The following is a 461,373-nucleotide window of genomic DNA, read 5'->3' on the forward strand; positions in this document are numbered from 1 at the left end:
GCTCCGTTTGGTCCTTTATCGTCCTGCGATTTAGCAGTTTTGCGTAATCCTTCGGCTACCCGACGACCGTAATCTTCATCGGCCAAAGTAAAATTAGCAATCATTTTATCCTGAATCCGCTTATCGCAAGTGGCCAGGGTATTTACCAGGTTGTTAATTAAATCATCGCGTTCCCAATCTTCAAAATTCCGGTAGGTTTCGCCGGCTTGTTTAAAGTCGTTGGTGCGGTCAATTTTTTGGCGAACCAGGTTTGCTTCGTAACGCGGCGTGTAATCTTTACCGGCCTTAGGTGCTTCTTTTATAATATTTAAAGTAGAAGGCTCGTAGTTTATGTGCTTGTTCTGGCTCGGCGCAAAATCAGTTTTAAACGACATTTGCCCACCCCGTTGGTTGGTTATAACCTGGTTTTTAGGCGCATTAATCGGCAACTGCAAATAGTTTGGCCCTACACGGTAACGTTGGGTATCGGAGTAAGAGAAGGTCCGGCCCTGCAGCATTTTGTCATCCGAAAAATCTAAGCCATCTACCAGAACTCCCGTACCAAAAGCTGATTGCTCTACTTCGTTAAAGTAATCTTCGGGGTTACGGTTTAAAGTCATTTTACCTACCGGTAAGAACGGGAACTGTTCTTTTGGCCACAACTTGGTATCATCCAGCGGATCAAAGTCCAGTTCCGGATGCTCATCGTCGCTCAAAATCTGTACGCACAATTCCCACTCCGGATAATCGCCTTTTTTAATAGCTTCGTATAAATCCTGGGTAGCGTGGTTAAAATTTTTCGCCTGAATAGCTTCGGCTTCGGCTTGGGTTAAGTTACGGATACCTTGTTTTAACGGCTCCCAGTGATATTTTACCAGAACAGCCTCGCCATCGGCATTTACCCACTTATACGTGTTTACGCCCGAGCCTTGCATTTGCCGGTAATTAGCCGGAATACCCCACGGCGAAAACAGGAAAGTAGCCATGTGCGTTGCTTCTGGCGTATTACAAATAAAATCAAAAATGCGTTCGCCGCTCTGGATATGCGTAATCGGATCGGGTTTTTGGGAGTGAATTAAATCCGGAAATTTCATGGCGTCCCGGATAAAGAAAATTTTTAAATTATTTCCTACTAAATCCCAGTTACCATCTTCAGTGTAAAATTTTACGGCAAAACCGCGTGGGTCGCGCAATGTTTCCGGGGAGTGGCCACCGTGCCCTACGGTAGAGAACCGAACAAATACCGGTGTTTCTTTACCTTTTTGCTGAAATAATTTAGCGCGGGTGTATTTGGCAATGGGTTCGCCGCCAACGGTTCCGTAAGCTTCAAAAACACCGTGGGCACCAGCGCCCCGGGCGTGTACTACGCGTTCCGGAATCCGTTCCCGATCGAAGTGCGAAATTTTTTCAATAAAATGATAGTTCTCCATGGTAGCCGGCCCGCGGTTACCAATCGTGCGGATATTCTGATTGTCGGTAACGGGGTGGCCCTGCCGGGTGGTGAGCGTTTGCTGCCCGTTTGTACCTGTTCCGTTAGTAGAGGTACCATTTTGCCCCGTTGAGTTTTGTTTTCCGTTTTCTTCTGGTTGCATAAGTTTAGTATTAGATAAAATTATTGTTTACCATTAAATTGGCCCCAAGTTACAATTCAGCAACTTAAATTCTATTATTAATCCGGTAAATTGTTGTTGTGGCGAGTAGCACCGAGTGTTTTTTAAATTTTTGAAAAGCAGTTTCTTGTTTATAATTTTCATTATGAAACTATAGACTTTAGATTTTTTCTAACAGCGAGCCTGCCCGAAAGTTTACAATCTTTTTACTCTACCTTAATTTTACAATACTGATATAAGTCGTAAGCAGCCGAAGCATAGCCTTTTTATAAGCTTCCGTAAAGAATTCACAAGCTTCTGCTTTCCGGTCTAAATCGTAATAAGCTTTGCCTATTAAATACAGTAAGCGGCCATTTTGTGCTTTGTTCGTTAAGGCTAGTTGGTAATCCGGTAAGGCTTTATCGGGCTTGCCTAGTAAATAATAGCAATAACCCCGGTACAATAAGGCTTCGCTTCGTTTATTAACATCGGTACGCGGTAATTTTAAAAAAGAGCTAAAATCCTGAATGGCTTGCGGGTACGTATTTAAAAAAGTAGCCCGGATCATGCCCCGTTCAAAATAAGCCGGCGCATAGACTTGATTTACCTGAATGGCCCGGGTCATTTGCGTTTCGGCTAAAGTATCGCGGCGCAGCTTTTCGTAACAACGGCCTTTATCGTAAAATAACTCGGCAGCTGGTTGCTTAGTTTTCTGGATAGCTTCATTCAAATCCGAAATAGCGGCCGGGTAATTTTCGTAAATATTCATTTCTATCTGGGCTCGTCGGGAATAAGCATCGGCAAAGTTGGGTTTAAAGTAAATGGTTTTGGTAAGTAAGCTGTGGGCCCGGCTCCATTGTTCGGCTTTAATATATTGCACCGCCGCCCGGTAATTGCTCATGCCGGTAATATGGTCCATTAATAATTTTACCAGTAAACTAGCTATAATAATCCCTACAAAAATGCCAATAACTATTTTTAAATCTTTGCGTTGAAACTGCCTGCGGGGAATGTTACGGTAGTGCCGCTCGGCGTAGGTAGCCGGTTCGCGGGTACGCACCTGGGTTTGGTACTGGGTTTGTTGCATGGCACGCAGTTGCGTGAGCAAGTACTGTAACTGCCAATCGTACAAAGCCCGTTTCTTTTCGTCGGATAAAACCTGGTACGCTTGGTTTACTTCCTTAAATTTTTCTTCAAACAAGGAATTGCCTTGGTGTTTATCCGGATGATACTGCCGGGCCAACCGCTTGTAAGCAGCTTTAATTTCGATGGCCGTAGCGGAAGGATTTACTTCTAATACGGTATAATAATTCTGATTCAAAGATGCCTGCGGATTATGTACACGCGCTATTTTTAAAAATAACGCTTTTTTTAGACAATTATGCTTTAAAATTCGTAATACAATTTTTAAATAATAGAGGTTCCTTCATATTTTTTACATTTATAACGTACACTAAACGGATTTAACTAAACCAATACTATGATTAACGACGACAAAGGCTCTAAAACGGAAAGCCTGATCAGCAATTTAATGGGCTATATAGATACCCGCATCGATCTGATAAAGTTAGAAGTACAAACTAAACTGAAAGATGGGTTTGTAGGCTTAATGCGCGCCGTGGTACTAGGCTTTGCTGCTTTTATGGCTTTAATATTTTTTAATATATTTATAGGCTTACTCTTGAATGATTTACTTGACAGTCATTTCTGGGGTTTCGGAATTGTTACGCTATTCTACGTTATTTTACTGGTAGTAGTAATAATGGGTGTGGACAAGAAACTATTTAATAACCTGGCCGATAAAACTTTCGATAATACTGTATATAAAGACGATAAAAGAAATCAACCGTTATGAACGAACTAAATAACCCACTTTTCGAAGATAAAAAGGAATTTTTGGAAAGACAGAAACAAGAATATAAAAACGCTTTGCTGGGCGATGTAGCCGAATTAAAAAACCAATCCCAGGAAATCGGCAAAAAGTACTCATTGGCGGCGGCGCTTTGGTAGGCGTATGGCTGATTAGTAAAATGTTCCGGGGAGGCGGCAGTAAAAAAAAAAGTAAAGCCTTAAAAACCGGTCTTCAAAAACAACTTACGGCAACTACTACCCGTACGTCCAATTCTGGCGCGCACCGGAACGCTAATGTGCACGAAGACGGCCACCCCGACTATAATGCGGGTCAGGTACCGCCGGCAGGTTCGTATTACCAAGCGCCACATCCGCCGCAACCTTCGTTTATGGGGGAGTTATCGAAAACCTTTATGGAGTCCGAAATGGCAAAGGCTTTGTCTACCCAAATTACAGCTTTTTTATTGGTGTACGTAACCAAAAAATTAGAAGAGTACCTGCAAGTACCTAAAAATCCCGATATTGTGGTCACGAAAGAGCCCGTAACCAGGGATATTGATTTTTCATACCACGAAGAGGATGCCGTTTAGCCGGATTTACGAAGATATAGTCTATAAAAAACAACAAAGACAAAAACTATTTGCCGTACTGCTCGACCCTGATAATCTTACGGTTGCAGCATGCGAAAATCTTATATTACTAAGTAAGACAAATTCAATCGATTACTTTTTTGTAGGCGGCAGCCTGGTTACTACTGCTAACCAGGCGCCGCTTATTACTTTACTAAAACAAAAAAGTAACATCCCGGTAATTCTTTTTCCGAGCAGTAGTTTGCACATTGATGCACAAGCCGACGCGATTTTGCTGCTTTCGCTTATTTCGGGCCGCAATCCCGAATTTTTAATCGGTCAGCACGTTATAGCGGCTCCTATTTTAAAATCCAGTCAACTGCAAATTTTACCCACTGGTTATATTTTAATCGACTCGGGACAGCCCACTACTGCTTCTTATATGAGTGGCAGTATGCCCTTGCCCCGTAATAAGCCGAGCATTGCGGCTAGTACTGCTTTAGCTGGCGAACTATTAGGATTACACCTAATATTTTTAGACGCGGGCAGCGGGGCTCAGAATCCGGTTCCCGTAGATATGATACAGGCGGTTCGGCAAGCTATTGACGTACCTTTAATGATAGGTGGTGGCATTAACTCTTCGCAAAAAGTATGGGCAGCTTTAAATGCGGGTGCCGATTTAATTGTAGTGGGGAATGAAATAGAAACTAACCCGGATTTTATCAGAACTTTGGGCGCTATTAAAAAGCAGGCAAACGCTTCGGTATATAATCTGTCTGGCAATTAGAAAAATTTAAAAAACAGAAGCGCCGCTCAGGATCCTGAGCGGCGCTTCTGTTTTTTAAATTTTTAGATTATATATTCATCGCAGATTCACGGCGGCGCATTTTACCGGCCGGAATACCGAACATCATTTTAAAACGCCGGCAGAAATAAGCGGTATCTTTATAGCCTACTTCTTTACCAATTTCGCGAATGCTTTTCTTGGTAGTACGCAACAAGAACACAGCCCGCTCCATGCGCTGGTATTCAATATAATCCTGCGGGTTAATGCCGGTTAACATCTTAAAATATTGCCCTACGTAATCTTCCGAAACGTTTGCTACGTTAGAGAGCACTTTATTAGACAGATCGCCGCCAATGTTTTCTTTGATGTAGTTAAACAGATCAATCAAACGCGGATCTTTAAAGTACGTGCTGTTGGTCGCCAATTGCTCCACAAACATCTTATTTTTAAGAATATACCGGATGATCTCTACCATTATGTTTTCGGTATAGATATTTATCAGGCGTTCTTTACCCGGCAACTCCTGCATGCTTTCCTCAATTACCTTAATAATTAAGTTAGCCAGCTTCGAATTATTCGAAATTAAGAAGGCTGGTACATCCAGTGAAGAAAAGAAGTTAACTGAGTCAAATACTTTAGCTTCAAAGCTTACAAAGCTGTGGCTTTCTTCGGCATCCCCGATTAAATCCAAATCGTTGTTGCTTCGGAAGAACTTTTCTTTATTGCTGATTAAGTCATCATTCGAAATCATACGGCTGTCGGGGTCGCCGTAATAAATTTTTGTGCTTCGGCCACCGGGCACAAACAACATTTCTCCTTCCTCTACTACCTGCTTCTCATCGCCAAAGGCAATTACCCCTCGGTGGAGCAATATAAGGTTATTGCCTACATCATAATAGTTCCGGACACCAAATGGTTGCTGCAATATATAGTTCTTAGATTTTATATATCGCACCGCCAGGGATTCAATAACCTTATTGTAATCTTCCATGATTGGTATTTTATCTTTATTTTATTGATAGTTAGATTATAGTGTTTAAAATTACTATTAATCTTTTAATAAGACAAAATTAATTGAAAAATAATTATACCACAATTAATAAATATATTATTTTTGAACAGTACTATTTCAACATAGCAGTATTCTGTTATTTCAGCAACTCTCTTGATATTACTATTTTCTGAATCTCGGAAGTGCCTTCGTAAATTTGCGTGATTTTAGCGTCGCGCATGAGCCGCTCTACGTGGTATTCTTTCACAAAACCATAGCCGCCGTGTACTTGCACCGCCTCTATAGTAGTGTCCATGGCTACCTTAGAAGAAAATAATTTTGCCATAGCTCCGGATTTGGCATAATCCCGGCCAGCATCCTTATCACTGGCCGCTTGTAGGCAAAGTAACCGGGCCGCATCTATATTAGTAGCCATATCGGCTAACTTAAACTGAATGGCTTGGTGCTTAGCTATTTCGGTACCAAATGCCTTGCGTTGCTTCGCGTATTTAATGGATAATTCGTAAGCACCGGAAGCAATGCCTAAAGCTTGCGCCGCAATGCCAATACGGCCTCCATTCAGCACGCTCATAGCAAACTTAAATCCAAAGCCATCTTCGCCAATCCGGTTCTCTTTAGGCACCTTTACATCGGTAAACATTAAGGAATGGGTATCGGAACCGCGAATGCCTAATTTATTTTCTTTCTTACCTACTACAAAACCCGGTGTGTCCCGCTCCACAATAAACGCGTTAATGCCTTTGTGCCGTTTTTCGGGGTAAGTTTGTGCTATAACCAGGTACACCGAGGCGGTGCTGCCATTGGTAATCCAGTTTTTGGTACCGTTAATTAAATAATGATCGTCTTGCTCTATGGCTGTGGTGCGCTGCATGGTAGCATCAGAGCCAGCTTCCGGTTCGGATAGGCAGAAAGCGCCGATTATTTTGCCGGTTGCTAGCCGGGTCAGGTATTTTTGTTTTTGCGCCTCGGTGCCGTACTTTTCAATGCCCCAACAAATCAGGGAGTTATTTACCGACATAACTACCGAAGCGGAAGCATCTACCTTCGATATTTCTTCCATGGCCAATACATAGGAAATAGTATCCATCCCGCCACCGCCATACTTTGGGTCAACCATCATCCCTAAGAAGCCCAACTCGCCCATTTTCTTAATTTGTTCTGCCGGAAATTTTTGTTCTTCATCGCGTTCAATAACTCCGGGTAAGAGTTCGGTTTGGGCAAAATCACGGGCCGCTTCTTGTACGGCTAATTGCTCTTCGGTTAGGCTGAAATCCATTTTGCTATGTTGATTTAAAGAGGTTAAAGGAGATTTAAATTTTAAATACCTGTATTTTGTTTTACTGGGATTTAAATAATAATAACTGATAGGAACATGTACCTGATTTAAGTTACTGCCGAGATAAAGACTATTGTAAATATACGAAGAACGAGAAATTAATATGCATGCATACTTTATTTTTAAATTTTTATTTGCTCCTAGGCGGATGTTTTTACCAGAATGCTTTAAAAAAACTCAAGCAGGTAAATTTTTAAAATTTTAGAACAGGGCGCTTAATTAAAAAAAACGCCGCTGCTTAATAAAGCAACGGCGTTTAAAGAATTTCTGTTATTTAGTTATTACTTAATCCCGACGACCCATTAGAAGAGATACGTAATACAATAAAGTAGCTAATGAACCTATAGCAGCAACTACGTAAGTTAAAGCCGCCCATTTTAAAGAATCTTTGGCCATAGCGTGTTCCTGAGTAGTTACTACTCCCCGGCGATCCATCCAGGCCAAAGCGCGGCTACTGGCATCAAACTCTACCGGTAAAGTAATAAAGCTAAACAGCGTAGTTAAGGCAAACAGCGCCACGCCAATAGTTAAGGGAATAACACTGGTATTAATCATGAAAATACCAATTATTATAATCCATTGCATATACCGCGAGGCTACACTAAGCGCCGGTACCATCGCGGACCGGAATTTAAGCATGCTGTAAGCCGTAGCGTGCTGTACCGCGTGGCCACATTCGTGCGCCGCAACTGCCGCCGCGGCGGCACTCCGCGAGGCATAAACACCTTCGCTTAAGTTTACGGTTTTATCAGCGGGGTTATAATGATCGGTTAACTGACCTTCCGTAGAAATAACCCGAACATCCCGGATATTATGATCCGCCAGCATCATTTCGGCAATTTCCCGGCCACTTATGCCCGAGTGCAAGCCTACTTGCGAATATTGTGCAAATTTACTTTTGAGTCGCCAGCTAACAAATAAGCTAACCAGCATTACCAGTATGGCTATTAAATATACTCCACCCATTTTCTTCTTAACTTTTAATTTGTTTTTTAATTTTCTCGATAATTCGTGTGGTAGAATACCCTTGTACGAGTGTAATCGTTTTCACGATCCCGCCATTTTTCTGAACGATATCATGCCCCACAATATTTTCAATGGCATAATCATCGCCTTTTACCAGAATGTCTGGTTTTATCGCCGCAATTAACTCATAGGGAGTATCTTCCGAAAACAATATTACCATATCCACAAACAACAAGGATGCCATAACTCTGGCCCGTGACATTTCGTCTTGAAGTGGCCTTTCCGGACCTTTTAAACGGCAAATAGAACTATCGGTATTTAACCCCAAAACTAGTTTATTGCCTAAATGGCGGGCTTTCTCGAGGTGATCGACATGCCCTAAATGCAGAATATCGAAACACCCATTGGTGAAAACAATTTTATCGCCGGCCGCTTGCCATTGGTGAATTACTTCTAAAGCAGGCGGCAAATTTTCAAAAATTTTACTTTGCGTGTTTATCATAAATTACGGAATTTACCTCTAACTCCATTTCGGGGTTTTGTTTAACTGCAGTCCCATGAAACATGCTGTAAACAAAGCTGATGCCGCCCAGTATAACCACGAATAAGGTTTGGGAAGTATGCGTTACCAAGGCGTAAGCCATGCCAGTTTCTTTCGGTAAGCTATAAAGTAATAAAGTAGAACGCACCATAATGTGAAATACACCTATTCCGCCTTGCACCGGTGCGCTCATGCCTAAGCTGCCCACTACTAAAACCGACAATGCGGCTCCTAAACTTAGATCAGCGGTACCGGGTAAAGCTAAAAATCCTACGTAACCAGTTAAAAAATAAGTAAACCACACAAAGAGCGTATGCGCAATAAACGCTGCTTTATTTTTTAATTTTAAAATACTGAAAATTCCTTCGGCTACTCCTGTAATAAAATTTTTAATTTTCAGATATAAGGCGTTCCTTTTAAGCTTTTCCCGAAAAAAATAAAGTAACGCGGATCCAATTACCGAAACCAACACCAAAGAACCACCCAACCGATACAACCAATCGCTTTTAGTACCATAGCCGGCTACTTTATCCGCAAACATATTCCAGAAAAAAGCGTGAATCCGATCGAATTCAATAAGAAATGCTGCTCCGATTAAAAGTAATAGCATGAGCATATCCAAGAGCCGTTCGGTTATAACAGTGCCAAAAGATGCTTTAACAGTTACATTGCAGGTTTTGCGCAGGATACTACAACGTATAACTTCGCCGGCCCGGGGCAGCACCAAATTAGCCAGGTAACCAACCATCATGGCGTGGTACGTTTCAGAGGCAGAAAGATGGTAACCTAATGGCTCTAACTGCATTTTCCAGCGGTAAGCCCGGCTACAATATCCGGCAAAGGCTAACAGCAACGAAACGCCGATCCAGAAATAATTTATGTGCTGTAATTGCTTCCAGACTAAGGTAAAATCAATACCTTTTAAGGCGTACCACATGAGTAACACGGATAAGCTTATTAAGAGAATGTATTTACTAACAGTAACCAGCGTTTTCATACGAATAATGCGGTTAAACCAGCCGGTTATTTTGATCCGGGAAGATGAGCGTTGGCTGATGCGATTTTGCTTCCAGAAAATCAATCTGGCAATAAGATATAACAATCACAATGTCGCCAACCTGTACTTTACGAGCGGCCGGTCCATTCAGACAAACCACGCCGGAGCCCCGTTCACCTTTAATCACGTAGGTTTCAAAACGCTCGCCATTATTGATATTTACAATCTGTACTTTTTCATTTTCCACTAAATTAGCGGCATCAATCAAATCTTCATCAATGGTAATGCTACCCACGTAATGGAGCTCCGCTTGGGTAACTTTAACCCGATGAATTTTTGATTTTAAGACTTCTATTAACATTTTTTTAAATTTTTTAAAAATGGGAGCGCAAAGGTAGGCAATTTGTGCTAGGTTATAACTATGAGCTATCCCAAGGGTACCCGGGGCTTTTGCTATTAAATCACTGCCTTATGGCACTTCCACTACAATATTATCAATCAGGCGTACGTTGCCGATATAAGCAGCCAAGCATAACGCGGTAGGCCTGGTAAAATCCGAAATAGGCTGTAATGTTTCCGCATCTACTATCTCGAAGTACTCCAACTTAATCCCCGGGTATTGCTGTAAGAACGTATTTACCTGTAATATAATTTCCTGCAATGGCACCTGCTTGTCTTTCACCAAAACGACTGCTAGTTGCAAGGCTTCGTAAAGCCGGGGAGCTATCCGGCGTGCAGCCGTTGATAAACGCTGATTTCGGGACGACATAGCTAAGCCATCGGCTTCACGTACAATCTCGTGGCAAACTAATTCCAGGTCAAAGCTTAAATCGCGCACTAACTGCCGGATAATGGCAAACTGTTGCAAATCTTTTTGGCCAAAATAAGCTCTGTGCGGTTTAATCAAATGGAATAGTTTACTTACTACAGTTGCTACTCCATTAAAATGCCCAGGCCGGTAAAAACCTTCCATTATTTGTTCTAAAGCTCCAAAATTAAATTTCAATAATGCCGGTTGGGTATACATTTCCGAAGCGTCGGGCATAAACAAGATATTGCAATTATTCTGTTGCAGTAAGGTTATATCCTGCTCTATTGTTTTGGGGTATAGCCGGTAATCTTCTGAATTATTAAACTGAATTGGATTTACAAAAATGCTGCATATTGTAGTAGTATTGTGCTGAACTGCTGTACGTAATAATTCTAAATGCCCGGCATGTAAGGCCCCCATCGTGGGTACAAACCCAATGGTTTTCCCGGCAGCTCGTAATGTTTCTGTAAGATTTTTAATTTCTGAGAGATGCGTAACTACTTGCATTAATTCTTGATAATGTTTAGCCGAAAAACTGGTTAGCTTAAGTTTTAGGTAAATAAATTGAAAATATGATAAAATTTTTGTAATTTTGTGCTGCCGAATAGTGTGTCAATTATTCACCACAATTAAACTAGTCAAAACCCATGTCAAAACTACGCATTTTGTACGCTGCTACAGAGATTAATCCGTTTTTGCAAACCACCCAGGTTGCTGAGTTTTTAAGGATGTTGCCCCAGGGGATGCAGGAACGCGGAATGGAAATTCGGATTTTTGTTCCGAGGTTTGGATTAATTAACGAGCGTAAAAATCGTTTGCACGAAGTGGTGCGGTTGTCTGGTATTAACATTGCCGTAGGAGAAGAAGAAAAGCCGCTGATTATTAAAGTTGCTTCTATCCCAAATGCAAAGTTACAGGTATATTTTATAGATAACGAAGACTATTTTCACCGGAAATCAGTTTTAGTCGATAAAGACAATAAATTCCATACCGACAATGATGAGCGGGCTATTTTCTTTTGCAAAGGTGTACTGGAGACTGTTAAGAAATTAGGCTGGTCGCCGGATATTGTGCATTGCAACGACTGGATGACGGGTTTAATTCCGATGTATTTAAAAACCACTTACAAGAAGGATCCTATTTTTAAAGATGCCAAATCTATTTTTACCGTTTATAATAACGAATTTGACTATAAATTCGAGGGCGATTTGCTGGAAAAAGTAAAAATGTTGGATATTGAGGATGATATGCTAACGCATTTGAAAACCGCTGATTTTGGCGGGTTCGTGAAAGTTGGTATGGAATATGCAGATTTAGTATCTAAGTCGCACGAAGAAAATTTTAGCGAGAACATCAACACTTTGTTTACGGAATTTTGTTCTACTAAACCAATCAACCAAATTGATTCCTCAGACGAAAATTTTTTAGATTCTTATTACAATCTTTATAATGAATTGGCTAATTAAGCTTAAGCGACCTGCTCTTTTTGTTTTATCTGTTATTACTTTTTTTTCCTGCGATGATTCCAACACGTTAGGCACTTCTTACGAAGGCAATCCGGTTGATGCTTCTTTTACTGATTCAGTAAGTGTTACGGCTTCTACTGTATTAGCCAATGATTCAATTGTAGGTTATAGAAACGGAAATCTATTAGTTGGTAAATTTACAACAGAAAAATTAGGCACTACTACGGCCCAATCCTATTTACCTATTGGTCCGACTGGAGGTAGTATTAGCGCCAATAATGGAAGTCCAGATTCGGTAGTATTAATGTTAGATTATGATGAGTATTACGGAGATACTACTCAAAATTATTCGATAGAAGTACGTGAACTAGGTACTACTTTCCGTTCTGATGCTACGTATTATACAAACAACAACAACAGCCTGGAAGCGCTACCTAGTTTAATAGGTTCACTTACCTTTGTTCCCAAACCCAAACGTACAAATTCTAAAACATCTTCTTCTGGTGTAGTAACTAAAACATCAGTGCCTGTTCGGATGAAGTTGAGTAATGAGTTGGGTCAGCGAATATTGGGCTTGCCGAGTACCACATTAAGTAGTACAGCAGAGTTTGCTAAAATCTTCAAGGGTATTGTGCTTAGTCCAGGCCCAAATACTAAATCAGCTTTAGGCTTTGCGCCCGATGCCGATAGTACGTATTTGCGAATTTATTATACTTCTACAGATAATAAAAAGCAAAAGTATGATCTAAACATAAGTGGCGGCAACGATCGCTTGAACGAAATTTCGCATGATTTTGCAGGTAGTGCACTTACATCATTAAATAAAGCAGGCGATTCTATTTCGTCGGTTGCGGCAGGTAATGAGGCTTATTTGCAGGAAAGTACCGGTATTGTTACAAAAATTACTTTTCCTTACCTTAATCGGTTTAGAGAAAAGTTAAATACAAATGATGTTGCTGTTAACCGGGCCGAGTTAATTATTCCAGTAAAAGATAATCCTAACTATTTGCCTTCGCCAGCCGCTTATCTGGTTGAAACGAACAAAACCAACCGGATTTTAAAATCAAACCGCTTACCTCGGGTTGTGATCGAAGATCCGCTGGAAACGACTTCCCGGGGTGAAAGTGGCACCCAGGCGGCGGCTATTCGCTACAATAAAGATAAAAAAGCTTATATCGTTAATGTTACCAAATACGTCCAGGATGTAATATATCAAAGACAATCTGCTAGTGGTAAGTTATTAAGCAATAGTTTATTACTAGTACCCACTTCCCGAACCGGTAGTTTAGATCCTAGAGGAAGCACTGTTCTGGAAGCAACCGGCCTTTATTCATCTATTCTGCAAACAGGAGGAACAAACAACATAAAGCTTCGCCTTTACTTTTCTAAAACGAACTAGTAAACCTCTCGAATGATTAATTTTTAATCCATTAAAATATAAATTTATGTGCGGCATTGTAGCATATGTGGGGCATCGGGAAGCCTGCCCTATTATTATCAAAGGTTTAAAGCGCCTGGAATATCGCGGCTATGATAGTGCCGGTATTGCCTTATTAAACGGTAACCTTAATGTTTACAAGAAAAAAGGGAAAGTAAGCGAACTCGAAAGTTTTATCTCGGATAAAGATACGCATAGCCATATTGGTATGGGCCATACCCGGTGGGCAACGCATGGTGAACCAAATGATGTAAACGCGCACCCGCATTATTCTAGTTCCAGAAAGATAGCAATCATTCATAATGGTATTATCGAGAACTATGGTTCACTTAAGCAACACTTAAAAAATAAAGGTTACGAGTTTCACAGCGATACTGACTCGGAAGTATTTATTAACTTAATCGAGGATATTCGCGAGAATAATAATATTTCATTGCCAGAAGCGGTACGGTTGGCTTTGCACGAAGTAGTAGGTGCTTACGCCATTGTAGTCATCTCTCACGATTCGCCAAATCAGTTAATTGCCGCTCGGAAAGGTAGCCCTTTGGTAATTGGCGTGGGTAAAGATGAATTCTTTTTAGCCTCCGATGCTACTCCTATTATTGAATATACCAACGAGGTAGTTTACTTAAACGATTATGAGTTAGCCGTCATTCGGGATGGGCAACTAGATATTCGTACCCGCGAAGATGTGGCCCAAACCCCTTATATTCAAAAGCTAGAGCTCGAACTGGAATCCATTGAAAAGGTGGTTACCCGCACTTCATGTTAAAAGAAATTTTTGAACAACCGCGGTCTATTCTGGACAGCATGCGGGGCCGGTTAGTAGCCGAAACCAGTCACTTGGTTATGGCTAGTGTAATCGAGTTCGAAAATAAATTTAAAAATGCTGATCGGATCATTATTGTGGCCTGTGGTACGTCGTGGCACGCGGGTTTAGTAGCGGAATATTTAATTGAAGAGTTTGCCCGCGTACCCGTAGAAGTAGAATATGCTTCTGAGTTCCGCTACCGGAACCCTATTATTAAAGAAGGTGATATTGTAATAGCTATTTCTCAATCTGGTGAAACAGCCGATACCTTGGCAGCCATAGAACTGGCTAAATCCAAAGGAGCCATGATCTTTGGAGTTTGTAACGTGGTAGGTTCTTCCATCGCCCGTGCTACCGATGCGGGTGCTTACACCCACGCTGGACCAGAGATTGGGGTAGCCAGTACAAAAGCATTCACGGCGCAGGTAACGGTGTTAACGCTGTTGGCTATGATGATTGCGGAAAAGCGAGGTACTATTGAAACATCTATGCTGCGGCAACTGATGATGGAGATGGAACAAATTCCTGCAAAAGTGGAGCGAGCGCTGCAACTGGATACCGAAATCAAAGTAATCTCGGAGATATTTAAAGATGCAGCTAACTTCCTGTACTTAGGTCGTGGATTTAATTTTCCGGTAGCTTTAGAAGGTGCGTTAAAATTAAAAGAAATTTCCTACATCCACGCGGAAGGTTATCCAGCCGCCGAAATGAAGCATGGTCCAATTGCGTTGATTGACGCAAACATGCCGGTAGTAGTCATCGCTACCAAAGATTCGTCGTACGAAAAAATTGTCTCTAATATACAGGAAGTAAAAGCCCGCAAAGGTCGGATTATTGCGATTGTAACAGAAGGAGATACGGTGATTCCGGAAATGGCCGAATTTGTGATAGAAGTTCCGGATACGCACGAAGCTCTAACGCCACTGCTTTCCGTAATTCCATTGCAGTTATTGTCTTACCACATCGCAGTGATGCGTGGTTGTAACGTTGACCAACCGCGTAACTTAGCAAAATCGGTTACGGTGGAATAATACAATTTAAAATTTATTAAATAAAGGAGAGCCCACCGTGGCTCTTTTTTATTTATGTTGAAGTAGCTTTACAGCAAAGCATACAAAATTTTCTCTTAGAATAAATAAGGTTTAGGCTGGATTAAACGGCTGGGATAGCAACTTAGCTGTTCTGGATTTTAAAGGAACAAAACTTATTATTTTGCATATTTGTCGAAATTCAGAAAACTAACTCTGCTTTATGGCTAATACAGTTATAAATTCTTCTAATGCCCCAGCACCAATTGGTCCTTACAGCCAGGCAATATTAGCCAATAATGTTTTATATATATCCGGGCAAATAGCTTTAGAGCCCAGTACCGGTAATTTAATTTCAGATGATATTGAAACAGAAACCCACCAGGTAATGAAGAACTTGCAAGCTATTTTGCAAGAGGCGGGGTTAGATTTTAAAGACGTGGTAAAATGCAGCATATTTGTAAAGGACCTAAATAACTTTACCCGGATAAATGCTGTATATGGAGGCTATTTTACGCAATCGCCTCCGGCGCGCGAAACTGTAGAGGTGAGTCGTTTACCGAAAGATGTGAACGTAGAAATTTCCTGTATTGCTGTAAAAACCAGCTAAAATTTAAAAATTTAATATAGAACCAGTGCTAACTATCAACTGTTACTCGGGTGTTTCAAATTTGCCGGGTTCGGCATTTACGGCGGTTTTACCGGCTTCTACTTCTTGCCGGATGACGCGTACTGCGTACGGGGAAGGATAAATGTTAGACCCATACTTCCGCGAAAAGACTAAGGTAAAAACCGCTCCGAAAAAAAGTATCTGCGAAGAATAAAATACCCAAACTAAAATAATAACTACGGTTCCAGCCGCCCCGTAAACATTGGCATAATTGCTGTTGCCCAGGTAAAAACCAATCAGAAACCTTCCTAAAGAAAACAGGATGGAGGTAACAATGGCACCTACCCATACGTCGCGCCAGTGAATTTTTACGTCAGGTAAAAATTTAAAAATCATCGCGAAAATAAACGCTACTACGGCTAACGAGAATATTTCGTTAAACATTTGCAGCAAAATAACCGCCGTTTGATCCAGTAGCTTCATCAGGTAATTGCCTAATTTGGCCAGAACGGCCTGGGCTACTAAGGATACCAGCAAAATAAAAGTAAAGCTAAGAATCATGGCAAATGACATGATCCGGTCGAGGAACAACTTAAAATACTGATTACGCGGTTTAGATTTAACGCCCCATATCACGTTTAAGGCATCTTGCATAGAAATAAATAAACCGGTAGCGGCTAGGAGCAAGGCAATTATTCCCACAATGGTGGTAAAAGTTATTTCACCGGATCGGCTGATGTTTTCAACCATTTTTTGCACTTCGTAAGCCCCCTGAGACCCGATTAGTTCTTTTACCTCATAGTAAATTTCTCCGCTTACGGCATCTTTACCAAACAAAGTCCCTACCGAGTTAATCATAATAATTAAAATGGGCGGTAAAGCAAAAATGGTATAATAAGCCAAAGCCGCTCCCCGGTCGAAAGAGTTATTATCGAGAAACTCTAAAAATGTTTCGCGTACTAAATGCCAAATACTCTTAAATACGTTACTATACGGGATCTTCACAGCTATATTTTTAAATTTCAAATAGTTACCAATAGCCTTATCGCTATTAGTACGGATTAACTAACGTAAGTTTTATTTGTTATAAAGAAAGCAAAATTGCTAAATATAAGAAGGTAACTAGCATTACAATAAAATAGCTGGTATTTAAAAATGCACGTAAATCCGCGATCTGTTTAGTAAATTGCGCCCGGTTTTTAAGCTTTTTTTTAAAAGCGATCAATTCATTATGGAAAGAGAAGTAAGAGTACGATTTGCTCCCAGCCCAACCGGTCCCCTGCATATAGGCGGTGTCCGGACGGCTTTATATAATTATTTATTTGCCAAAAAAATGGGCGGTAAAATGCTGTTGCGCATCGAAGATACCGACCAGAACCGCTTTGTACCCGGCGCCGAAAATTACATTTTTGAATCGCTGGCTTGGTGCGGCATTCAGTTAGATGAAAGTCCTTTAACGGGTGGCCCGCATGCGCCGTACCGCCAATCGGAACGGAAGCCGATGTACATGCAATACGCCATGCAACTCGTAGAAGCAGGCCACGCGTATTATGCTTTTGATACGGCCGAAGAATTAGAAGCCATGCGGGAGCGCCTAAAGGCTGCTAAGGTAGCTACCCCTCAGTACAATGCCATTACGCGCAACTCCATGAAGAACTCGCTTACCTTACCTAAGGATGAGGTACAACAGCGATTAGAAAGCGGAGAGCCGTACGTTATCCGGTTAAAAGTGCCTCATAAAGAAGAAGTACGGTTAAAAGATTTAATTCGGGGCTGGGTAGTGGTACATTCTTCGGCAATAGACGATAAAGTACTCATGAAATCGGATGGGATGCCCACTTACCATTTAGCTAATATTGTAGATGATCATTTAATGGAAATTACGCACGTAATCCGGGGTGAAGAATGGTTGCCTTCGGCACCTTTGCACGTGTTGCTGTACCGGTATTTTGGTTGGGAAAGTACGATGCCGGAATTTGCGCATTTGCCTTTATTGCTCAAACCAGATGGTAATGGTAAATTAAGTAAACGCGACGGCGATAAATTAGGCTTTCCGGTATTCCCATTACAATGGTTTGATCCATTTACCAACGAAAAATCGAGTGGCTACCGCGAAAGTGGTTATTTACCCGAAGCTTTTGTTAATTTTCTAGCTTTCTTGGGTTGGAACCCCGGCACGCAGCAGGAGCTATTTACCATGGATGAACTCATAGAAGCCTTCACCATTGATCGGATTGGTAAATCGGGTACTCGTTTCGACATTAACAAAGCCCGTTGGTTTAACGAGCAGTATTTACGCGCCAAACCTGACGAAGAATTGGCTCAGTATTTAATTACGGCTCTAGAAGAGCACCACATCGAATGTTCGCTAGAGAAAGCCACTAAAATTTCGGGCGTAATGAAAGAGCGGGTTACTTTTCCGCAGGATTTTTGGCGCGAAGCTTCTTACTTTTTTGTGGCGCCGGAACATTATAACGAGCAAGTGGCTGGTAAAAAATGGAATAGTTCCGCCGTAACCGTATTCGAAGACTTTAAAAATCAATTAGATTCTATTACGGATTTTACCGCGGACAATGTAAAAGCATTATTAACGCAAGTTCTGGAGCAACAAGGCAAAAAAATCGGACAAGTAATGCAAGCCCTTCGCTTAGCTATTACGGGTTTAGAAGCGGGCCCGGATTTAATGGCTATTATTGAAGTAATTGGGCCGAAAGAAACGGCTTCGCGCATTGAGGCGGCTATTGCTAAATTGCAGCCCTTTGCCGTTTAGCAGCCTTATCATTCAAGCTGGACCCTGATTTTTTAAATTTTATTACTGATACCCTAAACGGCCTCTACGTTCCAGTAACGTAGAGGCCATTTTTAATTCAAGCGTTAGTCAGCAGGATTTTTTTAAATTTTACGCTCGATTTTGTTGTTGTTTTTTATTAATTGTTCTACCAATCAATTATAGGTGTTAGATTTTAGTAACTAATTAGAGGCAGTTACAAGAAGTTAAAACATCCTTACCGCCATTTTTTGCGTTTCAGGAAAAATTAGTTTTGTTTACTAGCATTATACATTCTACAATCATGGCGAAAAAGAAAAAAACTACGGAAAAAAAAGCACGGGTGCATAAAGATCTCGAAGGCTTTGAGATAAAAGTAAATCCCTTAGGCGAGATTAGCTCGAATTACGATATCGATCGGATAAATGATTTCCTGGACAAAAATGTGCGGGATAAAAAGCTGGTTCATACCCAAGGGAAAGACGAAGACGACGAATTGTACCCCATTGAGCAATCGGAGGAGGATACCGAAGAAAATGAAGCTGATTTTTTACCGGGTGCTTCCTCAGAACTGGATGATATAGACGAAGAAGAAAAGCCGAAAAAATCGAAAAGGAAGTAAGTTAATACATGGGAACACTTTTGCGAAATCAAATTTAAAATAGTTACTTTCCAATCCAAAATTTAAAAAAAGTAGCTATGAGATCGCACGAAATAGATTACCGCATTTATGGTACGGATATCCAAGTTTTAGAAGTGGAACTCGACCAAAACGAAACCGTTATTGCCGAAGCCGGCGCCATGGTTTTTATGGAAGATGGGGTTACTTTTGAAACCAAAATGGGCGACGGCTCGGAACCGGAACAGGGATTATTAGGCAAGCTGTTTTCCGCGGGTTCCCGTTTTATAACCGGCGAATCGTTGTTTATGACGCATTTTACGCACCGGGGCCATAAACCGAAAACCCGGGTGGGATTTTCGGCGCCTTATCCAGGTACTATTATTCCCATTGATTTAAGCCGTTCGTCCAATGGGATTATTGTGCAGAAAGACGGGTTTCTGGCGGCAGCCTTAGGAACAAAAATTCAGATTCATTTTAATCAAAAATTAGGTTCCGGCTTTTTCGGCGGCGAAGGTTTTATTCTGCAACGATTAACCGGCGATGGTTTAGCCTTTATTCATGCGGGTGGTACTGTTTTAGAGAAGCAATTAAATAACGAAACAATACGGGTAGATACCGGCTGCGTAGTAGCTTTCGAAAACGGAATAGATTTTAGCATAGAACGTTCCGGCGGTTTAAAATCCATGATCTTTGGGGGCGAAGGTATTTTCCTGGCTACTTTGCGGGGGACCGGCCGGGTTTGGTTACAATCCATGCCGATTAAAAAGCTGATCGAAGCCTTAATGCCGCGTGGCCAAAATACTAATAAAGAAGGCGGCTTACTTAGCAGCTTTTTAGAGTAATCCCTCTACCTTAAAGGGCATCTCCCCTAAAAACAGGGGAGAAGAGACTGAAAAGCTGCGTAGAAAAGCCTAAATTGTTTAGAGTAAATTACAAGTTTGGGTAATAATTAAAATAAATACTTTGGGTGAGTTGTAGTATAAGATTCAGCGGGTAAAGCTAAGATAAATACTCACTAATTAAGTAGTAACAAGAATAATTTCATTCAATGTAACCCCTCTGCCCTTTAGGGCCAGAGGGGTTACATTAACTCTAAAATCTCTTCCAAATACTCGCGGGAGTTACTTAACCGCGGCACTTTGTTTTGGCCGCCTAGTTTGCCTTTCGTGCGCAGCCACTGTAGAAATGTACCGGGTGGCGCTATCTGGATTAATGGGGCAACTAGAGCTAGATCGTTTTGCCGTTTGGCATCATAGTCGGAGTTTACTTCGCGCAAGGTAGTATCTAGCAGGTAAGTGAACGTAGCGAGATTATCTGGTTCCTGAGCAAACTCAATAATCCATTCGTGACCACCGCGGTTTTTGCCTTCAAAGTATACCGGGGCAGCGGTAAAATTAGAAATAATAGCACCCGTTTTCTGACAAGCGGTGATAATAGCGGTTTCGGCGTTTTCAATAATCAGCTCTTCGCCAAAAGCATTGATAAAATGCTTCGTACGTCCCGAAATTTTAATGCGATATGGTTCTAAGGAAATAAATTTTACGGTATCGCCAATTTTATACCGCCACAAACCCGCGTTAGTAGAAATAACCAAAGCATAGTTTTTACCTAGTTCTACTTGGTTAAGCGTTAATGTTTGCGGATTTTCTACTTCAAAATCTTCCGCAGGAATAAATTCGTAGTATACCCCGTAATCCAGCATAAGCAACATTTCGTCGTGCGTACCCGCTTGGTCCTGGATGCCGAAAAATCCCTCTGAAGCATTGTATATTTCTAAATAATGCATCTGCTCCAACGGAATAAGCTGTTTAAACAAATCGCGGTAAGGACCAAAGGCTACTGCGCCATGCGCAAACAATTCCAGATTAGGCCATACTTCCAAAATGTTATTGGTGCCGGTAAGTTCCAGTATGCGATTTAGTAAAACGTACGTCCAGGTGGGTACTCCGGTAATGCTGGTTACATTTTCTTTAGAAGTAATCTCAGCCATTACTTCAATTTTTTCTTCCCACTTATCCATCAACGCCACTTTAAGCGGGGGAGTACGAATGGCCTCGGCCCACACCGGTAAATTGCGCATAATAACTGCCGATACATCCCCGCAAAATGTTTTCGGGTTGTGCTCGTTTTCGCGTAAGCTGCCCCCGATGGATAAGCTTTTTCCGCTGAAGACGCGGGTATCCGGATATAGATTAGAATAAATAGAAAGCATATCTTTGCCACCCTTGTAATGGCAATCTTCTAAAGACTCGGGCGAAACCGGAATGTATTTACTGCGGGCATTCGTAGTACCCGACGATTTGGCAAACCACGAAATAGTAGTGGGCCATAAAACGTTTTGCTCCCCTTTTATTACCCGCTCAATATGCGGGAATAAATCCTCGTAAGTAGACACGGGTACGCGTTGCTTAAATTCGTCTACGGAAGTTATGTCGGCGTATCCGTATTGTTTACCCCAATCGGTGTTCTTAGCTTTATCAATTAAATTAGAAAATAACTCATTCTGAACATCGTGAGGGTACTTACGAAAAAGGTCAATCTGATGAATACGCTTTTTCATGACCCAGGTCATGATCGAATTTATTATTTCCATTTAGTAGTAGTTTATGGGTTATAGAGGATGAGCGAAAGCACCGTTTATAAAGTAGATTCTAACAGCTCACAACGAATAGCTAAAAACTAAGTTATATTTTTCTTTTCAGCTCAAAATGCTTTCCTAAGTAAACGCGACGTACTTGCTCGTCGGCGGCTAGCTCTTCTGCCGTGCCGGATTTTAAGATTTTCCCTTCAAAAAGCAAGTACGCCCGATCTACGATGGAAAGCGTTTCGTTCACATTATGGTCGGTGATGAGGATACCAATATTTTTGGTTTTTAATTTGGCCACAATGGACTGAATTTCTTCTACGGCAATGGGGTCTACGCCAGCAAAAGGTTCGTCGAGGAGCACAAATTTAGGATCTACGGCCAAGGCCCGGGCAATTTCGGTACGGCGGCGCTCGCCTCCCGATAACACAATTCCCTTATTTTTACGTACGTGAGTCAGCGAAAACTCTTCGAGTAAGGCTTCCACTTTATCGCGTTGCTCTTGCTTGGGCTTGTTCGTCATTTCCAATACCGCCATAATGTTTTCTTCCACGGTAAGGTCCCGGAAAACCGAAGCTTCCTGTGCTAAATAGCCAACTCCTTTCTTGGCCCGGCGGTACATCGGCAAAGTAGTAATTTCTTCGTTCTCTAAGTAAATTTTACCTAAGTTGGGTTTTACCAAGCCCACAATCATATAAAAGGAAGTGGTTTTCCCGGCTCCATTCGGACCCAGTAAACCCACAATTTCGCCTTGGTTTACTTCCACCGACACATCGTTTACCACCGTTCGGGATTTATATTTCTTTACCAGGTGCTCAGCTTTCAGTTTCATTCCTTCAAAATTACATAATTAAAGCAGAAGTAGGTAAGCCACCCGGTACTTTACTTTTGCAGTTAGCTTGTACTTCGGGCTACACGTAATGTATTGCCCATTAGTTTTGTACTTGGCGTTCATTATTAATAATAAACTAGGCGGGAGGAATTATTCATTAAACGAATAACCCCTCCCGCCTAGTTTGCTAAACCTGATTTAATTGAAAAATTCTGGGCTATAACAACCGGTTAAAAAGTTTTACTATAGATTTTGTACAGGTTTGCTTAATGAAAGAAGGATACTAGATTTTTAACTCAAATCGAGTAAGCAATTATCCAGGTATTTGACCGCTTGGTTTTCGGTGAGAATTTGGTAGCTAGTCTCTAAAGACATATCTTCCAGTTTAAAAATTGTTTTTTCGAGTAAGTAGGTATCCGAAGCAGTATGGTAAACAGCGAAGGTATCCGGAATATACGATTGATCTTTTACAAGATTTTCAGACGGAATAATGCCTACGGCTAATTGCTCAAACATATCAATTTGAAAAGTATGTCCGCAAGTGGTGGTAACTACGTTAGAAAACTGCATAAAGGAGCTCAAAAAACAACCAGGAAATATTTTAAAAATATGCAATAGCTGTACCAATTACGTGTGTTTTATATTAAAATGGGTATATAAGCTAATTGTTTTAAATAAAATTTTAAATTTTAAATTATTAGCTACTTCCTATTACATTCTTTGATACTTTATATCCCTTAACGGGAGACAGTTCCCAGGATAAAATTTAAAAATTCTGTGTTTTTACAACGAATCCACCACATAGCCATAATCTGCTCCGATTATGAGCGATCGAAAAATTTTTACGTGCATGTTCTGGGACTATCTATTATAAAAGAAACTTTTCGGGCCGAACGTAATTCGTTTAAACTGGATTTAGCCGTAGCCGCTAACTACCAGATTGAATTATTTTCTTTTCCTGACCCGCCGGTCCGGGTAAACAACCCCGAAGCGCAAGGCTTGCGACACTTGGCTTTTGCCGTAAAGGATTTGGATGCTTGCGTCAGGCACTTAACCCAGCACCAGGTTGTGTGTGAACCTGTGCGGATAGACACCATTACCAACAAACGCTTTACCTTTTTCTCCGACCCGGATGGATTACCTTTGGAACTATACGAGGAGTAAGAACTAGTTTTTTTAAAAAAATCTCTTATAAATGGATTTTATTGCCAGTTTAATAGAGTAGTAATAAACAATATTTTGGTTTACAGCGGTTTTTTGAGTTAAAGTAATAGCAATAATAGTAGGTACCACCTACTTATCATATGTAATAAGTTTAAGCTAACCATGAAAAAAACAATCTTGTTATGGGTATTAATTGTTGCTGCTTTTAGTTGTAACAAAAAACAACCGGAAAATAACTCTACAGATTCTTCAGGTAAAAACAACCTAGGTATTATTCTTAAAAATTATTACGAAGACCGGCTGAAACTTTTTCCCTTGGAAGCTACCGCCATTGCTGACCATCGTTACGACGACCAGTTACCCAATGACATTACCGTGGCGCACCGAACTAAACTTAAAAATTTTTACAGCCAGTACTTAAACGAGGTACAAAGCCTAGATAGCACGGCTTTAAGCGGCCAAGAAAAATTAAGTTATCAGATTTTTAAACGCGATATGCAATTAAATCTGGAACAGCTTACTTTTCCGGAGCACTTAATGCCCATTAATCAGTTTTATAGTTTGCCTATTACGTTTGGTCAGTTAGGTTCGGGCGCGGGCAATCATCCGTTTAAAACCGTAAAAGACTACAATAATTTTCTAAAACGGATTGATGGTTTTCAGGTATGGGCCGACACCGCGGTGGCTAATATGCGCCGAGGCATACAGGTAGGATGGGTACTGCCCAAAACATTGACGCAAAAAGTGCTGCCTCAGTTTAAAGCAATGGTGGTTACCGATCCGAAGAAGAGTTTGTTTTACGGCCCGATTGATAACTTGCCCAAAAACTTTACCGCTGATGAAAAGAATCAACTAACCACTGCTTACACCGAAGCTATTCAAACTAAAATAATACCCACTTATAAAAAATTACACGACTTTCTAGAAAAAGAGTATTTACCAAAATCCAGAAGCAGTAGCGGTATAAACGCGGTACCAAGCGGCAACCAATATTATAACTACTTGGTTCGTTACTATACCACCACTACACAAACTCCGGAGCAAATTTTTAATACGGGGCAACAAGAAGTAAAGCGCATTCGCGCGGAGATGGAGCAAGTTAAAAACCAAGTAGGCTTTAAAGGCGAGCTAAAAGCTTTTTTTGAGTATGTGAAAACAGCTAAAAAGTTTATGCCTTATAAATCCGCTGCCGAAGTACTGGCGGGATATAACCAGATTCACGAGCGCATGCAACCGCAGTTAGAAAAGTTATTCGGGCGGGTGCCAAAATCAAAGTTTGAAGTACGCCAAACCGAAGCATTTCGGGAAGCTTCGGCCAGTGCGGAATATAATTCCCCAGCTCCGGATGGCTCACGGCCAGGCGTTTTTTACGTGCCAATTTTAAAACCAGAAACCTATAACAGCACCCGCATGGAGTCTCTATTTCTGCACGAAGCCATTCCGGGCCATCATTACCAGATATCGCTGCAACAAGAAAACGAAGATTTACCGCAGTTCCGGCGTTTTGGCGGCTACGGCGCCTACGTAGAAGGTTGGGCCTTATACACCGAAAGTTTAGGTAAAGAGCTAGGTTTGTATACCGATCCGTATCAATATTTTGGCCGATTAGGGGCCGAAATGCACCGGGCGGTACGCCTGGTAGTAGATGCCGGTATGCACAGTAAAGGCTGGACCCGCGAACAAGCCATTCAATTTTCGAAAGATAACGAAGCTTTGTCCGAGGAAGGAATTGTTGCTGAAATTGAGCGGTACATGGCCATTCCGGGGCAGGCGTTGTCGTATAAAACCGGCGAGTTAAAAATTAAAGAACTGCGCCAACGATATACCCAGGAGTTAGGTAATAAATTTAACTTAAGCAATTTTCACGATGCAGTACTCCAGGATGGTAGTATGCCGCTGCAAGTACTCGAAGCAAAAATGAATACTTGGGCAGCAAAGCAATAATTTTTCTTTCCTCTAGCATCTAAAATTAAGACGGTAAGGCGAGTTAAAAATTTATAAAAAACGGCAATAATGCTCATTTTTTTAAATTTTTAACTCGCTTATCTCTTGTAAATCAACTATTTTGCATAAAACAAACCTGATTTATTGAACTAAGCCCGTAAAATTTAAAATACCGGAAAATTACGCTAAATACCTTCAGCTTTATACCCCTAAACTTACGTACCCGGCTTAGTATGCAGCTTCGCCAGAAAATAAAGGTTGTTCAATTCTTATTAAAAGATGCCTTTCGCGAGTACCGAAAAAATGATCCACTCCGCTTAGGCGCTTCCACGGCTTTTTTTACCACTTTTGCTTTACCTCCTATTCTGGTGTTGCTCATCAATTTTCTAGGCTTGTTGTACAGCACCGATATTATTAGTGCTCGGTTGATTGATCAGGTGCAAAGTATGCTGGGTTACCGGAGCGGCTCCAGTCAGTTAAGTAAAATTCTCGAGAACATTCAGCATATTCCACCAAATGGCTATTATGCCGCTTTAGGTATGCTTTTTTTAATTTTTGTGGCTACCACCTTGTTTATTGTAGTAAAAAGCTCCCTCAACCAACTCTGGAACGTTCGTCCTCGTAAGAGCAGCACCTTTAGTCATATTCTCAAAACGCGTTTAATAGCCTTGGGGCTAATCATTTTTACCGGAATATTGTTTGTAATAACTTTAATGACCGAGTCGGCCTTTAGTTATTTAGGGGATACTTTATTCGAAGCATTACCTAGTCGGGGATTGGAAGTAGTTCGGGTAGGTAATGCATTGATGTCCTATATGATTGTAACGGCTTGGTTTGCCATTACTTTTAAATATTTACCCGATATTCGCATTGCCTGGAAACCGGTGTGGATAGGTGCCCTTTTTACCAGCTTGTTATTTACCGTGGGTAAGCTAGTGCTAGGCCGATTATTGTTGCACAGTAACTTAGGACCTATTTACGGGCCATCAGCTTCAGTTTTAATTTTAATGCTGTTTGTTTTTTACTCGGCCATGCTTATGTTTTACGGAGCAAGCTTTACCAAATCGTACGCGCACTATGCGGCTTTTAAAATCCGACCCAAGTCTTTTGCGCTCCGTTACCGTGCCCGGGGACAAAAAATACCGGTAGTATAGCAAGTAGCTAAAACCGAAGTAGGATAATTTTTAAATTTTTGTTGAGTTTACTGTCCGTTTTTACCTTTTCCGCCTTTTTCAAAGTTCTTACTAGCTCGCAAAGCGAATATCTTTAATCCGGAGTTGTAAGGAAATAATTCCACGATACGTGTTTTCTTCTATAGAATAACACACATCAAACGGAATCCCTTTCTGGATGCGGTCGTAATGATCGGCCATGCCAAAAGCAATCGCGTCCAGTGGGGTGTTGCCATCTTGAGCCAAGCGTAGTTTTAAGTGGGTATCGCCTACTACCCGGCACGAACCCGTATCAAACACGCACTCCGACCAAAATACCGGAGTAGGGTTACCCGGACCAAAGGGTTTCATTTGTTTGATAATATTGTAAAAATTAGGCGTAATCTGGCTCAGGTTAAGCTTAGTATCAATTTCAATTTGCGGTATTAGTAGTTCTTCGGTAATAGTGCGCGCTACAATTTCTTCGAACCGTTCCCGGAAAGCGGGTACGTTTTCTACTTTCATGGTTAATCCGGCGGCGTACATGTGCCCGCCATATTGTTCGAGTAAATCGGCGCATTCTACAATGGCGCTATGCACATCAAAGCCGGGTACCGAACGGGCCGAGCCCATGGCTTTCCCGTTAGATTGCGTTAAAATAATAGTGGGCCGGTAGTATTTTTCGATGCACCGCGAGGCCACAATGCCTACTACGCCTTTATGCCAGGTTTCTTTGTACAAAACCGTAGAACGGGATTTCCGCAGCAGAGAATCCTGCTCAATCATCAGCAAAGCTTCTTTGGTGATGCTGGTATCAAAGCCCCTGCGTTGTTTATTCGATTCGTTAACAATATCGGCTTTTTCAAAAGCTTCTTCTTTCGTTTCAGCCAGTAACATGTGCACCGACCGTTTGGCATCACCCATCCGGCCCGCCGCATTAATGCGCGGGGCAAAACCAAAAACAATGCTACTGATATCCAGCTCTTCTTTTAATCCGGCTAATTCTTTCAAAGCTTCTAATCCGGGCCGCAGTGGCGCACCCGAATTCAAAATTCGTAAACCATAATAAGCCAAGATGCGGTTCTCGCCGGTTATAGGTACAATATCGGCCGCAATACTTACTACTACCAAATCCAGCAAACTAAATAAAGAAGCCGGATCTATATCGTTTTGAGTGGTAAAGGCTTGTAAAAATTTAAATCCTACACCACAACCTGATAACTCTTTATACGGATAAGGACAATCGATGCGTTTAGGATCCAGTACCGCAACTGCCGCCGGAATAACTGCATCGGGCAAATGGTGATCACAGATAATAAAATCAATTCCTCTGAGTTTTGCCTCTTTAATCTTGTCTACTGATTTAATGCCACAATCCAAGCTGATAATCAAAGAAAATCCGTGATCATGGGCCCATTCAATACCTTGACTGGAAACACCGTATCCTTCGGTCTCACGGTTGGGAATGTAAAAATCAATAACCTGAACATATTGCCGCAAATAGCTGTATACTAAAGCAACAGAGGTAGTACCATCTACGTCATAATCGCCATAAATAAGCACTTTTTCGTTTTGGTGAATGGCTTCATTTAAACGATCTACCGCTTTATCCATGTCGCGGATCAGGAAAGGATCGTGCAGGTCGTCCAGGGAAGGTCGGAAATAAGCTTTGGCTGACTCGAAAGAGCAAAGGTTACGTTGACAAAGAATGCTGGCCAGCGTGGGACTTATTTTTAAACTATCAGAAATTTGTTTTACGGCAATTTCGTCCGGAACTGGTTTATATACCCATCTTTTCTCCATATCGCTACTGGCGGCTGTACTGCTACGAATACAAAAGTACGGATATTAATAAAGATTTACGGATAGAAGTTTCATATTTGCTTCGGCCCTCCTCAAGTATTTTGTAATTTTTACGAGAGTTTATTTGCATGTATTTTGAAAAACTAAAAGAAATTTACCATAAATACAAAGATTATATTCAAACGGATGCGTTGATGTACCTTTTCTTTATCATTTTTATATTATTCTTATTTATTTTTTTCAGCGATTAAACTCTTGATCAAAGAGGCTTCAACTTTACTACAGAATAGCGTTGTACTTTTCGGTAAATTAATCCGAGAAGGGCTTTGGCCATGAAAATATTGATTGTAGAGGATAACCGCGAATTGGCAGAAACTTTAGTGCATTACTTAAAGCAGGAGGGATACCTCTGCGAAACTGCCTATAATTACCAAACCGCCGAAGAAAAAATACATATTTACGAATACGATGTAATTGTGCTGGATATTACTTTACCGGATGGTAATGGCTTGGAAATTTTAAAGCAACTAAAGCAGAAAAGGCCGGATGAAGGCGTATTGATTATTTCAGCTAAAAACGCTTTAGATGATAAATTAACCGGCTTAAACCTGGGAGCCGATGATTACCTAACCAAGCCCTTTCATTTGGCGGAACTCAACGCCCGTATTCAGTCGTTACTCCGGCGTAAGCGTTTTAACGGCAGTCACGAAATAACGGTGGGCGATTTACGCTTAAATACGGTTACGGCTCAGGTGCTGGTAAAAGAGCAGGAAATTATTTTAACCCGCAAAGAATACGAGTTGCTCTTGTATTTTTTAAGTAACCGGAACCGCATTTTAAACAAAGAAGCTATTGCGGAGCACCTGTGGGGCGACAACATTGATATGGCCGATTCTTTTGATTTTATTTACACGCATATTAAAAATTTACGCAAAAAAATAGCTAGCCATGGCAGCACCAGCAATATTAAATCGGTGTACGGCATGGGATATAAATTTGTAGCCGAATGAGACTCATTACCAAAACAACGCTGTTGTATCTATTAATCACGGCCCTGGTAATTGCGAGCAGCGGTTTAGTATTATACAATATCACTAACAATTTTATTGAGAAACGTATTCGCGATTATTTTCTGCACAAAGAAGAGCGCCTGACCGGTTATCTTTCAGATCCTAATGTTAATTTAGAAGGCATCAATTCTTACAAATCGCAACGCGTAATACTGCGACCTGATTTAAAAATTACGCAGCTTACAAATTACGACCGCGATACTATTCTTTTTAACGAGATGGAAGGAGAACGACAGCCTTTTCGCGCCCGAACTTTAGATAAAGTTGTGAACGGAAAAATGTACCGCATCTCTATGTACATGGCTTTAAAAGAATCGCAGTTGCTGTTGGGCGGAATTATTACCTCGCTCTTTTACGTGTTTCTAGTTTTATTAGCTTTAATGTTGCTGCTTAACTATCTGGCGTCGCGGTATTTGTGGCAACCTTTTAATTATACGCTAGAGCAAATTAAACATTATTCGCTTAATCGGGGAACGAGTTTGGCCGAAGTACGCACCACTACGAAGGAGTTTAAAGAACTTAATAACTTGTTTGCCCAAATGACTAGCCGCATTGAGCAAGATTTTCGGAACATGAAAGAGTTTACCGAAAATATCTCGCACGAAATACAAACTCCTCTGGCTATTATAAAAGCAAAAGTAGAAATGCTGCAAAAGTCGGAGAAGTTAACCAGCGAGCAGGCCAAAACCGCCGGCGCTATTTACCGGGCTACCTCGCATTTGTCTAAGTTAAGCCGAACGCTGGGTTTAATCAGTAAAATTGAAAATCAAGAATTTACCAAGCACGAGCGTCTGGATTTATGCTCTTTTCTAGAACCTTTGCTTTTTAACTTTAAAGAATTAGCGGAGTTAAAACAAGTTAAAGTAAATTTTAAAGCAACCGAAGAAGCCTATATCACCATCGACCCGTATTTGTTAGACGTTTTGCTGAGCAATCTGGTAAAGAATGCCCTTAGCCATAATTATGAAAAAGGCGAAATAACTATTTGCTTACAACAACAACAATTAACTATTTGCAACACCGGCGCTCCGCTCGATTTTCCGGAATGCGAAATATTTGATCGGTTCCGGCGCAATGGTCAAAATTCTTCCTCATTAGGTTTAGGTTTAGCCATTGTTCAAAAAATTTGTACCCTCAATAATCTAGATATTAGCTACCGTTACCAAGAGCCGCTGCACTGTTTTATTTTAAAATTTTAAATTTAGTCCATACCCGATAGACCATAGTCCATGCATGCTCTTTGTTTAATGGCTGTATAGTTGGATTGTTTGCTTATAAATCTGTGGTCTGTGGACCATGGACTATGGACTAATTCACGACATCACCCCGCAGTTTGCGGAAGCGTTTACGGGCGTCTACGGTGTAAATGCTGCCTGGGTATTTTACAATCAAGTCGTTATAAAGGGTTTTGGCTTTTTCAGGATCTTTTACTTGTTCCTCGTAAATAGTAGCCAGCAGAAATAGCGCATCGTCGCTTAAAATATCATACTGCGGGTTCTCCGTAATTTTAGTCAGGTTTCGAATAGCTTCCTGGTAATTACCCGTTTTTAAAAAAACTTTGGCTTTTAGATAAAATATATCATCTGTAAGGCTGTGTTGCGGATATTTTTGCAAAATGGTATTGAGTTGCTGCTGCGCTTCCGGTAATTTATTTTGAAAAATCAGTAGCTCCGTAGCGGCGTATTCTTTTAAAGCCGCCGTGGATGAATCTAAACCAACATTGTCAGTAATAAGCAAGCTTAAATCCATAGCATCATTCGCAATCTCGCGGCTGGTCGCTAATTTTAAAATATCCAAGTGTTCCTGCGCTAACTGAAAGTCTCCTTTGTAATAATTAAGCTTCGCATTCCGGAGCTTGGCTTCGTGCCCAATGGGTGTTTCTTTATGCGATTTTTCTACCTGCGAGTAAAGTAATGTTGCTTCCCAAGGTTCTCCGCGTAGTAGGTAAATATCACCCAAACTAATTTTGGCCTCGGCAACTAAATCCGGATTTGCCCGCGGCGTGTTTATTACTTCCTGCAATAATGTAATAGCTTTATCTTTTTCGTCGAGGTAAAAGGCATGTAGCATCGCCATATTTTTCATCACTTCCACTGTACGGCCACTTTTTCCCACTTCGTTTAGTAAGTTCTGGTAGTCCGAGATTAAAGTCTGAATTTTAGCTAAATCAACCGGGAAAGTATTCCGGACCTGTTCTTCGCGGGCTTTAATCAGGCGTTCGCGCGCGTAGCCATAATAAGGACTGGTTCGATACTCCTTAATAACGTAACTGTAAGCTTCTATGGCGCTTTCGTAATCTTTGTTTTTTAAGCTAATAGCCCCTAACTCCATCACTTTTTCACCGCCACCTTTGGTGCGCTTATCTAAAGATTTAGCCTGAATTAAGGCGCTAAAGAAATCTTTACGTTGCGTATATACCCAGATAAGTAATTCGCTGTAAACATTCTTATCGGGGTTTTGCTGTACGTTGGTTAATAGTATCTTTTCTAAAGCTTCAAACTCCTTTTCTTCGCGTAAGCTGTTTTGCAGCATGTTTTGAGCTAATAATAATTGCTCCGGATTTTCTTTTACAATATTTAATATTTCGGCGATTAGTTTCTCCGACTGCCGCTGATAAGCATACAGCTGCATTAATTGACTGGTATAATCGGTTTCTTTCTTGTTGATTTTGCGCCCTTGCAGGTACGTTTTCTCGGCGTAATCATACAGTTTATTCTGTTCAAAGGCTTGAGCAACTGCTAACACCGAGTTGGAATTAGCCTGACCGATGGTTTTATCAAAGGTTTTTTCAGCCGCCCGTTTATCGCCATTTGCTAATTGCACTACGCCCAGATCAATAGAAAAAGCAGGTACTTCCGGATTTCTTTTAATTGCTTTTTTTACCAGTTTTTCTGCTTCTTTATAGTTCTTAAGAGCCACCAGCGTTTTTAAATAATCCGGGTAAACCGTATTAAACTGCTGATTATTGCCAATAAGTTTACTATAAATAGAATTAGCCTTGTCATATTCCTGCTTTTGTAAATAGGTTTTAGCAAGAGCCTCTTCTTCTGAAGCACTCTGCGCCTGCACGCTGTTTAGGTCTGCAAAAATGTAAAAAATTAAAAAAAAGCTAAAAATTCGAGCAGATAACATCATAAAAGTTCTTCAAAATGGGAGAGACAAAAAAGTGCTTTTATACTAATTAGCGGCATCAAATGAGTAATTACTTCATACCTCTTACTAGCATACTATACAGGCTTATTTCATTAATCAGCTGATATTACAATATAAATAAATTAGCAGAGTAGTAAAATAGATAAGCTTGTTTAAAAATAATATAACGTACTAATAACCATTTTAGTAACAGTTTAGGCAATAAAAAAGCCGCTTTATAAAGCGGCTTTTTTATTAAAATTTAAAAAATAATTCTTTTATAAAGTATTAAAAGAATTTAACACGTTCGTCTTTTATATTGGCTTGTTCACGGATGTACTGATAAGTACCTCCTTCTATCTGGGCGCCACGATTTGTTTCTAATTGCTTCCGGGCCGCAGCTATATCCTGCGCTCCTGGCGTTTTGTTGATGCCAGTTACTTCCATCAGAACTACACCGCTTTGGCCCGCAATAGGAGCAGAACGCTTACCTGGTTTTAACCCAAAGGCCTGGCCTACAATTTCGGGCTCGGTGCCTAAACCATTGATGCTACCAGCCGCAAAAGTTACATCGTTCGCCGACTGAACAGTAGCACCAGCCCCATATTTCGCAGCGATTTGCTCTAAGCTGCCACTCATGCCTTTCAATTTGTCGGTGATTTGTTTGCTTTTTATTTCGTTACGTACGGCAACAGTTAGCTCTGCTTTAATGTCTTTAATAGCAGCATAACCTTTTGGGTTTTTGCCGGTTAAAAGCGCCACTACAGATTGATCATCTACTTCAAAAACCGGTGAAATAGTACCTACATCTGTTTTATCGTTAAAGGCCCATCTTACTATTTCTCGTGCATTGGCCAAGGTGTTAACGGCGCGGTCGCTCACTTTAATTGACTTAGCTTCGGCTTTGGTTAATGTTTTATCTTTGGCAATGTTCTTCCGGAAATCTTCGGCGCTTTTACTTTCGCCCTGAATCTGATCGGCTCTTTTGAAAGCTAAATCACGGGTAGTTTCGCTTGGTGTAATAGCCCGTTGAACCGTAGCAATCTGATAAGAGCGGTTAGTTTTAGTAGCGGTTACTTTTACAATGTGGTAACCAAATTGCGTTTCTACTAAGTTTGGTAATAAACCAGGCGTTTTCGCGTCAAACACGGCTTTTTCAAAAGGAGCAACCATGGCACCCGCCGAGAAATAACCTAAATCACCACCAACCGAAGCCGTGCCATCCGTGCCAAATTGACGAGCCATCAGGGCAAAGTCGGCACCAGCTTTAATCTGATTTAATACACCTTGCGCTTTGGCTTTGGCGGCTGCTTTTGCTGCCGGAGTTTCGTTATCCCAACGGAGCAATATGTGGCTAGCCCGAGCTGAAGCCGGACCATTATCTTTTACAGCGGTAACTTTGTAAATAGTATACATGCCGTTTTCTAAAAACGGACCGAATACGGCGCCTTTTTGTAACGTTGCTCCTTTCAGCTTTTCAGGTACGGAACCCGGATTGACAAACTGTCCGTTAAAAGGCACATCTGAATTAGCGCTTACAAAAAGTGAATCGTTTTCTACAGTGGCAAACTGTTTTACTACATCGTCGAACTCTTGCTTGGTAGCAGCGCTGTCTTCTTTAGAAGGACTTACCGGAATAGTGATGTATTCCATAGAACGGCCTTCTTCTACTTTATATTTTTCTTTGTTTTTGTTAAAATAGGCTTGTAACTGATCATCCGAAACTTTGATAGTAGAATCGCTGATAGAAGAAAAGGGCACCAGCAAATATTTTAAATTAGCTTTTGCGTTTTGTTCTTCTAAGTATTGTTTGGCCTCAGCGGTAGTTACGTAATTCGATAGCCGAATTAAATTGTTGTATTTGGTAAGCGAACGTTCCGGGCCAAGGTTACTTTCAAAGTTGGTCCAGGCTGCCTGCTGCTCGGGAGCTGCTTTGGGTAACTGATCTCTTAAATAGTTTTTTACCATAGCCCGGTCAAACTGTTGGGTTTGCGGATTGGTAAAAGCTTGTTTAATGGCCGGGTGAATATTGTTTCCCTGTACCATGTCAATCAGCTCTTCGTCCGAAACGCTAATTCCTAAGCGATCTAACTCTTTTTGATAGGCCACTTTTACCACTAATTGGTTCCAGGCTTGTTCCCGCAACGAAACCATTTCGTTTTCGTTAGGTTGTTTACCGGTTTGGGAGGCATAGTTGTTTTTAATTCCTTCCAATACCTGGTCAAATTCTTCAATGGTTATTTCTTTGCCGGCAATTTCGCCAACTACGTTGTTGCTGCCAAATAACCGGGAATTAGGTCCTAACAAGTCGCCTAATACCATGAACACTACCATGGCCAGGGCAATTAACCCAACTGCTACCCCTGATTTTTCTCTGATCTTATTAATTAAAGACATATAAAATATAAATGGTAAAAAAGAAGTGCAAAATAACCAGAATATCGCTTAACTTCAAAATTAACGAATCTAATTCTTCTCAGAAGTAAAGCTTAATTTAAGTAATTACTATAAGTTATATTTGTTGCGATAACAACAATCATGCGCAATTAATTCGTCAAGATAGATGCAGTAATCCTATTTTTTAACTAAATAGTTAGAAAGCAGGATCCGATTATATTTAAAATTTAAAAATTTGAATAACAATCCTGTTTGATGCATACTCCAGAAGAAAATAAGAATATTTCTAACCATTTATTCTTATCATTCCAGGAGAATCCTGCCGATTACCTGCCTACATTATTCTCCTGGAATTCTTTTGATTCTACAAAATATCAGGTTTAGATGGATTATGCCTTATTTAAATAGACACGATTCCTTAAAACTTAAAAACCATCATACAGCGTCTTCGGTATCAGTGGCCAAAGTGGGAGAAGCAGGTAAACCTAATTGTACCGTATCAATCCGGTTTTCAGCCATAGATAAAATTGTAACGACATAGGGGGGAATCAAAATAACTTCGTCCGGCTCCGGAATATCTTCGTGTACGGAAAGTATAAAGCCGCCCAATGTTTCATAATCTCCTTCGGGTAAATCTAAACTGTACTTTTCATTTAAATAGTCAATTTCGTGCCGGGCGCTGAATAAGTAGCTGTTTTCGTCGGGTAAGTACTGTTCCAGCAAAGCTTCGGCCTCATCGTCGTACTCGTCATTAATTTCTCCAAATATCTCCTCAATTAGATCTTCTATGGTTACGATGCCAGAAGTGCCGCCAAACTCATCTACCACCAAGGCCATGCTCCGGTGGTCAGCCACAAACTTTACAAATAACTCGCTAGCCAGCATGCTTTCGGGAACTACCGTGATCGGAGTAGTGATAGAAGTAATGTCAATTGGTTTTTTAAAAAGGGCTAGTTGGTGGCAATAACCGACTATGTTATCAATAGTTTGATTGTAAACCAGTATTTTGGAATGTCCCGTTTCCATAAAAACTTGCCGCAAGTCCGAAATACTATTTGTAATTTCTACAGCCTCTATTTCAATCCGGGGTATCATGCATTCTTTTACCTTAACCGTCCGGAATTCTAAAGCATTATGAAATATTTTACTATCTACTTTGGCTGTAATCTCGGGCTGGTCGGGTTGGTATAATTGCTTTTTAACGTAATGCTCTACGTCGGTTAATCCAAAAACAGGTTGTTGTTCGGAGAACTCCAGCTTTAATATTTTTACTGTTATAAACCGGGTAATGCTGATAATTACAAAAACTACCGGGTATAATATATAATACAACACCAGCATAGGCACGGCAAATACCTGCAACATTTGATTGGCATTTATTAAAAATAAGCTTCGGGGTAGAAATTCCGCAAGAACTAAAGCCAGTAAAGCCGCAATTAAAATTTCGGCTAGAATTAATAAAAACTCGGAGAAGGGAAACACGGGCCAATGGGGCTCCAGTGATTGGTGCAAGATAAAAGCCAGTGTTACGCCAAATAATACAAGCGCTAAAGTCTGACCTATAAGTAAAGTAGCCGTTAGTTTAGAAGGTCTTTTAAGAAAATGCGCAATAATTCGACCCGCTAACGAATTCTGTTTTTCTTGGAGCTCCAGGTGCAACCGGCTCGCAGTCAGGTAAGCCATTTGAATGCCTGAAAATAAGCCGGATATTAATAACGAAAAGATAATTACAAAAATAGCCTGTGTTTGGCCCATGCGGTAATTGCAAAAATTATAATTACAATTTACGAATGAAAACTAGAATAGATTTACTTCCTGCGAAGCACGATTAAAATTTAAAAATTTTAATCAAAGGATTATTCTTTACCGGAATTATCGGCTTTTTTTTGATACCGATATACAAAAAGACAGATTAAAGCAATCATGAAAATCCAGTAATTAGCAATTAAATTATTTTCCACAATCGTCCGGTGGATACCAATGACCATAGCGGCTACTGCCACCGAAAAAAAGATCGTACTGGAAAGTTTCATTGTGGTTTTTCTACGATAAAACTACCCGTCGGATTTAAAATTTTCCAATGCACAAAGCCATCATCCGAAATCAAGCCGTTACCCTGCACCACATCGGTTTTGGTTTGAATACTAACAAATTTATCGGTATGAATCTGGCGCTTGAGCCTATCCCAGTGCAATTCTTCGGTTTTCATGGTTTCGCCTTTTGCTACGTTGTTCACGATTACGTTGCCCCGCGCAAAATAAGAATCCCGCTGTTTATCGTATTTGGCGTAATTGGACCGTAAAGTACTGCTTACTTGCTGGTTGCGGTCGTACATGGTTACGTTAATACCTTTAGGATATTGCGCATTGCCATTTTCATAGCGCCATTCTAATTTAGCTTGCACTTTAGCTTTAAGCAAAGCAGAATCGCTGTACAAAGTAGTTACGTCCCCCGTCTGCATTATAGGGCCGTTGTACTTGATTTTGGGCGCTGGGTTATCTACTGCAGAATTACAGGCAACAAGCAAAATTATTGCAACTGATATAACAACTAAATTTTTAAAAAAACACATGCAACACAAGTATAAAACACCCTAAGCCGACCTAAATCAAACTAATCAATCTTTGGTTTAATAAACCAGTTGCTGTTAAGAGAGAAGCCTAATTGCACCCGGAAATAGTTTTCCTGCAAGGTATTACTTTCGCCATTGCCGCGCCGCCCAACCGCAAAGCCCAGATTCAGTAAAGATTGCGTATATTCCGGTGGCCGGGGAGATCCGCCAATAGGCAGGGTAAAGCCCCAGTGTAATGATACATCGTTTACTTGTTTGCCGTTGAGTTCTAAAGGGGTTTTACCAACGCTAAAGCCTGCCCGATAGGCTACTCGCTGAAAATAAGAATTCACCGAAACCGGATTAGGAATGTACTCCGCGCCAATGCCTATTCGGTAGGTATCGGCTAATTTATCGGTACTCACCCCACTTTTAAACTCCGACCATTTTTGAGCACTAAAATCTGCGCCAATTACCAAAGACTGCCCGTTATCTACGCTCAATCCAAACTGAATTCCCTGTGGTAGTCGCGTGGTGGTAGTAATGCTATCGCCCAGGTAATTCTGCCCTAAAACTAAATCATTAGAAAGGCGACGCTCTTGTACGGTTCTTTTCTTTGTGTTAAGATCGCTGCCTATGGTATATACCGTACCAAGATTCAAACTCCATTTATCTTTAAGCGGTTGCCGGTAAGCCAATGCTCCTTTAAATTGAAAACCATTGTAATTCGTGCGTTCGTTAATAACCAATTGTTCTGCTGATAAGCTAGCATCCGTAGCATTTATTAACTGTGACCCAGATTCCCGCTCTACTAGGCCAAATAAATAAGAGGCAGAAACACCTAAATTAAGGCGTTTAGCAATCCGGATACCATGCCCAAAAAATACTTCTGACAGGTTACCATTACCCGTATAGCTATTCCGGGTTTTGGTAGTAGCATCGCCAGCCACGGTACCTTCGGAAGTGTACTCGTAGTTGATGGTAGAATAAGGGCGTAAACCTACCGCCGTGCTCCAACGCTTAGATATGGGTAGAGCCAGAGCTAAATAATTTAAACTACCGTCTGCATCGCGCTGTTCACCTACTTCATCAGATAATATTTTAGCTTGCGCACCTAAACCCAACTCAAACGTAACCCGGTTATTGTAATATAATAAAGCTGGATTAGAGCTGTTTATATACGCACTGGCGGGGGTACCTACCCCTACATTGCCCATCCCAAAACTACGTACCGAACCTGTGCTCTCGTTAACATCGCCAACGCCGAACGCGGAAAAAGGAGAATTGCCTAAGTTTTGCGCTTGCGCCGTTGCTATACTCCCTAATAGAGCCATGCTACTTAAAAACAGGTAAATTTTATACATTGTAATTTAAAATATGATTTAACCCAATTAAAACCAGATTAGGCTCGGCAAAGATGCGCGCTTTTAAGTTCTTTTCAAAAAAGGGAGCATCTCCGCCGCACACTAACGTTTTTAAATCAGGAAATTGTTTTTTGTATTCTACTATTAATCCATCTACTTCTGCCACCGTACCATTAAATACTCCGCTTTGTAAACATTCTATGGTATTACGCCCAATCAAGGATATATTGTCTGTTTCAGTTTGTTCCACTAACGGTAGTTTGCCCGTAAAAGTGTGCATAGCTTTAAACTTCATAGCTAATCCAGGGGATATACTGCCGCCATAATAAGCCTGATCGCGATCTATAAAATCGAAAGTAATGCAAGTGCCCGCATCTATTACCAACAAATTTTGATTTGGATACAATGCACAAGCACCTACTACCGCGGCCAGCCGATCCATGCCTAAAGTTTGCGGAGTACCATATTTATTTATAACTGGTATCGGCGTTGTAGCGGTTAGTTCTATAAATCTATTTAAAACTGATAACTGCTTTAACTCTTGATCTAAATGACGGACCGATGAAACTATGGCCTTCTTAATTTCATAATGAGCTATGATGTTAGCTAAATCCTTCGGTTTTTCTAACTTATCAGCAGCAATCAACTTTGATCCTGCAAAAACGGCATATTTTGTTCGCGTATTGCCAATATCAATCGTAATCTGATTCATAAGCGGTCACTCTTCTTAAATATGATGGCTTTCACAATCTTTAGAGGTGCTCTTAGTCTAGATAGATCTTGTGGCAATTAAGTTGCCTGGCTTACAAGAAATATTTTAGTCTAATAACTTCTTTCTCGTTTAAGAACCGCCATTTTCCCCGCGGCAAATCTTTTTTAGTCAGGCCCGCATATTGCACCCGGTCCAGAGAAACTACTTCATAACCCAAATGTTCAAAAATCCGACGCACAATCCGGTTTTTACCAATATGAATTTCAATACCCACAAATTTACCGGTATCACCTATCATGGCTAGATCATCTACTTCGGCTTTACCATCTTCCAATTCCAAACCAGCCTGAATTTTTTCAAAATCAGTTCTGGTGAGAGGCTTATCTAGCTCTACCTGGTAAATTTTAGAATTTTTGTGGGAAGGATGCGTCAGTTTTTGAGCTAATTCACCATCGTTCGTAAACAGCAACAAGCCAGTGGTATTTCTATCTAAGCGACCCACCGGGAAAATACGTTCTTTAGAAGCATTTGCAACTAAATCCATTACTGTTTTGCGCCCTTCCGGGTCTTCGGTGGTAGTAATAAAGTCTTTGGGTTTATTTAGTATTACATACACCATTTTTTCGCGGTTTAACCTTTTTTTACCGTATTGCACGGTATCTTCCGGCTTTACCACGTAACCCATTTCGGTAATTACTTCGCCATTCACTTTAATTTCACCGGCCGCAATAAGGGTATCCGCTTCGCGCCGGGAGCAAACACCAGCATTAGCAATGTACCGGTTCAGGCGAATGCCCGTATCTTCTTGGTTTTCTGTGTTGCTTTTCGCCCGATCCCGGCTGCCATAGCGGCGTAGGTCGTAATCCGGTGCTTCCCTCGGACCTTCTTCGTTTCGTCGGAAAGATTGTCGGTTATTATGTTCGTTATCTCTTCTGGGAAAAGATTTTTTTGCAAAATCGTCCCGGCGAGGCCGATTATTGTCCCGGGGACGTTGGAAAGAAGACCGATCGGAATTATCATTTTCCCGGCTCCGATTAAATGGTTTCCGGTCATTGCTACCTTCACTACGATTATGGTCATATGGCTTCCGGTTGCTTGCTTGCTCCCGGTTTCCTCCATAGGGTCTGCGATCATCGCTCCGGTTACGATCAAATGGTTTTTGGTCAGCGTTAGGTGTATCTCGATTAAACCGGTTAACTGGTCTTTGCTCCGAGTCACCTTCTACCCGGCTACGGTTGTATGGTTTGTAATCTTTATTAAAACGGTCTTCCGGGCTGTTACCTTCTTCCCGTAATTTTTGTCGATAAGCTTCCTTTTCAGGTTTAAAAGAGCGATTGCGTTCTCCTGCCTTGCCTTTAGGTACATCGCCAAAAGGTGATTTGCGAAACCGGTTTTCCGTATTAAAATTGCGGTTTGCATTATACGGCCGCGCCGGCCTGTAATCTTCGCGGTTATTTTCACCACTTTCATCAAAACGCATACTGCGTTTAGGCGCTACATCTTCTTCGCGGGAGAAGTTGCTTTTACCGGAAAAAGGACCTGATTTTTTAAATTTTTCGTTCGATTTAAATCCACCAAAACGTTTATTGTCTTGATTGCCGCGATTTTGGTAAGGTTCCCGAGGGCCACTGCGATCTGGCCTGTCTCCGTAAGGGCGTCTTTCACCGGAACTATCCGTATTACGATCAAAGCGTTCGGAACGATTGAAGACCTTTTTGCCTTCGTTGTTAAATTTTGCTGGTTTACCTTTAAACCGGGAGTTATTATCGGAATCGTTAGAGGAACGTCCGGTAAATTTATTCCGGGAATTAAATTTACCAGATCCTTCTTTATTAAAATCAGTTGCCATGTGTGTTTCTTTTTGCAGTATCGCTACTGTAATTATTTTACAAAATGAGGATAGGCCGGTACCGTCTGCTAGCAAACTGTACCGGCCTGTATTATTTACTAGTATATAAAAGTTTAGTTATCTGAAATTTCGCCGATGATATTTTCTTCGGATACAAAATCTTTTAATTGAGGAAGGTCCTTCAAATGATTAATACCAAAATATTCCATGAACTTTTGGGTAGTGCCGTAAATCAAAGGCCGGCCAATGGTGTCGGCTTTTCCTTTAATCTGAATTAATTCTTTCTCCAATAGTTTCTGGATAGCATAGTCACAGCTTACTCCCCGGATCTGTTCAATACCAGACTTAGCAATAGGCTGTTTGTAAGCTATGATAGCCAAAGTTTCCAGAGCAGAAACCGAAAGTTTACGTTTTGATTTTTGTTTTAGAAATAACCCAATGGCTTCCTGGTAATCTGGTTTCGTTAAAAACTGGTATCCACCACCAATAGCATAAATCTGAAAAGCAAACGATGCCTCGGCGAATCGCTGATTCATCGTTTCGATACTTTCTAAAACATCGCTGATGGTAATTTCCTGCTGCAACGTTTCTGAAAGACATTTCTGCAACTCCTCTATCGCTACCGGCGACGAGGAACAGAAGATAATAGCCTGTATATAGTTTTGTAAGACTTCCAAAGATTACTTAATCTCTGCGCTGTAACTTAGCTTCTATAGAATGCTGGGTATGCGGCACGGCCCGCAAACGCTCTTTTGGAATTAATTTGCCCGAAGCAATGCAAACTCCATAACTGCCATTTTTAATCCGGATTAAAGCATTTTCTAATTGCTGAATAAACTTTAATTGACGGGAAGCTAACTGGTTTAAGCTTTCTTTTTCCGCCGTATCTGCCCCATCTTCGAGCACTTTAGCCGAAGAAGCGGTGTTATCCGTACCGCTGTCATTCCGGCGGCTTAAAGTTTCCTTGATAAAAGCTACTTCTCTTTTCGCATTGGTTAATTTTTCCCGGATAATCTGTTCAAACTCATTCAGATCTTCCCTAGAATAGCGGAGTGGTTCTTCTGGCATATACTTGTAAAATATTGAATTACTTTTTTAATGGTAAAAAAAACAAATACGTAAAATCTAGTATAATTTTTATTTTGTTGTAACAGAATGTAAAGCAGATTAGTTTGATTCTGTTTTTTCCTAGTGAAAATATATGTTTGATACTCTAACTGGAAACACATTTAATTTGGCGCAAAAGTAAGAGTAAATATCTAATTTATCAGCATTTACCTAAATTAAACTTACATTCTTGTTTTCAATAAACATGCCATAAAGCGGTTATTTGAAAGTGCACAAATATGCAATAGGATAGGTTGGCTTGGTTTTAGATTAATTCTTCCGGGATAGTTTTAGTAATTTTACAACCAATTAGATTGATATTTTTAAATTTTGTCTTATGCAACGAATTTCCTTACTGATTATCTTTCTTTACATTCTTTTTTTAGGAAGTTGTACGGCTCCCCGAGCCATTATAAATTCTGGTAAAGTTACCGCTCCTGGTCAGTTTAAAGCCGGACTAAATTTTGGTGGTAACATAGCAACGGAGCCCATTAGCCAATTAGACGATATAACCAAGTCAGCCGTTGATGCTATCCGCAACAAAGATTCGGTTTACTACGATGAGCAGATAGATATTTTTGCTAAAGGTTTAACGGCTTATGCTTTAGATCCGGTAGGTCCCACTTTTGATTTTTACGTTCGTTACGGAGTGGCTCCACGAGTAGATGTAGGTTATAAATTTGCCTCCGGTGCCCATGTACTCGATGCCATGTACCAATTTTTAGGACCAACTGGTACGCCAGAGAACCCAGGTGAAGGCACTTTATACGGCAGTATTGGGTTGCAATATACCGGCCAAAAAGCAAACCTACCCGGTAGAGCATTGCTAAATAAATTAGAACCTGTCCTGGACTTTTATGCCACCCGCCGCGACCTGGTAATACCAGTTATATTCAGTAAGTCGTTTGGCCCGGAAGAAGAGATTGGCAATATTTCGTGGGGAGTGGTTTACAATCGTACTTTTATCAAGTACGGTTTTGATCCGGGTAACATTTTTACGAAGTATACGGATCGGGTAGTTAAGCTGGAAGCGGTAAAAGAAAGAAATAGCTTTTCTTCGTACGGCGCTTTTATTAACGGTAAGATTGGTTTCCGGTACGTTTATATACTTCCAGCGCTTACTATGTACTACCAAAACTATGGCACTTATAAAGTGTTGGGTGGTAAAAACCACGAATTCTCCGGTATGACCTTTATTCCATCCATTGGTTTGCAAGTTAACTTGGGCCGGAATGTGCAACAACGCCGACGGTATTAAGCTATATTTATAATACACAATGCAATTACGTTTAAATTCTAAAGCAATCAGCTAAGTTTATTATTAGATATTAAATCGATTCGATTCGTTATTAAACTACTTGTAATGAATCTAAACATTAATTAAATTTTTAAAAAAATATCTTAAACATACTATGCAAACTTGCTAATGTACATTATTAAGATATTTTTGTATAATTATAAATATATCTTATCAACATACGATTACTTTCATGAGAAAACTAAAACACACTTTATTTGTTCTGATAGCTTGCGTATTACTTTCTTCCTGCGCAACTCTTTTTGGTGGCAAGGTTACAGAATATCAGAAAACCCGACCAGCCGCAGGTGAACCGCAGCGAGAGCTAAGAATCGGCGCGTTAGTAGCAGATATACTCTTATTTTGGCCCAGTTTAGCCGTTGATTTTGCTACTGGAGCTATTTATAAACCAAAATCCGCAACTACCAAGTAAATTTTAAAATAGTTTTGTTTTACCAAGAAGAAGAAGCCTCAAAGGCTTCTTCTTCTTGGTAATTTCCAATGTTTATTACTCGCAAATACCCAGCATATGGATAGCGGTGGCAGCAGCTTCAATGCCTTTATTACCATGCTTTCCTCCGGCTCTATCCCAAGCTTGTTGTTCATCGTTGGTAGTAACTAAACCAAAAATTACGGGTTTGTTATATTTTAAGCTCACTTGGGTAATTCCTTGGGCTACCGCGTGGCATATATAATCATCGTGCTTAGTTTCCCCTTTAATTACTACGCCTAAGCAAATAACAACATCTATTTCGTCACTTTGTGCCAGTAACTGCGCTCCGAAACTTAGTTCAAAGCTACCCGAAACGGTATTCCGGATTATGTTTTCTGGCATCGCACCGTGCTTTATTAGGGTATCATAAGCCCCTTTACATAAAGTATCGGTTATGGCTTTATTCCATTCGGCTACTACTAACCCGAATTTTTTTTCAGAAATATCAATTAAATTATCAGAATTATAATCGCTTAGGTTTTTAAGAGCGCTAGCCATAGTAGGTTACAAATTATAGATTACAAGTTGCAAGTTATAGGCTTGAACTTACAAGTAAGAGCGTGTTTAAATATTAGGAAATGGGAATAAAAAGCGAGTCAGCCCGTAAGCAAAGAGCGACGAAACTGCTAAGCTTATGCAATCCTGTTACCAGCGACTCACTGACTCGCAGTGGGAAGTTATGAAAGAATCTCTGCCCACACAACGAAAACGCCAACATTCGTTGCGGGAAATAGTCGATGCTATTCTCTGGTATCTGCGAGTAGGTAGCCAGTGGCGAAACTTACCAGCGAGTTTCCCTAAGTGGGCGTTGGTGTACTATTATTTTCACCAGTGGCAAGCGGATGGAACCCTGGCAAAACGCAACTGGCATTTGAATATCTGGGAACGGAAAAGGAGAAAGAAAGAAGACTCCCCCAGTTTATGGTGTATTGATTCGCAGTCGATTAAAGTAGCACCGTTCGTTAGTCAACAGACTGGTATAGACGGCAATAAAAAGGTTAATGGCCGTAAGGGCACGTAATCACAGACACCCTAGGCTTAGTCTGGGGGGTAGTGGTACATGGCGCTAATCAGGCCGATGGAGCCACGGCCGAGCGGGTGGTAGCTCCGCTACGGGGGTACTTGCACCGGATGAAAAAGATACTAGCCGATGCAGCTTATGAGCAGGTATTTGTCGATTGGGGCACTGAGAACCTACGGGGTGTAGAAGTAGAGATCACTTCTAAGCCCCCCGATGCAGAAGGCTTCGTGCCTGGCAGAAGGCTTCGTGCCTGTTAAATGGCGCTGGGTGAGCGAACGGGCGTTTGGCCTGTTTAATTTCTTCCGGCGGCTCGACAAAGACCACGAAAAAACTACCCAAAGTGCCGAAGCTTGGGTGCTATGGCACAATTGTCAACTTATTCTGAACCGAATACCTTGATATCTAATCAACGTATTATTTAAACATGCTCTAAGGCACGAAAGTAAATCCGCGTCATAGTGAGTTTTTATTTTTAAAAATTAAAAGCCAGACTGCCATAATAATACCCCCCGTTAAACCCAAACTGCGTAGCCGTGCGGCTGTAGATAAACCGGCCAAACGAGGAATTATCTACGGAAGTGGGATTAGTGGCGGTTGGATATTGAACTACTTCCAGCTTATCGGGGTACACATCGAAAATATTGTTGCCGCCCAAGGTAATTTGCAGCCATTTGTTTAACCGATAGCTTACGTTTAAGTCCGTAGTAACTTTGGGCGAGAAATCTTCGTCGAGCTGCTCGGTATTCGGGTCTAAGGTTTTTACTTCGCCAAAACGGGTAAACCGTAAGTTCGAGCTAAACTTGCCGAGCCGGTAAATACTGCCTAACGTAAACTTGTTGCGCGGCTGCGACCATTCCAAGCGGCCGCGTTCCTGCCGGTTAAACAAAATATTCCCGAACACATCCGTAGGCAAGGTTTCCGAAACTTTAGGATCGCCTTGCACCTCAGTTTTATTTAAATTCCCGGCCAACGTTACGGTTAGGGTACCGGCACCTACCCCATAATCACCGGATAATACCACGTCTAGGCCTTGGGTACGGGTGTTTACCGCGTTGGTAAAAAAGATAGCGGCTTGCACATCGGTTTGCCCGGCGGCATCCAGTAACGTAGAAACTTGCTGCCCGACCGGCGAAGTGCCCCGCTGGAACTGCCCGGTTAACACAATCCGGTCCCGTATATCAATCTGGTAAGCATCCACGGTTAAAGTCATGTTGGATAAAAGTTGCGACGTAATGCCCAAACTGTAATTCGTGGATTTTTCAGCTTTTAACGATGGAATGCCAAATGCCTCGGCCACCGGGCTGTCGTTCCGGAAAGTACCTTGCTGCCGCGGTTGCAAACCCTGACCCGGAATGGAAACAAACACCGTAGAAATAGCGCTGTAATACCGCTGGTGAATAGAAGGCGCCCGGAAACCATTGGCAATAGTACCGCGCAACGAAAAGAATTCGGCAAATTTATAGCGGGCGCTTAACTTACCGGCCAGGTTGCCCCCGAAGTCGCTGTAGTTTTCGTAACGGCCGGCCGCGTTTATAAGTAGTTTATCGGTTAAATCGGTTTCTAAATCCAGGTAACCCGCAAAAACGTTCCGGTTTTCGTTTACGGCATTAGCCGGTTGGAAACCCGGAAATACCTGCGCCCCGCCTCCTCTGCCCGATTCCGGGGCATAGTTGCGGTAAGACGCCTCTTCTCCGGCCAGAATCTGGTAATTATCCAGGCGGTACGATACACCGCCCGCCACGTTAAACGACTGCACGCCTATTTGCTGCCCGAAATCTTTGGAAACGCCAAAATCGGAAGTGTTTTGATTAAACTTCACGGTACCAGCGTAAAACTCGGTAGGAGCGGCTTCTTTCAAGGCAAACTGCGAGGCATTCAAAGAATTTTCGATATCGAACCGGAAAGAATTACCGCCCAATACGTTCGATAAATCCCAGCGCCAGCCTTTGCCCAATTCGCCGCCAATACCCACCAGCCCGGAGCGGTCCCAGAGGGTAGAATGAATTTCGGGTAAAAACCCGTTCGGGTAGAGTTCCGGAATATTCTGCGTGGTTTGGTAGGGGTAGCGGTAGAAACCAACGGCCTGGCCTTTTCGATAGTTAAGCACGCCGGTAAAGTAAACTTCGGTTTTCGGCGAAATTTTTAAATTTCCGTTGAGCATGCCGCCAAAATTATTCACGTCGGAGTTGCCCACCAGTAGGTTATTTTCGAGGTTAAAGTTGTTTTGGGTAATCAAGGTTTGGTCCTGGTTGTAGAGGTTTTGCCGGCGGGCTAACCAGGCATCGGTGCTTTCGTTGGCTTGCTGGCTCACGTTCCAGTTTTGGTATACCGGACCAGTATAGCGGCCGGCGCGATTGGTGCCTTCCCGGAAACGCACATCGGCGGCTAAGCCAATGCTGCCTTTGCTGCCCACTTTAATGCCGTGGTACACGCCCAGTTGTGCGTTCGCGCCATCGCCTTCGTAAAACTGCCCTACGTGCAAATTAGCCGTGGTGCCGGTATCTTTTTTCATCACTACGTTTACCACGCCCGCAATGGCATCGGAACCGTACTGCGACGAAGCGCCTTCGCGGAGCACTTCTATGCGCTCAATGCCCGCTACCGGGATGGTATTTAAATCGGTGCCCACGGAGCCGCGACCTACCGTTCCGTTTACATTAATTAAGGCTTGGTTATGTCGGCGTTTGCCGTTTAATAAAACCAATACTTGGTCTGGACCTAAGCCGCGTAGAGTAGCCGGGTCGATATGGTCGGTGCCGTCGGCCAGCGACTGCCGCGCCGAATTAAAAGAGGGCGCTACCATGTTCATCATTTGGGTAGGTTCAATCTGACCAGAGGCTTGCAGTTCCCGCACCGAAATGACATCAATAGGAGCCACGGTTTCTACGTTCGAGCGGATCTGGGTAGAACGGGAACCCACAATAACCACATCGGTAAGGGTTTGGGTACCGGAGGCCAGCGCAATATTTAAAGTTACATCGTTGTTGTTAATGGTTACCTGCCGGATTTGCGTGTTGTAGCCGATAAACGAAAACTGCACCTGATGCGGCCCGTTGGTTAAAGACAAGGTATAATCGCCCCGGGTATCGGTAGTAGTGCCGGTAGTGGTATTGGCAACCGCAATGGTAACCCCGGGCAAAGCTTCGCCGGTTTGGGCATCGGTTACGCGGCCGCGCAGACTTTGCGCCATGGCTACCCCGGAGATAAAGTATAACAAGCCCAATAAGAGGAAAGAGTAAGATTTACGCATAAAATTTAAATTTTTAATCCTGCCGCAACTATAAATCCGAAGAAATATTTAAAAAAGTAGGCAATACTTATGCATACGCGGCATTTTAGGAATTAGATAATTTAGAAGGGGTCTTTTGTAAGATTATTGGCAGCTTGTAATTTTCTTTGTTTCTTTATGATCCTAATTCATAACTATTCATCATACTCTCTAACTTTTTATGAAAAATTGGCTTGTCCTGGTTCTTGTATTTATTCTTCCGTTTATTGGCTTTGCCCAAACGAAAACCAAAGTAGCCTGCGTCGGCAACAGCATTACGGAAGGGGCCGGCATAGAAGCCGGTAAAAATTATCCGGAGCAATTGCAAACCTTACTCGGCGAGGGGTACGAAGTAAAAAATTACGGCATTGGCGGCCGTACTTTATTAAAAAAAGGCGATTACCCGTACTGGAAAGAAGCCAAATACCAGGAGGTTTTGCAGTGGCAACCCGATGTGGTGGTTATTAAACTCGGCACCAATGATTCTAAACCCCAGAACTGGCAACACAAAGCCGATTTTGAAAAGGATTATGTGGAATTTATCCAGTCTTTTAAAAAACTGCCGAACAAGCCCAAGGTCTATATCTGCAAACCCATGCCGGCTTACCGCGAGAATTTTAACATCCGGCCCGCCGTAATTAAAGACGAAATGCTGCCGCTGATCGAAAAAATTGCCAAAAAAACCAAGGTGCCTATCATTGATTTGTATACGCCCATGCTGGGTAAGGAAGCTACGGCCCCGGATGGCATTCACCCGAACGCCGAAGGTGATGCGGTTTTGGCCCAGGAAGTATTTAAAGCCATTAAGAAGTAAGTAAAAAGACACGGGTATTTAGGTATTAGACCCTAGAGTTATAATTTTAAAATTTTTGATTATCCTGAGCTAACATTGTTGATTTCGGTACAAAACGGTTTAAGGTAATTTGTTGCGGGTTACTTAAATGAAACTATTGCCAAATCGCCTGAAGCACAAGCCCAAACTGTTTCAGGCGATTAATACAAGTGTTCCCAGAATAATAAATCCGGCCCCTAAAGCAGTTTTTAGCGTAAGCGGTTCGCCTAAAAAAACAACCGCTAACACAATCGCAATCGCTACGCTTAGCTTATCAACCGGCGCTACCCACGACACTCTTCCTATTTGCAGGGCTTTAAAATAAAATATCCAGGAAAGGCCGGTTGCGCAACCCGATAAAATTAAAAAAGCCCAGTTGGTTTTGGTGAGTTCTGTTAGATGCCTAGCACTGCCTTTAAAAAACACGATGCCCCAGGCTAATACCAGAATAACCACTGTGCGGAGAGCCGTGGCTAGATCAGAATCTACGCCTTTAATTCCGACTTTAGCAAAAATGGCCGTTAAAGCGGCAAATACCGCCGATAATAGTGCATAGATCCACCACATATTTTTAAATTTTATTGTAACTGAGAAAATACTTACGCAAGAAGTGCCTGGTTCTTCCGCCTTTCCAAAAAAAGAATTTTTATTTTTCAAGTATCTGAAAATTTAAAAAAAGCAGATAGCTTACGGCCGAAATGTTAAAAATAGGAGTAATTGGATTAGGCGACATTGCCCAAAAAGCGTATTTACCCATCCTGAGCAGCCGGTCTGACGTAGAAGTGCATCTTTTTTCGAATAATGCCGGCAAACTGGCCGACTTAGGCCGGCAATATCGCTTTACGAACCAGTATGCTAACTTAGCTGATTTTCTGAACAGCGGCCTGGATGGAGTAATGGTGCACGCGGCCACCGAGGCGCACTACCCAATAGTAGAAAAGCTTTTACAACAACGCATTCCCGTGTTTGTCGATAAACCTATTACCTTAGATTATACGGCCTCTAAACAGTTGGTAGCGTTAGCCGAGAAAAATAACGTGCTGCTCCACGTGGGCTTTAACCGGCGGTATGCCCCGGTTTACCAGAAATTAAAAGAACTTGCCGAGCCTACTTTAATTATTATGCAGAAAAACCGGCAGGCTTTACCGGATACCATCCGGCGGTTTGTGGTCGAAGACTTTATTCACGTAGTAGATACGTTGCGATATTTATTTCCTTATCCGATAGAAGATATTCTGGTGCACGGCAAAAAACAAGGCGACAGGCTCTACCACCTGGTGGTGCAATTAGTAAATAGCCAAGGCATTGCGATCGGCATTATGAACCGCGATACCGGCACCACGGAAGAAAAAGTGGAAATAATGAATGCCCGCGAAAAAAGAATAGCGTATAATGTGGCTGATTTAGAAATTATAACTGGTAAAAACAGCACCCGCCTGGGAAGCAACGATTGGGAGCCAACCTTGCAGAAAAGGGGCTTTTACGCCATGGTCGATGATTTTTTTAATTTTTTGCACACAGCTATCCCACCCATGATTACTGCCCCGGATGCCTTGCGTACCCACGAACTTTGCGAAAGAATAGTAGAAAAATTAACTGTTCTTTAAGGCATTCTGCTGATCAAAATAAACTCCACCTATTGCCTTGCCATCGGAGAAAACACTGGATGAACTTCCCGGATAATAATGGCTTTGTTTCTATAGGCAATCAGTAGTTTTATTTGGCGAGAACTTATCTTGTAATTAGATAAACCTATTGGAAGAATCTGTATTAATATAGAATATTTGCGAGATTATTTTTAAATTGTACCTGATTTATGAATAAAGAAATAGCAAAAATTTAAATTCCGAAGCTAATAAATCCTTAACTTATATTACGTTTTGAATAAAAGGTGTAACCCTTATTGTAAGACAGATTAATTTTCGAGCACTCCAATATCCGATAACATACAATTCTAAATTAATCCAAACATGAACGCCAAGAACGCCCGGGTATTAGTAGTAGATGATGAAACCGACGTGCTGTTTGCCGTAAAAATGCTGCTGAAAACCGAAGTAAAAGAAGTAGTAACCGAAAAGAACCCCGAAAACCTGCTCTCGCTCTTATCCAAGCAGCCTTTCGATGTGATCTTTCTGGATATGAACTATAAAAGCGCTTTAAACACCGGTAACGAAGGCTTTTTCTGGCTGAACAAAATTTTGGAAAAAGATAAAAGCGCTACCGTCGTGATGATTACGGCTTATGGCGACGTAGAACTGGCCGTACGGGCCTTAAAAGAAGGCGCTACCGATTTTATTGTAAAGCCCTGGCGTAACGAAAAGTTGCTTGAAGCTTTAGAAAAAGCCTGCGCCGGCCGTACCAGCGGCGAAAGTAAGAACGTACCCCGGCGGGCTCCTACCAGCGAAGGTTTTGATATGCTGGGCCAATCGGAAGCCATGCAGGATGTGTTCTACAAAATAGATAAAATTGCGCCCACCGAAGCCAACGTGTTAATTCTGGGCGAAAATGGCACGGGTAAAGAATTAGTAGCCCGGGCCTTGCACCAGAAATCATTCCGGGCGGGTAAGCCCTTTGTTTGCGCCGATTTAGCCGCACTGAGCGAAGGATTGTTCGAAAGCGAATTATTCGGGCATAAAAAAGGCTCTTTCACCGACGCCAAAGAAGACCGGACTGGCCGGTTTGAAGCCGCCAACGGGGGTACCTTGTTCCTGGACGAAATAGGTAACATTTCGCTACCGCAGCAAGCCAAAATACTCACGGCGCTGCAAAACCGCTTGGTTATTCCGTTGGGCAGCAACCAGCAAATTCCCGTAGATATCCGGCTGGTATCGGCCACCAACGTGCCTATTTACGAACTGGCGGCTAAAAACCAATTCCGGAAAGATTTAATCTACCGCATTAACACCGTAGAAATTACTTTGCCGCCGCTCCGCGAACGCGGCGACGATGTTATTTTATTGGCCCGGCATTTTGCCGCGCATTACGCCGCTAAAAATCATAAACCCGTACCTTTTGTTTCGGAAGGCGCGATTAAGAAGTTAAAGCAGCACAGTTGGCCGGGCAATATCCGCGAACTGCAGCACGCCGTAGAACGCGCCATTATTTTGGCCGATGGTCAGGAGTTGCGGCCGCAAGACTTTGCCTTTTCGGCGATGGAGCAGCCCGGCCACCCAGCCACCACTCCCGAACTGGTGGAAGAAGGCCCGTTGCAACTCAGCGAAGTAGAACGCACGACTATTATGCGGGTAATTGAGCGCAACAAAGGCAATATCTCCAAAGCCGCCAAAGAACTAGGCATCACCCGCACGGCCCTGTATCGCCGCCTCGAGAAACATGACATTTAAGCGCCTCGAAGTCGGTATATTTTTTCGGCTGTTATTTATTCTGATCTTAGTTTACGGAGCAGTCTATTATTTTTCGCAGCGCGCTTATCCGCAAGTTATTTTTGCGGCCGCTATTTTAGTGGGTTTGGTGTGGGAACTGGCCCGTTACGTAACGCGCAGCAACAACGAACTGGCCAAATTTATTCTGGCGGTAAAGTACCGCGATTTTTCGCAGCAGTTTAACGAAAAGCACACCAACCCCTCGTTGCGGCAACTGCACCATGCTTTTAACCAAATCAACAATACGTTTAAGCAATTACAGTTCGAGAAAGAAGCGCAGTACCATTACCTGCAAACGATTCTGCAATTAATTGATACGGGTATCATCTCGTACGATGTAAACGCCGGCGAAGTGGAATGGATAAACGAAGCTTTTAAACGCACCCTGGGCCTTCCTTATTTAAAAAATATCCATTCGCTGGAAAGACGCAACGAAGCTTTGTACGAAGCCATTATCAAGCTCAAGCCCAACGACACCCAACTCGTAAAATTAAAAATTAACCAGCAATCCATGCAATTGCTGTTATCGGCTACCGCTTTTAAAATGCAGCAACGCGATTTATTGCTGGTAGCGTTTAAAAATGTAAGCACCGCCATCGACGAAACCGAAACCGAAGCTTGGCAAAAATTACTGCGCGTGATGACGCACGAACTCATGAACTCGGTCGCGCCTATTTCGTCGCTGGCCGATACCATGCGCCGCCATTTGCGCCTGAACCGCGAACAATACGAACAGGAACAAGTTCCCCAACCTAACGGCGATTTGTTGCAGGATTTAGAAGAAGGTATTGAAATTATTCAGAACCGGGGCGAAGGCTTGCTGCGTTTCGCCAAAACCTACCGCAACCTGAGCAAAGTAAACGATTTGCTGCTCACCACGGTGTACGTGGAAGAACTGCTCAACAGCATTTACACGCTCATGAACCCCCAACTGGAGGAAAAAGGCATTTTGCTGGTAACGGAAATGAACGCCGATGATTTAACCTTGCAAGCCGATCCGCGCTTGCTCGAACAGGTACTCATTAACCTGATATTAAATGCGCAACGCGCCGTACTCGGCCGACCCAATTCAACGCCTACTATCAAGCTAATCGCCGGTAAACAGGAAAACGAAAAAATTTACATCGAAGTAGCGGACAACGGCACCGGTATCCCCGAAGAAATTATCGAAAGTATTTTTATTCCTTTTTTTACCGCCCACAAAGACGGCTCCGGCATTGGCCTGAGTTTGGCCAAACAAATCATGCACCTGCACAAAGGCAACATCCAGGTAAAATCCAAGGAAAACCAAGGCACTACTTTTACCTTGCAGTTTTAAGTTTTTTTTAAATTTTTGCTGGTTAACGCCAATTAGGAGATTGGCTATCCGAAAACTGCTGCAAAGCGCTACGCTAACTCTACGCAGAACGTAGGGATAATTAGACTTGATTTATGTAATCGTGCATTTTAGATATAGCTTGGTCCTTTGTGTTACAAACTCCTTTATTATAATTAATCGGCCCATTATTTAATATTTCTACCCAATAATGCCATTTACCATTCTCTAGCCAGATTGATGATATCTTTCCATAAACTTCGTCTCCTTTCTCATCAATGTGAAATTTATGAGATTTCATGCCTTCTGGATGCAAACTACTAGGTAAATATTCTTTTATTCTAGCTCTCATTTTATTTTAAGTGTTGTATTACTTTTATCAATTATAATATATAACTATGATTAAATTACAGTTTTGAATCTAATTATTGTGTTGAGAATTATTAAAATGTTCTATTAAGCTAATTCTCTACTTACTGTTTTCTATCTAAAATATTATATAACTACTATGAAAAAAAAGTTATTTACAGCTTTTTTACTCGGGTTATTACCTTTTCTGTCACTCAGTCAGAGGTTAACCCTAGAGCAATTAATTTTTATATACAAGAAGAAAAATATCTCGGATGCTAACGATTATTTGGAAGCTAAAGGATGGGTTTATAATTCTAATAAGAAAGAGACTGGTTTAACTCAGGCCTTTACTAAATGGGTATATGATGGTTTGAGTGATCATACAGTTAATATTTCTTCTACAAAAAACGGCATAAATGCAGTATTTTACAGTTGTAATAAAACTAATTTTGATGCGATTAAGAGAAGAACAATGTCCCTTAAAATGAAAAAAGCTGATTCAGGAGTTGACGATGATGGTACACTTTTTACTACATATGTCGGTGCCAAATACGAGGTACGATTTCTAATTACATCATCACAATCTTTTGATGGGAAATATAGTGTTGAGCTAATGGACAAAGTTTTGGCAATGTTCCATCCAGTTGGTAAATAAAAGTTAAGGTTCGTTCTGCGTAGAGTTAGCGCAGCGCTCTACGCAGTTACCGGACAGCCAATCTCCTGATTGGCGTTACTGATAAATAGCAGGCAATTAACCCCCCGACACGACCCTACAGTCTATGTAATCCCGAAAAATTTACTTTTTCGACTTTTGATAGGTTGAGGTTGATAAGAAAAAAAGGTGCCGAATAGTTGGTAATTCACCAACTATTCGGCACCTTTATCGTATGAATGTTATCAGCTACGCCACCATTCGGGAATACTACGAAGCACATGCTACCGCGAAGCCTTACTTAATAGATTGGTATAAAATAACACGCAAAGCGCAATGGAACAGCGTGCAGGCTATTCGCCAAGACTTTCCTAAAGCAGAAATGGTGGTTGATGGTAAGGTTGTGTTTAACATGAAGGCAAACGATTACCGGCTGGTAGCATTAGTGTGGTTTAAAGCAAAAAGAGTGTATGTGCTCTGGATTGGAACCCACGCCGAATACAGCAAAATAGAAATTAAAGACCTCTAAAAAGGATAGCATATTTATTACTCTTTATCTCTCGAAGCGCAATGGAAGTTAAATTGATTCACAATGCAACCGAATACCAAGCAGCCCTCAAAAGAATGCGTCAGCTATGGGGAGCAGCCGAAGGCACCCCAGAATACGAAGAAGCAGATATATTGGCACTGGTAATTAACAAGTACGAAGAAGAACATTATCCGATTGATGATTTGGACCCTATCGAGCATATTAAAATACGGATGGAAGTTTTAGGTTTACAGCCTAAAGATCTGGTGCCTTACTTAGGTGATAAAGGTACGGTGTCTAGTATTTTAAACCGTAAGCGCCCTTTAAGCCTAGCTAATATCCGGTCGCTACATAAGGGCTTGAACCTGTCGCCGGAAATACTGATCAAAGAAATTATTCTAGCTGCTTAGGGCCTTATTTTTGTTCTCTTATAAAATCTGCCGAACCTTCCGGCACTAAGAAGTTTATAAGTACAGATATGCCTTATAAACGATCCCCTTTGTTCTGCGTAGAGTTAGCGCAGCGCTCTACGCAGTTCCGGAAAGCCAATTTCCTGATTGGCATTAACCAGCAAAAATTTAAAAAAACATGCAATAAACTCCATGGTCATACCGCTTTAACAATCCCGCAGGCATTTACTTTGTAACCTTCTCCGTGGTTTTTTGGCTGGATGTGTTCGTGCGTTTGACTTATAAAAACCTGTTTGTTGAAAGCTTAAATTTTTGTATCAAAAACAAAGGTTTGCGGGTACATGCCTGGTGCTTAATGACCAGCCACGTGCATCTCATCATTCCGGCGGAAGAACCAAGTAAAGCAAATTTATCAGACATCCTGCGAGATTTGAAAAAGTTTACCGCTACCCAAGTTATCCGGGAAATAGAAACCGGAGTAGAAAGCCGCAAGGATTGGTTAGTAGATAAATTTAAATTTACCGCCAGTCAAAATTACCGCAATACGACTTACCAGTTCTGGCAACAGAACAATCACGCGGAAGAATTAATCAGTAATAAATTTATACCGCAAAAGTTAGATTACATCCACGAAAACCCGGTGAAAGAAGGCTGGGTAGAAGAAGCAATGCATTACTTATACAGCAGTGCCCGCGATTACAGCGGTCTAAATGGATTGGTACCCATCAATTTCTTGGATTGAGTTACTGTAATACCAACCCAAAGAAGGGTGGCCCGGCGCTGCGTAGCGGGTTGCGCTCACTTTTCGCAGAGCAATAAAGAAAACCCATACCAATTATACTCCTTTGGTATTTATTTAAATTGCACCATGAAAAAAGTTTTCAGATCCATACAAACCTGGTTTCCCTTTTTACACGACACCCGGTTTACCTTAAAATTCTTTTGGATGAAAATGCGGAATAAGCCCCACGAGCCTGATTTCAACGCGCTGCTATTTTTTAAACCCAAACCAGATGAAGTTTTAGTGGATATAGGTTCCAATCGGGGCGAAAGTATTTTATCGATGCTGATTGCTTCCAAGGCAAATTATAGTAATAAGATTATTGGGTTCGAGCCGAATTACCTGATTTTTGAAAAGCTTAAAAATTATTTTCGTACTAATAAGAGGGTATCGGTTTATAATTTTGGCTTAGCGAATAAAGATCGAGATCTGACGCTTTTTGTGCCATTTTATCGGAAATGGATGTTTGATGGATTATCTTCTTTTAAATATGAAGCCGCTCACGACTGGTTAAAAACGCAGCTCTGGCGGTTTGATGAGCATAAACTGCATATCAGAACGGTAAAGTGCGAAGTAAAAAAATTGGATGATTTTAAACTAAAGCCTTATTTCGTAAAAATAGACGTGCAAGGGTATGAGCTGGAAGTTTTAAAGGGAGCAATGGAAACGCTTAAAAACTTTAAACCAATTATATTGATTGAATCGATTGACTCCGAAACCAAGCATTTTCTGCAGCAATTTAATTACGGTTTTTACTCTTTTGTTGACGGCAAGTTTATTGCCGATAAAGGCATGGTAAATACCTTTTGTATTACCAGCGATAAATTGGGGGAACTAAGCAAAAAATAATACCAGGTAAAAAGAACCTGCCTTAAATTTTAAATTGCTGATGGTACCTCCCGTAGGGTAGAGGTAAACCCTGGCTGGTACCCACTACAGGACGGAAACCAGACAGAATAGCGTTTTTTTAAATTTTTGCTTTTCTCGAACGTAGTAAAATAAAAAAGGGAGCTTTAAAGCTCCCTTTTTTATTTTACCGGTCAATTATAAGCTTTGTACTAATTACCCCCGAAGGAGCTTGCGCTTTAATAAGGTACATCCCCCGGCTAATTGGTTGTTGCGGTAAAAGTTGCGTTGTAGCTGCTCCGGTGCTGTTGGCAGTCAGGCTTTTAGAATAAATAGTTCGGCCGGATAATTCATAAATGGTTAAAGTAATCTGCTCTTTGGGCGCAAAGTTCTGCAAAGCGATCTTTATGTCATCGCCCGGATTAGGGTTCGGGAATACCTGTAAAACTAAACCGGTATTATTCGGAGTGGTAGGTTCATCGGGTTCGTTACCCAGTACATCTGGCACCTTTACGTAGGGTTTAACATTGCGAACAATAAACACCAGATCCTGGTAATCCTGGTCTTCGCCTATTCCTTCCACCGCCATTAAATACGTATCCAGTAGTACCGTGCCATCCGGATTTTTTAAAGGATAAGCCCGGAAATGGTGCGGGATAGCATTAGCAAAGGTGTTTAACGAATCTTTGCTATAAATTTGGCGGTTAGTTAAAGAAGGCCAACGGGTATAAAAGCCAAAGGGCAAATTATCCGTCTCCAGAACAAGCTTACCGGTAGCCTGCACATTAATGGTTTGGCTCTGGTCGTTGGCTACGGTAAATAATTCTTCGGTTATAGTGGGGCTGCTCCCGGCATACCAGCCTAAAGCAGTAGCAATACCTCCCGTAGCCGCGTCGCTGAAAACAGCCAGCGGTTCTACGGTAATAGGCGCTGCGGTTGCGTTTACAAATTGCGGAACCGCTACTTCTTCTCCCAAAATGGCTGCCTTCGCATTAATACTGTGGATAATAGCCGTGTTGGGATCATCATCGCCCACCACTATGTTTAAACCGTGGGCATTTACAATGGCCTGTAAGGCAGGTTCATTAGCCCCTCCTTTGCCCGTAGTGCCTAAGCCACTCAGTACTACTTCCTGTACCGGGTAATTTTCTAAATTAATTTTGATAGAAGCAGTTTTAATGCCTGATGCAGTGGGATTAAATTGTACATTAAAGGTAAAGGCCGTATTAGCCGCAATGATTAGCGGCGAAGTAGCATTAATTTCCGGAATACCGCTTAATATAAACTGGTTGGTATCTACCCCTTCCAGCGCAATACTCGTTACCTGTAAATTGCCGTTGCCGCTATTGCCAATGGTAATGGTGTTCTTTTTACCAGGATGGCCATCTGCTACATCATTTTCGGTTATTTTAGCGGGCGTTACCGTCGCTATCGGAGCAATAGTAGTAACTGCCTTCGGACGTAATAACGTAATTTGCGAGGTTTTACCGGGCGTATTATTCCAGTTAAATTCAATAACGTACAGGTTTCCGGTTTGCGGATCCTCAGCAATATCCAACGGATTAGTAAAGCCCGACAGACCCTCGATGCCAAACAAGCCGGAACCTGTCTGTGCATTTACAATATCGTATTTCTGATCTTTATCGGGCGTAATAGCAGGATCATTTACTTTAGAACCAGGTTCCAGAATCATGATGTCGCTGCCCCCGCTAAACCGGCAAACCAGCAACTTGCCTTTTAAGGCTCCATCAAAAGCATTGCTTTTGTATTCAATTGCGCCATTAGGCGATTTATTCAGACCAAAGTCAAAGGCGGCTCCGCGGTAATTCGGATCTGCTCCGGTACCCGCGGCGTATAAGTTGTTATCGGCGTAGCCCCGGTGTGCTAAAAACTCGCCTCGCAAAGGATTAGGATGGCCAAAGTAGCCCATAGGCCGTTGCGGATTTACCCGGAAGAGCCAGTCGTTTTGCACCTGTACCCCCCGGGTTGCCGCTATTACCGGACCATTATACAACGTACCATCGGGGCGGCGGGTACCTACCACTGCTCTTGGCGTATTGCCGCCGGCAGCGGAGCCGTTAGTCGGAATGTACAGCTGCCCGTTGCTGTGCCAAACCAAATCGTACGCGTTTCTGATGCCAGAAGCGTAAATGGTTAACGGCGCATTGGTGGCATAAGGATTATACGTACCATCTATGAGCCACACCGATTCGGCAGGCGCAGTATTTATCAGGCTTTGGTCGGCGGTAGTCCGCACATTAATGGGCAGAATAAATCCGGGTAATTTATTTAAATCCAGGCGCAGAATAGCCCCGGCCAGCAAACTTTCTTCTTGCTGCCAGCTGCGATCGTAAGCGCCCATGGAGCTGTTGCTGCCCTGGCTAATATAAAGGGCTCCGTCCGGGCCAAAAGCTACACTGTTCACCAAATGGTCTTTAGTAGATCGGGGCAAGCGGGTAATTACGAGTTGTTCATCTTCTAAACCAGGACCCGCTAACCGGGATAAATTACCGTCGAAGGTACCGGCGTTAGAAAGGCCTCCGGAAGAATGCGTCACCCAGGCTATCAGGTTGGTAGGGGTAGAACTCGGATCAAAGGCTAAACCAATGGCCGATCGCTCCCCGTATTTATTTTCGAGGGTAGAAAGTAGTTCCTGGTTGCTTAAAGTGCCATTCAGGCTATCAATCTGGTAGCGCTCGATGGTGCCGCTCAGCCGCAAAGCGTAAAATTTCCCATCTGGCCCAATTGTAACGCTGCTGTACTGTTTACCAACGGTGCTGGCAATGGGTTCTTTGGTAAATGCTAGTTTAGACGCTCCCGCCGTGCCGGAGAAAGAGCCGGTCGTAAAAAGCGATTCGTAAGGTAAAAAGGGCAAGCCGGTATTGGATTTTACGGCTCTGGTGATCATTAATTTATAATTGGTATTGGGTTCTAAGGCGTAAGTAGGCGAAAAACTAATGGCATCGCCACCCCCCGTACCCTGCACTACCCCCACAATGGCCGTAGTATCGGTTTCGGATATTTTAAATAATTTAACGGTAGAAGTATTTAAAGTAGAGTTATCTACCCCGCCCCGTAAGCCGGTAACTTCCGGTACATACAGGTTATTCGCCGCAATACTAACCGTGTTGATATCTACGTTGGTAGCCCCGTTTTCGGGCGTTGAAGATACCACGTATGGCAAAATACTTTCTGCTTCCAGTACAGTAATCTTTACGGTTAACAAGGCCGGCGTAAAATCCGGCGTAGTTGCCGAAACAATGGCAGTGTACGTGCCGGGAGGAAGATTTCGCGCGGCCGAGTAATCGAAGTTAATATTAGGTTCGGTACCGTAGTGGCTCGCATTAAACTTTAACCAGCCTTTAACCCCGGAATCGTAGGAGGCGGTTAATTTGTACGTTACTTCGGGCAATCCGGAGGAATTATTTAGTTCCAGCGAAAAAGTTTTCTCGGGTGCATAATCCTGCCGGATGGTAATTTGCTGCAAGTCCGTGGCCCAGTAAGCATAAGGCCCGGTACTTACCGGCAAAATACGGGCAGCGTTTATTTTGGTATTGATACCCCCGTCGGCGGTAATGGTTAACAAAGAATCTTTTACCGTAACGCGGGCGATAGCGGTTTTAAAGCGGCTAAGGGCGCCGGGCTGGCCGCTTGGTTCAAAATTGCGGATAGTTTTTACACCCTCTACGGTAATACTATGGCTTTCGGCAACGGAAGTATTAAGGACCGCATCGCCAACGGTTACCGTAACGTCATAGAACCCATTCGGAACTTTAATTTCCCAGTAACCTTCTTCTTTCACCCCGTCAAATGCTCCCGGAATATCATCGGCTTGCATGTGGATGAAGGTAGCCAGGCGCACATCCTCCGGCATGTTGCGGTTCCGTCCGTTTCCCGGAATCGTGCCGCCCACCGATAAATCCAAAAGGGTGCTGTCGCTGCGTTTTTTCCAACCGTAGAATAAGTTAATTCCCTGGTTAGTACCCGTACGAGGACCAAAAGCTTGCCCGAAATCAGCTAGCCAACCCGTTGGCGGAAGCGTATTCGGATCCTGGAAGTTTACTAAAAACTCCGGAGTGGGAGGGTTAACGGTTAACTGGATCACCAAGGTGTCGGGGCGGTAGCCTTCGGCCTGGGCTGCTACCCAGGTTTTGTAAATTCCGGGGCTTAAATTAGAACTAATCTGATCCGGGCCAAAGGTAAGGGTACCGGTTTGGGTAGCCGGTAAATTCAGCCAGGTAGCAGTAGTATCTTTCGTCAGGTTCAGAGCCGGAAGGCCGATGTTGGCCGTAAGCACGGTAGTTTGTTTTTCAATAATGCCCCCCGGAACCAACGTATAGCTTAACTGTTTAGGCAAAAAGGTTAATGCGGGCTGGATTGGCGCACTAATAACTTGAACATTAAAATCGCCGAAAGAATAGGTAACCGGGGTAGTACCGAGGCGGTGGGAGGCCAGAATACCGGTATACACCCGGGTAGCATTAAGGCCCATGTTAGCAATACTTATTGTTTTGGTTGGGTAAGCTTCGCCTACGTTGAGGTAGGTAACACTATCGGTGGAGTAAAAAGCTTCGGCGGTGTTGCTAACCGGATCAATTAATAAGCGCAGGCGTACTTTCTGGGTTTCTAAACCCGGGATTACTTCCGTCATCCGGCGGTCATCCGGGGTAGATACATCGTTTACTTCGCGACGTAGTTCTATCCGGTTGCCCGACACTACCAGTTGCACGAACATTTTATCCGACAAGCCTACCCATACGCCGGCTTGTTGCGAATCTAAACCGTTGTAGGGGTTGATTAAGGTAGTTTCTATTTGCAGTTTATTGCGGCCATTAACACCAACGCCCATGGTGTTTAGCTGATTGTTATTGGTAGTAAGAGCCGAACCTTTGTTCGTCGTTAGCTGCAGAGCGCTATTGCCGAGCAATAATTTTTTAGGTTCGTAGCCCGGTGCTACTAAGTTACTGGCAACACTATCTTCGGGCAGGCGGGTGCCCGCGTAAGGTAATGCCATGGTAAAACCAGAACCCAAACCGCTTTGCTCCGGTAAAGTATTCGCTTTAGGAAAATCAAATTTTAAAGAATACGGCAATCCCACCGCAACTCGGGAGCAAGGTAATATACTAAAAGGCGGACAAGGGATGGGCGGCACTGTAATTTTAAAAAAAGCCGTTATAAAAAGGCTGGAAGGATCAATAGCCGTAATTTTAATGGTTAGATCGGCACCGGTGCCGGGTGTTTTACCGCTGAGCGTTTGCGTGGTACTGGCAAAAGAAAGCCAACCGGGCAAAGGGCTGCCATCTATTAAAGTAGCGGTATACGTTAAAGGTTGCCCGTCGGGGTCAGCGTACTGGCCCGCCGAAAAGCTAACGATACTGTCACCGCTGAATATCTGGTCAACCGGAGCCTGTACTATTATCGGCGTACCGGGTAATCTAACCGCAAAGTCATCAAAAGAGTAAGTAACCGGCGTTATGCCGTGACGGTGCGAGGCCAGAATGCCCGTATACACCCGGCTGGCCGTTAAGCCCATATCTGTAATATTTACTCCTTTAACGGGATAGACTTCACCCACATTAAAATAAGTAACACTATCGGTGGAGTAAAAAGCTTCGGCGGTGTTGCTGGCCGGATCAATTAACAAGCGCAAGCGTACTTTTTGGGTGTCTAAGCCCGGAATTACTTCCGTCATCCGGCGATCATCCGGGGTAGATACATCGTTTACTTCGCGGCGCAACTCCACCCGGTTGCCCGACACTACCAGTTGCACGAACATTTTATCCGACAAGCCCACCCATACGCCGGCTTGTTGCGAATCTAAACCGTTGTAGGGGTTGATTAAGGTAGTTTCTATTTGCAGTTTATTGCGGCTATCTACCTGCACACCTAAGGCGTTTAGTTGATTGTTGCTGGTTGCCGTGCCAGAACCTTTATGAGTTGTTACTTGCAGAGCGCCATTAACCAGCGCGAGCTTAGCCGGCTCGTAGCCGGGAACTTTAGGAATACTAACTGCACTGTCTTCGGGTAGGCGGGTGCCGGAATACGGTAGAGCTAAAGTAAAGCCCGTACCTACTTTGTTCTGGTCAGCAAGCGTTTTAGCTACCGGAGCATTAAAATTTAAATTAAGCGGCAAGCTCATCTGCAACTTAGAGCAAGGCAAAGTGCTTAGAAGGGTACAGGAATCGGCAAAAGTAGCAGAATAATTAGCAGCGGATGAATTTTTTAAATTAAAGTTGTTCGCTAATCCTCGCGCCCAGGTAGATTGGCACAAAAGCAAAAATCCTAGTACCCAAATCGTAAAATGCTTTTGCTTTCGGAGAGATAAGGAAAAAATATAATCGGTAAAATTTGCTTTCATTGAATTTGGTCAGGGTTAATGAGCCAATAAAATAAATGGTTAATTATTTTAATTGGCGAAAGTAAGCGGTAGGATCAGGTATTGCAGCTTATTTACTTTTATTTTAATAAATAAATAAGCTAATAATAAGGTTTATAATCCTTTTTAAATCTGTAGCGGAGTGAGCAGTAGAATAACTGGGTTATAGGTTTCCTCATAACAATGGAATATGGATCAATAGATTTACCCTATTATTTCACATATTCTTACTTATTATAGGATTAAAATGTTTCCATGGATATAGTTAATCTTCGGCATGTTTACCGCTCTTTTTGTTTTTAAACATCTTGTAAATCAATTGTTAAGGTCGTTGATCGCAATTTGTTTTAGCAAGAATGCCTATCGGCAATAAAACAAAGTTCCGGTTATTTCCATTCCAAAAAACATAGAAGTAATGATCTGGGTAAAGAGTAAGCTGTATATAAGTTGCAATAGAAAGCAATGCAAGTTTTTTTGCCTATCTATACTGGAAGTAAAACGAACAATGTCCGTGGAAGAATCTATTTGGGGCCGCATAGACCGGTAGGAATTAGTTTCTTCGGCAGGCTCAGGCTGATTTTCCGGAAGTTTTTTTAAATTTTTTAATAAAACTTATTCTTTCAATTACTATTAAAATTTAAATTTTCAGCCATTAACAGAGTAATGCCTAACCAAATAAAACAGATCTACTTATTATTGGGGCTGGCTACCTGCTTTTTAGAGGTAGCTGGTGCGCAACCGGTACGTGCCCCGGTTACTTCCCGCAAGCCAAACTTTGTGGTTATTTTCACCGATGACTTAGGCTACGGCGATTTAAGCTGCTACGGCAACCCGACTATTAAAACGCCTAACCTAGATAAAATGGCCGCCGAAGGCCAAAAGTGGACCAGCTTTTACGTAGCGGCCAACGTGTGTACTCCCTCGCGGGCGGCTTTGCTCACTGGCCGGCTGCCGGTAAGAAACGGCATGGAAGGCGAAAAAAGACGCGTTTTATTCCCCGATTCCGATGGCGGCTTACCTACTCAGGAAAAAACCATCCCAAAAATTTTAAAAGAAGCGGGCTACAGTACCGCCGCTATTGGTAAATGGCACTTAGGTCACTTAAAACCTTACCTGCCCACCAGCCACGGGTTTGATTCGTACTACGGCATTCCGTATAGCAACGACATGGACCGCAACCCGGCCATCAACGCAATTGAGGCCGCCATTAACCCCAAAATTGAAACCTACCAGGTACCTTTAATGCGCAATACCGAAGTAATCGAAAAACCTGCGGACCAGAATACCATCACCAAACGCTACACCCAGGAGGCGGTGAAGTTTATTTCGGCTAACAAACAAAAGCCTTTCTTTCTGTATCTAGCGCATTCGCTCCCGCACATTCCGCTTTTTGCTTCGCCGGAATTTAGAGGCAAAAGCGACCGCGGCTTGTACGGCGATGTAATCGAGGAAATTGACTGGAGTGTGGGCCAGGTTTTAGCGGTCTTAAAAAAAGAAGGCTTGGATAAAAATACTTACGTTTTGTTTACTTCGGATAACGGCCCTTGGGCTTTGTACAAAGAACAAGGCGGCAGCGCCGGCACTTTGTACGGCAACAAAGGCACCAGCTACGAAGGCGGCGTACGGGTACCCGCCATTTTCTGGGCGCCTGGCCGCATAAAACCAGCCATCATCACGCAAATGGGCAGCACCCTGGATTTATTACCCACTTTAAGCAAACTGGCTGGTGCCAAAGTACCCACCGATCGCACCCTCGATGGTTATGAACTGACCCCCGTGTTACGAGAAGGAAAAGCCAGTCCGCGGAAAGAAATGTTTTATTACCACGGTTCTAAACTCTTTGCCGTCCGGAAAGGCGACTACAAGCTGTATTTTTTTAAAAATAACCCTATTGGCTATCCCGAACAAATTGAAAAATTAGCTACCTACCAGTTATTTAACTTACAACACGACCCTTCCGAAAAATACGACGTAGCGGCTAATCACCCGGACATTATGAAGGATCTGGAAGCTTTGGCGCAAAAGCACCAGGCCACCGTGGAACCAGTAAAAAGTAATTTGGATAAGATTATCGTCCAAAACTAGCCTTGCTAGAAGAATGCCTGATCTTTTGCTTGCCTTTACTTTAAAAATAAAGAGCTTTCAAAAAATAATTAAAAGTCTTCCTTTAGTGAGGTTAGAGGAAGGTTTTGAACTCTCTCTTTGAGAAAGCCCTAAAACAATGTAATTTTAAAGTTAAAGGCGACCTGTTAATTGCCTGTTTTAATAATTATGAATTTTAATAAATCTTATTCCCCGCTAAAAGCTGGTTTTATCTTTTGCTTGGTACTTTCTATCACAGGCTGTCAGAAAAAATCGGCGAACGAAGCACAAGAACCGGAGAAAGCAATAGCTCCAAAACCAAGCGTTAATTTAAACCAAGTAGCCGATACCGCTAAAACCAAAATGGTATGGATAAAGGGCGGTACTTTTCAAATGGGTTCGGATGAGCCGGAGTTTCCGGATGCTAAGCCCGTGCACGCCGTAACCGTAGACGGAATTTGGATGGATGAGCACGAAGTTACCTACGGACAGTACGCCGAATTTGTAAAAGCCACTAACTACAAAACGGTGGCCGAAAGAGCTTTAAATCCGGCCGATTACCCGGGAGTACCTGCGGATAAACTAGTTCCTGGTTCAGCGGTATTTTCCACCCCCGCGCAAAAAGTTTCTCTGGATAATCCGTTGCAGTGGTGGCAGTATATACCGGGAGCCAATTGGCTTCAGCCCCAAGGCCCTGATGCGCATACGGACACGAAAAATTTAAAAAAATTGCCAGTGGTGCAGGTTTCTTACGAAGATGCGCTGGCTTACGCGCGTTGGGCCGGCAAACGTTTACCCACCGAAGCCGAATGGGAATATGCGGCCCGGGGCGGTAAAGAAAAACAGAAATATTATTGGGGCAGCGAGTTAAAACCGGGTAATAAATGGGTAGCCAATATTTACCAGGGTAACTTTCCGGATAAAAATACCGGCGAGGATGGCTTTTTGGGAGTAGCTCCCATAAAATCATTCCCGGCAAATGCTTACGGTTTGTACGATATGGAAGGCAACGTGTGGGAGTGGTGCAGCGATTTTTATCGGCCGGATTATTACCGCCAGAGCCCCGCTAAAAACCCGCCAGGCCCCGCCGATAGTTACGACCCCGAGGAGCCCAACGTTGTAAAACGGGTACAACGCGGCGGCTCTTTCCTGTGCAGCGACCAATACTGCATCCGGTACAAAGCCGGCAGCCGCGGCAAAGGCGAAGTAACCAGTAGCTCTGATAATTTGGGTTTTCGGTGTGTGCGGGATAAAGTAAATTAAGGGGTAGTTTTTAAGTTGAAAGTTAATTAGAAGATTTTGTTCGCATAACGACGGGTAGTGCTTTGGTTTCTAATTGATTTTCGTTCGCATAGCTGGGTGAATTGCTTTTTTTCTGAGTGAAGTTGTTTCATTACTTGTGTATTGGTTCTTTTTGTCTTGATACAAAAAGAACCAACGAAAATCAAGACGCTAAAAACGCGCGGAACAACAGAACAGTTTAGCGTCATCTCTTGTACCTGGTTAAGGCTAATTGTTGCATAGCGCGCTTGCAAATTTTTAAAAATTTTAAAATTTTCGTTATTCAAAAGGAACCTATTTAGCTACAAAGAAATGAGTTTTATTTAGCAAAAGCCTCTTTTAAGATATGAAAGTAAATTACAACCATTGTAGCCATAGCAGAAAAAAGTTCCCCTTTGGAGGAGTAGGGGGAGGATAAATTTGCACGAACAGAATTTGGTAAATGCAATCTGGTAAATGGTAACTGTAAAAAGAAAGCTCCCCGCCTTGGATAAGCAGGGGTTGGGGGTGGTTGCTATTACGGTAGATGAAAATTAAATATTTACCATTTAAACTGGCACAAGTGTTAAGCGAAGCGCCACTTGTGCCTTATAAACAATTGCCAGTCTCCTGACTGGTGCAAAAATCTATGCATCCGTTAGTCTGAAGATTGACGGATGTCTGTTAAGCACAAGTCGCGCTGTGCTAAGACTTGCGCTAGTTTAAATGGTGATTTAGCGTGCGTGCGAGCTAAGCAAAGCCTACCTGAAATATAAGCTACTCTTCTTTATTCCGGTCATTCTGAAATAATCTAACCAGTAAATAATCGGTTATATTCTTCCAGAATGACCGGAATAGACGGAAAACACGATCGTTTTATCATTTTGACTAATACAGGGATATTCTTTTGTTGTTAAGGGCTTAGCTCGAACGCACGTTAATTTAATAAGGAGTTGTTTCTGACAGTCTTTATAATTCATCAGATTTTTAAATTTCAAGCATGCTGTTCCTGCCCATATTTCAGTTGCTATTATCCTTTTTTACCTCTCCGCTTACACCAACAAGCGCAGCTGCGGCAAAGCCCAACATTGTGGTAATTCTGGCCAATGATTTAGGCTACGACGATTTAGGTAGTTACGGCGCGAAAGACCTGCGCACACCCAACATGGATGCGCTGGTAAAAAACGGCATGCGGTTTACGAATTTTTACGCCAATTCTTCGGTGTGTTCGCCTACCCGGGCCGCGCTGCTTTCCGGTAAATACCCGGATTTGGTGGGAGTACCCGGCGTCATCCGCACGCATGCCGATGATTCCTGGGGCTATTTAAATCCGAAGGCGGTGCTGCTGCCGCAAATTTTAAAAAATGCGGGTTATCAAACGGCTTTAGTGGGCAAATGGCCTTTAGGTTTAACGGCTCCTAATCTTCCCAACCAAAAAGGCTTCGACTATTTTCACGGCTTCACCGGCGATATGATGGATGATTACAACACGCATTTACGCTGGAATAACAATTACATGCGCCGGAACGATCAGGAGATAAACCCAACCGGCCACGCCACCGATTTAAGTAACAGGACAAAATTAATTTGATAAAAACCTAAGTTTAAGTACTTGATGATTAAATTCTTATAGATCGAACAACGAACAACTACTTATTTACCAATTGGGCTGTAAACTATATTCAGATGCAGAAAAAATCAGATAAGCCGTTCTTTCTGTATCTCGCTTACAATGCCCCGCACGTACCCGTGCAACCGCCGGCCGAATATTTAAAAAAAGTAAAAAGCCGGGAGAAAAACATCACGGATCAGCGAGCCAAATTGGTTGCCTTAATCGAGCACATGGATGCGGGTATTGGGAAGTAGTAAAAACCTTGAAAAAAACGGGCGCACACAACAACACCCTTATTGTTTTTACCAGCGATAACGGCGGCCAAATTTTGGCGGGCGCTACCAATGGCAATACCCGCGATGCCAAAGGCAGTATGTACGAAGGTGGTATTAAAGTACCTGCGGCAGTGGTTTGGGCCGGAAAAGTAAAAAGCAACAGTACTTCCGAACAAGTGCAGCTTACCATGTACTTGTTCCCGACGTTGTTAGAAGCTGCCCAAGCATCCGTACCTAACATAATAGATGGCCGCAGTTTCTTACCCACATTGCTCGGCGAGAATATTACCTATCCCGAGCGCCCAGTGTACTTTGTCCGGCGCGAAGGTGAGGAAACGTACGGGAGTAAAATAATGGAAGCCGTACGGGTAGGCCATTGAAAATTACTATTAAACAAGCCTTTTGCACCCCGAGAGCTCTACCATTTAAAAGAAGACCCGCTCGAAAAAACGGACCTGGTAAAAGCCAATCCGGAGAAATATAAAGAACTGGAAATTTACTCCGCGCTCAAACCTTACGCCGCGGTGCCGTTCCGTGGCAGGCTCCGGAAGAGTAAAATCGCCGGTTCTTTATATTTGTTTAGGCAGTAATTACAGATTCAGAAAACAGATTTTTAAAAATTTAGATTAATCCTCTAATTTCCGGCATATAAATCCGGCTTTATTCAGGCTGTGAATAATAACCAATGCCTGAACTCTAATGGCTTCGACCCGGAGAATATAGTCGCAATCTTCCAAATCAAAATTCCACTTTTCACCAGAATGCATTAGGTTATCCAGTACAGGTTTTACCTGATTTACCCGCTGGTGGGTGGTTACCGATGTTTGAAATACCAATACTTCTTTCATGCAAGCGCGTTTGCTTTTATCTTTGCCAAAAGTAAGGCGGTTCGATGCCCAGGGTGCGTAAATACACAAAACCTTGCGCCCGGTGATGAATTTCGTTATCGATAAAATAGAGAATAGTGGACCATATGGTGCCTTCGTACTGCCCGAAAGCCAGAATAGTCTCCTCAAATTTTTCTTCCGGAATCTGTACCCAAAGCTGGTTTATTTCTGCGGTAGCCTTGTCCCATAAAGCCAGTAAATACGCTTTGCTATTTTGATGCTCCTGGTGTTCGTTTAATTGTTCTGTTTCTCCGCCGGTAATCTGCCGCAGCCCAGGTGCCGCAATGGCTAGTAATTCCTGCACCATATTGGCAAACGGGCGCATGCCAGCTACTGAATACTCAAAAAACTCTTTTTCCGGAAAGGCTTCTATTACCCGGCGAGTTAGCCGCCGGTGTCCTTGCCAATGTTCCAATAGGTTGGCGGCGCTAATAAAGGTTCCTGTCTGGTTTTTTACGATTGTTTGCTCCATAATTTAAGTTTTTGTGGTGAAACAGATAATATAGAACAAAGCTACACTCCCCTACTGACAACCCTATGGCAGCCCCTTTCCAGAATTTTTAGATTTTTTTAAATATTTTTGTTCTTGCCGGAATACAGCCGGTGGTTGGGGTTCTTTTCCGCGTAATTACTTGTTTTGGCATTAAAAAGATACTTTTCGAGAGAATCGACAACCTGAAATTTCGCCGCGGAACACGGGCGCCCGCGTAAAGTTCTTCCGCAGCAAAAGGCGTTTTCAGGAAAATTTTAACTTAGAATTCTTCTTCTATGCGTGGGGCATCGGGTAGTTGCGCGTCTAAAGATTCGCGGTAGTGCAAACAGCCGCGCAGGAATTGCGGCCAAGCGGGTACGACGAGGTCAGGAGTGGTTTTTTCGGGTAGCAAGTTCCAGAGTTGCGGATGGTGCCAGCATAACTCGTGCTTGGTGCTGTCGCGGTGCGCCCGAATGCCGGCTCGGAGTTTCTTCACTTCCGCCAGCAGTTCTTCTGGGGTGAGGGCTAACAAGTCTTCGTCCATACGCTTTCTTTTTTGTGGTTTATTTAAATCCAACGTCATAAATGCGTGGTAGGAGAAAGTGGTAAATAGAACAAAAATAACTTATCCTTTGCTTTAAACCCCAAGAAGTAATTATCTACATAGAATACCATTTACCATCCGCCGATTTTGCTTTAAACCAAACTAAGTTTTTTTAAATTTTTACCACGGAACAGTCCGGAAAGCCTAGTAGGATATTATAATCTGTTGGGTTTTTTTAACGTATTTTGTTGTTGATAGAAACTATTGTGCGTACGCTTTATCAATTAAAGCTTATTTGTTTTTCTTAGAAAGCTTATGCAACTGCTTCAGATCAGTTAAGTCCTGACTTCTACCAGATGCTTTCTTATTCGCAATCAAATCTTGTAAACTGATATAGTTGATATCGATATTATTTAATTTAAGTATTTGTTTATTTTCGTAAGCTGAAAGAAACATAACACCATCAATCGAATTTAGAATATCAATGCGTAAAGGCGGATATCCAATTTGACTCACATACCCTTCCTTCAGAAAATCTGCATGATTCAACCCTAATGAGCCTACGCCAAATTCATTTAGTACATTCGCTATTTTATTGGCATTAGTTTCTGAAATAGCAATCCCAAATCACCCGTATGGCGCGGTTTACCATGAAAAGCTAAAGCATACCCACCCACCACTAAGTATTCTACTTCGTGAGCATTCAGCAAAGAGATAAAATCATGGAAATCTTTAAACAGCTCCATTATCTTAATTTTCTTCTCGAAACCGCTGTTTTATCTAAGCACTGACCTGGAGCTAGTGATTGACTCACAATTAAAGTTACCGCCTGTAAACGTTCCGCTACCGGTCGCGAAAGCCAGTAATAGAAATCTTCCCCTTCCGGTATTTCCTTCATTAAACGAGTGGTCGAAACTAGTTTGATATCTCGCATAACTTATTTTTAGTTAGTTGATGAATGAAATATACGGAAATTGAATCAATATGATTTTTCTTCCATCTCCGCTTTATTAATTCTACTCAGACCACATAACCTGCCTCCCAAGATGAAAATAACCCTACCAAAATGAAAGGGTTTACATAATCTTAAAACCAGCAATTTTTAAATTTTTATAATTAAATAACTAAATATCAAAAGGTTATTTAGTTAAAGAGCGTATTCTTAATTCACTGGCACTGCAATTGGCAAAGAGGAAGCATACCATACCAAATAACAACCATGGAATTTCTCATAACGCCTCTTTTACTGCTCACCGGTTTACTCTTCTTCGGACTGTTTTTTAAAACGGTGGATTACTTCGAAACTATTTAAACTGCTAATCCATATGATATTGCTCCTGTTCTTTCTGGCTTTGGCCGTGTTCGGGTACCTGGTTTACGTTTTACTCCGGCCCGAAAAATTTTAATCCGCAACGCCTATCCCCATGACAACTGAATTAATCAGCGTAATCATAACCTACGGCCTTACTTTGTTATTGGCCATTTTCTTCGGGAAATACATTGCCCGCGTTTTTAAAGGCGAAAAAACTTTCCTGGATTTTCTGGCCCCGCTGGAACGAACTATTCTGCGCTTTTCCGGCGTGGATGTTCGCCGCGAAATGAACTGGAAACAACATTTGGTGGCTTTGCTTACTAGTAACATGCTCTGGTTCGTGTACGCGATGGTACTATTAATAACGCAGGGCAGCTTGCCGCTCAACCCCGACGGTAACCCATCCATGACGCCCGATTTAGCTTTTAACACGGCCATTAGCTTTCTGGTGAACTGTAATTTGCAGCACTATTCCGGCGAAAGTGGCTTAACATATTTAACGCAGTTAGGCGTAATTACTTTCTTGCAATTTACATCGGCGGCTACCGGCATAGCGGCTTTAATCGTGGTGTTTCACGCGTTACGCGAGAAAACCACCCAGAACCTGGGCAACTTTTTTGATATTTTGCTGAAATCTACCACCCGTATTTTGCTGCCGCTTTGCTTGGTAATGGCCACAATTCTGGTTTTTAACGGTACGCCCGCCAGCTTTGCCGGCAAATATAGTTTAACGACCCTGCAAGGCGACAGCGTGCAGGTTTCCCGGGGGCCGGCTGCCGGTATGATTGCCATTAAACACCTGGGTACCAACGGCGGTGGCTGGTTTGGCGCCAACTCCGCGCACCCTTTAGAAAACCCGAACTACCTCACCAACATGGTAGAAATGGTGGCCCAAGTACTTATTCCGCTGGCTTTAATCTTTGCCCTGGGTTTTTACCTGAATCGCAAAAAACTGGCCTGGGTGATTTACGGCGTCATGACGACCGGCTTCCTGCTGCTTTTGATCCCGACTATTATTGCCGAAACCAACGGTAGTCCGGCCATCAGCCAGATGGGCATTGCGCAGCAACTGGGCAACATGGAAGGCAAGGAAATCCGGTTTGGCGCTACGGCTTCAGCGTATTGGAGCATAGTTACTACGGTTATTTCTACCGGCTCGGTCAACAGCATGCACGATAGCTTTATGCCGGTATCCGGATTGATGCAACTACTAGCCATGATGACCAACGCTTTTTACGGCGGCTGTGGGGTCGGAATTTTAAATTTTTACATTTATATCATTATTGCGGTGTTTATTTCGGGCTTAATGGTAGGCCGCACGCCAGAGTTTCTGGGCCATAAAGTAGAAGCCCGCGAAATGAAAATCGCTGTGCTAATAGCCTTGCTGCATCCTTTTTTGATTCTGGTCGGTACCGCTTTATCGTCCTGGACTTTTGTAAATTATCCGGAAGTAGCCTGGGCCGTGAAGCCCGCCAACTGGTTAAACAATCCCGGTTTCCACGGTTTCTCCGAAATGCTGTACGAAAACACGTCATCGGCCGCGAACAACGGTTCGGGTTTCGAAGGTTTGGGCGATAACAATATTTTCTGGAACGTAACCACCGGTTTTCTCTTAATTCTGGGCCGCTACTTACCCATTATTGGTCCGGTGGCGATTGCGGGTTTGCTGGCGAATAAAAAATCTATTCCCGAAAGTGCCGGTACGCTCCGCACCGACACCGGTACTTTTGGCATCATGACCTTCGCGGTAATCCTAATTCTGGCAGCCTTGGCATTTTTCCCCGCCCTGGTTATCGGGCCTGTTGCGGAATATTTTACGCTTTATTAAAGCCCCACCCCAATCCCTCCCCGGGGAGAGGGGCTTTCTTGATAAAGTTATGAAGCTGCTTTTCTTCTAAAATTTATGGTTTCTGCTTAGATAAAAATCAGGAAACTACAAGAATATTAAAAAAACAAAATTCCCCCTTAAAAAGCCCCTCTCCCCCGGGGAGGGGTTGGGGGTGGGGCCCATTACACAAAAACATTACTTAAAAAATGACTTCTAAAAATACTTCCTTATTTCAGAAAGACCTGGTGGGCGAAGCGCTGCAACAAGCTTTCGTGAAACTGAATCCTAAGAGCATGTTCCGCAACCCGGTCATGTTTACCGTCGAAATCGGTACGTTTATTATGCTGCTGGTAAGTGGGCGTGTTCTTATTTCGCCGGATAATACCCAGGGCAGCTTCGGGTATAATTGTACCGTGTTCCTGGTTTTATTTTTAACCTTACTGTTCGCCAATTTCGCCGAAGCCATTGCCGAAGCCCGCGGAAAAGCCCAGGCCAACAGCTTACGCAAAACCCGCGAAGAAACGCCCGCCGTACTAATAATGCCCGATAACTCGCAAAAAACAGTTTCGTCGTCGCAGTTAAAAAAAGGCGACGTGTTTCTGGTAACCGCCGGCGAACTAATCCCTACCGACGGCGAAATTATGGAAGGACTTGCCACCATCGACGAAAGCGCCATTACCGGCGAAAGCGCCCCGGTCATCCGGGAAGCGGGCGGCGATAAATCCAGCGTAACCGGCGGCACCAAAGTATTGTCGGATAAAATAAAGGTAATGGTAACCACCGAACCCGGCGAAAGCTTTCTGGACAAAATGATTGCCTTGGTAGAAGGCGCCAGCCGCCAGAAAACGCCCAACGAAATAGCTTTAACCATTTTACTAGCCGGTTTTACCTTGGTGTTCGTGATAGTGTGCGTTACTTTAAAACCTTTCGCCGATTACGCCAACACACCCATTACCATTGCTGCGCTGATCTCGCTGTTCGTGTGCTTAATCCCCACTACCATCGGAGGGCTTTTATCGGCGATTGGTATTGCGGGCATGGACCGCGCTTTGCGGGCCAACGTGATTACGAAATCCGGCAAAGCCGTAGAAACCGCCGGCGATATTGATGTGTTGCTGCTGGATAAAACCGGTACGATCACCATTGGTAACCGCAAAGCCACCAGCTTTTACGCCCGCCATTTAATCGACGAAGCGCATTTTATCCGGACCAGTTATTTAAGTTCTTTAGCCGATGATACGCCGGAAGGCAAGTCTATTGTGGAACTAGCCAACGCGCATAAGGTGAGCCCAATAAACGGCGTGAAACTACCGGATTCGGCTTTTGTAAAATTCACCGCCGAAACCCGCAGCAGCGGCGTCAACCTGCCGGACGGCACCCGCATCCGCAAAGGCGCTTTTGATGCCATCCGTAACCTTACCGAGAAAGCCGGTAATCCTTTCCCGGAAGACATTGCCGGGAAAGTAAAAGCTATCTCCAGCAACGGTGGCACTCCGCTGGTAGTCAGCGAAAACGAAAACGTAGTGGGCGTAATTGAATTGCAGGATATTATAAAAACCGGTATTTCCGAACGCTTTGAGCGCTTGCGCAAAATGGGCGTTAAAACCGTAATGGTAACCGGCGACAACCCTTTAACCGCCAAATTTATCGCCGAAAAAGCGGGCGTCGATGATTTTATTGCCGAAGCCAAGCCGGAGGATAAAATGAATTACATTAAAGCCGAGCAAGCCCAGGGCAAACTGGTAGCCATGATGGGCGACGGCACCAACGACGCCCCCGCTTTAGCGCAAGCCGACGTAGGCGTAGCCATGAACTCCGGCACCCAGGCCGCCAAAGAAGCCGGCAATATGGTAGACCTGGATAACGACCCCACCAAGCTCATCGAGATTGTGGAAATCGGCAAACAACTGCTCATGACCCGTGGTACGCTTACTACTTTTTCCATTGCCAACGATGTCGCCAAGTATTTTGCCATTGTCCCGGCTTTGTTTATCGCGGCCATTCCGGCTTTGCAAGGCTTAAACATCATGCGGCTCAGTAGCCCCGAAAGCGCCATACTCTCGGCAGTAATTTTTAACGCGATTATTATTCCGTTTCTAATTCCGCTGGCTTTAAAAGGTGTGGAATACAAACCCATTGGCGCCAGTGCCTTGCTGCGCCGCAACTTGCTTTACTACGGTTTCGGCGGCGTGATCATTCCGTTCATCGGCATTAAGCTAATTGATATGGTAGTATCCTTGTTTATTTAAAAAAATTGAGTATTTCCGATTAAAGCTGGCGCGAGCGTCCACGCCCGTGTCTACTATCCAGTAGGCCTCTGGCCGGGCGAACCGAAATGCCTTTATTTAAAATAATTTAATCGAATGTACCACCGGCCCGAGGCCGGACAATAATCCTCACGAGCGAGGACGCTCGCGATATAGCAAAGAAGAATCTCAGCAAAACAATAAAAAGTTCCTCTTCGGAGGGGGTAAGGGGAGGATAAACAAACCACACTCTTGCTTCCACAAAATTTAAAATATATTAACATGAAAACGTATTTAATGCCTTCTTTAAAATTAACCTTCGTGCTGCTGCTTATTTGCAGTGTAATTTATCCACTGGTTGTAGCTGGTATTGGTAAACTAGCGCCCGGAAAGGGAGATGGAGTCAAACTCATGTATAATGGCCGGGTAGTCGGTTACGAAAACGTTGGTCAGTCTTTCACAAAGCCGCAATATTTTCACGGCCGTCCCAGTGCGGTAGATTACAATGCTGCTGGTTCGGCGGGTTCCAATAAAGGCCCTACTAATCCGGATTATCTGGCAGTAGTAAAAGCCCGTGTAGATACATTTCTGCTGCAAAACCCCACTGTAAAACGCGCCGACGTACCCAGCGAATTAGTAACCGCATCCGGCAGCGGCTTAGACCCGGATTTGTCTGTAGCCGCTGCTACGGTACAAATTAACCGGGTAGCAACTGTCCGTAACTTACCCGTGACGCAAGTAGCAAAATTAGTAAAACAACAAACTCAAGTGCCTTTGTTGGGTTTTCTGGGACCGGAAAAAATTAACGTTCTAAAATTAAACATAGCCTTGGATGAGTTAGCTGCTGCCGGTAAGTAAGAGATAAGTGCTCGTAACAAAAACCAACCACCCTGCCCCTTGTAAGCTTAGGAAGGGAGCTTTACACCTTTTAGTTAGTAGCATCCCAAGAAACCGGTTTACTTCCGGACCTGCCCCCGCTGGCGCCAGTATTAAGCGCAGCGCCACTGGTGATATAGAGACCACCGCCAGTCTCTGGACTGGCGCTAACTTATAACTCGCACCCGTCAGTCCGGAAGCGGCTCTTTGTTCCGTAGACACCATCTCGCTTGGCTAAGACTGGCGCCAGAAAGGCTAGAAAGTGGGAGCGTAAGGCATAAAAGTAAATCCGCGCTACAAATGCTGTGGATAGGATATTTTTTAAAAATTAAGTAAGAAGCCAAAGAGGCGGTAATTAAAAGCAAATACGCTAGTCGGAACAACGAGGGCTTGTTGGTTGCCAGTGCCGCCAAACATTCTGCTAAAGAAGCGAGGAGAGGTGAACGTAGGAATAGCCGCCTCTCCTCCCCTGTTTTTAGGGGAGGTGCCCTTTCGGGCGGAGGGATTAACTCAGCCGCTGGAAAACAGCTGGCGGTGCTCCGCAAGAGCAATATTTAAAAGTATACTGCTTATGTGAAAACAGCCTGTTCAAAGAGACGCAGGCACATAAAAATTTAAAAAAATTTCCGGTGCGTCAGCCTAACCCCACCACCCTATTAACAAACAAGAACATGAAATTTATTTACATCCTTTTATCATTGATTACTTCCCAAATTACCTACGCCCAAACCGATACGGTAAGCACTACGACTAAATTAACTTTTAGCGGTTTTGCCGATGTGTATTACGCCTATGATTTTAATAAACCGGTCAGTCACGAACGCCCCGGCTTTTTGTACAACCACAGCCGGCACAACGAATTTAACGTGAACCTGGCTTTTCTAAAAGCAGCGTATACTTCCAATAAGGTACGCGGTACTCTGGCGCTTATGGCTGGTACTTATGCCCAATATAATTTAGCCGCCGAACAGGAATTATTAAAAAATATTTTTGAAGCGAATGCGGGTGTGCAGTTAGCGCCCAAGCTTTGGCTCGATGCCGGTATTTTTGCGTCCCATATTGGTTTGGAAAGCGCGATCTCCAAAGATAACTATACCTTAACCCGCAGTTTGGCCGCCGAAAATACGCCTTACTACGAAAGTGGAGCAAAATTAACTTACGAAGCGGGCAGTAAATGGATATTTACCGGGTTAGTGCTAAACGGCTGGCAAAACATCCGGGAACCGGAAGGAAACTCCAGTAAAGCCATTGGTACGCAAATTCAGTTTAAACCTACCGACAAAATTCTACTAAATTCCAGTACGTTTATCGGGAACGAGAAGCCCGACAGTGTAAAACAGCAGCGCTATTTTCACGATTTTTACGCTATATTCCAGATAAGTGAACAGTTTAAACTGGCCGCTATTTTTGATATTGGAGCCGAGAAGCGGGCAGATAGCGGCGGCAGCGGCAACTACACCGGCAATACCTATAATACCTGGTTTAATCCTACTTTATTGCTGCATTACAATTTCACGGATAAAGTAGGCTTGGGGGCCCGTGCCGAGTATTACCACGATCCGAACAACGTAATTATTGCCAGCGGTACCAGAAATGGATTTAAAACGTTTGGCTATTCTCTGAACCTGGATTACGCGCCGGTTACAAAGGTGTTGTTACGCCTGGAAGGTCGCCTGCTCGACAGCGAAGATGCTGTTTTTACCCGCGATAACCGGGCCGTAGATGAATCCCTGGCGATTACTTCCTCGCTAGCCATTCTGTTTTAAATTATAAGTAGAGGTAAAAAAAGTAGTTGTTGGTTGTTGGTTATTCGGATGCTCCATTTTTTAAAATTTTTTAAATAGTCTAACATTCAATAGCTAACAACTAATATCCTGATACCTGTGTTTTTTTAATGAGTATGCCGGAACAAGAGCAATCGGTGCAGCATTTTCTCGATTTGATTCAGAAATCGAAGCGGGGGAAATTTAAAATTTACATCGGCATGAGCGCCGGCGTGGGCAAAACCTACCGGATGCTGCAAGAAGCGCACGCCCTGCTTAAAAATAACATCGACGTACAGATTGGTTACATCGAAACCCATAACCGCCCGGAAACCCACCAGTTATTAGCTGGTTTACCCTTTATTGCGCGCCGGACGCTTTTCTACAAAGGCAAAGAACTCGCGGAAATGGATGTAGCGGCTATTCTAACCATTCACCCGGAAGTGGTGCTGGTGGATGAACTGGCGCATACTAACCTGGAAGGCTCTAAAAATGAAAAACGCTGGCAAGACGTAGTAGAATTATTAAACGCTGGTATTAATGTTATCAGCGCCGTTAACATTCAACATCTGGAAAGTTTGAACGCCGAGATAGAAGCAATTACCGGCATCCAAATAAAAGAACGAGTACCCGACCGTGTGCTCCGGCTCGCCGACGAAGTGGTAAACATTGATCTAACAGCCGAAGAGCTAATAACGCGGTTAAAAGAAGGTAAAATTTACGATCCATCGAAAATTGAGATTGCGCTGAACAACTTTTTTAAAACCGAGAAAATTTTGCAGCTCCGCGAAATGGCTTTACGCGAAGTGGCCCACCAGGTAGAACGTAAAATTGAAGCCGAAATACCCGCTACTCAGCAACTACGGCCCGAACGGTTTATGGCTTGTATTAGTACCAACGAGGCTTCGGCCAGGAAAATGATTCGCAAAACGGCCCGCCTGGCTTCTTATTACCATTCGTCTTGGCTGGTATTGTACGTACAAACGGGCCGCGAAGCGGGCGATAAAATTGGCTTAGCGGCACAGCGGCATTTAATTAACAACTTAAAATTAGCTACCCAGCTCGGGGCCGAAGTAATAAAAATAAAAAACGACGATGTGGCACAAGCAATAGCCGATACCGCTACCCAAAAGCAAATTACTACTGTTTGCATTGGCCGACCCCATTTAAGTTTTGTGCAATATATTTTTAAGCAAAGTATATTCAGCAAATTATTGCAGCAATTACCGCCCGGAACCGATCTGATTATTTTAGCCTGATGACCATAAAAACCAAACTCTCGCTTGGCCTAAGTTTCTTGTTTGCGGTTATTTTGTTGTTAGCCGGTTTAGGCGCCCATTATGCCAACCGCCTCGCCGCCGAAGCAAAAGAAGTATTAAAAGATAATTACGAAACCCTGGAATATGGTAAAAACATGCTGCAAGCCACCGATGTGTTTTTACTCGCCGATTCCACCAGATACGCTGCAGCATTTAAAAATTTTAAAAAAAATCTGCAGGACCAGCTCAATAACTTAACAGAACCAGGCGAACAAGCCATTACCATTGCCATTAAAGAAAACTTTGACCTTTTAAGGTTAAGGCAAACAGCTTTCCAAAAGCAGGGTGCACCCACTATCCCTAAAATAATCGCGCAAATTCGGCAAGATGTATTTCGGCTCACGGATTTGAACATGCAGGCCATTGTCCGGAAAAATAAAATAGCGCAGCAAACCGCCGACCGGGTAATTATGTACCTGGTGCTAATTGGCACTTTCAGTATTCTGGTTACACTTACATTTACGCTTAATTTTCCGGGGTACATTGCTAACCCTATCCGGGAGCTAACCGCCAGTATCAAACAAATTGCCAACCGGAATTACGAGCAACGCCTGCACTTTAAAGCCCAGGACGAGTTTGGCGAATTAGCCGAAGCCTTTAACCAAATGGCTCGCAAACTCGACGAGTACGAACACAGCAACCTGGCCCGCATTATTTTTGAAAAACGCCGCATCGAAACCATTATCAACAACATGTCGGATGCTATTATCGGGCTGGATGAAAAGCAAATCATCTTGTTTGCCAATAACGAAGCTACCTTACTGTTGGGCTTAACCGAAGCCGATTTAATTGGCCAATACGCGCCCGATGTAGCTTTACATAACGATTTGCTGCGGCACCTGCTGGCGGTAAAGGAAGCGGCCCCGCTGCAAATTTTTAACGATGGCAAAGAAAGTTATTTCACCCAGGACATTATTCAGATAAACTCGTCCGGTACCGCTACCGAAGCCGAAAAACTGATTGGTCAGGTAATTATTTTAAAAAATATCACCCAGTTCCGGGAGCTCGACCTGGCTAAAACTAATTTTATCGCCACTATTTCGCACGAACTTAAAACGCCGATTGCCTCCATTAAAATGAGTTTAAAATTGCTGCGCGACCACCGCATTGGCGCCGTAAACCAGGAGCAGCAAAAATTAATGGAGCACATTACCGAAGACAGCGACCGCTTGCTGCGGATTACCGGCGAGTTGTTAAATTTAGCGCAAGTAGAAACCGGCAATATTCAGCTGCATTACCGGCAAACCCAACCTGCCGAAATCATCCATTATGCTACTCAAGCTATTTTATTTCAGGCAGAGCAAAAGCAGGTAAAACTGGAAACCAATCTGCCAAACGAGTTGCCCCCGGTAAACTGCGATTTAGAAAAAACCGCCTGGGTGCTGGTTAATTTTTTATCGAATGCCATTCGCTACAGCCCGGACCAAGCCCGCATTATTATCAGCGCGGGTTACGTTACCTCGGCCAGTAACCGCTTTGTGCGGTTTTCGGTGCAGGATTTTGGCCGGGGCATTGATGCCCGCTACAAAGACCGGATTTTCGATAAATTTTTTCAGGTACCCGATGCCGATTCTATTAAAGGAGGCACTGGTTTGGGCTTAGCTATTTCTAAAGAATTTATAACAACGCAAGGTGGTACCATCTGGGTAGAAAGCGAGTTGGGCGAAGGTTCTACCTTTAGTTTTCGTTTGCCGGTAATTTAAAAAATTTAAAAAAACACGAGCAAAGCACCTTCTTTCTTCCTTTAAACATTATCCGCCGGAGTAAGTAAACCAAACAGTTAGAACAACAAGACAAGCCGGTACGTAACTAATGCAGATTATGTATTTAGTACGACCTAAGCACTAATGTAAGCCCTAATCTTTGGAAAATATTTACATGGATAAAGATGACTTAACGCATGCCATTGCGCCCCCGCATGCGCCTAAATTAAAAGAACTTCCGGCCACTGCCATTTGCGGGAACGATATTACTTCTTCTTGTTTATACGTGTCGGCGCTGGCTATTATTTACGCCGGGCAATATGCCTGGGTAGCTTTATTAATGGTAGGAGCCGTATTGTTTTTATTCCGGAAAATATACGGCGAAGTAGTAGGGGCTTTGCCTTTAAACGGCGGTGCTTACAATGCCTTATTAAATACCACCAGTAAAAGAACCGCTTCTCTGGCGGCCTGCCTTACGCTGTTATCCTACATGGCTACGGCGGTTATTTCGGCGAGTGAGGCCATGCATTATGTACACCATCTCTGGGAAGATTGGCCGGTTATGTACGCTACCATTGGTTTATTAGCCATTTTCATGGGTTTAACCATAATGGGTATCGGCGAATCGTCTATGGTAGCAATTATTATCTTCATTACGCATATTACTACCCTTACCTTGCTCATTATAGTGGGTGCTGTTTTCTTATTCAATCACGGTCTGGATACGTTCTTAACTAATTTTGCGCAACCTTTACCCGGTGGCAGTATCTGGCGGGCCTTGTTTTTTGGTTTTGCGGCCGCCATGCTGGGTATATCGGGGTTCGAGAGTTCGGCTAATTTCGTGGAGGAACAAGAACAGGGCGTGTTCCCGAAAACCTTGCGCAACATGTGGCTGGCTGTTACGGTTTTTAATCCGCTTACGGCTTTTCTGGTTTTAGCCATTATTCCGATGAGCGCAGTGCCCGAACACCAGGCGGCTTTATTGGCTTATATCGGCGAAGTAGCGGGTGGTCAGTGGCTGGCTATTTTGGTTTCGGTAAACGCGGCTTTGGTCCTGAGCGGAGCCGTTTTAACTTCGTACGTGGGCGTTACCGGTTTGGTGCACCGCATGACGCTGGATCGTTGTTTGCCGCAGTTTTTACTAATTACCAATAAGCGTGGCACGGCTTACTTAATTATGATGGCTTTTTTTCTGCTCTGCGTTTCTATCTTATTAATTACCCAAGGCGACTTAAACGCTTTGGCGGGGGTGTATACTATTTCGTTTCTGTCGGTAATGGCTTTGTTTGGAATTGGTAATATCTTACTTAAGCTCCGGCGCGATAAATTACCCCGTCCGGTTCGGGCTTCGGGTTGGGCTTTATTTGTAGCCATTGGGGCGGTAGTAGCTGCGTTGGTAGGTAATGCTATTTTAAACCCGCCGTACTTATTTGTATTTTTAAAATATTTTATTCCTACGGTAGCCCTGGTGTATTTTATGCTGTACCGCACCACGCTGCTGCGCTTGTTTACTTATCTGGTAAAGCAGTTTGAAGGAACCTTTGCTAAGTTTTTACCTTTTACTTCGTTCCAACTAAAGCGGTTGATTACCGAAATAAATTCGCAGCAATTTGTGTTTTTTACGCGGGGCGATAATATTGCCAACATTAACCAGGTCATGCGTTACATCGAAGATAACGAACATACCAACCGCATTAAAATTGTGAATATACTGGGCAATAACGAGCATCCGCCCAAAAAGCTCATGCACGAAGTAGACGTGCTGGACCGGGCTTACCCGGACATGGATGTGGATTTTATCGTTATTAAAGGGCATTTTGGTCCCCAACTGATTGATGAGCTTTCCCGGAAGTGGAATATTCCTAAGAATTTTATGTTTATTGGTTCCCCGGGCCAGCGGTTTCATTATGGATTGCAGGAGTTAGGCGGGGTGCGGTTGGTTATATAATTTTTAATGTTTTTCGCATACAACAGGCGCAATTTTTAAATTTGCGGGCTCAAGCATGCTAAATAATTAGATTAGTAACTACCTTTGCGTAGATTGTGATAGCTCAATTTATTAAAATACTTAATTTATAAATAATCGTAACAGAACTTGTATCTTATTTCTTCCCTCTCATCCTTTTAACTTGTTACAGCTATTTGCACTTTCTTATTATATGCTTCGCAAGCTTTTTCTTAAAAGTAAAAAGCAAGGTAAAGCCACAATCTGATCAATAGCATAAGTAAATAACATTTTCTTACCTAAAAATGAAAAGCTACTTCTTTCAATCTTTAATTAAGTTAGTTGTTGAAGGAAGTGGTGTATTTTGTTGATTCTTAGTAAACATGCAAAAAGAACATAATCACGCACATAACCGGCTTTCTACGGCTGGTTTACTTATCGCCCTGGGTATTATTTATGGCGATATTGGTACCTCTCCCTTATACGTAATGAAGGCCATTATTTTAAGCGGCGGCGAAATCGTTAATCCGGAGTTAGTTTATGGGGGCGTTTCCTGCGTTTTCTGGACCATAACCTTACAAACTACCCTGAAATACGTGGTGCTTACCTTACGGGCCGATAATAACGGGGAAGGTGGTATTTTTTCGTTGTATACTCTGGTACGCCGCAAAGCCAAATGGCTCATGATTCCGGCTATTATTGGGGGCAGCGCTTTACTGGCCGATGGCATTATAACCCCGCCTATATCGGTTTCGTCGGCGATTGAAGGCTTACGTATTATCAATCCTGATCTGCCCACGGTACCCATTGTACTGGCTATTTTAACGGTGTTGTTTATAGCGCAAAGTTTTGGTACGCAAATAGTAGGAAAAGCTTTTGGGCCCATTATGTTTATATGGTTTACCATGCTGGCCGTACTGGGCATTACCAATATTCTCGACCACCCCGAAGTGTTAAAAGCCCTAAACCCGTATTACGCGTACCGCTTGCTGGTACTTTATCCCGGAGGCTTTTGGTTATTAGGAGCCGTATTTTTATGTACTACCGGAGCCGAAGCTTTGTACTCTGATTTAGGCCATTGCGGGCGCGAAAATATCCGGATAAGCTGGATTTTTGTGAAAACCTGTTTATTGCTTAATTATTTTGGCCAGGCTGCCTGGTTGTCACAGCACTTTAATCAAAAACTAGGCGAGAATCAAAACCCGTTTTATGGTGTAATGCCCGAATGGTTTTTGCTCATCGGGATTGTGATTGCTACTATCGCGGCTATTATTGCCAGCCAGGCTTTAATTACCGGCTCTTTTACGCTTATCGGGGAAGCTATTCGGCTCAACTTATGGCCCAAAGTGCGCCTGATTTACCCGACTAACGTGAAAGGACAGTTATTTGTGCCGAGCGTAAATAAACTGCTTTGGGCGGGTTGCGTGGCGGTGGTCTTGTATTTTCAGGAATCAACTAACATGGAAGCCGCTTACGGTTTATCCATTACGGTAACCATGCTGGCTACTACCATTTTAATGAGCTATTACTTGTATTTAAAGAAGTTTTCAAAGCTGGTAATTTTCTCGTTTTTAGGTGTTTACCTCACCATTGAACTCTCGTTTCTGGTAGCTAATTTATTAAAATTTCCGCATGGCGGCTGGGTATCGGTAGCCATTGGTGTAATGCTGATAACCGTGATGTATACCTGGATCCGGTCTTTTTATATTAAAAGACGCTTAACCGAAGAAGTAAAACTAGATAAATACATTGGTCCGTTAAAAGATCTGAGCGAAGACGAAACCATACCGAAGTACTCGACGCATTTGATTTACATGACTAGTGCCGAACGAAAGAGCGAAATTGAATCCAAGATTATTTATTCTATTTTTCAGAAACGACCCAAACGCGCTGATATTTACTGGTTTCTGCACGTAAACACCACCGACGATCCGTACACCATGGAGTACAAAGTGCACCATATCATGGAAAACGATATTATCCGAGTCGATTTTAACCTGGGTTTCCGGGTAGAGCAGCGCATTAACCTCTACTTCCGGAAAGTAGTAGAAAACTTGGTAAACAATAAAGAAGTAGATATTACCAGTAGGTACGAGTCTTTGAGCCGGCAAAACGTAATCGGCGATTTCCGGTTTGTGGTACTCGAAAAATATTTATCCTTGGAAAATGATTTGCCCTGGGACGAAAAACTGATTATGCAGGCCTATTACTACATAAAAGAATTCACCGCTTCCGAAGACAAGTGGTTTGGCCTCGATACCAGTTCGGTGAAAATAGAAAAAGTGCCTTTAGTAATTAATCCCATCCACAACGTGGAACTAACCCGGGTTAAGTAAGCTAAACCGGAAAGTCAGTTGATAAAAGTAATTATCAGCTGTCTTTTAGAGCTTCAATTTGCTCGTCGTTGAGCAGAATATACCGATTGTTGTACGGGTTAGCAAAGAATTTTTCGGCAATAATGTATTCTCCGCTTTTTAATTTATGAATATTGTAGGAGAAGAGGCTGTTTGATTTTTCAATAATTTTTTCGGTGCTGTCGAGGTCGAATTGTTTACCGCAAGTGGTATTAATGTACTGCATGGAAGTCATACGGAATAAATAATAAACAAAGGTTGGTGGTAAAGTTTGTGTACGCAAAAATTAAAAGCAGGTAATAAACCAGAATAAAAAAAAATTAAAAAATACTGGTCTGGGGTTCAATCTTATACAATAAAAGACAGCTTAAGATGGAAGCTGTCTTTTTATTGTATAGGACTTACGCAAAAGTTATCCGTGAGAATACTGACATTAGTCGGTGCTGCCGTTTGTGTCTGCACAAATGGCATTAAGACCTTTTACGCGTACATCCTGTTTTATTTTGTGGTTACAGGGCTATCTGGTTATTTCAGCAAAAGCTACTTTTTTAATCTTTTTACCAGGAATAGCAGGAATTTTTTAAATTTTTTTATTTTTTGCGGCTTAAACAAAGCTACAGATTTTCTCGCCTACTTCGCGCGTACCCAAATGGTGCGTGGGGTTAATATCCACCGTTACAAAACCATTATTCAACGCTTCTTCTACGGCGTTGCGCAAGGCCTGGCCTTCGGCCATTAAATCAAAAGAAGTTTCCAGGAGGGTAGCTGCCGACAAAACCGCCGCCATGGGGTTGGCAATATTTTTGCCGGCGGCCTGCGGGTACGAGCCATGAATAGGTTCGTACAAAGCTACTTTACTGCCCACCGAGGCCGAAGGCAACATGCCGAGCGAGCCGGTTATTACCGAAGCTTCGTCCGTAAGAATGTCGCCAAACATGTTCTCGGTTAAAATAACATCAAAACGCCGCGGGTTTTGAATTAAAGCCATGGCAGCATTATCCACAAACATGAGTTCCAGCTCGATATCCGGAAAGTTAGCAGCGTATTGTTGTACTACTTCGCGCCAGAGCCGGGACGTTTCCATCACGTTAGCCTTGTCTACTAAGGTAACTTTCTTACGGCGTTTAGCCGCGGCCGTAAAGGCTAGTTCGGTTATCCGGGCAATTTCGTCGCGGGTGTAGGTGCAGGTATCGTAAGCGCTGTTGCGATCTTCGGAACGGCCTTTGGCGCCAAAGTAAGAACCACCGGTTAATTCCCGGAACACCACAAAGTCTACGCCCTCTACAATTTCGCGCTTTAGCGGCGAGGCATCGGCCAAAACTTTAAAAGTATTTACCGGCCGGATATTGGCAAATAAACCCAAGGCTTTGCGCATCGCCAGCAAGCCTTGTTCCGGGCGAACCGGAGCAGTAGGATCATTATCGTATTTCGGGTGGCCAATGGCGCCAAATAAAATGGCATCTGCCGATTGGCATAAGTGCAGGGTTTCTTCCGGAAAAGGATTGCCGGTAGCATCGATGGCGCAGGCGCCTACTAGGCCTTCCTCGAAGGTGAAAGTATGGTTAAACTTTTCGGCAACTCTTTGCAGGGCATTTACAGCTACGGCGGTTACTTCGGGGCCAATCCCATCGCCGGGCAGAACAGCTATTTTCTTATTCATGTAACAGGCAATTTTTGTGGAGGCCAAAAGTAAGCAGTTTCCGGTAGGATGTGCTAGTTTTTTAAAAAATTATGCTGCTTGGTTCTACAGGCTCGAATAGGTTTATGCCCATAAATTTAAAAATAGCAGATGATTTGCTCAGCTGCAGCAGGTAATGCGAATTTTGCTAAACTCCATTTCCGATAACCTCTTTTCCAGAAAATTACTTGTTTATACAAGATTTTAATTTGCTTTAAATTAAAAATAATATTAGAATAATTATAGTTGGATAATTGATGAAAATTTAATTGCCTGTAAGTAACCTTTCTGAAAATCAGTACAAATTTCAAAATATACGGCAAATACGGCTAAAAATGGGTATTTATCTTTCAGGATTTATTTGACTTCAAAATTTTCAGGTTCGTAAAGTGAAAGAAGTTTTGAGTATAGAATTAAAAAAGTTTTATTTATGAAAAAGAATTGGTTAACAGTAACGGTTGCCGCTACTTTACTTTCGGGTATAACAATTATAGGGTGTAACGACGATGACGACGGAAAATTTGACGGAGTACCAGTAGATACAACAGCAGGAACAACTACCACTGGCGGAACAACTACCGGCGGCACTACTACGGGCGGTACAACAACCACGGGTACTACAACTACAGGTACAACAACCACGGGTACTACTACGGATGGCACTACTGCCGGAACTACCGGAACCACTACCGCCGGAACAACCGGTACTACTACTGCCGGAACAACCGGTACTACTACTGCCGGTACAACTGGTACTACTGGTACTACTACCGGAACTACTGGCACCACTGGAACTACTGGCACAACAGGAACTACTACGGGAACAACCGGTACTACCGGAGGTACAACTACTGGCGGAACCACCGCAGGTACAACGGATGGCGGTACCACCACAGGAGGTACTACAGGTACAACTGGTGGCACTACCACCGGTGGCACGACTGGTACCACTGGCGGAACAACTGGTACAACAACCGGCGGTACTACCGGCACGACGGGAGGCACCACTGGAACTACTACTGGGGGAACTACGGGCACAACTACCGGAGGTACTACAACGGGTGGTACTACCGGAACTACAACCGGAGGAACAACGGGTACTACCACTGGAGGAACTACCGGTAGTACCACAGGCGGAACTACTGGTACTACTGGAGGTACAACCGGAACCACTACGGGCGGTACCACGGGTACTACCGGCGGCACGACTGGTACAACAGGCGGTACAACCGGCACAACAGGTGGTACCACTGGTACAACAACTGGAGGAACTACCGGCGGCACCACTGGTGGTACTACCGGAGGATCAACCGGCGGTTGATCCCTTAAGCATCATACAAATTTAAAAAAGGCAGCCGCATACCGGGCTGCCTTTTTTAGTTTAATATCAAAATAGGCAAGAAGCGCGTGTCTTTCCGGCGGCAATTACCAGTTGCTTTTATATTGATTTACGGCTTAGAACGAATAATCAGAATTTAGTCTGCCTGGGGTGGAGAATACAGTTGCTAACTAGTGGGTTAACGCCGGTTAAACTTACGAAACAAAGGCAAATCTATCCGCAATAATTCCCTACAGCCGAAGCAGCCAACTGCTTCTTGTTACGGCTTTGGAGTAAATTTAAAAATTTTGCCGGTACCGTAACCCAGTACATAAAGTCCTTGTTGGCTGTCTTCGCCGAAAGAAGATATGTTATCGGGTAATTTGGTGATTAATTCGTTTTTTACCATTTGGTTGCCATTCACGGTTAACGCCCAAACATTGCCCGAAACATAATCGCCGTAAATATATTTATCGGCTAAGCCAATCAGATTTTTATCGTGGCACACATAACCACCGGTCACCGAACGACCGTTTTCGTTATTCAATGGATACGTCCAGACAGGTTCTTCCAGGCCGGTTACATCGCAATTGGCGGCCCCGAAACAGGTATTGCCTTCCCGGATTTTCCAGCCGTAGTTCCCGCCGTTTTTTATGATGGAAATTTCTTCTACGTTGCCTTGGCCAACGTCGCCGGCCCACAACGTACCGGTTTTACGGTCGAAGCTAAAACGCCAGGGGTTGCGCAAACCATAGGCATAAATTTCTTCGCGGAAACCTTGGTTGTTATTTCTATAAGGATTATCAGCCGGTATGGCGTAGGGCAAATTACCGGTGGTGCTGTTTACATCAATGCGTATAATTTTGCCCAGGAGTTGGGTCCGGTTTTGGGCGTAGTTTTGCGGGTCGCCGCCACTGCCGCCATCGCCGGAAGCAATGTACAAATAGCCATCGTTCCCGAAAGCTAATTTCCCCCCGTTGTGATTCGAAAAAGGTTGCTGATAAGTTAACAAGACTTGTTCACTCCCGGGGTCGGCTACGTTCGGGTCGGAACTGCTGACTTTAAACCGGGAAATAACGGTTTCCAGAGGATTGCCGCGGGTATAGTTGACGTAAAAATAACCATTGGTTTTATAATCCGGGTGAAAAGCTAAACCTAACAAACCTAACTCTCCGCCGGAAGTTACTTTGGAGCTGATGTCTAAATATACGGGTGCGGTAGCCGCGGTTGCATCGTTCGGAAACACGTGGATTTTACCGGTTTGCGAAACTACAAAAATGCGGTTCGTGCCATCGGTAGGGCTGGTTAGCTCCACGGGCTTATCAAATTTTAAAGTTGAGAACGCTTCGGTAAGGGTATAGCCAGAAGGAACTACGGGATTTTGACCAGGATCGGGCGTATTATTGTCGTCGGATTTATTTACCTCGCAACTCATTAAGATTAACAGGAAACTCAGAACAAGTAAATTTTTCGGCTGCTTCATGGCGCTTTCTCTCGGTTAATATTTTTTCTGGAGCACTATTTCTAATTACAGGAACGCCCGAAACCAGGCGTTATTTTAAAAATTAATTCTCATCCAACAAGTGGCGCTGGGGCCAAGTAATTTTTTTTAAAATTTTACTTCTCTTTGGCTTTATTCGCTGCAAACGGTTAAGAACTAACAGTAGAATAAACGGTTTTAAGCGCTCCTTGGTTTGTGCCGATACTTTTACTGCTGCAAAATCCCAGAATAAATGGGCAGCCAATTTCTTAATTTTTTAAATCGGCGTTAAAATGCTGGTTTTTTTATTGCTGAGCAGTAACACGCCGGAAAGTAAATAAGAGAGATACTGCGGTAGGGAATTAAGGTTTGGCGTTGGTTTGTTATTCCCCGAAGGCCGTCAGAACCGGTAACTCCGGTAAAGCAACCGGCGCGGTTAATTTTGACTCCGGTTGCTTCTGCGGGTTTACTTTCGATAAAATACTTTCGAGCAGCGGCAGCATGGCGTTCAAATTGCGCGATTTAATGACGAAGTTCCAGAGCGGTTCAAACTTTTTCCAGCCGCCCGCATAAGCAAAATGTTTGAGTTGGTGTTTCACGGAGTCATGCGTCAGGCGGCCTTTTAAAATATTGGGCCAGGAGTAAAAGTTTTGGTAGGCCCAATCGTAGCCTTGTTTTAAAGCCTCGGCCGAAATTTTGGTAGTTTGGTAAACCACGTGGCGGGTATCGTATAAATCCCAGTTGTGGGTAAGAATACGATTAGCGGCGCTCATATCCGTAAAAAGCTTAGTGCCCGGGTACGGCGTTAAAATATGAAAAGTAGACGTAGTTATGCCTTCTTGTACGGCCCAATCTACGGTGTTTTTAAAAACATCGGGCTCATCATCGTCGAGGCCAAAAACAAAGCTGCCGTTAATCATAATGCCTAAATCGTGAAGCCGCCGGATAGCGACATGGTAGTCGCGGTTCAAGTTTTGTTTTTTGTTGCTACTCTGTAAGTTTTTAGGATTAAGCGTTTCGAAGCCGATAAATACGCTACGTAAACCGGCTTCGGCCGCTCGCTCGATTAAGTCGCCCCGCAAGATAGCGTCGATGGTAGAGGCACCCTGGAAAACCCGGTTCATGCCGCGCATGCCCGCAAATAATTCACGGGCAAACTTTTGGTTACCCAGCAAATGGTCGTCGAGAAAATACAGATGACGGCCGGGTAAGCGGTCTATTTCGGCTAGTGCGGCATCTACCTGTTGCGTGTAAAAGCCTTTACCACCCTGAAAAAAAGCATCTTTATAGCAAAAATCGCAGTGGTGCGGACAACCGCGCGTAACCACAATAGAATTAGGCACCAGGTAGTAGTTGCGTTTAATTAAATCGCGGCGTACCGGCGGTATATTCACCAGCGACCGAACCGACGAAAAGTAGCGCTTTTGTGGTTTTCTATGGCGTAGATCCTGTAAAAACTGCGGAAAGGTTTCTTCGCCGGGGCCCAGGAAAATACTGTCGGCGTGCGGGGCCGTTTCGTCGGGAAGGGAAGTAACGTGCAAGCCGCCCAAGGCCACGTACGCCCCGCGGCTGCGGTAATGGTCGGCAATTTGGTAAGCCCGGTACGCATTAGTAATATACACTTGTATCACCACTAAGTCGGGCGCATCATCCAGATTTAAAGATTCTACGTGTTCGTCCTGAAGAATAGCTTCATCGTCGGAGGCTAAATAAGCGGCCAGCGTAGCTAAACCCAGCGGCGGAAAAAGCGAGTACTTAATAGGGCGCCAGTAAGGGCTTTTGGCTTCGGTGAGGGCGGGTAAAATAAATTTGACTTGCATAAGTTGGTTGTTAATAGAAAGTTGGGCGTTTTAGTTAGATTGTGCGTAGATGTTAGCTTTAAGATGTATGAGTATGAATTTATTGTATTTAAAAGAACTTTGTAATTCAAAGTAAATAAGCAAAAAAATAAATTTTTAAAAAAGTATTTCTAGAGAAGCAATTCGTTTCCTGGAGTAAGCATTAAAATGAACGACTTTGTTTTCATGACATAAACTTTAAGTAATCAAAAGCAAATTAGGTATCCGAAGATTCTCCAATCTTAATTCTGAAAATTGAGGTAAATTTATTAAGTCAACGGTTTAGTTATGGTGCATTTATGCACAAAAAGTTTTGTTAGCGATTATTGTTTTCTATCTATTATGAATCTTTTGTAAATAGAATGTATCCTTTTGGACGATTAAAACTTTAGGTATTCTCTTATAAAAATCAGATTCATATAGAAAAAGGGTATCAAGAACTGGTGCATTATATATCTCTTCATAATTCCGAATCCCAGAATTAATATTATTTGTTTTTATTAATCTACTTCTAGAATTACCTGTTATACCTGTTTCAAAATACTGAATTATTAGATTTTCTTGTTTTTTATTCTCGTAAATAGCAATATCAGTATAAAATGGATTTAAGTCACTTAATGAAATATCAAATATTAATGCAGAAATAAGCCACCCGATGGTAAACAAGAAACACTTTAAGTACTTCTCAATAATGAAAAACGCAAAAACTATAAGCGTTAAAATAAAGGTTAAAGTCCCCCAAAATAAAGCTCCTTGGTCAAGGGCAACATAAAAAGGATCTCTAGGCTCTTGGATATCGGTATCAATAAATCCAATTGAAAAATAAATACTCATTATAAGTGCAAGCAAAATAGCTCCTATAATTATTCGAGATAAATGACGTAATAAAATATTTTTCATTAATTCAATTGATCCCAACTCAGCGTTACAAAGCGACATTGCCTAGTAAATGCTAAATTTTAAAATTTTTACCCTTCCCGGGCTTTAATTAATTGTTCCAGCGCGTTTAAATGTTCGTTAAAGGCTTTGCGCCCGGCTTGCGTAACCGCGTACGAGGTATTCGGCTTTTTCCCGATGAATTGCTTGCGTACTTGCAGGTAATTTAATTTTTCGAGCGCCGTGATGTGGCTGGCTAAGTTGCCGTCGGTGAGGTGCAGCGTATCTTTTAAGGTCGCAAATTCTACCCAATCGTTTACCAGCAAAACCGACATCACCCCTAACCGAATCCGGCTTTCAAAAGCTTTATTTAATTTATTAAAGGCGATCATCGTTCGTATTTATTGTACAGCAAGATACCGTAAATAATGTGCAGTATCCCAAACCCGATGGCCCAGAAAAGCAACCCGTATCCCATAAACCAGGTGGCTAATAAGCCTAAAACTAATTCGCAAAGGGCCAGTTGCCGTAAATCGGAGTACGTGTATTTACTCACATTGAGCAACGCTAAACCATAAAATAACAGGGTGGCCGGAGCCAGTAAACCTACTAGTCCGTGTTTGAGCATAATTAAACAAAAAATGCCACCGGCCGCCAGCGGAATCAGTAAATTCCAGAAAACCCTTTTGGCCGAGGCATCCCAAACCGGTAAATTTTTACGGCGGGCTTGCCGCGTAGTAAGCAAAACGCCGGCGGTTAGCGAGGCTATTAAAACCACCAGAGCCACCGCCACTAAAAACAACGGCATTTCCGATATTTGCGGCGATGCGTATTGCCTCGGTCGCTCGTACGTTCCGGCTATGTTCAGGTTGTAATCAGATTTCCAGTACACCACAAAAGCACCGACTAAAGCAAATACACCGGCAAACACGCCGGTTAAACCGCTTAAAGAAATAAAGCGCGACGAACGTTCCATCAGCGAACGAATCTCGGATAAGGTTTCTAAAGGATTTTCCGGATTTTTCATTTTGTTCTCATAAAAGTGCTTTGATTTTCAAAGTAACAATTAAATATTCGGATTTTCAATTATTACCTACATTAATTTAAATTTTTAAGGTAATAGTATCCCCTGCTAAGTTTGCGCTACCTGGTAGCTGCTTCAATCAGTCTTTCCGCTTTTACTCACGCCCATAGAATACGAGGGGCACTTTCCTAATCTTACTTATAGCAGTAGCAGTATTGTTTCGCTGCTAGCCGGAAGCGCTAACAGCCGGAAAAATACGAGTTGACCTTTTAACGTTAAAACTATTAGGGTGGGTTTAAACGTAAATACTTGTCAGCGCTTACAAATAAGTAAACTCCTGTTAATGAGGTGCAAACTGGCATAATATTTATTATTGTATATATTTAAAAAATACTAACAGATCTTTTATGCTGCAAAATCTACTATCACTTCTGCTTATTCTCGTATTACTAGCCAGTTATCAAAAAGAAGAGGACGGGGAATGTCTTTTTATTTAATCGCTCACTCGTCCGTAATTATCCGATTATGAATTTATACGACTTTTTCGGCAATAACCACCCGCAACGAGCTGCCATGGTTTGGGCACAAGGCAAATTTTTAACTATCCGGGTTAGCGGCGAATACAGCGTGTGCCTGTACTCCATGGGCGAGTTTTTTGCCGAAATCTGGTACCGCATTGTAGATAATCAAGTAGACTTTGTACGCGGTTTTAAAAGCAATGCGCTTTTAGAGCCCTATCTGGAATTGGTAGATCTTTCAGAGATAATCAATTAAGAGCATGCAGTGGCAATACGGAGTAATAGCAGTAGTTCTGCTTACCTGGGTAATATGGGTAGGTTACCATTGGCTGAAGCAATTATGGTTGCCTAAACCCAATAAACGCCGGAAATACAAAGGAATTTAATCTTTATCTTTTTAGCCTTTAATTTACGTTGTTGCAAAGTACGGTTGGTTGGCAGCTTAATTAATAAAAACCCAGCTAGTTAGTTTAAATTATAGCAAAGCCCCCGGATAAAATCAGATTTCTGGTTTTTATCCGGGGGCTTTTTTAATGTATAAACAGAAAATCGGGTAGCATTCCCAAAAAGTTTGTGTAGCAAATTGCCTGTTTGATCATCTCCCTGCCTTAATTTAATTCGACTAGCAATACTTAATAATGGCATAATCATGCTAGCGGCGTAGCTTAAAGCCCGGATATTTTGCTCAGCGAAAAATTTAAATAATTCTTGCGCAACCGATTAATTGCGTATATATTTGCAACCATGCAGTTGCGCATTAAGAATTGTTAACATGAAAAGAGATGTTTTTCAGGCAATAGCCGACCCAACGCGGCGCGCTATTCTGGTTTTAATTGCGTCGCAGGCCATGACTCCTAACGCGTTAGCCGAACACTTCGACTCTACGCGGCAAGCGGTATCGAAGCACATTACTGTTTTGGCCGAATGCGATTTAGTAAAACAGGAAAAGATAGGGCGAGAAATTTATTATCATTTCAATCCTTTAAAAATGAAGGAAATCGATCAATGGCTAAACCAATTTAAAAAACATTGGGAAGACCGCTTTAATCAATTGGACCAAGTATTACTTAACCTAAATTCTAAACCAAATGAAAAGTAGCGTTTTAATGAATTTTTCCGTAGACAAGGAAAATAACCAAATTAAGGTAGAAAGAGAGTTTGCCGCCCCTTTAACTAAAGTATGGGCCGCCTGGACCGAAAGCCAATTGCTCGACCAATGGTGGGCGCCTAAGCCTTGGCAAGCTAAAACCAAGCATTTGGATTTTAAAGAAGGGGGTTACTGGCTCTACGCCATGGTTGGACCAGAAGGCGAGGAACATTGGGCCCGCGCTGATTATAAAGCAATTACTTCCTTGCAAAACTATGCTGCGCAAGATGCTTTTTGCGACGCAGAGGGCGCTGTTAATCCGGATTTTCCGCGATCTAACTGGTATAACCAGTTCTCCGAATCTGGGGAAATGACCTTGGTAACTATTACGATAACGTACGACAATTTTTCGGATTTAGAAACAGTTATTCAGATGGGCTTTAAAGAAGGATTTACCATGGGCTTGGAAAATCTGGATGATCTACTTGCTTCTGGGCAAGTATAAAAATTAGTAATAAATAAGCTGCCTCTCGCGGACTGTTGGTATACATAAACCAGCAGTCTTTTTTTATGCCTTTCCGGGCCAAAATATGTTTTTATCTCTTCTTATTATTCTTACGTAACATTGGTGCACTTTGTATGTAACACAAAATTCTGAACCACCTTATGACGCACGAAAACAACTTGCAACGCTTTATTACCGCCCAGGAAAAAGACTATCCCATTGCCTTAGCCGAAATAAAGCGAGGTCGAAAACAAAGCCATTGGATGTGGTACATTTTTCCGCAAATACAAGGCTTGGGTTACAGCGAAACTTCGCGGGTTTACGCTATTACGAATATTCCCGAAGCAGAAGCCTATGTAAAGCACCCGGTATTAGGTAAACGCTTGATTGAGATTTGCGAAGCTTTGCTGTTATTAACCAGCAACAATGCTACCGCTATTTTCGGCAACCCAGACGATTTAAAGTTGAAATCTTCGATGACTTTATTTTCGCAGATACCTAATGCGCACCCGGTTTTTCAAAAAGTGCTGGCTAAATTCTTTCACGGAACCAAGGATCTTAAAACCCTGCAAATCATCGAAAGCCAAGCTTAATTTTAAAAATTACTGTTATCCGCTTCAGCAAAATTTACTGTAGTTTCATAAATGAAAGAAATGCTTAAACCCTGCCCATTTTCAGCTTAGCAGCATGGGGCAGATTTCCTTTTAATACTTAAATGATGTAAGCTTTACTGCCAGGCTGCTTGGCGTTTTGCAGGAATAAACCCATGCAAAAGGCTTCTGAAAAAGGAAGGACGCACCAGCATTTTGGGCTTACCAGTTTGCTGTATTACGGGCAAAGTTTTAATGACCAGAAAAGTGCCGATTTCGAATTGGTCCAGGGCTGAAGTATAGGCCTCTATAATACTGGAAAATCCACCAAATACCCGCTGCCCTTTAATGATTAAAAAGCAATGAGGATACGCATTGGCTAGTTTTTGTTGGTTGTTATTAAAAAATATTATTTCTTCGGCTAGTACCATGATTTTGTTAGCTATAATGCAAAACTTAATTGAAGCAGAAGGCCAAATTGTAACCTTCTGGTTTTAATGCATGCCAACTTTAATACCAAGGGTCATTTTTACGAAGTACTTGTTGTTTGTTATTGATTTACAGGTAATTAATTGTTGATTTTACGTAGCCAAATTTAAAAAGTAAAACGGATCCCTATCGTTTTGGTAAGCCTTTTTCATTTTGGTAAGGTAAAATATCTATACCTAGTAGTGGTTTTGCTACAATCATTTTTATTTTTCTATAAAGCTAACAAATCGTATTTAACTATATTTAAGCTAGTGCTCTTTGTAGGCTGCATGATTATCTTCTGAATGTATGAAGTTACTTGGTTTCTTGTTACTCTTGATTGGCGTTTGCTACCCTAGTGTGGCCCAAGATCCCTTCGCCCTTTTTGCCCAAGCCCGCGAGAAAGCCCGCCAGCAAAATTATTTAGCTTATTTAGCCGACATGAAAAAGGCGAATGAATTGCTGCCGAACTACCCCGATTTTATGTACGAATTAGCCAAAGCGTACACCCGCAATAATCAGGTAACCGAGGCTTTAGAGCTTTTAAAACAAGTTAATTATTACCGTTTCCCCTTTGATTTTCAAAAAGAAGAAACATTTAAAATTTTAGCCACTAATCCGGCATTTACTCCCTTGGTACAGCAGGCAGAATTATTTTTAAAACCCATACGCAACAGTACGCTGTATTTTACTTTGCCCGAGGCCGCTTTTATACCGGAAGGAATGACCTACAATGCCGGTAACCAAGCATTTTACGTGGGGAGCTACGCGCAAAACAGAATAATTCAGGTGAAAAAAGATGTTCCGGTAGCAGAATTTATTGCCCGGGGACAGGATGATTTAGGCGGCGTTTTAGGGTTAAAAGCAAATGCTAAAAAGCAGGAACTATGGGTTTGTCACAATACCGATGCTGGTCCGGAAGCGGGCAAAGGCGGCGTGTATAAATACAGCCTAGCTACCAGAAAAATTTTAAAAAAATACTTATTGCCGGCTCCTGCTCCCGGCCAAGTAAACACTTTTAACGACATCGTTCTGGCGCAGGATGGTACCGCCTTTGTTACCAATAGTACTACCGGCTCGGTTTACCAGATTACCCCTTTGCAAGATTCCTTGGTGCGAATACCTGAAATTAGTCGTACTATTTACCCCAATGGCCTGACGTTATCCCGAGACGAGCGTTATTTGTATGTGGCCAGTTTTGGCGGCATCCTGGTTTACGACCGGGCAGTTAGAATTCTGACGAAACTGGAAACAAATAACCAACGGCGCACCGGCGGCATCGATGGTTTATACTTCTACACTCAAAACAAACAAGATTACTTAATTGGCATCCAGAATGCTTTTACCGTACACGGCGAAAGCGCCGAGCGCATTATTAAAATAGCTCTTGACTCTACTGCAAAAACCATGACTGATTTCCAAATTCTGGAATCGTTAAACCCGCAGTTTAACACGCCTACCACGGGGGCCATTGTGGGCGACGATTTCTATTATATTGCTAACAGCCAGGTACAAAAAGTACAACCCGGCGGCAAAATAGAAGGTCCGGTTGTACCTAGTAAAATTTTCAAGCTCTCTTTAAAGTAAACTTCTTTATCAGTTATTTGACTAATTAATTAGCAGAATAGATAAAGTATTGAACCTGGCTAAAACTGCTTGTTAAACAGCCTTCAAAATTAAAAAAAATTAAAAAGTATAGCGGCAATGTTGTTCAGGAGAAACCTATTTCGCTCCGCAGCAAAATTGTTTCATCAAGCAGTATCATCAGGAAAGTATGCTGGTTAATAATGCCTGGTACATGGTAAATGAAAAATGCCTGGCGGTTAATTTTAAATTTTTTTGAATAAAGAAGATGCAAGCGTAGCGGATGCAAGCAAAAATCTACAACCGGCGTTTAAAGCAAACCATTTACAAGGCGGGCAAATTTTTGGATGCCTTGGGTAATTTGTTCTTCGGTGAAAGAAGAATAACCGAGCAATAAGCCTGGTTTCTTAAAATGGGTAACGGTATAATCCGATAAAGGCGGGGCAATAATTTCTTCTTGCCGCAGTAGCTCCGAAACGGCTTTATCCGATAAATGCTCCGGTAGCCAAACCAGACTTTGCATCCCCGAATCGTTCATGTTGGAGTAGGTGAGGTTGGGGGCGTAAAGGTGTAAACTGCTTAATAAAGCATCCTGCCGTTTTTTGTAAAGCAGGCGCATGCGGCGTAAGTGCCGGGTAAAATGGCCTTCCTGAATAAAATCCGTTAGAATAAGTTGTTCCAGTAAGGGATGCTGCCGGTCGAGCATGGCTTTGTGCAACCGGAAGTGGTTTGCCAGGACCAAAGTAGGTAAAACCAGGTAAGCAATGCGCAAAGCCGGAAATAAAACTTTGCTAAATGTTCCCAAATAAATAACCCGGCCTCCTTTATCCAATCCTTGCAGCGAAGCCAACGGTTTACCTGTGTACCGGAATTCGCTATCGTAATCATCTTCAATCAGCCACATGTGGTTTTTATTCGCCCAATCGAGCAACTCTAATCTTTTGCAAACCGGCATGGTACCGCCTAATGGATACTGGTGCGAAGGCGTTAAATAAGCCATGCGGGCCTGGGGATAATGTTTGATGGCGTAATTTAAATCCAGGCCCTCGGGAGCGCTTACCGGAACAGGACAGCATTTGCCGCCGGCATTAATCAAGGCGGCGCGGGCGCCATGGTAACCCGGATCTTCCAACCAGAATTCCTCGCCGCGCGGCAGCAATATTTGCCCGATTAAGTTTAATCCTTGCTGCGAGCCATTTACAATAATAATCTGTTCCGCGGTACAGTTTACCGCCCGATGCACCCGTAAATAATTGGCAATGGCTTTCCGGAGCGGTAAATACCCGGCGGCATCGTCGTAGCCTAAATGCGCTAAATTAAAATAACGCAACACTTTACCCGCAATCTTAGCCCAAACAGCAAAAGGAAAATCATTGAAAGAAGGCGTAGCCGTTTGGAACGGTTTAATAACTTCTTTGGTGCTGTTGCGCCGGAGCAAATCGGGTGGTAAAGGCAATGGGTTTATATCGGCTTCGGTATTTATTAATAATTCGGTGTGTATCGGCGGCTCTTTCTTACGGGATTTAATGCGTAAAAGGGCATCCGGTAAGGTATTGGCCACAAAGGTGCCCGAACCGGTACGCCCCACTAAATAACCCTCCAGGGCTAATTGCTCAAAAGCCAGCAAAACAATATTGCGCGAAATGCCTAACTCTTCGCAGAATACCCGACTGGCGGGCATTCTCTCGCCGGCTTTTAACCGGCCTCCCAAAATAGCGCCCCGGATGCTTTCGTAGAGTTGCTGGTGCATGGGCTGCTCGCCATGCCGGCTTACTTTTATCCCGGCTAAGGAAATTTGGTGGGCATTCTTGCTCATAATTGGCTCTATTGTTTTTGCGGTATTTGGTACTTATTAGTGAGCCAATTTAGTAATAGTTTTAGTGAAAAATAACAACAATTATTAAATCAGAACAAACCATGAAAAAGCTCTGGATTACCGCTTTGATCATTATTCAAACAGGTTGGGTTTTGGCCCAGACCTATCCTACTATTTACGTACGCCACGAAAATGCTAAATTTTACAAACAACCCGCTTACCGCGCCGAAGTGATGGGCTTACTACAACTAACCGATCAGGTACAAATGGTGCGGAAATTTAATGACCGTTGGGTAATTGTAAAAGTAAACGGCCAACCGGGTTACGTAGAACGCTGGAATGTAACTAAAAAACTAAGCCGGCAAAAAAGAAAATCTACTTCAAACGTACCCTTGATCGTAGTGGAAAAACAAAATTAGAAATTAAACCAGGATTCTTCGGGAGAAAGCAGGTTAGTTAAAAAGCCTAATTTTCTGAACCCGGAGAATCAGGAGAAAAGCTAGGTACCGGGGTGAAAAGGCGATTTTCAAGATTTAGCGCCCGGTTTCAGCCTTCAAGAAATTCATGCTTTGAATCTCTGGTAAAAATTGGCCTTGTTTTTTTCTGCTATAACGGTACTCGCTTGCCCCAAATTTAAAACATACATTTAACTAAAATCTGAACGCTCCTGGAAACTAAATTTTTTAAAAAAAACCGAGCTTATACCGAGCGGCCGGGTGGCGCAGTTCGTTCCCGGCGATACCTCATCGGCATTAGCTTTTTTTTATAATAAACTATGTTACGAATCGGACCCGTCGGATGTGTACCACGACAGGCAGGAAGGCATTGCGGATTTTGTGGTAGTGGATGCCCGCTCCCGTGCCCGCTTTACCCTGGAACACGTACCGGGTGCCCGGAACATCCCGCACAAAGAAATCAATCAGGAAACTACCGCCTTACTGCCCCGAGACAAAATAATAGTGGTGTACTGCGATGGCATTGGCTGTAATGCCAGTACCAAAGGAGCCGCTAAATTGGTTGGCTTAGGCTTTAGAGCCAAAGAAATGATTGGCGGCCTGGATTGGTGGAAACGCGATGGCTACCCCGTAGCAAATGGTTCGGAATCTGCAAATCCTGTAGCCTGTGGTTGCGCGTAAAATCTACGCTTATATTTTAGAAGATAAAGCCGGGAAATTGCTTAAAAATTAAAAAAGCAGGCACCAGGTTGAGTTATCAAAAGTAATTATCAGATTACATAGCACAGAATAGCTTCGGATAATTTATTGTTGACTAAAAAGATAGGTTTATCTTTATCTCAAGAATAAGTACCAAAAGACTCAAACCAGCTACGGCGGGTATCTGGTAAAATGCGTATAATTAACCCATTGCAGCGATTAAATTTAAAAAAATTGCCTGAACGAAACAGCTTCACTTAGTATACTATGAAATGTATGGCGGTAACTATAAAGGAAGCAACGCTCGCCGACGCCGACCAGATTGCGCAGCTTGGCCGAGTTACCTTTGCCGAAACTTTTGGTAAATTATTTCCGGCGGTCATTCTGGAAAAGTATTTAAACCACACTTTTAGCCCCACTAAAATTCGGGATAGTTTACAGAAACCCGCTAATTATTTTTTATTGGCCGACACCTCTACGGGCCCGGTAGGTTACTTAAAAATGAAACGCTTTCATGCTTACCACGAGAGCGAAAGCCCTGATCAGCAGGCACAATTGCAAAAAATATACGTGTTACAACAATTTGTCGGGACCGGGGCGGGTAGCGCCTTACTACAAAAGTGCCACGAAACAGCCCAAGCCGAAGGCTTTAAAGAACTCTGGTTAGCGGTCTGGCATTTAAACGAACGGGCCCTGCAATTCTACCGGAGCCATCACTACCAATTTGTGCAGGATAGTGTTTTGCAAATAGATTCATTAAGCTTTAAGATGAATATTATGGCCCTACATCTAGCCGGTTAAGCTAGTGCATCTGCTTTTGCTAAAGTAATATTACCGGTATTTACGGCCAGGAGTGCCTACCCTAAAATATAGCGCCTTTACCTTTTTCTTAACTCAAAACCCACTAATAACCGTTTCTCCTGGCTAATATTAAGTATTATAACGAAACGTACTCCTTAACCGAGCTGTATCCTGGCGAAAATTTAAAAATTAAAGTAACCCTGGCCTGATAAGGCGAAAGAACCAAATAAATGAAGTAAGATTTTTTGCCTGATTTTGTAACCCAAGCTCCGGTAAGCCCGTTAAAGAAGATATAACCAACTTAAAAGAAGATTGGTAAATTCCAGACTGTAAAATTGCCGGTAATCGAGCTTCTGGTAGATTTTGGTTAAACAAATCTGCTAGTAAAATCTGGTTCACCCATCGCAAGCTTCTGTTGGAAAACTAATCAGAATGGTAAGTTTGTTGTAATTTAAAGAAAGCCTCCCGTAAGTTATTGCGGGAGGCTTTCCGTTTTTACGGCCTTTTCTTTTCAACGAGAACCGCTACTAGTTGTTATTGCAGACCCATTGGCTGACCTTAGCGAATGAATTTTAAATTTACACCGAGCAGATAATATATTTTTCTCTTTATTTCATTTTCAATAGTTATGTAATACGCAAGTAATTTACCTTAAGGAACCTGTGTGTTATAGAATATCTAGTAATGGCTATTAAGTTTATTTACTAAATTAAAGCAGAATTAACCGAAAAAAGCTCATGCCAACAAGGCGAAACATTTTAAGTGGACTATCTTTCTTTGATTATAAGGCAGATAACCGGAACTTACTCCGTTTATCCTGCTAATTTGGGAGTATATATGGAATAACTCCGTTTAGCTGCGAGTTGGTGGTAATGCAAATACTAAAAAATGAGAAACCTATTTCTGTTCTGTATCTTATTGATTCTACTATCAGGCTGCTTATATAGCCCATATGCGGATGAATATTTCACAGAAGAACCAAGATTAGAGGATGTAGTTGGAGTTTATAAATTTGATAAACAAACTGTAAACTATAATCTGGACAATGATAAAATCAAAAGCCGCAGGCCCATGATTATCATCAAAGCAGATAAAACCTACGAGATAAAAGAAATACCTTATTTTAGAGTTTCTGCCAATGATGAATATAACTACATTAACGGCATTTCAAAAAAAGGGAAATGGATGCTAGAAACAATAGGAAGTGTTGATTACGGCTCAAGCGGCATTAAAAAACATTGGGGAATAACATTAGATTCAATACCTGAAGAAATCAGATATGCGGGGCTATTAGGTGAAAACAAAGCCAACGGGGTCATCTTTAAATATGGGGACCCTGATGAAGGTTCTGTAATGATATTTAGAAAAGAAAAGAATTAAAAAAGCACTTCCACCAACAAGGTGCATAAGCCATGCTTCGGCCAACGGCCTTGCACGCCTCATGCACTAGACGTTGTGCGTAATGTAAGGCGGTTTTTAGAACACATATGATTCATAGAATGAAATTTATTTGCCTTTTCATGTTTATTATACTAGGAGTTTCATGTAACCCATCGACAAACAACAAGACAGAGACTCACATACACACAGAATCAACTAATTCGAGTTTAGCTCCTGATGTTAGTGTAGCATTGAAGTTTATGAATGATTATGCAGACTATTGTACTCCTAAGTCTCCTCCTTCAAACGATACTACTTGGATAAAACGCAATCAATTGTTAACAAATAATTTTAAGAATAGATATGAAAGCCTTTTAGATTCAGCGGATAAAGCTGACCCAGAAATTGGTTTAGATTTCGACCCAATTTTTGATGCCCAAGATTATCCAGATGAAGGTTTTATATTTTCGAGTCAGGATTCAAGCGGATTCGTAACCTTAAAAGGTAAAGATTGGCCTGAATTCACTGTTGTCGTTAAAGTTGTATTAGAGAATAATAAATCGCTAGTCGATGGAGCTGGTATAATTAATATTCCAGTAAATAAGAGGGCATTGAGATAAAAAAGCACGTCGTACAACAAGGCATAAAAAGCATAGCACTCTTTGGGATGCTACGTTTTTTATACTAACTGTTAGGCGTAATACAACTAAAAGTATATTCTAAATTATATATTTACATGTCAAGGTAAAATATAAATGAAAAAAATGAAAATCAATAAACTAAGATTAAAGTATGGAATTCAATATTGAAAATTTAAAAAGGAGGTCTTAACAAGTTGTAGAGGAAACACGTTCTGGTAAGAATACCGCAAAAAGAATTGGAGAAATATTCTTTGATATTGCATGTGAAATTGAAAATACCTATAAAAAAATTAATAGAAGAAATTTTATTTTAAGCTTTATCTCAGTAGCAATTTCTATAACATCTCTAATTTTATCTATTTTTAAATCCGATGATATTACTGTGAATGGTGCAGATTTATTAGGCGTAATGGTTGGTGTGCTTTCTTTTTAGTCACGCTGTTGATTGGATTTCAAATTTATAAAACAATTGAAGTTGAAGATACGATTGATAAGAAAATGAATTCTATAGAAAGCCGAATGTACGAATCACTTAAAAATTATATAGAAGTGAAAATTGAAGAAAAAATAACTAAAGTTGCGCCTAACAACGTACTGAACTTTAGCGCATTAAAACGCGCCATAGTCCAGTACGTTGTTAGGCGCAACTTTAGCACGAAATTCTAAACAGAACCTATAAAAAAGTAATGGCAAAAAGTAACTTGATAGAAATGAACAATGTCGGCATTGTCGTAGAATCTTTGGATAATGCAATCTCCTTTTTCACCGAAATCGGTCTGACACTTGAAGGACGCTCGATGGTTGAAGGAGAATGGGCAGGACGTGTTACCGGACTTGGAGATCAGTCGGTAGAGGTTGCTATGATGGTTACTCCCGACGGCCACAGCAGACTTGAACTTTCCCGATTTCTCACTCCTGCTACTATAGCCGACCACCGAAAAGCTCCCGTAAACGCACTTGGTTATCTCCGTATCATGTTTCGGGTAGATAATCTGGATGAGTTGTTATCCAGACTCGTTAATCAAGGTGCTGAACTCGTTGGGGAAGTGGTTAACTATGAGAACATTTACCGCCTTTGCTATATCCGGGGAACAGAAGGACTTCTCATCGGATTAGCAGAACAACTTAGTAATCAAACAACAAAAGATATTTTAGAAAAATCTTGAGCAATTTATTGACGAACAATTGTAAAAACAATAAAAGCAGCGCATAACCATGCATAGCCATGTAAGTACCCTTAAAAATCGGACAGTTTGAATACCATTCCGTAAATGCCCACCCCATGTAACAGCCGCTACCGCCGTTTATAGTATTATTTTAACTTTACACCTTCTGCAATAATTCCAGCATTTTGCGGTCGAGCTTTTGGCCGTACCAATCTTCGTAAGCCACGTCGGCCCGGCCAGAATTTAAGACCCCAAAGTCACCGCTAAATTCCCATACGGCAAAGCCGATATCGTTCTCCGACAAAATGCCTAATACGTCGCCGAACCAAGCTAAAAATACCTCGTGCGGGGTTTTGTTCCAGGAACCGCATTCGCCGCAATGTACGCCTACGCCGCTTTTCACCAGCTCAATCCAGGGTTTATAGAATTCTTCCAGCAAAGCGCGACTCAAATATTTATCGCCTACCTGGCCCGGCCACTTGGGTTCGGGTAAGTTTTCGGGATCTTTATTGGCCCAGGGCGCTTTATAATGCGAAATAATGCCCGGATTGTAGCCCCGGCAACTTTGGGCAATGTTTAAATCGGTTATCTCGGGGATAACGGTGGAGCCGGTATTGTTGCCATCGGCGATTACCAAATGTTTCTTGTTTTCGGCGCGAATAGCTTCCGAAGCAGCTTTGGCTACTTTGCGGTAAACTTCGCCGGGTACCGCGCTGCGTTTAGAGTGCTGGTCGTTCATGTCGTCGCGCATGCTGGGCTCGTTGAGCAAATCAAAACTTATTTTTTTAGGCGACACATTTTTGTACCGCTTCGCCCACATTTGCCAGTGAAAGCAAAAAGCTTTTAACGCTTCTTCGTCGGTCCAGAGATTATAGGGTTCGTTAAAGCCGGCATTTACGCAGTAGCCGGGTGCCCGGTGCAGATTTAAACTAACGTGCATGTTGTATTTATGCGCCAACTGCACCAGATGGTCAATCTGATCTACTTGTTTTTCGTCGATGTTATAAACTTCTTCGGGCGTAATATTGCGGCTGCGATCAAAATTTAAGTAATACGGGTAAGCCATGGGTAACCGCACAAAATCAAAGCCCCAACCTGCCATCCATTTAAAATATTCTTCGGGTGTAGCTTTGCGGGTATTCGTGGGGTCCGGCGAAAAAAAGTCGAGCAGGTTAAAGCCTTTCCACTTAGGTAACTTGTTTTTCTTTTGGCGGGCAGTAGCTTCTAAACCGGCTAAAGCGCTGGTTCCGGCCAGGCCAAGACCTGCCGTGAGTAGACCCGTTTTTTTAATAAAATCACGCCGGCTGGTATTGGATGTGTGTTGCATGTTTGGTTATTTTACTGAGAAAGTTTATTCAAAGTATTTCATCCGGAATTTACAGCTTTGTAACCAAACCCGGTACATTCGAGCGGGCTATTTTTTTAAAAAGCTATTTCCCGGAATGATACATTTGCTGTTAGAGGCAGCAGCTAGTAAGAGCTTTCATTTAGAGCACCGCTGGGCAAGATAAGTGCCTGGTTATAATAAGTTAAAACCTTCTGTCCTTCCGGAGAAAATATTCTGCTGCGTAGCTAAACAGTTTCTTCCGGAAGGACAAAGTGTGTTAAGAAATTTAAAAATTTTAAATTTTATCTTAGCTGTAAAGAAAGCCTTAATGTGCCGCCAGCCAGTTCTCGCCGACGCCCATACCTACTTCCATCGGTACGCTCAACGGTAAGGCTGTTTTCATGAGTTCGGCAATTTTTGGTTGAATAATGCCCAGTTCCTCCTTGGGGGCATCAAACACCAATTCGTCGTGTACCTGCAGAATCATGCGGGTTTGCAGCTTTTCGGTTTCAATCCAGTTATGGATGTTGATCATGGCAATTTTAATAATATCGGCCGCCGTTCCTTGGATGGGGGCATTAATGGCATTGCGTTCGGCGTAGCCGCGAATGTTGGCGTTACGGGAGTTAATGTCGCGGAGGTAACGACGCCGGCCCAGAATGGTTTCGGCGTATTCTTTTTCGCGGGCGCTGTTGATGGCACTGTCCATGTATTGCTTTACCGCCGGAAACTCCTGCCAGTAGGCATCAATAATCTCCACGGCTTCGCGGCGCGGAATGCGCAGGCGCTCGGCTAAGCCAAAAGCCGAAATGCCGTAGATAATGCCAAAATTGATGGTTTTGGCCTTGCGGCGCATATCCGAATCTACTTCGTCTAAACCCACGTGGTACACTTTAGCCGCGGTAGATGCGTGAATATCCAAGCCTTTCTGAAAAGCTTCTTTCATGGTAGCATCCCCGCTGAAATCGGCCATAATGCGGAGTTCAATCTGCGAATAATCGGCGGATAAAAGTAAATGGCTGCCATCGCGGGGCACAAACGCTTTCCGGATTTCCCGGCCTTTTTCCGTCCGGATCGGAATATTTTGTAAGTTGGGATTGGTAGAACTCAAACGGCCCGTAGCGGCTACGGCCTGGTTAAACGACGTATGCACGCGACCGTCGCGGGCACAAATTAACTGCGGCAAGGCATCGATGTACGTCGATTTTAACTTGGTTAATTGCCGGTGGTCCAGAATAAGCTGGGCAATTTCGTGCTGACCCGCCAGTTTCGATAATACTTCTTCGCCGGTAGCGTGCTGGCCGGTTTTAGTTTTTTTAGTTTTATCGCCGGTTAGGTTCAATTTATCGAATAAGATTTCGCCGAGCTGTTTGGGCGAGCCAATGTTAAACGTAGTGCCGGCCATCTGGTAAATTTGCTTTTCGATGTCGGAAATATAACCGGCCAGTTCTTTCGACGATTCGGCCATAGCGTTGCCGTCGATGGAAATGCCTTCGTACTCAATGGCGGCTAAAACGGGAATCAATGGATTTTCTACTTCGTCGAACAGTTTGCGGACTTTGTTTTTTTCTAAGAGCGGCGCAAAGTAATTTTTTAATTGCAGGGTTACATCGGCGTCTTCGCAGGCATATTCGTAAATTTCTTCCGGGCTCAGCTCGCTCATGTTCAACTGCTTTTTGCCTTTTTTGCCGATGAGCTCCGTAATGGAAATGGGGGTATAATGCAAATACGTTTCGGCGAGTAAATCCATGTTGTGGCGCATGTCGGGCTCCAGCAAGTAATGCGCAACCATGGTATCGAACAAGGGGCCGCGTACCGTTACGCCCTGGCTTTTCATCACCAGAATGTCGTACTTAATATTTTGGCCTATTTTTTAATTTTTTCATTTTCCAGCACGCCCCGGAACTGGTCCAGTATGGCGTTGTACTCCGTTTCGTTATCCAAGGGTACGGGCACGTAATACGCTTCGCCGGGAATATAGCAGAACGACATGCCCACTAATTTAGCGGTAATAGCATCAATGCTGTTGGTTTCGGTATCGAACGAAAATTCTTTTTGCTTTTCTAAATACGAAACCAGGCTGGCCCGCAACTCGGGGGTGTTAATTAAATGGTAATCATGGTGGGTACTGGTAATAGTTCTCCGGACGGCGGGAACGCTGGTTTCTTCGGTCGTGGCCGTGCCGTTTTCCGTAAACAACTCGTCCATTTCCTCGAAGAGCGACGATTGCTGGTCTGATTTTTTGCCTTTTACCAAGGTAGCTTTAGCCGCGGGCGTTTTGGCAGCCGGTGTTGATAAAGGCGTACCTAAAATGCGAGTCGCTAATTGCCGAAATTCCAGTTCATCAAACAAAGCACGCAGTTTTTCTACATCTGGTCCGGTATATTCCAACGCCGCTTCATCAAATTCAATCGGCACATTTAAATGAATCGTGGCTAGCTCCTTCGAAAGCAAACCTTGCTCGGCGAACTGAATAATGTTTTCGCGCTGCTTGCCTTTGAGTTCGTCGGCGTGGGCAATTAAATTCTCCACGGAGCCGTATTTTTGAATGAGCGATTTGGCGGTTTTCTCGCCAATACCCGGTATACCGGGAATATTATCCACGGCATCGCCTTGCAAACCCAAAATATCAATTACTTGCTTTACGTTGCTGATTTCCCAGCGCTCACACACTTTTTGCACGTCCAGAATATCGACGCCATTGCCTAAAAATGCCGGTTTATATAAGTACACATGGTCGGTTACCAACTGGCAGAAATCTTTATCCGGGCTCATCATGTACACATCAAAATCGGCTTTTTCGGCTTTGCAGGAAAGCGTACCTATCAGGTCGTCGGCTTCAAAGCCGGGCATCATTAACAGCGGGATATTAAAGGCATCGATTATTTTTTTTACGTACGGAATGGCTACACCAATATCCTCGGGCATGGCTTGCCGGTTGGCCTTGTACTCCACAAAGTTTTCGTGCCGGAAGGTTTTGGCCGGACCATCCATGGCTACCCCAATGTGGGTGGGTTTTTCTTTGGATAAAACTTCGAATAAAGTATTGGTAAAACCCAGGGCGGCCCCGGTATTCATGCCTTTGGAATTAATGCGCGGATTTTTACTAAACGCGAAATGCGCCCGGAAAATGAGGGCCATGGCATCCAGGAGAAATAATTTTTTGCTTCGTTCGCTCATGCTATAAAGGTATCGTGTATCTGTAAGGTATGCAAATTCCGTATATGACGGAAGTAGGTTCCGAATAGACATACACGAAAATGCTTAAGTCCGGGTTTACTTTAAAGTAAAATTGCAGGCTATGGGAAAGTCATCATTTTACAAGCAATATTTTTTATTTCTAAATGAATTCGTTCGAACATTTAATAGGCAAAATAATTACAAAGATTCAAAGGATTGACTTCCAATCCGACTATGAATTTTATAGTCTCTATGCAATTATACTTTCCCTTGAAAGCCAAATTGACAAACTTGTTTTGGCAGCAACTAATGACGGGAACGCGATAGGTATAAAATTAACAACTGAATTTTCAATAGAAACTGATTTTGGACTTGATTTTAGTGAGTATGTACTTAATGGGCTCAAGGCAGCAGATGAGTTGAATCAATTTGTTAACCAAAAAATTAAAAATATCAGGATAGCTGAATTCTTAGAGCCTGTCATAGAAGGAAACGGATTTCTGATAAAGCAAGGAATGATTGCTGGAGTAGAAGTAAAAACTGAAAAACATAAACTTCTATTTAAAAATATTTATGGAGGCTGGCTTGACATCGATAATGATTTAGCTCAATTACCAAATCCTGAAAGGTGGAGATGGAAATAAAAAGCCTTTCCCCAATAAGGTGCATAAGTCACGCTTCGGCCGACGCCCTAGCGTGTCTCATGAACGAGACCGTTAGGCGTACTCGTAAGAGGCATACCGAACCTATTACCACTATTTCGTATATTTAAATTATGGAAAAATTAAGAGTAGAAATATTAAATCCGAAAGCATTAAAAATTTTAAAAAATTTAGCGGATTTAAATCTTATTACTATCGATACTAAGGCGAGTAACAGCTTTACGGAAGTTCTTGAAAAATTAAGAAGTAAAGCTAACCATGCTCCCAGCTTAGAAGATATAACAAAAGAAGTAGAGTTAGTCCGTCGCAAGCGTTATGGCCAATAAGCCAAATAAAACTATTATAGACACTAATCTTTGGATCAGCTTTCTGATTACTAAAAGTTTAAATACCATTGACAGGCTAATTACTCAAAGAAAGTTCAATTATTATTCAGTCAAGAATTGTTAAACGAATTTATACACGTTACGCAACGCCCAAAGTTTAAAAAATTTTTTAAACAAAAAGATGTTCAGGTGTTAATGGATGTTCTTGATACCCATGCGGAACTAATTACGATAACTTCTAACATAGAAAAATGCCGCGATAGTAAAGACAATGTTCTGCTTTCTCTGGCAGTGGATGGTAAAGCGGATTATTTATTAACGGGCGATAAAGATTTACTGGAATTAGATAATATTGGATCAACTAAAATACAAACGATTGCTGATTTCCTGAACAGAAGCAAATAATGACGGTCTTTCCCTAAGCCGGCTCGCAAAACACAATATGCTGAAAAAATTACTCCTGACTTATTTCCTCGGCTTCTCGGCCTTATTGCAAGCAAATGCACAAGCAACCGATTCTGTTTCGCAGGTGGTGTACTTGTTAGGAAATACCGCTACTTCTACTATTCCTACTTCGCATTTACAGGCTTTTCAGAAAGCATTAGATGCCGAGAAGAATCCATTTACCGTAGTGCATCTGGGCGATATAGCAACCAACCGCGGTATTGGCAAAAGATTAAACGCCGGGGCTAACCGCAAAATTAACCAGTTGCTGCAACTCACCAAAACCCGTGGCAAACTGTACCTGGTACCCGGCGATAAAGACTGGGATAACTCCGGCAAAGAAGGCCTGGACGATGTACGCCGGCTGGAACAATACATTAAAAAACAACAAACCAATGCGCAAGTATTATTACCCGGCAATGGCTGCCCGGGGCCAGAAATCCGGGATATTGGGAAAAATTTACGCTTAATTGCCATTAATACCCAGTGGTGGATGCATCCGCACCGCAAACCCGCCGAACCCGACACCGACTGCGGTATTTTATCGGACGTGGAGTTTCTGGAAACTTTAGAAAACGCGATTGAAGAAGCCAATGGCCGCCAGGTGATTATTGTGGGGCATCATCCGGTGCTATCTAATGGCTTTTACGGCGGACATGTGCCGGTAAGAACGCATCTGTTCCCGTTTAGCAATACCCGCTTAAAGCCGCTTACCTGGTTGCCGCTCCCGGGTTTAGGTAGTTTATACGCCTCTTACCGGCAAAATACCGGCACGCCGCGCGATATGGCTAACCCGGGCTATCAAAATTTTATCGCCAACATGAACCGGGTATTTCAGGAGCACGATCAGCTTATCTATGCTGCTGCCCACGATTTCTCGTTACAACTAAACGCTCGGGAAAATAACTACCATCTGATTTCGGGCAGTTTCTCTCAGAAGCGGCATGTAGCCCAGAATATAGAAAGTTTGTTTAATAAAGCCGAAACGGGCTACGCCAAAGTAATGATTTACGCGGATGGAAAAATAACTACTACTTTTTACCAGTTTACCAAACCAAGTACCGCCACCGCCGTGGCCAAACAAACATTATTTCAATCGGCCTGCGACCCGAATCCAGCTAAAACCATTCCGGTAAACAAACAAGTAGGTCCTTGTATTCAACTGGAAGCTCCGGCCCCGATTACCACCGAAGAAGTAACCACCAACGGCAATAAAGCCACGGTAATTGCCGGTCCGCAGTATGCGGCCACGGCTTTAAAATTAAAATTTTTTGGCCAGTTATACCGCAAAAGTTGGACGCAGCCCGTGCAGGTACCTTTGTTATATCTAAGTCGAACCAGGGAAAAACTGCGACCGCTTAAATTTAGCGGAGGGCGGCAAACTACGGCGCTGCAATTAACGGCCGCCGACGGTCGGCGATTTGTATTCCGGTCTGTAGATAAAGACCCGATTGGCGCTATTCCGTCGGAGTTGCGCAATACCGTAGTTACCGATGTTTTACGCCAGATAACCCCCACGGAGCAGCCCTATGGTGCTTTAATTGTGAGCAGTTTATTGGATTCTACGGATATTTTACACGCGCAGCCCAAATTATATGTACTAGCCGACGACCGGGTTTTAGGGCCTTACCGCAAAAATTATCAGGATTTGTTCGGGATGTTGGAAGAACAGCCCGGCGATGCCAAAGGCGAAACACCAGGCTTTGCAGGAGCTACTAATTTAAGAAACAGCTTTAAATTGTACCGCGAATTGTACCGCGACCATGCCAACCGCGTAGATGCCCAGGCTTTTGGCAAGGCCCGGGCGTTTGATATTTTTATCGGTGACTGGGGCCGCGAACCGGATAACTGGCGTTGGGCGGGTTACAAAATTGATTCGCAGTGGGTGTACCGCCCCATTCCGCGCGACCGGGACCATGCTTTTTCGCGCTGGGACGGCGTGATACCCTGGCTCGCCGACCGGAAATGGGCCATACCTAATATTCAGAACTTTGATACCGAAATAAGCGGCTTGCGCAGTCTTACCTGGCCTGCCCGCCACCTGGACCGGTTTTTACTGACCTCACTTACCCGCCAAGATTGGCTTGATATAGCTAAAAATTTACAAAATACCTTCACCGATGCCGTGATTGCTAAAGCGATTGCGGAAATGCCGCCGGAAATTGCGAAAGGGCAGGGGCAGGAAATAGGCGCTACATTAAAAGCCCGTCGATCGCGGTTGCCAGAAGTGCTGCAAGAATATTACGAAACATTAGCCCAATACGTAGATGTAGTAGGCTCCAACAAAAACGAATATTTTAAAATTGACCGTTTGCCCAATGCCCAGGTGCGGGTACAGGTATTCCAGAAAGACGATAAAACTAACTTGCCGCAGGGTAAGCCTTACTTTGATCGTGTGTTTTTTAAAAAAGAGACCAATGAGGTTCGGTTGTACGGTTTAGGGGGCCAGGATGTGTTTGATGTAAGCGGTGAGACTCAAGCTAGCCTCCGGATCAGAATAATTGGGGGCGATGGCCAGGATAGTATCCGTGATGTATCGGCAGTAAAAAGGTACGGCAAGAGCACCGTGGTGTACGATAGTAAAGCGACCAAGCTGGACCTAGGCAAAGAAGCCCGCAACTTAACTTCCGATGCTCCTGATATTAATTCTTTTAGCCCTTATTCGTTTACATACAACACCTATAGCCCAAACGGCAGTATCATCTACAACCAAAGCGACGGCATTGGCCTGGCTTTAGGAGTAACGTATAAACGGCAGCATTTCCGGAAAAAAGATTTTGCCAGTATTTACGCGTTTAACGCCCGAGCTACCCAGTTTGGAAATTTACAGCTTACCACCAACACCTTGTGGCGCCATGTAATAGGCCCATGGGATGTGGGTGCCTACTTGGACTTAGGTGGTTACTTCCGGACGTACGATTTTTTTGGTTTAGGTAACAACACCCGCAAAAACGAAGAACTTTACGACGATAAATTTTACAAAGCCCGCTACGGCGGCGTGATGTCGGCGGTGTTCGTACAGCGCCAGTTTTTTCAAAAAAGTTATTTTAGAATCGGTCCTTTGTTCGAAACGCTTACTACTAATTTCCGGGATAATTCTTTCCTGGACCAACCCAACAACGAACTGCCACTGGTAAATACGCAGAAACAACAATTAATTGGCTTTAACACCGACTTTGTGCTGGATTTACGCGATAAGCTTATTTTTACGCAACGGGGTATTCGCTTGTTTGTGCGGCACAATACCTATAAACCCATCAAAAATAATGGCAAAGCGTATGGCCTCACCGAAGGGTTTATTGATTATTACGCTACGGGCCGGGTTTACTTACCGGTAACTTTAGCTTTGCGATTAGGCGGTGGCCGAAACTACGGCGACAATCTGCCTTATTATAAATATACCACCCTGGGTTTGCGCCCTAACTTACGGGGCTACGTGATAAACCGCTTTGCCGGCGATGCCAGTCTTTACATTAACAGTGAAGTGCGTTTTCATTTGGGCGAAGTAGAGAGTGCCTTTTTGCCCTTCCGGTACGGGGGCATTGCTTTTTTTGACCGGGGCCGCGTGTGGTACCAGGGCAAAAGCGAAGGTAATTGGCACGATGGGTACGGTGGCGGTTTTTACATTGCGCCGGTTGCCGAACGCTTTGCTTTTTCCTTGCTGCTGCAACACTCGCGCGAGGAATTGCTGTTGTTTTCCTTCGGGGCCGGTTTTCGGTTCGATCAGTAGAGCTGCGCTTTCGCCAGAAACGTTACTGCCTGATTAGCTATAAAATCCTGAAGATTTTTTAAAAATAACTATGGCGCGGATTTACTGCTGTGATTTACCTAGAAACAAGTCACAGCAGTAAATCCGCGCCATAATAGGTTTAAGTTCCCGAACTAGCCAATAATTAATTTATTCTGATGAAGAACGAAACGAGTAAACTAGTTAAAATTTAGCGCTCAAGACTGCAGCAGTTTATACAGAGCCCTTCAACTATTATAACCAAAGATTAATTTTCTTATTCATTTCAGCTATTTTATACAATTAAATCATTACTTATTCCGGCAAAGCCTTTGTTTCATTACTGCTAGAATTAATCAACATCTTAACTGGCGCTTCACATAATTATTGACCAATAAATATTAGAAGATGAAACATTTTTTAAAAATATTACTCGTAAGCTTAGGCGCCTTGCTTTTACAAACCATAACCCACCAAGTTTGGGCGCAAACCGCCTCCGATACCACCCTGGTGTACCGCGTAGAAACCACCGATGGGAATGAATATCTAGGTAAAATAGCGACTCAAGATGCCACCGCCATTCAGTTAAAAACCGAGAAGCTGGGAACCATCCGGTTATTGCGGCAGGATATTAAAACCATTACGGCCGTAAACGCGAAAAATTTAAAAAATGGGACGTATTGGTTCGAGAACCCCCAAAGTACCCGGTATTTTTTTTCGCCGAATGGTTACGGTTTGCGAGCCGGCGAAGGGTATTACCAGAATATAATGGTGGTGGTAAACCAAGTGAGTGTGGGTATTACCGATAATGTTTCGATTGGCCTTGGTACGGTACCCTTGTTTTTATTTGGGGAATCTACGCCCGTTTGGTTGCTGCCCAAAGTTTCTTTTCCGGTGGTTAAAGATAAGTTTAATTTGGGTGCCGGAGCCTTAGTTGGTTCGGTTTTAGGAGAAGAATCAGAAGGATTTGGCATTGTGTACGGCATTTCTACTTTTGGTTCCCGCGATAAGAATGTAAGTTTAGGTTTGGGTTACGGGTATGCCGCCGGCGATTGGGGCCGCACCCCTACTTTTACTTTAAGTGGTATGCTGCGGACCGGCAACCGGGGCTATTTATTAACCGAAAATTATTTAATTGGTACCGGCGATGGTTCTATTGGCTTAATAACGCTGGGCGGCCGGCGCATTATTAAAAAAGTAGGGCTGGATTTTGGTTTGGTTTTTCCGGCTGGCTCCGATGTAGATACTTTTATTGCCATTCCTTTCCTGGGTTTAACCGTACCTTTCGGGCAAAAGGCTGCAAAGTTGCCTTAGCCAGCGTGTAAGTTTGTGTCAGCAAATAAGGTGGATGCAGTTGATCTGTTCCGTGAAGTCCAGCAATTTTGAAATGTAGGAAAAACCAGTTACAAAAGGCCTAGCCTAAATTATTGCTTTGAGCTGTTGATCATGAAGTTTGCTCAGGGTAAGTAAAGCCATAATAGCTCCAATTGTGGCAAAAAGCATATCGGATTGTGTATCCCACACATAACCTTGGGCCCCTAAAAAAGCATCGGCCGATTCGCCGGAGAGTTCGGCTACCAACCATTCTAGAAATTCGTATAATACGCTAATAAAAACACAGATAGTAACTACTATAAAGAATAACCAGCTTCTACGGTTAATTACCTGTTTGCGCACCAGAATCTCGCGGGAGATAATGGCGGGAACAAAACCTTGCGCAAAATGGCCCACTTTGTCGTAGTTATTGCGGGTTTGGTGTAGTGCTTCTTTTAACCAATTAAAAAGCGGTACTTCGGCGTAAGTATAATGGCCGCCTACCATTAAAATGCAGCAATGCCCTAAAATAAGTAAATACGTTAGCCGCGTAAGCGGAAAAGTTTTCCGCGTGAAAAACAAGACTAATACGCCCAGTATAGCCGGAAATACTTCCAAAAGCCAGGTAAAATAATCTTTGGGCGTAATAGCCGACCAGATGAATACCAACGAAAAAATTAAAAATAAGCGTAGACGATAGCTCAAAGTTGGCAGCAATTACCTACAACAGTGCCGATACCGACAAATCTTCATCTAAACTTTCCCAGCAAATACCAATACCGTTCCCAATAAGGCGGTATTTTTGGCGTTCTGCCTCGGTTGCTTTGCTTAATTTCGGAAACCATTCCAGCGGAATGCCTAATTCGCGGCCATCGTGGAGCAAAACGTATAATTTGTGATCGGCAAACCAAACCTGGTTAGCGGTAACAACTATTTTCTTATTGGCCGATAAATTCATTCCACTTCGTTAAAAATACCGATTGATGCTGTTGTACTAGGTTTCGGATTTGGCTTAATTCATTAGCATTAAAAGCAAAAGAAAAAGCATGCTCTACCGGTGAAAGGTAATATTTGGCGTACGCATTATTTTTCTCCACGTGAACATGCGCGGGATCGGTGGCTTCGTTGCTGAAAAAGAAGAAGCGCAAGCCATACGTTTTTAAAATAGTGGGCATTGTAAAGTTTGTAAAATGAGGTACCTGGTTAACACTACCGCTATCTTTTGCCGGTAGGTAAATGAACCAAACAACCAATGCTGCTCCAATTAAACTTAGCCGGAGAGTTGTATCAGAATAAAAGAGTATACTTAGTAGATGCGGGTTTTGATAGCACGAAGAGGTTAACGTAAAAGCAAATTTTAAATTTTACCAATCGCTGCTGGCCCCGCCACCGCCGAAGGAACCTCCGCCGAATCCGCCGAAACCCCCGCCGCCGCCACCAAAGCCACCACCACCGAAGCCCCCGCCAAACGGACCGCGGCCCGAAGAAAAGTCGCCGAAGATAACCGGCGGAAAAAATCCGCCGCCTAAAGTGCGCATGCCGCCACCGCCACCGCCGCCACCCCGCCGACGTAAACTAAATAATATAACCAAGACTAAAGCGCCAATGATAAGCCAGAAAGTTACGTTAGAGCCGCCATCACCGGTGTCGCGTGGGTCGGCTTTGTACTGGCCACTGAAAATATCGATAATTAAGTTAGTTGCTTCGTCGAGCCCCTGGTAATAATTGCCCGCTTTGTAGTTAGGTTTTAAGGTGTACTCGGTTATTCGTTTGGCTAGAGCATCGGGCAATAACGCTTCCATGCCATAGCCAGTGGTTATATTTACTTTTCGGTCATCTACCGAGGTTAATATTAAAAGTCCGTTGTTTTTACCTTTCTGACCAATGCCCCAATTAATAGCCAATTTAACTGCGTAATCTGCAATCTCGTACGGACCAATTGACTTCACATTCACAATGGTAACCTGGGTAGAAGTGGAATCATTATAATTCTCAAGTTTTTGCTCTAAAGCCTGCACTTCTTCCGGGCTCAGAATACCGGCCAGATCATTCACCAGTTTGGGCGGATCAGGCCGAGGCGGAATACCCGCATTATCCTGGCTCCAGGCTAGGTGAAAGCTGAGTAAATAAAGAAGCAGGAAAAAGTATTTTTTCATAGTTTGGTATCAAGTAGTAAGTATCAAGTAGCAAGAATGAAGTAAGTAATAGAAATTGGCCAAAGCTTTTTTCCTGATACCTGCTACTTACTACCTGGTACTAAAAGTTCAGTCTTTCCCGAAAGAAATATCGTTTTGTAGTTCGTTGGTGTCGGCGGCATCGCCGGCGTAGGGGAAAAAAGCTTTTAATTGTTCGCCGGCCATTAATACGCCTTTAGTTAAACCTTCGGCGTATTTCTCTTCTTTAAAATGCTGGACAACTAATGCGGTAACTTCTTTCCAGAAATCAGGAGGCACCACGGCGTTTATGCCGCCATCGCCCAGTACCGCAAACTGTCGGCTTTTTAGCGCTACGTAAAATAAAACGCCATTGCGGAGCTTTGTCTGGTGCATGTGCAGGTACGCAAATACTTCGGTAGCCCGGTCGAGTACGTTGCCTTTACAGGTATTTTCGATGTGCACCCGGATTTCGCCGGAAGTATTTTTTTCCGCTTCCGCAATAGCTGCTATAATCCGGGCTTCGTCTTCCGCCGTTATATCTTCTTTCATAGTGAGTTGCAGGTTATAGGTTGCAGGTTGCAAGTATAAAAGTTGCAGGTGGCAGATTTTAGGTTAAAAGCAAGCGCTAAACTTTGAATTTTTTAAAATTATTGACTTGTTTTACAACACCAACTTGCAACCTGTAACTTGTAACCTGTTACCTAAAAAGTAACCGCTGGGGCGCGTTGGGCGTTAGGATCGGCGGCAAAAGGTGTTTTACGCTCGAAGCCAAACCAACCGGCAAAAATATTACGCGGAAACGACCGGATGTAGGTATTATAATCCTGCACCGAAGTATTAAAGTTCATGCGTTCCACGGAAATCCGGTTTTCAGTACCTTCTAATTGCGCCTGCAGTTCCAGGAAGTTTTGGTTTGCTTTTAACTGCGGATAACTCTCCACGGTAGCTAATAACCGTGACAACGAGCCACTCAACTCGCCTTGCGCCGCCTGAAATTTTTGAATATTTTCTGGCGTTAGGTTTTCCGGACTTAGCTGAATGCTGGTAGCGCGGGAGCGTGCCTCAATTACGTCGGTTAAGGTTTTCTGTTCAAAATTGGCCGCCCCTTTCACCGTGTTTACCAAGTTGGGTACCAAGTCGGCGCGGCGCTGGTAAGCGTTTTGTACCTGCGCCCATTTAGCAGCAACGTTTTCGTCTTTCGCTACCATATCGTTGTAGCCGCACGAGGTTTGAGAAGCCAGAATAATAAAGCCAAAGAAGTAAAGCAATAATCGTTTCATAGTTTTTTTAAATTTAAGTCTAGTTCTGAGCATTTAATTAAACAATAATAAGTAAAATTAACCGGATTAGCCTTAATCGGTAGAGTGCTCGCCATAGCCAGCCGTTGATTGGGCTTTACCGCGTACGCATTTAACCGATAGCAGTTTTACCAAGTTAATATTCTGTTATTTTAAATCAATAAAGGATACAAACAGGTATATACGGATAATCCAGAAAATAATTTACATTATCCTGTAAATAGCCCTGGTATTAGGTAAGGAGGTCTTTATATTTAACGACAAAAATTTAAATTATTACTTTCTTAGAAAATAATCAAAGCCGCCATGAGGCCTGTTGGAGGATTGGTTTAAATAGAAACTGATGGTTTTTAAATAGTTACGGAGTAATCGGTTGCCTCTGCTAAACTTAATAATGGCAACGATTTGCTGGAAATTAAAAACGAGACCCGAAATAAATAGCGGAATGCTCCGTAATCTAAAAAATATAAGAACACCTATATTCGTTACTGCGTAAACAAGATTCTTAATCTATTTCAACCGGCAAATTAATCAACCTTAAATTCCATCCATGCTGCATTTAAAACGGCAATTTTTTAAAAAAATTACCCAAACAGCCATTTTGGCGGTCGCAATCGGCTTAAATGCTTGTTCTTCGGAAAACAAGAACGAATCTGCAACTACCGATACTACTTCCACAACAACTAGTTCCGCGAAAGCTAAGCCCCCGGCACCGGCCGCAGCGGCGGTAGGCCAGGTAAATGTTTTCATGGAAATTTCGGGCAGTATGAAAGGTTTTATGCCGGCTGGCAACGGCGGCCAAATTACCCAATTCCAGGAAACTTTGGATGCTCTACTGGCTATGGTGCAGCAAAATAACCAAATGGGACAAAAGCAGTTTTTTGAAGTACGCGAAAAAATATATCCGGCCGATTATAACCAAGTTTCTAAACACTTACGGTATGGCTTAGAAGAAACGGCCAGCAGCAGCACCATTCCGGTTATGCTGGATTCCATTATTTCTAATTACAGCAGCCCGAACGGAGTAAACGTATTTATTTCGGATTTTATTTACGCACCCGCTAATGGTCAGGCCGTTAATTTTGTTACCACCGATATTTACCGGGTAATTGCCAAAGCGCAGCAGCAAGGCCAGGCTGTTTCTATTTTTGGCACCACTTCTAATTTTAAAGGTACTTTTTACCCGGCCGTAAAAACTACCCGTAAAACTATTCCTAATTGCTGCGACACGGAGGTGCCTTATTATGTGTGGGTAATGGGTAACCCAAAGCAAGTACAGCTGTTTAACCGCCAGCTAATGGCTGGCAAGTTTACTGACGAATTACACCTAGGCTTTGAATTTTCGGCGCCGGCCTATGCGGTACTAGATAAATTTATGCCAGTTGGTAATTGGTATTGCAGCAGTACCGGCAATGCCTGCCAGGATATCACCGTGAGCGACCTGAAAACACCATTAGAGATGGTAATAGGTTTAGACTTAGCGCAACTCCCCGCCTCTTACACCAACGAAGCCTATCTAAAGAAAAATTTAAAATTATCTGCCGAAAACTCCGATGTGCAGATTACGGGCTTGTATACCGCCGCTCAATTTAAAACGCAGAAAGGCGTAGCGGGACAAAATACCAGTCCTTTAAAACCTTACACGCATTTTGTGAAGGCCAAACTCACCAAAATGGTAGCTCCCGAAATAGAGTTACAAATAGCCCTGCAAAATCAACGGCCGGCCTGGGTACAAAGTCGCACTACTACCAACGATAGCCAGATTAACCGCGAAGGAGCGAAAACTTTTCAATTGGCCGGCATAGTGGCCGGGGTAGAACGGGCCTATAGTACTGGAAACGCCGGTAACACTATTTTTACGGCTACCATTCGCGCAAAAAAAGAGTAGGGCTACTTTCTTAAGAATAGCAAGAGTACTTTTTTAAATTTTTTAATTTGTCATTCTATATAATCTAAAAATATGCTACCCGGATTTTTTAAATTTATCTACCAATTATTCTTATCCGCACCACAGCCACCGCAATCCCGACCGGTTTATTGGAACGAAATTTTTCCGACGGTGGGCTTAGTAACCGTACTATCGGCTTTGGCCATGATGGTTATTTTTTATTACGTGATTAATCATTGGTTACCGATTGCGTTTTTCCGGAAAGCCTGGCATTGGGCTTTTTTTATGATTATTAGTGCGGTTATCGGGTTTGCTTACGCGGTGAGTTATGCCCACGGCAAAGAAGTAGAAGGCGACTACGTGTATAACTTTGCCACCGTAAATGCCTTATACGGCGCCTTGTTTTTTCTGATTTTTTCGTTCTTACTCCGGCGCTGGTCCCGGGGAGCCAGTACGACCCCGGTCAGGTTTTAATGGGTTGCAGGTTACAGGTTACAAGTTGGAAGGTTTTAAAGTTGAAAGGTTAGAAAGTTAAAAATTTAAAAATTTTGCTGGCGCGAGCACGCTTCGCTCGTGTCTACTATCTGGGAGGCCTCCGGCCGGGCGAACCAATAAACAGTTAATAAAAGCAATTTAGTAAATATCCTGCCGGCCTCTGGCCGGGCGATAAGCATCACGAGCGAGGACGCTCGCGATAGAATAGAAATAAGAATAAGAAAGTCCTGCTTATAGCAGGTAGGAATTTAAAATAAGCGTGTATTGATGATTAGATGCGGCTTTAAAGTCGAATATCTAACATCCAATATCCAATATCTAACATCTAAATAATGGCAAAATTATTCATATTTGGGATTGGCGGAACGGGTTCCCGGGTAATCCGGTCGTTAACCATGTTGCTGGCTGCCGGTGCCGAAATTAAAAATTGCGAACGCGTGGTGCCCATCATCATCGACCCGGATGCGCAAAACGGCGATATGAACCGTACGGTGGAGTTATTAAAGACCTACAAACGCATCCAGAAACACTTGGGCCTGCGCGACAAAGGTTTTTTTAAAACGGATATCAGCACCTTGTCCAACATTGCCAACGATACCGATGGCGTGGTACAAGATACGTTTGTGTACGATTTTGGCGGCATTAACCAGCGTTTCCGCGATTACATCAACTATAATTCACTTACGCCGGGTACCAAAAGCGTAGTTGATTTGCTGTTTACCCAGGATAACCTGGAAAGTCCATTAACGATTGGTTTCCGGGGTAGCCCGAACGTGGGGAGCGTGGTGCTGAATAAAATCGTGGACTCCCCCGAAATCCAGTACTTCGCCAAGAACTTCCAGAAAGGCGACCGCATCTTTTTTATCAGTTCTATTTTTGGGGGCACCGGCGCGGCGGGTTTTCCGTTGTTGCTCAAAAATTTAAAAGACCAGCAAGCGCCGCTGGCTAACGCGGGCTATATTCAGGACGCAATTACCGGGGCGATTACGGTGCTGCCGTATTTTGCCTTGCAGGCCGAAGATGGTAGCGTGATTGACTCGAATACCTTTATTACTAAAACCAGAGCCGCCTTATCGTACTACGAACATCACCTGAAAGGACTGGAAGCCTTGTATTACATCGCCGATACGCCCGATGCGCCTTATCAGAACCAACCCGGCGGCAGCAGCCAGCAGAACAAAGCGCATTTAGTGGAATTACTCAGCGCCATGGCCGTGCTGGATTTCATGGATTACCAGGCGGGCGATTTTAGTGCCGGTACCCTGTACCACGAATACGGCTTTACCGAAGATACCCGCGAAGTACAGTTTGGCCATTTAGCTCCGGAATCAAAAGAAAAAATGGCCGAAAGCCTGAGCCGCTTCCTGTATTTCGCCAAGTATTTCAATGGCCTGTTGCAAGACGATAAAGACTCGCCGTACTACAAAAATCTGGAACTGCAAAACTTAATCGGGAAGGATAGTTTGTTCAAAGACCTGGACAAAATAATTAATAGCCCGGATTACGGCTTCCTGAACTGGCTCCGCGAACTCAACAGCAACCAGCGGAGTTTCGCGCCTTTTAACCTGAGCACCGATGATTTTAACCAATTAATTAAAGGCAAGGAAATCATTACCAAGTCCTGGAATATATTCGATAAAGGCATTAGTCACGGTTTCTTCCGCAACGAACTCGACACCGCCGAAAAGCAAATTCCCGAACGCGACCGCTTCCGCAAATTCATCCAACTCTTCGACCGCGTAACCGAAAAAGCGTTTAACGAGAAAGTGAAAACGGTGTAACCCCACCCCCGGCCCCTCCCCGGTGGAGAGGGGAGTAAAGAAGAAACATACAATGTATTTAAAAAATTACTCTCGACAAGATTATTCGAGTCGTTAAAATAAATTACTAAGCAAGAAAACCGCTCCCGATGCGTCAAACCAATAAGTCCCTCTCCACCGGGGAGGGATTTAGGGTGGGGCTTTACCAATTGCCTCCGTGGACCATCGACCGTGGACTATGGACTAAAAAGACTAAAAACTAAAGCATATGCCGAAAGTACTGCGCTTGCACGATAAAGGAAAACAGCAAATAGAAGGCTGGCAGCAATCCTCGCCGATCACGCATATCGAACTGAATGATATTACCGACCCCACCGGGGCCAAAGCCAGCAAAATTGTAACGTCCATCCCCACGCCGTTTGCGCGGATGCATTTGTTCGAGACGGCTTTTGATTTTGTGAATACCGACAAAAGCGGCAACCGGCACTCGATTTACCACGAACTGGTATCGCATTACTGGGATTTGTTCGAGCTGATTTTTAATTACCACCAATACGCTCAGGCCGGTAAAAAAATTACCTTGCGGCGCTGGAACATCGACAGTGAACTGCAAATCTTACGCAACAACCCGACCACCAAAATTCTGGGTGATACCCTGCGGCTGTTCTTAAACGACGACCGCTTTACCGGTTTCTCCGATTTATACCTGATTTATTACGAATACCATTTGCCCAACGGCGAAGCGGCCGAACGTTTGATTGGCGGAACTTCGCCGTTTACCTTGTTCTTTACCGCGCCTACCGTGCAGCCCCTGGATATTGAGCGGCCGCAAGCTAAAGGGCATTACTTCGATAAAAACACGGTGTTGCTGCACGAGCGGGACAAAGCTTTTCAGGATTTCGTGTACGGGTTATTTATGGTAAAACCAGAACTGCGGAGCAAGTATTTCTGCGGTAGCGTGTTTGCCAATTTACACACGGAGCGCTTTAATGCCATGGAACTGCGGGGCGAAGTATCGCAGGCCAGTTTTGAATCGCAGTACATTCCCTTAGCCGACGCAAACAACAATCCGGTACTGGTGAAAAATGTAGCGCTGCCCACCCGTTCCAACCGCATCGAAATTAACAGCGATTTATTTGTGCGGATTAGTCCGGGCGTGCCGCACCCGGGTACTTTGCCGATTGTATTAAAGCCAAATTTAAAAATTGAAGCCAATTACATCAACGGCCAACGCTGGGACAACGCCACAACGGTGCCTTGGTCTGATCCTTTACCGCTGGAAAGCCGGGTGCTGCCGGGTAAAAAATACAAATACCCGTTCCTGACGATTAATGATTTTCTGGAAGAATCTCTGGTAGAATTGCCGTACGAAGTAAATACTGAACGTTTTCAGGTGGGGCAGATTACCTACAGTTACGGCGCTGATACCCGCGTAAAGCATAAATTTCCGTATCTGCTGCCCATTAAACGCACTTTCTTTGATTATTTTGAAGTCAGGGATTTGTACGAATTTTTAACTTTTACCATTGATATTAACCACGTAAAGGTAAGTTTAAAAATACCGGTGCAGAACGGGCAGTTTGTAACCTACGAGCGCAGCTATTACCAGAATCCGCAGAACGTAAAAGACGAGTTTGGCCGCGAAATTCCGGAGAAAGGGGCTATTATCCGCGCCAAAGTAGGTTTAGGAATATTTCCGTTCTACAAAATGCGCAACCAGCCGCAGCACAACGATTTGTACAAAGTAATGCTCGTGGACGATGATACGGCTCCCTCATTGGTAAATAAAAGCTACGACCTGCATTTTTACGTGGGTAACCACCGCATCGAAGGGCAAGGCGGCAGCCGCAGCGCCACTAAAACCGAGCGTACTCCTAAAAACCCGGCGGCGGCAGGTTCTACGTACTACGAAGTAAAACACACCCACTTTGATTATGTAGAATTAGTTTGTCCGCAAGGGCAGGAGGTAAAAGGTTTGATTGTACCAAAATGGACCGAGCTGGACCGCGGCACGCAAAACTTTACTTTTTCCGTAGATTTTGGTACCACCAACACCCACGTTGCCTACAACAACGCCCAGGGAGCGCACCCTAAAACTTTTACCATAGGCCAGAACGACATGCAGGTGGTCTTGCTTAACAGTCCATCCGCGGATGTAAACAAAACCGTGTACGAACGGTATCGCGCTGGCTTTGGTGAGTTGTTTCCGGTGCTGCTGATTCAGAACCGCGAGTTTGTGCCGTCGTTTATCGGGGAGCAAGGCAGTATTTTTGAATTTCCGATTCGTACGGCCACTTGCGAAACGCCGAACTTCCCGAACGAACCCAAAAATGTGCTGGGCAACATTAACATTGGTTTTGCGATTAATGCCGAGGTATCGATGGTGCAGCAGGCCCGTTACGAAACTAACCTGAAATGGTCCTTGGAACTGGATACGCAGGGTGAAGCGCGCGTTGAAGCATTTTTCCGGGAGTTGCTTTACCTGATCAAACACAAAGTAGCCCTCAACAACGGCATCATCGAAAATACCCGCCTCATTTGGTTCCGGCCGCTGAGTTTCGATTTATTCTCCTTGAACCAATTTAAACAGAAATGGGACGAAGCGTACCAGGATATTTTTAAAACGACGGAGTTTACCGTGTCGCTTACCGAATCAGTAGCGCCCTATTATTACCTAACGGCTACCAACCAGGTAGTACCCAACCGCGATGAAAACGTGGTAAACATTGATATTGGCGGCGGCACGACCGATTTGTTATTCCTGAAAGGACAGCAACCGGCGTACAGCACCTCGTTCCGGTTTGCCGGCGACGATCTTTGGGGCGAGGGTTACAGCCGTTTGCACAGCAGCGAGAAATACAACGGCTTTTTGCAACTGTACCGCCAGGAGAGCCGCAATATTCCGGTGTCTGGTTCGGAGCAGGAAGCCCGTACCGCTTTTGAAATGGCTATGAACAACGACCAATTCCGTTCGGCGGATGTAGTAAGTTTATTGTTTAGCTACGACAATGAGTTGAAATTTAGCCATCAGTTGATGAAAGCGCGGCACCTGCGGATAATTTTTTACCTGCATTACACCAGTATTATTTACCACATTGCGCAGCTCATTAAACACCTGGAGCTGGAAACACCGCGGTATTTCTGTTTCAGCGGCAAAGGCAGTTTGTACATTAAGTTACTCAGCGGCGGCCCGAACATGCTGGTGGTGGAACGTTTAACCAAAACCATCCTGAAGAAAGTTACCGGTAAAGAACCCAAGCAAAATTTTAAAATTATTCTGGCCAACAACCCCAAAGAAGCCACGGCGAACGGCGGCGTTTTATTCCAGGGTTCGGCGCAGCAAACCGAGTACGGCCATATTCAGGAAGTAAAATTAGTGGGCGGTCAGGAGTTGCAGGATATCCGGAGTAACTTTACGACTACCGAGCAAATTGATTCGGCGATGCGGCAATCGGTCGTAGAAAATGCTAAAGCCTACCTGAAACTGGTGTTGCAGGATCCCGAAATTACGTCCATGCTGCCGGATTTAGGCGTGCAAATCGACCCGAACTTTTTATTGCCTTACTTGCAAAACGAAGTAGAAGATAGCTTAAGCATTGGCCTGAACCAAACACATCAAACATTACGCACCGACGAAGTTCTGGCTGAAACCTTGTTTTTCTATCCGTTTAAGCAAACGCTGTATCAACTGTCCCGGGATTTGTACGAACGCCATTATGCCAGTAAAGCCGCAGTTTAAATAGGTAAACAAGTAAAAATTTAAAAAAATAGACTTTTCTGGCTTTATTCCCGGCCAGAAGTTCTTTTTTCAGATAACCGAAACACCAAAACCTTTATGCGCTATCTTTGCCGTAGATTTAAATAGAGTACAATGAAGAATAAGCTTGCTGTTTTATTTTTATGGGTTTATTTAGGTATAACTCCGGCCAGTTTTGCGCAGGCTGATATGGAGCAGGCCAAGTTGGATATCTGGACGGAGACGGCCGATTTCGTTTACCGCGACGCGAATCTGCCCAATGCCGGTCAGTTTAACAATGTTACCAGTATGACGGAGTTTGTAGCATTAATTAAAAAAGAAGACGCTAATTCGGCCATTTACTCTAAACTGTACAAGCCCATTGAAGACGGTGGTTTTTATAAGCAGCCCAAAGCGGCCAAAGCGCAGTTAAATACCTTGGTAAAAAGTATTTATGCCCGTTTGCGCACCAACGACCAACGCATGAACGACATTAACCGTCGGCGTAAATTAGACGACCTGAACAAACAATTGCAGCAAATTGCGGCGGACTATGGCGTTCCGGCGGCTACCGGTGCCCCCATTGTACAAGACGTGGACTTGCAAAGCCCGGATAGCGCCCAGGAAAACGAAACCTTTACCGATCCCGACGGCACCGACACCGATGCTACCGCCGAAGAAAAATTATCCTCTCTTGCCAAACGTGAAGAATCTACTATCTCAACCGAAAATAACTCTATGACCATACTTGCCCTTGCTTTAGGTTTAATCAATTTAGTTTTGATTTTCCTGCTCAACAAAGAAATTAAAAAACAAAGTAAACGCATTGATCAGCGGCGCGTGGATATTGATAACTTGGCCCAGATGGTGAATTTGCCCGGCCGGACAACCGAAGGTGGTGGTAAAATTACCCTGGCGGCCGTAGAAAATTTAATTAGCCGGGCTATTGCTAAAGAGCGGGAAAGCGGACAAGCTACTGCTGGGGGCGGAGCCTCTGTTCCACAACGCCCTATTAAAATGGCAGCGGGCAATCCGGCTCCGGTAGCAGTACCCGTGGCACCAGCAACTGCCCCGGTAAGTGCCAAACCACTCATTGTAGATGACTCGCCGAGTCTGGAAGAACTGGTTACCCCGGTCAGTGCAACGCCACCTCCGGTAGCTCCGCCTTCCGACAAGCCCCAAAGCAAATACGCCCGCATTCCGGTAAATGGCGGCTTTCATGAGCAGGATTTGTACGAAGCGCCGCAACACGACAGCATTTACGAAATCCGGATTAGCCGCAAGGACCCGAACCGGGCCATGTTCCGGATTGTAACCAACTCCAGTGTGCACCGTAGCGCCATCGAAAGTGCCTATTTATCTTTAAAAGATGCCTGCACGTACCAGATGAATAATACCAACGCCACCCGTATTGTGAACGACGAGCCAGGTGTTTTAAATCATGTAAATGGTTTCTGGAAAATAGACCGCAAAGCGCACATTCATTTTGAGTAGTTAACTTCGTGTGAGTAATAGATCAGGCAAAATCTGCTTGAAGTAAACTTTGGATCGTTTTAAATGGATTTTCGGACCAAAAATTTAAAAATTTTATCCGGAAAATATTGAAAAGTATAACTATCTCAAATTAACCGACCATAGTGTCGGTTAATTGCTTTATAGACGAATACACCATCATGTTCGAAGTATTTTTAGAAGTCCTTATAATTATCGGGATTGTGTGTTTGCAAGGGTACGTTTTCTGGCAAAACCAACAGAAAATTACTCGGCTGGCAGTGCTTTATCCGGCTAAACAGCAATTAAAAATGGTTAAAGAATTTTTAAGTGCTTCCGGTAAAAATGCGCAGGATGTTAAAAATAATTTATCGGCTGCCCAAGCCGAAAAGCTGGAGTTACTGGAACAAGGAAAAAAATTCCTGTACCTGCAGAAGCCATCCGAAATTCATCGGGTAACGGACCTGAATAACCGCGGCGAACAAGTTGAAATTCGCCGAACCGTTTACGATGGGTTTTCCTCCAATTCTGAAACTTATTATATTCCGTATATCCGATTAGTAAACTTAGCTTCCAGCCACGATATCGCGTTTGTTGGCTTGAAAACACCTTCGGAACCATCCGTAACTTCTGCGCCGGCTCCGGAGATTACCATAACGCCCGAAGTGGAATTAGATCTAATATATGCGGATAACCCTGCTCCGGGATTTGCCGAAATTTTGGATGATACCAACAATTATTTACGCAACAACAAAGGTGCCGCCGCCGATTTTAATATTTTAAAAGACATTAGCGAGCGGCAATCGGAGGTCTTGGAAAATGAAATTAATGCTACCGTAGCCACGCCGCTGTACGTAGGTTTATTAGGTACTTTTCTGGGCGTAATTTTTGGCTTATCCGGTATTATTCTGGGGGGTGGGGTTACCAACGAGGCTATTCAAACTTTTATTACGGGCGTAGTTATTGCCATGGTGGGTTCGTTTGTGGGTTTGTTACTCACGTTGTGGGGCAATACTTTATTTAAAAACGCTCGCCTCCAGCGCGACCGGCACCAAAACGATTACTATACTTTCTTGCAGGCCCAGTTGCTGCCCCGTTTACACTCCGATATGGCCGGTAGTTTAAGCAGTTTAAAAGCTGTTCTGGATGCCTTTAACCGCGAATTTTTAGATAAAGTGGCTGATTTTAAGCCTATTATTGCGGGCATCACGGCCAACATCGAAGTGCAGAAGAACTTTTTGCAAAAGCTCGAGGAAATAGGCTACGACCAAATGGCTAAAGCCAGCTTGCAGGTTTTTGATAAAGTAACGCAAAGCACCGAAGAGTTTCAGAAGTTTCTGGGTTACCAGCAAGCATTAAATCGCTCCCTGGAAGCCGGGGCCGGCTCGGCGGCGGCCGTACAAAGTATTCTGGACCGGTTAACTGGTTTCGAGCGCGGCATTAATAGCGTAGGGCAATACATTGGCCAGCACGATAACTTAATTCAAAAGCAGCTTGATTTTTTTGGCACCCACGAAAAAGAAATGACTGACATATCGGCCAAAATAGAACAGTACTTTGACCAGGCGGCCGGACGTTTAACCGAGTTGATGGATGCGCGCCTGCAATATTTAGAAAAAGATGCGCAAAATGCCTACGAACGTTGGGCGAGTCATTTTGAAGCCTTAAATCGCGATAATGTTTACGAACGCGTAGTGCAATACCTGGAACCATTTAAACGATTGAACACCCAACAAGACGAACTAAACCGGGAAATAAACCAAACACAAAGGGCGCTGCTCCAGAAAATGGACCGCGATGCCGATACGCAAACCCGTTTGCTGCAACAACTCGAACACCTGAACCTAAACCTGGATAAAGTAACCCAACCCGGTATGCTCAAAAAACTGATGGATCGAATGTTTAAGTAAATAAAGAGAAACAAGTAGCAAGACATTAGTTATAAGAATTGATTCCAATAAATATTTAAAAAATAACCAGAGAAATGGCTGCATCAAGTATATCTTTATTCTTTTCTCTCATCTTTTTTAAATTTTATCTGAGTTTAAAGTAATTACAACCAGCGCATCTCGGATGAAGAGAAACACTTTTCAACCTTCCAACCTTTAAACCTTCTAACTTTTTTGAACAACAACAAAGAAGATTTTTTCTGGCCGAGTTATGTAGATTTAATGACGAGCTTGTTCGTGGTCATGCTCGTATTGTTTGTGCTGAGTTATAAATTATTCCGCGATAAAGAAAGCGAACTGCTGGTACAAGTAGAGCAATTAAATAAAATCCGCGAAATTGAAGCGGCCTTAAAAGGCCTTGAAGGCAAATATTTTCGGTTTGATCCGGTTAACAAACGGCACGAATTAAAAGTACAAACTAAGTTCGACCCGAACAGCTGGGTGATTAAAGAATCGGATAAAAAAGACTTGTACGCCGCCGGCCTGACTCTAAAAAAAATAATTGACGACATTAAGCAAGACCAAGGGGTAAAATACTTGGTAATTATTGAAGGTATGGCCGCCCGTGACCCCTACGATCCGGCTTTTCATATCCGGCAACGCGATTATGGCTACCAGTTGAGTTATAACCGGGCCTTGGCTCTCCTGAACTTATGGCAAAGCCGCAATATTACCTTCGATGAAAAACGTTTTGAAGTCATAATTGCGGGAAGCGGTTTTTATGGTACCGGCCGGTACAAAAATGCCCGGGAGTACGATAACAAGCGGTTTTTAATTCAGGTAATTCCTAAAATTGGCAAGATTGAACGCCCTGCGGGCAGTACCACTCCTTAAAATCAGCCGCAAAAGAAACTAGTTACTACGGCATTTGCGTACGTAAATGCAAGTAAAAAGGCACTAACAATTGGTATTTTTTGGTTAGTAAATTAGCTGATAACTTCACTAACTTGCTATAATTTTCGTTACTTACAAGTAGCCGTGGTACTATGATTATCGTGTTATGAATAAAAAAGCTTTAGTGATGTTGGTCGGTAGTATTTGCCTGCTAACTGCTTGTAAATCTTCTGAAAACAATACTCCAAATACAAAAACCGAAATGGTTACCGAAACTCCCGTGCAAGAAGTAGGCGAGCCGATGCGTAAGCTGAGCTTTCCGCACTCTGTTACATCTAAAATTAACCAGGTCGATAATTACCACGGTACCTCCGTAGCCGATCCGTACCGGTGGCTCGAAAACGACACCGCCCAAGTAGTAAAAGAATGGGTAGCGGGGCAGAATGAACTAACTTTTGGCTATTTAGATAAAATACCGTTTCGGCAGAAGATTAAGCAGCGGCTCACCAAAATCTGGAATTACCCGAAATTTGAAGCGCCGTTTAAAGAAGGTAACCGGTATTATTATTTTAAAAATAACGGCTTGCAGAACCAAAAAGTGCTGTACGTACAAGATGGTTTAAAGGGCGCACCGGCAGTTTTCCTGGACCCAAACAAACTCTCCAGCGATGGCACTACCGCCATTAGTACGGTAAGCTTTTCGGCAAACGGGGAGTACATGGCCTACGGTACTTCGGGTGGTGGCTCCGACTGGAACGAGTTTTACGTTATGGAAACCGCCAGCAAGAAAAAGCTCGCTGACTCTTTGCAGTGGATTAAGTTTTCGGATGCCGCCTGGTTTAAAGATGGCTTCTTTTACAGTCGCTACGATGAGCCTAAAACCGGCTCCAAAATGGCCAACAAAAACGAAAACCATAAAGTATTTTACCATAAAGTAGGTACTGCCCAAGCCGAAGACCAATTAATTTACGAAGATAAGAACCACCCGAACCGGTTGTTTTTTGCGCAAACTACCGAAGACGAACGTTTTTTAATTATTAGCGCTACCGAAGGGGCCAGTTCGATCAACGCTTTGTTTTACAAAGACCTGACGGACGAAAAATCGGCCATTAAGCCTTTAGTAGATAATTTCGAAGCAGAATACGTGTTGGTCGAAAACCAGGGAGATAAACTATTATTACGGACGAACAAAAATGCACCGCATTACCAACTGGTACTTATTAACCCGGAAAAACCGCAACCCGATAATTGGAAAGTTATTATTCCGGAGTCGGAAGATGTAATGGACGAAGTATCGCTGGTAAATAATAAATTATTGGTTACTTACATGCGTAATGCATCCAGCCATTTGCTGGTACACGATATAAAAGGCAAATTGCTGAGTCAGGTAAAATTACCCACATTAGGTACTGTAACCGGGTTTAGAGGCAAAAAAACCGACAAAGAAATTTTTTATACCTTCAACTCTTTTACTTATCCCAGCACTATTTATCGGTACACCGTAGCCACCAATAAATCAGAATTATACCGCAAACCCCAAGTAGCGGTGCAGATGGAAGGTTACGAAACTAAGCAAATATTTTATACCAGTAAAGATGGTACCAAAATACCCATGTTTATTGTGCATAAAAAAGGCTTAACCCTCGATGGTAAAAACCCTACTTATTTATATGGGTACGGTGGATTTAACGTTTCAATTTTGCCCAGCTTCAGCATATCACGCATGTTGTGGCTCGAAAATAACGGCGTTTTAGCTATCCCGAATATCCGGGGTGGCGGCGAGTTTGGCGAAGATTGGCACAAAGCCGGTATGACACCCAACAAACAAAATGTATTCGATGATTTTATTGCCGCTGCCGAATACCTGATTAACGAAAAATATACCAGCCCGAATCGTTTAGCCATTGCGGGTGGCTCTAATGGCGGCTTACTCGTAGGGGCCGTTAGTAATCAGCGGCCAGAATTGTTTAAAGTTGCCATACCGGCTGTGGGCGTAATGGATATGCTGCGGTTTCATAAATTTACCATTGGTTGGGCCTGGGTAGAAGAATACGGATCTAGCGACAATCCGGAGCAATTTAAAAATTTGTTGGCTATCTCGCCGTTGCACAACCTGAAAGAAGGCGTTAGTTACCCCGCTACCTTGGTTACCACCGCCGACCACGACGACCGTGTGGTACCCGCGCACTCTTTTAAGTATATTGCTACCTTACAAGAGAAGGGCGCCGGGCCAAATCCCTATTTAATTCGGGTTGATGTAAATGCGGGACATGGCGCTGGCAAAGCCACATCTTTGCTCATCAACGAAGCAACTGATACGTGGTCATTTATTTACTATAACATGGGCATTAATCCGTACACTGGTAAAAAAGTGTAAAAATTCTAATATTTTTTTGCGTAATATTTATTATTAATTAAATTTACACTATATTTAATCAGTAATAATTCTGCGCTTATGAAACTCACCACTACGCTAATAAATGTATTTGCCAGCTTACTTGTAGTAGGCGGTATTTTAATGTGGGTATTTGTTTTACCCGATAAGCAAATCAGCTTAGTGATATCTTTGTTTGGAATACTTTTCTACGTACTAGCTGCTCCAGAACAGCCACGCGTTTACCGTCGTAATCTGCACCAATAGTAATTTAACTAAAGGTCATCGGTACTGTTTCTGGCCATCACTAGATCTTATTAGGTTTACCATTGTCACTAAAGGGCGTTTTTGTTATTGCGGTTAATCGTTTAACTTGCTCTTTAAACAAATTTGCTCTCTCATGAACATTTCTATCCGCCCGGGTACCCTGGCAGACCTGCCGCAGGTTTATGCTTTAATTCAAGAATTAGCAGTTTTTGAAAAAGCACCTCAGGAGGTAACAAACACGCTGGCCGAGCTGCAAGAAGATGGCTTTGGCGCTAATCCGGTATATGAGTTTTTAGTAGCCGAAGCCGATGATACCGTGGTTGGGCTTTGTTTATACTACATGGCTTATTCTACCTGGAAAGGCCGCATGTTATACTTGGAAGATTTAGTGATTACCGAGACTTACCGCCGTTATGGTATTGGCAAAAAACTATTTCGTGCTTTTGCTAAACGTGCTCTAGACCTACAGGTAAAACGATTGAAATGGCAAGTACTGGAGTGGAACGAACCCGCTATTAAATTTTACCGCAGTCTAAACGCGAACCTTGACGCAGAGTGGGTAAACTGCAATATGACAGCAGAGCAAATTGCTGCTTATGTAGCGGTAAATGGTTAAAAAATAAGAGGTTCAAACTTGCCCTATTTCGACATCTTAATGAGTTAATCGTTCTGCCTTCGAATTTGTAAGTAGTAAAATTGCTTTTCATAACTGTTCAAACTTCCAATTTTTAAAATTTTTAGCTCATTCATTATTCCATAACTTCCAAAATAGAGTGAAAAGTAACGTATTTATTATAATACCGGGCATGATGTTTTTTTTGTAAATCTGCTTCAAAATCTCGTTGGTATTCTTCCAGATCGTCCATGTGGCGCGCAAAGTATTGCACGGCATAAGTAGTGCCGCCATTATCTTCGTACTCTGTAAGCATTTTGCATATTTGGTATTTAATAAAGTACGTAGTAGCCATTACTTCGGGTATATGTACTTCTTTCATCCACGCTAGCCATTCTTCAGCAACGCTGTTATCAATATTAATAGTAACATTATATAGAATCATGCACAAAATTAACGATTTTATTAGTTAAACGTTTTCCCGACTTAAAGAGTAAACCAATTCGCAAGGTTTAAAGCTAAATAAATATATATAAATTGCTATTTATCGTGTCTTAAGAATAGTTAAACAGGTAAAAGGTAGTATTCATCGAAAAAAAGTATAGAAACATCTGGTTTACTTTATATTTGTATATCGATTAAAACAAACATCCTATATCGTTTGACTTACTCGAGAATTGCAGAAATACAGAAAGTTGATTTGAAACAATAAGTGGTGTTTAAAATTGCTTATTAACTAGCCTTTATGCAATTATACAGTTTATAAAGCATGCCATTACTATTTTGTAAATTGTATTATCCTGATTAATTTAAAAGTAAAGCGGAATCTTTAAAAACTATTAAAAAGTAACAACAACCAATAAGTATACTATAAAGGAGCAGCCCATTGGGCTGCTTTTTTATTTTCTGCCATTTTTAAATTTTACTCTTAAAAAGTAGAGATAAAGCCAGTATTTTTAAATTTACTGGCTTTAAGAACATTAAATTAAGTTTGAGGATGTAAATTAAAAGTTATGGGAATAATTAATCGCACACCAAAGTTACGGCCCATATTAAAAACTCCCCGACGGCCGGTAGCTTCATTGACGGCAGCATATTTTAACCGGCTTAAATGATTTTGATAAGCTGCATCAAACAGATTATTGGCTGTAAAATACAGCGTAGCCAGAGTACGTTTATTGTTAATAATATCGGTGCCAAAACCTCCGTTTAGCAGAGAATAAGCCGGCGTTGCCGTCTCGGTGCCAAAAGCACCATAAAAGCGGTTTTGCCGGAAGTTATGTTCTAGTTCCAAGCGAGCGTAAACATTCCGGAATAATTGCCCGGTTTTTTTTAAATTTATTCTAATTTCGGATTGCATGCGGGGCGCTGGAATAAAAGGCAGGTTCCGGGTAGAGTCGGGTTGATGGGTTTGGGTAGCTCGTACCAGCGAAAAGGAATTTTCGAAATGCAACCAATCCAGTGGATGCGGGTGAATATCTAAGCTGATCTCGCCGCCTACTAAGCGGGCATTACCTTGCCCGTATTTAAAAGTAGGAGCTAAATCATCCGGGTCACCGCTAAGCGAATCACCACCAAACCTGCTTGCTAATTTTTCGGCAAAAATGTACTGCTGTATGGCATTATGAAAACCACTTACGCCAAAAGTTACGTGCTCAGTATTTACATTTACGCCGGCATCTACCTGAAAACTGGTTTCGGGTTTTAAATTTGGGTTCCCAACTTCGTACCGGATCGTACCCTCGTGAATGCCGTTAGCAGCTAACTCGGAAATATTAGGAGCCCGAAATCCGCGGGCTGCGTTTACCTTCACGGAAACTTTTTCCGAAAAATCATACGTGCCTCCTAAACTCCCGGATACATTAGAGAATTTACTTTTAAACCCGGCAAATTTAGGCTCACTAGCATCATTGGGCTTGGCAATTGGGGTTTCATTTTCATCCAGATACAAGGCATCGGCAGTAAGCCAACGCTGGTCGAAACGTAAACCACCGCTTACGTTTAAATGGCCCACAGTTTTTTTAGTAAAGCCAAAAACACCGGCGTCTTGTAAGTGATATTCCGGAATCAGAAACTCTACGCCTTTATTTTTGTTTTGCTGTTGCATCCCATTCAGGCCAAAAGTGGTTTCCCAACCGTTTACTTCCGGTAAAAAGTATTTAGCATCGTAGCTAATGGTCTGTAGATCGAAGAACAAGGATTTCTCGTTTTCGTTTAAGGCATTGCCGTATTCTTTGCGTAGATTTTGCTGCCAATCTACATTAACTGCTAAGCGCGAAGCTCCTATTATAAAGTTGTTTTGAGAAGCAATCCGCCGGTGATTAATGCTTTGTTTAGGAATATTTAAGTCGAAGCCTTTCAGGTCAGCGGGTGTGACGGGCATTTCTATTGTGCTGGTATCGGATTCGGGCAGTATTTTTAAAAAATTACCATTCTCATCGCGTTCGCCTTCTACTAAACCTACTTCCTGATTAAAGGTGCTAAAGTTTAGATGCGAAAATCCCCAGCTTTTGTTGAGGCCAATATAGCCACTGCCGTTTAGCTCGCTAAAACCGGAATTATAAACCGGCCCATCGTAGCGATTGCGGTAATTACTGGCTTGTTTGCTGCTGATGCGGGCCTGCCAGTTAAAGCCATTGATATTACCTGCGTTAAAAAGGGAGTAAGCTTGCAGCCGATTGTTGGTTTGATAACCTGTACTTAAACTGCCTACTATTTTTCCTTCTTCCACAGGGTCAGCGGCAATAAAATTGATCACACCCGCCATAGCATCGGAGCCATACATAATACTCCCCGGACCTTTCACTATTTCGGCTCGGTCTACGGAAGCTTCGTCAATCTCAATGCCGTGTTCATCGCCCCATTGCTGACCTTCTTGCCGCATGCCGTTGTTAAGCGTTACTACGCGGTTAGCGCTTAAACCACGGATAACCGGTTTGGAAATAGCTGCTCCCGTAGAAATTTGAGAGATACCCGGTGCGTGCGCAATAGCATCGATAATGTTGCTAGCCGAACGTTGGTTTAATTGTTTATTATTAATAACCGAAGTGGGCACGGGGTTGCGGCGCATTTCCGTAGAAGCCGATACACCAGTAATAATTACCGTATTTATTTCGGTAGCGGAAGAGGAAAGCGGAAAATCTATTTTGGATTCGCCATCAATGCTGACGGGGCGAGCTGTAGTCACGTAGCCCACGTAGCTGATTTGAACCAGAAACCGTCCGCGGGGTAAGTTTCGGATCTGGAAACTGCCGGCAGCGTTGGTGGCCGCGCCGCGCCGGAGATCGGGCAGGTAAACAGTTGCACCAATTAAAGGTTCTTGGGTAGCCTGATCCACTACTTTGCCAATTAAAGTATTTTGGGCCAATACCGGTATGGTTCCGGTTGCTAATAAAAGATATAAAATGAATTTGGGCATAATAGCATCCTATTAAAAGCTACCGATTACTCTTATAAAGAGCATACCGGTAACCTTATTTAAAATAATTTACTTTAATAATTAAAATTGCAACTGAAAGCAGCAATTGCGCAGGAAAGTAAAATTATGCTACGGGCGGCCCGCGATGAGGCTGTTTATTAGGAAAGGTAAATTTCCAGACGGATACAACGGTAGCCTGGTACCTACGGAGTGGTAAGGAAACTATTTGTACCCGTATTGGGGTTTGCGTGAAATAAAAAGTAGTGTTAAATAAATGGTCGGTAGGGCAGTGAATGTGCTTTTGCTCTATTTTTACTGCACCATTTTTGGCGGTTGGTTTATGAACAGTATGTTGATGAGCGTGTAAAGTCAGAACTAATGTGTCCGGAATCATGATCCGGCAAAAAAGCAGGAGCATGAAATAAATCGTAAATTTCCGGAATAGGCTCACAATAGCGGTAATTATAAGTGTAAAGTTAAAACAATTAAAATTAATGCAATTTTTTTAACTAAAGGTTAGCGATGTAGCTTATTTTAATAGACTTACTAAATGGATGCATTGGTTTTTAACTCAAGATAAAAGCGTAGTTCTTGCGGCTTTTATTATAAAAATTAAATATTATTAAGTAAGTATACGTTAACCTGAAAGTTTTAACATGGAGGTAAACAAGAAATTTGCGACAACCAGCGTTCTGAAAATAACTTAATATTTACTACCGCTTTATACTACATGTTAGCAGCTCTACAATAGCTGTTTTGTGCTTTTTAGATCTATAATGAACAAACTTTATTTAACTCTTTTTTTTAAAATGAGCCGGTTTAATTTATTCGTAGGAGTAATTTGCTTACTGCTGGTTTTGCTGATTACCAGTTGTAGTAAACGCAACTATAACGTAGATGCCGAAACGACCCCCATACTATCTACAAAAGGCGGATTTTTTAAAAAAAAGTTAGTTGAACCCGTTACGGCGGCTGTAGATACGGCCCGGCCATCGTTGGCCACTACTCCCGTAGTAGATACTACGCAGCAAGATGTAAAAAAACGCAAGAAGCGGAAAAGCAGCAAGAAACTGTTTCTGGGCTATCGTATTCGTAAAGGTTATGTAAAATCAGGCAAAGGTAAAAATGCCACTATCGAAAAGTTTTCGTACCTCGTGCAGTATATGGAGCCCAGTATGTATGCCCCGGCTAAATATTTCTACGACACAAAGCGGCACCGGATATATAAAGCGCGTACTATCGATCCCAAAAGAGCGCGCATTGTGCATGGCCCTTACAAGAAAATGATTGGTGGTAAGGTAGTAGCCGAAGGTTATTTTTACATTGGCACCCGGCACTTGCGGTGGGAGTCTTATAATAAAGCGGGTATTCTAACCAGTAAATCGCACTTCGAGAAGGGTTTTCCCCGCGATGCCATTATTAATTACTACGATGGTGCCCAGAAAAAAATGAAGGAGGTAATTCCTTACGTAAATAACCGGATAGAAGGAGATTACGTGATGTTTCACCAGAATGGCTTACTAGCTTGGGAAGGGCAGTTTGAAAAAGGAAAAAGAGTCGGTGTTTGGACGGAGTTTTACGATTTCCGGAACCGAAAACACTATGAATACCAATATCCCGAAACCGCCGATGATCAACCTTTTGAAGCTTTTCTCTTGAAAGAATATGACCGCAATGGGAATCTCATCTACGAAAAAGGTAAAATAGATAAACGGCCAAAAATGTAGATTAGTCGATAGACCACAGACCACAGTCAGTAGCCCAAGGCTTATTACTTGTTTTTTCACTTTATACCTAACGCATTCATTTTCGTTAAGTAATTTTTAATTTTACCTTAGCCCGTTAACTATAGACTATCAACTACGCACGATAATCTGTCGACTATAGTCTGTGGACCGTGGACTAATGAAAAGCATCTTCGATGTGGTGAATTTGAAAAGGTACGTGGTTGCCACCGCTAACAGCAATAACATCAAACCGGATATCGTGTTGCCAACTAAGTTGATGGATAAACTCCTCGGCAGCCAGCAAAAATAAATCTACTTTCTTCTGTGTGATTGCTTCTTCGGGGAAACCATGGTAGTTACTCGTACGTGTTTTTACTTCTACAAATAGCAATAGCCCGGGCTTCTGAGCGATAATATCTATTTCCGCTCTTTTGTAACGATAATTTTTGGCCAAAATGGCAAAGCCTTTTTCAATTAAAAAGCTAGTAGCTAATTCTTCTCCAATCTGGCCGGTATGGTTATGTTTTGCCATGTAAAATGCAAGTAATACCTTTTGTACAGGTTGTAATTTTGTTAACTCAGCATAATAACCATAATATTTTAAAAATTTCGTGTTCTTTCTTTTGGGAATGTTGTTAATTTCGCCCAAGTCAAGCCACTACTGCTATGTTAAAAAATATCAACCCAGTTACCACTAATGCCTGGAAAAAGTTAGAACAGCATTATGCTATCATGAAAGATAATCATATGGTAGACATGTTTGCCGTTGATCCGAGCCGTTTTGCTAAGTTTTCGCTGCACTTCGAGGATATTCTGGTAGATTTTTCTAAAAATATAATCAACGATCAGACCTTAGAAGCATTACTGGAACTCGCGGAAGAAGCTCAGGTAAAAGATGCCATTGAGCAAATGTTTAGCGGCGATAAAATAAATTTGCGCGAAAACCGGGCCGTACTACACATTGCTTTGCGTAATCGTTCTAATGACCCTATTTACGAAGATGGTGAGGATGTAATGCCGGAAATCAATCATGTGCTGGAGCAAATCGAGACTTTTTCTAATAAAATAGGCGCGGGTGAGTGGCTGGGTTATACCGGTAAACCCATTGCGCACATTGTAAATATAGGCATTGGTGGTTCTGATTTAGGGCCTTACATGGTAACCGAAGCGCTTAAACCTTACCAAAAACCGAATTTAGAAGTACATTTTGTTTCGAATGTAGATGGTACGCACATTGTGGAAACTCTTAAGAAGGTAGATCCGGAGACTACCCTTTTTATGATAGCTTCTAAAACTTTTACTACCCAGGAAACCATGACTAACGCCGAAACGGCTAAAGCTTGGTTTCTAGAGCATGCCCAGAATGAAACTGAAGTAGCTAAGCATTTTGTGGCTATCTCCACTAATCTGGAAGCGGTGAAAGCGTTTGGTATTGCCGAAGAAAATATGTTTGTGTTCTGGGATTGGGTGGGCGGCCGGTATTCGCTTTGGTCTTCTATTGGCTTGTCGATAGCTTGTGCCATAGGCTACGAAAATTATATTCAATTGCTGGAAGGCGCTCATGCTATGGATCAACATTTCCGGATGACGCATTTTGAAAAAAATATTCCGGTACTTCTGGCTTTAATTAGTTTATGGTACATTAATTTTTTTGGGGCTCAAACCGAGGCTATTTTGCCTTACGATCAGTACATGCACCGATTCCCAGCTTACTTTCAACAAGGTAATATGGAAAGTAACGGTAAGTCTGTCGATCGTAATGGCGATCGGGTTACTTACCAAACTGGGCCAGTTATCTGGGGCGAACCCGGTACTAACGGACAACACGCCTTTTATCAGCTTATTCACCAGGGTACCCAACTAATTCCCTGCGATTTTCTGGCACCCGCCATTAGTCATAATCCTACCGGCGATCATCACGTAAAATTGCTCTCGAACTTCTTCGCGCAAACCGAAGCTTTAATGAACGGTAAAACGCTGCAGGAAGTAATCGAAGAATTAAAAAAAGACGGACTTTCGGAAGACGATATAAAAGAGCTGGCCCCGGTTAAAGTATTTGCCGGTAATAAGCCTACCAATTCCATTTTATTTAAAATTTTAGATCCGCGTACTTTGGGAAGCTTAATTGCTATGTACGAACATAAAATTTTCGTGCAGGGCGTTATCTGGAATATTTTTAGCTTCGACCAATGGGGCGTGGAGTTAGGGAAACAATTAGCCAAAAAAGTATTGCCCGAACTGCAAAGTACCGAAGAAGTAACTGCGCACGATTGTTCCACTAACGGATTAATTAATGCTTATAAGAGCATGTGTAATCAGTTTTTTAAAAATTAATTGCCCATGGCTAGGTAAACAAGCTTTCTGCTTTGAACAAAAGTTACTTAGGGTTTACAATCCCTGAATTTTTTAATAATATTGCTTTGTTAGGCAAAGGTATTATGTAAGTAGTACTAACCTGTTGTATGAGGTACTATAGCCGTAGAGGTTAAAATATTTCTCCGGTATTTGCGTTAAAAATAACAATTAATTTTAAATAATTTGATCCACTCATTTGTGGAAACCTGTGATAAATAAAGAAGTTACTTTTATTCCCTTAGGTACCATCGATTACCAGGAAGCCTGGAATTACCAGGAACAGTTATTCGCCGAAACCATCGCGATTAAAACGGATAATCGTAAGTTGGCCTTTCAGGAACAAAAGATTACTCCTAATTATTTGCTCTTTTGTCAGCATCCGCACGTTTATACATTAGGTAAAAGCGGCCAGGAAAGCCATTTGCTTTTAAACGAGCAAAGTTTGCGGCAGCACCAGGCGCAGTTTTATAAAATTAACCGGGGTGGCGATATTACTTATCATGGTCCGGGCCAATTGGTAGCCTATCCTATTCTGGATTTAGATAATTTCTTTACGGATATTCATAAGTATCTCCGTTTGCTGGAGGAAGCAGTAATTTTAACTTTGGCGGACTATGGTATTCTGGCTGGCCGCATTGCTGGTTTAACTGGCGTATGGCTTGATTTTGAAGAACAGCAAAACCCTCGTAAAATTTGTGCTCTGGGTGTTAAGTGTAGCCGGTGGGTAACCATGCACGGGTTGGCGTTAAATGTAAACACCGATTTGTCTTATTTTAATCACATCATTCCTTGCGGTATTCCTGATAAAGCGGTTACTTCTATGCAGCAAGAATTAAAAAGACTGGTAGTGCTGGCAGAAGTAGAAGAAAAACTCTTGTACCATTTTGAACAACTTTTTGGAGCTACTTGCCATATATTGTCTCATGAAGCAAGATATTAATTTTGATCCGGTAGAGGGGGTTTCTATTGCTGTTATCTTGGAAACAGATGCAGTAGTTGGCGCTCCTGAGTGGGGAGTGTATCTTATTAACCAGAACGATGTTTATCTCGATAATGTATTAGTATCTTCAAAAGGCTACGGCGAGCAGGAAGGCGAAAAAATAAGAACTTCTATTCTGCGCCACATGTTTGAACAAGTGCAACCCAAAAGCTTTGTTAAAGTTGAGCCCATTGATCCCGCTATTTTTCAACTTTATAATGAATATTGGGTAAGTTATTACATCGGCCGCAAAATCTATGATAAAAAGTTTGTGTTCGTACCAGGATCTATTGTGGAAGATAATTTAATTTACATTTCCATGATTGGCCTTAAAGGAGTCTTGCATACCTAACTTATTAAAATAACAACGCCTGTTTTTAATTAACAATAAAATCGAATCATTAATTACTGGCACTTTTTCTTCTAATAATTTATTTTTAATAGCAGATTTTAAGATTTGAACATATAAAAGTAAGTGAATTACTTTTAAATAAATTATATGATTTCATTATTACTCTCTTTTAGCTGGTCATTCTTAATTGCTCTTTTTGCAGTGCCTTCTATTATATATGTTGCCCATTTAAAAAATATACTAGATCAGCCCAATCTCCGGACAGTGCACGAGTCGTTAACTCCTCGTTTGGGTGGTTTGGCCGTTTTTGCCGGGTTTATGTCGGCGCTAACAATATTCGGCGATTTAAGTAACGGCGTGCAGCAATTATTAGCGGGGTGCATTATTCTTTTCTTTATCGGTTTAAAAGACGATCTGGTAGCAATTTCTCCTTTCAAGAAGTTTGCGGTACAACTACTGGCCAGTGGCATTGTAATGGTAATGGCCGATATACGCATTACCAGTTTTCAGGGTATTTTTGGCATTCACTCGTTGCCAATAGGTACCAGCTTTGCTTTTACTTTTATTATGATAGTAGGAATTACCAACGCTATTAATTTAATTGATGGTTTAGATGGTTTAGCGGGCACCATTGTTCTGATAATTACCAGTACTTTCGGGTGGTTCTTCTTTATGTACAACAGCAACTACGCCTTTGTAGCGGTTTGTTTAATCGGCGGTATTTTAGGTTTCTTAAGGTACAATTTTCATAAAGCCACCATATTTATGGGCGATACCGGTTCTTTATTATGCGGGTTTATTATTTCCGTATTAGCCATTCAGTTTATAGAAATGCGGGTTGTAAATTCATCGCCCACTATAACCTTAGGAATATTATTTGTACCCTTATTTGATACTGTCCGGGTATTTATTATACGAATTTCAAAAGGAATATCACCTTTTTCGCCGGACAAAAACCACATTCATCATCGGCTATTAGCGATGGGATTTCGTCAGATAAATACGGTACTTATTTTGGCTTTTATTAATATTGCGGTTATTGGCTATGTTGTTTTGTTCGACGAGATGGGCAATTTGTACTTGTTAGGTTCACTTGTACTATTTTCCATTCTGCTAAGTTTTATTTTAGGTGTATACAAAGCTAAAGCTCCGGCCCGAGTATCGGCTTAAATTGTTTCAAACTGTTGTAGGCAGTTTGATGGTATGGCTATTATTATTTGCTGGTAAGTTGCAGGCGCAAGATGGCCGGAATATAAACCTTAAAAATAAAAATCAGATAACGGTTGACTGGCTGGTGTTTAAACCTAATTACAATCGGCTCACCTTATATTTGCCCGATTATCATGGTCCTGTAAATGCCTTATACCAATGGGTATATATCCGCCCGGGTCAACCTTTTAGAATCAATTTTACCGCCCGGCAAGGATTATGTATTTTTATAGATAATCAACTTGTTTTTACTGCCGATTCGGTTGCGAGCTACGAGGTGGATCTAACCAAGTTAATAACTAAACCAGATGCTGTTCGCCCGCATTTATTATGTATCTGGCATCCTTTGGGGCAGTTAAACTATCAAACATTCCGGAATGCTGTATTAACACCCCAAGAAGCTGCCGATATTCAAGTTGATATAAAACCAGTTAGTGCCAGTTTAAGTATCCGGCCGAAAAATTTACCCAATCAAAATGTATTTATTTTGTTTCTACTGTTAATTGGTATAATATATGGAAGCCTTCGTACCAGCTATACCAGCGATTTTTACAGCATATTCCGGTTGAATACGTTTTTACGGAGTTCAGCCTTGGAAGAAGGTTTTTTGGCAAAGCCGATTAGTAGTTGGTCCAGCATTTTGTTTGTATTGGCTTTTTCTCTTTCTTTTGCCTTGGTTATTGTGGCTATTCATACCAATGTGCAAAATAACTTTATATTTAACCGTTTGTTTTTGGTTTCAGAAGCCGATATTACGTCCAAAATTATTTTTTATACTTTTTTAATTTTCATATTCATTCTTGTAAAGTATGTTTTTCTAAGAGTGATGGGCGTAATATTTGGTTTAAAACCCTTGGTAATGACTCAATACCGGGAGTTTTTAAGGACTACTTTATTCATGGGATTATTTTTCCCGATGATAATGTTATTGTATTTGGTATTAAATACAGCTAATCCACAAACGGTATTGTTAGTTTCAAATATAGCTGTGGCAAGTATTCTGATTTTTACAGTTTTAAGAATATTTTATACACTAAATAAAAAAGTCTCGCTTCGTAATCTTCATTTGTTTTCGTACATTTGCGCCACGGAAGTAATCCCCCTTGTTATACTTATTAAGTTAATAGTATTTACTTATTAAGGATAGAATAAGCGAGGGTAGTTCCGCAGACGACCTTAGAAATACATTGGAACAACAGAACTAATTTATGGCCGAGAGTAAAGAAAAGCCGGGTACTGATAAACACGCCGTTAAAATCAAGAGTATTTTAGTTACCCAGCCTAAACCAACTAACGATAATTCTCCTTATTTAACACTCGCCCAAAAGTATGGTATTAAGGTGGATTTTCGGGAGTTTATTCAGGTAGAGCCAGTACCTTATAAAGAATTCCGGAAAGATAAGGTTAACATTCTGGAGCATACGGCAGTTATCTTTACTAGTCGTAATGCCGTAGACCATTTCTTTCGGATTTGTGCGGAAAGTAAGATTGAGATGCCTGCTGAGATGAAATATTTTTGTATATCGGAGCAAACTGCGTATTACTTGCAAAAATACATTGTGCTACGTAAGCGAAAGTTATTTACTGGTGAAAAAACTGCTACCGATCTATTTGATGTTATAAAAAAACATAAAAACGAGAAGTTTCTATATCCTTGCTCCAACATCCGCAAAGATGACATTCCGGAATTCATGCGGGCTAATAATTTTAATTTTACGGAAGCTGTAATCTATAAAACGGTGGCAGCTGACTTATCTGATTTAGCTGAGGTAAAGTACGACTGTATTGCTTTCTTTAGTCCTTCGGGTATCCATTCTTTGTTTGTAAATTTCCCCGATTTTAAGCAGAATAATACCCGTATTGCTGCTTTTGGACCCACAACCGCGCAAGCTGTTTTAGACGCTAACCTGGAATTAGACATTGTTGCTCCTATGCCTAATGCTCCTTCCATGACCGGAGCCATTGAATTATACATTCAGAAACAAGCCGGGAAAAAGTAATACCTTCTACTTAAAAAAAACGTACGGTTGAAAATATAAGATGCGAACAAAAAATCGTTATGATTTTGTGTTGTTTGCAAATGCATTATATTTTTATCTATTTTGGGCTAGATACTAGGTCGTAAAATGCCTATAGTATTCCAAAGTTATCTTTAAACCGTACTATGAGGAAATATTTCTACGTATTAACTGTTTTTTTAATTGTTCAGGTAAGCGCTTTTGCTCAGCAACAGCCCCAATTTAGTCATTATAGCTTTAACGGGATGTATTTAAGCCCTGCTTATGCTGGTATTACAGATAAAACGGAGGTAAATATGTTATATCGCTATCAATGGGTCGGTTACCAAGGCAGTTTTGATAGCGGGGGAGCTCCTAAAACTGGATTAATTTCTATTTCTTTACCTGTTCGGTTTTTAGGCGGTGGAATTGGAATTTATGCGACTAATGATCGGTTAGGTGTTACAGAATCTACTAGTGCATCCTTGGCTTACTCTGCTCATTTCAAAATTGGTACAGGTAAATTGGGAGTAGGCGTTCAAGGAAATTTAACAAATATAAAAAAAGGTGAGTATCGACCGAACGAACCAGGTGATCCTAGTGTTCCGGAGAACAGTTCAGATAGTAAATATGATATTGGCGCAGGGCTTTGGTATCAATCGTCTAAATTGTATATTGGCGGGGGAATAAATAATTTGCTGCAATCAAAATATAGGTTTGAAGATAGTGCTCAGACTAGAACCAGTGGATTTGGTTTGTTTACAGCTCGCAATCATGCTTTTTTAACAGCCGGATATTACTTGGCGGTTTCACCAACGGTAACAATAGTGCCTACGGCTATTGTTAAATATGATTTAAATAAGCTATCAGTTGAAGCAGGAGGAAGGGCAGTTTTAAATGAAAAGTACTATGCAGGGGTTGGTTATCGCCACCAAGAAGCAGTTACAGCAATGGCCGGAATGTATTTAACCAGGAATAATGCTTTGCAGTTAGGATATGCGTTTGATTTAACTACTTTTAATCCAGAAGCTAAAGCTTTAACGTCGCACGAACTAATACTTTCTTATTCCATTTCAAGACCTGCAAATATTATAAAACCAATTATCAGGACTCCCCGGTATAGCTTCTAGGATATATACAATTATTTCTGGTTTAATAAACTTAATAATTAAATTAGTGGTTATCAGTAAGATGTGTGAATTTTAGGTTTGCTTATAATAACTTCTTTAAAACGTAGAAAAGTTGGAGAAATACTAAATAAAAGCTATTGTTTTTAATATTTCTCTTTGTTACCTTTGCCAAGTACTAAAATTGTAATAGTTATATTTGATATTTCTTCTTTGTTTATCTTAGTTATGAATAAATTTCTAAAATTGTCTTTTATTGCTGTATCAGTAATAGTTTTAGGCGGCTGCGGTATGCGTGGTGGACCTGAAGGAGACGTGATAGGTGCACAAGACCGGCCAGAATTTAACCCGCAAGAAGTTCCTTACGGGATGGTACCTTGCCCTGGCGGAACTTTCCACATGGGACAGACTGATCAGGATATAGCAGCCACTATGTCTAACTTGAATAAGCAAGTTACTATTAGGGGCTTTTATATGGATGAAACCGAAATTACCAATAATGAATACCGGGAGTTTATGAATGCTATCCGGGAAGATTCGTTAGATATACTCGGTGAAGAATATGTGATGACACGCTTATATCCGGATACAACAGTTTGGATGCGAGATTTTACCTATTCTATGGGTGATCCCATGATGCAATATTATTATACGCACCCGGCATTTGATAATTATCCTGTAGTAGGTGTAGATTGGAATGCGGCAAGATATTTTTCAGACTGGCGTACTAAACGTAAAAATGCTTTTCTGGTGGAAGATGGTCAAGCTGCTATGCCAGATTTCCGGTTGCCCTCTGAAGCAGAGTGGGAATATGCTGCCCGGGGTGGCCGTGATATGGTTACTTATCCTTGGGGTGGTCCTTACTTGCGTAATGCTAAAGGTTGTATGTTAGCTAATTTCAAACCTGGACGGGGTGATTACTACAGCGATGGTTATTCTTATACTGGACCGGTAGGTCAATACTTTCCGAACGATTTTGGATTATATGATATGGCAGGTAATGTATCGGAGTGGTGTGCCGATGCTTATTACGATGCGGCAGTACCGGTAGTTTGGGATTTGAATCCAGTTTATAATAATGATAACGAACCAAGAAAGGTAGTAAGAGGCGGTTCCTGGAAAGATGTGGCATATTTTTTGGAAACAGGTACTCGGAACTTTGAATTTGAAGATTCAGCTCGCTCTTACATTGGGTTCCGCAATTCTATGATCATGTTAGGTGATCGCCAACGCTCAAGATAGTATTTTACTAAGAATTCTCTTTAACAATAAAAATAAATACAACAAAGCTTAATTACATCAAACTAATTTTTTACAAAACAGTTAATCCTTCATCCACAAAAAAACAAATCAAAAAACAAAATGAGTAAAGCAAAAGGTGGCAATTTCCTATTCGATGTAGTAATGCCAAAAGTGTACGGTATCGGTGCTGCAATTGTAATTGTAGGAGCTCTTTTTAAAATTCAGCACTGGGAAGGTGCTGGGGCCATGCTTACCGTAGGTCTATTAACCGAGGCCATTATATTTTTTCTGAGTGCCTTTCAGCCACAGAGTCATGAAGTAGATTGGGCTCGCGTATATCCGCAATTAGCGGATGACTATACTGGTCCTAAAGCGCAAATCACTCCAAGTGGTCCATCCATTACCGGTGATTTAGATAAGATGTTACGTGATGCCAATGTAACACCAGCTAGCATTAGTACTTTAGGTCAGGGATTAAATCGCTTAAGCGAAACTACTTCGCAAATGGCCGATTTAGGTGATGCTACTATTGCTACAAAAGAGTATACCACAAAAGTAAGAACTGCCGCCGGATCTTTGGAAAAGATCAACGAAGCGTATGCAACTACTGTTGATGCTATCAAGCAAATGACGAGTGCTACTTCTAATACCCGCGAATACCATGAGCAGGTACAAAATATTACAAAGAACTTAGGCGCATTAAATGCTGTTTACGAAATGGAACTACAAGACGCAAACAATCATTTAAAGTCTATGAACCGGTTCTATGGTAACTTAACTGTAGCCATGCAGAATCTAACGGATGCTTCAAAAGATACTGAGCAGTTTAAAAATGAAGTGGGCACTTTAACTAAAAACCTACACTCTTTGAATAATGTGTATGGTAATATGCTAAATGCAATGCGCTCTTAATCTAAAGCAAACTAACAAAAACAATTAATTAAAAAGCATTTTATAAAAAATGGCTGGAGCAAAAGAATCCCCAAGGCAGAAACTTATTGGAATGATGTACTTGGTACTTACAGCGCTGCTAGCGTTACAGGTAAGTTCTGCGATCATCTTAAAATTTAAATTTCTAGACGACAGTTTGATGACGGTTAATAACAAAACCAAAGCAGACAATGATGGAGTCCGGAAATCAATTGAAACTACCGTAGCGAAAGGCGGTAACCGTCCCAATGATAAAAAAGTACTAGACCAAGCTTCTGAAGTACGGGCCCAAACTACTGAAGTTATTAATTATGTAGAAGGCTTACGTACCGAATTGATTAGAAGAGCTGGTGGTATGGAAGGAGAAACTTATAAAGATCCTAGTGCAGAAGATGCCGTAGCTACTTATATGATTGGAGCTAATAAGGGTAAAGGTAAAGCGTACGAGTTAAAAGACCGCTTAAACAAGTATGCGAATGCTATGCGGGTATATAACCCTAGCATTCCGCAACTAGCAGTTGATGCAAAAGATGATCCAGTTGCAAAAAAAGATCGGATTCAACGGAGCAAAGACTTTGCAGAGCTTAACTTTGAAGCTACTCCATTAACAGCAGCTTTAGCAGTGTTAGCTCAGAAAGAAACGGAAATTTTAAAATACGAAGCTGATATCTTACAAACTTTAGCCGGTAAAGTAGGAGCAGATATTATTAAATTCGATAAAATATTTGGTAACTATAGTGCTGCCTCAAATACAGTAGCAGCTGGTACAAAATATTCTGCCGAAATGTTTATCGCTGCTACTTCTAGTGCTATCGCTCCCCGTATGTTCTTTGAAGGCCGACCAGTTAAAGTAGAGAATGGTCGTGGTAAAGTAGAGTTTGTTGCTTCTGCTGGTGCTTACGATAAAGATGGTAATGCGAAGAAGTCTTGGAAAGGTCAGATTAAAATGACTCAGAATGGCCGGGACACTACATTCCAAGTTTCTGGAGAATATGTTGTAGCGAAGCCTGTAATGTCTATTCAATCTGCTTCGGTACAAGCCTTGTATTTGAACTGCGGTAATAAATTAGATGTTCAAGTACCGGCATTAGGTGCCTTATATGATCCTGCATTCTCCGCTTCTGGAGCACAGGTTTCTAAAGGAACGAAAAAAGGTGAGGTAATGGTTTTACCGACTGCTCGCCAAGTAACATTAAATGTAAGCAGTGGTGGAGCAGCAATTGGTAATCAAACTTTCCAAGTACGCCCAGTTCCTCGCCCAGATATTGTTTGCTTAGCAAATGGTCGTCCGGTAGATGAGAAAAGAGGTTTACCGGCTCCTGGTCCGAGACAGATATCGGTAGAGGCAATTGCTGAAGAAAGTTTTAAAAACATGTTGCCACAGGATGCTCGCTTCCGGGTAACAGAATTTGAAGTAACTTTAGCTCGCGGAAAAAATATTGTTCAAGAACAATCGTTTAGTAGTAAAACTGCCAACATCACTTCGATGGCAGCTCAGGCTAGACCTGGTGACCGACTGATTGTAACAGTAAAAGATTTGAAGCGTGCTAATTACAAAGATCAGTTCGAGGATGTGCCGGTTGGTAGTAAATCATTCGTTATAGCATTAAATTAATCTGATTAAATATGAATAAGTTTTTGATATTGGTTTTTGGAGTTAGTTTATCGGTAAATGCTTTTGCTCAGCAAAAGAAAGCAACTGGTATTCCTGCTCCTAAGCAAACGCAACAGCCCGGTTTACCTAAGGCTACTGGTACACCAGCTAAAAACACGCCTGCTGCACAAGGTACACAACAATCAGCAATAGGTGGAGCGACTAATGGTGGAGCAGGAGTAGAGCCGTCTACAACGGTTACTAGTAATATTGCTTCAGCTAGGCCAATACCAGAAACTGATCTCATGTACAAAAAGGTAGTTTGGCGCGGTTTAGATCTTAGAGAAAAGCAAAATAAACCTATGTTTTCGGTAAACAAAGAAATCACTAAGGTGATTATTGATGCCGTGAAAAGAGGAGAATTGGTCGCTTATAAAAATGATTCCATGAGCACTCCTTTATCAGGCAATGATTTTAGTGTTAAACTAACCAAACCTGATGAAGCAGGAGATGCGATGTCTGAAGAAGAAAAAAAGATTTTCGGCAATGCTCCTGCGGCAGAAGAAGATGTTTTTGCTAAATTAAACAATAAAGGTAAGAAAGGTGCAACTAAAGCCGCTGCCGCTGCTCCAGTTGCAAATTTGAATGAGTTCTTTCCAAAAGAACTTTACCAATTGGAAATGAAAGAAAACATCGTTTTCGACAAAAAACGTTCCCGGATGTATTATGATATCCAAGCTATAACCCTAGTGATACCAGTAAAATACTCAGCTAAAGGTGTAGAAGAAAGAATAGCTTCTTTCAAGTACAGTGATTTAGTTAAGGTTTTTAGGGCACACCCCAATGACGCTATTTGGTACAATGAGCAAAATGACGCACAGCACAAGAACTTAGCTGATGCTTTTGATCTACGTTTGTTTAGTTCTTATATTAAAAAAGTTTCTAATGCGAATGATGATGATTTAGCTACTATTAACGAAGGTTCACAAAAAGGCTTATTGGCTTCGCAGAAAGCGGTTGAAGAATTAATTGAATGGGAATCAAGCTTGTGGAGCTATTAATTAGTAGAAATATTTAAAAATAAAAAAGGAGGCACAAAATGTCTCCTTTTTTTTATGTGTTTTTTAAAGAATTTAAATCCTGAATAGATTTATTCAATTGGTAAATAGTTGCTGCAATCTTGTTTATTTGTTCATGAATAAGCTCTTCTTTGAGAGCTTCTGTATCTATATGCAATTGATTGATAGGAATAGCCGAGCCATGTAATTGTGGTTGCATAATAGTTTTAATTTCAGGAAAGAGTAAGTCGTTTGATAGGTCACTAACAACAGGCCGTTCCGATTTTATATGCTCGGCTAAAATTGTTAGTTGATTTGCATATATCTCTAAAATTGGGATTGCTTTTGGAAAAGTTTCCTCGCTGCCAATGCCAGGTAAAAGGGCCGCTAAAGAAGTCAATTCTCGGGTTAAACGGCCATTTTCAAAACTAATGCTCTGGACTATTTGAAGCTTCTGCTTTTTGGTACCAGGTTCAAGTTGCAAGCGAACAATCGAATCAGCAATAGATAAGTTAGAAACTTCTGCTTTTCTGCGGTCGGCAATGATGCGGGCATGAAATCCCGTTTGAGCTACAAATTCATGTTGCAATTGCAACAGTAAATCGCGATTCGCCAAAAGTCCTTTCGCTATTATGCTACGTACCTGCGACCGCTCCCAATCAGGCCATAAAAGGAAGGCACCCAAAATAGCCAGAATTCCTCCTAGACTAGTGGCAAATAACCGATAAGCAGCGTAATGCCAATCAATAGCACCAGATATTTCGAACATAGCCACCAGCATGATGGTAACGAAAACAACTGCTAAGGTGTAATTACGTTGTTGTAAATAAATAAACAAAAAGCAGAATAAAGAAATAAGTAAGATGTAAATGCCTGGAGGCAGTGGTTGGATTAATAATAAAGTACTAAGAACTGCACCAATAGTAGTACCCGTAACCCGTTGTAATGCCTTTTGTTGGGTCGTTCCATAATCTGGTTGCAATACCACCATTACAGTAAGGGCTATCCAATACCCACGGGGAATATCAAAGCTATAAAACAATGCAATGGAAACTGCCGTGAGCAGCATAAGCCGTAAAGTATGTTTAAACGGAACTGTCTTAAAATTAAAAAAACTGCGGATTGCCAATAACTTACTTAAAGGTTGGTGCTGGGGTATAACATGGTGCTCTATTGATTGCTTTTTCTTCTCGGCTATCCTGCTAAGCAGGAAGTGAGCATCTTGTAAATAATGGATAGCAGATTGAAATAAAATAAAGATTCGGTGTAAGTCTAAGATAACAGGTAAATCAATTTTAGTAGTATCAAGGTGTTGTTGAAATTGATTTGTTGCTTGCTGAACTTGGAAAATTTTATTTTCTAAATGTTTTAGGTCTTTATCGCGACCAATAACTAAAACATTAGCAACCGCTTTAGCTGCAAGGGAGGCACTCGAAAAGCATAATTGCAAATCTGTTAACCAGAACCCCGATGTAGTTTGTCGTCGCACATTTTCAAGATTAGGATACATAGCCAAAAGGGTAGCTCCAAATCGGGATGAAGCCCGTACTACTTTAAGTAAGTCGCGCCGGATGTAAAAAAAATTACGGTCTTTTTTCCGGAGATAGGGTAATACATTATTAATAGCATTTCTTAAAATAACTTCTTTCTTCTTAATTTTTTCTTCTAAATCTGTGGCGAGAGGGGAAGCAGTAAGCCATTCAGCTAGATTACCGCTTAACTCCCAAGGCAGAGCTAAGTTGGTATAGTAAGGCAAATTAGGACGAAAAGGCCAGAAGAACAGAATTATAAAAGAAGCCCACAAACCACCAAACCAAGTAGCTGCCATGCGGTATAATCCGGTATCTAATTGATGTGGTCCATTTAAAGATAAGAGGAATAAAATAACGGCACATAATCCTAGTGTTTGACCATGGGCACCTATTTCTTTTGCAAGTGACGATATTCCGGCAATAATGGACATTGTAATAACTGCCCACCAGATATAACCACTAACCAGAGTACCTATTAAAGGAGCTACACTAATAAAAATGAGGCTAATAACCAGAATAAAAGCTTTCTTGGAATAAGTGGTTTGAATTTTAGCTGCCAATAACAATTGAGCTGTTATAGCAGCAAAACTGCCGTAGGCAGGCACACCTAAGAAATGTGAAACTATCAGAGGAACAACTAAACCAGCAGTAACCAATAAAGCCCTTAAAATATCCGGATCGAAATACTCCTTACGGAGAAAAGCAATTACTTTAGATTGGATGTTTTCGGATACCATGCTCCGGTACTTTTTAAAATACAACGTGTTTTAAAGCAAAATGTAATAGTTTACCAGGATTTAAAAGTAAACGGTATATCTTGCTTTAAAATTTAAGCATTACTTTCCTGATTAAAGTAATCTAATAGAATTTTAGTTTTTGCTTTGCCAATTTCGGCTTCTAACTCGGTTTCTGATAATTCTTTGATTTTCTTAACGGATTTAAACTTCGAAAGTAATTTTTGAGCAGTAGTCGGACCTAAGCCTTTAATTTCAGTAATTTCAGTCTTTAAAGTACCTGCATCGCGTCTGTCGCGATGAAAAGTTATTCCGAAACGATGTGCCTCATTGCGAATACGTTGCAGCAAACGCAACGATTCTGATTTTTTATCAATGTAAAGGGGTAGTGTATCGCCGGGATAAAATATTTCTTCTAACCGCTTGGCAATACTTATTACCGCTACTTGTGTGTAAATACCTAAATCTTTTAGCGCCTTTACCGCCATACTCAACTGCCCTTTACCACCATCAATAACGATTAATTGAGGGAGTGGAGTACCTTCATCAAGTAACCGCCGATACCGGCGAGTCACGATTTCGTACATCGAGGCAAAATCATCAGGACCTACAACTGTTTTTATATGATAATGCCGGTAATCTTTTTTACTGGGTTTCGCATTTCGGAAACAGACCATGGAAGCAACAGGGGTGGTGCCTTGAATATTTGAATTATCAAAGCATTCAATATGTTTGGGCAGCTCGCTTAAGCGCAAATCTTTCTTTAGGGTTTCCATAATCCGCACCTCGTTGGAGTCTTTGGACTTTTCATTCATGCTTTCTTTTTCTTTGCGTAGGTAAAGCACATTTTTAAGCGATAAATTCAATAATTTACGCTTGTCGCCAATTTGCGGTACAGTTACAGTTACATTGTCTAATGGCAATTTTAGCTCCTCAATGTTGGTGAGTATTTCCTTAGATTCACTTTCGAAATCGTGCCGCAATTGCACGATAATAGTGGCTAAAATATCAACATCAGTCTCGTCGAGTTTCTTGGTTATTTCCAAAGATTGAGTCTGAATAATAGCACCATTCATTACTTTTAAATAGTTAATAAAGGCGCATTTTTCGTTCGACGTAATAGTAAAAATATCAATGTTGGTAAGGGTATTACTAACTACTGTTGATTTAGCCTGAAAATCTTCTAAAACATCTAGCTTTTGCTTATAAGAATGAGCCAACTCATACTGGGTTTCCTGAGCCGCGGCCACCATTTTATCTTTAAAATAAGCTTTAGCAATGCTTAAGTTACCCGATAAAATATTTCGGATTTGTAGAATGTGTTGGTTATAAGATTCTTCGTCGTACAGGTTTTCGCAGGGGCCTTTGCAATTACCAATGTGATACTCCAGGCACACCTTAAATTTACCGCGCTCAATATTATCCGGCGATAAGTTGTACGTACAGGTTCGTAAGGGATATAACGACCGGATCATTTCCAGTACCACGTTCATGTTGGTTACACTGGCGTAAGGACCGTAGTATTTAGAGCCATCGTTAATTTTATTACGGGTACTAATTACCCGCGGAAAGCGCTCGTTGGTAACGCAGATATACGGGTACGTTTTCCCGTCTTTTAGTAAAATATTGTATTTGGGCTGATATTGCTTAATTAAGTTGTTTTCCAGCAGAAAAGCATCACTTTCCGTATCCACAATGGTAAATTGAATATTGCGGATATGGGAAATTAATTTACGGGTTTTATTATTGTGCTGAGTTGATTTATTAAAGTAACTACTTACTCTTTTCCGAATGTCAACTGCTTTCCCGACGTAAATAATTTCATCTTTCTCATCGAAAAACTTATAAATGCCCGGTCGATTAGGCAAATGCTTTATTTTCTCACGTATAATCTCTTCCGCAGGCATAATTTTAGAATCTAGAAACTAGATGCTTAATTTTTAAATTATTAAGTATAACCGGAAAATACTTAAATCTGGAGGAGCATACGCTTCATATTAAGGGCTATAAACCCAAGATAATTAAGGAAATCTATTATCTAGCGTTTAGATTCCCTCGTCCAGTTGTATTTCCGGATTTAAGATTTCTCCTTGATTTACAGAGTCAGAAGGTGTGCCACCTACATTATTGTATTTAGCACAATCAATTTCTACTGTTAAAGGCGCAGTAGGTTTCGGGAACGGACCGGTATTAATAGAAATACTTTTATCCGATAAAACTTTTTGCATGAATAATCCATATTCCGGTAAAGCTAGTTTATTACCTTGCCCGTAAGCGGCACTCCGGAAGTGAATGCTGCGGTTTTCGCCACCTACCCATGCCCCACAAACCAAGTCGGGCGTAATGGCTATAAACCAGGCATCGGAATAATTACTGGTAGTGCCGGTTTTAGCGCCAATTTCATTTTTGAGTTTATGCCGGAAACGGAGACCGTAGTAAGAAGTACCTCCTTTTATATCGGCACCACCTTTTAATAAATGCACCATAAGATAAGCGGTTTCTTCACTGATAACATCGCGCGATTTGGGAACGAAGTTGAGCAATAAATTACCGTTTTTGTCTTCAATGCGAGTCAGGTAAACTGGTTCTGTCCATTTTCCACTATTTACAAAAGTACCGTAAGCACCGCATAATTCGTACAGAGACACATCGCTGGAACCAAAGCCAACTGCTGGCACAGGTTCTATTTTGGAGGAGAATCCTAAACGCTCGGCGTATTCTACAACTACGGCTGGAGTTAATTTTTGTACTAAGTGCGCAGTAACAGTATTTTTTGAAAAAGCTAATGCTTCGCGCAAATCAAACAAACGGCCCGAATAAACATTGTCATCATTCTTCGGGGTGTAAGCCGGACGACCATCTTCAGCTGGGAAAGTTACGGGTACATCCATCACTTGGTAACACGGCGAATAACCCTTATCCACAGCGGCTAAGTAAGTAACCGGTTTAAAGGTTGAACCTGGTTGTCGCCGGCCTTGTTTCACGTGGTCGTATTTAAAATATTTGTAATTATTGCCACCTACCCAAGCCTTAATGTGCCCATCTAAGGGGTTCATGGCCATAAAGCCCGTATTTAAAAAACGTTTGTAGTAAGCTAAAGAATCCAAAGGGCTCATAACTACTTCTTTTTCGCCAGGGGCTTCCCACGTAAACACCTTCATGGGGATTTTCTTGCGCAGGTAGTAATTAATAGAATCTTCGTCGCTGCCGTACCGAGCTTTCAAAGCTTTATAACGGTCTGTTAGCTTAATTTGGTTTTCTATAAATCCTTTTACGGTAGAACCATTTTCATTGGTCCAGGGTTGGCGGCCTTTCCAATAACTAGCAAATAGTTTTTGTTGCTTTTGCATATTCTCCCGCACGGCTTCTTCGGCATAGCGCTGCATGCGCGAATCTATGGTGGTGTGAATTCTTAAGCCATCTTCGTACAGGTTATAGCCGTTTTCTTTGCACCACCGCAACAGAAACTTGCCCAACTCCGTGCGAAAGTACGGGGCGATGCCGGAGTTTTGGTTTTCTACGTGATAATTAAGTACAATCTTAGTGCTTTTAGCTTGCTCAGCTTCCGAAGCATCTATAAAGCTGTATTTTTGCATCTGGTCTATAACAGTGTTCCGGCGTAATAAGGAACGCTCCGGATTTCTAACTGGGCTAAAGTAAGAAGGGCCTTTCAGCAAACCTACCAACACCGCCGATTCCTGGAGTTTTAAATCTTTTGGAGCTTTATTAAAAAAAGTTTTAGCCGCTGATTTAATCCCAAACGCACCCGAACCAAAATCTACGGTGTTCAGGTACATTACTAGTATTTCTTTTTTCGAGTAGAAACGCTCCAATCGAATAGCCATTATCCATTCTTTGGTTTTGATAATAAGCATCCGTAAGCCGGGTACCGAACTTAATAAGCCTTTATTTAAATCGGTGCGGGTACGAAATAAGTTACGGGCCAATTGTTGGGTAAGTGTACTGGAGCCACGATCTTGTTTACCGGTAAGTTTATAATAGATAACCGCAAAAGAGCCTTTAAAATCGATTCCGGAATGTTCTTCAAACCGAATGTCTTCGGTAGCAATAAGTGCATCTACAAAATTTTGGGGTAAATCGTGGTAATCTACCGGAGAGCGATTTTCCAGAATATACTTACCCATTAACACATTGTCGGCGGAGTAAACTTCTGAGGCTAGTACACTTTTAGGGTTTTCCAGAGCTCTAAAATCAGGCAATTCCCCGAATAAATTTAAAAAATTTATGCTTACGGCGTAAACGTATAAAACTAAGCCCAGTACTCCGGCAATAAATACTAACCAGATAGCAGAGATGATTTTGGAAAGGTAATAATTTGTTTTAGGCGAAGCCATGGATTAGAAATAAGAGTTTTTATAGAAGGTAAGGTAATCCTCTAGCTTACCTTCTTTCATTAGAATCAGTAGATTTTCAGAAGAAATAGCAAAGGTAGTAAATTCTATTCCTCTAATCTTACTTAAGGGAGATTGGGGTGCTTTTTGTTTTGTAGCGTAACTAACCGCCTTTTTACCCGCATCAAATTCTTTAATAATTAAGAAACTAGTAGTTCCGCTGAAGCCAGTAGAGTCTACCTTTAATTTATCTGCCAAATTATATTTAGCATTGTAAGCCGCCATCTTAGTAACCACATCTTTAAACGCCGGGTGGTTTTTAGGATACGCTACCACTACCAGGTGAGGTATGGCTAAGTCCGCTGCGTAAATAGCTTTTGTTTCTACTGGCGAAGGAGTAGTAGAAGCAGGGTTTCCTGCAGCAGGTGTTGCCTCTGGGGCTGGATTGTCCGTAGTAGGTGCTGCATTTTCTACAGGTACGTTTTCCTGGCTGGTTGTATCTTGTTCTGCTACTATGGGATCTACTGGATCAGGTTCTGCGGCACTTGAATCTGCCGGAGGTAAATTAGTTATTTGACTAGGATTGTTTCTGGCATTGGGTTTTTGCCGCGGCTGTGGTCTTCGGCGGTTTGGTTTAGGTTCTTCCGATTCGGTTGGTTCTGGTGTTATAGGTTCTTCCACAACGGGTTCTTCTGCCACTTGCGCAGCATCAGCAACTTTTGGTGTTTCCGGAACGGCCACTTTCTGAGTTCGTGTTTTATTAAACTCTGCTTCCGACAACTTACCACTTTCGTAAGCCTCAAAAATATTTAAAATTTCTTCGGCGTTTGGTAACAGCGTACTGTTGGGGTACTTCTGGATAAATTGTCTGACGGAAGTTTTAAAAGCAGCCGGTTTTTGAGTACGACCGGCCAGCAAAACTTTAAGAAAAGCTACCCGATCGGCGAGCTCACTATCGGGGTATTGTTGTTGCACTTGGTTGGCTAAAGTAATCGCTACGGGATAGCGTTCGCGGTGGTAGTTTACAAATGCTGAATCGTACAATTGCCGGGCTTTGTCGTTGTTAGCCGAGACTTGTTTTAAATAATCCGGCTGGTCAATAAGCTTCGCGTACTTGCTTCCGGGAAATTCTTTTTTAACTAAATCAGCGTAGGTTTTCGCGCGATCATTTTTCTGCTCCTGGTAGATGAGGTACAAGCTATAATAAACCTCTGATTTATGTTTCGTTGCCGGAAACCGTTGGAGTAACTTTTCGTAAGTTTCGGTCGCCCGTACTGGTTCCTTCAATTGTTGCTGATAAATACCAGCTAAGTTAAAAAGTGCATCTTCCACTAGAATATTAGATGCTTGCAGGCGTTCGGATCCAATTGGAATATCGCGTAATAATTCCTGACGGGCAGCAACTGGATTACTAGCCACCGAATCAGCACCAGTGGTATTAGGTACTTTATCAATAGTGCTATTTCTATTTGCAGGTTGCGCTGCTACTGTGGCTGCTACGTTTGATAATCGCCAATTATCCTGTAATTGGCGATTACCCCATTTTTGCACGAATTCTCCTTGGGCTCGTGCTACCGATGCCGGATTATCGAAATACCAGGCTCCGCCAGAATTAGAATTATTATTGTTCCGACGATTACCAATGTTGTTTAATCCTGAACCTAAAGTTGATAAGTTCTGGTTAGATGAATTATTTTCTTGCTGTTTTTTTAATTGTTGCTCCTGTTGTAGCTTTTCTTGGACTCTTTTTTCTAAAATAGCAGCAAGGCGCTTATTTAAACTAGCTGAATCAAGCCGGGCTAATGCCTGCAAACTATCTTGGGTTTGAACAGTAGTGAAATGCGTAGAAAATTCTTTTAACACATCGCGGCGTTCTGATGAAGGTTGATAGTCAAGGCTGTTCGGGGGCATTACCTGCACCGCACTATCGTAATAAGCATAAGCCAAGTTGTATTTTTGTAGATTTTCGTAGTAAATTTTACCTGCCAGTAAGTGCGAATAGGCTTTCTGTGTTTCGTTAGTAGTTTGGGCTTTGGTAGATTGCCGTAGATATTCTAATGCCGGCTCGTATTGTTGTTGTTTCAAAGCAAACCGAGCCATTTCGTAGTATATTTTATCTTTAAAATCCGTGTTTTTAGGATCTTTCAGCAATTTGGCAAAATATTTTTCAATACGGGCTTTATCGTTCGGGTCAGAGAGTTCAGTTACTTGTCCTAAATTTAATTTGCTGTAAAAGCCTAATTCGTACGGTGGGTTGTGTTTTACAATTCGGGTGTAAATATCAAAGGCTTGTTTATTCTGATTGGTTTGCTGATACAACTGAGCCAGAATAAAGCGGGCTCTGGCCTGGTAATCTTTATTCTTCATAATCGGAATGGCCAATTTTAAATTATTAATGGCCAAAGCGGTATCTTTTTGCTGCAGGTGGTACTCTGCCCGATTCAAAAATAAATGAATCGCATTGTTCTTATTTAACTTTACCTTTTTTAATAAATCCGAAACGGCATCCGCACTTTCGTAATCGCCCTGCGCAATAAAGCAACGCATTAACCAAACTTGCGCCCGGAATTTAACCTGATCTTTCTTACTACCGGTATTAGCGAACCGAAATGTCCGGATAGCTTCATCATATTCACCTAAATGATACCGGGCTTTTCCTACCAAAATGTAGCTATCGCTGGTCCAGCGGCTTTTGGAGTGTTTCTTAATGGCAAAAGAGGCTTTCTTGATAACTTCTTCCAGTTCCGGTCGAAACTGAGCCGTGATGGTAGTATCGGTGCTGGGAAATAAAGTTAAGATATGGTTGAAATCATCTGGGGAAGCTTTCGTGATTTTAGCTTCGGCAGCTGTTAAGCGCTCACTCCCTAAAAAGTAAGCATTGTATTGCGCCGTAGTATTATGATAGATCTGACCCAGCGTGCCCGATTTTTCGGAGCTAGCACATTGCCAAAAAGTAACGCCAATGGCAAAAAGAAAAAGAAAGTTTAGTTTTTTTTTTGTCAAAACGTAAAGAATATGGGTACCAGATTAATTGAGCGTTAATTACAGATTTATTCTAGATAACGTTTTTGCTAGTCAATCTAACATATATGCCCCCGTAAAAAGTATGAGACAGAAAATTTAGGTTAACTAAATTATAAACGGAGGTAAAAATAGCTTTTTTTAAATTTTAATAGATGCAGAAGGTTCCACTTTTAACGGGCCAACAGTAGGAGGCACAACAACCGGACCGAGCCAGCAGTTTCCTGTAAAATAATAAAATTAAAAGGTACTTTTAATAAACTCTTTTCCAGTATGGCACCCGAAAACTTTAGTAATAATTCTGACGCAGAGAAAGGAAAACTGCAGTCGTATCTTAAATATTCTGGCTTGGCTTTTCAGATGCTTGTTGTGTTAGGATTAGCCGCTTACGGCGGAATGAAATTAGACGCTTATTTAGGCAATAAAAATCCGTGGTTTACTATTTTTTTCATGGTTCTGGGCGTAGTTGGCTCTGTTTATAAAATTATAATTTCGGTAATGAAACCATAAATAAGGCTCATTTGGGTATGCCGAAAAGATATGGCTAATACTGGTTTGGTTCCACCAAATCTAGTATAAATAGCATTATAAATATTTAAGTGAATACAGAATTAAGGCGCAGTAACTTATTTACCATTACCTTTGCCCTCCGATTTTTAAATTTTAGTACCTAAAGTCAATTCTATAGTTGAACAAATATGTCTTTCTTTAAAAGCTTAGTTTTAGTTTCTGTATTGCTGGGTTTAGTAGCTGGAATTTTAATTTATACGCAAGGCTACAACCTGATACATCCCTATTTCTGGTACATGCTCTTATTCTTTGTTTTTGTTACGGCATTTACTTACTATATTATTGCTTTGGGTAGCAAAAATGATCCGGGTAACTTTCAGATGTACTACTTTGGTTCTACTGCCTTTCGAGTTTTAATGTGCATGGGGGTAATTTTTATTTATATATATTTTGCTGCTGACCGGAAACTACAATTTACCCTGAATTTCTTTTTACTTTATTTTATATACACTGGGTTTGAAATTTATCACATTCTGACTAACTTGCGCCAAAATTCAAAAAAGCAATTATAACCTTTTTCGTGTAAATAAAGGTTTTTATATAAAAGTCTCTTGATGAAGAAGTTACTTGTTTTACTATTTTCGTTCTTTTCTTTTGTTACCATTGCTGCTGAGCCCGCGAACGAAGATGCTGCCTTTGATCCGGGCAGCATGATTACGCACCACATTAGTGATGAGCATAGTTGGGAATTCGCGCACGGAACTACCTTGCATTTGCCCGTTATTTTGTTCGGTAAAAATGGATTAGAAATATTTTCTTCGGGTAACTTCTATAACGAGCAGCATGAGTTAGTGCCTTATAAAGGTTACGTACTAGAGCACGGGCATATTTATTATGCTAACGAAGAAGGAGAACCTTTGACGGAAACTACTGCCGACGGTAAAGAAAAGCACGTTGGGCCGTTAGATTTCTCTATAACTAAAAACGTGGCTTCGTTATTTTTAAGCGTTGCTTTATTATTAATTATTTTCTTTACCATAGCGGGCCGTTATAAGTCTAATCGGGGCAAAGCTCCCCGGGGCATTCAATCTTTCTTTGAACCAATCATTTTGTTTGTCCGGGATGATATTGCTAAGCCAAATATTGGTCCGAAATACGAACGCTATGTGCCTTACTTACTCACCATATTCTTCTTTATCTGGTTTAATAACTTGTTAGGTTTAATGCCAGGTGGCGCTAACTTAACCGGTAACATTGCAGTTACTTTGGTACTGGCGGTATTTACTTTGCTTATTACCTTATTCAGCTCTAACAAAGCTTACTGGGCGCATATTTTTAATACTCCCGGCGTGCCTGCTGCATTATTACCCATTATGGTACCCATTGAGTTAGTTGGTATTTTAACAAAGCCCTTCTCTTTAATGGTCCGGTTATTTGCTAATATTACCGCTGGTCACATTATTATTCTAAGTTTATTTTCCCTCATATTTATTTTCAAAAGTTTTGCTCTTGGGCCGGTAAGTGTGGCTTTTGCCGTCTTCATGAACTTCCTGGAGTTGTTCGTGGCTCTATTGCAGGCCTATGTTTTTACCTTATTAACGTCTATGTATTTTGGTGGGGCTGTGGAAGAACATGACCACGCTGACGACATGGGGCATGGCGGACACTAAGTTTTTTTTATTTTTTTTCACTTTTTAATTTATAATTATGTTGTTAGCACTTTTGCTTCAAGTTGTGCAAGGCCTTTCTGAAGGTACAGGTTTAGCAATTATGGGTGCCGGTATCGGTGCTGGTTTAGTTGCTTTGGGTGCCGGTTTAGGTATCGGTAGAATTGGTGGCTCCGCCATGGAATCTATCGCCCGTCAGCCAGAAGCTACTGCTCGTATCCAAACCGCAATGATTATTGCGGCTGCTCTTATTGAAGGGGTAGCACTGTTTGGTGTGGTAGTTTGTCTGCTTATTTCATTCATAAGGTAGTTTATACCTTATGTTTTCAGCCGCCTGGCTTTAAGGGCATGCCTTCCTGACCAGGTGGCTGAAAATGGAATGATGAAGTAAGTTCGGCCATCTTGAATTATATACAAAAGGATAAAAGAATCTACCCTTTCGGGTTTACCTCATAATCTTAAAAATTACTACCTAATGGAATTGATTACCCCTGGTATAGGCCTCATCTTCTGGCAAACCATAACCTTTATTGTTGTTTTATTTTTGCTTTCAAAATTTGCCTGGCGCCCCATTATGGCTTCATTGCGCGAGCGGGAGCAATCCATTGAGTCGGCCTTAAGTATGGCCGAAAGAGCTAAGCTGGAGATGCAAGCCTTAAAAGCTGACAATGAAAAATTATTGCAGGAAGCTCGGGTAGAACGTGATCGGATTTTAAAAGAAGCTGTCGATAATGGCCGAGCCCTAATTGAAGATGCTAAGAACCGGGCTACCGCCGAAAGTAATCGCATTTTTACTCAAGCAAAAGCCGAAATTGAAAACGAGAAAAAATCCGCTTTGGCAGAAGTGAAGAATGTAGCCGCTACTGTTTCGATAGAAATAGCGGAGCGTATTTTAAGACATGAGCTTCGTGATACCGGATCGCAGCAAGCCTTAGTACAAGAATATTTAAAAGATGTAAAATTAAACTAGTTGTTCGTTGTTGTTTAGTTGTTAGAGATAATTAATAACTAACCAACCAACATCCAATAACTAACAACCAATAAAAAAATATGTCTGATGTTAGAGTTGCTTCCCGTTATGCCAAATCGTTGATTGAATTAGCGCAGGAAAGAGGTATTCTGGAGAATGTGTATCAGGATATGTTGCTTTTTACAAAAACAGTAACTGCTAGTCGCGACTTAGGTTTAATGCTGCGCAACCCTATTGTAAAGCACGATAAGAAGTTAGCCGTATTAAAAGCAATATTTACGGGCAAGGTAAATGATCTAACTTTATCGTTCTTTACCATTATAACGGAAAAAAACCGGGAAGCTGTTCTTAGTAGCGTAGCAACAGAATTTATAACCCAGTATAATTTGTTAAAAAAAATACAAAAAGCGCAGATTATCACGGCTACTCCACTTACTCCTGAATTACGAGCCGAGTTTAATCGCATGGTAATAAATCGGACTGGCATGGAAACGGTAGTTCTGGAAGAAAAAGTAGATCCGGCGTTAATCGGTGGCTTTGTTTTGCGGATTGGGGATGTACAGATTGATGATTCGGTTAGTACCAGCCTATTGCGCTTAAAAAATAAATTAAAAGATAATTCTTACACTAGTCAATTATAATCATGGCAGAAGTTAGACCTGATGAAGTATCAGCGATATTAAGAGAACAGTTATCCAATTTCAGAACCGAAGCCGAGTTAGAAGAAGTAGGAACTGTATTGCAGGTAGGGGATGGGGTAGCTCGCATCTACGGCTTGTCTAAAGCCCAATCGGGTGAATTGTTAGAATTTGAGAATGGTTTACAAGCGCTAGTTCTAAACTTAGAAGAAGATAACGTAGGAGCCGTAATGCTCGGTGACTACAGCGAAATAAAAGAAGGTGCTACTGTTAAACGCACCAATAAAATTGCCAGCATTCAAGTAGGTGATGCCATGGTAGGCCGGGTAGTAAATACTTTAGGTCTGCCAATTGATGGTAAAGGACCAATTGCTGGACCGTTGTACGATATGCCTTTGGAAAGAAAAGCTCCTGGGGTAATTTTCCGTCAGCCGGTAAACGAACCGATGCAAACCGGTATTAAGGCGATTGACTCCATGATTCCAATCGGACGGGGGCAGCGGGAATTAATCATTGGTGACCGTCAAACTGGAAAGTCCGCGGTTGCTATTGATACTATTATCAATCAAAAAGAATTTTATCAAAGAGGCGAGCCTGTTTTCTGTATTTATGTAGCTGTAGGGCAAAAAGCATCTACGGTAGCTCAGGTGGTAAATGCGTTAACGCAAGGTGGCGCTATGGATTACACGGTAGTGGTTTCTGCTGCTGCTTCTGATCCGGCCCCAATGCAGTTCTTTGCTCCTTTTACCGGCGCAGCTATTGGTGAGTTCTTCCGGGATACCGGTCGTCCGGCGTTAGTGGTATACGATGATTTATCTAAACAAGCGGTTGCTTACCGCGAAGTATCTTTATTGTTACGTCGTCCGCCAGGACGGGAAGCTTACCCTGGTGATGTATTTTATCTGCACTCTCGTTTGTTAGAACGGGCCGCAAAAATTAATGCTTCTGATGAGATTGCCCGGAACATGAACGATTTACCAGAATCGATTAAGCACTTGGTAAAAGGGGGTGGCTCTTTAACAGCATTGCCTTTAATTGAAACACAAGCTGGTGACGTTTCGGCGTATATTCCCACCAACGTAATCTCTATTACCGATGGCCAGATATTCCTGGAAACGAACTTGTTTAACTCGGGTATTCGTCCGGCCATTAACGTAGGGATTTCGGTATCGCGGGTAGGCGGAAATGCCCAAATTAAATCCATGAAAAAAGTAGCCGGTACATTAAAGCTGGATCAAGCGCAATTCCGGGAATTGGAAGCGTTTGCTAAATTTGGTTCAGACTTAGATGCATCTACTAAATTAACGATTGAACGCGGTCGCCGGAATTTGGAAGTGTTGAAACAAGCTCAGTTCTCTCCGGTGCCGGTTGCGCAGCAAGTAGCTATAATTTACTGCTGTACCAACGGTTTAATTGATGATGTGCCAGTAAACGAAGTAAGAAACTTTGAACAAGAGTTTCTGCGTAGCATGGAACTGAACCACCGGGATGCTTTAGACCTATTGCGTGCAGGTAAGTTAGAAGAAGGCGCCATTGGAGCCATTAAACAAGTTGCGAAAGAAGTTTCGGCGAGATACAAAAAATAATTTAAATTCAGTAGTTCGGCTCTGTAATACTGGAGTGGCAATTACTTAATTTACTAATAAGTTAGAGTCAGAGGGCAAAGTGCATATTAATGTAATTTCCCTTTTACATATCTAAAAACAATAAATGGCCAGTTTAAAAGAAGTACGAAGTCGAATTGTTTCGGTAACCTCCACCCAGCAAATTACCAAGGCAATGAAAATGGTGGCGGCGGCTAAATTACGGCGGGCGCAAGATAATATTATCCGAATGCGGCCTTACGCACAACGTTTAGGCAGCATTCTAGCGAATTTGTCTCGTTTAACGGATGATTCTACGTCTAACGTGTACGCCGAGCGACGGGAAATTAATCGGGTATTGGTGGTAGTTATTACTTCGGACCGAGGTTTGGCAGGAGCTTTTAACAGCAATGTTTTAAAAGCAGTTAACAGCTTAGTAAATGAGCAATATAGCCGCCAAATGGCAGCCGGTCAAGTAGATTTCTTAGCCATTGGCCGACGCGGACACGATTATTTATCTAAACGGGGATCTAAGTTAATAGGTAATTATACGCACGTTTTTGCGCAACTTTCGTTCGATACGGTTAGGGTAGCAGCTGAATACGCCATGAATGCTTTTCGGGCGGGCGAATACGATCAGGTTGATATTGTGTACAACGAATTTAAGAACGTAGCTACCCAAATTATCCGTACAGAGCAATTTTTGCCTATTCAGGAGCACGCACCTGTTGTATCGGCAACCAACACGACCACGAATACAGATTATATCTTTGAGCCGTCGAAAGAGCAGATTATTGCGGAATTAATTCCTAAATCGTTGAAGATACAATTCTATAAAGCAGTTCTGGAATCTAATGCTTCCGAACACGGGGCTCGAATGACCGCTATGGACAAAGCAACAGACAATGCAGGTGAATTGTTAAAACAATTAAAATTAACGTACAACCGTTCGCGCCAAGCGGCTATTACCACCGAAATCCTCGAGATTGTTGGCGGAGCAGAAGCGTTGGCTGCAAGCAGATAATTTTTGAATTTTTAAATCTTAAGTAAAAAGGCTCTTATTAGTAGGAGCCTTTTTACTTTAATCTGTTTTTAGGATTTTAACTGAGTTTATGCAATTGTTAAATGTTACATTAATCTATTGGGAATAATAAGTTGTAGTTTATTTTTGTACGCATTGTAAAATTAGATACTGGTTTTGTTCAAACAAATATTCGTGAAAAGATACATTTCATTTCCATATAGCAGCCTGCTTGGTTGCCTTCTGCTATTATCTACCGCCGTTTTTGCCCAAAAGAAAAGTAAAAAAGAAAACACTAGTGTACTAGCCAGGCCCAAATTAGTCGTGGGGATTGTGGTTGACCAGATGCGTTATGACTACTTGTACCGATATTGGGATAAGTATGGAGAAGGTGGTTTCAAAAGGTTGATGCAGCAAGGCTTTAATTTTAAAAATACGCATTATAACTACGTACCAACCGCTACGGCACCAGGTCATACTTCTATTTATACTGGAACAACTCCGGGAAGACACGGAATAATTGGCAATAACTGGTACGTTCGCGAAACTGGTAAATCTATCTACTGTACCGACGATTTAACGGTAAAAGGAGTAGGCACTACTGCGGACGCTGGTAAAATGTCTCCGGCCAATATGCTGGCTACCACTATTACGGATGAACTGAAACTCGCAACGAATCAACAAGCAAAAGTAATTGGCGTTTGCATTAAAGACCGGGGATCCATATTGCCAGCGGGGCATGCGGCTAATGCTGCTTACTGGTACGATTCGGAGGTAAAAGGCTTTATATCCAGTACTTTTTACATGACCCAATTACCAGCCTGGGTGCAGCAATTCAATAACCGGAACTTACCTAATACTTATTTAAAAAATCCCTGGACAACGCTTTTGCCAGTAGCTCAATATACCGAAAGTACGCCCGACGATAATAATTTTGAAAATACCTTTGTAGGCGAAGACCGCCCAGTTTTCCCCCACAACTTACCAGAACTTCAAGCAAAAAACCCGGATATCTTCCGCACAACTCCGTTTGGGAATACCTACACCAAAGATTTTGCCATTGAAACTTTAAAGGCCGAAAAGATGGGTCAGGGAAATTTCACTGATTTTTTAGCACTAAGTTTCTCCAGTACAGATTATGTTGGTCATCATTTCGGGCCAAACTCGATTGAGGTAGAAGATACGTACCTTCGGTTAGATAAAGACTTAGCCGATTTTCTTCAATTCTTAGATTCGTATATCGGAAAAGATAACGTATTAATTTTTCTGACGGCCGATCATGCCGCCGCTAATAATGTAGCGTATTTGAATTCGTTAAGAATACCCGCTGATAGTGAAGCACCCAAAAATACACAGGATTCCTTAAAGCAATATTTAAACACGCAGTATGGGGTGGGCAATTGGGTAGAGGCGTACATTAACCAGCAAGTGTATTTAAATCATAAGCTTATAAAAAGTAAGAAAATTAATTTACCCGAAATACAGCAAAAAGTAGCCGACTATCTGTTACAGTTTAATAGCGTTCAGCGGACTATAACGGCCACTACGCTCATGCAATCGAACTGGGCCAGTGGGTTAATCAGTTTTGTGGCGAATGGCTATTTCCCAAAACGGTCTGGCGACGTAATGGTAACTCTACAACCTGGTTGGATAGAAGGCTATTCTGGTAGATTAACCAAGGGAACTACGCACGGCACATCGGGCAATTATGACACGCATGTGCCCTTATTGTGGTACGGCTGGAAGGTAAAGCCCGGTGAATCGGCTCACCCAGCCAGTATTACGGATATTGCTCCTACGGTGGCCTATGCCTTATCTATTCAGGAACCAAATGCATGTTCCGGGCAGCCATTGCAGGAAGTTTTACGTTATTAGAACGAAACATTCAATTATTGGAAGATATTATAACAGATAGTGTCGCAGTTCGGGATAAATCGTATTTTTGTGTGATTTATTTTAATAAAATCATTATTGATATTTTAAATGACAAGAAAAAATAACCCCTGGCACAGTGTGAAGTTTGGCGAGAACGCGCCAGAAGTAGTTACTGGTATTATTGAAATACCAAAAGGTTCTAAAGCAAAATATGAATTAGATAAAGACAGTGGTTTATTAAAATTAGACCGCGTTTTGTTTTCATCGGTTCATTATCCGGCTAATTACGGGTTCATTCCGCAAACGTATTGCGATGATAGTGACCCGCTGGATATCTTAGTAATTTGCTCTATTGATGTACATCCGATGTGTATTATCGAAGCCAAAGTAATTGGGGTAATGCAGATGATTGATAACAACGAAGAGGATGACAAAATCATTGCCGTGGCTAAGAATGATATGTCCGTAAATCACATTAGTGATATCTCGCAATTGCCCCCGCATACTTTATTAGAAATCCGTCGCTTTTTTGAGGATTATAAAAAACTCGAAAACAAAGAAGTAGTGGTAGAACAGTTTTTAGGTAGAGAGCAGGCTTACGAAATTATTAACAAAAGCATTGAGTTATATAATACTACTTTCCGGAATAAACCTGAATTAACCGAAAGATAATTACGTGATAGGAACGAGTTTCCTGAGTGTAATTAAAAAGCTAAAAAGTTTTACAGAAAACCGGCTATTTTTCAATAGCCGGTTTTTTAGTTTACTAGGTTACAGGCGTTAATTCTAATACTAAAGTAATTGCAGTACCAAATAGTATTAAATTGCAGAGCAACACGATAAGTGAAACTGCTTTCCGTAATTATAAAATTTAAAAAATCTACTTATTACTATCATTGAGGGTACTTTCTTTTTTCCGGATTATAGGACGGGGTATTTTGTTCAGCAATTTGTTTATTGCAACCTGTGCTTTCGGATTAGTATGCCAAACTTATTTATTATTACATTTACCCGTTAGGTATTGGCAAGCTTGTTTAGCTTTTCTGGCTACCTTTTTTATCTACAACTTGGATGGATTGCTGCCTTATAAGTTTAATCAGAATGTAATAGTATCGGAGCGCAAAGTTTGGTTAATGAACAACCGAAGCGTTTTGTTATTTTCGATTGGTCTCGCGGCTATAATGGCTGTATTCTTGTTTATCCGCTACGGCCAGCCGCATTATTTTTGGCTTATTGGGCACTTAGTAGCTATTTCATTCTTTTACTCCTGGCGCATTATCCCGCAAAAAAATGGAGTTTCTATTCCGTTGCGCAACATACCTTTATTAAAAATTTTTTTAATTGCTTATGTCTGGAGTTGCGTTACGGTAATTCTGCCGTTACTAGCTTTAGCTGTGGATAATTTTCTATTATCTACCAACGTAGGTATATTATTTATGCGACGTTTTACTTTTTTGTTTGCTTTAACCTTAGTATTTGATATCCGAGATTATAAAAAAGACAAGATTACCCATACGCTTACTTTCCCGGGTTTGGTGGGCGTATTTTCAACGAAAGTTTTTGCTTCGCTGTTACTGCTGGTATTTGCCGTTCTCACCTGGTATTCCGAAAGTGGTTCCGCCTTAATACATCTGGAGCTATCGGCCGGATTGGCTTTATTAGTGGTATGGTTTAGTACGGAAAACCGGAGCGACTATTATTTTTTAATTTTTGCCGATGGCATGATGCTGGTTCAATCAATATTAGTATTAATGGCAACTCACTAAGTCAGCTTATTCTTACTGGTAACACCCAAAATTTAAAATTTTTTCTTTTTGTGATCGTATGATTGTACTTCTAAAAAAGCTTTACCTAAATACGATACCATGTCGGAAGCAAGAAGTGCTTGTTCGCCTATCTCGGCTTTCACTAAATCACCGGCCAGGCCGTGCAAGTAAACGCCCACAATGCAAGATTCTAATGGAGAATAATGTTGTGCTACCAAAGCAGTTATAATACCGGTAAGTACATCGCCGGTACCGCCGGTAGCCATGCCGGGATTTCCAGTACTGTTAAAGTAAAAAGTACCGACCGGAGTGCCAATACACGTATGCGCCCCTTTTAAAACAACATAACAACTATGTTCCTGGCAAAACTCTTTCAACAACTCCAGCCGGTGATAATCATTTTGAGCAATGCCCGCTAAACGTTCAAACTCTTTAGGATGTGGCGTTAGGATACTATCCGGCGGAATAGATTTTTTTAAATTTTCGTCTTCCGAGATGATATTGAGAGCATCCGCATCTATTACCAGAGGTGCTTTCGTAGTTTCGAGTAATTGTTTTACTAACTGGTGCGTAGCGGAGGCTTTTCCTAAGCCTGGGCCAATTCCAATAGCATTGTACGTGCTTATATCCGGTAATTGCGACGTATACTGCTCCTTGGGGTCGGTTACTGTCATGGCTTCGGGTACAGCGGTTTGCAAAATAAAATACCCCGCCGATGGGCAATATACGGTAAGCAATCCCACTCCGCTTCGTAAACAGGCCCGCGACGAAAGTACCGTGGCCCCCATTTTACCATAACTGCCGCTAATTAACAAAGCATGACCAAAAGAGCCTTTATGTCCGTACTTTGGCCGGGGTTTTAAAATAGCAGCAGCCACATCCGGAGAAATATAAAAGTAGGAGGATGGCGCTTGCGAAATAAATTTAACACTTAATCCAATAGGTACTACCGTCCATTCACCTACATATAAGGCCTTGCTTGGTAAAAGAAATGCTAGCTTGGGTAACTCAAACGATAAAGTAAAATCAGCTTCAATAATAATATCTTCAGGTGCATTAGGTGCATCAGCAAATAAGCCCGTCGGCATATCCACGGCAATTACTGTAGCCAGGCTCTGGTTAATGTATTGTACCAAATCTGTTATAAACCCGGATAACGGACGATTAAGACCCGTACCAAACAAAGTATCTAACACCAGGGCATTCGCTGGAATTTCTGGAAAGTCGCTGGCCTGTTGCAGGTGTTTTCTGACAATTTCTTCCGGCAAACGGTTTAAATTAGCCTTGAAATCAGGTGCATAAGAGCCATTAGTGGATAAGATAAAAACCTGCACATTGTAGTTATGCTGATGCAGAAGCCGGGCTATTGCCAAGCCATCACCCCCGTTATTACCCGGACCACAAAAGATTAAAACGGGTCGGCCGGTTTTAGAAGTAAACTTATCTTCGAACCACGCTAGAAACGCTTTTACAGCCCGTTCCATTAGTTCCAGCGAAGTTATATTTTCCTGCTCAGCAGTATAAGCATCGGCGAGGCGTGTCTGAGCGGCTGTAAGAATCTTCATTTACCTATTTTGATAATCGGTTTATAACGGAACTAAACGTTTTGCTTTGAGTTGCTATGAAGCTTTTTTTTCTAAAAAATTTAAAAAATTGGTAGCAACACAAGCTAAATTACCGGTCTAGCTCTCCCAGTACAATATCAACAGATCCCACAATCGCAATTAAATCGGCAACCATACAACCTTTAGCAATTTCGGGTAGCACCGATAAGTTAGAGAAGCAAGGCGACCGGCCTTTGCACCGAAACGGAATATCTGATTTACCGGTTGTCCGGAAGTAGTAACCTAACTCGCCCCGCGGCGTTTCGGCCCGAAAATAAAATTCCTGTTCTTTGGGCCGGATCTTTTTCGGGCACATTGCTTGTGGATCAAAGTCGGGCGAACGCTTGCAATCGGTGGTTAAGCGGTGTAAGCATTGTTTAATAATTTTAAGTGATTCCCGCATTTCCTGGGCCCGTACATAATTGCGATCCCAGCAATCTCCGGTGGTGCCTACCAAGCCTTGTCCTATTGGTATGTCAAATTCTAACTCCGGGTAAACCGAATAACCATCGACCCGGCGTAAATCAAACTTTAACCCCGAGGAGCGCAGCATAGGACCGGAGCAACCATAATTAATAGCCACATCCAAGGGTAAAACGCCCACATGAGCGGTGCGATCAATAAATATTTTATTATTAATTAAAATTTGATCTAATTCCTCTAATTTGGGAATAAAGTAATTTACAAATTCAAGGCAGCGATCTTCAAACCCGATGGGCAAATCGTAGTATAAACCGCCAATCCAGATGTAATTATACAACATGCGGGAGCCCGAAGTCCATTCGAGTAAGCGTTGAATATGTTCGCGGTCGCGGAGCAGCCATAAAAAAGGCGTAAATGCCCCAATGTCAATGGCATAGGTGCCAATAGCTACCAAATGTGAGGCGATGCGGTTTAACTCGGCTACCAATACCCGAATGTATTCGACGCGTTTCGGTAACTGACCCGTTAATCCCAGCATTTTTTCTACGCCCATGCACCACACGTGTTCCGAGTTCATAGCTGCCAGGTAGTCCATGCGATCGACGTAAGGCAAAGTTTGATTATATGCCAACGACTCGGCGTGTTTTTCAAAACAGCGATGCAAGTAGCCTATATGCGGTACTACATCCACTACTATTTCGCCGTCTGTAATTAATTCGAGCCGCAAAACGCCGTGCGTGGCCGGGTGTTGCGGCCCCATATTCAAGAGCATCTCGCCGGCTTTTAAGTCAGAAATGGCAAATTTATTAGGTTCAGCCTGCAGTAGATATTCCGTATAGCGAGTTGTCATTATTTAGTTGATAGTCGATAGTCCACAGTCGATAGTCCACAGTCGATAGTCCACGGAAAATATGTTAAGAAAGGTATTTGAATGAGGAATTTTACAGTACATCGTTATAAGACTGTTCAATCAATTGCATCACATAGTCAAGTTCTTCTAAATTATTTAAATAAACTCTTCTATCCATAGCCCAATGATAGCTTTCGGGCATTTTTTCAACTTTGTTTAATGGATCATCATAATTGGCTGGACGTAAATACATTTTTATTTGCTGTTTACCAAGGTGAACTTCTGCAAAGTTCTTAGAAAGACGATAAGCAATGTATCTTGAGTTAGGCTTTTCAATTACATTCTCATCCATCTGCAGTATTCTGCTGCGGAGTTCTTCAAAGAGATTCCGAATAGATGATGGTGCTTTTACAAGATTTTTGTTGACACTGTTTGTAATCTCATTGGTGAAGTTTATATTCTCGGGAATACTATTTGTTGTTGTAATAGCTTCTGACTTTTCATTAGCTGATGCATTTGTATTTAAAGGTTCTAAGCTAAATATGCCGTTCTCATAATAGCGGTATTTAAATAACTCTAACCGCATTGGTATTACCTCTACCGTGTCAATATCAAACTTACTGTAGTTTTCAGCGATACAAATAACCCGTGGGTTTTGCCAGTCAATTTTTAATTTATCCGATAGTTCCTTGCCTAATTTTCGGATGATCAGCATCTCAAAAAACTCAACTTTTTGGGCTTTGAGCCAGCGGAGGTAAGACAAGGCTTGATTAATTACATTATCATTTCTATTTAACTTATACTCTATAATTACAGGAGCCCCATCCATATCAACTGCAAGAGTATCAATTCGCCCGCCAAAAGTGGTAGAGTATTCGGTAGCTAAGAGATGCATATCTAAAACTTCCAACAAATTTTGTTCAATCAATAATTGAAGACTTTTTTCTTTTGTTAATGTATTAATCTTCAGTTTTTTTAATTGTCCGTTATTTTCTTGAAATATAGGCATAATTATATTTTGGGTATGAACTATCAGCTAACTAAAGATTCTTTTCCTTGGCTTTAGTTTAACAATCTTGCATTAAAATTTAAAAATCATTAATTATTCTGCCAATCTTCGCCCTTAAAGCCATTATTCCGGTTATGTTCGTCGAAGGCTACCCGGATACCATGGTAATATTCTTGCGCTTCGTAGTCTTTTCGGAGTGGATACCCTTCCCAATCAGCCGCACACAAAATCCGGCGCATATCCGGGTGCCCGGAAAACTGGATTCCCAATAGGTCAAAGATTTCTCGTTCGTGCCAATCGGCCGTGCGCCAGATGTGGCTAACCGTAGGAACAACAGGCAGCGGTTCATCCGCTGAATTACGGTTAACTACTACTTTCAGGCATACTTGATGGTTGTATGGGATCGAGTATAGATTATAAGCTACTTCTAAGGTGCCTGCTGCCGGGCCGTTGTCCATACCGGTTTGGCAAGATAATACATCAAAATACAACTGCTCGTAGGCGTGTAATTCGGCGCAAACAGCAGCTATTTGATCGGTTTGGATAACCAAATAGGACATTAATTCCTGGCGTTGCTCGCGCACCAGTACAGCTTCCCCGAATTTATTTGTAATAAAAGCTTTTATTTCGTCGAATGACATTTTGTAGTTTCATAAACCTCGGCAAACAATAACTTGCCTGATGCTGTATTTTAAAAAAATCAGATAGTAGCTCCTATGGAATGTTCGCTACCAGCAAGTGGTTTTAAGTTTTCGCCCATTAGCCGCTGCACAGCATGTGGTGGGGCAAGTAAGGATTCTTGCCTGATTTTTTCTTGTAATTGTAAAAAGCCACCAATTAAAGCTTCTGGGCGCGGCGGGCAACCGGGTACGTAAACATCTACCGGAATAATGCGATCAACGCCTTTTACCACATGGTACCCATGCTCCCAGTAGGGGCCACCACAATTAGAGCAGGATCCCATCGAAATTACATACCGAGGCTCGGGCATTTGCTCGTAGAGGCGCCGGATACGATCTGCCATTTTAAAAGTAACCGTACCAGCTATAATAATCACATCTGACTGGCGCGGCGAAGCCCGGGGAATAACGCCCATGCGGTCAATATCATACGCCGAGGACCAGGCTCCCATCATCTCGATCGCGCAACAGGCCAAACCAAACTGCATCGGCCACAATGCTGAAAGGCGGGCATAACTCAGGAAATCATCTAGCTTACCAATAATAATACTGCCTTCTCCGGTTTTCGCTCTACTCGATAATGTGTTCATCTTGTCTATCTAATGATAATCTTTAAGTTAAATATTGTAAAGACAATTGCATCTACTTTATTTCAATTACTTCTTTCTTTACTTCGTACCGTTGCGCGTTTATTTTAGAATAGGCCGAAAGTGGAATTTTAGAAATACTCTCTGGAATTACTGGCTTTTGTTTTACCCAATCTAAATGGCCTTTAGCCCAGGCGTAAGCTAAACCTAAAGCCAGTATAGCAATAAATATGACCATTTCGGTCAGAGCAAACCATCCCCATAAACCGTCAGTTTCCTCTATTAACGAGCGCTGACCAAACACCACCGCCCACGGAAATAAAAATGCTAGCTCTACATCAAAGATTATAAAAATAAGGGCGATAATGTAAAACCGTGGATTAAACTGCACCCACGAACTACCCAAAGCTTCTTCCCCGCATTCGTACGATGATAATTTCTCTGCATTAGGTTTAGCTGGCCGGATTAAACGGGCTGTTGCCAAACCAATTAAAATAAAAATGCCCCCACCAATCAAAAAAAGCAGGATAGTACCGAAATCAGATAAATAGGATTGGTTCATAAGTGCAAATTTACAATTTTTTAAATTTTTAACTTTCCGGAAGCACACGTTGCAATATGGCCGCTAAATCTTGTTATTCAAAAGTTTACTTTTGTATTCAGATAATGTTGAATAAAGGATAAAACTATATTCCTGCCTGATTGTGTAACTTTTACGAATAAAGAGTGGTTCAACTACTTGTTCTTACTGGTTTATTCCAGCTTATTATTCACTTAGTCAAGCCTGAACTATGTTAACTGGCCGTGTAAATGCTCCTGAAATTAATACGAAATACGGTTGGCTCAACACTAAGGGCAAATCGTACTTCATAAACGATTTTAAAGGTAAAATTGTCTTGCTTGATTTCTGGACTTTAGGCTGTATTAATTGCCAGCATATTATTCCGGATTTACAACGTCTGGAAGCAGAATACCCTGAAGAGTTAGTAGTAATTGGAGTGCACTCCGCTAAGTTTGATAATGAAAAAATGCAGCATGCTATTCGTAAAGCTATTCTTAAATTTGGAATTAAGCATCCGGTGGTAAACGACGCCGGGTTTGAGGTTTGGAAACATTACGCTGTGAATGCCTGGCCTACCATTGTATTGATAGATCCGGATGGTAAAGTAATTGGGCAGCGCGCCGGTGAAGGCATTTACGATATTGTTAAACCAAATCTCGCACTTTTAATCGAGAATTTTGAAAAAAAACTGAACCGTACTATTTTTCCTTTTCAGCCGGAAGAGCAGCTACCCGGTATTTTAGAATTTCCTTCTAAATTAATAGCTAGCCCAATGGGCGATATTTACCTGGCTGATAGCGGCCACCATCGTATTTTAAAAATAAACCAAGAAGGAAGTATTTTACAAGTAATTGGTAGTGGCGAGCGGGGTTTTACTAATGGCTCCATTACTGAAGCCACTTTTAACGAACCGCACGGCTTAGCTTTGCATGCATCTTATTTGTACATAGCTGATGCTAAAAATAACGCTATCCGGAAGGTCGATTTAAAAACAGACCAGGTAACTACAATAGCCGGTACCGGAGAATTAAGCTATTACTTTTTTGAAGATTCGTTAGATGCACCCGTGAACCCCAATAGTCCCTGGGATTTAGTTATCGAAGATGAAACTTTATATATAGCTAGTGCCGGTAACCACCAAATTTTAAAAATGGATTTAAAAACGGAATCAGTCTGGCGGTTTGCCGGTACCGGTCGCGAAGCTTTAGCCGATGGAACATTGTTGGAAGCCGCCTTTAACCAGCCCAGCGGTTTAGCTTTACATAACGGTATACTGTACATAGCCGATGCCGAAGCTAGCGCCATACGGGCAATAGATTTAAATAATAGATTAGTAAGTACTTTAATTGGTACCGGCTTATTTGATTTTGGCGACGTAGATGGTGACTTAGATGGGGCACAATTGCAGCATGCCATGGGTATTTCGTTTCATCAGAATCAGATTTACCTTGCCGATACGTATAACGGTAAAATAAAAGCAATAAACCTGGATAATAACCGCATCACTACCATCCTGGCCGGTTTAGACGAACCCAATGATGTAACGTTTATAGATGATAAAATGTGGGTAACAGATACCAACCATCATCAACTCATTAAAGTAGATCTGAGTACGGGCGAAAAGTTTTTAGTTTCTGTTAATGAGAAACAGTAGGCATTTTAATCTTAAGAGTTGCTTATTAAGTTTTACAGAATAGAACGATTAATAAGTAAGTATAAGGTATTTCCCCATTAATTTTTCGTCTTAGTACTTAAATTAGTCTGTTCATTAGGCAGGTAAGCAGCTTTAGCATTTAATAAAATAAAATTAACTGCTTACTTTCAATCACAATCCATACTAACAGTATCAGATGGCACAATTATTTGAATAAATATATAAACATATATTTATTCAAATAATTGTGCCATATCGAATATTAACTTAATTTTGTAGCTCCATAATCCTCATTAAACTTTTGAAATTTATAAATTATATTTATGAGAAGGAATAGTATTAGAATACTGTTTGTAGTAGTCTCTGTCTTTTTGGTGATACAACTCATGTACATTTGGAAATTCTCAGAGCCTTATCCAGCAATTCGGTTTCCTGGTTTTGGTAAGATTCCGCAAGTTGGTGGGGAAGTAAGTTTTACAAAGTATGAAGTGGTGGCTTATGCATCTCAGGATTCAGTAACTGTTAAACCGGAAGAGTTATTTGATAATATTCCTAAACATTACCTGCCAAATTTGTTAAATAATCTAATCAAGAAGCGTACAGAAGATTCACAACCTAATGCAACTATTAGTACAAAGAAACGCCAAGATTATGAGGATTTTAAAATTTACATTGCCAACCGTTTAAATATACTGTATAATAAAAAATATGATAAACTGGTAATAAACAAGTTTGATGTTAAACGAAATCCCGAACTATCTGATTCAGTAGGAAGAAAAAGCTTAATTGAAACAGCAGGTATCATTTTACACTAACATGATATCGTCATAAAATTCTTGTTTGAAACTATAGACTTACTTATACCTAACCTTAAATAATGATTCTATGTCATTAAGTAAAAAAGTATTAGACAAATATGATTTTTTTGTATTTGATTCCTTTAAGCTACATCCAAATCAATTAGCACTTTATAGAATACTTTATTGCGTATTTACTTTTCTATTTTACGGAATTCCGAATTACGTTTGGATAGGAAAGAGTCCAGATTATTTATTTACTCCGCCTCATATTAGTTTAGCACATTTGTTTGATGGATTCCCTGGTACATTATTTTTTACTGTACTAAATGTTCTTATTGTAGTTTTATATTTTGTACTATTGTTTGGTTGGAACACAAAAGTTACTTCCCTTTTACTATTTTTTCTTCTCTTAATTGGCCAAAGCTTCTCTTTTTCTTTTGGTAAAATAGATCATACTATTATATGGTTAATTATACCGTTGATAATGGCCTTTTCTGGGTGGGGCAATGCTTATTCTGTTGATGCGGCTGTAAATAAAAAATCAGAGGTAAATGCTTGGGCAATTAGCTTGATGGCTTTATTGTTGGGTTTTGCTATGTTTACTGCCAGTTTACCGAAAATTATGGAAGGTTGGCTATCCTTTGATTCGCAGGCTTCAAGATCGCATTTGCTTTTTAATTACTTGTATTGGGAAAGAAGACCATTGCTCTTAGAAGCCGTTTTACAAGTTAAAAGCCTGGTCTTTTGGGAGCTCTTTGATTATTTAACAGTAATATTCGAGTTTGGATTTTTATTAGCCATTTTAAATCCAACCATATTCAGACTATTTGTTATAGCTGCAGTTATATTTCATATCTCGGTTTTTTTAACTTTTGGAATATTATTCACAAGTAATCTTTTGACCTACTTAATATTTATTAATTGGGCCATTTTTGATTCTTTATTCAAATCAAATAAATTAAATACTTTAGCTAGTAGAATATTTACTTTGAGGAATTTAGTTGTATGTATAAGCTTAGTTTCGCTTTATAGCCTAATAGCTATTGTTTTAAATTCAAACTTTAAATTTCCTTCAGTTCTCCGGCTTTTTATAAGTACTTTTAACATTCATGTAGATAATCTTAATACTTACATACTTTTTACAATTTCCTTATTTATTACAATTGCGAGCGTTATAACTTATTTTCAAAAAAACAGTATAGTTTACACGCAACAAAAAAGGTATAAAACTGTGAAGTAGTCTGATGATTGAATTAAAAATTAAAAATTTAAAAAACTCTAAGAAGGTTGATGTGATTCAAAAAAGAAAGCTCGAAATAATTCTATAGTTAGAATTATTTCGAGCTTTCTTTTTTGAATGAAATTGTTAGCTAATTATACCTTTATTTAACAACACTTAAAGGCGGAATTTCGGATCCTTCCTTAACTACAACATTGCGTAAAATAATGGCTCCAGGATTAATCAAAACTCCTTTCTCTAAAATAGAACCACCTCCAATATAAGCATTTGGGTAAACAAGAACAAAATCATTTATTACTGCATCATGATCAACGCAAACGCCTGCATTAATAATTACATGTTTTCCAATGCAAGCTTTTGATTGCACCACTGCATTAGCCAGAATAACAGTTCCTTCTCCTAGTTCTACATCTTCAGCTACGTAAGCCGACGGATGAATCAAAGTGCCAAATTTATGTTTTACTCTACCTGCAATCTTTTCGCGAACAACATTATTGCCAATACCAATTATTAATCGCGATTCAGAATGAAGTATTTCTTCATATGGTCTAACTAAGGCTGATTTATCATCTTTTAACTGATCATTAAAAAAAGCCTCTACTTTGCCGCCTTGCAGTTTAATTAAATCGGCCACTACTGTGGCATGGCCTCCTGCTCCATAGATAACATAAGAAGTTCTCATGAAAGTGCTCTTTTGGGCATTAAGATCGGCTTGGTAATTACGTAGATCATAATCAAAGGCAAGGCCACCAGAATGAAAATGTAAATAAAATCAAGCGAAGAAAACAGCACTAAGCAATTTACTAATAATTGAACAAGCGCATATAAAGCTGATACAATTAGGTGCGGTACTTTACGCTCATTGGCCAGTATTTGATAAAAGTGCAAGCGGTGCGGTTCGAAAATGTTTTGCCTTAAAAGAAGCCGGTGTATGATTGTTAGTACCGTATCTACCCCATATACCGCCAGGAAGAGGATATAAGTTAAGGATTCTGTTTTTAGAATAAGCATGAGTAATAACGCAAGAATCCAAAAGCCAATGCTTACGCTACCTACGTCTCCCGCAAAGCACTTCGCTTTCTTTCGAAAATTAAAAAAAAGAAAAACTATGGAGGCAATAATCGGGCAAATAATAAAGGCTGAGTCTGCGAAGCTAACGATGCGTTCGTTTACGTACAGGAGCGAGCACAAAATAATTAAGCTGTATAAACCTGTAATGCCATTAATACCATCCATAAAATTATAAGCATTGATAATACCTATTATAAGAATGTATACAATAGGAATAAGCCAGATTGGTAATGATTGAAATGCATTTACAGAATATAGTAAAGCAGTAACAGCCAATAAGTGAACCAGCAAGCGAACTCGGCTAGGTAAACTACTTATATCATCCCAAAAGCTTATCAAACTTATAAGCAGCATGCCAAAAAGCAGAAAAGCGGAAGCATCGTGGAAAAAGACAGCATACAAAATCATGGCGAAAGGATAAACTATACCACCCCCCGAATAGTAATTGCCGTATGGGAACTACGATTATTAGGTTTATCAATAATATTGAAACGATCCGCAATCCGGAAATAACCAAGTAATAAGATAAAAAGCAATAAGGTAATAAAGGCGTAAATCATACGATCATGGGCAATTTTAGTAAAACAGATGATGGATGCCAGTTTAATTTTTCCTTTGCCTTAGAATCATCAAAGGTTAACGTCGACATCATTTTATGAAGTTTAAGAGTAGTTATGGGCGATTTGGAGCCAAGTAAGTTGCCAAACAAAGCAATGCTTTTGGCAAGAGGCACCGGTATATGCAAAGGTTGTTTTTTGCCTGCAGCTGCAGCAATGCCATCCTCTAGTTCTTTAAAGCTGGGGTGATAACCATCTGTTAAATTGTACGTACCACCAACTTCGGCTGCTTTAGGGATGATAGCAGCTACATCTTCGGCCCATACTACGCTCTTTCGGGCAGCTGATTTACCAATGCCTAAATATCGTCCGCTATTGATGCCTTTAATCATAGCTCCTAGGTTACCCGGTGGATTAGGACCTGCAATTAAGGGTAGCCTTAATATTCCGAGTTTTACATTATGCTTCGTTGCCCACTTTTGTAACCATTCTTCTGCTAAAATTTTTGATTTAGCATAGGGGGTTTCTCCTTTAAGCGATTGGTTCTCGCGGATTAACTGGCCTTCTTCTAGCCCATAAACCGCTACGGTACTAATAAAAATAAAGCTTTTAACGGGCAATCCTGAAGCTAAAAGACCTTGGCACAAGTTTTTTGTTCCCTCGAGATTAACCTGAAAAAATTCTTTATTTTCTGCTTCATTCCTTGGTACAACGTGCGCTTTGCCAGCAGCATGGATTACAATATCCAGAGCTGTATCAATAACAGGAACTTCTTTTTGCAAATCGGCTCTTATTTCATTGCTTTTTGCTCTGCCTAAAGTAATAACGTTATAATTTTGATTAGCTAAGCTGGTATGTAGTACTTTACCTAAAAAGCCTGATGCTCCCGTTAACAATGCATTCATCTTATCTATGCTTATTATTTAACAAAACCATTGCATTCAGGAAGTCATTTGCTAACTTATTTCGATTAAAATAATTTTGAGCCAAGCTTAAACTATTAGCCGCCATTTGGTTTCGGACTAACGGATTGTTTACCAAATATTCTATGGCATCAGCAAAAATAGCCGGCTCATCTGGTAAAACAGTGATACCAGCGTTATGCTTCTGGAGTGTTTGTTTGATCCAGCCTTGCGTGGATTGAATTATTGGCACTCCTGCAGCAAAGGCATCGAACATTTTATTCGGAGAGCTTGTTTGCAAAACTTCTAAATTCTTAAATACAACAAAAGCACCATATGCTTTTTGCAACCAACCTATTACTTGTGTTTTGGGAATGAGACCTAAGAAATGAACATTATCTAAAGCGTTTTTTACGCAAAACTCTTGTAAATACTTCTTTTCTGCTCCTTCCCCAATCATAACAATTTTAACCTGGTTGTTTCCCCTTCTTTTCAGTTCTAAGGCTGCCATAATTATTTGTTGGCAATCGTCCATTAACCCTAAGGAACCGGTATAAACAAAAACACATTTTTCTTGCGCCCATTCTGGCAATGTTAATTCAATGGGTTGTTGAAATAACTCTACATCGCTCGCATTAGGAATAACAAGCACGTTTGTCTCGGGATACCTGGTTTTTATAGAATCCCGCATACCATCTGAACAGGCAACAATAAGACTAGAAGCTCGGTAGCATATTTTTTCAAAGCCATAAGCTATGCTCTTCATCCAATTGCTTTTCATAAAGCCCAACTGAATAGCTCCTTCGGGCCAAAGATCTCGTACTTCAAATACCAAATTTTTTCCTCTGAGATAACGAGCCGTTAAGCCAGGCAAGCCAATTGTAATGGGGCCTGAAGAGGCAATTACTACATCACACTTTAATTTAAGACTATAAAAGATAGATATTAAGGAGAAGGCGCAAAAAGTAAAAAGTCTTTTAAGTACGTGGTGTTTATTTGATTGTAAAAGATTAATGGCAATAACTTGGATGCCTTCAAAATTATACTTTGATATTAATCCCTTACCTACAGGTAAGTCAGATTTGTCGTAAGGAGAGGTAACTACAGTAACCTCATGGCCTGCCGCAACCCATCTTTTAGTCATTTCATATACTCTGGTACTCCAACCTCCTTTTGGAGTACCAAAATATTGATAAAAGTAAACAATTTTCATTTTGTATTAATACCTACGTTTGAGTTATCAGTGTGCTAAGTGTTATATTGTTGAGTTATCAAATCAAAGCTGCAAAGTAGGTACACATTTATACTTAATTTTCTGCTTGCAAATTTAACCTCAGCTCTGTAGTTGCAAGAAAGCTTACTTGTAAAAGGTAATTAATGATTGGGGTAACTTAACTTTAAGTTAAAGATTGTTATTGATGTTAGTAATATAGTTTTTAATTAAATAGTCCCACTCAAAATTCTGACTAACTCTTGTCGTATTTTCAATTAAGGAACTATAATTAGCTACAACTAAATCTAATTTTTCCTTTAGTTCTTCCATGGATTCATGGCTGCAAGAGTAACCGACTTCCCCATCTTTAAAGTAACCATCTACACCATCGCCTCTGGTATAAATAATTGGCAGTCCCTGCGATAAAGCTTCGATATAGACAACACCAAAAGTTTCGCGGTAAGAAAGCAGAACGAAAACATCGTTGTTTTTATAAATATCGAGTAACTGGTTTCTATCTCTTACTTCGCCGATGTAATTGATAACATTGCCATTTGTAACAGATTGGGAAATTTTATTAAACTCTAGGTTCAATAAATTTTTGCCTACAATATTCAGGACATATTTTCTATCGTTGTATTTTTTAATAAAATCGATTAATAAATCAAGCTTTTTTCTTTTAATAATCTGCCCTACAAAAAGAATGTTTACGGTATTTAGGTTTTGTGTTTCTTTATCTTTTTTATGTTTGTTGTTTAGCCAGAAGTCGTCAATTCCATTAGGTAATGGGAAATATTTTTTTTTATCAATCTGCGGAAATAAGTTTATGATTTTTTCCTTGTAGGCTGGAGACACAAAGAAAACCATATCAGCGGTAGTAAGTATTTTATTAGCGATAGATCGAAATATCCTGCTCTTTTTGATATAGACATCCACATCTGCACTTCTAACGGTTATCACTAATTTTTTCTTAGTGATTCTGCTCAACAAATAGGCCGGTATGCCATCGCTGATTAAAGTATGAGCATGTATGTAAGTATACCCTTGCGTAAGTTTTTTCTTGTATGCTAACCTAATTACTTTTAAGGCTTTAGTAAAAAAGAAAATCTTATCAGTCTTAGTAAAAATGTAATCTACCTCTAAGCCTTCAATGTGCTTCTCCGCTTTAAAGCTTTTATAAACTGGAATCAAAAAGATATCCGGTCGGTATTTTAAAATAGCATTCCGAAGATTATAATGAATTTTATTATCCAGAAAATAACTATTTATATGCAAAGCATTTTTAACGGACATGCTGCTTTTGTTTAAACTAAACTTTAACAAGGAATAAGATAATATTAAAATAAATTAGTGCTGTTTGGGCTTCGCAAATATTCAGCCAATTTGTTTATTCTTAATCAGGTATATAGATCTTTTTTAATAAATACTCTTGGGAGTCTTTAGGTTAGATAATGAATTATTCTAGACTTGTATAATTTATGCATATTTTAATAATATCACCGCAAAAGTAAAAATTTAATTCTAATTTATTGCTAGTTTTATAATATATATAATATATAAGCTTCTTTGTTTAAAAATGTATTGCTACTTCTTAGTGAGAATTTGTAATTTGTTTACCAGAATAAAGTTATATTGATGCCTTAAATTAAAGGCCTTGAGTGTTCTACCAAGTTCAAAGTAACGCGAGTTCAACAGAAGAAGTAATTCCAGAATAGAGAATAAGAAGTTGTCCTCCCAAAAAAGTCTTCAGCACAGCAAGGCAATCAAATAAGTAAAGCATTTTGTTGCTTATCTGTTTTGTTCTGGATGCAAAGATTCTTTTTACGTGAACTTAGTAAAATACTTGTAACCTTCCCTATTTCTTATTAAAGTGAATTCGCGTTAAAGTATATTCTTTTACCGGCTAGTTGAAATTCTGGAGAATCGCCAAATTAGTAATAGTGATTAGAGTATCTTAAGTAAAAAGGCATGGTACATGTACCATGCCTTTTTACTTAAGATAACTTTGTATTTTTGAAAATAGGAAATTTAAAAAACACTAATAATAACGTGAAGTTAAAAGCTCCATGTAAGAACCAGATACAAAACGAGCATGACTTTCGGATAATATGGCTTGTACATTTAAGTCTTTGTATATGGCAGAAGCGGTTCTAGCAACTGGAGTAAAGTATTCTATTTTAAAATCTCCAATTTGGTCAAAATCCCAAACTTTTGTTCTGGTAACATAAGGCATCATCCATTGAAAGGCATTTTTCAAACTTTTGCCACTTGCCGAAGTATAATTCCATAAATTTATACCAACATTCTCCGCACAACTAGCTAAGTTAAACCATCCTTTTAAATTTTTATTACAATAGGTCCAAGAATTAGTCCGGGCAAGCTCATATATTTGTTCCCCATTGGATTTGAACTGGCCATCTAGTCTATTGTAAGTCTGCAGCTCTATTATCGATTTTGCCAAAGCTTTATTTCCCGTAAACAAAGCATATGAAACAATCTGAAGATTATAAAAAGTACCGATATTATTAGGAGAAGCGCTAGCTAGTTTACCTGCTTCGCTATCCATTAACCAATTTAAATATTGATTAAACCACTCTTGTAAGGCTTCCTGATTTTCAGAAGTCCAGGAGCTAGATCCAATTAGTAGTTGTACGCCATCTATAAGTTCTGGTAATTGCTCCGTATCAACTGTGCCAGTACCGTATACTCTGCTATCCCCTCTTATAAGTTGAGCATATTTTAAATTAGGGTTCATGCGCGTAGCACTATTTAAAAAAAATACTTTTAATAGTTCTGCTGCTTTACTTGCATATTTTTCATCATCAGTAAAATAATAAGAAAGTCCTAATAGTCTAATGTCTTTACATAAATCTCGGATGTAAGTATTATCTTTTATATTACTTGCCTCCGGATTAGACTGCCCATCTTTACGTATGTAAGGTAAGCCAGTAGCTGAGTTCGGGTCAGGCCACCAATAAGGAGCTAAACTTATATAATCATGTTTATCGCCGCTAGGCGGAGTAATTGATTTGTTTACTACAGAATAGGGCGTACGGATAAGCGATGGAGCAGTTGCTGATAAAAGTACTTTGAGCGCTGATAAACACTGCTCATTTCCAGCATTTATTTTAAATTTATTTTGCATTAAAAGGTCAGCATTCATTAAAAAGGTATTAGGCCTTAATTGAGCCGTTCCTCTTAACGTAAAGATTAATAAGAATACTAATAGGATTGAGATGGATTGTGTAAATGTCTTCATGCTTATTAGTTTGGATGTGGTATGTAATGCAAAAGTACAAATGAAACACAATATTAGAAAAATGCGGTTGTGTTGTTCTATTGTATTATTAGCGTAAACAGGGTGCGTTTGTAATTTATGAAAGATCGTATAATCAGTTATGTAAGAATTTTATACAGACGTAATAACGAGTAAAGAAGTATGTTCAACTTTTGACTTGACTGATTTAAGATAATAAAAAGAAGTATAAATATTGCTAATTGCCCGCTATATTTACCTCTATTGCTTTAATAGTGATACTCAACAAGGCAACTAGTAAATATAATAATTATGAGTTAAATGTTAATAAAAAAGCCACCCTGAATTAGAGTAGCTCTTATTTGGAAATTATGAGTAAACACATGAATAAACATTAATTTCTGCTTTTACTATAAATGCTTTTTAATTTATTGGCATGAGCTTCAGGAGAATGATTTACCTTTATTTGTGTTAGGCATTTTTCCGCTTTTACTTGAATAGATTCTTGATTTTTAAAGATTTCTATCAAACACTTCTCCAAACCGTTCTCTATAGCTTGTGCAATGGCGGCGCGATCTGCTGTTGTTGTATAAATGGCTTCTCCTAATCTGTTTTTAGGAATATTGATGATCCATCCTAAATCATTATTATTAATTTCAGGGAGAGCTCTTATATCTGTGGTAATAACTGGGCAACCACTTGCTTGCATCTCAAGAACAGAAAAACCATAAGTTTCTGCCCAGGTGGGCAGCAAACCTATATGAGAGTTCTTCATCAATTCCAGTACCTGATTGTTTGGCAAAGAATTATAATATTGAATCCAAGAGCTGTTTTTAATTAACTCTTTGGCTTGGATAACATCTTCTTCTGATTCTTTTTTTGCCCACCCGCTACGTGCAAAGCTACTCACAATGATGAGTTCAAAATCATATAGATGCCGTAATTTATTAAAAACATTATACATCTCTACGCCACCTTTTCTATGAAATGCCCCACCAACAAACAAAAATCGAAGTTTGCCCGAGTAATTTAATTTTTTATCTTCTAACTGCTTTACTAGCAGTTTCTGTGGTGGATGCGTAACGAATGTCTTCTTCTGAATAGTTTCTGCGTATTTTGGAAAGTGCTTTAAAAAATCTAACTGCATCCGTTTAGAGCACTCGGACAAAGGTAAAATGCCTAGGCAAGATTTATCAGCAATTGCATTTAAAGCATTGTCAACTTCTTTATCTTCTTTTAAGGCTGCATAATCTGGGTGACTCCCATGATGACAGTTAAGTGTTTGAGACAAACGAGGCACTAAAGTTTCACAAGAAGTAACCCAAGGTGTAAAAGAAGATAAACTGATACTGTTAAAAAAATGGTATACATCTATTTCTTTATTCTTCCATATTTCTTTAAACTTAAACTGATCGTCATACTTAATTTTAAAAATATTTACTTTTAGCTTTTTATTTATTACTTTTTTGAGAGTAAATAAATCCGTCTTGTTAGCATAGATGTATTTATTTTCAGCAATTTTTCCATTGATATTTCTTTGGTGCGGATAAAAATCACCAACAATCCCTATATTCATACTTTAGGCAGAAGCTAATTGTTTATTAAAAAAGATTATGTGTTTATTTTAAAAGATTAGAAGTGTGCATTTTACACAAACAATGGTAGTTGTTATTTGACAAAGTCAAAATTAATAATAAAAAACAATATTCAATAAGAGATAGTGTGTTAGATATTAAAAGACGAAGTGTTACAGACAGAATTATCAGCGTTTAGGCATTTCAGAAATTATAGCTAAGTAGCCCATAGATCGACTGCATATTGTGTTCTTTCATGGTCTTTGCTTTAGCATCTTGCATTTAGGATCTGGGTCAAGGTTCTTTCCAACATCCATAATATAGGCAGAATTTCAAATTTCTTTGTATCGTCTGTTTTCAAAGCTAGTAAGCAGCATCATCCTACAACCTTTTACAAATTTCTGCGGATCTTCTCCCGGTAGTCGCCATCTAGTCTGCTGGCACATCTTTCGCCCACAAAGCTATTGAATAAATTCCTGAGCGGCATCTTTGCTCCAACGATAATAATTATTATAAGCTGTTTGCTGGCAGACATGAATTTATGGTCAAGACAGCATCCAGTCTTAACCATATAAAAGATGCATTTATTATTTTTTTAATCTGCTTGCGGGTAGCAGCTATCTTGCTTCCCAGCTAAACAAACAAGTAATCATTTTTATCAGTTCTCAGTTATCTTTGCTTATATCACTTGAATAGCTTTTTCTTTTTAGCAGTAATCACCTAACTTTTAAATAAATAGTTGGTCAGATAACTTTCTTAACCAAAGGTGATTTTTTCCCCATTTAAAACATATTTTTAAATGAAAGCGAAGTATTCCATAAAACTTGTAAGTTTACTATAAACCTAGCGGTAACATTTCACAGTTTTTAATTGCTGATGTTAGATGACTTTCAAATATAGAGCACAACACGGAAGTTAAACTAAGTTTAGTAATGTAATATTTAAAAAATGATTGGTGTAGAAGCAATGAATAATTCCATATTCGTGTAGTCTATATTGTCAGCTCGCGTTGTTTTGCAGCAGTATATAGCATGTGGCTTTTACGCATCATAATGGAGCTGTAAGCTATTAAAAGCCCATACCACAACCAAAAACTTCCCTCAACTATAATAGTACTTGGTCCTACTGCCATAATAGGAAAAACTAATATCATGGCTTTAAACATCGCGGGCAGAGCATTGGAAATAACATTCTGGTACGAGCTGAATTTTCTAAAGGATATATAGAGGAAGTAAAGCATTCCTAGTAGAATAACAATTCCGTATTCCATTAGTATTTGTAAAAAGAAATTATGCGGAGGAAGTCCATCCAAAGGAAAAATGGAAGATCCTGGTCCGGTACCAAATCCTAAATGATCCAAGGCATAATTAAGGCACGTGGTGTAAATATTAACGCGAGTATCATCCGAAGATGATTCATTTTTTTCTACAACCAAATTTAACTTATCAGTTATAGTGTCTAAGATAGATGTATCAATTACTAGTACACTGATAAATAGTACAAATAGAACAGCTACAATCTTAATGATATTCTGTTTGTAATTATTATGGGAAGTTAATGAAAATACTATAAAAAGTGCAGTGCCTAAAGCAACGGCTGCTATACCTGCTCTGGAATAAGAACTTATAAGTAAGTACAAACTCATTCCCAAACTTATCCAGTTAAGAACATACCATTTTAAAGGTCGATAAGGTTTAATTAACTTGCCTAGTAAAAGAAGAGTTGTCAAGGAGTTGAAAAAAGCATAATTGTTCTGATTTGCAAACATTGCTCGTGGAGCAAGAAAGCCAATGCGCATTGCTAATCTCTCTGTTTTGCCACCAACCTCACTAGCTATCAAATACTTTTGGGTAACTACTTCATAGAAACCAATGAGGTTGACAAATAAAGCCGCTACAATCCAGATATTTATAACCGTATTTATTCTGTCCTCAGTATTAACATACCTAATAACTAACCAAGTTAAGGCAATACCGGTTTGTAAAATGCCAAATTCTTTAATGGCCAAGCTTGTATCCGGGGCCCAGATAATGCTAACTAAACCTAGTAATAAAAAGATTACACTGAATTTATAATAACTTTCTAGGAAAGGATCTCCCCAGCCTATCCTGGATAAAATTAAAAAAAGCCTACAAAGCCGAATAATCTTAAAGGATACAGTTGAAAAAAGCCTACATCTAGCTTAATTAAAGGAGTACCAAAAAAAACACTCGCCACCGCGCAGTAAGTAATGAGCAATCCCCAGTCCCATGTAGTAGCTTTACTATCCTTTATCATCTTGCCTTATTTTACTGTAGCGCTAAGCCGTATTTATTTACGAACTAAAATTTAGAAATTCATCGTGAAAGCCGCTCATGAACTAGATTCCTATCATTATTAGTTCATCAACTTTTAAAAGAGTGCCTTAAATTATTGAGATGAAGTTTTAAAGAAAGCCATAAACCTTGCCTATTCAGGTTCATCTTTTTTAATAAATTATAATTTATTCCTCTGCCTTGGTACACATTCCCATTTATATCAATGTAGATATACCGGTTCTGATAACATTTAACGGCTTCCTTTAAATTCTTATCGTTACTAGTTTGCAGCAGATTTTGCAAAAAAGGTGAAAAAATAAAACCTGTTTCCCGATTCACCTTTTGAGTAACCATGTTAACCGAATCAATGTGGTAATAAGACATGGTTTTATTCAGCCAAACACTTTTTTTGCTTTGCCAGAGGCACCGGGTCCAAGTATCCATATCACCCCCACGTCTAAATTCTTTTTCCGGAAACTTACCAGCCTTGAGCAGTACTTCTCGCTTCATGGCAACGGCTCCGGTCCAGATAGGCTGTGGTCCTTTTAAAAAATCAATTAGAGTAAAGGTTCTGCTGGTGTGTGCTTTATTTGCTAAAGAGAAGGCGTCTAATCTTTTTTCATTTCCTTTGGTCCAATACCAACCCCAACTAATTATCTCTACTTCTTTATCAGCTTTAATTGTTTCGGCTAAAGTAGCTAACAAGTCTAATTCCCAGGCATCATCGGCATCTAAAAAGCAAATCCAATCATACTTAGCATTGTCTATACCCACGTTTCGAGCAGCATATCCTCCCGGACCAGGGGTATCCCGACGAAATCTGCTAATTCTGTTATCCTGAAATCCAGCTAATTTTTCGGAGGATCCATCGGATGAGGCATCATCCACCAGAATAACTTCAAAATTAGGATAAGTCTGTTTTAATACTGAATCTACCGACCTATCCAAGTGGGGCAACTTATTATGTACAGGAATTACAACGGAGAAAAAAGGATTGGCACTCATAACAATTTTAATACAGGTGTGGGAATAAAGTACTGTTTGTTAATAACATGCAGTATCTTAAGTTTTTTAATTTTGTAGCTAAACGGCACCTAAAATATAACCTTAGTTAAGCATCATACATGGGTTTAGCCCCGTGAGCTAATCGGAGTTCCTCGTAAGCCCGGGTAACTTTTATATTGTACCTGGTTAAAAAAACAAGAAGCTTTAATCTCATATTAAGTTGTTTGCCTCTTGAAAAAATATGTTTAAATTCTTTTACAGGAGGACGCATCTCATAAAAGAAGTTTAAATACTTATCTACGGTGCTTCTTTTAACCATCTCTGCTTTCCCAGAAACTACTCGTCGTGCTTTCTTGGTAATTTGCTTTAATTCTTTTCTGGCCGGATGATTTATAATTACATCTGGAGCATACCCTATTTTAAAATTATTAGCTAAAGCCCTTTCTCCCCATTCAAAGTCGCCACCAGAATACATATTTTGGTTAAATGGGCCTATAACATCTATAACCTTCTTTTTGGTAATCATATTAGCTGTTACAGACCTCCCTTTTTTTACGTTTTCATCTTGTCGGAAAGCGTATACAATTTCGTAGGCTTCTGCTAAAGTGTAGTGTGTACCTGAGAAAAATAATTCTACTTTTCCCCCAATTCTATCGTACTGCAGATTCTTTTTAAAAAATCGAACAGCGTTCATCAACCAATTAGGATCAGGAATACAATCAGAATCTGTAAATCCAAATATTTCACCTTTTGCTAAACTTATTCCTTTGTTTCGGGCAGCATAAGAACCCGAGGTACTCTCGGTGGTTATTACCATATTAGCTGGTAAAAAGTACCCGGTTGGTATCTCATCTTTAGGATCATTATTAACAATAATTACCTCAAATGATTCTTTTGGATAGGTTTGTTTATCTAAAGCATCAATGCAGTATGATAGTCTTTTCCAATCACGGTAAGTAGGAACTATTACGGAGATAAAAGGTTCGGAAGACATTAGAACTAAAAATTTGATTATTGATAATAACGCTTATCAGTACCTAAAAAAGAAGTATCATTAAAATAGTTTTCTCGCATGGATAAACCTTTTTTGAAAACGATGCACAATTAGAAATATTTAATAAATGTAATATCCAAAAGAGAATTGATAATGATGGCTAATAAGTTGCTTGAGCAATTGTTTTGAAATATATACTCGGATTTAAAAATATTAACTTCTGATCTACAAGTAATCTGAAATTTATTAAAAAAATTTCTTTATGTAAATTCTCAATTAATCTCAAATAGCTACTTGTTTTTTATTCCGATTTCTAAATTGTTGAATCTGTTTTGTTAATTCGGAACTCATAAATAACCAAACTACTCCAGCATAGCTTAGGGCCATCACTAGCGCGCATAATATAAAATGTACATTAGCGGTGTAGAGGGAATAAGATACTGCAAAAGAAATGGCGGTAGCTACTAGCGGCGCTTTTAAATTAAAAAATAGCTCTAAAATTGACACGTTTAACAGCTTTTTAAGATAATATTGCGCTATTATTACTTCTAAAACTTTATTCACGAGGTAGCCTAAAGCAGCACCTACAATTCCGTATTTATAAATGCCTAGCGATATTAAAGGTGCATAAAGACATACGGCTTTAAATAGTTGCAAATTCATCTCTAATTTTGGCCGGCCAAGTCCTCTTATCAGAGAACTATGGCTACTCACCATCATGTGCACCATAACAGCCAAGGATAATATTTTTAAGGGCAATATAGTATCGTGCCACTTGGCGCCAAACATGGTTATAATAAATGGCTCACCCAGCACTACTAAAAATAACATTATGGGGTAGATAACCAAGCTATTATATTTAATAACATTCAAGTAGTAGCGTTTAAGCGAATGAATGTCGTCTTGTTTTTTGCCATAAACCGGATACATTACTTTGTTCATGATATTCATCAACTGGCTTCTAAAGGTGTCGGTAAGCACAAAGGCAAGCGTGTAAGTTCCCAAAGCCGAAGCGCTTAAAAGTTTACCAATTAGCAAATAGTCAATTTTTTGGATCAGGTTATTAAATAAGTTCGTGCCTGTGGTGTATACACCAAAACCAAAAATATCTTTAAACGCTTGCTTACTCCAAATAAACTTAGGATACCAACCCGTTGCTCTAAAGTAGAGTGGCATTGCCACAATAAAAGTTGCCACAGAATTAAATACCAAAGCCCATACTCCTAAACCAAAATAGGCTAATATTAAAGCTAAAACCCCCGAAAAAATGGTAGAAACGTTGCTGATAAAGGCTAGTTTCTTGAAATCCATTTTCTTAGTTAATTGTGCGCTATGCACTAAATTTATTGGGCTAGACAATACTCCTAAACTTAGGACCGGAATAATGTTTCGTAATAATGGTTCTTTATAAAATATGGCAGCTAGCGGAGCTACTGCAAATAAAATGATTAAGTATATTCCTACCGACCATATGACTCCGGTCCAGAAAGAAGTATGGTAATGTTCTTCGGTTAATTGTTCATCTTTACGTTGTACAAGAGCTGAAGCAATGCCCAGGTCATTAAAAACCTGAACAAAGCTAGTAAAGACTGATGCCATGCCCACAATACCAAATTGGTTGGGGAATAAAAGTCTTGCTAAGATAAGTTTAATAGCAAAATCAAAAGATCTATTTACAAGAAGTTGAACAACATTCCAAAAAACGCCTGTTACTACTTTCCCTTTCAGGTTTTGAGAATCCATTTTTTAATAATAGATGTTATTAGAATGGCTGAATTACAATTCTAAATAATTACTAGAAAGTGCCAGCAACTTTATATGATATTGCAGAAGCAAACTTATAACCAATTGTTTGAGTTCTTAACGGCAAGTTAGAAATACGTATTTTTAATCTTAAAAATACGTAGGATTAACTATTCACTGGTACCATTTATTAACCTAATGAGCTACTTAATTTTAAAAAATAGCTTATTAGGTTAGTTTTTTGTTAATTCTGTATCACCTAAGCATTAGCTCGGTTTTTATATTTCATTTTCCAAGAAACTTTCTTCTCTTCGGTATAACCGTACCCATAGCTTCCATATCCTTTTAATTTTTTTGCGTCATTCATTACCATCATAAGATTTTTGAGTTTATTGTTTTTATAAATATCCTCAATTATGTTTACCTGATCTTTAAAGGTATAATTGTACCGCATCAAATAAATAGTGGAGTCGATGTAAGGGGAGAGAGATAACGCATCTGCTACTTGCCCAACTGGGGATGTATCTAATACAATATGATCAAATCGCTCTCTTAATTCTTCCATCATTTCATTAACTTTTGGCGATAAAATTAGTTCTGCTGGGTTGTAAGGAGTAGGACCAGATCCAATAGCATATAGCCCAGAAACAGTTTGCAAGGAAACTAATATATCATCAATACTAGATACTTCCGAAGCTAAATAGTTGCTGATGCCTTTTTCGTTCGGAATACCCAAATTTTGAGTAAGCCCCGATTTTCTAAGATCAAAATCTAACACGGCCACTTTTTTACCGGCTAAAGCTAAACTTGATGCTAAGTTTAAGCTGAAAAATGTTTTCCCTTCACCCGCCATGCTGGAGGTAACTAATATAACTTTGTTATCCTGCCCGAGAGTGGCTAATTGTAAATTAGCTCTGTTATGACGGAACAATTCAGCCACCAAGCTTCTGCTTTTATCGGTAACTACCAAAGTTTCTCTGGTGTCGTTATGCGAAATTTCACCTAACAGCGGAGCAGCGGTAATTAATTCAACGTCTTTAAATTCTTGAACTCTCTCGTTAAAGCTGTCTTTGATAAAGACAAAGGCAAAAGGAAGTCCTACTCCAACAACAAATGCCAGGAAGAATATTAAAGGCTTTTTGGGTTTTACAGGATCATCGCCCGCAGCGGGAGCATCAATCACCCGGGATATAGATACGGAGGCCGCTAAAGACAACGCCGATTCTTCGCGCTTTTGTAACAGATACTGATAAAGCGCTTGTTTGATACTTTGCTGGCGGTTAATCTCTAATAAATCTCGCTCCATAGAAGGCACTTGCTGTATTCTGGATGTATTTTGAGCCAGGTTAGAGCGCAACTGATTACGCGCAATAACTAATCCGCCCTTAATATTTTTTAAATTTTCCAGCATAGTAGTCTGCAGATTAGCTAATTGCTCGTTTATATTTTGCACTAATGGGTTATCTGGTTGGGTAGTACGCAGCATACGTTGCCGCTCCAGTTGCAAAGCATTGAATCTGGTAACAAGTTCTAGTAAAGTAGGGTCTTTAATGTTTAAGTTACTTGGGGCTAATCCGTATCGGCTACCTGATCTTCTTAAGTAATTTTCTAAAGACGTTAATACATTTATCTGAACATCCCAGTCTGTTAACGACTTGGTGTATTCGCTGGCATTGTTAAGTGATAACCGTGCTTCTGCCTGAACATCGGTTAAAGCATGCTGACTTCTGTATTTTTCTACATTTTTTTCAACATCAGATAACTCTCCGGTAAGATCTCTTAGGCGAGCATCAATAAACTGAACAGTATTGGTAGCTATACTATTTTTATCTTCTATTGCTTCTTTATTGTATACCTCAATTAGTTTATTCACGATGTCCTTTCCTTTTTCCGGAACTGCATCTGTTAAGGTAATAGAAAGCACATTGGTTTCTTTCGTAATGGGGGCAACTTCTAGTTTGCTGTTATAAGAATTTGCCAGTTTAGTTAAGTTGTTAAACTTTACTTCAATATATTTAATATCGCTGGCCGGAGCAATAAGGTTGGGTTGTACTGTAAAAGTAGCATAAGGTTTTACAATTTCTTGTCCGATCTTATAAGCTTTAACTCCAAAAGCATCTTTTAAAGTAAATGTATTCTTATCTTCTAAATTAATGGCAATCCGTTGATTGTCATACGCTAACGGATTAAACTGACGTACGGCTACTTTAATTGGTAGATAATTAACGTAAACCTCTTTTGCTTTAATTGGGCCTTCTACAAAGTAACTGGCATTCATAGAGAGTTCGGAAAGAACTCGGTACATCAGACTTTTAGCTTTTAAAACTTCAATCTCATTATGAATGTTTTTAGTAGATGCAAATATATCCAGATCGTTGAAAGCATCGGCTTTAGCAGCGCCCGGATCTTTTTTATCATCCTTAATCTGGATAGTGCTTACTATACTGTATTCAGGGGTAGCATACAACAAATAAACATATGCTAAGCCCATGCAGAGTAGAAGCGATAGCACAAACAAGTGCCAGTATTTTAAATATTTACTTACAACGTTCTTTAAACTTACGGGCTCTGTCTCAAATGGAAGAACTTCTCTATTAACCATGGTTTACTAATTAAAAAAATCTTGTTATAATAAGGGTAGCAATAGATATAACACCAACTACTACCGATGTATAGGTTCTATTGGTATTTGCTTGCGCAGCTCTGTATCGGCTTTTATCTGGTTCTACGTAAACTACATCATTCTGCTGAAGATAGAAGTAAGGTGAGTTAAGCGTTTCTTTATCATTTAAGTTAATTCGAGTAATGGTGCGCTTACCTTCTTTTTCCCGGATTATCAAAACATTTTCCCGTTTGCCGTAAACAGTCATGTCCCCAGCCATACCCAAAGCTTCTAAAATGTTAATTTTTTCGGTAGGTACTGCTAAAGTGGAAGGTCTGCTAACTTCACCAATAACAGTAACTCTAAAGTTTAAATAACGAATATTAACAATTGGTTCCCCTTTGATGTATCTTTTAAGCTCGTTTATCATTTTCTTAGTAGCTTCTTCCTTGGAAAGCCCGGCTAATTTAACTTGGCCTAATACCGGGAAACTGATAAACCCATTTTTATCTACGAGATAACCTTCTTTAATAGCATTACCGTTGATATTGTTAGCATTATTAAGGTTTGGTAATAGAATGCCGCTATTAAACAAGGCATTTGATTCTGGATTTAAGGTGCTCACTGTAATAGAAAGAAGATCATCCGGTTGAATCTTAGGATCCAGGGTATTAACTATATTCACGCTTTGGTCGCTGTTTGCTTGTAAATCACTGAAGTAAACCAAATCCCGACCGGTTTTACACGAAAACGTAAAAAGAAGCAGTATCACATAAAATATTTTATACATTCTGCTGGTAATCTTCTTATTGGTGTAGAGCATTTTAAAGTATTATAATTACAAAGTAAATAGATTTTTTCTAAAGAAAAGTATAATAAATATTAAAGATAGATTAAAAATTTTAAATTATTGAACAAAAATCGTTCTAAAAGTTAAATCAAATCTTTATATTTTAATAAGGGATATTTTATATTACTTACTTATATTGTCCAGTATTAGTACTGATATGATTTGTTCTTACTTTAAAAACTATATGGAAGCGACTTCACTGACTTTAAAGCAAATATACGTTAACGAAGTTATATTGTTGTTACTATATATTATATTTTTTTAATATTTATAAGCATTACAGGGCAAGTTAAAATTGTAAGATTAGTAAAATTGTTTTTAAGCTAAGGGAAATTACAAATATTAAGCCATTATTAAAAAAATTAATTAATATAGAGGCAAAATACAAGTAAGTTAATTACAAGTATGACAATAGGATATAAATTTTTTAAATTAATCAGGAAAAGATAGGGTACTCTATTGTACTTGAATCAGACTAAATTTAGTTGTACTCACCGATCGTTTATTTGCATAATAAGCTTAATCGGTACATAAGTTTTTACAAATCTTTGTGTCTGGTATTTGCCAGGTAATTTTTCGTTGACAATAAGACTAAAGAACAGTTTACTGGTTTTAATAGCCTTTATTGTTAAAAGTGTCATTTTACTACCTGTAAGTTTATAATCCTAAAACATAATCTAGTCTTGAAATTGCTATTTTCATCTAATAGTCGGAAAAAGTTAGATGCAATCTCCCATAATTATTAATTAGGATCCGAAATACAGAACTAGCTACTGTAAACGCCTCAAAAACTTTTCCGGTCTTGTAACCATTATAAACTCTTTATTTTTACATTCTAATAAAGATTAAATGTTATAAACCAGCTGCTATAGAAAGTAAGTCAAGACTTTAACACGTATTTTGAACAGCTTTTTTTAAATCTAACGTTTAATAATCTTAAAAACTATTGTGTAAAGAACTAAAGTTAGGGCATTTTTAAACCGGAGTAATCACTTCTTTAGAAATGTTTACTGGCGATCGGTAATTAGCTAACGACCGGATAGCTAGTAACAAACTTATCAATGTTAAAACTGCTCCCATTAAAAAAGGTGCTCCTGGAAAATAAAAGGGGGCTGCATTAGATGTGAAATAAGCAAAAAGGTTTGTCATTAATGGAGGACCAATAATAGATGTTACACTAATCAGGCTAGTTAAAGCGCCTTGTAATTCACCTTGTTCATTAGGGGGTACTTGACCCGAAATAATACCTTGTATAGCAGGTCCAGCGATACCGCCTAAACAATAAGGGACCAGAAAAGCAAACATCATCCAGCTTTTAGTAGCAAAAGCAAATAAAACAAATCCAAAAGTGTACAAGGCTAAGCCCAGATAAACCGAACGTTTTGGCCCTAAAAGCGGATTGATAAACCGGATTAAACCTCCTTGAACCAAAGCTACCATAAAACCAACCGCTCCTAACGAATAACCTACCCAAGCTTCATTCCACTTAAATTTTTCCATGGTGTAGTATGCCCAGGTGCTTTGAGTAGCATGAGCTCCAATGTAAATGAATATGAGACAACTTACCAAACCAATGATTACCGGATAGCGCTTCAACTGCAACAGCGAACCAATGGGATTAGCCCGTTTCCAGTTAAAAGGCCGTTGATTTTCTGGAGCTAAGGATTCTGGTAAAATGAAATACCCATATAACCAATTAATTAAAGTAAGGCCAGCAGCGGCCAGAAAAGGTACACGCGGGCCAAACTGCCCGAGCACTCCTCCAATTACGGGACCAATGATGAAACCTAGTCCAAATGCAGCTCCTACCATTCCAAAATTCTGAGCTCGCTTTTCGGGGGTACTAATATCGGCTATATAGGCAATAGCCGTAGTCATACTGGCCCCAGTTATGCCAGCGATTAAACGACCCACAAAAAGCCAGACCAGCGTGGGCGCAAAAGCGACAAATAAGTAATCCAGAGCAAAGCCAAATAAAGAAATAAGCAACACGGGTCGCCGGCCATAGCGGTCACTAAGATTACCGAGTACCGGCGAGAAAAGAAATTGCATAATCGAAAAAGCAAACATAAGCCAACCGCCATAACGCGAAGCGTCGCTTAAATTGCCATGAATAAGCTGGCTGATGAGCTTCGGGATGACCGGTATAATAATACCAAAGCCAATTACATCAATAAGAAGAGTTACGAAAATAAATCCTAAAGCTGCTTGTCGTTTACCGGCCATATATTTGATTATTATTCAAATGTAAAGGGTTGTTGCTAAGGATGGAATGTATTATCAGAAAAAATTTTGAAAGAGTGGATTGGTTCTGAAGATATCGCCATTTACTCTACCAGGAAGTGATTCAAATATGGGTAAGATCTTGTACTTGTAAAAGATTAGTACGGGCAACCAACTTTGTTTAAAACAGATAGACGATCCTATCCATAATTTGAGTAGGCAAATAGGGAAATTTTTGAAAAAGCAGGTATTTAGATGTTCCAGGCAAGTCCAAAATTAAAAAAGGAGCTATGAGGCTCCTTTTTAATTTTGGTAATGGCTAAATCTTATTAGAGGTAGTGGCCTGACCGGCAAGCTCAAAGTTAGTGGCTTGTTTAATGGTTTTTTCTTTACCGTCAGCATCCTCGTAAGTTCGTTCTTCTACTTCTACCGAGAGTGTTTTTCCTTGCAGCTCTTTGGTGTCCAGTTCAGATTTGTCAATTCCGGCCGCTCTTAAGAAACCAGCTAGAATGGGTTGACCTGGTTCGCTTAAATAGAAGCGTTGATTGACAAAACCTTCTTCGTTCTCTAAACGGCAATTTATAAAAGGAACATTCTTATTTTCGCTGGTACCTTCTTCTACTTCTGTAATCGTTACTACATGACGACCATCCGGTAAGAAAGGTTTTTCATTTACTTTTACTTTCATAGCTATTCGTTTTACTAAAATTATACGAATTCCGGAAAGTTAAAGTTGCTTATTTTGCTATAATAATTGGCATAGGTAAAAAATTTAGTATTGCCTTGATTCTTAGTACTAGCATTTGATCTTCAGGCAGTGCCTGCATCGTGTATTTTTAAAATTTTACCAAAACAAAAAGCACCTGAAATGCTGGATTCCAGGTGCTTTGTTTGGACTAAACTCATTACGTGGTTGTAACAAGTTTTACAGGAATTAAATTATTGAATGAGCAATTTAGCGCTTACTTTTTTAGTATTACTTACGGCTACCACAATATACTCACCGCCCGCTAGTTTATTAGCAAATACCAGATTGATTTTAGTAGTGCCATTTGTATCAACAGTAACGGCTTGTGCCTGAATAACTCTACCTTGTAAATCCCGCAAAGTTAAACTTACCGCTTCTTTAGAGTTAAAGCCATCTAAATCAATGGTAACCTTATCGCCCGGATTTGGATTTGGATATAAGTTTACCGAAGCTTTTTCACCGGTATTTAGTTTACTGCCAACCTCTATAGAAGAAGCATTATTTACCGTTACGGTAGCACCTGTGGTTACTTGCGGTATGATCTCGATAGCCGCTAATTCCGGTAGATTTACTTTACCGCTGGTAAAATCAAGGTTTAATACCCCATCGGTAACAGTTACCTGGAATGTTTCCCGAACGGCCTTCCGGGCTCCGCCTGCTTTCACGAAGATATCATAATTTGTTAATTTACGAACACCTTCAATATCAACGTTGAACATACGCTTACCGGATGCAGTAAAGTAAACTTCTGCAAAGTGTAAAACCACATTTACTGTTCCGTTTGGCACGGGTATGCTGTAGTTAAAATTAGTAGCAGAACGATAATCCTGGTACATGGCATCATCGGTTGTATTTGTAATGTCTAAAGTGCTAGGCGTTCCTACCCGATCCACGCCACCGTAGAAGGTATCCGCTACAAAAGTGCGGTTATCCGCTGTGGTAAATGCTGCGCCTCCCGCATTAATTCGAATTGCTTTGGCAGTTACAGCAGTGTCATTTACGGTTATGGAAATTTGCTCTTCATCGCTCAGAACGGGTGAACCGTTGTCTGTTACTTTTACCGTAAAGGTAAATGTACCTACCGTAGTCGGAGTCCAGTTCACTACACCGGTTGAGTCGTTAATAACCATATCACCGGGTGCATTAATTAAGGAATACACGTGCTTTTGGTTAACATCTGCATCGGTGGCGGAAGCTGTAAAGTTTACGGCTTGATTTACCGTGGTGGTTTTATTACCAATAACGGCCAAAACTGGAGCTACATTCGTTACAGGGCTTTGATCGATTACGGTGATAGTAATCAGCTCTTCATCAGATAAAGCGGGAGTGCCATTATCAGTGGCCACTACGGTAAAGGTGTAGGTTCCTGCTTGCGTTGGTGTCCAAGTAAACAAACCAGTAGAGGCCTTAATAATGGCATTTTCTGGAGCATTTACCAAAGAGTAAGCCTTAATCTGGTTAACATCTGCATCCGTAGCGCTAGCTGTAAAATTAAAGGCTTGGCCAACTGTAGCTGATTGATTACCGATCGTTGCTAATACCGGAGCTTTATTTACAGGGGTATTAGTTGCAGGTAATACTTCAATTGCAGAGACTTTAGGCAAATTAACTGATCCGCTGGTGAAGTTGATGTTTAAAATACCGTCCGTTACAGTTACCTGGAAGCTTTCCTGAATTGCTTTCATAGCTCCTCCAGCTTTAGCGAAGATGTCGTAGTTAGTTAATTTACGGCCGCCTTCTATGTCCACGTGGAACATTCTGCGGCCAGCACCGGCCGGACCACGACCCGGAGCACCAAACCAGATTTCCGCGAAATGAAGGATAACCTGTACATTGCCATTTGCCACGGGCACCGCGTAGTTAAAGCTAGCTGCCGAGCGCTCGGTGCGGTACAATTCATCGTCGGTAGTATTTAAAATTTCACCGTTAGCGATGGAGCCGGTTCTGTTTTCACCACCAAAGTAAGTATCAGCTACAAACTGTTGGTTACCACTTGCTAAATAGGAAGTACCTCCGGAATTAATGCGGATAGCTGTAACCTCTGGAGTACCACCACAATTTTGAGTACGGGTAACGGTAAATTCCTGTGTTTTGCTGCATCCTGAAGCATCAGCAATAGTAACCGTGTAGGTGCCTGGTACCAGGTTGGTAGCGGTAGTTCCGGTTTGAGCAGGAGCAGTGTTCCAGGTAATGGTATAGTTACCGGAACCTCCTGTAATATTACTGATAGTGGCCGAACCAGTGGTAGCCTCGCAAGTAACTACAGGTGCCATAACACTAAATACTAGGTTGTTTTCCTGCGTTGGAATAGTAAACGCTTTAAATGTTTCGCATCCACCCGTATTATTTTCTTTCGCGTAGAAAGTATAAGTACCAGCTGCTAAGTTATTAAATACCGGTGATGACTGATACGTGCCATTCATCCCCAATTTATATAACAAGTCAGTGGTAGAGGCATTGGAAGCACTTAACGTAATTGACCCGTTGGATGCATTGCAGTTTGCTCCGGTAACAGCATTTTGGTTTAAAACCAAAGTGCTTTGGCTACCAGAAACCGCAAATACTTCGAGACCGGCAAGCGCTACGCGGTTAGCAGTAGGGTTGAATTTTAAATTTAACTGACCATCCGTTAAGGTAACTTCAAAATCTTTTACCAAAGCGGCTTTATAACCTACTTCCCGGAAAATATCCAGATTAGATAAACGTGTTTCGCCCTCTACCGCAATACTAAATACCCGGCTCCCCATAGTGGTGTAAAAGTTTTCTACGAAGTGCAGCCGTACCATGTAATTGCCGTTTGCTAATGGAATCTGGTAACGGGTTTCGGCCAGATTGGTGCTAGCGGAAAGATATGTTTGATACAGAACATCGTCATCAGTGCCAGCAATCGGGGTTACGGCTGGTTTGTCTAACTGTACGGATCCTTGGCGGTAAGCTTTGTCCGCTTCCCATTGTTTACCGTTGATGGTAACAGCAGCATCCGCGCCACCTTTAATCCGTTTTATCGCCGTAATAGCAGCACAATCATTGTCACCGGTTCCATAAAGCGGGATACGCAATGGAGAGGTTGAGTTATTATAGTGTACCAGCAACGCTGCGTTTTTAATTCCTTGACTGGTAGGTTTGTAAGAAACATTCACCGAAGCAGTTGCCTGGGCCGTAATAGTGGATGTAGTTAATCCGGCTACCGTAAACTCAGACGCATTAGCACCTTTTATTTCTAAACTTTTAATCGTAATCGCAGGATCACTACCGTTCGCATACACTTTGCCTAAGTTATTCAAGGTAATGGCTCGGGTATTAGTGGTGCCTACGCGACCAGAACCAAAATCATGGGCCGATGGCGTTGCCGCAAGTTCGGAGAAATAAGCTGGCCCTTCGGCTGGTTTAATGTTGCTTACAAAGTAAACGTTGTCCTGGTAATCATAATTTGTTACGCCAGGGTTAGCAATGTAATCGTGCGCAATAATGTAGGCATTCGGAATGATATTGCCTTTCGGGTCAATTGCTTTGTAAACCCGGATTCCTATCCGGCCTTCTCCGTTACGGGTGCGATCGGTGTACGCTGAATTAGCTTTAAATCCAAAAGTAGTAGTAGGAGAGAAGGAAGCTTCTGCTTGTACTAAATCAGTGCTTGCTTTTAAAGGTAAAAGTGATTGGCCATCAAGCGCCCGGTGTCTCAGAATATTCGTTTGCGTGGTAGCACCTTGAGCAAACCACTGCAATGTTTCTACGGAAGCACAGCAGCCATGATAAGCGGCCATTTGAATGGCATAGGCAGGTTTAGAAGCATCTGCCCGAACAAAGTATTGCGAGAATATCTCATCCGAGTTCGCGATAATACTGGTGCCTTCATTGCCATCTGTTTTACCAATACCCACATTGGTTTTAAATCCAAAAGCATTCACGATTTCCTGCAAGTAAGGTTCATTGGCACCTTCACCTTTATTTTGCCATAAACCATGTAACACAATTTTCTTCTTCGGCTCCAGATCATCATTCGATATAATAGATAGCGTATCGTTTAAAATTTTGATCCGGCCAGTGGTGAATTTCGCGATAAACTGAACAGTGGCTTCAATGGAGCTGCCAGGAGCTATTGTAATAGGCAGTTTAGCAGCAGCATCATACGGCTGATTATTTACAGCGGCAATTTTCCAGGCGCTGGCATTAGAAAGATTTAAATTTTTAAGCGTAAGTACGCCCGTTCCGCGATTACTGATTTTTACAGTTACACTGTCGTGGTTTTGATTGTAAGGAGTAACCGCTGGAGTTGTCCGGTGCCACGGAGTTTGTATCAGCGAAAAAGTAAGCCGGTCATTAGCTGGAAACTTATCTAAATTTTCCACGATCATAGTAGCGTTACTTGGCTGAGTTGGACCTGTGGCAACTACTTCTAAGTTAATTTTAAAAGTAGCAGCTAAATAACCCTCTGCAGAAGCAGTAACGGTTGCAGAGTAAGTTCCGGGGCTTAAATTAGCATCCTGAACATTAAAAGATAAGGTTCCTAAGCTAGCAGCCGGGATAGTTAACCATGGGCTGCTGCCCTCTGATTGCGTAAGTGCCACCACTGGCGTGCCTGTGCTAGCCGATAAAGTAACGGTTTGCGCAGAAACAGGCGTGCCTAGAGTTAAATTAAAAGCTAACGATTCACTGGAGAAGGCAAGTTTTTTAGCTAGCACTTGGTTAGCTGGTTTCACATTGTATACCGCTACAACTACATCCTGGTAATCAAAGCCGGAAACATGTTCTTCCGTAGCAATAATGTAAGCATTCTCCACTAAGGTGCCGTCTGCATTTTTTAACGGATATACCCGAACGTGATGCGGTACAGCGCCAGTAAATGTGTTCAGAGCATCTTCGCTGTATAAATGCCGGTTCTCGAAGAAAGGCCAGCGCGAGTAGAAGCCAAACGTAGTAGCTCCTGGATCAAAGGACAGATTACTGGTCGTCTGTACATCTACCGTCTGATAATTGCTGTTAGCAACTGTAAATAATTCGTTTTTGGCATTAGCATCACCAGAAGTATACCAACCAAAAGCCGTAACAATACCGCCGGTGTGTTGCGGACCAAATACAGACAATGGTTTAATAGTTACTGGGGCATCTTCGGCCCGTACAAACTGCTGTACAGCCACTTCTTCGCCGAGTATAGGAGCTTTATAATTACTACTGTGAATAATGTTGGTGTTTTTATCATTATCGCCTACTACTATTTTAAAACCGTGTACATCCAGTACTGCTTGCAAAGATGGTTCATTAGTGCCAGAAAGTCCGGCTGTACCTAAACCTTTGAGGGTAACTTCTTTTGCTGCGTTGTTAGTGCTGGTTACAACTATTCTGGCAGCTTTAACGCCGGTGGTAGTTGGATTAAACGCCACGTTAAAAGTAAGGGCACTGTTTGGTGCTATAATTACCGGAGCGGCGGCTGTCGGGGCGGGTGCTCCGATCAACTGGAACTGAGTTTTATCTACACCATCCAGGATTATACCGGTTACCTGTAAACTGCTATTACCAGTATTAGCAACTGTTATGGTGTGGTTCTTACCCGCTGCACCATTAATAACATCATTGTCTATTACTTCTGTTGGGCTTATCGTAGTAATACCGGTTTGGGCCGAAACAGCAGTAGCTTTTAGTAAAGTAATCTGAGCAGTTTTGCCGGCGGTGTTGTTCCAGTTATACTCAATTACATACAAGTTACCGGTTTGCACATCTTCGGTCAAATCCAGAGGGTTCACAAAGCCACCTAAGCCAGTAATGCCATTGGTACCAGAACCTGTCTGGGAATTTACAATATCATAAATCTTGTCGTTGGCCGTAGCTGAATTAACCGAAGGATCTTTTACCATGGAGCCGGGCTCCAGTACAATTATATCACTGCCTCCACTGAAGCGGCAAACCAAAATTTTTCCTTTTAAGGCACCACCGAAATTATTGCTCTTGTATTCTATTACGCCGTTTGGTGACTTGTTCAGTTCAAAACTAAATGCTGCACCGCGGTAATTTGCATCCGGACTAATAGTAGAAGGGTATTTTGGATTATCTATATAACCGCGGTGGGCCACGTATTCTCCCCGCAGTGGATTAGGGTGGCCAAAAAAGCCTACTGGTTTTAGCGGATTAACACGGAATAACCAGTCTGGTTGTACTTGTACGCCACTAGTAGCGGGGATGGCAGGGCCATTATAAAAAGTACCATTTGGCCGGCGGGTACCAGGTACAGAAGCAGGCGAGTTACCTCCGGCTGCTGAGCCGTTAGTAGGAACGTACAACTGGCCGTTGGTATGCCAAAGCAAATCGTAGGCATTCCGTACGCCAGAAGCGTAGATAGTAAGCGGAGAATTGGTAGCGTACGGATTGTAAGTACCATCGGACATCCGGATATTATTAGCCGGTGCAGCGTTGATTACATTAAGGTTGGCGGTAGTTCTTACATCTAGTGGTAAAGTAATACCAGCTAGTTTCGTTAGGTCTAAGCGTAACACACTACCAGCTAATAAGCTTTCGTCGCGTTGCCAGGTGCCGTCATAATTTCCCATAGAGCTGTTGCTGCCTTGGCAGAAATACAAAGCCTTATCCGGTCCAAAAACAATGTTGTTTACTAAATGATCTTTTTGCGAGCGCGGTAATTTAGTAACCATTAGTTCTTCGCTGCCTAGATCCATACCAGAAAGTCGGGATAAATTTCCATCAAATTCTGGCGCATTAGTTAAACCTGCGCTGCAATGAGAAACCCAGGCAACTAAATTAGAGGCAGTAGCAGCAGGATCAAAGGCTAAACCAACTGCTGAACGGGCACCTCTTTTTTCTACCAACGAAGTAATTTCTACTGCGCCAGACAACATACCTGTTTCTCGGTTAACATTATATCGCTCAATTACACCGTCTAAACGAAGAGCATAGAATCTGCCATCCGGACCAAATGTTAAACTGGTATATTTCTTACCGGTAGTACCGGGTATGGTTTGTTTCGCAAATTCTATAGAATTCGAGCCAGTGGGAGCAGCAACACTACCCGTTGTAAATGTGGCCTGGTACGGCAGAAATGCGGCACCGCTATAGGATTTTACGGCATCTGTAATTACGAATTTATAAGTGGTGTTGGGTTCCAGAGCATAGGTTGGAGAAAAACTAATAGCGTCACCGCCACCAGTCCCTTGTATTACTCCCTGTATTTCAGAAGTAGTACTACCTGCTACCTTTAACACTTTTACCGAAGCAGCATTCAGGGTAGTATTATCTACTCCTCCTTTAAAACCAGAAACTTCTGGCACATACAAGTTATTAGCCGCAATGCTGGAAGTATTAACGCTTACATTGGTAGCGCCATTTGCTGGTGTAGAGGAGATAACATAGGGCTGATTGCTTCCGGAAGAAACTACGCTTATTTGTACCGTGGTGCTAGCGCTGCTGTAACCAGTGGCAGATGCCATGATTGTAGCGGTATAAGTGCCTTCTGGCAGGTTTTTAGCGGCGGTATAATCAAAAGTTACGTTAGGTTCGCTGTTATTATGGGTAGCATCAAAACTTAACCAATTAGAAGCACCTGCACTGTAAGTGGCACTTAAAGAAACCGGTAAGTTCTCCTGGTTACCGGAGTTATTCAGGTCTAAAGAAAAAGTTTTAGTAGTGGTGGTGCCTTTTTCTATTACTAAGTTATGAGAACTGGCTGACCACAGTAAATACGGTTTGGTATCAACCGGTAAGATATGAACCGAGTTTATTTTAGTATTGGTACCACCGTCAGCATTAATAGTAAGATAACCATCCGTAACGGTTACACGAACTTTATTCGATTTAAAACGGGTAGCACTGCCTGCGGCACCGCTAGGCACAAATCCGTTAATGGCATTTACCCCTTCTACATTTAAGGTATGAATTTCTGGTACTGCCGGCACAGTGGTACTGGGAGAAGCATCACCGGCACTAACAGTTACATCGTACTGGCCATTAGCTACTTTTAATTCCCAGTAACCTTCGGTTTTGGTACCGTTAAAAGAGCTGGCAATATCATCGGCCTGCATGTGCATAATTGTGGCTTGCAATACATCAATCGGCTTAGTAAGGCTACTATTGCGATTTCGGCCGTTACCGGGCACTGATAAATCTAAGTCGGTACCGTCAGACCGTTTTCTCCAGCCATATTCTAAATTACCATCTTGGTAGGCACCTGTTTTTAAGCCAAAAGGCTGACCATAATCGCGTACCCAGCCAGTTGGAGGCACGGTATAAGCATCCTGAAAATTAACTTTTACCTCTTGCGAAACGGCAGGTGACGAAACAGTTAAGTTAATGCTAAGTACTGCTGGTTCGTAACCTTCGGCAGTGGCAACAACTTTAGCTTCGTACAGGCCCGGACTCATAGTGGAGGTAATATTATTAGCCCCGAAGGTAATGGTACCTAAAGCAGCGCTTGGCAGCTTTAACCAACTGGCGGTAGTAGGAGTAAAGCTAACAATTGGTTGGTCTTGATTAGCTGAAAGTACAGTAGACTTAGCAGTTACGGTACCCCCTTGTACAGCTGTAAAGTCAAGGGCATTTGGTAAAAAGGCTAATGTTTTAGTAGCTGAGTTATTGAGCGATTTAATACTGAAATCATCAAACGAATAACTTACTGGTGTGGTAGCCAAGCGGTGTGTGGCATATATACCGGCAAACGCAAGTTTTTTGTCGCTAACCTGCTTACCAGCAATAAAGCTGGCGGGCAATTCAAAAGTGCCTAAAGATACCTCGGCACCGCCATCAATGATATATTTACCCTCTACGGTACCGTTAGCAGTAGCAGTTGCGCCGCGTTTGATTACTAATTTTAATTTAACAATACTTTTACTAATAGTAACAGGCGTAGCGGTGCTTATTTTATCCGCCGCACTAGTATTAGAAGACAACCCGTTAACTTCGCGCCGGAACTCAAAATTGTTTCTGCCATAAGTAGAAGAAACTGCAGCTATTTTTACATAATTATCTTCGTTTAAGCCAAACCATAAACCGGCTTGCTCTGACTTGTTGGTACCAGCAGTGGGTTGTAGCAAAGTAGTCTCAATTTCAAAATCTTGTTTACTGGCTTCAACTCCTACTCCTAAAGCATTTAATTGCGAATTTGTAGCGGAAGTAGTAGTAGTGGTGCTACCATTGCGTAGAAAAGCTATACCGGGACTAGTGGTAATAGTAAGTTTACCCGTACCAGCCGGGTCAAGCGTTAATTTACCAGGTTCGTAGCCAGGCACCGCCGGGTAGGTAGGTGTACCGTCGGCTGTTAAACGGGCCGATGGAGCATCCACCATGGTAAAGCCTACTTTAGCGCCGTTTTTATCCGCTAAACCACCTTCGCTGCTATCAAAAATTAACATATACGGCAATGCCACGCCTATTTCGGAGCATGGTAAAGTGCTTAGCGGAGAGCAAGCGGTTGCACTAGCCGCTTTTTCCACGTTAATAGAGAAAGAAGCGCTAATAGAAGCTTGTGATTTATCCGTAGCTGTAATCCGGATTAAAGAAATACCCGTTGTGCTGGGTGCCATGCCGTTAAAAGTCTGGGTAGCAGCATTAAATTGTAACCAGGCCGGTAGAGCTTTGCCATCCGATAAGGTTGCGGTGTAAGTTAACGCATCGCCAACATCTGGGTCGGAAAAGCTGCCGGTATTAAAGGAAAAGGCTTGACCGCTGGTAAGGTTCTGTGCTTCTGGGGAAGAAACAATTACCGGCGATGAATTAACAACTGTACTTATATTAGAAATAATTGCAGTAGCAAGCCCGTAAGTGTATTGGCGAGCCAGGTTTAATGCATTTGATTGCCAACTAAGTAATAATCCGGAAGAAATCAGGACTAGTAATAACCAATAACGCGTACTATTTGGCGTTCGATTTTGAATAAAGGAGTATCCTTTTTTCATGAGTAGTTTTTTTGAAGAATTTAAATAAAGTGATAGGAATTATTTTTGATTAGGTAAAATCTGTTCGTGAATATGGAAGCACAAGAGTGCCAGGAGCGATAAAAATTAAAAAATTAGTAGATGGAGCGATTAGAATGTTGAGAAGATAACTGGCTTATTACGAACGCAATAAGTTGTGCAAATTCGTTTGGTTTTAAAGTTTGTAGTTGTTTTTACATATTTCTAAAATTAGCTTCATTTATAAGTAACTTGCAGCACCTAAATATTTTGGCAATTATTCAAGACTTTGTAGAAAGATTTAAACAAGAATAATGCTGATTTTATATATTATATCTAAATTTTTTAATTTTTACTGTATAAATTTATAAATTCTTAATTTTTAGTTTGTAGATCAGCAAGTTAGCTAGATCTGTATTTTTGCCTTTTTATTCTACTTAGCAGTATTTTATGTTTCTGATTGTTAATTACCCAGGTGTAAAACTGCTTTTATTATCAATCATCTAGTTCTAATGCAAAAGTAACGCAAATTAAATATATAATAAACTAAATATTAAAAATATTTAATGTTTTTTCTAAAACTCAGACTGCTTCTTTCATTAGATTTAAGAATGGTCATTTTTAATTGTTCCAAAATCCTAATGAGTAGGCGCAAAATTTTTATATTAAATTCTGCAAATCATCCCATACAGTAATAGAAAGCTTTTAACAATCAATTTTGTGGTCGAGAATAGAAACTAGGTTATCCAGGAGAACCAATAAGAGGTAAATTTTTTAAAATTATAGAGCGGGGAAATTAAAATTTGCTTTAAACAAGAAATTTGCGGGATTAATCTGGTACTGTTTAAGTATAATGGATGGGCAATTACTTAGCAAAACAACAAGCAAAGCATACTTGAGAAATTAATTAGAAGGCAATGATTAAGGTATTTTTATTAGTAGGAGTATGGCTATGGTGTACACCTAAACTCGTAGCGCAGAATGCTAAATACACGAAGATAAAAGCCGACAATGATGCTGTTAAAAAAATACCTAATAATCAAAAGTATGCGTATGCGGATTTTAAATTGGGTAGTGTAGCTTATAATACAGGTAATGTAGCTACCGCATCTTTTAATTATAACTTCTTACTCGATGAGATGCACTTCATCAGTCCGGAAGGTGATACGCTTTCGCTGGCTAATGAATACTTGGTAAAACTAATTACAGTGGGGCAGGATACTTTCTACTACCAGCCTAAAGTGGGGTATTTACAAGTGGTGGCATCTTATAAGCCCGTTATATTAGTGGTAAAACAAACAATGCGGATTTTAAGAAATGAGAAACAAGCGGGTTATGATCAATCATCGGCTGTTTCGGCTATCAAGCAATTTAGCTTTTACCTGGATCAGAACGGCCAGGTAAAAAAATTACAGCCCAAGGGTAATTTACTCTTAACCAAAGAGAATAGCTATTATATTGTTGATCAGAATTTTAAGGTGTTCCGCGCTAATAAAGCCGCTATATTAAAGGTTTATGCAAAATATACCGATAAAATAAATACTTACCTCAAGACCAATAAACCAAATCTTAGACAGGAAACAGAACTTAAACAGCTGTTGCAATACTGCCAGAAGTTAACCTAATTTTTAAAATTTTAAGAAAATAAGTTGCAATAGGGCGTTAGCTGATAATAAGATTTGTTTCCATGATTTACTATACCCTTTCGCCCGCACCAGAGTTAGCTGCTTATGTCCGCTTTTTTTGGGTGCTCGAAAGTAAGGCTTCGGTGAACCAACCGTATGTGCACCGTTCTATGGCCGATGGTTGCGCCGAACTTATATTTCATTATCAAGGCTGTTTTAAAGAAATATACAAGAATGGTAAACTGGAGAATTCGTTTACGGCCGGTTTACACGGACCTTCACAAAATTTCCGGCGTTTTATTATCGACAAAGATTTTGGCATTTTCGGGGTGTATTTATATCCGTTTGCTGTAGATGCGTTGTTTGCTATTCCGGCTACCATTATAAACAATCAAATGCCTGATTTGGTGAGTTTGCTCGGGGCCGAAGGAGCAGAACTGGGAGACAAGATGAATTCGGCGACTAATACTAGTAGTCGGGTAGCGGTAATATCTGCATTCCTTCAGAAAAAATTAATCAAAAATCAGGCGGAACTATCACCTGCTGTATTTACGGCTATTAAGGCTATTATTCACAACCAAGGAGTAGTAAATATAGATTGCCTCGCCGACCAAACTGGTTTTTCTAGGCGCCAATTCGAGCGAAAATTTAAAAATTTCTCTGGTTTTAGCCCTAAACTGTTTTCCCGGATTATTCGGTTTCAGGCTGCTTTAAAGGAATATGGCAACCGTCATAAATCGCTGACCGAAATTGCTTACACTTGCGGGTATTACGACCAATCCCATTTTATCCACGACTTTAAAGAATTTTCCGGCTACTGCCCAGGAGTTTATTTCTCAGGTAAGTCTGGTGATAATAATTATAAAGATAGCTGAGAATGTCGTGATTTTCCAATTTGTGGCGCTTGGGGCTATTTATCTTTACCAGCTTAAACCTAACAATTAGAAATATGAACTTACCCAATGGCCATCAAACCGTAATGCCTTACTTAATGCTAACCAACGCCACTACGTTTATTAACTTTGTGCAACAGGTGTTTAGCGCTGAACTAACTTTTGAACGGAAGCGGGATGAAGATAAACTGATGCACGCAGAAGTGCGGATCAATAATTCTACGCTGATGTTCTGCGATGCCACGGATGCGTATAAAGCGCAAACGGCTAATTTATTTGTGTACGTACCCAATGCCGACGAAGCTTACCAAAAAGCCGTGCTGGCGGGTGCCGAAACAATAATGCCTTTATCGGATCAGGATTACGGCCGCACCTGCGGCATAAAAGATCCTACGGGTAACACCTGGTGGATTACTTCGATTAAGGAGTGATAAAGACAGCTACTGATTAATGTAATTCAGGTAGAAATTTAAAAATTTACCCTTTAACCTTGTTGAACTTAATAATTATATTACTAGAGTAAAAGCTTTAGAAACTAACGCTAAACGACAAAGACTACGAATGTCCGAAAACACCCATAGTCTCTCTCGGGAATATCTCTATTTAATTAAAGGTTTAGCTTATCAGCCAAAAATAATGGGCAAACTTATGTCCTATTTTAACCAGAACTTATCTTAAAATGTTTTACAACTTACTCTGTAAAATCAAACATTCTTACAAGGAACAAGCTTTTGCTATAGGATGAATAATTAACTTATAGAGAACAAAAAATTTAAAAAATTAAAACTAGTAAAAGAAGTAGTAATATAAATTCCTGTTTTGGTTAGAGTTAGTTTTATACCGCATACTCCACGGAAAGCACTACCTAGGCTTTCTACAATATACATTACAAACAATTTATTTAAAATTATAAGCCGGAATAATTTCTCGCATTTCCTTAATTAATATAGATACATGCCAAATTATTTATCAATTTTGCAAGCTATAGATTTGAAGTAATTAAATTAAGACGCATGCAATTAAGCGAACAAGAAATCCGCCGCCGTCATGAGCGCGAAGAACTGGAAAAATTAGGCATCAATCCTTATCCTTCGGAGTTATTTGAAATTAACGCTTATGCAAAAGAAATAAAGGAAAACTACAGCCCTGAGCAAAATAATTACCAGGAGGTAGCTTTAGCCGGCCGGTTAATGAGCCGCCGGATCATGGGAAAAGCTTCTTTTGCCGAATTAATGGATTCTTCCGGGCGTATTCAGATTTACGTGTCGCGCGACGACATTGCGCCCGGCGAAAATAAAGACCTGTACAACACGGTTTTTAAAAAAATGCTCGATATCGGCGACTTTATTGGCATTAAAGGTTATGTGTTTATCACGCAGGTAGGCGAAATATCGGTGCACGTTACTGCGTTAAAATTGCTTAGCAAATCGCTGAAACCGTTGCCCATTGTAAAAGAAGTAGTAGACGAACAAGGTAATAAAACTACTTACGACGCTTTAACCGATCCCGAATTCCGGTACCGCCAACGCTACGTAGATTTAGTGGTAAACCCAGAAGTGCGGGCCACTTTTGTAAAACGTACGCAGCTTACCAACTCCATGCGTAACTACCTGAACGGCCGGGGTTATCTGGAAGTGGAAACGCCTATTTTGCAGCCTTTGTACGGCGGTGCGGCGGCGCGACCGTTTAAAACCCACCACAATACCCTGGATATGACACTTTACCTCCGGATTGCGAATGAGCTTTACTTGAAGCGGTTGATCGTAGGCGGTTTCGATGGCGTGTACGAGTTCTCCAAAGATTTCCGGAACGAAGGCATGAGCCGTTTCCATAATCCGGAATTCACCCAAATGGAGCTGTACGTGGCTTACAAAGACTATTATTGGATGATGGACCTGGTAGAGGAAATGGTAGAAAAAATTGCCCTGGACTTACACGGCACTACGCAAGTACAGGTAGGAGAACACACTATTGATTTTAAACGACCGTGGCAACGTTTTACCATGTTCGAAGCCATCGAGCATTTTACCAAAATTGATATTTCGGCGATGGAAGAACCGCAACTGCGCGAAACGGCTGCCAGCTTAAACATTCATTTAAACCCGAACTTAGGTAAAGGAAAAATTATTGATGAAATTTTCGGCGAAATGTGCGAACCGCACCTCATCCAGCCTACTTTTATCACCGATTACCCCGTAGAAATGTCGCCGCTGGCTAAAAAGCACCGAACTAAAGAAGGTTTAGTAGAACGGTTTGAAGCTATTTGTAACGGCAAAGAAATCTGCAATGCCTTCTCGGAGTTAAACGACCCAATTGACCAGCGGGCCCGTTTTGAAGAACAACTAGAATTAGGTAAGCGCGGCGATACCGAAGCCATGGTGTTGGACGAAGATTTTTTACGAGCTCTGGAATACGGCATGCCCCCAACGGCTGGTTTAGGGATTGGCATCGATCGCCTGAGTATGATTATGACTAACTCTAAATCAATCCAAGATGTATTATTCTTCCCGCAAATGAAACCAGAGAAAACCGAAGACCAGTCGGAAGAATAACGGGTAATAATGGCAGTACAAAAAAGTTGATGAATTTACTTTTTAATTATTGCTGCTTCTCAAGCAAAGTAAAAATTTAAAAAAGGCTAAAACTAAAAGGCCTTCCTTTTTCAAGGGAAGGCCTTTTTTATTGATTAAATAACTCAAGACGAATTACTATTTATGATGTAACGTTTTAAGTCAATATTCTCTGATACTAATCTATTTCAGGAATTAATATCAAATGTGAATTTTAACTTTTTGCTTCACTCACTTATTATTTAATCAATCTTTCTTTTTATACGGGAAAGTTTTCCCTGGTTTTCAAATATTAAGAATGGCCTTGTTCGCCAGCTGCTGATCCGCCTGCTCCTTCGGCACCGGCTCCGGCACCAGGAGTGCTTGCGCCACCAGCTTTCTTAGCCCCTGCACCGGCACCGGCACCGGCAGCAGAACCACCAGCGGCACTTTCGTCGGCTCCGCCTTTATTACCTAAGCCAATTGAACTTAATAAAGCACCAGTATCAATTTTAGACAGGCTTTCTTGGAAAGTTTTTTCTAAGTCTTTGCTTAGTTTACCGGCATAGTTTTTCAGGTTTTCTCTGGAAACAGTACCGCTATCCGGTGCCATTAACAAACCAGCTACTATACCTGCACTTGCCCCAGCTAATAAGGCTAAAATAATTTTACCGCTATTGTCTTTCATAGTGTTTTTAAGTTTAAATTTTTTAGATTTTGATTTCATTACAGATAGATTAATTATTAACGTTTAAAGCATTACTAACGATAATATGCGTATAATGTTTTGATACGCATAAAAGCGCGAAAAATGCCTTACATTAATGTAGCAAGAAGCAGATAATTTTAAATTTCTTCAATTATTTGGCGAAGTTCTTTTTTGCCTTTACCTAGTTTAAATTCTAAGTTTCCCAAAAAATGATCTTCCTGGCCTTCTACATAAGCTAAATCATCATCGGTTAAAGCAGAGTATCGGGTTTTTAAACGACCTTTTACCTCATCCCAAGTTCCTTGCATTTTAAGGCTGCTACCGGTAGTAGTTATGTTGTTTCCTTCTAACTGGCGCATTAATTTACGAGCCACTTGGTCTAGCTGATCGCCGTAATCCAAAGCTTTGTTTTTTAAACCACTAATCGTATCCTTGCCCGATTCAGGAGCCATTAGTAAACCAGCAATTATTCCGGCACTTAAACCAGCTAAACCAGCCAGTATAATTTTACCACTTTTGTCTTTTACATGCAACATCATAGTTTTATCAATTATAGATTAGACGGTTAAAACAAATTAAAAATTTGTTTTTTATGTAATCCGTATTTCTTGTAACTCGCGCATAAAATACGGATTGCAATCTCTATACGCTACAATACTCTAATAGTTAACCAACTAAAGCAGATACGTGCAAATGACAGAGAATTTTGTAAATTACTTTACTAATAAACAGCAGCTTTATTTTTGCTCTTTAAAAATTAATGCCCCATATAGCGTTCAGGTTACACTTTCTAATACCAATTAGCCGCTTATAAATGGTTACACATAAATATTTACTGGTTGGAGGTTTGTTACTCATAAGTTGTAAAACCGTTTCCAATACTTGTATAGATGTAACTAAAATTCGCACCGATGTAATCTGTACCCAACAATATGAGCCGGTTTGTGGTTGCAATGGCAAAACTTACGGCAATGCCTGCACCGCTGAGAACGCCGGTTTAATCCAATACACCAAAGGCGAATGCCCCACCAAGTAACCATCTAACTTCGTTCCGGAAGGATACGTACTACCTTTATCTTTTATTAAGATTGAACATGGAGCCAAAATATTATAGACAAACGAAACCGTTCCGGGTACCTACCATCGATAATAAATTAATTGAAGAACACTTTGGACTGGCTTCAACCCGAACAGGTGCGTTTAGTGTAGCGCATATGGTTGCTCCGCCCAATTGGAGCGAACCGCACCAGAAACCTGCTTTCGACGAAATTACCATTGTCATCCGGGGACGAAAGCAAATTGAAGTGGACGGCGACGTAATTGAACTAAATGCCGGTGAAACGTTACTGGTAAAAGCAGGGGCTCGGGTGAAGTATTCCAATCCGTTTGACGAAGAATCCGAATACTGGTCGGTGTGCGTGCCCGCCTTTGATATAAATACCGTTAACCGCGAAGGCGAGTAAAGTTGCCGGTTACAAGTTGCCGGTTGCAAGTTTTTTAATAACCTCGAAAACTATTAAAAAAGAATATAAAATAAAAAGAGCGGCTAAAGTAAGTTGGCCGCTCTTTTTATTTTTTAAAAATTTACTCTTATTTATTCATCTGATTCACAATTTCTTCCGAGATACCTACGCTGGAGAAGCCGCCGTCGTGCAGTAAATTTTGCATGGTAACCAAACGGGTTAAATCCGAGAACAAGGTAATGCAGTAATTGGCGCAATCTTCGGCGCTGGCGTTGCCGAGCGGCGACATTTTATCAGCGTATTCAAAGAAAGCATCAAAACCGCCTACGCCAGTACCGGCCGTAGTTTTAGTGGGCGATTGCGAAATTGTATTTACCCGTACTTTTTTTAATTTTCCGAAACGCTGACCGTAAGAGCGGGCAATGGATTCCAGCATCGCTTTCGCCTGGGCCATATCGCTGTAATCCGGAAAGCTTCGTTGCGCGGCGATGTACGACAGCGCCAGGATCGAACCCCACTCGTTCATCGCATCCTGCTTCTCGGCTACCTGCATTACTTTATGGAACGACAAGGCCGATACATCTAAGGTTTTCTGAAACCATTCGTAGTTTAAGTCGCCGTACGTTTTGCCTTTCCGCACATTAGGGCTCATGCCAATCGAATGCAACACAAAGTCAAGTTTACCGCCCAAAATCTCCTGAGACTGGGTAAATAGATTTTGCAGATCTTCTACGGAAGTAGCATCAGCCGGAATTACCTGGGCGTTGCACTCTTCGGCAAGTTTGTTAATTTCACCCATGCGCATGGCTAAGGGCGCGTTGGTTAATACAAATTGCGCGCCTTCTTCGTGCGCCCGTTGCGCCACTTTCCAGGCAATGGATTTATCGTTGAGAGCGCCAAATATAATTCCTTTTTTACCTTGCAGCAGGTTGTAGGCCATAGTTCTATCTTTTTAAGTTCGATTTATAAATTACTCCCAGGAGTACACCCTGCAATATTACCAAATCTAGCGCAACCCGTAAAAAAATAATTATTTTTTAAGTAATCGGGGTCGCTATAATTTGCAACTGCGCTCCGGAAAAGCTTTGGGGAAAGCAAAAATTTAAAAATTTAATCGGCAAACAAATTTTTTAACTTTTTCAACCTGCAACCTATAACGCTAACAACTCCCGCGCACTCTGAAAAGCGTGTTTACTTGGGTTAGCCCCGGCGATCATGGTAGCGATTTCTTTTATCCGTTCTTCGGTTTCTAATTGCCGGATGCGGCTAATGGTGCGGTCAGCGCGGTCTTCTTTGTAAACGAAATAGTGCGCGTTGCCTTGGGCCGCCATTTGCGGTAAGTGCGATATGGCAATCAGCTGGTGCTTCTTCGCCATTTGCTGCATCATTTTGCCCACTTTCACGGCAATTTCGCCCGAAATACCCGTATCAATCTCATCAAAGATAATAGTTGGTAAAGAAGTTTTATCGGCTAGCAAATATTTTACGCACAGCATTAACCGCGAAAACTCCCCACCGGAAGCGGCTTTGCTTAAGGTTTGTGGCGCCGAGCCTTTGTTGGCGCTAAACAAAATACTGATCACATCAATACCCGTGGCCGTTGGCGTACCCGTAACGTGCTGAAAAACTATCCGGGCGTTGGGCATGCCCAGTTCGGCCAGCAAACTATGAATTTCTTCCTGAAAATGGGTAAATACCGCTTGGCGCGATTCGGATAGCTGACCCGCCAAAGTAGTTACTTGGTCGTAAGCCGCCTCCATGTCTTTTTTCGTGCGGCTGATGGCTTCGTCTAAGTTTAAAACGCTGCTTACTTTTTGCTGCAAGTCGGCTTGAATTTGCAAAAGCTCGGCGTTATCGCGGGACTGGTGTTTGCGCTGTAAATTATAAATCAGCGTTAGCCTCTCGGAAGTTTGTTCGGCTTTTTCCGGATCGGCTTCGGTTTTCCGTTCGGCGGTTTCCACTTCGGCGGCAATGTCGTTAATTTCGATTAAACAGGAATCTATCCGGTCCTTTAAAGCCTGAAAATGGTCGCTGTAAGCGGAAACCTGGTTGAGCAGGTAAGCCGCATCTTTTAACGAAACCGCCACGTTAAATTCCGACTCCGACAAGTATTGTAAAGCCTGGCTTAATTTTAATTTTATTTCCTCGGCGTGCTCCAATTGTTTGAGCAAGCTTTCTAATTCTTCCTGCTCTTCTTCCTGCAGTTTGGCTTCTTCCAGTTCATTAAGCAGGAAAGTATTATAATCCAGTTCTTTCTGCGCCTGGGCTAACTGACTTTCCAGCTTTTTATAATCACTTTCCAGCTTTTTATACTGCCGGTAAGTTTCCTGGTATTGATTTTTTAAATTTTGATTGCCCGCGTATAAATCCACGATATTCAACTGAAAAGTAGTATCGCCCAGCATGAGCGTATCGTGCTGTGAGTGAATATCCATCAGGTTAGCACCGATAGTACGTAAGGCATCCAGGGTAACGGGCGTATCGTTTATAAAGGCCCGGCTTTTACCAGTTGGCGTAATCTCGCGGCGCAAGATGCACTGCGTATCATAATCAATATCTTCCTGCGTAAATAAATCTTCCAGGTGGTACGACGAGATATCGAATATGCCTTCTACCACGCATTTTTCGGCGGTATTAAAAAGCACTTTGGTATCGGCCCGGTTGCCCAGCAACAAGCCAATAGCCCCCAGCATAATAGATTTACCCGCTCCTGTTTCGCCGGTAATAATGTTTAACAACGGCGAAGGCTGTAGCTCTAATTGCTCAATTAAAGCGTAATTTTTTATTCGTAAATTAACCAGCATTCTTTAGTATAATGTTTCTCGGTCGTACACCACCTCCCTTACGTGGCCCGGTGAAATACGGTGCAAATTAAAACGGGCATCCTGGATTAATAATTCCGTAGCGGATAAATCTTGTACCACCCCGGTAATTACCCGGTTGGCTTCCATAATCACCTGTACCTTTTGTCCCCGCAAATCATCGGCTTTGCTGACTAAATCTTGCTGACTTATCCGGAATTGCCGTTTGCCCAAGTTTTTTTTTGAGTTAAAAGTTATGAGTTTTTAAAAAAAAGTATTAACCATCAGAAGTAAAAGATTTACTTCTGGACTGCATATGGACAAAGATTTAAATTATACCTGAAAGTTAAGGGTATTTTGGCAAATTAACATCTGTCAGCAAAACGACTTGCTAGGAAAATGTCAGTAAAAAAGTACAGGATAAGTTAATTTACGAATTAAGAAAATTAACTCATAACTCTAAACTCAGAACTCTTAACTATCTCTGAAGTAGTCCCTGGTACTTATTAATATTGGTAGGATCCAGTTCCGATAAAATGGCGTAAACAGTTTGCTTCTCGGAAGAATTACCGCCTTTAAAAACCGAAAATATTTCGTCGGACTTCGCATCGAAGAAAGAACGAATGATTGCTGTACCGGGCCGGCGTTGGGCTACTTGCTGAATGCTTTTAATCGCGTTTAAGATGTTGGTGCGGGCATCAGCGGGTTTGGTAGCAAAAATATCCATGCCTTGCCGGAAGTAGTTATATACGGCGGTCCGGAAAGGCTCTATCTGTGGGTCGCGCAAATTGGTGAGCAGCCAATAGCGGTTACGGGTATCTTCAAAAGCTTGCCAACCTGGCGCCCCGGAGTTCTGCGAGGTAACGTTATTCAACACGTTAGTGGCCCGGTCGTACATAGCCGAGCCACCCAGACGCGCAAAGCTGTCGTTATCTAAGCCAATGATTAAATACGCGTAAAAAGTAAGTAGTGAAGCCAGTTGCGAGGTGTACGAATTTTCGGAGAATTGTAAAGGCTGCGCATCGTTGTATTCAAATACCCAATCTTTATCAAAGAAGGAGAGTACCGAAGTTTCATAACCGGTACTGTATACCGGTCTGGCGGATAATACCTGCACAGTAGCGGTATAGTTACCAACGCTGGGCACGCTGGTAATGGTAATGAGCATGCGGGCCTGAATTCTTTCTTCAGACTTATATAAGGTAGAAGTCCAGCGCTGGTTATTCATAAAATTAAAAATATCGCGCTGCATATTCTGGAATACACGTTTATCGGTAACCGTAACTTGGTCGTCGTTGATTAAAACTTCGCACTGCAACTCTTGCGCAAAAGCGCAGCGGCATGCTAAAAACAAACTAAAAGAAACGGTTAATAAATATTTAAACATGTACTTTCTCCCCTATGTATCGCACTATATCGCGGGCCACTTCTAGCTTGGGCTTTAATTCAAAGTTAACTATTTTCTCTTTCTCCATAATCGAGATTTTGTTGGTGTCGTGGCGGAACCCGGCCCCCGAATCGTTCAATGAATTAAGAATGATTAAATCAAAGTTTTTCTTTAGCAGCTTGGCTTGTGCATTTTCTGTTTCCTGGTCTGTTTCTAAGGCAAAGCCTACGGAGAGTTGCTCTGGTTTTTTAAATTTTCCTAAGGCTGCTGCTATATCAACGTTTTTTACCAGTTCAATTGTTAAGGTAGCTTCCTTTTTTTTAATTTTTTTATCTGCTACTACCTTCGGGCGGTAATCGGCCACGGCGGCCGCAAAAATCCAGATGTTGGTCTGGGCCGCTAATTGCAGGCATTGCTCGTACATTTGCTCCGCCGATACTACCGGGAAAGTGGTAATATTACGATGTTGCGCTTGTAATGCGGTTGGGCCAGCTACCAGTAAAACAAGAGCACCTTCTTCGGCCAGGCACTCGGCCAAGGCATAACCCATTTTACCCGACGAATGATTACTAATAAACCGGACAGGATCAATGGCTTCCTGCGTGGGGCCAGCCGTAAGCAAGACGGTTTTACCTTTAAGCGAATGCACTTACCTCGAAATGTTTTTGAAGAATAGCTACTATTTCTTCGGGTTCGGCCAAGCGGCCTTGTCCTTCTAAACCACTGGCTAATTCGCCGTGCGTCGCATCAATAATAGTATTGCCGTAGGAACGTAGCTTTGATAAATTATTTTGCACGGCGGGGTGTGCGTACATATCTAAATCCATAGCGGGCGCAAAAAATACTGGGCAACGGGCCGATAAATAAGTAGCCGAAAGCAAGTTGTCGCAAAAGCCATTGGCCGCTTTGGCAATGGTGTTGGCACTGGCCGGGGCGATAACCAGGGCATCGGCCCATAAGCCCAGGGCCACGTGGTTAGTCCATTCACCGCCCGTTTCGTCTTTTATAAAACTGGAAAATACCGGGCGCTTGGAGAGCGTGGCTAAGGTTAAAGGGGTAATAAAAGCAGAAGCAGAAGCCGTGAGTATAATTTGTACTTCGGCTTCTGCTTTTATTAATAAGCGGGTAAGTAATGCTGCTTTATAGGCCGCAATACTTCCGCTAACTCCCAAAATTATTTTTTTATGCCGCAGCATGCAGCCAATTATAAACCGGAAGTTTCTTCTTCGGCATCCGGGCGACGGAAAAATACTTTGCCTTCTAAAAATTCTTCGATGGCTAGGTTCGTTGGTTTAGGCATGCGCTCGTAGTATTTCGAGATTTCGATTTGCTCGCGGTTTTCAAAAATCTCTTCCAGGTTATCTACGGTAGTAGCAAACTCCGCTAATTTAGAGTTTAACTCTTCTTTAATTTTAACCGAAATTTGATTGGCTCTTTTGGAAATAATTGCTACCGATTCGTATACGTTTCCCGTTTCGTCGGCGAAATCGGCCATGTTGCGGGTAATAATTGAAGATGAAACTGCCATATAATTAGTTGTAAAGTTTAAAAGTTAGAAAGTTGAAAGGTTGTATGTTACAAGTTGCAAGTTGCAAGTTACAGGTTGTAGGTTATAACGACACCCGTTTTCTAGTACAACAAATTAACCCGACTACATGAGTATTTTAAAAATTTAAAAAATTTGCTTGTTAATTAAGGTTTAAGAGCAGTTAACGTAAAACATACGACTTATCACCTATTACCAAAACCTACTTGCTGGCCGTACTTGGTCCTTTGGTCGTGTCTTTTAATCTTTCGAGTTGCTTAGTGCTTTTATCAAAAAAGCTTTCGGCATTTTTTAAATATTTGCTTTTCGGGTACTTATCTACTAAATCCTGATAAAAGGCAACAGTTTCTAAATAACGTTCCCGTTGTTTATCCGCTACACTACGCTCTGCTAAGTTATACTGGGCTTCTAACCTTAAAAAAGAGGCCTCTTCGTTATAGTTAGAAGAAGGAAAACTGCGCTGAAAGTTGTTGAAGGCCGTTACCGCTGCCTGATAATATCGCATAGAGGCATAAATGCGGGCACTTTCAAAAGCTTTGCGTTCTACTTTCGCCGACAGCTCCTGGTACATTTTATCGGCTTCATCTTTCATTTTACTCGCCGGATACCGGTTTAGGAAGTCCTGAATCGCTTCGATGGCCGTGTAGGTACTGGTTTGATCGAGGTTAAAAGTAGGCGAATCGCGGTACAGCGATTTCGCGTGCATAAAAAGTGCTTCTTCGGCATACTCGCTCCGCGGGTACGTGTCGTAAAACGATTTAAAATGAAAAGAACTCAACGGGTAAGAGCGCTGGTAAAACTGCGTATAAGCAAAATAAAATTGGGCTTTTTCCGCTTCCGGCCGACCTTTTAGTACCGGAATTAACTCTTCCAACAAAGTACTGGCCCGGTAATAATCCTGCTTTTCGTAATATTTTAAGGCCGCCTGGTATTTTGTATCGGCGTTGGTGCTTTTCAGGATTTTGTTGTAATCACTGCAGGCACTCAGCACCAAAATAAAAAATGCCGATATAACTGTGATATAAGAGGTTCTGGTCATGGGCTGGCAAAATTAGGAAAATCTGTTTCCATATGCAAACGCTTTCGGCATTAGTGCACTGGTCAGATAATTGGCTTTACTTCGATTTTTTATTATTTCTTTTAAACAGCGACTTCTTAGGGGTTGGTTCCGTTTTTAAGGTAGATGCTTTTTCCGGTGTTTTGGTTGCCTGCTTGGGGGTGCGTTTAGCTAAAACTAATTCTTTGGTAGGTTGTTCGGTAATGCGCCAGTTAAAACCTTTTAAACGTTTGTCCGGCTCTTTTAGCTCGTGCGGCGGAATAAAGCTGGCTTCCGGGTTGGTGAGTAACGAAACGGTATTTACTTTTCCTTCTTTAAACCGCAGAATTAAATCGCTGGAAATACTCCGGTTCATGCCGGTGGTAGCCGTATCGCCTTCCAAGGCAAAATAAATGCTTTCGCCGTTGCCGTTTACGTTTACTTTGGCTATTTGCCCGGCTTTAAAAAAAGCTTCCATGTTCCGGCCTTTTACCTGATTCAGGTTCTTCAGGGTGTCTTCCGAAATAATAAAGGCATTATTATACATGTACATTTTATCCAACGTTTTATTCCGGATAAACATATTCATACTATCAGCTAGCAACTGACTTTTTTCGCTCCAAACTACCGGATCGCGGCGCAAGTGCATTACCGAGTCGGTTACATTATACGTTAAGGAATCACACTTGCCTTGTAAATCCGATTTAAAAATGCGCACATCGTAATACGCGTACACAAAATCCTTCAGCTTCGGGTCTTTTTGTTTGGCTACCTTGTCGTGGTTAACGGCAACCAAAGTATCGCCGGATATATACAGCGTATCGTTTGAAACCAGCGAGCGCATCACCGGACTGCCGTAAATCTTAGTTCTGCCTTTATTTTTCCAGCTTTGCAAAGTGTTACCGGTAATAATGGTTTTATTTTCTGGGTCTTTGGAGGTAAGTTTTACCTTACCGTTGGCGTATAAGTATTCAGCGGCCCGATTGTAAACCGAATAATCGGCATCTACAATGTAATCGGGCGTTTCTACCCGGGAGCCTTGAAAAATAGACTCCTTGGTAACTGTATTGTAGGTGCCGCCTTTGGCCGTTAACAAACCGTCTTCGTTTTTAATTTTCGTAGGAGCCACAAAGAAAACCAGTTTGCTAACCGTGTTATACTGCAGGGTATCCGAAGTAATATCGGCATCCGGGCTTACTAAGTGCACATTGCCTTTGAAAGCCAGTAACTTAGAATTTACATTATAATTACCAAACTGACTAGTTAGATTCGTACCTTCTTCCACAATGGTACCACCTTCGGTATAACGGGAAGTTCGCGCCACCATGTCGTAAGAGAGCGAGGGTGTAGTTAAAGTCATTTTCTCATCCTGTAAGGTTACGTTGCCTTTAAAAACTGCTTTTTGCTGGTTACCGTTGTAAACCCCCGTATTGCTGGTAATGGTTAAAGTGCCTTGGGTAACCCGTACTCGACTAAAAACTTCTACGGTGTTGCTTTCGCGGTACAAATGTGCCGAGTCGCAGTATAAATCGGTTTCTTTCTGTTTTAAATGCACATTGTCAATTAATCGGGTAAAACTTGCGCCATTTTTATTGCCAGCCTGTAAAGAACCGGCTTTTACCAATTGTATTTGTTCCTGAGCTTGCTGGGCAAAGAGGGAAAAAGTAGTTATCAAGAAAAAGATAAGAGAAAAAAATATCTTTGTGTTTTTCATTAAATAATTAGTATTCACCGCAAAATTAATAAAATTACCTTGGGTATGTTATGATTGAGAAAGTTTTAACCTTTGCGCAACAATACCAGCTTTTTACGCCGGACCACCAAATTATCGCGGCCGTAAGCGGCGGCATCGATTCGGTGGTTTTATGCGACCTGCTGGCCGAGTTAAATTTAAAATTCGCCATCGCCCACGCTAATTTTGGCTTACGCGGTGAAGAATCGGATGCCGATGAACTCTTCGTTAAAAAATTAGCCAAGAAATACAACGTTGCTTTTTACAGCGAACATTTTAATACCAAAGCTTTTGCGGCGCAGGAAAAAATATCTACCCAAATGGCCGCCCGTACCTTACGGTATACCTGGTTCGAAAACCTGCGCCAACAATTAAACTACGACCGAATTGTGGTAGCCCATCACCAAAGCGATACTGTCGAAACCATTCTCCTGAATCTAACCCGCGGTACCGGCTTACCGGGTTTGCACGGCATTGCGCCCAAAAATGGTTATTTAATCCGGCCTTTGCTTTGTTTGCGGAAAGACGATATCTACGACTACGTTACCACCAAACAGCTGATCTGGCGCGAAGATTCCTCGAACGAAACTACCGTGTACCAGCGCAACAAAATTCGCCACGAGGTTATTCCGGTATTAAAACAACTGAATCCTAACTTGGAGCATACCGTGCAACAAACCGCCGCTAAAATTAGCGCCGCCGAAATACTGGTAAACGAGTACGTGCAAAAGGTGCGCGAACAAGTACTGCGCACTGAAAACGGAATTACTTACCTGGATATTGCTGGCTTACCCAGTTCGGCGGCTTTGCCTCTAATATTGTTTGAATTATTACAGCCTTATGGGTTTTCGTTTGAACTAACGCAATCGGTTATAGGGACTTTTGCCGCCGAGTCCGGTAAGCTATTTGAATCCGTTACGCACACCTTAGTGAAAGACCGGGAGCAACTGGTAATTACGGCCAAAAACTTACAAGCCTTTGGCAGCTACGAGATTTTAGCGGATCAAAAAGAATTAATTGTACCGGATTTACAGCTAAGTTTGACTCACCTGACGGCCACTAATTACAAAATTACCACTGGTAAAAAAGTAGCTGCCCTGGATTATAATTTACTTCAGTTTCCGTTGAAAATACGCACCTGGAAAGAAGGTGATTGGTTTGTGCCCTTGGGTATGAACGGAAAAAAGAAAATCAGTGATTTTTTAATTGACGAGAAAGTACCCGTAAATTTGAAAGATCGGGTAAGAGTTCTGACTTCGAATAACTCCATCGCATGGATAATCGGTTACCGACTGGATAACCGCTTCAAAATAACCGATAAAACGGAACAAGTACTGGAAATGAAAATAAAGTAGAAATGCTGAATTGGAGTTCCTTCCAATAGGATCTTAGGGAGTAGCAATAAAGTGAGTTAGTCTAAGTTCAACCTTTGCCAGAAAGCTATGAATGCTTTTCAGAGTTACTGTCGATCCGAAAATTTAAAAAATCATAAATTTCTTTTGTAAACTTTCGGCGCAAATAAATAACACAAAACGTTTTCCGTTCTGCTTTTTTTATAATTTTACGACCTCGAAAATCTAAACCGTTCCATCTTAATCTGTTTATACCATGAAAGTAACTGTTGTAGGCGCTGGAAACGTAGGTGCTACCTGTGCCGATGTGCTGGCTTACCGCGAAATTGCCAATGAAGTAGTGCTGGTAGATATTAAAGAAGGTTTTGCGGAAGGCAAAGCACTGGATATCTGGCAAAAATCACCGATTAACCTCTATGATACCCGCACCGTGGGGGTAACCAATGATTATTCCCGGACCGCAGACTCCGATATTGTAGTGATTACTTCCGGTTTGCCCCGCAAACCCGGCATGACCCGCGATGATTTGATTTCGACTAACGCGGGCATTGTGCAATCCGTTACCGAAAACGTAATTCAGCATTCGCCCAACGCCATTATTATTGTGGTATCTAACCCATTGGATGTAATGACCTACGCCGCGCACTTAACGGCCAAGCTGCCGCGTAGCAGAGTAATGGGGATGGCCGGTATTCTGGATACGGCTCGTTACCGCGCTTTCCTGGCCGAAGCTTTAAACGTATCGCCAAAAGATATACAGGCGGTATTATTAGGTGGCCACGGCGATACCATGGTGCCGCTGCCGCGCTACACTACCGTAGGTGGTATTCCGGTTACCGAGTTAATCGACGAAGAAACCTTAAACGCGATTATTGAACGCACTAAAAATGGCGGCGGTGAATTGGTAAAATTAATGGGTACTTCGGCCTGGTACGCCCCTGGTTCGGCGGCAGCGCAAATGGTAGAAGCCATTGCCCGCGACCAGAAACGCATTTTCCCGGTGTGTATTAAGCTGGAAGGCGAATACGGTATTAACGGTACTTACTTAGGCGTGCCCGTAGTATTAGGTAAAAACGGCGTAGAAAAAGTAATCGAACTGCAACTGAACGAAGACGAAACGGAACTCCTGCGCAACTCCGAAAAACACGTGCGGGAAGTAATGGAAGTGCTCGACAGCATGACGGCTTCTAAATCTAATTAATTGTTGTTTATCTTTAAAAACAAAAAGCACAACCGTAGTTGTGCTTTTTGTTTTTAAAAGCAGGTTTATTTTGTTGCTTGTAAAGCAATAATGCTCCTTATAATTTTACTTTAAGACCTAAAACTTTTCTCTCTCAAAATAAATTTAAAATTTTCTGCTTGACGTTCACCTACTCTAGCATTTAGTTACTGCTTGTACGCAGCTTTTCTGGCGCAAAAACGTAAAGCCGAAAGTTTATAATTTCTATCTGCTTTAAAATTCTGCAAAACTAAAGAACCAGCCAAACTACTAATTAAATTGTGCTTACATTTATGCCAAACGTTAATAGGAAGTAGCAGCAGAAGCTGATTATTTAAGAATAATTAGGTTTAGCGACGCACATTAACTAATATCAACTTTTCTTCTGATGTGAAATAAGTGTTATTACTGCATTCTATTAAATTAAATTATTTCCAGAAAAGTTTTTTAAGAGCCACGTAATGACCCGAACAGTGATTAATTCTGTTTTGTTGATTGATGATGATGCAATTAGTAATTTCTTAAACACCCGTTTATTAAAAGAAATGCAAGTTGCCCACGATATTAAAGTTACTTTAAATGGGGAAGAAGCATTACGGTTCTTGCAACAGGAAAAAGCCGCTAACCACCCGTTTCCGGAATTAATTTTACTGGATATTAATATGCCAGTTATGAATGGCTTTGAGTTTTTAGAAGCTTTCCGGGATGTAGCCGACGAAAACAATCATTCAGTCGTTATTATTTTAACGACTTCTACCAACACCCGCGATTTTGAACAGCTAAAACAATACGAAGAAGTAGAAGTGTATTTGAGTAAACCGCTCACCGACGAAAACCTGCAGTACATTATAGATAAACACTTTCCGTTGGAGTAAATATTTTTTCTGTTTCTTTACCAGCTATATCTTTATCTACAGCCAAGATTAAGTAAATACGCCTAAACATTTTTAAATTTTACCAGTATCTTCACCGTGGAAACCAGCGGATAGGGTAACAGATGAAAATTTTACATACGGCGGATTGGCATTTAGGCAAGCGTTTAGAACAATGCGAACGTACCGACGAACACCAGCATTTTCTGGATTGGTTAATCGGGGTTATTGACCAGCACGAGATAGATGTGTTGCTGATTGCCGGCGATGTTTTTGACACCGGTTCACCCTCCAACGCCGCTTTAAAACAATACTACGACTTTTTGTGGGCCTTACGCAAAACCAATTGCCGCGAAGTCATTATTATTGGCGGTAATCACGATTCGGTTTCTACTTTAAATGCCCCGCAAACTTTGCTCAAACATTTTCGGGTGCACGTAGTAGGTGGGGTACCTCTGGAATTTACCGACCAGATTATTCCGGTAATAAATGCCTCTGGTAAAACCGAAATAGTGATTTGTGCCGTTCCTTTCTTGCGCGATAAAGACGTTCGGCTTTCTATTCCGGGCGAAACCCATACCGAGCGCGAAGCCCGCCTGAAAGAAGGTATTTGTGCCCATTACCGGCAAATAGCCGCTCACATTGCGCCTTATAAAACCCAGCAAATTCCGGTTATTGCCATGGGCCATTTATTCGCGGCGGGAGGCAGCGCTTCGGAAAGTGAGAAAGAAATACACGTAGGCAACCTGGGCCAGATTGGCGGCGACCAGTTTCCGATTGATTTTGATTATATTGCCTTGGGCCATTTGCACCGGCCGCAGATTGTGAATAGTATGACGCATGTCCGGTATTCCGGATCACCTATTCCGTTATCTTTCAGCGAAGTAGAAGATCATAAACTTATCTTAATTTTAAATTTTTCCGAAAACCAACTCGTTGCAGTCGAGGAATTGCCGGTACCTTGCTGCCGGAAACTCGTCCGTTTTAAAGGTGATTTAGACGAAGTAAAGCGCCGCATGCATGCTTTTGCGGTCGGCGATCATCTTTATCCAGCCTGGGCCGAAGTACAAGTAGAAACGGATAATTACATCCCGGATTTAGACGGGCAGTTGGCCCAAATTACGCAAACCATGCCGCACCTCGAACGTGTTTTTACCCGGCAAATCCGGTTAAAGCCCACGGTTGCGCTCGATGCCGAATCGTTTAACGAGTTTACTAATTTACAAGAACTGGAACCCAAAGACGTGTTTCGTAAAAAGTGCGACTCGGTGTTCGGGGAAGGCGAGTACTTTGATTTACTTTCCACCTTTGATGAGCTCCTGGAGAAAATGACGCAAACGGAATAATTTTCTTGATTATCAGTAACCATCTAAGAGCAGTCAATCCAAACCGCAATATTATGCAGCCATATTCTTGTAAATTGAAAATGACTTATTAAAGTGACTACAGTTTATCTGTGGAGCCTTTTCAAGTCTCTAGGCGTTGGTGCTAGCTAACTTGCTGGCTTCAAGTTTTGCCTCATGGCCGGCGGGCCCGCTTGGCTCTTCCGGGCTGGTCTAAGCTTCTTTTCCTCGTACCTCGGAATTCTGCTGCGCAGAACCAGAACCTTAGAAGGCCCTGCCCAGCCAAACTGAAGTTGGTTGCTGGTAGCTTCGGCTTTTTGGGTGTGCCTTGGAAAAAAGGATTAGTGAAGTTAAATTCATTAGAGACAACCACTAAAATTTTAAAAATAAACTCCTTTGTTTTATTTCTACTTTCACCTAGCCCAATGAGATTAATTGATAACGATAGAATAATCTACTACTCTAAAGTGGTAAAAACGGTAGCTAAAATAAAATGACAGCAGTTTGGCTGTGGAGCACCTGCTAGGATTCCGGTACTGCGCAGCAGTATTCCGAGGTACGAGGAAAGGAAGGCTAGCCCGTGCGAAAGAGCCAAACGGGCCCGCCGGCCATGAGTCAAACTCAGCCTGTTCAAACAAGAAAGCACCAATGCTTGGAGACTTGAAAAGGCTCCACAGAATAGCCGCAGCTAGCAGGCAAGGTGTTATATGTTGTAAAGTATACAAGCCGGTTAAATCCTGCTGGTGGTTAGCTGAAAAATTTTATAAATATTTTTCAACAAACAGTAGATAAGTAAATGGACACAAGTAGTAAGACACAAGTATTAAGACAAAATAAAATATAATAAATTAAATATCAGTAATTTAACCTTGTATTTTCAATATTGGAATGTATATTTTAATTTGTCCTTTTACTTAGCTTTTTTAGAAATGGTTGAGTAAAGTATGTCCCGCACTAACCAGTTATTTCTTTTGAATCTGCTTTTTCATCTTTATCTTTAAGAAACCAGAGGAGCCGCTAAGCCGGCATTGTACGCATATTTATGAAGATACTGGGTGTCCGTTTCCTGAACTTAAACTCCCTGAAAGGTTTACACGAAATCCGTTTTGATCAGAGCCCTTTGGTAGATGCCGGCTTATTCGCGATAACTGGTCCTACGGGAGCCGGTAAAACTACTTTACTCGATGCCATTACCGTAGGGTTGTTTGGCCGGGTACATCGGCACGACCGTGATGCGTACGAGATCATGACCCGGCACACCGGCGAGTCTTTTTCGGAAGTAGATTTTGAAGTAAAAGAAAAGCAATACCGCGCTAAATGGTCGTTGTACCGGAGCCGGAAAAGGCCCGACGGTAAAATACAGCCTACCCACATGGAGTTACTGGCGCTGCCAGATCAAAACCCCCTGGATTTAAAACCCAGCGAAGTACCCACCAAAGTAACCGAAATCAGCGGATTAGATTACAGCCAGTTCTTGCGATCGGTTATTTTGTCGCAAGGCGATTTTACCCGGTTTTTAAAAGCCAGCGAAAGCGAACGCAGCGAATTACTCGAAAAAATTACCGATACCGGCATTTATTCCCGCATTTCGGTAAGCGCTTACCGGCAAGCCGATAAGGAAAGAAAAGCGCTGGAGCAATTACGCGCCAAGTTAAACAACACCGAGTTACTAACCGAAGAACAGGTAGCCAATTTTCAACAGCAAGTTAGTCAACTGCAAAACCAGATTCAGGAGCAGCAAAAGGCAAAAAACACCCGGGAGCAAGAGTTAAATTGGCTTAATCGGCTGGAGCAATTACAACAGAAAAAAACCGGGTTAGCAGCCGAACTTCAAGTTTTAGAAGCCAGCTTTGAAGCGCAGCAAATTGAATTTAAAAAATTACAGCAGCATCAACGTGCTTTACAATTTAAACCAGCCTTAATCGAAATAAAAACGTCGCAAAACCAGGCCGCGCAATTGGGGCAAGACCTAACCGATATTAGTTTGTTATTACCCGATTTTCAAAAACAAACCCGAGAAGCAGAGCAGGAGTTAGCTTTAGCCCAACAACAAGTACAACAAGCGCAGCAGGAACTCGATCAGGCCGAACCCGTTTTTCACGAAGTTACTCGTCAGGATTCCGTTATAGCGAGTAGCCGCGCCTATTTCCGGAACAACCAGGAAAGCTGTCTGCGAGCCGATGAGGAATTAAAAAATTTAAAAAAAGTGCAGGCTACTAAGCTACAAGCCTTGCAGCAAATTCAAACAACTATTAGCCAGGCGCAAAACTGGTTAAAACAAAACCTATCGTCCCAACACCTGGACCGGGAAATTATAACCTACCAGCAAGGTGTTAAAGATTTACACGATATTAATCGTCGGTTACAGGAAACGTACCGGGAACAAACGCTGCATCAAACTACTCAGCTAACAGCCAACCAGTTTATACTGGAGCAAACCCTGCAAATAGAACAGGATCGGCAAACGCAGGCGGCCCTCTTCCAGCAAATACTGCGGTACCAGGAAAATTTTAAAAATTTACTCAACGGCCAATCCGCTAATGACCTGGAAAACGCTTGCAACGCTTTGCCCACGCAGCTTAACTTGCTGCAGCAACAATATTTAAAAGCCGATCAATTCGGTCAACTCAAGGAAAAGGCCAACCTATTACGCGAAAGCCTGATTCAGAATCAGGCGGCCTTAACCCAAACTAGCCATTCAGTTAATGAGCTAAGCGCCAAACTGCAACAAGCGCACGAAACCTTAACGCATCTGCAGCAAATTGTAGACTTGCAACGCCAAATTCAAAAGTACGAAGCCGACCGCGAGCTATTACAACCGCAGCAACCTTGCCCGCTGTGTGGCTCCGAGCATCATCCGTTTGTAGAAAATAAATACCATAGCAACGTAACCGAAGCCGAACAAAAACGCGGGCAACAACAGCAAGTAGTAACAGAATTAACCACGCAACAAACAACATTGGCTTCGCGCCTGAGCTCGCTGCAAGCAGTGCAGACCAACGAACAAAAGCAACTCATGCAACTGCGCACCGAAGGTGGGCAACTCAAAAATCAATTTGATGCCGTACAGCAAAATGTGCCGGAAAACTGCCGCATCGAAGATAAAGCCGCTATTCAGGAGTTATTGCAAACTTACCAGCAACGCTACCAGCAGCAGCGGCAATTATTAACGAACCTCCGGCGCAACGAAGAAGAAAGCCGGGGTTTAGAGCGCAAGCTGCAAGAGCAAAAAGAACTGATTATCCGCAGGGAACACGAAATTACCCGTACCCAGGAACGGGCCGAACAAGCCACAGGTCAGTTACAGCGCCTCCACGCCGATGTAACCGATTTACTGGAACAGCAAAAGGCTGTAACGGGGCAAGTACAATCTTTTTTACTCCGGTTTAAGATTACTTTTGAGTTAGATAAAAGTAAGGCCATTGAGGAAGATCTGCACCAGCGGGCGGCGGCATTTGCTGCTCAAACCGAGCAATTGCAGGAAGCTTACCTGGCTTTAAAGCAAGCGGAAACCGAACAAAATAATCTGCAGGAAACCATTAGTCAAAAAGAACAACTGCTTAACCAACAACTAGCGTTACTCCAGCAAGAAGAAGTAAACGTAGCAACATTAATCGCGGCCCGGCAAAAATTATTCGCCGATAAAAATCCGCAGGATGAGCGGGAGCGTTTAAAATTAAATATAACGCGGCACCAGCAGCTACTGGAAAATCTACGGACGGCTTTCCTGCAGAAACAAGAGCAAATGCGCTTAGCCCAAAGCCGGCAGCAACAATGGCAGACCGAGTTAACCCGGGTGCAGGCCCAGGTTACTACGCTAACAACGCAATTACACCATTCCGTACAGGCCCATAATATAGATTCGGTAGATACCTTGGTGCAACTTTTTTTAAACGACGACGAAGCCCACCGCATTGAGTTACTGCAAAAGCAAGCCGAAAGGGCGCTTACCGAAACCCGTAAATTATACTCCGAAACTGAAGCCGACCTACGCCGGGAACAAGAGCTGCAATTAACAGATGTAAACTACGCTGCTTTACAAACCGAGGTAGAACGTTTAAGTAGCAGCATCGCCCAGCTCCATCAACAAATTGGGTCGTGGCAGCTACAGCTAAAACAAGACGCCGATCTAAAAATAAAGTACCAGGAGACAGCCGCGCAGGTAGAAATACAACAAAAAGAATTTTTGCGCTGGGATAAAATGGCTGCCCTCATTGGTTCGGCCGATGGTAAAAAATTCAGCAAGTTTGCCCAAGGACTTACCCTGGCGCGCTTAACCGAATTAGCGAACCGGCATTTGTTAAAGTTAAATCCCCGGTACCGCATTTTAAAAAGTCCTACCCAGGATTTGGAACTCCAGATCGTGGATACTTACCAGGCCGATGCGGTACGGTCCATGAATACCTTATCCGGAGGCGAAAGTTTTCTGGTAAGTTTAGCCTTGGCTTTAGGTTTATCCGATCTGGCGGGCCGCAAAGCCCAGATTAATTCTTTATTCATCGACGAAGGTTTTGGTACCCTGGATAACGATACGCTGGATATAGCCATTAGCGCGCTCGAAAATTTACAGGCGGGCGGTAAATCCATTGGTATTATTTCGCACGTAGAAGCTTTAAAAGAGCGCATCAACACGCAAATACAGGTAAGTAAGCAAGTAGGCGGGCAGAGTACTTTAAAAATATCGGGTTATAACCTGGAGGCGTATGCCTAAGCCAGCTCTTGAGCAAAAATTTAAAAAAATGCCTTATGAACAGAGTTAAGCGCCTGCGTTCGGTTCACCCCACTTATTATTACTTTTTGTTTTGGTTAGCCATCTGGTCGTGCCGGCAAAAGCAACCCGAAACTTTACTCGCTACCCCCGAAGCTGCTACTACTGGATACAAAGTTATTGCCATTAAAGACGGCGATACCATTGAGCTTTTAAAAGACGGCAAGCCTTTGCGGGTGCGATTACTCGGGGTAGATGCGCCCGAAAAAAATCAGGATTACGGTACCGTGGCCCGGCAGTTTACTTCCGATTTGTGTTTTAATAAAGTAGTTCAATTAATTGTAGATGGTCAGGATCGGTACGGCCGTACGGTAGGTACCATTGTTTTACCCGACGGGCGAACCTTAAATAATGAACTGGTGCGCAATGGTTATGCCTGGCATTATAAAGCTTACTCCCGCGATCAAACCCTAGCGCAACTAGAAACCGAAGCCCGGCAAAACCGACGCGGACTCTGGGAAAAATCTCGCCCGGTTGCTCCCTGGGATTTTCGTAAATCGCGCCGGCAAGCCAATAATCCGGCCAGTACCGCCCAGGCTATTCCCCTGCCTTCCGATGCTTCGCGTCGGGTTTTTATTTGTACCAGTGCCGGAGCCACTACCTACCATCTCCGGAAAACGTGCAGTGTATTAAAACGCTGTAAAGCCGGCTCCGAAGTTGTTACCCGGGGTACTGCCGTGGTAAATAGGCGGCGTACGGTGTGCAAAGTTTGTGCTAAACCGGTTTAAGTAGTACAACTCCTAATTTTAAAAATTTTAAATTCTGCTGCGGGCAGTAAGTTTAGAACACATCTGTGTGGCGTTCGCAATATTTTTGGCCACCCTGGAATAGGTACTTGCGTAAAAAAGGCTCTTAAATATTAAAATTTTAATATATCGTTAAATCGTATTCTTGCTTCTTTAATATAACTATACATATCTACTTAAACCTAATTTTCCCACCTTCAGGTTTATCTCTGTGGAACCAGCTGTTATTTGCATAATAAATCTGCTTTTCTTTCTTAATGGTTCAAAACCTTTTTTGTAACTTTATCGCTACAACAAAGTTAATTCCTAAGTAAGAGTTAACCTTTTACCTATTAATCTAATCCAAAAATACCTCCACTTGCAGGTTTGCGTATAAGTTACGTTTAAACACGCTTTATTTTATTAAATCCTGTAATTGCCTGTTTACAGGTTGGTGCTTTTATTGTTTTTAATTAGATAAATGCTTTACCTTATTTTCTGTGTGTATGAATTTAACTTTTCTACGTTTAAAGTTTTTATATCTTTTAGTAGTATTTGTTATTTTTTCAGGAACTTGCTTCATCTCCGAAACGTGGGCCCAAACCAAACAATGGGATAAAACATTCGGCGGCTATAAAAATTATTATGAAGATTACTGGGGCACTTCTTCATTAGAGGCTATGGTTCGTACGCCAGACGGCGGCTATTTATTAGCGGGTAACTCCGATTCGGATGTATTTGAAGATAAAACAGCCGAACGCATCGGCGGCAACGATTTTTGGTTAGTCAGGTTAACCGCAAGTGGTACTAAAATCTGGGATAAAGCATTTGGTGGTTATAGTTTCGACGGTTTAGAGACCATTGTGGCCGCGCCAGGTGGGGGTTATTTGCTGGGCGGTACTTCTTACTCCGATATTGGGGCCGATAAATCGCAGAACAGCAAAGGTGGCGCGGATTATTGGGTAATAAAGATCGATGAAAATGGCCGTAAACTGTGGGATAAAACCTTTGGCGGTTTAGAGGAAGATGTGCTGCAAGCTATTATTCCTACTACCGATGGCGGTTACCTTTTAGGTGGCTATTCCCGTTCGGGAAAGAGCGGTGATAAAACCGAAGTAACCCGCGATACTTCCGAAAACTATTACGATACTTCGGATTACTGGCTAATTAAAATTAATGGCAGCGGCAGTAAACTCTGGGATAAAACCATTGGGGGCAACGGCCGGGATAATTTAAAATCCCTAACTACTACTACGGATGGGGGATATCTGGTGGGCGGTACTTCTGCTTCGGGTAAAAGTGGTGAAAAAAGCGAAGCAGCCCGGGGCTCTTTTGCCAGCGATGATTACTGGGTAGTAAAAGTTAGTGATAAAGGTGTCCGAATTTGGGATAAAACAGTTGGGGGCTTTGCTACCGATGTGCTGCAATCCCTGGTAAACACATCGGATGGGGGGTATTTACTGGCCGGTACTTCTGATTCCGATATAACTGCTGATAAAACAGCGGGCAACAAAGGGTTAACGGATTACTGGGTAGCCAAGCTAAGTGCAACTGGTACTATTGCCTGGGATAAAACGTACGGTAGCCGTGAAAGCGATAATTTAGCCACCATGATTGTGGCTGCTAACGGCTCTTATTTGCTGGGTGGGTCGTCTAACTCCGGCATTGGCTTAGATAAAACCGAGGCGAACCGCAGCGACGATGATTACTGGCTGGTGAAAATAGATGAAAGCGGAGGTAAAATCTGGGATAAAACCTTTGGTGGCGTTACCGGCGAAGGAGGCGTTTTTGGTACGAATTATGGCGATTTTTTAAGTGCTATTATTCCTACTACCGATGGCGGCTACCTGGTAGGTGGTACTTCCGATTCAAATGCGGGGTCCGATAAAAGCGAAAATAGCAAAGGCTTTACTGATTTTTGGGTTATCAAGGTAAGAGAAGAAGTGCCCCAGGCTACCCTTAACTGGTCTAACGCTTTTGGCGGTTTAGAAGCCGAAAGTTTTACTTCTATTATTAATACCGCCGATGGCGGCTACCTGCTGGGGGGGCACTCGCTTTCGCCCAACAGTGGCGACAAAACCCAGGAGGGCCGGGGCAACAACGACTTCTGGATTGTAAAAACCGATGCTAGTGGCCGCAAACTATGGGATAAACGTTTTGGCGGCACAAACCACGATTATCTCAACCAAGTTATCGCTACCCAGGACGGGGGTTATTTACTGGCTGGTTCTTCTTTATCGAACACCGGCGGTGATAAAAGCCAAAGTAGCCGGGGTGGCCAAGACTACTGGGTAGTAAAAATAAATAGTACCGGCACCAAACAGTGGGACCGGCGCTTTGGCGGCAGCGGCCTAGAAGATTTGCGCAGAGTAATGCAATTAGCCAACGGCGAGTATATTTTAGCCGGATTCAGCGATTCGCCGGTAGGCGGCGATAAAAGCCAGGCTAGCCGGGGCGGGCGTGACTTCTGGATTTTAAAAATAAACACCAGTGGCACTAAAATTTGGGACTGGCGATTTGGGGGTAATTTAAACGATAACCTGGAAGATTTTTCTTTAACTTCCGACGGCGGCTTTTTGCTCGCAGGCACATCCCTGTCCGGTATTAATGGTGATAAAACCCAGGCCAGCCGGGGCAGTTCGGATTACTGGGTAGTAAAAGTAAACAGTAGCGGTACTAAACAATGGGATCGTCGGTTTGGCGGCAGCGGCGAAGAGCAGTTCTTTTCCATGAGTCGGACAGCGGCGGGTGATTTTTGCTTAGCTGGATTTAGCACTTCTGGTGTAAGCGGCGACAAAAGTGAAAGCAGCCGTGGCGCTAAAGACTATTGGATCCTAAAAATTTCCGGTACCGGATCAAAAATATGGGATCACCGGTTTGGCGGAAGCAGCGACGATGAGCTGCGTTCCATTATTAATACGGCTGATGGTGGTTTTTTACTCGGAGGCAGATCTTTATCGGCTAACAACGGGGATAAAAGTCAAACCAGTCAGGGCAGCAGCGATTATTGGGTGGTAAAAACTACGTCTACTGGTAATAAGCTATGGGACAAACGCTACGGAGGCAGTGCCGCGGAAGATTTGCGCGCTATCGTAACTACAACTGAAGGAGGATATTTATTAGCCGGACGCTCTAATTCTGGCATTAGCGGCGATAAGATCCAGCCAAGTCAAGGCAGCACCGACTTTTGGTTAGTAAATCTAACTTATGTTGGCGAGCCGGCCCGGAGGCGAAGCTTGGAAGCAGAACGACTTGCCTCTGGCTCGGCCATTAACTCCGATATGCAACCAGCTTTAGAACAAATAGCGCTACTTACTTCTCCTAATCCGTTTACGGAGCGGGTAGTAATTACCTTTGCTGTACCAGAAACGCAATTCGTAAATTTAAAAATATACGATAATCAAGGTCGGGAAATAAGCAGTTTATACCAGGGGCAAGCCAAAGGTAATAAACAGTATGTATATACGTGGGCGCCTCAAACACAAGTAGCAGCAGGTATTTACTTTGTCCGGTTAATTGGAACGACCTGTACGCAGCACCAGCGAATAATTTTATCGCGCCACTAGATAAGCCAAATTAGTTGATTACTAAACAAAGAAACTTTTCGTTTGTATATTCTTATAAAGCATTAGGATTTAGTGGAACAACTTTAGTCAAAAGATTTAAGAAACCAGCTAAAATGCAGAAAGGTTAACTTGTAACTTAACAGTAAAACTCGCCTGGGCAATTAATTTAAATTTGAAAGAACATGAAAGCTATTTGGAATAACGAAGTAATTGCGGAAAGTGATGATACTATAATAGTTGAAAATAATCATTATTTTCCGGTGGATTCTGTAACAGAAAAGTTTTTAATATCTTCGGATACGCATACAACCTGTGCGTGGAAAGGACAAGCTTCGTATTACACCTTAGAAGTAAATGGACAGCAAAATAAAGATGCAGCCTGGTATTACGCCGATCCAAAGCCGGCAGCAGATAAAATCAAGAATAGAATAGCTTTTTGGAAAGGGGTGCAGGTAACCTGAAATTAAAAAAAAAATACCTTTTACTTTCAAAGTTTAAATCCTGTCTTCTTTAATTAAAGGCAGGATTTTTTATTTAAAATTTTGGTACCGACTGAGCAACTATCTTATCAATATCTGTCCTTGCATTATACTTGCGTAAATTAGTAGTTCAGTATTTCTAAGAATTACAGCGATTTGGAACATAAAAAAAGGCTGAACATCTGTTCAGCCTTTTTTAAATTTAAAAAATATTATAAAAAATCTATTTGCAATGGGTTATTAATTAGGAGTAGTACCTGGGGTAGTTGTACCCGGAGTGGTAGTTCCTGGTGTTGTAGTACCAGGGGTTGTGGTGCCTGGTGTTGTAGTACCCGGAGTAGTAGTTCCACCTGGAGTTGTACCTCCTGGAGTAGTGCTACCTGGAGTTGTTCCACTTGGAGTAGCTGAAGGATCGTCGACCATTAAATCATCGGTTACTACTAACTGGATTTCGGCACGACGGTTCTGAGCCATTCCTTCCGGAGTATCGTTGGTAGCCATTGGCCGTGATTCACCTAAGGCTTCAGTAGTTACCCGAGCTTTAGCTAAACGTCCTTTCGCAGTTAAGTAACGAGATACGGCATCAGCCCGACGTTGTGACAGAGCCATGTTGTATTCATCGGTACCACGGGCATCGGCGTGTCCTTCAATTTTAATGGTAAACTCAGGGTTAGCTTTCATGAACCGTACGATATCATCTAATGTTCTGAAAGATAATTTTTTCAATACCGCTTTGTTAGTTTCGAAACGGATGAACGTAGTATCTTTTACAGAGCCTCTGTTTTTACCTCTTGGTAATACTTTACGTGGGCAACCACCGTTTTCAGCAGTACCAGCAACGGTTGGGCATCTGTCATCAGCATCATTTACACCATCCCCATCGGAGTCAAGTGGGCAACCTCTGGCATCAACCTGTGTTCCGGCTGGCGTATTCGGGCACTGATCTTGGGCATCGGCTACACCATCGGCATCCGCATCTGGGCAACCATTTAAGGCAGGAGTACCTGGTTGATCCGGACACTGATCTTGGGCATCTGCTACACCGTCGTTATCTTTATCTGGGCAACCATTCAGCGCAGCTACACCGGCTACGTCTGGGCAGTTATCCTGGTAATCAGCAACGCCATCTTTATCGGTATCAACTGGGCAACCATTTTCGTCCACTTTTACCCCGGTTGGTGTATCCGGACATTTATCTTTTCTATCAGGCACACCGTCCATGTCGGCATCTTTGGCTTTACCTAAGCTAAAGGTTAAGCCAGCGGTATGCTGTAAAAAACGATCATGTAAATCGGCATCTTGGCCTCTCCAGCCATCTAACTGGTCCGTAAATAAATACAACTGACCAGTTTGTAAGGTTAAAGCAACTGTTTCGCTGAAACGAATGTTTAGGCCAACTGCGCCCAGAACTAAGTCATTTGCATAAGATCCGTCGTTAATGTAAGAGCCAGTCTGGCTAGGCCACATGCCATAACCACCCCGGCCACTGGTTTTGGCAAAAGCGCCGCCGTAACCAGCCATCAAATAAGGGTCAAAGCGAGCACCTTCTTTAATTAAAGATCCAATCTTAAATTTAAAGGCACCCACTACGGTGGTCATATGACCATCGAAGTAATAATTTAACCGGCCACCCGGAACGTAAGGTCCACCACCTAATACGTTGTTGTTGTAATCAATTCGGGAGCGATTTGCTTGAATGGAAAAGTCCAGAGCCCGGTTTAAGTAACGTGAAAAAGTTAAACCATAACCAACTCTACCTTCTTGGCTGTCATAGAATTCAGAACCATCATCACCGCGGTATTGAACCACGTTGGCATGAGCACCTATCGCCCATTTTTTGTCTGCTGTTTGCGCGTTTGTAGTAGTAGCTACTAAACCGCAAAGGCCTAATGCTACTGCTCCTGCTCGTTTAAAAATTTGTTTCATAGTATTATTTTAGTGTAGTGTAATATTAGATTTTGAATATATACCTGTTTATTTAAAAAATGTTGCCTATTCTGCGGTTTTTTCCATAAATTTTTAAATTTAAGTACCTTTGATTATTGCTATAACTATTTGTAAGTTAAATATTTACCCCCATTTTAAGCTTATTTTTCTTTAACTTATTAGCTTATAATTTTTGCTATCATTACTTTATTTAAGTCTAAATAGTTTTACTCAAGGGCAATCTATTTACAAAAATTTTCCCTATACGCATTTTTTGTTAGGGCTGCAAAACTAGTACTAATTCTAATAATCAAAAGCTAAATCTCATTTTGCCTACTGTTGTAGTAAGTATAAGGCTAAGCGACAATAAGTGTACTTTGTTCGCTATAAATGCTTTATAAAGGAAAATAATTCTAACAAATCTAATTAGAAGCACAATACTGCTCGCTTGATAATAACTATTACCAGGTATAAGGTAATTAGACCACTTGGAATGGATTGATTGTATACGACGATAAAATATTAAAGTCGATTGGTTTAATGTATTTTGATTTGTAATTAGTCTCAAAAATCGAGCCTTAGTGGTCCAGCACTAGGACCGGGAAGCCTGAAAGCTGTTATAATGTTGAAACTTTAATCAGAAAAATAAAACAGAAAGACCTTCCAGACTGGGCCGGAAGGTCTTTTTAGTTTAGTATTGCCAGAATATAAGGTATTAAGATTCTTGCATAATTCTTTCAATATCTTGTGGTTGTAGAGGGATGCTCGCCATTAAATCCTGTGGACCGTGGCGGGTAATTAAAATATCATTTTCCAAACGAATACCTAAGCCTTCTTCGCGGATATAAATACCGGGTTCGCAGGTAAACACCATACCGGGCTCGAAGGTGCGGTATTTGTTACCTACGTCGTGTACATCTAAACCTAAAAAGTGCGAAGTACCGTGCATGAAGTATTTTTTATACAAAGGTTGCTGCGGATCCTGGTGGCGCACATCGTTCTCGTTCAGCAAATCCAGTTTAATTAGTTCGTTTTCCATAATGGTGCCCACAAAGGCGTGGTACTGATCCAGGGTATTGCCCGGAACTAACATCTTGCGAGCTGCTTCCAGTACGTTTAAAACGCCTTGGTACACATCGCGCTGGCGCTTGGTAAAAGTGCCATTTACCGGCACGCTGCGGGTTAAATCAGCGGCGTAGTTGGCGTACTCGGCCCCAAAGTCCATCAAAATAACTTCACCGTCTTTACATTCTTGGTTATTATCTACGTAATGCAAAATACAGGCATTGGTGCCGGAAGCAATTATAGAACCGTAAGCCGGGCCCCGCGAACGGTTACGCAAAAACTCATGCGCAATTTCGGCTTCAATTTCGTACTCCATTACGCCGGGTTTGATAAAACGGAGTAAGCGTAAAAAAGCTTTTTCGGTAATAGCGCACGCTTTTTTAATCAGTTCAATTTCAATATCGGATTTTATCGCCCGCAGGGTATGCATAACAGGAGCACTCCGGTAATAATGATGCAAGGGATAGTTTTCTTTACACCATTTTATAAAACGGGCATCGCGGGTTTCTACTTCTACTACGGCGCGGGTGTGCTCGTTGGTGTTCAGGTAAACATTTTCAACCTCGGCCATTAAGGTGTTAAAAACCTGCTTAAATTCAGAGAGCCAGTAAATGGTTTTAATACCCGAAACTTGCTGCGCTTGTTCTTTGGTAAGTTTGTAGCCTTCCCAGGTTAAAATTAAATCATTGGTTTCCCGCAGAAAAAGCACCTCCCGGTGGCGTACATCACGGGTATCCGGAAACAATAGTAAAATACTTTCTTCCTGGTCAATGCCGCTCAGGTAAAATAAATCGTTGTTTTGCCGAAAGGCCATGGTACCATCGGCATTGGTGGGCATTACATCATTCGAGTGAAAAACAGCCAGGGAGCATTTTTGCAGGTGTTTGGCAAAATTTGCGCGGTTGTAAATAAATAATTCAGAATGGATCTGTTCGTATTTCATAATAAATTTTCAAAAGGTTTTAAATGCCTTTACTTTATTAGATAGAAAGTAAAGATACCGTTTTTTTAGAACTTCCTGGAAAAGACAAATTGGGTGCTATGTTGTGGCAACCATAGTAAGTTATAAAAAGAAAAAAGAAGTACTCCAAAGTTTAATGTAGAAGAACAAGAATTAAGTATATACTTCATACTCAGGCGTGTATTGCAGTAAGTTGCTTTATAACAATCATTTACTAAGATTAAGTCTTGTGTCTAATATCTTAATACTTGTGTCTGTTTACTTATTACCTTTGCGGGCTATAAGTTTAAAAAATGCAAATAGGATTTGATGCAAAAAGGGCATTTACCAATACCTCGGGCTTAGGCAACTACAGTCGGTTTGTGATAGCCGCGCTGCAGAAGCAATTTCCGCAAAATAACTATTTTCTTTACACGACGCGCCAAGCCGAAATATTTCAACAGTTTTTACCGCCGGTGCCGCAGGTGCAATTAGTGAAACCCACCGGATTGTATCGCTTATTACCCGATGTATGGCGGCTAGGCGGTTTGGTAAATTCCATTGAAAAATTTGAACTGGATATTTTTCATGGTTTAAGCAATGAGCTGCCTTTTTTTTTTAAAAAAACTAAAGCGCGCCGGGTTGTAACCATCCACGATTTAATTTATCTGCGTTTTCCGGAGTTGTATAAACCGCACGACCGGGTTATATACAACGCTAAGTTTAGATCTGCTTGCCAATCCGCAGATAAAATTATAGCCATTAGCCGCCAAACCCAGGCTGATCTAATGCAGTTTTATAACATTGCGCCCGAAAAAATAGAAGTTATTTACCAGGATTGTAACCCGATTTTTCACCAACGAGCTACTGCGGCAGTTTTACAAACCGTTAAAGAAAAATACCGCCTGCCCGATAAATTTTTGTTGAGCGTAGGAACCCTGGAACGCCGGAAAAACCATTTGCATTTTTTAAAAGCGTGGTTACAATCCAGCCTCACCGATACGCACGATATTGTACTGATTGGTAAAAAGCTGCCATATACGGCCCAGATAGAAAATTTTATTCAGGAAAATAATCTTACCGGTAAAGTACATATTCTCCCGTACATTCCGTTTCAGGAATTGCCGGCTATTTACCAGTTGGCGCAGGTATTTGTGTATCCGTCGTTGTTCGAAGGGTTTGGTATTCCCATTTTGGAAGGCATGAACAGCGGCGTGCCCGTAGTTACTTCTACGGGTTCTTGCTTTACCGAAGCGGGTGGTGAAGCGGCTTTGTACGCCGAGCCTAATGACTTAGCCCAATTAGCCAACCAGTTGGTGGTAGCCAGTACCGACCAAGCTGTGCGCAACCGCATGATAGAAGCGGGTTACGACCAAGCTAAAAAATTCCGGGCCGAACACACCATTCCGCAAATAAATCAAGTATACGAAACCTTACTGGGGCGCTAAAACCCTGCTGCTGGTTACCGCAAATTTTCGTACCTTTGCCGTCCGAAATACATAGACTGAATGCCTGATTATCATATTCATACCTTACCGAACGGTATCCGGGTGCTGCACAAGCAAGTAACCCATACCAAAATTGCCCATTGCGGCTTTATCCTGGATATTGGGAGCCGCGACGAAAACCCGGAACAACAAGGGCTGGCCCATTTCTGGGAACACATGGCGTTTAAAGGCACTACCAAACGCAAATCGTTTCATATACTTAACCGCCTCGAGACCGTAGGTGGCGAATTAAATGCCTATACCACCAAAGAAAAACTATGCTTTTACGCTTCCTTGCTCGAAAGCCATTTCGAGAAAGCTTTTGATTTATTAACCGATATTACTTTTAATTCGGTTTTCCCTAAAAAAGAAATCGAGAAAGAACGGGGCGTAATTCTGGAAGAAATGGCCATGTACCTCGATACGCCCGAAGACGCCGTTATTGATGAGTTCGATAATGTTGTTTTTGGCAGCCATCCCTTAGGCAATAACATACTAGGTACCAAAGAAAGTGTATCCAGCTTTACCAAGCCTAGCTTTCAGGCTTTTATCGATCAGAATTTAAGTACCAGTGCCTTGGTGTTCTGTTCGGTGAGTAACTGGCCTTTCGAGAAAGTTTTAAAACTGGCCGATAAGTTTTTATCAGAAATTCCGCAGATAGAAAAGCAACGAGCGCGTCAGCCTTTTACCAACTATCAACCAAATATTATAACGCTGGAAAAGCCCATTAGCCAGGCCCACTGCGTAATAGGTTGCCCGGCTTACTCGCTGCACGACGAACGACGGATTGCTTTTTTTATGCTGTCTAACTTACTCGGCGGCCCCGGCATGAACTCCCGGTTAAACCTAGCGGTGCGCGAAAAACACGGTTTAGTGTATACCATTGACGCTAACTACGCCACTTATATTGATACCGGCTTATTTGGGATTTACTTTGGCACCGAGAAAAAGCAACTAAAGCGAACCACTGGCCTGGTGTTGAAAGAATTAAAAAAACTGCGCGAAAAACCCCTGGGATCGTTGCAATTGCATACCGCTAAAGAACAATTGATGGGGCAACTAGCCATGGCCGAAGAAAGCAACATGGGCTTAATGATGATGATGGGCAAAAGCATTCTGGACCAGAACAAAGTAGACAGCCTCAACGAAATTTTCGATCAAATTAAAAAAATAAAAGCCAGCGAACTCACCGAGATTGCCAACGAAGTTTTGCGCGAAGAAAACCTGAGTATTCTCAATTACGTGCCGGTAAAATAGGTGTTGGATAGCAGGTAGCAAGTAGCAGGAAAATTTAAAAAATTAACTTAATCAGGCCAACTTGATCACTTAAAATTTTAGAGTAAGAGTTTGATAATTGTTTTAAGTATCTGATACTTGCTACCTAATACCTGATCGTAATCAAAAATGGATTTTCTGCCGATAGAACTACAGCAATACGTCGAAAAGCATACTTCCGGGGAGCCGGAAATTTTAAAAAAACTGAACCGCGATACCCACGTGAACGTGCTGAAGCCGCGGATGCTTTCGGGACATTTTCAGGGCCGGTTATTAGCTATGATTTCGCACATGCTGCGGCCCCAGCGCATTCTGGAAATTGGTACTTACACCGGCTACTCAGCTATTTGCTTGGCCGAAGGCTTAGCGGACGGCGGTTATGTGCACACCATTGATGTAAATGCCGAATTAGAAATGATGGTGCGCCGGTATTTTGCGGAGGCCGGCGTAGCAGATAAAATTAAATATTACCTGGGCCCAGCTCTGGAAATTATTCCCACATTGCCTTACCCCTTCGACCTGGTTTTTATTGATGCCGACAAAATAAATAATGCCAGTTACTTTGATCTGGTGTTGGATAAAGTGCGACCGGGCGGCTTTATTATTACCGATAATGTTTTGTGGAGCGGCAAAGTAGTAGCGGCAGGCAATGGTAAGATAGATAAAGACACGCAAGCCGTACTAAACTTTAACCAAAAGGTGCAGCAAGATTTCCGGGTAGAAAATATTTTATTGCCTATCCGGGATGGCCTGTTAATTGCCCGTAAAATTTAAAATTTCCGACGTTGTGGTGGGTGTTTATACCAGTTAGTAAATAGTAGTTTGTATAAAGCTCGTTTTCTACCGCTGATCGGTGCAGCCTTTTCAAGTCTCCATGTTCTGGTGCTATCTAACTGGTTGACTTCAAGTTTGCCTCGTGGCCGGCAGGCCCCGTTTGGCTTTTCCGGGCTGGTCTAAGCTTGTTTTGTTCGTACCTCACAATGCTGCTATGCAGCACCACAACCTTAGAAGGCCCTCGACAGCCAAACTGATGTCGTTTATACTTAGCTACGGCTTTTCTGGCTAAATCAGATTAGAATGAAGAGTAGTGTAATAAAATTCACGGGATTTAACCAATTACACAAATCAGCGAACATAAAATTCTTAAATTATTTCTCTCTTCCTAACCAAGCAGTAGCTACAAGGCGACTGACACCAGTTTGGCTGTGGAGCACCTGCTAGGGTTCCGGTGTGGCGTAAAGCCACATTCCGCAGCGGAACAAGGAAGGAAAGAATAAAGCAACAGCTGCGTCTCCTCCCCTGTTTTTAGGGGAGGTACCCGAAGGGGGGAGGGGTTTAACGGGGCCTGCCAGTGCCGGCAAACTGGCTACTGATCAAACTAGATAGCACCAGAACATGGAGACAGGAACTGGCTCCAAAGAACCGCTTTTAAAAAAGTAACTATTATTTATTTTTAAAAACTACTAACTACTTTACATCGAAACCTGCTTCCGGAGTACGGCAATTTCCTGATTTAACTCGGCTACGCGGTTAGCTTCGGTTTGTAGGTCGCGTTTTATTTTTAATTCCCGTTCCCGGGCGCTTTGTTTGTGTACCGTAAACTCCTGGTTTACTTCTTCAAAAGCTTTTATTTTTTCGTCGGTAGTTACTTTGCTCTTCTTGTATAAATACGAAAATACGGCGGCTACCACTAGTAATCCCAGAATAATAATCCAACTAATTACCACGTAAACCTGCTTATTCATGTCTATGCCCAATACCGAAAGGCTGTTTACGTCGTGAGCCGTTTGTTTAATTTGTTGTTCTTTTTGAGCATTGGCTTGCTTTAAACTTTGTAACTCGGCTTTTTGGTTAACTAAATCTTGGCGGGCCTGGGCCAATGCTTTTTCGGTAGCTTTGCCGGCTTTCCGGATATTTTGTTCCCGGGCTTTTAAACTGTCCTGCACATTTTGCCAGAAAGCATCGAGCCGCCTTACCTGTATCACTTTGTAATCCTGATTAAACTCGCGGTAAGAAGAAGCCCGGCTTTTTAAAGCATTAAATTGGTATTGCAAAGCATTCGGGGAAGATTTAGCTGGAGCAACAGGTTGCGCTTGTGCTCCTGTAAGTAACAGGAAAACAGATGCGATAAAAAGAGCGATTACCTTCATAAACAAATACTAAAGTTCAACAATTTTACCTGGATGAATATAAAAGTAGTAATTTTTACTCATCTTAAAGCAGAAATTCCCCTATTTTCCCAGCCAGACTCGGGTATAAAAGCTTTCTGCCAGACAACCTGATGGTTAATTTTTAAATTTTTACCTAAACGACAGGTGTTTACAATTAGTACACTCTACTGATGATCGCGGAAGCTCCTAGTTAGTTAAAATTTTAAAAAATGCTGGAGTTACGGGTAAATCAAAAACAAAGAGCCCTCCAAAAAGAATAATGGAGGGCTCCTTGTTTGAAGAAATAAAAGATGTTTAGCGCAGCGATAAAATATACTGCGCCATCTCTTTTGCGTCGCTCTGCGATAAGGTAGGGTGCGGACTCATCGGTACATCGCCCCAGGCACCCGCGCCGCCTTTTATAATCTTGTTCGATAAATAAGCCAGGTTTTTAGCATTGGCTTCATACTTTTTGGCTACATCCTGGTAGGCAGGACCTACTAACTTCTGATCTATTTTATGGCAAGCTAAACAGTCGGATTTGGCAAGAAGGCTTTTGCCTTTCTCAAAATTACCTACAGTAGCCGTTGGGGTGGCCGCTGGCTTAGCGGCTTCTGCTGGTTTTTCCTGAGTAGGAGCCGCTCCCGCTGTTTTTGCCGGGCTGCTGGCCTGCGACTTATCCGCCTCTGCTGAGGGAGCTTCCGAAGCGGCCGAATGCGTGCTGGCCGTGGTGCCTAACTTTTCATTATTCGTATCGGGGTTGCCGTTAGCTGCCGTGGCCGTTTGCGCTGGTGCAGCAGGTTGGTTTTTTAAATTTTCATCGTAAGCGCTGTCGGCTTTGGCTCGGTAATCAGCATCGTAATACTCTTCGCCGGGTTGCTGTTGGCTAGAGCCCCCACAGCTGGTTAAAAATGCAAAACTAAGAGCAGCAAAAAAAATAACTGGTTTGTTCATCGTTATGGAAATAAAGGCGTTCAATTTATTTTAAACTAGTAGTACTTTAAAAATTTAAGCAGGGCTGTAAACATTTCTGTTTTCCGGGTTTTAACTATTTAGTGACCCGAAAGAGCTGGCCCTTTTTCAGGTACGTACTAAGAGTAGTTCCTGTTACCTGTCGCAAAACTAGCCACTGCAACCGCACTACCCAAATCTGGTTTTAACTAAAAATTTAAAATTTTATTCTTTTTTAAATTTTACTGCTGCTTTTGTTATTGGTTTAAATATTACTACTAATTAAACGCTTTTTGGCCGGCGTAAAAATTTAAATAACTCCTAACCTGCGCCCTTTAAAACACCCGCAACTAGCTGGCTTTACCCGCGTAGAACCTGCCATTCCCTTATCTTTACTTCTCACCAACTATGACGATATCTTTTTACGGCGCTGCCCAAACTGTTACGGGCAGCAAACATTTAGTTACGCTCGAAAATGGCAAACGTATTTTGCTCGACTGTGGCTTACTGCAGGGCAAAGGCGAAAAAAACGACGATTATAACCGCGAATTTGATTTTGAACCGGAAAAAATTAATTACCTGATTTTGTCGCATGCCCACATTGATCATTCCGGGTTAATTCCCCGGCTCGTAAAAATGGGTTTTTCTGGTCCTATTTTCTGTACGCCACCTACTTTAAAACTGTGCGAATTGTTGCTTCGCGATAGTGCCCGCATTCAACAAAGCAACGATATTACCGCCCCGCTGTACGAAGAAGCCGACGTAGAAGATGCCTTGCAACTTTTCCAAACAGTACCTTACAACGAGTGGTACCACCTCGACGAGGATATTGCGTTACTTTTTTCCGATACAGGCCACGTACTCGGCAGTGCGGCTATTAACTTAAAATTGCAGGACCAAGGCCAGGAACGCACGCTTTGTTTCAGCGGCGACATTGGCCGTTTTGCCAACCGCATTTTAAAAGAACCGCAGCCTTGTCCGGCCGCCGAAATAATCTTGTGCGAATCTACGTACGGCGACAAAATACACGATACCCTGGAAAATACCGAAGAACGCTTAGAACAGATTGTGCAAAAAGTTTGCGTAGAGCGGGGTGGTAAGCTGCTGATTCCGGCTTTTAGCATTGGCCGCACCCAGGAGCTAATTTACTCCTTAAATTATCTTGCTGAAGAAGGCCGTTTGCCCGAGAACGTGAAAGTTTTTGTGGATAGTCCGTTGTCGGTTTACGCCACGGATATATTGCGGAGCAGCCCGGAGTATTTTAACCATACCATGCAGGAATATTTAAAAATTGATTCCGATCCTTTTGGTTTTCCGCAGCTCCATTACATTACCGAAGCCGAAGATTCCCGAGAATTAAATCACTTTGGCCAACCTTGTGTCATTATCTCGTCGTCGGGTATGATGGAAGCGGGCCGGATTCAGCACCACCTTAAAAATAATTTAGCCGATCCCAACAGTGCCGTGCTTATTACGGGTTACTGCGAGCCTTCTACCTTGGGAGGGCAGTTGTTTAAAGGAGCGGAAACCGTGCGCATCTTCGGCGAAGAAGTAGCGGTAAAAGCCGAAATAATGGTCATGAAAGAATACAGCGCCCACGCCGATTACGGCGATATTGCCAAGTTTTTGATGTGCCAGGACAAAGAAAAAATTAAAAAAATATTTTTAGTGCACGGCGAAAAACGTGTGATGGAGCAGTTGAAAAATGATTTAACTGATTTTGGTTACCCTAATATTGAAATTCCGGATTTCCGGTTGTCGTATGTGGTGTAGTTTAGTGATTTTTTGAAAAAAGTTTTGTTCGAGATAGTTGCGACTTTAGCTTTATTTCTGATTGATTAATTTGGCGCGGATTTACTTTTCTGCCTTGCCAATTGAGTCAGCTTAAATTAAAAAACCTGTTCGCATAGTAAGCAGTTTTGTTTTGCTTCCTAATTAATTCTAAGTATCGGGACAAAAATAAACGTAAGGATATTTCAAGGTAATGTTTTAGTTATCAATAGTTTATAAGTCAAACAGCGAACAACTAATAACGACCAACTACTTAGTTCGCATAGCGTTTACTGTTGCTTGGTATCAGATTGAAGTTGTATTATAGTTTAGGTATTGGTTCTTTTTGTCTTGACACAAAAAGAACCAAAAAAACGCAAGACGCTAAAAACCCGCTGAACAACAGAACAGTTTAGCGTCGGTTTCTGCACCGGGCTCAGGCTATCTGTTGCATAGCAGGCTGGCAAAAATTTAATTTTTTAAAAATTTATCTATCAACGGTGTCATTCAGGAGGAACCTATTTAGTTACGCAGGAAAGAGTGTCATTTATCAAAAGTCTTTTTGTAGACACGAAAGTAAATTAGGTTTATGATAGCCTAAGCAGAAGAAAAGTCCCTCTTTGGAGGTAGGGGGGAGGATAAGTACTACGAAAAAAGGTTAGCCATAGTAATTACAGGTAGGCTATAGTGATTTAGTTGAACAATTTAGAAACCGGGTAAGCGGGAAAATTAGTTTAAGCATAAATATTAACAAAGTGCTGGCTTTAAAAACCAAGTTTAATTGCCCTTACGAAGATCGGCCAATAGTGCCGGTAACCAAATTTGTTTACGCTATCGCTAACGGCATTGAGTTAAGTTTTAAAGATTAAGTATCTGAATAAAGCCGCATCTACTCCGTATTATAAATTGTAATTAAATAAGTACCACTTTGGTGTAGGAGGAGGGAAATTCCGGGTTCCACGGAGAAATAAGAATGCCAATCCCAAGCAAAATTTAAAAAATAGCGTAATCGCACATGCGGTATCCTGCTTTTACAGCAAGTATTTACTCCCGTAAAACTTAATTATATTGCATCATGAAAGCTCCCACTCTGCTTGCGGCGGCCCGGCTCAGGTTTATTCTGCTGCTGTTAATTTTACTAGTAAACCAAGTGCAAGCCCAAAAGTCGGTATTTACTCGCCAGGATACCTTACGCGGTTCCATTACGCCGGAGCGGGCCTGGTGGGATTTAACGCATTACCATTTGGATATTCGCGTGGACCCTGCTGCTAAAACCATTCGGGGCGTAAATACCATTTCGTACAAAGTAGTAGAGCCGCAGAAAACCATGCAAATAGATTTACAACCGCCGTTAAAAATCGAAAAAGTAGAACAAAATGGCAAAACCCTTTCTTTTCAGCGCGATGGGAATGCGTATTTTATTACTTTAAACGAACCCCAAAATGCGGGTACATCGCATAAAGTAGCGGTTTTTTACAGCGGGGTGCCGCAGGTTAGTAAAAACCCGCCCTGGAGCGGCGGCATCACCTGGCAGCAAGACAAGCAAGGCAATCCGTTTGTGGCTACCTCGTGCCAGGGCGATGGCGCCAGTTTGTGGTGGCCCTGCAAAGATCACATGTACGACGAGCCCGACAGCATGCAAATAAGCGTAACCGTACCCGAAAAGTTAACCGATGTATCGAACGGCCGGCTTCGGAAAGTAGTGCCGAATAACGATGGTACCCGCACTTTTCACTGGGCCGTTACCAATCCCATCAATAACTACGGGGTAAATATCAACATCGGGGATTACGTAAACTTTTCGGAAAAATATAAAGGCGAAAAAGGCGTTTTGGATTGTAACTATTACGTGCTGCGCCAGGATTTAGAAAAAGCGAAAAAGCAATTTAAAGAAGTACCGCGCATGTTGCAGGCCTTCGAACATTGGTTTGGCCCGTACCCATTTTACGAAGATAGTTATAAGCTGGTGCAAGTTCCTTATTTGGGCATGGAGCACCAAAGCTCGGTTACCTACGGCAATAAATTCCAAAATGGCTATTTAGGCAAAGATTTAAGCGGCTCGGGCTGGGGTTTAAAGTTTGATTTTATTATTGTGCACGAATCAGGGCACGAGTGGTTTGCTAACAACATTACCTACAAAGATGTGGCCGATATGTGGATTCACGAAAGCTTTACCGCTTATTCCGAAAACTTGTTCCTGGACTATCATTTCGGTAAAAAAGCCAGCAGCGAATACGTAATTGGTACCCGCAAAAACATAAAAAATGATATTCCGATTATTGGTTATTACAACGTAAACAACAGTGGCTCCGGCGATATGTATTACAAAGGTGCCAACATGCTGCACACCCTGCGCCAGGTAGTAAATAACGACGAAAAATGGCGAGCCATGCTACGCGGCTTGAACAAAGAATTCTACCACCAAACCGTAACTTCGGCCCAAATAGAAAATTACTTAAGTAAACAAACAGGCCGCGACTTATCTACTTTCTTCCAGCAATATTTGCGCGATGTGCGTATTCCGCAGCTCGAGTACCAGTTGCGCAATAACAAACTGGCTTACCGCTGGGCAAACTGCGTTCCGGGTTTTAATTTACCGGTAAAAGTTACCGTTAACGACCAGGAAAAATGGCTGGAACCCACTACCGCGTGGCAGGAAATACCTCAAGTGCCCGCTACGGCAACTTTCCGGGTAACCCCCGATTTTTACGTAACTACTGCTTTAACCAACAATCAATAAATAATCATTTACATACTAATCTTAAAATTTACATGATTCAAGTAAACGAGTATTTCAACGGCGCTGTTAAATCCTTGGCTTATCAAACCCCGGCGGGTAAATCTTCGGTAGGCGTTATCAATCCGGGCACTTACGAGTTTGGTACGGGCCAGCCCGAAATTATGACCATTACGGAAGGCAGCTTAGAAGTTTTGTTACCCGAAACTACTACTTGGCAAACTTATGCAGCAGGGCGGGTTTTTAACGTACCCGGCAATTCCTCTTTTCAGGTGCGCACCGAAGAACAAACGGCTTATCTGTGTCAGTACCGTTAAATGAAAAGACACAAGTAGCAAGATATTAGATGTTAGACTCTTGAGTAATTAACTACTGCGCATCAATGCTTTATGTAAAATAACGATACTAATTATCGTAAATTGATTTTGCCTTTTACGTACAACCGACAGCTAATTTAGGTATTGCTTTTAAGCCTTTAAGTAAAACTTAATTCCTGTTGTATCTACAGAAAATAAGCAGCTTAGTAATTCTTGATTATTGCTGTTTTTTTAGGCGGGAACCATTCTGCTACGTAGCCAAATAGTCTCCTCCTAAATGACGCCGTGGATAAATTGACAGTGTGGCTTGTATTTTTAAAATTTTACTCGCCAGCTATAAAACAAACAGCGTTAGCCAGGTGCAGAAACCGACGCTAAACTGTTCTGTTGGTCAGCGCGTTTTTAGTATCTTGCTTGTGTATTGGTTCTTTTTGTGTCAATACAAAAAGAACCAATACTTGAGCAATAAAACAACTGCACTTAGCAATTAAGCAATATCAGGAGCTGTGCGAACGGTAACTTTTAGCTGATTCGATTTAATCTGTAAGTCCCGGAATTAACTTCCGCGTCATAGCAAGTTCATAATTACTTTGCCTGACCTAAACAATTTGCTAAAGAAAATTCAAGCAACTCCAGCTATTATTTAAACATCGCGTAAAAGAAAATTTAAAAAAATCTTTTACACGCATGAATTTAGCAGAAAATACCATTTTAATAACCGGCGGCGCCTCCGGCATTGGTTTAGCCTTGGCCGAACGGTTTTTACAAGCGGGTAGTACGGTTATTGTTTGCGGTCGCCGCTCCGATAAGTTACAGGAAGCACAGGCCAAACACCCGCAACTACACACCCACGTCTGCGATGTAGGTCAGGAAACTGATCGGCAGGAATTATTTAATTATGTAACCAGCACCTTCCCGGAACTAAATGTATTAATAAACAATGCCGGTATTCAAAACCGCCAGCCTATTGTGGGCAATTCTCGGCCCTGGTCTTTTCATCAGGCCGAAATAGCCATTAACCTGGAAGCTCCTATCCATTTAGCCATGTTGTTTACACCGCATTTGCAGCAACAGCCGCAATCGTACATTATAAATGTTACTTCTGGTTTAGCCTTTGCTCCCCTGGCCCAGGCGGCTATTTACAGTGCTACCAAAGCAGCTTTGCATTCGTTTACCTTATCGCTGCGGCATCAATTAGCCAATACAACAGTTAACGTTTTAGAAATTGTGCCACCCGCCGTTCAAACCGATTTAAGCGGAGCGGGTATTCATACTTTTGGCGCACCTTTAAACGAATTTACCGATGGCATTGTAGCCGGCTTAGCGCGCGGCGACGAAGAAGTAGGCTACGGCACTTCCGAAATAAGCCGGAAAGCCTCGCGCGAGCAGTTAAACGAAATTTTTAAACGCATGAACGGCTGATTCCCAAGCGCTTTTTTAAATTTTTGCAAACCCAGTTAGATTTGGGAGTAAACACGACTGGTTTTACTTCTCCTGAATTTAACTTTACCTTTACATTAATAGCCGGATTAATAGGTTATTTTGTAAAGTTTAGTTGTTATAATATTCATGAAAAAAGTATTTAGTTTTTTATTGATTTTCCCTTTCCTCATTAACCAGGCATTGGCTTATGGTCAAACCGGGCATCGGGTAGTGGGCTTGGTAGCGGAGCAGCATTTAAGTAAAAAAGCCCGCAAAAAAGTATTGCAAATTTTAGCTAATAACTCGCTGGCCGAGGTAGCCAATTACATGGACGACGTAAAATCCGATCATGCCTACGATCACACGCACGATTGGCACTGGGTTACCATACCGGACAGCCTGAAATACGAGCAAACCCAAAAAAATCCGCACGGCGACGTAATCATGAAAATTGAAGAAATGGTGCAGTCGCTCAAATCCGGCAAGTTAACGGCTGCCCAGGAACAAGAAAATTTAAAATTTCTGGTTCATCTGGTAGGCGATCTGCACCAGCCCTTGCACGTAGGCAGTAAAGACGATATGGGAGGTAATAACGTAAAGTTGCAATGGTTTGGCCAAAACTCGAACTTACACCGGGTCTGGGATAGCGATATTATTGAAGGCAAAGATTTAAGCTACACCGAACTAACGGCGTTTTTAGGGGAACCCGATAAAGCGCAAATAAAAAACTGGCAAAGCACCAACGTACGAGCTTGGGCCACCGAAATGATGATTTACCGGCCGCAAGTATACGCTATTCCTGCCGATGGAAAATTAGGTTACCGGTATTCCTATGATAACTTCAATACCATCCAAAAATTACTCTTACAAGGTGGCATCCGGTTGGCGGGTTTATTAAACGAAATTTACGGGTAAGAGCTTAGTTAAGAATTAAATTTTAAAAATGCCCGGTCAAGAGAAATTTTAATCGGGCATTTTCTAGTTAAAGCCAACCAGTAGAATAGTACCCGTTCCTGAAAACTGGTTTTTAAGTTTGTAGTAGCCTAATGTTGTTTGCCTGTTACTTTTAACCCGTAAGAGTTTTGCTGTGCCTTGGCTTAAAAGTATAGGAAAACGGATTTGCTGTTTAGACCTAAAACACGCAGTTGTACGAACCTACCAATAAACTCCCACCAAATCGACTACCTTTGCGTTTGTAACGTAGTTACGGTTTGTATAATAAAACCAACAACTAGTTGGTATCAAAAATAAGTATGATGGAGTACCCTTTTATTGATGTTCTTATTATTGGTGCTGGTCCTATTGGGCTGGCTTGTGGCCTGGAAGCCAAAAAAGCTGGGTATTCGTACCTCATTGTGGAGAAAGGTTGCCTGGTAAATTCCTTATATAAATACCCTTTAAACATGACCTTTTTCTCTACCGCCGACCGGCTGGAGATAGGCGGAATTCCCTTTGCTTCTATCCAGGCTAAACCTAATCGCCCCGAAGCGCTGGAGTATTACCGCCGGGTAACTGATTCGCAAGGATTAAATATAAACTTATTCGAAGAAGTAACCGCCTTAGAAGAAGCCGCAGGTATTTATCAAATTCAAACTTCCAAAAATACTTACCAGGCAAAGCACGTTATTATTGCCATTGGCTTTTACGATGTGCCTAATCTCCTGAACATTCCCGGCGAATATTTATCTAAAGTTCGCCATTACTACTTCGATCCACATTTTTATTACAAACAGAAAATTATAGTAATTGGCGCCAATAACTCGGCCGCCGATGTAGCCCTGGAAACCTACCGCAAAGGTGCCGAAGTAACCATGATTATCCGGGAAGCCGAACTGGGCCGCATAAAATACTGGACCAAACCCGACCTCGAGAATCGCATTCAGGAAGGTTCTGTTAAAGCGTATTTCCAATCGCACTTGCTGGCTGTGCGCGAAAACGAAGTAGACGTGCAAACCCCCGACGGCCAGATAACCATCCCGAACGACTATGTACTTGCCATGACGGGCTACCAACCGCAGTTTCATTTACTCGAAAAGTTTGGCATAACCTTATCTCCCGACTTAAAACGCCATCCGCAGTACCATCCCGAAACGATGGAAACTAACCGGAAAAACGTATTTCTGGCCGGCGTTATTTGCGGCGGTATGGACACGCACATCTGGTTCATCGAAAATTCGCGGGAGCACGCCGTTAAAATCATCCAGCATATTCAGAAGCAAACTCCAACAGTATAACGTTCCAATCAAATAAATACGTGCTAATATTTGGGAAACTGTTTTAAACAGTTCCTCATTTGCTGTTTTTTAAAATTTGAGGTAACATGCCATTTACTTTTTCTCATCCAGCTATTGTTTTGCCGTTCTATTACCTGCCTAAAAAGACCCGGTCCATGACCGGCTTAGTAATAGGCAGCATGGTGCCAGATTTTGAAAAGTTTTTTCGGATGAGTCATTACGATGGGTTTAGCCACACCTGGCCCGCTATATTTTATTTTAATTTGCCCTTAGCCATTTTATTAAGTTTTGCCTTTCACCAGGTAGCACGCAACTCTTTAATCGATAATCTGCCTTTATTTTTAAAAAAGAGATTGCTGCCTTACAAACAATTCAATTGGTTGCGCTATTTCAAAAACCACTATCTCGTTATTATACTTTCTATTCTGGTGGGGGTAGTCTCGCATCTTACCTGGGACAGCCTAACGCACCCGGGTGGCCAATTATTCGAATTATTTCCGATTTTATCTAAATGGATACGGTACCCGGGCTTTCACATGTGGTTATACGTCTTAATTGACCGGATAAGTTCTGTTATAGGCGGATTGGTAATAGTAGTAGCAATTTTAAAATTACCAACTTATTTTATTCCTCATCAAGCTGATAGTAAGAGCAGCAGCTATTGGCTTTTTATGGGGTTAATAATATTAATAATTATGAGTTTAAGATTGCTGATTGGCGTTGATGCCAAGTTCTTTGTAATGGATGTGCTAATTACACTTATTTCGGCTTCGCTATGGAGTTTGATTGTAACTCCTTACTTCCTGAAATTTTACAAAAATTAGGTTAGCGAGATGGTCTTTAATTAAATTTCTTATTTACAAATCAAAAGTTAAAGACAATGGCTGGTTTACTTAAAATTAGCATACAACTTATTGTAAGAATCCATGAACTACTACTTGATTTCATGATTTAAAATGTTTTCTGTTTAAGCTTTACCATTTTAAAAGTTTGAAAGGGCATAAGCAGCCATTTGCTGAGTTGTTATTATAAACAAAAACTTTAGTAGGAAGAGCTAACAACTAGGTCGCCAATATAGCTATTGAAATATGTCGTAAAGGTATTAAAGGTGCCTTAGTGAGTCAGGAAGCTGAATTGAGCCAGATTAAATATTGAGTTATACCTGATTTGAAAAACCGCATTCAGGGAGGTTCTATATAAGCCCTGCTTTCAATCACACCTCTTAGAAGTATAATAAAGCGAAGTAGACGTGCAAACACCCACCGGGCAGATTATCTTTCCCAGCAACTTCGTACTCGCAAAACAAGCTCTTTTCAGTTTACTTTACAGCTGTTGGAAAACTTTCTGGTTAGATTCCTTTGATATGAATGAGCGTCAGGTAAAGTACCTGGAAGTTTAGTATGTACAATTATTTTGTCAAGCTATACGTCAAATACCTGTAAGACTACCCTTGCTGTGTCTTTTGGCTGGCAAGCTGCTAGTGAAAATTTGCTGTAACAGCGGCGAAAGTCTTATGTTTAAACAATTACTTAAGTTGTATCTTTATTCCCATCAACCTTCCTTTTAATTACAAGAATCTAGAAACTTTTAAAAGGCCTATTACTTTTCTCATAGCTGTATTTTAAAATTAGGGCTACCTAATCTGTTAATTTTTACCTATTTACATAATTGTACAGGTTATTATGCAACTTATTTAGCTCTTCGAAACCACTATAGGTTCTTTTGTAAATGTCCGTTTAAGAAACAAAACGAATTTTTTCCTAAAAACTCCTATAAAATATGTTGTTGGCCTTGTATTTGATTAATGATATATTTGTATAAATTCCCAAAATATTTTATTTTTTTAATAATTTATCTATATTTTTACAAAAGTTGCTATTATACGAAATAAATGGCAAAGGGTTTTAAATAATGAAAATTAACTTACTTTGGTTTTTTTGTTTTATAATGTTTGTTTCCTGCAAGTCTAGCCAAGATTTGGTTTATCTCAGCAACCTGAAAGAATCGGAATATTCCATTAACATTCAAAATAAAGTAAAACCGCGTATTCAGCCCGATGACTTATTAGCGATTACGGTAAGTACTTTAAGTCCCGAATCAAATGCTTTATTTAACAGTGGTGTTTTGCAAGGTGCTGGTAAAGGTGTTATAGCAAGTGGTGAAAAAAACGAAGGTTATTTGGTAGACGACAATGGATTTATCAACTTTCCGGTAGTAGGGAAAATTCAACTCGCTGGTTTTACTAAAGAAGAAGCCACAGAAAAATTAACCACAGAAATTAACAAATTTGTCCGGAAACCCATTGTTAACGTTCGTTTTTTAGACTTTAAAATTTCGGTTATTGGCGAAGTAAACCGGCCTGCTACATATACGGTGCCAACCGAAAAAATAAATTTACTGCAAGCCATTGCTTTGGCTGGCGATTTAACGGCTTACGGCAAAAGAGAAAATATAGCCTTAATAAGAGAAAAAGAAGGTGTACGCAGTGTGGTAAGAGTTAATTTAAATAACAAAGATATTTTAAATTCCCCCAACTTTTATCTGCAGCAAAATGATGTAGTTTATGTAGAACCTGGAAAATCAAAGGCGGTGCAAACCAGTTTGTCCCGGAATAACTTACAATTTGGTTTATCTATCGGACTTTCCCTGATTTCCGTTTTAACTGTATTATTAACAAATCTTTAAATAGTAAGTAGCTAAGAGAGCCATAATAGAAGAAGGAATGAACACGACATATCCGGAAAGAGCCCAGCCAAAAGATTTAAAGAAAATAGTATTTAGCTATCTGCGCTATTGGTATTTATTTTTGCTGGGAGCAATTCTGGGCTTAATTGCCGCAAATTTAAATTTACGTTATACTACTCCTCAATATCGGGTAAGTACCACTTTACTGATTAAAGACGACAAAAGTGGGGATGGATTATCGGAAAGTGCCGCTTTTAGTGATTTAGATCTTTTAAAATCTTCTAAAAACATTGATAACGAAATAGTTTTACTTCAATCCAGTAAGTTAATGTCCCGGACATTAGCTGAACTTGATTTGCGTACAAGCTATTTTGTGAAAGGTCGGGTGCGCGATCAGGAAATATATGGTACAGATCTTCCAATAAAGGTTATAATCAATAAATTAAATCCGAAAGCATACAATAGAACAATATTCATTTATATCAAAGACAATAATAGCTTTGAATTAGAAGAAGAAAGCACAAAACGAACCTTACATAAGTTTGGTCAACAAATAACAAAATCGTACGGTGTTTTCACGGTAGTAGCTACATCTACTAATTCCTTATTACCAGATGGTAAACCACTAATAATTACATTTCAAGATATTCAAATGCTTGCCGGGATGTATACCAGTAAACTTAATATAAGTCCATATAATGGTAAAGCCAGTGCTTTGGTATTAAGCATAACAGATGCCGTTCCGCAAAAAGGGATAGATATTATTAATAAATTAATTGAAGTTTATAATAAAGAAGAAGTAGACGATAAAAATGTAATTGCGGCTCGAACAATCGAATTTATAGACGAACGGTTAAAATATCTCACTACGGAGCTATCTACCGTAGAAAAAGAAGTAGAGCAGTATAAACGACAAAACGACTTAACCGATGTAAGTTCGCAGGCCCAACAATACGTGGCCGAAGCAAGTGCTTATAATAAACAATTATCAGAACTAGGTATTCAGCAAGATGTATTGGCGTCTATAGAAAAGTACTTGCAAAAGCCGGGTAGCCAATATCAATTAGTGCCTAGTTCTTTAAATATTCAAGACCCAACTTTGGTGGGGCTTATTACCCGGTTTAATGAGTTACAACTCGAGCGCGAGCAACTTTTACGAATCAACCGCCCAGATAATCCTCTTGTCCAGAATATGAATAACCAGTTGGCCAATCTGCGGGAAAACATTCTGGAAAATTTGCGGAATATTAAAAGTTCATTAGCTATCTCCCGCCGTAACCTGCAATTAAAATCCGGGCAGTTTGGCTCCAAAATCCAGCAGGTGCCGGTAGCTGAGCGCCAGCTCATAGAAATTACGCGTCAGCAAGAAATTAAACAATCTATTTACTTATACCTGCTGCAAAAAAGAGAAGAATCGGCTTTGTCGCTGGCCGCTACCGTTTCTAACGGTAGGGTGGTAGAGCCGGCAACTTCTTCCGGTTTAGTTTCACCTAATGCCACAAATACCTATTTGTATTATATGTTATTGGGGCTGTTTTTGCCTTTAGCTGGAATCTATATAAAAGAATTATTAAACAATAAAGTGCAAAGTTTACAGGATGTGCAATACATAACACCTGCGCCCATCTTGGGAGAAATTGCGCATAATCGCGGCAAAACTAGCCTAGTGGTAAAAGAAAAAAGCCGGGCTCCCGTAGCCGAAATGTTCCGGCTCATTCTTACTAATTTACAATTCTCTAATTTTAACAAAGAAAATAAAGTACTACTGGTTACTTCCAGTATGAGCGGCGAAGGAAAAACTTTCTTTAGCATTAATTTAGGAAGCAGTTTGGTAGCTACTGGTAAAAAAGTAGTTATACTGGGTTTTGATTTACGTAAGCCTGGTTTATTACCTGACTTAGGCCTAATCGAGGAAGTAGGCATTAGTAATTACTTAGTTCAGGAATCATTACTAGTCGATGATATCATAAAACCTTCTGGTGTCGCTTCTAACTTATTCGTAATTGGTGCCGGCACTATTCCGCCTAACCCTTATGAACTCATGCTAAGCTCCCGGGTAGAGCATCTGTTTAAAGTATTGCGGGTCAATTTTGACTTTATAATAGTAGATACCGCTCCGGTTGGCCAGGTAGCCGATGCCTTTACCTTAGCTCCTCACATAGATTCTTCGGTGTATGTCATCCGATATAACTATACTCTAAAAGAGCAGTTGAATATTATAAACGATATTTATTATAATAAAAAATTTAACCAACCTATGCTGGTGTTAAACGATGTCCGAAAAGAGAATGGTTATGCGTATGGGTATTGCTACGGAGAAGAAAGAAAGAAAAAATCTTTCCTGAATATTTTAAAATAGTGAAAGTAAATCCCATTCAACTGATGTTTTAAGAATGAAGCGTTTATTATTTCAATGAAGTTTATGAAAGCGCTTGTTCAAAGCATTTATACTAATCCGAAATATGCCAGAGCTATTGAATGGGGGAGGCTTCTTGCTATAACCGGTGGAGCTCAATCCCTTGTGCAAGCAATTAGCTTCGTAAGCGGAATACTAGTAATTCGTTTATTATCAACCCAAGAATATGCCATTTATACATTGGCGAATACTATGCTTGGTACAATGACCATATTGGCTGATGGTGGTATATCAACAGGAGTAATGGGTTTGGGAGGTAAGGTATGGCAGGATCGCGAAAGGCTAGGTACTGTTTTAGCTACAGGCCTTGATCTGCGCCGAAAGTTTGCAGCAGGAAGTTTATTAATAGCCATGCCTATATCAATTTATTTATTACTACACAATGGGGCATCGTGGTTAACTACAATTTTGATTGTAGCATCTTTAGTATTAGCATTCTTTGCTGCTCTTTCTGATTCTATACTTGAGATAGTTCCTAAACTCCATCAGGAAGTTGTTTCATTGCAAAAAAATCAGATTCAAGTAGGCCTTGCTCGTGTTGTTTTATCTGGATTAACTCTGTTCATTTTTCCATGGGCCTTTGTAGCTATTCTGGCTTCCGGAATACCACGAATCTATGGAAACATTCAATTGCGGAAAGTAACATTTCAATTTGTAACTGAGGCAAAACCAGATTTAGATATTAGTAGTAAAATTTTGAGTTTAGTTCGAAAAACTATGCCTGGTCTAATTTATTATTGTGTTTCGAGTCAATTAACAATTTGGTTGCTTTCTATATTGGGGAATACAGCATCAATAGCACAAATAGGAGCATTAGGTAGGATTTCTATATTGTTAAATATATTAGGAGTTGTTTTTTCGACAATATTAGTTCCTCGATTTGCTCGAACATCAGAAGGGAATAAAAATCTTTCAAAAAAGTTTTTACACTTACTAATGCTATTTATTGGTCTTTGTATACTTTTCATAAGTTCTATATATTTTTTTTCAGCGGAAATTCTATGGGTATTGGGTTCTAATTATACTAATATGAATTTCGAGTTAGTGCTGTTTATAATTGGAAGCTGTGTTTTTGCTTGTGCAGGTTTTATTTATTCACTCACATCAAGTAGAGGTTTTGTATTAAGTCCTTATATATACATTACATTTAGTGTTTTAGCTATTATAATAGGTATAATTATATTTGATGTTTCCTCACTAACTGGTATTTTGTATTATAACATTTTTGTATCAGGCGTACAGCTTTCTATGTATACTTTATACGCATATTTTAAAATTATAAAATTTAAATACTAGTGTTGTATTAGATTAACCGTAATGTCCCATTAGATTCTAAAAGCTTTTGTTTTATGTCTGATAATATATTGTTTAGTGTTGGAATACCTGCTTACAAAGGGCGTTATTTAGAAGAATGCATTAATAGTATATTGGTACAAACTTTTGCAAATTTTGAGCTTATTGTTATAAATGATTATTCTCCAGATTCCATTGATTCTATTATAGATCAGTACTGTGATTCTAGAATTAGTTACTATAAAAATGAAAGAAATGTAGGAGCAGAACACGTTGTAGATAATTGGAATAAGTGCTTAAATTATGCTAATGGAGAGTACTTTGTATTAATGGGAGATGATGATAAAATGGAGCCAGATTATTTAGAAGAGTTTGCCAAGTTGATTGCTCTATACCCTGACCTAGATGTATTTCATTGTCGATCAAAAATTATTAATGAAGATTCATTTCCTATAATGTTAACGCAGTCATGTCCAGAATTTGAAACAGTTTATGAAAATATATGGCAAAGGATAGTCTTTCAAAGGCGTCAATTTATTTCTGATTTTGTATTTCGTACTTCTGTTCTAAAACACAATGGAGGCTTTTTCAAATTACCTTTAGCTTGGGCTTCGGACGACATATCTACTTTTGTTGCATGTGGCAAGAAGGGGATTGCTCATATAAATAAACCAGTATTTAATTATAGAGAAAGTAGGTATAATATTACATCAACAGGAAATAGTAAATTAAAGTTAGAAGCACTGAATGGCGCTGCAAAATGGATAAATGATTTCTTAGATAAGGAACCAGAAAAAGCTAGTGATCAATTGATATATACAATACTAAAAAATCAAATTAATGATCATGTGTTAAAAGCAAGAACATTAGTTGTTAGGCATTCTATTCGTAATAATATAATACTTGGTACAATTGATTGGTGGCTTAATCGTAAAAAATATTTGTTATCTACTAAAGATATAATTATGGCATTAGTTAGAAGGTCTTAATCTTAATTTATATGATATTTTGCGTATTTATTTGATCTATGAATGTTAATGATTTATTATTAATTTATAACTACTCATTAAATAATCATTCTCCATTTTAAATAATGGTTGGATACATCTACGTTTCTTATTGGAGAGTTGTATCTGAGAAGTTTATATTCTCATTACAAGTTAAAAATTAAGTGCTTATATGCCATGATAATAAATAATGAAGGTTCTAGATAGGATACTTTCAAAAGGTATTCAAATATTGCTTAAATATTGCTGTTACAAGCAAGAAAAATTCTTTAGTTTATAAACACTATGTCATTATAATTAAATTATCTTCATTTTACAAAATTATTCTAAAAGATAATGTTGTATGAATATTCTTTATTAGTAAAAGAAGTACCAAAAGAAAATGAATAAGAAAGTAAAAGGTTATATAAATTTTGTGATAATAGGTTAACTTTCTATGAAGGTAGTTATTTGTACTCTTTTTGAAAGTCATTACCATTTAGGTGTAGCTGCTTTAACGAACTCTCTTTATAAGCAAGGTTATCGTGGGGAAATTTATGCAGGCTATAAAGGAACATTGCCTGTTTGGGCTATTTCGTCTAAAGAAAATTATCAATTAATGAAGACAAGTTGCCGAACACTATATATTACTGACAGCCTTCAAATTCATTTTATACCTCTTGAAACTACCTACCACTTGACCAACTACAAACCAGATTTTATGTTAAAAATTTGCAATGAAGTTGTAAATGATATAAGTTCTATATTTTATTTTGATCCTGATATTATTGTCTCAACTTCTTGGTCTTATTTCGAAGAATGGGTTGGTTATGGAGTTGCTTTATGTGAAGATATAAATTCTCCTCTTGCAGAACATCATCCACGCAGAATGGCTTGGCGCCGGATTTTTGGTAATAAGGGTATTTTACTTAAGTTTAACAGTAACATCTATGTAAATGGGGGATTTATTGGACTATCTAATAATGATCTAAGTTTTTTGAAAATATGGAAAAACATTCAAGAGATTATGGCATCTGAAATTGGAGGCTTAAGCCGGTCATCTCTTTCAGGAATACCGTTGTTAGGTAATGCAAGTAATCCAAATGCTCCATTTAGCAAAACAGATCAAGATGCGTTAAATGCTGCAGTTGAGGTTTGGAATGGTAATGTGAGTTTTATAGGTAAGGAAGGAATGGCATTTCATCCAGGAATTTCAATAATGTCGCACGCCCTTGGACTTCCAAAGCCTTGGCAATGGAAGCCTTTTTTACAAATTTTAGCAGGTTTGCCTCCGCGTTTAGTTGATAAACAGTATTGGGATAGCGTAAACAAGCCCATTCAAACATATTCATCTTGGATGATTCGACTAAGGAAATTATTTATATTATTAGCATCGTTTATTGGAAGATTTTATAGAAGGGGAGGAATATAGTAAAATACTAATTAAGTTAAATGTTATTTCTATATGAGAATTATATTTCTTTGCGGATCGCTAGAAATTGGACGAGATGGTGTTGGTGATTATACCAGAAGGTTGAGTGGTGAGCTCATTCATCAAGGTCATCAAACTGCTATAATTGCATTATATGATAAAGGTATTAAAGAAGTTATTTCTTATACGCAACAATCAGAAGATTTAATTATACCAGTGTTGCGTATACCTGCTTTTTACTCATCTAATCAGCGTTGTGACTTAGCTCAAAAATGGGTTGATAATTTTAATCCTGATTGGTTAAGCTTGCAATTTGTTCCTTTTGCATTCCAGTCTAAAGGATTAACTATTGGTTTGAGCAAACTGCTCAAAAAAATTGGCAGCGATAGGTGTTGGCATGTTATGTTTCATGAACTTTGGGTAGGAATGGATATACAATCGTCTATAAAGCTTAAATTATGGGGACAAATACAAAAAAAAATAATTCAATCTATGGTTTTTAGATTAAAACCTAAACTTATCCATACGCAAACGCGACTTTATCAAGAGCAATTATATAAAATTGGATTAGATTCTAAATATCTTTCATTATTTTCAAATATACCTGTACATTATAATAGAGCACCTAAAACTTATAAGTTGCCTCAGTTAAAGGTAGGTAGCAGCATTAATTTTGTTGTTTTTGGGTCTATTCATACTGGCGCACCAATTGAACTATTCACTCAAGAAGCATCTTTGTATGCTAAAAAGAAAGGTATCAAGCTCTCTCTCACAATTATAGGACGATCTGGTGAGGAACAGTTACATTGGAAAACTGTGTGGGAATTAAGAGGATTAGTGGTAGAAATATTAGGAGAACAAACACCGGAGCGTATTTCTGAAGTATTGAGTAAAGCTACATTCGGTCTTTCTACTACTCCAAGCATATTAATAGAAAAAAGTGGAACTGTTGCTGCCATGTTTGCGCATGGTTTACCGGTTATCTGTATTTCGAGAATATGGACTCCTCGAGGAGTTCCTAATTTTAAATTACCAAATAATGTAGTTCAGTATAAAAGTGGAAATTTGGAGACGTGTTTTTTACTAGCATCAAGCCCTAAACTATTTAATAATGTATCTAAAATTACCCGTCAATTAACAGATACTCTTTTAAGTGAAGATTAAAATGGCTAGTTTAAGGTACCTTTGGATAAATCGAGCTCAATTTCCTATTGGAACAAAACTCTTTGTGCGAGCTTGGGGTAAACGTGTTTTTTCCTTACCGGAGCTTATTCGTAGAAATCATCATCGGTTGCAATTGATTAAACGGGGTGCAAATATAGATCAAACTGCGGAAATTGGAGAAGTTAAAGTGGAAGGCTTAGTTAATTTAGTCTCCATAGGAGCCTTCTGTAGCCTTGGGAGAGTCTATATGGCAGTCCACGAACATATTAAAATTGGTGAAAGAGTTGTTATTAATGATGGAGTTAAAATTCTAACAGCGTCACATGATGTTTCAGATCCCCATTGGAGCTTTATAAAGCAAAATATTGTGATTGAAGATTATGTTTGGATTGGTACCGATGCCATAATTCTCCCAGGAGTTCATCTAGGTCGTGGAGTAGTTGTTGGTGCAGGGGCAGTAGTAACAAAATCAGTAAATAATGGAGCAATTGTTGTCGGAAATCCAGCTAAACCAATATCAAAAACTAGATGTAAAGAATTAAATTATAATCCTTGCGAATTTCTGGCTGCAAATCGCGCTTGGTTGCTAGGTTAATATTCCTATAATGAATCAAGTGCTCATGAAGATTATACTTTCGCATCCTACCGGTAACCAGAATGTTAGAGCGGCAGCTCTGGGGTTTGTTAATGCAGATATTTTAGCTGAGTTCAATACTTCTGTTGCTTCTTTTCCTGGCAGTTTTTTGGATAGATTAGGGGCATTTGGCCCATTTTCTGAAATCCATCGTCGCCACTTTGATCCTGCATTACGTTATAAAACTAAAATGTTTCCCTGGCGTGAAGTAGGAAGACTTGTTGCTTCTAAAGGAGGATTTCACAATTTAATAAAGCATGAAACAGGATTATTTAGCATTGATTCTGTTTACAAAAGTCTTGATGCACAAATAGCATCTAAATTACAAAATGCTCGCAGACGTGGAATAGATGCTGTTTATGCATACGAGGACGGTGCTGGATTTTCTTTTCGGGAAGCTAAAAAACTTAGGCTTCAATGTTTATATGATCTTCCAATTGGCTATTGGCGAGCAGCCAAACATATGTTGGAGCCTGAATATGAACGTTGGCCAGAATGGGCTGTTACTTTAAGTAGCTTTCAAGATTCTGAAATAAAGCTTATTCGTAAGGACGAAGAACTTAAATTGGCAGATCGTATTTTTGTTGCCAGTCAGTTTACAGCTAAAACTTTAAAAGAGTTTCCGTGCTCATTAGCTCCCATCGAAGTAATTCCTTACGGATTTCCTCCTGTATCAGCAATTCAGAAGCAAGCTGTTTTTTCTGGTCAGCGGCCATTAAAATTATTGTTTGTTGGAGGCTTGTCGCAGCGAAAGGGGATTGCTGACCTTTTTGCTGCCGTAAACGCTATTGGTTCTCAGATAGAGTTAACCGTTGTTGGTCAAAAGGCAAGTAATAATTGCTCCGCTTTAGACCTAGAATTAAAAAAACATAAATGGCTGCCAAGCTTACCGCACCACGAAGTTTTAAAATTAATGCAAGCGCAGGATGTATTAGTTTTTCCATCACTTTTCGAAGGCTTTGGACTAGTAATTACGGAAGCTATGTCGCAGGGAACTCCGGTTATTACCACAGACCGGACCGCTGGCCCTGACTTGATTAAGCACCAGGAGAATGGTTGGCTAATTGAAGCAGGATCAACAGAAGGACTTCAAAGTGCCATTGAAGAACTCTTAATAAAACCAAAAACTATTGGGGAAGCTGGCAAAGCTGCTTTAGAAACAGCCCGCCGCCGACCTTGGAAAGTATACGGGCAAGAACTGGCAGCAGCAGTAAAAAGGCATATGCATCAAGCCGTTAGTTTATAAAATTAATTGTATATGAGGTTGGCCTTGCTGCTTAAATGGTATTTTATTTAATGAGTTACTATTCAAATAACTTGTCGGATGTTGGGTATAAACAACATCTTAAATCTTTGGATCAGTTTCAGGAGCAAGAGCGTGCAGAATCCTTTCAATTCCTAAAGGCGGGTATTTGGGCTTACTTTCTTTTATTGATTTTTGAGGGCGCTTTGCGTAAATGGTTTCTGCCGGGCTTAGCAACTCCTTTATTAATTATACGAGATCCTATAGCCCTATGGTTAATTTATCAAACCTGGAAACGGGGATTGCTTCTGACTAACCCTTATTTGCTCAGCATAACTTTAATTGGAGTAGTAGGCATATTTACATCTATTTTACTGGGACATGGAAGCCTGCCTGTAGCGCTATTTGGAGCACGTATTTTACTTTTACATTTTCCTCTCATGTTTGTGATTGGGTACCTATTTACGCGGGAGGATGTGGTGAAACTGGGCAAGATAACTTTATGGATTTCGATTCCTATGGTGGTACTTGTGGTTCTTCAATTTTATAGCCCTCAATCGGCTTGGGTGAACCGGGGGGTAGGAGGTAATATGGAAGGGGCTGGGTTTAGTGGAGCTTTAGATTTTTTTAGACCGCCTGGTACATTTTCTTTTACTAACGGTAATACGCTTTTTTTTAGTTTTGTCGCCTGTTTTGTTTTTTATTTTTTGCTTCATCCTAAATCTATCAATTGGATTCTATTGATTGGTGCTACTGTTGCCCTCTTAATTTCCATCCCTATTTCCATTAGTCGCGGTTTGTTTTTTCAGGTTGGAGTTTCTTTGATATTTGCACTTCTGGCGGCTTTTCGCAAGCCCAAATATGTTACTAAGCTTATCCCGGCAGTTTTGTTGGGCGTAATAATGTTAATTGCTCTTAGTCAAACCAGTGTTTTTAAAACGGCAGCAGGAGCTTTTCTGGCGCGCTTTGAAGTGGCAAACGAAGCAGAAGGAGGTATGGAAGGGGTCTTAATTGATCGGTTTTTGGGAGGAATGATTGGCGCAATTACGGAGTCATCAGATTTGCCTTTTTGGGGCTATGGCTTAGGAATGGGTACGAATGTTGGAAGCATGCTGTTAACCGGGGGTACTACTTTTTTAATTGCCGAAGGTGAGTGGGGACGAGTGATCGGAGAGTCTGGTGTATTAATGGGATTAACCATTATTTTTATTCGGCTGAGCCTATCAATTAAAATGGCTGTTGCCAGTTATCATAAACTCGTGCAAGATGATATATTACCCTGGATGCTTTTGAGTTTTAGTTTATTAATAATTCCGCAAGGCCAGTGGGCACAACCCACTTCATTGGGTTTTTCTGCCATGGTAGGTGGACTTCTATTGGCGGCGTTAAAGGATATAAATCCACGTGATTAAATAAAAATGCGTATTATTTTAATTGGAAATTATCCACCAGACAAGCAAGAAAGTATGATTCGCTTCGCGGAGATGCTAAACGCTGGTTTTCGGGAATCCGGCTTGCAAACCGAAATCTGGTGGCCTACTGTTTTCTTTGGCACGGTCGTAAAAGTAACGAATACGGGTTTGGGAAAATGGATAGGTTATTTCGATAAGTGGATCGTGTTTCCTTTAATTTTGTGGTGGCGGCTGCAAACTAAAACTTTGCTTCATTCCAGGGTTCAATTTCACATTTGCGATCATTCCAACTCTCTTTATTTAAAATATCTGCCTACCGACCAAACGAGTATTACCTGCCACGATGTGCTGGCTATCCGGGGAAGTTTAGGTTACACCGACGCTTATGCACCAGCTTCTGGGTTTGGTAAAATTCTTCAGAAATGGATTCTTTACTATTTAATCCGGGCAAAAAAAATGGCTTCGGTTTCCCAACTAACTTTAAATCAATTACAAGAATTAGGCACTGCTCCTATTAACATGAAAAAAGAATGGCGGGTTATTCATAATGCATTTAACGCTGATTTCAAGCCTATTGCAAAGGAAAAATTTAAAAATTTGCTTAACAAAGTGGGCTTTAATACCGAAATGCCATTTCTTCTTCATGTAGGTTCAGGACAGCCTCGCAAAAATCGGGGCTTGTTGCTTTTAATGGTAAAGGCACTTGGCAGTAAGTGGGCTGGTAATGTTGTATTAGCCGGCGAGGCAGTTGATGAAGCTTTTTTAAAACAAGCAGAAGCTTTAGGGTTGCGCCACAGAGTAATTTCGGTAGTAAAACCCAACCACGATACTCTGGTAGCACTATATAATGCATGCGATGCTTTTGTTTTTCCTTCTTTTTCGGAGGGTTTTGGTTGGCCTATTATTGAAGCCCAGGCTTGTGGAGCTCCCGTAATTACCAGTAATATAGAGCCCATGCCGGAAGTGAGTGGGGGAGGAGCCTTGCTTGCCGATCCAAATAGTCCGGCAGACTTTGCCAATGCTTTTCTGGCTTTACATGACCTGGCTACCCGGGCGATTTTAATTAAACGTGGATTTGAAAATGCAAAACGTTTTGAACTCCGGCAGATGGTAGCGGCCTATCTTCAGCTTTACGGAATGAAAGAAGTTAAAGCTTAAAAGTATGTTTCTTAAAATAATTTCGTTTTTTCTTCCCTGGCCTTTAAGGCGCCGAGTCCTACAACAATGGTTTGGGTATAAAATTCATGCGAGTGCTCGCATAGGTTTGGCCTGGGTTTTCCCGCGTAAACTTGTTATGGGGGCTAACTCCCGGATAGATCATTTTACAGTAGCCATTCACCTGGATCAGATTGAAATGGCTAAGGACGCTACAATCGGCCGGGGTAATTGGATCACGGGATTTCCAACCCAAAGTGATTCTTCCCATTTTAAACATCAATTTGAAAGACGGGCAGAACTGCGGTTAGGAGAAGCGGCAGCAATTACAAAAAATCATCATTTAGATTGCACCAACGCCATTGAAATTGGCCGTTTTGCAACCATCGCCGGTTATCAGTCGCAGTTTCTGACACATTCCATAGATGTATTAGAAAACCGCCAGGATAGTACACCGATTTCTATCGGTGAATACGCCTTTGTTGGAACTAATGTAGTAGTATTGGGCGGGGCCAAACTACCAGCCTGTTCCGTTCTGGGTGCAAAATCACTTTTAAATAAAGTTTACGCTCAGGAATGGACGCTTTATGGGGGAGTGCCGGCAAAACCAATTCAGGAGATTCCGCGAAGTGCGAAATATTTCACCCGACAAGAAGGTTTTGTTTACTAATGTAGCATCAATCCAATTAAAAATTTAAAAATGCTCACGCGAATACTGCATGTTACCACAAGCATGAACCCCGAGTTGGGCGGAGTATGTCAGGCTATACGAACATTAATTAAAGGGCTGGAAGATTTAAACGTACAAAACGAAGTGGTTTGTTTAGATGTGCCTGGTGTAGAATTTATTAAAGCTGATCATTTCCCAGTTCATGCGATTGGTCCAGCAGCAGGTCCCTGGGCTTATAATTCTGCATTAAGTCCCTGGCTATTCACCAATGTTTCTCGGTTTAATGTTATTATTCTTCATGGATTGTGGCTTTATCCGAACTATGCCATCCGGAAAGCATTATTAAAATACCAGAAAAAAAGAACCAGCGGATCAGTCCAAAAATATTTGTAATGCCTCACGGAATGCTTGATCCTTATTTTCAAAAAGCTGCGGGTAGAAAATTAAAGGCACTCCGCAACTGGGCTTATTGGAAATTAATAGAAGGAAACGTAGTGAATGACGCGGACGGATTACTTTTTACATGCGAAGAAGAACGTATTCTGGCTCGAGAACCATTCAGACCATATAGACCAAAACGGGAGCTAGTTGTTGGATTGGGAGTAGAGGCTCCACCCTTGTTTACCCCGACCATGCGTCAAAGTTTTTTGGCAAAATGCCCGGAACTTCAAAATCAACCTTATATTCTCTTTCTCAGCCGAATCCATGAGAAGAAAGGAGTAGATTTACTAATTGCTGCCTACGCCAAGCTAATCTATAATACGGTTAAAGTTAATACCGGCAAATTCTCTGTTGGGAGTATGCCAGTAGATGAAACAGTTATACCAGAGATAACACGTAAAAATCTGCCTAAACTCGTTATAGCCGGACCTGGTCTGGAAACTCCTTACGGGGTGCAAATGCAAAAGCTAGTTTCTGAATCTGCAGAATTAAAGAATGCTGTTTTTTTTCCTGGAATGCTTACCGGAGATGCCAAATGGGGGGCTTTTTATGGTTGCGAAGCTTTTATTCTGCCGAGCCATCAAGAAAATTTTGGTATTGCGGTAGTGGAAGCATTAGCCTGTGGTAAACCTGTATTAATTTCTAATCAGGTAAATATTTGGCGGGAGATAGAAAAAGAAGGAGCTGGCTTGATTGCCACAGATACCCCAGCAGGAACTTTTACACTACTAAATGTCTGGCAACAGTTATCAGAAGACGAGAAGTTGAAAATAATAATGAAAACAAAAATTACTTATGAAAAACATTTTGAAATTATTTCAATTGTTGATCGCTTGTTAAAAGCAGTTAGCTATTAAAATTATTACTATCATTCATTGTATTTGAGATAACTCTTTTAGGCTAGAAGGATTAGGCGCAAACATCAGCTCTCTATTCCGAAATTATTCTACTACACAAGAATTGAAATTTTGGTTTTTATGTTCTGAATTTAGAATTATTGATGAAGATAACATTAATTGATTGCTCCAATTGGATCAGTTCAAGGATAATGCAAAGTACATTAATTTTGATGCAAAAGCAATATTTGGACATTTTAGATTATTACCCGGAGATTGACTACTTATGAAAGATTTTTGAATTCACATTATGTGAAGAATAATGTAGCATTATATTTAGATGCTGACCTAATAATCTTAAAAGACGTTTTAATGTTAAATAAATTTGAGTTTAATAATGCTATTTTAGCAGCAGTGTACAGCCTTATAGTGGTGTGGGTATTAGAAAAATATTTCTTTTTAAATAAGCTAAACTGGTCTCTTGAGAAAGCTTATTTTAATGCTGGAGTTGTGCTTTTTAATTTAAAGAAGTGGTGCGAAGCAAACATTGTATTAAAATGGAAGAGTATAGCAGAAAAATACCCTAATGACATATAAGCTGTTGACCAAACACTTTTAAATGTTGTTTGTGATGGAAATTTTGCTCATCTCTCCCTTTTACTAAAAGTAGAATGGCCACCAGAAGGTGAGAAACCAAAGGATTCTGTTAAATTAATACTGCATTTTGTTGGCTCTCCTAAGCCATGGGATTTTTTAGGTAAAGTTGTTCATCAGAGACATGAAATTTGGCACAACAACAATACTATTTTTTGGAAAGAGGAATACTCCAAGATAATTTTAGATAATGTAAAAAGAACTTGGAAGATAAAAAATAATAATAAAACTGTTGAAGAACAAGTTAAGAATTGTATGATTTTGTGAAATAATAGTTGCTTTACATAAAAATAAAATAAATCAAATATCAATATTTTTGCTTGCTTTTTAAAAAATGTTTCAATCTGTACTTATACGATATTATTTTAAATAATAAATCTTATGTTCTTTTATAAGCTAGTTGTAAATTGTATAAAGATTTATTTGAGAACTATATTGCCTATACTTTAAGCAAAAAAATAGATAAACTATTATGACTTTTTGATTATAGATTTATAAAAATTAAAAAGATTCTAAGTTCATAAACATTATATTTTATTGATAACATTTACATAACATGCATAATTCTGATACCTTCACAGGTCCATCCTTTTCTTTGACTAATCGAATAAGAAGAATGGTATGGGAAATTGTGTACATGATTTTTTTTCGTTTTTCTCCTAAACCTTTGCATGGATGGCGGTCTTTTCTGCTGCGGCTTTTTGGTGCCAAAGTGGGGCAAGGTGTACACGTTTACCCAAAAGTAAAAATTTGGGCACCATGGAACTTGGTATTAGAGGATCAATGTGGCATAGCTAACGGTGCTATTCTTTATACCCAAGGAGAAATTGCAATTGGCCGACGAACAGTTATTTCTCAAGGGGCACATTTAGTTACTGGCACGCACGATTATACTAAGCCAGGGTTTCCATTAATTACTAAGCCAATTTATATTGGTGACCATGTCTGGATTGCTACTGAAGCATTTATACATCCGGGGGTAATAGTAGGTGCAGGATGTGTGGTTGGAGCACGTTCTGTTGTTACGAAAGATGTGCCAGCTTGGATGGTATGTGCGGGGCATCCCTGCAAACCAATTAAAGAGCGAGTGACAGAAGAAATGAAGCTTGAGTTTTTCCAGCTGCAAAAATAAATTTTAAGAGTATAAATGATTTCCGTTATAATACTTACTAAGAACGAGGAAAAAGATATACCTCTATGCCTTACCTCCTTACATTGGTGTGATGATGTTCATGTTCTTGACTCAGGTAGTACCGATAAAACCATTGAAATTGCTAAACAGTTTGAAGCTAAGGTTTGGAATAATGTATTTGAAAGTTTTGGTAAACAACGTAATTATGCCCTTGATCATATAAGCTCAAAGCATAATTGGATTCTCTTTTTGGATGCTGACGAAATTGTGACGGATAAGTTCAAATTAGCTATGTATGAAGCTATTAACATAGCGAATATAGAAGTAGCGGGTTTTTATTGCTGCTGGAAAATGATGCTGGAAGGGAAATGGCTAAAGCATTGTGACAATTTTCCTAAATGGCAGTTTAGATTAATGCGTAAAAGTAGGGCAAGATTTACGGATTTTGGCCATGGCCAAAAGGAAGACAAAGTCGATGGTCAAATTAAATACATAAAAGAACCTTATTTACATTTTGGGTTTTCCAAAGGATGGTATCAATGGATTGAACGGCATAATAAATATTCGACTCTAGAAGCAGTGGCCCGACTTCAGAATCCTCAATCAATAAAAAATATTTTTGCTAGACATGGTAGTGTTCGGAATCAAGCTTTAAGATCTTGGTTAAGTAAGTTACCTGGTTGGCCTTTTTTGCGATTTTTCCACGCTTATTTCTTAAATTTTGGTTTTTTAGAAGGAATTCCAGGTTTGATATACTGTACAAATATGGGTTATTATGAATTTCTTATTCAAATTAAGATACGGGAATTATCAAGAAATAGAGTAAATAAGAAGTGAGAATGAAGAAAAGGTTATACCTTTTATTTAAATGCGTTTAATTGTGATTCTAATTCTAATGCTGGCATTGTTTGGTACTGCGCTTATTTTTTATCTAAGCTGGCTTCCTCAACCTAAATTAGGGTTAAACTGGTTTATACCAGATTGGTTAGCAACCTGGGCTGATGCTAGGACTAATGATACCATTCGAACAGCTGTTCCCTTTGTTTTTCTAGGTATTTTAACCGGAATATGGTTAACAATGGTACGCTATCCTTGGCATAGTTGGTTTACATCATGGCTAGTTCTAGTCGTTATTGTATTAGTAGCCGAATTAGGCCAACTTTTACTCCCTTACAGGTCGTTTGATTGGTGGGATATAATCTGGGCTGCAATAGGAGCAATAATAGGGCTTATTATGCCTTTTGTAAGCACTAAGTTCATTCGGTTTATAAAAGAATTATAAATTATGTTATTGGATATCCTTTATATGTTAATTTAAGACAAGTAGTTAATAAATATTAAATGTGGAACAGTTTTAGTTCTTATAGCTAAAAAATTAATTTAATTTTTAATGCAGAAAAGAATACTCTTAATAGGTTATAATTTTTTTCCAGAGCTTACTGGTATAGGCAAGTACAGTGGCGAAATGATCAACTGGCTAGCTGGTAAAGGATATGATTGTACCGTTGTTACTACTTACCCCTATTATCCTTACTGGAAAGTTCAAGAACCTTATATTAAAAATAGATTTTGGTTTAAAACAGAAGAAGAAAATTTTGCATCTGGTGGCAAAATAAAGATATACCGGTGTCCTATTTATGTGCCAACGAAACCGTCGGGTATTAAGAGAGTGCTATTGGACTTTTCGTTCTTATTATCGGCGGGATTAAAAATGTTGCAGCTATTACTGTCGCGGAGATATGATTATGTTATTACGGTAGTTCCCGCTTTTCTTTTAGGCTGTTTGGGTATTATTTACAAAAAAACTCGAAAAGCAAAGTTATTGTACCACATTCAAGATTTACAAATTGAAGCCGCCAGAGATTTGCAGATGATTAAATCAAAAAAGTAATTGATTCTTTATTTCAACTGGAAAAGTACATATTAAACCAATGTGATGTAATTACGAGCGTGGGAGCAGGGATGGTGCATAAAATTAAGCAAAAAGCGAATAAGAACGTTTTTTTATTCTTGAACTCTACCGATCTTTCCCAGTTCTATCCTCTTCAAAATAAAGCGGCAATAAAACAAGCATTTGGATTTAACATACAAGATAAGATTATTTTGTATTCTGGCGCCATAGGAGAGAAGCAAGGGATTGAGGCTATTCTGTATGCTGCTCAAGAGTTTAAACCTTATAAACAAGTCCGTTTTTTAATTTGTGGTTCAGGACCTTACAAAGAAAAATTAGAAAATTTATCCCAAAGCCTTCAGTTAGATAATGTTATCTTTTTTCCGCTACAACCAATCGAAAAATTTAATCTATTCCTCAATATGGCCGATGTACACCTGGTAGTGCAAAAAGCGAATGCCAGCGATTTAGTAATGCCATCAAAACTTTCGACAGTATTGGCTATTGGTGGTTTATCTGTAATAACGGCTAACGAAGGAACTGACTTGCACTCGCTGGTAAGGAAATACAAAATGGGGATTTTGGTGGAAGCAGAAAATCAAATTGCTTTAGCAGAAGGTATTCGAAAAGCCATTAATGAAAGTAGTGAAGTTATTTCTGAAAATGCGCATGCTTATGCTAAAGAACATCTTTCTATCGAAAAAATAATGGAGAGTTTTGAACAGATTATGCTTATAGCCTAGGTTTTTAAATTACATTTCTATTATAATTGAAAGCAGTATTTTTGATAAGAAATTTAATAGTTCGTTAGGTAATATAACTGAATACATCTTTTAACTGTATTTTTATAATAACTAGTTAAATTCTTGTGCCCAACCCATCATTAGGTAGTTATAAGAGGGAACTTTGAGGCAAGTTATTATTAATAATATATGATCTTACTTCATGTATTATTAATACACTAGGATTTTTTCTGTGCAATTTAACTTCGAAAGAATATTTTGCCTATTCTATAGTTGTTTATTAAGTTTTGTCTATTAATAATGAATCAGCAAATACAACCAATTAAGGCCAATGAATGGACTTTAATAATTAAATCAAAAACTTCTTGGTTTAATCTTCACTTACATGATCTTTGGCGTTATCGGGATTTAATAGTCATGTTTGTTAAACGTGATTTCGTCTCTTTGTACAAGCAAACTATACTAGGCCCACTTTGGTTTATTATTCAACCTATATTGACTACATTCATGTTTGTTGTAATTTTTGATAAAGTGGCTGGAATTCCCACGAACGGAATTCCTTCTACTCTATTTTATTTGTCGGGCCTAGTTATTTGGAATTATTTCTCTACTTGTCTTAATACTACATCAAACACTTTTGCTGCAAATGCTGGAATCTTTGGCAAAGTTTATTTTCCCAGATTAATTGTTCCATTATCGAGTGTTTTTTCAGCTCTAATTAGTTTTGGAATCCAAATGGGAATCTTAATAGTTCTAATCAGTTACTACTATTTTGTGTTAAAAGTAAATATCCACTTTAACTATTATGTGTTCTTCATTCCTTTTTTGCTTTTAATTATAGCGGCTTTAGGTTTAGGCTTAGGAATAATTATATCTTCCTTGACAACAAAATATCGCGATTTAGTGTTCGTAGTAACTTTTGGAGTTCAGCTTTTAATGTATGCCACTCCCATTATTTATCCACTTTCTTTTTTAAGTGGCCAATATAAAACTTTTATTTTGGCTAATCCTATAGCACCAATCGTAGAAGTTTTCAGGTATTCACTATTAGGGGTGGGCGAGTTTAACGCTTGGTACATTAGTTATAGTGTAGTATTTACGATAATTACACTTGCAATAGGAGTATTAATATTTAATAAAGTGGAGAAAAGCTTTATGGATGTTATTTAGAATAAACAGGTATGACGGAAGTAGTAATAAAGGTAGATGATTTAAGTAAAAAATATCGGTTGGGGAACATTGGTACAGGAACACTTAGCCGCGATTTAAACCAATGGTGGGCTAAACTTAGAGGAAAAGAAAATCCTTATGCTAAATTAGATGAAGATGGCTCTGTGCATTTTAGAAATAATGAATTCTGGGCTTTGCAAAATTTAAATTTTGAAGTAAAAAAGGACAAGTACTTGGAGTTATTGGAAAAAATGGAGCTGGAAAATCTACTTTATTAAAAATCTTATCCAGAATAACTACTCCTACTTTGGGCGAAATTAAAGTAAAAGGTCGTATTGCCAGTTTATTAGAAGTTGGTACGGGCTTTCATCAGGAGCTAACAGGTCGGGAGAATATCTTCCTTAATGGTGCCATTTTAGGCATGACTAAACGTGAGATTAGAAGCAAGTTAGATGAAATTATTTCATTTTCAGGAGTAGAGCAGCATATTGATACTCCTGTTAAGCGCTATAGTAGTGGCATGCACGTTCGTTTAGCTTTCGCAGTAGCGGCTCATCTTGAACCTGAAATATTGATTGTGGATGAGGTACTGGCAGTAGGAGATGCGGATTTTCAAAAAAAATGTTTAGGAAAAATGCAGGAGGTTTCGCAACAAGATGGAAGAACAATCTTGTTTGTCAGCCACAATATGCAAGCAGTAAAGAATATTTGTAATAGTGCTTTGTGGCTGAATCAGGGAAAGTTAAAAATTTTGGGAGATGTATCAATAGTAATCAATAAATATATTGCCAATACAAAAGAAGCTAATATGAGTCAGTATTGGGCTAGTCCAAATGATGCTCCTGGTAACAGATGGGCTCGTTTTAAACAAGTAGAACTAGTCCCGCATTTTGCGAATCCAGATGATGCATTGGATATTCGAGTCCCACTTACTGTCAAATTTCAATTTTGGAATATGCAAGACAAAGTGCAGGTTAGTGTTGAATTAGCTTTATTCTCTTATGGGGGAGAATGTATATTCGATGTTCCTTCGCCTGTTATAAGTTGTCAAAAAGGCTTGGTGTCAGGGCAATGTTATATTCCGGGTAATTTTTTGAATGATGGTTCTTATTATATTACCTTATACGTTGTTAAAGATACTACAACTACACTGTTTGCATTTGAGGAGTGCTTATCTTTTGATTTAGAAGATTTTAGAGGTGAAATACAATGGTATGGAAAATGGTCTGGAGCCGTAAGACCATCTTTGCCTTTTCAGATTGAACAAGTAAATGTTTTTAAATGATTGATAGCTTACATAATTTTTTCATCACCCGCATTCAATATAGTAGATTAGTAATCACCTATTATATTTAACCTCTGCAAGCATTAATTAATGTATATAAATATATTAAATTTTGTATTTATATACTTAAAAAAATGATATATTTAGAAAACCTTCCTTTATGTCTAATCCGATAATTAATGTAACCAAAACTTACCTTCCGCCTTTAGAAGAGTATAGCGTATTGCTCAAAGGAATATGGGAAAGAGGTTGGGTGACAAACTTCGGACCTTTAGTTTTAGAATTAGAAGAGAAGCTTAAAAGATATTTAGGGGTAAAACATATCTTTTTTGTAAGTAATGGTACTATTGCACTACAGGTGGCAATAAAAGCATTAGAAATCAGAGGCGAAATTATTACAACTCCATTTTCTTACATAGCAACGGCATCTAGTATCGGATGGGAAGATTGTAAACCTGTGTTTGCGGATATTAATCCAGATACGCTTTGCCTTAATCCGAGATTAATTGAAGAAAAAATTTCTGTTCATACCCAGGCCATTCTGGCTACCCACGTTTATGGTAATCCATGTGATGTGGAAACGATAGAAGCTATTGCCGCAAAACACCAGCTTAAAGTAATTTATGATGCGGCTCATGCTTTTGGCGTACAGTACAAAAATCAATCGCTACTAAACTTTGGTGATATTTCTACTCTTAGTTTTCATGCCACTAAACTATTTCATACTATTGAAGGCGGAGCTATTGTTACGAATGACGAAGAATTAGCGCATAGAATTTCTTACATGATTAATTTCGGGCATAATGGTCCGGAAAATTTTTTTGGTTTGGGGATAAATGGTAAGAACTCTGAAGTACATGCAGCCATGGGGCTTTGCTTATTGCCCAAGATAGGAGATATAATTCGTAAACGCCGGGAGTTAAGTACCTTATATGATCGTTTATTACAAGATTTGCCCTTGACCCGACCCATTATAAGCAATGACGTAATATATAACTTTGCTTATTATCCAATTCTATTTCGAACGGAAGCCAACATGCTAATCGTAAGAGAAGCACTCAACAGGCACAATATTTTTCCGCGCCGGTATTTTTATCCGGCCCTTAGCACTTTAGATTTTCTGCAGATTCAAAATATGGTTGTGGCTGAAGATATTTCGCAACGCGTACTGTGCTTGCCTCTTTATCATGAATTACCGTATGCGACAGTGACGCAAATTACGCAAATCATTAATGATAATTTACGATGCGGATAGCTATAATGCAGCCTTACCTATTTCCGTACGTTGGATATTTTCAGCTAATACAGGCTGTAGACAAGTTCGTGTTATTCGACGATGTACAATATATAAAAAAAGGTTGGATCAACCGCAATTTTATTTTGGTTAACGGGAAGGCCACCATGTTTACGGTTCCTCTACAAAAGGCTTCTCAAAATAAGTTAATTAACGAGATAAAAATAGCAGATGAGGTAAACTGGAAAGAAAAGCTGCTCAAAACTGTGGAATGTGCTTATAGGAAAGCCGATCATTTTGATACGGTATTTCCACTTTTAGTAGATATTATCTCTGTGCGGGAAGAAAATATATCTAAATTAATTTATTTTAGTTTAAATAAAATTTTAAAATATTTAGAAATTCATAAACATCTTATTCCTAGTTCAACAATTTATGATAACAATGCGCTAAAAGCTCAACACCGAATCATTAATATATGTTTGAAAGAAAAGGCATTAGTTTATTTGAATGCAATTGGTGGGAAGGAATTATATGACAAAGAAACTTTTGAGCAACATCAGTTAAAGTTAGGGTTTGTTCGTCCTGTTTTTAGACCTTATACTCAATTTAGTGCTGAATTTTTACCGGGTCTCTCCATAATTGATGTCTTGATGCATAATTCTCCCGAGCAGGTAGTACATTTTTTTAAAGAATATATGTTGGAAGATGTACACAATGTAGAAACTTTTCATTAATACGAAAGATAAGTGAAGCAGGAGTTAATACCTTTATACTCGTTTCAGCGTTGGAAAGAAGCATTAGAAAATGTGCCCCATGCTTTTGGCCATACCTGGGAAAGCTGCTATGGGATGCACTTAACTACTGGTTTACCAACGTACCTTTATCTGTTTGAATCTGTAAATATAAAGGTCATCTGCCCCCTGGTAGAACGTAACTACCAGGGATATATAGATATTGTAACGCCTTATGGGTTTTCTGGGTTTGTAGGAAATCAGGAGGTCCCAGAATTCCCAGACCAGTGGAAAAAGTTTGTGCAGGAGCAAGGGTATGTGAGTGGATATATAGGATTAAATCCTCTTTTTGAAAAAGAGACGTACTTGCCCAAAAATGAAGTTTTTCATTACAATACATTGTATGTTCTAAATCTGCAATTAAGTACACTGGAGCTTTACCAGAAACTATCGCAGAATAGAAAACGGCAGTTAAAAGATTATAATGATAGCTCAAATGAGTTTACGGTAGATAAAAGCGTCTTGAAAGATTTTTTTCTTTCTAATTATCATACTTTCATGAAAGAAAGAAACGCATCTCAAGCTTATAATTTTTCTCTGCCAACGCTTTCTTATTTATTAGATTTAGAACATGTGTTATTAGTGGGATATGTTATAAAAGGACAAGTTAAATCTGTATCGGTAATTGCTTATACTGCTTATGCAGGAGAGTACTTATTTAATGTTTCTATGCCGGAAGCTCAAAATAAAACAGCGGCTTTATTATGGCATGGCATTCATTATTTAAAATTAAAAAAAGTGCCGTACTTAAACTTGGGTGGTGGCGTGAAAGAAAATGATTCCATCTCTGAATTTAAAAAAAGATTTGGAGCAATTGCACTGCCTTTAAAATGTTTAAAACAAATTTACATTCATTCCTTATACGAGCAGCTTTGTCAGGAGAAAGGGGTAGATTCTGCCAACAGGGAAGGTTACTTCCCAAACTATCGTAAACCATAATGTTTGTAGCTTAATTTAAAACAGATTGATATAAGTAAAATGAATTTTAGGTTAATGGAAATTACTTCTTAAAAATTATTATAGGTTTGCGAAAAGTTGTCTTTATTTCATTCTGGTATTTATCTGTGAAAGGTGCATATTACAATTAGGAGTTCTAATAATTACCGCGGTAAGGTAAATAGAAGACACAAATCATCTGATTATTTAAGTTAAACATAGCATTTGGGTTTACTTACAAAAGTATAAATGGCATGGAAAATAATAAGCAATATTTAGAGATTGTAAACCATTATGAAGATTGTTTAGCAAAGCACGGGGATACTCATTTAGGAGTGGATTGGCCGAATCTGCAAGATGTTCTGATTCGATACCAAGTTATGTTGGATGTGATTAGAGAAGGAAAGAGTAGTACTATATCACTCTTGGATTTTGGTTGCGGTACCAGTCAGCTGTATGATTATATTCAAAAAAACTTTTTTTCGCAAATTATCTATTATGGTCTCGATATTTCCCCGAAGTACATAGAGGTTGCACAAAATAAGTATCCACATTTACAGTTTTACTGTTTGGATGTTTTAATAGATGATAGTAAAATGCCGGAAAGTGATTACGTAGTAATGAACGGTGTTTTTACCGAAAAGCGTGGTTTAACTTTTGAAGCAATGTGGCATTATTTTCAACAATTAATCTTAAAAGTATTTAGTAAAGCTCATCGCGGTATTGCTTTCAATGTTATGTCGAAGCAGGTAGATTGGGAACGGGAAGACTTGTTTCATCTATCAATGGATCTTTTAGCTTCTTTTTTAAAAAAAAATATAAGCCGGCATTTTGTTTTTCGGCATGAATACGGCTTGTATGAATATACTGTTTACGTTTATAAATCACCTCGATAGTAAATAATAAAATAAACTACTATTTATATCATATTTTGTAATGTTTACAAAAACAGCGCAGTATTACGATGCTCTGTACCATTTCAAAGATTATAAAGTTGCTTGTGATAAATTAGTCAAACTAATTAAGCAATATAATCCTAAAGCTAAATCTTTATTGGATGTAGCATGCGGTACAGGAAAACATCTGGAATATTTAAAAGAAGAATTAACGGTAGCAGGTTTAGACCTGGATACTAACTTGTTAGAAGTTGCTCAAAAGCGCTGCCCAGAAGTGCCTTTTTATCACGGGGACATGACTAATTTTAAATTAGATACAACCTTTGATGCCGTTGTTTGCTTGTTTAGTTCTATTGCCTATGTTCGCACAATTGAAAACCTGAATAATACGCTAAAACAGATGGCTGAACACGTAAACCCGGGTGGATTACTCCTGGTGGAGCCTTGGATATTTCCCGAGAATTACTGGGTAGATAGAATTACAGCCAATTTTGTAGATCAACCAGACCTTAAAATTGCATGGATGTATAAAAGTCAATTAGAAGCTCTTACTTCTGTTTTCGATATTCATTATCTGGTAGCAAGCCCTGAAGGAGTAGAAAACTTTAGAGAAAAGCATATCATGGGCCTATGGACCGATGAGCAGTATAGACAGGCGTTCCGGAATATTGATATCGAGCCTGTATACGATGCTACAGGATTTTTTGGTAAAGGCATGTATTATGGAATTAAGCGCTCATAAACATTTGGCATTTAGTAGTTGATGATAATAGTATGCTTTTAGTTAGTGTTTGGATAACAACTTATAATCATGATAAATACATAGCAGAAGCTATTGATAGCGTATTAATGCAAAAAACAAACTTCGACTATGATATCATTATTGGGGAAGATTGTTCTCAGGATAAAACCCGGGAAATTGTAAAAGCTTATCAAGATAAACATCCAGACAAAATAAAGCTTTTTTTACCTGAAAAAAATTTAGGTTGTAATCCCATGTTTCATGCTACTTACCCCTTGTGCACGGGTAAGTACGTAGCCTGGCTGGACGGGGATGATTATTGGACGGATCCGTACAAGTTACAAAAGCAGGTAGACTTTATGGAGGCAAATACGGATATTGTATTTTGTTTTCACAAAGTTACAATAATAAACGAAAAAGATGATTCCCGCGGGGAGTCTGTGGATCCTCCCCGGAATACGGACGATACTTTAGATTTTGAACATTTCTTAGACGAAACAAACCCGGTAAATACACCTTCTTTTTTATGCAGAAACATATTAGGAAATAAACTTCCTGACTGGTTTTACACCTTGCCTATTGTAGATATGGGATTTTACTTCTTATTACTGGAACACGGAAAGGGAAAATATTTAAAAGAACCCATGGCTGTATACCGGGTGCATAAAGGAGGAGCTTGGTCGGGAGCTTCTTTATATCGCAACAATTATCAGCTCGCAATTTTTAACCAAATAATTCAGCCACATTTGCCTTCAATATACCGTCATAAGATTGATGTATTTATTTGCTTTCATTATTCTATTCTGTTTGAGTTAGATTATATGGCGGGTAATTATAAAGAAGCATGGAGAAGTTTTAATTCGATTAAGCAATACAAATTCAGGGGATTAAGGCAAAGAAAATTTTGGTTAGCAAAGCTGCTTTTAAAAATAATGTTTAAACCTTTTTGGAAGTATATGAGAAATTAATCTTACAGCTTTCATATATGTCTGAAACATATATGAAAGAATAGGTACGTGAATGTTTATATAAATTCTCATTAATCAAGTAGCTTTAAAAACAAATTTAAAAAATATCTTTTAAAGCAGTTATTAGAGTATTTTCCACTTCTTTTATGTCAATTATTAGAGCTGCGTTATTATTAAGTACGTAATCTTGTGAATCAATTAAAGGATTAGCTAAATCACATGGGATGCAATAATAAGGTAAAGACAATACGGCCGATAAAGAAAAGTAAGATGGATTGTTAAAGTTTTTATTCATAAGCTCAACTACAACAGAACCCGGGCTCATGAACATGATGTTGGTAAGATTTGCTCCATGAACCGAAACGATTATGGCGGTATCCAGCATTAAAGCTATTTGTTCTTCAAAAGTAAGTTCCTCAAAAAAGATTATTTCAAACGCGTGTTTTTTTAGAGTCGAGATAAGAATTTTCTCGTTAATTATTTGTCTTACGGATTGATGGGAACGCGAAACATAGATGCGCTTTACGGGTTTTTTACTTACCAAATTTAACTTAGTCAAAATAATACTGCGCACTTTGTTAATTAAATTAGGATCTTGAAATGATAAAGGAGCTGTTAGTTCTGGAAAGACTAATTTTTTTATCTTATACGAATCAAACCGTTTTAATAATAATAATCTATCAAATCCAAACAGCAAAGTTGTTTTCCTTATATATTCCGGCAATTCTGCAGGTACTAGTAATAAACAGTTAGGATAAACATTTTTTATTAATAATAACCTCGGTAGAGAATCTACCATCCAATGAAAATAATTTACTGATGCCCAATAATCATAAACCAAGGCAACGGGTTCAGACTCAACTTTAGAAACGCATTTATTCCATTGTTTTACAAGTATATGCCCTTGTCGAAAAGATTGAAAATCTTGTAACCAGGATAAGCTCGGTATAAATATTCGCAAATTTTTAAAAATTACCCCAGCGCCAAGTACATTTACATTTTTCAATAAATAAATGTGGCGTTCAGGAATATTAATAATAGTAGCAAAATTTTGGGCAAAGCTCTTAGGTAAATTATTAATGTTAACAGGAGGAGTTAGTGGATAATTACGCAAAGAAGGAAGAATCTGGATACTACGGGCCTTTATCCAGTACGGCAATATACGGGCTACAGTTCCGACAAAAAAGTAAATAAGTCGAAGAAAAATTGTCTTATAATATTTCATTAACTTTTGTAAACTAGATTGGCTTAGTTGACTAAGAGTATTTTTTTTAGTTTTATAAGTTAAACCTTGTTAAAATAAGTGTTTACATTTAAGTAAAATGCCGTAAAGATGCATGAATAAAACTAGAAATGCAGGTCAACTTTCATGGGTTTGATTAGCATGATTAGATCGAGTAGTAAAATTAGCCAGATGAAGATAGCCTATATAATCTTAGCGCACCGGTACCCAGAGCAATTAATACGTTTAGTAAAAAGGCTTCATACAGAATCAGCAATTTTTTTAATCCATATTGACAAGAAGGTAGATCCTGCTATTTATAAAAGTATTATAAATGAGTTAAAATGCCTTCAAAACGTACATTTTATAAAACGTTTTACTTGTTTTTGGGCTGGATTTGGGATTGTACAAGCTACTTATCAGGGTATAAAAGAATTAATTAATAACCATATAGCATTTGATTATTTGATTCTGCTAAGTGGTCAGGATTACCCAATTAAAACTAACGAGTACATACAGCAATTTTTGCAAGAGCACCAAGGACAATCTTTCATTAATTTTAATCCGTTTCCATTTGATGAATGGGAAGGTGAACGCGGTGGCTGGAACCGGATAGAGTATTGGCATATAATCACCCAAAAATTGTACTATATTTTACCTTGGCTACCTATTTCTTCAAATGGAAATATTTTAAAGAATATTTTTAAAAAAGTAATATCAAAACTAATAAATAAAAGAACCATTCCTGGTGGATTGCACCCGTACGGTGGAGCGCAATTTTGGTGTTTGCACCAAGAGCATGTAAAGTATATTCACCAATTTATTAGCAAGCATCCTAGCTATTTTCGCTTTTTCCGGTTTGTATACGTGCCGGACGAAATTTTATTTCAAACGATTATTGGCAATTCTAGCTACACTAACAAGTTGGAGAATGATACATTACATTATATAGATTGGTCTAGGGTTAATAAAATTTTTACCAAAACTGATCTTAGAGCTATTCAGCAAAATAAGTGCCTCTTTGCCCGTAAGTTTGATCGTACGGTAGATGCAGAAATTTTAGATTTAATTGATACAGAAATACTTGGTATTAAATTCTAAAAGAATGTGTGTTAATATTATTAGAATAGTATGCTTGCAAATAGATTCAAGATTTTGTTTTGTCAAAAACTAAGATTCAGTAATTATAGCTTTGTAGTTTGATGATGGTTTTGGTATAAGTAGTTTTTTTTAATTTGGTTTGAAAGATCGTTTCATGCCTTATTTATAATCTACAAAACCTATTTGCTGATTTTACTCTGATTATGGCAAAGCTTCGTCAAAAATATATTGTAACAAACAATTTAGGTGTTTGTTTTATTAAGTATAAGACTTTCTTTATTTATTAAAGTTTCAATTGAATACATGAAGTAAGCTAACGCGATAAATAATTCTTTATACTCCGTAATATCCCAACTTCTGATAAAGTTATTTCCAAAAGCTAAATATATAACTTGAGTAAATAAACATACAAGTAGAACAATACTTATTGTAAATATATTTTGCCATTGGTTTGTATAGAATCTACTATAACTAAACAAAATCCATAGAGTAGTAAAATAAGCTAGTTGACTGAACACTATATTCCACATGTCGTAATTGTAGGCAACAAATGTAGAACTTACTAAAACAATAAACCGACTAGGTATAAAAAACAATAAGGCACTCTTTTTTTTAAAAAAATAGGTATAATCATTCACAAAAGGGAATAATATCAAGAAAATAAATGAAAAAAATAAAATACATTTTCTGTTTCGTTGGAATAGAAATTATGTAAATTCATTTCATTTTGAATATTCCCTTCAAATATTTTTGGTGTTTTTATCGTAAAAATTCGTTGAAACCAAGAAATTTCTTCCATACCTATTACAAAAAAGCATAATCCAAACAAAATAGAAATTGCTAAAACTGATTTATATTCAGAAATGAGCTGGTGTTTTAATTTAAAACTTAAATAAATAAAAATGGCAGAACTCAAGAAAAACAGATAGGCCGTGATGATTTCGATAAGTTGATCTTCGCGGCTAATGTCCGAAAACTTTTCTGGGTTTTTTATAAATAGTGCTATAAAGGTGATAGAACATGAAATAACAGTAAGAATGATTGCCTTTTTAATTTTAACTGGTATTCTTCCTTGTGCAAATAATTCAATTGTGTTTTCTTTTGTATTATCATTAATACATTGTTCTTTCTTTGAATGAGAAAACAATTTTATACCGTAAATTAATAGAAAGCTACTGCTACCTATTAATGCTGTTCGTGTTAAATAAAGCTCGTTGAATTGAGGTTTATTTTCTTCAATTAGTTCGTAAATAAAATTTCTGTGTAAAAATCCGCCTTCCCAAAGCCCAGATACTGAATGATTATGGATGAAAATAATATCAATGGCTATAACAATCAGAATAAATAAAAAAGAAAGGAAGAATAGTAATAGAGATCTCAAATAATTATTTTTCAAAATCAGATTAGCCTTAAGGTCTTTATTGGGGGAAGCTGTGCTAGTTTTCATGTTATTACAGACTTGCTATCATAATAAAATTTATTTGTATTCAGAGTTAAAAATACTTACTGGATGTAAATTTTAGTAAATAATAGGTATGATAAAAGGAAGTGTAAACAAGGTATACGAATGCAAGTAGTTTGCTGTGAAAATTAGATTTTTTTAAATTTTTGTTGCCATAGCTACTACCGGAGAGTTAAAATTAATCCCTTTTATTAGATCATCGGATCACATTGATTTTTAATTTTATAAAGTTTTATGATTGACTCAACACGCTAATTACTATTTATAGATCGCTTTTGTGTTTCCGGCAGCTATTTTCTAATAATTATCACCTGCTTATAGAACGAATATTATAAAATATCAGTAAATTTATATATTAATTTTGAGTAATAAAACTCAAGGTTTTTTATTTGTTATGTTTAAGGCAAAATTTCTAGTTGTATTGTCTCTTATTCTTGTTTTTATCTCACCTGAATTTAAAACAAGTTTTTTTAGATTTGATTTCAGAAGAGCTCTTGCGTTTAGTAAAAAGGCTAGTCCTTCAATTAAGGAAAATAAATTTGTACAGAATAAATATGGGAGTAATAGGACGACATTGCCTGCTTCTACTTCTTTTACATTTACCTTAAGCAATAGTGCTAGAGTTAGTGCGGGTGTTTATATTACAGATGGCACTCTGATAAAAACACTTTGGAGTGGTATTTTCTATAAAGCGGGCACGCATACCGGAACCTGGGACGGCACCGACGACCAAGGACGGCGTGTGGCGGATGCTAACTATACTATTCGGGTGCTTTCTAATAATGTTACGTATACCTGGGAGGGTGTTATTGGGAATACATCCGATAGTTTAACTGGTTCTAAGGTGCTGCGATCATTGCAAGGCATAGCCGGTATGGCCATTTCTGGCAATACTGCTTATATAGCCACTCATTATAATGAAGGTTCTCCCGCTCAGCTTAAGATTCATTTAAATAATCCTCAAATCAGACAACCCTTGTTTTTAGATCATACAGGTACGGGCCAGAATACAACTTTTGTAGCCACAGATGATAATAAGGTTTATTGGGCTGGATTTGACCCGTTTCAGCCTACCCGTTCTTTTGTCTGGGCATCCCAGGTAAGCAATGATGCCGAAGTAAAGTTTGCTAAAGGCCAGACTCAGTCCACTACCTGGGGTAGAACTTATAGTAGTGCTATAAGCGCAGTTGATGCTCTAGGCTCGGTACCAACCGGATTAGCAGTTCAAAAAAAAGGTTCTTTTTTGTTCGTATCGCGCAAAAAATTAAATAAACTTTACGTGCTTCATAAAATTAACGGTGCTTTAATTAAAACTTTAACTATAACTGATGTAGGGCTATTAGCGGTAGATAACACCGACCGGTTATGGGTACAAACTGGCGGCAAATTAACTAAATATAAAGTAAATAGTATCGGCACTCTTTCCCGTACGGGCGTATCTGTTAGTGGGCTAGCAGATCCACAGGGTTTAGCGGCCTCACATAATGGAGCCCTTGTGGTTGTGGCTGACGGGGGAAATAGTCAGCAATTAAAAGCTTTTAGTAATGTAACGGGGGCTGCCGCCTGGACTTACGGACAAGCTGGCGGGTATGCTACTAATGCAACGGTAAACAACAGTAAGTTTTATTTTAACGATCCCAGCCAAAATGTAGCGGGTAGTTTTATTGCTTTCCAGTCTAATAATTCTTTTTGGGTGGGTGATACTGGCAACAGGCGGGCGCAACATTATTCGGCTAATCGGAATTATATAAAAAGAATTATGTATTTGCCGGGGTTTTATAGCTGCACAGTAGATAAAAATAACCCTAGCCGGGTTTTCGCCAATTACTTAGAGTTTAAAGTAGATTACAGCAAACCCCTGGCGGCTACTAATGGATCCTGGCAATTAACAAAAAACTGGGGCTATTTTTTAAAAAATACTTTATCCAATGTAGATAATAAAAGTTTAATTAATCTTCAGTTTGTTCATACTTTAAAAAACAATCGAACTTATGGTTTCTTGCCGACTCCAAAAAATAAATACCAGATTGTAGAACTGGTACCTGGTGCCAGAATTCGGTTTACAGGCATAGAGCTAGATCGTTCTTACCAATTATATGCCGATGGTTCTTTACGGAAAATTTCGGGAGAAACCAAAGAGAACAGCATACTCACTTGGAGTAAAAAGATATTAATGGGTTTCGATACTACCAAAAATCCTATATGGGGCATTGAAAAAACTATTGCGTCCTCACCGCCAATTACTTCCGAAGACCCCGTAGTAGGAGGACACGTTGTGCGCACCGGCGAAACAACTTCGTCGGGAATAGTAGTTGCTTTTGATGGGGGCGCGGCCGGTTAGGTTACCATTTAGGCGGTATTAAAGCCGGGACTAATAAATGGCTCTGGAAAACCTCTTTAGGAACATCTCCGGATTACCAGGGTATTTTTCCGGCAGATGGGGCATTTGATAACGGTAATGGGGTAGAATATGCCGGCAGCGTGGCCATGGCTTTAGATAAAAGCATCATCTGGGGCTATCACGGTGAATTTTGGAAGCAAGGTCAAACTAATAAATGGAATCATTTTTACGATAACGGACTATTTGTTGGTCAGTTTGGCATCACCCGCTGGGATATAGCAGGGAAAGTAGCCGTTAAAGGAATGGCTGGTAATAGTTTTTCACCGGTTATTGTAAAAACCAGTGATGGAGCGGCTTACTTGTATCATAACGATGAATCAGAGCACGGAGGAATCCATCGCTGGAAAATAAATGGTTTAAATACTATCCGTGAACAAGCCATTCCGATTAAATTAGTTGCAAAAGAGCAAGGTTTGTTAGGTCAATACTTTGCAGGAACAGATCTAAATAATTTTAATATTATAACTACTCGGGTTGATCCCTTAATCAATTTTAGATGGTTGGATGGCAAACCGGCAAATACAAATCTTACCAGTTCCGAAAATTTTTCGGTTAGCTGGATGGGCTACGTAAAGCCATTATACTCCGAGGAATATACTTTTTTTACTAATTCCAACGATGGTGTAAAGTTGTGGGTAGATGGTAAACTTTTAATAGATAAATGGCAGAAGCAAACAGTAACCCAAAATAGCGCCACTATAACCTTAAAAAGCGGTAAACGTTATCCTATCCGGCTAGAATATTTCCAGCATCTTAAACCTGCCGCTGTTTCCTTGTCATGGGCTAGTTTAAGCCAGCATAAACAGATTATACCTGCAGCACAACTTTCTCCGGTTGTTGCTCCCGACAGATCCGGTGGGTTTGATCTTTTAGAAAACTTACCTTATCAGGAAATATTACAAAATGATAAATACGGGTGGAAAAGAGACCCTGTAGCAGAAGATTATTCCCAACTTTATAGTAAATGGTGGAGCGCCCGCACAGGTTTTAAGTCTTTCAAAGCACAATCTCCGGATTTATTTGCTGTTTTCACCCAAAATTTAGGTAACTATTCAATCTCTAGGAACTTAGGAAACTTTAGCAATTTAGTAGCTTGGAAGTTAACTGGTATAATCAGTTACGAAGGCAATTATCCAAATAGATATGTTGCCGATGGTTTTGATGAATCTGGCGGAAGTTATTTGGAAGTGCTGGATAATCAAGGAAAAGTAATAGTCCGAACTTTTCAGAGCATTGATTTTAGTGATAATTGGAAAACGTATGTACAAGCTAATTCCAGAATAATAGCGCAAGGTTCGGAGATAATTATGCGAACAGAAGGTAGCAAACCCCAACCCATTACTATTACTGCTAATAAAGGGAGCATGGTAGTTACCTATGGACAGTATCCTGCCATTAACACGAAAGTTTTTGATCCGAAAAGTAACTGGCGGAATCCTAAAACATTGCGCTTGTATTTCTTTGGCAATGGTTTTAATTATTCACGGGTGATTGATATTGAAAGCATGCTTTTTTCTGTAACTTCTCCGGTGTCTGCTGCCTCTGAGTCAAGCCGTAAGGTGCCACAGATTTTAAATTTAGCAGATACTATTTCTTTAGAAACTATACCTGTTTCATCGCCGGATGATAAAGGGCATAGTGCTTCTTCTGATTTTGTGGTTTATCCCAATCCGGTACAAAGTATGTTACAAATAAAGCATCCGGAAATATTAAGTAATGGTTCTGTCGAAATTATTTCTGCGGATGGCCGAAGAATTAAAAAATGGCTACTGCGTAATGGTTGTACGGTTACTTCGGTTAATGTTGCGTTCTTACGCCAAGGCTTTTATCTGATAAAATTTAATAATATTAGTTCTGTTAAAACTATCCCGTTCATTAAACAATAACTGGTTTCAAGCTGATGTGTAATCATTCTTTAAACATTTTGGTTTAGATTTTTGGATAAAAAATTTCGTTTTTTACAGAATTGTATGGCTGAATAAGTTTACTACCTAGTCTACAGATATTTTGTGTACAAGCAAATAGCTCGAAACGGAGTATAAGAGTTGCGCACCTGGGCATAGTTATGGTTAGGTTATTAAATTATAGCTGTTAGTGAAAACCTTCTAAATACTAAGAGCGGAACAAATGTGTTCCGCTCTTAGTATTTAGAAGGCACGTAGCTTACTGTACGTATTAGTGGGCATATTACTTCCAGTTAAAATCTTTAACTTCTTCGTATACTTTACAAATGCCTTCTTCTAAAGAGGTTTTAGCTTGCCACCCCAATGACTTTAGTTTAGAAACATCCATTAATTTGCGGGGAGTACCATCGGGCTTGCCGGTGTCTGTCTTAATTTCACCTTTATAACCTACTATCTTCTGAATGAGTTGGGCTAAATCCAGAATGGAAATGTCTTCGCCAACTCCTATATTAACTAAGCCCGGTTCGTTGTAAGTTTGCATTAAATAAAAGCAGGCATCAGCTAAATCGTCGGTGTGCAGGAACTCGCGTTTGGGAGTGCCACTTCCCCAGATTGTTACGGATGGCTCCTGATTTTCCCGAGCAGTAATAAACTTTCGGAGTAACGCCGGTAATACGTGCGAGTTTTGCAGGTCATAATTATCATTAGGACCATACAAATTAGTAGGCATCACCGAGATAAAGTTACAACCGTATTGCGTACGGTAGGCATCACACAATTTTATACCTGCTATTTTGGCAATGGCGTAAGCTTCATTAGTTGGCTCTAATTCCCCAGTTAATAAGTATTCTTCCTTTAAGGGCTGATGCGCTAATTTTGGATAAATGCAGGAAGATCCCAGAAATAGTAATTTTTGCACCTTACTTATATAAGCCGCATGTATTACATTAGTTTGAATCATCAGATTATCATACAGAAATTCGGCAGGGAAAGTATTATTAGCCACAATACCACCAACCTTTGCCGCTGCTAAAATTACATAATCAGGTTTATGGATGGTAAAGAACTCATTAACTTGTACTTGATTTCGGAGATCTAAATCTTTAGATGTGCTGGTAATAATATGCGAATAACCTTCTTTTTCTAATTTCCGGATGATAGCCGAGCCCACCATGCCTCGGTGGCCGGCTACATAAATTTTATCGGTTGGTTGCATCTATTCAAACTGGTTCTTTACACGATAACCCGCTTCTTGCAGCATTTTTTCCTGCACAAAATGGTTTACATCAGCTTCCATCATTTCTTTTACTAAAGCTGGTAAGTCATATTTAGGCTGCCAGCCCAATTGGGTCATCGATTTGGTGGGATCACCAATGAGTAGATCTACTTCGGTGGGTCGGAAGTAACGCGGATCTACGGCAACTACTTCTTTACCTGCTTTAAGTAAATAGTCTGGATTAATACAAGATTGAACAATACCTTTTTCATCCACACCTTCTCCACTAAATGCTAATTGAATACCTACTTCTGCAAAAGCCATTTTTACAAAGTCCCGGACAGTTGTTGTAACACCAGTGGCAATCACATAGTCTTCGGGTTTGTCTTGTTGCAGTATCAAATACATGGCTTCTACGTAATCTTTGGCATGACCCCAATCCCGGCGGGCATCCAGATTACCCAGGAAAAGCTTATCTTGTAAACCCATCGCAATTTTAGCTGCCCCGCGTGTAATTTTTCGCGTTACAAAGGTTTCACCTCTTAATGGACTTTCGTGGTTAAATAAAATGCCGTTACAAGCATACATGTTATAAGCTTCGCGGTAGTTTACGGTTATCCAATAGCCATATAACTTAGCCACGGCGTAGGGCGAACGGGGATAGAAAGGAGTAGTTTCGGATTGAGGCACCGCTTGGACCAAACCATATAGTTCGGAAGTAGAGGCTTGATAGATTTTAGTTTTTTCGGTTAATCCTAATAAGCGAACGGCCTCCAGAATACGAAGGGTGCCAATTCCGTCGGCATTAGCGGTATATTCGGGAGTGTCAAAGCTTACTTTAACGTGGCTCATAGCTCCTAAATTATAAATTTCATCAGGCTGTACTTGTTGAATGATCCGGATAATATTAGTGGAGTCACTTAAGTCGCCGTAGTGTAACCGAAAACGAATTTTTTCTTCGTGTGGATCCTGGTATAAATGATCGATCCGATCGGTATTAAACAAAGAACTTCGGCGTTTAATGCCATGAACTTCATAACCCTTACTTAATAATAAATCGGCTAAGTAAGCACCATCCTGGCCTGTAATGCCGGTAATTAAGGCTTTTTTCATTTTTAGTAACTATATCTTTTTAGTTCATTTAGGTAACAGGTATATCAATAAGAGTATAGTTCCTTTATTTAAAAATAATAAAGTCGGCTTTGTTTATAGCTCACTTGCACATACTCCTTCAATTTTATTTTTATACAGAAAGCTTATTTTACTTAAATAGCATGTTTTGTAAAATAAATCTTTTTTGCAAGTACTATACTTCTATATACACACAAGCACAATTATAAATTACACTTATTGGTTCTTACAATTCAAAATTACTATAAAAAAATGCTTCTGTGTATAAATTTTCAAATAATGTTTACATATCAATTATATAATATGTAAATACATATATGTATTGTTTTAACCCTCTTTAATAAATAATTTTACATTATTTTTATATATAATTAAATTAATGAGTATCATTGTTATAAATAAGCCATTTTGATTCCTGTCTCTGCGAAATTGGTTGTTTTATTTAAATATAAATTATTTTTATTTAAATAAATATATATATATTAAATATTGTATATATTTGCTAAAATTATTTATTGTTAAAATTTCAATAAAAAATTTAAGTATTTCTATTTACTGGCAAATAACCACTTACACCGTTTTATAGGCAAATGACACACAAATACACCACCTATTTTAAGTATATCAATATTGCAGTTGATTACTTAATCTTAAATATTGCGATTGTTATAGCTTTAAGCATTGCCGATAATATTTCATTAGTGAAGCATATATCCGAGCTATATAAACTGGATTTTCTGCTCTTAAATCTGTTTTGGTTTTATTGTGCTAAGTTATTCGGTTTATATAATAATATATTGAGTAGAGATGCTATGCCAACTATGAAAGCTACTCTGCTGGCTTTAGTTACATACTATATCGCTATATATTCCCTGAATCTTGCCTTTCCTTTTTTAAACCTTTCCTCAACCTTCTTAATAGCTTTTCACTCGGCGACAAGTGTTTTGATGCCTGTTTGGAAATTTTATTTTTTAGCTATCAGACGTTCAAAACGAAAATTCTGGGTGGAGTATACCCGGATTGTGGTTTTAGGGGCCAGTAGAGCGGGTATTGAAATGAGTAAATATTTAAATACTAATCCGCAGTTAGGCTATAAAGTAGAAGGTATTTTTGATGATAATGCCGGGTTAAATCTGGAAGATCAAACGCATTTAGGCGACATTAACGATTGCTTTGATTTTATGAAAAAATCAGGCATTTCGGAAGTGTATTGTGCCTTGCCCAACAGAGAGGTGAGCAGAATAAAATCGTTGATGCAGGAAGCAGACAAACAGATGATCCGATTTAAAATGGTGCCGGATATTAATGATTTCCTGGAACAAGATGTATATACCGGCAAAAATGGTAAATTCCCGATCTTAGTGCACCGGGCTGAGCCATTGGAAAATAAGACGAACGAAATCCGGAAAAGAGTATTTGATGTAGTATTTTCTTTATTAGTGATTGTTTTTGTGCTAAGCTGGTTAATACCCCTGTTGGGTATTATTATCAAATTAAATTCAAAAGGATCCGTATTTTTCAAACAGCTTCGTTCCGGTAAAGATAATAAGCCTTTTTATTGCTTTAAATTTAGAACCATGACCGAAAACGCCGATTCGGATACGAAGCAAACTTATAAAGGAGATATGCGGGTAACCAAAGTAGGTGCATTTCTTCGTAAAACCAGCATGGATGAATTACCGCAATTTATAAATGTTTTGTTGGGCGATATGTCGGTTGTAGGACCACGGCCGCACATGCTCAAACACACGGAGGATTATTCAGCAGTAATTGACAAATACATGGTGCGTCAGTTTCTTACTCCCGGAATTACGGGCTGGGCGCAAGTAAATGGTTTTAGAGGAGAAACGAAAGAAACCGAGTTGATGTCGAAGCGAGTAGAAGCCGATCTTTGGTACCTGGAAAACTGGTCGTTCTTACTGGATTTAAGAATAGTAGTTTTAACTATTTGGCAGGCAGTTAAAGGAAACGAAAACGCTTATTAGTGGGTATTTTTAAATTTTAGCTTCTTATAACGTGTAACCAAGTTAAAATAGGGATTATAAAAGTAGTTACGGTATAATAAAACTTTCTTTCGGTAAAAACCTTTTTGCAAGTACTAGTTACAGATCCCAATACAAGGCCAGAGACTGCTCCAATTATTCCAAATACAAGTACCTCAATTAATCCCATTTTAAATTTCTTTACTTTATCTTATTTACTCCAAAACCGACTTATTAGTTACGAAGAAATGTCATTTTGGTTGTATAAACCTGGTTTTATTTTGTAATTGAAATATGTTTATCCGAATATATCATAAAACTATATTACCTGACTTATTTATAAAGCTTATTGATTAAATAGAAAATTATACTTTGATTAGTATCATTTTTCTACTTCAAAACATGCAAAAATTTAAAAATAAATAACTTCCTAAGAGATTTTTGAAGTAATGAGCGTATAAAGCACGCGGACAGTAAAGAACTCTACTTTCCGCGTGCTTTCTTGTAAATTTTTTGAAATAGCTCTAATATCTGAATTATGAATTATCAGTCATTTGTTAGTTTCCGGTTAATCTAGGAAGTCATAGAACCACCTACTAACCTCCTTGATACCAAGATCAAATCTGATAAGTAAATTCGTGTGAAGTGAACCAGTGGTATAGTAAGATAAATTTAAATTAATCTACGAAGCACTAAGGTAGCGGCATCCGGTAAATCGTATAGGGCAGGGTACGCTGGTTTTTACCTTCGTTGTAGTCGGGTTGTTTGTTTATCTGGGAACAGCTTATGTACAAATGCCCATCTGTGGATAAGGAGTAACTATCCGGCCAGATGAGCCGATCGTCTTTCATGATGGTTTTCATTTCCAGATCAGGAGTAATCTGAACAATCGCGTAATTTTGGTAATCGCCCAAGTACAAGTTGCCATCCAGGTCAAAAATCATTCCGTCGGTAGTAGTAAAGCGGCCAAGGTCTTGCACGTGCATTTTTAGTTCTTGCTCGCTTAAATCAGGATTGCGTAAGTATTCCGTTTGAATGCGGTACAACTTATTATCGGTTAAGGGTTTGTAGTACAGCCATTCTCCATCGGGCGAGAGGGCAATGCCATCAGAGTGGATGTGCACAGGTTCGCCGCTTTTTTTAATTCTTTATCGTCTACGAGTAAGGTAAACTCCGGATCGTGTTTGACGGAGTAATGGTTTTGGAGCAACTGTCGCGTTTCTCCAGAATTTAAATCTACCACCACAATGCCGCCTTCGTTGGAGTTGGTTAAATATGCGATTTGTCTTTGCGTATCTACCCGCACGTCGTTTAGGTAACTTTTAGCGCTGAGTACACCTTCAAAAGTATAAACCCGCTCAATGGCATCGGTAGCTAAGTTTATTTTTACTAGCTTATAACTTTGCTGATATACTTGTTCCATGTTCGGACAAGCGGGATCTACTACCCAAAGACTGTTTTCGGCATCAATATATACCGCTTGCACGCATACCCATTTGTTTTTACCATCCTCACCATTCTGCCAGCTATTCATTTCTGCATTGGGGTAAGGTTTTACCTGGTTATTTGCCAACACTTCCACTACACTATATTGGTGCGGACCAGGCCATAAAGGATAATTCGTAAATAAGCGTCCTTCCTGAGAAATGGCTACTCCGGTAAGCTGGTAGGTATCATCGGCAAATAATAGCTCCAGGTTGTTATTTTGTACTTCCATTATATGAAATAACTTTAATTTTAAGTTTCTGATTAAATCTAAGTAACTAGTATACCTGTTCGAGTAAAGCCTTGTTTTAAAAAAGTTGCGGTAATTGCGGGTAAACGAGGGGTGATCCCAACCTTTCGCGATTTGGCAAAAGAAGAATTTTAAAAAATTATGCGGTTAGCGGCTAACAGAAAAGAAGAACTGCTGATAATAACCTTTTCTTTGTACTTTTACTCAGCTTAAGAGTTAAGGGGTTAATTAAAGCTTTCAGGAGTAAAATTTTAAATTTAACTAATATCTAGTTCTGATTTTAAAATCGGGTATTAAGCACTACGTTCAAGAATTCTAGAATTTGCATGAAAAAAAAGATTTTAATTACTGGAGCCAACGGACTTTTGGGCCAAAAACTGGTTACTTTGTTATTACCTAATGCTGATGTAGAGCTACTGGCTACTTCCCGGGGTGAAAACAAATTAGCAGCCTTGTACCCGCAATTGCCTTTTGTTTCTTTAGATGTTACTAACCCCGACGAGGTAAAGAGTGTTATAGCGTTGCACCAGCCTACCCATATTATTCATACGGCGGCCATGACTAACGTGGATGAGTGTGAAGTAAACCAGGAAGCCTGCTGGAAGCTGAATGTAGACGCCGTAGAGTCCTTAGTAAAAGCTGCCGAAGAAAACAACGTGCATTTCATCCATTTATCTACCGACTTTATCTTTGATGGCTTAGCCGGGCCCTACGACGAAGAAGCAAAAGCAAACCCCATTAGCTATTACGGAGAAAGTAAACTGGCTGCGGAACAATTAGTAAAGCAAAGCAGTGCTCGTTGGGCCATCGTCCGGACGGTGTTGGTTTACGGCATTGTGCACGATTACGGTCGCTCGAACATTGTGTTGTGGGTAAAAAACAGTCTGGAAAATCAAAAACCCATTAAAGTAGTAAACGATCAGTTCCGGACGCCTACCTTGGCCGAAGATTTAGCTTTAGGTTGCTGGTTAATTGCCGATCAGGATGCCGAAGGGGTTTTTAATGTTTCGAGTAAAGAATTGATTACGCCCTACGACATGGCCTTGCAAGTGGCCGATTACTTTAAATTAGATGCATCCTGTATAACCCGCGCCGATGCGAGTAGCTTCACGCAAACGGCCAAACGCCCGGCCCGTACCGGATTTATTATTACGAAAGCCGAAGAACAATTAGGTTTCCGGCCGCATACTTTTACCGAAGGCATTGCCGTAGTGGCGAGTCAGCTACCCTTATAGCTAGTAACGAGGCAAAAATTTAAAAAATACAGGTTTAAACAAGGCAATAGCACTTTTTTGTAAAGAACACTGTTGCAGCAAAATTAAGATTTAGCAAACTACCTGACAGTTAGCCGGGAAAGTAAACCTTAAATTTTAAGGGGAATGGGGCAAACAGTTATTGTTATATTGTAATAATAACTGCTGCAGGAATTAATAAGAGACTGGTATTTTTTTATGAAAAGTTTAAAACGCTGGATTCGCAATTATTTTCATTTTAATCAGCGCGAAACAAACGGCTTTATTCTTTTAATTTTTGGCTTAATCATTATTGTTAGTTTGCCTTACTGGTGGCCCTCTCCGCAACCCGTTTACGATCCAAGGCATGATCAACAAATCCTCGATAGCTTGGCGGCCCAACTTAAGTCCAGTCCGTACGAAAACAAGCCTTACGCTTATAACCGCCGCGATAAGAAAAGTGCCCCGGTAAAACCTATTCCGCCGGAATTTTTGCGACCCTTCGACCCGAATACTTTAACCCAGGCGCAATGGGAGAAATTTGGCTTACCCGCCTACGTGGCCAAACGATTGCTCACGTACCGCGACAAAGCGCAAGGATTTAAATACAAAGATCAGATTAAACGCATTTACGGGTTTCCGCCGGAGTTGTATGCGCAACTAGAGCCCTATATAACTTTGCCGGGCAGCAGAGCCAACCAACCGTACGCCGATGCCCGCGAAAGAACGGAAAGAGCGTATCCAAGTTACGCGAACAAACCACGCACTACTTATTCCCGGGAACGAAGCCGCCTGCCGCCTTTTGATATTAATACGGCCGATACCACTGCGTTGAAAAAGTTGCGCGGTATTGGTACCAAGCTGGCGGCTCGCATAGTAAAGTTCCGGGATAAATTAGGTGGCTTCGAAAACATCAACCAGCTGCAGGAAGTTTATGGTTTACCGCCCGAAATGATCGATAGCCTCCGCAAGTACACGTTTGTGGGCGAGTCTTTCGCGGCTAATAAATTAAATATAAATGTTGCTACGGTAACGCAATTGCAACAGCATCCTTATTTAGGGTACAAACTCGCCCGGCACATTGTAGCGTATCGTACCCAACACGGGCCTTTTGCTTCCCTGGAAGATCTACGCAATATTAAAACCATCGATGATGCTACCTTTCAGAAAGTGAAGCCCTATCTTACTTTTTAGATAAAAGCTGCTGTTTGAGTTTTGCCAGGGTGCTGCAATCAAGGCAATTTTTTAAATTTTTGCTTAATTAACTGCTTACCACTTTAAAAAATTACTGCCCGAAAACCAGCATGCTCCTCGAAAAACTGTTTACCGTATATGTTTATTTTCAAACTTTATGGTGCGGCTGCGCTGCCGATCGGAAACACGCGGGTTTTCTGGTAAACGAACCGAAATACCGAGTAGAGAAAACAGGCCGCATGGCTAAAAAGCAAGTAAAGGAAAGCTCCGGCTTGGAATTAGCGCCGGATAATATAACTTTCTGGACGCACGCTGATAGCGGCAATCCCCCCCAATTATACCAAGTAAATTCGAGAGGCCAATTATTAAACACCTTTGCTATTCCGCAAACTACAAACTTGGATTGGGAAGATGTCGCGAAAGATGATCTAGGCTATTTATACATCGGCGATTTTGGCAATAACAGCAACAGCCGGCAAAATTTGCGCATTTACCGGATTAAAGAAAACAACTTCGCGCAGGTAGATACTATTTCTTTTGTTTATCCCGATCAGAAAGCTTTTCCACCCGTTAAAGCCAAACAAAATTTTAACTGCGAAGCTTTCTTTTACTTTCGGAACAAACTTTATCTTTTTTCAAAAAACCGGGGTACCCGCGGTTGGGTAAAAATGTATACTTTACCCGCGCAACCGGGCACTTATACTGCCAGTTTAACCGATAGTTTAAAAATAGCTTCCCGGATCACTGCCGCGGATATAAGTCCGGATGGGCAAACCATTGCGTTGCTGGGTTACGGTAACATTTACCTATATAGCACGGATGCTGCGGGAAGCTTTTTTGCTGGTAAGAAAAACTGTTTAGCCATTCCCGCAACGGGGCAGGCAGAAGCTATCCTGTTTATTAATAATCACGAACTAATTATCAGCAACGAAGGCGGCAAACTTTTTAGGATAGCTAAAAAATAAGGCGGTAACAGTCGTAATTTTTAAAATTTTGGAGAGAATCAAAACTTTTTTGCGCTCTACGGCTTACTACCTCAATAATGTTTAGTTAAAAAAACAGCTGCTACCAAGTTGGCGTTTTCGCGTACGCATTACCTGTACTACCTTAATTCTTGTTTTTATGCACGAAACCATATTAGTGACCGGCGCTACGGGCACCGTTGGCAATGAAGTAATTGAAGCTTTATCTTCTCAAAATGTTCGCGTACGGGCGGGGGTGCACTCCATTATTAAAGGCGACCGTTTCCGGGTTTTCCCGAATGTAGATTTAGTAGAAATCGATTACGCGCGTCCGGAGTCTTTAAGAGTAGCGTATACCGGAGTTACCCGTGTCTTCCAAATTACACCTTTTACCCAAGACCAGGTAGAAATAGCCAAGCGTTTAATTGATATGGCCAAAGAAGTGGGGGTAAAGCAAATCGTAAAATTGTCGGCCAGTGGGGCCGATGCCGAACCCGGTATTCAGATGGGTCGCTGGCACCGCGAAGCCGAACAGTATCTGGAAAGCTCAGGAGTGCCTTATACTATTCTGCGGCCAACTTCTTTTATGCAAAACTTTATTGCTTACCAGGGAGCCTCTATTGTGCACGAAGGAAAAATCTACCAGCCGTTGGGCTCCGGTAAAGTAAGTTACATCGATGCGCATGATATTGCGGCCGTCGCGAAAGTAGTTTTAACCCAATCCAATTTCGATGGAGAGGCTTTAGAACTAACCGGTCCGGAAGCTATTTCGGTGGAAGAAGTAGCCGGAATACTATCCCGGGTAAGTGGGCGAACCATTACCTACGTAGATGTGCCCGAAGAGGCGGCCCGGCAAGCCATGAGTAGCCAGCATCTGCCCGATTGGATGGTAGACGCCATGCTGGAACTAAATCAAATTTTGAAGGCCGGTTATGGCGCTCACGTAACCAACACCGTAGCGCAAATTACCGGAAGACCAGCCCGAACCTTTGCAGAGTTCGCGCAGAATAATGCGCATTGCTTTATTGCGGAATGAACCCGAAATATTTTGCCAATCAGTACTTATGAATAAGTAAAAAATTTAAAAAAACAGCCAATTACCGAATGTAATTGGCTGTTTTTTTTAGGATTGGGAAGTTCTAGTTAAAATAGCGCTAGGGCCTTTTTTTAATTTAATTGCTTGTACTATAGATAGTTACTTGCAGGATTAACTTTTAACTTTCAACCTAAGTCCGGTTTTCCTATCTTTGTTTAAGGATGGAAAATTTTGTTGTATCGGCTCGTAAATACCGGCCCGCTACCTTCGACAGCGTAGTAGGGCAGCACCACATTACTACTACGCTTAAAAATGCGATCACCAGTAATCACCTGGCGCAGGCATTTTTATTTTGCGGCCCAAGGGGAGTAGGGAAAACTACTTGTGCCCGGATTTTGGCCAAAACCATCAACTGCCAGAACTTAACCCCGCAAACCGAAGCGTGTAATGTTTGCGAATCGTGCCGGAGTTTTAACAACAATGCTTCCTTTAACGTGCACGAGCTCGATGCCGCTTCTAACAACTCCGTAGAAGATATCCGGAGTTTAGTGGAACAGGTACGTTATGCCCCCCAAACCGGTAAGTACAAAATTTATATCATTGATGAGGTGCACATGCTCTCCAACTCGGCGTTTAACGCCTTTTTAAAAACACTGGAAGAGCCGCCATCTTACGCTATTTTTATTCTGGCTACCACCGAGCGCCACAAAATTATTCCCACCATTTTATCCCGCTGCCAGATTTTTGATTTTAACCGCATCCGGATCGAGGATATGGTAAAGCATCTGGGTTCTATCGCCAGCAAAGAAGAAATTTCCGCGGAAGATGATGCCTTGCATCTGATTGCGCAAAAGGCCGATGGCGCTTTACGCGATGCGCTTTCTATCTTCGACCAGATGGTGACTTTTTCGGGCAGCCAGATTACCTACAAGGCTACCGTCGAAAACCTGCACATTCTTGATTACGATTACTATTTTAAATTAACCGATTATTTTCTGGCTGGTAATTTACCAGGAGCTTTACTGTTATTCGACGAAATTTTAAAAAACGGTTTCGACGCGCATAATTTTATCCTGGGCATTGGCGAGCATTTTAGAAGCTTACTGGTTTGCAAAGATGCAGTAACGGTGCAATTACTGGAAGTATCCGATAATATTAAAACCAAGTACGCCCAACAAGCTCAGAAAGCTTCTTTATCGTTGCTCTTATCGGGGCTGAATATTGTGGCGGCCTGCGATCAAAATTTTAAAAATAGCAAAAATCAGCGCCTGCACGTAGAGTTGTGCCTCATGAAACTGGTGCATCTGCCAGCGGCCGTATCCTTTGCAAAAGACTTCTCCCAAAACGGCGACGTCAAAAAAAAAACTAGCACAGAATCTGATTCCGGGGTAAATGGCGCGGGTACGCCTATTCCAAATGCGGTGCCGGCTACTAACGGTCAAAAAGCACCTGCTGCACCCGTCTTGAATAATGCGGTACCAGTTGTAGTACCTGCCACACCTGCCAACGGAAATACGATGCCGCACTTGGAAGCTACTCCCGTTACTTCCGATACGGCCATAAATAAGTTACCACCGGTACCCACTGTGCCTTTGCCCGCCCCTAAAGTCCCCGAAGACCAATTTACCGAGCAACCATTTACCCGGCCCACTGCGCCACTAGCTCCCGCTAAAAAGATTGTAAAGCTGCCTAGCCTGAACGATATAAAAGCAAAAGTGCAAAGCCCAGCTATGGCGTCTCAACCTACGGCAGTAGTGGAGGAAGATGAGCCGGATACGTTGACTGGTGCCAGTGTACAACCAGTCAATCAGTTTGAATTCGAAACGATTTGGAATCAACTGAAAGATCAGAAAAAAGCCGAAGGAAAAATGTCGGAGTACATGATCTTGAACCGGCCGGTGCAGATTACGTCCACCAACGTAATTGAGCTAGCCGTAGAAAATCACGTGCAGATTGAACAATTCAATTCTTTTCGCGCTGAGTTTTTGGCGGCTTTGCGCAACAGATTGCGTAATAATCGCATTAACGTAAAAATTGAAGTAAATACCCAGGAAGAAGGAGTTAAATTATATACCTCCATTGATAAGTATAACTACCTCGCCGAGCGTTACCCCATATTACCGGAAATTAAAAAACGGCTGGGCCTGGATACTTCTTTTTAGCTTGGCCTTTAGGCCGGTGGGGTTAAATAATTACTCCGGAACATCGTTATCTGATAAGCCGGAATTCTATTATATTTAATTCCATAAGCACGACAAGCTGCTCTATCTTTTTTAAACCAAAATGAGAAAACATTATTATATCTGGCTATTAGCTGCCGTGTTGGTTTTACCGCAATGTAAAACGAGTAGCCAACAAACTAGCGCCCCGCTTAGCACTTCCATTCCGGAAACGGCTCCACCTAAGCAAAAAGAATACACCTATACCACTGCCCCCGGTGATTCTTTAAAAGCCCGCATTTACAAGCTCGAAAATGGTTTAACGGTTTACTTAACCGATTACAAAGATGCGCCCCGCATCCAAACGTACATTGCCGTGCGGGCCGGTAGCAAAAACGATCCAGCTACGGCTACTGGTCTGGCGCATTACCTGGAGCACATGGTGTTTAAAGGTACTTCCCGGCTAGGTTCCCTGGATTACGCGAAAGAACAAGCAGAACTTAACAAAATTGAACAACTCTACGAGGTGTACCGCACCAAAAAAGATGTTGCCGAACGCAAAAAAGTATACCACCAGATTGATAGTGTATCCGGAGTAGCAGCCAAGTTTGCTATTGCCAATGAGTACGATAAAATTTTAGGGGCTATCGGCGCTAGTGGTTCCAATGCGTACACCTCGGTAGAGCAAACCGTATATACCGGCGATGTTCCGGCCAACCAACTGGAAAAATGGGCCATGGTAGAGGCAGAGCGCTTCGGCGAACTGGTTCCCCGTTTGTTCCACACGGAGCTGGAGGCCGTGTACGAAGAAAAAAACCGCACCCTGGACAGCGACGGCCAGAAAGTATTTACGGCCATGCTCGAAGGTTTATTCCCAACGCACCAGTACGGCACCCAAACGACCATTGGTACCATTGAGCACCTGAAAAACCCCTCCATCACCGAAATTAAAAAATACTTCGATACGTATTACGTGCCCAACAACATGGCCATTGCCATGAGCGGCGACTTGGATCCGGATCAAACCATTCGGGTAATCGATAAGTATTTCGGTAAGTTAAAATCCAAGCCGCTGCCCAACTATAACCCACCCGCCGAAGCTCCCATTACGAAGCCAGTAACCAAAGAAGTGCTGGGGCCTAATGCCGAAAGCGTGATGCTGGGCTTCCGTTTTCCCGGGGTAACTACCCGCGAAGCTTTGGTTTTAAAAATGATCAGCCAGATTTTGTCCAACGGCCAGGCCGGGCTTATTGATTTAAATTTAAATCAGAAACAAGCCGTACTGGAAGCGTCCTCGTTTGATTATACCATGAACGATTATTCGGCGCATTTGCTGTCAGGTAATCCGCGGGAAGGACAAACCTTAGATCAGGTGAAGAATTTACTGCTGGGCCAGATTGCTTTGGTAAAGCAAGGCAAATTTGAAGACTGGCTTATTCCGGCTGTGGTGAACAACGCCAAAATGGCTCTAATGAAATCGTACGAAAGCAACGAAGCCCGCGCCGATGCTTTTGTGAGCGCTTACATCGCGCGCCAGGACTGGAAAGACTATGTAAACCGGAATACTGATTTTGCCGGCATTAGCAAGCAAGAAGTAGTGCAGGTGGCTAACAAGTTTTACGGCAACAACTACGTAGTGGTATACAAGCGCATCGGTAAAGACCCGAACATGCAAAAGGTGGAAAAACCCGTCATAACTCCGGTAGCCGTAAACCGCGAAGCGCAATCCGAATTTTATAAATCAGTAATGGCTGCCCCCGCCACCGAACTGCAGCCCGTATTCGTGGATTATAAAAAAGATATCACGGAAGCCAAATTAAAGCAGGATATACCGCTGTATTATACCCGCAACCAAGAAAACGGCTTGTTTAATTTGTATTATGTTTTGGAAACCGGCACGAACAATAATTTAAAATTAGGGCTGGCGGTAAATTATTTAAAATACCTGGGCACCGATAAATACAGCGCCGAAGAACTGCAAAAAGAATTTTACAAGCTGGGCTGTTCGTTCGATGTGTTTTCGTCGCAGGAGCAGGTCTACGTAAGCTTGTCGGGGTTAGATGCCAGCTTTGAGAAAGGTGTAACCTTGTTCGAAAGTGTGCTGCAAAACGCCAAACCCGATCAGCAAGCTTTATCGGACTTAGTAGCTGGCATTTTAAAAGAACGCGCCGATGCGAAACGGAGTAAGAATACCATCCACAGCGTGGCCATGGTCAATTACGCCAAGTACGGACCTAAAAATCCGTTTACTAACATTATTCCGGAAAGCCAACTTAAAAAAATCAAGCCGCAGGAGTTGGTAACTATTATTAAAAGTATCCCGACCTACGAACACCACGTGTTGTATTACGGTCCGAGACCAGCGGAAAACTTAACGACTGTTTTAAATGCCAGCCATATCGTACCGGCTACCCTGAAACCGGTGCCGCCGTTAAAAGTATTCCAGGAGCAGGATATTACCAGCCGCCAGGTTTACTGGACCAATTACAACATGGTGCAGGCTGAGCTGATATTTTTAACCAAGTCGTTTAATTTTGACGCCAAGCAAGTGCCTACTATTACTTTGTATAACGAGTATTTCGGCGGAAACATGGGTTCCATTGTTTTTCAGGAGCTGCGCGAATCAAAAGCCTTGGCTTATTCGGCCAGTTCGCGTTACGCGAATGCCAGCCGGAAAGACCGGGCGAATTATATTTTATCCTACATTGGTACGCAATCTGATAAATTACCCGAAGCCATGGAAGGCATGCAACTTTTACTCAACAACATGCCCCAGGCCGAAGCAAATTTTGCCAACGCCAAAGAAAGTATCCGCAACAGCATCGCCACCGAGCGCATTACCAAATCCGATATTTTATTCGACTACGAACGCGCCAAACGTTTAGGCATTGATTACGATATTCGGCAGAACGTATACCAGAACATCAACGCCATGACCTTCGATGACATGAAGAAATTTCAGCAGCAATTCGTGAAAGGGCAGCACCAAATGATCTTGGTTATTGGCTCCAAAGACCGGCTCAATTTTAAAGAATTAAGTAAATACGGAAAAGTAAAGCAGTTAAGCTTAAAAGAGCTTTTTGGGTATTAATAACCGGATTAAAATAAAAACGGGTTGATAATCATTCATTTTCAACCCGTTTTTATTTTAGCTTATCTCTGATAAGTTACTGCCATGTGTAAAAGGTACGAGTTTAAATCAAAATAAAGGCCCATATTGATTATTACATAATCAAAAATTTAAAAAATGAAACAGGACTAATCCAAAAATATATTTAATGCTGGTTGTGCAGACACAACCAGCGGCATTAGCCATTGTCAGTGTCCTCACTGACCATTTTTGCGAAAGTCTCGTATAATTTTTAAATTTTTGCTTATTGGTTAGCGGCTAAACGCTGCCGCAACACTTCAAACAAAACAATGCCGCTGGCTACCGAAACGTTGAGCGAACCAATCTGGCCGGCCATCGGTATTTTTACCCGAACATCCGCTTTTTTTAAATATTCCGGCGAAATGCCGTCTTCTTCGCTGCCCATCAGAATAGCCGTAGGTCCGGTAAAGTCAATGGTTTCGGTAAGGTTCTGTTCGGCTTTTTCGGTGCAGGCCACAATTTGCATTCCCGATTGTTGCAGGAAAGTAATGGTGTCTTTTAAATTCGTTTCCCGGCACACCGGAATAAGATTTAAGGCTCCCGCCGAAGTTTTTAAAGCATCGCCGTTGATTTGAGCAGCGCCGCGGTTCGGAATTACAATGGCATCCACACCCATGCATTCGGCATTACGGGCAATCGAGCCAAAATTACGCACATCAGTAATCCGGTCCAGTATTAACAACAGCGGGGTTTTGCCTTTTTCGTAAATATCGGCCACAATATTATCCAGGGGCAGGTAAGTAATCGCTGATAAAAAAGCAACGGCTCCCTGGTGATTTTTGCGGGTAAGGGTATCCAATTTTTCGACGGGTACGGTAGCTACGGGTACCTTCGCCTGATGCGCTAGTTCGGTAATATCTTGCGTAATGCTGTTACGCTGGCCTTTCTGCAAAAAAATGCGTTCCAGCACTTTGCCGGCGTGTAAAGCCTCCAGAATGGGCCGGAGCCCAAAAATCATTTCTATCTTCTCCGATTTCTCCTGCCGGAAGGGGCGGCGTCGGGCATTATCATCCCGATAGTTCCTTTTCTCCATTGATCTACTTGATTATACCAGGCAAATTCGTAGGCGGCATCGCGCACGAGTTCGTAGTGGTTTTGAGTAAAGGTATTGGGTTTTTTGATGAAAATGAATTTTACTTCGGCATTTGGCCCATCATATTGCGGGTAAATCCATTCCTCCCGGTCCCAATTGCGGGTAATATAAGCTGGGGTACCAAATACCAGATAAATCATACCGCGGTCAGTAAGCCAGCCTGCTTTGTGCGAAGCAAAGTAACGATTGGCTTTCTCCACCCTACTGTAATATTCTCGGATCAAGCTTTTACCTAAATTTTGATCTTGCCGGGCAATGCCCAACCAAAAAGCATCTACGGCTAACTTAGGGTTTGGCGCATCGTACAGGTTTTTACGCTCTACCGAACTGGTAAGATAAATCAAAGGTTCAATTAATTCCGCCGCCGAAGTTAAAGCGGGGTAAGAGCCTTCTTCAACGAGTAAAGCGCGACGAGCAGTTTGGGTTTCCAGGATATAAACACCGGGACTGGTTAGTTGCGTGGCTTGATTTACCGGCAAAACAGGTTTACTCTGTACTTTAAGAGTAGGCGGCGAAGCCGCATTTTTGCGCGACATTGGTGGGATGGCCGGCGTAATGGTTAAAGGAAATTGCCGGGCCGTTACCTGTGTGTCTGGTCCGGATGCCGGAATATAAAAAGCTTGTTGGTTGTTGATATACGTTTGAAACAGCGGAAACTGCCCCGTGGAATCGAGCAGCAGAAAGTTCTGGTTTTTAGAAGCAGCCGTAAGCGGAATATCGAGCAGCGTTTCTTCCTGGGTAGCTGAAAACTGGGGCAAGCGTAATACCAATACGGATGGATAAGTAATTTTGCTGATGGGTAAAGCAAAATCAAGCATGGCAGCGTCCGATGGTAGATTTTTTAAATTTTTGTTCACCGCTACCACCGAATCGCGCCAATAAATGTTATTGCGGGTATAATCCCGGCTTAAGAAGTAAGGGATGGTGCTACCGGGTTTTTGTAAATTGCCAATGGTGGATTTATTTGTGATTTTAATGAAAATATTTAGGCTATCTATTCCCGTTTGATAATCGTAACTCAAGCCAGTGTCGGGCAGAAAGGAATATTTTAAACCGGTGCGAGCCGGCATTAATTCAGGAGAACAAGCAGAAGTTAAAAGTACCAGAATAACAAAATAACTAACCAGAGTTAAAAAGCCTTGGTTCTGATCGCAATTTTTACGGACGAAGAAAGATGGAAAATAGTTGTACATGCTTTCTTTTTAACGGAATAAGATCGTAATAAATATAAAATTTTAAAAAACGGCCATGGTGTGTCGTCTTTTCTTATAAACGCTACAAAGAGAAAGCCGGTATATGTACCGGCTTTCTCTTTGTAAAAATAAGGTATTAAGGCTTACTGATTTCCCCCGTAATAGCGCATAAAGGTTTGTTCCATTTTAGCCGCTCGATCGTTTAATCCTAAGGCACGGGCAGAAAAAATGAGCTGCTGTAAAGTAATAAAGCTGGTTTGTTGCTCCCGGTCAAATAAACTCCCTTGCTCTGCGTAATAGGCCAAAGCTTTAGTCGTGCGTTGTTCCATTTTATCCATTATTTCCATTGCCTTTTGTTTCTCACCTACTTTGTTTAAAGGTTCGATAAACTGGGGCGTGTAGTAATCGTACGGGATGGATTTGTCGGGCATTACCTTAAAGCAATAATCCATTACTTCTTTGGCCTTGGCCGGATTGTTACTGGCTAAGTAAGCGTTTGCTAAACGATAGAATTTGTCGCGCGTGTTGGGTGGTAATTGGCTAATGAAGCTCTCGTCGTAAAAAATACGCGGATCATCCAGGTTGCGCCACTGGAATTTCTTCAGCATGTTATCATACATCAAGTCTTTAGCTACGTAACCTTCATCTTCGGCAGTTGAATTTTTTACCGGTAAAATGCGGTAAGCCAAGCCTTCCAGTTGAAAATACGGCTGCAAATTCATGAAATCTGAGCTGGATACGGTAGTGGAGAAGTAAACCGGCCGTTTCCAATCGTTGGTAGCCAGAATGTCCAGAATAGCCAAATGTTTCTTTTCTAAAGCTGATTTACCCACGTTCCAGGCCATTTGCTCTACAATCTGGCCTTCGCGTTCTTTCGGCACAATGCCACTCTGCAATACCGCGGCTTTATCTACTGTTAAGAAAAAGTTTTTCGTCGGGAACGACATAAAAGGTTTACCGGTTTGAGCTTGCACCTGTAAAACCGGATGGTTCTGTTTAACCAACGAAATAAACTGTTTTAAATCCATACCGGCTTTTACCTGGGGCTTTTCCACGTAGGGCAAGTAGTCGTTGGTGCCTTGGCGGTAGTTTTCGTTTTCCAGCGAAATAGGTAATGGATCTGATTTGTAGGAGCGGCGCTTCATCTGGTCGAGGTACCAATCGGTGTTCAGGTAGCTCAATACGGCTACGCGCACATCCGTCCGAAATCCTTCTACTTCCTGGGCATACCAGAGCGGGAACGTGTCGTTATCGCCATTAGTAAACAAAATAGCATTCGGAGCACAGGAACTCAGTAAATTCTTAGCGGAGTCCACCGTGTTATACTTATCCGAGCGATCATGATCATCCCAACCTTGCACCGCCATAATTACCGGCACCGATAAACAAAGTACCGTTACTATCCCGGCTCGTAGAGTGTCTTTTTTTAAAATTTTCTCTAGCAACGAAGCTAAACCAATTACACCCAGGCCAATCCAGATACAGAATGCATAAAAAGAACCGGCAAAGGTATAATCTCTTTCGCGGGGCTCAATAGGCGGTTGGTTCAGGTAAATAGCAATAGCCACCCCGGTAAAGAAAAACAACAAACCCACAATAAAAGCGTTTTTCTCGTCTTTCCGCACCTGAAAAAATAAGCCCACTAAACCCAAAATAAGCGGCAGCATGTAAAAATTATTACGGGCTTTACTATCAGCTACGCGGTTGGGTAAATTATCGGTACGTTCTACCGGCCACAAAACGCCGGATTGTTGCACATCGCTGTCGCGACCCACAAAATTCCAGAGAAAGTAACGCCAGTACATGTGCCCTAATTGGTAATTAAACAAAAAAGAAAAGTTTTCGCCCATGGATGGTTTTTGTCCTTCCTGTATGTTTACCCATTTTTTGTATTCCTGAATGTGCTGCGGTTGCGAACTGTAAATACGCGGCAACAAGGCCATATCTTTGGGGTCGTAAACCGGCTCAATCTTATAATCGGCAATTTCGTATTTGTCTTTGCCTTTAATGTAGCGGGGTTCGCCTTCTTTCTGGTCCACTACTTCGGCGTTAAATTGCGGACCATAAAGTAAAGGCCGGTCGCCGTATTGTTCGCGTTTTAAATAAGAAACAAAGCTTACTATATTTTCCGGATCGTTTTCATCAATAGTAGGGTCGTAAGTCGACCGGATCGGAATAATTAAATAAGAAGAATAGCCGATTAAAATAAAGACGAAGCATAATAAGGCGGTATTTAAAACGGGCTTAACGCGTTGGTGGGAATAAAACAACCCGTAAATAAGCGCAGCTAAGAATAATAACAGAAAAATAATAATGCCGCTACCGAACGGTAAACCAACGGTGTTAATAAAGAATACTTCAAAGCGACCTGCCAACGATGGCAAGCCCGGAATAATGCCCCACAAGATAATACCAATAATCAGTGCACTGGTAACAAAGGTAAATACCATACCTTTAGTAGAAGTTTTTCCCCGGTTGTTTTTATAATAATAGATAAAAGCTAATGCGGGTACTGCTAGCAAGTTAAGCAAGTGCACCCCAATGGATAACCCCATCATGTAAGCAATCAGGATCAGCCATTTATCGCCGCTGGCCCGATCGGTTTGCATTTCCCACTTCAGCATGGCCCAAAACACAAAAGCCGTAAAAAACGACGACATGGCGTAAACTTCAGCTTCTACGGCCGAAAACCAGAACGAATCGGAGAAGGTAAAAGCAAGGGTGCCGATTATACCACTGCCTAAAATAAGTAAGGCCTGGCCAAAGGCAGGTTGACCATCTTCGGTTTTTACAATTAGCTTCCGGGCCAGAATGGTGATGCTCCAGAATAAGAACAACACGGTAGCGGCGCTCATTAATCCGGATAAAAAGTTAATTAAAGGAGCAACTTTTAAAACATCGCCTGCGGCAAATAAGGAAAATATCCGGCCGATTAATAAAAAGAAAGGAGCGCCCGGCGGGTGCGGCACTAGCAATTTGTAAGAGCAGGCAATAAATTCTCCGGCATCCCAGAAGCTGGCAGTAGGTTCAATGGTTAAGCCGTAAACAACGGTTGCCACCAGAAATACTAACCAACCAACAATGTTATTAATTCTATTAAACTGAATCATAAAGTGTGTTTGAAAGAATCCCCGAAAGTAATAAATTAAGTTTTAAAAAAGTGCTGTGGTTTTAATTTTCAAAAAAATAGCCGGCTTTCGGGGCCGGCTATCTAATAAACTATTTTGAATCAATTTTATTGTTGCAAAATCAGGCGTTTTGTTTCTACCATTTTGTCATTCACTAACAAGCTATAAAAATAAACACCCGCCGGCCGATCCGATAAGTCAATGGATATATCAGCGGCGTTCGCATTATCGCCGAGGGTAATGGTTTGAATAACCTTACCAATTGTATTCGAGATCTTGATTTTATAAATATCGCCGGCTGTTTGCGTAAGCGAAATAGTAAACCTGCCTTTCGACGGATTGGGATAGGCACTTAAAGTAGGCAATAATTTAGCTTTGCCATTATCCGGACTAATGCCATTTTGTACCGGACCAACGCCTAACAAATGCGGATTAGCCGACGTTGTTGCTGTATAATGAACAAATTTCTTACTCACGAAAGGCTTTAACAAATCGGGGGAGAAGTTTGATAACCCAAAAGTAGACCAACTATCGTAAATAGCGGAAGTAGCAGTTTCGGGGGTATGTTTTTTCCAGGTGGCAATATTGGTGGCAGAGTGTCCGTTCTTAGGAACATCGGCGAACGCTCTTTTATTAGCGTGGCCTGCCAGGCAAGACCCCACCATTAAAATTACGATCCCTATTTTAGTAAATGTATTCATATCATAAGTATTCTTTTCGTATTTGCTTTTTACAGGAAAAAGCAAAAGTACAGGTTGTGTAAAATCTTACAAGCATATCTACGACTCTATGGCACCTAAAGATCAATCCAAGAGCAATAAAATATTATAACTTCTTTATTACAAGGATTGTGCCCGATGTAAAGTAGTTAAATATATGATTTTTTTAATTCGCAGACAATTTACTTTAAAGTTATTAATAAATATGGTATTTGTAAATATTTATTTTATTGGGAATTATAAAAACGATAGCAATGCTTTTAACAAGTAAATAGGTTTGTTAGAACCTTATTCGAAAACAAGAATAAAATATCTGGTTTCTAAAGTAATAAGAGTAACAAAATTCTGCATTAGTTGCATGTGTTTTTGTATGTATAAAAACTTAATTTTTAGTAGAGATAAGCTATTTCTTTAAAATTAAAAAACCGCAACTCTTCGTTGATTTGCAGCGCTAAACGGCCAGTAGCATCAACGCCCACAATTTGTCCTGTTGTTTTTACACCATCAATTTCGTAGAAGTAGGTTGATTGGTACCGGTAAAGAGCCTGTAAGTAAGAGATTTTTAATTTTTCTAACTGACCGCTTCGTAGTTCCAGGTATCTTTTTTCGAGATGCTCTAATAATTTTTCCGTTATTACTACCCGATTGAATTCCTTATTCGTAAGTTTAGCCAAAGAAGTAGCCCGCGGAAACTGGAATATTTTCTGATTAACGTTTAAACCAATTCCAACCACGGAATGTTGTAAAATAGACCCGCTAATCGTGTTTTGAATTAAAATACCCGCTAGTTTTTTATCTTCCGTAACAATATCATTTGGCCATTTAATTTTAATTTTTCCGGGTACTACTTGTTGAACCAGATCAAAAACGGCAAGGGACACACACATGGTTAAGTAAAATTGTTGCGTTGCACTTAAGAAAACGGGCTTTAGAATTACAGATAAAGTAATATTTTTGTCAGATTCGGCTTCCCAAGTATTACCACGTTGGCCTTGGCCAGCGGTTTGATGATCCGTAATTACGACACAACCTTCGGTGGCTTTATTTTTGACTAATAGTTCTGAAGCAACTACATTAGTGGAGGAACAGGTTGGCAAATAAATGATCTGTTTACCTATAAACAGGGTTCCTAGTGTAAATTGGGTCAATTTTTTAATTATTTTTGGTACTTCAAAGGTAAAAATATAATATGATAAAAAAGAGAATTAAGGAAGAGTCAGACATATTGACACAAGTGGTTTTGAAAGGAATGCAGGAAAAGAAAGCTTCTGACATAGTGGTGATTGACCTTAAATCGATGAAAAACGCCGTTTCGGATTATTTTGTAATTTGTTCGGCCAACTCGGATACGCAATTAGATGCCATTGCGCGTTCTGTTGAAGAAGAAGTTTCGAAAACCATTCAGCAAAACCCTTGGCAAAGCGAAGGCCGCACCAATAAAGAATGGATATTGCTGGATTACGTGGATGTGGTGGTACATATTTTCCTGAAAGAAAAAAGAGAGTTTTATGCCCTCGAAGAATTGTGGGGCGATGCTCCTATTCGCCACGTAGAAGCAGAAACGGCAAAAGTAGTTTAATCACAATCAGAACATTTCGCTTAATAGCGTGTTCTTCATTTACTTGTAATTTTAAGATTCATGGCTGACAAGAATTCTAATAAAAAAAAGAAGATAAATTTACCCAACAACCCTCCTCGTCCGACGATGCAGATGTGGGTGTTGGCTGCTCTCGTGTTCCTTATTTTTGGTATTGCTTATTTTAACCGCAGTAATTCTACTATTGCCATTAACCAGCAACGTTTTGAGGAAATGATGCTGAGCCGGGATGTAAAAAGCCTGGTAATGGTAAACGGCCGTACGGTAGAAGTATCGCTGAAAGAAGAAGCCTTACAAAACGATAAATATAAATCGGAACTTACCGGACGTGGTGTTTTAGCCATGGAGCAAGGTCCGCAGTATCATTTACCCATTATTTCGCCGGAAGTTTTTAAAGAAGATTTTGATAAAATTCAGGAAAACATCCCGAAAGAAGAACGAATTGGTTTTGAAATAGAAAGCCGCACGGCTTTCACGGATATGTTTGTAAACTGGGGCTTTATCTTAATTTTACTCTTTGGTTTCTGGTTCTTAATGCGCCGCGTTACCAACGGGGCCGGGGGGGGCAGATTTTTAATATTGGTAAATCCCGGGCGGCTTTGTTCGATGCCGAAAACAAGGTAAAAATTACGTTTAAAGACGTAGCTGGCCTGGAAGAAGCCAAAGAAGAAATCCAGGAGATTGTTGAATTTTTAAAAAATCCGGCCAAGTTTACCATCTTGGGTGGTAAAATACCGAAAGGTGCTCTGCTGGTAGGTCCTCCGGGTACCGGTAAAACCTTGTTAGCGAAAGCCGTTGCCGGCGAAGCCGACGTACCGTTTTTCTCTCTATCCGGTTCTGATTTCGTGGAGATGTTTGTGGGGGTAGGTGCTGCCCGGGTACGTGATTTATTTAAACAAGCCAAAGCCAAAGCGCCGTGTATCATTTTTATTGATGAGATTGATGCCATTGGCCGTTCGCGGAGCCGCGGACAAGTACCGGGTGGTAACGATGAACGGGAAAATACGCTGAACTCGTTGTTGGTAGAAATGGATGGTTTTGGTACGGATTCCGGGGTTATTATTCTGGCAGCTACTAACCGTCCGGATACTTTAGACTCCGCTTTATTGCGTCCCGGTCGTTTCGACCGCCAGATTAGCATTGATAAACCAGATATTATCGGGCGTACCGAAATTTTCCGGGTGCACTTAACGCCGTTAGCTTTATCCGAAGACGTAGATCCGAAGAAATTAGCGGCGCAAACCCCTGGTTTTGCCGGTGCCGAAATTGCGAACGTGTGTAACGAAGCCGCTTTAATTGCCGCTCGCCGGGATAAGAAAAAAGTAGAGCTGCAGGATTTTAACGATGCGATTGACCGCGTAATCGGTGGTTTAGAGAAGAAAAACAAAATTATTTCGCCGGAAGAAAAGAAGATTGTGGCTTACCACGAAGCCGGTCACGCGATTGCGGGTTGGTTCCTGGAGCATTGCGATCCGTTAGTGAAAGTAAGTATTGTGCCCCGTGGTATTGCGGCATTAGGTTATGCCCAGTATTTGCCAAAAGAACAGTTCTTGTATACTACTGAACAGTTAATCGACGAAATGTGCATGGCTTTAGGTGGCCGTGCTGCCGAAGAATTAATTTTTGGAAAAATATCAACGGGGGCGTTAAGCGATTTAGAACGTATCACCAAAATGGCTTACAGCATTGTAACCATGTACGGGATGAACGATAAAATCGGTAACGTGTCGTTCTACGATTCCAAACAATCGGATTATTCTTTTAACAAACCTTACTCCGATGCTACCGCGCAGACCATAGATAATGAGGTCCGCAAGATAATTCAGGATGCCTATAACCGCACCAAGGAGTTACTGACCAGTAAAATGAAAGAGCTAGAAGTGGTAGCTCAGGAGTTACTGGCCAAGGAAATTCTTTTTCAGGCTGATTTAGAGCGGTTAGTGGGTAAACGGCCGTTTGCCGGCTTAACTACTTTGCAGGCGCACATGTCGGGCACCGACCGGAGCCAGACTTTGAGCGAAGTAGAGCAACAAACCGGTGGGCATGTACACGAAAATGGTAGTCAGAACGGACAGTCAACCGAAAATAAAAATACCGCTGCGGCAGATAATGGCTCCGATGAAAAAAGACCAAAGCCGGAGCCGGAAGGAGCGGCCCCTGGTCAATCTTATTCTGTGGAGAGTTAAAAGGTAATTATTTACATTTATCACCGGCATGTACGAAGCTCGTTCGAAAGATATAGTTTTAAGGAAAGTACGCGAGGCGCTGGCTAAGTCAGCGCCCGTAGTACCTCCCACTCCTGATTTTAGCGCTGATTTATATCCGCCACTCGATGACGACTTGTCGGTTACCTTTGCCACTAATTTTTTAAAAAATAGTGGCACTTTTGTTTACTGCGAATCAGAAGAAGATTTTTTTGATCAGCTATTTGCCTTTAAGCAAGAAAAAGGCATTCAAAATTTATTTGTCTGGGAACAGGAATGGCAAACCAAGCTTTACGCAGCAGGCATTCATTTTTTAGATGACGAAAGTAATTTTATTAAACAAGGTGATGCCGGTTTAACCACTTGCGAAGCCTTAATTGCGCGTACCGGCAGTATCTTTGTAAGTGGCGCTACCGAAAGTGGTCGACGATTAAGTATCTACCCCGAAAAACATTTAGTGGTAGCTCGCATGACCCAATTAGTAGCCGATATTAAAGAAGGATTGCAGTTAATTAAAAACAAGTACGGCAACAAAATACCATCCATGATTTCGCTGGTTAGCGGACCTAGCCGAACTGCCGATATTGAAAAAACTTTGGTTATGGGCGCCCACGGACCGCGCGAATTGGTTCTGTTTTTAATTGATGATATCCCCCATTAGGCATTTGCCGCCCGGTAAAAAAGTCTACTTTGCTTCTGATTTTCATTTAGGTGTACCCGATGCTGCCCGCAGCTTAATTCGCGAGAAAAAAATAGTGCGTTGGCTCGACCAGATAAAAGCGGATGCAGCATTAATTATTCTGGTAGGCGATATTTTCGATTTCTGGTTTGAATACAATCACGCTATTCCGCGCGGCTTTATCCGGTTGCAAGGTAAATTAGCCGAAATTACGGATAGTGGCATTCCGGTTTACTTTTTCACGGGTAACCACGATATGTGGATGTTTGATTATTTTACCAAAGAGCTCAATATTCCGATCATTCGTAAACCGATCACCACGCAGTTTAACGGTAAAACTTTTTTAATTGGCCACGGCGACGGACTAGGCCCCAAGGATTACACCTATAAAGTTCTGAAGCGCATATTCGCCAATAAGATTTGCCAATGGTTGTTTGCCCGCATTCATCCTAACTTAGGTATTGGCATTGCCACCAAATGGTCTAGGCGCAGCCGAATTAGTAACACAGTAAAAGACGAGGTTTTTAAAGGAGAGCGGGAATGGCTGGTAACGTACTGCCAGGAAGTGGAGAAACAAACGCATCACGATTACTACGTTTTTGGACACCGGCATTTGCCATTAAATATTCAGCTAAATAACCGGTCGCAGTACATCAACCTGGGCGAATGGGTAAACTTTTTTTCCTATGCGGTATTTGACGGCCAGCAACTTACACTCGAATATTTTGAAAAATAAGCGTATTTCGGTTATTCCGGGAGTATTTTGGATCATTATCCTCCTAATGGCCTCAAGCACTTGCCTGGCGCAAACTTCATTAAATCCATCTGATCCGGTAACGAATAAAGTTTTATTTACCGAAGTAGTTTCGCAGGATCGCTTAAATAATATTTATCTCACCGACCGGCAGAATAACTTACATAAATACGATGGCGCTGGTAAGTTAATAGCTACCTTCTCACCGCCTGTTACGGGCCGCATTTCTATGCTGGAGGCCTGGAACCCGGCTAAGATTTTACTCTTTTACGACGATCAGCAAAAAATAGCTTTTCTCGATCGCTTCCTGGCTCCAATCAGCACTATTAACTTACGAGATTATGTAGATGGTCTGGTAAAAACGGCTACTATCTCGCAGGATAACAAAATATGGGCTTTTAACGAGAGTAACTTTAGTCTTTACAAAATTGACTTACAGTTTCCGGAAGCAACCCGTACTATTCCTTTAGACTTAGTATTTCCAAAACAAGCTTACGATATCCGGTCTTTGCGCGAATATCAAAACAACTTGTATCTGCTGGATAAACTATCGGGCATTTATGTGTTCGATAATCTAGGAAATTACCAAAAAAGGTTGCCCTTTACCGGTTTGTCGTACATGGGCTTTCGTAATGATGAGTTGTACTACTGGCAAAACAATAAAATTCACTTATTTAATTTATATACGCTGCAGGAAAAAACTTTGGATTTGCCTGCCTCAGTAGATACAACCACCATAAAACAAGTGGTTATTGGTGAAGAACAAATTTTTTTAATTTCTACTTCTGAAATAAAGGTTCTGCCACTGAAATAGCATCAATAATTATTTATAAAAACGGAGTACCCTCTATCAATTTTTTTTAAATTTTCCGCGATCTCCGCGCCTGCCTCTTGCATTTTAATTAAAGATAAACAAAAACAAGTCGGATAAACCCAAAACGCTTTATAACTCCCTTAGTAAGTTTTCGTTAGTGTAGTGATCTGGGCTACAACTCTTCGGATTGTGGCTAATGTTTCATCGCCTAAACTAAAACTATGAAAGCGCTTGTATTTCACAAAATCAACGATGTTCGGGTAGATACCGTCGACGATCCTATTATTGAAGATAATCGCGACGCGATTATTCGGGTTACTTCCACGGCTATCTGCGGCTCCGATTTGCATATTCTCGACGGCTTTGTGCCCCAAATGAACAACATGGTGCTGGGCCACGAGTTTATGGGAATTGTAGAAGAAGTAGGGTCGGGAGTCGGAAATTTAAAAAAAGGCGACCGGGTAGTGGTTCCTTTCCCCATTGCGTGCGGGAGCTGTTTTTTCTGTAACAACAAATGGCCCACCCAGTGCGAAAACTCAAATAAAAACTACGGACCAGATGGGGGTTTAATGACCGAAAAAGGGGCGGCTTTGTTTGGCTATACCGATCTTTACGGCGGCATTCAAGGTGGTCAGGCCGAATACGTGCGGGTGCCTTATGCTGATTTCGGACCCCGGATTGTACCGGATGAACTTACCGATGAACAAGTATTATTTTTAACCGATATTTTCCCGACGGGCTGGGCTGCTGCCGACTGGGGCCGCATAAAAGGAGGCGAAACCGTGGCTATATTCGGGGCCGGACCGGTAGGCATTATGGCGGCTAAATCGGCCTGGATTATGGGCGCGGGTCGGGTCGTAAACATTGATATCCAGCAGTATCGCTTGGATATGGCTAAAAAAGCCGCCAATTCCGAAACCATCCTTTGGGAAAGCGAAGACCAGGTGGTAGAACTTATCCGCAGCATGACCGAAGGCCGGGGCGCCGACGTGTGTATTGATGCTGTAGGTATGGAAGCCGACCGGAGTTTGCTGGAAAAAGCCAAAGCCGTGATAAATTTTGAAAAAGGCACCACCAAAGTACTGGAAACGTGCCTGCGGGCTGTTCGCCGGGCGGGAGTAGTGAGCGTAGTGGGGGTTTACGGCGCACCGTACGATAACTTTCCGTTGGGCCGCTGGTTCGATAAAGGCATTACTTTAATGGGTACCCAGGCCCCCGTACAAATCTACATCGATCATTTAATGAACCTGGTGCAAACCGGTAAAGTAACCCTCAACGATATTATTACCCATACCTTACCTTTGTCCGAAGCCCCACACGGCTACGAGATATTCAAGAAAAAAGAAGATAATTGCGTAAAAGTAGTTCTGAAACCCTAGAACCAGGTTGCGCGAAAGGTAAAATTTAAAAAAAGCAGGCGCATACCCTGCTTTTAATTTGCCTATGCGAAACGAATTTTTTTAAGTTGTTTACTGTCTTCAAAGCAGATATACCCACCGCAATCGGTATTTTAATATTATGGGTTTGCTTGCAATACGTAGTTGCTGCGGTAAGCGCCGCATATTAAATTAGTCTGGATTCGGTTTTTGTGTATATTTGTTGTTATCGTGTTAAAAAACGATTAAAATAAAGAAAACAGGAATTTTAGATATAAGGAGAATATATTGTGGGATGCGGTTCATGTTCTAGCGGCGGCTGCAGCACAAATGGCTGTAAAAGCAACGGCGGGTGTAGTACCGGCGGTTGCAACCGTTTAAATGTATTTGATTGGTTAAGCGACATGGATTTACCCACGTCGTTTGAAGAATTTGATATAGTTGAAGTAAGATTTAAAGGTGGCCGGAAAGATTTTTACCGGAATGTAAATAGTTTACCCTTAATAACCGGCGATGCGGTAGTAGTGGATGTGCCCAATGGCCATCATATTGGTTATGTATCGTTAAAGGGAGAACTGGTACGGTTACAGATGCTGAAGAAGAAAGTTGATAACAACGAAGAAATTCGCAGCATTTACCGGATTGCCACCGAAAAAGATTTAGAAAAATTACAGGCGGTGCAGGATCTGGAGTCCAATACTATGTACCGGGCCCGGACCATTATTCAGGATTGCAAGCTGAAAATGAAGTTATCGGATGTGGAATACCAAGCCGACCGTTCAAAAGCTACTTTTTACTATTCCGCCGAAGACCGGGTAGATTTCCGGGATTTAATTAAAAAACTGGCCGATGAATTTAAAATCCGGGTAGAAATGCGGCAAATTAGCTTGCGCCACGAAGCGGGTCGTTTAGGCGGTATTGGTTCGTGTGGCCGTGAGTTATGTTGCTCTACCTGGCTCACCGATTTCAAAAGCGTATCAACCACCGCTGCGCGGTACCAGAATCTTTCGTTAAACCCGAGCAAATTATCCGGGCAATGTGGCCGGTTAAAGTGCTGCTTAAATTACGAGCTCGAAACGTACATGGATGCATTAAAAGACATCCCGAACGTAACGCGGCCGTTATTAACCCAGCGAGGCGATGCCGTCCTGCAAAAAACCGATATTTTTAAACGGTTGATGTGGTTTGGTTTCCGCGACGATAATAACTGGTATCCTGTAAGTGTAGACCGGGTAAAAGAAATACTGGAAATAAATGCGCAAGGTAAGCCCGTAGACACCTTGGTACCGGTAGTAGAAAATCCGAAAAAAGAAGTTAGCCTGGTAGCGCAACTAGAAGGCAATCTGGAACGGCTGGATGAGAAATTTGTGAAGCCGAAGAAAAAGAAGAAAAAGAAAAAAAATCCGGATAATAAAGAAAATAAAGGCGAGCAACCCCTAGTAAATGCGACTGCTAAAACGCCGGAAGTAGTAAATGATGCGGCTATACCGGGGCAAGGACCAAGTGCGACTAAACCGAAGAATAAATTTAAAAATAAAAAGAATAAGCCCCGCCCGGTACCAGCTGAAGCCGGCAATGGCGCGGCGCTGGTAAGCACGGCGCCTGTAAATCGGCCGGAGAAAATTAAGTCCGAAAATAATAACGATGACCAGCCGCGGTTCCGCGAAAAGCGGCCGGCGCACAAACCCAAAATTCCTCGTCCGGATAAACCAGCTACTTTGTGATGCAGTGGCGCAAATTGGTATACTTCATAATTCTTATCGTGGCTTTAACGGGCTGCGATAAGAACCGGATATTTGAAGAAAACCAGGATATACCTAATAATAGCTGGCAGATTAGAAACGTGCCGCAATTTTCGTTTACGATTCAGGAACCCGCCAGCACCTATAATATTTACTTTAATGTACGCAACGCTATTTTCTATGAGTTTTACAACTTGTACCTGCGCGCCGAATTACTAGACCCGGATGGCAAACCTCTGGATGTAAAACTCCACGAGATGTATCTGATGGACAAGACCACTGGTAAACCCCTCGGCGATGGTTCCGGCGATATTTTCGATCATCAGTTTTTAGCTATTAAAAATTTTAAATTTCCGAAAGCCGGCACTTATACCATCAGGTTAAAACAATACATGCGCAAAGATCCTTTGCCGGGAGTTATGGCAGTAGGCATACGGGTAGAAAAAATAATCCCCTAAAACAGCTTTAATGCATAATTTTTAAAATTCAGTAAAAATGCGGATGAGAATGGCGGTAAATACCTAACCTTTTGGTAAAAAACGGGTAAAATATGGTTATATTCTAAGAATAAAATACATGAAACTTATCCTTGAAACATTTGGCGCCTTACTAATCCTCTTTTCGTTTTTGCCGCTTATTAGAACCCACTACTGGTGGATTCGCATTTTGGACTTCCCCCGAACGCAGGTTGCTCTTTTTTTGGCTATCACGCTGGGGCTATATATGTATATAAGTCCGTTTACCACTTTTTACGAAGTAGTTTTTGCCGTTCTGCTGGGCTTAGCCCTTTTTAACGAAATCTTGCACATTTACCGCTTTACTCCCTTCGTTAAGGTGGAAGCCTTACGGAGTAACTTAAAAGCACCGGCCAATTCTTTTAGTATTATGGTGTCGAATGTGCGGATGTCAAATAAAAAGTACGAGAAGTTCTTAAAGGTAGTTCGCGAAACCGATCCGGATATTCTGCTTATTAACGAGCCCAACCAAAAATGGGCCGATGCTGTTAGGGAATTAGATAAAGTTTATGCCTATTCGATTAAAAAGCCCCAGGAGAATACTTATGGCATGATGCTGTACAGTAAATTTAAGCTGGTTTCGCACAGCATTCAGTTTATTGTGGAGCCGGACATTCCTTCTTTTTACGCCATTGTGGAATTACCCACCGGCAGAAAAATTGATTTATTTACCGTACATCCCCGGCCGCCGCATTACGATAAAAACACCGATACCCGCGAAGCCGAACTGCTGCAAGTGGCCCAGTTAGCTAAACTTACCCCTTTGGCAACCATTGTGGCCGGCGACCTGAATGATGTAGCCTGGTCGTACACCACTAACTTGTTTCGTAAAATAAGTGGCTTGTTAGATCCACGGATCGGACGCGGATTTTTTAACACCTATAATGCCCTTATTCCTTTTTTCCGGTATTCCTTAGATCATATTTTTTACGATCCGGCCTTCCGGCTCATACGTATTAAAAGGTTGCCTAAGTTTGGCTCTGATCATTTCCCGATGTTTTTACGCTTAAACTATGAACCAGCGGAAGCGGTAGAACAGGAAGTACCCGTAGCCGAACCCGAAGAAATGCAGGAGGCGCAGGAAATGATCGACAAGGTTATGGAACCCGAACCCTAAAAAGCCGCGAATATTTCGAGCAGGGGCACTATGTTAAACTTTGAATAATTTCACTATTCTAGAACGCAAAAATTACCTCGCTTAAGTTAGGGTTTAAAATAAAAAAATCCCGTTCAGTTTGCTGAACGGGATAATAGTAAAATAATACGATGCCTAACGGCAATATATTTTTTTCGGTTAGATTCTCTCTACATTAACTGCATTCAAACCTTTTTTACCTTCGGTTACTTCAAAAGAAACCCGGTCATTCTCGCGAATTTCGTGAACCAGACCGCTCTGATGAACGAAAATGTCTTGGTTGTTTTCGTCTGAAACAATGAAACCGAATCCTTTAGATTCATTAAAAAATTTTACTTTACCTGTTTTCATAAAAAATGTGAAATTAATAATTAATACAAAGATAGAATTTAAATTTAATATTTCTTCTTTTTAAAGCCTTATACCAGACATATTTTACAAGGTTTTAAAAAATTTAATTTTAAAAGGAACTTTATGGCACTAAAATACTAATTTATTACATTCTATTACCTCTTTTTTGAAAAAAACGTAAAACAGCCGATTTTGCCAACTTTTATCTCGCGCCTCTAAATTCAGATAACAAACACTCTTGGTTTTTAAGTATTAAACAAAATTAACAGGCAAGATAGCTGAACTGCTTGCTTCTTGAAAACGCAGATTAGGGAATACATTTTAGAAATTAGCTATTCTTTTCTAAACCCTCTAAATTATTAATTATCTAACAAAATCTTTCTTTCTGTTGGCTTGGTTTAATAAATGTTTCAAATAGCTAAAAATCTGATTTTTAAACGTTAAGATTACTCTCCTGATCTTCTTTTTGCTGCCTCTTTGAACCTGTGCAATTTAAAACATCGGGGAAAAATGCTGCGTATACCAAAACATTACACTGATTTATAGTATAGCAGATAGCCCAAAAAAAGATTTATTTATTACAATGTTTAAGACTGTTTGTAAGCTGTTTGTCTAATTTTTCTTCCAACTTAACCCAGAATAAAAATGGAAAACAATCAAAAAAATCAGGCTGAAGATCAGAATAAAAATTCTAATTCGGGGCTTGCTTCTTCTCTTTCGGCAACTGGCACCGATTCCGCGTCTATGCAAAACAACTCCGGAAATAAGCCTGCTAACCTGGCTAGTAGTTTAGAAAATACTGCTACTCCGGAAAACAAAGATCAAAACAAAGAAAACAAGAAGGAGTCGGAGGGCTTATTCGGAAAAAGAGTTGAAAATAAAGCTGACGCAACCAATACTACCCAACAAACTGGTTCTAAAGCAGACCCGGTTACCGCTGCGGCAAATACCGGAACTGCCGATAACAAAAACAAGAATAACACTAAAACTGCTAATGCTGCAACTGCTGCAGATAAAAATGCTAAGAGCAGCGTAGCTAAAGCAGGTGATACTGAAGGGGCTGGTAATCAGAACTCTACTAATCCAGATGCGCAGCAAAATTCGATGGAGCAACCCGGCAATAAAGACAAAGAAAACCAGAATCAGGATAACCAGTTTGGAGATAAAAACTGGTCGCAGCAACCTAATCGGGGCGATTATAGCCATTCGGATTATGACAATTACGGTACGGAACAACGCGGCAGTTGGGGAAACCAGGGCGGCAATTACGGCCACCCAGGTGACTTTGATGGCCGTGGTACCGGCTATGGTGGTTATGGCCAATCGGGTACCCGCGACCAAAATGGACAACAACCTGCTGCTCCAGGGTACGGTGGTTACGGTAACTTTGGCGGCTTTCAGGGCGGCTATGGTAATCAACAATCGCATGAAGATAATAACAGCGGCTATCCGTCGGCTGCACGAGGCGGCTACGGCCTACCGGAAGGCGGCCAATACAGCAACCATACATCCGGTGGGTTCCAAGGGAATTATGGTGGCCACGACATGCGGAACAGCGACTATCGGCAGCCCAATAACCAATACCGGGGTAACCAGAATAATCAGCAAGATTGGAATCAGCAAGCTCGGTTCCGGCAGCAGGATGATTACCGCGGACAAGAATACCGGGGAAACTCTTCGCAGTGGGAGCAGCACAATCAGCAAGATAGATATAATTACGGTAATAATTACGATCAGCAAAATCGCAACTATCCTGCAAATCAATCAAGGCAACAGGGCGCTTCTGACCGTTTAGGATCTTCTTACAGTTCTAATGCCAATTATGGTAACCAAGCTGGTTATGGAAATCAGCAGGATCGGCAAGGGGGTTACAACCAGCAAGGTGGTTACGGTTCGCAAGGTGGTTCTTACAACGATGAGTACCGGTCGCCGCGGAATGAACGTGGCGGAGCTTACGGTAATAACTATGGTTCACCGGGTTACGACAGCCACCAGGGGCAACACGATAATAATCGGTTCCGGGAAACAAACCGCGATCAAAATCGAGGATCTAACTACGGTAACTCTCCTCAGTTTGACCGGCGAGATGATTCTAACAACCGGGGCAACTATGGCAATGGGCAACAAAATAACTTCCGGAATAATGATTCATACGAAAACCGGACGCGATACCAAGGCCAGAGTGGTTATGAAACCAATTCCAGACGTGGGCCACAAAACCAATTGGATGATAATCAGTATAATGCCTCGCACCGGGGAAACCAGGGCGGTTATGAAGGACGTGCCCGCCATACCAGCTACGACGAAGATTGATTTTTTAATTTTTTTAAAATAAAAAAGCCCCGCTGGTACATCAGCGGGGCTTTTTTGGGTAGTTGCTTAAAATTAAATGTTTTGGGTAGTAAGCATAAAACTATTTCCTTTTAGTTTTGTAACTTTACAGACTAAAACATTCCGGAATTTTTTACTGTTGCTTAATGTTTATAGTACAATCCGCAAAAACGGGGCTGACTGGAATTGACAGCTTGTGCAGGCTGCGGGTAAGCATGTCGGGAGTTGAGCGAATCTCCTGTTAAAAAGTCGTTCAAACAATAATCGGCGAGACTAACTACGCCATGGCTGCTTAATCTAGGTATTAAGCAATAGCCATTGTCCCGCAACTGCTACTCCATTCCGCGGTTGAGTACGGGGCATCGAAATGATTGGATAGCGCGAGTGAAGGTACGGCACCCAAGCGAAGCTAAAGTATCTAAGGCACGTTCACAGGTCTGGTGCCGACCTAAACGTGCTCGAAAACCCAACGGCAACTAAGCATGTAGAAAGCTCGACGGTTTCCTTGTCTGGACCAGGGTTCGAATCCCTGCAGCTCCACAAACCTACTTACAAACCATAACGCCACCGTTATGGTTTGTTTGTTTTTAAGGGTTTTTGGCCATACTATACCTTATTGATAATACAAAGTAGCCTACCTGTATACCTGTTTGTTTTGCTTATTTACAGCCCATTTTACGTACTGCTATTTTAGGCTTAATGAATAGCATTCTCTTAAAACTTCCTAAAAAAAGAGATTATCTATTTACGTTCGGGAGCATTGCCAAGCATCAAATACATAATTTTACAATGGACAGTTTTTGAATATTTTAAATAATATTCTTTATTCACGCATGCAGAGAACTTTACGCTTTACCGGGGTTTTACTAAGTTAACTATAGTAATGGATTTGGCCGCTGTTTTTGCTAAGCCATCGGCAAAATAAGTAGCGTTCGGCGTTTCGGTTTGCCAGGTCATTCTAACTTCTGTGAGGCTGGTTACCTCTACGGTTTTGGTATTACTTAAAATGGATGTAGTAAGAAATTGCCTGCCATTGGTTTCTGTAAGGGTATAACTGCCTTTAAACTTATTTCCGGTATCCAATAGCTCGACATTCTGGCCTTTAAAAGTCAGAATCATACCGGATCCACCGTTTGCTTGAATGATTTTGGTGTTTGTAGCATCATAATAATCGTGAAATTCTGACGAGATTTTCCAACTACCTTGTAACAAATCGGTAGCAGATTGGGGCAGATTTACTCCCTCGTCGTCTTTACAGCTAGCGAGCAGGAACAGAAAAGGTAATAATTTTTTCATGATTTAGAGGGGTTAAATAATTGGAGGTTCAGGAAAAAACTGCTGGGTTTGGCTTCTGTAATTTTAAAAAAATCAGCACAATTCTAATATAAAGCTTGGTTCAGGAACAAATAACTACTTACTGGATAATAGCTAATTATGGGGATATAATCCTGTTGGTTGGTTTTAAAAATGAAAGTTAAGGCACGTATTTCTGTTTCGGGTATCCTGAAATTGGTATTATAAAAGTTAGTGCAACTCTTTTTTAAAAAATATAGGAAATAGCCTAAGTCTAGCTCGTGATAAATGGTAAAACCTTGTTTTTGATACCAGGGTAAGTTTTGTACAGTAGCGGTTTCTAAGTAAATAGGCCGGCTTTTTTGTTGGTTATACGTAATAAGTTCCTGTAACAAGGTGGTGCCGGTTTTTTGGTGTTGGTATTCCGGATGCACCCCGATAAACCACAAATAAGATTTTGTTTCTTTGGGCTGTATTTTCTTTATTGAGGCTTCGCGACGCAGGGTTTTATAAATATTTAGCAAGCCAATACAAAAAAGAATAAGCTTTATATCGAACCATACCGTTTGCGGAGTAGTCATTTTTTGGTCCGGGTATAAAATTAAGGCACAAGCTTGGCGATTGTTGGCGATAAAAATCTCCCCAGATAAAGAGCAAACCTCAAAGGCGTAATTCATTAAATAACAGATTCTTGTGGCTTTGTTTTTTCCTGACTTAACCAGATAATAAATGCTCTTATTGGTAGCAAACGATTTGGTAAGAATATTCACTATTAAATCTTTGTCGCGGTAATTAGCTTTGATCATACAAGCCAGAATGAGGTAGGCGGTTTAAAATTTCAAAAAACAGTACAAAACGCTCCGGATAGGACTATAAACCCATAAAACTAACTGGCCATCGTGGCTAGTCTAAGGCTTTAATTTAAAAATAAATAGTGAAAGGAGTAACCAGGATGCAGACCGGTTGCTAATAATTTTAAACTGCATTTTACCTGTTTTGCTTAGGACTATAGGAGCAGGAAAACAGGTCGATTTTTAAAATTCCGAACCCTTCGTCTAGAATTTAGATTTACAGCCTTAAAATTGTAACATTTAATCTTTACGGAAGTATATTCGGTATTAAAGTTGTACTTCTCAAAACCCACTAATTTTTTAATCATTCTATCTAACGCATAACTTGCTTTATATCAGGATTGATTCTAACTTAGATATATTATCTTATATGTGAATACTCATTGTTCTGTTTTTTTATATTATTAATTACAATTACATGCTTAAAATTTACTTTCTTTTTTCAAAAACTGCCAAACTAAAGCGCTCAAGCTGGTTGTTATTTTTGGCCTTTTGTTTGTTTCAGCTACCTGTGCGCGCCGATGAATTAGTTTACCGCCTCAACTCGGGCGGTGGCAGTACCAGTAATTCTACAGGTGTATTTGCGGCAGATAAGTATTTTGCCCCCTCTCCGGGATCTACCACCTCTACCACTAGTGCCATTGCCGGTACCAGTGATGATGCCATGTACCAGAACCAACGGCGATCCGAGACTAATAATAGCACTTTTAATTATAACCTCCCCGTAAGTAGCGGGCAATACCGCGTAAAGCTTTATTTTGCCGAAATATACTGGACCAAAGTAGGCCAGCGGGTTTTTGATGTAAGCGCTGAAGGAACCAAAGTTTTAAATAATTACGATATTGTGAGTGAGGTGGGGCCATTTACCGCTACTTCCGAAACTTTTACGGTAAATGTTTCTGATGGTACACTGAGCCTTTACTTTAGTTCTCTGGCTAGCGATGGCGGCGTGAACCGTCCGCAGGTGGCAGCACTGGAAGTGGTTAGAATTACTAATAATTCAACGCCTGAATTTACCAGTATTAAATGGGGCACTGCTGCCAGTCAGCCTTATAGCACGCACGAAGTTCACGGCGAAGTAGTAAATAATAAGCTTTATATTTTTGGGGGCTACGATCCCACTAAATCGGGTTATACGCCTACCAAGCGTGCTTATCGCTACGATCCGAATACGAACTCCTGGCAGGCTATTGCCGATTTACCGCATACTCCTAAAGGCAGCAATTTTGGCGGCGTAACCCACGTAGGCACGGCGAACGATGGTACCAATATTTATCTCGCCGGCGGGTATCCTTCTAATTCTACGGGCACCGGCCAGGTTTTTGGCACCAAGCAAGTATGGCGGTACAATGTGGCCAGCAATAATTACACGGCTCTGCCTAATTTACCTTATGAGTTAGCGACCGGGCAGTTAAAATATTTAAATGGCAAACTGCATTACATGGGAGGCGCTAATAAATCCCGGGCAGATGTACCAATACATTATGCATTAGACCTGAGTAACCTGGGGGCCGGTTGGAAATCAATGAAGCCGTTAATCAACGCTACTAACCATGCGGGTTCTGCGGTTTACGGCGGTAAGATATACTACTTCGGGGGCTCTCATGGCCAGAATGATGAGACCGTGGTACAGAAAACGGTTCAGATCTACAATCCGGCTACGGATACCTGGACCCGAGGAGCCGATATGCCTACCGGTCGCGATCATATCTCGTCTACGGTGGTAGTATTAGGAAACCGGATTTTAGTACTGGGCGGCGAAGTGCGGCATTCGGTAAGATCTGCTTTGGTTTCTGCTTACTCACCGGCCACGAACTCGTGGCAGGAATTAACGCCGATGCCCGCTACAAAATCTGGCGGAGTAGCGGGTTTGCTAAACGGCAATATTTATTACACCGGTGGCAACCAGACGAAAACAAATTATAAAGGAATACCGGTACAGCCTGCTTCAGCCACCTCGGTAGTTGCGGTGAGCGAAACGGGGCTCGATGAACAAACGTTAACCCGGCAGATAATCGTGTCTCCAAATCCTATAATAGCCGATAATAAGTTTTCCGTAGAGATTCAGAATTTTGGAAAAGAAGAACGGGTTGCCGTTAGCTTGTTGGATGTACTCGGCCGGACTGTTCAGTCTACGGAGGTGGTTACCACCGAGCAAGGTAACGCTACTGTTGTAATGCCGGTGAAAGCTCCATTAAGTTCCGGTATTTACATCCTGAAAGCGCATTCGCCATCCGGTAAAGCCCAAACCAGATTGCTGAAAGAATAAACCCCAGTACAACGATTATACTTACGAAAAGGAGACCACTCAAAACGGTCTCCTTTTTTATTGTAGTCTGGGTTCTAAGAGCTTATTGTAGCCCGACTAAAATTTAAAATATTACCTGAAGATTTAAGATTGGAGCGGGTCTGGAAAATTTTTTTAAAATTTAAAAATTTTAAGAGGTAGCTTCTGGTCAATACGGGTGCGCCAGTTGCCCAACAAAAGTACATTTTTCGGACCTCCCTTTTTTCTTGTTTTGCGTATTCTGGTTGCGTATATATTCAATACAATTCAGAATGAGCAGTGCAGACCAGGAGAGTCATCCTTTGTTTCCGAGTGGGGAGTGGGAAGGTTTTTACACCTACGCCACCAATTCCCAGGCCGCTCAGCACCCGATGCATTTGTTTCTTACTTTTAAGAATAACCTGGTTACCGGGGGCGGGAGCGATGATGTGGGGCGGTTTACCTGGAAAGGTTCTTATAGTAAACAGCAGTTGGCATGTACTATCACCAAGAACTATCGCACGCATGTGGTTTCTTATCAGGGGCAAGTAGACGAGAACGGTATTTGGGGAATCTGGCATTTGGATGAAATAAGCGGGGGCTTTCATATCTGGCCAAAAAAGTTGGAGCAAAACCAGCAAGAGCAAGCCGTAGAAGTTCAGGAACAATCCATAAAAGAAGAAGTACACCTCCCATTTCCGAAAATCTAACTTCCCGGGGATTGGCTGGTAAATAATTCCCGGAGATTGGCTGGTAAATAATAAAAAGCTCTGTATTTAAAAAAGCGGTTCTAAACCGGCTAAAACAAAAATGACTCATATAAATCGAGTGTTATTGTTTCGGCCGGTTCATTTTTTTAAATTTTAGTCAATCTGGTACTAAACTACCGAGCTCTTCCGTCCCGCAGCGTTCCCCGAACTTCTGTTTACCCGATAGCCGAAGGTTAATCCTGTTTGAACCACTCTTCTGGTTTATTGCCTCCGAACTAGATTTTTCGCCCCAGAAGTAATGGTTATGCTTGCTGGGGCAGTTGCCCGCACACTTCTTGGTACCCGCCCGACGGGCACTCCTGCCTAACCGGCAACAAACCAAAGCCCTTCTGAAAAGCAACAGTATGTTAATAAAGGCTTAATCTGCGCTTAACATTGCCTCCCTACTTTTGCGGGCAAATCAGGGTTAATCAATCAGAAAACACGACGGGCTACTATGGTATAACACTTACCGCTCCATCTTAAAAATAAGCCTGTCTGAATTTTAAAAGCAGCCAGGCTTAATAAAATTTTAAAAAATCTATTCTACCGCTGCTGCTAAACTGCCATTAGCACCGGGTGTTGCACGAAAGTTTAAATCTGATCTCAACTACTATTATTTAATCATTAACCAAAAATGAAACAACTATTTACCAAATGTATTGTGTTTCTTGCTTTGCTTCTTCCGGCCAGCTTAACCTCCTACGGTCAGGGGAACGAAGCAACCATCATCGGGAAAGTTGCCGAAGCAAACAACAGTCCTATTATTGGCGCCACCGTTTTAGTCCGGAATGAATCTACAGGTTTTCAGGCGGGTACGGTAACCGACTTAAAAGGAGATTACATTATCAAACAATTACCCTTGGGTGCGCCTTATTCCATTACCGTATCTTTTATCGGTTACACCGAACAAAAGAAAACCGGTTTTGCTTTGAACCAAGGCGACCAGTTACGGGTAAACTTTACCTTACAAAGCAGCGCTACCGAACTGGAAGCAGTAGAAGTTGTGGCGAGCTCTTTAAAAAACACGGTTCCTAACTTGGGCGCTTCCACGCCTATCACCGCGAAAGATATTGCTAAACTGCCGGTAAACGGCCGGAACTTTACTTCGCTCATCGACCTTTCGCCGTTGAGTAGCGGTACCAGTCTGGGCGGGCAATTAGCTTCCTCCACTAACTTTACCATCGACGGGATGACCTCGCGCGGTACCATTGCCGGTGGTTCTACGTCTAGTGCTTATTCCATTTCCATGGAAGCCATTCGCGAATTTAAAGTGGTAACCAATGAGTACGATGTAACCATGGGCCGCAGTGGCGGTGGTACCATTAGTACGGTAACCAAATCGGGAACGAACCAACTAACGGGTAGCGCTTTTAACTTTATGCGTACCGATTGGCTCGCTAGTCCTTACGATTTACGGGGTAACAAACGTGTGCAGGATTACAATACCAACCAGTACGGATTTTCATTAGGTGGTCCGATTATTAAAGACAAAGCGCACTTCTTCGTAGCTTGGGATCACCAGGCCGATGCCCGACCGGTTTATATTGCCAACATCCAAGGACTAGCCGACGAAGCGGTTAACCAGGTTACCCAAGAAACACTGGATAGTTTCTTAAGCATTGCCCGGGCTAAATACGGTGTTTCGAACAATCCGCAGTTTGGGGCTTTCGGCAAGAAAAAAGGAACCGACGCTATGTTTGCCCGGATTGACTGGCAGATAAATTCTAAAAATTTATTGACTTTGCGCAACAACTTTGTGCGCGAAAAGGACCCGTTATCCGAGGATGATAACTCTTCCATTGATGCCTATGAATCGTACATTAATCGCAAAAAATTCGACAACAGTTTAATGTTGTCGTTGCGGACTATTCTGAACCCTAAAATTACGAATGAGCTAAAAGTACAGCATTTTTACCAGGACGAAGCCGTTCAACCAAGCCCGGAACTTCCGGCTGCCGGTATCCCGCGCGCCATTATACAAAATGTGACATCACCATCAAGTGCTGATCCTACAAAACCCTTAACTCTTTCTTCCATTCAGATTGGTGGGCAGCGTTTTTCGCCGGAATGGTTTAAAGGCAACGTAGTGCAGCTTGTAGACAATTTCTATTACAATACCGGTAAAATCAATTTTACCTTCGGGGTAGATGTTATGTATAACCGCATGCATTCGCGCTACGGTAGCGAAATGAACGGCCGCTTCTTCTTTAGTGGTCTTGAAAACTTTAATAGCCTGACTTCTTACCGGTACGTACGGGAAATTTACTTGAACGAAGACCAGAGTAAAGTGGTAAATTCGTTAGCTTCCGGCGTATACGCCCAAATGGACACCAAACTTGCCTACGGCTTGGAAGTAATGGCTGGCTTGCGACTGGATAATACCCAATACCTGAACCGCGCCAATTTCAGCCCGGTGGTATTTAACGAATTGGGTATCCGCACCGATAATAAGATTAACACCACCCAATTGCAGCCCCGCATACAGTTTACCTGGGACGTGAACGAGGAACGCAAAAATATTATCCGGGTGGGGGCTGGGGTTTTTGGTTCGGCTTTAAACCCATATTCCATGATCAACAACATATTGTTCGATGGCACCAATGTTGCCTCCGTGGACATCTCAGGAGCCCTGGTACCAACCCCTAATTTCCCGGGCTACCGCGCCGATCCATCTACTGCTCCTGGTGCCGAGCTATTTAACAACCCGGCCATTCCAAGATTAGTAACCATTAACACCAATAGCCCCGATGCCAAAGTGCCGGTGGTTTACAAAACTAACTTTTCTATTAACCACTTCATTAACGATAACCTGCGGATAGGGGTGAGCGGATTTGCCGCCTGGGCGCGTAACAACTACATGTATGTAGACCGCAACATGGTGGAGCAACCGTATTTTAGAATAGAAGAAGAAGCCAACCGGGGGGTGTACGTACCAGCCGCAACTATTACCGATAAAGGCATTGTTAACTGGGTTAACAGCCGCAAAACTACCCAGGTAGGACGGGTGCTGGAATTAATCAGCGCCGGCCGGAAAAACCAGTACGCCTTGGTAGTAGACGGAACTTTCCGGTACTTCCGCGACGGTCAAATTACCGCTTCGTACACCTGGAACGACTCTAAAGACAACACCTCTTACAACGGTAACGTAGCTAACACCGCCACCCTGGACTTAATGGTAGCCGATGACCCGCGTAATTTAAGCCGCATGAACTACGCCAACAACCAGTTCCGCAATAAGGTAGTGGTTTACGGAACGGCCCCTACTTTTTGGGGTACCACGTTTAGCGTGCGTTATTCCGGTTTAGGTGGTACGCGCTATTCCTTGGCGGTGGGCGGTAACACCAACGGAGACTTTGTTGATTCCAATGACCTGGCTTACATCTACGACCCAAATAACCCGGAAGTACCACAATACTTGCGAGACGGTATCCAGGCTATTCTGGACAATCCAAACGCTGAGCAAAGTGTAAAAGATTACATCCGCCGGAATGCGGGCCAGGTAGCAGAGCGTAACGGTGGTATTAATGGTTTTTACGGCGTGTTTGATGCCCGATTAGCCAAAAAATTCAGTTTCCTGGGTAACCATGGTTTGGAAGCTTCCATTGATGTTTTCAACGTCGCTAACCTGTTGAAAAAAGATTGGGGCGTGGGTTACAATCTTGGTAAGCAAAACCTGTACACTATTAGAAGCTTCGATCAGACCGCCCAAAGGTTTGTTTATAACGTGAACCAAGGATCCGGAGTATCTAACCCAAACGCCAGCCTGAACGGTAACCCTTACCAGATTCAGTTAGGTTTGCGGTACGCGTTTTAACTTTATTCAAAATTAAAAATTTAAAGAAGCTGCCGGTAATAACACCGGCATCTTTTTTTATCCATAAATTCTATTATGTGCAGTTTTTTCTTGAATACTGTGATTTGATTTCGAGGAAAGGACTGGCTTATACAGCTAGCCAATAGAAGTAATTGCTAGAAAAATAAAATTCTATTTATCAGGCTCTTTCCCTTCTGCTTTCGTCATTCCGGAGGAAACTAGTTCGCTACGTAGCCGAATAGGTTCCTCCTGAAGGACATAGATAAGGCAGAATAGCCCTGCTTTTAATTAGCGCGAACGCACCTTAAATATTAAAATAAAAATTACTTTTTAGAATTAGATTATTTCTTTAAGCATAATGGCAGTGCCTTCGTTTAAGTTTGTAGGATTTTGGTAGGTGCTACGCCAAACATTTTTTTAAAGGCAAAAGAAAAGTGCGATAAGTCTTCGAAGCCTAAATCCAGGTAAACTTCCGAGGGTGCTTTCTTTTTTTCTTTGATTAAATAATGCGCTTCTTGCAGGCGGCGTTGTTGCAGCCAGCGGCTCGGCGACAGGTGAAATATTTTCTCAAAATCGCGTTTAAAAGTAGCCAGACTGCGGCCCGTTAAATAGGCAAAGCGTTTTAGTTCTACATTGAAGTGGAAATTCCGGTGCATAAACGCTTCTAAATCTATTTTACCGGGTTCCGAAAAATCAAATAAAATACTTTGTAGCTCGGGGTTGGTTTGGAGCAAAACCAGAATGGCTTCGCGCCGCTTCAGGTGCAACAGGTTTTCGTTGCCCGACTGATTCAAATCCTGGTAAGGCCCCAAGGAGTTTATAAAACCAAGTAGAAGGGGATTAGCATGCAGCGAGATAATAGCATTGGAAGCCGGGCTTTTTTCGGCTTTGTAGCCGTACTCGATGCTGAAATCGCGCAAGGTTTCCTGATCCAGGAAAACCGAAACACTTTTAAATTCACCTCCGGCCGGCGGCTCTTTCACAAACTTGAGCAAATGGTTTCTCCGAACCAGCCGGAAATCTCCTTCCCGGAAAAACCAGGTTTGGTTCCCGTCTTCCACGGCAAGGGTGCCGGCAATCTGGTAACTAAAAACATGTTCCGCTACAAACTGCTCCCCGGACCGGTTACGGCTATGATAACAGGAATAAGTAAAGGCGCGGGAAGCTTTTTCTTGCAGACTGGTCATAGGGTTATTTTTTTAAAAATAATGTGCGTTCGAGATAAAGACGCTTCTACACAAAGAATAAAGAATAATACTAGTCTCCAAAAAAATCAATTTTAGGTTCCTCGTGGTCTACTTCCAGGATGAGGGAATAAAAAGTAAGAGCTTCCTTGTTAATGATCTTATTATCTTTATCTCGAACGCACGGTAATACAATGGGCAATGGCTGTTGAATGCCATTGCTCCTTTTAATTTCTAAATTTTGGTTCGCAGGTAAAACTTGGCGGCTTCTGTTTCCAGGAAATTTTCGGCATCATCCGCATCGGTTGATAAACTTACGGGTAACCATTTTTTCATTTCGGCTTCCCGGGCCGCGTTGGCATTCTCCAGGAAGCCAATGGCCTCACTGCCTAGTACCAGGTGCACGGGTGGTTCCGGGTGTTGGGCCAGTTCTATCATTACCTGAGCTGCTTTAGCCGGGTCACCGACGGGATTAAAGTTACCACTTTTAAAGAATTTTTCCCGGGTTCCTACTGTGGTTTCGTAGTCTTGCAGCGCTGGTGCGTAGGTCATGGAATCGCCGGCCCAATCCGTCCGGAAACCACCTGGTTCTACGGAAGTTACCCGAATGAAAGGTGCTATTTCCTGGGCCAAAGCTTCGGTGAAGCCGCTTAAGCCAAATTTAGCTGCCTGGTATATAGCTACGCCCGCGTTTCCTACCCGGCCGCCAATAGAACTAATTTGCAGGATACGGCCGGCACGTTTTTCTCGCATGTGCGGTAAAACGGCGCGGGTAATTTCGATGGGCGCATACAAGTTGGTTTCGAGCTGGCTGCGTACCTGCTCTTCGGTATAAGCTTCGGCGGCGCCAATAATGCCAAAACCAGCATTATTTACCAAAACATCTATCCGCCCGAAATGCGCTATGGCTTGCGCTACCGCTTTCTGAATTTGGACTTTATCTGTAACATCTAAAGCTACGGGTAAAAGCTGAGCGGGGTATTGTTCCGCTAAATCCTGTAATACTTTGGGTTGGCGGGCCGTAGCCACCACTTTATCGCCAGCCGCTAATACAGCTTCGGTGAGGCTGCGCCCTAATCCCCGGGAGCTGCCGGTAATAAACCAAATTTTTTCCATTGTCTTAATCATTTTGTTTTAGACAAAGGTCGTTCAGTTTTAAGCTAGCAAGTTTGTTCAAAAGCTCAAATTACTTTGTTCAAAAGCTCAGCTGCCATGTGAGTGGCAGGAAACAAATATTTCATACCTAATATCTTACTAAGATTACTTGCCCGTTCCATTAGATTCATTCTTTTCAGAGCGGTCTGTCGTAAATAGGTAATTAGTAAGTCGGAAGTAAACAAACTCTCCGGATGTAATCTTTTTGTTTTTAGGTTGCTGCATTTAGCTTGGGAAAGTTGCTGTAAAACTGAAAAGCCAGTTCCCTAGGGTAGGGAGCTGGCTTTTTTTTAAAAAACTGTTTAGTTAATGGCAGTTCCGGTCCTGTTTTTTGTCCGGTAAGCCTTATGCCGGGCAATTAGCTGCCGGCTTGATACGCAATTTTTTAAATTATTACCCGGCAACCTGTATCATCTTTCGGCAGGCAAAGTAAAATGTTATATCAAAGAGCTAAGGTTTGTTCTTTTTAACAGCAAAATTTTAGCCTTGATTTTCAATCATCGTCCTCGTCGTCATCGTCTTTTTTCTGTTCCAGTTTTACGAAACCACTGCGGCGCGGTGCAGGCATTACCGAATCTTCGCCTTTCACCGATTTCCAGACGACCTCGTTTAAATCTAAATCCGGAGCGGCGTCTTCTTTCGTGAAATTAAATTTTTCGGAGCGTTCCGAACTTTTATTCTGGGCTACGTTGCGTTCTTCTAAATCTACCTGCGCGGCTTTTACCTGGTAAGGCGTTAAAGTGGGTTGGGCCGTAAAGCAATCGAATAACGGCAAAGCGGCCGCATCGTACTGGCTCATCGGCGGTAAACCCAGGATTAGCTCCATGGTGCGCAGGATGCCCGAAGTAGAATACATGGTGTGGTTAACAGCATTACGTTTGGTGTACGGACTAATTATAAAGGCCGGCGAACGGTGGGCATCTATGTGGTCTGGGCCATTCTGGGCATCGTCTTCCAGCACAAATATGGCGGTTTGCGCCCAGATCGAACTTTTAGAAAGATGTTCTACTAATTGACCTAGGGCTAAATCATTATCGGCTACGGCCGCAATGGGGGTAAATTTGCCCTTTTTCTGGCCGCTGGTATGGTCGTTGCCCAAACGGATAGTACTGAATTGCGGAACCGCATTTTGGGCCAATAACGAATCAAAATCTTGCTTCCAGATCCGTACCCGTTCAATATCTTTAATATCCATGTTAAAACCCGGCGATTTTTTACTGATGTGTCCTTCCAGGGATTTCAGGGTGGCTTTTCCATCGCCGGAAAACTCGCCGTAGCTGCGGTAATTAATGCCAGCCCGCTGGCAGTAATCCCAGATATACCCTTTTTTAGGATAAGCAATTTTGCGGGAACCCTCATAATCGTACGTGCCGCCACGGCCGCCGTAGCTGGTGGGCCAGGTTTTCTCGGTATAGTCGGTGGCGTAAGCGGCCATGCTCCAGTTATGGCCATCGGCGCTTACTTCGGCATCCACGTAAAAGTTATCGAGCAGTACAAACTCGCGGGCTAAAGCATGATGGTTGGGCGTAACTTTTTCGGGGAAGATACACAAGTTCGGGTCGCCATTCCCTTCTTTCATATCGCCCAGAACTTGGTCGTAGGTGCGGTTTTCTTTAATTACGTAAAACACGTATTTAATCGGTGACTTGTCGCCAACGCGGGTAGGCACCGGATTACCCACTTCACCGCGGGCTTTATTTTCCATTTCTTTCGTAAACGGAGTGTTGGCGTATACCTGCTTCGCATAAATTTTTAATTTTGCGGCATCGGGCCGGTCGATAAAAGACAAGGTGCCTTTAAATAAACCCCCAATGTATTGCACTTCCTGCTTGCCGGTAACCCCGGTGTGCGAGCCGCTGTTATCACTCACTTTCACGGGTTGCGGGCCGGCCGGGTTGGCCAGCGACGAAAAGCCTTTGCCATTGGCTACCAGAATTTTTTTACCGAGGGTTTTTACATTAGTGGGGTACCAACCCGTGGGAATAAAACCTTGCGACGAACTTTTACCCGGCACTGACACATTAAATACCGCCAGACAGTTGTTGTCGGCGTTGGCCATGTACAACGTTTTTTCGTCCGAAGAGAGGGCCAGGGCGTTGGTAGTGGAACCGGTTAATTGGGTAGGATACAGCGCCGCCGAAATGGTTTCCATTACTTTACGCGCCTTGGTATCAATTACCGATACCGAATTATCATTGGCATTGGCCACGAATAAATATTTGCCGTTCTTGGTTTGAATAAGTTCGTTCGGGTGGCTTTCGGTAGTAATTTCCCCGGTAATTTTATTTGTTTGCGTATCGTAAACTGCTACTTTATCACCGCCCCATAAGGTAATGTACGCCGTTTTTTTATCCGGCGAAAGCAGGCAGGCGTACGCTTCGTGGCCCAGGTCAGTTTTATGCAGGATGCTTTTGGTTTTCAGGTCGAGTACGTACAGGGTATTGTCTTCTTTGGTAACGACGTACAAACGCTGGCGGGCATTATCTATATCAATACCCGTTGGACCTATTTTATCTTTCGGCCAGGCCAAGCCTAAACGCAAAGTATCGGTAGTGCTGAATTTATTATTTTTAATACCGTAAGCCAGAATAACGTTGTCGTTGCCGCCCGAAGCAAATAAGGTTTTATTATCCTGGCTGAACTTTAAACCGTACCACGACTTCGCAATAACTTTCTCGTCGAGTAACTTTTCGTTAACCGGATCGATGAGTTGCACCGTTTGTTTGCTTTGCCCGTTGTTGGTAACCGCTAATAATTTACGGGAAGGGGATACCTGCATATTTAAAGGCAAATCACCTAACGGCACTGACCGGCCCACCGGACTCAAGGACCAGCCATTAGGCAGTAAAATTTGCTTGGCCTGGGACTGGTTAGTAGGCTGCTGTGGTCGTTGCGCTACTGCCCTATAACCACTCCCGATAGCTACACCGCAAATAACTATTTTAAAAAATGCATTCATCATATCTGGCTTTAAAATAATAGAGGGCGAAGGTAAATGAAGCTTACTAAAAAGAAGCTTTTTACCGGAAACTTAACAATTATTTAAAGTTAGGATTTTCTACGATACCAATTGATTAAAACCACCCTTACAGGGCTACCCAGCCACAGCAACCGGTATTGTTAATACCGGAACCATGCCTGCGGTAAGCTCTATTTTCGATGTTATGCCACTCGGCGTTTAGGGTAAGCCAATGGCGCGTAAATTCAGCGTTTACAATTATTACCTTCCAGCCCAGTGGACCAATGTTGGTAATGCGAGTAACATCAGTAATGCCCAGGGCTAGAAAAAGTCCGCACGTTCTGGTTTCGAATAAACCGTTAAAAAATCGTTAATTTTAAATTTTTATCCTGCTTAATTATAACAAAAACTTAATACGATTAAGAATTTCAAAATAAACCGGTATTTGTTCCTTTGTGCTGCAATTAAGCCTTCTATTTTAAAAAAACAGGAAACTGTAATTACGGCGTGCTCCATAAAGAAACCGGGAGGAGAGCTGGTGGTACTTGCGGCATGGCTCAACTGCCATCGTCCGAAGTATTTGAAAATCGGCTTTTGCCCAACGTGGGGCAAGGTTTACAAGGCGTTATTCCGAACCTAATTTTAATACCTACGACGGCAAACCCATTCAATCGCCTACTTTTAATATCCGGGGTACTACTTCTATCGGGCAGGGTGGTAACGCGCTGGTGTTAATCGATGGGGTAGAGGGTAATCCCAGCTTGTTAAACCCCAGCGACATCGCCAGTGTATCGGTGTTGAAAGATGCTTCGTCGGCGGCTATTTACGGGGCGCGGGGGGCTTTTGGGTTAGTACTAATTACCACGAAAAACCCCACGAAAGATAAACCAGCGTTACGTACTCGGTTAACCACTCCATTAAAAGCTTTGTAGTCCTGTTCCCGGGAGTACTCGGATTTAAAATTCAGATTTTTTTAAAATAAATTAGAGAAGCATTGCCCGTAAGTGTATTAGTGTTTTTTTAAATTAATTTATCTTCGCCATTCATAATAAATTAAAAAATTATAAAGCAGTATTGTAAACTGATGAAATTTCAACGTTTTCTTTTTCTGGTAGTTTTCCTTTTCTTTTTCTCCGGCCTAGTGCAGGCTCAGCAATTAAGGGTCGGTACTTTTAACATTCGCTACGATAATCCGCAGGACGTCGGGAACTTGTGGGTGGACCGGGCCCCGGTAGTAGCTAATTTAATTCGCTTTCATGATTTTGATATTTTCGGTACGCAGGAAGCCTTAAAAAATCAACTAGACGATATTAATAAAACGTTGCCCCAGTACACCCGGTACGGTAAGGGCCGCGACGATGGTCAGGAAAAAGGCGAACATTCGGCTATATTTTTTAAAAAAGACCGGTTTAAACTCCTCAAAAATGGCGATTTCTGGTTATCACAAACTCCGGACAAACCTTCGCTGGGCTGGGATGCTACGTGCTGTAAGCGCATTTGCTCCTGGGTTTACCTGCAGGACCAGCAGACCAAAAAGAAATTTTACTTCTTTAATGCGCACTACGACCACCAGGGCGTACAAGCCCGGCAAGAAAGCAGTAAGTTGATCTTACAGAAAATAAAAGAAATTGCCGGCGCGGAGCCCGTTATTTTTACCGGCGATTTAAACGGCGACCGCAGCAGCGAATGGTACCAGGCCATTGCCAATTCCGGCCAAGTTTCGGATACGTTTAAAGCCGTGAAAGATCCTTACGCCAACAATGCATCTTTTAACGCTTTCGGGAAAAAACTAGACGGCGACGAAGTGATTGATCATGTTTTTGCCACCAGTCATTTTAAAACTTTAAAATGGGGCATTTTAACCGATACCTACCACGGCAAATTTCCTTCCGACCATTTTCCGGTACTGGTAGAACTAAGCCTGAGCGCCAAATAATTTGTTCCTGATTAATACCGGTACATTAACTTTTCGGACTAATCTACTGTCTTCCATTAGCAAAAGTAAATTTTATTTTTTTTCCGAAGTAAAAGGTAAAACGCCCATTAACTCCCAAGGAGCGGGGGTTTTACTTTTTATTTATCGGGTTTTCAAAGCCTTTCCCAAAACGGTATTTTTTTCATAAATTGGGAGCTTATTTTCATGTAAAATTTAAAAAACTGGTGCGTTCCGGCAGTAGGGAATAATACCGCTCCATGCAATATTTTAAACTATCCGGGTTGTCGGCTATTTAAAAACAGGATACAGGGGGTAATGATGCCCAACGTACTGGATAACTGGCGAGGCGAAAGTCCCAGTCATGCAAGTGCTACCCAAGTAATAGCCGGATTATACTTGGGTATTATTCGGGTAAACACACGAATAATACAGTCAGAATGGTTTGGAGCAGTTAAAAACAGTAGTTAAAAGATAAGACCGCCGGTTTGGTTTTATACCTAAAAGTATAATACAATAAAAATTAGCTACGCGAAATATTATGAATAAATGCTTAAGAAGAAATGCATTATCTTTTTCTGTGCAATTTTTAAATTCTGTATTGGTCTGTAGAACATTTATTTGTATAATATTTAAAGTAGGATTATAACCTTACTTTAAATATTATACAACTCCTCCGTACATAATGCGGATAACCGTATGTTATGTTGTTTATAAAATAGTTAGCAGCAAAAAATATGAGACAAATATTGACTATGTTATTTGTTCTGATTTCCTCAGTTGTCTATTCTCAAAACAATGAGATTATAACAAATCAAAAGGCACAGCTTTTAGATAGATATAATTTTGATGATGATTGTGGAAATGGAGCGCAGCAAGATATAAATATTTGTTTAGGCAAAGCAATTGAAAAACTTGAAAAGTTATTGTTTGACAAATATAGATGCTTAATTTCTTCACTTGATATGGCCATCCAAAAGAATTCCTTAGAAGATAAACAACAGGCTTCAGAGTATAAGAAAATCAAAAAAGCTATTATTACCTCTCAAAAGACTTTTGAAAAATTAAAAAAGCAAAATACTATTTTTTACCTATCTTATTATAGAGAAGGAACAGAGCGTCCCATGTTTTTCGGTTTGAGTAAAATACAAGACTTAAAAGATAGACTCAATCGATTAGATGATTATTTGGAGACATTGGAACAAGATAACGTAATTAAATGTAAATGAAGTTTCTGCTGCTAATCGAGTAGACGGCCCCACCAGTGTTGGCTGATGGGGAGCGCCTCTCACACCACTGTACGTACGGGTCTCGTATACAGCGGTTCGTTAAGTTGGGGGGCTACTTGTTTGTAGTAATCGAACAACGATTCATAACCTTTCTTGACCAACCGTTTCAGCGTGATAGTGGTCACCAGGATGGGGCTTTGCGCTACTGCCCAGCCCCCTTTCCGGGTCTGGCTCCAGGCATAGGCTTCCCCTTTTGAGACGCCTAATCGGATCAGGTTCTTTCTTTTCCGCTCGGGTTTCTTCCAGTCGTGCCAGATGCAATGGCGCAGCCGGTTTCTGAGCCAACTATCCACTTGCTTTAACTTCCCCTGAATGCTGGCTAGACGAAAGTAGTTTACCCAGCCTCGCTGCACTTCCTTGAGTTGCTGAACGCGCTGCTCAAAGGCACTGGGCGTGGTCTTGCGGGTAATCCCTTTCAGGTTCTGCTTCAGCCTGGCCCAAGCCTTTTCTGCTACCACCAACTGGTATTTACCTTTCTCCCCTTTCCGGTAAGTGGGTACAAACCGGTAGCCTAGTATCTGAAAATCTACGGGTCGTCTAATGCCGCTCTTTTCCCGGTTGATGGGTAGCCTTAGCTTATTCTTCAGGAACAGGAAAAGGTTGTTGCCCACCTGCCGGGCCTCCGACTCACTTTTGGTATAAACACTAAAGTCATCGGCATAGCGCACGTACCGCAAGCCTTGCTTTTCCAACTCTTTATCCAGCTCGTGAAGCAGAATATTGGAGAGCAGCGGACTCAACGGACTGCCCTGTGGTACCCCTTTCCGGCGTTTGGTTAACTTTCCCCCAATAAGGATAGGGGCCCGAAGCCATTTGCGGATCAGGCGCAGCGTGAGCGGGCATTTTACTTTCTGGTATACCAGTTGCAGGAGCAGGCAGTGCTCTACTTCATCAAAGAAGCTTTTCAGGTCCATATCGACAATATGCTGATAGCCTTCATTAATGTTCTTCTGGGCTTGCCACACCGCCTGATGGGCGTTGCGGTTGGGCCGGAAGCCGTAGCTGTACTCTTTGAACTCCAGCTCGAAAAGCGGGGCTATGGCTTGGTTGACTGCTTGTTGTAGCAGCCGGTCGGTTACGGTAGGAATGCCTAACCGGCGCTTCTGGCCGTTGCTCTTAGGTATTTCTACCCCTAAGATGGGTAGAGGAAAGTACTGGCTGCTCCGGATAGCCGTAACTAAGGCCTCCTGATTTACTTGCAGATGCCCAGCTAGTTCAAGTACGGACATACCGTCTACGCCGGCTGCCCCTTGGTTAGCCTGCACTTGCCGGTAGGCTAGCAGCAGGTTGCCCCGGTGCAATACTTTCTCAATCATCCTACTTTCTACTTTATCTGTAATCCCTGTTCCGCTTACGCTAAGGCTGGCCAGGCCTCCTTACCACATTTGGAACAACTTCACGTTCGGCCCTTCGTCATCTTGTGAGACCTCCGCAGCGCTTACGGCTCGTTTCCTGATGGCTACTATGGCTTCTGCTGACTTCTCTCTTACCAACCCGTGGCCGAGAGACCTCCCCAGGTAAGAGCATATTCCTTCCTCCGATTCCTGGTACATCTACCCACTAGTACTTGTTGGTCAGGAGCTTTGCAAAGAGGTGCTTGCTTACCCGCACTAATGGGCCTCTTATGTACTTTCTGTTCGTCAGTACCGGATTTTGTAGTCCCGCTTTCTTCCCTGCTTATCTCACGATAAACCAGCTTGCGGCTTACTAACAGGCTGCACCAACTCGCCTGTAAGGGTCTTGCACCCTCTGGAATAATTTGGTACCTTTCAGTACCAGATGCCCATACTGGGCGCACACCACACCTATACGGCAGCTGTGCCACCGCAAAGCCCAGTACGTTAGGGGTATCCTTAAAATGACAACAAAGAAGAAATATATTTTTATTGGTATAATTTTTTTCTTAACTTATGCTGTGATTGCACAGTTATGGGGAACAGAAAAAGGAATTAATGATTTTTCAAAATTCAATAAAGCTGAAATTAAAGGTAAAATTGAGAAAAAAGTATATGCTTCAGCTTCTGGAACACGAATAAATATAAAAGAACAAGAATATATTTTTCACCCAATTACAAATAAGGAAAATAGGAACAAAATTTTTAGTTACATAGCTGAAGTTGGGGACTCAATTTTAAAACCAGCATACTCAGACACATTAATCTTGATAAAAAAAGGTCGATTACTAAAATATGCTTTCAGAAAGGTAGGTATATAAAAGTACTCCCACCAACAACACCTTTACTGTAGCTACGCCACCTCAAAGCCCAGAACGTTGTGCGGCATTTAAATAAATAAAAATAGTACGGCCACAATTTCGGATGTTTAGAAGAAAATGCCAGAATTAAGCAGATTCTATGGAAATACAATTTGCATTTTTGCGAAAAACCTTAATTTACCTTATTTTTTTGCAAAATACGGAAAGTATATACGTATAATTGCTATTAAAAGTGGCTAATGACTAGAAGGTGAACTGCCAAGAAGAGCATTGCGGTTAGTTGAAGACTGAACCGAATTACCTAAAAAGAACTAATGATTAATTATGGTTTACAAAGTATGATGGCCAAACTACGCTCTAAAACCGCGCTGATTTAGCTTTAAAATTGTTTTTAAGTACTTAGACAAAATTAATTATATATTTCTGACCGATGTTATCAAGTATTTGGGTCAGATGTTGTTGTAAGTTATCCCAGCACATATAAGCATTAAAGTCGAGCCATTGGTATTTAATTTTCTTCCAGAGCATTTCAATTTTGTTCAATTCCGGAGAATAAGCCGGCAAAAAAAAGATATACAAGTCTTGTTCTTGCCATTGTTTTACTTTTTCCATAAAAACCTTTGAGCGGTGAGTAGGTGCATTGTCAAGCACTACTACTGTTTTTTGCTGTATCTTTTCACAAAAGCTGTCGAGCAAACTAACAACTTCTTTGCTGCCCATCCGCCCGGTATGGGTTTGGTAATAAAAATCTGCTTGCCGGTTAAGCAATCCAGCTACATTTATCCGCCTGCCTTTGGCGGCGGGTATTTCTAGGGTCTTACCTTGCTTCTGCCAGGCATAAGGCAGGGCTGAAGTCAGCGAAAAACCGCTCTCATCGTAGTAATAAAGCGGCAAGAAGCCCTGCTCCTGTAAGCATTCCAATTGATAGAGCTGCTCTTGCTTTGCTTCAAAGTCCTGCTGGTTGCGTTTGCCTTTTACACTATGGCGAACCCTTCGGAAAGAGTAGGCGCTACGTTTTTAAAAAGCGCTGTAGGGTTTTCTTACTCACCACTACGGCGTGCTTTTCTTGTATAAGCGCTACCACGGCATTTAAATTGCGGTGGTGCGCTGCTACATACGCCTCTAACTGCTCTTGCTCGATACCAGCTAACTTCTGCTTACGGCCTCGTCCGCTTTCCAGCTCAATACCCGTCCGCCCGCCCTGCTTCCATTTATCTAAACAGTTGGTAATCGTTAAAAGGGTAACGCCAAAGATGCCCGCCAGTTCATTAATAGACTTACCCTGATGCGAAAGAAGCAAACACTGGCTACGCTTGCGCTCGATTAAATACCTGCTGCTTTTATAAACCGCTTGCAACTCTCGTGCTTCCTGCTCTGTTAAATCAATATACCGCATAACTGATGTAACAAGTATATAGGTATTTTTGTCCCTTTACTTATTTAGAGAGTTAAATGAAACTTGTTAATAGTATTATTATTAGAAAATAGGTTTACAAACTAAAAAAACCATTTTACTAATTACTTAAACTTAGACTCGACTCCTGATTTCCTTGCAGCATTATTATAATCAGCAACGTATAATATCATACTTTGTAGACCACAACCAAATTTTAAAAATTTTAGTGGTTTGTTCGTTACAGTAGCCCATTTTTAAAAAATCAGATTCTTGAAACTAAAAAGCCGAACAACATGCGAGATGCTGTCCGGCTTTTTGTGTAAAATTTAAAAAAATTACTTATTCAGGAGTAGTTTCTGTGTGTTTTGTTTGGTGGGGGTTTGCAGTTGCAGCAAATACATACCGGCGGCTTGTTTCCCCGCTTGCCATTGCACCTGGTACGTTTGCTTGGCTTTGGCTTCTCCCCGGAATAAAGTAGCAATTTCCCGGCCTTGACCATCGAGCACGCGCACGCTGGCAGCCTGAGTTTGCGGCAGGGTAAAACGAACGGTTACCTGCTCCTGGAACGGATTTGGATACGCGAGGAGCGGGGTAAGTTCTGCAGATTCTTCTGGCGTGGTAGCCGTTCTGGCTGCTACCCGTGCGTTGTTGGTTGGAACCACTTTTATGAGCCAGTAATCGGTACCGCCCTGGCTGGGTTGCGTCCGGTCGCCGCTCGCTCCGGAGTTGGAACGACCGCCCAAGAGCAAACCGCCGTCTTTTGTTTGGGTTACGGTACGGAGTTCGTCTTCGCCGCTGCCACCGGCGCGTTGGTCCATTACCAGGTTCCCTTGCTCGTCTACTTCTACTACCCAGTAATCGCCGCTGCCCTGGCTCGCCTGGGTTTTATCGCCGCTTACGCCGGAGTAAGAAGTGCCGGCCAGCAGGTAATGGCCTTGCTCGGTGTAAGTACTGGCGCTTAGATTATCATCCTTGTCGCCACCAAAACCTTTATCCCAAAGCTTAGTACCGTTTGCATCTATTTTAATTAACCAGTAATCGCGACCGCCCCGGCTAGCCTGGCTTTTATCACCGCTGGCCCCGGAAGTGCTGTAGCCCGCCAGATAAAGGTTGTCGCCATCACTGTGTCGTACCGATACGGCATAGTCCTGGCCGGTGCCGCCGTAGGTTTTTTCCCAGAGTAAGTTGCCGTCTTTATCGGTTTTTACGGCCCAGTAATCTACATCGCCGCGGCTGGCTTGGGTTTTATCGCCGCCCTGGCCAGAGCTAGAACCGCCGCCCAGGAAAAATCCTCCGTCGCGGGTTTGGGTAAAGCCGCCCAGCCTATCGGCACCGGTGCCGCCATAACGTTTGTCCCAGATTTTAGTGCCGGTACTGCTTATTTTTACCAGCCAATAATCGTAATTGCCCTGGCTAGCTTGCGTTTTGTCGCCGCTCACGGGAGAATTGCTGTAACCACCCAGCACGTATTCGCCCGAGCTCAGCTGAATTACTTTTTCCAGTTCGTCATTGCCGCTGCCACCCAAGGTTTTATCCCAAAGTTTATTACCTAGTTTATCTGTTTTTACCAGCCAGTAATCCCGACCGCCTTGGCTAACTTCAGTTTTATCGCCTTTTTTGCCCGAGAAAGAACTGCCGGCTAGTAAATACCCGCCATCCTGGGTTTGAATTACGCGGTTGAGATAATCATTATTCGCACCGCCGTAACTTTTCTCCCATTGTTTTAGGCCGTTTTTATCGCTCTTTACAATCCAGTAGTCGTTCCGGCCCTGGCTCCATTGGGTTTTATCGCCGCTGATGTTTGAATCGGTATAGCCTCCGGACAAGTAGCCGCCATCCGTAGTTTTAATAACATCGGCAAAGTTATCGGTGCCCGTGCCGCCGTAACGCATGTTCCAGTTAGCCGACGGGGGTGGGGTTTCATCGAGCACCTGCACAAGCCAGAAATCTCCGCGGGACGCAAAAGGATAGGTAACGGTATCGCGGGGAGCTTCGGTTTTATCATCGCCGATAAGGCCGTTGGATGTGCCACCCAGCAGGTAACCGCTATTGGCAGTAGGTATTACGGCTCCCAGCACATCGTCATCGCGGCTGCCCAGGGTACGATCCCACAGCCTGGTGCCGGCTTCGTCTATTTTTAAAATCCAGTAATCCCTTTCGCTTCTTCTACCGCTCCAAAATTGATCACTATAATAGTACAGAAACCTTTCGCCGCCCCCGCTGGCATTCTCACTTTTATCCCCGCCTTTATCGGAGTCAGAAGTGCCCGCTAATAAGTAATTCCCGTCGGGGGTTGCCCGGATAGCCGCTAGTTCGGAATTGCCGGTTAAGTAGGTACCTATGTCGAACACTTTTTCGGATCGGATGCCCCCGTAGGTTTTATCCCAAACTTTAATGCCTTTACTGTTTAATTTTACAATCCAGTAATCGCTCAAGCGGGTATAACTGTTTCCACCGATATTTTTATCGGTTTTGTCGCCGCCTTGTTCCGCGTCGGAGTAGCCCCCGATTAAGAAGTTGCCATCCGGGGTAACTAATAAACTGGTTAGTACCGAACTACCTAAATCTACCTGGCACTTGGCCGGATCATCTTCAAAACACTCATCGTAGGCATAGGTTTCGGTTAGGCCCCCGAGGGTTTTATCCCATTGTTTATTCCCGTTTTCCTGCAGGCGCAGCACCCAGTAATCGGCCTGGCCGCGGCGCGCTTCGCTCTTATCGCCGGATTTACTGGAAGCCGACGTGCCGCCGATTAAATAGCCGCCGCCCGGTACCAGGGCCAGGGCCACTAGTCTATCGGCCTCCGCTCCGCCATACGTTTTATCCCACAATTTGGCGCCGTTGGCGTCGATTTTTAAAATCCAGTAATCGCTGCGGCCTTTACTGCCCTGGCTTTTATCGCCGCCCGTACCCGAGAAAGAGGTACCGCCGAGTAAAAAGCCGCCGTCCGGGGTACTAATCAATGCGGTTAATTTATCGGCCTGGTTGCCGCCGTAGGTTTTATCCCAAAGTTTATTGCCTGCCGCATCAATTTTTAAAATCCAGTAGTCGCCGCTGCCTTTGCTGCCCTGACTTTTGTCGCCGCTGTTGCCGGAGTAAGAAGTGCCGCCCAGTAGGTAACCACCGTCCGGCGTAGCCAGCAGGATAGTTAAACTATCGGCCTGATTGCCCCCGTAGGCTTTATCCCAGAGTTTTGCGCCTTGGTTGTTTAGCTTGGTGATCCAGTAATCGCTGGCACCCTGGGTGGCGCTGCTTTTATCGCCGGTTTTACCGGATTCGGAGTAACCCCCCGCCAGATAGCCGCCATCCGGCGTTGGAATTAAAGCCAGCAAGGCCTCGCGATTAAATCCGCCCAAGGTACGGTCCCACTGTTTCACAATGGTTGGTCTGGCTTCTACGGGAATAAACAGGTCGGTAACGGTGGCATTAAACTGGGCATTGCCGGGTTGATACGCCTGAATATGCACGGTATTGGCTCCGGAAACGGTAAGCTCATTGCCTTGCACCGTAGCGGGGCCAGATACTACCCGGAAAGATACCGGCAACCCGGAACTACTGGTAGCTTCCAGCACAAAAGGCGCATCGCCGAGGGTGCGGGTAAGCAAATTAGAATTGCCGAAAGTAATGGTTTGATTTTTCCGGACGGTGTTGTCTAATTTTATAACCCAAAAATCCGAGCTGCCTTTGCTGTTTTGCGTTTTGTCTTTGGTAATATCGGAAGAAGAATTACCACCCAAAAGATAGCCACCATCCGTTGTTTGCTGCACCGAGGTTAAACCATCGGAGCCAGCGCTGCCTAAAGCTCTGTCCCATTCTTTAGTACCATCTGCTTTTACTTTTACAACCCAGTAATCGGTGTCGCAGGATATATCGTCGACGGTACAAGCGCCTTGGTAGCCTTCGGTTTTATCGCCGCTGATGCCCGAATTAGAATAGCCTCCTAAAAGGTAACCGCCATCCGAGGTTTGCTCAAAATCGGTTAAGACTTCCAATTGATCGGCTCCAAAACGGAGGGCCCAAATTTCCGAACCATCGGCCTTTAACTTTGTTAACCCGTAATCACCACTTCCGTAAGCCACTAAAATTTCGCCGTTTTGGGTAGTTTTAATCTTAACTGCTTCTACCCAGTCTTTTTCCCAGCCAACGGTGTGGTCGGGCTTTATTTTAATGAGTTTCCGGCCTTGCTCGTATATTTCGCCGGCCAGCAGCAAGCCTCCGTCCGGGGTGCTGGCGAAGGCCGTTAAGTTACTGCTGTTTCTGCCGCCGTAGGCTTTGTCCCATATTTTGGTACCATCGGGTTTTATTTTTACAACCCAAAAATTACCATCTGACCGGGGAGCGGTTCTATCGCCCACAATGCCGGATACGGAGTTTCCTCCCAGTAAATAATTCCCATCCGGGGCTTCCTGGATTGATACTAAATAGTCGTAACTGCTACCGCCGTAATTTTTTTCCCAGATTTTGGTACCGGCGGCATCCAGTTTCACGATCCAGTAGTCCGCGGCTCCCCGGTCGGGCGAGGTTTTGTTGCCGCTCACCGCCGAAAGCGAAGTGCCGCCGAGCAAAAAGCCGCCATCCGGAGTCAGGACCAGGGATTTTAAATCATCGTAGTCAGAGCCGCCAAAGGTTTTGTCCCAGGCTTTCGAACCGTCGGCGTTTAGTTTCACCACCCAGTAATCGGTGGTAAGATTGCCGTATTTGTCTTTTTTGCCTTGATTATTCTGGGATTTGTCGCCGCTGATACTCGAAGAAGAATTACCCGCCAGAATATAGCCGCCGTCCGGAGTTTGTTTGGCGGTTATTAAAGCATCGCCTGATGAGCCACCAATGGTTTTATCCCAAACTTTATCTTGGGCAGAAGTAGCGGTAGTAAACCCCAGCAAAAGAAATAAGCTAAAGTAGTAAGAGCGCCACCTATAATGTAAGACCCGATTTGTAGAAACCAGAAAGGTAAAAGATACTTGTAATTTCATGATTTGGAAACTAGAGAAAAAATACCAACAAGTGAATTAGTAAAGCCGAAGAAAAGATAGCAAACGCACCCCATTGGGGATGGGAGCTAGTGGGAGAACTGCTAAATGTAAGCAGCTGATATTCTTGTTCCTATACCTAACTTTAGGTATTTTTTAGGGGATAAGGCGCTTTTTTTTTAAGAAATATTCTTTAACTGGGGAGAGTAGTTAAAGAATAAAACAAAGTTGCGAACAACCCGCAAAAAATGCAGGAAGCTCCCGGCCAAAAAAACTAAGTGCCGCATCATTACCAGGTAGAAGTAAAAAAAACGGATAACGGTATTTAAAACTAGCTTGCTCTTGTTCGGGCTATATTATGGAAAGTAATTTATAAAATCAGGAGAACTGAAGGAGGAAAGGGGATTTACCAGGGGACTACTACCTCCGGAATAGCTGGGCTTACCCGGTGTTGGTAGCCTGTAGCGCGTATAGATGGTAGTTAAAAGCTATGGTTTTTAGTAGGAAACCAGAGTAGGTTGCTTCAGCCAGGCCAAAGCCAGTTGTTTACTATTAAATTCTTTCAGGAACAAAGCCTCCGGGTTTTCGACTCGGCGTATTATTTGCTCTACCGCCATTTTATTGAAAATATCTTCCGACACTACCGTGGCATGGCGGCGAATGGTACTGGCTTGAAGCCGGGGTAAAGCATTTACCGCGAACCAATCCTGGTCGGCTTGCCGGATAACTTTCATTTTACGGTTATCGCCGAGCCAACGTAATGGCTTGTATTCCTCTATTAATTGCAGGCATTGGGTCACGGCCTTCCGAAATTCCGCACTACTCAAAAATCCTTGCCACTGGGCAGTTCCTAATTCCCATTCTGGTTCATAGGCAATTGTAACCACATGATTTTGAAAGTAAATATTATGCATGGTCAAAGAAAAATTTGTACTCTAAATATAGGATAATCTTATATACCAAAAATAGCTTGGCATGTTTTCCTAATCTGGGTTATTTTAAAAATGATTTTTAAATTTTGATTTAAATCCTAATTATACCGGAGCTGGTACTAAACCGTAATAGTTGCCACGGGAAGGTGAAAAATTTAAAAAAGCGTTGCAAAAGTTGTTCGTAACCGGACAGTGTACGGAAGTGGGGCGTTCGAAAACGTACATGTTTTAATTTGTTTTTTTAAAAAACCAGCTTTACGAGCGTTATTTCGTGTTTTTCTGGTTTGGCATAGCCATTGCCCTTCTGTTAAAAGAAACAGCTGGGTAAAAGCCCGGTGTAGAAAATTAAATAGAAAACGAAAAAACAACAAAATAAAACTATGAAAAAGCTTCTTCTTTCTCTTGCTCTAATGGCTCAAGTAGGTTTAACCATGGCTCATGACAAAGCAAACACCACCATGGTACAGGTCCGGAACGATAACGTAAAAATGTTTAAGCAAGCCGGTACTTCCACGCCCATTGTGGAAACAATTGCGACTACCGACCGGGTAGAACTGGTTCGTAAATTTAACAAGAACTGGGCTATTGTGCTAGTAAACAATAAGGTTGGCTACGTGCTGCTGTCGGAGCTAACTAACCTCAAAGCAACTCCAGCATCCCGAACATTAGCCAAACAATAACTTATTATAGGATACTTAGTTCAGGCAAACAGCCACTCCCGCGGGGTGGCTGTTTGCTGGTTTATACGGGTAGCGTTTTGTTACCAGAGCGGTAAATAACTAAATGGCCGGAATCATGGGTACTCATTAGTGGAGTTATAGGCCTAAACCCGATGAGGGATGGGCTGCAAACCGCATGGGGGAGTTTTTTAAATTTTTCTGTTTCGGGTGAGCTGTTGGCGGGTTCTGGATCTAAAACCAGCGTAATTTTAAAGCTTCAAAAAATTAAAAGGGAACCTGAGCCAGTTGCGTTAACTGCAAATATCTTTTGCCGGAATTTTTATCGTAAAAGCAGCCGTCTTCCAACACAAAATGTTCGGTTTCTACGTGGTTATCTTCCTGGTACGATATATTTAAAATAGAACCGTTTACCCGCCAAATGCCGTACTTCGCTTTTTCCAGGGGTATATTTTCATTCACATCCACAAACATCCACTTAGCGGTACCATCGTATTTTAATACATAAATTTCCTTGGCATCGCTCAAAGCATAATGATCTGATTTTACCGTGTAATTTCCCGCGTATTTGGTGGTGTAGGGCGTAATCTCTGGCTTCAGGCTTAGCTCTTGATTTTGGTTTAAAGAACCGGGTTTAGAGCTGGTAAATGTGTTGCAGGAGCAAATGGCAGCAGAAAAAATAAAAAGAAAGAGTACTTTACTCATAAGTAATCAGATCTGATAACTTGCCTGGCGCGGTACAAATGGTACAGGCAACTACTTTTTTTATAACTACCGGGCTACTATATTTATTGCCTTTAACTTAAAACCGGGAAAAATATTTAGAAAAAGAAGGTAAAAAGTAAAAAGTTTACTTGCCAAAAGGTTGGCAAGCCAGCGAAACAACTATCCTGGGTAATGCCAAGCATTATACTCGCCATTGCCGGTAAACCAGGCCACCGGCGGTTGGTAATTAACTGGTTATTTTAATACAGGTAACAAAATTAACTTAACCAAAGCGGGTTAAGGAGTAGGAGATTTTTGCGAGGTTATTGATAAACCAATTTCCTTTTGCTATTATTGATTATTCTATGGGGTTAACCCGCGTATATTTAAATACCAAACTTATAAAATTAAAAAGCAAACTTTTCAGAACTTAATATTTCTATGGATCACAAATCTTTTTTTAAAATTGCGCTGTTTTCTTTAATGCTGGCTTTTACCTGCCAGGCGCAGGCCCAAACCAAACTTTTTAATGGTAAAAACCTGGCTGGCTGGCAAGTACACGGCACCGAAAAATGGTACGTCGAAAACGGTGAACTCATCTGCGAGAGCGGCCCCGATAAACAATACGGTTACTTGGCTACCGACCAAAAATTTAAAGATTTTGAATTAACGGTAGAGTTTAAGCAACAAGCCGACGGCAACAGTGGCGTATTCTTCCATTCGTCGCTGGATGGTACTAAAGTTTCGGGGTGGCAAGCCGAAGTAGCGCCTCCGGGCAAAAGTACCGGTGGTATTTACGAATCGTACGGTCGTGGCTGGCTCATTAAACCCGATGCGGAAAAAGATAAAGCCTTAAAAATGGGCGAGTGGAACAAAATGAAAGTACGCGTAGTGGGCAACCAGGTAACCACCTGGTTAAACGGTACCCAAATGATTGAATTAACCGATGAGCAAATTGGTAGCCGCGATGGCGTAATTGCTTTGCAAATCCACGATGGCGGGGGCATTAAAGTACGCTGGAGAAACATCGCCGTAAAAGAACTGAAGAAGAGCTAAGGAACCGATTTATAATGGGTGTTTAAAATGCCATCTTGCGGGATGGCATTTTTATTTGATGGCTTAAGCTTCTAAAGCCACCTACCAACTAAGTTTCGGCGGCGCGGGCTGATCAGTAGGCCAGCGCAACGCTGAAATTTTAAATTTTGCCATTTTTCAAACCCATCCGCCGGAGCTTTTTAAAAATAACATTTTAATAGGTATTAAATTTTATCTTAAGATCCTGTTTCGCATTTCGGTTAGAAATAGAAAAATCTTCTTGGGATCGAGGAGTGGAAGAATGAACCGGGGCAGCGGACTAGAATAACGGGTATATTTTACATACTATGGCGTACGCAGGGTTTTATTTAAACTAGTTAGATTAAATATGTACAAGGCCATTATAAAAGTAAACCGGGCTGCTCTTTTGCTGGTTTTTATCTGCGGGCAAGTTCTGAGCAGTTGCAGTACCGCGGATACTTCAGGAAAATTAAAAAATTTAAAAAAAGCAGATACAATTACTGCTGACGCTAATTGGCCGGAGTATAACGCCGACGGTGCTAGAAGCCATTATTCCAAACTAAAACAGATTACCAAGGCGAATGTGGCGCAACTGCAAGTAGCCTGGACCTATTCCTCCGTCGGGGCCGATTCGGTACTAACGGGTACGCAAATGCAGTGTAATCCCATTGTTATAGGTGGGGTGTTGTACGGCGTTTCGGCTACTACTCAGGTTTTTGCTTTGGATGCGGCTACCGGTAAAGAACTCTGGAAAACCAACCTCCCGGATAATGGGGGTACTACCAGCCGGGGCGTTACGTACTTTACCGATGGCAACATAAAACGGCTGTTTTTTGGCGCGGGTAAGTGGCTGTACGCCCTGGATGCCACCACCGGCAAGTTAGCTGCCGAATTTGGAGCAGAAGGCCGGATTGATTTAAAAATAGGTATTACCCGGCCCCACGCCGATAATTACGTTACCTCCAACACTCCCAATACCATTTATCAAAATACAATTATTGTGGGCGCCCGGGTAGCCGAAGAAGATGGCGCGCTGCTGGGCGATATCCGGGCTTTTAATGTATACACGGGTAAATTAATCTGGACGTTTAAAACCATTCCGGAGCCGGGGCAGCCGGGCTACGATACCTGGTACCCCGCTAACCCGCGGCAGCGTTTGGGCGGCGCCAATGCCTGGGCCGGCCTGGCGATTGATCGGGAAAGAGGTATTGTGTATGCGCCCACGGGCTCGGCGGCTTACGATTTTTACGGCGGCAACCGCCGAGGCGATAACCTCTACGCCAACTGCTTGCTGGCTCTGGATGCGATTACCGGCAAACTGTTGTGGCATTTTCAGTTGGTGCATCATGATATCTGGGACCGCGACCCGCCCGCCCCGCCTAATTTACTTACCGTAATCCATAACGGCGTGAAAACCGATGCGGTAGCTCAGATTACCAAGCAAGGTTTTGTTTTTATATTCGACCGGGTTACGGGTAAACCCTTGTTTCCCATAGAAGAAAGAAAAACCCCGGGCAATGCTATGCCGGGCGAGTACCCCAGTGCTACCCAGCCGTTCCCATTAAAGCCCGATCCGTTTACGCGGCAGGTGTTCACCGAAAACGATTTTAACTCTTTTGTGGCCGACCGCGATTCGCTGGTTCAATTATTACGAGCCTCTCGGCACGGCAGTGTTTACCTACCGGTGGGTAAAGAAATGACCTTGTTTTTTCCGGGTACGGATGGCGGGGCGCAATGGGGCGGAGCCGCCACCGACCCGGACGGCATAATGTACGTGCCAGCCAAACAATTGCCGGTTTATACCAGCTTAAAAGAAGTAGCGAAATCTAATAATTTACCGGTAACCAGCAAGGCTTATTATCTATCGCGTTGCGCTTCCTGCCACGGCGAAGACCGCAAAGGCAATCACGATGGTTCTTATCCGGCGCTGATAGATGTTTCTAAAAAGTACTCGGCAAAAGAAGTTCACCAATTATTAGAAAAAGGCCGGGGCATGATGCCTTCTTTCTCGCATGTTTCTTTAAAAGAACGAACCGCGATTGTTAATTATATTTTAAATAATTCCGGCGGTGATGTTCTCGTAACGGAGCCAAACGCCACGGAAGATAACCCGGATAAATCGCCCTACCAGCATACCGGCTACAACCGCTGGTACGACCGCAATGGGTATCCGGTTAGTGTGCCGCCCTGGGGTACGCTCACCGCCATCGACCTGAATACGGGTAACCAAAAATGGCAGGTGCCTCTGGGCGAATACGAAGCCTTAACTAAAAAAGGAGTTCCGGTAACCGGCACCGATAACTACGGCGGCCCTTTGGTAACCGCCAGCGGCCTGGTACTTATTGCGGCTACCCGCGACGAAAAAATCCGGGCATTTGATAAAACCAATGGTAAATTGCTGTGGGAAGCTCCCTTGCCAGCGGCCGGTTATGCCTCGCCGAGTACTTACGCCGTTAACGGGATACAATTTGTAGTAATTGCTTGCGGTGGCGGCAAACTTAAAACTAAATCCGGCGATCAATACGTCGCTTTTTCCCTGGATAAATAAGCCTGTCTCTTGGCTTTTAATCTTTATTCTTGCGCTGAAGTAGATTTTTTTAATTTTTCTATTTATTCTGTTGATTATACCAGACAGTATGAAGTAGTAGCCATAAGTTTATGAAGTGAAATGGATAAGCGTTACCACCGTTCCTCTTGTGGAGCCTTTCCAAGGCTCCAAAAAACTACCCTGAGAAGCAGAGAATCCTTTCTACTGAGCAGATAGGTTTGGCTTAGGAACAAAGAGGGATTGTTTTAGCCCGAACGTACCAGATTACCGCATAATAAATACCTTTACGCTTGATCTGCCCTTAGTTCTTATTACGTTTATGCGAAATGTTTTACCCGGGGTGCTTTTTGCCATGTTGTGGGCTTCGGCCTCGGTGGCTACCAAAATTGGAGTAGCCCACGCGCATCCCCTGCTCTTGGCCAATATTCGGTTTTTAATTGCCGGCGGAATGATGCTGCTATTTTGTTATGGCTTGCAACGGGATAAAAATCCCTGGCCCCAGGGCGTAGAGTGGCGGCAACTGCTCTTTTTCTCTTTTTTGAATACCACTGTTTACTTAGGGGCTTTTGTGCTGGCTTTAAAAGAAGTTTCGGCGGGGATCGGGAGCCTTTCTACGGCTACTAATCCGCTATTTATTACTTTACTCTCGGCGGTTTGGCTGCGGCGGCCGATAAAGTGGGGCGAAAGCTTGGGTATTATGCTGGGCCTGGCGGGGGTCGGTTTGGCTACTTTTCCGTTGTTGCTAAACAGTTTTGCCACTACCCGGGGATTGCTTATTTTATTAACCGGCATGGTATCCGTGTCGGCGGCTACGGTTTATTACGCGCAGGTAAAATGGCGATTACCAACTTTAATTATTAATGGCTGGCAGGTTTTAATGGGGGGTTTGTGCTTGCTGCCTTTTACCTTTTACTTGGCCGATTTTAAAAATTCGCACCTGGATACCGCCTTCTGGGAAGCGGTTTTCTGGCTGGTGGTACCGGTTTCTGTTATTTCGTTGCAGCTTTGGTTTTACCTGGTAAAACAAGATGCGGTAAAGGCTTCGCTTTGGTTGTTTTTGTGTCCGATCTTTGGCTTTTTTTATTCTTATACCTTGTTACACGAGCCAATAACCTGGTATACTTTTGCCGGTACCGCTTTGGTAATTATGGGTTTGTACTTGGCGCAACGCGAAAAATTTAAAAAAACGGGGTAAGCAAAAGTTTTTGCTTGAAGCGGGAGTTTAAATCTTAGTGCGCCATCCCGTTTAAAAAGAGAAAAGTACCCCCTTTAGAGAAGAGAGGATTTTCGGTTTTTTGCGCATAAGGAATAAAATTATTTATAAATTCTATTTGAAACTCTATTTCAAAATCATGTACTTGGCGAAAATTTAAAAATTTGCAATGGCTTAGCGGCTTACAGGGGAGGCAACTTCTTTCCGCTAGGTTTTATTGCTTATTCCTACACCGAAAGAACCACACATTATGGCAAAAATTGTTTCTCCGCAAGTTGACTTTGCTGAACTGATCCGGCAGGTAAAGCAGGTAACCCCCGAAATTTATGATCAGCAGGGAAATTACCTGAACCTTTTAGAAGAGCACTGGCAGGAGCCGGGCACTCCCCGGGAATTTATATCTCCTATTGATGGCTCCGTATTGGGTAGCCTGCCTTTCCTGGATAAAGCTACTGCGCTCCGGGCGGTACACGGTGCCCATCGGGAGGCGGTAGATTGGGGTCGCGTAGACCTGGACGAACGCAAACAGCGGGTGCAGGATTGCCTCGACCAACTCCGCGATAATGTAGAGCTGATTGGCAAGCTGCTCATGTGGGAAATTGGTAAAACCTACAAACTGGGCTTTACCGACATCGACCGTTGTATTGATGGCGTGCAATGGTACGTGGATAATATGGAAGAAATGCTGGGTCGCCGGGAGCCCTTGGGCGTGGTTTCCAACATTGCTTCCTGGAATTACCCGATGTCGGTGCTGATGCACGCGGTATTGGTGCAGGTGCTTTGCGGCAACGCGGCCATCGCTAAAACGCCTACTGACGGCGGCTTTATCTCGTTGAGCGTAACCTTTGCCATTGCCCGCCGCTGTGGCTTGCCGGTAACCTTGGTAAGTGGCTCCGGGGGCGAGTTAAGCGATGTACTGGTAAAAGACCAGGCCATTGAATGTCTTTCTTTTGTGGGGGGCCGCTACAACGGGCGCAACATTGCCGATGCCCTGGCTTCGGTGCACAAGCGCTACATGCTCGAAATGGAAGGCGTGAACACCTACGGCATCTGGAATTTCTCGGACTGGAACAACCTGGGCGACCAACTCAAAAAAGGCTACGACTACGGCAAACAACGCTGCACCGCTTACGTGCGCTTTGTAGTAGAACGCCGCTTATTTCCGCAGTTTTTAGAAACCTACTGGACTGCTATCCGCAGCCTGAAGATTGGGAATCCTACTTTGGTCGACAACCCCCATGATAAACTACCCGACTTGCATTTTGGCCCGGTAATCAACAGCCGCCAGGCCGAAGATCTGGACCGGTTATACGCCGATGCGCTTAAAACCGGTGCCACGCCTTTTTACGAAGGCAAACTGGATGATTCGTTATTCTTACCGGATCAGGACCGTTCGGCGTACCGGGCCCCGCGCGCTTTGGTAAATTTGCCGCGCCAAAGCGAACTGTACTTTAAAGAACCTTTCGGGCCGATTGACTCGGTAGTGCTGGTAGACCGCGTAGAAGAACTGGTAGGCGAAATGAATATTTCCAACGGAGCCTTAGTAGCGGCCGTAGCTTCGGATGATACCAAATGGGCGCAACGCACCGCCAAAGAAGTACGGGCTTTTAAAGTGGGCATCAACAAACTCCGTTCCCGCGGCGACCGCGAAGAGGTATTTGGGGGCTTAGGCGAATCGTGGAAAGGCGCTTTTGTGGGCGGTAAATTACTGGTAGAAGCCGTTACGCAAGGTGCCCCATCGGAACTCGTACTCGGCAATTACGCAGATGCTACTTTGCTGCCGGAGAAAATTTAGAAATTTAAAAATGCTTCCTGATTAATTGCATTTAAGCTGAAAATTTAAAAAAATTTAAAATCTGAAGTTAGCGTAGTAGCTGGTTTTAGATTTTTGTTTCTGGGGATTTCTTGAATAAATACATCCTATATTCGTTAATACAGGTATGTTTATACAGCTAACGGGTGTGGTATAAACACACCTAAGGTGTTTAGCAGGTAGTTAGGGGTAATATATAATAGACTTCTTTCAAAAGTACTTAGATAGTGTCGTAATTAGCAATGGCAGCAAAGAGGTTAAAGCGTAAGCCAAAGCGCTTTCGACGATTTCTATACTTGGTAGCAAAAATTTTGAATCGTTTAAGAAAACCAAACACGTTTTCAATCTTGATTCGCTGGGAAGACAACGCTCGGTTTTGTTGCTGGTCTTGCCGCGTTAAAGGATAATGTTTGGAGGCCTTCTTCGGGGTATGGGCTTGCGGGATCAACTTTTTGATTCCTTGATAACCCGAATCCGCTAATAGCAGGATAGGAGTTGGGAGTTTAAGCTGGCTGCATTTAAAAAGTTGGAAATCATGCACTGCTCCTTTGGCAAAATGCGTACAAATGATTTTTCCGCTCTTCTTATCCACTATCATTTGTGTTTTCAGATGATGTTGTTTCTTTTTAGCCGAGTAGTAGCGTCTTTGTTTTTTTGGGGACGTTCGATTCTTGTCTCCGTAGCATCTACCAGTACTACTTGGTAACTGATGGAACTTTGGAGAAGGGCTTTTTTGCCAGGTAAGCTAAATTCCCCGGATTGGAGTAAAAGATTTTCCGCTCGTGTAATCAAGCGGAAGGCCGTGGCTTCACTCACTTGGTAGCTCTGAGCGATGTGAAAATAGGTCCGGTATTCCCGATTATATTCTAACATCATCAATACTTGATCGGCCTCCGACAAGCGACTAGGACGACCGAGAACTTTCTTGTTTTTGGCTATTTGTTCGCTTAAAACTGCTTTCATGTGCTCAAAGGTGGCTTTATGCACCCCTGTTAAGCGCCGGAAAAGAGCTTCGCTTAAAAAGCGGATTTGTTCGTATTTTGTCACCATACCGCAAAGTTCTGCTATTTACTTAATATCTAATTACTTTTGAAAGAAGTCTAATAAAAAATTAGGAATGAAAGAGGCAGTAATTTCTGTAATGATAGTTGGTGCATTCATAGTTGCCTCCTACTACCTTCATAAGTACATGCGGAATATAAAATCTATAATTTGGTTCTTATCCTTGATTCTTATGTATATAGTATTGCTTTACGGCTACTTAGAAATAATTAATAAAATACACCAATATCTTAGAGATAGAGGCATTTATATAGAATTTGGACATGCGAGTATTTTATTATTAGAACTGGGTGTAATCTGTTTGTTTTTTGCCTTAATAAATATTGTTTGGGCGGCTGTTAGTAGATATAGGAATTTACAAAATAAAAATACATCCCCTAATCGAGTAGACGGCCCCACCAGTGTTGGCTGATGGGGAGCGCCTCTCACACCACTGTACGTACGGGTCTCGTATACAGCGGTTCGTTAAGTTGGGGGGCTACTTGTTTGTAGTAATCGAACAACGATTCATAACCTTTCTTGACCAACCGTTTCAGCGTGATAGTGGTCACCAGGATGGGGCTTTGCGCTACTGCCCAGCCCCCTTTCCGGGTCTGGCTCCAGGCATAGGCTTCCCCTTTTGAGACGCCTAATCGGATCAGGTTCTTTCTTTTCCGCTCGGGTTTCTTCCAGTCATGCCAGATGCAATGGCGCAGCCGGTTTCTGAGCCAACTATCCACTTGCTTTAACTTCCCCTGAATGCTGGCTAGACGAAAGTAGTTTACCCAGCCTCGCTGCACTTCCTTGAGTTGCTGAACGCGCTGCTCAAAGGCACTGGGCGTGGTCTTGCGGGTAATCCCTTTCAGGTTCTGCTTCAGCCTGGCCCAAGCCTTTTCTGCTACCACCAACTGGTATTTACCTTTCTCCCCTTTCCGGTAAGTGGGTACAAACCGGTAGCCTAGTATCTGAAAATCTACGGGTCGTCTAATGCCGCTCTTTTCCCGGTTGATGGGTAGCCTTAGCTTATTCTTCAGGAACAGGAAAAGGTTGTTGCCCACCTGCCGGGCCTCCGACTCACTTTTGGTATAAACACTAAAGTCATCGGCATAGCGCACGTACCGCAAGCCTTGCTTTTCCAACTCTTTATCCAGCTCGTGAAGCAGAATATTGGAGAGCAGCGGACTCAACGGACTGCCCTGTGGTACCCCTTTCCGGCGTTTGGTTAACTTTCCCCCAATAAGGATAGGGGCCCGAAGCCATTTGCGGATCAGGCGCAGCGTGAGCGGGCATTTTACTTTCTGGTATACCAGTTGCAGGAGCAGGCAGTGCTCTACTTCATCAAAGAAGCTTTTCAGGTCCATATCGACAATATGCTGATAGCCTTCATTAATGTTCTTCTGAGCTTGCCACACCGCCTGATGGGCGTTGCGGTTGGGCCGGAAGCCGTAGCTGTACTCTTTGAACTCCAGCTCGAAAAGCGGGGCTATGGCTTGGTTGACTGCTTGTTGTAGCAGCCGGTCGGTTACGGTAGGAATGCCTAACCGGCGCTTCTGGCCGTTGCTCTTAGGTATTTCTACCCCTAAGATGGGTAGAGGAAAGTACTGGCTGCTCCGGATAGCCGTAACTAAGGCCTCCTGATTTACTTGCAGATGCCCAGCTAGTTCAAGTACGGACATACCGTCTACGCCGGCTGCCCCTTGGTTAGCCTGCACTTGCCGGTAGGCTAGCAGCAGGTTGCCCCGGTGCAATACTTTCTCAATCATCCTACTTTCTACTTTATCTGTAATCCCTGTTCCGCTTACGCTAAGGCTGGCCAGGCCTCCTTACCACATTTGGAACAACTTCACGTTCGGCCCTTCGTCATCTTGTGAGACCTCCGCAGCGCTTACGGCTCGTTTCCTGATGGCTACTATGGCTTCTGCTGACTTCTCTCTTACCAACCCGTGGCCGAGAGACCTCCCCAGGTAAGAGCATATTCCTTCCTCCGATTCCTGGTACATCTACCCACTAGTACTTGTTGGTCAGGAGCTTTGCAAAGAGGTGCTTGCTTACCCGCACTAATGGGCCTCTTATGTACTTTCTGTTCGTCAGTACCGGATTTTGTAGTCCCGCTTTCTTCCCTGCTTATCTCACGATAAACCAGCTTGCGGCTTACTAACAGGCTGCACCAACTCGCCTGTAAGGGTCTTGCACCCTCTGGAATAATTTGGTACCTTTCAGTACCAGATGCCCATACTGGGCGCACACCACACCTAAAGCACACTAAAGCGTGCCTTAGCCAAGTACGTTGTAGGTAATTTAACGAAATATGAAAATCTTCATTTTAGTTATATTAGGATTGTTGGCTTCTACCAGTCTGTACAGTCAAGACAAATGCGACCTATCGTCTCTGTCACAAGACGACAAGATGCTGATGCAGAGTTTCTGGACCAATTTTAAATCTGCAATCACTAAAAAGGACAAAGTAAAGCTGGCAGCTCTCTGTAACTTTCCCTTTACCTGTAGCTTTTGCCAATATATAGATCATCCTAACTCCAACCAACCTTATGTGGATGTAACAGAAAAGGGATTTCTTAAATATTACTACAAGATGTTTTCGGATGAGAGATTAATGAAAGAAGTTGCCAAGCACACCTTACCGGATGAATTTATTCTTACTACGCATTTTAACACAGTTGACAATAAATGCTCCTATAGTTTTGCATATGGAGTTCGAGAAAATGAAAAGCACCCAGGACGACAGTATTTTTTCGATTTGCAAAAGGTCGGTAGTAAATTCAAAATTACCGGTGCTTGGACCTTGCTTTAAGAATAAAGAAAAATTATCTACAACATTGCGTAAACGCCAATTGCGGCCCATGGCCTCGTCGTCGTTTAAATTAACCGTTGTGCGTTATTTATAACAAAGTAAAGATTTGGAAAGAGCAACTGAAGTAGTAATAGTAGATTCAGAAGAACACATACCTTCCAATGAATTTATCAGCTCTATTCCCAGAGAAAAGTTACTTAAGCTATTATTTAAATCTCCTGTTCTTCAATACCGGGAAGCGATTGGTAATAGATTGAAGGATGAACTTACTGGTTTCCAAATTAGCATCCATACGATTGAACCTGAAATCAACATAGCCAAACTTATAACAGACCAAGAGATTGAGGAACATCAAGCCTTTTTCGAACAATGCGCAAAAGATTATCGCGCATTAGGAGAAAAATTAATCTTTAGGTTAGCTAAAAAGCTAAATATTGAACTATATAAAGATTTTCCATTGGGTACTTTCTGGGGCCTAAATATGCCATCTGGGAAAATGGGTGAATGGCAGTATTACGTTCATGGCTTTCATTGCTGCTTTGAAAATAAGGTTACCCATCAAATTATTGAAGTGCCGTTAGTTTTTAGCTATGAATTTGGTGACTTAGACCCATACTTCTTCACTGGATTCATAAAATCCACCAGTTCTTATTATCCCTTGCCTGTTGCTATTTATGATAACTACGCTGATGGTTTAAAGATATTGGATAAAATGTTCTCTCTTGGAAAGTTTGAAAAAATCCCTTCCAATGTAGGCAACCACTTCGGTATAGTCGTAGCGGATAGAGAGAAAGTAGAAATCACTCCTTATAAAGAAGAAAATTTCAAAAGTAAAAAACCAAAATTTAATTTATGGAGGTTTTTGGGTCTAAAATAAAAACGTACGCACAACAAGGTGCATAAGCCATGCTTCGGCCGACTGCCTTCGCCGTCGTTTATACTAGACCGTTAGGCGGCATTTAGGAAAATAATTTTTTAGGGTTAAAAAATCAAATAAGTTTACTTCCTTTTGGCGTTGCTACCGTAATACGAAAGCATGATAATATCTTTTGGCTCCAAAGAGACAGAAAAGATTTGGAACGGAGAACGAGTTGCTAAACTTCCTATTGAAATTCAGACAATTGGCAGGCGTAAATTAAGGATGTTGAACAACTCTCAAAATATAGCAGACTTGCGGATTCCCCCTTCAAACCGATTAGAGAAGCTGTCTGGAAATTTAAAAGAATTTTATAGTATCCGAATTAATGACCAGTGGAGAATCATTTTCCAATGGAACAACGGACAAGCCTCAGAAGTAGAAATTAGTGATTATCATTAAAGAACATGGAAAAATTACCAAATATACACCCAGGAGAAATATTGCAGGAGGAATTTCTTGTTCCCCTCAACATTACCGCTTACCGACTTGCTAAAGATATTAATATTCCTCAAACCAGAATATCGGAAATTTTAAAAGGTAATAGAAGAATCACAGCCGACACCGCATTGAGGTTGAGTTACTACTTTGGGAATTCTCCTAAATTTTGGCTCGGACTGCAGGACGACTATGATTTGGAAGAAGAAAAAACCAACAAGCAACATGAGTTGGAAAGTATAAGGAAGTTTGAGAAAAACGTCGCCTAACGGTTAGTGCATAAGCCATGCTTCGGCCGACGGCCTGGCACGTCTCATGCACTAAATGTTCAGTAATTAAAATTGAAGCAAATTATATTACTTCTGTTCTTTGTCAGTTTGAAAAGTTTTTCACAAGTAGAAGTTCGTGGAATTTCAAAAATTGAATTAGCTGGGATTCAATCCGATTCAATTAACCTATCTGCAAATAAAGAATTTGAAAAACGAATAAAGCTAAAGTCAATTGAGAAATCTGAAAATGAAGTTGAAATAAGATTCTATGAATTACTATCCTTAAGTAACACTAGGAACCTTAAAGTATTGGTTTTAAAGAATGATATTTGGAAAGCCACTGAATTTTCTGAAATCAATAATCCAAGATTAAAAATAAGTAAGTTTGCCTTAGATGCTCCAAATGGATTTGAATTAGTTATTCAAAAGCTCTTTCAGAATAAATTAACCAAGCTGCCGAGCCAAGAAGCACTTAAGCCAAGGATGAAGAAATATGGTCAAACCGATCCTAAGAGAGGGAGAGCAGAAAAAGTCTTAATTGTAAATGACGGGAAAAGCTACACTATAGAATTTAAAATTGGAGATAAATTCAGGATTTATAATTTTAGTAACCCTGAAACTTATGCTAACTTTTATAATGATGTGCAGGAGTTAAAAGACTATGTAGCAATCAAAAATATATTTACTGAAGAGTTAAAAAGAAAATAACTACTGGCAACACAATGTATACAAAACCCTTGCTTCGCTACAGGATTTGCATACACGCGGACCGTTAGCATAAATTATTGAATGAAAATAGAAGAATTACATAAAACACTCCAGAAGTTGGGCGTACCAGGAGATAGATATTACCTCCATGGGCTTTATGGCTCCACAGATGATGATGAAAAATATGCCCTTGTAATAAAAAAGGGAAAGTACACTATCGAATATGAAGTGTATTATCGAGAAAGAGGTGGGAAACATTCAATTCTAACTTTTACGGAAGAGGATAAAGCTTGCGAATACTTTTTTAGACAAGTAAAAGATAGTTGGACACAAGAGCAAATACAAAAAATAGATGGATTCAGTGGAATGACAGTTAACGAGCGACTTTATATTAGTGAACTCATGGATGAGTTCGCTAAATGTAAGGCTGTTAACAAGACAAGAGCAGTGCATATTTTAAGAATGTTGCAAATTGACGAGCCATCTATTAAAGAAATTATAAAATAACTGGTGCCAACAACACCTTCACGGCAGCTATGCCGCCGCAAAGCCAAACCGTTAGCTTTGATACTATTCGTATATTAAACTCATTCAAGACACGAAATCACCGGTAAAGCTGTAAATGTTACGAATTTGCTTATATTTGATTTTTGCAAAAATCAGATAATGGCTAATATAACTTCGCTGCAGGATTTTTACCGGGAGATGGGTTTTGTAAACGACATTGAACTCAAGCATTTATTACCCGATGGCCTGGAGAAAGAAATCGGACATTTTAATGTTTTTAATATTGCCAGCCTGCGGCAGAAGGTAAAAGAAACCAAACTCATGCCTTATAACCGACGCATCTATTATAAAATAAGTTTAATAAAAGGACACAACCGCGCTGAATACGCCGATAAGGTAATTGATATTAGAGATAATGCCTTATTGTTCGCCTCTCCTAAAGTACCTTATAACTACCTGCCGCAAGATGAGCAGCAAGCGGGTTTCTTCTGCATTTTTACGCCCGAATTTTTAGCCGCTTCCAGTACTAGTATTTTACTGGATGAGTTGCCAATTTTTAAACCAGGCGGTTACCCTATCTTCCAGTTAAATGCCGGCCAGATTAAAGAGTTGGAATATATTTACGAGAAAATGTTCCGGGAATTAGCCTCCGATTATGCCTTTAAATACGATTTATTGCGCAATTACGTGTTAGAGTTAATCCATTTTGGCCAAAAATTGCAGCCGGATATTGCCACTTACACCTTGCATAATGCCACGGCCCGCATTGCCGGCTTGTTTGTAGAACTGCTGGAGCGCCAGTTTCCGATTACCTCGCCGGGGCAGCAATTAGAACTGCGAACTGCCAAAGCCTACGCCGAACGGTTAGCCGTGCACGTAAACCATCTCAACAAAGTTTTAAAAGAAAACACCGGAAAAACCACTACCGATGTTATTGGCAGTCGCCTGGTGCAGGAAGCCAAAATTTTGCTCAAACAAACCGACTGGAATGTGTCGGAAATTGCGTATTCCTTAGGCTTTGAAGAAGTGGCCCATTTTTCTAACTTTTTTAAAAAACAAGCGGGTTTGTCGCCCTTAGCTTTTCGTTCTTGAACCACCTATTTGATTTTTGCAAATAATAGATTGATGCTTGCAAACACCTGCCCGGTAAACTGTGCCAACTTTGTCGTATAAAATTTAAAAAATGACTACCAATAACAAAATCGCACTAGTAACCGGCGGGAGCCGGGGGCTAGGCAAAAACATGGCTCTTAGCTTAGCTAAAAAAGGGATAGACGTGGTGCTTACCTACCACCGCAACCAGCCGGAAGCCGAAAAAGTAGTGGCAGAAATACAAACCCTGGGGCAAAAAGCCTATGCGTTTCAATTAGATGCCGGCAATATTACATCCTTAGACGGCTTTTTTGAAAAGGTAACTGCCCATTTACAAGCACAAAACGGTACTTCCAACTTTGATTTTTTAATCAACAATGCCGGCACAGCCCTCTACGCCAATTTTGCCGAAACCACCGAAGAGCAGTTTGATACGGCCTTGAATATCCACTACAAAGGCGTGTTTTTCTTAACGCAAAAAGCTTTGCCTTTTTTAAACGATGGCGGACGCATCATCAATATTTCCTCCGGATTGGCGCGTTTTTCTAATCCGGGTTCTTCGGCCTATGGTTCCATGAAAGGTGCTGTGGAAGTACTTACCCGGTATTTGGCCAAAGAACTAGGCTCGCGCGGCATAGCGGCTAATGTAGTAGCGCCCGGGGCCATTGCAACAGACTTTGGCGGCGGCCGGGTGCGCGATAATAAAGACATGAACGCGCACATTGCGAGCCTCACGGCGCTGGGTCGGGTAGGTTTGCCCGATGACATTGGCGGGGTGGTTGCCTTTTTATGCACCGAAGAAGCCCGCTGGATTAATGGCCAACGGATTGAAGTTTCCGGCGGCGTGAACTTGTAATTTTAAGAATACGATTGCTAACCAGATTTTACCGTCCTAGAACTAACAAAGTTTTTTCTCTTTGTTAGTTCTAGGGCCTTTTTTAATGCTAATTTCCCCATCACTTCTAAACGGTACTTTTAACCGAGCGAATAAGTTTTAGGCAAGTAGCTACTCGCAACTAACACCCGTTTGGCTCAAGAGGACCTTCCTGTATTCCGGTGCGCAGCACTCCGCAGCAGAGCAAGGAAAGAGGGCTTAGACCCGCCCGAAGAGTCAAACGAGGCCCGCTGGCCACGCGAGGCAAACGCAGCCTGTTCAAACGAGATAGCACCTGAGCCTGGAGACGGGTACAGGCTCCCAAAAATGGCTACAACAACCATAGATTCGGCTACATCTCTCTTTTAGTTACTGCTGACCTTTGTAGAAACTAAAAAATTTAAAAAAATGAAAATTGTAGTTACCGGCTCGTTGGGCCACATCAGCCAGCCACTCACCCAAGAGTTAGTGCAAAAAGGCCATACGGTTACCGTGATCAGCAGCAATCCGGAAAAACAAACCGAAATTAAAGCTTTAGGAGCCACCGCGGCCATTGGCTCTTTAGAAGATGTTGTTTTTTTAACGGCCACTTTTACCGGGGCCGATGCCGGGTATACCATGGTGCCGCCCAACAATTACTTCGATCCTAACCTGGACCTGATTGCGTATTACCACCAGCTTGGCCAGAATTACGCCCAAGCCATCCGGGAATCAGGTGTAAAGCATGTCGTAAATTTGAGTAGCATTGGCGCCCATTTAGCAAAAGGCAACGGTATCTTGCGGGGCGCGCATGGCGTAGAGCAAATATTAAACAAACTGCCCGCAGACGTAACCATAACGCATCTGCGCCCCACTTCCTTCTATTATAATTTATACGGCTACCTCGACCTGATTAAAAACCAAAATCTGATCGCGGCTAACTACGGCGCCGGCGACATTATTCCCTGGGTTTCGCCGGTAGATATTGCCGCCGCCGCCGCTGAAGAATTGGTAAACTCCCAGAGTGGCAGAAAAGTACGTTACGTCTCCAGCCAGGAATTAAGCGGATCCGAAACCGCTCAAATATTAGGTGCCGCCATCGGCAAACCAGATTTGCAATGGATTGTAACTTCCGACGAACAAACGTTGGCTGGCTTAACTGCCATTGGCATGAATCCGGCAATTGCGGCCGGACTGGTAGAAATGTACGCCGGCCTGCACAGTGGTTTATTAGCCGAAGATTATTACCGTAACCGGCCCGCCCAAATGGGTAAAGTAAAACTAACTGATTTTGCCCGGGAATTTGCAGCCGCCTTTCAGCAAAAGTAAGTATCTTGTACTATGGCCACAACCTTGCAACCTCTCCGCTTTAAAACCATTAGCGAATACCACCAGCGCATGAGGCTTCCCAAGCCGGAACACCCTTTAATTAGTGTGATCAATATGGAAACGATGCCCATTTTTGCCGGTCAGGGGCCGCAGAATCTGGTTTTAGACTTTTATTCCATTGCCCTGAAACGCAATTTTAACATTAAGTTTAAATACGGACAGCAAGAATATGATTTCGACGAAGGCATTATGTTTTTTATCGCGCCGGGGCAAGTATATGGCATTGAAGCAAATCCGCATCAAGAAGTAAAACGGTCGGGGTGGATGTTGCTCATTCATCCCGACTTTTTATGGAATACGCCTTTAGCCAAAACCATTAAGCAATACGAGTACTTCGACTACGCGGTAAATGAAGCCTTATTTCTGTCGGAGAAAGAAGAACACACCCTTACGAACCTCCTGCAAAACATTGCCCAGGAATACCATTCTAATATCGATAAGTTCAGCCAGAACGTAATTATTGCCCAGCTAGAATTACTGCTCACGTACGGCGAACGGTTTTACCACCGCCAGTTTCTCACCCGCAAAATCACCAATCACCAAATCCTAAACCGGGTGGAAGAACTTTTGCATGAATATTTTAACAGCGAAGACTTAACCGAAAAAGGTTTACCCACCGTGCATTATATTGCCGATAAACTAAATATATCGCCTACTTATTTAAGCAATTTACTCAAGGTTTTAACCGGCCAAAGCACCCAGCAACACATCCACGATAAACTCATCGAAAAAGCGAAAGAAAAACTATCCACCACGGCTTTATCCGTCAGCGAAATTGCTTTTACCCTGGGCTTCGAACATTCGCAATCCTTTAGCAAATTATTCCGCAGCAAAACCAACCTTTCCCCGCTAGAATTTCGCCAATCGTTTAATTAGCGGTACGCTTAATTAGAAATTAGAAATTAAAAATGATTGCCAGATATTCAGCAATTTATTATTGTAATGTTTGTGGCATCTATGCGCGGATTTACTTCCGTGTCTTACTATAGTTAAATTTTAAAAATCCTGTTTGCATAGCGGGGGTCATTATTATGATTGCAAAGTGCAGTTGTTTCATGGCTTAGGTAATTGGTTCTTTTTGTCTTGATACAAAAAGAACCAACGAAAATTAAGACGCTAAAAACTCGCGGAACAACAGAACAGTTTAGCGTCAACACTTGCACCTGGCTCAGGCTATCTGTTGCATAGTAGGCGAGCAAAATTTTTAAAAAAAATTTAAAATTTTCGTCATTCAGGAGGAACCTATTTGGCTACGAAGCATAACCGTTTCATCTAGTAATATCTGTTTCTATATCACAATAATTCATCCGCTTATTCGCAGATAAAAAAGTCCCCTTCGGAGGGGATAGGAGGAGGATGATTACCACGATAATATATTGGTAACTGGTGCTTAGTAAATGGTAATTGAAAAGAAAGCTCCCTGCCTGAAATAAGAAGGGTTTGGAGGTGGTTGATTTTAGTAGAAAGCAACTAAAATTTAAAAATTTCTTCATTCCAACTCAACAACACCACCAGAATCAATCAGCAAACAAAAGCCGTTGCTAAGAATAACTGACACCAGTTTGGCTCAGGAGGGCCTTCTAAGGTTCCGGTACTGCGCAGCAGTATTCCGACGTAAGGAGGAAAGGAAGCTTAGACCGCCCGAAAGAGCCAAACGAGGCCCGCCGGCCAGGAGGCAAACTTGAAAGCAGCTAGTTAGATTGCGCCAGTACATGGAGACTTGAAAAGGCTCCAAAGAAAAGCTTTTGATTTTCAAATAATTATTAGCTTCAATTTATTAAATGCTTTCCATGTAAAGCACTTCTTCAAGCATAACACAGAAGACTGATCTTTAAGTAGAACCTTAACTAAACATTCTTCTGTTCAACTGAGCAACGCAAAATATTTTACGTGAATTATTTGCAAACTAAAATTAAACTTGTACGTTTGTACTATACATATAGTACATTATTATATTGTAACAATAGGATAATGATCGAGTTTAAACTAGACCCTAAATCTGGTTCGCCCTTTTACCGGCAGATTATCGACCAGATTAAGTATGGCATTGCGGCCGGTAACCTGAAAACGGGCGAACAACTCCCGACGGTCCGGTCGTTGGCCGTAGATTTAAAAGTAAACCTGAACACCGTAGCCAAGGCTTACAAAGAACTGGAAATCCAGAATGTATTAGCTACCCAACAAGGTACCGGTACCTTTATCAGTAACCTTAAAATTGAAATACCTACCGCGGAAAAACAGAACAAACTCCAGGAAATTTGCAGTGAGTTCGCTTCCATTGCCTTTAGCTACGGCTTTTCGGTAGACGACATCATTCAGCAACTTCAAAAATTAAAAATCCGATGAAAACCAATACCGATAGATGGTGGAATCCGATTTCCGCCACTGTATTAATTGTTTTATTAGCCATTTCTTTTGCACTCTTATATTTTCAAATTATCCACCCGGTTGGGTTTGGGGCTCTGGTGCTGCTTTCTTTATTGGCGGCGCGGGCCATTAACATTGCCAACCAATGGGAAAAAGCCGTGGTGCTCCGGATGGGGAAATACCAGGGTTTAAAAGGTCCTGGTATCTTTTTTATCATTCCCATTATCGACAAAATTGATACTTACATCGACCAGCGCGTGCGGGTAACGGATTTTAAAGCCGAGCAAACCTTAACCAAAGATACGGTGCCGGTAAACGTAGACGCCGTAGTTTACTGGACCGTGTGGGACGTGGAGAAAGCCGCCCTGGAAGTGCAGGAATACGAAACCGCCATCTACTACATTGCCCAAACCGGCTTACGCGACATGATCGGGAAACACGAACTGGCCGACCTGTTGCAGGAACGCGATAAAGTAGCCGAAGATTTACAACAGATCATGGATCACCACACCAATGCCTGGGGCATTACCTGCCAGAACGTGGGCATTAAAGACATTGTTATTCCGCAAACCCTAGCCGACGCCATGAGCAAGGAAGCCCAAGCCGAGCGGGAACGACGCGCCCGGGTAATCCTGGGAACCGCCGAAACCGAGATTGCTTTTAAGTTTGCCGAAGCCAGCGAACAATACCGCAACAACCCGGTAGCTTTGCACCTGCGGGGCATGAACATGCTGTTCGAAGGTTTGAAAGAAAAAGGCTCGATGGTAATTGTGCCCAGTTCCGCCCTAGATTCCATGAATTTAGGTGCGATGGGTGGTTTAGTGTCTCTGGCCAAAGCCAACGATCTGGAAAAAACAACTTAAAGCAGCACTTAATTAAAAATTAAAAAAAAAGAGACAATTTGAATCTCTAGATTGGAAGTTTGGTAGTGCTTAGCCAATCTCCTTTGTAGGTTACTAACAGTAGCCGGGGCCTGGGATGCTGGCCAGAACTGGACCTTCTTTTTCGAATCTAAATGGAGTCCCATAAAGAAGTAAAAATTAATGGAAAACCAAGTGGTATGGCAATAATTGATTTATCATTTCTTATTTTTAAAAGTACAAATACTGCACTTTAGCGTAAATCATCAGCCATTAACTTATGAAAGTAAAGATTACAATTGTTTTAATCCTGTTCAGCAGCTTCTTTTTTAAAAATTCCTTATCCGCCCAAACCATTTCTAAAGAAGAGCTCACCTATCTTACTTCTGATTGGCAAGGCGAACGATTTCCGGACGGACGCCCAAAAATTCCGGATAATGTGCTGGAACGGGCCAAGCTTATTATGATTGATGATGCCTGGAGCGTTCTAAAAAACGAAGGCTACGTAAACCAGTTTGAAGGCAACTGGAAAAGCGTAAATGATCTGCCCATGGCGGGCCGGGCGGTAACGGCCATGTACTTGCCCAGCCGGCCCGATCTGGAAAAACACATTAAAGACCGGGGCGCCAAACAAGGCCGCAAGGGCAATACCAATGCCTGGCCTATTGATATACTCGCCAAAGGCGATTTATACGTGGCCGATGCTTTCGGGAAAATCAGCGGCGGCGGTATTATGGGCGCTACTTTGGCTAATTCGATTATCAGTAAATCGGGGAACGGTGTAGTTTTCGATGGCGCTGCCCGCGATTTGCAGGAACTTCGCCAGATTAAAGGATTTAACGCCGTCGTGCGCGATTTTCATCCTTCCTACACCGAAGAAATGGTTTTGCAAGGACTAAATACGCCCATCCGTATCGGCAGAGCGGTGGTATTGCCGGGCGATCTGGTAATTGTACAACCCGAAGGCGTGCTTTTTGTGCCAGCCCACCTGGCGGAGCAAGTAGTAAGTACCTCGGAGTTTGTGATCCGGAAAGATAAATTCGGTTTTGAAATGGTCCGTACCGGCAAATACAGCACCGGGGAAATCGATAGCCAATGGCCAGATCAAATAAAAGCTGATTTTTTAAAATGGCTCGAAAAACACCCGGAACTAGGCAAAATGACCCGCCCGGCACTGGATAAAGTAATGAGTAAAAGAACGTGGTAACCGTTGACGCTTCGCCCAGTTAAGAATTTTACAAATAGTGAATGGTAGTTTTCATAGCAGAAGCTATTACTTGGAGCCTTTTCAAGTCTCCAGGCACGGGTGCTATCGAGTTTGAGAAGTAACTAGTTTGCCTCATGGCCGGCGGGCCTCGTTAGGCTCTTCCGGGCTGGTCTAAGCTTGTTTTCCTCCTACGTCGGAATGCCTGCGGCACCACAACCTTAGCAGGCCCTCCACAGCCTAACTGATGTCAGCTGCTTGTAGCTTCCGCTTTTCTGATTCGTACTGTTGGAAATATTAAATGCAGATTAGGCCCATTGTAGTTAGTAACAGTAATTAAATTTGAAAATTAACTTCTTCTAACATACTGCTTCTATTCTTCTAAAATGGTAAATACGGTAGCTAAGCGCAACTGACATCAATTTGGCTGTGGAGCACCTGCTAGGGTCTCGGTTCTGCGTAGCAGAATTCCGCAGCGGAGCGAGGAAAGAGAGGCTAGCGAGTGCGGAAGAGCCAAACGGGGCCCGCCGGCCATGAGGCAAACTCAGCCTGGTCAAACTAGATAGCACCAGCACCTGGAGCCTTGGAAAGTCTCCAAAGAACTCCGTTATGGAACAATCAATGTACTATTTAGTATTAGCAATTAAAGATGCGCCTTTCTTAATTCATCCCTAACCCTACCGTAACAACATAAACAATTACTATTTTTTACTCCCAATCTTTACGCCCGACGGAAGTTTTTGCGGAGTGGTAGTCGGGCCATAGACTTTTAATATTCCATCTTTTACTTCCATGCGATCGATGAAAACGACGCGTTCGTCGCCGGTTTTGGTGGTTCTTCCGTGATACACGCAGAACATTTCTTTGCCATCCGGAGAGTAAGTGATGCTGTTGTGTCCCGTACCGGTTACCGTACCACCTTTAGCGGAATTCTTCTGCAATACGGGGTTATTAGCCGCTTTTTTAAACGGACCTAAAGGCGAGCTAGACGTGGCGTACCCCACGGCATAATGCTGACCGCCAAAATAATTGGCCGAATACATGATGTAATACGTGTTGCCTTTTTTAAACGTAACGGAGCCCTCGGTCCAGCGGCGGTTTACTTCTTTGCTGGTAACCGATCGGCTTTCCCATTCGGCTTGTTTATCGCTGAGTGTAACGGGTGGCCGCAGCAATAATACGGGTTCACCAATCACGCCGGAAAAGTCGGGCTTTAACTCCACGCCGTACACCCAGCTTTCTTCAATTTCTTGGTACCAGCCTTTTTTTTGGGCCCAATCGGCTATTTCGCTTTCTACGGGGTGCTTGTAGGCTGCCCGCGAGTAGTATAAATAAGCCTTGCCATTGGTATCAAAAAACACATTAGCATCAATTACCGGATAACCCGGGTCAAAAACCGGTTTGTTGGCCAGATCCACGAAAGGGCCGGTCGGTTTATCGGCTACGGCTACGCCAATTTTAAAATTTTCTACTTCTTTATTCGGGTTTTCTTTCCATTGCGCGCTGTAAAACAGGTAAAACTTACCTTTTACCTCGTATACTTCCGGTGCCCAGTAGGCGCCGTCCCAACTGGCTTTCGGGTCGCTCCAGCCGTTTTTGTTGTTGTGAAAGTAGACCTGTCCTTCTCGTTTCCAGTTCACTAAATCTGTAGAAGAATAAGCTGCAAACCCTTTGTCGGCGCCCGCTCCGGTGCCGTACATGTAATACATGCCGCCGGTGCGCAGCACGTAAGGGTCCCCGAATTGGACCTTTAAAGGGTTGGTATAAGTAGCTTTAGCGGCAGCAACCCGCTGGGTGATGGTTTGGGCTAACGCGGGGTACATAGATAGGCTGGTGAAAAAGCAAAATAAGAGCAGCGTATTTTTCATAGAGCGAGTAAATTTATGCAAAATAAAGGTAAGCTAATTATTCTTAAGAGCTGCTTCCGGATAAATTAAAAATGTTTACCCATAGGTTTTAACCCGGAATCAGCAAAAGCCCAATAAACAACGGCACGAACAAATAGCCATTAAAAATAAAGGCAGATAACAGATGCCGGTTTCTGCCATTTTTTAAAGGTAGTACTTTCCTTATTCGGAGGAGGTACTGATTACCCTAAATTTAAATTCTGGTGAAACCATAACCCGGCGCGTCCGGATCGAAGTCGTAGCGATCGCAGCGGGAATCGTACCAATCTTTTACAAATTGTTCCAGGCTTTCCAGATGCGCTTCAATGGCGGATATTCCTTCGGCATGTTCTTCGCCGTCTACCAGGCATGGCTCAGTAGCGGAATCTTCCCGAATCAGTTCGTATTTAAAAGCTAAGCGGTTTAAACGGTCTTGCCAGGTAGGGATCAAATGGTTATCCGGAGGGTAATAGATCGTGATCATTGGGTTGCTTTTTTAATTTTTCCAATTCCGCGGTTAGTTTTTCGTTTTTGGCTTCCATATCGGCGAGGCGTTGGCGTTGGGCTGCAAAGGCAGGTTCCAGTTCTTCGGCGGTGTAGCGCGGGGTAATGTGCTGCGGGCAGTTCCAATCGTAGGCCTGCACGGTTAGTACCAGTATGCGCTCTGGCCGGTGTTTATAGTCGGCGGGGTCTATTTGGGCAAACAGTTCGGGCTCGTCGGTGAGGGATACTACTTTGGCCTGGGCGTATACTTTCAGGCGGGCCCGGTGCGGGTACGACACCATAATGAGCGCCACCTGGGGGTTGGTTTCGATGTTGCCGACGGAGATGTACTGCCGGTTGCCCGAAAAATCCACGAAAGCTAGGGTTTCATCGTTAAGTACTTTTACAATGCCCTTGGACCCGCCGCGGTGCTGAATGTAGGGGTAGCCGTTCTCGCCGATGGTGGCCAGGTAAAAATGATCCTGTTCCGCAATAAACTTCTTTTTATTCGCAGTCAGGCCATCCACCACGTGGTATTTCTCCACGCGCTCGTAAATGTGCCGGCTCCCGAATTTCTGCTGCAATTCTTTAACAGCATCAGAAAAAGCTAATTGGCTGTAGTTCATCTTTTTCGCAGTTGGAGATAATGCTTAAACAGGCTGGTAGGATGCTTTGTTTATTGGTTGATGTTTGGGTGGTGATCTGTTAGGCTTGTGCATGAATTGATATCCAATGGGCTTCTGAAAGGCAAACTGATGGGTTAAATGTATAACTATTTTGTTAAATACAACATAATACGAGGATAATCTATTTTCTTAATCAATGTTTAATATGTATATAAATGAGATCTGATCAAGAAAAATATGACTAAAATAATTTAAAAAGTATGGTCTAAATAAGTTCTATATACTTATATTAGTGACTTAGATGCTCATGTTATAACTATTAAAAGCATTACTTTTGAAATGACTTACATAAATAATATTTTATATTTAGTTGGCCCAAATGGAACAGGTAAAACTAGAGCTTTAAAAACTTTATCAAACCAACAAACAGGTATCTATATTTCTAGACATCGACCATACCAACATGGAGGAATTGAATATAATGAAACTGCGAGTAATGAAATAATTTCAAATTTCAAAGGATATTCGGAGTATAATATAGAGCAACTGGCAATGAGCCTTTTGCGAGAACGCAGTAATTTAAGATTTAAAATTTTCGCTATATTATCTAAGAAATTAGGTAGAGATTTTTATGTAGAAATTATTGAAAGAAGTCAAAACTTTAAAGTTACATCCGGTTTAAATGAAAATTTTTATGAGGGAGTAAAAATACCTAGATATGATTTTGTTGGAGAAAGTTCAGGGCTTAAGGAATTACTTATTCTTTTAACAATAATCCATTCTGAACTTTCAGATAAATACTTTATTGATGAACCTGAAATTTCTCTTCATCCTGAGGCACAACGTTTCTTGAAAAATGAAATCATAAAACTTGCAAAAGAAAAACAAGTAAAGTTTTGGTTAGCGACCCATTCTCCTATATTTTTTGCTCCTGAAAGTATTGAAGAGCTTTCACAAGCAATATTTTTCTCAACCCCTCATATAGCTGAAGGTAATAAACCTGATTTTACCAAGCTTTCATCCGGGCAAATCGTACATTTAGAGAAGAGCTTGTTAAGACTTGATACAGAAAAATGGTTACTTGTACATTCAAAGGCAGTAATATTTTGTGAAGGTTTTCGAGATAAAGCAATTTTTAAAAAAATACTTGAAAAAGTTAATATTGATTTAAGTGAGAAAGATTTTTCTATTGTCGAAACAGGGGGAAAAGATGATTTTTCTACATTATTTTTATTGTGTTCTGCTATCACTAAACCCTGTTACTTTATTGGGGATTTAGATAATCTTATAGAAAGTAAATTAATTGATAAGTATAATGATAATGGGTTGGTTAATAAAGAAATATCATCTTATGCTACCAGCATCCAAGATTATATTTCTGAGAAAATACGTAAGCCTTTAGGAGATATAATAGATGAAATTCTTAAATTAGATGAAGAGAAATTAAAGTTAGATAAACAGAGTGTTATTAAAAACAACTTAAACAGAATAAGATTAAAAAGTGTCAATTCTAAAAGTTTAGCTCTCGAGATTATTATCAAACATGATAAATATCTAAAATCGTTATTTACTGAAAAATCAATTCAGGCTAAGATTAGTTTGGTAAAAAGTGCATCTGAAAATGCAATTAATCTCTTATTAAAAGTTGGCTTTTTTATCCATACAACGGGTTCCTTAGAAACTTATTATGAATCAAATCCCTTTAGCCCAGATGACGACAAAGAAAAAATTCGATTATTTGATGCTGAATGGGAAGCTGTAAAAGTTAATACGAAGGAACAAATTGAACATAGATATAAATCAGTAATTGATTTTATTAAATCAATTACGAAAGAAACATTTGATAGCAAAAAATTTGTAAGCAATGAAGTTAGAAAATACCTTGCAAAGATTTCTGTTATACTATTAGAAGACAAACCTTTTAATCATGAGATGTTAGCATTAAATACTAAGTACCAAGCTCTTAAAATATCTGATTTATTAGTATTAAAGGAATTGACTTGGAATGATGTTAATTATGAATTATATGGTGAATCTGTTAACGGATTTTTACCTAAATTCAAATTGAAAATATCCTCTTTGTCAGGTATAAATTCTCCAGAGACTATTGAATTTGTTGGTGAATGAAATTTAATAACGTATTAGACGTTGTTGTCCTTAAAGGTAGCGAAGCGCTCTAAGTACTTCCCGTGCAACCAATCTCTGATTGGCTTTTATCACAATACTCCATTCCGCCAATCAGAGTTTGGCTTTCCAAAAAATGGGTAGAGACCGCTCGCGCGAACTTTAGCCATAACCAAAGAAACACAACTGAAGGTATTTCCCGTAATAAAGCAGGCGGTTCGCTAATTCCGGTAAAAAGTAAATCGGCGACTAACGAAGTATAACCAACCCAACCCACACCATGACGACCAGATCAGGAGATCAACAAAAGAAGCAGCGCCAAAAAGAATTTGAGGAGAAAAAAGAACACCAGAAGCGCCTGCTGGCCGTCAAAAAAGCAGAACGCGATGCCCGTAAAAGCAAGGAGAAACCGGGCGAACTGGGTGAGTCGCAGGCTTAGCGCTAATGTAAATTTTAAATTTTCCTTTAACGCACCACCGCAACTTTAACCGGGGCGGGCTTCGCCACTGCTTTGCGAAATGCCGAAGGGCTTAAGCCGCGATTTTTCCGGAAAAATTTGTTTAAGTGGCTTTCGTCGGTAAAGCCCAGTTCATCGGCAATTTCGTTCAGGCGTTTATCGCTGTGCTGCAAACGTGCTTCAATTAACTTAACCCGGTAATTCGTAAGGTATTGCTGCAGGCTCTCGCCGGTATGTTTTTTTAAAAATCGGCCCAGGTAAGTTTCCGAAATGCCAAAATGCTGACTAATCATTTCGGCGCGCGTTTTCTCGGGAAAGTAAATATTGTTCTGGATGTAGTTGATAATATCCAGGGCTTTTACGTCGGTACCGGCGTGCACTTGTTCGGGTAAGTATTTGGCAATATTGCGGGCTACCACCACAATCAGGGTATTGATTAACTGCTGAATTAATGCCTGGTTGTACAAATCGCGGTTTACGTATTCCCGGAAAATGGCTTCCACCAAGGGCCGCACCAACGTTTTATCGACCTGGTTTTTTAAAATACAGCCCGGCTGGTGGCTGGCGTTTTGTAAAATATACTCCAGTCGCTGAATGTTGTCGGTGTGCAGGCCGCTTTGCTGAATGTAAATATCGTTGAACCGCAAAAAGAAAAATTCGGTAGTGGTATGTATCTCGAACGAATGGCAATCCTCGGGCGTAATCAGAAACATATGGTTGCGCCCGTAAGTAAACTTATTCTGGTTGATGCATTGCACGCCCGTACCCGACAAAATAAAAATTAATTCGAAGAAGTTATGTTGGTGCTCCATTTGGGGGCACTCGTCCAGGGTTTTAAAAACAAGGGAAAACGGTTCGTGCAGGCTTTCTTTCTTCATGGTGTAATTATACCAAATTAGCGAAAAATTATACTGGTACTTGCCTGTTTTTTTGGTACAACTTTGCCGTGTTCAAAAAACAAAACACCAAAAACATGAAAGCATTTGTATTAAAAGATTTTGGCGGGGCCGACCAACTGGTACCCACCACCATAGAAACTCCGGTTATGAAAGCCGACGAAGTATTAGTGCAGGTAAAAGCCATTAGCCTGAACCCCGTAGATGCTAAAACCCGCTCGGGCAAAGGCATGGCCGGCCGCTTAAAAGAATTGCCAACCATTATTCTGGGCTGGGATGTATCAGGCGTTGTCACCGAAGTAGGCGAAAACGTAACAAAATTTAAAAAAAACGATGAAGTTTTTGGTATGGTCAACTTTCCGGGTCATGGCCAGGCTTACGCCGAATACGTAGCGGCACCCGCCGCGCATTTAGCTTTAAAACCCAGTAACATTACCCACGAAGAAGCCGCGGCCGCTACTTTAGCGGCTTTAACTGCCTACCAGGCCTTTGTGCACAAAGCTTCCGTTACGCCCGGGCAAAAATTATTGATTCATGCGGCTGCCGGGGGAGTAGGGCATTTTGCCGTACAATTGGCCAAACATTTGGGCGCTTACGTGATTGGAACTTCTTCGGCCGCCAACAAAAAGTTTGTTTTAAGTTTAGGTGCCGACGAGCACATTGATTACCAAACGCAGCGCTTTGAAGACGAAGTGCAGGACGTAGACCTGGTGCTGGATGCTTTAGGCGGCGCTAACATTGCCCGCTCTCTGGAAGTGATAAAACCCGGGGGTACGCTCATTACCATTCCCAGTGGACTGGCCGATACGGTAGCCGAACAAGCCAAAGCGAAAAATGTAAACGGCTTTTTCTTTTTAGTGCAATCCAGCGGCGATGATATGCAGCAACTGGCTACTTTACTGGAGCAAGGCATTATAAAACCCCACGTATCCCGCACCTTCCCGTTCCAAGACCTGCCCCAAGCCAGCGCCCAAATAGAATCTGGCAAAACCAAGGGTAAACTGGTAGTTACGGTATAATTTATAGTTTAGAAGGAGTCTTAAGTAACAGGACAAAATTAAGTTGCTAAAATCCTGAGTTTAAGCAATTGATGGTTAAAGTTATAACGATCGAATAACGAACAACTCAAAACGACCAACTACTTATAATAAGTAGGATTAGAGATAAAATTTAAAAAATTAGAATTTCCTGGTCATTCAGGAGGAACCTATTGGGCTACCTAGCTAAAAAGTCTTCTTCTGAATGGCTGGCATGTTTTTACAGTCAATCTAATTTCTCAATAGATCCGGAATAAGTTTTAATAAGGTTTATGGAGTAATTGACCCGCTAAACGGTACGAAATAAATCCCCCGACCGGCTCGGGACGACGTTCTTCTTTTTAGGAAATAAGAGAAGTTAAGCCGTTGTTTTTAAAATTCAAAAATTCTGTTTTCATCAAGTTACATATTTCGGCACGTTAATTAAATCCTGGTCGCTCCAAATAACAGCTAAGAATAACTGACCCTGGTTTTGTAAAATAGAGACTTTTGCGTTCCGGTATGGCCCAGCAGCATGGCGTACCGAGTGCAGAAAGAAAAAGTTTGTAGCAACACCTCCTCCCCTGTTTTTAGGGGAGGTGCCTTTAGGCGGAGGGCTAATAGATATTAGCCAGGTGGCAAACTAAGCCGTTATATAATAAACTAGTTAGTGGCCGCGCTTTCATTAATTGGGTTTAAATGTTTAATAATGGCCATAACATCTTCTTCGCCCAGGGTAGATTCGGCTTGCTGAAAGGTGTTTTGTACTACCTCGGCGAGGGGCGTGTGGGAGCCTTCTTGTTGAGCCAACCGCAAATCTTTGGCAATGTGTTTTAAGGCAAAAGCCGGCTGAAAATTATTCGCCACAATAGCCTCACCCTTTATTTTTGTAAAAATATTGCCCAAGGCGCTATTGCCAATAAGCGTGAGTAAATCTTGGGTTTGGATGCCGTGTTGCTGCGCAAAAATGACGGCTTCCGCCAGGCCTTGGGCGTAAAATCCAAGTAAAGTGTTAATAGCCAATTTGGCCGAATTACCGGCGCCTGTTTCACCCACCCGTAGGGTTAATTTGCCGAGTTGGTCCAGCAGGGGTTTAACCTGGTGGAAGATAGCCTCTTCGCTACCCACCATAATAACTAATTGTCCCTCTTCGGCTTGCTTTACACTACCGGAAACCGGGGCATCGAGGTAAAAACTTTGCTTTTCCCGGCACATACGGGCCATTTCTTGGCTAATACCCGGCGAAACGGTACTCATGTTAACAAATATTTTTCCGGAAACCGGGGCATTTAGTAAACCTGTTTCGCCCGTAAAAATTTCCCGGGTAGCCTGGTCGTCAGATACCATCAGGAAAATAACCTCGCTCTGGGGCACTAGTTGAACCGGCGACTCGGCCGTACTTGCCCCTGCCGAGCTTAAAGCTTCTATTTTAGCTTTACTTCGATTATAAACGGTTACCGCATAACCAACATTTATTAATTTCTGCGCCATCGGAATACCCATTTTACCAAGGCCAATCCAACCAATGTTTTTTATCTTCATTCTTTATTTTTACGGAAAATGCACGTCGGTTAAGCTCGTGTTGCTTCAGAGTAGCTCATATACCTGGTTTACCCATTACAACGTAGCTTTTATAGGTCATTCGTAATTAAGGCCGGGAGAGTTGTGGAGCGCTCCGAATAAATGCGCAGATATAAGTAAGATGAAAGAAAATTTAAAAAATTAAAACGCTTACACTAAAAAATTAAAATGCTTATGCAACAGAAAATTGCTTTTGCCTTAATTATAAGTATAGTTACTACCGGCATTATCTCTTTTACGCTAATTAGCGTAAATATTGGTTTCCAGGAAAAATTTATAATTACCTGGTTGCGGTTCTGGTTAATGGGTTACACGGTAGTTACTCCGGCCATTTTGTTTATTGGACCTAAAGTGCAGTTATTTGTAAACTATTTATTTAAAGAAAGCTCATTGGAGCAGAGTGACTAATATGAAAAGAGTTGTTATAACGGGTTTAGGCGCCATTACCCCCTTAGGCAATACCGTAGAAGAATTCTGGCAGAATATTGTAGCGGGTAAAAGCGGAGCCGCGCCCATTACAAAATTCGACGTCAGCAAATTTAAAACGCAGTTTGGCTGCGAAGTAAAAAATTTCCATCCGGAAGATTATCTGGAGAAAAAAGAAATCCGGAAGTACGACTTATTTACCCAATATGCCATTGCGGCCAGCGATCAGGCTATTCAGGATGCAGGCCTGGATTTTTCGCAAATGTCCGAAGCGGAAAGATACGAAATAGGGGTAATCTGGGGTACGGGTAACGGCGGTATTGGTACTTTTGAAGAACAATTGCGGGAGTTTCACGCCGGCGATGGTACCCCGCGGTTTAATCCCTTTTTTATTCCCAAAATGATTGTGGACATCGCGGCGGGTGTTATTTCGATCCGGCATAAATTGTTTGGTCCTAACTATTGTACGGTTTCGGCCTGCGCGTCTTCCAATACGGCAATCATCAGTGCTTTTGATACCATCCGGATGGGCAAGGCCAGCCTGATGGTAGCGGGTGGTTCCGAGGCGGCTATTACGGAATCTTCGGTGGGTGGTTTTAGTTCGGCGCAAGCTTTATCCAAACGCAACGAGCATCCCGAATTAGCCTCCCGGCCTTTCGACCAGGACCGCGATGGTTTTGTAATGGGCGAAGGCGCCGGGGCTTTAATTTTAGAAGAATTAGAACACGCCGTTAAAAGAGGCGCCCGTATTTACGCCGAAATGGTGGGCGGCGGCATGGCCGGCGATGCCTACCATTTAACCGGTACTTCGGCCAACGGGTTAGGCGCCGCTTTAGGCATGGAAAAAGCGCTCAAGGATGCCCAGCTTGCTCCCCACCAAATCGATTACATTAACGCGCACGCTACTTCTACCGGTATCGGCGACCTAAGCGAATTAAACGGCATTAAAAAAGTTTTTGATACTATTCCGGTAACGATTAGTGCCACCAAATCCATGACGGGCCACTTACTGGGTGCGGCCGGAGCCGTGGAAAGCATTATAAGTGTCCTGGCCGTAAAGGAAAATATTGTTCCGCCCACTATTAACACGCAAAATCTGGACCCGGCCATTCCGGCCGGCTTAGAGCTTGTTTTAAATAAAGCTGTTTCTAAACCAATTAACTATGTTTTAAACAACACGTTTGGTTTTGGCGGCCATACGGCCAGTTCTATTTTTAAAAAATACACGGATTAAACCCTAAAATAAAATTTGGAAACAGGAAAGCAATCAGGCAGCTGGCCGGGCTAATCATTCTCGAACTGTTGCCGCAGCTTTTCTTCTTCCAGGTCGAGTAAGGTTAGGTGCTTGCGCACGATTTCTTCGTCTACTTCGGCCTTTTTGTTTATCTGGTGCAACAAGTGGCGTTCGTGCGTTAATATGTCGGCCATAATTTCGCGGTAATTCTCTACGTTGGCATCCACCCAGGTGTTACCTGTTTCGGGTTTTTGAAAATGGTCTAAAAAAGCAAGGTCGCTTTGTAGCCGTTGTTTCAGGCTTTTAATTAATTCATTTTCCGCTACATGGGTGGCATATTTCTGCTGAATGAGCGTTAAGGCCGCGTTTTTTAATTTTTTACGCACTTTCAAGTCCTGCTCGGGCAGCGATAAAGGATAATCGGTATCTGGCGGATTGACCCAGCGAATAACCAACGGCAAGGTTAAACCCTGAAAAACCAAAGTTACCAGAATAACCGTAAAGGTGATAAACAAAATAAGATTGCGCTGCGGAAAAGCTTCGCCATTACTTAATACCAGCGGAATAGCTAAAGCCGAGGCTAAAGAAACCACGCCCCGCATCCCGGCCCAGCCCACAATCAAAGGTCCCCGCCAGCCCGGGTTATTATCGGCGGTGGTAATGTAGCGGCTAATAAACCGGGTAAAGAGCGAAGCCCCAAAACAACACAGCAACCGGGTAATAATTACCACCAGCGAAATAAGCAAACCATATTTTATAGCTTCGCTTAAAGAGGTATAGTCGCCGAGCTGTTGCACAATAACCGGCAGCTGCAAACCAATCAGCATAAAAATAAAGCCATTGAGCGCAAAACCCACGGTTGCCCACACATTGGCGCCCCGTAACCGGCTCAGGTGACTCAATATGGTGTGGCTGTGATGTGATAAAAACAATCCGCCGCTAACTACGGCCAATACCCCAGAGAAATGAAACTTCTCGGCGGTGAGGTACATCACGTATGGTGCCATAAAAGTAAGCACGGTATCCATGCTGGGCGTAGTGGGCAACCACCGGTGAATGGCGTAAAATACCAGCGCCACGCCCAAGCCGGTAAGCGTACCCATGATAATTACCACCAAAAAGCTGGTAATGGCTTCGTGCATCACAAAGCTGCCCGATACCACGGCGGTTAAAGCAAACCGGAAAACAATTAAGCTAGATGCATCATTCAATAAACTTTCTCCCTCCAGAACCGAAACAATGCGTTTGGGTACCGATACATCTTTTAAAACGGAGGTAGCCGATACCGCATCGGGCGGCGAAATAATAGCACCTAATAAAAAACCCAAAGCCAAGGTAAAACCCGGAATAAGCGCGTGCGAAATAAAGGCAATAACGCTGGCGGTAAGAATAACAATTAAAAAAGCAAAAGAACCAATGACCCGCCGCCACTTCCAGAACTCTTTCCAGGACGTGTACCAGGCAGCTTCGTAGAGCAAAGGCGGCAGGAACAACAAAAATATCAGTTCCGGCTCTACGCGGATCACGGGTAAACCCGGAATAAAACTCAGCAGTAAGCCACCCAGCACCAGAACAATCGGGTAAGAAATTTTGAGCCGGCGGGCCAGCATCACCAGAAACAAAATTACCAGCAGCAAGGCCAGGTAAAAGAACAGGGTATTCTGCATAGAAGCTACTTATAAGTACCGGCCTTAATGTTATCTAAAAAATTGGTAAAATTGCCGATGGCCCGCTTATTTTTAAATTTTGTTATTTTCGTTCAGAAACTCCTACTCGCATAATTACCAGATTGATGAAAAATTTTAAAAATATAATGCCTTGGGGCCTTCTTTCCTTGTTGGTGACGGGTGTTTTTTTCGCCTTTCGGCCAAAAGCAACTAAACTGCCCAACATTATTGTGGTGGTAACCGATGATCACCGTTGGGATGCTCTGGGCGCTATGGGCAATAATATTATTCAAACACCGCACCTGGATAAGTTGGCGCGTAAAGGTTTGCTGTTTAAAAACGCTTACGTTACTACGGCTATTTGCATGGTGAGCCGCGCCAGTTTACTCAGCGGTCAGTACTTATCGCGGCACAAGATTAATGAATTTACCACCGATTTCAGTAAAGAAGCCGTGGCGCAAACCTATCCTATTTTACTCAAAAAAGCGGGGTATACAATTGGCTTTATCAATAAATACGGCGTCGGGCAGAAGAATACGCCCAAAGCTTATTTTGATTTTTGGACCTGCACGCCCAAACTACAACCCGACTACGAAATGCAAGACGAAGCCGGCCATTTTATTCATAATACCGACCAGACCGACCGCGACATTCAAACTTTTCTGGACCGGTTTGGCAAGCAAGCGCCTTTTTGTTTATCCATCGGGTTTAAAGCGCCGCACGAGCAGGACGGCGATCCGCCGCGCTTTATTGTGCAGGAAAAATTTAAAAATTTATACCAAAACGTAACTATCCCCACTCCCGAAACCGCCGACCCGAAATATTGGAACAGCTTTCCGGCATTTTTTAAAAACGATAAAAACATTGCCCGCGTCCGCTGGAAGCCGTTATTCGCTACCCCGGAGCTGGCCCAGGAAACCACCAAAAATTACTACCGCTTAATTACCGGCGTCGACGAAGTAATCGGCAATATGGTAGCTAAATTAGAAAAACTAGGCATTGCCGATAATACCGTAATTTTATTTATTGGCGATAATGGCTTTTACTTAGGCGAACACGGCCTGGAAGGCAAGTGGTTTGGCCACGAAGAATCTATCCGGGTACCTTTAATTCTGTACGATCCCCGGCAGCCCGCTGCCTTACAAGGAAAAACTATCAGCGAAATAGCGCTTAATGTGGATGTGGCTCCTACTATTTTAAAATTAGCGAACCAACCCATCCCCGGGCAAATGCAGGGAGTAGATTTACTGGCTTTAGCCGCGCAAAAGCCCGGAACTGCCCGCCAAAGTTTCTTTTACGAACATACTTTTATGGGCAGTCCGCGTTTACCCAAAGTAGAAGGCGTGGTGAGCCGCGAAATGAAATACATGCAATTTATCGAACACCATTACGAAGAGTTGTACGATTTAAAAAAAGACCCGAAGGAAAAGCAAAATTTGGCTGCTGATCCGACTTACCAAAAACAATTGCAAATAATGCGCTTTCAGTACCAAAAGTTAAAGCAAGAAGCGCAGTAAAAGTCTACTTTGCATGCAGCTTAAAGCTATTCTACCCGCCAAACTTTAAATTTTTACGGGATTTAAACCTTTACGATAATTATCTGAAATTACCACGCAATCACTTGCTTCTGGCCGGGCTGTAGCTTTACTATTTTAGATTGATTGCCATACTGCAAAGTGGCCTCACCTCCTTTTATAGAACGGATTTCTGTTTGTTGCAAACGGTTGTTTTGCCAGTTCATGTTTACTTCAAAACCACCCCGGGCTTTTAACCCGTTTATTTGTCCCTTTGCCCAACTGGCTGGTAAGGCCGGTAATAAGTCCAGGAGTACGCCTCCCGAAGCGGTTGGCACATGGCTTTGCAGCAGCATTTCGGCCATACCGGCGGTAGTACCAAAATTAGCGTCCATCTGAAAGGGCGGGTGCTGGCCAAATAAGTTCGGTGAGGTGCTTTTGGTAATAACTACGTCCAGGCTGCTTTTCGCTTTTTCGGCTTCTTTTAAACGGGCATACTGGCTTACTAACCAGGCGGCGCTCCAACCCGTGTGGCCGCCGCCTTTGGCAATGCGGTAATCCAATGACTTTTTAGCCGCCGCCGCTAACTCGGGCGTTTGAATTAAATTAATCTGGTTACCCGGGTGTAACGCAAATAGATGGGAAATGTGGCGGTGTCCCGGTTCCGCTTCCGGAAACTCGCTGGCCCATTCCATTAAGCGGCCATCCGAACCAATCTGCGGCCCGGCTAATTGCTGCTGGGCCTGGGCAATGCGTTTGGTCCAATCGTCCTGCACACCGAGTACGGTAGAAGCCATCCGGAAATCATGGAACAATTGCCAGATGACCTGCTGTTCGTGCGCCGGCCCCATGCTGATCTGGCTTTTGCTGCCATCGGGGGCGATAAACGTATTTTCCGGGGAACCGGCCGGCCCCGACACCAGCTTGCCGGTTTGCGGGTGCACCACCAGCCAGTCCAGGTAAAATTCGGTAGCCGCTTTTAATACCGGATAATGTTGCTGCAGAAAAGCTTTATCCTGCGTGAACCGGTAATGCTCCGCAATGTGCTGGCACAGCCAGGCGGTTGCGCCCGTGTGCATGCCCCAGCCAGCTTCTTCGCCGGGCGCGGTATAGCCCCAAACGTTGGTAATCGGGTGAATAACCCAGCCGCGGGCGTGGTAATGCACGCGGGCCGTTTCGGAACCGGGTTTGGTAAGCGACCGTAGTAAATCGAAATAAGGCAGATGCATCTCGGGCAGGTTGGTCACCTCGGCTGGCCAGTAATTCATCTGAATGTTAATGTTGGTGTGGTAATCGCCGTTCCAGGGGGTTTGCAGCTTGTTCGTCCAGATGCCCTGTAAATTAGCGGGCAAAGTACCCGGCCGCGACGAGGCAATGAGCAAATACCGGCCGTATTGAAACAACAACTCGTACAAATGCTGGTCGGTGGAATTATTTTTAAAATTAGCTAATCTTTCGTCGGTAGGTAGTTTATCTTCCCCCGTAAACAAATTAAAGGAAACTCGTTTAAAATAAGGCTGGTACTCGGTTAAGTGCCTGTTAAGTAATTGCTTGTACGGTTTTTGAGCGGATTTTTGCAAATTGCTTTGGGTGATATTTACATAATCCCGGCCTTTGTAAGTAGGATACTCCAATTTATAATCCGTGGAGGCGGTAAGCAGCAAAGTTACTTCGTTGGCTCCCTGAACCGTTAGGCCGGTGTTGCTGTACTTTACCGAGCCTTTAGTCACTAAAGCTTTCAGCCGGGTCATGTATGCGAGTCCGTCGCCGCCTTTACCGTTGCTTAGCTTACCGGCCATTACTAACTGGCCGTTTTCGGGGTAAGTCCGGAACCGTTCGGCACGGGTTAGCTGCGCAGTAAACGAAAGCTGCCCCGGTTTGCTGGCCGTGAGGTGTACTACCATTACCTGATCGGGCTGACTAATAAATACTTCGCGCTGAAACTGCACGTTATTTTGCGTATAACTTACCCGCACCACGGCATTGTTCAGGTCGAGTTCCCGGCGGTAATTCTGATAAGGCGCTTTTTGGGTAAAATCGAGATACAGTTCGCCTAAAGGCTGAAAACTACCAAAAGGTACCGTAGATCCGTTGCCGTGTCCGGAACCTTGGCCTTTGGCAATTTGTGTTTTATTCGTGAGAGCGGTGGCTTCTTGGTACTTGCCGGCAAACAACAACTTCCGGATTTCGGCCTGGGCGGCAAATGCCTGGGGGTTGTTGTTATCGTCCGGACTTCCCGACCACATGCTTTCTTCGTTTAGCTGCAGGCGTTCGCGGGGCACATCACCAAAAACCATAGCTCCTAACGAACCGTTACCCAAGGGCAATGCTTTCAGCCATTCCGGGTCGTCTTTCCAACCGTTCGGATCGTCGGGTGCCTGCGCATTGGCGGGTTTGGTATACCATAATTTTAAATTTGGCTGCGGTTGCGCCTGAACCATTGCCGATAAAAAACACCCGAAAAGCAAAAGCCAAAATTTAATCATAAAGGAACAATTAAAAAAACAGGTTAAGGTCCGTATTTGGCCAGCCTAATCTTAAAACAAGCCGTACTGACGAGCCCTGCAGTTACCTATAGCGAAGTAGCAGGAGTGATGCCGGTACGGTTAAGTAAACGTAAAAGACAACCTAGCTACAAACTTGAAAATAAGCACTCGGCCGGTTTGTTGCAAAAGAATCTTATTTATTCGCCCGAAAACTTGTTTTAATAGCGGCTAAGTTACTCTTTTAGATACTTTATGTTATCAAAAAGTAAAATTTTTTAAATTTATCCTGACTTTCGTAAAAATTTTAGTAAAGTTTGTTTGTTAACCAAAATAATTTAAATATTTTGCAGCGTAAATAAAGCTAAACAAATGAGTACCTTGTTTTTGGAAGATGCCTTCTTACAAACGCTCAACCACGTAGAGCGCAAGAAGCATTTGCAGAAACTAAAGATTATCAAGTATCTGTACCTGAAAGGTGCTAAAACCAACGCGGCTATCTGCGAGCATTTCTCCATTAGTGCGCCTACCTCTATGGCGCTGCTCAACGAATTAATTACCGACGGCATTGTGGAGAAGCAAGGCCGGGGCTTATCCATCGGCGGCCGCAAACCCGATTTATTTGGCTTACAGGAAAATTCCTTATTTGTGCTGAGCATCGAAATGGAAAAGCACAAAACCCGGATGGCTATTTTTAATAACAATAACCAGAACATTACCGGTATCCGTACTTTTTCGCTGCAAATAACCCAGGATTTAAGTGCTCTGGACCAGCTGCATACCTGCGCCGAAGAATTGATTTTAGACTCGGGCCTGAAAAGAGATAAACTGATTGGTATTGGCATGAGCATGCCCGGCCTGGTAGCTTCAAAAGAAGGAAATAATTATACGTACTTACTAAACCCCGATAAAGCAGAGTCGCTGGAGCGGGTACTGGAAGAAAAATTTCAAAAACCGGTATTTATTCAAAACGACGTAAAAACCATTAGCCTGGCGGAGCACCGATTCGGGTTGGCCCACGGGAAAAAAGACGTACTAGTAATTTGGATGAACTGGGGCATTGGCCTCGGCATGATCCTGGACGGAAAGCTGCGGAGCGGTACTTCGGGCTTTGCCGGCGAGTTTGGGCATATCCCCATGGTGGAAGACGGCCTGCTGTGCCAGTGCGGCAAGCGGGGTTGCCTGGAAACCATTGCCTCCGGCATGGCCTTGGTACGGTTGGCCAAAGAAGGCATAAAAGCCGGGGCTATCTCGCTGTTAAGCACTATGCCGGAAATAGAATTAGAGCAACTGGAGCCGGCAACCATTATCGAGGCCGCCAACCGGGGCGACCAGTTTGCTATTTCCATTTTATCGGAAATCGGGATGAACCTGGGCAAAGGCTTGGCCAGCCTGATTCAGCTGTTTAACCCGGAACTGATTATTTTGAGCGGCACCATTGCCGAAGCCAAGCAATACATTACTACGCCGGTGCAGCAATCATTAAACACGTATTGCATGGCGCAGCTCCGCGAAAAAACCAGTATAGCGCTGTCTAACCTCGGCGAAAATTCCATGATTTTAGGCTCGTTGGCACTGGTAATGGAAAATATTTAAAAAAACTCCTGCCGGATAATTGCAAGTAAACCAGGGCATACGAACCAGCTACGTGTAGCAACCAAATCAAGTCTATTATAAAACTTTTATATTTTGTTAAACTATGATCCGCTTAAACTTACTCGAAGAAACCCGTTTTGAAAAGCTACCCGTTACGGTTTACCCCGATCAGCACATTGCCTCGAAGCAAGTAGCCCGCCGCATTTGCGAACTTATCCGCCGGAAGCAGCAAAACGGAGAAACCACCGTGCTGGGTCTGGCTACCGGTGCCACCCCGGTGGGGGTCTACGCCGAACTGGTTCGGCTGCACCGCGAAGAAGGCTTAAGCTTCCGGAATGTGATTACGTTTAACCTGGACGAGTATTATCCCATGAAGCCCACCGCGCCGCAAAGCTACGTGACGTTCATGAACGAAAACTTATTCGACCACATTGATATTCCGCGGGAAAACATCAACATTCCGAACGGAACCTTGCCGCTGGAAGAAATTCCGGCTTTTTGTTTAGAGTACGAGCGCAAAATAGAAGATTTAGGTGGCCTGGATCTGCAAATATTAGGGATTGGCCGGACGGGGCACATTGGTTTTAACGAACCCGGTTCGGCGCCGAACTCCGGTACCCGCCTGGTAACCCTCGACGATCTGACCCGCCGCGATGCTTCCCGCGATTTTGGCGGGAAAGAAAACGTGCCGACCAAAGCCATTACCATGGGCATCGGTACTATTTTCAAAGCCCGCGAAATTATTTTGATGGCCTGGAACCGCAAAAAAGCGCCGATTATTAAAAAAGCGGTAGAAGGCGAAATGTCCAGCGAAGTACCGGCTACTTTTTTGCAGCTTTCAGATAGTGTAGAGTTTGTGCTGGACGAAGATGCCGCTGCCGAACTAACCCGTTTTGATACGCCGTGGCAGGTAAAAGATTGCGTCTGGGACGAGCAAATGACCAAAAAAGCGGTTATCTGGTTATCGCGGTTGTTAAACAAACCGATCTTAAAACTGACCGAAGAAGATTACAACAACCACGGCATGGCCCAACTGGCCGTCGAAAAAGGACCGGCTTACAACATCAATATTCACGTTTTCAATAAAATACAGCATACCATTACGGGCTGGCCGGGCGGTAAACCTGATTCCGATGATTCGCAGCGGCCGGAACGGGCCAACCCGGCGAAAAAGCGCGTCATTATTTTCTCGCCGCACCCCGACGATGATGTGATTTCCATGGGGGGTACGTTTATCCGGTTAGTAGACCAGAAGCACGATGTGCACGTGGCTTACCAAACCTCCGGCAACACCGCAGTGTGGGACGACGATGTGCTGCGCTACATGGAATTTGCCATTGATTTTAACGCCAGCATTGGGGAAGACAACAGCAAGTTTCACCAAATCTACGAGGATATGCGGCAGTTTTTCGAGCATAAACAACCCAACCAGGTAGATACCCGCGAGATCCGCGACGTGAAAGGCTTTATCCGGAAAACCGAAGCTATTTCGGGTGCCCGTTACGCGGGTTTAGCCGACGACCATATTCACTTTATGGCTTTGCCGTTTTACGAAACCGGTAAAACCAACAAAAACCCGGTTACCGACCGCGACATTGAGTTGACCATGGAGTTGTTGCAACAAGTAAAGCCGCACCAGATTTTTGCCGCCGGCGATTTTGCCGACCCACACGGCACGCACATTGTTTGTTTCCGGATTATCCTGGAAGCGTTAAAACGCCTGCAAAAAACCGAAAACTGGACCCAGGATTGCTGGTTATGGATGTACCGCGGTGCCTGGCACGAGTTCGAAACCCACGAAATTGAAATGGCTGTACCGCTGTCGCCGCAGGAAGTGGAACGTAAACGCAACGCTATTTTTAAACACCAGTCGCAGAAAGACCGGCCCGTATTCCCCGGCGACGATGCCCGGGAGTTTTGGGTACGCGCCGCCGAGCGCAACCGCGAAACTGCGAAAATCTACGATAAGCTGGGACTGGCCGATTACGAAGCCATGGAAGCATTCGTACGCTGGAAATTTTAAAAAATTTTAATTCAAAGCTTGTACCAAGGTTGATAAAGCTGGTTGGGAAGACACAACCAGCGGCACTACAACGCAATTAGAACAAGTAACGCAAATGCCGCCGTTTGTGTCTGCACAAACGGCTTTTTAAAAATCACCTTCCTGTTAACCTTAAGAGATAAATCAGGCAGGTGATTCTGTTTTTATAAAGTCCAAAATCAAGTTATTAACTACATCCGGTTGTTCGTGGTGCAGCCAATGCGTAGCCTTATCCAGAAATTCTAAGCGGCCATCGCGGCATTGGTCGATGCTGGGCTGGGCCATGGCGGCGCTTAAAAATTTATCTTGCTTGCCCCAAATCAATAAAGTAGGTACGTTTATTTTATCTTTACCCGTGAGCGGATCGTATTTGTAAGCCCGGTACCAGTTAATCATGGATCGCAGCGCACCGGGTTGTTGCCAGGCTTTTTTGTACAAGGCCAGGGTTTGGCGCGAAAAGGTGTGGGGCCAAGCCGTTTGCACCACCGAGCTTTCTAAAATTTTAAAATGGAAAGCCCGGCAAAGCCACTCCGGTAAAAAAGGCACCTGAAAGAACCCGACGTACCAGCTGCGCAACCGTTGCCGTCCGCTATTTTTTAAATGTTCGTGTAATACCACCGGGTGCGGCATATTCAGAATAATTAGTTTGTGTATTAGTTCGGGATAATGCTGTGCCATGGCCCAGGCTACGGCACCGCCCCAATCGTGGCCAACTAAGTAAACCTGCCCGGTCGTTAATTGCCGGATTAAAGCGGCTATGTCGGCGGTGAGGTGGGTTAGCGTATACGCTTTTACTTTTTGAGGTTTGCTGCTGCGGTTATAACCGCGTTGGTCGGGCGCTACCGCGTAAAAACCTTGTTCCGCGAAGAACAAAAGTTGCTGCCGCCACGACAGTCCTATTTCGGGAAACCCGTGTAAAAACAAAAGCAGGGGTTGATTAGCAGCGCCGGCGGTGGTTACTTGCAGCTGCACGTTGTTTACCGCGTATATTTTTTGAGTTAAGGTCATAGGTAAACGTACTGCAAAAGGCGGCTTCGGGATATAGGCGGGCAATAAGAAAATAGTAAATTTAACTCGAATTTTAAAAAACAGGTTTGTAGCCGTCTACGCGAAATAGATTTTAGACGTAAACTGAAAAATTGATTTTTTACGTAGCCAATTAAACCATCCCGGATAAAAATTTAAAAAACTTACCCCAATGATACAAACTATTATTTTCGATTTAGGCGGCGTGCTGATCGACTGGAACCCCGAGTATTTGTACCGCAAGCTGTTTACCGATGAAACCGAAATGCGGCATTTCCTGGAAAATGTGTGTACCCCCGATTGGAACGAAGAACAAGACGGCGGCCGCACCATCCGGGAAGCCACCGATTACCTGCTCGCCAAACACCCGGAACACGCCGAAAATATCCGCGCTTTTTACAATCGTTGGCCCGAAATGCTGGGTGGCGCTATTGCGGGTACCGTGGCTATTTTTAAAGAATTAAAAGAAACCGGCAAATACCAGTTTTACGCGCTTACCAACTGGTCTGCCGAAACGTTTCCGGTGGCGCTGGAACAATTCGATTTCTTGGGTTGGTTTGACGGCATCGTGGTGTCGGGTACCGAAAAAGACCGCAAACCCTTTGCTTCTTTCTACCAAACCTTATTAAATCGCTACCAGGTACACCCTGAAGAAGCCATTTTTATTGATGATAACTTGCGTAACATACGTGCCGCCGAGGCTTTGGGAATTGCTTCTATTCCGTTTACTACGCCGGAAGCGTTGCGCGCCGACCTACAAGCGCGCGGCATTTTATAAAAATACCAGCTGGCCGATAATGTTTTTTTAAATTTAAGGATATAAGTTAGCGGTTGCAGCTAGGCGCGCCAATACAGTTTAACGGTATTGTTTTTAAACGGATTAGTTACCAGCTACCTCTAGTTGCACTCTCTTTAAACACCGTGGCAAGTAATCATTAAGTTTAAAGAGAGTGCTTATGCATAATGGTGCCTGAATAAATTAAAAGAAACCAGCCGGCTTTATTTCGGCAAAATCGGGTAAATAACCTCGTTACAGTTCGCGATATTTCATGCGGAGCAGCCCTTTTACCGGTGCGGCCGGGTTAAGGCCGGGTTCTGCGGGATAAATCCGGGTCATCAGGGCATTTATTTCAAAAATAACTTCCAGGGTTTTTACCTGGCCTAATACCGGGTCGGGTTCGGTTCCTTCGATTAACTCCGTAATTTTTAGATAACTGGTAGCATCCTGCGCGTAATCGGCCCCATAAAAGCTGTAATTTTTGTCGTCCCGCATCTGCAACCTGAAGCCTGTGGTAACATCCCGATGGAGCATGGATAGAAGAATCTTATTACCCACGGCGAGTTTTTCTTTTACCCGGTCATAAGGGTAGTAACTTTTAACCGCCGCTGGCAAGTCAGTATCAGCGATATAATCGTTGCTGTATTTAATTAAAGGTAACTCTACTATGATGCTATATCCGTTAAGCGTATCCGCCACGGTGAAGCTATGAAGAATATAGGAACCATCCTGGGGGGCAGAAGGGCCTTTAACCGAATTATTGGCGATAATGTTGGTTTTACCAAATTGCCACCCGTTGGGCATCGTGCCCGTATAGCCAACAGATTGTAATTGCATCTGTCGCTGCGTTCCCTCCGGATCTTTAGCGCAGCCAAAAAGAAGCACTACAATTAGAGTGGTTAACAGCTGGGTAAATTTTCGATTTTTCATAAAAGCAGGAAAGTTGTAGCTAAACTATTTGGAAAGGCTGTGCTGCTGGATTATAGCAATGGCGAATGTAATAAAATGACTTCGTGAAACTGTTTAAGAGTTTTTGCTAAAACTCCCGGTATTTCATTCTTAAAAGCCCGGTCATTTTGGTAGGAGGCTTGGGTACCGCTGATTGGGGATCATACATTTTTATATCCAGGTCGAATATTACTTCCAAGGTTTTAACACTGCCCAAAACCGGGTCGGGTTCGGTTCCTTCTACTAATTCTACAACTTTTAAAAAACTGCCTGTTTGATTCGGGCCTTGGGAAACAAAGCCGGTGTAGTTGGTATTGTTATGTATTTGTATTCCGAAACTGCTGGTATCGGCATTAGCGGTATTAAAGCCGTACAAAATTTTATCTCCCATGCGGAGTTTCTGCTTTACTTTATCGTAAGCATAATATTGCCGGGCGATCTGTTTTAATTCACTCCCGTCGTCTTCGTGACCCAGAATAAAGGCAGGGCTGTATTTAACTTGCGGTAAATCCATGCTAATGCTAACGTTGCTGAGCGTATCCGTAATAACTAAGCCATGGTAAATAAAGGAACCATCCTGCGAGTTAGCAGAACCACCTACGGCGTTGGTAGCTACCAGACCGGTTTTGCCGAAATCCATACCTTCGGGCAGCGTGCCGGAAAAGCCGATAGATTCTATTTGGAGCCGCTTCGGGGAGTTATCTTCTGCCGGGTCGCAGGCGAAAAGAAATAGCACCATGAAAGCAGCTAAAAGATGGGTAAGCATTTTACTTTTCATATTTAAATTGATTTTTTTAAATTTTTAAGAAGATTGGGAGCCTACCGGGTAGTTTTGGTTGGGTCTGGTGCGCGGCTGAAACGGCGTTTAAAGGTTAGCTGCAACCCAAAAGTATAAGGCCGCAAGCGAAAGGGCTCTTGCTTTCGGTAAATAGAACCAAGGTAATACGTGAAAGTGGGCATTAGCCGGCCCTCAAAAAGGCTACCTAAAGGCTTGCTAAACCCCAAGCCCACCGCTACGTGGTAATTTGCTGGCGCGAGTAAATTGCGGCGGGTAGATTCGCTGGAATCTTGCCATTGCCCGTTGTAGGATTGGTAGGTTTTCCCAGTGAGCAGCCAATTAGCTCCTCCTGCTACGGTAACATTAAACTTGCTTTTGGAGCGTTCCCGGAAGTAATACGTTAAGCCAACTTGCGTTCTTCCGTAATGGTAGGTACTAACAAGTTGCCGGGTGTTCTGCAAAGAATTAAAAACGGGGCTATCATTCTGGTAGGTAAAGTTTTCTTTTAGTTTTAACCAGGCAATAGTTGCTTCCCAGTGTAATGGCGTAGTAATGGGTTTGCTGACCAGCAAGCCTAGTTCCAACCCAAATCGCTCGGCACTTCCGTGATGGCGGTTTTTTAAATAAGTGGCAAACAAGCTGTCCGGCGCATGCGACACCACTGACCTAAAGGCGTAATTAGGTGCCACTAAAAATCCTAACAACCAATCTTCTTTTTTTTCTTTTTGGCTTTTATTGGGTGAAGTAACCAGTGGCTTAACCCCCGCCGAATCGGACTTACTGCGTACTGCTTGCTGTAGTTTAGTAGCGGAATCTGCGGCAACGGCTTGCTCCTTGGTGGTATAAACGCTGTCTTCAGAATTTTGGGTAGTGAAATTAATAATTACTTGTTCTGTAGATCTTGTTTTTTCGGTGACTCTCGTGGCCTTCGAAACTCCAGGGAGAGCTTGGTATTTTTCTGATTTTACAGTGCGCTGGTTAATGGCTCTGGCCGTTGATTTGTTCGGCTTCCTCGTAAAGTTTAAGGGTGGGTTTAAAGCTGGAGCGAGCGGCCAGGTTAATGGGTTATTTTTTAAATTTTTTCGGGTGATAACGGGTTTAGCAAGTTGCAACGGGCGGCCTGAAGTTTTTAGATTAGCTTGGTTATTATGCTCCCCAACCTGAATTGGTTTGCCCGCTAATTGCTGGTTCTGCTGCTTCGAAAAATTTAAAAAAAGCAAAAGTCCCAGTACTAATAAGCTGCCACCTACCCACCAATATGCCCGAAATTGTTTTCGGGGTTTTATTTCGGTTTTAATATCATCCCAGGCCGTAGCCGGCGGCTCCATTTCGAGCTGCGCCATTTTACGCCGTATTATTTCCAGTTCTTTATCGGTTAGCATGATTTAGTAATGGAGTACTTCTGCAAAATCTTTTTTAAGTAAACTTTGGCTTTGGTTAACTGCGACCGCGATGTAGCCTCGGCGATGCGCAGCATTGCGCTGATTTCCTGGTGCGAGTAACCTTCGAGCACGTACAGGTTAAATATTATTTTGTAACCGGCCGGCAACAGGTTAATTAAAACCAATAGTTCTTGTTCCGATATAGCGTCGAGCACATTATCCTCGGCGGGTAAAGTTTCTTCGATGGAGCTGTAATCGAGCTGGTCCTGGTATTTGCGATTGCTGTGGTAAAAATTAATAGCAGTGTTCACAAAAATGCGCCGCATCCAGCCTTCCAAAGAGCCGCCCTGGTACGTTTTTAACTGCCGGAAAACTTTAATAAAAGCCTCCTGGAAAATATCCTCGGCTTCGGGCCGCGAAGAAGTGTACCGGACGCAGATGGCCATCATGCGCCGGGAATAAAGCTGAAATAACTTTTCCTGGAAAGCTGGTTTTTCCTTTTTACAACCGGCAATAATTTCCGCTTCCGAATACAAAATAGAACGCTATTATAATCTGATATTTTGGTTCAAGGCAATTAAGTGGGAGTTCTATATACAAGACAAGCTAAACTATAATGATGCTGCTTGGTCCATTAAAATTTTTTGAGGATAAAGCCTACGGGAAAAGGCACCCCGCGCATAGGAGTAAGATTACTTTTGTATAGACCCGGCTTACCAGAAAATGCCTTGTAAGTCCGATTTTAATAAATCAGACTTTCTTTTTTAAGGCAATGGGGCAACATTTTTAAAAAAGGCCGGCACTTATCGTAATTTAATTCATAATAGTTACTACCCAGGTGTATATGCTGGTAGTAGGCCACCTGATGATCTTTGTAGTATTTTTCGGAAGGAATTTGCCAGTACTGGTTACCTAATTTTGCGGCTAAAAACCATTTTCTAAAAGACGGGTTGCCCGGCCATTACCATCCTGCAATGGATGAATATGGGCTAACTTTAAATGAATAAGAGAAGCATAATAAAATGCTTCTGCTGGTGAAAGAGTTTGTTGTAGTAAAAAAGCAATTTGCCGGAAGAACTCCTGCATTGTTTCTTTTACAAATTCAGGTTCAATAGCTAGGTAAACCAACCCGGATACGCTAAATACGCCTATTTTATCCGTTCTGCATTTGCCTCTTTTACTAGCGATAACCGGCGTTTTAGCTACTATTTTATGGCAATTCAGAAAGTTTTTCTCGTTCAAACTATTTTTTTGCACCCATTCGTAAGCCGCAACCAGGTTATCAATTTCTTGTAATACTTTCGGCGGTTTAAATTTTTGAGCAGAAAATTTAAACCGCCGAAAGTATTTAAGTCAATGCGGTTGCCTTCAATATTAGCAGAATAAACCGCCGAAGCTTGCGTAGCGTAACTTAAATTCCCCGTTTGTTCCTTAAAATCAAAATTAGCCGCCAGCTTTTCTATATCTTTTCCAATTTGCTCGTGATATTCTTGAAAATACTTTCTATCAGTAATATTCATTCCTTTTGTTTACAAGTTTGAATTGCAGAAGGTTTATTATACCAAAAGAATTAAGCATTGGGCAAAATTTGATGTTAATTGAGAGAATAAATATCTTCTGACTGATTGTTAAAGGTTTTTTATTCTATACCTTAGCCTTTGATGTTAATATTGGACGTTTATAATGATTGTGTCTTCTGATTTGCAATATTTGTTTAAACTTATGATTAATTTTTTATAATTTAAAACTTATGATTTTTATAGTTCTATTAATTAATTTAGAAAAGATTAGTTCTGCTTTCAGTTATGGATTTTGCATCAGAATTATCTTGTAATTCTTTAAAATAATTTGTCCAATGGCTAGTTTGACCTGTGGCATAAGTTATAATTCCTAAATCAGATAATCTATATTTTACACTTGTCTTACTAACCGTAAAAAAGTCTGCTAAAAAGGTTATTATTTTAAAAAAAATCTTCCCGATTTACCTGCTGATTATCGTAATAAATAGTTCCTTTATTTCTAATTCCATGGTTTATTTGGTACATTATTAAACGCACAGATATGCTGTTTTTCTGCATAAGTAGTGACGCGGCAAATTGATTCGCTTGCCATTCTATCCAATGTTTTGCATTTACTAACTCATGCTTTCCTAGTATCAAATTATATTCTGAATCTTTAAAGTTATCATATACTTCTTGATCTAGTGTGAGTTTACTATGAAGAAAAAAATGGCCTAATTCATGAGCGAGTACAAAGGAGAATCTTTCTGTTAATTGGATAGAATGATCTATGAAAATAGATTTTGATGCATTGTTATAAAAACCTATTATTTTATTACCGTTGGAATCAAAACCTAGATCCTGATTAAAATCTGTCTTTAAACTATACTTCTGATTTAGATAGATAATGAATTTTGACAAACTTATTTTGTCGTGGTAGATAAGTATGCCTGGATCAAATGATGTTAATATGTCAGTAGTGATTTTCTCGATTGATTCATTAGATAATCTAAGTAATCCTTGAACTTGATTGTTTTCTTTACTTGATTTAAAAGGTTTGTTTTTAAATAAATTAGTAAAAAAGTTTTCTAAAGTAACATTCCAGGAGAATGCAGTACTATTTATTCCAAGAATCAAAGGTGCATCAAAGTTTTGTTCATCCTTAAGTTCTTTTATTGAATTATATCCATTATAAATGTTACTACTTCTATTTATTTTATGTAATTTTATATCATAAGAATTGTCATCTCCTGCTTCAATAAGCATGATCCCTTTTGATTTAGCATATCTAAAGGCTCCATCTTGGAAAGTATTATCTGTAATAAAAATCCCTTTTACATGTACTCCAGCTACTTGTTTGATTTTATCATGAAATTCTTCGACATCACTTACAGGAACTTTGTGGTTAGAATAGCTTTTGCACTCAATTATACATAAGAGAGTATAACGTTGAGCTCCAGGTGGCCAAACCTCAATTGCTAAATCAAAAATAATATCACTTTCTCTATCTTTGGAATAATATTTCTTCTTTTTATAAATAGTACATTGTGCAGGTATAATTCCTAATTGCTGGCTATTGATAGCATCTTCAATTAGTTTAAATGATTTTTCCTCAAAAAAATCTCCTTTGTTGACAGTACTCATATGGAGATAAAATGGATATTATTTAAATATATTTAATATGTAATATTATAAAACATAAATGGTTCTAAACTTTATTCTTAAAGTAAAAGAATGAAGTTTAGAACCGAGCATAATTGAGAAATGTCAATTTAATGTTTATTTATTATGAAGAATATAATAACACTGAATCTACTTCTTATTGCTATCCACCTTTATCCGGTCGTCGCGGTTGGCGAGCTCCCAGGTGGTGTTAAATACCAGGCGGCCAATTTTTTCAATTTTATCGAATAGAATTTTATCTACTTCGTCGGTATCCTGGTGGTAATCGTCGTGCACGCCGTTAAAGAAAAAGGCTACCGGAATGTTGTGTTTCGCAAAATTATAATGATCGGAACGGTAGTAAAAACGGTTCGGATCTTCGGGATCGTTGAACCGGTAATCTAATTTTAGTTGGGTATATTGTTTGTTCGCCGCTTCGTTAATGGCGTGCAACTCCGACGATAATTTATCGGAACCAATCACGTACACGTAGTTTTTGTCGTTTTCGTGCTCTTTATCCAGGCGGCCAATCATGTCAATATTTAAATCGACTACGGTATTTTCCAAGGGCAGTACCGGATGGTCGGTGTAATACTCGGAGCCCAGCAAACCTTTTTCTTCGCCGGTTACGGTCATAAACAATACGCTGCGGCGGGGGCCGAAACCATCTTTTTTAGCTTGCGCAAATGCTTGCGCCAGTTCCAGTACCGTTACGGTGCCGGAACCGTCGTCGTCGGCGCCATTGTACACTTTACCATCCTGTACACCCACGTGGTCGTAATGCGCGGTTACTACTACAATTTCGTCTTTTTTATCGGTGCCTTCTACCAAGCCCAGCACGTTTTCGGTGGGGAGCGGCTCGCGTTTACGGGCCAACTTTACCTGAATGGTACGGATGGGTTTAAACGGCGAGGCAATGGCCTGGCTGGCTTTGCTTACCTGGCCGTGGTAGGCGGTTAGGTTGCGCGTAGTGGCGTTGAGTAAACGGCCACCCATTTCGGGGCCGATAAAAATGCCGGGTACTTCCGGCGCTTCGGCTTTTTCTTTCGGAAACTTCACCGAGGCCCGTTCGGCTACGGCTTTAATGCGGGCCACGTACTGGTTAAATTCGTCTTGGGAGGTGCGGCTGCTGATTAAAACTACGGCTAAGGCCCCTTTTTGCGCGGCTACGGTACTTTTCTTTTTCCAATCCGTAGACCAGGCCGAAGGTTTGCTGGTTTGGGTAATTAAAGATTTGCCCTGGCGGTTGGTAGGTTCGCCCACGAACATCAGGGCTACTTTACCGGTAACATCCACATTGGTGTAGTCGGTGTAAGCCGAGTCTTCGATGCCGTAACCCACGAACACCGTTTCCAGGTTTTGCTCCGTGGAAAAAGTAGGGTCGCCTTGCACGTAGAAATCATCCAGAAAAATAAACTTTTTGGCATCAATGGTTACATAGCCTTCGTCCCAGGAAGTTTTTTCGAGGTTAAAGGTTTGATAATACGGGTTGCTGCCGTCTTTTACCGGACCAATTAGGCCATCTTCTTTAAATTGTTTAGAGATATATTCGGCGGCCATTTTCTGGCCCTTTTCGCCGGTATCTCGACCTTCGTACTCGTCGGAAGCAATAACGGTTAAGTGTTTGGTTAAGTCGGCGGCGGTAATGGTGGCCGCGTACGTTGGAGCGGCTGCCCGCAGTTTCGTTACATCGGTAATGGCTTTCTCTTCGGCCACACTGCTGATAGCTTTCGGCTTGGAACAACTCGCAGTAATTAAAGTTGCGGCTAAAGCAAGAGTATATAAATTTTTGTTCATTAGGTTACTTTCTGGTGGACAATAAAACGGGGACTACAGCATTAAAATTTAATGGTGAGAAACGAAAAAATTTAAAAAATAGCGGTTACTAGCGTTAAAAATGTTTAAAGCCTGGTTTACAGGTAGTTTATTTGCTTAAACGTTACTACTAAGCATTACAATATACTACACTACGGTTTATAAATTAAAACGGTGGCATAAGCGGCCACCCCTTCTTTTTTACCCACAAAGCCTAGTTTCTCGGTAGTGGTAGCCTTAATGGAGATAGCCTCTTCGGGCAAGTGCATAACTTCAGCCAAACAAGTTTTCATGGCCGGAATGTGCGGATTTACTTTGGGTTCCTGCAAGCAAACGGTGGAATCGATGTTACTAATTTCATAGCCGGCTTCCCGGATGAGTTTTAACACGTCGCGAAGTAAAATTTTACTGTCGATGCCTTTGTACTGCGGATCGGTGTCGGCGAAGTGGTACCCAATGTCGCGCATATTGGCGGCGCCTAGTAACGCATCGCAGATAACGTGGATAAGGACATCGGCGTCGGAGTGGCCCAGCGCCCCGTGCGTATGCGGAATTTGTATGCCGCCCAGCCAAAAATCGAGTCCTTCGCGTAGTTGGTGCACATCGTAGCCGAAGCCGGTTCGTATTTTCATGAAAAATTTAAACATTTCTTTGAAAAGGCAAAAATAAGGATTGTTCCGGGGATGTACGGTATTATTTTACTTAATCTTGGTAAAGTGGAGGGTTGGTTCTTGCTATATGTTTTTACGGCTTTTACCTGGAGCCGGGAACCGGCTCCATACGCGGGTGCTATCTTGTTTGCTGGCTTCAAGTATTGCCTCATGGCTGGCCTCGAAAACCCCTCCGCCTGCGGCAAGCTAAAAACAGGGGAGGAGATGCGACTACTCCTGTTTTCTTCTTTCCTCGCTCCGCTGCGGAGTGCTCCGCACCGGAACACAGGAAGGCCCTCCATAGCCAAACGGGTGTCTTTGCTCTTAGCTACGGCTTTTAAGTACTTGAGCAAAAAAAATTAAATTGATAAATATTAGGAATTAATTACTTGATTAATAGTGCTTTATTATACGAATAACGAACAACTAAAAACGACAAACTACTTAGGTTTGCTGCCGGACTGATTTATATGATTTAAGATTTAGCATTTGTAAAATTTAAAAAACAACAACTTGGCGTAAGTGTTAAGCAAAGCGTTACTTGCACCTACGAACAAGAGTCAGTCTCCCGTCTGACGTTTTAGAGCATGGCTACTTGCTACTCAGACGTTATTTATTTCTACTGGCTACTGTTGTATTATACATCGTTGTTAAGCAGGAACTTTATCTGTTTTTAAGCTTTTTCGCCTTGGCGTAGTTTTAAGATTATTTCTAATTTCTGATGAAACAGGTGGCTTTCCAGGCCAACCGGGTACACGTGCGGGTTTAAGAAGCGACGGGTAGTTTCGTGCAATTGCTGCACCTGGTGGCGGGCATATTGCTGAATAGCGCGGAGATCCGGATTTTGGTAGACTACTTGCCCTTGATGAAAAACAGGAACCAGTAAATCTTGAAAATTGGTAGCATCGGCCATGATTTTGCGCCGAGTTACGTCGTTCGGGTCGATTAAGGTATACGTTGGAGATGTTTCCTCGGAATAAATCATATCGGCAATAAAGCCTTCTTCATTATAAAAACGCCGCACCTGCTGGATACCCGGCGTGGAAATTTTGGCTAGTTGTTCCGATAATTTTAATTTGTATTCCCATTGTCCGGTGCTCGTGTTACGCAGGGCCGCTAATTTATAGACCCCACCCAGCGCCGGTTGGTCGTAAGCAGTTACGAGTTTAGTGCCAATGCCCCAGGTATCAATGCGGGCGCCTTGCAGCTTTAAACTCTGTATCAAATACTCGTCGAGGTCGTTACTGGCCACAATCGAAACTTTCGGAAATCCAGCTTCGTCAAATAGGCGGCGGCCTTCTTTGCTTAAATAAGCCAAATCGCCGGAATCCAGCCGGATGCCCATTAATTCGTGGCCTTGTTCCCGAAGTTTTTTCGCTACTTCCACGGCTTTTTTAATGCCAGCTACGGTATTATAAGTATCTACCAGAAACACGGAATCGTCGGGGAAAACGCTGGCGTAGGCAGCAAAAGCATCTTGTTCTTCGTCGAAACTCATGACCCAACTGTGCGCGTGCGTGCCCCTCACCGGAATATTAAAAATTTGCCCGGCGAGCAGGTTGGAGGTAGCTCCCACGCCGCCAATAAACGCGGCCCGGCTCGCTGATAAAGAGCCATCGGGTCCTTGCGCCCGGCGCATGCCAAATTCCATTACCGGATCTCCCTGCGCCGCTTCCACGATGCGGGTAGCCTTGGTAGCTACCAAAGTCTGGAAATTAATAATGTTCAGTAATGGCGTTTCTACGAGCTGGCACTGCAGAATAGGTCCGGAAATGCGCAGCAGCGGTTCGTTCGGGAAAACCACGGCGCCTTCGGGGATAGCAGCCACGTCGCAGGTAAACTGCATTTGCTCCAGGTATTTTAAAAAACCCGCTTCAAACAACGGTTGGTTGCGATTACCGCGTAAACTGCCCAGGTAAGCCGTGTCTTCCGGGGTAAATTTTAAATGCTGCAAATAATCAATGGCATCGGCTAAACCGGCCGCTACCGTGTAACCACCACTAAACGGGTTTTTCCGGAAGTACAAATGAAAAACTGCTTCTTGTTCGGCCATGCTTTTTTTCCAGTAACCTTGCGCCATGGTAAGCTGGTACAAATCAGTCAGAAGGGCCAAAGACGGACGAAAACGATCGGTGATGTGCATAAGGGCGTTTGATTTTTTTGCAGGTTCGTACGCGGGTTTCCGTAATTTGGTTAATAGGGGAGTAGGGAAGTTGTTGTTCGTATAGCTGATGCAGTTGCCTTGATTTCTTTTTGAAGTTGTTTCATTGCTCAATTCTTTGTTCTTTTTGTCTTGATAGAAGAAACCCTTCCGCCCTAAAGGGCACCTTCCCTAAAAACAGGGAAGGAGAGGCAGCTATTTCTAAAAAACATCAGCAATCAAGCATTTTAATAACTCGATGAATAACAGAGTAGTTAAGCGTCAATCCTTGCACGTGGCGGAGGCTGTTTGTTGCATTGTAGGCGAGCAGATTTTTAAATTTTTAAAATATTTATCTATCCACGGTGTCATTCAGGAGGAACCTATTTAGCTACGCAGCAGCATAATATAAAAAAGCTAAGGCTTATCAAATTTATACACACTTGCCAAAAGAATATAAAGCGCTGCTCAGATAAATCGTTATAATCTTCACCAACTTTCATTTTATTCTTAGCTGTATAAAAGTCTTCTGTTTTTCATTGTAAAGTATAAAAGTTATTTAGCATTTAATAAATAGTAAATAACACTGCTTTTTTAATTTAGAGAGATAAACATTATTTTGCTTTATACTTTCTTTTTACTTACTCAAGCCATGAAAAATAAAAACCCTCTGCGCCTGTGGGGGCTGCGGATAGGATTCTTTTTTTGGAGTAATCTGGCGGTACATGCTCAGAACCCTCACGCAAATAAAGATAAACAGATTTTCACTAGCTTATTCGATGGACATTCTTTAAGTGGCTGGCATACTATCCCGGGCGGTAACTGGCAGGTAGTAAATGGGGCTATTGTGGGCACCAGCACCAAAGACGAGAAACGGCACGGTTTACTCGTGAGCGATAAGGTTTACCAAGATTTTACCGTAAAAGTAAAGTTTCGACCCGTAACCGGCAACAGTGGTTTTTACTTTCGCTGCGAAGAAACTAACAACGAGGTGGGTGTTCATGGTTTTCAGGCCGAAATTGATCCGGAAAAAGATGCGGGTGGTTTGTACGAAACCGGCGGGCGCGAGTGGGTCGTGCAGCCTAAACCCGAAGACGTAAAACGCTGGCTCAAGCCTGGTTTGTGGAACGATATGACTATTATTGCCCGGGGCGGTTACGTAGTCGTGTTTATTAATGGTTACAAAACGGCTTCGCTTAGTAATGATCCAGGCCGCCCGGAAGGCCATCTGGCTTTGCAACTGCACGGCGGCCAAGATATGCACGTGCTGTTTAAGGATATTCAGATTGCAGAGGAGTAAAATTTTAAAAATTCACTTTCCTAGGCATAAAAACCGGGCTCGGGCTTCCAGTTCAGGGCAGCAGTAGGACGAGGCAATTCAAAAACCTGGGCCAGTAATTCGTAACTGCGCAGCCGGTCGGCAAAATCGTGGGTAATGGTTACAATAACCAGTTCGTCTACGTGGTAGGCAGTAGCCATTTCGGTTAGTTTTGCTTTTACTTGCTCCGGCGTACCCGCTACCATGCGCTGGCGGTTGTATTGAATGCGCGCCAGTTCGGCTTCGGTATATTGCTGAGCAATAGCATCTTCATAGGGTGGCACCCCCGCTCGAATGCCTTTTTCTATCCGAAGCATCAATAAATCCATAACTGCCTGTAATTCGCGTGCTTTTTCGTCGGTGTCGGCGCATAATACAAATACGCTGGCATTAGCTTCCGGCGCGGGCAAATTCTCGGACGGCTGAAATTGCGAGCAGTAGGCTTTTACCATCTGCGGACCACCGTTAGGATTAATAAAGTGTGCGAACGAAAAGCCAAAACCAAAATGCGCCGCAAAACTAGCACTTTGCCCACTTGAACTCAGTAACCAAACCGCCGGTACTGTTTCGGCATTAGGCGTAGCCCGGATGTGGACTAAATCGGTGCCTGCTTCAAAAGTATCGTTTAGGTAATGGTTTAAATCGGTAAGCTGCTGCACAAAATCTTGCTCGTTAAAGGTATTGTAAGGATTAAGCGCGTGCGCCGTAATCCGGTCGCTACCCGGAGCCCGGCCAATTCCTAAATCAATCCGGCCCGGAAAAAGGCTTTCGAGCAGCCGGAAATTTTCGGCTACTTTTAAAGCGCTGTAGTGCGGCAGCATTACGCCCCCGGAGCCCACCCGGATGTACTGGGTTTTACCAGCTACATGCGCCACTAAAACTTCCGGCGACGAGCCGGCCAAACCGCGGGTGTTGTGGTGCTCCGATACCCAGAAACGATGATAGCCTAGCTTGTCGGCAGTTTTGGCCAGTTGCACCGTTTCCAAAAGCGCCTGGCGCGCCGTACCGCCTTTGCGAACCGGCGATTGGTCGAGCACACTTAAGCGAATTTTTTTCTCTTTCATGGTCATCAAACTTATTTAGCGGCTCTCTATTTTAGCCAAAATCGGAATAAAAGGTTTGTTTTGAATAAGCTGCTGAAACAGAAATTTTACTATATGCCTAACGCAGAAGTTTGAGAAGATAGCATATAAACTAACTGGTTTTAAGAGTTATTTTATTTCTTATTTACATAAATCGCCAAGCTTTTTTAACTCTGTTTTGCTAAATCCGGGTTTATACGGACTCAAAATAGGTATATTCTTTAAAAACAGTTTACCATTTGTTTTATCTCTAGGCAGCTAAATGCGTACAAGAGATTGGAACTACAGCAAACGCACCATGGAAAAATTTAATAGCTTATCTGGTTATTCCGAACCAAATAAGATACCGGAACAAGTCGCGCAGAACCCAGGTTTGGACAAAATGCCCGCCGAATACGATATAAGTTTTAAAAACATGATGGCCGAAGTTTTTGGTTGGTCGGGTTCGGTATTGAATGTGGCCGGCGAAGATAGCCTGGAAGATGATGCCAGCTGGCAAAACAACGAAGATCCGGAAGCGGCCGAACACAGCGGAGAAAATATTGGCACCGGCACCACTACCGGCGATACCAGCCTGGATCAGGAATTAGCTACGAACGGCGAAGTCGGGGGCAACTTAGCCACCGGTGCCGGAGCAGTGGGTGGAACCGGCGAAATTGGCGGCACTACTACCGGCAGTAACACCGGGGTAGCTGGTATTCCGGGTCAAAACAGCATTAAAAATTAAAAAATGCCATAAGAAAGGCCTCCTTACGGGTGGCTTTTTTTGTTGTTAATTTTGTTGTGAGATCAGCTTGAATTAATATCCTGCTACATCATAGCTAAGTTGATAGGGAAGCGCTTACAGTGTTACTCTTTGGAGCCTTTTTAAGTCTCCATGGCCAAGTGCTATCTAACTTGACACGGCTGAGTTTGCCTCTTGGCCGACGGGGCCCGTTTGGCTCTTCCGGGCGGTCTAAGCTTGTTTTGTTCGGGCCTCACAATGCCTCGTGCCTCGGCACCACAACCAAAGGTTCGCAGAACCCAGAAGGCCCTCCACAGCCAAACTGATGTCAGCTTCTTTTAGCTGCGGCTTTTCGGATTCATTCCGCAAAGTTTGTAGAGTAAGAATTTATATTTATTAGTTGAAATTAAGTAAAAGGACAAATTAAAAGATACATTCCAATATTGAAAATACAAGGTTAAATCACTGATATTTAAATTGTTACGTTTTGTTTTGTCTTGATACTTGTGTCTTACTACTTGTGTCCATTTACTTAACTACCATAATTAAATAAATTTATAATACTGATTTTGTTTCTTTCTTCTGGATCAAACGGTAACTAAGAGCAAATAATGGCAGTTTGGCTGTGGAGCACCTGCCAGGGTCTCGGTTCTGCGCAGCAGAATTCCGTAGACGGAGTCGAGGAAAGAGAGGCTGGCGAGGGCGGAAGAGCCAAACGAGGCCCGCCGGCCACGAGGCAAAACTTGTAGCATCAAGTTAGATAGCACCTGAGCATGGAGACTTGAAAAGGCTCCACAGAATAACGTCAGTATTGTTTTATATCAATACTAATACAAACACATCAAATATTAATACAACTATATCAAAAATAGTTGCGCAAACGCACCAAAATAAATGGGTTCCTGTTATTTGCACGTAAAATTTCCAGAGCCCCGGTTTTTTCTAAAGAAATCTGACTAAATTACCAGCCAATTAGATGAACCCGGATGATCCTGAACCATCTTTGGATCAAGGGAATATTTGTTAATTTATTTCTTTCATGTCAAACAAAAAAACATTACGAAAACAACTACTTACGGGCTCCTGCTGGAGTTTATTGGTCCTGGCTTTTTACGCGTGTACCAACCTGGGGCACGAGAAAAAAGTTTTAGTTTTTACGCAACCTAAAACCAGTCCAGAAGCCGCTACGGCCGGCGTTTTCGCGCTGCAAAAATTAGCACCCGACCACAAATTTAAAGTAGATACTGCTTTTACGGCTTCCCGGATAACCGAAGACTCTTTGAAAAACTATGCGGCCGTGGTATTTTTAAATTCCAGCCCCGAAGCCCTGGGTCATAGCCAGCAGGTAGATTTAGAGCGGTTTGTGCAGGCCGGTGGTAAAGTAATTAAACCCGAGCCAGTAACTACTCCCGAAAAGTTTAACGATGCGACATACCAGAAGCAACTAGGAACCAACATTGAATCGGAAATTGCGAAAACTGAAAAGCTCGACTACAGCAAAGCAACCGTAGCCCGCGTGCCCGAAGAAAGCCGCTTTGTGCAGCAAGTTCTGGATCAAAACCTGGATGAGCCCATGCAAATGACCGTGCTGGACGAAGGCAAGGTATTGTTTATTGAACGCCGCGGTAACGTGAAACTGTATGACCCGGCTAAAAAAGCAACCCGGGTAATTTCTAAATTTACCGTGCACACCGAAGGCAACTACGAAGATGGTTTGCTGGGCGTAACCAAAGACCCGAATTTTTCAAAAAACCATTGGGTGTATTTCTATTATTCCCCGGAAGTAAAAGAATCCAAGCAAAACTTATCCCGGTTTACCATGATCGGCGATAGCCTGGATATGAAATCCGAAACTTTGGTTATGGAAGTGCCGGTGCAACGCGAAACTTGCTGCCACTCGGCCGGTGGTTTGGTATTTGGCCCGGAAGGTTACCTGTACATTTCTACCGGTGATAATACCAGCTCCAAAGAATCCGATGGTTTCTCGCCGCTGGATGAACGTCCCGGTCGCGGACCTTTCGATTCGCAGAAATCATCGGGTAATACCAACGATTTACGCGGTAAAATTTTACGCATTATCCCGAAAGCCGAAGGTGGTTACGATATTCCGGAAGGTAACTTGTTCCCGAAAGGCACCCCAAAAACTCGTCCCGAAATTTACGTGATGGGTACCCGCAACGCTTTCCGGTTCTCCATCGATGCCAAAACCAAATATTTATACTGGGGCGACGTAGGCCCGGATGGCGGTAAAGACGGTCCGCAAGGCCCGCGCAGCTACGACGAATGGAACCAGGCCCGCAAAGCCGGTAACCACGGCTGGCCGTATTTTGTAGGCGATAACAAACCGTACTCCGATTGGGATTTTGCTACCAACACGGCCGGTCCACTTTTCGATCCCGCCCGACCAGTAAACAAATCGCCGAACAATACCGGTATGGAAGTATTACCGCCGGCGCAATTGCCGATGATCTGGTACCCGTACGACGAATCGAAAGAGTTTCCGGAATTAGGCAAAGGCTCACGTAGCGCCATGGCGGGTCCGGTGTATTACTCCGAGATGTACGGCGACAGCAAAAAGAAATTCCCGGCTTATTACGATGGCAAGTTATTTATCTACGAGTGGGCCCGCAGCTGGGTAAAAGTTATCAGCTTTAACGAAGATGGTACTTTAAAGAAAATTGAGCCTTTCCTGCCGAATTCCGAAGTATTTAAACCGATTGACATGCAGTTTGGTCCGGATGGGGCCATGTATTTACTGCAATACGGGGCCAATTACTTTGCCCGTAACCCCGATGCCCGTTTAGTACGCATTGAATACACCGAAGGCAACCGCGCCCCGGTGGCCACGATTGTGGCGGATAAGCAAGTAGGAGCGGCCCCGTTACAGGTAAAATTATCGGCCAAAGAATCGTACGACTACGACAAAACCGATAAGTTAACGTACGAGTGGCGCTTAACGCCGGGCGGTGAAGTTACTTCGCGCGAAGCCGATGCCACTTTTACCCTGGATAAGCCGGGTGTATACAAACCCGAGCTTACCGTGAAAGACGACAAAGGTGAAACCACCATTACCCAAACCGAAATTAAGGTAGGTAACGAACCACCGCAGGTAGTAGTGGATATTACCGGCAACCGGTCGTTCTTCTTCGATAATAATACTTTTAATTACAACGTAAAAGTAAGCGATAAAGAAGAAGGCAGCCTAGGCCAGGGAATTGATGCCAGCCAGGTAGTATTAGCTTTTGATTATTTACCGCAGGGCAAAGATTACGCGCTGATTTCGGCGGCTTCTAAATCGGGCAACGTGGCTACTAAATTTTTGAAAGGAAAAGCCTTAATTGATGGCAGCGATTGTAAATCGTGTCACGATTTAGAAAAAAAATCCATCGGGCCGAGCTACAAAATGGTGTCGGAACGTTATGCGGCGGCCGGCGAAAATTCGGTTGGTTTCCTGGCCGAAAAAATTATTAAAGGCGGTAATGGCAACTGGGGGCACAGCTTAATGGCGGCGCATCCGCAACACAGCAAAGCCGAAACTTCGGATATGGTACGGTATATTTTATCGCTTTCGGCTACTAACAATGCGGGGGGCAGCCTGCCGTTACAAGGTAAGTTTACCACCAAAGAGCATATCGGTACCGGCGAGGAAGGGTCGTACATTATTACGGCTAGTTACCGCGATAAAGGCAGCGAGTTTACCGGCCCATTAACTGACCGTAAAACCTTGGTGCTGCGCCACCCGAAAGTGCAAGCTGAAGATTATGACGGCTATCAGCAAATTAATACGCAGCGACCGCCTAATTCCGGTGGTTTAGGTTACGTCGATAAAATTCAAAATAATTCCTGGATTTCGTTTAAAAACATCGACCTGACCGGTATTGAAAGTTTAGTGTTCCGGGTGAATGCCAACGGTACCCGGTATCCGGGCGGTACCATTGAGGTACACAGCGGTTCTCTGGAGGGGCCGGTAGTAGCTACGGCGGTAATTAAAAATACTATGGTGGAAGCCAAAGGCCCGTTAATGGCCAACGATCCGCGCTGGACGGAAATAGCGGCTTCTGTTACCAATTCCGGTGCTAAACCGCAGGATTTGTACGTAGTGTTCCAAAACAAAGAAGTGGCTAAACGCGATTTGTTCTTACTCGATTGGATTAACTTTAACCGGAAAAGCCCGCGATCTTAATCCGTAATAATTTTAAAAAAGCCGCTGCCTTTATTAGGTAGCGGCTTTTTGCTTTTCAAAGAAAGCAGCAGGTAAACTAAGTTTTTATCTGCATTCAGCTATTAGCGATAAAGGGCGCTTGCTTTACAAATTCATCCGAGTCTAATTGTTCTATCAGAAAACAGGCTAAGTCCGTGGCGCTGATTTTATCGTCCGGGCAATCTTCTAAACTTACCTGTATTTTTCTTCTTTCATCGGTTTGCTCAATTAAAGGCAATCTAACCAGAGTCCAGTCTGTTTTACTGGCGGCCAGAATCTCGTACTCGGTTTGTTTATCCTGGGTACTGATGGGGTAATGCGTGTACATCCAACCGGTAGCTGCTTGCGTTTTCGGACTTTTCTTATCAGATGGCGTGTTTACATTCAGGCCGGTTATAGCTATATACCGCGAAATGGCGTGCGCTTGCATCGCCTGTAAAATATGCGTGGTAGCTTGGCTGAAAAGGGTAGGTTTGCTAGCGGGCTGCCCTAAACCCAAAGTGCTGATTACCGCCTGGCAGCCTTCCAGTAAAGCCGATATACTGGTGTAATCCTGGGCATTGCCATAAACTACTTGAATAAGCGGGTCTATTTTTTTAAATTTTTCCGGATTGCGGACGAGAATTTTAAAAGGAATACTTTTGGCAAGAAGTTGATGAACCAGGTATTGACCGGCTTTTCCGGTGCCGCCCAATACGGCTATTTTTAAATTTGCTTTCATGATTGCTTTATAAAATAATTAATACATAACTGTTGCGGGACTTTCGGAGAAGAGCCCGGAGCGACCGGAACCAGTATGGCTCCTGATCAGAGAGTATTATTTTATAAAACAGTTTTAATACTACAAATCTATACTATTTGCCGTATTTCGCAAGTACTGTAGGATATAAGCTAGAAACTAAAACAGCCAACTCGCTAATAGAAAGTTGGCTGTTTTGGTTTTTAGCGTTGGGGAGCTTCTACCGGTTAAACTATCAGGTTGATCAAACCTTCAGCTTATTCAAGTAATCAATATTGTGTTTTACGCTGTCCATGGGGTCGCCGGCGTATTCTTCTTGTTCTACAAAGTAGTATTTTAAACCGGATTTATCGGCGTTCTGGAACAAGCGGGCAATGTTTAAGCTGCCTTTGCCAAACTCGGTACTCACCGGTTCCGACTTTTTCATATCTTTTAAGTGCCACAACGGAAAACGGTTCGGGTAGCGGGTAAAATAATCAATCGGGTCGAAACCGGAGGCTACTACCCAACCTAAATCCAATTCCCATTTTACCAGGTTCGGGTCCGTCTCGGCCAGTAACAAATCGTACAACACTTTGCCTTCCACTTTCTCGAACTCGTACTCGTGGTTGTGGTAGCCAAATATTAAACCGGCTTTTTTACATTCTTCGCCGGCTTTGTTAAACTGGTTGGCTACTTTCTGGTAATTGCTAATGGTCTGGCCTTCGCTGGGTAACGACGAACAAACCAAATACTGCTGACCCGTTTCGGCGGCATCAGCCACCGTTTTTTGCCAGTCTTTATCGATGTGCACGTGGCCACTGCGCAGGTTCATGCCTAAGTCGTGTACCAGTTTTTTAAATTCTTTGGGTGAATAGCCGTAATAATTACCCTTCGCGCTTCGCGCCGATTCGAGTTCTTTGTAGCCATAAGCCGCTAATTTTTTTAAAGTGTTGGGCACACTGGCTTCCAGTTCTTTCCGGACCGTATATAATTGAATGCCGGCCGCTTTGGGTTTGGCAGCCGCATTGGCCAGAAAAGGAAGCGCAGCCGCCCCCAACGTAAGAGAGCCAGCTTGTTTTAGAAAATTCCGACGATTTATCATAAGTACTAAATAAGAATAATTTTTAAATTTTAAGCGTTTTTGCAACTGTTAAAGATACAATAACCGGGCAATTGCTTTTAAAAACTCTTTATTTATTTTTTGAGAATACCTGAAAGCAAAAACAAACGGAGTATTTATGATTGGTAAATCATATACCGATTTTTTAGATTAACCGATAGCTTGCGATCAAAGAGAATTAAGAATTTTAAAAGAGAGTTCTGCTTAAAAATTTAAAAAAAGTAGCTTTTGATGAGGAAAATAGCTGATAAAACATTATTAATAAAAACACTTAAAGGTTAACAACCTCGTAATAATTACGCAAAAATTATGAAAAAATTATAAATCTTGAATTTGTACTAGGACTTACTGTTTAATTTACAATAAAAAAAGGTTAACTTCGGTAGATTTTGTCAGCAACTGACAGGTAATCAAAGGCTTTATCTACTGATGAATTTAAATAAATTTTTTTTATCCGGGACAATTCTTTTGCTGCTAACTACCGGATTTGCCAACAAACCCCAACCTTCTACCGCTGTCGCTGCTCTTCAAGAAGAAAAATTCGATTCTTATAAGGAGCTTATTCCGGGTTCTAAAGTTTCTTTTGAGTTAGTACCCGTAAAAGGTGGCGAGTTTTTGATGGGCAGCCCGGCCACCGAAGCCAAGCGCAAACCCGATGAAGGACCGCAGCACAAAGTAAAAATTGAACCCTTCTGGATGGGTAAATACGAAGTTACCTGGGACGAATTTGAAATTTTCGTGTACAAAGAAATAGAAAAGCAATCTCAGAATGCTTCTTCTATGGCCGCCACCGGCCCTTCCGATGCGGTTTCGCGGCCTAGCCCGCCGTACCTCGATATGACCTTTGGCATGGGTAAAAGTGGCTTTCCGGCCATAAACATGACCCAGTTTGGCGCGCTAACTTACTGCAAGTGGCTTACCGCCAAAACCGGGCATTTTTACCGTTTACCCACCGAAGCCGAATGGGAGTACGCCTGCCGGGCCGGGGCTACTACCGCTTACGCCTTTGGCGACGATCCCGCTCAGCTGGATGAGTATGGCTGGAACTTTAACAACAGCAACGCCGGCACTAAAAAAGTAGGCAGTAAAAAACCCAACGCCTTTGGCTTGTACGACATGCACGGCAACGTAGCCGAATGGACCCTGGACCAGTACGATCCTAACTTTTACACCCAATTTGCTAAAAATACCGCTACCAACCCATGGTTAAAACCAACTAAGTTATACGCCCACACCTTACGGGGCGGTTCCTGGGACGATGATCCGGATGCGTTGCGCAGTGCGGCCCGGCAATTCTCGAAACCCGTCTGGAAGCAGCGCGACCCGCAGATTCCGAAAAGCCAGTGGTGGTTTACCGATGCGCCTTTTATTGGGTTTCGGGTGGTGCGACCACTTAAACAACCTTCCGCCGAAGAAATTGCGAAATACTGGTCGGAGCCGATTAAAGATTATGGGTCCTGAGTTGTCCGGCAAAGTAAAAATTTAAAAAAGTAAATAATTATTAACCAAAATAGCTACCATCATGAGCGAAGAAAAAGACCTCCAAAATCCATTTCCCCATCTGTCGCGGCGGGGTTTCTTTAAAGGTTCAGCGGCCCTTCTGGGAGGTGCCCTGGTTAGCCAGATTCCGTTCGAGACCAATGCGTATGCCCGTTATGGTGCCGACGATACCCTGAAGATAGCTTTAGTGGGTTGCGGGGGGCGCGGTAGGGGTGCTGCTATTCAGGCTTTGAGTACACAAGGTAAAGTAAAACTGGTAGCTATGGCCGATGCTTTCCGTGACAACCTCGACGAAAGTTTTACGATTATTGGTACTAGATTCCCCGATAAAAACCGGTTTGATGTACCGGAGAAAAACAAATTTGTAGGTTTTGATGCTTACAAAAAAGCCATTGCTTTAGCCGATGTGGTTATTTTGGCTACGCCTCCGGGCTTCCGCCCGATTCATTTTGAAGAAGCGGTGAACGCGGGCAAGCATATTTTCGCCGAAAAACCCATGGCAACTGATGCTCCCGGCGTACGTCGCGTGTTAGCTGCGGCGGAGGTAGCGAAAAAGAAAAATTTAAAAGTAGTGGTGGGTTTACAGCGCCGTTACCAGAATGCGTATCTGGAAACCTTGAAGCGCGTAAACGATGGCTCTATTGGCGATATAACCAGTGCCCAGGCTTACTGGCATAACGCCGGCGTATGGGTGCGCCCGCGCAAAGAAGGCCAAACCGAGATGGAATACCAGATGCGCAACTGGTACTACTTTAACTGGCTCTGCGGCGACCATATTCTGGAGCAGCACATCCACAACATCGACGTTATTAACTGGGTGAAAAACGCGTATCCGGTTTCGGCGCAAGGCATGGGTGGCCGCCAGGTGCGGAACGGCAAAGACCACGGCGAAATTTTTGATCACCATTACGTAGAATTTACTTACGCCGATGGTACCATCTTTAACAGCCAGTGCCGCCACCAGCCCGGCACCATGAACCGCGTAGAAGAAGTATTAATAGGCACTAAAGGCCGGGTAACGCTTTCCGGCGATGGTAAAGGCGTTGTTACCGACCTAAAAGGTACTTCCATCTACAACCATCGCGCTAAAAACGATCCGGATCCGTACCAAACCGAGCACGACCGCTTGTTCGCGGCTATCCGCAACAACACGCCGGTAAACGATGCCGAATACGGTGCCAAGAGTACCATGACCGCTATTCTGGGCCGCAACGCTACTTACTCCGGACAAGTAGTGAAATGGGACGATGCCCTAAATACGCAGCTTAGCATTATGCCGGAGAAATTTGCCTTTGATGCGCCCACGCCTACCAAACCCGATGCCAACGGATTTTACCCGATACCAACGCCCGGCGTAACCCGCGTTATTTAAATAATTTTAAAATTTAAGCTAAAAAGGCCTTCCGGAATTAGGAAGGCCTTTTTTTTGTGCATTTGGGTTTATAAAGTTTAAATAATTATTTCGGGATAATCATGTTCCATCCAATCATCTTCAAAATCAAAAAAATTTAATAGATGAGATGGCTATTGAATATGGTTCCAGGTTACTGGGTTTTTTAACTTATGAAAATGCGATTTCTTGTTTCAGGAAATTATTTTTAACCTTAAGGTTTTCCGGAGAAGTAAAGCAACTATTTAGCTGTTATTTGCTTGCGGGGATGGTTGCTTTGCAGAAAATCCACAGCGCCTGGATGATTTATAAATTAAAATGTTTAGATTAATTAATGAATAATAAGGCCAGAAAACAGTAAACTTCTTCGCAAAATGTAGAAAATACCCGGTAAACTAAGAAACTACTCCTCTATACACAATGTAGATAACCGGAACAACTCCGTTTATCTACAAGTTAGGTGCAATAAGTAATATTAAAATTGACTAAAGAAATTATTATTTGGGTTCTGTTTTATCTGTACGGAATTAGTTGGGGCTTAAAAGCATATTTTCATTTCTTACTTTTCAAAAAGAAAAAGAACTCAGACATGTCCCTCTTCGATTTGTGGTTTAATCCCTTCAGCTACTTGTACACTAAATTATTTATATACTTCCCTTTTTATCTATTTAAGTCAGTAGAAGAAAATAAAGAATACATGAGGTTAAGAAGACTCATAATAATTTTCTCTTGGATTAGCTTTGTTTCATTTATAACATTTGGAAGTTTAGCTATATATATGGAAAAAAGTTCTTAAGTACTCATGATAAAAGAAAAAAATACCACACCTAACATAACCTATAGTGCATAAACGCACTATAGCCCAGACGTTAGTTGCAACTTTAAGAAAATGAATAAAGTACTTAAAGCATTTTTGATTCTTATTGGTATCCTCTTTACACTTGCTGGAGGTTTCTTTTTATTTATCCATATAGCGTTTGAAGGAATCTTCACAGAGCCAAGCTATTTTAAAGCGGATTTAGTAGAAAATTTTGAAGAAAGGAAAACACATATTTTTGAAGCCAAGAATTATTTTAAATCAATTGTACCTAAGGAAACCTTTGTTAAGGTAGAATTTGAAAAAGGACAGCTCGGCATCTTCCATATTAAAAAGAACGGAATCTACCAAAACAACTGGAACCTTGATATAGATTCAAAAAAAGTTGATTCTTTGCTTCAGGTGCTTGGTTGGACTAAAACTGAACTTAATACACTGAAATCAAAGCTTGACAAAGCCAATTGCGTCTCAGCAGCAAGTGGAAATCCAGTGAACATTGGTTGGCAGAGAAGCGGAATGGGAATGTACTTTTATAACATTTTCGACCAAAATTTGAATGACAGCTTAATTTCAGAATATAATGACAGTTGCACCTACATTTTCTATAAAGACAATGTGGTTTTAGAATATGGAGGCGGCGCTACTGGGTCACAATGCTTTCCAGGCTTAAAATAAAAAAAGGCAGCCCATAACACTATGTTTAAATTATGCCCGGATGACGTGGTTCTCGAAGTTTTCTGCTTTCTACTTACATTAGTGCAGCCCGACCCGGAACTGCTGTTAAGCGGGCACAATATAAACACTTAACGTTAAGTGGTATTAAATATGAAAAACGAATGGTTAGCCAGCATGAGAACTTTACTATTGTATCTTCCTTATATTCTCGTTCCGTTATTAATTAACGTAGCAGTTGGAAAATCGAACCTTCCTAAAACAGGAATCACTTACATATTTTATCTTATAATTTTTTTATTTTATCCATTTCTTACATTTAAAGTGGATGAATATTTTAATCCTCCAACAACAGATTTAACCTGTGGAATGCCGCAGTTTGCCTGGATATTATGTAATTGGATGTTTGTGATACCGGTGTTATTTATTGTTCAAGCATTTATAAACCGAATATTGGTAAGGTATTTTAATTAAAAATTAAAAAAAACAGCACCTAACCACACCTAAATAAGCCTTGAAGCACTTCTTAGTTCAGTACGTTAGCAACAAGGCAAAGAATAATATAGGCTAGCAAATGAAAATTTATTCCTGTATGATGTAGGAATAAGGCAAAGTTTAAAACAGTGTACAGCAGTTTCCAAAGTTTTTTAAACAACTTATACCGGGACTAGAAATGACGAGAAATTCTTTTATTGCTTTGCAGTAGCAGGATTGTCTTTTCTCATATAATTACCAATTTGCTTTTCCGAATCATAGTGGCTGTTTTCCAAAGCGTTTATTATTCTTTGCTTCTCGACTGCCGTTTTGTTCTGGCTTAACTTTTTCTTGGCCTGCAAGTCTGTTACCTCTACCTCAAAAGCCACAATACCATTCAACATTTTAAATTTAAATTCATCTGGTAAATTATGCCATTGTTTTAAATAATCTACTTCGTAGGTGGTAATCATTGCCTCCAGTTTTTTTAAAATTTCTTCTGGTTCCGAAATAATTTTGCCCTGTCCGTAGGCGTGCACGGCTAAGTAATTCCAGGTGGGTACGTTTAACTCTTTCTCGTAATGCTGCGGTGATATATAGGCGTGCGGCTCATTAAAAATAACTAAAACCTTGTTAGCCGTTACTTCTTGCCATTGCGGATTAGCCTTCGCGAAATGGGACGTGAGAATAACTTTATCATCTCTTTGGCTAATACTAAAGGGCAGATGCGTGGCCGTTGGCAGGTTATCTTTTACCGTTATAATGGTAGCAAAACTATACTGCTGCATGAAGCTGACGATTTCGGTTTCATCGGTCATGGCGTTTATTTTGGGTATGTACATAAGCGGTTTTTAAATTTTAAAATTTTGGCTGCATTATGAATGATGGTAGGAAATGAGAGCTTGTTTAGAAGATATCCATATTAAATTTTAAAGCCTTCCAAAAAGGGTAGTTTTAAAAACAGGATTTTTAAATTTCGGCTTAGTGTCAGTAAATTTCTGTCTTAACTGCCATTCAAGAAGGATTTAACCGCGTTGCGGCGCTAACCTGAGCCGCAACGCTATTGGGTATTATTTGGTTGTTCTAATCCAAGTAAATTTCCCCCGCTAAATATAACTTTCCTTGGCCGCTAATCTCAACCCGGTCGTTTAAATAGGTGCATTGCAGATAACCTTTGCGTTCCGAAAGTTGGATGGCTGATAATTGCGTCTTGTTAAGTTGTTTGGCCCAATACGGAGTTAAGGTAGTATGAGCCGAACCAGTTACCGGGTCTTCGTTAATTCCGGATTGCGGAGCAAAAAACCTTGATACAAAATCCACCTGGTCGCCTTTAGCGGTAACAATAACGCCGCGCGCTTTTAATTTGGCAATTACCTCGTAGGCAGGCGTTAATTTGTTTATTTCCGCTTCTTTGTCAAAAACGAGCAAGTAGTCCGTTTTGCCTTTAAACGCTAACCGAGGTTTCAGATCAAAGCAGTTTATTATTTCGTCAGATAAGGCTGCTGGCTCTATTGTATCTGCAGGAAAATTCAGGGTTAATAATTTCCCTTTTTTAGTAACCGTTAACGCTCCGCTTCTGGGGGAGTAAAAGTGGATGATATCTTCCGGATGACCTTCGTGGTAGAATAAAACAAAAGCGGCCGCTAAAGTAGCGTGTCCGCAAAGGGCCACTTCCATAGTGGGGGTAAACCACCTGATTTGATATTGATGGCCTTGCTTTACATAAAAGGCCGTATCAGCCAGGTTGTTTTCCAAGGCAATGTTTTGCATAGTATCGTCTTCTAACCATTGATTTAGCGGACAAACGGCGGCCGGGTTTCCGGAGAAAACTTTGTCGGTAAAGGCGTCTATTTGATATATTTTCTGTTTCATTCAACAACGATTTTTTAAAATTTTGTAATTACAAGAATCCTAAAACTACAATCAAAACCAGGGGGTAGGATCCCCCTGGTTTGATTAGTTTATTTAAGTAATATTAAAATTTACCCTTTCAGGCGTGTATTACTGGCTTCGGGTAATTGAAATCTAATAATACAATAATAGAAAAAGTAACTTTTCGACTGACTTACTCTAATCAATAAGTTTAGGATTACGGGTGGCCCCGATAGATTCGGTGTAAGCATAGAGTTTAGATAGAATTTGCTTATTGCTAAACTCATCCATCTTAATCAAGTTAGCGCCCGAAACAATGTATAAATAGCCGGCCACTCCGGTCATGGCTTTTACATCGGCAAAGTTCTCCCCACCTAAAACCGCTCCGGTAACCGTATTAACTTGGAATAAAGCGTCTTTGCGCATTACATAAATTTTGTCCGCACTGCCATGCACCGCGGCAATGCCTTTTACATCATACCAGGTTACCCCGGCATATTTCTTTTCTACCTGCCCGGTGGTCGTATTTACTTTATATAAAATGTCCTTCCAAACTAAATACAGGGCATTATTATGATAATAAATGGCCGTGGTACCTGACCAATCCGCAATAGAACCCCATCCGCCCACGGGTGCGTGGTTGCCTAGAATTTACTTAATGGAGCCGCAGACCAATTTCGTTATTTGGCAGGTAATAACTAAGCGTAGATAGTTCATACACAATCTCCTGATAGGTGATAGCTATGGCTCTAGACCTACCTGGTGTGATAATGCCGGTGCGGCCCGGCTTAGAGGTATCAACCAGCAGTGCCGGAGTAGTCGGCTTTAGTTCTGACTGGCAGGAAGTAAGCAAGGAACAGGTTAGTAAGAGGCCGGTTGCCCAGATGGGCAGAAAATTAATTTTCATAAAATTGTAGAAATTTAGAGTATAGAAAGCCCTTTATATCGGGCCGAATTGTGGGTATAGTAATCTATAAAAAGGTTTAAGCTGGAAGCGAACAGCAGGACAAACCAGGAAAATTTTAAATAAATCTAGCTTATAGCGCGGGCACCTCGGTTTTCGGCATTTGCCGGGTAATGCAGTGAATTCCCCCACCGCCTACGTTAATGGCCCGGGCATCAATGGCCACTACCTGCCGGCCTGGAAAAGCCTGCTGCAGCACTTGTATGGCCTGGGCATCTTTGGCCGCCATATCGGGGTAGAGTTCGGCGTATTTAGCCACCAGAACCAGGTTATTGGTTACTAAGTAATTCAGGTAACTAGAGGCCAGTACACCGGTGATCGGTTTGGTTGGGTCAATATTAGTCTTGCCTTCCCGTTCAAAATTTAAAAAAGTCATCAATTGATAAATCTTGTCCTGTTCATCCAGCTTCACCAGCATAGACCGGGTTTCGGGCATGTACCGGATTTGCAATGGTTGGTTGTCCTGGTCGGTGGAAGTAGAAAGGACTCGTTGCGCTTCCAATAAGGTTTTGCGGTTTTGGGCCACTACCGGGTCCTGGGCGGCTTCCTGCTCGGAAGGGGGCTGGGCCAAAAGCACCGTATTGGAACTGGTAAAGCGCACAAACGCATCGGTGTGGCCATTGGTGGTCATGAGCGTGTAAACAGGCTGTGGAGTCTCCTGAACAGCCATTTGGTACGGGGAATTAATTACCGGGTGCGCATCGTTGCCCATAAAACCTGTCAGCCAGATTACTTTTCGCGTGCTAAACAATCGGCGGAACTCGGCCTCTACTTGCAACTTGTTCCAGCCAGGATTCCGCTGGAATACCACGTCTTCCGAGACAATCACGGTTCCTTGGCCGTTAAATTCCAGAGCTCCTCCTTCCAAAGTCAATTTCGACTTCACGGGAGTAACGTTCACCATTTGGGCGATGGAACGATCTACGCCCTCTTCTAACTGTAAAAAGTCAGAAAATTCCGGGTCTTTGACAAACCCACCCCAACCCCAACCGTCGAAATTGAAATCTACGGCCAGCAACTGTTTTCCTTGCTGTACGAATATCGGTCCGGTGTCGCGTAACCAGATGTCCTGGTAGTTCATAATTCGGAATCGGATCCTGGATCCGAACTGGCCAGCGGCAATGCCTTTTGCTTGCAGGTAGGCTTGTACTTTTTGCTGCATGGCCGCATCCGCCACGCACAATTCCACGGGCACCTTAGTAATCAAGGCTTGGAGCAGTTGGGCGTAGGTAGCTTCCGCATCCCAGTCGTGTTTGTTATGATAGGTAGGCCAAGCCATCCAGATAGACTCGTGGGCTTCCCACTCGGCTGGTACCCGCTTTTCTTCTGCGGCAATTGCCTGCCGATGGACGCTTTGGCTGGTTCCGTGACTGGTAAACAGGTCAGGCTCCCGGCAGCCCAGCAGGCTGCTTAGTAATGAACTGGCCAATAAGAGCCTGGTTGCCCAAACAGGCAAGTAAATGATTCTCATAAGAATGGAAGATTGATAAAAATTTAAAAATTGAAGCCCTTGATTTAAGATTTTGAGCGGGCCATGTTAAGAATGTTTAAGAAAGGGAAAGCAATCGGATTATTTTGTAAATAGTACTTTAAGCTTGCTAGTCAGAGGCAAATGGCTGTAAAGGCATTAGCTTACAGCTATAGATTGATTGCTAATTTGATTTTTCCGGAAGGGCTGCCACGCTCGGTAAGTAAGCGAGCGCCAGAGCCATTCGGCCGGACCGAAACGGAAGTACCGGACCCAGCTATGGCTTAAAAACACTTGCAAACTGTATATAGCCAAGGCAATGAGTAATAGTTGCGTGGGGCCAACCTGCGCTTCCAACGCGAAGCCGTAACTTTTAAAAATAAACACACAAATCAACGATTGCAGGAGGTAATTGGTCAGGGCCAACTGGCCCACCGGAGCAAAAAAAGCTAATCGCTTTTTCCAGGCTGGCTTGTCGTATAGTAAGGCTATAATAGCTGCATAGCTCAGGCACAAAGCCGGTATGCCATACGCATAGGCCAACGGTTGAATAATTCCTAAGGGTTTAAGTTCCTTGTAATCACTTATGTTTACAATAGTGGCTAGCACCAGGTTGCACGGAATCCCGATGATTAATCCCCAAAGTATTACTTTTTTAAAAAGGGAGCGATATTCCGGCACCTGGGCATAAATCTTATTTAGGGCAACGTAAAAACCAATCAGGAACATGGCCAATACTTTAAAAAAGCGCCCGGTAAAAAAAAGATCGGGGTACCGCCCGAAGATTAATCCGCCAATATTTGCTTTTATAATGTCGAGGTAGCTTCCGGTCCGGAACATGCGGATCATCTGATCCAGCATGCGGGGGCCCGCCGGTTTGGGAACCGGCGGATGGGCGAGATGGACTGCCCAAATGATAGCGTATTGAACCAAGGGCAGCAACAGCAAAATAAAAGCCACTCGCAGTAAATTTATATTTGAAAAATTCCGGAACAATAAGAGCACAAAGCCCAACAAGGCATACACCGTAAGAATGTCGCCCGGGTACAAGAAGATGGCGTGACATAAGCCCAGGAATAATAAGATAAGCAGCCGTCTCCGGAATAAAGATTTAAAGTTAGTGTTGGTGGTTAAGGATCGCTGCAGCTGTAAACCAAAGCCGATTCCAAAAAGCATGGAAAAGAGAGAATAAAATTTCCCATCGATCCATAGCAAGTGGAAGCTGTTAACGAAATGGTCAATAGTATAGGAACGGAATGCTTGTTTCGCATCTTCCGACAAGAACGCATAGCCGGAGAGCGTGGCCATATTGGCAATGAGCACCCCGAGCAAGGCAAAGCCCCGCAAAACATCCAGCAATTGGTAGCGTTCGTTGGGCAAGGTTGGTTGAATTGTTGTCAAAATGATTGATTTTTTAAAGTTTTATCTGATTTGTATTGCTTTGCAGTTAATCAAAATCTTTTGTTTTTGCTCCTGAATAGGAAACCAGCTAAAGCTATTTTGTACAGCAATTTGTCCGCAGCTTGCGGAATACTGGGTTTAGTAACGGGCAGTTTGGTGGAAGGCGGCCGATTGAGCCATGAACAGCAGCGCATTGCTTCGGCAATTTTTAATAAACATCCCCTACAATCATTGAGCCTGTGCTGAATGCCTGAAAATTTAAAAAATTAGGCTATCAGGAGGCTTTTTTGAGGAAAACGGTCACGGTTCTGAGATGATTACACCTTAAAACAACTTCCTCCGATTACTTTTAAACCGTCAGAGAACTTTTTCCATACTCTGATGTAGCGAAATTGACCCAGGATAGGATTTCCTAACATCTTTCCTTTGGTATCATAAACCACTACTACTATGGCGTTATCGCCAATTATTTTTATGTCTTCAAACTCGGCTGTTAACTGTTCCACCTCCATTTCACCCGCCTGGTGAGAAGCCAAGTCCATTTCCTTGGTTACCACCTGTCCGTTTGGGGCTATAAATAACAAATCGTTGTGGAGGAGTTTGTCTAATAATGCTAAATCACTCGTTTGTATTCCTTGTAATAATTTATTTTCAATTTCAATAATTTCTTTTATTTCCATTTTGTCTTTCATGAGAAATGCTATGGCAGTACTACTAACTTCTTACTTACTATCTGCACTCCATCCACGAACAGGGCATCGATAAAAATTCCAGTTCAAATTGTTGATTAGCCAGTTTGCCAATTCTGGGTTCGGTGTTATTCTCCTGCCTAATCACTTCTTCGTGGTAATACTTTTCACAAGCCTCCATCATTTTGCCTTCTACTACCATATTGTTTAAGTCTGTGATTTTTTCAGTAAGTTTTCCATTGTTCTTGAGTTTTGATTAATGTGATTAATTCTTGTTTTGGAATTTAAATTTTGACTGAGTTTTGGGTATGATTAATAAGGATAGTTATACCTTAAAGCTATAACTACCCTTATTAGTAGATAATAAAATTTTATTACTTTCTCATAATGAGAATGGGTGATTGTAGCCTGCCCGATAAAGCAATAAGCACGTTTAAACCCGTAACTGGTTCTTTGGTTTCGAAGTTAAGTACTTGGCCAAAATTAAATAGATGGACAGGTTCGATTAGGTAGTTGATTTTTAAGATAATAACCATCGAACAACGAACAACTAATAACGACCAACTACTTATATAGGTTAAAAAATAAGAAATTTTAAAATTCTACCGCGGCCGGATGCGTTATGCGCAATACCGATTCTTGTTGAAAGCGTTTTTTGTACTCCTGGATAATGGCATTTAGTTTAGCATCATCGGTTTTACCTTCCGGATGGACAATTTCCAGGATAAACGTAGATTCCCGGGTAATAACCCCATCTTCTTCCTGCCACTGACCAGCGGCCTCCCACTGGGTGAGGCCATCCGGAAAGCGGGGCGTGATGACTTCGTCCACAAATAAATTCCAGTCCTTCCCGGATACTTCTTTTCCGTTAGGCATGGAACGGCCAAAATACAAGCGGTCGAGCACCCACTGGTCTGTTTTTTCCGGCTGGGGTTTTACGTCTTCTTTTTCACAGCTCATTAAGCCTGCCGATAGCATTAATCCAAGTAAAGTGTAGAGAAAGGTGAGCCGGAGACGGAATATGGCAAGGGGTAACATATTGCTGGTTTTCATGGGTGTTAAGATTAATAGAGCTGATAATACTTTTCTAAATCCTTGTGCTTGCCCAGCTTGCGGGCTATTTTGGCCATCAACCCGAACAAACCATTCATCAGGCTGATACCTCCGGCAATTTTGGTTTCCGATAATTCTACCAGCAGGGCCAGGTGCCAGATACTTTTGGGCATTCCATTGGGCCGCATTAGACCATCAGTGGCCAGGCCATAGCCGGCTTGCAGGGCTTTCTCAAAACCTCTGTTTCCCGGCTCCAGAATTACATCACACACCAGTGTTTCTTTGGATATATTAGACCAAGCATGCCGCGTATTAGTTGGCACGATAGCTTTTTCACCGGCCCGCAATACCAGCTTGCTGTGGCCTAATTGCAAACGGAGGGTTCCGGAACGTACGATAAATGTTTCCGAAAAGGTATTGTGGTAATGCGGATTTACCTGGCCGCCGGGTGCAACTTCCAACAAACCGTGGGTACGTTTGCCGCCACTTTCCCCGGAGGTTTCTAAAAAGGTCACGTAATCTTTCTGGACGGGATTGTAAAATCGTCTTGGAAGGGTGTTATTTGTATGCATGATAGGATTGTTTATAATGGTTTAAAGTTTATAATAGATGAAGTGCATAATGAATCCGGATATCTGGTGCGGCTACGGCTTGTTGTATGGCTAACTTCTGTTGTGGCAGTTGGTAAATAAATCTGTCTTAAACAATCTCTATAAGGATAGGAGCTCTCGCGAGAAGAGTTCAAGCAGCTGTCGCAACATTTTTTAAAAATTTAGCAGGAATTAAACCAGGAGTTTTTCGGGTGGCAGAAACTCCATGTATTTTTCCAGAACCTGCCGCATGGCTTGCAATTGCTGTGGGATAGGAAGTTCCTCCTCAGCCATTAATAAGTAAGGCTCCTCCCAAGGCTGACCTAATTCCTGCAACAAACCTTCCATTACCTGAGCACTGTGCAATACTAGAAAACGCCCGGGGGTATCGCTTACATTTTTGAATTTGTGTCAGGTCATAGAAGGAATGGACAGCACATCGCCGGGTTGTGGACATGGTAAAGTTTAATAAAAAATAGTAGCAAACTTTTCCCCAACGGCCTGCCATAAAAAGCCATCCCGGAACTGCCATGCCAGGTGCCCCAATACCATCACCAGCACGGTAATGGAATACGGCGCAACAGGCTTTTTCTGAAAAATGTCTGTTATCAACAGCAGGAAAGCAATAGCTATTATAAGGTAATTAGCATAGTCAACGGCATCCAGAAACGGTACATTGAAAAATATAATTTGCACCCTGCCTAGCGCCGGGCCAATCATAAGCAGGGAGGTTCCCAACATATACCGCATGTGAATGCGGGATTTCTTTTTATTCCAAATGGCTAGGCCATAAAGAACAGCAAAGGCCAAGAGGGCAGGAATGATCTGCGCTAGGCTTGCAATGGCTTGCTGTGGTGATACGGCAATCATTTTGTTGTAACTAATCTTGCCAACCATAAAAATGGAAAGAAGCAGCAATGGCACCACAAAATAAGATGCTTTACCGACTGCCCTGTGCAGCGACAGCTTTCCGGACCTGATCAATAGCGGCTGAACAATAAGCATAAAGATCCACAGCATCATCAGTAGTCCATGCATGTGGTGCGTATATCCAAACCCTTGGAAAGTGGGAAAGGACACGATATATGTTTTCCAGAATCCCCATACGACAACAAAAAAGATACTCATAAAGAAAATGTGAATATAGTTGTAAGCTCTTTCCATAACGGTGATTTTAAGTATAAGAAAAAATGATACCTCCCTTTAATTTTTCAAGGGTTGTTCGGGTGAACAGTTAGATTTTTAAAAATTTTGGAAGATTTGTTAATAATTAATTGCCATTATTTAAAGTTTTGACAGGCTGTTCAAAACACTTAAGCCTCCGGCAATTCTGGTATCCAACAATTCCACCAGCAAGGCCAGATGCCAGAAGTTTTGGGCCTGCCATTCGGTTGAATCAAACCAGCCGTAGTCAGACCATAGCCGGCCTGCAAGGCTTTTTCAAAACCTCTGTTTTCCGGCTTCAGAATTAAATCACATACTAACTTTTCTTTAGTTGTATGAGACCAGGCAAGCCAAGTGTTCTTTGGCACCGTAGCTTTTTCACCGGCCGCAATACCAGCTTGTTTAAAATGATTTAATGTTTATAATTAATGGAATAAATACTGGATCTAAAATCTGCTGTGGCAAATGCTTGGGTAAAAGCTATTCTTAAGTTGGACAGTTGGTAGATAAATCTATCCTGGACTGCCCCGATAAAATGGAGGCTTTACCCAAAGGTGTTCAAGCAATTGTTGACTTAATTTTTAAAAATTCCTATGGAAATTACCGGGTGAGTTGGTCCGGGGGCAGAAACTCCATGTACTTTTCCAGAACCTGCCGCATGGCCTGCAATTGCTGCGGGGTAGGAGGCACCTCCTCAGCTATCAAAAAGGAAGAATCCTCCCAAGGCTGACCTAATTCCTGCAGCAAGCCTTCCATTACCGGAGAACTGTGCACTACCAGAAAACGCCCGGGGGTATCACTCACATTTTTAAAATTATGCCACGCCATGGAAGGAATAGACAGCACATCGCCGGGTTGTACCAGTTGCGTCCGTATCCGTGAATGGCTATCCGTGGTACTAACGAGAAAGGTGCCTTTCAGGAAGTAAAAGGTTTCGGCGTATACATGCCGGTGCAACATGGGCGGGCCTCCGCCGGCAGGTACGGTTACTTCTAATACCAGCATTGTTCCGCCAGTTTCCTGGCTGCCGGCTTTTACGATAACCAGATCGGAACCCAACAGAAAATACTTGCCGGTTCCGGCTTTTATTAAATGGATTGTTTGCATCACGTATTTTATAGATGAAATTGTATGACAGATATTCTAAATTTACATTCAACTCTGTGAGAGAAATTAACGATTGCTGCTTGCTGCTATTGGACTGGGCAAGAGGACCATTGCCCAAGTGGAAAGTGCCTAAATTTTTAAAATGGAGAAACTTGGCAACAACTAAGTACTTGGACAAAATTAAGTTGGTAAAATATTGATTTTAAGTAATTTATGGTTAAAGTTATAACAATCGAATAACGACCAACTAAAAACGACCAACTACTTAAATACAGATGCTAAGTGGGCTAAAAGCAAGCTATTTACCTAGGTAGCAAAGCTATTTGCCAATCGGGGGCAAAATGAAATATCTCTATTTTTCAACTTGCTGTAGATCCTTTGTTTTATCCGTGACCAGGTCAACTTCCAGAAAAGCTTTATTAGTAGGCAATACCAACGATAATTCGTGGTATTTTTCTGTTTGAACCGTACCCCTTTCCATTATAAAGTCCAGCACATGCCCGCCCCGTTTTCCATCGGCCGATAAAAAATGCAGGTGAAAGCCCGGTATATTTATTCCCTTTACATAAGCGGGGCTTCGAAAACCTACCAGGGTGCCCCTTATATTTTGGTAATTAAAAACCGATTGTTGATCCACTATTTGGGTCATTTTGGGATAAGGCTTCGTTTGCGCCGGAACACTGCGTACCTTAATCGAAAAAACACCTTCCACCCAGATAGCATAGGATAAATTAGGGGAAGCGAGCACCTTGTCCATTTCTTTTTGGAAGGAAGTATACGTTAGATCGTCTGGTAAATGGTGTTGTTGCCCTTCTTGGAAAAAAGAGACCGTTGCCCACGGAATGCGGGTAGTATCCTGTACTTCCTGGCTCGAACCATCCGCCTGAATCTGGTATACTTTCCCGTTCAGCATTAGCAGCTCACCATTTAAGCTGTGAAATGTACCAATACCAAAATTGCCACGTTGCTTTAATTCCTTCACGGTAAAGGTGCCCTCATACAAGCCGGCTAATAAAGCATCGATGGTGGAAAAAGTAGTAGCCACGCCTTTTTGGGCAAAAACTTGATTAAAATTTAAAAAAAAGGTGAATAATAAAATTAAACGAATAAAATGCATCGGGGTAATAGTCATCTTAGTAGGGTTAGATAGCAGCCCCTGGATAAAGCCGGTTCGCAGCAAAACGCTTAGAATTTTTCCCGCCACTGCTTGATTCCGCAAGAATTAATACTCGTACTGAGGTCTTGTTTTTAAAGTGCTTCTTTCGGTAGCCATGCCAATTCCCAGAAATAACCAAGGCACACCCCAACCCATAATCGCCACCAGGTCGGGGTGGCCGGTAATAACCAGTAGCGGGAACATCACCAGAAAAGGATAAAGCCCCACGAACAGCGGCAAGGTGCCTTTGAAGCCCGGCCAGCGTTTACCCACCAGTACCTGAATGCCCGTAACCACCATCCCGATTCCCGACAATAAAGCACCTAGCGGCAGGAACATTTTGGTATTCATGTGCAGCCAGTAACCGAAAAAATAATTAATGGAATAGGAAATTGCCCCGGCCGCGGCAATCGAAACGCCCAATGCTTTCCATTTGCTGCCGCTCGCAATTTTCCACCGGTACAAATACGATAAGATCAGGAGAATACCTATTTGGCCCAGCGTCCATAATCCACCCAAAATAGCATTCAGCGAGTGGCTTGGCGGATAAGAAGACCACACCACGAACTCCGTTAGGTAGCAAATGCCGGGTAGCAAGAAAAATGCGGATAGATGGTTGTTTCTTTTCATGATTTAATTGTTTGCTAGTTCCTCTGGACCAGAGTAGCCCGGAGGATGAGATTTTTTTAAATTTTATTGCAGAAGAGCCGGATTAGTGGTAGCGCCAATGGAAGTAGAACCTTGAAAACCAGAACCGATTGACTGCTTTTCGCCGTACACGTTTACGCTGAATAACTTAGTACCGCTAATGAGGTACAGTTTGCCCGAATAACCAGTCATTAGCGTGGTGCCGGGGAAAACTGCGCCACCCGTTACCGCGCCGGTTGCCACATTCACCCGAAACAGCTGATCGCCGCGCAACACGTAAATTTCGTCGGAGGTGCCGTCCATGGCGGCAATTCCTTTTACATCGTACCAAGACTGGCCGGTTATATTCATTTCCGGTTTACCCGTAGTGGTGTTAATCTTGTACAAAACATTTTTCCAAATCATGTACACGTAATTCTTATGGTAGTAAATGGCCTGGGTGCCGCTCCAGTTCTCCAGGGCTTGGGGTCCGCCCAGGCGGGTATGATTGCCGTATTTATCAATCTTCCAGAGCCGGATGCCTTGCTGGGCGTATAAGTTACCCTGCGGATCTTTCCCCGTTACGCCCACCGGGTTTTCCCAGTAACCGTTCCCCACCTTTTCGTAGGCGCCATTAAAGCGGTTTGTTTTCCATAAGTTCAGGCCTTGCATGCCCCAGATGTAGCGATCGTCTTCGGCCAGCGTTTTCGCGGCACCATCCCAGCCCGGACCCAGGTTGGCCATGCTGCCATCTTTTACATTTACCGCGAAGAGAGAACCTCCCTTAACAATGTAGAGGTTCGCGTACATCGAAATGACGGTTTGGGCATCTAAACTTGTCGGGGTGGTGCTGGGGTCAATAGGTTGCCCGTCTTTCCGGGTCATGGTTGGCTGGTTGTTTTGCGAAAAAACCAAGGGACCATACATCATTACCGACTGATAATCGAAAGAGCCTAAATCAAATCCATATCCTGCCGGCCAGCGGTTAAAATAGGGCCTTGCTTCGGGCTTGATATTGTTCCAGTGGATGGTGAGGTAAATTTCCCGGTCCTGCCGGATGTGTTCGTGAAATAAGCCAATGGCATGGCCGATTTCATGGGTAACCACCCGGAGGCTCCAGTCATCTACTAACCAGATGTTTTGCGGACCGCCTATCCGGCCGACACTGGATAAGTTGATATTTGGGTCTTTCACAAACTTTATATAGTCTTTCTCATTTGTCCGTTTTACAAAGTCGAGTGGGGTCCTTATTTCCCAGGCAGCAATTGCCTTTTGGATAATATCCTGCCGCATGCCCGGCTCTATTTCGTAAGGGATGGTAAAATTTTGCCAGCGGTAGTTCTTGTTGGCCATGCCGGCGCCACTGGTGCGGGCAACGGGGCTGGTCGTACTCTCCGATAAATCTTCAGCGGTAAGTGCTATATCTCCTTCCAGAATAGCCTGGCCATTTACTTCCTGGTACGTGATGGGTATACCCCGGAAAGTACCTTTTTTAAATACAGAAGTGCTATCGTTTGGGGTACTATCTTTTACGGCATTAGGTACTTGTTTTTCTAAATCTTTTTCGCAGGAGGTGAGCAACGAAAAAGACAATAGAATTCCGGTTGCCCAAAAGGGCAAAAATTTTGTTTTCATAAAATTAATTAATTGTTTACTGTTTAAATGTTAAAGGTGCCCTGGGGGTATAATGGGCCGGGCCGGCCCCAGTTCAGCGTAACGTTTTAAGGTACATTTCCCTTAAGGCAAGGAAAGATGATTTTAATGGCGCATCAACCAGCAATAATTTTTTAAATTTTTTGTATGAAACAGCGGCATGAAGCTAGGAAGAACAACTAGATCAAAATGGCTTAAAAAACGTGCTGCTTCCCCCGAATTTGCATTAAACTAAGTTTTTACAATACCTATTCATTAGCCTTTCTTCCTCTCCGCGTTTGCGGGCCCGGGCAGCCAGAAACTTAAGTAGAGGAGCAAGCAGTACGAATATACCGGGCAAGGAGGTATCGCCCATTTCGGCGATTAAAGCAGTCAGGGCTAAACTCTTGGGCAAGCCTTTTTTATCTGTTTGTCCATCCTGGGCCAGGCCGTACAAGATGCGCAGCATGTACTCAAAACCTTCGAAGCCAGGGGAGAGAACTAGATTAAACCGGATGGTTTCCGGACCGGGGTTAAAAAAATAATGAACTACTCCAATCGGCACGGTAAATGTTTCGCCGGGTTTCAGAATAACTGTTTTACCACCTGCCTTTACTCCTAAGTTTCCTTCTAACGCCGTAAAGGTTTCGCTGTATTTTCGGTGAATATGCGGTACATTCTTGCCCCCTGGTAAAAGAGTTACTTCGCACTCGCTGTATTTTCCATCGGTTTCCACCGCCCTTTTTATAAAGGTGGCGGTATCTTTAAAAATAGGATTAACGATGGTACGTCCCGGATTTTCATCTGTTCCAGTCATTACTTTATTACTCTTTTTGGTATCTGGATGGGAGATAACTGCGTTTGCTTTCATGGGTTTATGAGATTATTATTTGGCAAAGAGCGGGAAATTAGCCTTAAGCAGCAATCCCCGAAAACGGGGATATTCGTAAGAAAAAGTAGAAATTTGTAAAATCAGCGAATTAATCTATCCTCAATTGTGGGGATTATTCCTTCCACAACGCATCGGAGATAAGCTACTCGGGTGAGCACCATACTGGTTAAAGTACACCTCCGGGTTAAACTCGCTCCGGGTAGCAATATTATATTGGTTTTTTCCATTTCTTGGAATATTGCGGTTTCCAGGTCCGGTAGCCCAAGAGCCTCGCCGTTGGCGCCAGAAGAAACGAAAGAACTTTTTGGGCCAGTATAGGAATATCGGCGGTGTAGGTTCGGTAATAATCAACAAAGAGCATGGCCTGTAAAAAAAATTCTGCTTTTGATCTGGGTCGGTCTTTTTCCGTAAAGAATCCGTGGGTCTGGGCCAGCATTAGATCATGTTTAGCAGCCGGGACGACTCGATTAATCGTAACAATTTCCTCATTTCCTTTACTAACCGGTTGGTGAGCCGTGCCTCTGGGGATTGTCAAGGAATCGCCCGGCTGAAGTACGTGCTCCGAGCCGTTGCAGATCACCGTTAGACTTCCTTGTATAACTTTAAACGTTTCATCATAGTCGGTATGCATGTGGGCGCGGGGCACGGCTCCGCCCGGTTTGAGACGGAATTCCCGTAAAGAATACGCTCCGTTGGTTTCTATCCCGCTTTTAAGAAAAGTGATTTGCTCCCCGGCAAATGGATTGGTAATCACGTCTCCCGCAACCGGGTACATGGTATTATGGGGAAGCGGTTCCGGGAAAACATAACGATGAATAAATTGCCCAACAAAAATATATACTAATAGAATGCAGATGATCACGGAAATGAGCCGGTAAAATTTTTTAATAAACATATTCAAACAAACAGGTAGGTTTAGCAAACAGATGATGCGGTATCTTTAAAAACAGGATTAACAATGGTGCGATCCAGAGCATCGGTGCCCATCAATACCTTACCATACTTTCTAGTCACAAGGCTTGCCCTAAATTCAATAGCTTTCATGTGTTTTTTTAAATTTTTATCGGGCAAATAGCGGTAAATTAGTCTTTAGCGACAATCCCCAATAGTGGTGATTTTGTAAGTAAAAGAGGCACCTTGTAAAATTAAAAGAGTATCCCATCCCCATATTGGGGGATTACTTCTTCCTAAACAAATGTGGGAGAAGTTACCAGGGCGGGTAATAGGCTGGATAAAAAGCTCATTAATATTAACGAGGCTTTTTATAGGAATTTAAAAAAAATAACTTTTTTACGGTTTAGAGATAAGTAAAGGATGCAGTCTTTGCTCATGCAGGGCACAATGCTATAAGCTTACCATTCCGGATATTTTTAAATTTCTGTTCGGTAAGCGGCTTTCTGATTAAAAGGAATAATAGAAAGGGAAGCAAAGGAAACCAGGGCCAATACCAACCGGTTTTGAAAATTACTAATTGATGTTGTTTGAGCGCGTGCTAGTTCAGTCATGCTCTTTGGGGTGAGGTGTGCTAAGTCCAGTTGGTTTATGAATGCATTAATGGGCAACTGTTGGGTAAGGGTAAAGCCAACATCTACCAAGAACATTATAAAGGAGAGCAGTAGTAAAAGAAGAGTAGGGCTTTCCCAATTTTTTAAGTGTAAGGCTATATTCACCACAAATAGCCCGATCATCAAGGGTCCCATAACTCCCATGCGCCGGTGCATAAAAGTACCGTCCACTATTTTCCAGTAACGGCCATACTCCAAAGGCGTTAATTGCGTTTCCACCGGGCACATTTCGTGGAAAAAGTGCATACCGGCGTACAAGCCAACCACCAGGAGCAATAGGTAGAGTAAAATGTTTTTAAAGGAATAAAGGAGGAAACTCATAAAATTTGAAAATAAAAAAGTAAATAATAAAATAAATGGATTAGACTCTATGCCATTAGGCAGTTCCAAGATTCATGAAATTTACGAGCTCGATGCTGCTTTTTACATTGACCCTGCGGAATAGGTATAGTTCTTTAGTACTAAAAAACTAATTATTAATTTTAAAAAATCCGGTTGTTTAACAAGGATGAGAATTAATCTGGCTGATTCCCCACCATAGTTTGCTTCTGAACCAAGGTGTTAATACAGCCTGTGATAAACTGAGCATCTTCTTTAATACCAAGTAGCAAACTCGACTTCCGGTTTCTGAGCCAGGGAAGCCCCAAAAAGTACAAGCCTTTTACCAAGGATTTACCTTGTTGGTGCACCGGATTACCCGTTTCGTCGAAAACCGGCAATTGAATATACGCCATAGCCGGCCGAAAACCCGTTGCCCAAATAATAGTGGAAATGCCTTCCTTACGGAACTGGATAGAACCTGGGTGGCCGGACAAATTCAAGGAATTATCGGGTTCATCGTCGGGGTCTGGTTCTGCCGTAGGCGCGGGCAGATGTTTCTCGGCAATAAAGTTGTCAATAAAACCTTTCACCTGTGCAGAGAACTCATCGGCAAAACTTACATGTGCCCCGGCATCTTCTGAAAAGTAAGCAAAGTCATTTACTACATCTTGTAGTTTGCCCAATAAGATAACTCCACTGCGTGCCAGAGACTGCAGACTCAAGGTTTTTCGGCCATTGTCGTTGCCCTTCAGCAGCGGTGTTCGCACATGTAGTTGGGCGGAGTCCGCGATATCTTCGGATCGGACGTTGAAAAATCCGGTGAGGATCAGCCAATCCATAATATCTTTGCCCCGGTAATACCGGGGGCACCGGGGCACTCTACTGGTAGAAAGATAAACGATTCGCCCGGCCAGGATTAGGTCTTCGGCAATTTGGCAACCCGATTGCGCACTTCCCACCACCAACACACCGCCTGCGGGTAAATCAGCCGCGGTTCGGTATTCACTGCTGTGTAATTGCTTGATTTTCGCATCGATCTTACCAGCTAACCTTGCTGGTTGTTTTTGACTTTGCGCTCCCGATGCTACAATTACTTGCCAACAAGAGTAGGTTTTGGTACTACCATTTTGCACTGTTTGTATTTCAAATAATTCGGACCCAGGAGCTTTACGCAGGCTTATAACCGTTGTATTCGTCAGTACCGGTAGACCATAATTTTGAACGTACTGCTTCATCGAGGCCACTAAATTTTGAGCCGTTCCGAAGCTGTCCGGCTCCGTTTCATCGGTTTCCCAGCCGGGTAAGGTATTTAGCTTATTGGCCGTATTCATCCGGAAACTATCCCACCTTTGGGACGCCCAGGATTCCCCGATTAAGCCGCGTTCCAATACCACGTGCTGTATTCGGTGTTGTTTTAGAAAGTAGCTGGCGCTCAGTCCCGCATGACCGGCACCGATCACAATTACAGCCAAAAGATTTGTGTTCATGGTAAAAGAAAAATTTAAAAATTTACTTTAAAGCGGGCATCAGACGCACTGGTTGGCGCAGATAACGCATATCGGTTAACAGGCTCAACATAAAATCCGCGATGTCCGCCCGGGATAAGGCAGGGGCAAACCGGTTGGATTTTAAGTTTTCGCCGCTTCGGTATTTTCTGGTGAGGGGGCCGTTCGTTAAAATGGGTGCCCGTACAATTTGCCACTCTAAATCTGATTCGCAAATCATTTTTTCTCTAACCTCGTGGCCTTTAATTTCGGTTCGCAAGAGGGTAGGCGCTAAATTTCGGATTATAAATCCCGCATCGTTCCGGCTTTCTGATACGCCTAAAGTAGATAAATAGACTAAGCGGCGGACGTTACTCGATTGCATGGCTTTGATAATATTGGCCATCCCATCCAGTAAAGCCTGGTCTAATTGAAACATATGGTCCGCGCCCAAGGCCGAAACCACTACTTCCTGTCCGGCTATGGCTCGTTGCACGCTAACTAAATCGCTCACATTCCCTTGCTCTAAGGTTAGAGCCCGATGAGAAACTTTTAATTTTGCCGGATTACGCAAAAAAGCGGTAACCTGGTGTTTCTGTTCCAACGCCTGCCGGACCAGATGGCGGCCGGTAGCACCGGAAGCTCCTAGAATCAGAATTTTCATGTTGTTTTTTTTCCTAAGAGACTGCATCTGGTTCTAAAGTTCGGTGTTGATTTAAATTTATTTTTCCGATGGGTGAAAAAAGACCCGACTGGCTTTGCCTTTATCCCGGTTAATAATAGCTACCGACGTAGGCGGGCAATGATCCGGGTGTTCGCTGGAATTAAAGTGCTGGGCTTCGATAACCGAGACACGGCCGCTGCTAAAAACCCGGACCGGTTGCAACCAGCTACCTACCCGGCGATCTTCCTCCACCATATTTTCTAATACCTGCCCTCCGGAAGAACTTTTGCCGTTTGGAAACAAAATCTGGCTATGCTGCAAATGATTTATAAATTTAATTTTGCTGCTTTCCTGTGCGTGCATCTCCCCGTAAAGCGATTGGTAGAAACTATTCCACTCTTCGTTTTCCCGGAGATGAACATCGCTGGCATCATCGTGTTTTTTCCACGCTTCTTCCAGCTTGCGTTTGGCCTCACTCAGGCGGCTTCTCACGGTGCCTATCGGCACCGCCAAAATAGCGGCGATTTGTTCATACGTTTGATAATTAGAAAAATAGCGCAGTACCAAGGTGCTATGCAGCACATCGGGTAGTTGCGCCAAGGCACTGTAAAGCTGGTTTTGGGAAGAAATCTGCTCCATTTGCCGGTTCATCTCATCTTCCCAATATGCTTCTTTTTCCAGGGCCAAGCTTTCTAACGAAGTATTTTTTTGATGACGCACTAAAGCCCGATAACTCATGTGGGTGACGATTTGCCGGAGCCAACCAGGAAAATTTTGTGAATCCTTTAGCTGAGAAAGTTTAAGATAAGCCTTTATAAAGGCTTCCTGCACCACATCGGAAGCCACCTCCGGATTACGGCAAATAGGAAGTGCGATTACGTACATTCCCGGGTAAAAAGTGCGATGTAGCTTATTCCAGGCGGTAGTTTCTCCGACGGCGGCGGCTTTCACCCATTCGGTATAATTGAGGATTGGAGTCATTGATTGTTAAAAGCTGATAAGGTACGTTTTAAGAAGAAAGTCAAAAACAAAAACAGCTAAGGACAAGTGCCTGATATTCAAAAACAAAGTGCGGAAATTTAATCTTTAACAACAATACCCAAAAAAGGTAGTTTTAGTAAGAAAAAGCAACCACCTGTAAAATCAGGAAAGGAATCTATCCCCGTATTCGGGGATTTTTCTTTTAAAAACGATTCCCGGATGAGTAATTTTTAAATTTTTAAATTTCTCTGAATTATTCTAAAATTAAATGCTAGAAATCATCCGCTCGCGGGGTGCTGTTAGCCGTTGCTGATAACTGTTTACCCTGAAATTTTAATGCTCCTCATTCGGGTTCCGGAACCGGAGTGCCGGCTTTCAAGGCAATGTTATGGTAGGCCACAATCATCCAATCACCGGCTTCTTTTTGAAAAACTTGCAGGAGTCGCGTATAGATCCGTCCTAGGGAATCAACAGGTACTCCTTGAGGCACATTAGTTGGGGAGAACTTGGAAATCCAGGTAAGCGTTTCTGCAATGGCCACATCAGATCCTAAAAACCGCAGGGAAATTATTTCCTGCTGCAATACCGTTTTTGAAAATATCCCTTGGAACAAATCCACGTGCCGGTCGAAGAATTGTTTGTACCCGGTAAAATACATACCTCGAATATTAGTAAACGTTCCGTGTTCGGAAAAATATTTGGCATAAGCCGGCGCATCGCCATTGTTCCAGGAAGTTACTTCTTCCTGAAGGATGGCCAGGATGGCCAGCGAATCGGCAATATGCTGCGCTGCTAGCGCTGGGGCTAAAAGCAGAAATACGGATATCAAAGTGGTCGCCATTAATAGTTAGTATTGAAACTAATCAGCAGGTCAAGCAAGGCTTCCGGCCGGGAAAAGAAGGGCGAATGACTAGTGGCTAATGTAACTACTTTGTTGACGGATACATTTTTCGCCATTTCGGACATATTTCCATTTCGGGCTTCCGTACAAACAATGTAATATTTAGGAATAACCCCGTAAATAGCCTCGGTAACCTGCACCGGTGTAGCGAACGGGGCTACTGGTTGCTTACCCAGATTTGCTTTCGCAAACGCAATATCTTTGGCCGAACAGTCGTGATAAAGAAAGTTAACTACTTTAGCAGTATCTAAAGTAAAAGTAGCTCCCGTTTGGTCGAAGATAAAACTATCGGTGAAAGTAGGTTTGCCCGTTCCCGGAGGAGGTATAAATTTGGCAGCCAGCGAAAAAACAGACTCTCCGTTTTGGGGCAGGAACGCATCCAGAAAAATCAACTTCTCTACCTTGGCAACTCCCAACCGCTCCGCCGCTTGGGCAATGGTAACGCCACCGGCAGAATGGCCCACCAAAATAACGGGTCCGGGCTGCGCCTTTGCCACATCCACTACTTGGCGCACATAATCGTCCAGCGTAACCTTTTCCGGCGGGGATTGATCGTTACCGTGACCAGGTAAGTCAATTGCCAAAACCCGATGGCCCTGGGTTTGTAAAAGGGGCGCTACTTTCTTCCAGGCCCACGCTCCGTGGCTGGCCCCGTGCACCAACAGGTAAGTCTTGGTTGAATTAATTTTTGTATTTTCCAGATCATCTTTACAGGAGATCAGCAGTAATAAAGGCAATAGTACCCCGGTTGCCCAAAAGGGCAGAAACTTTGTTTTCATAAAATGCGGAATTTGATAATTGATTAGATAAGTTCTGAACGGTAAGTAAAGCAAGGAAAAGGCGCCTAACGTAGATTATCCTTTTGATTAAGTAAATAGTAAAAAACACGAATGTATAAAAACAGCTGGCCTGCTATAAAAACCTGTACTGGTAACAAGCGCTAACGGCAACCATTACGGATCATTTTTTAAATTTTAACAATGATCCATGGGAGTTGTCTGGCCAAAAATACAGTACTACTGGCTTATTTTAGTTCAGTTAGTATCTCCACTAATTTTTCAGGCATGGAGAAAAAAGGAGAATGGCTGCTGGCAAGCGTATACACTTTCTCACAAGGCACGTGGGTCGACAGGAAGGTCTTATCCATGTCTTGACTTTCCGTACAAAGAATAAAGTATTTAGGGATCACGCCGTAAATCTCATCCGTTAAACTAAGGGGAGTTGCCAAGGGCGCAACTGGTTCTTGGGAAATCCGGGCTAAGGCAAACTTTTTATCTTCGTCGGAGCAATCGTGATAAAAAATCTGCGCGGCCATTTCGGGATTTACCCAGTTAGTTTGGTAATCCTCCGCAGTAATAATATTCTCTACAAGATAAGGTTTTCTGGAGGCATGGGGTGGCAAGTGTTGCAGCGTTGCTTCTACCAACGCAAACAGCGATTCCCCGTTTCGGGGCAGGAAGGCATCCAGATAAATTAAGGCCGAAACTTTTTTACTACCTAGCTTTTCCGCAGCTTGTGCAATAACGATACCGGCCATGGAATGTCCGACTAAGATTACCGGCCCGATTTGGTCATTAGCTGTTTTTACTACTGCGTTTACGTAGTCATTTAAACTAATCTGGGAAATACGCCCATTATCTGGGCCGTGCCCCGGTAGTTCTACGGCAATGGCCTTATGTTCTTTGGCTTGTACCAACGGAATTACTTTATTCCAGCACCAGGCGCCATGCCAGGCTCCGTGAACGAATAGGTAAGTTTTACTGGATGGAGAAAATGCATTATGGATCATTACTAATAAATTAATGGTAGAAAATAAATTAACTTCATAATCAAATATTTGATGAAGCAAATTTGCGGGTTATCTACCAATAACTAGTGGTAAAAAAAGGACAAACCACTGGTAAAAAAAGGACATTATTACATGACCGGGATAGAAGCCTGCGCCCGGCTTTTGTAAACTTCCGAGGCAATACCCAGCCTACTCTCCGGCGAGTTATTTTCTAATAGATGAAAGTCGTTGGGGATATGTTTGGTAAATTCTTTGTAATCTTTAACTAAGTGCTGGTAATCGAAATACCCACATTCCAAAGCAATTCGTAACCAATCTCTATGCGGATAAGCGTTCTTCAGATGAATGGCTTTGGTAAACCGAATGATTCTCAGGTAGGTTTTAGGATTTACGCCGGTGCGTTCATAAAACTTTCTCGTAAATTGTTTAGTAGATAAGCACGACTCCCCGGCAAGCCAGTTCAGCGAAGCTTTGCCACCCGAATAGATCATCATCCGGCTTATAGTATCTAATCGGTGCGTTTCTCTTCGGGCATTGCTGACTAAAGAAGTAACAAAGCGGTCCCCGATGGTTACCATTTGGTGGTAGCTGGCAGCATTTTGCAATTGCTCCAGAATAAGGCGAATATTTTTTGAAAAAATAAGTTCCGCATCCAGGTATTGATTCGTTAACTCGAAGGCTGAAATACCCGTTAGTTGAAATAAGGCGGTAGGTTGAAAAGCAATGTTGAAGGTGATAAAATTTTTGCCCATCAGATACCGATTTAGAACCGCCGTCTGTTGGCCGGCCAGAACGACAGGAAAATTATAATCTACTTTGGGGCCATCACCTAATTGAACCAGCTCGCGTTCCCGCAGAAAGAAATGAAGACATACTTCCGGCCGGGGTGCATACGCTTTAAATACTGGCTCGGGCGCCTGCACAAAGTCAAAGTGAACGATCCGGTAACACTGCACGAATTCCGTTAGCGATGGATGAGGGGTTAAATCTTGTAAAATCATCCAAATTAAATTAAGGGTAAAATAGAAAAGTTAATTTTTAAATAAATTTCCAATGATCCGTTTCGCGGGCAGCGACTTTAATTCAAGCGCCATAAACGAGAGATGTAGACGTAATTTGAAAGCACTATGAGCTGGTTCAGAAGCAATTGATTAGAAATTAATATTCAGAAATAATGATATTTAAATGGTTGTGAATCAATGCTAAAGGGCTTAAATTTAATTTATTTTATCTTAAAGGATATCTTAAATTGTCTGAATTTTTAAAAGAGGTACCAGACCCATGATTTATACGGGCGAGCAGAATAAATATACTTTACACAAACGGGTATGAAGAAGGAGAATAAAGGGAGTAAGTAACAGCATTGTTTTACCGGATTTTTTAAATTTTTGTGCAGGAGGCAGATTTAGGAACTACTTTCTTATGAGGAGTTTAGAAAAAGTAGTTTACGCCGGCAATAGATGGTGTTCGACTTAATAAATAAGTAGTTGTTCGTTAGTAGTTGTTGGTTGTTCGATTCATAAGACACTAATAATCAATGTTTTATTATAAGTTATGCACTTAATTAATTTTGTCCGAGTACTTAATATAAATTACTCTAGGTAATATTTTGTTTGCTTGTTGCATCTCAATAAGGATGTTTTGCTTTAAAATTTTACCGTAGCAATACGCACCGGATGCACCCAGCCATAATCCTCCGTATTATTACACCGGCACGTTATTGGTGAACTTTATTAAAAGCAACTACCATGTGTTTTAAATTACTGTATAGACCAATAGAGGGCATTTTCCACGAGATGAATAAAGTTTTGGTCTTGCCACACTTCTTTGCTGTGACCCATGGAAGTATAAAAAGTTTTTCCTTTTCCCACCAACCGGTACCACGCTACGGGGTGATAGCTACCCATCCCGAAGTTTTTATCTGTACCCCAAAGCCAATTCCCATCAGGAATAATTTGATTTCCGTTGATGTACGCTATTATATGCGCTTCTTGGGGTTGGTTAAAAAAAACATACCATTCATCTTCGTGAACCCACGAGCAAGGTAAATTTTTAAATAAAGTGGTGTTGCCGGCCGAATTGATATGTACAACGGTTTTTTGCAAATGGGGTTTGAGCGAATGATGCGAGAAGCGGGTGCCGAGTAAGCTGTTCTCATACCAGGGCCAGTGATGCGAGTTATCGCCGGCACCATGTATACCCAGTAAAACTCCACCTTCTGCTACATACTGGCTTAAGGCTTGTTGCTGCGTATCATGGAGCACCCGACCGGTAGAATTATTAAAGATAACAGCCTTAAATTGTCGGAGCTGCTCCGGATTAAAAACGCCTCCTTGTTCGGTGTAATACAAAAACCATCCGTTTCGCTGCGCTATTTTTTGAAAAACAAGCTTAGAGGCCGCTATGGCCGCTCCGTGGCGAAAGCCCGTTGTTTTCGAAAAGACCAATATAGCGGCTTGGCCCGAAGGAAATTGAATTACAGGTTTTTCGGTTTCATAAGTAACCGGAAAGCCGTAGGTAATTTTATAAAAAAATATACCCATGGCAGTGCCTCCCAGCCAGATGAAAGCAAGCAGGCTCCCGAGGATATTTTTTTTAAATTTTTTCATTTCCGGTAAACACTATTAGCCAAAACAACCCGGTTACTTTGGCTACAGCCACGAGCACTACTATATGCTAAACAATAGTTTTTGGTTTAATGCTGTACGCAGCGTTATTGCACCTGCTGGACTTGTTGGGTGTAATACTTAACCGTTTGGATTACGGACGGCAGGTTACTAGGCTTATCTTCGGCGTCGCGTTCTATATAAATATACCCTTTGAACTGCTGCTTTTTTAATTCCCGGAAAATAGCAGGAAAATCAACAACACCCGTTCCTACTGGTACATCCTGGAGTTTCGGATCATTAAAAGCGGCAATATCTTTTAAATGAACCCCAATGATGTGCCCTTCCAGCTTTTTCACAGCTTCCAGGGGGTTAATTCCGCTCTTGGGCCAATGACCCAGATCAGCGCAAGCGCCAAAGTTGGGGTGACCTTTTATAGCGGCTAAAACTGAATCGGGGTGCCAGTAGCGGCTCACGCCTTTCCAATGTTCATGAATGGCTACTTTCAGGTGGTAAACTCCGGCCAAGCTATCTACACTATCCCACATGTTTAGGGGGGGCTCGGCGGTTACGAAAGTAGCTCCTAGCTGTTTGGCTATTTCAAATTGTTTCTGCCAGGAAGAAACGGTAGAATCGCCAACGATGTAAACCGAGCCAACGGTTAATTTTTTCTGGTCCAGAAGCGTCCGAAGTTTGGTTAAACCCGCCGGCGAAAGTTGCAGAATTAAAGAATCTTTTAGCTCAGGCCCTGTTTTATGAAAGGTATTGGGTTCTACGAACTGCACCCCCGCACTGTCTACCTTAGCTAAGGCCTCCGAAAAGTTAAAAGTATGAAACGTCCATAATGCTACGCCAAATTTCCAGGCTTTGGGTACATCGCTAGTAACGGCGTTTGTATTGGTAGCATTTTCCGTGGTGGGTTTGTTTTGACTACAAGCAATTAGGGCTATCAGGCAAATAAAACAAGCGTATAATAAAGTTTTCATAGCAGCATTTTTTAAGTGGGAGCTTCTTTTAGCCATTACAAAATAGGATATTTTGGTAAATAAAACGCTGGGCAAAAGATTAATTTACTCATCAAAAAGACACCTTTGCCAATAAGGTGTCTTTTTAATGAGTAATACTTTAACAAGTTGTATTTTAATTAATTAAAGGAAAAGCTTCGGGCTTGCAGTCATGCCGCATTTATTTTTTATCCGGAAGGCATCCCATTTTAAAATGGGAGCAAAGAAGACACATGAGATTTCATAAACGGGTGAAAGTAAACAACAGCCTTAGCGGGATACTATTACTTAGCTTTGGTACCCTCCATATGAAACATATCCATGATACTACCGGTAACATTGGTATCATCTTTCTTTTCTAAAGTCAGGTACACATCCATTTGCTGCTCCGGAGCTATAAAATTGGCTGTTAATTTATTAGAGGCCAAGTCCACACGAGTAAAAGGGTTGATCACTTTTTTGGTTGCCGGGTCCACAAAACCGCCGCTTAGTTTTCCATCCTTTTTTTCAAATTGAATAATTAAATCTTTATCGCCATCGGGTAAGCCAAAAGCTTTCACGTTCCAGGTACCCACAAAATAATCTGCCGAGATGGTTTGGGCTTGTAAACTGGCGGCAAACAATACCAGAGATAAAAAACTAAAAATAAACCGGGGGCTTAACTTTTTCATGATGTAATAAGGGTTTTAAGGTAAATGGTTTAATAACTAAGTTTTCTGTAACAGTAAAATATTAATTCGTAATATTTACGTAATAAAGATAAAGGATATTTTACCAATATGTATATTTTACGGAATGATTTTTTTAAATTTATAGCATGAACACCGAAGCAGATGTAAATGATTTTATCCAGAATGGTTACCAGGAGTACCTCACGCACCTGAGCATCGACCCGGTAATCTTGGGCTACCATCAGCAGCAGCTTAAAATTTTACTCCTGAAATGGAAAGGGTATAAAGATTGGGGCTTACCGGGAGGATTTATAAAGCAAAGAGAACCTTTAAGTAAAGCTGCTCACCGGATATTAAAGGAAAAAACGAGTTTGAGCAATTTGTTTCTGCAGCAGTTTTATGTTTTCGGCGATTCGCCTTACCGGGTTCAGGAAAGAAGTCCGCAGGAATTCAGAGACAAATTTAATCTGCAAGTAGAAGATGATAACTGGTTGTTAAAGCGAACGATAGCAATTGGCTATTTTGCCCTCGTGGATTATTCGAAAGTGCGTGTTCAAACAGATTTTTTTACCGAAGATTATCAGTGGTGGGACGTAGCTGCGGTGCCAAAGCTTTTATTTGATCACAATGAAGCCATCGATAAAGCTTTGTTAACGCTGCGATTACAGATTTATCATCAACCCATTGGGTATAACCTTTTACCCGAAAAATTCACGCTGCCCGAAATCCATTCTCTCTACGAATCCATTCTGGGCAAGGAACTGGATCAGCGTAATTTTGCTAAAAAGTTAATCGCTTTAGGCCTAATTCAGAAATTAGAAGAACGCCGGTCTATCGGGGCGCACCGATCACCTTACTTGTATCAGTTTGTGAAAGAAAAATATGAACAGGCTTTACAGGAAGGGATCGTGCACACGTATTAACTCTAGTTTTTTAAATTTTAGATTAAAGGGTCGCCTTAGTATACGGATGAATTCCTTTCCACAAAGATTTATTAAGGTTTTAAAAATAATTATAGGGGAAAGCAAGGCAAATGTTTATTCCTCTTTTTTTAAACACGCTCTAAACAGCTAACGCAAATAAAATTTATTTCACCCATTTTAACTGCCGGAAACGACGTGATTGCGCTTGTTGCAGTTTACCATTGGTGTTCCAGACAATAGATGCCGCGGCTTGGGGCGTGCGATTTGCTAGTTTTATACCTTGGGCAGTGGGTAAAACACTTAAAGCCGTAGAAAGCCAATCGGCATCGGTGCCGTTTTTAGCCACAATGGTTACCCGTCGCTGATCCGTTAAGCCTAAACCGGTAAACGGATTAATGATGTGGGAGTACCGTTGGCCGTTAATTTCCACGAACTGGTATAAGTCGCCGGAAGTAGCTACGCCGGCATTTTTCAGATAAATCTTCTGGCCACCAATATGATCGGTTTCGTTGCTAATACTTAAATCAATTTCCCAGCCTGGGGTGCCGGGTGGCGCCTGGCTGACCCGGATATTGCCGCCGCCATCTACTAAAGCTATCTTTATTTTATGTTGTTGCAGCACCCGCATGGCTTCGTCTACGGCGTAGCCTTTGCCAATCGCGCCCATGTCCAGCTGCATGCCGGGTACTAGTAATTGCGCAGTTTTTTGCTTTTTTTTTAAAATTATATGCTGGTAACCGGTAGTAGCTTGGGCTTTAATCAGCGCTTCCGGCGAAGGCATTTGGTGTTGCCGGCGGGCTCGTCGCCAGAGTTGCACCACGGGGCCCACTGTTACGTCGAAGGCTCCGTTTGTTTTACGGGAAACTCGTTGCGATTTTTGCAAAACGGCCCATAAATCCGGGCTTAACGGAACGGCTTGGATAGTACCAGCGGTAGCCGAAAGTTTATTTAATTCGCTGTCCGGAATGTAATCACTTAATATTTGATTGAGCGTATCTACCCGGTTTAGCGCGGCCTCAGCGGCAACTTTGGCTATACTTTCGGAAGGGGCAAAAAGCACCACCCGGAAAATAGTACCCATCTGCGGGCGGCTGTATTCGTAGCGTTGCAGCGGCGGTTTAGCGGGTACTGACCCTTGCTGCGGAAAGCCATTTAGAATAACAAAACCGTAAAAATTTAAAAAAAACAGCCAACGCACCACCCAGAACATAAAACCAACGCTGATTACGAACGATAAATTAAAAAAACGGCGGGTTGTTTATGAATATCGGGCAGGTTGCCTTGCCATTTAGCAATAGTAGTGGTTTTAATAAACTCGTTGGTGCCGGAAATATTGGCCGCAATGCACAGTTGCGTGGTGGGGTTTAGCTGTTGCAGCAAATCCGCGAGCAGTTGGTTGTTGCGGTACGGCGTTTCCATAAAAATCTGGGTTTGGTCGCGCTGCAGCATGTCTTTTTCTAAATTCCGGATGGCTTGTACCCGGTCTTTTTTCTCGATGGGCAAATACCCGTGAAACGCAAAAGACTGGCCGTTAAAACCCGAACCCATTAAAGCCATCAGAATTGCCGAAGGCCCAACCAAAGGCACTACTTTTATCCCGGCCCGGTGCGCCCATTTTACAACTTCGGCTCCGGGGTCGGCTACGCCGGGGCAACCGGCTTCCGAAATAATGCCGGCGCTTTTTCCTTTTGTAACGGGTTCCAAGGCTTTTTTTACTTCGGCTTCGGATGAGTTTTTATCAACTACGGTTATTTGCAGCGACTCGATTACTTTTTCGGGCGCCATGGTTTTAATGTAACGCCGGGCCGTACGCGCATTTTCCACGATAAAGTACTCCAGACCAGCCATGCATTGGGCTACTTGCGCCGGAATAACCGCTGGCGCTGTTTCTTCCGCGAGTACCGTCGGAATCAGGTAGATAATACCGGGAGCCAGCATAGCTTATTTGATGAAGTCAACAACCAGTTGGTAAAACTTTTCGGGCGCTTCGGCGTGTACCCAGTGGCCGGCATTCGCCACGGTTTCCACTTGTGCCTGCGGAAATAATTGTTGAATGGCCGGTAAATCCTTTTCCTGAATATAGCGCGATTTCTCGCCTTTTATAAATAGCGTGGGTTTAATAAACGGGGTATCCGAGGTGGTTTCGCGACCTACTTCTTCAATGCACGCCTCAATGGCCGCCAGGTTCATGCGCCAGCCAAACGAATTGTCTTCGCGGCGGTATAAATTCTTTAATAAAAACAAACGGGTTTCGGCTTCCGGAATGTATGGCCTTAAAGCAGCTTCGGCTTCGTTCCGGCTGGTCATCTTGGAAATATCAATGGCGTTTAGGCCATCAATAATATCC

Annotated in this window: 383 protein-coding genes, 1 other RNA gene and 6 pseudogenes (2 of these 390 running past the window's edge); 214 read left to right on the top strand and 176 right to left on the bottom strand. The window is 41.8% G+C overall.

The window, feature by feature from the left end; all coding sequences use genetic code 11:
• On the bottom strand, positions 1–1,571 hold the 5' portion of the coding sequence (locus AHMF7616_RS21805) for a catalase (RefSeq protein WP_115374808.1). It extends 64 nt beyond the left edge of the window; only the first 1,571 of its 1,635 coding nucleotides appear in the window; the start codon lies at positions 1,569–1,571; its stop codon lies beyond the left edge, outside the window.
• A gap of 229 nt (positions 1,572–1,800) precedes the next feature.
• The gene (locus tag AHMF7616_RS27820) at positions 1,801–2,889 is read right to left on the bottom strand and encodes a tetratricopeptide repeat protein (RefSeq protein WP_115374809.1); all 1,089 of its coding nucleotides are present in this window, start codon (positions 2,887–2,889) and stop codon (positions 1,801–1,803) included.
• 159 nt (positions 2,890–3,048) lie between these two features.
• Here AHMF7616_RS27820 and AHMF7616_RS21815 point away from each other — a divergent pair, with 159 nt between their 5' ends.
• From AHMF7616_RS21815 to AHMF7616_RS21825, 4 genes are read left to right on the top strand one after another with little or no spacing between them, the layout of a single operon-like run.
• Complete coding sequence (locus tag AHMF7616_RS21815) at positions 3,049–3,423, top strand: phage holin family protein (protein WP_115374810.1); 375 nt, start codon at positions 3,049–3,051, stop codon at positions 3,421–3,423.
• Complete coding sequence (locus tag AHMF7616_RS26530; protein WP_158546226.1) at positions 3,420–3,578, top strand: hypothetical protein; 159 nt, start codon at positions 3,420–3,422, stop codon at positions 3,576–3,578. Before AHMF7616_RS21815 ends, AHMF7616_RS26530 begins: the two co-directional genes overlap by 4 nt.
• Positions 3,572–4,009, top strand: a complete 438-nt coding sequence (locus tag AHMF7616_RS21820; RefSeq protein WP_158546227.1) for a hypothetical protein — start codon at positions 3,572–3,574, stop codon at positions 4,007–4,009. The genes AHMF7616_RS26530 and AHMF7616_RS21820 overlap by 7 nt, the downstream gene beginning before the upstream one ends.
• Positions 3,999–4,775, top strand: a complete 777-nt coding sequence (locus tag AHMF7616_RS21825; RefSeq protein WP_115374812.1) for a geranylgeranylglyceryl/heptaprenylglyceryl phosphate synthase — start codon at positions 3,999–4,001, stop codon at positions 4,773–4,775. Before AHMF7616_RS21820 ends, AHMF7616_RS21825 begins: the two co-directional genes overlap by 11 nt.
• 67 nt (positions 4,776–4,842) lie before the next feature.
• Here the strand turns inward: AHMF7616_RS21825 and AHMF7616_RS21830 are convergent, their stop codons facing one another.
• The 7 genes from AHMF7616_RS21830 to panC all read right to left on the bottom strand — a co-directional run bounded on the left by AHMF7616_RS21830 (position 4,843) and on the right by panC (position 10,945).
• Entirely contained in the window at positions 4,843–5,766 is a 924-nt protein-coding gene (locus tag AHMF7616_RS21830; RefSeq protein WP_115374813.1) for an AraC family transcriptional regulator, read from the bottom strand.
• A gap of 157 nt (positions 5,767–5,923) precedes the next feature.
• Positions 5,924–7,063 (bottom strand): acyl-CoA dehydrogenase, encoded by a 1,140-nt coding sequence (locus AHMF7616_RS21835; RefSeq protein ID WP_115374814.1) that lies wholly within the window; start codon positions 7,061–7,063, stop codon positions 5,924–5,926.
• A 345-nt stretch (positions 7,064–7,408) separates the two neighbouring features.
• A complete protein-coding gene (locus tag AHMF7616_RS21840) occupies positions 7,409–8,089 on the bottom strand; it encodes a zinc metallopeptidase (protein ID WP_115374815.1) in 681 nt (226 codons plus the stop codon).
• Between the two features lie 7 nt (positions 8,090–8,096).
• A complete protein-coding gene (gene rfaE2, locus AHMF7616_RS21845) occupies positions 8,097–8,591 on the bottom strand; it encodes a D-glycero-beta-D-manno-heptose 1-phosphate adenylyltransferase (RefSeq protein WP_115374816.1) in 495 nt (164 codons plus the stop codon).
• The gene (locus AHMF7616_RS21850) at positions 8,572–9,627 is read right to left on the bottom strand and encodes a lysylphosphatidylglycerol synthase transmembrane domain-containing protein (protein ID WP_115374817.1); all 1,056 of its coding nucleotides are present in this window, start codon (positions 9,625–9,627) and stop codon (positions 8,572–8,574) included. The genes rfaE2 and AHMF7616_RS21850 overlap by 20 nt, the downstream gene beginning before the upstream one ends.
• Positions 9,628–9,640: 13 nt before the next feature.
• Positions 9,641–9,988, bottom strand: coding sequence for an aspartate 1-decarboxylase (panD, locus tag AHMF7616_RS21855; protein WP_115374818.1), 348 nt, complete (start codon positions 9,986–9,988; stop codon positions 9,641–9,643).
• Positions 9,989–10,096: 108 nt separating this feature from the next.
• Entirely contained in the window at positions 10,097–10,945 is an 849-nt protein-coding gene (panC, locus tag AHMF7616_RS21860) for a pantoate--beta-alanine ligase (RefSeq protein ID WP_115374819.1), read from the bottom strand.
• Positions 10,946–11,085: 140 nt separating this feature from the next.
• Between panC and AHMF7616_RS21865 the strand changes: the two genes are divergently transcribed.
• The 4 genes and pseudogenes from AHMF7616_RS21865 (at position 11,086) to AHMF7616_RS21880 (ending at position 15,791) form a co-directional block, all read left to right on the top strand.
• Complete coding sequence (locus AHMF7616_RS21865; RefSeq protein ID WP_115374820.1) at positions 11,086–11,904, top strand: glycogen/starch synthase; 819 nt, start codon at positions 11,086–11,088, stop codon at positions 11,902–11,904.
• Positions 11,888–13,303 carry a DUF4270 family protein gene (locus AHMF7616_RS21870; RefSeq protein WP_115374821.1) on the top strand — a complete coding sequence of 472 codons (1,416 nt, stop codon included), beginning with the start codon at positions 11,888–11,890 and terminating at the stop codon, positions 13,301–13,303. Before AHMF7616_RS21865 ends, AHMF7616_RS21870 begins: the two co-directional genes overlap by 17 nt.
• A 46-nt stretch (positions 13,304–13,349) precedes the next feature.
• Positions 13,350–15,184: pseudogene (gene glmS / locus AHMF7616_RS21875) on the top strand (glutamine--fructose-6-phosphate transaminase (isomerizing)).
• Positions 15,185–15,404: 220 nt separating this feature from the next.
• Positions 15,405–15,791, top strand: coding sequence for a RidA family protein (locus AHMF7616_RS21880; RefSeq protein ID WP_115374822.1), 387 nt, complete (start codon positions 15,405–15,407; stop codon positions 15,789–15,791).
• Between the two features lie 42 nt (positions 15,792–15,833).
• On the opposite strand, the gene AHMF7616_RS21885 is transcribed toward AHMF7616_RS21880, so the two are convergent.
• Positions 15,834–16,796, bottom strand: coding sequence for a YihY/virulence factor BrkB family protein (locus AHMF7616_RS21885; RefSeq protein WP_158546228.1), 963 nt, complete (start codon positions 16,794–16,796; stop codon positions 15,834–15,836).
• Between the two features lie 226 nt (positions 16,797–17,022).
• Between AHMF7616_RS21885 and gltX the strand changes: the two genes are divergently transcribed.
• From gltX to AHMF7616_RS21900, 3 genes are all read left to right on the top strand, one after another.
• Positions 17,023–18,561: a glutamate--tRNA ligase gene (gltX, locus tag AHMF7616_RS21890; RefSeq protein ID WP_115374824.1), complete on the top strand. Its 1,539-nt coding sequence runs from the start codon at positions 17,023–17,025 to the stop codon at positions 18,559–18,561.
• Positions 18,562–18,862: 301 nt separating this feature from the next.
• Positions 18,863–19,180, top strand: coding sequence for a hypothetical protein (locus AHMF7616_RS21895; RefSeq protein ID WP_115374825.1), 318 nt, complete (start codon positions 18,863–18,865; stop codon positions 19,178–19,180).
• A gap of 77 nt (positions 19,181–19,257) precedes the next feature.
• Complete coding sequence (locus AHMF7616_RS21900) at positions 19,258–20,022, top strand: TIGR00266 family protein (protein ID WP_115374826.1); 765 nt, start codon at positions 19,258–19,260, stop codon at positions 20,020–20,022.
• A gap of 239 nt (positions 20,023–20,261) precedes the next feature.
• On the opposite strand, the gene AHMF7616_RS21905 is transcribed toward AHMF7616_RS21900, so the two are convergent.
• From AHMF7616_RS21905 to AHMF7616_RS21915, 3 genes are all read right to left on the bottom strand, one after another.
• Positions 20,262–21,773 (bottom strand): GH3 auxin-responsive promoter family protein, encoded by a 1,512-nt coding sequence (locus AHMF7616_RS21905; protein WP_199474307.1) that lies wholly within the window; start codon positions 21,771–21,773, stop codon positions 20,262–20,264.
• A gap of 91 nt (positions 21,774–21,864) precedes the next feature.
• A complete protein-coding gene (gene lptB, locus AHMF7616_RS21910) occupies positions 21,865–22,596 on the bottom strand; it encodes an LPS export ABC transporter ATP-binding protein (RefSeq protein WP_115374828.1) in 732 nt (243 codons plus the stop codon).
• 291 nt (positions 22,597–22,887) lie between these two features.
• The gene (locus AHMF7616_RS21915; protein WP_115374829.1) at positions 22,888–23,166 is read right to left on the bottom strand and encodes a hypothetical protein; all 279 of its coding nucleotides are present in this window, start codon (positions 23,164–23,166) and stop codon (positions 22,888–22,890) included.
• A 207-nt stretch (positions 23,167–23,373) separates the two neighbouring features.
• Here AHMF7616_RS21915 and gloA2 point away from each other — a divergent pair, with 207 nt between their 5' ends.
• The 3 genes from gloA2 (at position 23,374) to AHMF7616_RS21930 (ending at position 26,858) form a co-directional block, all read left to right on the top strand.
• Positions 23,374–23,760: an SMU1112c/YaeR family gloxylase I-like metalloprotein gene (gene gloA2, locus AHMF7616_RS21920; protein WP_115374830.1), complete on the top strand. Its 387-nt coding sequence runs from the start codon at positions 23,374–23,376 to the stop codon at positions 23,758–23,760.
• Positions 23,761–23,922: 162 nt separating this feature from the next.
• The gene (locus tag AHMF7616_RS21925) at positions 23,923–25,704 is read left to right on the top strand and encodes a DUF885 domain-containing protein (RefSeq protein WP_115374831.1); all 1,782 of its coding nucleotides are present in this window, start codon (positions 23,923–23,925) and stop codon (positions 25,702–25,704) included.
• Between the two features lie 233 nt (positions 25,705–25,937).
• Positions 25,938–26,858 (top strand): YihY/virulence factor BrkB family protein, encoded by a 921-nt coding sequence (locus AHMF7616_RS21930; RefSeq protein WP_115374832.1) that lies wholly within the window; start codon positions 25,938–25,940, stop codon positions 26,856–26,858.
• Positions 26,859–26,948: 90 nt separating this feature from the next.
• Here the strand turns inward: AHMF7616_RS21930 and recJ are convergent, their stop codons facing one another.
• On the bottom strand, positions 26,949–28,658 hold the full coding sequence (recJ, locus tag AHMF7616_RS21935) for a single-stranded-DNA-specific exonuclease RecJ (RefSeq protein ID WP_115374833.1): 1,710 nt from the start codon (positions 28,656–28,658) through the stop codon (positions 26,949–26,951).
• Between the two features lie 332 nt (positions 28,659–28,990).
• On the opposite strand from recJ, the gene AHMF7616_RS21940 reads away from it, so the two are divergent.
• On the top strand, positions 28,991–29,668 hold the full coding sequence (locus AHMF7616_RS21940; RefSeq protein WP_115374834.1) for a response regulator transcription factor: 678 nt from the start codon (positions 28,991–28,993) through the stop codon (positions 29,666–29,668).
• A complete protein-coding gene (locus AHMF7616_RS21945) occupies positions 29,665–30,927 on the top strand; it encodes a sensor histidine kinase (protein WP_115374835.1) in 1,263 nt (420 codons plus the stop codon). Before AHMF7616_RS21940 ends, AHMF7616_RS21945 begins: the two co-directional genes overlap by 4 nt.
• A gap of 109 nt (positions 30,928–31,036) precedes the next feature.
• On the opposite strand, the gene AHMF7616_RS21950 is transcribed toward AHMF7616_RS21945, so the two are convergent.
• From AHMF7616_RS21950 to AHMF7616_RS21990, 10 genes are all read right to left on the bottom strand, one after another.
• Complete coding sequence (locus AHMF7616_RS21950) at positions 31,037–32,797, bottom strand: tetratricopeptide repeat protein (RefSeq protein WP_233507699.1); 1,761 nt, start codon at positions 32,795–32,797, stop codon at positions 31,037–31,039.
• 351 nt (positions 32,798–33,148) lie between these two features.
• On the bottom strand, positions 33,149–35,257 hold the full coding sequence (locus AHMF7616_RS21955) for a peptidylprolyl isomerase (RefSeq protein ID WP_115374837.1): 2,109 nt from the start codon (positions 35,255–35,257) through the stop codon (positions 33,149–33,151).
• A 435-nt stretch (positions 35,258–35,692) separates the two neighbouring features.
• A complete protein-coding gene (locus tag AHMF7616_RS21960; RefSeq protein WP_115374838.1) occupies positions 35,693–37,012 on the bottom strand; it encodes a hemolysin family protein in 1,320 nt (439 codons plus the stop codon).
• Between the two features lie 101 nt (positions 37,013–37,113).
• Positions 37,114–37,290: a hypothetical protein gene (locus AHMF7616_RS26535; RefSeq protein ID WP_158546229.1), complete on the bottom strand. Its 177-nt coding sequence runs from the start codon at positions 37,288–37,290 to the stop codon at positions 37,114–37,116.
• Positions 37,287–37,829 (bottom strand): LPS export ABC transporter periplasmic protein LptC, encoded by a 543-nt coding sequence (gene lptC / locus AHMF7616_RS21965; protein WP_115374839.1) that lies wholly within the window; start codon positions 37,827–37,829, stop codon positions 37,287–37,289. The genes AHMF7616_RS26535 and lptC overlap by 4 nt, the downstream gene beginning before the upstream one ends.
• Positions 37,830–37,870: 41 nt before the next feature.
• Positions 37,871–39,142, bottom strand: coding sequence for a BamG family beta-barrel-assembly machinery protein (locus AHMF7616_RS21970; protein ID WP_147275753.1), 1,272 nt, complete (start codon positions 39,140–39,142; stop codon positions 37,871–37,873).
• Between the two features lie 22 nt (positions 39,143–39,164).
• Positions 39,165–39,884, bottom strand: coding sequence for a type III pantothenate kinase (locus tag AHMF7616_RS21975; protein ID WP_115374841.1), 720 nt, complete (start codon positions 39,882–39,884; stop codon positions 39,165–39,167).
• A gap of 91 nt (positions 39,885–39,975) precedes the next feature.
• Positions 39,976–41,733: a pseudouridine synthase gene (locus AHMF7616_RS21980; protein WP_233507700.1), complete on the bottom strand. Its 1,758-nt coding sequence runs from the start codon at positions 41,731–41,733 to the stop codon at positions 39,976–39,978.
• A 113-nt stretch (positions 41,734–41,846) separates the two neighbouring features.
• The gene (gene scpB, locus AHMF7616_RS21985) at positions 41,847–42,410 is read right to left on the bottom strand and encodes an SMC-Scp complex subunit ScpB (RefSeq protein WP_115374842.1); all 564 of its coding nucleotides are present in this window, start codon (positions 42,408–42,410) and stop codon (positions 41,847–41,849) included.
• Between the two features lie 7 nt (positions 42,411–42,417).
• Positions 42,418–42,801, bottom strand: coding sequence for a TraR/DksA family transcriptional regulator (locus tag AHMF7616_RS21990; RefSeq protein WP_115374843.1), 384 nt, complete (start codon positions 42,799–42,801; stop codon positions 42,418–42,420).
• Positions 42,802–43,177: 376 nt separating this feature from the next.
• On the opposite strand from AHMF7616_RS21990, the gene AHMF7616_RS21995 reads away from it, so the two are divergent.
• Complete coding sequence (locus AHMF7616_RS21995) at positions 43,178–44,098, top strand: hypothetical protein (protein ID WP_115374844.1); 921 nt, start codon at positions 43,178–43,180, stop codon at positions 44,096–44,098.
• Positions 44,099–44,330: 232 nt separating this feature from the next.
• Positions 44,331–44,570, top strand: a complete 240-nt coding sequence (locus AHMF7616_RS22000) for a hypothetical protein (protein ID WP_115374845.1) — start codon at positions 44,331–44,333, stop codon at positions 44,568–44,570.
• Between the two features lie 75 nt (positions 44,571–44,645).
• Here the strand turns inward: AHMF7616_RS22000 and ribH are convergent, their stop codons facing one another.
• Positions 44,646–45,128: a 6,7-dimethyl-8-ribityllumazine synthase gene (gene ribH / locus AHMF7616_RS22005; RefSeq protein ID WP_115374846.1), complete on the bottom strand. Its 483-nt coding sequence runs from the start codon at positions 45,126–45,128 to the stop codon at positions 44,646–44,648.
• Between the two features lie 136 nt (positions 45,129–45,264).
• On the opposite strand from ribH, the gene AHMF7616_RS22010 reads away from it, so the two are divergent.
• Genes AHMF7616_RS22010 through AHMF7616_RS22015 form a run of 3 tightly spaced genes read left to right on the top strand, consistent with a single transcriptional unit; the run spans position 45,265 to position 46,050 of the window.
• Positions 45,265–45,651 carry a transposase gene (locus AHMF7616_RS22010; RefSeq protein WP_115374452.1) on the top strand — a complete coding sequence of 129 codons (387 nt, stop codon included), beginning with the start codon at positions 45,265–45,267 and terminating at the stop codon, positions 45,649–45,651.
• Between the two features lie 32 nt (positions 45,652–45,683).
• On the top strand, positions 45,684–45,908 hold the full coding sequence (locus AHMF7616_RS26225; RefSeq protein WP_147275731.1) for a hypothetical protein: 225 nt from the start codon (positions 45,684–45,686) through the stop codon (positions 45,906–45,908).
• Positions 45,898–46,050, top strand: a complete 153-nt coding sequence (locus AHMF7616_RS22015) for a hypothetical protein (RefSeq protein ID WP_158546209.1) — start codon at positions 45,898–45,900, stop codon at positions 46,048–46,050. The genes AHMF7616_RS26225 and AHMF7616_RS22015 overlap by 11 nt, the downstream gene beginning before the upstream one ends.
• Before the next feature lie 73 nt (positions 46,051–46,123).
• Here the strand turns inward: AHMF7616_RS22015 and AHMF7616_RS22020 are convergent, their stop codons facing one another.
• Positions 46,124–48,901 carry a TonB-dependent receptor gene (locus AHMF7616_RS22020; RefSeq protein WP_115374847.1) on the bottom strand — a complete coding sequence of 926 codons (2,778 nt, stop codon included), beginning with the start codon at positions 48,899–48,901 and terminating at the stop codon, positions 46,124–46,126.
• 199 nt (positions 48,902–49,100) lie between these two features.
• Between AHMF7616_RS22020 and AHMF7616_RS22025 the strand changes: the two genes are divergently transcribed.
• Complete coding sequence (locus tag AHMF7616_RS22025) at positions 49,101–49,733, top strand: GDSL-type esterase/lipase family protein (protein WP_115374848.1); 633 nt, start codon at positions 49,101–49,103, stop codon at positions 49,731–49,733.
• A gap of 171 nt (positions 49,734–49,904) precedes the next feature.
• Here the strand turns inward: AHMF7616_RS22025 and AHMF7616_RS22030 are convergent, their stop codons facing one another.
• Positions 49,905–50,318, bottom strand: coding sequence for an EamA family transporter (locus tag AHMF7616_RS22030; RefSeq protein WP_115375730.1), 414 nt, complete (start codon positions 50,316–50,318; stop codon positions 49,905–49,907).
• A gap of 131 nt (positions 50,319–50,449) precedes the next feature.
• Here AHMF7616_RS22030 and AHMF7616_RS22035 point away from each other — a divergent pair, with 131 nt between their 5' ends.
• The 3 genes from AHMF7616_RS22035 (at position 50,450) to AHMF7616_RS22045 (ending at position 54,452) form a co-directional block, all read left to right on the top strand.
• Positions 50,450–51,358 (top strand): Gfo/Idh/MocA family protein, encoded by a 909-nt coding sequence (locus AHMF7616_RS22035; RefSeq protein WP_115374849.1) that lies wholly within the window; start codon positions 50,450–50,452, stop codon positions 51,356–51,358.
• A 363-nt stretch (positions 51,359–51,721) separates the two neighbouring features.
• Complete coding sequence (locus tag AHMF7616_RS22040) at positions 51,722–53,095, top strand: sigma-54-dependent transcriptional regulator (RefSeq protein WP_115374850.1); 1,374 nt, start codon at positions 51,722–51,724, stop codon at positions 53,093–53,095.
• Positions 53,085–54,452 carry a sensor histidine kinase gene (locus tag AHMF7616_RS22045; RefSeq protein WP_115374851.1) on the top strand — a complete coding sequence of 456 codons (1,368 nt, stop codon included), beginning with the start codon at positions 53,085–53,087 and terminating at the stop codon, positions 54,450–54,452. Before AHMF7616_RS22040 ends, AHMF7616_RS22045 begins: the two co-directional genes overlap by 11 nt.
• Before the next feature lie 100 nt (positions 54,453–54,552).
• Here the strand turns inward: AHMF7616_RS22045 and AHMF7616_RS22050 are convergent, their stop codons facing one another.
• On the bottom strand, positions 54,553–54,801 hold the full coding sequence (locus AHMF7616_RS22050) for a hypothetical protein (RefSeq protein ID WP_147275754.1): 249 nt from the start codon (positions 54,799–54,801) through the stop codon (positions 54,553–54,555).
• 156 nt (positions 54,802–54,957) lie between these two features.
• Between AHMF7616_RS22050 and AHMF7616_RS22055 the strand changes: the two genes are divergently transcribed.
• The 6 genes from AHMF7616_RS22055 to AHMF7616_RS22075 all read left to right on the top strand — a co-directional run bounded on the left by AHMF7616_RS22055 (position 54,958) and on the right by AHMF7616_RS22075 (position 58,021).
• Complete coding sequence (locus AHMF7616_RS22055; RefSeq protein WP_115374853.1) at positions 54,958–55,455, top strand: hypothetical protein; 498 nt, start codon at positions 54,958–54,960, stop codon at positions 55,453–55,455.
• Between the two features lie 232 nt (positions 55,456–55,687).
• Complete coding sequence (locus AHMF7616_RS22060; protein WP_115374854.1) at positions 55,688–55,981, top strand: type II toxin-antitoxin system HigB family toxin; 294 nt, start codon at positions 55,688–55,690, stop codon at positions 55,979–55,981.
• Positions 55,982–56,022: 41 nt separating this feature from the next.
• Entirely contained in the window at positions 56,023–56,391 is a 369-nt protein-coding gene (locus AHMF7616_RS22065) for a helix-turn-helix domain-containing protein (protein WP_115374855.1), read from the top strand.
• Between the two features lie 68 nt (positions 56,392–56,459).
• On the top strand, positions 56,460–56,627 hold the full coding sequence (locus tag AHMF7616_RS26540) for a hypothetical protein (RefSeq protein ID WP_158546231.1): 168 nt from the start codon (positions 56,460–56,462) through the stop codon (positions 56,625–56,627).
• An 8-nt stretch (positions 56,628–56,635) separates the two neighbouring features.
• On the top strand, positions 56,636–57,133 hold the full coding sequence (locus AHMF7616_RS22070) for a transposase (RefSeq protein ID WP_233507701.1): 498 nt from the start codon (positions 56,636–56,638) through the stop codon (positions 57,131–57,133).
• A gap of 126 nt (positions 57,134–57,259) precedes the next feature.
• Positions 57,260–58,021: an FkbM family methyltransferase gene (locus tag AHMF7616_RS22075; RefSeq protein WP_147275755.1), complete on the top strand. Its 762-nt coding sequence runs from the start codon at positions 57,260–57,262 to the stop codon at positions 58,019–58,021.
• 184 nt (positions 58,022–58,205) lie between these two features.
• Here the strand turns inward: AHMF7616_RS22075 and AHMF7616_RS22080 are convergent, their stop codons facing one another.
• Positions 58,206–64,376: a T9SS type A sorting domain-containing protein gene (locus tag AHMF7616_RS22080; protein WP_115374858.1), complete on the bottom strand. Its 6,171-nt coding sequence runs from the start codon at positions 64,374–64,376 to the stop codon at positions 58,206–58,208.
• Between the two features lie 681 nt (positions 64,377–65,057).
• Between AHMF7616_RS22080 and AHMF7616_RS22085 the strand changes: the two genes are divergently transcribed.
• The 4 genes and pseudogenes from AHMF7616_RS22085 to AHMF7616_RS27575 all read left to right on the top strand — a co-directional run bounded on the left by AHMF7616_RS22085 (position 65,058) and on the right by AHMF7616_RS27575 (position 70,003).
• Positions 65,058–66,479 carry a sulfatase family protein gene (locus AHMF7616_RS22085; RefSeq protein ID WP_115374859.1) on the top strand — a complete coding sequence of 474 codons (1,422 nt, stop codon included), beginning with the start codon at positions 65,058–65,060 and terminating at the stop codon, positions 66,477–66,479.
• Positions 66,480–66,665: 186 nt separating this feature from the next.
• On the top strand, positions 66,666–67,739 hold the full coding sequence (locus AHMF7616_RS22090) for a formylglycine-generating enzyme family protein (RefSeq protein ID WP_115374860.1): 1,074 nt from the start codon (positions 66,666–66,668) through the stop codon (positions 67,737–67,739).
• Between the two features lie 997 nt (positions 67,740–68,736).
• Positions 68,737–69,327, top strand: coding sequence for a sulfatase-like hydrolase/transferase (locus AHMF7616_RS27570; RefSeq protein WP_199474308.1), 591 nt, complete (start codon positions 68,737–68,739; stop codon positions 69,325–69,327).
• Positions 69,328–69,422: 95 nt separating this feature from the next.
• Positions 69,423–70,003 (top strand): annotated as a pseudogene (locus AHMF7616_RS27575) (sulfatase-like hydrolase/transferase).
• 246 nt (positions 70,004–70,249) lie between these two features.
• Here AHMF7616_RS27575 and AHMF7616_RS22100 read toward each other — a convergent pair.
• From AHMF7616_RS22100 to AHMF7616_RS22120, 6 genes are all read right to left on the bottom strand, one after another.
• A complete protein-coding gene (locus AHMF7616_RS22100; protein WP_115374861.1) occupies positions 70,250–70,471 on the bottom strand; it encodes a hypothetical protein in 222 nt (73 codons plus the stop codon).
• A gap of 16 nt (positions 70,472–70,487) precedes the next feature.
• Positions 70,488–70,982 (bottom strand): DinB family protein, encoded by a 495-nt coding sequence (locus AHMF7616_RS22105; RefSeq protein WP_115374862.1) that lies wholly within the window; start codon positions 70,980–70,982, stop codon positions 70,488–70,490.
• 280 nt (positions 70,983–71,262) lie between these two features.
• On the bottom strand, positions 71,263–71,565 hold the full coding sequence (locus tag AHMF7616_RS22110) for a hypothetical protein (RefSeq protein WP_199474314.1): 303 nt from the start codon (positions 71,563–71,565) through the stop codon (positions 71,263–71,265).
• Between the two features lie 252 nt (positions 71,566–71,817).
• Positions 71,818–72,075, bottom strand: a complete 258-nt coding sequence (locus tag AHMF7616_RS26855) for a hypothetical protein (protein WP_199474316.1) — start codon at positions 72,073–72,075, stop codon at positions 71,818–71,820.
• 38 nt (positions 72,076–72,113) lie between these two features.
• The gene (locus AHMF7616_RS26860; RefSeq protein WP_199474318.1) at positions 72,114–72,272 is read right to left on the bottom strand and encodes a hypothetical protein; all 159 of its coding nucleotides are present in this window, start codon (positions 72,270–72,272) and stop codon (positions 72,114–72,116) included.
• The gene (locus AHMF7616_RS22120) at positions 72,272–72,460 is read right to left on the bottom strand and encodes a hypothetical protein (protein WP_115374863.1); all 189 of its coding nucleotides are present in this window, start codon (positions 72,458–72,460) and stop codon (positions 72,272–72,274) included. The genes AHMF7616_RS26860 and AHMF7616_RS22120 overlap by 1 nt, the downstream gene beginning before the upstream one ends.
• 391 nt (positions 72,461–72,851) lie before the next feature.
• Here AHMF7616_RS22120 and AHMF7616_RS27970 point away from each other — a divergent pair, with 391 nt between their 5' ends.
• The 9 genes from AHMF7616_RS27970 (at position 72,852) to AHMF7616_RS22165 (ending at position 86,854) form a co-directional block, all read left to right on the top strand.
• Positions 72,852–72,932, top strand: a complete 81-nt coding sequence (locus AHMF7616_RS27970; RefSeq protein ID WP_199474455.1) for a potassium-transporting ATPase subunit F — start codon at positions 72,852–72,854, stop codon at positions 72,930–72,932.
• A gap of 18 nt (positions 72,933–72,950) precedes the next feature.
• Complete coding sequence (gene kdpA / locus AHMF7616_RS22130; protein ID WP_115374864.1) at positions 72,951–74,666, top strand: potassium-transporting ATPase subunit KdpA; 1,716 nt, start codon at positions 72,951–72,953, stop codon at positions 74,664–74,666.
• 206 nt (positions 74,667–74,872) lie between these two features.
• Entirely contained in the window at positions 74,873–76,915 is a 2,043-nt protein-coding gene (gene kdpB / locus AHMF7616_RS22135) for a potassium-transporting ATPase subunit KdpB (protein ID WP_115374865.1), read from the top strand.
• A gap of 279 nt (positions 76,916–77,194) precedes the next feature.
• Positions 77,195–77,770 (top strand): K(+)-transporting ATPase subunit C, encoded by a 576-nt coding sequence (locus AHMF7616_RS22140; RefSeq protein WP_115374866.1) that lies wholly within the window; start codon positions 77,195–77,197, stop codon positions 77,768–77,770.
• Positions 77,771–78,459: 689 nt separating this feature from the next.
• Entirely contained in the window at positions 78,460–79,554 is a 1,095-nt protein-coding gene (locus AHMF7616_RS22145; protein WP_115374867.1) for a porin, read from the top strand.
• A 134-nt stretch (positions 79,555–79,688) separates the two neighbouring features.
• Entirely contained in the window at positions 79,689–80,810 is a 1,122-nt protein-coding gene (locus AHMF7616_RS22150; protein WP_115374868.1) for a sensor protein KdpD, read from the top strand.
• Entirely contained in the window at positions 80,810–82,573 is a 1,764-nt protein-coding gene (locus AHMF7616_RS22155; RefSeq protein WP_115374869.1) for a HAMP domain-containing sensor histidine kinase, read from the top strand. Before AHMF7616_RS22150 ends, AHMF7616_RS22155 begins: the two co-directional genes overlap by 1 nt.
• A 160-nt stretch (positions 82,574–82,733) precedes the next feature.
• The gene (locus AHMF7616_RS22160) at positions 82,734–84,521 is read left to right on the top strand and encodes an APC family permease (protein WP_233507702.1); all 1,788 of its coding nucleotides are present in this window, start codon (positions 82,734–82,736) and stop codon (positions 84,519–84,521) included.
• Between the two features lie 380 nt (positions 84,522–84,901).
• Entirely contained in the window at positions 84,902–86,854 is a 1,953-nt protein-coding gene (locus tag AHMF7616_RS22165) for a KUP/HAK/KT family potassium transporter (protein ID WP_115374871.1), read from the top strand.
• A 34-nt stretch (positions 86,855–86,888) separates the two neighbouring features.
• Here the strand turns inward: AHMF7616_RS22165 and AHMF7616_RS22170 are convergent, their stop codons facing one another.
• On the bottom strand, positions 86,889–87,107 hold the full coding sequence (locus AHMF7616_RS22170; protein WP_115374872.1) for a hypothetical protein: 219 nt from the start codon (positions 87,105–87,107) through the stop codon (positions 86,889–86,891).
• Between the two features lie 369 nt (positions 87,108–87,476).
• Positions 87,477–88,532 (bottom strand): 3-isopropylmalate dehydrogenase, encoded by a 1,056-nt coding sequence (gene leuB, locus AHMF7616_RS22175; protein WP_115375733.1) that lies wholly within the window; start codon positions 88,530–88,532, stop codon positions 87,477–87,479.
• 448 nt (positions 88,533–88,980) lie between these two features.
• Here leuB and AHMF7616_RS22185 point away from each other — a divergent pair, with 448 nt between their 5' ends.
• Positions 88,981–89,871, top strand: a complete 891-nt coding sequence (locus AHMF7616_RS22185; protein WP_199474319.1) for a hypothetical protein — start codon at positions 88,981–88,983, stop codon at positions 89,869–89,871.
• 277 nt (positions 89,872–90,148) lie between these two features.
• On the opposite strand, the gene AHMF7616_RS22190 is transcribed toward AHMF7616_RS22185, so the two are convergent.
• The 5 genes from AHMF7616_RS22190 to AHMF7616_RS22215 all read right to left on the bottom strand — a co-directional run bounded on the left by AHMF7616_RS22190 (position 90,149) and on the right by AHMF7616_RS22215 (position 95,089).
• Positions 90,149–91,351, bottom strand: coding sequence for a PQQ-dependent sugar dehydrogenase (locus tag AHMF7616_RS22190; RefSeq protein WP_115374874.1), 1,203 nt, complete (start codon positions 91,349–91,351; stop codon positions 90,149–90,151).
• 380 nt (positions 91,352–91,731) lie between these two features.
• Positions 91,732–93,168 carry a B12-binding domain-containing radical SAM protein gene (locus tag AHMF7616_RS22200; protein WP_115374876.1) on the bottom strand — a complete coding sequence of 479 codons (1,437 nt, stop codon included), beginning with the start codon at positions 93,166–93,168 and terminating at the stop codon, positions 91,732–91,734.
• Positions 93,169–93,519: 351 nt separating this feature from the next.
• A complete protein-coding gene (locus tag AHMF7616_RS22205) occupies positions 93,520–94,086 on the bottom strand; it encodes a hypothetical protein (protein ID WP_147275756.1) in 567 nt (188 codons plus the stop codon).
• Between the two features lie 68 nt (positions 94,087–94,154).
• Positions 94,155–94,454, bottom strand: coding sequence for a winged helix-turn-helix domain-containing protein (locus tag AHMF7616_RS22210; protein WP_115374878.1), 300 nt, complete (start codon positions 94,452–94,454; stop codon positions 94,155–94,157).
• Entirely contained in the window at positions 94,451–95,089 is a 639-nt protein-coding gene (locus AHMF7616_RS22215; RefSeq protein ID WP_115374879.1) for a hypothetical protein, read from the bottom strand. Before AHMF7616_RS22215 ends, AHMF7616_RS22210 begins: the two co-directional genes overlap by 4 nt.
• 522 nt (positions 95,090–95,611) lie before the next feature.
• Here AHMF7616_RS22215 and AHMF7616_RS22220 point away from each other — a divergent pair.
• The 5 genes from AHMF7616_RS22220 to AHMF7616_RS22240 all read left to right on the top strand — a co-directional run bounded on the left by AHMF7616_RS22220 (position 95,612) and on the right by AHMF7616_RS22240 (position 97,789).
• On the top strand, positions 95,612–95,860 hold the full coding sequence (locus tag AHMF7616_RS22220) for a hypothetical protein (RefSeq protein ID WP_115374880.1): 249 nt from the start codon (positions 95,612–95,614) through the stop codon (positions 95,858–95,860).
• A gap of 4 nt (positions 95,861–95,864) precedes the next feature.
• Positions 95,865–95,990: a hypothetical protein gene (locus AHMF7616_RS27580; RefSeq protein ID WP_262511732.1), complete on the top strand. Its 126-nt coding sequence runs from the start codon at positions 95,865–95,867 to the stop codon at positions 95,988–95,990.
• Between the two features lie 386 nt (positions 95,991–96,376).
• A complete protein-coding gene (locus AHMF7616_RS22230) occupies positions 96,377–96,703 on the top strand; it encodes an ArsR/SmtB family transcription factor (RefSeq protein ID WP_115374882.1) in 327 nt (108 codons plus the stop codon).
• The gene (locus AHMF7616_RS22235; RefSeq protein WP_115374883.1) at positions 96,693–97,196 is read left to right on the top strand and encodes an SRPBCC family protein; all 504 of its coding nucleotides are present in this window, start codon (positions 96,693–96,695) and stop codon (positions 97,194–97,196) included. Before AHMF7616_RS22230 ends, AHMF7616_RS22235 begins: the two co-directional genes overlap by 11 nt.
• 161 nt (positions 97,197–97,357) lie before the next feature.
• Positions 97,358–97,789, top strand: a complete 432-nt coding sequence (locus AHMF7616_RS22240) for a DUF1810 domain-containing protein (RefSeq protein ID WP_115374884.1) — start codon at positions 97,358–97,360, stop codon at positions 97,787–97,789.
• A 134-nt stretch (positions 97,790–97,923) separates the two neighbouring features.
• Here the strand turns inward: AHMF7616_RS22240 and AHMF7616_RS22245 are convergent, their stop codons facing one another.
• Positions 97,924–98,217, bottom strand: coding sequence for a hypothetical protein (locus tag AHMF7616_RS22245; RefSeq protein WP_115374885.1), 294 nt, complete (start codon positions 98,215–98,217; stop codon positions 97,924–97,926).
• A gap of 346 nt (positions 98,218–98,563) precedes the next feature.
• On the opposite strand from AHMF7616_RS22245, the gene AHMF7616_RS22250 reads away from it, so the two are divergent.
• Complete coding sequence (locus tag AHMF7616_RS22250; RefSeq protein ID WP_147275757.1) at positions 98,564–99,841, top strand: hypothetical protein; 1,278 nt, start codon at positions 98,564–98,566, stop codon at positions 99,839–99,841.
• Positions 99,842–100,148: 307 nt separating this feature from the next.
• On the opposite strand, the gene pdxR is transcribed toward AHMF7616_RS22250, so the two are convergent.
• A complete protein-coding gene (gene pdxR / locus AHMF7616_RS22255; RefSeq protein WP_115374887.1) occupies positions 100,149–101,654 on the bottom strand; it encodes a MocR-like pyridoxine biosynthesis transcription factor PdxR in 1,506 nt (501 codons plus the stop codon).
• A 101-nt stretch (positions 101,655–101,755) separates the two neighbouring features.
• Between pdxR and AHMF7616_RS22260 the strand changes: the two genes are divergently transcribed.
• From AHMF7616_RS22260 to AHMF7616_RS22290, 6 genes are all read left to right on the top strand, one after another.
• Entirely contained in the window at positions 101,756–102,073 is a 318-nt protein-coding gene (locus AHMF7616_RS22260; protein ID WP_115374888.1) for a hypothetical protein, read from the top strand.
• 297 nt (positions 102,074–102,370) lie between these two features.
• The gene (locus AHMF7616_RS22265; protein ID WP_115374889.1) at positions 102,371–102,790 is read left to right on the top strand and encodes a rhodanese-like domain-containing protein; all 420 of its coding nucleotides are present in this window, start codon (positions 102,371–102,373) and stop codon (positions 102,788–102,790) included.
• Between the two features lie 294 nt (positions 102,791–103,084).
• Complete coding sequence (locus tag AHMF7616_RS22270; protein ID WP_158546232.1) at positions 103,085–103,609, top strand: GNAT family N-acetyltransferase; 525 nt, start codon at positions 103,085–103,087, stop codon at positions 103,607–103,609.
• 888 nt (positions 103,610–104,497) lie between these two features.
• Entirely contained in the window at positions 104,498–104,989 is a 492-nt protein-coding gene (locus AHMF7616_RS22275; RefSeq protein WP_115374891.1) for a hypothetical protein, read from the top strand.
• A 260-nt stretch (positions 104,990–105,249) separates the two neighbouring features.
• Positions 105,250–105,609, top strand: coding sequence for a hypothetical protein (locus AHMF7616_RS22280; RefSeq protein WP_147275758.1), 360 nt, complete (start codon positions 105,250–105,252; stop codon positions 105,607–105,609).
• A gap of 707 nt (positions 105,610–106,316) precedes the next feature.
• Positions 106,317–106,796: a VOC family protein gene (locus tag AHMF7616_RS22290; protein WP_115374894.1), complete on the top strand. Its 480-nt coding sequence runs from the start codon at positions 106,317–106,319 to the stop codon at positions 106,794–106,796.
• Positions 106,797–106,953: 157 nt separating this feature from the next.
• Here AHMF7616_RS22290 and AHMF7616_RS22295 read toward each other — a convergent pair whose 3' ends face one another.
• Positions 106,954–108,123: a cellulase family glycosylhydrolase gene (locus AHMF7616_RS22295; protein WP_115374895.1), complete on the bottom strand. Its 1,170-nt coding sequence runs from the start codon at positions 108,121–108,123 to the stop codon at positions 106,954–106,956.
• A 325-nt stretch (positions 108,124–108,448) separates the two neighbouring features.
• Positions 108,449–111,303, bottom strand: a pseudogene (polA, locus tag AHMF7616_RS22300) (DNA polymerase I).
• 164 nt (positions 111,304–111,467) lie between these two features.
• On the opposite strand from polA, the gene AHMF7616_RS22305 reads away from it, so the two are divergent.
• From AHMF7616_RS22305 to AHMF7616_RS22325, 5 genes are all read left to right on the top strand, one after another.
• Positions 111,468–111,947 carry a hypothetical protein gene (locus AHMF7616_RS22305; protein ID WP_115374896.1) on the top strand — a complete coding sequence of 160 codons (480 nt, stop codon included), beginning with the start codon at positions 111,468–111,470 and terminating at the stop codon, positions 111,945–111,947.
• Positions 111,948–112,078: 131 nt separating this feature from the next.
• Positions 112,079–112,291, top strand: a complete 213-nt coding sequence (locus tag AHMF7616_RS22310; RefSeq protein ID WP_115374897.1) for a hypothetical protein — start codon at positions 112,079–112,081, stop codon at positions 112,289–112,291.
• A 117-nt stretch (positions 112,292–112,408) separates the two neighbouring features.
• Positions 112,409–112,696: a putative toxin-antitoxin system toxin component, PIN family gene (locus tag AHMF7616_RS22315; protein ID WP_233507704.1), complete on the top strand. Its 288-nt coding sequence runs from the start codon at positions 112,409–112,411 to the stop codon at positions 112,694–112,696.
• 37 nt (positions 112,697–112,733) lie between these two features.
• Positions 112,734–116,465 carry a metallophosphoesterase gene (locus tag AHMF7616_RS22320; RefSeq protein ID WP_115374898.1) on the top strand — a complete coding sequence of 1,244 codons (3,732 nt, stop codon included), beginning with the start codon at positions 112,734–112,736 and terminating at the stop codon, positions 116,463–116,465.
• Between the two features lie 405 nt (positions 116,466–116,870).
• Entirely contained in the window at positions 116,871–117,776 is a 906-nt protein-coding gene (locus tag AHMF7616_RS22325) for a hypothetical protein (RefSeq protein ID WP_199474320.1), read from the top strand.
• A 105-nt stretch (positions 117,777–117,881) separates the two neighbouring features.
• Here the strand turns inward: AHMF7616_RS22325 and AHMF7616_RS22330 are convergent, their stop codons facing one another.
• The 6 genes from AHMF7616_RS22330 to AHMF7616_RS22355 all read right to left on the bottom strand — a co-directional run bounded on the left by AHMF7616_RS22330 (position 117,882) and on the right by AHMF7616_RS22355 (position 121,212).
• Positions 117,882–118,481, bottom strand: coding sequence for a DUF2238 domain-containing protein (locus tag AHMF7616_RS22330; RefSeq protein ID WP_115374899.1), 600 nt, complete (start codon positions 118,479–118,481; stop codon positions 117,882–117,884).
• Positions 118,482–118,497: 16 nt separating this feature from the next.
• Entirely contained in the window at positions 118,498–118,734 is a 237-nt protein-coding gene (locus tag AHMF7616_RS22335) for a DUF2442 domain-containing protein (RefSeq protein ID WP_115374900.1), read from the bottom strand.
• Positions 118,715–118,951, bottom strand: a complete 237-nt coding sequence (locus AHMF7616_RS22340; protein WP_115374901.1) for a DUF4160 domain-containing protein — start codon at positions 118,949–118,951, stop codon at positions 118,715–118,717. The genes AHMF7616_RS22335 and AHMF7616_RS22340 overlap by 20 nt, the downstream gene beginning before the upstream one ends.
• Positions 118,952–119,140: 189 nt before the next feature.
• On the bottom strand, positions 119,141–119,932 hold the full coding sequence (locus AHMF7616_RS22345) for a TPM domain-containing protein (RefSeq protein WP_115374902.1): 792 nt from the start codon (positions 119,930–119,932) through the stop codon (positions 119,141–119,143).
• Between the two features lie 108 nt (positions 119,933–120,040).
• Complete coding sequence (locus AHMF7616_RS22350) at positions 120,041–120,481, bottom strand: TPM domain-containing protein (protein ID WP_115375735.1); 441 nt, start codon at positions 120,479–120,481, stop codon at positions 120,041–120,043.
• Positions 120,482–120,633: 152 nt separating this feature from the next.
• On the bottom strand, positions 120,634–121,212 hold the full coding sequence (locus tag AHMF7616_RS22355) for a LemA family protein (RefSeq protein ID WP_115374903.1): 579 nt from the start codon (positions 121,210–121,212) through the stop codon (positions 120,634–120,636).
• A gap of 568 nt (positions 121,213–121,780) precedes the next feature.
• Between AHMF7616_RS22355 and AHMF7616_RS22360 the strand changes: the two genes are divergently transcribed.
• The 10 genes from AHMF7616_RS22360 (at position 121,781) to AHMF7616_RS22405 (ending at position 136,640) form a co-directional block, all read left to right on the top strand.
• A complete protein-coding gene (locus tag AHMF7616_RS22360; protein WP_115374904.1) occupies positions 121,781–123,118 on the top strand; it encodes a hypothetical protein in 1,338 nt (445 codons plus the stop codon).
• A 72-nt stretch (positions 123,119–123,190) separates the two neighbouring features.
• The gene (locus tag AHMF7616_RS22365; RefSeq protein ID WP_115374905.1) at positions 123,191–123,592 is read left to right on the top strand and encodes a hypothetical protein; all 402 of its coding nucleotides are present in this window, start codon (positions 123,191–123,193) and stop codon (positions 123,590–123,592) included.
• A 353-nt stretch (positions 123,593–123,945) separates the two neighbouring features.
• Positions 123,946–125,394 carry a hypothetical protein gene (locus tag AHMF7616_RS22370; protein WP_115374906.1) on the top strand — a complete coding sequence of 483 codons (1,449 nt, stop codon included), beginning with the start codon at positions 123,946–123,948 and terminating at the stop codon, positions 125,392–125,394.
• A gap of 247 nt (positions 125,395–125,641) precedes the next feature.
• Entirely contained in the window at positions 125,642–129,112 is a 3,471-nt protein-coding gene (locus AHMF7616_RS22375; RefSeq protein ID WP_115374907.1) for a hypothetical protein, read from the top strand.
• A 132-nt stretch (positions 129,113–129,244) separates the two neighbouring features.
• A complete protein-coding gene (locus AHMF7616_RS22380) occupies positions 129,245–130,603 on the top strand; it encodes a hypothetical protein (protein ID WP_115374908.1) in 1,359 nt (452 codons plus the stop codon).
• Between the two features lie 143 nt (positions 130,604–130,746).
• Entirely contained in the window at positions 130,747–132,510 is a 1,764-nt protein-coding gene (locus tag AHMF7616_RS22385) for a hypothetical protein (RefSeq protein WP_147275759.1), read from the top strand.
• A gap of 213 nt (positions 132,511–132,723) precedes the next feature.
• Positions 132,724–133,383, top strand: coding sequence for an OmpA family protein (locus tag AHMF7616_RS22390; protein WP_115374910.1), 660 nt, complete (start codon positions 132,724–132,726; stop codon positions 133,381–133,383).
• Positions 133,384–133,549: 166 nt separating this feature from the next.
• The gene (locus tag AHMF7616_RS22395) at positions 133,550–135,760 is read left to right on the top strand and encodes a prolyl oligopeptidase family serine peptidase (RefSeq protein ID WP_233507706.1); all 2,211 of its coding nucleotides are present in this window, start codon (positions 133,550–133,552) and stop codon (positions 135,758–135,760) included.
• Between the two features lie 78 nt (positions 135,761–135,838).
• Complete coding sequence (locus AHMF7616_RS22400; RefSeq protein WP_115374911.1) at positions 135,839–136,024, top strand: hypothetical protein; 186 nt, start codon at positions 135,839–135,841, stop codon at positions 136,022–136,024.
• A gap of 133 nt (positions 136,025–136,157) precedes the next feature.
• Complete coding sequence (locus AHMF7616_RS22405; RefSeq protein ID WP_115374912.1) at positions 136,158–136,640, top strand: GNAT family N-acetyltransferase; 483 nt, start codon at positions 136,158–136,160, stop codon at positions 136,638–136,640.
• Between the two features lie 133 nt (positions 136,641–136,773).
• Here the strand turns inward: AHMF7616_RS22405 and AHMF7616_RS22410 are convergent, their stop codons facing one another.
• From AHMF7616_RS22410 to AHMF7616_RS22420, 3 genes are all read right to left on the bottom strand, one after another.
• Complete coding sequence (locus AHMF7616_RS22410) at positions 136,774–137,082, bottom strand: DUF4286 family protein (protein ID WP_115374913.1); 309 nt, start codon at positions 137,080–137,082, stop codon at positions 136,774–136,776.
• A 540-nt stretch (positions 137,083–137,622) separates the two neighbouring features.
• The gene (locus tag AHMF7616_RS22415) at positions 137,623–140,055 is read right to left on the bottom strand and encodes a TonB-dependent receptor (RefSeq protein WP_115374914.1); all 2,433 of its coding nucleotides are present in this window, start codon (positions 140,053–140,055) and stop codon (positions 137,623–137,625) included.
• Positions 140,056–140,179: 124 nt separating this feature from the next.
• On the bottom strand, positions 140,180–140,473 hold the full coding sequence (locus AHMF7616_RS22420) for a hypothetical protein (protein ID WP_147275760.1): 294 nt from the start codon (positions 140,471–140,473) through the stop codon (positions 140,180–140,182).
• A 358-nt stretch (positions 140,474–140,831) separates the two neighbouring features.
• Here AHMF7616_RS22420 and AHMF7616_RS22425 point away from each other — a divergent pair, with 358 nt between their 5' ends.
• The gene (locus tag AHMF7616_RS22425; RefSeq protein ID WP_115374916.1) at positions 140,832–141,782 is read left to right on the top strand and encodes a toxin-antitoxin system YwqK family antitoxin; all 951 of its coding nucleotides are present in this window, start codon (positions 140,832–140,834) and stop codon (positions 141,780–141,782) included.
• A gap of 175 nt (positions 141,783–141,957) precedes the next feature.
• Here AHMF7616_RS22425 and AHMF7616_RS22430 read toward each other — a convergent pair whose 3' ends face one another.
• Entirely contained in the window at positions 141,958–142,314 is a 357-nt protein-coding gene (locus AHMF7616_RS22430; protein ID WP_115375737.1) for a YraN family protein, read from the bottom strand.
• 134 nt (positions 142,315–142,448) lie between these two features.
• Between AHMF7616_RS22430 and pgi the strand changes: the two genes are divergently transcribed.
• The 11 genes from pgi to porN all read left to right on the top strand — a co-directional run bounded on the left by pgi (position 142,449) and on the right by porN (position 154,628).
• Positions 142,449–144,116, top strand: coding sequence for a glucose-6-phosphate isomerase (pgi, locus tag AHMF7616_RS22435; RefSeq protein WP_115374917.1), 1,668 nt, complete (start codon positions 142,449–142,451; stop codon positions 144,114–144,116).
• A 229-nt stretch (positions 144,117–144,345) separates the two neighbouring features.
• Positions 144,346–145,077 carry a lipoyl(octanoyl) transferase LipB gene (gene lipB / locus AHMF7616_RS22440; protein WP_115374918.1) on the top strand — a complete coding sequence of 244 codons (732 nt, stop codon included), beginning with the start codon at positions 144,346–144,348 and terminating at the stop codon, positions 145,075–145,077.
• Positions 145,061–145,468 carry a hypothetical protein gene (locus AHMF7616_RS22445; RefSeq protein ID WP_115374919.1) on the top strand — a complete coding sequence of 136 codons (408 nt, stop codon included), beginning with the start codon at positions 145,061–145,063 and terminating at the stop codon, positions 145,466–145,468. The genes lipB and AHMF7616_RS22445 overlap by 17 nt, the downstream gene beginning before the upstream one ends.
• A 147-nt stretch (positions 145,469–145,615) precedes the next feature.
• Positions 145,616–146,638, top strand: coding sequence for an MraY family glycosyltransferase (locus AHMF7616_RS22450; RefSeq protein ID WP_115374920.1), 1,023 nt, complete (start codon positions 145,616–145,618; stop codon positions 146,636–146,638).
• 1 nt (position 146,639) lies between these two features.
• Entirely contained in the window at positions 146,640–147,818 is a 1,179-nt protein-coding gene (locus tag AHMF7616_RS22455) for a DUF4271 domain-containing protein (protein WP_233507708.1), read from the top strand.
• Between the two features lie 67 nt (positions 147,819–147,885).
• Positions 147,886–148,677, top strand: coding sequence for a uroporphyrinogen-III synthase (locus AHMF7616_RS22460; RefSeq protein WP_115374921.1), 792 nt, complete (start codon positions 147,886–147,888; stop codon positions 148,675–148,677).
• A 164-nt stretch (positions 148,678–148,841) separates the two neighbouring features.
• Entirely contained in the window at positions 148,842–149,804 is a 963-nt protein-coding gene (locus AHMF7616_RS22465) for a PorP/SprF family type IX secretion system membrane protein (RefSeq protein ID WP_115374922.1), read from the top strand.
• Between the two features lie 225 nt (positions 149,805–150,029).
• Positions 150,030–151,043 (top strand): T9SS ring complex lipoprotein PorK/GldK, encoded by a 1,014-nt coding sequence (gene porK / locus AHMF7616_RS22470; protein WP_115375739.1) that lies wholly within the window; start codon positions 150,030–150,032, stop codon positions 151,041–151,043.
• Between the two features lie 120 nt (positions 151,044–151,163).
• Positions 151,164–151,955, top strand: a complete 792-nt coding sequence (porL, locus tag AHMF7616_RS22475; RefSeq protein ID WP_115374923.1) for a type IX secretion system motor protein PorL/GldL — start codon at positions 151,164–151,166, stop codon at positions 151,953–151,955.
• A gap of 49 nt (positions 151,956–152,004) precedes the next feature.
• Complete coding sequence (gene porM, locus AHMF7616_RS22480) at positions 152,005–153,588, top strand: type IX secretion system motor protein PorM/GldM (RefSeq protein ID WP_115374924.1); 1,584 nt, start codon at positions 152,005–152,007, stop codon at positions 153,586–153,588.
• 11 nt (positions 153,589–153,599) lie between these two features.
• Positions 153,600–154,628 carry a type IX secretion system ring subunit PorN/GldN gene (porN, locus tag AHMF7616_RS22485; RefSeq protein ID WP_115374925.1) on the top strand — a complete coding sequence of 343 codons (1,029 nt, stop codon included), beginning with the start codon at positions 153,600–153,602 and terminating at the stop codon, positions 154,626–154,628.
• A 52-nt stretch (positions 154,629–154,680) separates the two neighbouring features.
• On the opposite strand, the gene AHMF7616_RS22490 is transcribed toward porN, so the two are convergent.
• The 4 genes from AHMF7616_RS22490 to porW form a co-directional block, all read right to left on the bottom strand.
• Complete coding sequence (locus AHMF7616_RS22490) at positions 154,681–156,894, bottom strand: FUSC family protein (protein WP_147275761.1); 2,214 nt, start codon at positions 156,892–156,894, stop codon at positions 154,681–154,683.
• 92 nt (positions 156,895–156,986) lie between these two features.
• Positions 156,987–158,798, bottom strand: a complete 1,812-nt coding sequence (gene uvrC / locus AHMF7616_RS22495; protein ID WP_115374927.1) for an excinuclease ABC subunit UvrC — start codon at positions 158,796–158,798, stop codon at positions 156,987–156,989.
• Between the two features lie 138 nt (positions 158,799–158,936).
• Positions 158,937–161,246: a penicillin-binding protein 1A gene (locus AHMF7616_RS22500; RefSeq protein ID WP_115374928.1), complete on the bottom strand. Its 2,310-nt coding sequence runs from the start codon at positions 161,244–161,246 to the stop codon at positions 158,937–158,939.
• A gap of 3 nt (positions 161,247–161,249) precedes the next feature.
• Positions 161,250–164,246, bottom strand: a complete 2,997-nt coding sequence (gene porW, locus AHMF7616_RS22505) for a type IX secretion system periplasmic lipoprotein PorW/SprE (protein ID WP_115374929.1) — start codon at positions 164,244–164,246, stop codon at positions 161,250–161,252.
• A gap of 291 nt (positions 164,247–164,537) precedes the next feature.
• Here porW and AHMF7616_RS22510 point away from each other — a divergent pair, with 291 nt between their 5' ends.
• From AHMF7616_RS22510 to AHMF7616_RS22560, 11 genes are all read left to right on the top strand, one after another.
• Positions 164,538–164,774, top strand: a complete 237-nt coding sequence (locus tag AHMF7616_RS22510) for an AtpZ/AtpI family protein (protein ID WP_115374930.1) — start codon at positions 164,538–164,540, stop codon at positions 164,772–164,774.
• Positions 164,775–164,962: 188 nt separating this feature from the next.
• Positions 164,963–165,346 carry a hypothetical protein gene (locus AHMF7616_RS22515; protein ID WP_115374931.1) on the top strand — a complete coding sequence of 128 codons (384 nt, stop codon included), beginning with the start codon at positions 164,963–164,965 and terminating at the stop codon, positions 165,344–165,346.
• A gap of 42 nt (positions 165,347–165,388) precedes the next feature.
• Positions 165,389–166,444 (top strand): F0F1 ATP synthase subunit A, encoded by a 1,056-nt coding sequence (gene atpB / locus AHMF7616_RS22520; RefSeq protein WP_115374932.1) that lies wholly within the window; start codon positions 165,389–165,391, stop codon positions 166,442–166,444.
• Between the two features lie 37 nt (positions 166,445–166,481).
• The gene (gene atpE, locus AHMF7616_RS22525; protein ID WP_115374933.1) at positions 166,482–166,751 is read left to right on the top strand and encodes an ATP synthase F0 subunit C; all 270 of its coding nucleotides are present in this window, start codon (positions 166,482–166,484) and stop codon (positions 166,749–166,751) included.
• A 165-nt stretch (positions 166,752–166,916) separates the two neighbouring features.
• Positions 166,917–167,411, top strand: coding sequence for a F0F1 ATP synthase subunit B (locus AHMF7616_RS22530; RefSeq protein ID WP_115374934.1), 495 nt, complete (start codon positions 166,917–166,919; stop codon positions 167,409–167,411).
• Between the two features lie 80 nt (positions 167,412–167,491).
• Positions 167,492–168,052, top strand: coding sequence for an ATP synthase F1 subunit delta (atpH, locus tag AHMF7616_RS22535; protein ID WP_115374935.1), 561 nt, complete (start codon positions 167,492–167,494; stop codon positions 168,050–168,052).
• A 2-nt stretch (positions 168,053–168,054) separates the two neighbouring features.
• Positions 168,055–169,635, top strand: a complete 1,581-nt coding sequence (gene atpA / locus AHMF7616_RS22540; protein WP_115374936.1) for a F0F1 ATP synthase subunit alpha — start codon at positions 168,055–168,057, stop codon at positions 169,633–169,635.
• A gap of 124 nt (positions 169,636–169,759) precedes the next feature.
• Positions 169,760–170,656, top strand: coding sequence for an ATP synthase F1 subunit gamma (gene atpG / locus AHMF7616_RS22545; protein ID WP_115374937.1), 897 nt, complete (start codon positions 169,760–169,762; stop codon positions 170,654–170,656).
• 192 nt (positions 170,657–170,848) lie between these two features.
• Positions 170,849–172,528: an alkaline phosphatase PafA gene (pafA, locus tag AHMF7616_RS22550; RefSeq protein WP_262511733.1), complete on the top strand. Its 1,680-nt coding sequence runs from the start codon at positions 170,849–170,851 to the stop codon at positions 172,526–172,528.
• A 108-nt stretch (positions 172,529–172,636) separates the two neighbouring features.
• Complete coding sequence (locus AHMF7616_RS22555) at positions 172,637–173,200, top strand: inorganic diphosphatase (protein WP_115374938.1); 564 nt, start codon at positions 172,637–172,639, stop codon at positions 173,198–173,200.
• 224 nt (positions 173,201–173,424) lie between these two features.
• Complete coding sequence (locus AHMF7616_RS22560; RefSeq protein WP_115374939.1) at positions 173,425–174,294, top strand: UbiA prenyltransferase family protein; 870 nt, start codon at positions 173,425–173,427, stop codon at positions 174,292–174,294.
• A gap of 32 nt (positions 174,295–174,326) precedes the next feature.
• Here the strand turns inward: AHMF7616_RS22560 and AHMF7616_RS22565 are convergent, their stop codons facing one another.
• From AHMF7616_RS22565 to AHMF7616_RS22590, 6 genes are all read right to left on the bottom strand, one after another.
• Positions 174,327–175,859, bottom strand: a complete 1,533-nt coding sequence (locus AHMF7616_RS22565) for an NAD(P)H-hydrate dehydratase (RefSeq protein ID WP_115374940.1) — start codon at positions 175,857–175,859, stop codon at positions 174,327–174,329.
• Between the two features lie 109 nt (positions 175,860–175,968).
• Entirely contained in the window at positions 175,969–177,171 is a 1,203-nt protein-coding gene (locus AHMF7616_RS22570; RefSeq protein WP_115374941.1) for an NADH-quinone oxidoreductase subunit D, read from the bottom strand.
• Between the two features lie 91 nt (positions 177,172–177,262).
• Complete coding sequence (locus AHMF7616_RS22575; protein ID WP_115374942.1) at positions 177,263–178,180, bottom strand: DUF5655 domain-containing protein; 918 nt, start codon at positions 178,178–178,180, stop codon at positions 177,263–177,265.
• Positions 178,181–178,269: 89 nt separating this feature from the next.
• Positions 178,270–178,821, bottom strand: coding sequence for an NADH-quinone oxidoreductase subunit C (locus AHMF7616_RS22580; RefSeq protein ID WP_115374943.1), 552 nt, complete (start codon positions 178,819–178,821; stop codon positions 178,270–178,272).
• A gap of 59 nt (positions 178,822–178,880) precedes the next feature.
• The gene (locus AHMF7616_RS22585) at positions 178,881–179,450 is read right to left on the bottom strand and encodes an NADH-quinone oxidoreductase subunit B (RefSeq protein WP_115374944.1); all 570 of its coding nucleotides are present in this window, start codon (positions 179,448–179,450) and stop codon (positions 178,881–178,883) included.
• A gap of 52 nt (positions 179,451–179,502) precedes the next feature.
• The gene (locus AHMF7616_RS22590) at positions 179,503–180,009 is read right to left on the bottom strand and encodes an NADH-quinone oxidoreductase subunit A (protein ID WP_115374945.1); all 507 of its coding nucleotides are present in this window, start codon (positions 180,007–180,009) and stop codon (positions 179,503–179,505) included.
• 229 nt (positions 180,010–180,238) lie between these two features.
• Between AHMF7616_RS22590 and AHMF7616_RS22595 the strand changes: the two genes are divergently transcribed.
• From AHMF7616_RS22595 to AHMF7616_RS22605, 3 genes are all read left to right on the top strand, one after another.
• The gene (locus AHMF7616_RS22595; RefSeq protein ID WP_115374946.1) at positions 180,239–181,663 is read left to right on the top strand and encodes a thioredoxin-like domain-containing protein; all 1,425 of its coding nucleotides are present in this window, start codon (positions 180,239–180,241) and stop codon (positions 181,661–181,663) included.
• A gap of 323 nt (positions 181,664–181,986) precedes the next feature.
• Positions 181,987–182,478, top strand: a complete 492-nt coding sequence (locus AHMF7616_RS22600; RefSeq protein WP_115374947.1) for a hypothetical protein — start codon at positions 181,987–181,989, stop codon at positions 182,476–182,478.
• Positions 182,479–182,548: 70 nt separating this feature from the next.
• The gene (locus tag AHMF7616_RS22605) at positions 182,549–183,703 is read left to right on the top strand and encodes a hypothetical protein (protein ID WP_115374948.1); all 1,155 of its coding nucleotides are present in this window, start codon (positions 182,549–182,551) and stop codon (positions 183,701–183,703) included.
• Positions 183,704–183,845: 142 nt separating this feature from the next.
• Here the strand turns inward: AHMF7616_RS22605 and AHMF7616_RS22610 are convergent, their stop codons facing one another.
• The 16 genes from AHMF7616_RS22610 to AHMF7616_RS22685 form a co-directional block, all read right to left on the bottom strand.
• Complete coding sequence (locus AHMF7616_RS22610) at positions 183,846–184,385, bottom strand: PglD-related sugar-binding protein (RefSeq protein ID WP_115374949.1); 540 nt, start codon at positions 184,383–184,385, stop codon at positions 183,846–183,848.
• Positions 184,382–185,182, bottom strand: a complete 801-nt coding sequence (locus AHMF7616_RS22615; RefSeq protein WP_199474321.1) for an MraY family glycosyltransferase — start codon at positions 185,180–185,182, stop codon at positions 184,382–184,384. The genes AHMF7616_RS22610 and AHMF7616_RS22615 overlap by 4 nt, the downstream gene beginning before the upstream one ends.
• A gap of 148 nt (positions 185,183–185,330) precedes the next feature.
• Entirely contained in the window at positions 185,331–186,236 is a 906-nt protein-coding gene (locus tag AHMF7616_RS22620) for an NAD-dependent epimerase/dehydratase family protein (protein WP_115374950.1), read from the bottom strand.
• A 1-nt stretch (position 186,237) separates the two neighbouring features.
• Positions 186,238–187,446 (bottom strand): glycosyltransferase family 4 protein, encoded by a 1,209-nt coding sequence (locus AHMF7616_RS22625; protein WP_115374951.1) that lies wholly within the window; start codon positions 187,444–187,446, stop codon positions 186,238–186,240.
• A 189-nt stretch (positions 187,447–187,635) separates the two neighbouring features.
• Entirely contained in the window at positions 187,636–188,739 is a 1,104-nt protein-coding gene (locus AHMF7616_RS22630) for a glycosyltransferase (protein WP_147275762.1), read from the bottom strand.
• A 745-nt stretch (positions 188,740–189,484) separates the two neighbouring features.
• The gene (locus tag AHMF7616_RS22635; RefSeq protein WP_115374953.1) at positions 189,485–190,705 is read right to left on the bottom strand and encodes an alginate lyase family protein; all 1,221 of its coding nucleotides are present in this window, start codon (positions 190,703–190,705) and stop codon (positions 189,485–189,487) included.
• A 391-nt stretch (positions 190,706–191,096) separates the two neighbouring features.
• A complete protein-coding gene (locus tag AHMF7616_RS22640) occupies positions 191,097–192,278 on the bottom strand; it encodes a glycosyltransferase family 4 protein (protein WP_115374954.1) in 1,182 nt (393 codons plus the stop codon).
• A gap of 989 nt (positions 192,279–193,267) precedes the next feature.
• Positions 193,268–194,284: an O-antigen ligase family protein gene (locus AHMF7616_RS22645; RefSeq protein WP_115374955.1), complete on the bottom strand. Its 1,017-nt coding sequence runs from the start codon at positions 194,282–194,284 to the stop codon at positions 193,268–193,270.
• 376 nt (positions 194,285–194,660) lie between these two features.
• The gene (locus tag AHMF7616_RS22650) at positions 194,661–195,578 is read right to left on the bottom strand and encodes a glycosyltransferase family 2 protein (RefSeq protein ID WP_115374956.1); all 918 of its coding nucleotides are present in this window, start codon (positions 195,576–195,578) and stop codon (positions 194,661–194,663) included.
• Between the two features lie 106 nt (positions 195,579–195,684).
• Complete coding sequence (locus AHMF7616_RS22655) at positions 195,685–196,572, bottom strand: glycosyltransferase family 2 protein (RefSeq protein WP_115374957.1); 888 nt, start codon at positions 196,570–196,572, stop codon at positions 195,685–195,687.
• Between the two features lie 282 nt (positions 196,573–196,854).
• Positions 196,855–198,315, bottom strand: coding sequence for a lipopolysaccharide biosynthesis protein (locus AHMF7616_RS22660; protein WP_115374958.1), 1,461 nt, complete (start codon positions 198,313–198,315; stop codon positions 196,855–196,857).
• A gap of 259 nt (positions 198,316–198,574) precedes the next feature.
• Positions 198,575–200,917 (bottom strand): GumC family protein, encoded by a 2,343-nt coding sequence (locus tag AHMF7616_RS22665; RefSeq protein WP_115374959.1) that lies wholly within the window; start codon positions 200,915–200,917, stop codon positions 198,575–198,577.
• A gap of 10 nt (positions 200,918–200,927) precedes the next feature.
• On the bottom strand, positions 200,928–201,740 hold the full coding sequence (locus tag AHMF7616_RS22670) for a polysaccharide biosynthesis/export family protein (protein WP_233507710.1): 813 nt from the start codon (positions 201,738–201,740) through the stop codon (positions 200,928–200,930).
• Between the two features lie 1,002 nt (positions 201,741–202,742).
• Positions 202,743–203,993 carry a TCR/Tet family MFS transporter gene (locus AHMF7616_RS22675; protein WP_199474323.1) on the bottom strand — a complete coding sequence of 417 codons (1,251 nt, stop codon included), beginning with the start codon at positions 203,991–203,993 and terminating at the stop codon, positions 202,743–202,745.
• Between the two features lie 316 nt (positions 203,994–204,309).
• Positions 204,310–204,678 (bottom strand): hypothetical protein, encoded by a 369-nt coding sequence (locus tag AHMF7616_RS22680; RefSeq protein WP_115374962.1) that lies wholly within the window; start codon positions 204,676–204,678, stop codon positions 204,310–204,312.
• Positions 204,679–204,929: 251 nt separating this feature from the next.
• Positions 204,930–214,634, bottom strand: a complete 9,705-nt coding sequence (locus AHMF7616_RS22685) for a malectin domain-containing carbohydrate-binding protein (RefSeq protein ID WP_115374963.1) — start codon at positions 214,632–214,634, stop codon at positions 204,930–204,932.
• Positions 214,635–215,548: 914 nt separating this feature from the next.
• On the opposite strand from AHMF7616_RS22685, the gene AHMF7616_RS22690 reads away from it, so the two are divergent.
• The 4 genes from AHMF7616_RS22690 (at position 215,549) to lysS (ending at position 219,701) form a co-directional block, all read left to right on the top strand.
• The gene (locus AHMF7616_RS22690; RefSeq protein ID WP_115374964.1) at positions 215,549–216,256 is read left to right on the top strand and encodes a hypothetical protein; all 708 of its coding nucleotides are present in this window, start codon (positions 215,549–215,551) and stop codon (positions 216,254–216,256) included.
• 62 nt (positions 216,257–216,318) lie between these two features.
• Positions 216,319–217,131, top strand: coding sequence for a helix-turn-helix transcriptional regulator (locus AHMF7616_RS22695; protein WP_115374965.1), 813 nt, complete (start codon positions 216,319–216,321; stop codon positions 217,129–217,131).
• A gap of 74 nt (positions 217,132–217,205) precedes the next feature.
• On the top strand, positions 217,206–217,580 hold the full coding sequence (locus AHMF7616_RS22700) for a VOC family protein (RefSeq protein WP_115374966.1): 375 nt from the start codon (positions 217,206–217,208) through the stop codon (positions 217,578–217,580).
• Positions 217,581–218,162: 582 nt separating this feature from the next.
• Entirely contained in the window at positions 218,163–219,701 is a 1,539-nt protein-coding gene (lysS, locus tag AHMF7616_RS22705; RefSeq protein ID WP_115374967.1) for a lysine--tRNA ligase, read from the top strand.
• Positions 219,702–220,011: 310 nt separating this feature from the next.
• Here lysS and AHMF7616_RS22710 read toward each other — a convergent pair whose 3' ends face one another.
• Both AHMF7616_RS22710 and AHMF7616_RS27825 read right to left on the bottom strand, forming a co-directional pair.
• A complete protein-coding gene (locus AHMF7616_RS22710) occupies positions 220,012–220,386 on the bottom strand; it encodes a YtxH domain-containing protein (RefSeq protein ID WP_115375741.1) in 375 nt (124 codons plus the stop codon).
• 158 nt (positions 220,387–220,544) lie between these two features.
• Positions 220,545–220,946 (bottom strand): YtxH domain-containing protein, encoded by a 402-nt coding sequence (locus AHMF7616_RS27825; protein ID WP_158546233.1) that lies wholly within the window; start codon positions 220,944–220,946, stop codon positions 220,545–220,547.
• Positions 220,947–221,221: 275 nt separating this feature from the next.
• Between AHMF7616_RS27825 and AHMF7616_RS22720 the strand changes: the two genes are divergently transcribed.
• On the top strand, positions 221,222–221,443 hold the full coding sequence (locus AHMF7616_RS22720; RefSeq protein ID WP_115374968.1) for a Kazal-type serine protease inhibitor family protein: 222 nt from the start codon (positions 221,222–221,224) through the stop codon (positions 221,441–221,443).
• Between the two features lie 58 nt (positions 221,444–221,501).
• Entirely contained in the window at positions 221,502–221,870 is a 369-nt protein-coding gene (locus AHMF7616_RS22725; RefSeq protein ID WP_115374969.1) for a cupin domain-containing protein, read from the top strand.
• A 127-nt stretch (positions 221,871–221,997) separates the two neighbouring features.
• Here the strand turns inward: AHMF7616_RS22725 and AHMF7616_RS22730 are convergent, their stop codons facing one another.
• From AHMF7616_RS22730 to AHMF7616_RS22765, 9 genes are all read right to left on the bottom strand, one after another.
• Positions 221,998–222,810 carry an enoyl-ACP reductase FabI gene (locus AHMF7616_RS22730; RefSeq protein WP_115374970.1) on the bottom strand — a complete coding sequence of 271 codons (813 nt, stop codon included), beginning with the start codon at positions 222,808–222,810 and terminating at the stop codon, positions 221,998–222,000.
• A gap of 211 nt (positions 222,811–223,021) precedes the next feature.
• Entirely contained in the window at positions 223,022–224,674 is a 1,653-nt protein-coding gene (gene recN, locus AHMF7616_RS22735) for a DNA repair protein RecN (RefSeq protein WP_115374971.1), read from the bottom strand.
• Positions 224,675–224,677: 3 nt separating this feature from the next.
• A complete protein-coding gene (locus AHMF7616_RS22740) occupies positions 224,678–224,905 on the bottom strand; it encodes a hypothetical protein (RefSeq protein ID WP_115374972.1) in 228 nt (75 codons plus the stop codon).
• Positions 224,906–225,149: 244 nt separating this feature from the next.
• A complete protein-coding gene (porD, locus tag AHMF7616_RS22745; RefSeq protein WP_115374973.1) occupies positions 225,150–226,058 on the bottom strand; it encodes a type IX secretion system protein PorD in 909 nt (302 codons plus the stop codon).
• Positions 226,051–226,707: a phosphopantothenoylcysteine decarboxylase domain-containing protein gene (locus AHMF7616_RS27830; protein ID WP_317047626.1), complete on the bottom strand. Its 657-nt coding sequence runs from the start codon at positions 226,705–226,707 to the stop codon at positions 226,051–226,053. Before AHMF7616_RS27830 ends, porD begins: the two co-directional genes overlap by 8 nt.
• Entirely contained in the window at positions 226,694–227,254 is a 561-nt protein-coding gene (locus AHMF7616_RS27835; protein ID WP_317047627.1) for a flavoprotein, read from the bottom strand. The genes AHMF7616_RS27830 and AHMF7616_RS27835 overlap by 14 nt, the downstream gene beginning before the upstream one ends.
• Before the next feature lie 8 nt (positions 227,255–227,262).
• Positions 227,263–227,586 (bottom strand): DNA-directed RNA polymerase subunit omega, encoded by a 324-nt coding sequence (locus tag AHMF7616_RS22755; protein ID WP_115374974.1) that lies wholly within the window; start codon positions 227,584–227,586, stop codon positions 227,263–227,265.
• 220 nt (positions 227,587–227,806) lie between these two features.
• Positions 227,807–228,643 (bottom strand): outer membrane protein assembly factor BamD, encoded by an 837-nt coding sequence (locus AHMF7616_RS22760; protein ID WP_115374975.1) that lies wholly within the window; start codon positions 228,641–228,643, stop codon positions 227,807–227,809.
• A gap of 76 nt (positions 228,644–228,719) precedes the next feature.
• Positions 228,720–230,315, bottom strand: a complete 1,596-nt coding sequence (locus AHMF7616_RS22765) for an OstA-like protein (RefSeq protein ID WP_233507711.1) — start codon at positions 230,313–230,315, stop codon at positions 228,720–228,722.
• Positions 230,316–230,404: 89 nt separating this feature from the next.
• On the opposite strand from AHMF7616_RS22765, the gene tilS reads away from it, so the two are divergent.
• The 8 genes from tilS (at position 230,405) to AHMF7616_RS22810 (ending at position 244,678) form a co-directional block, all read left to right on the top strand.
• Positions 230,405–231,727 carry a tRNA lysidine(34) synthetase TilS gene (gene tilS / locus AHMF7616_RS22770; RefSeq protein WP_115374977.1) on the top strand — a complete coding sequence of 441 codons (1,323 nt, stop codon included), beginning with the start codon at positions 230,405–230,407 and terminating at the stop codon, positions 231,725–231,727.
• Between the two features lie 253 nt (positions 231,728–231,980).
• Entirely contained in the window at positions 231,981–232,925 is a 945-nt protein-coding gene (mdh, locus tag AHMF7616_RS22775) for a malate dehydrogenase (RefSeq protein WP_115374978.1), read from the top strand.
• Positions 232,926–233,404: 479 nt separating this feature from the next.
• Positions 233,405–233,818, top strand: coding sequence for a response regulator (locus AHMF7616_RS22780; RefSeq protein ID WP_115374979.1), 414 nt, complete (start codon positions 233,405–233,407; stop codon positions 233,816–233,818).
• A gap of 122 nt (positions 233,819–233,940) precedes the next feature.
• Complete coding sequence (locus tag AHMF7616_RS22785) at positions 233,941–235,161, top strand: exonuclease SbcCD subunit D C-terminal domain-containing protein (protein WP_115374980.1); 1,221 nt, start codon at positions 233,941–233,943, stop codon at positions 235,159–235,161.
• 1,039 nt (positions 235,162–236,200) lie between these two features.
• A complete protein-coding gene (locus AHMF7616_RS22795) occupies positions 236,201–239,869 on the top strand; it encodes an AAA family ATPase (RefSeq protein ID WP_115374982.1) in 3,669 nt (1,222 codons plus the stop codon).
• A 35-nt stretch (positions 239,870–239,904) separates the two neighbouring features.
• Positions 239,905–240,654 (top strand): thermonuclease family protein, encoded by a 750-nt coding sequence (locus AHMF7616_RS22800; RefSeq protein ID WP_115374983.1) that lies wholly within the window; start codon positions 239,905–239,907, stop codon positions 240,652–240,654.
• A 503-nt stretch (positions 240,655–241,157) separates the two neighbouring features.
• Positions 241,158–244,217 carry a T9SS type A sorting domain-containing protein gene (locus AHMF7616_RS22805; RefSeq protein WP_115374984.1) on the top strand — a complete coding sequence of 1,020 codons (3,060 nt, stop codon included), beginning with the start codon at positions 241,158–241,160 and terminating at the stop codon, positions 244,215–244,217.
• A gap of 182 nt (positions 244,218–244,399) precedes the next feature.
• Positions 244,400–244,678: a DUF427 domain-containing protein gene (locus AHMF7616_RS22810; RefSeq protein ID WP_115374985.1), complete on the top strand. Its 279-nt coding sequence runs from the start codon at positions 244,400–244,402 to the stop codon at positions 244,676–244,678.
• Positions 244,679–244,936: 258 nt separating this feature from the next.
• On the opposite strand, the gene AHMF7616_RS27840 is transcribed toward AHMF7616_RS22810, so the two are convergent.
• Entirely contained in the window at positions 244,937–246,622 is a 1,686-nt protein-coding gene (locus AHMF7616_RS27840) for an OmpA family protein (protein ID WP_115374986.1), read from the bottom strand.
• A gap of 715 nt (positions 246,623–247,337) precedes the next feature.
• Complete coding sequence (locus AHMF7616_RS22820) at positions 247,338–248,630, bottom strand: aminopeptidase P N-terminal domain-containing protein (protein ID WP_115374987.1); 1,293 nt, start codon at positions 248,628–248,630, stop codon at positions 247,338–247,340.
• Positions 248,631–248,941: 311 nt separating this feature from the next.
• On the opposite strand from AHMF7616_RS22820, the gene AHMF7616_RS22825 reads away from it, so the two are divergent.
• The 3 genes from AHMF7616_RS22825 (at position 248,942) to AHMF7616_RS22835 (ending at position 252,163) form a co-directional block, all read left to right on the top strand.
• A complete protein-coding gene (locus AHMF7616_RS22825; RefSeq protein WP_115374988.1) occupies positions 248,942–250,075 on the top strand; it encodes a glycosyltransferase family 4 protein in 1,134 nt (377 codons plus the stop codon).
• Positions 250,076–250,135: 60 nt separating this feature from the next.
• Entirely contained in the window at positions 250,136–251,371 is a 1,236-nt protein-coding gene (locus AHMF7616_RS22830; protein WP_115374989.1) for a M16 family metallopeptidase, read from the top strand.
• 147 nt (positions 251,372–251,518) lie between these two features.
• Positions 251,519–252,163 carry an O-methyltransferase gene (locus tag AHMF7616_RS22835; RefSeq protein ID WP_115374990.1) on the top strand — a complete coding sequence of 215 codons (645 nt, stop codon included), beginning with the start codon at positions 251,519–251,521 and terminating at the stop codon, positions 252,161–252,163.
• Between the two features lie 698 nt (positions 252,164–252,861).
• Here AHMF7616_RS22835 and AHMF7616_RS22840 read toward each other — a convergent pair.
• Positions 252,862–253,539, bottom strand: coding sequence for a hypothetical protein (locus tag AHMF7616_RS22840; protein ID WP_115374991.1), 678 nt, complete (start codon positions 253,537–253,539; stop codon positions 252,862–252,864).
• A 315-nt stretch (positions 253,540–253,854) separates the two neighbouring features.
• Entirely contained in the window at positions 253,855–254,493 is a 639-nt protein-coding gene (locus tag AHMF7616_RS22845; RefSeq protein WP_115374992.1) for a c-type cytochrome, read from the bottom strand.
• A 405-nt stretch (positions 254,494–254,898) separates the two neighbouring features.
• Here AHMF7616_RS22845 and AHMF7616_RS22850 point away from each other — a divergent pair, with 405 nt between their 5' ends.
• From AHMF7616_RS22850 to AHMF7616_RS23005, 35 genes are all read left to right on the top strand, one after another.
• Positions 254,899–256,263: an MBL fold metallo-hydrolase RNA specificity domain-containing protein gene (locus tag AHMF7616_RS22850; RefSeq protein WP_115374993.1), complete on the top strand. Its 1,365-nt coding sequence runs from the start codon at positions 254,899–254,901 to the stop codon at positions 256,261–256,263.
• A 1,072-nt stretch (positions 256,264–257,335) separates the two neighbouring features.
• The gene (locus AHMF7616_RS22855) at positions 257,336–259,000 is read left to right on the top strand and encodes a M1 family metallopeptidase (protein ID WP_115374994.1); all 1,665 of its coding nucleotides are present in this window, start codon (positions 257,336–257,338) and stop codon (positions 258,998–259,000) included.
• 32 nt (positions 259,001–259,032) lie between these two features.
• Positions 259,033–259,314, top strand: a complete 282-nt coding sequence (gene ppnP / locus AHMF7616_RS22860; protein WP_115374995.1) for a pyrimidine/purine nucleoside phosphorylase — start codon at positions 259,033–259,035, stop codon at positions 259,312–259,314.
• A gap of 687 nt (positions 259,315–260,001) precedes the next feature.
• Positions 260,002–260,736, top strand: a complete 735-nt coding sequence (locus AHMF7616_RS22865; RefSeq protein WP_115374996.1) for an SDR family oxidoreductase — start codon at positions 260,002–260,004, stop codon at positions 260,734–260,736.
• Positions 260,737–260,883: 147 nt separating this feature from the next.
• Positions 260,884–261,651, top strand: a complete 768-nt coding sequence (locus AHMF7616_RS22870; protein ID WP_115374997.1) for a S1/P1 nuclease — start codon at positions 260,884–260,886, stop codon at positions 261,649–261,651.
• A gap of 338 nt (positions 261,652–261,989) precedes the next feature.
• Positions 261,990–262,970, top strand: a complete 981-nt coding sequence (locus AHMF7616_RS22875) for a YpdA family putative bacillithiol disulfide reductase (protein WP_394335769.1) — start codon at positions 261,990–261,992, stop codon at positions 262,968–262,970.
• Between the two features lie 86 nt (positions 262,971–263,056).
• Positions 263,057–263,794 (top strand): DUF4184 family protein, encoded by a 738-nt coding sequence (locus tag AHMF7616_RS22880; RefSeq protein WP_115374998.1) that lies wholly within the window; start codon positions 263,057–263,059, stop codon positions 263,792–263,794.
• A 1,123-nt stretch (positions 263,795–264,917) separates the two neighbouring features.
• Complete coding sequence (locus AHMF7616_RS22885; protein ID WP_233507712.1) at positions 264,918–265,655, top strand: polysaccharide biosynthesis/export family protein; 738 nt, start codon at positions 264,918–264,920, stop codon at positions 265,653–265,655.
• A gap of 37 nt (positions 265,656–265,692) precedes the next feature.
• Positions 265,693–268,014: a GumC family protein gene (locus tag AHMF7616_RS22890; RefSeq protein ID WP_115375000.1), complete on the top strand. Its 2,322-nt coding sequence runs from the start codon at positions 265,693–265,695 to the stop codon at positions 268,012–268,014.
• Between the two features lie 63 nt (positions 268,015–268,077).
• On the top strand, positions 268,078–269,367 hold the full coding sequence (locus tag AHMF7616_RS22895) for an MATE family efflux transporter (RefSeq protein ID WP_115375744.1): 1,290 nt from the start codon (positions 268,078–268,080) through the stop codon (positions 269,365–269,367).
• A gap of 53 nt (positions 269,368–269,420) precedes the next feature.
• Positions 269,421–270,353, top strand: coding sequence for a glycosyltransferase family 2 protein (locus tag AHMF7616_RS22900; protein WP_115375001.1), 933 nt, complete (start codon positions 269,421–269,423; stop codon positions 270,351–270,353).
• 454 nt (positions 270,354–270,807) lie between these two features.
• Positions 270,808–271,782 (top strand): hypothetical protein, encoded by a 975-nt coding sequence (locus tag AHMF7616_RS22905; RefSeq protein ID WP_115375002.1) that lies wholly within the window; start codon positions 270,808–270,810, stop codon positions 271,780–271,782.
• Between the two features lie 33 nt (positions 271,783–271,815).
• A complete protein-coding gene (locus AHMF7616_RS22910; protein ID WP_115375003.1) occupies positions 271,816–272,946 on the top strand; it encodes a glycosyltransferase family protein in 1,131 nt (376 codons plus the stop codon).
• Position 272,947: 1 nt separating this feature from the next.
• The gene (locus AHMF7616_RS27315) at positions 272,948–273,541 is read left to right on the top strand and encodes an acyltransferase (protein WP_115375004.1); all 594 of its coding nucleotides are present in this window, start codon (positions 272,948–272,950) and stop codon (positions 273,539–273,541) included.
• Between the two features lie 10 nt (positions 273,542–273,551).
• The gene (locus tag AHMF7616_RS22920; protein ID WP_233507713.1) at positions 273,552–274,826 is read left to right on the top strand and encodes a glycosyltransferase family 4 protein; all 1,275 of its coding nucleotides are present in this window, start codon (positions 273,552–273,554) and stop codon (positions 274,824–274,826) included.
• A 107-nt stretch (positions 274,827–274,933) separates the two neighbouring features.
• Entirely contained in the window at positions 274,934–276,235 is a 1,302-nt protein-coding gene (locus tag AHMF7616_RS22925; protein WP_115375746.1) for a hypothetical protein, read from the top strand.
• A gap of 6 nt (positions 276,236–276,241) precedes the next feature.
• Positions 276,242–277,393 (top strand): glycosyltransferase family 4 protein, encoded by a 1,152-nt coding sequence (locus AHMF7616_RS22930; RefSeq protein WP_115375005.1) that lies wholly within the window; start codon positions 276,242–276,244, stop codon positions 277,391–277,393.
• 4 nt (positions 277,394–277,397) lie between these two features.
• On the top strand, positions 277,398–278,060 hold the full coding sequence (locus AHMF7616_RS22935) for an acyltransferase (protein ID WP_115375006.1): 663 nt from the start codon (positions 277,398–277,400) through the stop codon (positions 278,058–278,060).
• Positions 278,061–278,123: 63 nt separating this feature from the next.
• Positions 278,124–278,453, top strand: coding sequence for a glycosyltransferase family protein (locus AHMF7616_RS27320; protein WP_233507714.1), 330 nt, complete (start codon positions 278,124–278,126; stop codon positions 278,451–278,453).
• 11 nt (positions 278,454–278,464) lie between these two features.
• Entirely contained in the window at positions 278,465–279,358 is an 894-nt protein-coding gene (locus AHMF7616_RS22940) for a glycosyltransferase (RefSeq protein ID WP_233507715.1), read from the top strand.
• Between the two features lie 255 nt (positions 279,359–279,613).
• Entirely contained in the window at positions 279,614–279,934 is a 321-nt protein-coding gene (locus AHMF7616_RS22945; protein ID WP_262511734.1) for a glycosyltransferase, read from the top strand.
• Positions 279,935–280,547: 613 nt separating this feature from the next.
• A complete protein-coding gene (locus AHMF7616_RS22950; protein WP_115375008.1) occupies positions 280,548–281,123 on the top strand; it encodes a WcaF family extracellular polysaccharide biosynthesis acetyltransferase in 576 nt (191 codons plus the stop codon).
• 15 nt (positions 281,124–281,138) lie between these two features.
• The gene (locus tag AHMF7616_RS22955; protein WP_115375009.1) at positions 281,139–281,960 is read left to right on the top strand and encodes a glycosyltransferase family 2 protein; all 822 of its coding nucleotides are present in this window, start codon (positions 281,139–281,141) and stop codon (positions 281,958–281,960) included.
• Positions 281,961–281,991: 31 nt separating this feature from the next.
• Positions 281,992–282,405 (top strand): VanZ family protein, encoded by a 414-nt coding sequence (locus AHMF7616_RS22960; RefSeq protein WP_115375010.1) that lies wholly within the window; start codon positions 281,992–281,994, stop codon positions 282,403–282,405.
• Between the two features lie 108 nt (positions 282,406–282,513).
• The gene (locus AHMF7616_RS26880) at positions 282,514–283,014 is read left to right on the top strand and encodes a glycosyltransferase (protein ID WP_199474326.1); all 501 of its coding nucleotides are present in this window, start codon (positions 282,514–282,516) and stop codon (positions 283,012–283,014) included.
• A gap of 71 nt (positions 283,015–283,085) precedes the next feature.
• The gene (locus AHMF7616_RS26885) at positions 283,086–283,757 is read left to right on the top strand and encodes a glycosyltransferase (protein WP_233507716.1); all 672 of its coding nucleotides are present in this window, start codon (positions 283,086–283,088) and stop codon (positions 283,755–283,757) included.
• 300 nt (positions 283,758–284,057) lie between these two features.
• Positions 284,058–284,927 carry an ABC transporter permease gene (locus AHMF7616_RS22970; protein ID WP_115375011.1) on the top strand — a complete coding sequence of 290 codons (870 nt, stop codon included), beginning with the start codon at positions 284,058–284,060 and terminating at the stop codon, positions 284,925–284,927.
• An 11-nt stretch (positions 284,928–284,938) separates the two neighbouring features.
• Positions 284,939–285,205 (top strand): hypothetical protein, encoded by a 267-nt coding sequence (locus AHMF7616_RS27845; protein ID WP_317047628.1) that lies wholly within the window; start codon positions 284,939–284,941, stop codon positions 285,203–285,205.
• Positions 285,169–286,212, top strand: a complete 1,044-nt coding sequence (locus tag AHMF7616_RS22975) for an ABC transporter ATP-binding protein (RefSeq protein WP_317047641.1) — start codon at positions 285,169–285,171, stop codon at positions 286,210–286,212. Before AHMF7616_RS27845 ends, AHMF7616_RS22975 begins: the two co-directional genes overlap by 37 nt.
• 160 nt (positions 286,213–286,372) lie before the next feature.
• Positions 286,373–287,467 (top strand): DegT/DnrJ/EryC1/StrS family aminotransferase, encoded by a 1,095-nt coding sequence (locus tag AHMF7616_RS22980; RefSeq protein WP_233507717.1) that lies wholly within the window; start codon positions 286,373–286,375, stop codon positions 287,465–287,467.
• A 5-nt stretch (positions 287,468–287,472) separates the two neighbouring features.
• The gene (locus tag AHMF7616_RS22985) at positions 287,473–288,183 is read left to right on the top strand and encodes a WbqC family protein (protein ID WP_317047642.1); all 711 of its coding nucleotides are present in this window, start codon (positions 287,473–287,475) and stop codon (positions 288,181–288,183) included.
• A gap of 12 nt (positions 288,184–288,195) precedes the next feature.
• Complete coding sequence (locus tag AHMF7616_RS22990; protein ID WP_115375013.1) at positions 288,196–289,179, top strand: hypothetical protein; 984 nt, start codon at positions 288,196–288,198, stop codon at positions 289,177–289,179.
• 251 nt (positions 289,180–289,430) lie between these two features.
• On the top strand, positions 289,431–290,072 hold the full coding sequence (locus AHMF7616_RS22995; RefSeq protein ID WP_115375014.1) for a class I SAM-dependent methyltransferase: 642 nt from the start codon (positions 289,431–289,433) through the stop codon (positions 290,070–290,072).
• 40 nt (positions 290,073–290,112) lie between these two features.
• A complete protein-coding gene (locus AHMF7616_RS23000) occupies positions 290,113–290,814 on the top strand; it encodes a class I SAM-dependent DNA methyltransferase (protein WP_115375015.1) in 702 nt (233 codons plus the stop codon).
• A 32-nt stretch (positions 290,815–290,846) separates the two neighbouring features.
• On the top strand, positions 290,847–291,782 hold the full coding sequence (locus AHMF7616_RS23005) for a glycosyltransferase (RefSeq protein WP_115375016.1): 936 nt from the start codon (positions 290,847–290,849) through the stop codon (positions 291,780–291,782).
• Between the two features lie 97 nt (positions 291,783–291,879).
• Here AHMF7616_RS23005 and AHMF7616_RS23010 read toward each other — a convergent pair whose 3' ends face one another.
• Positions 291,880–292,896 carry a glycosyltransferase family 61 protein gene (locus AHMF7616_RS23010; protein WP_233507719.1) on the bottom strand — a complete coding sequence of 339 codons (1,017 nt, stop codon included), beginning with the start codon at positions 292,894–292,896 and terminating at the stop codon, positions 291,880–291,882.
• A gap of 300 nt (positions 292,897–293,196) precedes the next feature.
• On the opposite strand from AHMF7616_RS23010, the gene AHMF7616_RS23015 reads away from it, so the two are divergent.
• Complete coding sequence (locus tag AHMF7616_RS23015) at positions 293,197–294,105, top strand: beta-1,6-N-acetylglucosaminyltransferase (protein ID WP_158546235.1); 909 nt, start codon at positions 293,197–293,199, stop codon at positions 294,103–294,105.
• Positions 294,106–294,757: 652 nt separating this feature from the next.
• Here AHMF7616_RS23015 and AHMF7616_RS23025 read toward each other — a convergent pair.
• The gene (locus tag AHMF7616_RS23025) at positions 294,758–295,552 is read right to left on the bottom strand and encodes a hypothetical protein (RefSeq protein ID WP_115375020.1); all 795 of its coding nucleotides are present in this window, start codon (positions 295,550–295,552) and stop codon (positions 294,758–294,760) included.
• A gap of 589 nt (positions 295,553–296,141) precedes the next feature.
• Between AHMF7616_RS23025 and AHMF7616_RS23030 the strand changes: the two genes are divergently transcribed.
• Both AHMF7616_RS23030 and AHMF7616_RS23035 read left to right on the top strand, forming a co-directional pair.
• Complete coding sequence (locus tag AHMF7616_RS23030) at positions 296,142–297,908, top strand: FlgD immunoglobulin-like domain containing protein (RefSeq protein ID WP_158546236.1); 1,767 nt, start codon at positions 296,142–296,144, stop codon at positions 297,906–297,908.
• A gap of 146 nt (positions 297,909–298,054) precedes the next feature.
• Entirely contained in the window at positions 298,055–299,854 is a 1,800-nt protein-coding gene (locus tag AHMF7616_RS23035) for a PA14 domain-containing protein (protein ID WP_147275763.1), read from the top strand.
• Between the two features lie 301 nt (positions 299,855–300,155).
• Here the strand turns inward: AHMF7616_RS23035 and fcl are convergent, their stop codons facing one another.
• On the bottom strand, positions 300,156–301,088 hold the full coding sequence (gene fcl / locus AHMF7616_RS23040) for a GDP-L-fucose synthase (protein WP_115375023.1): 933 nt from the start codon (positions 301,086–301,088) through the stop codon (positions 300,156–300,158).
• Positions 301,089–302,201: a GDP-mannose 4,6-dehydratase gene (gmd, locus tag AHMF7616_RS23045; RefSeq protein ID WP_115375024.1), complete on the bottom strand. Its 1,113-nt coding sequence runs from the start codon at positions 302,199–302,201 to the stop codon at positions 301,089–301,091.
• Between the two features lie 608 nt (positions 302,202–302,809).
• Between gmd and AHMF7616_RS23050 the strand changes: the two genes are divergently transcribed.
• Positions 302,810–304,204 carry an undecaprenyl-phosphate glucose phosphotransferase gene (locus AHMF7616_RS23050; RefSeq protein ID WP_115375025.1) on the top strand — a complete coding sequence of 465 codons (1,395 nt, stop codon included), beginning with the start codon at positions 302,810–302,812 and terminating at the stop codon, positions 304,202–304,204.
• 689 nt (positions 304,205–304,893) lie between these two features.
• On the opposite strand, the gene AHMF7616_RS27585 is transcribed toward AHMF7616_RS23050, so the two are convergent.
• Together AHMF7616_RS27585 and AHMF7616_RS27590 are read right to left on the bottom strand one after the other, a co-directional pair.
• Positions 304,894–305,325: an SMP-30/gluconolactonase/LRE family protein gene (locus tag AHMF7616_RS27585; protein ID WP_262511735.1), complete on the bottom strand. Its 432-nt coding sequence runs from the start codon at positions 305,323–305,325 to the stop codon at positions 304,894–304,896.
• Positions 305,259–305,918, bottom strand: coding sequence for an L-dopachrome tautomerase-related protein (locus AHMF7616_RS27590; protein WP_262511736.1), 660 nt, complete (start codon positions 305,916–305,918; stop codon positions 305,259–305,261). The genes AHMF7616_RS27585 and AHMF7616_RS27590 overlap by 67 nt, the downstream gene beginning before the upstream one ends.
• A 344-nt stretch (positions 305,919–306,262) precedes the next feature.
• Between AHMF7616_RS27590 and AHMF7616_RS23060 the strand changes: the two genes are divergently transcribed.
• The 6 genes from AHMF7616_RS23060 to AHMF7616_RS23085 all read left to right on the top strand — a co-directional run bounded on the left by AHMF7616_RS23060 (position 306,263) and on the right by AHMF7616_RS23085 (position 315,610).
• On the top strand, positions 306,263–307,171 hold the full coding sequence (locus tag AHMF7616_RS23060; protein ID WP_115375026.1) for an SDR family oxidoreductase: 909 nt from the start codon (positions 306,263–306,265) through the stop codon (positions 307,169–307,171).
• 216 nt (positions 307,172–307,387) lie between these two features.
• Positions 307,388–308,362: a ComEA family DNA-binding protein gene (locus AHMF7616_RS23065; protein ID WP_115375027.1), complete on the top strand. Its 975-nt coding sequence runs from the start codon at positions 307,388–307,390 to the stop codon at positions 308,360–308,362.
• A gap of 110 nt (positions 308,363–308,472) precedes the next feature.
• Positions 308,473–309,327, top strand: a complete 855-nt coding sequence (locus tag AHMF7616_RS23070; protein ID WP_115375028.1) for a hypothetical protein — start codon at positions 308,473–308,475, stop codon at positions 309,325–309,327.
• Positions 309,328–309,484: 157 nt separating this feature from the next.
• Positions 309,485–310,360 (top strand): SDR family oxidoreductase, encoded by an 876-nt coding sequence (locus AHMF7616_RS23075; RefSeq protein ID WP_115375029.1) that lies wholly within the window; start codon positions 309,485–309,487, stop codon positions 310,358–310,360.
• A 221-nt stretch (positions 310,361–310,581) separates the two neighbouring features.
• The gene (locus AHMF7616_RS23080) at positions 310,582–312,522 is read left to right on the top strand and encodes a DNA polymerase III subunit gamma/tau (RefSeq protein WP_115375030.1); all 1,941 of its coding nucleotides are present in this window, start codon (positions 310,582–310,584) and stop codon (positions 312,520–312,522) included.
• 121 nt (positions 312,523–312,643) lie between these two features.
• Entirely contained in the window at positions 312,644–315,610 is a 2,967-nt protein-coding gene (locus AHMF7616_RS23085) for a M16 family metallopeptidase (protein ID WP_115375031.1), read from the top strand.
• A 283-nt stretch (positions 315,611–315,893) separates the two neighbouring features.
• On the opposite strand, the gene rlmB is transcribed toward AHMF7616_RS23085, so the two are convergent.
• From rlmB to AHMF7616_RS23110, 5 genes are all read right to left on the bottom strand, one after another.
• Complete coding sequence (rlmB, locus tag AHMF7616_RS23090) at positions 315,894–316,703, bottom strand: 23S rRNA (guanosine(2251)-2'-O)-methyltransferase RlmB (RefSeq protein WP_115375032.1); 810 nt, start codon at positions 316,701–316,703, stop codon at positions 315,894–315,896.
• Positions 316,631–317,956, bottom strand: coding sequence for a GWxTD domain-containing protein (locus tag AHMF7616_RS23095; protein WP_115375033.1), 1,326 nt, complete (start codon positions 317,954–317,956; stop codon positions 316,631–316,633). Before AHMF7616_RS23095 ends, rlmB begins: the two co-directional genes overlap by 73 nt.
• Before the next feature lie 143 nt (positions 317,957–318,099).
• Positions 318,100–321,066 carry a glycosyltransferase family 117 protein gene (locus AHMF7616_RS23100; RefSeq protein WP_115375034.1) on the bottom strand — a complete coding sequence of 989 codons (2,967 nt, stop codon included), beginning with the start codon at positions 321,064–321,066 and terminating at the stop codon, positions 318,100–318,102.
• 125 nt (positions 321,067–321,191) lie between these two features.
• Positions 321,192–321,785 (bottom strand): T9SS type A sorting domain-containing protein, encoded by a 594-nt coding sequence (locus AHMF7616_RS23105; protein ID WP_147275764.1) that lies wholly within the window; start codon positions 321,783–321,785, stop codon positions 321,192–321,194.
• 407 nt (positions 321,786–322,192) lie between these two features.
• Positions 322,193–322,951, bottom strand: a complete 759-nt coding sequence (locus tag AHMF7616_RS23110) for a biotin--[acetyl-CoA-carboxylase] ligase (RefSeq protein ID WP_115375036.1) — start codon at positions 322,949–322,951, stop codon at positions 322,193–322,195.
• A 41-nt stretch (positions 322,952–322,992) separates the two neighbouring features.
• On the opposite strand from AHMF7616_RS23110, the gene rsfS reads away from it, so the two are divergent.
• The 9 genes and pseudogenes from rsfS to AHMF7616_RS23155 all read left to right on the top strand — a co-directional run bounded on the left by rsfS (position 322,993) and on the right by AHMF7616_RS23155 (position 332,601).
• Positions 322,993–323,382 carry a ribosome silencing factor gene (gene rsfS, locus AHMF7616_RS23115; protein ID WP_115375037.1) on the top strand — a complete coding sequence of 130 codons (390 nt, stop codon included), beginning with the start codon at positions 322,993–322,995 and terminating at the stop codon, positions 323,380–323,382.
• Positions 323,383–323,442: 60 nt separating this feature from the next.
• Positions 323,443–325,586 (top strand): annotated as a pseudogene (ftsH, locus tag AHMF7616_RS23120) (ATP-dependent zinc metalloprotease FtsH).
• Between the two features lie 28 nt (positions 325,587–325,614).
• Positions 325,615–326,265, top strand: a complete 651-nt coding sequence (locus tag AHMF7616_RS23125; protein WP_115375038.1) for a LutC/YkgG family protein — start codon at positions 325,615–325,617, stop codon at positions 326,263–326,265.
• On the top strand, positions 326,249–327,019 hold the full coding sequence (locus tag AHMF7616_RS23130) for a UDP-2,3-diacylglucosamine diphosphatase (protein ID WP_115375039.1): 771 nt from the start codon (positions 326,249–326,251) through the stop codon (positions 327,017–327,019). The genes AHMF7616_RS23125 and AHMF7616_RS23130 overlap by 17 nt, the downstream gene beginning before the upstream one ends.
• The gene (locus AHMF7616_RS23135) at positions 327,009–327,851 is read left to right on the top strand and encodes a hypothetical protein (RefSeq protein ID WP_115375040.1); all 843 of its coding nucleotides are present in this window, start codon (positions 327,009–327,011) and stop codon (positions 327,849–327,851) included. The genes AHMF7616_RS23130 and AHMF7616_RS23135 overlap by 11 nt, the downstream gene beginning before the upstream one ends.
• Positions 327,852–328,072: 221 nt before the next feature.
• A complete protein-coding gene (locus tag AHMF7616_RS23140) occupies positions 328,073–329,230 on the top strand; it encodes a zinc-dependent alcohol dehydrogenase (protein WP_115375041.1) in 1,158 nt (385 codons plus the stop codon).
• A gap of 401 nt (positions 329,231–329,631) precedes the next feature.
• Entirely contained in the window at positions 329,632–330,951 is a 1,320-nt protein-coding gene (locus AHMF7616_RS23145) for a PSP1 domain-containing protein (RefSeq protein WP_115375042.1), read from the top strand.
• On the top strand, positions 330,951–331,427 hold the full coding sequence (locus tag AHMF7616_RS23150) for a gliding motility lipoprotein GldH (RefSeq protein ID WP_115375043.1): 477 nt from the start codon (positions 330,951–330,953) through the stop codon (positions 331,425–331,427). The genes AHMF7616_RS23145 and AHMF7616_RS23150 overlap by 1 nt, the downstream gene beginning before the upstream one ends.
• Positions 331,428–331,545: 118 nt before the next feature.
• Complete coding sequence (locus tag AHMF7616_RS23155; protein ID WP_115375044.1) at positions 331,546–332,601, top strand: endonuclease/exonuclease/phosphatase family protein; 1,056 nt, start codon at positions 331,546–331,548, stop codon at positions 332,599–332,601.
• A gap of 177 nt (positions 332,602–332,778) precedes the next feature.
• On the opposite strand, the gene AHMF7616_RS23160 is transcribed toward AHMF7616_RS23155, so the two are convergent.
• Positions 332,779–332,970, bottom strand: a complete 192-nt coding sequence (locus AHMF7616_RS23160) for a cold-shock protein (protein WP_115375045.1) — start codon at positions 332,968–332,970, stop codon at positions 332,779–332,781.
• Between the two features lie 645 nt (positions 332,971–333,615).
• On the opposite strand from AHMF7616_RS23160, the gene AHMF7616_RS23165 reads away from it, so the two are divergent.
• Positions 333,616–335,283 (top strand): hypothetical protein, encoded by a 1,668-nt coding sequence (locus AHMF7616_RS23165; RefSeq protein WP_115375046.1) that lies wholly within the window; start codon positions 333,616–333,618, stop codon positions 335,281–335,283.
• A gap of 190 nt (positions 335,284–335,473) precedes the next feature.
• Positions 335,474–335,844: a transfer-messenger RNA gene (gene ssrA, locus AHMF7616_RS23170) on the top strand.
• A 309-nt stretch (positions 335,845–336,153) separates the two neighbouring features.
• Here the strand turns inward: ssrA and AHMF7616_RS23175 are convergent.
• Both AHMF7616_RS23175 and AHMF7616_RS23180 read right to left on the bottom strand, forming a co-directional pair.
• Positions 336,154–336,597 (bottom strand): hypothetical protein, encoded by a 444-nt coding sequence (locus AHMF7616_RS23175; protein WP_115375047.1) that lies wholly within the window; start codon positions 336,595–336,597, stop codon positions 336,154–336,156.
• An 83-nt stretch (positions 336,598–336,680) separates the two neighbouring features.
• The gene (locus AHMF7616_RS23180; protein ID WP_115375048.1) at positions 336,681–337,400 is read right to left on the bottom strand and encodes a GNAT family N-acetyltransferase; all 720 of its coding nucleotides are present in this window, start codon (positions 337,398–337,400) and stop codon (positions 336,681–336,683) included.
• 541 nt (positions 337,401–337,941) lie between these two features.
• On the opposite strand from AHMF7616_RS23180, the gene AHMF7616_RS23185 reads away from it, so the two are divergent.
• From AHMF7616_RS23185 to AHMF7616_RS23195, 3 genes are all read left to right on the top strand, one after another.
• Entirely contained in the window at positions 337,942–339,714 is a 1,773-nt protein-coding gene (locus tag AHMF7616_RS23185) for a malectin domain-containing carbohydrate-binding protein (protein WP_158546237.1), read from the top strand.
• Positions 339,715–340,004: 290 nt separating this feature from the next.
• Positions 340,005–340,421: a hypothetical protein gene (locus tag AHMF7616_RS23190; RefSeq protein WP_115375050.1), complete on the top strand. Its 417-nt coding sequence runs from the start codon at positions 340,005–340,007 to the stop codon at positions 340,419–340,421.
• 676 nt (positions 340,422–341,097) lie between these two features.
• A complete protein-coding gene (locus AHMF7616_RS23195; RefSeq protein ID WP_115375051.1) occupies positions 341,098–344,277 on the top strand; it encodes a TonB-dependent receptor in 3,180 nt (1,059 codons plus the stop codon).
• Positions 344,278–344,651: 374 nt separating this feature from the next.
• On the opposite strand, the gene AHMF7616_RS23200 is transcribed toward AHMF7616_RS23195, so the two are convergent.
• The 3 genes from AHMF7616_RS23200 to AHMF7616_RS23210 form a co-directional block, all read right to left on the bottom strand.
• A complete protein-coding gene (locus AHMF7616_RS23200) occupies positions 344,652–345,464 on the bottom strand; it encodes a helix-turn-helix domain-containing protein (protein ID WP_115375052.1) in 813 nt (270 codons plus the stop codon).
• Between the two features lie 231 nt (positions 345,465–345,695).
• On the bottom strand, positions 345,696–346,577 hold the full coding sequence (locus AHMF7616_RS23205) for an oxidoreductase (RefSeq protein ID WP_115375053.1): 882 nt from the start codon (positions 346,575–346,577) through the stop codon (positions 345,696–345,698).
• Between the two features lie 532 nt (positions 346,578–347,109).
• A complete protein-coding gene (locus AHMF7616_RS23210) occupies positions 347,110–349,578 on the bottom strand; it encodes a bifunctional YncE family protein/alkaline phosphatase family protein (RefSeq protein WP_115375054.1) in 2,469 nt (822 codons plus the stop codon).
• Between the two features lie 564 nt (positions 349,579–350,142).
• Here AHMF7616_RS23210 and AHMF7616_RS23215 point away from each other — a divergent pair.
• The 3 genes and pseudogenes from AHMF7616_RS23215 to AHMF7616_RS23230 form a co-directional block, all read left to right on the top strand.
• A pseudogene (locus AHMF7616_RS23215) lies at positions 350,143–350,500 on the top strand (TonB-dependent receptor plug domain-containing protein); the annotation flags it as partial.
• Between the two features lie 159 nt (positions 350,501–350,659).
• Positions 350,660–351,511, top strand: a complete 852-nt coding sequence (locus AHMF7616_RS23220; protein ID WP_115375055.1) for an endonuclease/exonuclease/phosphatase family protein — start codon at positions 350,660–350,662, stop codon at positions 351,509–351,511.
• A gap of 734 nt (positions 351,512–352,245) precedes the next feature.
• On the top strand, positions 352,246–352,737 hold the full coding sequence (locus tag AHMF7616_RS23230) for a lysozyme inhibitor LprI family protein (RefSeq protein ID WP_115375057.1): 492 nt from the start codon (positions 352,246–352,248) through the stop codon (positions 352,735–352,737).
• 59 nt (positions 352,738–352,796) lie between these two features.
• On the opposite strand, the gene ltrA (AHMF7616_RS23235) is transcribed toward AHMF7616_RS23230, so the two are convergent.
• Positions 352,797–354,113, bottom strand: coding sequence for a group II intron reverse transcriptase/maturase (gene ltrA, locus AHMF7616_RS23235; RefSeq protein WP_115372869.1), 1,317 nt, complete (start codon positions 354,111–354,113; stop codon positions 352,797–352,799).
• 542 nt (positions 354,114–354,655) lie between these two features.
• Here ltrA (AHMF7616_RS23235) and AHMF7616_RS23245 point away from each other — a divergent pair.
• The gene (locus tag AHMF7616_RS23245; RefSeq protein ID WP_115375059.1) at positions 354,656–355,012 is read left to right on the top strand and encodes a hypothetical protein; all 357 of its coding nucleotides are present in this window, start codon (positions 354,656–354,658) and stop codon (positions 355,010–355,012) included.
• A gap of 399 nt (positions 355,013–355,411) precedes the next feature.
• Here the strand turns inward: AHMF7616_RS23245 and AHMF7616_RS23250 are convergent.
• From AHMF7616_RS23250 to AHMF7616_RS23265, 4 genes and pseudogenes are all read right to left on the bottom strand, one after another.
• Positions 355,412–355,966: pseudogene (locus tag AHMF7616_RS23250) on the bottom strand (IS630 family transposase); the annotation flags it as partial.
• 55 nt (positions 355,967–356,021) lie between these two features.
• On the bottom strand, positions 356,022–356,408 hold the full coding sequence (locus AHMF7616_RS23255; RefSeq protein WP_115375061.1) for a helix-turn-helix domain-containing protein: 387 nt from the start codon (positions 356,406–356,408) through the stop codon (positions 356,022–356,024).
• 335 nt (positions 356,409–356,743) lie between these two features.
• A complete protein-coding gene (locus AHMF7616_RS23260) occupies positions 356,744–361,381 on the bottom strand; it encodes a T9SS type A sorting domain-containing protein (protein WP_115375062.1) in 4,638 nt (1,545 codons plus the stop codon).
• A 494-nt stretch (positions 361,382–361,875) separates the two neighbouring features.
• The gene (locus tag AHMF7616_RS23265) at positions 361,876–362,292 is read right to left on the bottom strand and encodes an STAS/SEC14 domain-containing protein (protein WP_115375063.1); all 417 of its coding nucleotides are present in this window, start codon (positions 362,290–362,292) and stop codon (positions 361,876–361,878) included.
• 398 nt (positions 362,293–362,690) lie between these two features.
• On the opposite strand from AHMF7616_RS23265, the gene AHMF7616_RS23270 reads away from it, so the two are divergent.
• Positions 362,691–362,990, top strand: a complete 300-nt coding sequence (locus AHMF7616_RS23270; protein WP_147275766.1) for an SH3 domain-containing protein — start codon at positions 362,691–362,693, stop codon at positions 362,988–362,990.
• 264 nt (positions 362,991–363,254) lie between these two features.
• On the opposite strand, the gene AHMF7616_RS23275 is transcribed toward AHMF7616_RS23270, so the two are convergent.
• Positions 363,255–363,692: a hypothetical protein gene (locus AHMF7616_RS23275; protein ID WP_115375065.1), complete on the bottom strand. Its 438-nt coding sequence runs from the start codon at positions 363,690–363,692 to the stop codon at positions 363,255–363,257.
• A 441-nt stretch (positions 363,693–364,133) separates the two neighbouring features.
• On the opposite strand from AHMF7616_RS23275, the gene AHMF7616_RS23280 reads away from it, so the two are divergent.
• From AHMF7616_RS23280 to AHMF7616_RS23295, 4 genes are all read left to right on the top strand, one after another.
• Entirely contained in the window at positions 364,134–364,748 is a 615-nt protein-coding gene (locus AHMF7616_RS23280; protein ID WP_115375066.1) for a 3-keto-disaccharide hydrolase, read from the top strand.
• Between the two features lie 367 nt (positions 364,749–365,115).
• Positions 365,116–367,296 (top strand): outer membrane protein assembly factor BamB family protein, encoded by a 2,181-nt coding sequence (locus tag AHMF7616_RS23285; protein WP_115375067.1) that lies wholly within the window; start codon positions 365,116–365,118, stop codon positions 367,294–367,296.
• 319 nt (positions 367,297–367,615) lie between these two features.
• Positions 367,616–368,491, top strand: coding sequence for a DMT family transporter (locus tag AHMF7616_RS23290; RefSeq protein WP_115375068.1), 876 nt, complete (start codon positions 367,616–367,618; stop codon positions 368,489–368,491).
• 268 nt (positions 368,492–368,759) lie between these two features.
• Positions 368,760–370,304, top strand: a complete 1,545-nt coding sequence (locus AHMF7616_RS23295; protein ID WP_115375069.1) for an aldehyde dehydrogenase family protein — start codon at positions 368,760–368,762, stop codon at positions 370,302–370,304.
• A gap of 238 nt (positions 370,305–370,542) precedes the next feature.
• Here AHMF7616_RS23295 and AHMF7616_RS23300 read toward each other — a convergent pair.
• Both AHMF7616_RS23300 and ltrA (AHMF7616_RS23310) read right to left on the bottom strand, forming a co-directional pair.
• A protein-coding gene (locus tag AHMF7616_RS23300) for an IS5 family transposase (protein ID WP_115371190.1) occupies positions 370,543–371,372 on the bottom strand; the annotation gives its coding sequence in 2 pieces (ribosomal slippage) (positions 370,543–370,979 and positions 370,979–371,372; 831 coding nt in all).
• 437 nt (positions 371,373–371,809) lie between these two features.
• Positions 371,810–373,126, bottom strand: coding sequence for a group II intron reverse transcriptase/maturase (gene ltrA, locus AHMF7616_RS23310; RefSeq protein WP_115372869.1), 1,317 nt, complete (start codon positions 373,124–373,126; stop codon positions 371,810–371,812).
• Positions 373,127–373,671: 545 nt separating this feature from the next.
• Between ltrA (AHMF7616_RS23310) and AHMF7616_RS23315 the strand changes: the two genes are divergently transcribed.
• The 13 genes from AHMF7616_RS23315 (at position 373,672) to AHMF7616_RS23375 (ending at position 384,778) form a co-directional block, all read left to right on the top strand.
• The gene (locus tag AHMF7616_RS23315) at positions 373,672–374,172 is read left to right on the top strand and encodes a hypothetical protein (RefSeq protein WP_115375071.1); all 501 of its coding nucleotides are present in this window, start codon (positions 373,672–373,674) and stop codon (positions 374,170–374,172) included.
• A gap of 106 nt (positions 374,173–374,278) precedes the next feature.
• Positions 374,279–375,049, top strand: a complete 771-nt coding sequence (locus tag AHMF7616_RS23320) for a DUF6896 domain-containing protein (protein WP_115375072.1) — start codon at positions 374,279–374,281, stop codon at positions 375,047–375,049.
• Between the two features lie 159 nt (positions 375,050–375,208).
• The gene (locus AHMF7616_RS23325) at positions 375,209–375,490 is read left to right on the top strand and encodes a type II toxin-antitoxin system RelE/ParE family toxin (protein WP_115375073.1); all 282 of its coding nucleotides are present in this window, start codon (positions 375,209–375,211) and stop codon (positions 375,488–375,490) included.
• Positions 375,491–375,495: 5 nt separating this feature from the next.
• Positions 375,496–375,795 (top strand): HigA family addiction module antitoxin, encoded by a 300-nt coding sequence (locus AHMF7616_RS23330; protein WP_115375074.1) that lies wholly within the window; start codon positions 375,496–375,498, stop codon positions 375,793–375,795.
• A gap of 72 nt (positions 375,796–375,867) precedes the next feature.
• Positions 375,868–376,503: a hypothetical protein gene (locus tag AHMF7616_RS23335; protein ID WP_115375075.1), complete on the top strand. Its 636-nt coding sequence runs from the start codon at positions 375,868–375,870 to the stop codon at positions 376,501–376,503.
• Between the two features lie 81 nt (positions 376,504–376,584).
• A complete protein-coding gene (locus AHMF7616_RS26890; RefSeq protein ID WP_199474329.1) occupies positions 376,585–377,010 on the top strand; it encodes a hypothetical protein in 426 nt (141 codons plus the stop codon).
• 159 nt (positions 377,011–377,169) lie between these two features.
• Positions 377,170–378,102: a helix-turn-helix domain-containing protein gene (locus AHMF7616_RS23345; protein WP_115375076.1), complete on the top strand. Its 933-nt coding sequence runs from the start codon at positions 377,170–377,172 to the stop codon at positions 378,100–378,102.
• A 91-nt stretch (positions 378,103–378,193) separates the two neighbouring features.
• Positions 378,194–378,958 (top strand): SDR family NAD(P)-dependent oxidoreductase, encoded by a 765-nt coding sequence (locus tag AHMF7616_RS23350; protein ID WP_115375077.1) that lies wholly within the window; start codon positions 378,194–378,196, stop codon positions 378,956–378,958.
• 426 nt (positions 378,959–379,384) lie between these two features.
• Positions 379,385–380,284, top strand: a complete 900-nt coding sequence (locus AHMF7616_RS23355) for an NmrA family NAD(P)-binding protein (RefSeq protein WP_115375078.1) — start codon at positions 379,385–379,387, stop codon at positions 380,282–380,284.
• A gap of 12 nt (positions 380,285–380,296) precedes the next feature.
• Positions 380,297–381,220, top strand: a complete 924-nt coding sequence (locus tag AHMF7616_RS23360; protein ID WP_115375079.1) for a helix-turn-helix domain-containing protein — start codon at positions 380,297–380,299, stop codon at positions 381,218–381,220.
• 1,095 nt (positions 381,221–382,315) lie between these two features.
• Positions 382,316–382,690, top strand: coding sequence for a GntR family transcriptional regulator (locus tag AHMF7616_RS23365; protein WP_115375080.1), 375 nt, complete (start codon positions 382,316–382,318; stop codon positions 382,688–382,690).
• The gene (locus tag AHMF7616_RS23370) at positions 382,687–383,574 is read left to right on the top strand and encodes a slipin family protein (protein ID WP_115375081.1); all 888 of its coding nucleotides are present in this window, start codon (positions 382,687–382,689) and stop codon (positions 383,572–383,574) included. Before AHMF7616_RS23365 ends, AHMF7616_RS23370 begins: the two co-directional genes overlap by 4 nt.
• A 277-nt stretch (positions 383,575–383,851) precedes the next feature.
• Positions 383,852–384,778: an RraA family protein gene (locus AHMF7616_RS23375; protein ID WP_115375082.1), complete on the top strand. Its 927-nt coding sequence runs from the start codon at positions 383,852–383,854 to the stop codon at positions 384,776–384,778.
• Between the two features lie 698 nt (positions 384,779–385,476).
• Here AHMF7616_RS23375 and AHMF7616_RS23380 read toward each other — a convergent pair.
• The 3 genes from AHMF7616_RS23380 to AHMF7616_RS23390 all read right to left on the bottom strand — a co-directional run bounded on the left by AHMF7616_RS23380 (position 385,477) and on the right by AHMF7616_RS23390 (position 387,770).
• Positions 385,477–386,643: a glycoside hydrolase family 43 protein gene (locus AHMF7616_RS23380; RefSeq protein ID WP_115375083.1), complete on the bottom strand. Its 1,167-nt coding sequence runs from the start codon at positions 386,641–386,643 to the stop codon at positions 385,477–385,479.
• A gap of 232 nt (positions 386,644–386,875) precedes the next feature.
• Positions 386,876–387,145, bottom strand: a complete 270-nt coding sequence (locus AHMF7616_RS23385) for a hypothetical protein (protein ID WP_115375084.1) — start codon at positions 387,143–387,145, stop codon at positions 386,876–386,878.
• A complete protein-coding gene (locus AHMF7616_RS23390) occupies positions 387,117–387,770 on the bottom strand; it encodes a pyridoxamine 5'-phosphate oxidase family protein (protein WP_115375085.1) in 654 nt (217 codons plus the stop codon). The genes AHMF7616_RS23385 and AHMF7616_RS23390 overlap by 29 nt, the downstream gene beginning before the upstream one ends.
• A 339-nt stretch (positions 387,771–388,109) precedes the next feature.
• Here AHMF7616_RS23390 and AHMF7616_RS23395 point away from each other — a divergent pair, with 339 nt between their 5' ends.
• Positions 388,110–389,897 carry an ATP-dependent nuclease gene (locus AHMF7616_RS23395; protein ID WP_115375086.1) on the top strand — a complete coding sequence of 596 codons (1,788 nt, stop codon included), beginning with the start codon at positions 388,110–388,112 and terminating at the stop codon, positions 389,895–389,897.
• Positions 389,898–390,174: 277 nt separating this feature from the next.
• Positions 390,175–390,333, top strand: coding sequence for a hypothetical protein (locus AHMF7616_RS26550; RefSeq protein ID WP_158546238.1), 159 nt, complete (start codon positions 390,175–390,177; stop codon positions 390,331–390,333).
• 26 nt (positions 390,334–390,359) lie between these two features.
• On the opposite strand, the gene AHMF7616_RS23400 is transcribed toward AHMF7616_RS26550, so the two are convergent.
• Positions 390,360–391,229, bottom strand: a complete 870-nt coding sequence (locus AHMF7616_RS23400) for a helix-turn-helix transcriptional regulator (protein WP_115375087.1) — start codon at positions 391,227–391,229, stop codon at positions 390,360–390,362.
• A gap of 95 nt (positions 391,230–391,324) precedes the next feature.
• Between AHMF7616_RS23400 and AHMF7616_RS23405 the strand changes: the two genes are divergently transcribed.
• The gene (locus tag AHMF7616_RS23405; protein WP_115375088.1) at positions 391,325–392,266 is read left to right on the top strand and encodes an NADP-dependent oxidoreductase; all 942 of its coding nucleotides are present in this window, start codon (positions 391,325–391,327) and stop codon (positions 392,264–392,266) included.
• Positions 392,267–392,926: 660 nt separating this feature from the next.
• Here the strand turns inward: AHMF7616_RS23405 and AHMF7616_RS23410 are convergent.
• Entirely contained in the window at positions 392,927–393,805 is an 879-nt protein-coding gene (locus AHMF7616_RS23410) for an NAD(P)-dependent oxidoreductase (RefSeq protein WP_115375089.1), read from the bottom strand.
• A gap of 213 nt (positions 393,806–394,018) precedes the next feature.
• Between AHMF7616_RS23410 and AHMF7616_RS23415 the strand changes: the two genes are divergently transcribed.
• Both AHMF7616_RS23415 and fabF read left to right on the top strand, forming a co-directional pair.
• Entirely contained in the window at positions 394,019–394,252 is a 234-nt protein-coding gene (locus AHMF7616_RS23415; protein ID WP_199474330.1) for a DUF2798 domain-containing protein, read from the top strand.
• Between the two features lies 1 nt (position 394,253).
• A complete protein-coding gene (fabF, locus tag AHMF7616_RS23420; RefSeq protein ID WP_115375091.1) occupies positions 394,254–395,504 on the top strand; it encodes a beta-ketoacyl-ACP synthase II in 1,251 nt (416 codons plus the stop codon).
• Between the two features lie 50 nt (positions 395,505–395,554).
• On the opposite strand, the gene AHMF7616_RS23425 is transcribed toward fabF, so the two are convergent.
• Positions 395,555–397,171, bottom strand: a complete 1,617-nt coding sequence (locus tag AHMF7616_RS23425) for a Na+/H+ antiporter (protein ID WP_115375092.1) — start codon at positions 397,169–397,171, stop codon at positions 395,555–395,557.
• Positions 397,172–397,296: 125 nt separating this feature from the next.
• Here AHMF7616_RS23425 and AHMF7616_RS23430 point away from each other — a divergent pair, with 125 nt between their 5' ends.
• The gene (locus AHMF7616_RS23430; protein ID WP_115375093.1) at positions 397,297–398,688 is read left to right on the top strand and encodes a sulfatase family protein; all 1,392 of its coding nucleotides are present in this window, start codon (positions 397,297–397,299) and stop codon (positions 398,686–398,688) included.
• Positions 398,689–398,777: 89 nt separating this feature from the next.
• Here the strand turns inward: AHMF7616_RS23430 and AHMF7616_RS23435 are convergent, their stop codons facing one another.
• The gene (locus AHMF7616_RS23435; RefSeq protein WP_115375094.1) at positions 398,778–401,171 is read right to left on the bottom strand and encodes a glycoside hydrolase family 95 protein; all 2,394 of its coding nucleotides are present in this window, start codon (positions 401,169–401,171) and stop codon (positions 398,778–398,780) included.
• A 369-nt stretch (positions 401,172–401,540) separates the two neighbouring features.
• Between AHMF7616_RS23435 and AHMF7616_RS23445 the strand changes: the two genes are divergently transcribed.
• Positions 401,541–402,764, top strand: a complete 1,224-nt coding sequence (locus AHMF7616_RS23445; protein WP_115375096.1) for an ROK family transcriptional regulator — start codon at positions 401,541–401,543, stop codon at positions 402,762–402,764.
• Positions 402,765–402,867: 103 nt separating this feature from the next.
• On the top strand, positions 402,868–404,787 hold the full coding sequence (gene nagB / locus AHMF7616_RS23450; RefSeq protein ID WP_115375097.1) for a glucosamine-6-phosphate deaminase: 1,920 nt from the start codon (positions 402,868–402,870) through the stop codon (positions 404,785–404,787).
• Between the two features lie 162 nt (positions 404,788–404,949).
• Here the strand turns inward: nagB and AHMF7616_RS23455 are convergent, their stop codons facing one another.
• Entirely contained in the window at positions 404,950–405,813 is an 864-nt protein-coding gene (locus tag AHMF7616_RS23455) for an alpha/beta fold hydrolase (protein WP_115375748.1), read from the bottom strand.
• A 190-nt stretch (positions 405,814–406,003) separates the two neighbouring features.
• Between AHMF7616_RS23455 and AHMF7616_RS23460 the strand changes: the two genes are divergently transcribed.
• The gene (locus AHMF7616_RS23460; RefSeq protein WP_115375098.1) at positions 406,004–406,609 is read left to right on the top strand and encodes an HAD family hydrolase; all 606 of its coding nucleotides are present in this window, start codon (positions 406,004–406,006) and stop codon (positions 406,607–406,609) included.
• A gap of 252 nt (positions 406,610–406,861) precedes the next feature.
• On the opposite strand, the gene AHMF7616_RS23465 is transcribed toward AHMF7616_RS23460, so the two are convergent.
• The 9 genes from AHMF7616_RS23465 to ispF all read right to left on the bottom strand — a co-directional run bounded on the left by AHMF7616_RS23465 (position 406,862) and on the right by ispF (position 415,325).
• Positions 406,862–407,539: a hypothetical protein gene (locus AHMF7616_RS23465; protein ID WP_115375099.1), complete on the bottom strand. Its 678-nt coding sequence runs from the start codon at positions 407,537–407,539 to the stop codon at positions 406,862–406,864.
• Between the two features lie 106 nt (positions 407,540–407,645).
• Positions 407,646–408,296 (bottom strand): hypothetical protein, encoded by a 651-nt coding sequence (locus AHMF7616_RS23470; protein WP_233507720.1) that lies wholly within the window; start codon positions 408,294–408,296, stop codon positions 407,646–407,648.
• Between the two features lie 80 nt (positions 408,297–408,376).
• Positions 408,377–409,717 carry a porin family protein gene (locus tag AHMF7616_RS23475; protein ID WP_115375101.1) on the bottom strand — a complete coding sequence of 447 codons (1,341 nt, stop codon included), beginning with the start codon at positions 409,715–409,717 and terminating at the stop codon, positions 408,377–408,379.
• Positions 409,711–410,253 carry an RNA polymerase sigma factor gene (locus AHMF7616_RS23480; protein WP_115375102.1) on the bottom strand — a complete coding sequence of 181 codons (543 nt, stop codon included), beginning with the start codon at positions 410,251–410,253 and terminating at the stop codon, positions 409,711–409,713. The genes AHMF7616_RS23475 and AHMF7616_RS23480 overlap by 7 nt, the downstream gene beginning before the upstream one ends.
• 388 nt (positions 410,254–410,641) lie before the next feature.
• Positions 410,642–410,959 carry a Fic family protein gene (locus AHMF7616_RS23485; RefSeq protein ID WP_158546239.1) on the bottom strand — a complete coding sequence of 106 codons (318 nt, stop codon included), beginning with the start codon at positions 410,957–410,959 and terminating at the stop codon, positions 410,642–410,644.
• Positions 410,956–411,237, bottom strand: coding sequence for a hypothetical protein (locus tag AHMF7616_RS23490; RefSeq protein WP_115375104.1), 282 nt, complete (start codon positions 411,235–411,237; stop codon positions 410,956–410,958). The genes AHMF7616_RS23485 and AHMF7616_RS23490 overlap by 4 nt, the downstream gene beginning before the upstream one ends.
• 441 nt (positions 411,238–411,678) lie before the next feature.
• Complete coding sequence (locus AHMF7616_RS23495; protein ID WP_115375105.1) at positions 411,679–412,860, bottom strand: ImmA/IrrE family metallo-endopeptidase; 1,182 nt, start codon at positions 412,858–412,860, stop codon at positions 411,679–411,681.
• Positions 412,861–413,028: 168 nt separating this feature from the next.
• On the bottom strand, positions 413,029–414,675 hold the full coding sequence (locus AHMF7616_RS23500; RefSeq protein ID WP_115375106.1) for a M28 family peptidase: 1,647 nt from the start codon (positions 414,673–414,675) through the stop codon (positions 413,029–413,031).
• A gap of 170 nt (positions 414,676–414,845) precedes the next feature.
• A complete protein-coding gene (ispF, locus tag AHMF7616_RS23505) occupies positions 414,846–415,325 on the bottom strand; it encodes a 2-C-methyl-D-erythritol 2,4-cyclodiphosphate synthase (protein WP_115375749.1) in 480 nt (159 codons plus the stop codon).
• A gap of 84 nt (positions 415,326–415,409) precedes the next feature.
• On the opposite strand from ispF, the gene AHMF7616_RS23510 reads away from it, so the two are divergent.
• On the top strand, positions 415,410–415,706 hold the full coding sequence (locus AHMF7616_RS23510) for a hypothetical protein (protein ID WP_147275767.1): 297 nt from the start codon (positions 415,410–415,412) through the stop codon (positions 415,704–415,706).
• 310 nt (positions 415,707–416,016) lie between these two features.
• Here the strand turns inward: AHMF7616_RS23510 and AHMF7616_RS23515 are convergent, their stop codons facing one another.
• On the bottom strand, positions 416,017–417,486 hold the full coding sequence (locus tag AHMF7616_RS23515) for a nicotinate phosphoribosyltransferase (RefSeq protein WP_115375108.1): 1,470 nt from the start codon (positions 417,484–417,486) through the stop codon (positions 416,017–416,019).
• A gap of 256 nt (positions 417,487–417,742) precedes the next feature.
• On the opposite strand from AHMF7616_RS23515, the gene AHMF7616_RS27595 reads away from it, so the two are divergent.
• Together AHMF7616_RS27595 and AHMF7616_RS23520 are read left to right on the top strand one after the other, a co-directional pair.
• Positions 417,743–417,874 carry a hypothetical protein gene (locus tag AHMF7616_RS27595; RefSeq protein ID WP_262511737.1) on the top strand — a complete coding sequence of 44 codons (132 nt, stop codon included), beginning with the start codon at positions 417,743–417,745 and terminating at the stop codon, positions 417,872–417,874.
• Between the two features lie 261 nt (positions 417,875–418,135).
• Positions 418,136–418,783, top strand: coding sequence for a 3-keto-disaccharide hydrolase (locus tag AHMF7616_RS23520; RefSeq protein WP_115375109.1), 648 nt, complete (start codon positions 418,136–418,138; stop codon positions 418,781–418,783).
• A gap of 20 nt (positions 418,784–418,803) precedes the next feature.
• Here AHMF7616_RS23520 and AHMF7616_RS23525 read toward each other — a convergent pair whose 3' ends face one another.
• On the bottom strand, positions 418,804–419,865 hold the full coding sequence (locus tag AHMF7616_RS23525) for an LLM class flavin-dependent oxidoreductase (protein ID WP_115375110.1): 1,062 nt from the start codon (positions 419,863–419,865) through the stop codon (positions 418,804–418,806).
• A 280-nt stretch (positions 419,866–420,145) separates the two neighbouring features.
• Here AHMF7616_RS23525 and AHMF7616_RS23530 point away from each other — a divergent pair, with 280 nt between their 5' ends.
• Together AHMF7616_RS23530 and AHMF7616_RS23535 are read left to right on the top strand one after the other, a co-directional pair.
• Complete coding sequence (locus AHMF7616_RS23530) at positions 420,146–420,610, top strand: hypothetical protein (protein ID WP_115375111.1); 465 nt, start codon at positions 420,146–420,148, stop codon at positions 420,608–420,610.
• 1,036 nt (positions 420,611–421,646) lie between these two features.
• Entirely contained in the window at positions 421,647–424,790 is a 3,144-nt protein-coding gene (locus AHMF7616_RS23535) for a PQQ-dependent sugar dehydrogenase (RefSeq protein ID WP_115375112.1), read from the top strand.
• A gap of 94 nt (positions 424,791–424,884) precedes the next feature.
• Here the strand turns inward: AHMF7616_RS23535 and AHMF7616_RS23540 are convergent, their stop codons facing one another.
• A complete protein-coding gene (locus AHMF7616_RS23540) occupies positions 424,885–425,529 on the bottom strand; it encodes an NAD(P)-dependent oxidoreductase (protein ID WP_115375113.1) in 645 nt (214 codons plus the stop codon).
• A 262-nt stretch (positions 425,530–425,791) separates the two neighbouring features.
• Complete coding sequence (locus tag AHMF7616_RS23545) at positions 425,792–426,631, bottom strand: sugar phosphate isomerase/epimerase family protein (RefSeq protein WP_115375750.1); 840 nt, start codon at positions 426,629–426,631, stop codon at positions 425,792–425,794.
• Between the two features lie 447 nt (positions 426,632–427,078).
• Here AHMF7616_RS23545 and AHMF7616_RS23550 point away from each other — a divergent pair, with 447 nt between their 5' ends.
• The 3 genes from AHMF7616_RS23550 (at position 427,079) to AHMF7616_RS23570 (ending at position 431,031) form a co-directional block, all read left to right on the top strand.
• Positions 427,079–428,110, top strand: a complete 1,032-nt coding sequence (locus tag AHMF7616_RS23550; protein ID WP_115375114.1) for a formylglycine-generating enzyme family protein — start codon at positions 427,079–427,081, stop codon at positions 428,108–428,110.
• A 61-nt stretch (positions 428,111–428,171) separates the two neighbouring features.
• Entirely contained in the window at positions 428,172–429,521 is a 1,350-nt protein-coding gene (locus AHMF7616_RS23555) for a Gfo/Idh/MocA family protein (RefSeq protein ID WP_115375115.1), read from the top strand.
• 907 nt (positions 429,522–430,428) lie between these two features.
• Entirely contained in the window at positions 430,429–431,031 is a 603-nt protein-coding gene (locus AHMF7616_RS23570; RefSeq protein ID WP_115375118.1) for a hypothetical protein, read from the top strand.
• A gap of 686 nt (positions 431,032–431,717) precedes the next feature.
• Here AHMF7616_RS23570 and AHMF7616_RS23580 read toward each other — a convergent pair.
• From AHMF7616_RS23580 to AHMF7616_RS23715, 30 genes are all read right to left on the bottom strand, one after another.
• Complete coding sequence (locus tag AHMF7616_RS23580; protein WP_115375120.1) at positions 431,718–432,344, bottom strand: FMN-binding negative transcriptional regulator; 627 nt, start codon at positions 432,342–432,344, stop codon at positions 431,718–431,720.
• A 241-nt stretch (positions 432,345–432,585) separates the two neighbouring features.
• Positions 432,586–433,374, bottom strand: coding sequence for a PhzF family phenazine biosynthesis protein (locus tag AHMF7616_RS23585; RefSeq protein ID WP_115375121.1), 789 nt, complete (start codon positions 433,372–433,374; stop codon positions 432,586–432,588).
• 198 nt (positions 433,375–433,572) lie between these two features.
• Complete coding sequence (locus AHMF7616_RS23590; RefSeq protein WP_115375122.1) at positions 433,573–434,004, bottom strand: hypothetical protein; 432 nt, start codon at positions 434,002–434,004, stop codon at positions 433,573–433,575.
• Positions 434,005–434,029: 25 nt separating this feature from the next.
• Entirely contained in the window at positions 434,030–434,281 is a 252-nt protein-coding gene (locus AHMF7616_RS26230; RefSeq protein WP_147275768.1) for a hypothetical protein, read from the bottom strand.
• A gap of 130 nt (positions 434,282–434,411) precedes the next feature.
• Positions 434,412–435,809: an agmatine deiminase family protein gene (locus AHMF7616_RS23595; RefSeq protein ID WP_115375123.1), complete on the bottom strand. Its 1,398-nt coding sequence runs from the start codon at positions 435,807–435,809 to the stop codon at positions 434,412–434,414.
• Between the two features lie 156 nt (positions 435,810–435,965).
• Positions 435,966–437,207 (bottom strand): DUF418 domain-containing protein, encoded by a 1,242-nt coding sequence (locus AHMF7616_RS23600; RefSeq protein WP_147275769.1) that lies wholly within the window; start codon positions 437,205–437,207, stop codon positions 435,966–435,968.
• Positions 437,208–437,524: 317 nt separating this feature from the next.
• Positions 437,525–437,899 carry a nuclear transport factor 2 family protein gene (locus tag AHMF7616_RS23610; protein ID WP_115375126.1) on the bottom strand — a complete coding sequence of 125 codons (375 nt, stop codon included), beginning with the start codon at positions 437,897–437,899 and terminating at the stop codon, positions 437,525–437,527.
• Positions 437,900–437,936: 37 nt separating this feature from the next.
• Positions 437,937–438,098, bottom strand: a complete 162-nt coding sequence (locus tag AHMF7616_RS26555; protein WP_158546240.1) for a hypothetical protein — start codon at positions 438,096–438,098, stop codon at positions 437,937–437,939.
• A 392-nt stretch (positions 438,099–438,490) separates the two neighbouring features.
• On the bottom strand, positions 438,491–438,949 hold the full coding sequence (locus AHMF7616_RS23615) for a DUF3574 domain-containing protein (protein ID WP_115375127.1): 459 nt from the start codon (positions 438,947–438,949) through the stop codon (positions 438,491–438,493).
• Positions 438,950–438,960: 11 nt separating this feature from the next.
• Positions 438,961–439,521, bottom strand: a complete 561-nt coding sequence (locus tag AHMF7616_RS23620) for a cupin domain-containing protein (RefSeq protein ID WP_115375128.1) — start codon at positions 439,519–439,521, stop codon at positions 438,961–438,963.
• A gap of 210 nt (positions 439,522–439,731) precedes the next feature.
• On the bottom strand, positions 439,732–439,887 hold the full coding sequence (locus tag AHMF7616_RS26560) for a hypothetical protein (protein WP_158546241.1): 156 nt from the start codon (positions 439,885–439,887) through the stop codon (positions 439,732–439,734).
• 117 nt (positions 439,888–440,004) lie between these two features.
• Complete coding sequence (locus tag AHMF7616_RS23625) at positions 440,005–440,703, bottom strand: hypothetical protein (protein ID WP_115375129.1); 699 nt, start codon at positions 440,701–440,703, stop codon at positions 440,005–440,007.
• Positions 440,704–441,303: 600 nt separating this feature from the next.
• Positions 441,304–441,810 (bottom strand): cupin domain-containing protein, encoded by a 507-nt coding sequence (locus AHMF7616_RS23635; RefSeq protein WP_115375131.1) that lies wholly within the window; start codon positions 441,808–441,810, stop codon positions 441,304–441,306.
• 352 nt (positions 441,811–442,162) lie between these two features.
• Positions 442,163–442,942, bottom strand: coding sequence for an acetolactate decarboxylase (budA, locus tag AHMF7616_RS23640; RefSeq protein ID WP_147275771.1), 780 nt, complete (start codon positions 442,940–442,942; stop codon positions 442,163–442,165).
• A 90-nt stretch (positions 442,943–443,032) separates the two neighbouring features.
• Positions 443,033–443,596: a hypothetical protein gene (locus AHMF7616_RS23645; RefSeq protein ID WP_115375133.1), complete on the bottom strand. Its 564-nt coding sequence runs from the start codon at positions 443,594–443,596 to the stop codon at positions 443,033–443,035.
• A gap of 63 nt (positions 443,597–443,659) precedes the next feature.
• The gene (locus tag AHMF7616_RS23650) at positions 443,660–445,228 is read right to left on the bottom strand and encodes a M12 family metallopeptidase (RefSeq protein ID WP_115375134.1); all 1,569 of its coding nucleotides are present in this window, start codon (positions 445,226–445,228) and stop codon (positions 443,660–443,662) included.
• A gap of 244 nt (positions 445,229–445,472) precedes the next feature.
• The gene (locus AHMF7616_RS23655) at positions 445,473–446,096 is read right to left on the bottom strand and encodes a cupin domain-containing protein (RefSeq protein ID WP_115375135.1); all 624 of its coding nucleotides are present in this window, start codon (positions 446,094–446,096) and stop codon (positions 445,473–445,475) included.
• 229 nt (positions 446,097–446,325) lie between these two features.
• Positions 446,326–447,012, bottom strand: coding sequence for a cupin domain-containing protein (locus AHMF7616_RS23660; protein WP_115375136.1), 687 nt, complete (start codon positions 447,010–447,012; stop codon positions 446,326–446,328).
• Positions 447,013–447,032: 20 nt separating this feature from the next.
• A complete protein-coding gene (locus AHMF7616_RS27600) occupies positions 447,033–447,161 on the bottom strand; it encodes a hypothetical protein (RefSeq protein ID WP_262511738.1) in 129 nt (42 codons plus the stop codon).
• Between the two features lie 326 nt (positions 447,162–447,487).
• The gene (locus tag AHMF7616_RS23665) at positions 447,488–448,003 is read right to left on the bottom strand and encodes a hypothetical protein (protein ID WP_147275772.1); all 516 of its coding nucleotides are present in this window, start codon (positions 448,001–448,003) and stop codon (positions 447,488–447,490) included.
• Between the two features lie 194 nt (positions 448,004–448,197).
• A complete protein-coding gene (locus tag AHMF7616_RS23670; RefSeq protein WP_115375138.1) occupies positions 448,198–449,490 on the bottom strand; it encodes a flavin-containing monooxygenase in 1,293 nt (430 codons plus the stop codon).
• 22 nt (positions 449,491–449,512) lie between these two features.
• Entirely contained in the window at positions 449,513–450,151 is a 639-nt protein-coding gene (locus tag AHMF7616_RS23675; RefSeq protein ID WP_158546242.1) for an NAD(P)-dependent oxidoreductase, read from the bottom strand.
• A gap of 57 nt (positions 450,152–450,208) precedes the next feature.
• Entirely contained in the window at positions 450,209–451,132 is a 924-nt protein-coding gene (locus AHMF7616_RS23680) for an RNA polymerase sigma factor (RefSeq protein WP_115375140.1), read from the bottom strand.
• Positions 451,133–451,475: 343 nt separating this feature from the next.
• Positions 451,476–451,973 carry an SgcJ/EcaC family oxidoreductase gene (locus AHMF7616_RS23685; protein ID WP_115375141.1) on the bottom strand — a complete coding sequence of 166 codons (498 nt, stop codon included), beginning with the start codon at positions 451,971–451,973 and terminating at the stop codon, positions 451,476–451,478.
• Positions 451,973–452,812: an alpha/beta fold hydrolase gene (locus AHMF7616_RS23690; protein WP_115375142.1), complete on the bottom strand. Its 840-nt coding sequence runs from the start codon at positions 452,810–452,812 to the stop codon at positions 451,973–451,975. The genes AHMF7616_RS23685 and AHMF7616_RS23690 overlap by 1 nt, the downstream gene beginning before the upstream one ends.
• Positions 452,813–453,057: 245 nt before the next feature.
• On the bottom strand, positions 453,058–453,822 hold the full coding sequence (locus tag AHMF7616_RS23695) for an alpha/beta fold hydrolase (protein WP_147275773.1): 765 nt from the start codon (positions 453,820–453,822) through the stop codon (positions 453,058–453,060).
• Positions 453,823–453,950: 128 nt separating this feature from the next.
• Positions 453,951–454,823 (bottom strand): helix-turn-helix domain-containing protein, encoded by an 873-nt coding sequence (locus AHMF7616_RS23700; RefSeq protein WP_115375144.1) that lies wholly within the window; start codon positions 454,821–454,823, stop codon positions 453,951–453,953.
• A gap of 759 nt (positions 454,824–455,582) precedes the next feature.
• Positions 455,583–456,431: a ThuA domain-containing protein gene (locus AHMF7616_RS23705; protein ID WP_115375145.1), complete on the bottom strand. Its 849-nt coding sequence runs from the start codon at positions 456,429–456,431 to the stop codon at positions 455,583–455,585.
• 104 nt (positions 456,432–456,535) lie between these two features.
• A complete protein-coding gene (locus AHMF7616_RS23710) occupies positions 456,536–457,414 on the bottom strand; it encodes a sugar phosphate isomerase/epimerase family protein (protein WP_115375751.1) in 879 nt (292 codons plus the stop codon).
• Between the two features lie 302 nt (positions 457,415–457,716).
• A complete protein-coding gene (locus AHMF7616_RS23715; RefSeq protein WP_115375146.1) occupies positions 457,717–458,103 on the bottom strand; it encodes a hypothetical protein in 387 nt (128 codons plus the stop codon).
• Between the two features lie 146 nt (positions 458,104–458,249).
• On the opposite strand from AHMF7616_RS23715, the gene AHMF7616_RS23720 reads away from it, so the two are divergent.
• Positions 458,250–459,026, top strand: a complete 777-nt coding sequence (locus tag AHMF7616_RS23720) for an NUDIX hydrolase (RefSeq protein WP_115375147.1) — start codon at positions 458,250–458,252, stop codon at positions 459,024–459,026.
• Between the two features lie 163 nt (positions 459,027–459,189).
• Here AHMF7616_RS23720 and AHMF7616_RS23725 read toward each other — a convergent pair whose 3' ends face one another.
• The 3 genes in view from AHMF7616_RS23725 to AHMF7616_RS23735 are tightly spaced (at most 14 nt apart) and all read right to left on the bottom strand, a layout consistent with a single transcriptional unit that may run on beyond the window.
• Positions 459,190–460,236 carry an FAD:protein FMN transferase gene (locus AHMF7616_RS23725; protein ID WP_115375148.1) on the bottom strand — a complete coding sequence of 349 codons (1,047 nt, stop codon included), beginning with the start codon at positions 460,234–460,236 and terminating at the stop codon, positions 459,190–459,192.
• Positions 460,237–460,250: 14 nt separating this feature from the next.
• On the bottom strand, positions 460,251–460,964 hold the full coding sequence (locus AHMF7616_RS23730) for an SAM-dependent methyltransferase (protein ID WP_115375149.1): 714 nt from the start codon (positions 460,962–460,964) through the stop codon (positions 460,251–460,253).
• Positions 460,965–460,967: 3 nt separating this feature from the next.
• Positions 460,968–461,373: the 3' portion of an alpha/beta fold hydrolase gene (locus tag AHMF7616_RS23735; RefSeq protein WP_115375150.1), read on the bottom strand. 356 nt of this gene lie beyond the right edge of the window; only the last 406 of its 762 coding nucleotides appear in the window; its start codon lies off the right edge, out of view; it ends in the stop codon at positions 460,968–460,970.

The organism is Adhaeribacter pallidiroseus (assembly GCF_003340495.1).
In the GTDB taxonomy this organism is placed as follows: Bacteria; Bacteroidota; Bacteroidia; order Cytophagales; family Hymenobacteraceae; genus Adhaeribacter; species Adhaeribacter pallidiroseus.

Bases quoted from the DNA above. Each gene is read 5' to 3' on its own strand.
- fabF (WP_115375091.1), top strand. From the start codon at position 394,254: ATGAAAAGAGTTGTTATAACGGGTTTAGGCGCCATTACCCCCTTAGGC.
- AHMF7616_RS22185 (WP_199474319.1), top strand. From the start codon at position 88,981: ATGAAAAAGAATTGGTTAACAGTAACGGTTGCCGCTACTTTACTTTCG.
- AHMF7616_RS23255 (WP_115375061.1), bottom strand. From the start codon at position 356,408: ATGCGGTATATTGATTTAACAGAGCAGGAAGCACGAGAGTTGCAAGCG.
- AHMF7616_RS23160 (WP_115375045.1), bottom strand. From the start codon at position 332,970: ATGAAAACAGGTAAAGTAAAATTTTTTAATGAATCTAAAGGATTCGGT.
- AHMF7616_RS22050 (WP_147275754.1), bottom strand. From the start codon at position 54,801: ATGAGAGCTAGAATAAAAGAATATTTACCTAGTAGTTTGCATCCAGAA.
- AHMF7616_RS23645 (WP_115375133.1), bottom strand. From the start codon at position 443,596: ATGAAAAGAAACAACCATCTATCCGCATTTTTCTTGCTACCCGGCATT.
- AHMF7616_RS22685 (WP_115374963.1), bottom strand. From the start codon at position 214,634: ATGAAAAAAGGATACTCCTTTATTCAAAATCGAACGCCAAATAGTACG.
- atpG (WP_115374937.1), top strand. From the start codon at position 169,760: ATGGCCAGTTTAAAAGAAGTACGAAGTCGAATTGTTTCGGTAACCTCC.
- AHMF7616_RS22920 (WP_233507713.1), top strand. From the start codon at position 273,552: ATGAATCAAGTGCTCATGAAGATTATACTTTCGCATCCTACCGGTAAC.
- AHMF7616_RS22690 (WP_115374964.1), top strand. From the start codon at position 215,549: ATGATTAAGGTATTTTTATTAGTAGGAGTATGGCTATGGTGTACACCT.
- AHMF7616_RS22155 (WP_115374869.1), top strand. From the start codon at position 80,810: ATGACCATAAAAACCAAACTCTCGCTTGGCCTAAGTTTCTTGTTTGCG.
- mdh (WP_115374978.1), top strand. From the start codon at position 231,981: ATGAAAGTAACTGTTGTAGGCGCTGGAAACGTAGGTGCTACCTGTGCC.
- AHMF7616_RS22215 (WP_115374879.1), bottom strand. From the start codon at position 95,089: ATGAAAAATCCGGAAAATCCTTTAGAAACCTTATCCGAGATTCGTTCG.
- AHMF7616_RS26890 (WP_199474329.1), top strand. From the start codon at position 376,585: ATGAAAATAGAAGAATTACATAAAACACTCCAGAAGTTGGGCGTACCA.
- AHMF7616_RS22030 (WP_115375730.1), bottom strand. From the start codon at position 50,318: ATGTGGTGGATCTATGCACTATTATCGGCGGTATTTGCCGCTTTAACG.
- AHMF7616_RS23500 (WP_115375106.1), bottom strand. From the start codon at position 414,675: ATGAACAAAAATTTATATACTCTTGCTTTAGCCGCAACTTTAATTACT.
- AHMF7616_RS22075 (WP_147275755.1), top strand. From the start codon at position 57,260: ATGAAAAAAGTTTTCAGATCCATACAAACCTGGTTTCCCTTTTTACAC.
- AHMF7616_RS23435 (WP_115375094.1), bottom strand. From the start codon at position 401,171: ATGATTAAATTTTGGCTTTTGCTTTTCGGGTGTTTTTTATCGGCAATG.
- AHMF7616_RS22650 (WP_115374956.1), bottom strand. From the start codon at position 195,578: ATGAGTGCCAATCCTTTTTTCTCCGTTGTAATTCCTGTACATAATAAG.
- AHMF7616_RS23385 (WP_115375084.1), bottom strand. From the start codon at position 387,145: ATGATCACGATCTATTACCCTCCGGATAACCATTTGATCCCTACCTGG.
- AHMF7616_RS22565 (WP_115374940.1), bottom strand. From the start codon at position 175,859: ATGAAGATTCTTACAGCCGCTCAGACACGCCTCGCCGATGCTTATACT.
- AHMF7616_RS22320 (WP_115374898.1), top strand. From the start codon at position 112,734: ATGCTGAAAAAATTACTCCTGACTTATTTCCTCGGCTTCTCGGCCTTA.
- AHMF7616_RS26560 (WP_158546241.1), bottom strand. From the start codon at position 439,887: ATGGAAGGTTTGTTGCAGGAATTAGGTCAGCCTTGGGAGGAGCCTTAC.
- nagB (WP_115375097.1), top strand. From the start codon at position 402,868: ATGATCCGCTTAAACTTACTCGAAGAAACCCGTTTTGAAAAGCTACCC.
- AHMF7616_RS23390 (WP_115375085.1), bottom strand. From the start codon at position 387,770: ATGAACTACAGCCAATTAGCTTTTTCTGATGCTGTTAAAGAATTGCAG.
- AHMF7616_RS21995 (WP_115374844.1), top strand. From the start codon at position 43,178: ATGCAACGAATTTCCTTACTGATTATCTTTCTTTACATTCTTTTTTTA.
- AHMF7616_RS23570 (WP_115375118.1), top strand. From the start codon at position 430,429: ATGAATAAAGTACTTAAAGCATTTTTGATTCTTATTGGTATCCTCTTT.
- AHMF7616_RS22065 (WP_115374855.1), top strand. From the start codon at position 56,023: ATGGAAGTTAAATTGATTCACAATGCAACCGAATACCAAGCAGCCCTC.
- AHMF7616_RS22430 (WP_115375737.1), bottom strand. From the start codon at position 142,314: ATGGCAAAACATAACCATACCGGCCAGATTGGAGAAGAATTAGCTACT.
- AHMF7616_RS22995 (WP_115375014.1), top strand. From the start codon at position 289,431: ATGGAAAATAATAAGCAATATTTAGAGATTGTAAACCATTATGAAGAT.
- AHMF7616_RS27580 (WP_262511732.1), top strand. From the start codon at position 95,865: ATGCAGTGGCAATACGGAGTAATAGCAGTAGTTCTGCTTACCTGGGTA.
- AHMF7616_RS22450 (WP_115374920.1), top strand. From the start codon at position 145,616: ATGATTTCATTATTACTCTCTTTTAGCTGGTCATTCTTAATTGCTCTT.
- AHMF7616_RS26885 (WP_233507716.1), top strand. From the start codon at position 283,086: ATGGTGCATAAAATTAAGCAAAAAGCGAATAAGAACGTTTTTTTATTC.
- AHMF7616_RS23665 (WP_147275772.1), bottom strand. From the start codon at position 448,003: ATGAGTTTCCTCCTTTATTCCTTTAAAAACATTTTACTCTACCTATTG.
- AHMF7616_RS22020 (WP_115374847.1), bottom strand. From the start codon at position 48,901: ATGCGTAAATCTTACTCTTTCCTCTTATTGGGCTTGTTATACTTTATC.
- AHMF7616_RS22805 (WP_115374984.1), top strand. From the start codon at position 241,158: ATGAATTTAACTTTTCTACGTTTAAAGTTTTTATATCTTTTAGTAGTA.
- lysS (WP_115374967.1), top strand. From the start codon at position 218,163: ATGCAATTAAGCGAACAAGAAATCCGCCGCCGTCATGAGCGCGAAGAA.
- AHMF7616_RS22260 (WP_115374888.1), top strand. From the start codon at position 101,756: ATGAAAAAGCTCTGGATTACCGCTTTGATCATTATTCAAACAGGTTGG.
- AHMF7616_RS23430 (WP_115375093.1), top strand. From the start codon at position 397,297: ATGAAAAATTTTAAAAATATAATGCCTTGGGGCCTTCTTTCCTTGTTG.
- AHMF7616_RS22800 (WP_115374983.1), top strand. From the start codon at position 239,905: ATGAACAGAGTTAAGCGCCTGCGTTCGGTTCACCCCACTTATTATTAC.
- kdpA (WP_115374864.1), top strand. From the start codon at position 72,951: ATGACAACTGAATTAATCAGCGTAATCATAACCTACGGCCTTACTTTG.
- AHMF7616_RS23380 (WP_115375083.1), bottom strand. From the start codon at position 386,643: ATGAAAAATACGCTGCTCTTATTTTGCTTTTTCACCAGCCTATCTATG.
- AHMF7616_RS22150 (WP_115374868.1), top strand. From the start codon at position 79,689: ATGCCGGAACAAGAGCAATCGGTGCAGCATTTTCTCGATTTGATTCAG.
- AHMF7616_RS21870 (WP_115374821.1), top strand. From the start codon at position 11,888: ATGAATTGGCTAATTAAGCTTAAGCGACCTGCTCTTTTTGTTTTATCT.
- AHMF7616_RS23515 (WP_115375108.1), bottom strand. From the start codon at position 417,486: ATGCACATCACCGATCGTTTTCGTCCGTCTTTGGCCCTTCTGACTGAT.
- AHMF7616_RS23280 (WP_115375066.1), top strand. From the start codon at position 364,134: ATGGATCACAAATCTTTTTTTAAAATTGCGCTGTTTTCTTTAATGCTG.
- AHMF7616_RS23595 (WP_115375123.1), bottom strand. From the start codon at position 435,809: ATGAGAATCATTTACTTGCCTGTTTGGGCAACCAGGCTCTTATTGGCC.
- AHMF7616_RS23355 (WP_115375078.1), top strand. From the start codon at position 379,385: ATGAAAATTGTAGTTACCGGCTCGTTGGGCCACATCAGCCAGCCACTC.
- AHMF7616_RS23360 (WP_115375079.1), top strand. From the start codon at position 380,297: ATGGCCACAACCTTGCAACCTCTCCGCTTTAAAACCATTAGCGAATAC.
- AHMF7616_RS22875 (WP_394335769.1), top strand. From the start codon at position 261,990: ATGATGGAGTACCCTTTTATTGATGTTCTTATTATTGGTGCTGGTCCT.
- AHMF7616_RS22575 (WP_115374942.1), bottom strand. From the start codon at position 178,180: ATGCCTATATTTCAAGAAAATAACGGACAATTAAAAAAACTGAAGATT.
- AHMF7616_RS22220 (WP_115374880.1), top strand. From the start codon at position 95,612: ATGAATTTATACGACTTTTTCGGCAATAACCACCCGCAACGAGCTGCC.
- AHMF7616_RS22100 (WP_115374861.1), bottom strand. From the start codon at position 70,471: ATGAAAGAAGTATTGGTATTTCAAACATCGGTAACCACCCACCAGCGG.
- AHMF7616_RS27600 (WP_262511738.1), bottom strand. From the start codon at position 447,161: ATGAAAGCTATTGAATTTAGGGCAAGCCTTGTGACTAGAAAGTATGGT.
- AHMF7616_RS21905 (WP_199474307.1), bottom strand. From the start codon at position 21,773: ATGGAAATAATAAATTCGATCATGACCTGGGTCATGAAAAAGCGTATT.
- AHMF7616_RS21825 (WP_115374812.1), top strand. From the start codon at position 3,999: ATGCCGTTTAGCCGGATTTACGAAGATATAGTCTATAAAAAACAACAA.
- AHMF7616_RS27835 (WP_317047627.1), bottom strand. From the start codon at position 227,254: ATGCTGCGGCATAAAAAAATAATTTTGGGAGTTAGCGGAAGTATTGCG.
- AHMF7616_RS21895 (WP_115374825.1), top strand. From the start codon at position 18,863: ATGGCGAAAAAGAAAAAAACTACGGAAAAAAAAGCACGGGTGCATAAA.
- AHMF7616_RS21900 (WP_115374826.1), top strand. From the start codon at position 19,258: ATGAGATCGCACGAAATAGATTACCGCATTTATGGTACGGATATCCAA.
- gltX (WP_115374824.1), top strand. From the start codon at position 17,023: ATGGAAAGAGAAGTAAGAGTACGATTTGCTCCCAGCCCAACCGGTCCC.
- AHMF7616_RS23295 (WP_115375069.1), top strand. From the start codon at position 368,760: ATGGCAAAAATTGTTTCTCCGCAAGTTGACTTTGCTGAACTGATCCGG.
- AHMF7616_RS22900 (WP_115375001.1), top strand. From the start codon at position 269,421: ATGTCTGATAATATATTGTTTAGTGTTGGAATACCTGCTTACAAAGGG.
- AHMF7616_RS23635 (WP_115375131.1), bottom strand. From the start codon at position 441,810: ATGCAAACAATCCATTTAATAAAAGCCGGAACCGGCAAGTATTTTCTG.
- AHMF7616_RS23290 (WP_115375068.1), top strand. From the start codon at position 367,616: ATGCGAAATGTTTTACCCGGGGTGCTTTTTGCCATGTTGTGGGCTTCG.
- AHMF7616_RS23145 (WP_115375042.1), top strand. From the start codon at position 329,632: ATGGATTTACCCACGTCGTTTGAAGAATTTGATATAGTTGAAGTAAGA.
- AHMF7616_RS22810 (WP_115374985.1), top strand. From the start codon at position 244,400: ATGAAAGCTATTTGGAATAACGAAGTAATTGCGGAAAGTGATGATACT.
- AHMF7616_RS22725 (WP_115374969.1), top strand. From the start codon at position 221,502: ATGGAGCCAAAATATTATAGACAAACGAAACCGTTCCGGGTACCTACC.
- AHMF7616_RS21970 (WP_147275753.1), bottom strand. From the start codon at position 39,142: ATGGCTCTATTAGGGAGTATAGCAACGGCGCAAGCGCAAAACTTAGGC.
- porK (WP_115375739.1), top strand. From the start codon at position 150,030: ATGAATAAATTTCTAAAATTGTCTTTTATTGCTGTATCAGTAATAGTT.
- AHMF7616_RS22610 (WP_115374949.1), bottom strand. From the start codon at position 184,385: ATGAGAACTTCTTATGTTATCTATGGAGCAGGAGGCCATGCCACAGTA.
- AHMF7616_RS23315 (WP_115375071.1), top strand. From the start codon at position 373,672: ATGAAAATCTTCATTTTAGTTATATTAGGATTGTTGGCTTCTACCAGT.
- AHMF7616_RS22500 (WP_115374928.1), bottom strand. From the start codon at position 161,246: ATGGCTTCGCCTAAAACAAATTATTACCTTTCCAAAATCATCTCTGCT.
- AHMF7616_RS23325 (WP_115375073.1), top strand. From the start codon at position 375,209: ATGATAATATCTTTTGGCTCCAAAGAGACAGAAAAGATTTGGAACGGA.
- AHMF7616_RS22360 (WP_115374904.1), top strand. From the start codon at position 121,781: ATGCTGCATTTAAAACGGCAATTTTTTAAAAAAATTACCCAAACAGCC.
- AHMF7616_RS22415 (WP_115374914.1), bottom strand. From the start codon at position 140,055: ATGCCCAAATTCATTTTATATCTTTTATTAGCAACCGGAACCATACCG.
- AHMF7616_RS26230 (WP_147275768.1), bottom strand. From the start codon at position 434,281: ATGAAAATTAATTTTCTGCCCATCTGGGCAACCGGCCTCTTACTAACC.
- AHMF7616_RS22935 (WP_115375006.1), top strand. From the start codon at position 277,398: ATGTTTCTTAAAATAATTTCGTTTTTTCTTCCCTGGCCTTTAAGGCGC.
- AHMF7616_RS21915 (WP_115374829.1), bottom strand. From the start codon at position 23,166: ATGCAGTTTTCTAACGTAGTTACCACCACTTGCGGACATACTTTTCAA.
- rsfS (WP_115375037.1), top strand. From the start codon at position 322,993: ATGATAAAAAAGAGAATTAAGGAAGAGTCAGACATATTGACACAAGTG.
- AHMF7616_RS23265 (WP_115375063.1), bottom strand. From the start codon at position 362,292: ATGCATAATATTTACTTTCAAAATCATGTGGTTACAATTGCCTATGAA.
- uvrC (WP_115374927.1), bottom strand. From the start codon at position 158,798: ATGCCTGCGGAAGAGATTATACGTGAGAAAATAAAGCATTTGCCTAAT.
- ispF (WP_115375749.1), bottom strand. From the start codon at position 415,325: ATGAAAATACGAACCGGCTTCGGCTACGATGTGCACCAACTACGCGAA.
- AHMF7616_RS22670 (WP_233507710.1), bottom strand. From the start codon at position 201,740: ATGCTCTACACCAATAAGAAGATTACCAGCAGAATGTATAAAATATTT.
- AHMF7616_RS23060 (WP_115375026.1), top strand. From the start codon at position 306,263: ATGAAAAAAAAGATTTTAATTACTGGAGCCAACGGACTTTTGGGCCAA.
- AHMF7616_RS22630 (WP_147275762.1), bottom strand. From the start codon at position 188,739: ATGTCCGTTAAAAATGCTTTGCATATAAATAGTTATTTTCTGGATAAT.
- AHMF7616_RS22375 (WP_115374907.1), top strand. From the start codon at position 125,642: ATGCCGAAAGTACTGCGCTTGCACGATAAAGGAAAACAGCAAATAGAA.
- AHMF7616_RS23495 (WP_115375105.1), bottom strand. From the start codon at position 412,860: ATGAGTACTGTCAACAAAGGAGATTTTTTTGAGGAAAAATCATTTAAA.
- panD (WP_115374818.1), bottom strand. From the start codon at position 9,988: ATGTTAATAGAAGTCTTAAAATCAAAAATTCATCGGGTTAAAGTTACC.
- AHMF7616_RS23455 (WP_115375748.1), bottom strand. From the start codon at position 405,813: ATGACCTTAACTCAAAAAATATACGCGGTAAACAACGTGCAGCTGCAA.
- AHMF7616_RS23275 (WP_115375065.1), bottom strand. From the start codon at position 363,692: ATGAGTAAAGTACTCTTTCTTTTTATTTTTTCTGCTGCCATTTGCTCC.
- AHMF7616_RS27590 (WP_262511736.1), bottom strand. From the start codon at position 305,918: ATGGAAGTACAAAATAACAACCTGGAGCTATTATTTGCCGATGATACC.
- gmd (WP_115375024.1), bottom strand. From the start codon at position 302,201: ATGAAAAAAGCCTTAATTACCGGCATTACAGGCCAGGATGGTGCTTAC.
- AHMF7616_RS26535 (WP_158546229.1), bottom strand. From the start codon at position 37,290: ATGAAACTTTCCAGTACGATCTTTTTTTCGGTGGCAGTAGCCGCTATG.
- AHMF7616_RS23080 (WP_115375030.1), top strand. From the start codon at position 310,582: ATGGAAAATTTTGTTGTATCGGCTCGTAAATACCGGCCCGCTACCTTC.
- AHMF7616_RS22295 (WP_115374895.1), bottom strand. From the start codon at position 108,123: ATGCAACACACATCCAATACCAGCCGGCGTGATTTTATTAAAAAAACG.
- AHMF7616_RS23345 (WP_115375076.1), top strand. From the start codon at position 377,170: ATGGCTAATATAACTTCGCTGCAGGATTTTTACCGGGAGATGGGTTTT.
- atpB (WP_115374932.1), top strand. From the start codon at position 165,389: ATGAAGAAGTTACTTGTTTTACTATTTTCGTTCTTTTCTTTTGTTACC.
- AHMF7616_RS22780 (WP_115374979.1), top strand. From the start codon at position 233,405: ATGACCCGAACAGTGATTAATTCTGTTTTGTTGATTGATGATGATGCA.
- AHMF7616_RS22555 (WP_115374938.1), top strand. From the start codon at position 172,637: ATGACAAGAAAAAATAACCCCTGGCACAGTGTGAAGTTTGGCGAGAAC.
- AHMF7616_RS22585 (WP_115374944.1), bottom strand. From the start codon at position 179,450: ATGAACACATTATCGAGTAGAGCGAAAACCGGAGAAGGCAGTATTATT.
- AHMF7616_RS23005 (WP_115375016.1), top strand. From the start codon at position 290,847: ATGCTTTTAGTTAGTGTTTGGATAACAACTTATAATCATGATAAATAC.
- AHMF7616_RS22045 (WP_115374851.1), top strand. From the start codon at position 53,085: ATGACATTTAAGCGCCTCGAAGTCGGTATATTTTTTCGGCTGTTATTT.
- AHMF7616_RS22350 (WP_115375735.1), bottom strand. From the start codon at position 120,481: ATGAAAGAAGATATAACGGCGGAAGACGAAGCCCGGATTATAGCAGCT.
- AHMF7616_RS23680 (WP_115375140.1), bottom strand. From the start codon at position 451,132: ATGACTCCAATCCTCAATTATACCGAATGGGTGAAAGCCGCCGCCGTC.
- lptB (WP_115374828.1), bottom strand. From the start codon at position 22,596: ATGAAACTGAAAGCTGAGCACCTGGTAAAGAAATATAAATCCCGAACG.
- atpH (WP_115374935.1), top strand. From the start codon at position 167,492: ATGTCTGATGTTAGAGTTGCTTCCCGTTATGCCAAATCGTTGATTGAA.
- AHMF7616_RS21850 (WP_115374817.1), bottom strand. From the start codon at position 9,627: ATGAAAACGCTGGTTACTGTTAGTAAATACATTCTCTTAATAAGCTTA.
- AHMF7616_RS22240 (WP_115374884.1), top strand. From the start codon at position 97,358: ATGACGCACGAAAACAACTTGCAACGCTTTATTACCGCCCAGGAAAAA.
- ppnP (WP_115374995.1), top strand. From the start codon at position 259,033: ATGATTCAAGTAAACGAGTATTTCAACGGCGCTGTTAAATCCTTGGCT.
- AHMF7616_RS22325 (WP_199474320.1), top strand. From the start codon at position 116,871: ATGAAACATTTTTTAAAAATATTACTCGTAAGCTTAGGCGCCTTGCTT.
- AHMF7616_RS23725 (WP_115375148.1), bottom strand. From the start codon at position 460,236: ATGTTCTGGGTGGTGCGTTGGCTGTTTTTTTTAAATTTTTACGGTTTT.
- AHMF7616_RS22170 (WP_115374872.1), bottom strand. From the start codon at position 87,107: ATGACTTCCATGCAGTACATTAATACCACTTGCGGTAAACAATTCGAC.
- AHMF7616_RS23475 (WP_115375101.1), bottom strand. From the start codon at position 409,717: ATGCTAACCGATAAAGAACTGGAAATAATACGGCGTAAAATGGCGCAG.
- AHMF7616_RS23075 (WP_115375029.1), top strand. From the start codon at position 309,485: ATGCACGAAACCATATTAGTGACCGGCGCTACGGGCACCGTTGGCAAT.
- AHMF7616_RS22305 (WP_115374896.1), top strand. From the start codon at position 111,468: ATGAATTCGTTCGAACATTTAATAGGCAAAATAATTACAAAGATTCAA.
- AHMF7616_RS23180 (WP_115375048.1), bottom strand. From the start codon at position 337,400: ATGATCAAAGCTAATTACCGCGACAAAGATTTAATAGTGAATATTCTT.
- recJ (WP_115374833.1), bottom strand. From the start codon at position 28,658: ATGGAGAAAAGATGGGTATATAAACCAGTTCCGGACGAAATTGCCGTA.
- AHMF7616_RS27825 (WP_158546233.1), bottom strand. From the start codon at position 220,946: ATGATGTTGCATGTAAAAGACAAAAGTGGTAAAATTATACTGGCTGGT.
- AHMF7616_RS22060 (WP_115374854.1), top strand. From the start codon at position 55,688: ATGAATGTTATCAGCTACGCCACCATTCGGGAATACTACGAAGCACAT.
- AHMF7616_RS23445 (WP_115375096.1), top strand. From the start codon at position 401,541: ATGAGTACCTTGTTTTTGGAAGATGCCTTCTTACAAACGCTCAACCAC.
- AHMF7616_RS22820 (WP_115374987.1), bottom strand. From the start codon at position 248,630: ATGAAATACGAACAGATCCATTCTGAATTATTTATTTACAACCGCGCA.
- AHMF7616_RS23660 (WP_115375136.1), bottom strand. From the start codon at position 447,012: ATGTTTATTAAAAAATTTTACCGGCTCATTTCCGTGATCATCTGCATT.
- AHMF7616_RS22795 (WP_115374982.1), top strand. From the start codon at position 236,201: ATGAAGATACTGGGTGTCCGTTTCCTGAACTTAAACTCCCTGAAAGGT.
- AHMF7616_RS22970 (WP_115375011.1), top strand. From the start codon at position 284,058: ATGAATCAGCAAATACAACCAATTAAGGCCAATGAATGGACTTTAATA.
- AHMF7616_RS23365 (WP_115375080.1), top strand. From the start codon at position 382,316: ATGATCGAGTTTAAACTAGACCCTAAATCTGGTTCGCCCTTTTACCGG.
- AHMF7616_RS26540 (WP_158546231.1), top strand. From the start codon at position 56,460: ATGCCTTATAAACGATCCCCTTTGTTCTGCGTAGAGTTAGCGCAGCGC.
- AHMF7616_RS23690 (WP_115375142.1), bottom strand. From the start codon at position 452,812: ATGAAAACAAAGTTTCTGCCCTTTTGGGCAACCGGGGTACTATTGCCT.
- AHMF7616_RS22605 (WP_115374948.1), top strand. From the start codon at position 182,549: ATGTCATTAAGTAAAAAAGTATTAGACAAATATGATTTTTTTGTATTT.
- AHMF7616_RS22675 (WP_199474323.1), bottom strand. From the start codon at position 203,993: ATGGCCGGTAAACGACAAGCAGCTTTAGGATTTATTTTCGTAACTCTT.
- AHMF7616_RS22445 (WP_115374919.1), top strand. From the start codon at position 145,061: ATGAAGCAAGATATTAATTTTGATCCGGTAGAGGGGGTTTCTATTGCT.
- budA (WP_147275771.1), bottom strand. From the start codon at position 442,942: ATGACTATTACCCCGATGCATTTTATTCGTTTAATTTTATTATTCACC.
- AHMF7616_RS23270 (WP_147275766.1), top strand. From the start codon at position 362,691: ATGAAAAAGCTTCTTCTTTCTCTTGCTCTAATGGCTCAAGTAGGTTTA.
- AHMF7616_RS22055 (WP_115374853.1), top strand. From the start codon at position 54,958: ATGAAAAAAAAGTTATTTACAGCTTTTTTACTCGGGTTATTACCTTTT.
- AHMF7616_RS23655 (WP_115375135.1), bottom strand. From the start codon at position 446,096: ATGAAAGCAAACGCAGTTATCTCCCATCCAGATACCAAAAAGAGTAAT.
- AHMF7616_RS22280 (WP_147275758.1), top strand. From the start codon at position 105,250: ATGAATGATTATGCAGACTATTGTACTCCTAAGTCTCCTCCTTCAAAC.
- panC (WP_115374819.1), bottom strand. From the start codon at position 10,945: ATGCAAGTAGTTACGCATCTCTCAGAAATTAAAAATCTTACAGAAACA.
- AHMF7616_RS22205 (WP_147275756.1), bottom strand. From the start codon at position 94,086: ATGAAAAATATTTTATTACGTCATTTATCTCGAATAATTATAGGAGCT.
- lptC (WP_115374839.1), bottom strand. From the start codon at position 37,829: ATGTGTTTTTTTAAAAATTTAGTTGTTATATCAGTTGCAATAATTTTG.
- AHMF7616_RS23730 (WP_115375149.1), bottom strand. From the start codon at position 460,964: ATGCTGGCTCCCGGTATTATCTACCTGATTCCGACGGTACTCGCGGAA.
- AHMF7616_RS22950 (WP_115375008.1), top strand. From the start codon at position 280,548: ATGCATAATTCTGATACCTTCACAGGTCCATCCTTTTCTTTGACTAAT.
- AHMF7616_RS26880 (WP_199474326.1), top strand. From the start codon at position 282,514: ATGCAGAAAAGAATACTCTTAATAGGTTATAATTTTTTTCCAGAGCTT.
- AHMF7616_RS23200 (WP_115375052.1), bottom strand. From the start codon at position 345,464: ATGACCAGTCTGCAAGAAAAAGCTTCCCGCGCCTTTACTTATTCCTGT.
- AHMF7616_RS22235 (WP_115374883.1), top strand. From the start codon at position 96,693: ATGAAAAGTAGCGTTTTAATGAATTTTTCCGTAGACAAGGAAAATAAC.
- AHMF7616_RS22825 (WP_115374988.1), top strand. From the start codon at position 248,942: ATGCAAATAGGATTTGATGCAAAAAGGGCATTTACCAATACCTCGGGC.
- AHMF7616_RS23035 (WP_147275763.1), top strand. From the start codon at position 298,055: ATGGCTTTAGATAAAAGCATCATCTGGGGCTATCACGGTGAATTTTGG.
- AHMF7616_RS23100 (WP_115375034.1), bottom strand. From the start codon at position 321,066: ATGATTCAGTTTAATAGAATTAATAACATTGTTGGTTGGTTAGTATTT.
- AHMF7616_RS23000 (WP_115375015.1), top strand. From the start codon at position 290,113: ATGTTTACAAAAACAGCGCAGTATTACGATGCTCTGTACCATTTCAAA.
- AHMF7616_RS23155 (WP_115375044.1), top strand. From the start codon at position 331,546: ATGAAACTTATCCTTGAAACATTTGGCGCCTTACTAATCCTCTTTTCG.
- porM (WP_115374924.1), top strand. From the start codon at position 152,005: ATGGCTGGAGCAAAAGAATCCCCAAGGCAGAAACTTATTGGAATGATG.
- AHMF7616_RS23085 (WP_115375031.1), top strand. From the start codon at position 312,644: ATGAGAAAACATTATTATATCTGGCTATTAGCTGCCGTGTTGGTTTTA.
- AHMF7616_RS22465 (WP_115374922.1), top strand. From the start codon at position 148,842: ATGAGGAAATATTTCTACGTATTAACTGTTTTTTTAATTGTTCAGGTA.
- AHMF7616_RS23400 (WP_115375087.1), bottom strand. From the start codon at position 391,229: ATGAAGAAAGAAAGCCTGCACGAACCGTTTTCCCTTGTTTTTAAAACC.
- AHMF7616_RS22420 (WP_147275760.1), bottom strand. From the start codon at position 140,473: ATGCTCCTGCTTTTTTGCCGGATCATGATTCCGGACACATTAGTTCTG.
- AHMF7616_RS22090 (WP_115374860.1), top strand. From the start codon at position 66,666: ATGAATTTTAATAAATCTTATTCCCCGCTAAAAGCTGGTTTTATCTTT.
- pdxR (WP_115374887.1), bottom strand. From the start codon at position 101,654: ATGAGCAAGAATGCCCACCAAATTTCCTTAGCCGGGATAAAAGTAAGC.
- fcl (WP_115375023.1), bottom strand. From the start codon at position 301,088: ATGCAACCAACCGATAAAATTTATGTAGCCGGCCACCGAGGCATGGTG.
- AHMF7616_RS23015 (WP_158546235.1), top strand. From the start codon at position 293,197: ATGAAGATAGCCTATATAATCTTAGCGCACCGGTACCCAGAGCAATTA.
- atpE (WP_115374933.1), top strand. From the start codon at position 166,482: ATGTTGTTAGCACTTTTGCTTCAAGTTGTGCAAGGCCTTTCTGAAGGT.
- AHMF7616_RS23195 (WP_115375051.1), top strand. From the start codon at position 341,098: ATGAAACAACTATTTACCAAATGTATTGTGTTTCTTGCTTTGCTTCTT.
- AHMF7616_RS22110 (WP_199474314.1), bottom strand. From the start codon at position 71,565: ATGACGTTGGATTTAAATAAACCACAAAAAAGAAAGCGTATGGACGAA.
- AHMF7616_RS21940 (WP_115374834.1), top strand. From the start codon at position 28,991: ATGAAAATATTGATTGTAGAGGATAACCGCGAATTGGCAGAAACTTTA.
- AHMF7616_RS23050 (WP_115375025.1), top strand. From the start codon at position 302,810: ATGACACACAAATACACCACCTATTTTAAGTATATCAATATTGCAGTT.
- AHMF7616_RS22310 (WP_115374897.1), top strand. From the start codon at position 112,079: ATGGAAAAATTAAGAGTAGAAATATTAAATCCGAAAGCATTAAAAATT.
- AHMF7616_RS23350 (WP_115375077.1), top strand. From the start codon at position 378,194: ATGACTACCAATAACAAAATCGCACTAGTAACCGGCGGGAGCCGGGGG.
- AHMF7616_RS23545 (WP_115375750.1), bottom strand. From the start codon at position 426,631: ATGATAAATCGTCGGAATTTTCTAAAACAAGCTGGCTCTCTTACGTTG.
- AHMF7616_RS22355 (WP_115374903.1), bottom strand. From the start codon at position 121,212: ATGAAACGATTATTGCTTTACTTCTTTGGCTTTATTATTCTGGCTTCT.
- AHMF7616_RS21980 (WP_233507700.1), bottom strand. From the start codon at position 41,733: ATGGCAACTGATTTTAATAAAGAAGGATCTGGTAAATTTAATTCCCGG.
- AHMF7616_RS23330 (WP_115375074.1), top strand. From the start codon at position 375,496: ATGGAAAAATTACCAAATATACACCCAGGAGAAATATTGCAGGAGGAA.
- AHMF7616_RS23670 (WP_115375138.1), bottom strand. From the start codon at position 449,490: ATGAACACAAATCTTTTGGCTGTAATTGTGATCGGTGCCGGTCATGCG.
- AHMF7616_RS21975 (WP_115374841.1), bottom strand. From the start codon at position 39,884: ATGAATCAGATTACGATTGATATTGGCAATACGCGAACAAAATATGCC.
- AHMF7616_RS23415 (WP_199474330.1), top strand. From the start codon at position 394,019: ATGCAACAGAAAATTGCTTTTGCCTTAATTATAAGTATAGTTACTACC.
- AHMF7616_RS23175 (WP_115375047.1), bottom strand. From the start codon at position 336,597: ATGAAAAAATTATTACCTTTTCTGTTCCTGCTCGCTAGCTGTAAAGAC.
- AHMF7616_RS22025 (WP_115374848.1), top strand. From the start codon at position 49,101: ATGAAAAATTGGCTTGTCCTGGTTCTTGTATTTATTCTTCCGTTTATT.
- AHMF7616_RS22695 (WP_115374965.1), top strand. From the start codon at position 216,319: ATGATTTACTATACCCTTTCGCCCGCACCAGAGTTAGCTGCTTATGTC.
- AHMF7616_RS23025 (WP_115375020.1), bottom strand. From the start codon at position 295,552: ATGAAAACTAGCACAGCTTCCCCCAATAAAGACCTTAAGGCTAATCTG.
- AHMF7616_RS22615 (WP_199474321.1), bottom strand. From the start codon at position 185,182: ATGATTTTGTATGCTGTCTTTTTCCACGATGCTTCCGCTTTTCTGCTT.
- ltrA (WP_115372869.1), bottom strand. From the start codon at position 373,126: ATGATTGAGAAAGTATTGCACCGGGGCAACCTGCTGCTAGCCTACCGG.
- AHMF7616_RS22855 (WP_115374994.1), top strand. From the start codon at position 257,336: ATGAAAGCTCCCACTCTGCTTGCGGCGGCCCGGCTCAGGTTTATTCTG.
- AHMF7616_RS23410 (WP_115375089.1), bottom strand. From the start codon at position 393,805: ATGAAGATAAAAAACATTGGTTGGATTGGCCTTGGTAAAATGGGTATT.
- AHMF7616_RS21835 (WP_115374814.1), bottom strand. From the start codon at position 7,063: ATGGATTTCAGCCTAACCGAAGAGCAATTAGCCGTACAAGAAGCGGCC.
- tilS (WP_115374977.1), top strand. From the start codon at position 230,405: ATGATTGAGAAAGTTTTAACCTTTGCGCAACAATACCAGCTTTTTACG.
- AHMF7616_RS27595 (WP_262511737.1), top strand. From the start codon at position 417,743: ATGAATAACAGAGTAGTTAAGCGTCAATCCTTGCACGTGGCGGAGGCT.
- AHMF7616_RS23260 (WP_115375062.1), bottom strand. From the start codon at position 361,381: ATGAAATTACAAGTATCTTTTACCTTTCTGGTTTCTACAAATCGGGTC.
- AHMF7616_RS22200 (WP_115374876.1), bottom strand. From the start codon at position 93,168: ATGCAAGTCAAATTTATTTTACCCGCCCTCACCGAAGCCAAAAGCCCT.
- AHMF7616_RS22880 (WP_115374998.1), top strand. From the start codon at position 263,057: ATGCCATTTACTTTTTCTCATCCAGCTATTGTTTTGCCGTTCTATTAC.
- AHMF7616_RS23585 (WP_115375121.1), bottom strand. From the start codon at position 433,374: ATGAAACAGAAAATATATCAAATAGACGCCTTTACCGACAAAGTTTTC.
- AHMF7616_RS23165 (WP_115375046.1), top strand. From the start codon at position 333,616: ATGGAAAACAATCAAAAAAATCAGGCTGAAGATCAGAATAAAAATTCT.
- ltrA (WP_115372869.1), bottom strand. From the start codon at position 354,113: ATGATTGAGAAAGTATTGCACCGGGGCAACCTGCTGCTAGCCTACCGG.
- AHMF7616_RS23105 (WP_147275764.1), bottom strand. From the start codon at position 321,785: ATGAATACATTTACTAAAATAGGGATCGTAATTTTAATGGTGGGGTCT.
- AHMF7616_RS21955 (WP_115374837.1), bottom strand. From the start codon at position 35,257: ATGTCTTTAATTAATAAGATCAGAGAAAAATCAGGGGTAGCAGTTGGG.
- AHMF7616_RS23530 (WP_115375111.1), top strand. From the start codon at position 420,146: ATGCGTACAAGAGATTGGAACTACAGCAAACGCACCATGGAAAAATTT.
- AHMF7616_RS21930 (WP_115374832.1), top strand. From the start codon at position 25,938: ATGCAGCTTCGCCAGAAAATAAAGGTTGTTCAATTCTTATTAAAAGAT.
- AHMF7616_RS26530 (WP_158546226.1), top strand. From the start codon at position 3,420: ATGAACGAACTAAATAACCCACTTTTCGAAGATAAAAAGGAATTTTTG.
- AHMF7616_RS23715 (WP_115375146.1), bottom strand. From the start codon at position 458,103: ATGAAAAAGTTAAGCCCCCGGTTTATTTTTAGTTTTTTATCTCTGGTA.
- AHMF7616_RS22250 (WP_147275757.1), top strand. From the start codon at position 98,564: ATGAAGTTACTTGGTTTCTTGTTACTCTTGATTGGCGTTTGCTACCCT.
- AHMF7616_RS22245 (WP_115374885.1), bottom strand. From the start codon at position 98,217: ATGGTACTAGCCGAAGAAATAATATTTTTTAATAACAACCAACAAAAA.
- AHMF7616_RS22590 (WP_115374945.1), bottom strand. From the start codon at position 180,009: ATGAACCAATCCTATTTATCTGATTTCGGTACTATCCTGCTTTTTTTG.
- AHMF7616_RS22040 (WP_115374850.1), top strand. From the start codon at position 51,722: ATGAACGCCAAGAACGCCCGGGTATTAGTAGTAGATGATGAAACCGAC.
- AHMF7616_RS23150 (WP_115375043.1), top strand. From the start codon at position 330,951: ATGCAGTGGCGCAAATTGGTATACTTCATAATTCTTATCGTGGCTTTA.
- AHMF7616_RS23700 (WP_115375144.1), bottom strand. From the start codon at position 454,823: ATGATTTTACAAGATTTAACCCCTCATCCATCGCTAACGGAATTCGTG.
- AHMF7616_RS22885 (WP_233507712.1), top strand. From the start codon at position 264,918: ATGTTTGTTTCCTGCAAGTCTAGCCAAGATTTGGTTTATCTCAGCAAC.
- rfaE2 (WP_115374816.1), bottom strand. From the start codon at position 8,591: ATGATAAACACGCAAAGTAAAATTTTTGAAAATTTGCCGCCTGCTTTA.
- AHMF7616_RS22335 (WP_115374900.1), bottom strand. From the start codon at position 118,734: ATGAATTTATCGGCCAATAAGAAAATAGTTGTTACCGCTAACCAGGTT.
- AHMF7616_RS27970 (WP_199474455.1), top strand. From the start codon at position 72,852: ATGATATTGCTCCTGTTCTTTCTGGCTTTGGCCGTGTTCGGGTACCTG.
- AHMF7616_RS22595 (WP_115374946.1), top strand. From the start codon at position 180,239: ATGTTAACTGGCCGTGTAAATGCTCCTGAAATTAATACGAAATACGGT.
- AHMF7616_RS22275 (WP_115374891.1), top strand. From the start codon at position 104,498: ATGAGAAACCTATTTCTGTTCTGTATCTTATTGATTCTACTATCAGGC.
- AHMF7616_RS22380 (WP_115374908.1), top strand. From the start codon at position 129,245: ATGAAGAATAAGCTTGCTGTTTTATTTTTATGGGTTTATTTAGGTATA.
- AHMF7616_RS22270 (WP_158546232.1), top strand. From the start codon at position 103,085: ATGGCGGTAACTATAAAGGAAGCAACGCTCGCCGACGCCGACCAGATT.
- AHMF7616_RS21840 (WP_115374815.1), bottom strand. From the start codon at position 8,089: ATGGGTGGAGTATATTTAATAGCCATACTGGTAATGCTGGTTAGCTTA.
- AHMF7616_RS22730 (WP_115374970.1), bottom strand. From the start codon at position 222,810: ATGGCCTACAACCTGCTGCAAGGTAAAAAAGGAATTATATTTGGCGCT.
- AHMF7616_RS23395 (WP_115375086.1), top strand. From the start codon at position 388,110: ATGACTTACATAAATAATATTTTATATTTAGTTGGCCCAAATGGAACA.
- pgi (WP_115374917.1), top strand. From the start codon at position 142,449: ATGTTAAAAAATATCAACCCAGTTACCACTAATGCCTGGAAAAAGTTA.
- AHMF7616_RS26860 (WP_199474318.1), bottom strand. From the start codon at position 72,272: ATGGAGCTGTTTAAAGATTTCCATGATTTTATCTCTTTGCTGAATGCT.
- AHMF7616_RS22405 (WP_115374912.1), top strand. From the start codon at position 136,158: ATGAACATTTCTATCCGCCCGGGTACCCTGGCAGACCTGCCGCAGGTT.
- AHMF7616_RS22490 (WP_147275761.1), bottom strand. From the start codon at position 156,894: ATGGTATCCGAAAACATCCAATCTAAAGTAATTGCTTTTCTCCGTAAG.
- AHMF7616_RS23230 (WP_115375057.1), top strand. From the start codon at position 352,246: ATGAGACAAATATTGACTATGTTATTTGTTCTGATTTCCTCAGTTGTC.
- AHMF7616_RS23520 (WP_115375109.1), top strand. From the start codon at position 418,136: ATGAAAAATAAAAACCCTCTGCGCCTGTGGGGGCTGCGGATAGGATTC.
- AHMF7616_RS22410 (WP_115374913.1), bottom strand. From the start codon at position 137,082: ATGATTCTATATAATGTTACTATTAATATTGATAACAGCGTTGCTGAA.
- AHMF7616_RS22580 (WP_115374943.1), bottom strand. From the start codon at position 178,821: ATGTCATTCGACGAAATAAAAGCTTTTATTACAAATAAATTCGGGGAA.
- AHMF7616_RS21865 (WP_115374820.1), top strand. From the start codon at position 11,086: ATGTCAAAACTACGCATTTTGTACGCTGCTACAGAGATTAATCCGTTT.
- AHMF7616_RS22210 (WP_115374878.1), bottom strand. From the start codon at position 94,454: ATGATCGCCTTTAATAAATTAAATAAAGCTTTTGAAAGCCGGATTCGG.
- AHMF7616_RS22930 (WP_115375005.1), top strand. From the start codon at position 276,242: ATGCGTATTATTTTAATTGGAAATTATCCACCAGACAAGCAAGAAAGT.
- AHMF7616_RS22660 (WP_115374958.1), bottom strand. From the start codon at position 198,315: ATGGATTCTCAAAACCTGAAAGGGAAAGTAGTAACAGGCGTTTTTTGG.
- AHMF7616_RS22985 (WP_317047642.1), top strand. From the start codon at position 287,473: ATGCAGCCTTACCTATTTCCGTACGTTGGATATTTTCAGCTAATACAG.
- AHMF7616_RS22850 (WP_115374993.1), top strand. From the start codon at position 254,899: ATGACGATATCTTTTTACGGCGCTGCCCAAACTGTTACGGGCAGCAAA.
- AHMF7616_RS27840 (WP_115374986.1), bottom strand. From the start codon at position 246,622: ATGAAACAAATTTTTAAACGAGCAGGAGCAGTAGCATTAGGCCTTTGC.
- AHMF7616_RS23405 (WP_115375088.1), top strand. From the start codon at position 391,325: ATGAAAGCATTTGTATTAAAAGATTTTGGCGGGGCCGACCAACTGGTA.
- AHMF7616_RS22980 (WP_233507717.1), top strand. From the start codon at position 286,373: ATGTCTAATCCGATAATTAATGTAACCAAAACTTACCTTCCGCCTTTA.
- AHMF7616_RS23705 (WP_115375145.1), bottom strand. From the start codon at position 456,431: ATGAAAAAATTTAAAAAAAATATCCTCGGGAGCCTGCTTGCTTTCATC.
- atpA (WP_115374936.1), top strand. From the start codon at position 168,055: ATGGCAGAAGTTAGACCTGATGAAGTATCAGCGATATTAAGAGAACAG.
- AHMF7616_RS23550 (WP_115375114.1), top strand. From the start codon at position 427,079: ATGAATTTAAATAAATTTTTTTTATCCGGGACAATTCTTTTGCTGCTA.
- AHMF7616_RS23580 (WP_115375120.1), bottom strand. From the start codon at position 432,344: ATGTACATACCCAAAATAAACGCCATGACCGATGAAACCGAAATCGTC.
- AHMF7616_RS22680 (WP_115374962.1), bottom strand. From the start codon at position 204,678: ATGAAAGTAAAAGTAAATGAAAAACCTTTCTTACCGGATGGTCGTCAT.
- AHMF7616_RS23370 (WP_115375081.1), top strand. From the start codon at position 382,687: ATGAAAACCAATACCGATAGATGGTGGAATCCGATTTCCGCCACTGTA.
- AHMF7616_RS22105 (WP_115374862.1), bottom strand. From the start codon at position 70,982: ATGGAGCAAACAATCGTAAAAAACCAGACAGGAACCTTTATTAGCGCC.
- AHMF7616_RS21830 (WP_115374813.1), bottom strand. From the start codon at position 5,766: ATGGAAGATTACAATAAGGTTATTGAATCCCTGGCGGTGCGATATATA.
- AHMF7616_RS22510 (WP_115374930.1), top strand. From the start codon at position 164,538: ATGGCACCCGAAAACTTTAGTAATAATTCTGACGCAGAGAAAGGAAAA.
- AHMF7616_RS22365 (WP_115374905.1), top strand. From the start codon at position 123,191: ATGCTACCCGGATTTTTTAAATTTATCTACCAATTATTCTTATCCGCA.
- AHMF7616_RS22570 (WP_115374941.1), bottom strand. From the start codon at position 177,171: ATGACAACTCGCTATACGGAATATCTACTGCAGGCTGAACCTAATAAA.
- AHMF7616_RS22865 (WP_115374996.1), top strand. From the start codon at position 260,002: ATGAATTTAGCAGAAAATACCATTTTAATAACCGGCGGCGCCTCCGGC.
- AHMF7616_RS22290 (WP_115374894.1), top strand. From the start codon at position 106,317: ATGGCAAAAAGTAACTTGATAGAAATGAACAATGTCGGCATTGTCGTA.
- AHMF7616_RS22000 (WP_115374845.1), top strand. From the start codon at position 44,331: ATGAGAAAACTAAAACACACTTTATTTGTTCTGATAGCTTGCGTATTA.
- AHMF7616_RS21925 (WP_115374831.1), top strand. From the start codon at position 23,923: ATGAAAAAAACAATCTTGTTATGGGTATTAATTGTTGCTGCTTTTAGT.
- AHMF7616_RS22035 (WP_115374849.1), top strand. From the start codon at position 50,450: ATGTTAAAAATAGGAGTAATTGGATTAGGCGACATTGCCCAAAAAGCG.
- AHMF7616_RS22395 (WP_233507706.1), top strand. From the start codon at position 133,550: ATGAATAAAAAAGCTTTAGTGATGTTGGTCGGTAGTATTTGCCTGCTA.
- AHMF7616_RS23625 (WP_115375129.1), bottom strand. From the start codon at position 440,703: ATGGAAAGAGCTTACAACTATATTCACATTTTCTTTATGAGTATCTTT.
- leuB (WP_115375733.1), bottom strand. From the start codon at position 88,532: ATGAATAAGAAAATAGCTGTTCTGCCCGGCGATGGGATTGGCCCCGAA.
- AHMF7616_RS22620 (WP_115374950.1), bottom strand. From the start codon at position 186,236: ATGAATGCATTGTTAACGGGAGCATCAGGCTTTTTAGGTAAAGTACTA.
- AHMF7616_RS22120 (WP_115374863.1), bottom strand. From the start codon at position 72,460: ATGCGAGATATCAAACTAGTTTCGACCACTCGTTTAATGAAGGAAATA.
- AHMF7616_RS22870 (WP_115374997.1), top strand. From the start codon at position 260,884: ATGAAAAAAGTATTTAGTTTTTTATTGATTTTCCCTTTCCTCATTAAC.
- AHMF7616_RS22145 (WP_115374867.1), top strand. From the start codon at position 78,460: ATGAAATTTATTTACATCCTTTTATCATTGATTACTTCCCAAATTACC.
- AHMF7616_RS22835 (WP_115374990.1), top strand. From the start codon at position 251,519: ATGGATTTTCTGCCGATAGAACTACAGCAATACGTCGAAAAGCATACT.
- AHMF7616_RS22600 (WP_115374947.1), top strand. From the start codon at position 181,987: ATGAGAAGGAATAGTATTAGAATACTGTTTGTAGTAGTCTCTGTCTTT.
- AHMF7616_RS23525 (WP_115375110.1), bottom strand. From the start codon at position 419,865: ATGAAAGAGAAAAAAATTCGCTTAAGTGTGCTCGACCAATCGCCGGTT.
- porL (WP_115374923.1), top strand. From the start codon at position 151,164: ATGAGTAAAGCAAAAGGTGGCAATTTCCTATTCGATGTAGTAATGCCA.
- AHMF7616_RS23675 (WP_158546242.1), bottom strand. From the start codon at position 450,151: ATGAAAATTCTGATTCTAGGAGCTTCCGGTGCTACCGGCCGCCATCTG.
- AHMF7616_RS23615 (WP_115375127.1), bottom strand. From the start codon at position 438,949: ATGAAAACCAGCAATATGTTACCCCTTGCCATATTCCGTCTCCGGCTC.
- ribH (WP_115374846.1), bottom strand. From the start codon at position 45,128: ATGGCTAGCGCTCTTAAAAACCTAAGCGATTATAATTCTGATAATTTA.
- AHMF7616_RS22840 (WP_115374991.1), bottom strand. From the start codon at position 253,539: ATGAAGGTAATCGCTCTTTTTATCGCATCTGTTTTCCTGTTACTTACA.
- AHMF7616_RS22905 (WP_115375002.1), top strand. From the start codon at position 270,808: ATGAAGGTAGTTATTTGTACTCTTTTTGAAAGTCATTACCATTTAGGT.
- AHMF7616_RS23140 (WP_115375041.1), top strand. From the start codon at position 328,073: ATGAAAGCGCTTGTATTTCACAAAATCAACGATGTTCGGGTAGATACC.
- AHMF7616_RS23375 (WP_115375082.1), top strand. From the start codon at position 383,852: ATGAAAGTAAAGATTACAATTGTTTTAATCCTGTTCAGCAGCTTCTTT.
- AHMF7616_RS22140 (WP_115374866.1), top strand. From the start codon at position 77,195: ATGAAAACGTATTTAATGCCTTCTTTAAAATTAACCTTCGTGCTGCTG.
- AHMF7616_RS23470 (WP_233507720.1), bottom strand. From the start codon at position 408,296: ATGGTGCTATTTCTTTTCGCCTGCGACCCGGCAGAAGATAACTCCCCG.
- AHMF7616_RS21990 (WP_115374843.1), bottom strand. From the start codon at position 42,801: ATGCCAGAAGAACCACTCCGCTATTCTAGGGAAGATCTGAATGAGTTT.
- AHMF7616_RS22955 (WP_115375009.1), top strand. From the start codon at position 281,139: ATGATTTCCGTTATAATACTTACTAAGAACGAGGAAAAAGATATACCT.
- AHMF7616_RS22755 (WP_115374974.1), bottom strand. From the start codon at position 227,586: ATGGCAGTTTCATCTTCAATTATTACCCGCAACATGGCCGATTTCGCC.
- AHMF7616_RS23540 (WP_115375113.1), bottom strand. From the start codon at position 425,529: ATGAAAGCAAATTTAAAAATAGCCGTATTGGGCGGCACCGGAAAAGCC.
- AHMF7616_RS21815 (WP_115374810.1), top strand. From the start codon at position 3,049: ATGATTAACGACGACAAAGGCTCTAAAACGGAAAGCCTGATCAGCAAT.
- kdpB (WP_115374865.1), top strand. From the start codon at position 74,873: ATGACTTCTAAAAATACTTCCTTATTTCAGAAAGACCTGGTGGGCGAA.
- AHMF7616_RS23065 (WP_115375027.1), top strand. From the start codon at position 307,388: ATGAAAAGTTTAAAACGCTGGATTCGCAATTATTTTCATTTTAATCAG.
- AHMF7616_RS27570 (WP_199474308.1), top strand. From the start codon at position 68,737: ATGCTGTTCCTGCCCATATTTCAGTTGCTATTATCCTTTTTTACCTCT.
- AHMF7616_RS22625 (WP_115374951.1), bottom strand. From the start codon at position 187,446: ATGAAAATTGTTTACTTTTATCAATATTTTGGTACTCCAAAAGGAGGT.
- AHMF7616_RS22665 (WP_115374959.1), bottom strand. From the start codon at position 200,917: ATGGTTAATAGAGAAGTTCTTCCATTTGAGACAGAGCCCGTAAGTTTA.
- AHMF7616_RS23425 (WP_115375092.1), bottom strand. From the start codon at position 397,171: ATGCAGAATACCCTGTTCTTTTACCTGGCCTTGCTGCTGGTAATTTTG.
- AHMF7616_RS22635 (WP_115374953.1), bottom strand. From the start codon at position 190,705: ATGAAGACATTTACACAATCCATCTCAATCCTATTAGTATTCTTATTA.
- AHMF7616_RS22345 (WP_115374902.1), bottom strand. From the start codon at position 119,932: ATGAAAAAATACTTTTTCCTGCTTCTTTATTTACTCAGCTTTCACCTA.
- AHMF7616_RS23695 (WP_147275773.1), bottom strand. From the start codon at position 453,822: ATGATCCATAATGCATTTTCTCCATCCAGTAAAACTTACCTATTCGTT.
- AHMF7616_RS23190 (WP_115375050.1), top strand. From the start codon at position 340,005: ATGAGCAGTGCAGACCAGGAGAGTCATCCTTTGTTTCCGAGTGGGGAG.
- recN (WP_115374971.1), bottom strand. From the start codon at position 224,674: ATGCTGGTTAATTTACGAATAAAAAATTACGCTTTAATTGAGCAATTA.
- AHMF7616_RS23130 (WP_115375039.1), top strand. From the start codon at position 326,249: ATGATATCCCCCATTAGGCATTTGCCGCCCGGTAAAAAAGTCTACTTT.
- AHMF7616_RS22640 (WP_115374954.1), bottom strand. From the start codon at position 192,278: ATGAATATAGGGATTGTTGGTGATTTTTATCCGCACCAAAGAAATATC.
- AHMF7616_RS22515 (WP_115374931.1), top strand. From the start codon at position 164,963: ATGTCTTTCTTTAAAAGCTTAGTTTTAGTTTCTGTATTGCTGGGTTTA.
- AHMF7616_RS22940 (WP_233507715.1), top strand. From the start codon at position 278,465: ATGCTTGATCCTTATTTTCAAAAAGCTGCGGGTAGAAAATTAAAGGCA.
- AHMF7616_RS21960 (WP_115374838.1), bottom strand. From the start codon at position 37,012: ATGGGCCAAACACAGGCTATTTTTGTAATTATCTTTTCGTTATTAATA.
- AHMF7616_RS23685 (WP_115375141.1), bottom strand. From the start codon at position 451,973: ATGGCGACCACTTTGATATCCGTATTTCTGCTTTTAGCCCCAGCGCTA.
- AHMF7616_RS22340 (WP_115374901.1), bottom strand. From the start codon at position 118,951: ATGCCCACTATTTTAAAAACGTATGGCTTGCGCTTCTTCTTTTTCAGC.
- AHMF7616_RS23285 (WP_115375067.1), top strand. From the start codon at position 365,116: ATGTACAAGGCCATTATAAAAGTAAACCGGGCTGCTCTTTTGCTGGTT.
- rlmB (WP_115375032.1), bottom strand. From the start codon at position 316,703: ATGGAGAAAAGGAACTATCGGGATGATAATGCCCGACGCCGCCCCTTC.
- AHMF7616_RS27315 (WP_115375004.1), top strand. From the start codon at position 272,948: ATGGCTAGTTTAAGGTACCTTTGGATAAATCGAGCTCAATTTCCTATT.
- AHMF7616_RS22655 (WP_115374957.1), bottom strand. From the start codon at position 196,572: ATGTCTTCCGAACCTTTTATCTCCGTAATAGTTCCTACTTACCGTGAT.
- AHMF7616_RS22845 (WP_115374992.1), bottom strand. From the start codon at position 254,493: ATGAACAAACCAGTTATTTTTTTTGCTGCTCTTAGTTTTGCATTTTTA.
- AHMF7616_RS22370 (WP_115374906.1), top strand. From the start codon at position 123,946: ATGGCAAAATTATTCATATTTGGGATTGGCGGAACGGGTTCCCGGGTA.
- AHMF7616_RS22080 (WP_115374858.1), bottom strand. From the start codon at position 64,376: ATGAAAGCAAATTTTACCGATTATATTTTTTCCTTATCTCTCCGAAAG.
- AHMF7616_RS22400 (WP_115374911.1), top strand. From the start codon at position 135,839: ATGAAACTCACCACTACGCTAATAAATGTATTTGCCAGCTTACTTGTA.
- AHMF7616_RS22720 (WP_115374968.1), top strand. From the start codon at position 221,222: ATGGTTACACATAAATATTTACTGGTTGGAGGTTTGTTACTCATAAGT.
- AHMF7616_RS23245 (WP_115375059.1), top strand. From the start codon at position 354,656: ATGACAACAAAGAAGAAATATATTTTTATTGGTATAATTTTTTTCTTA.
- AHMF7616_RS22460 (WP_115374921.1), top strand. From the start codon at position 147,886: ATGGCCGAGAGTAAAGAAAAGCCGGGTACTGATAAACACGCCGTTAAA.
- AHMF7616_RS22760 (WP_115374975.1), bottom strand. From the start codon at position 228,643: ATGACCAGAACCTCTTATATCACAGTTATATCGGCATTTTTTATTTTG.
- porN (WP_115374925.1), top strand. From the start codon at position 153,600: ATGAATAAGTTTTTGATATTGGTTTTTGGAGTTAGTTTATCGGTAAAT.
- AHMF7616_RS23465 (WP_115375099.1), bottom strand. From the start codon at position 407,539: ATGAAAAATCGAAAATTTACCCAGCTGTTAACCACTCTAATTGTAGTG.
- AHMF7616_RS23555 (WP_115375115.1), top strand. From the start codon at position 428,172: ATGAGCGAAGAAAAAGACCTCCAAAATCCATTTCCCCATCTGTCGCGG.
- AHMF7616_RS23205 (WP_115375053.1), bottom strand. From the start codon at position 346,577: ATGGAAAAAATTTGGTTTATTACCGGCAGCTCCCGGGGATTAGGGCGC.
- AHMF7616_RS22530 (WP_115374934.1), top strand. From the start codon at position 166,917: ATGGAATTGATTACCCCTGGTATAGGCCTCATCTTCTGGCAAACCATA.
- AHMF7616_RS22960 (WP_115375010.1), top strand. From the start codon at position 281,992: ATGCGTTTAATTGTGATTCTAATTCTAATGCTGGCATTGTTTGGTACT.
- AHMF7616_RS22230 (WP_115374882.1), top strand. From the start codon at position 96,377: ATGAAAAGAGATGTTTTTCAGGCAATAGCCGACCCAACGCGGCGCGCT.
- AHMF7616_RS23710 (WP_115375751.1), bottom strand. From the start codon at position 457,414: ATGAAAACTTTATTATACGCTTGTTTTATTTGCCTGATAGCCCTAATT.
- AHMF7616_RS22425 (WP_115374916.1), top strand. From the start codon at position 140,832: ATGAACAAACTTTATTTAACTCTTTTTTTTAAAATGAGCCGGTTTAAT.
- AHMF7616_RS23720 (WP_115375147.1), top strand. From the start codon at position 458,250: ATGAACACCGAAGCAGATGTAAATGATTTTATCCAGAATGGTTACCAG.
- AHMF7616_RS22085 (WP_115374859.1), top strand. From the start codon at position 65,058: ATGCCTAACCAAATAAAACAGATCTACTTATTATTGGGGCTGGCTACC.
- AHMF7616_RS23210 (WP_115375054.1), bottom strand. From the start codon at position 349,578: ATGATGAATGCATTTTTTAAAATAGTTATTTGCGGTGTAGCTATCGGG.
- AHMF7616_RS22010 (WP_115374452.1), top strand. From the start codon at position 45,265: ATGCAATCCTGTTACCAGCGACTCACTGACTCGCAGTGGGAAGTTATG.
- AHMF7616_RS23095 (WP_115375033.1), bottom strand. From the start codon at position 317,956: ATGTACAACTATTTTCCATCTTTCTTCGTCCGTAAAAATTGCGATCAG.
- AHMF7616_RS23460 (WP_115375098.1), top strand. From the start codon at position 406,004: ATGATACAAACTATTATTTTCGATTTAGGCGGCGTGCTGATCGACTGG.
- AHMF7616_RS22785 (WP_115374980.1), top strand. From the start codon at position 233,941: ATGAAAATTTTACATACGGCGGATTGGCATTTAGGCAAGCGTTTAGAA.
- AHMF7616_RS27320 (WP_233507714.1), top strand. From the start codon at position 278,124: ATGAACCCCGAGTTGGGCGGAGTATGTCAGGCTATACGAACATTAATT.
- AHMF7616_RS23490 (WP_115375104.1), bottom strand. From the start codon at position 411,237: ATGAATATTACTGATAGAAAGTATTTTCAAGAATATCACGAGCAAATT.
- AHMF7616_RS22165 (WP_115374871.1), top strand. From the start codon at position 84,902: ATGCAAAAAGAACATAATCACGCACATAACCGGCTTTCTACGGCTGGT.
- AHMF7616_RS22830 (WP_115374989.1), top strand. From the start codon at position 250,136: ATGCCTGATTATCATATTCATACCTTACCGAACGGTATCCGGGTGCTG.
- AHMF7616_RS23610 (WP_115375126.1), bottom strand. From the start codon at position 437,899: ATGAAAGACAAAATGGAAATAAAAGAAATTATTGAAATTGAAAATAAA.
- AHMF7616_RS21880 (WP_115374822.1), top strand. From the start codon at position 15,405: ATGGCTAATACAGTTATAAATTCTTCTAATGCCCCAGCACCAATTGGT.
- AHMF7616_RS23650 (WP_115375134.1), bottom strand. From the start codon at position 445,228: ATGAAAACAAAATTTTTGCCCTTTTGGGCAACCGGAATTCTATTGTCT.
- AHMF7616_RS22895 (WP_115375744.1), top strand. From the start codon at position 268,078: ATGAAAGCGCTTGTTCAAAGCATTTATACTAATCCGAAATATGCCAGA.
- AHMF7616_RS21945 (WP_115374835.1), top strand. From the start codon at position 29,665: ATGAGACTCATTACCAAAACAACGCTGTTGTATCTATTAATCACGGCC.
- AHMF7616_RS26550 (WP_158546238.1), top strand. From the start codon at position 390,175: ATGACGACCAGATCAGGAGATCAACAAAAGAAGCAGCGCCAAAAAGAA.
- AHMF7616_RS22190 (WP_115374874.1), bottom strand. From the start codon at position 91,351: ATGAAGCAGCCGAAAAATTTACTTGTTCTGAGTTTCCTGTTAATCTTA.
- AHMF7616_RS22700 (WP_115374966.1), top strand. From the start codon at position 217,206: ATGAACTTACCCAATGGCCATCAAACCGTAATGCCTTACTTAATGCTA.
- AHMF7616_RS26555 (WP_158546240.1), bottom strand. From the start codon at position 438,098: ATGGTAGTAGAAGGCAAAATGATGGAGGCTTGTGAAAAGTATTACCAC.
- AHMF7616_RS23070 (WP_115375028.1), top strand. From the start codon at position 308,473: ATGCTCCTCGAAAAACTGTTTACCGTATATGTTTATTTTCAAACTTTA.
- AHMF7616_RS22910 (WP_115375003.1), top strand. From the start codon at position 271,816: ATGAGAATTATATTTCTTTGCGGATCGCTAGAAATTGGACGAGATGGT.
- porD (WP_115374973.1), bottom strand. From the start codon at position 226,058: ATGTTTAAATATTTATTAACCGTTTCTTTTAGTTTGTTTTTAGCATGC.
- AHMF7616_RS23220 (WP_115375055.1), top strand. From the start codon at position 350,660: ATGAAATTTCAACGTTTTCTTTTTCTGGTAGTTTTCCTTTTCTTTTTC.
- AHMF7616_RS23535 (WP_115375112.1), top strand. From the start codon at position 421,647: ATGTCAAACAAAAAAACATTACGAAAACAACTACTTACGGGCTCCTGC.
- AHMF7616_RS22890 (WP_115375000.1), top strand. From the start codon at position 265,693: ATGAACACGACATATCCGGAAAGAGCCCAGCCAAAAGATTTAAAGAAA.
- AHMF7616_RS22710 (WP_115375741.1), bottom strand. From the start codon at position 220,386: ATGAAAGACAATAGCGGTAAAATTATTTTAGCCTTATTAGCTGGGGCA.
- AHMF7616_RS23620 (WP_115375128.1), bottom strand. From the start codon at position 439,521: ATGCATACAAATAACACCCTTCCAAGACGATTTTACAATCCCGTCCAG.
- AHMF7616_RS23125 (WP_115375038.1), top strand. From the start codon at position 325,615: ATGTACGAAGCTCGTTCGAAAGATATAGTTTTAAGGAAAGTACGCGAG.
- AHMF7616_RS27845 (WP_317047628.1), top strand. From the start codon at position 284,939: ATGACGGAAGTAGTAATAAAGGTAGATGATTTAAGTAAAAAATATCGG.